This window comes from Pseudomonas sp. LBUM1644 (genome assembly GCF_059716195.1).
Genome location: NZ_CP166812.1, coordinates 1,034,963 through 1,495,322, shown reverse-complemented (window position 1 = coordinate 1,495,322; position 460,360 = coordinate 1,034,963). Strand labels below are relative to the sequence as shown.

The window sequence follows — 460,360 nt, the reverse complement described above, 5'->3', positions numbered from 1 at the left end:
GCCGATAACGGCAACAGAAGCAACACTGACCAACACCTTACTTAATAACTCACGGTGCCAGCGGCGATAATCAACGGGTGTTTTCCATACTATCCACGATGGCAGAACACCGAGCAGCAGAATATAAACAAACAACTTAACCGAGAGTAAGTCACGCACTTCCGTTGCGTTGGTTTGCGCAAAGTTGCGCAACATACCGGTGTCAATCAGTGCGCCATATTGCCCCATGAAGTACGCCACCCCGGCGCTGATCATGAAGATCAGCGTCAAGACCGGCTTCATCACCCGTCGGAAGGCGAGCAAAGTCAGCACAATGTTGAAAGCCGCCAGGATCATCACCCCGAATGCCACACGCATGACGATGCCTTTACCGTCGGACGCGGTGATTTCAAACAGGTGTTGCCAGAGAACTAAATTGAAACCCGCCAATAAAAAGGCGCTGGCAATCAGTGTCACCCATTCGGGGCGCACGGCTTTAATCTTCAACATGATGATCGGCTGTTCCTGAAAAGAAGTGCCTGCGGCCAATGTGAAAAATTCATTGACCGAGACAGCAGTAATTTTAGGTAGCAAACCATCAATTTTTTGTGAAAAAGAAGCCAACGATTAGTTGGCTCCTGTCACTAAAGCAAAACTTTTAATTTATTTGAGAATGGTTCAGGCCTGGTTCAGGTACCACCGCCAGTCCTGCTCACCCACTTCGCCCATGAACTGCCGGTATTCGGCGCGTTTAACCGCCAGGTAAACGCCGAGGAATTCACCGCCGAACGCGTCCCGGGCCCAACTCGAACTTTCCAGCGCCCGCAATGTGGTCAGCCAGTCCGTCGGCAACAAGTGCGTCGCCTGTGCATAACCATTGCCTTCCACCGGAGCGCCCGGGTCGAGTTGCTCACGAATACCGCGATGGATACCGGCCAGGATCGCTGCGGCGGCCAGGTACGGGTTGGCATCGGCACCACAGATGCGATGTTCGATATGCCGGGAAAACGCCGGCCCGCCCGGCACGCGCAAACTCACGGTGCGGTTGTCCACACCCCATGTAGCCGCCAGTGGCGCGTAGCTGTTGGTCTGGAAGCGACGATAGGAGTTGGCATTCGGACAGAACAACAGCAACGAATCAAGCAACGTGGCGAGCATGCCGCCCACCGCGTGCCTGAGCAGTGGCGTGCCGTCCGCGGCTTCGCTGGCGAACAGATTATTACCATCCTTGTCCGCAATGCTGACGTGCATGTGCATGCCAGTGCCGGCCAGGTCATCGAACGGTTTGGCCATGAAGCAGGCGGCCATTGCGTGTTTATGGGCAACACCCTTGACCAGTCGTTTGTAACGTACCGCTTCGTCCATCGCCTGCAACGCATCGGTACGGTGCTCGAGGGTAATTTCCACTTGCCCCGGTGCATATTCGGAAATCGCTGTCCGCGCAGGAATGCCCTGGAGCTTGCAGGCGCTGTACAGATCGGCCAGGAAGGGCTCGATCTGCTCCAGTTCACGCAAGCCATAGACTTGAGTGCCGCGCGGCCGGCCGCCATCGACATCGCGCGCCGGTTGCGGCCGGCCGTTGCTGTCTCGCTGTTGATCGAGCAGATAGAACTCCAGTTCAGCCGCCATCACCGGGTAATAACCATCGGCCTGCAAGCCTTCGATAACCTTTGCCAACAGATGTCGAGGATCGGCGATGGTCGCCGGCATGCCTTCCTGCGGATGCATGCTGACCTGCACCGCCGCTGTCGGAATCAAGCGCCACGGCATTCTGGTCAAACTGCCACTGACCGGATAAGCCCGGCAATCGATGTCGCCGACGTCCCAGACCAGACCGGAGTTTTCCACGTCATCGCCGTTGATGGTCAAGCCGAGAATAGTGCTCGGCAACGGACGTCCGCTTTCGTACACCGCCAGCAGTTCATCGCGGTGCAGCAACTTGCCCCGAGGCACACCGTTGTTGTCGAGGATGAACAGCTCGAACATTTCGATATCCGGATTCTGTTCGAGAAAGGTCTGGGCTTCTTGCTTCGTGGCGAACGAGGGCGTGGCACTGCTCATGGGAATTCTCTTGTTTGCACGTCAGGCGAACGCACAGGCGTCGCCGGTATGATCCAGCGCACAGCGCGGGACCCGTAGGAACAATCAACGGGCAATGCAGGAATCTGGTGGCCGCGCGTGACGACAGTGCCACAGCGCCCAGAAGGCTAATTCGGAAGGAAGTGCGACGGGAGAACCGTCCATAGAGAAAACCGCAGAGAACAGATGCGCAGCAGCGTCACACGGGCGGTTAAGTCGTTAAATCGGGATTTGAAGAACTTTGGGTGTGGGTTGGCTAAACAATTGATAGCGCACCACAACCTTTGTAGCAGCTGCCGAGGCTGCGAGGCTGCGTTCGGCTGCGAAGCAGTCGTGATTTCAGGCTGTTCGATATCCAAGACGCTCGCGTAGTCAGAATTTACGACTGCTTCGCAGCCGAACGCAGCCTCGCAGGCTCGGCAGCTGCTACATCGGATATTTATTTAATAGTTAAATACCACTGCAGACTTTCTGATTTGCCGGCTCCCCGCCTCGCGCGCCTAATCGGCTGCTGATTGACTCAAGGTCCGATTGATGGAAAACGTTCGCGCAACTTCCCGTCCTGCCCTGTGGCTGATGCTCAGCATTATGCTGATTGCGCTGAACCTGCGGCCTTCCATGGCCGCGGTCGGGCCTTTGTTGTCGACCATTCGCGGGGACATCCCGTTGAGTTTCAGCCTTGCCTCGCTGCTGACCATGCTGCCGGTGATGGCGATGGGGCTGGCGATGTTCTTCGGCGTCAACGTCAGCCGCAGGTTGGGCGAACAGCGCACCGTGGTGCTGTCGCTGCTGATTATTGGCGTGGCCACCGCGTCGCGGCTGTTCCTCGATTCCGCCGCCGAACTGATCCTCAGCGCCGTACTGGCGGGTGTCGGCATCGCGCTGATCCAGGCGTTGATACCGGCGCTGATCAAGTCGCGCTTCAGCGACAACGTTTCGCTGTACATGGGGCTTTACGTCACGTCGATCATGGGCGGCGCAGCCATCGCGGCCTCTTTTGCACCTGTGGTGATGAACCGCACCGGCAGTTGGCGCATGGGGCTGGCAATCTGGGCCGCGCTGGCGTTGGTGGCATTGCTGTTCTGGCTCACGCAACGGGCGACGATGCCGATGCTTGAGTCGACGGCTTCACGCAATACCTCCTTCTTCGGCAATACCCGCGCCTGGTTACTCGCGATCTTCTTCGGTCTGGGCACGGCGTCCTACACCTGCGTGCTGGCCTGGCTGGCGCCGTACTACGTCGAGAAAGGCTGGAGCGAACAAAACGCCGGACTGCTGCTGGGTTTCCTGACGGCCATGGAAGTGGTGTCCGGCCTGCTGACACCAGCCATCGCCAACCGTAGCCGCGATCGACGCCTGGTACTGGTGGTGTTGCTGGCCCTGATCATGGGCGGATTCTGCGGGCTCATTCTCAACCCGCAACATTTAAGTCTGCTCTGGCCGTGCCTGCTGGGACTTGGCATCGGCGGCTTGTTCCCAATGAGCCTGATCGTGTCGCTGGACCATCTGGACAACCCGCAGCGCGCCGGTGGCCTGACCGCGTTCGTGCAAGGCATCGGCTATTTGATTGCCGGGCTATCGCCGCTGATGGCCGGGTTGATCCGCGACCAGCTCGGCAGCTTCGAATGGGCGTGGTGGGCGCTGACCGGCGTCATGGCGCTGATGATCCTGATGGTGCTGCGCTTCAATCCGCGGCATTACGCACAACACATTCACTGACTGCCTACAAAACATTCTCCTGCCTCCCTCGTTCCGTTACGATCATGCGCACACGTTGCGCACCGTCAGCGCAAGGAACATGGCGGGACAGAATGGATGCTGAACAGCAACTCGCTAAGAAAACTCGACATGCAGGACCTCATGGTGTTTGTCGCGGTGTACGAGCAAAGCAGCGTGACCGCGGTGTCCGAGACGCTCTGCGTCAGCCAGTCCACCGTGAGTTACTGCCTGAAAAAGCTGCGCGGCGCTTTTGACGACGAACTGTTGCTCAACACCCGCTCGGGGATGCGCCCGACGTACAAAGCCAGCACCATGTACCCACTCGTGCTGAAGATCCTCGAAAACATCAACCTGTGCCATGCCGGCGCGCAGGTGTTCGATCCGACGTTGCAACCAGCCACCTTCAACCTCTGCGCGCCGGAATACTTCGAGCAGTTGATTCTGCCGCGCCTGTTAAAGCGTTTCGATGTCGCCGACCTGCCGGTAATGGTCAACATGCACAAATTCGAAACCGATATCCCTGCCGAGCCATTACGCGAGGGCAACCTCGACCTGGTGATGTGTTTCGGACCGAACTTTCATCGCAGCCACGGCGATTTCAAATCACGCACGCTGATGGAAGACGATTTGGTGTGTGTCTTTGATAAACAGGCCGCACCGCTGGAGGCACGCCTAAGCCTGCAAGAGTTTATCGAGCGTCGGCATGTGTTCCCGACGCCGTGGACGTCCACCACCAACATGGTCGACGGCTGGCTGGCGCAACAGGCGCAAAAAAGGCAGATCGTCGCGCGCGCCAATAGCTACAGCGCTGCACTGAAGATGATCACCGGCACCGAGCTCATGGTGACCTTGCCCCGGCGCATCCAGCAATTGCTGGTCAGCGAGGCGACCTCCGGTTATTGCGAAGCCCCGGTCGGATTGCCGGGCTTCACTCTCGACATGCAGTGGAGTCAACGTGCCGATCAGGACAGCGCCAACACTTGGCTGCGCGAGCAAATCATCCAGGTCTGCGCTGAGCTGGAATCGGCCTGATACTCAGTGGTTGATAGCCACCTTGGTGTAGGACTCGCGATCGATGTCGAGGATTTCCACGGCCAGCTGAACCTCGACGCCCGTCGGCCATACACACAGATCCTGCACCACCGCCAGCAGGCTTTCGGACAACTGCTTCTTGATCTGCGGCGAGCGACCGCTCAACAGCGCCAGTTTCACATGGACAAAGGCCCGCTCCGCCAGCGCAGTGCCGACCTTGAACGTCTCGACCTTGACTGCGCGGCTCTTGATGTCGAATTCGGCAGCAAACTGACCGGACGCCACCAACGTATTGTTAAGCCGGATCAACGCCACGTCGGCGTTCAGTTCCGGCAGGTTGTTGGTGTATTCCATGTGCAGGTGGGGCATGAGGGGGCTCCTGGAAGTGGGCGATAAGGCCGTACATATAACACAGACCGGTTGTGTTCACGGGGACGGTGGTGTCACAAAACGTTCACTCATGAACGCCTCAAGGCGCGATCGCAACCAGCGTTCGGCGGGATCGGTATCGACATGGCTGAGCCAGACCATGGACAAGTCCAGGGTCGGCGTCTTGAACGGAAACGGCTCCTTGAACAGCAGACCGGAGGCCGCCATCGCCTCAGCCGTGTAGTCCGGCAGGCTGGCGATCAGATCAGTCCCGGCCAACAGGGCCGGCAACGCGCTGTATTGCGGCACGGACAGCACGACCTGGCGGGTACGACCGATCTCGGCCAGCCATTCATCGGCGTAACCACTGACGTTGGCGGTGTGGGACACCAGCACATGGGGGCGTGAGCAATATTCGTCGAGGGTCAGCGGTGAGTCGGAGGCATCCGCACGCAAAATGCTTGGCTGGATGTGTCGCAACAATTTGCGCTTGGCGTTGGCGGGCAGGCCCCGAGTCTGGCTGATACCGACCGTGATATCACCCGACGCCAGCAGGTCGGGAATTCGCCAGTAATCGACATGCTGCACCACGAACACCACCTTCGGTGCTTCCTGGCGCAAGGCGCGCAGCAAAGGTGGCAACAACCCGAACTCGACATCGTCCGACAGCCCGATGCGGAACGACATGGTGCTGCTGGCGGGGTCAAAGTCATGGGTCAGGCTCAGCGCCACGGACAAGGAATCCAGCGCCGGCGACAAGTGCCGAATGATTTCTTCCGCCCGCGCCGTCGGCTCCATGCGATGGCCGACGCGAATGAACAGTGGATCGTTGAACATCGTGCGCAAGCGGTTGAGCGCCGAGCTGATGGTCGGCTGACCGAGAAACAGTTTCTCCGCCACCCGCGTGACATTGCGTTCCAGCATCAACGTTTCGAACACCACCATCAGGTTGATGTCGGCCTTGCGCAGCTCATTGCGATTCATGCGTTTTCCCATCCCCCAAGACTCGCCTCAGTTTAGGAAGGCATGAGGGAGGCGTCTACTGCGCTGGCGCGCCTGTGTTCAAACTATTCGAAACAAATGCCCGATAGCCAAATAAACCCGCTCCGCTAGGCTGCATTCGACGCGCCACAAAGACGCGCATAGACCTATCGCAGGGAGCGAACAACATGTACTTCGAGATTTACAGGCAGTCCAAAGGCACCCCGAGCACTGGAAAGGGGCAATGGCGTTGGCGCTTGAGAGCGGGGAACCACGAGACCATCGCCAGTGGCGAATCGTATATAAACAAGGCGGATTGCCTGCACGCCATCGGGCTGATCAAAGGGGTGGAAGGTGAAACGCCGGTGAAGGAAATCTAGACCCGGGAAAATCAAAAGATCGCAGCCTGCGGCAGCTCCTACAGGAATCGGTGCTGCGATCTCTTGATTTATATTCAGACCGGCAACGGATACAACGCCTCATCGAACTGCGACAAACGCGGAAACACCATCGGCGGGTCATCACTGAGGTGTTCCAGGCGCTGCTGATAACTGCGCAGGAATTCCTTGCGAGCGTCGTCGCTGATGTACGGCACATGCCAGGCCACGAACGGTTCCAGCACGTCGAAACCGACATAGGCCAGCGTGCCACGCAGGATCGGCCGCAGCATGTCTTCCAGCGGACCGTGGATCGCGCCGTCACCGAACATGTGCTCACGCCCGCCCAGGGTCACCGACACCAACGCCTTTTTGCCGCTCAACCCGCCCTGGTCGTAGAAGCGCTTGCCGCCGTAGCAGATCCCGGACACCAGCACCCGATCAATCCAGCCCTTGAGGATCGCCGGGGTCGAGAACCAGAAAATCGGGAAGTTGAGGATCAGCAGGTCGGCCCACAGCAGTTTGTCGAGTTCCTGCTGGATGTCCGGCGCCAGCGACTGGCTCTTCACACCCAGACGTTGCTCCAGGGCGTAGACCAGATACTCCGGGTTTTCCCGTGAAGAAAAATCATCGGCACTGGCCACCGGGTTCCAGTTCATCGCGTAGAGGTCGCTGACTTGAACCTCGTGCCCTTGCGCCTCGAGGGTGGTAATAGCCTGGTCACGCAAGGCAGCAGTAAAGGATTGCGGCTCCGGATGAGCGTGGACGATCAGTACTTTCATGGTAATTCCTTAGACGCTTTCAAACTGTGTAGTGGAAGGGGACAACGCACGCGCGGCCAACAGCCGGTCGAGCCAGTCGGGGTCCATTTGCGGTTCGGATGAGAACAGCAGTCCGGTGTAATCCTGATGCGGTGGGGTGAAAATAGCGCTGCGCGAGCCGTGGTCAACCACCCTGCCCCGCTGCATCACCAGCACCTCATCGGCGATCGCTCGGACCGTGGCGACATCGTGAGTGATGAACAGGTAGGCCACGCCCAGTTGCTGCTGAATCCGGTTGAGCAGTTTCAGCACGCCTTCGGCCACCAATTGATCGAGCGCCGAGGTCACTTCGTCGCAGACGATCAACTGCGGATCGGCCGCCAATGCACGGGCAATGCACACTCGTTGCTTCTGGCCACCGGACAGCTCACGGGGCTGGCGCTCCATGAAGGTCGCCGGATCGAGCTCGATCATTTCCAGCAGTTCAGCCACCCGCGCACGCATCGCCTTGCCCTTGAGCCCCAGGTAAAAGGTCAGCGGCCGGCCGATGATATCGACAATGCGCTGACGCGGATTCAGTGCCGTGTCGGGGATCTGATAGATCATCTGGATGCGCCGCAACTGTTCCTTGCTGCGCTGGCGAAAGTTGGCCGGCAACGCCTCGCCGTCATACAGCACCTGGCCCGAGGTGGGTGGCAGCAACCCGGTAATCAAGCGCGCGGTCGAACTCTTGCCGCTGCCGGATTCGCCGATGACCGCCAGCGTCTGGCCGCGATACAAGCTCAACGAGACATCGTGCAGCACCGGTTGATGGCCGTAGCTGGCGCAACTCTGGCGCAGCTCCAGCAGCGGCTTTTCCTGTTGCGGGCAAGGTTTTGGCTCGGTGCGAAAACTGCGGACCGCCCACAGTGACTTGGTGTAATCCTCTTGCGGATCGCCGAGCATTTTGCGGGTCTCGGCTTCCTCCACCAATTTACCGTGGCGCAAGACCATGATCCGGTCGGCCATTTGCGCGACCACCGCCAGGTCATGGCTGATGTAGATCGCCGCACTGCCGTAAGTCGCCACCGCATCACGGATGGCCGCCAGCACTTCAATCTGCGTGGTGACGTCGAGGGCGGTGGTCGGTTCGTCGAAGATGATCAAGTCCGGGTGGCAGGCCATGGCCATGGCGGTCATGACCCGCTGCAATTGCCCACCGGACACCTGATGCGGATAGCGCTGGCCGATCTGTTCCGGATTCGGCAGGCGCAACACCCGATACAATTCCACCGCTTCCGCCATCGCCTGGGCCCGGCTCATGCCACCGTTTTTCACCGCCGTTTCCACGTGCTGGTCGATCAGCCGATGGGCCGGGTTGAACGACGCCGCAGCGCTTTGGGCGACGTAGGCGATGCGCAGGCCACGCAGTTTGCGCAGGGCTTCGGGTTTGGCGCGCAGCAGGTCGATGCCGTCGAACTGCACCGAGCCGCCGGTGATCCGGCAGCCGTCGCGGGTATAGCCCATGGCGGCCAGGCCGAGGGTCGATTTGCCAGCGCCCGACTCGCCGATCAGCCCCAACACTTCGCCACGTTGCAGGGTCAGGTCGATGCCTTTGATCAGTGGATGCCAGGCATCTTCGTAATGGCCTTCGATGTGCAGGCCACGGATTTCCAGCAGCGGTTTTTCGTCGTAGATGGCGTTCATGTTCAGCACTCCTTGAGGCCGCTGGATTTGTGCAGCATCCAGTCGACGACGAAGTTGACGCTGACCGTGATCAACGCCACGGCCAGGGCGGGCAGCAACGGGCTGATGTCGCCGAAGGTGATCAGCACCGCGTTGTCGCGGACCATGCTGCCCCAGTCGGCGGTGGGCGGTTGAATGCCCAGGCCGAGGAACGACAGCGCGCTGATGAACAGAAACACGAAGCAGAAACGCAAACCGAACTCGGCAATCAGCGGTGCGGCGGCGTTGGGCAGCACTTCACGGGTCACCAGCCACCACAGGCCTTCACCGCGCAAGCGTGCGGCTTCGACGAAGTCCTGCACCACCACGTTCATCGCCACCGCCCGCGACAGGCGAAACACTCGAGTCGCATCCAGCAGCGCGATCACCAGCACCAGCGACGTCGCCGTGGTGCCAACCACGCTGAGAATCAGCAAGGCAAAGATCAGCTGCGGAATCGCCATCAAGATGTCCACTACCCGCGACAATCCCTGATCGACCGCACCGCCCTTGATCGCTGCGACCAACCCGCTCAAGCCGCCGACCAGGAACGCCAGGACCGTGGTCAGAAAGGCAATCCCCAAGGTGTTGCGCGCGCCGTAGACCAGGCGACTGAACATGTCGCGACCGAGGTTATCGGTGCCCAGCAGAAACTCACCGCTCCACGGCGCGAAGCCGTCGCCCACCACTTGGGTTTCGCCATACGGCGCCAGCACCGGGGCGAACAGCGCCACCAGGATGTACAGGATGATCACCAGTATTCCGAACTTGGCACTCAAGGGCGCCCGTAATAATTGTTTGAGCAGGCTCATGTTCTACCCCTTCGGATGCATCAGGCGTGGGTTGCTGGCGATGGACAGCACATCCGCCGTGGTGTTGAGCGAGATGTAGGTCGCCGCGAAAATCAGGCTGCAGGCCTGCACCACCGGAATGTCCCGCTTGGCCACCGAATCCACCAGCAATTGGCCGAGGCCCGGATAGACAAACACCACCTCGACCACCACCACGCCGACCACCAGGTAAGCGAGGTTCAGCGCCACCACGTTGACGATCGGCGCCAATGCATTGGGCAAGGCGTGGCGGAAGATGATGCGCGACTGGCTGATGCCTTTGAGCCGGGCCATTTCGATGTACGGGCTGGCCAACAAGTTGATCAAGGAAGCCCGAGTCATGCGCATCATCTGCGCGATGACCACCAGGCTCAGGGTCGCGACCGGCAGCACCGAGCGCTCAAGAATGGTGCCCAACGAAGCGTCCGGCGCGAGGTTGGAAATGCTCGGGAACCAGTTGAGCTTCACCGCGAACACCAGAATCAGAATGTAGGCAACGAAGAACTCGGGAAACGACACGGCGCTCAGGGCTGTGGTGTTGAGCAACCGGTCGAACCAGCTGTTGCGATAAAGCGCCGCGAGCATCCCCAGCAACAAGGCGAGCGGCACCGAAACCAGTGCTGCCAGCGCCGCCAGGCTGAAGGTGTTGCCCAGGCGCGAGGCGACGAGGTCGGCGATGGGCCGCTGGTTGGCCAGCGAGACGCCGAGATCACCTTGCAGCAAGTGCCAGATCCAGTGTCCGAAACGGGTCAGCGGCGGCAGGTCCAGACCCAGTTGAGCACGAAATGCCGCCACGGTTTCCGGGGTGGCGGACTGGCCGAGCATGGCTTGGGCGATGTCGCCCGGGAGCATGCCGACCGCGAGGAAGATGATCACTGACACTGCGAACAGTGATAACAGGCCCAATGCCAAACGCTGCGCCAACAGCTTGAAAATACTATTCACTGCACAATTCCTTGTTCTATCAAACAGGGATTTACGCCGTTACGCGACCTGTAGCAGCTGGCGAAGCCTGCGTCCGGCTGCGAAGCAGTCGTAAACCCTGCGTGCTCGATTTACCTGAAACACCGCATGCTCTGATCTCGCGACTGCTGCGCAGCCGGACGCAGGCTTCGCCAGCTGCTACAAAATCATCATCAGCCGCGAAATCGATCAGGCCTGCCACCAGCGCTCGATGACGCGCAGTCCATCCAGTTCGCCGTAAGGCGCGGTTTGCCCGCCGTGCGCGACCCGGTTCGAACGCGCCGCCACCGAACTCGCAAACAGCGGCACGATCGCCCCGCCATCGTCCCGGCACAGCGACTGCATTTCGTTGTACATTTCGCGGCGCAACGGGTCGTTCATCTCGCCGCGGGCGGCGTTCAGCAGTTGGTTGAAACGCGGGTTGTCCCAGTGGGTTTCGTTCCACGCCGCGCCCTTGGCGTAACCGATGCTGAACATCCGGTCCGCAGTCAGGCTGCTGTACCAGAACGACGTCGTGAAGGGCTGCTTCATCCAGACATTGGAGAAGAAGCCATCGGCCGGCTCACGCACCACGTCGATCTCGATCCCGGCCTGACGCGCCTGCTCCTTGAACAGCACCGATGCATCCACCGCCCCGGCATACGCCGCATCGGAGGCTTGCAGCTTGACCTTGAGCGAATCGACACCGGCCTGGCGCAGGTAGAAACGCGCCTTGTCCGGGTCGTACGCGCGTTGCTCCAGCGCGGTGTTGATGAAGCGGCTGCCGGGCTGGATCGGGTGGTCGTTGCCGACCAGGCCGTAGCCGTGCAGCACCGAGGCCAGCAGCGTTTCGCGATTGATCGCGTGTTTCATTGCCAGGCGGATGTTGCTGTTCTGGAACTGCTGGCTGTCGCACAACATCGGGAAGGTGTAGTGCTGGGCACCTTTGGTTTCCTCGATCACCAGGTTCGGATTGCGCTTGAGCAAGGCCACGGTTTTCAGGTCGACCTTGTTGATGACATCGACCTGCCCGGTGACCAGCGCATTGATCCGCGCCGCGCCGTCGGAGATCGCAATCAGCTCGGCGCTGGCGAAATGCGCGCGGCCCGGTTTCCAGTAGTCAGGGCTGCGTTCCAGCGTCATGCGCACGCCCGGCTCGAAGTCCTTGAGGCGATAGCCACCGGTGCCGACACCGGCCTGCCAATCCGGTACGCCATCCTTGCTTGGCATGATCACCAAATGGTAATCGGCGACCACATAGGAGAAATCGGCGTTGCCCGAGTGCAGTTCAAAGACCACGCTGTCAGTGCCTTGGGCGCTGACCTTGGCGACATCGCCCAACACAGTCTTGGCGGCTGAAGTGGATTTCTCGCCGAGGTGATGCTGGATCGACGCGACCACGTCGTCGGCGGTCAAAGTCTTGCCGTTGTGGAAGGTCACGCCTTGACGCAGTTTGAAGGTCCAGATGCGCGCATCCGGTGTCGACGTCCAGCTCTCGGCCAGCTCCGGAATCGCGGAGCCGTCCACGGCAATTTCGGTCAGGGTGTTATAGACCGCCGAGAAGCCGACGAAGGTGAAAGTGTCGCTCCAGGAACCGGGGTCTTTTGAATCGGTGGTGCTGCCGCCCGCCAGGCCCAGGCGCAACACGCCGCCCGATTTTGGCGTCGCTTCCTGAGCGAAGGCGCCAAACGGCAAACCCATGGAGAATGCCCCGGCGACCGCCGCCGTAGCGGCGCTGTATTTTAGAAAGTCCCTACGGTGAACACTGAATTCGTGGTTCGCTTGAGTGATGTTGTTTTTGTTATCGCTCATTGCATTGCCCCTGATCAAAAGCGCAGAAAATGATGAATCGGCCCCTACGACGTGGCGTAGGGTTCAACCTGTGTTTCGCGTACCAGCCCGCCCAACAAAACCGCACACAAGGCGCAGAAGCCATACAGCGCCCGCGCCCCAAACATTTCCATCGCCGCCCCGGCAAACAACGGCCCGATACTGGAGCCCAGACCGAACGCGACCAACATCGTCGCCGCCAGCGTCACTCGCTCATGACTGTCCACCTGGTCATTGGCCAATCCGAGTGCCAGCGGATACAGCGAAAACTGCATCAGACCGATCACGAAACCGCACACCAACAACAGCGGCAGGCTGACCGGGGTCCACATCATCGGTACGCAACTGCATGCCAGAACCAGCGCGAACAGCCGAATCAATCGCGGGCGCGAGAAGCGGTCCGAGAGCATGCCCAAGGGAAACTGCGCCAGCAGGCCGGCCGCCAGGCAGGTCGCCATGAACACGCCGACCGCGCCGGCATCGAGCCCTTGCTGACTGGCATACACCGGCGCCAAGCCATGAAACGCACCGGACATCAGCCCGGTGAGGAGGATCGTCAACATCGCTTGGGGGATTCGCCGGATGAAACCCAGCGACTGCACGTTGATTCGCGGCGTGACCGAGTTTGGCGCCGGGCGCTGGGTGAAACTGATCGGCATCAGGCACAGGGCAAAACAGATCACCACCAGATCGAGCAACGCCCGACTGGCGCTGCCGTCCAGGGTCAACCCCAGCTGGCCGCCGATCAATCCGAGAAAGGACGCCGTCATGTACCAGGCCAGCACCCGGCCGCGCTGGCCTTTGGGAGCCTGCTCGTTGAGCCAGCTTTCGAGCACGATGTACATGGTCATCAACGCCAGCCCGACGACAAACCGCAGCACCAGCCACAGCGGCAACCAAGTGCTGAAGTCATGCCCCAGCGTCGCCGCAATCGCCAGCCCGCCACACAGCGCAAACGCCCGGACATGGCCCAGGCGCGCAACCAGCCAGTATCCGCTGAGGCCGCCGACCACCAGGCCGAGCGCGTTCACGGCCATCAGCGAGCCGATCACCAGCTCGCTGTTGCCCAGCGCGACCCTGCGCAACGCCACCCAGGAATTGAGCAAGCCGGCCGCCACCTCCAACAGCAAAGTGGCGAGGTATAACGCCATGAAGGCCTGCGGCCCGCGTGCGTTCATTCAGCGATCACACCTGGATCGCCTTCACTTCGACGAATTCGTTAAGCCCTTCTTCCCCCCATTCACGGCCATTGCCCGATTGTTTGTAGCCGCCGAACGGCGCCTGATAGTTGAACGCCGCGCCATTGAGAAAACACTGCCCCGCCCGCATCTGCCGCCCCAGTTGCAAGGCGCGCTCGGTGCTGCCGGCCCAGACACCGCTGGACAAGCCGAACGGCGAATCGTTGGCCATCTGGATCGCCTGCGCTTCATCGGTGTAAGGAATCAGGCACAGCACCGGGCCAAAGATTTCTTCCTGGGCGATGCGCATCCGGTTGTCGACATCGGCGAACAACGTCGGGCTGACGTAGAAGCCTCGCTCGAATTCGTGCGCCGTGTCATTGCCACACAACAGGCGCGCGCCTTCTTGCTGGCCGACCTGAATGTAGTCCCGCACGGTCCGCCGTTGCGCCGCCGAGCACATCGGTCCGAGGAAACTGTGCGGGTCCAGGGGATCGCCCATGCGCAGGCTTTGGGTTTCGGCGATGGCCAGTTCCACGGCCTCGGCGTAACGACTGGCGGGCAGCAACATGCGGGTCAACGCGGTGCAGGTCTGTCCGGAGTTGATCATCACGTCCTGCACGCCGTAGCGCACGGCGGCGGCCAGGTCCGCGTCTTCGGCAATCAGCAGCGGCGACTTGCCGCCCAGCTCCAGGCACACCCGCTTCACGGAAGGCGCTGCTGCTTGGGCCACGCGAACACCGGCGCCAGTGGAGCCGGTGAACGACACCATGTCCACGTCCGGGTGTTTGGCCAGCGCTTCGCCGACCTTCGAACCTGGCCCGCTGACCAGGTTGAACACCCCGGCCGGCAGGTCGATGGCCTCAATCATCCGCGCCAGCAAAAAGGCGTGCAGCGGGGTTTCCTGGCTCGGCTTGACCACCACGGTGCAGCCGGCAGCCAGCGCCGGTGCGAGCTTGCCGATCAGCTGATGCAGTGGGTAGTTCCACGGATTGATGAAGGCGCAAACGCCCACCGCCTCACGAATCACCAGCGAATTGCCGACTTCGCGCACTTCGTCCATCAGGCCGGCGAGTTCGACGTATTGCTCAAGCCCCTCGATCGGCCCGTCCACCTGAACCGAGCGGCACCATTGCACCGGCATTCCCAGCTCTGCGGTAATCACGGCGGCCATGTCATCGGCCCCCGCACGCAACTGCTCGGCGAGGGCGCGGATGAAGCCGGCGCGCACGCTCGAGGGTGTGCGCGACCAAGGACCGAAGGCCCGGCGTGCGGCGGCCACCGCGTTATCGACATCGCGCTCATCACCCAGCGGCACCGAACCGGCCACGGCTTCCGTGGCCGGATTGATCACTTCGGCGATGCCTTGCCCCGACGGGGTTTGCCAGCGGCCATCGATAAACAACGTCTTGTAGTTATGCATATTGGCGAGCCTCCATTAGTTCACTGGCACAGCGGGCGATGCGCTGGCAGGCGTCACGCAGCGGTGCCGCGCCCACCACCAACCCCAGGCGAATATGCCCGGCCGCACTCGGGCCGAACGCTTCACCGGCCAGCACCGACACGCCGTGACGGTCGAGCAGGCGGTTGGCAAACGCATGGGCGCTGAGCCCGGTTTCGCGGATATCGACCATGACGAACATCCCGCCATCGGGTTTCAAGGCGCGCACGCCGGGGCAATCGGCCAGGGTTTCGCAGACCAGATCGCGGCGTTGGCGGTAGGCCTCACGCATGGCTTCCAGCTCCGGCAACTGGCTTTCCAGTGCGACGACGGCGGCGTCCTGAATGAAATCCGGCGAGCCGTACAGCATGCACAGCGCGAGGTTTTCCAGGTGCGCCGACAAGGACTCCGGCGCCACCACCCAGCCGACACGCCAACCGGTCATGGCGTGGGATTTCGACAAGCTGTTGAGCGTCGCGGTGCGTTCGGCCATGCCTGGCAAACTGGCGGGGCTGACGTGTTCACCGTCAAACAGCAACTCGCTGTAGACCTCATCGGAAATCAGCCACAGGTCGTGGGCGATGCACAGTTCGGCCAGCGCCTCCCAGGTGCTTCGCGGCAGGCTCGCGCCCGACGGGTTGTGCGGACTGTTCAGCGCCAGCGCGCGAGTACGCGGGGTGATGCGGGCCGCGACGTCTTCGGGCAAGACCCGAAAGCCGTTTTCGGAACGCACCGGCACCGGAATCACCACCGCGCCACAGGCACCGAACACGGCTTCGTAAGTGACGTACATCGGTTCGGCGACCAACACTTCATCGCCGGGGTTGAGCACGCATTGGGCGACGCTGAACAATGCGCATTGCGCGCCGGCGAGCACGGTGACCTGATCGGCCGACACCTGCTGGCCACTGCGTTGCTGGTGGCGCCTGGCGATGCTTTCACGCAGGGTGCGCTTGCCGCGCACTTCGGCGTAGTGAGTATTGCCGGTGAGCAGGCTGTCGATGGCGGCCTGCACGATGGGCACCGGCGTGTCGAAATCCGGGTCGCCCACCGACAACAGCAGAATGTCTTCGCCCTGTTCTTGCAGCGCCAATGCGCGGTAGTGAATCCCCCAGGCGGCGGCGCCGTCACCGGCGATACGTTGAGTCAGATCGGAAAAGCGCATGGCGATATCCCTGCAAAAAAATTGAAAGTCAGTGCGCGCACGCGTGCTTGAGTTCGATCAGGGTCACACCGTTGCGCTTGAAACCATGGCGCAAATCGGTTTGCAGCTCGGCCAGGCTCTGCGGCTGAGTCACGGTGCAACCGAACGCCCGGCCAAGAGTGGCGAAGTCCGGATTGCGCGGCAGCACGCCGATCGGCTCGATATCCAGCCCGAGCATGTCGTCGCGAATCTGCCCCAGTGCGTCGTTGTTCCACAGCAACACCACCAACGGGCTGTCCAGCTCCTCGACGGCGGTGGCCAGTTCCTGCGCGGTGTAGAGGAAACCACCGTCGCCGACCAACACCAGGCCTGGTCGTTGCGGCGCACCGAACTTGGCGCCGATGCCCGCCGGCAAGCCATAACCCAGCGTGCCGTAGCCGGTCGGGTGCAACCAGCTGCGCGGTGCCAGGCTGTTGAAGGCGTAGTTGCCGGTGTAGGCCAGTTGGGTCATGTCGGTGCTGATGAAGGCGTTGTCCGGCAGTTCGGCGGCGATCCGTTCAAGAATCGCCTGATGGATCGATTGCAATGGGCCGTGGCCGGTTTTCACTGCGTCACGTAATGCGGCGACGGCGGCAATCGCGGCACTGGCATCGCGCTGGGCGGGCGACAGGCGCTGCAGCAGCGCGACGAGGGTTTGCCGGGCATCGCCGTGCAACGCCACTGCACAGGGGTAGAAGTCGTTGAACTTGCGCGGGTCGATGTCGACGCGCAGCACTTCGGCATTCAGTGGCAGACGCTCACGCCAGAAATCGGTGTCGGCCATTTCGGTGCCGACGGCCAGCACCACATCGGCCTCGGCGATCAGGTTCCAGCCATGTTCGACGCACAGGGTCGAGCCGGCATTCAACGGCGCGTCCGGGGCCAACAAGCCTTTGCCGGCAACACTGGTGAACAGCGGCGCGGCCAGTCGGGTGCTGAGCTCGTGCAATTGCTGCTGCGCATTCAATGCACCGCCACCGGCGATGATCATCGGCCGCTTGGCGCCGTGCAGCCTGGCCACGGCTTCATCCACTGCCGTCGTCGAGGCTGCGCCGCGTCCCGGACGGCGCACCACTTCATGGCTCCAGTCGCGGGCAACCTGGGCCGACAGCACGTCCAGTGGCACCGAAATATGCACCGGGCGCGGACGTTCGCTGTCGAAAACGGCGTAGGCACGGGCGATCAATTCCGGCAGGTCTTCGGCACTCAACGCGACTGCCGAGAACGCGGTGATCGGCGCGGTGATCGCACGCTGGTCCTGGGTTTCGTGCAGGCAACCCCAGCCTTTACCGAGACTGGCGGTGTGGTTGACGCTGGAAATCACCAGCATCGGAATCGAGTCGGCGTAGGCCTGGCCGATACCGGTTGCCGCGTTGGTCACGCCAGGGCCGGTGATGATGAAGCACACGCCCGGTTTGCCACTGACCCGCGCATAGCCGTCGGCCATGAAACTGGCGCCTTGCTCGTGGCGAGTCAGGACGTGGCGAATGCCGCTGCCGGGCAGGCCGCGATACAGTTCCAGGGTATGAACCCCGGGAATACCGAACACGGTGTCGACGCCGTAGTTGGCCAACAATCGCACCAGGGCCTGGCCGCCGGTCAATGTCTTGGTTTGCATGTTCATTTCCTCACTCGTGGCCGAGGCGAATCAACGCATCGACCGCAGTCGTGCCGTGGGCACCGACCAACAATGGGTTCACATCGAGTTCCAGCAACTGCCCGGCGTTCTCACAGGCGTAGTCGGCCACGGCACGGACCGCCGCCACCAACGCGTCGAGGTCCGCTGCTTCACGACCGCGAAAGCCTTGCAGCAAAGTCGCACTGCGCAGGTTCAGCAACGCGTTGCGAATGGCGCCTTCGGTGGTCGGCAGCAACAGGCTGCGACTGTCCTTGAGCAACTCCACCAGAATGCCGCCGGCACCAATGATCAAGGCCAGGCCAAAGTCGTTTTCGCGTTTGATGCCGACAATCAATTCAGCCAACGGCGGCGGCGCCATGGGTTCCAGCAGCAGTTGATCGAACGGCACGTGCGGCGCGTAATCGGCAATGCTCGCGCGCATTTTTTCCAGGGCGGCGGTCAGGGCAGCGGCATCCTTGAGGTTCAACGCCACGGCGCCGGCTTCGGTCTTGTGCGGCAGTTGCACACTGACAGCCTTCAGCACCAGCGGATAACCGAGCGTGTCGGCATCACTCAGCGCTTTTTGCGGGGTGCTCAATACGCCATTGGGCGTCGGCAGGCCAAACGCACGGAGGGCCTTTTTTGAGTCCCACTCGTTGAGCAACTGACCTTCACCGACCAACGCTTGCGGACATAACGGCACCAGCGCTGACTCACCCAAATCGAGCAGTGCCTGACGATTGCGCTGATAGTTGGCAATCCGTCCCCAGGCCGCCAGTCCATCCTCCACGCCTTGCAGCGCCGCCACGCCTTGCGCATGCAGACGTTCACGAGCGTGCGCCGGCAGCAGTTCAGGGAAGGCCGAGGTGACGAAGCCGGTCTTGCCGTGCCGTACCAGCGCGGCGCAGAACAATTCCAGCAGCAGGTCGCATTCCTTGCGTTCGCCGGTGAACTCCGACGGGTAATCGAGCACCAGCATCGCTGCATCGGCTTCGGTGCGCAGGGCGCTGTCGAGCATGCGGTTCAAGGCTTCGCCGTCGCCCCAGATTGCCGTGGTGAAATCCAGCGGATTGACCAGGTTCGCGTAGCTGGGCAACACCTGCGCCAGCTCTTCGCGCTGCGTTTCATCCAGCTTGGGCAAACTCAATTCATTGCGTTCGGCGTAGTCGGCAATCAGCCCGGCATCGCCACCGGAACAGGCCAGCGCGATCAGGCTGTTGCCAGCCGGAAGCTTGCCGCACGCGGCGGCCTTAAGGGTTTCGACAAAGCTCACCGGGCCACTGACGCGGATCACCCCAAGGCGGGCAAACAGACTGTCGTACAGCGCATCGGAACCGGACAGCGAACTGGTGTGACTGATCGCCAGTTCGGCACCGATCTGCGACACGCCGGTTTTCAACGCGATAATCGGAATGCCCTTCTCCAGCGCCTTGTGCGCGGCCCGGGCAAAACCCGGAACGTTCTTCAGGCCTTCCAGGTGCAAGCCGATGGCGGTGACGCGCGGCTCGTCGAGCAACACGTCCATCAACTCGGCAACACCCAATTGCGCCTGGTTGCCGACCGAGGCCATGTAGGCCACCGGCAGCGAGCGGTCGCTCATGGACACGTTGTAGGCGAAGTTGCCGCTCTGGGTCAGGACGGCGACGCCCTTCTCCACCGGCTTGCCGCCATGCGCCACCGGCCACAGCGCCGAGCTGTGCAGGTAGTCCAGAACGCCGTAGCAGTTGGGGCCGAGCACGGCCATCGTGCCGGCAGCCTTGAGCAATTGTTGCTGCAAGGCCTGGCCTTCGGCGCCCGTCTCGGCAAAACCCGAGGCGTAGCAGATCGCGCCCCCCGCGCCCTTGGCCGCCAGCTCGGCGACGCAGGTCAACGTCAGTTCGCGGTTGGTCGCGATGAACACCGCATCGGGGCCGCAGGGCAGCTCGGCGACGCTGCGTACACACGGCACGCCTTCAAGGCTTTCATGCTGCGGATTGACCAGCCACATCTGGCCAAGGTAGCCACCCTCGGCACAGCGCTTGAGGGCTCGGGCCATGCTGCGGCCGCCGACAAACGCCAGGTGACGCGGCGCAAGCAGGCGTTTGAGGTTGTCACGAATAGTCTGCGACATGCGTATTCTCCAGGCCGATCAGCGCAACAGCGGCCGCAGCAATTCGCGGGAAATGATGTGACGCTGGATCTCCGACGTGCCTTCCCAGACCCGCTCGATCCGTGCGTTACGCCAGATGCGTTCCACCGGGCATTCATCCATCAGGCCCATGCCGCCAAAAATCTGCACCGCCTCATCGGCAACCTTGCCGAGCACTTCACTGGCGAACAATTTGGCCATGCCGGCCTCGCCATCGGTCATGGTGCCCTGGTCCATTTTCCAGGCGGTGTGCAAGGTCAGCAGTTCGGCCGCGCGAATCTGCGTGACCATGTCCGCGAGCTTGAACGAGATGCCTTGATAGGTGCCGATCGGCTGGCCGAACTGCTTGCGGTCCGCCGCCCATTGCAGCGACACGTCGAGCGCCCGTTGCGCCTGGCCGACGCAGTTGGCGGCGACCATCACGCGTCCAGCCGTCAGCCAGGCGTTGGCCACGTCCCAACCCTTGCCGACTTCGCCGAGCACTTTGCTCGCCGGTACGCGGCAATCGTCGAAGAACATTTCGTAGGTGTGATAACCACGGTTGCTCACGCACTTCGGACCGCGGCGAATGGTCATGCCCGGGGTGTCGCGATCCACCAGGAACGAGGTGACGGCGTTGCGTTGGCGGCCGTTGTGTTCGTAGGTGTCGGTCACGGCGAAAACGATGGCGAAATCGGCCTGCCCGGCGTGGCTGATGAAGTGCTTGCTGCCGTTCAGAACAAAATCGTCGCCGTCACGCACGGCGCGAGTCTTGATCGCGTTGGCGTCGGAACCGGCGCCCGGTTCGGTGAGCGCGAAGCAATCGATCTTCTCGCCCTGGATGCACGGCAGCAGGTAGTCGTTGATCTGATCCCCGGTACACGCCATGAGGATTTTCGACGGCCGTGCAACGAACACATGCAGCGCCCATGAGACCTTGGACAGTTCACGCTCGATCAGCGCCTGAGACAGGTAATCCAGACCACCACCGCCCACTTCTTCAGGCATGTTGAAGGCATAGAAACCCGCCGCGATCGCCTTGCCGCGAATCTGTGCGGCCAGCTCCGGGGAGACTTCATCGGCGCGGTCGACCGCTTCCTCGTGGGGCAGCAGCTCCTTGGCGACAAAACTGCGTACCGCGTCCACCAACATTTCTTGTTCTTGGGTCAGTTGGAAATTCATGGTGCTACCTGTTGTTCGTTCACGGGTTATAGGTGCGAGGCGGACGCGGGCTTATTGGCCGACAAACCGCGCCGGGCGTTTTTCCACGGCGGCGCGCAAGGCTTCGGCGCCGTCTTCGCTGCGACCGCAGAGCAGACCGGCGGCCAGTTCGGCTTGCAGCTGTTCCGGCAGGCTGCGCTGGGCGCCTTCGCGCATGAGCTGCTTGGTCTGGGCGAAGGCGAATGTCGGGCCGTTGGCCAGGCGAGTCGCCAATTCGGTGGTCACATCAAGCAGTTGCTCATCGGCGCAGACTTCCCCGACAAGGCCCGCAGCCAAGGCACGATCCGCGCCCCACAACTCGTCAAGAAACAGCAGGCGCTTGGCTTGTTCGGTGCCGATCAGGCGTGGCAGATGCCAGCTGGCACCGGCGTCGGGCGAGTACGCCATGCTGGTGTAGCCGGCCTTGAACCGTGCCGATTGACCGGCGATGCGCAGGTCGCAGCACAGCGTCAGGTCCATCCCCGCGCCGACGGCGGTGCCGTTGATCGCGGCGATGGTCGGTTTTTCCAGGCTGTACAAGCGGCTCATCAACGCGTGGGCGGTTTCGGTCCAGCCGTAGGTTTCCAGGGCGCCACGGGCTTCGGCTTCGGCCCACTCGGCCAAGTCCGCGCCAGAGCAGAAACTGCGGCCGCTGCCGGTCAGCACCACGACCCGAACGGCGGGATCGGCGTTGAAGTCGTCAAGCAGGGCGTGGAGGTTTTTCAGGGTCGGGATGTCCAGCGCATTGCGCTGAGCGGTGCGATTGAGGGTGATCCAGGCAACACCGGCTTCGACCTGACTGAGCAGAGAAGATTGAGTAGTCATGCGAATCCTCGAATTATTTTGTTTGGCGTGAGGTGATGCGACTTGAGGCCATACTAAACGAGTGTTCAGTAAGGCGGCAATCTGAGATTTATAGGGCTGTAACAGTCTGAAAATTAAGATAAGTGGTTGTTTTTGAATGGTTTATTTCTTTTACGGGGCGTTGCGGGGACGGGGCTGTTACAACTTTGCACAACTGGGGACAGGTTTGGTTGGGTTTGTTGGGGGCATATCCGTTTCTGCGGTAACGGCTGCTGGCGGTTTCGCTCTTACAGCGAGTCCCTTTTTCAAACGCCAAAAAGGACCCAAAAGGCTTTGCCCCTCCATTCGGTGCCTCGCTGTGGCTCGGCATGCCCTCACTCCGGTCCTGCTCCGGGGGCGGCTACCGCGGCATCCTTGCCGCGGTGCCCCCTGCGCAACGCCTGCGTTCGGCCTCTGGGAAAGGGGCAGGCAGATCAAAATCTAAAGCGACAGCAGATCAAAAGATCGCAGCCTTCGGCAGCTCCTACAGAGGAATGCGATCCCTGTAGGAGCTGCCGAAGGCTGCGATCTTTTGATCTTGATGTGCTCATTCTCACGCTCAGCGTGGGAATGCATCCCGTGACGCTCCGCGTCACAGCCTGAAGCGGAACGCGGAGCGTCCCCGGCGGCGTTACCACGCAGAGCGTGAGAACGATCATCGGCCTACCGCTTTTGATCTTCACCACTCAAGGCCGAGCGTTAGCTCGCCTGTAGCTCTTGATCTTGACGCACCGCCCCCTCGTGAGGCCGAGTGCAGGTTCTGCGCAGTGGGCAACCCGGCATGGATGCCGGGTTAGCCGCCCCCGGCCATGGATGGCCGATGGCGGCGGGCCCACGGAGCAGGACCGGAGCGAGGGCATGCCGAGCCACAGCGAGGCACCGAACGAAAGGGGCAAAAGCGCTTGGTTACTTGGCGCTTTTCCAAGTGACTCGCCGTAAGGGCGAAACCAATATCAGCCATCACCCAAAAAACGGATATACACACCACCAACGCTTACGCAGCCGGCAAACTCGGCGCCAAAACCCCCTGACGCTTGCGATAAACCAGAAAATAAGCGCCATAACACACAGCAATAAACCCACCCCCCCAATACAACGAAGGCCGCTGCGTCTCATCCAGCGCCAGAAACACAAACAACGAACAGCACAGCGCAATGCACGTCAGCGGCAACAGCGGAAACCACGGCGCACGGTATTTCAGATCACTGAGCTTGCCCCCATCACGCAGGTAAGCCTTGCGGAACTTGTACTGCGCCAGCGCAATAACAATCCAGGTCACCGTGCCCGACATGCCACTCACCGCCATCAGCACCATGAACAACGTGTCCGCCGCAACGAAACTGGTCATCAACGACACCAGCGCAAAGCACAAGGTGATGCTCAGCGCCCGCAACGGCACTCCGCGCTTGCTCAATGGCGAAAGACTCTTGGGCGCCATTCCGGTTTTCGACATGGCCCACAAAATGCGCGTCGAAGCGTAAAGGCCAGAGTTACCCACCGACAGAATCGCCGTGAGAATCACAAAGTTCATCAAGTCGGCGGCATAAGGAATACCGACCATGTCGAACACCTGCACAAACGGACTCTCCATCAAGCCAGCCTGCTGCCACGGCACGATCGCCGACAACACGACAATCGCCAGCACATAGAAAATCAGCACCCGGAACACCACATTGCGCACGGCACGCGGAATGCTTTTTTCCGGCTGGTCGGTCTCGCCGGCCGCCACGCCCATGATTTCGCAGCCCTGGAAGGCGTAGACCACGGTCATCATCACCGCAAACACCGCCGACAGACCGTTAGGGAACAGCGAGTCACCGATCAGGTTGGTCATCATCGGTGCCGGTGCGCCACTGGTCAGTGGGATCGCGCCGAAGATCACCAGCACGCCGACCACGATGAAACCAAGAATCGCCGCAACCTTGATCCCGGAGAACCAGTATTCCGCTTCACCGAAGGCGCGAGTCGCCAGCGCGTTCAGGCCGAAGAGCACCACCACGAACAACGCCGACCAGTACCAGATAGGAATGGTCGGGAACCAGCGCTCCATCAACATGCCCGCCGCCGTGAACTCCAGGCCCACCGTGGTCGCCCAGCTCATCCAGTACACCCAACCGATCATGAATCCGGTGGCCGGCCCGATGAACTGGGTGGCATGGGTTTGAAACGAGCCGGACACTGGCATTTGCACGGACAGTTCGCCCAGGCAAACCATCACCAGGTACATCAGGAAACCGGCGACCAGGTAGGCCAGAATCGCCCCCACTGGCCCGCCCTGATTGATCGTCAAGCCAGAGCCCATGAACAGCCCGGTGCCGATCACGCCGCCCAGCGACAACATGAAAATGTGCCGGCTTTTCAGGGCGCGGGTCAGCTGGATGCCTTTGCGTTCGGTAGATTCGCTCATAACCGCACCTCAATAGTCAGCAAGGTGCGCGACATGGCGCAGGGAAAAATCAGCTTTACGGCGGTTCATTATTATTATCTCCAATAAGCTTCGAAGACCGCGCTAGCGGCGGTTGTGTCGATTATTGGAAGACCATGTAAGGTCCCGTTGACCGTAAAGATCGAAGTTGTAAAAAGACGTAACAAACTTGTACGTCAGGTATGCAGCAGGTCGGCCAGCATCCGTTGCGAATGCTGCAATTGTTCATCGACCTGCGGTGCCAACGCCCGCAACGTTGATTCATCGTTGGCCATCGCCGCCTCTTCCAACTCACGCAGCGCGTTGGCCAAGGCGCGAAAGCCCAATGAATCGCTGCTGCCCGCCAGGCGGTGCGCCAGATGTGCGACCTCGGTGCAATCGTCGGCCTCGATCGCCTCTGTGATCGCGTCGCGATGCTGACGGATCGAGTTGTTCAACACCGCCAGCAATCCCTGGAGTTTTTGTTCACCGAGCAAGGTCCGATGAGTCTCCAGCAACGGCCAATCGATCGCCTCGTCATCGTGCTGTGGCAAGGGCATCGGCGCTTGCCCGACCAACGCTTGCCGCAATGTGTCGAGCTTCAGGGGTTTGGCGAGAATGCCATCCATCCCGGCATCCAGATAACCGCGCACCAGCGCCGGTTGCACACTGGCCGTCAGGGCGAAGATGCGGCTCTGACGGTTCGGCCCCGGGTTGCCGCGGATCCGTTTGCACAACTCGACGCCGCTGATGCCCGGCAGATGCACATCCAGCAAAATCAAATCGAAGGCCTGCCCGGCACATTGCGTCAGCGCCTGTTCGGCGTTTTCGGCGAACCAGACCTGATGCCCGTCGCGCCGTAACAAGCCGCTGGCCACTTCACGGTTCAGCGCCACATCCTCGACCACCAGAATATCCAGCGCCCGGCCGGGTTCGCTGGGCCACGCCACAAGCGACAAACCGGTCGCCGGTTGCAACGTCAGCTCGAACCAGAAACAACTGCCGCGCCCGACTTCACTTTGCACCCCGATCTGCCCGCCCAGCTGCTCCACCAGATGTTTGCTGATGGCCAGCCCGAGCCCGGTTCCGCCAAAATGTTGCGCCACCTCTTCACTGGCCTGGGTGAAGCGCTCGAAAATCTTTTCCTGCATTGCCGGGGCAATGCCGATGCCGTTGTCCGTCACGCTCACGCGCAGCCGTTGCCCGGCAGATTGCGCGACTTGATTCAACAGCGCGACCTGGACTTTTACCTCGCCACCCTCGGTGAACTTGATCGCGTTGGCCAGCAAGTTACTCAACACCTGACGCAAGAATTGCTCGGCGCCGTGATGCCGGTCGGCGACTTGCGGATCGATCCGGCAGTGCAGCGTCGTGTCATTGCCCAGTGCGCGCGGCTCCAGCAGTGTCAGCACCTCGTCGAGCAGTTGCCGGAGCGAAAAGTCGACCGGTTCCGGGTGGCTCACACCCTCCTCCAGTCGAGCGAAATACAGCACTTCGTTGAGAATCGACAACAATCCTTCGCCGGCCTTGTACAGCGCATCCAGGCGTTTTCCGTCGCGCTCATCCAGGCTCGCGCCGCGCAGCAATTCAGCCATGCCGAGAATGCCGTTGAGCGGCGTGCGCAACTCGTGGCTCATGGTCGCCAGGAATCGCGACTTGGCGAGATTGGCCGCCTCGGCTTCATCCTTGGCGCGCATCAGGCTGGCCGTTCGGCGCTCGACCATGCGCAGGAGTTCGTCGCGATTATCCTGCAACGCCAGCCGATCGGTTTCGCGCCGGGCAATGTCACTGAGGATGGCCCGGCGCATATCGTCCAGCGCATGGGCCACCGTGTCGATTTCGTCTTCGTTGACGCTGCGGCTCTTGTCCAGGAGCAAGGGCTCGTGCCAGTCACCGGCGGCGATGCGCCGGGCAAACCCGGCCATGACTTGCAAGTGCCGCGTGACCAACCGATAAAACAATCCCGACAGCGCCACCGCCAGGCCACACAGAAACACGCTCATCCACAACAGGCTGGTCAAGCCGGTGGCATATAGACGCTGATGCACGGCGCCCAGATCCGTGCTGACTTCCAACTGTCCCAAACGCCGCAGCGGCCCTGACGGTGGTTGATAGTCCAGCTCAAAACGCTCAACGCGCAACGGCCCGACCGGGTCGGGGTTACCTTGCAGCAAGTCGAAATCGGGGCTGGTCAGATGCACTCGCGCCACGTCGGAGAAATCCACCAGTCCGCGCAACTGCACATTCAACTGGTCCTGGTTCAAATCCCAGAGACTGCGCTCCAGGCTGGCCAGATAGCCGGCGCGAATCAGTGCCATGCGCGAGTCGATGTCGCGCATCTCGCGGCGGTACTCAAAATACAATTGCACGGTGCTCGCGAGCACGGTGAAGCACAGGCTGAACAACAGGATGAACAGCAGCAGACGCCGCAGCAGTCCAGCGGATAGCGCCCGGATCATTTTGTTTCGACCGGAAGTTTAAGCATGTCGCGGTAAGTGACTTCACTCTCGTGAAGCAAACGGTCGACCTCACCCGAATCGACCATGCGCTGCAATTGCGCGTCGATGTCAGGCATGCGGCTGGCCAGCGGAGAACGGCGTGACACGGCAACCCGCAAATAGTCCACGCCAAAGGAATTGGGTAAGGCCACGATGTCTTGCGCACCCGGCAGGGTCTCGACTCGCATCTGCCCGGTGCGCCGCTCGGAGACAATGAAGTCGATGCGTCCGCGAATCAGTTTCCCGAAATTCTGGCTGCTGTCAGAGACCTTTTCGATGTTCTGGTGTTCGGCGACGAAACGGTCGAACACCACGCCATAACTTTCGCCGAACAACATGCCGCCCCGGTAGTTGGCCAGGTCCTCCAGGCGCTTGATGTTCACCGGGTGCTGACGGTTGATAAACACCGCCACCTCCTCGCGCAACACGGGCACCGTCGAAAAAGCCATGCTTTGTTCGCGCTCCGCAGTGCTGTACATCAGCACCACGTCGACTCGCCCTTCGGCAGCGTCCAGCACGCAACGATTCCAGTTATCCAGTTCGACGATCTCGACGTCGTAGCCCAGTTGCCCGAACAGTTTTTTCACAACGTTGGGGGCGACGCCGCGTACCTGTTTGCCATCGCTCCAGGAGATCGGCGGGTACACCGGATAATCGCAGTAGCGAATTTTTTCCGTCGCCAACGCGGTGTGGGTGGCCAGCGCCAACAGCAGGCAAAACAGGCGCAGCATCGTGCTCAGGCCGCCACGCTGGCGGTGAACAGGTAACCGGCGCCATGAATGGTGATGATCAATTGCGGCTCTGCCGGATCGTCGTGCAACTTGCGCCGCAAGCGCCCGACCAGCACGTCGATGGAGCGGTCGTTGGGTACCCATTCGCGGTTGCGGATCTGGTCCATCAACTGGTCACGGGTCAAGGTGTGGCCGCTGTTGCGCAGGAACACACTGAGCAACTGATATTCACCGTGGGTCAGCAGGGTTTCGCTGCCTGTGTGGTCGATCAACCGTCGGCGATCCGTGTCCAGCGCCCAGGCGGCGAACTGTTTGACTGGCCGAGAGATGGCCGGGAGCGGTTGCGGGGTGTGGGCATGACGAACCCGGCGGATCAGGTTTTTCGCCCTGGACACCAGTTCCCGTGGGTTAAGCGGTTTGATCACGTAATCATCGGCGCCGCACTCAAGGCCGACAATGCGATCGATCTCATCGTTGCGCCCGGTGATCAGGATGATCCCGACTTCCGAACGGACCCGCAGCTCACGGGTCAGGGTCAGGCCGTCCTTGCCCGGCAAGCGGATATCGAGCATCACCAGATCCACCGCCTGGCTCGCCAGAAAGGTTTCGGCCAACTCCGCCGTGGCGGCGCAATGCACCTCATAGCCTTCCTGGGACAGGTAGGCCTGCAGCAGTTCGCGAATCAGCGGATCGTCATCGACGATCAATACTCGAGGAGTCATCGCATGGTGTCCTGCGTGTGCCCGAAGGCGTGTTTCTTATTAGAGTGATTTACCGCACTGGCGCCAGAGAGTATCGATAGCTGAACGATCGATCAACAGCCCGTCGTCTGGACACAAAACCGTTGGCGACCGCCCGCCTGCAATCCGTCGACCCAGGCTTCGCAAATCTGGATGCCTTGCGCCGGGGTGAAGGTTCCGGGGTTCAGTCCCGACTCCAGCCACAAACCGTCGAGCAATGCGCTGAGGGCGATGGCGGCCAGGTCGGCGTCGAAATTTTCCCAGGCTTCTTCTTGTGCCAGCTCGGTCAGGACCTTGCGCAAGATGCCGCGATACTCGCCGTAGGAGTGCTCGTGCGCGAGATTGATCGACTCGGCGGTGCGCACTGCGCCCCAGAACGCCAGCCAGGCGTCGATCAATTGCGGGTCCAGCAGTTCAGCGGAAAACGAGCCGCGAAAGAACGCCGACAGACGCTCGCGGGCATTCGGCGCCGCTTGCTCAATGGCGTCGCGCAACAGGCTCATGACCCGACCGGTGATCGACATGTAGGCCTCGGCCACCAGTTCGTCCTTGCCGGAATAGTGATGGCTGATCAGCCCGACCGAGACCCCGGCCTCGGCGGAAATCTTGCGGATGGATGCGCCCTGGAAGCCATGGCGCTGAAGGCACACGAGCGTGGCCTCGATGAGATTGCTCTTGCGCAGCTCTGGCGCCATTCGGGAGAAGCGGGCTTCCTGAGTCATTGGACGACGTTCCTGGCGGCGAGGGTTAAGCCCGGAACGTGCCGTTCGCGAGCTGAACGACTGTACAGCAACTACCCTCGCCTACTCCAGATTCCGCTCGATTTTTTGATTTTGCTTACAGGCCGGGCAGTACATCCGGGGGCACAATCGCACCGCCCTTCATGACCACGGGTGTTTTCTCAAGGATCGAAATATCGGCAATCGGATCACCGTCGACGGCAATCAGGTCGGCGAATCGCCCCGAACTGACGGCCCCGACATCCGCCTGCCAGTTGAGCAGGTCAGCGGCCACCACGGTGGCTGACTGGATCGCCTGCATCGGCGTCATCCCAAATTTCACCATGTACGCAAACTGCTTTGCATTGGTGCCAATCGGATAGACACCCGCATCGGTGCCATAGGCGATTTTGACCCCGGCCTTGACCGCTTTACGAAAGGCCTGGCGCTGGACGTCCGTGGTTTCAGTGTTTTTGCGCAAGTAACTTTCAGGCCAGTTTTCCTTGTGTCCCACTTCATCGATGTAGTCGCCGTTGTAGATATCCATCACCAGGTAGGTGCCGTTGTCTTTGGCCAACTTGATCCCTTCATCATCCAGCAGCGAGGCATGTTCGACGGATTTGACGCCTGCGCGAATAGCGGCCTTGATACCTTCTGCACCATGGGCATGAACCGTGGCATAGCTTTTGTGAACCTTGGCCTCCTGTACGACGGCGCGCATTTCTTCTTCAGTCATTTCCATTTGCCCCGGTTCAGTACCTTCGGCCAGTACAGAACCTGTGCCCATCATCTTGATGGTGTCTACGCCGTGCTGGAACAGATAACGGGTCTTCAACTTGGCGTCATTGGCATCCCGATAAACGCCGACACGCATATCCGCCGGGATCTCCACGCCCGGGGCAAACCCGGTCACCTCGCCGCCACCACCCGCAACCGTGATGTAAGCCCCGACGACGTTCATCCGAGGTCCCAGGACCCGATTGGCGTTGATGGCATCACGAAGGGCAACGTCGGTGAACGCTCGATAAGTGCCAAGGTCATGCACGGTTGTGAAGCCTGCACGCAACGTCTGATAGGCATGTTTCGCCCCCATCAGCGCGACATCCTGCGGGGAGTGCAGGAGTGGTTCAGCCACATTGTTGGTCATGTCCCAATCGGAGATATGCGTGTGCATATCGATAAGGCCAGGGAGGACAGTCTTGGCGGACCAGTCAATCACTTTGCTATTGGCTGGCGGCGCACTCCACGGTTCGACAGCAACGATGCGCTCTCCATCGACCTTGATCCGCTGATCGATCAGCACTTTGCCTCGTTCGACATCCACCAGGCGGCCGGCGTGGATATAGACGGTGTCTGCTTGAGCGGACAACGCTGTCGACGAAAGCGTAATAGCCAATGCCAAGCACTTGATCGGAAAGTTCTTCATGTAAACCTCTTGTTTTAGACGCAGGGTTAACCAGTTCAAAAAAGATCGAGCGGGTATTCAGTGATAATCCGCAATTGCTTGACGCTGTCACCGGTATAGGATTGCTCGGCATAGCGCACTCGTACGGACAAATCTTTCAAAGCCCCACTTACAACGACGGTCTTCAGATCGACATCCCGTTCAATCTGTTTATCCGCATGGGCAAAGTAAGCGTATAGCCCGTCTGGATCGACTTGTTTATTGTCGATATCAAACCCGTAGATATATTTAAACCTGAATGTTGTATGCAAAAACCCGGTCGATCCGAAATCATATTCATACCCAATCCCGACCGACTGCTCTCCAGGCCCGTTGAAATCCCCGTACTGCGACGAGTTAGCCAGATAGATGGAGTCCATGTACGTTCCATCTGTCGACGCCAAATAGTCAAACGGCTCACTGCCCTGTATTTTCTGATAGGACAACGTAACAGTGTGTGGACCATTGCCATAGGCCGTTGCCATTGACCACGCCGTAACATTTATTGCGCCAGCCCGTGCCTGGCCCTCATCGAGAGAGCGGTACAAATTAAAGTCGAAGCTCAGTGTTTGTTCAGGGGCCAATGGCAGGCTGTAATTCCCATTTACGTAGTACTGGCGCCATAAATCCTCTGCGCGAGACATGTAAAAGCCCACGCCACCTTGCTCTACTGGCGTATAGGTAAAGCCGGCATAATCGACATCACCGGCGTCTACCCCCGCATACCCGGCCATGAAACCACCATCATGGTTAGTGCTGGTATAACCTCTGGAGGAGTAGAAGTGCCCAATATCGATGCTGAATTTATCAATGTCTTCACTTAACAACTGAATGCCTCTTGTCGTCATTGGCATCAGTCTTAAGTCTGGAGTTGCAAAGACCGGATTATAAGGACGCAGATCCCCATACTTGATAACCGTATTCGACCACTTCATTTTTACAGAGGCATTGAGTGTCGATGACTCTGATCTTTCACCTTCACCATCATCTTCGCCGGGAAACATCCCCGTCCCCACCGTGCCGCGCCCGCCATCCAGTTTATAGGCGGTATAGGCACTGGCATCGACACCAAATCCGATATCGCCTTGAGTGAACCCGGATGTGTAATCCATCATGAAGCCCTGCCCCCACCCTCGTGCATCGGGATAGCCGGACAGTGAATTACGATTGAAGTACATATTGCGCGCGATCAACTTGGCGGCCCCACCCTCGACAAAACCTTCCTGGGCTTCGTCAGCTTGCACTGGCAGAGAACTTGCGGACATCGAAACTACAAACATACCCAACAGGGAACGCTTCTTCATTGGAGGCCTCAGGACTTTCATTATTATTGTTTTATGCAACGCCTGTACAAACCAATGGTAGTCAGACCCTGTCGATGAATGACAGTGTTGAAATGTATAGAGTTGGCGATCATTTGTAAGTCAAGTAACAGCATGTAACTTTATTGGAGGGGCGCTGTTACGCAAGAAGGGGGATACCGGGGCAAGCCTGATAAACCGAGCCGCGCCCATCGCGAGCAGGCTCGCTCCCACAGGGATCTTCAGCGTACGCAGCTTTTGCATACGACATAGATCAACTGTGGGAGCGAGCCTGCTCGCGATGGCGCCAGGCCATCCAACAAAATGTCTGGATCAACCCCGATACCCCGGAGCAACTTGGTCGAGCAACCGCAACAACGCCGCCCAGGCTAGTAGGGCTGGACGCGTCATGACGTCCAGCCGATGGCAATTACTTGCTGGCCCACGCGTTGAAACGCTCTTCAAGTTCTTCGCCGTGATCGACCCAGAACGCCACGTCCATCGACAGCGCGCCTTTGAGGTTCTGCGGCGCGGTGGGCACCCATTGGGCGAGTTTGCTATCGAGTTGGGCGGCGGCTACGGTATTGGTCGGGCCATAGGGGATCTGCTCGACATACTTGACCTGGGCGTCCGGCTGGTTGGCAAACGCGATAAACCGCTTGGCCTGATCGACATGTTTCGAGCCTTTGATGATCGCCCAGTAATCCATGCCGTACAGGCTGCCCGGCCAGACCAGCCCGAGGTGACTGCCATCTTGCGCGGCCGCAGCCACACGTCCGCTGTACGTCGAAGTCATCACCACATCGCCGGCCGTCAGCCATTGCGCCGGCTGCGCACCGGCTTCCCACCACTGGATGTAGGGTTTTAGTTCGGTCAGTTTGGCGAAGGCGCGGTCGACACCTTTCGGTGTATTCAATACGGAATACACGTCTTCGACCTTCACGCCGTCGGCCAGCAAGGCGAATTCGAGGTTGTACACCGCGCGTTTGCGCAGGCCGCGCTTGCCAGGTGTTTTTTTCACATCCCAGAAGTCGGCCCACGACGTTGGGGCCTGTGCCAGCTTTTGCGTGTCATAGGCAATCGCCACGCTCCATACCAGTGCCGCCGAGCCACACGCCTGCGCCGCATCGGGGATCAACTGCTCGGCGCGGCCCAGGGTTTTCCAATCCAGTTTTTCGTACATGCCTTCGTCGCAACCGCGCATCAAGTCCGGGCCTTCGATCTGTACCACGTCCCAATCGGCGTTGCCGGTGTCGACCATCACTTTGATCCGGGCCATCTCGCCGTTGTATTCGCTCTGGATCAGCTTGCTGTGATCCGCGACGCTGAACGGCTGGAAAAATGCCACATCCTGGGCTTTCTGGCCGGCGCCACCGTAACCCACCACCACCATGTCCGGTGCTGCCTGAGCGCTACCCAGGCCCATCGCCAGGGACAGCAACAAGGGATAAAAACCGTGTTTGAGCGTGTTCGATTTCATCAGTGGTTCCTCTTGCAGGTGCCACCCGACGAAACGCCGCGTGACCCTTTTTATTGTTTGTGAGGTTCGCCCCGGATTCGGGCGTAAACGAATCTACTGCGAGCACCAGTAAAAAAACAAGTTGATTTTTTACTGAGAGTAAATTTCTATAGGCAAATAATAACAGCGCCGAAAACCCGGTCTTTCGGTGCCAGCCTGCTTGGAGTACCCGCGACATGCCAACCTCGTCCCCCGCTTTTGCGCACCTGTTCGAACCCTTGCAGCTGCGTGGCAAGCGGCTGAAAAACCGCATCATGTCCAGTGGTCACGACACCTCGATGCCCACCGACAACCTGGTCAACGACCCACTGATTGCCTATCACACCGCGCGGGCCGAAGGCGGTGTCGGGCTGATCGTGCTGCAAGTGGCCGGGGTACATGACAGCGCGCGGTACACCTCCCATGTGCTGATGGCCACTGACGATGCCTGCATCGAGGGTTATCGGAAAATCGCTGAGAGTTGCCATGCCCACGACACGGTGGTGTTGTCGCAGATCTTCCATCCGGGTCGGGAAATCATGGAGTCCAGCGATGGCCTGCTGGCCGTTGCCTACTCACCTTCGGCGGTGCCCAACGAGCGGTTTCGGGTGATGCCGCGTGCGCTGGATCAAGTGATGATCGACGAAATTGTCGCCGGTTACGGTTCCGCTGCCCAACGCCTGTATCAGGCTGGAATCGACGGTGTGGAAGTGGTCGCCAGCCATGGTTACCTGCCGGCGCAGTTCATCAACCCGCGCGTCAACCGGCGCATTGATGGCTACAACGGCGAGCTGGAACAGCGCCTGCGTTTCCTGCGCGAAGTGATCGCCGCCGTGCGCGCCAACACCGATGAACACTTCGTTATTGGCCTGCGTATCTCCGCCGACGAGCGCGATCCTGAAGGGCTGACCGAGGACGAGTCCCTGGCTGCGGTGCAATTGCTGCAACCGTTTTTGGATTACGTGCACATCGTCGCCGGAACCTCGGCGTCATTGGGCGGCGCGGTGCACATCGTGCCGCCGATGGCGATTGAAGCGGCCTATCTGGCCAAGGAAGCCGGAACGTTCAAGGCTGGCCTGTCGATTCCGCTGTTCGTCACCGGTCGCATCAACCAGCCGCAGGAAGCCGAGCTGATTCTGGCGCGCGGCCAGGCCGATGTGTGCGGCATGACCCGCGCCCTGATTTGCGACCCGCAAATGCCCAACAAAACCGACACCGGCCACGTCGAAGATGTTCGCGCCTGCATCGCCTGCAACCAGGCCTGCATCGGCCACTTTCACAAAGGCCTGCCGATTTCCTGCATCCAGCACCCGGAAACCGGGCGCGAACTGATCTTCGGCAAGCGGCACCCGACGGGCCAACGCAAACGCATCATGATTGCCGGCGGTGGCCCGGCGGGCATGAAAGCCGCTGCCGTGGCGGCACAACGCGGCCATGACGTGACCCTTTACGAAGCCAGCGCGCAACTCGGCGGCCAGGTATTGCTCGCACAACTCTTACCAAAGCGCGCCGAATTCGGCGGCGCCAGCACCAACCTGCAACGAGAAATGGAATTGGCCGGCGTACGCGTCGTGCGCAACACCCGGGTTGACCGGGCGCTGGTGGAACGCGAGCGGCCGGACATGGTGATTGTCGCCACCGGTGCCGAGCCTTATTGGCCAGCGTTCGAGCGCGGCGGTGAATTGCAAGTGGTGGACGCCTGGCAAGTGCTGCGCGATGAAGTGCAGATCGGTCGTTCCGTAGTCGTCGTCGACTGGCGCTGTGACTGGATCGGCCCCGGTATCGCCGAACGCCTGGTACGCGCCGGGCATCAGGTGCAACTGGCCGTCAACGGCACCCATTGCGGGGAAAACCTGCCGCTGTACGTACGCGATCAACTGGCCGGCGAACTGCACAAACTTGGCATCCCGATCACGCCCTACGCCCGCCTCTACGGCTGCGACGACAACACCGTCTACCTGCAACACACTGCTAGCGGCGAACCGATGCTGTTCGAAAACATCGACACGCTGGTGCTCTGCCAGGGCCATCAGCCGGTGGACACCCTCGGCGCAGAGTTGCAAGGCCTGGTGGAGTTTCGGCGCATCGGCGACTGCCTCGCGCCGCGCACTGCCGAAGAAGCGATTTACGAAGGGCTGAAAGTCGCCTGGGAGCTTTAAGGCTGTTTATACTCCGGGGTTTTTACAGAACCCCGGTTTGGAGCACGCCATGAGCAACAGCAGCAAGATGCCGCCTGCCAGCAGCGCGCCCACACAGGACAGCGCCTCGGCCTTGGCAGAACCGCATTTTCTCGGGACACGAATTCGTGGCCTGCGTAAACGCCGGGGCATGACCTTGACCGAACTGGCGCAGATGAGCGAGTTGACGGCGGGTTATATCAGCCAGCTTGAACGCAACCTGGCTTATCCCTCTATTCCTGCGTTGTTCAACATCGCCCGTAGTTTGGGCGTGACTATCCAGTGGTTCTTTGCCAGTGAGGCTCAAACTGCGCCCGAAGACGACGGCATTGTGGTGCGTAAAAACAGCCGGATGAGCGTGCATTACGAAGATGGCATCGTTGATCACCTGCTGACGCCGCAGCCGAATCGACAACTGGAGATGCTGCACTCGCGGTTTCCGCCCGGGACTTATAGCCAACAGAGCTATAGCCATGAAGGGGAAGAGGCTGGGTATGTGTTATCGGGGAGTTTTGAGTTGTGGGTTGGCGATCGGCATTTTCAGTTGAGTGAGGGGGATAGTTTTAGTTTTTCGAGCCAGGAACCGCATCGGTACGGGAATCCGGGGGATGTGGATGCGGTGGTGATTTGGGTGATTACGCCGCCTACGTTTTGAAGAGCGCGGTCATAACGCCGAAATTTCACAGTCCGAAGGCGGACTACCGTCAGTTCACAGATGTTTCTGCTGAGCTGGATCGTCAGCTGGAACGCTAAATGGTTCTTCTGGCGGAAAGTCCGCATCGATCTCAAATTCCGCCTGAGGTTGGGAGAAAACCCGTTCACGAGGAACTACTAATCTGCGCCCCCCCCTTTCAATCATTGAAAGGAGCCCATAGGTGATGAAGCCAAAAATCAGCCCCACCACCACAATGCTCAAAGGATGAATTTGCACCGCGTCGGGGCTTTCCAACATGTATTGAAAAGCCTGAACAGCCGCCGTCAGGCAGGCCGCAAAGGCCGCCAGCAGCTTCACAGACAACCAAAGCCGTCGCCATCTGTTCATGCATTCCCCCGTCATCCGGTGATGTGCTCTGCATTGCATGATAGCTAACGGGCCGGTGGCGCCTTATTTTTTGAGTCCCAGGAAAAGTTCGACGGCCTGTTCGAAAGAACTGAAGCCCTCCCCTTCGCCTGTATTGATCCGCTTCATGCATTAATACATGTCAACAATGCACTTATCATATCGATCGTCCTACTCCACCATTCTCACCCATAAGAACCGTGCGCCGCGTCCAGGCAGCGCACGTCATAAAAGCGGTGGAGATCAGGTCAATGACAACATCAAACCTTTCCGGGCGTTCACGCGCCAGTGCGATTTTCCGGGTTACCTCAGGCAACTTTCTCGAACAGTTCGACTTCTTCCTTTTCGGCTTTTACGCGACGCAGATTGCGGCTGTGTTCTTCCCGGCCAGTAGTGAGTTTGCCTCCCTGATGATGACCTTCGCGGTGTTTGGCGCGGGCTTCCTGATGCGTCCGTTGGGCGCGGTGGTACTCGGTGCCTACATCGACGATGTGGGTCGGCGCAAAGGCTTGATCGTGACGCTATCGATTATGGCCAGCGGCACGATTCTCATTGTGTTGGTGCCCGGTTACGAAACCATTGGGCTATTTGCACCGGCCATCGTGCTGATTGGTCGCTTGCTGCAAGGCTTCTCGGCCGGTGCGGAAATGGGTGGCGTCTCGGTGTACCTCTCGGAGATCGCCACGCCTGGCACCAAAGGCTTCTTCACCAGCTGGCAGTCGGCCAGCCAGCAAGTGGCAATTATCGTCGCGGCGGCTTTGGGCTACGGGTTGAATCAGTGGATGGCGCCGGCAATGATTGCCGATTGGGGCTGGCGGATTCCGTTTTTCGTCGGTTGCATGATCGTGCCGTTCATTTTTTTCCTGCGCCGTAACCTCGAAGAAACCGAAGAATTCAAAGCACGCAAGCATCGGCCGAGCATGGGCGATGTGTTCCGCACCCTCGCCCAGAACTGGGTAATCGTGTTCGCCGGGATGATGATGGTCGCCCTCACCACGACGGCTTTTTACCTGATCACCGTATATGCGCCGACCTTCGGCAAAACCGTGCTGCACCTGAGCACGTCCGATGCGTTATTGGTGACCTTGTTGGTCGGTGTTTCGAACTTCTTCTGGTTACCCATTGGCGGCGCGTTGTCTGACCGCATCGGTCGGCGTCCAGTGCTAATCGCCATGGCGCTGTTGACCCTCGCCACTGCGTATCCGGCGCTGACTTATCTGGTGAACGCGCCAAGCTTCGTCAACATGCTGTTGGTCCTGCTGTGGTTGTCGTTCATTTACGGTTTGTACAACGGCGCGATGATCGCGGCGCTCACGGAAATCATGCCGGTCGAAGTTCGGGTCGCCGGTTTCTCTCTCGCTTACAGCCTGGCCACAGCGGTGTTTGGCGGTTTCACCCCGGCGATGTCGACGTTCCTGATTCAGTACACCGGTGACAAAGCTGCTCCCGGCTATTGGATGAGTTTCGCCGCGCTCTGCGCCCTGTGCGCCACGTTGTATCTCTATCGCCGCTCCACTGGCCGCCTGCAACCAGCGATGTCTTGAACCAGCACTTTCGAGAAAATGACCATGAAAAAACTATTCAATGTTGCCGCCCTGGCCTTGGTGGCCAGCCTCGGCTTGAGCCCCGTCGCCCAAGCGGAAGAGATCCGTGTGATGACCTCCGGTGGTTTCACGGCGGCCTATAAAGTCCTCGGCCCGAAATTCGCCGCGTTCACCGGCAACACGCTGGACACCGCGCTTGGCCCATCGATGGGCATGGCACCGGAAGCAATCCCCAATCGTCTGGCCCGCGGTGAAAAGGCCGACGTGGTGATCATGGTCGGCTATGCCCTCGATGACCTGATCAAGCAAGGCAAAGTTGACCCCGCTTCACGGGTTGAACTGGCGGATTCGCGGATCGGCCTGGTGGTGCGCGAAGGCGCTCCGAAACCGGATATCAGCTCCGTCGATGGCCTGAAAAAGACGTTGCTGGACGCTAAATCCGTGGCCTATTCCGACAGCGCCAGTGGCGTGTACATCGAAAATCAACTGTTCAAGCGCCTGGGCATCGAAGATCAGCTCAAACCCAAATCGAAGATGATCCCGAAAATCCCCGTGGGTTCGGTGGTTGCCACCGGCGACTACCAACTGGGCTTCCAGCAGGTCAGCGAATTGCTGCCCGTGCCGGGCATAAGTTTTGTGGCGAGGATTCCGGAGTCGGTGCAATCGGTGACCCGTTTCGCTGCCGGGATTCCCGTAGGGGCGCAACACCCGGCTGAAGCCAAGGCATTGCTACAATACTTGGCGTCCTCGGCCGCTCAATCGGATGTGAAGGCCACCGGGCTGGATTCGGTCAGTCGCTGACCTGAACTTTCATCTCCACCACCAGCCGTTCCAGCTCCAACGCCGCCGGAGTCAGTGCTCGACCCCGGCGTTTGATCAAACCGACACTGCGCATCACCTGCGGATCGGTCAGCGGCACCTGCGTCAGGATCGGGTGATCAGCTGTCGGCATCGCCATCCACGGCACTGCCGCCACGCCCAACCCTGCCTCCACCAAACCGATCATCGTTGTCACGTGCCGGGTTTCGCAGATGCTCTGGCGCTTCGGCACGATGCCGGCCAGCGCCTGATCGAGTAGAAAACGATTGCCCGACGTTTTGTCCAGCGAGATGTAATCCTGCTGATAGAACTCGTCCCAGGTCACGCTGGTTCGACCCGCCAACGGATGATCGCGCCGACAGGCCACTACATAACCCTCCTGCACCAATGGCTCGATCTCAACTTCAGCCTCCAGCGTGCCCATGAAACTCAGACCAAAATCCGCTTCGCCATTGACCACGGCACTGAGTACGTCGTGGGCGCTAGAGTCGAGCACTTTGACTTTGATCCGTGGGAATTGCCGGTGGTAGTGGGCGATCACGCGCGGCATGAAGTAATACGCTGCCGAGGGCACGCAGGCCACCGTGACATGGCCGAGCCGGTTCGAGGCGACTTCGCTGATACCCAGCAGCGCCACGTCCAGATCGTCCAGCAAGCGCTCGACGCTAGGTATGAAACCGCGCCCGGCCTGAGTCAGGCTGACCTTGCGTGTGGTGCGTTCGAACAATCGCACACCGAGGGCGTCTTCAAGTTTTTCGATACGCCGGCTCAGGGCAGGCTGGGAGATGCGCACAGTGTCGGCCGCTTTGCGAAAACTGCCCTGCTCGACCACGGCGCGAAAGGCTTGCAGGTCGTTGAGGTCGAAGTTGATGGCCATGGTGCGCACTCGGGATCAAACAGATTGATCAGTTTATCCTATGAATGCTGGAAACTAATGCGCAATGTAACTACATGTTTGTCTTCTACAAAGTCGTTGTCGCAAGAATGCGTCGGTCACATGCCAAAGTACGGGCTGGAATTCTTTTTCAGAAACACAGAAACGAAAAAGCCCTGAATAATCAGGGCTTCAACGTATAGGTATGGCGGAGAGATAGGGATTCGAACCCTAGGTACCGGTGAAGGTACAACGGATTTCGAATCCGTCCCATTCGGCCACTCTGGCATCTCTCCAACGGCGCGCATCATAACAACACTTTTGCCGGAAGCGAACCCCCTAGGCGAAATATTTCTGTGCTATCAGATGCTTGCGTCGGTTACAGCGGTACGCCCAGACGATTGGCGACTTCTTCGTAGGCTTCGATGACGTCACCGAGGCCCTGACGGAAGCGGTCCTTGTCCATTTTCTTGCCGGTTGCCTTGTCCCACAGGCGGCAGCCGTCCGGGCTGAATTCGTCACCCAGGACGATGGAGCCGTCGGAGAACACGCCGAATTCGAGTTTGAAGTCGACCAGCAGCAGGCCGGCGTCGTCGAACAGTTTGCTCAGGACTTCGTTGACCTTGAGCGACAATTCTTTCATGCGAACCAGTTGCTCGGCGGTGCCCCAACCGAATGCCACGACGTGGGATTCGTTGATGAACGGGTCGCCCTTGGCGTCGTCCTTCAGGAACAGTTCGAAGGTGTAAGGGTTGAGCTTCATGCCTTCTTCGACGCCCAGGCGCTTGACCAGGCTGCCGGCGGCGTAGTTACGCACGACGCACTCGACCGGGATCATGTCGAGCTTCTTCACCAGGCACTCGTTGTCGCCCAGCAGTTTGTCGAATTGAGTCGGCACGCCGGCCGCTTCGAGTTTCTGCATGATGAAGGCGTTGAACTTGTTGTTCACCATGCCTTTGCGGTCGAGCTGCTCGATGCGCTTGCCGTCGAACGCCGAGGTGTCGTTGCGAAACAGCAGGATCAAGCGGTCAGCGTCGTCGGTCTTGAAAACCGATTTGGCTTTGCCGCGGTAGAGTTCTTCACGTTTTTCCATGATGGGCTCCGCTTGCTAAGTAGGTGGGCTAGGCGATGTGTCGCCAGTCGAGCCCTGAATCTTGATCGGCCAGTTGCAGCCAGTCCGGGTCGCACCCGAGGGTGTCGACAAAACATTGCCGGGCCAGCTGCGGCAGGTTGTTCTTGCTGCTCAGATGGGCCAGGACCAGGTGTTGCAGGCCTTGCCAGCCCAACTCGGACACCAGGAATGCCGCCTGGTGATTGTTCAAATGTCCCAGTTCACCGCCCACCCGCTGCTTCAAGAAGTACGGATAGTGACCGCGAGCCAGCATATCCCGGCAATGGTTGGCCTCAATCATCAACGCATCGAGGTCCCGATAGCCGTCCAGCACCTTGTCACAATACGACCCCAGGTCGGTCAGCAGGCCGAAGCGCCGCTCACCGTCGCTGAAGACGTACTGCGTCGGTTCCTGTGCATCGTGGGCCACGGCAATGACGCCGATACTCAGTGCGCCGATCTGCAGTTGCTCGCCGCCGGCCAAAAGGCCAGCCGGTTCAATCGGTTTGCGCATCCCGCGCAGGGTGCCGCGACTGAGGTAGACAGGCAGATTGTAGCGCCGAGACAGTAAACCCACGCCATGCACGTGGTCGGCATGTTCGTGGGTCACGAGTATCGCGCTCAACTGCGCAGGATTTACACCCAGGCGCAGCAGGCGTTTTTCGGTTTCCCGCAGGGAGAAACCACAATCCACCAGCACATACGTGTCAGCGCTGGCTATCAGCGTGCCGTTCCCTTGGCTACCGCTGCCGAGAACGGCAAAACGCATGTGATCAGCCCAGGTTGTCCTGAATCACGCTCAACACTTTGCGGGCCACTTCTGCCGGCGCCACGGTGTTGATGTTTTTCTCGACGGTGACCTGGACGCTATCGCCCACCTTGCTCAGGCGAACCTGATAACGCTCGGCGCGGGCTTCAACTTCTTCCTTGCTCGGCGCACTGCCGAACAGGCTGCTGAAGAAGCCAGGCTTCTCGTCTTTCTTCTCGGCTTTTTCGGACAGGTTGATGTAGTACAGGCCCAGGCTGCGGTTGATGTCTTCAACGCGCCATTCGCCCTGTTCCAGCGCGCGACCGACGCTCGACCAGGCGCGGTCCAGATCGGTACCAACGTTCAATACCGGGTTGCCGCTGCCATCTTCGCTCAGGCTGATACGACTTGGGCTATCGGAGTCACGCGACGCCAGCATGGAGACCGAACCGCCCTTCTCCGAGATGCGGCTCATGCTTGCGAGCATGTCGTCGACCAGTGCCGCGTCCAGGCCAGTGTTGACCGAGCGATTGGTGAAGGCCACGTCGGCAGTGCTGCCCGCAGGACGCTCGGCGCTGACCACGTAGATTTCACTGGTGTTGCGTTGCACGCCTGGCTCGATGCGGACCCGCACACGGGTTTCGCTGTCGGCGGCGACACCGGCCGCGCTCAGGCGTTTGCCCATCGCGGCGGACAGCTCGTCGGAATGCTGCCAGGTGGTGGTGAACTCACCGGTTTGCGGGCGCTGCTCGTCCAGGCGGAAACCGTTGTCCTGGAAGAACTGCACGGCCACTGGCCAGGCTTCAGCCGGTGGGTTCTGCGCAACAATCCAGCGCGAATCGCCGGTCTTCTGCAGGGAATAGGCACTGGCGTCGGCCGATGCCGACAGCGGTTGCGGCCGAGGAACGATGTATTCGCCTTTGGCGGTGTCATCGGCCACGTTGCGCGGGATCGGCAGCAGCGGATCCAGACGCTTGGCGGTTTTGACATCGGGTGGCATTTGCATGGGTGCAGTCTGTTGCGCTTCCAGGTAATCGCTACCACGGTCACGGAAATAACCTTCCGGGCCCCAGACCCATCCACAGCCACTGGTGCTGGAGATAATCAAGGCAAGTGCGGAAAGTCCGGCCAATCGCTTCATGCGTAGTGCTTCCTCAATTAAACCAGGACGCCGGACTGGCGCATGGCCTGCCGCAGCGGTTCGTGACAGGCAGTGCTGAGCCAGGTGAGCGGCAGACGGATACCGTCCGGCATCAAGCCCATTTCATGCAGTGCCCATTTCACGGGGATAGGGTTGGATTCGATAAACAGGGTTTTATTGAGTGGCATCAGCTTTTCATGGATCGCGCGCGCCGTGACGGCATCGCCCTTCAGAGCAGCGTTGCACAGGTCACTCATGTCGCGTGGAGCGACGTTGGCTGTCACCGAAATGTTGCCTTTGCCGCCGAGCAGGATCAATTCGACAGCAGTGGCATCGTCACCGGAAAGCACCAGGAAATCTTCGCGCACGCCATCAATGATGGCTTTGGCGCGGGTCAGGTCGCCGGTGGCTTCCTTGATGCCGATGATGTTTTTCACGGTCGAGAGGCGGATCACGGTTTCGGTCAGCATGTCGCACGCCGTACGGCCCGGCACGTTGTACAAAATCTGCGGGATGTCGACGGCTTCGGCGATGGCCTTGAAGTGCTGGTACAAGCCTTCTTGGGTCGGCTTGTTGTAGTACGGGGTGACCAGCAGGCAAGCATCGGCGCCAGCGGTCTTCGCATTGGTGGTCAACTCGATGGCTTCGCGCGTCGAGTTGGCGCCGGTACCGGCGATTACCGGGATGCGCCCTGCCACCTGCTTCACCACGTAACGGATCACTTCGATGTGCTCGTTCACGTCTAGGGTGGCAGATTCACCTGTAGTGCCGACTGCCACGATGGCGTGGGTGCCGTTTTGCAGGTGAAAGTCCACCAGTTTGCTCAGGCTGTCCCAGTCCAGACGACCTTGTGCATCCATGGGTGTGACCAGTGCCACCATACTGCCCGCAATCATGCAACCGCTCCTGCCGGAAAAAGAGAGCCGTAATGGTACTGGCGCCAAGATGCTTGTACAAGCGAAGTACTGCGCTGCTGCCATTCCCCTTGGCGCTGCTTTTCGCTACCCTTCAGACTTTGATTGGTACTGACATGCTCGTACGTCGGGTTTCAGCCTCCATTTTCGGCATCACAAGCCCCGATCCAGCGTTGCCACCCTTCGCTCTTGCCATACTGGAGCACGTTGCAACCTTCGGCCCGGGTTTTCTGAATTCGTATCCGCAGGCTCGCCCCCGGTAATAAAAGCCCGTAAAAGTACCGACCGCTCATCGCTTTAGGAATGCTGCATGTCCACCCCCACAGTTCGCGAACAATTCCTTGTCATCAGTGCCCTCGGCGCCAACCCCATGGAGCTGACTAACGTCCTGTGCCGCGCCAGCCATGAAAATCGCTGCGCCGTGGTTACCTCTCGCCTGACCCGTCATGGCGAATGCAGTGCGTTGATCCTCGAGATCTCCGGCAGCTGGGACGCCCTGGCGCGCCTAGAGGGCAGTCTGCCGAGCCTCGCCAAGAAGCACGCCTTCACGGTCAACGTGGTGCGCAGCGCGGCGTTGGAGAACCGCCCTCAGGCCCTGCCTTACGTCGCCTATGTCAGCTCGGCTTATCGCTCGGACATCATCAACGAGCTGTGCCAGTTCTTCATGGACCACAACGTCGAGCTGGAAAACCTGACCTGCGACACCTATCAGGCTCCGCAGACCGGCGGCACCATGCTCAACGCCACGTTTACCGTGACCTTGCCGGCCGGCGTGCAAATCAGCTGGCTGCGCGATCAGTTCCTGGATTTCGCCGATGCGCTGAATCTGGATGCCTTGATCGAACCTTGGCGCCCACAAAACCCAATGTAAGGAAACTTTCATGGCCGTTGCCATTGATCAACCGGTTGCCGACTTCGAAGCGCCCGCTACCAGCGGGCAAACCGTCAGTCTCGCGGGCCTCAAAGGCAAGCAAGTGGTGATTTACTTCTACCCGAAGGACAGTACGCCTGGCTGCACCACTCAGGGCCAGGGCTTTCGCGATCAGCTGGACGCTTTCAAAGCCGCCAACACTGAAGTCTTCGGCGTGTCCCGAGACAGCCTGAAATCCCACGAGAACTTCAAGGCCAAGCAAGCGTTCACCTTCGAGCTGGTCAGCGACAAGGAAGAAGCGCTTTGCCAGCTGTTTGACGTGATCAAGCTGAAAAAGCTTTATGGCAAGGAATATATGGGTGTTGATCGCAGCACTTTCCTGATCGACAAGAATGGTGTGTTGCGTCAGGAATGGCGTGGCGTGAAAGTGCCGGGGCATGTGGATGCCGTTTTGGCGGCGGCTCAGGCGCTGAACAAGGCCTGAATTTTTTGGCGTCTGTGATGACGCCTTCGCGAGCAGGCTCGCTCCCACATTGGATCTGTGGCGAACACAAAACCAATGTGTGCGAGCCTGCTCGCGATGAGGCCATCAGCTTCACCGAATAATCAAGCCTGTCAGTTAAAGCAACGGCGCCACCACCGGCTCCTTGCGCGGCCACGCATCCAGCACAGCCTTGAACAGCGTGGCCAGCGGGATCGCAAAGAACACCCCCCAGAACCCCCACAGCCCGCCAAACAACAACACCGCGCAAATGATCGCCACCGGGTGCAGGTTGACCGCCTCCGAGAACAACAGCGGCACCAGCACGTTGCCATCCAGTGTCTGGATGATCCCGTAGACCGCCATCAGATAGATGAACTGATCGCTCCATCCCCACTGGAACAGCGCGATCAGCAACACCGGCACTGTCACCACCACCGCCCCGACGTACGGCACCACCACCGACACGCCAACCAGCAAGGCCAGCAGCGCCGCGTAGTTGAGCCCCAAGGCGACGAAAGCGATGTAGGTCACGCCCCCGCAAATGAAGATCTCGATGACCTTGCCGCGAATATAGTTGGCGATTTGCCGGTTCATCTCCTGAGCGACCCGAGTGATCAGCGCCCGCTCGCGCGGCAAGTAGCCGCGGACCCACTGGCCGATCATTTCGCGGTCCTTGAGGAAGAAGAACACCAGGATCGGCACCAGCACCAGGTAGATCATGATATTCACCAACAGTGGCAGACTCGACAGCGAAAACGTCAATGCCCACTGACCGAACTTGCCGATCTCGCCTCGCGCCACCTCGATGGCTTGCAACACTTGCTCGTCGGACACCAGATGCGGATAGCGCTCAGGCAGCAGCAACAGTAGCGACTGCCACTTGGCGAGCATGCCGGGCAACTCGTTGAACAAGGTGATCAGCTGGTGCCAGAGCAACGGCACCACGACAATCATGAATACCAGCAAAACCCCCATGAACAAGGCGAAGACCAGTCCCACGGCCACCCCGCCCGGTACGCGCAGGCGTTCGAGCGTCACCACCAGCCCTTGCATCAGATACGCCAGCACCATCCCGGCCAGCACCGGCGCGAGCATGCCGCCCAGCGTAAGCACGGCGGTAAACGCCAGAAACAAAAGGACCGCCAGCACCACGGCTTCTTCATCGGAGAAGTAGCGCTGTATCCAGTCGCGTAACACCTTGAACATCAATAATCCTTAGAAATGAACGCAACAGATATCAGGCTTTTTTCAGCCAGTAGCGGTAAACACCCGCTTCGTCTTCTTCACGAAGCAGCGTATGACCGGCCAATCGGGCAAAGGTGCGAAAGTCGCGCTGGGAACCCGCGTCGGTGGCAGTCACCTTGAGCACCGCGCCGCTGGCCAGTCGATTGAGTTCCAGCTTGGCCTTGAGCAATGGCAACGGGCAATTCAAGCCGCTGGCGTCCAGTTCGGCGTCATGGGCTACAGCGTCGGTCATCGCGTTACTCCGGGTCTGGTGGTTGAGCGGCTTAGAATATCTGGTCCCGGGCTTAGTGTCCGGCTACAGTAAGGTCTTTGTCGACTAAGGCTTTGTGCATGACTTTTTTGCGCCCTACCCTGCTGACGCTCGCTTGCCTGCTTGCCTCACCGGGCTTCGCCGACGACCTGCCGTCACTTGGCGACGCCAGTTCTGCCATTGTCTCGCCGCAACAGGAATACCAATTGGGCCGTGCGTGGCTGGCGCTGTTGCGCAGCCAGGTGTCGCAGCTTAACGATCCGCAGCTCAAGGACTACGTGGAGTCCAGCGTTTACCGCCTGGTGGAGACCAGCCAGGTCAATGACCGGCGCCTGGAGTTCATCCTGATCAACAGCCCGCAGCTCAACGCCTTTGCGGCACCGGGCGGGATTGTCGGGGTCAACGGCGGTCTCTTCCTCAATGCCCAGACCGAAGGCGAGTATGCGTCGGTTCTGGCTCACGAATTGGCTCACTTGTCGCAACGCCACTTCGCTCGTGGCGTCGAGGCCCAACAGCGTATGCAGGTGCCGATGATGGCCGCGCTGCTGGCCGGCATCGTGATTGCCGCAGCCGGCGCCGGTGATGCCGGGATCGCGGCCATTGCCGGTACGCAGGCGGCGGCGATACAGGAGCAACGACGCTTCTCGCGCCAGAACGAGCAAGAGGCTGATCGCATCGGCATTCTCAACCTGGAAAAAGCCGGTTACGACCCTCGCTCGATGCCAACCATGTTTGAGCGGCTGGCGCGCCAATACCGCTTCGACGCCAAGCCGCCGGAATTCCTGCTGACTCACCCGGTAACCGAATCGCGGATCGCCGACACTCGCAACCGCGCCGAGCAAGCCCCAGTGGGCGGTATTGAAGACACCATGCGCTATCAGCTGATTCGCGCTCGGGTCCAGCTGATTTACGAAGAAACCCCAGGCCTGGGCGCCAAGCGCTTCCGCGCCCAACTGGACGAAAACCCAAAAAACGACGTCGCACGCTACGGCCTGGCCATTGCCCAGATCAAGGGTGGACAACTGAACGAAGCTCGGGAAAACCTCAAGATACTGCTGGCCAAGTCGCCGAACGAGATCATCTACAACCTGGCCCAGGTCGATCTGGACATCACCAACAATCGCCTGCCAGATGCTCAAACCCGGGTTGACCGGATGCTGACCCAGTACCCGGGCAACTACCCGTTGAACTCTGTGCGTGTCGATCTGCTGCTGAAGCAGAACCGTGCGGCCGATGCCGAAAAAGCCCTGGAGAACCTCCTCAAGTCCCGCCCGGATGATCCGGATGTCTGGTACATGGTGGCCGAGACGCGTGGTCTGTCGGGCAACATCATCGGCCTGCACCAGGCTCGCGCCGAGTACTTCGCGCTGGTCGGGGATTACCGCCAGGCCATTCAGCAACTGGACTTTGCCAAGCGCAAGGCCGGCACCAACTTCCCGCTGTCGTCGCGGATAGACGCGCGGCAACGCGAGCTGATGGAACAGGAGCGGATGATCAAGGACATGATGGGCTGACCTGCGTCTCAAACAAAAACACAGGCACAAAAAAACCGCCTCTTTCGAGGCGGTTTTTTATTCAGCCAACAACCGGTTTATTCAGCCAGTTTGAACGTGATGAAGCTGGCGCGATTTTGACGCAGAACCCGCATCGACACCGAGCGGTTCTTCGGCAGCGCCTTGGCGATCTCAGCGAACTCTTTACTATCACCAATAGCCTGATTGTTCAGGTGAGTGATCACATCATTCGGCTGTAAGCCAATCAGCGAAGCAGGACCGTCCTGCACTTCCTTGATGACCACGCCACCTTTGAGGTCGAGGGTCTTCTTCTGCTCAGCAGTCAGATCTGCGACGGCAACGCCCAGGCGATTGCTGCTGGTTTCCACGCCGGACTTGGGCGATGCAGCATCCAGCTCCTTGCCTTCATCGGGAATCGCGCCAACCGTCAGCTCGACATTTTTGCGTTTGCCTTCGCGAATCACTTCCAGATTAGCCTTGGCGCCTTCTTTCAGTGCACCCACCAGATGTGGCAGATCGGCAGACATGACGATCGGCTGACCGTTCATGCTCAGGATTACGTCACCCACTTGCAACCCGCCCTTGGCAGCCGGGCCGTCATCCTGGATCTGAGCCACCAGCGCACCGGCCGGTTTCTCCAGACCGAAAGATTCGGCCAGGTCCTTGTTCACTTCCTGGATGACGACACCCAACCAGCCACGGCTGACTTTGCCACCGCTCTTGAGCTGATTGGAAACGTCCATGGCGACATCGATCGGGATCGCGAACGACACACCCATGAAGCCGCCGGAACGGGTGTAGATCTGCGAGTTGATACCGACCACTTCACCATTCAGGTTGAACAGCGGGCCACCGGAGTTGCCCGGGTTGATGGGCACGTCGGTCTGGATGAACGGCACATAGTTTTCGTTCGGAAGACTGCGACCGATAGCACTGACAATGCCTTGAGTCACGGTATGGTCGAAACCGAATGGCGAGCCGATAGCCACGACCCATTGGCCGGCTTTCAGGTCCTGGGATTTGCCGAGCTTCAGAACCGGGAGGTCTTTGCCTTCGATTTTCAGCAGCGCCACATCAGAGCGAGTATCGGTGCCGATCAGCTTGGCCTTCAATTCGCTGCGATCGGCAAGACGAACGAGGATCTCGTCGGCATCGGCAATGACGTGGTTGTTGGTCAGGATGTAGCCGTCAGGCGAGATGATGAAACCCGAACCCAGGGACTGGGCTTCGCGCTGGCGATCACCGCGTGGGGTGCGCTGTTGTGGCATGCCCCGTTCGAAAAATTCGCGGAGCGCTGGAGGTAAACCCTCCAGGTCAGGCATCTGACCGGATACTTTGCGGTCCGGCAGTTTTTGCGTAGTACTGATGTTCACCACCGCAGGCGAGGCCTGCTCGACCAGTTGTGTGAAATCAGGCAGCTCGACTGCTTGAGCAGTGACGGCCTGACCGAGCACCAGCACGGTGGCAAAAATGGTGAGATAAGACTTCAAGCGTGGTATCGACATACGGCTCCCGTTACGACGAGCATGGTTAAGCGATATGGAGCAAGGAACACCGGGAACGATACGCCGGTATTTTTGTTCCGGGAACAACAAACAAGGCCAGAGCCGAGGGGCTCTGACCTATAGAAAATTTCTGGAATATTTGCAAATTGAAATGCTCACCAAACATTTCGATATCAGCTCACTACTTGGTTGCAGTGGCATCGGTGCGCATGGACAACGCAATCCGTTCAGCGGTGCCAATCGGAATCTCACCGACCACGGTGACCATCACCTCGCCTTGCGGGGTGGTCAAACGCCTGGAAACCGCAACGGTTGGCCCCAACTGAGTGCGAGTATCAGTCACTGTGGCGCCATTCAACGGCTCGAGAAACACCGAGAAACGCGCCAGGCCATCGTCATACATGAGGCTGTTGACTTGGGTTTTGGTCTCTGGATCCTTACGCGCAGAACTGCTGGTCAACTCAAAACCTGGCGGTAGCCAGTCAGAGTGCCAGACCTGGGCAGCCTTGACCGCTGAAGCTTTGTCGCTGTCGAGAACGACAGCCTTGCAATCAGCGCCCGGTTGCAAATCGCTGTCGGAGGGCACATCGGCAGTATCCAGCTGCGTGAACTGGAAGCGCTCCAACAATTGCCCTTTTTCATTTAGCAGCAACGATTTGAGAGGCAAGCCGGTTTCTTTATCCAGATGCAATTCAAAACCGTAGCGATGTTGATCGCGCGGCGTCAGTGAAACAATCACCGCCGAGCGCCCAGCGACACGCGACTTGCCGATGACGGCAAGGTCGTACCAATTCTTGAGTTTCAGTGGATCGAGTGGGCGAGCAGAGGAGTTGGGAGAATCCCCAAGCCCTGCTATCAGGGTGCCGCTGACGCATTGAGTATGCCCATCAATGCGTACGACTTCCTGCGCCGAGCCGTCGAGCTGGAGTAAACGCTCGCGGACTTTGCCATCCTGGACGCGGTGCCAGATGTTATGGGTAGAGAAACTACCGTTACGCTCGTAGACAAAAGTACCGTAGAAGCTTTGCTGTTGCTCGGCTTGGCCAAGACGTGTCAACCAGTCCTGGGCTTCATCAGCATGGGCTGGAACGACAAACCAGCCACCGAGCAGAAGCGAAAGTAGAGGTATGGCGCGCATGATCCTCCTTAACGGTTTTCCAGGCTTGCCGCACGAGCGTAAGGCAGAGCGCTCTCAGTACCTTTCAGTGCAGCCTGTTGAGCATGTTGGCGCAAGTAGCTTGGCAGACGCTGATCGTGCCAGCCTGGCTGACCTTGCAATACACCATTGGCCATAGGACCCGTGGCATCCGAACTCTCATTGTAGCCTGCTAATACAGCTGGACCTTTGACTTGAGGAACAGCCAGACCCGGTTGAGTGGATTGCTGAGCCAATTCGACTCCAGCGATCTCGTCCTGGTTGTACAGACGAACACCCGCCAGTACGGCAAGAGTGACCGAAGCAGCAACCGCCAGCCGACCCAGGCTGCGCCATGGACCACGGGAGGCTTTTGACGGAACGGCTTCGTCAGCCAGCGCAGCAGAGACTGCTGCAGCGATGTCCAGACGTGGAAGCAGCAGATCCTTGTGCATCACTGCCCGAGCGATCTGATAACGAGCCCAGGTTTCACGGGTTTCAACATCGTCAAAGGCGTTCAACACCCGACGCAATTCCAATTCGTCCGCTTCGTTATCCATCACTGCGGACAGCGATTCCTGCAGGGCTTCACGACTCATGGCGTTCCTCTCTTGGCTGTCGCCGCTGTCTCAGTTTTCCTGCAACAACGGCTGCAGGGCTTTATCGATGGCTTCCCGAGCGCGGAAAATCCGGGAGCGCACGGTACCCACCGGACACTGCATGACTGCTGCAATGTCCTCGTAACTCAGACCATCGAATTCGCGTAAAGTTAACGCCGTACGCAAATCTTCTGGCAGTTGCTGAATGGTTCGATGGACGGTGCCTTCAATCTCATCCCGCAGCAAAGCGCGTTCTGGCGACTCGAGATCCTTGAGGCCATGATCGCCATCGTAGAACTCTGCATCTTCGGAACTGACATCGCTATCCGGCGGCCGACGGCCGCGTGAAACCAGATAGTTTTTCGCCGTGTTAATGGCGATGCGGTAAAGCCACGTGTAAAACGCGCTGTCTCCGCGAAAATTTCCTAGTGCACGGTATGCCTTGATAAAGGCTTCTTGTGCCACATCCTGGGCTTCATGGGTGTCGTGCACAAAACGCACGATCAACCCGAGAATTTTGTGCTGGTATTTCAGCACTAGCAGATCGAATGCGCGCTTGTCGCCGCGTTGCACGCGCTCGACCAGCTGCTGATCCTCTTCCTGGGTTAGCATGAACACTCCTCGATAAGCTCGGAGGAGGCTTGCATAACTAAACGACCAGACTTGCAAACATAGACTCGGGCTTTTCGCAAAAGTTCTCCCCCTCCAAGCAAGTTTCCTGCGGGCTCTGATTTGGCACGCACGAAAAGCGCAGCTCGGCATGACCCGGCTGCGCGAATAATCTTGTCATCGGATTCGAAGGCAAGGATCAAACCGCAGATCCCGCACTGAAGCCGACACTGTCCTTATTTTCAGGCACCGTCTATTGATCTTGGGCCTTTGGCAAAAGTTCCAAATATTTATAGCCGGGTGGCGCCGACATTGTGCAACCCTGAATGGAAAAATACTGTTAAATCGACGATACAGTCACCTTGTCGCCGAACCGACGAAAAAAGCATCCGACGAAGCGTCAGGTATTTTCAGTCACAGTAGTTTCACAATGCCATATGTGCTCGGCTATTGTGCCGCTCCCCCCCTCTATATACTAGTGCGCTGTGTGGCTGCCTGACGTGCCGAACACGGTGTCTTGCGCCAACCCCGACCCGGGTCGCTTTGAGCGGAATCCTGAAATGAGCCAACAGTTTCAACATGATGTTCTGGTCATTGGCAGCGGCGCTGCCGGTTTAAGTCTTGCGCTGACCTTGCCCGGTCATTTGCGTATCGCCGTACTGAGCAAAGGCGACCTCGCCAATGGCTCGACCTTTTGGGCCCAAGGCGGCGTCGCTGCGGTCCTGGATGACACCGACACCGTTGAATCCCACGTCGACGACACCCTCAACGCTGGCGGCGGCCTGTGTCACGAAGACGCCGTGCGCTTTACCGTCGAGCACAGTAAAGAGGCGATTCAATGGCTGATCGACCAAGGCGTGCCCTTTACGCGCGATGAACAGTCAGGTACCGAAGATGGCGGATTCGAGTTCCACCTGACCCGCGAAGGCGGCCACAGTCATCGGCGCATCATCCATGCTGCCGATGCCACCGGCGCGGCGATTTTCAGAACATTGCTCGCCCAGGCCAAGCAAAGACCCAACATCGAACTGCTGGAACAGCGCGTCGCCGTCGATCTGATCACCGAAAAACGCCTGGGCCTTGAAGGTGATCGCTGCCTCGGTGCGTATGTGCTCAATCGCGGGACCGGGGAAGTCGACACCTACGGCGCCCGCTTTGTGATTCTGGCGTCTGGTGGCGCCGCCAAGGTCTACCTCTATACCAGCAACCCCGACGGCGCTTGCGGTGATGGTATCGCCATGGCCTGGCGTTCGGGATGCCGGGTGGCGAACCTGGAATTCAACCAGTTCCACCCCACCTGCCTGTATCACCCGCAAGCCAAAAGCTTCCTGATCACCGAAGCCCTGCGCGGCGAAGGCGCGCACCTCAAGCTTCCCAATGGCGAGCGCTTCATGCAGCGCTTCGATCCTCGCGCCGAACTGGCACCACGGGACATCGTTGCCCGCGCCATCGACCACGAGATGAAACGCCTGGGTGTCGATTGCGTCTATCTGGACATCAGTCACAAGCCGGAAGCGTTCATCAAGAGCCATTTCCCGACGGTCTATGAGCGTTGCCTCGAGTTTTCCATCGATATCACCAAACAGCCGATCCCGGTGGTTCCGGCAGCGCACTACACCTGCGGCGGCGTGATGGTCGATCAGAACGGTCGCACGGATGTTCCCGGGTTGTACGCCATTGGCGAAACCAGTTTCACCGGCTTGCACGGCGCCAACCGCATGGCCAGCAACTCGTTGCTGGAGTGCTTCGTTTACGCGCGGTCAGCGGCGGCTGACATTCTTGAGCAGCTGCCACAGGTTTCGGCCCCCATCGCCCTGCCGGTGTGGGATGCGAGCCAGGTCACCGATTCCGACGAGGATGTGATCATTGCGCACAACTGGGATGAACTGCGGCGCTTCATGTGGGACTACGTTGGCATCGTGCGCACCAACAAGCGCTTGCAACGCGCGCAGCACCGCGTGCGTCTGCTGCTCGACGAGATCGACGAGTTCTACAGCAACTATAAGGTCAGCCGGGATTTGATCGAGCTGCGCAACCTGGCTCAAGTGGCGGAGCTGATGATTCAGTCAGCCATGGAACGCAAGGAAAGTCGCGGCCTGCATTACACCCTCGACTACCCGAACCTGCTGCCGGTCGCCCTGGATACTATTCTGGTGCCGCCCACCTACGCCGACTGAACTTGAGTCGAACCCGCAGGCGTCGGTGCACATCCGCCGCCTGCGCATCCCGAGGCACACAAACCGCCCTGACCCGCCGTTCGCCCCGCAGGCGAAAGCGCAACACCACGACCAACGGCAGCGCCAGGCTGTCCCGTCGTAGCTGAACCGCCTGCCATCCCGCCGCCTGATTCCACAACTGCCAACCATCAGCATCGCGCCGCAAGCCGCGAAATGCCTGCGGGTGGCTCAGCAGGATCTGTCGCGGCACAACCCGAATGCCATGCGTCACGCACAACGCAACGCCGAGCAGACTGGCCCAGATCGGTAGGGATAGAAGGAACAACGAACCCAACGCGAATAGCTGGGCCAGAAAATACACCGCCAGCAACTGCCGCGAGGCATGCCAGCGGCATTCGAACGAATTACTTGGGCTGGACACGATCCAGGATCATGCGAACCATGCGCTGAAGTTCCGGATCTTCCGATTCGGCGCGTTCCATGAACCAGCCGAACATGTCCTGATCTTCGCACTCGAGCAGTTTGCGGTAGCAATCGCGGTCGACATCATTGAGATGCGGATAGACCTCTTTCACGAACGGCACCAGCAACACGTCAAGCTCAAGCATGCCGCGACGGCTGTGCCAGTAGAGGCGATTCAGTTCAACAGCTTCGACCATGGAGCGCTCCTCAAATAGGCGGCAAGTATACAGCCCCGGACGCGGCCGAACACTCGGCTTTGGTCGGGCAACACCGATCCTTTGTAAACTACCCATTTCGAGAGCGCCCCCTTATGATGTCTCTCAGTCTCTTCACCCTGCGATGACCCATGGCCGATTCTGCTTTTTTCTGCACCCTGTCCCACGAAGGTGTTCTCGCTGTCCGCGGCGCGGATGCGAGCAAATTCCTGCAAGGCCAATTGACCTGCAACCTCAATTACCTGAGCGACACCCAAGCCAGTCTTGGCGCCCGCTGCACGCAGAAAGGCCGGATGCAATCGAGTTTCCGTATCCTTCTGGAAGGCGACGGCGTTCTGTTGGCCATGGCCACCGAACTGCTGGAGCCGCAACTGGCGGACCTTAAAAAGTACGCGGTGTTCTCCAAATCCAAGCTGACCGATGAAAGCGCCCTGTGGGTCCGCTTCGGCGTCGAGCATGGCGATGCCGCACTGAGCAGTCTCGGCCTTGAACTGCCGGCAGCAACCGACAGTGTTGCGCGAAATGATGGTTTGATCGCCATCCGCGTCTCACCGCAACGCGCTGAACTGTGGATCGCGGCCGATCAGGCCGATGTCATCAAGGGCAAGCTGTCCGCTCTGCTGGCCGAAGGCGATCTTAACCAATGGCTGCTGGGCCAGATCCGCGCAGGGATCGGTCAGGTCATGCCAGGCACTCGCGAGCTGTTCATCCCGCAGATGCTCAATCTGCAGGCCGTCGGTGGCGTGAGCTTCAAAAAAGGCTGTTACACCGGTCAGGAAATCGTCGCGCGCATGCAGTACCTGGGCAAGCTCAAGCGCCGCTTATATCGCCTGACACTGGATGCCAGCGACCTACCTGAGCCGGGCACACCGCTGTTTTCCCCGACTCATGGCAGTTCCATCGGCGAAGTGGTGCTGGCCGCCCACGCCGGGCAAAACATTGAACTCCTGGCCGTACTACAGGCCGAAGCAGCCGAAGGGGGTAATCTCCATTTGGGCGCGCTTGAGGGCCCGCCCCTGCACCTGCTCGACCTGCCTTATGAACTGGACCGCGATCGCGAAATCCAGCGTTAACCGCAGCACTTGTTGCAACACCTAGAGAAAAGAAATGAGCGAGCTGGCGGAAAGGGTCCAACAGGATTTGGTTGAGGCCATCGATAACGATGACCTGGTTCTGCCAACGTTACCGGAAGTGGCCCTGCAAATTCGCAAGGCCGCTGAAGACCCGGAAGTCAGTGTCAGCACCCTGGGCAAAGTGATTGGCCGCGATACCGCGTTGACTGCGCGCCTGATAAAAGTGGTGAACAGTCCGCTGCTGCGCGCGACCCAGGAAGTCACTGACCTGCACACGGCGATCACACGCCTGGGCGTGAATTACAGCAGCAACCTGGCCATCGGTCTGGTGATGGAACAGATTTTCAATGCGCGCTCCGAAGTCGTGGAGCAGAAGATGCGCGAGGTCTGGCGCAAAAGCCTGGAAATCGCCGGGGTCAGCTACGCGTTGTGCCGCAAATTCACCCAACTCAAGCCTGATCAGGCCGCCCTGGGTGGACTGGTGCATCAGATCGGCGTGCTGCCGATCCTGACGTACGCCGAAGATCACTATGAGTTACTGTCCGACTCGGTCAGCCTCAACCATGTGATCGACCGCATTCATCCGCTGCTCGGCGACAAATTGCTCAGGGTCTGGGATTTTCCGGAAATGCTGGTGCAGCTGCCAGGTTCGTATCTGGACTTCAAGCGCCAGTCCGCGCAGATCGATTATGTGGACCTGGTTCAGGTGGCCAGCCTGTATTGCCACAAGGACACCGACCATCCCCTTGCCCGTATCGATGCGTTTAATGTTCCAGCGTTTAAGAAGTTGGGGATTGATCCGGAGAACAAAGCGGCGTGCAAGGACCTGGAAGAGTCGCGGTCGATGTTTTATTAAAAGCTTCGCGGGCAAGCCTCGCTCCTACATTTTGTGTCGTACCCCATATCCGATTCGGCGCGCCCTGTAGGAGCGAGGCTTGCCCGCGAAGAGGCCAGAACAAACACCCTTCCTATCCCGCGATAAAACTCACCCGCACCTTCAACCCCGCCTGTTCGCCATCATGCAAGCTGATCTGAGCCAAATGCGCGCGGCATATCTCACCAACAATCGCCAGGCCCAGGCCCGAGCCGGCCACTTGCTGGTTGCGGCGGTAAAAGCGTTCGAACACCCGATCGCGTTCTTCGAGAGGAATCCCCGGGCCATCATCCTCGACTTCCAGCACGGCCGGAGCGGTGACTCGCAGGATCACATTGCCGCCCGGAGGCGTATGGGCCAACGCGTTATCCACCAGATTGCTCAACAGTTCGTTCAACAACGTCGGCTCACCGCGCAGCCACACCGGTTCATCGGCTTCCAGCGCCAGCGCCACACCACGCGCATGGGCCAGTGGTGCCATGGCCATGCCCAATTCCCGCGCCAGCTGACTCAGGTCCAGCAACTGCGCGCCGCCCTCGGCGATGGCCCGTGCACCGTTTTCAACCCGGGCCAGGGACAGCAATTGATTGGCCAGATGGGTCAACCGGTCCGTACCTTGGGCGGCGCTTTCCAGCGTGCCGCGCCAAGTGTCGGGTTCGCTGGAGCGCAGGCCCAGCTCAAGTCGCGCCTTGAGCGCGGCCAGCGGGGTACGCAGTTCGTGGGCGGCATCGGCAATGAATTGCGCCTGGCGTTCGAACTGCTCGCGCAGCCGTTCGGTAAAGTGATTGAGTGCACGCACCAGCGGCCACAGCTCCCGCTGCACCTCCACCAATGGCAGCGGCCGCAAGTCGTCGGACTGGCGTTCTTCCACCGCAGTCCGCAAGCGCTCCAGCGGACGCAACGCTGCACTGACCGCAAACCACACCATCAATAGTGCACCAACCGCCAACATCCCCAGACGCAACAAGGTGTCCGCCGCCAGGCTGCGGGCCATGCTGACCCGCGCCTCATCGGTTTCCGCCACGCGGATTTCCGCCATGCCGTTCATGTTCGGCTCGCTCACGGGCTTGAGCAGGCTGACCACGCGCACGTTCTGCCCCTGATATTGGGCGTTATAGAAACGCGCCAGCGCCGGGTAGTCATCGGTGCGCGGCGTCCCGGGTGGTGGTGGCGGAAGGTTTTCGTAACCGGAGATCAACTTCTGGTTGATGTCGTTGACCAGGTAAAAAATCCGCCCGGCGCTGTCGTAGGCGAAGGTGTCGAGGGCCACGTACGGCACGTCGGCGCTGAGGCTGCCATCGCGCTGGGACACGCCGGCGGCGATGGTTCGCGCCGAGGCCAGCAAGGTCCGGTCATAGGCGGTATCGGCGGCTTCGCGCCCATTCCAGTAGGCGCTCAATCCACTGGCCAGCATTAACACCACCAGCAACAGCGCCAGGTTCCACAACAACCGCCAGCGCAGGCTGCTGGGCTTATGCATCGCGGCTTTCCAACAGGTAGCCGAGGCCGCGGAAGGTCACGATGGCGACCGGTTGGCCATCAAGTTTTTTGCGCAAACGGTGGACATAGATTTCGATCGCGTCCGGGCTGGCTTCTTCGTCCAGGCCAAACACTTGGGAAGCCAGTTGCTCCTTGCTCATCACCCGACCGGGACGAGCAATCAACGCTTCGAGCACCGCCTGCTCGCGGGAGGTCAGGGTCAGCAATTCTTCGCCGAGGGTGAAGCGCCGAGTGTCCAGGTCGTAAGCCAGCACGCCACAGGTCTGCTGGCGTTCGCCGCCGAGCACGCTGCGGCGCAGCAAGGCTTTGACCCGGGCCTCGAGTTCGGTCAATTCGAACGGTTTGGCCAGGTAGTCGTCGGCACCGAGGTTCAGCCCATGGACCCGGTCCTTGACGTCGCTGCGTGCGGTCAGCATCAGCACCGGCAGGTTCTTGCCCCGCGCCCGCAAACGGGCGAGCACCTCAAAACCATCCATGCGTGGCAGACCGACGTCGAGAATCGCCATGGCGTATTCCTCGCTGCTCAAGGCCAGGTCGGCGGCCACTCCGTCGTGCAGCACATCCACGGTCAGTCCGGTGCTTTTGAGGGCCTGGGCGACACTGTCGGCGAGCTGCAGATGGTCTTCGACGAGCAGGACACGCATGGCTTTTTACCTCGTTCAGGGATGGTCGACGCCATTCTTTGGCGCGGAGTTTACAGCCGCACCGGCCGCTGTGAAGCCCGAAAACCGTGAAAGTCCGCTGAAAGGTTAGTGAAAGGTTGGACCGTTAGAGTCAGCCCACGGATGGTCTCGTCTGCCGACCATCACATCGTGCTTTGAAATGTAGCTCCCGAAAAACGCCTTGAAGCGTTTTCGCCAATAAGAACAATAATCGAGGTACTGCACCATGCTGTCCATACAGCTTCAGGCTTATCCGCCCCACCCCTTTCATCAGTCCCCCTCGTTGACGCTGGTCAACGCCGTTGCCGGCTGCACAGCGCGAAATCGTCGCACCTGAAACATTCCCAAAAACAAAAACTCCCGTGGAGACACTCATGAATCGATCACTGCGCCGTTTCGCCCTCGCCGCCAGCTGTGTGCTGTTTGCCGGCCAACTGATGGCCGAGCCCAAGCGCCCGGAATGCATCGCGCCGGCCTCGCCGGGTGGCGGTTTCGACCTGACCTGCAAACTGGCGCAAAGTGCGCTGGTCAATGAGAAACTGCTGACCAAACCGATGCGCGTAACCTACATGCCCGGCGGTGTCGGTGCGGTGGCGTACAACGCGGTGGTTGCACAGCGTCCGGCCGACGCGGGCACGCTGGTGGCGTGGTCCAGTGGCTCGCTGCTGAACCTGGCCCAAGGCAAGTTCGGGCGTTTCGATGAAACCAACGTACGCTGGCTCGCCGCCGTTGGCACCAGTTACGGGGCCATCGCCGTGAAAAGCGACTCGCCTTACAAGAACCTCGACGACCTGGTTCAAGCGTTGAAGAAAGATCCGAGCAAGGTGGTGATCGGTTCCGGCGGCACCGTCGGCAGCCAGGACTGGATGCAAACCGCGTTGATCGCCAAGGCTGCCGGGATCAACCCGCGTGACTTGCGCTACGTCGCCCTCGAAGGCGGCGGCGAAATCGCCACCGCCCTGCTCGGCGGCCATATCCAGGTCGGCAGCACCGACATTTCCGACTCCATGCCACACATCCAGAGCGGCGACATGCGTCTGCTGGCGGTGTTCTCCGAGAAGCGTCTGGACGAGCCGGAAATGAAAGACATTCCAACCGCCAAAGAGCAAGGCTACGACATTGTCTGGCCGGTGGTTCGTGGCTTCTACCTGGGGCCAAAGGTCAGCGATGAAGACTACGCCTGGTGGAAAGACGCGTTCGACAAACTGTTGGCTTCCGAAGACTTCGCCAAGCTGCGCGATCAGCGTGAGCTGTTTCCGTTCGCGATGACCGGCCCAGAGCTGGACATCTACGTGAAGAAGCAGGTTGCGGACTACAAAGTGCTGGCCAAAGAGTTCGGCCTGATTCAGTGATCGCCTTTGTCTAGCGGCGGTGGCTCCCGATGCGCGGGGCCGTGGCCCAGGAGTTTTCCATGCTCTTACAACGCATTTTCGCTTCGGTGCTGTTGCTGGCCTGTCTCAGCCTGATGCTGATGGCCTGGCCCTACCAGGCAGCTTTTTCCTACGAACCCATCGGACCGCGAGCCTTCCCTCTGTTGATGCTGTGCCTGATGGGCCTGGGACTGGTTTACATGGTGTATCGTCCCTCGCCGATTAAACACACCGAAGAAGATCCACCGATGGATCGCGAAACCCTGACCAAGATTGGCCTTTGCGTCGTGTTGCTGCTGATCTTCGCCGGGCTGTTCGAACCGCTGGGCTTCATCCTCAGCAGCATGCTGATCGGTATTCCAATGGCGCGCTTGTACGGCGGACGCTGGTTGCCGAGCGCGGTGATTATCAGCTTGATGAGTATCGGGCTGTACCTGCTGTTCGACAAAGTCATGGACGTGCCACTGCCTCTGGGCCTGCTCGACGTTCTGGAGAACTGATATGGATACGCTTGGTTATTTGAGTCACGGCTTCGGCGTTGCCCTCACCCCTTACAACCTGGTCACGGCACTGTGCGGCACGCTGATCGGCACCGTCGTCGGCCTGCTTCCAGGTCTGGGTCCGATCAACGGTGTGGCGTTGCTGATTCCGATCGCTTTCGCCCTTGGCCTGCCACCGGAGTCGGCGTTGATTCTGCTGGCGGCGGTTTATCTGGGTTGCGAATACGGCGGCCGGATCAGTTCGATTCTGTTGAACATTCCGGGCGAAGCCTCCACCGTGATGACCACCCTTGACGGCTACCCGATGGCTCGTCAAGGAATGGCCGGCGTTGCGCTGTCGCTGTCGGCATGGAGTTCGTTTATCGGCGCCTTCATTGCAACCTGCGGGATGGTGGTGTTCGCACCGATTCTGGCGAAATGGGCGATTGCCTTCGGTCCGGCGGAATATTTCGTACTGATGGTGTTCGCGATTGTCTGCCTCGGCGGCATGGCCGGTGATCGACCGCTGAAGACCTTTATTGCAGCACTGATCGGGCTGTTCCTGTCGACCGTAGGCATTGACGCCAACAGCGGCGTCTACCGCTTTACCGGGGACAACATCCACCTCACCGACGGCATTCAGTTCGTGGTGTTGGTGCTGGGCCTGTTCTCCATCAGCGAAATTCTGTTGCTGCTGGAAAAAACCCACCGTGGCCAGGAAGCGTTCAAAGCCACCGGTCGCATGATGTTCAACTTCAAGGAAGCCGCCTCGGTGTTCTGGGTGAACATGCGTTGCGGGGTGCTCGGTTTCATCATGGGCGTCTTGCCGGGTGCCGGTGCGACACTCGCCAGCGCCGTGGCCTACATGACAGAGAAACGTATCGCCGGGCCAAGCGGAAAATTCGGACAAGGCGACAAGCGTGGTCTGGCCGCCCCGGAAACTGCCATCGGTGCCGAAGCCTGCGGCGCGCTGGTGCCGATGTTGACGCTCGGCGTTCCCGGTTCCGGGACGACGGCGGTCATGATTGGCGCGTTGTCGCTGTACAACATCACCCCGGGCCCGCTGCTTTTTCAACAGCAACCGGACATTGTCTGGGGCCTGATCGCTTCGTTGTTCATTGCCAACATCATGCTGGTGATCCTCAACATTCCGATGATCCGTATCTTTACCCGCATCCTCGCCGTACCGAACTGGGCGCTGGTGCCGATGATCGCAATCATCACCGCCATTGGCGTCTTCGCGGTGCATGCCACCACCTTCGACCTGTTCCTGATGATCGGTATCGGGATCTTCGGCTACATCCTGCGCAAGCTGGACTTCCCGTTGTCGCCGGTTCTGCTGGGCTTCATCCTCGGCGGTTTGATGGAGCAAAACCTGCGCCGGGCCTTGTCGATCTCCAATGGCTCGCTGGAGATTCTCTGGTCTAGCGGGATTACTGTCGGTGTCTGGGCATTGATCGCGGTAATGCTATTGGTGCCGATTGTGCGGATCTGGCGTAAACGTTCGATCTCGCGGCGCGTAATCGCCGATGTCTGAGCGAACACCCTTCGACGCCTGGTGGGGTACGCCGCTGGTCGGCGCACTGGGCGGTTACCTCGCCAGTCAGATTGGCTGGCCACTGCCGTGGATGGTCGGCTCGTTGCTGGCGATCATCCTGGTGCGCTGCCTGACACCCTGGCAATTGGCGGAAATCCCTGGCGGCCGCAAGTGCGGCCAGTGGATCGTCGGGATCGGTATCGGCCTGCACTTCACCCCACTGGTGATGGAGCAGGTGCTGAGTCACTTTGGCCTGATTTTCTTCGGTGCATTGGTCACCAGCTTGTCCGCCGTGGTCGGGGTGTGGCTGATGCGGCGTACGGGTGAGGATCGCGCCACCGCATTCTTTTCCAGCATGCCTGGAGGTTCCGGGGAGATGGTCAACCTCGGTGCGCGCAATGGCGCGGTGCTCAGTCGCGTCGCAGCGGGGCAAAGTCTTCGGGTGTTAGTGGTGGTGCTGTGTGTGCCGGCGGCGTTCAAGTACTTGTTGGGTAATGGCGCGCCGGTTTTTCATCCGAGCGTCGTCAACTGGTGGTGGCTGGCCCTTCTATTTCCCGCTGGCGCTTTAGCGGCCTGGATCTGGGAACGCCTGCGTCAACCCAATCCGTGGCTGTTCGGGCCGTTGCTGGTGAGTGCAGCGGTGAGCATTGGTTGGGATCTGCATATCGGTTTGCCCAATGGTGGCAGCCAGATTGGGCAATGGCTGATTGGCAGCGGGTTGGGTTGTCACTTCAATCGGCAGTTTTTCCGGCGCGCGCCATCGTTCATGGGGCGGACGTTGATCGGCACCGTGTTGACCATGCTGATCGCCACGGCGGCAGCGCTGGGTTTGAGTGCGTTGACCCATCTGGATCTGCGTTCATTGACGTTGGGCATGATGCCCGGCGGGATTGCGGAGATGAGCCTGACCGCGGAGACCCTGCAATTGTCGGTGCCGCTGGTGACGGCGATGCAGGTGATGCGGTTGTTGTTTGTGTTGTTTCTGGCGGAGCCGTTGTTCAAGTATTGGAATCGGGTGCCGGATTCTGTCTGATAGACCGAGGTGCCCGCGAAGCTTTTTAGACTGGCGGCAACCGCCACACGATCGGCGTCTCGCCATTCTGCTCCAGAAACTTGTTGGTCCGGCTGAAGTGCCCGCAACCGAGGAAGCCGCGATAGGCCGATAGCGGTGACGGGTGCACCGAGGTCAGAACCAGGTGCTTGGTGGCATCAATCAGTTTCTGTTTGCTCTGCGCATGAGCGCCCCACAGCATAAACACCAGATGTGGCTGCTGCTGGCTGACCACTTCAATAATCCGATCGGTGAAAAACTGCCAGCCCTTGTCCTTGTGCGCATTGGCATTGGCGCGCTCGACCGTCATGGTGGTGTTGATCATCAGCACGCCTTGATCGGCCCAGCTTTGCAGGCAGCCATGGCTCGGGATGTCGATGTTCAGGTCACGTTTCAGCTCTTTATAGATGTTCACCAGCGACGGCGGCGCCGGCACGCCCGGCTGCACCGAGAAGCACAAGCCGTGCGCCTGGCCCGGGCCGTGATAAGGGTCCTGACCGAGGATAACGACCTTGACCTTGTCCAGCGGCGTCGAATTGAGCGCGTTGAAAATCATCGGGCCCGGTGGATAGATCTCCTTGCCCGCAGCGCGCTCCTGTTGCAGGAAATTGCGCAACTCTGCCATATAAGGCTGGTCGAATTCGGCACGCAGTGCCTCCTTCCAGCTCGGTTCGAGTTTGATACGGTCGTCAGTAGTCATGGTTACATCCGGCAAAAACAATGGGACGAACCCTAAGAAGGCGCATCACGCTTGTCAATTGATCTGACGCAGATCCGGCACTTTCCTACATAGCGATCATACTTAACCCTCAAATTCCCGATCGAGGTCACGATGAATCTGCACTTCGAAGAACTCACTGGCACCGACGGCGCCCGAATCGGTGTTGCCAGCCTGGATGCTGAAAAATCCCTCAATGCGCTGTCCTTGCCGATGATCAACGCCCTGCGCGACCAACTGGACGCCTGGGCCAAGGAACCGCAAATCGTCTGCGTCTTATTGCGCGGCAACGGTACCAAGGCCTTTTGCGCCGGTGGTGAAGTGCGCAGTCTGGTAGAAGCGTGTCGCGTGCATCCCGGAGAGGTTCCGCCCTTGGCCGCGCAGTTTTTTGCGGCGGAATACCGCCTGGACTTCAATCTGCACACGTACCCAAAACCGCTGATCTGCTGGGGGCATGGTTACGTGCTGGGCGGTGGCATGGGCCTGCTGCAAGGCGCGAGCATCCGCATTGTCACGCCGAGCAGCCGCTTGGCGATGCCCGAGATCAGTATCGGCCTGTACCCGGATGTTGGCGCCAGTTGGTTCTTGTCGCGGTTGCCCGGCAAACTCGGCTTGTTTCTCGGCCTGACGGGCGCGCATATGAACGGTCGCGATGCGATCGACTTGGACCTGGCCGACCGTTTCCTCCTCGATGAACAACAAGAAGAGTTGATCGAAGGCTTGCTGCAGCTGAACTGGCAAGAACAGACATCGATGCAACTCAACAGTCTGCTCAAGGCCTTGCAGCAGGAAGCCGACGCACAAATGCCCGAAGCCCAATGGTTGCCGCGCCGCCAGCAGGTCGACGAATTGCTGGATGTCAGCGATGTGCGCTGCGCCTGGAAGGCTATCAGCCATCTGCGCGACAGCACGGATATGCTATTCAGCCGAGCCGCAAAGACCATGAGCGAAGGCTCGCCGCTAACCGCTCATCTGGTCTGGGAGCAGATCGTCCGCGCTCGGCACATGTCGTTGGCTCAGGTCTTCCAGATGGAATACACCATTAGCCTCAACTGCTGCCGGCATCCGGAGTTCAGCGAAGGTGTACGGGCACGGTTGATTGACAAGGATCAGAAACCGCACTGGCATTGGCCGGACATCCAAAAAGTGCCGGATGCGGTGGTGGAGGCGCATTTCCATAAGGTCTGGGAAGGCAGGCATCCCTTGGCAGATTTGTCGGAATATTGAACAAAAACTGTAGGAGCGAGCTTGCTCGCTCCTTGTATTGGTTATTGGTTTTTAGCGGTGCCCACCCCGGCCATCGTGATCACCATGACCGTTATGGTCGCCGCGTCCGCCATGATTATTATTGCGTCCGCCACCGCGGTCGTCATTGTTCCAGTTGCCGCGATTACGGCCGTCCGAACCGTGATTCTGATAGGCCCGGTAGTCAGCTCGCGGGGCCGACTGATAATAGCGCGGTGACGATTGGTAGATCCGCGGCTGCGAGTAATAGCGCGGGGTTGGCTGGTAATACCGCGCTGGCGGTGAGTAATAGCGCGGCGGTGGCGAGTAATAGCTGCCACCTGAATAGTAGGATCCACTACCAGCGTAATAGGCTGGCGCTGGCGAGGTGTAGACCTCGGAACTGTAGTAGCCGGCTCCTCCATCGGAATAGGGCACGCACGCACCAACAGACAATCCCAATACAGCAATCAGAAGCATTCGGCGGAGCTGTTTTCGAGAGAGCATGGCGGCCTCCTGGACCGCGAGTGAGCCACACCAGCGACGCTGGCGGGCGACAGTCAATTATTCGGTGACTGTCGAAAGATCAGACATCGAATTCGAAATCTGGTGCGGCTTTGCAACACGTTGAAACATCTGGCCGATGAAAGGTTTTTCATCCATTCACGCACTGATTAATGGTGGCCACCGTGATATCCGCCGCCGTGATACCCACCGCGATAATAGCCTCGTCCGCCGTAGTAATAGCCGTGATAACCACCGTAATAACGTGGGCCGTAATAGCCACCGTAATAACCGTAGTAAAAAGGCGAGTAGTAATTAGGGTAGTAGTAGCCGGGGTAGTAATAAGGTGCCGCATAGACATCGGCTGGACCGTCGTAATAGTAACAACCGGTCAACCCCAAACCGAGCAAAGCACCCAGCAGCAATCGACGCAACATGACGGCCTCCGCAAAGACCTTTGACAGCAGTCGGCACAGACCGGCTGACATTTGTTTTGACTCAAAATCCTCTGCCAAGTGCGATGCAGCGCAAACCTTCAGATCAGTGGCTCCATTGCAGTGCGCCACCGCACCATCACAATGCACCACATCCTTCACCTCAGCACGCGACCACCGCGCAATCCCCACGCCAGAGCGCTCAAGCCGACTTGGCACGGCTCTCGCTTTAACAAACCCGTGCAGGAGTCACCACAGGTTCGCGGCACCACAATTTGCAATGGCCGACTAGGGTTCCGGCTCGCTTGAGCGAGTGGCTGGTCCGAGAGTTGGCGACCTCCAGTTGAGGTTACACGGCGGGACAAAAGCCCGGGAGACAAGCCACCGTTCGCGGTGCCGCGTTGACTCCTGCCCGCCCTAGATCAACTGGAGAACCATCATGTCCCAGCTTCGTTTACCCGCCCTGCTCGTCGCTGCGTTCGCAGCCTTCGTGAGCTTCTCGTCTCAAGCCGCACAGAAAGACCACTTCAGCGTCTGCTGGACCATCTACGCCGGTTGGATGCCGTGGGAATATGCGGGCAGCCAAGGCATCGTCGATAAATGGGCAAAGAAGTACGGCATCAAGATTGATGTGGTGCAGCTCAACGATTACGTCGAATCCATCAACCAGTACACCGCCGGCCAGTTCGACGGTTGCACCATGACCAACATGGACGCGCTGACCATTCCGGCAGCTGGCGGCGTCGACAGCACCGCACTGATCGTCAGCGATTTCTCCAACGGCAACGACGGCATCGTGCTCAAGGGTGACGCCAAGAAAGTCAGCGACCTCAAGGGCATGGACGTCAATCTGGTCGAGCTCTCGGTTTCCCACTACTTGTTGGCTCGCGCACTGGATTCGGTGGACCTCAGCGAGAAAGACCTGAAAGTGGTCAACACCTCCGACGCCGATATCTCCGCTGCCTTCAACACCGAGCAAGTCAATGCCGTCACCACCTGGAACCCGATGCTGTCCGACATCAAGGCCAAACCCGGTGTGACCGAAGTCTTCAACTCCAGCCAGATCCCCGGCGAAATCATGGACATGATGGTGGTCAACAGTGCCACTCTCAAAGACAACCCGGCCCTGGGTAAAGCCCTGACCGGTGCCTGGTTCGAAGTGGTCGAGTTGATGAACGCGAAAAACGCCGCCAGCAAAGTCGCGCTCGAACACATGGCCAAAGCTTCGGGCACTGACCTGGCGGGTTTCCAGGCGCAACTGGACACCACCAAATTGTTCGCCACGCCCAACGAAGCCCTGGCGTTCTCTACCAGCAAACAACTGCCGGACACCATGCGCAAGGTCGCGGAGTTTTCCTTCCAGCACGGCTTGCTGGGTGAAGGCGCCAAGGACACCAGCGCGGTCGGCATGGCCTTCGCCAACGGCGTGACCAGCGGCGACAAGACCAACCTCAAGCTGCGTTTCGATCCGACCTACGTGCAGATGGCCGCCGACGCCAAGCTGTAACAAGAGGAATTGGCCATGCGCCTGATCAATCGCCATCCGGATCGCCCGAGTCGCCTGCTGTTGGTGATCCTGCCGTTCGCCCTGGTGCTGTTTGCCTACTTCATGGGCTCGGCCGAGCGGCTGACGGACAACCCCAACGACAAGCTGTTGCCGAGCGCCGTGCAAATGACCGACGCGGTCAAACGCCTGGCCTTCGTTGCCGACACCCGCACCGGTGAATATGTGCTGTGGCAAGACACCGCGTCCAGCCTGCGTCGGTTGGCCATCGGCCTCGGTATCAGCGCGTTGGCCGGGCTGTGCCTGGGCATTGCCGCCGGCACCCTGCCGCTGTTCGGCGCGCCGTTGTCACCGTTGCTGACGGTGCTGTCGATGGTGCCACCGCTGGCGATCCTGCCGATTCTGTTCATCGTGTTCGGGCTGGGGGAGTTGTCGAAAGTGATGCTGATCGTGATCGGCATCACCCCGTGCCTGGCACGGGATCTGGAACAGCGTGCCCGGGAGATTCCGGTCGAACTGCTGATCAAGGCCCAGACCCTCGGCGCCTCGACCTGGACCCTGATGCTGCGCGTGGTGTTGCCGCAATTGCTGCCGCGTCTGTTGATCTCGCTGCGGCTGATGCTGGGCTCGGCGTGGTTGTTCCTGATCGCCGCCGAAGCCATCGCCTCCACGGACGGCCTCGGCTACCGGATCTTCCTGGTGCGCCGCTACCTGGCGATGGACGTGATTTTGCCCTACGTGGTGTGGATCACCCTGCTCGCCTGGCTGATGGATTGGGGCCTCAAGCGCCTGACCCAACGTGCGTTCCCTTGGTATGAAGGAGCCCGCGCATGAGCTTCATCACGGTGAAAAACGTCTGGCAGCAATACGCCGATCAGGTGGTGCTCGAAGGGCTGAACCTGAACGTCAACGAGGGTGAATTCTGCACACTCGTCGGCGCCTCGGGTTGCGGCAAATCGACCTTCCTGCGGTTGTTGCTCGGCCAGGAACGCGCCAGTCGCGGCGAGATTCTGCTGGACGGCCAGGCCCTGGCCGGTGAGCCGGACTCAAGCCGTGGCGTGGTGTTCCAGCGCTACTCGGTGTTCCCGCACCTGACGGTTCTGGATAACGTCGCCCTCGGCCTCGAACTGCCGCGCTCGCCGTTACTCGGTCGCTTGTTCGGCAGCGCTAAAAGAGACGCCCGCGAACAAGCCTCGGTGCTGCTGCATAAAGTCGGCCTCGGCCACTCGCTGGACAAGTACCCGGCGCAGCTGTCCGGGGGCATGCAACAACGGCTGGCCATCGCCCAGGCGCTGATCATGAAACCCCGGGTGTTGCTGCTCGACGAACCGTTCGGCGCCCTTGATCCGGGCATCCGCAAAGACATGCATCACCTGCTGCTGGAGCTGTGGCGCGAGACGCAACTGACGGTGTTCATGGTCACCCACGACCTGTCCGAAGGTTTCAGCCTCGGCACCCGGCTGCTGGTGTTCGACAAGGTCCGCGTCGACCCGCACGCCCCCGGCGCCTATGGCGCCCGCATCACCTACGACATCCCTTTGAACAGCGACCGCCGCGTCCAGCGCGCCGCCGTCGACGCCCTGCCGGCTCCCGTGGCAGGCACGCTTCGTATCGCTTAGAGGAGTTTGAAAATGACTGACTCGACTCAACTGTTCCCACCGTTCGCCGAAGAAATGCTCCCAGGCGGCGGCCATCGCTCTTTCGTTTTGAAGCGCGGCCAACTGTTGCGCCTGACCGACCTGCGCGGCGGTGCCAACGTCAGCCTGACGCTGCTCAACGCTAACGAAAAAACCGAACGCCTGAACCTGCCCGACAGCCTCAAATGCCAACACACCGCCAAACTCACCACCGGCCATTGCCTGTACTCGGACATGGGCCGCGTGCTGGCGGCCATCACCGCCGACACCTGTGGCTGGAGCGACAGCCTCGGCGGCGTGCTCTGCGCTGAAGAAGTCGCGGAAAAATACGGCGCCGGACGCTACCAGGAACTGCGCAACGGCTTCTTCCGCAACGGCACCGACAACCTGTTGGTGGAGCTCGGCAAGTGGGGGCTGGGCCTGTCGGATTTGCTGATGACGCTCAACTTGTTCAGCCGCGTGAACGTCGATGAAGCCGGGCGTTTCCACTTCGTCGAGGGCAACTCCAAGGCTGGCGACTACATCGAGTTGTACGCGCCGATGGACACGCTGGTGGTGCTGACCGCGCTGCAACACCCGATGGATCCATCGCCGGAATTCGCCCCGAAACCGCTGAAACTCAGCTGGATGAACGCCGACGCCAGCGTCGCCGAACACTGCCGCACCTCGCGCCCGGAAAACGAGCGCGGCTTCATCAATACCGACCGTCTGTTCGCCTGAGGATCGCTGCCATGTCACTAGCAATCGCTACCGCTGCCGTTACCACCAGCAGGCAGCCCGAAACCGCGGTCTACCGCGCGACCATCCCGGCCGGTGAACCGTGGCTGATGGAGGTCAAGGCGGGCCAGACCCTGCGCATCCTCGATCTGGAAGGCAACCAGGCAGTCGATACCTTGTTCTACAGCGTCGCCAACCCGAAGGAACGCTACGACGTGCAGCGCACCTTGCGCCGGCAGAACAGCGTCTACCTGGGTACCGGCAGCGTGCTCTATTCCAACCTCGGCAAACCGATGCTGACCATCGTCGCCGATACCTGTGGGCGGCACGACACTCTCGGCGGCGCCTGTGCGCAGGAGAGCAACACCGTGCGTTACGCGCTGGAAAAACGCTACATGCACAGCTGCCGCGACAACTATCTGCGCGCCTGCGTCCACGATGGGCGACTGGGCAAGGGCGACATCGGGCCGAACATCAACTTCTTCATGAACGTGCCGGTCACGGCCGATGGCGGGTTGACCTTTGAAGACGGGATTTCGGCACCGGGCAAATACGTCGACCTGCGGGCCGAGATGGACGTGATCGTGCTGATCTCCAACTGCCCGCAACTGAACAACCCGTGCAATGCCTACAACCCGACCCCTGCGGAGTTATTGGTATGGGACTGAAACTGGCGCGGTTGCGTAAATGGTTGTTCACCCTGTGCCAGGCCCGTTCCGGCCAGTGCATTAAATAACCGAACCCTGTAGGAGATGCCGAAGGCTGCGATCTTTTGATCTTGATCTTAAGGGGGTCAATGAAGATCAAGATCAGGATCACAAGATCGCAGCCTTGGGCAGCTCCTACAGGGGGTGTCAATTTCAGTCATCCGGGACGGCCCGGGTGCATTTCGAAAAACTGCGGGACGGCCCGCATCCCAGGTCGAGGCTGATGCGCTATCGCCTCCGGGGGTTATGCCATGTTCGAAAAAATCCTGATTGCCAACCGTGGTGCCATTGCGTGCCGCATCCTGCGCACCCTGCGTGAACTGCACGTCAAAGGCGTTGCGGTGTATTCCGAAGCCGATGCCGCGAGCTTGCACATCCTCCAAGCCGACGAAGCCCTCAGCCTGGGTGAAGGCGCAGCCGCCGGCACTTATCTGGCGGTCGATAAAATCCTCGCCATCGCCAAAGCCACCGGCGCCACGGCGATCCATCCCGGCTACGGTTTCCTCTCGGAAAACGCCGCATTCGCCGAAGCTTGCGAAGCCGCCCACATCGCCTTCATCGGCCCGACGCCAGAGCAACTGCGGGTGTTCGGCCTGAAACACACCGCCCGCGCCCTGGCCAAACAGCACGGCGTGCCAATGCTCGAAGGCACCGAACTGCTCGACAGCCTCGACGCGGCATTGATCGCGGGCGAGCAGGTCGGCTACCCGGTGATGCTCAAAAGCACAGCCGGCGGTGGCGGCATCGGCATGCGCGTGTGCCGCAGTGCCGACGAGTTGAGCGAATCCTTTGAAGCGGTGAAACGCCTCGGCCAGAACAATTTCAGCGACGCTGGCGTGTTCATCGAGAAGTACATCCAGCGCGCCCGGCACCTGGAAGTGCAGGTGTTCGGCGACGGAAGCGGCGAGGTGATTGCCCTCGGCGTGCGCGATTGCTCGGTACAGCGTCGCAACCAGAAAGTCCTCGAAGAAACCCCGGCACCGAACCTGCCCGACGGCATGGCCGATGAGCTGTGCGCGGCGGCGATCAAACTGGCGAAAGCGGTGAACTACCGCAGCGCCGGCACCGTGGAATTCGTCTTCGACAGCGAAGACCAACGGTTCTATTTTCTGGAAGTGAACACCCGGCTGCAGGTGGAACACGGCGTCACCGAACAAGTGTGGGGCGTGGACCTGGTGCGCTGGATGGTGGAACTGGCGGCCGGTGATTTGCCGCCACTGAGTGAATTGAATCGAGGCTTGAAAGCTGAAGGCCATGCCATTCAGGCACGGCTGTATGCCGAAGATCCGGGCCGTGATTTTCAGCCGAGCCCGGGCTTGCTGACCGCCGTGAACTTCCCTGCCGCCGACGGCAAACAGCTGCGCATCGATACCTGGGTCGAGGCCGGCTGTGAGATTCCACCGTACTTCGATCCGATGATCGCCAAGGTCATCAGTTGGGCGTCGACCCGCGAAGAAGCACGCGCGGACCTGCATCAAGCGTTGGGCGACAGCCTGCTGTATGGCGTGGAAACCAACCGCGATTACCTGCGGCAGATTCTGCTGGATGCACCGTTCGCCAGCGCTCAGCCGTGGACCCGTTGCCTCGAAAGCCTGGTCTATCAGGCCAACACCTTTGAAGTGCTCAGCGCCGGCACCCAAACCAGCGTGCAGGATTTTCCTGGCCGCCTCGGTTATTGGGCTGTCGGCGTGCCGCCATCGGGGCCGATGGACAGTCGCGCATTGCGTCTGGGCAATCTGTTGCTCGGCAACAATGAGGGCGCCGCGGCACTGGAAATCACCATGAGCGGGCCGTTGCTGCGCTTCAACTGTGAGGTGGTGGTGGCCGTCACCGGGGCGGTGATTCCGCTGGCGTTGAACGGTGAAACGGTAGCAATGGACACCGCGCTGCTGATTCCGGCCGGTGCCACGCTAAGCCTCGGCACGATTGCCGGTGTCGGCGCTCGCAGCTACCTGTGCGTTCGCGGCGGCCTGCAAGTGCCGGATTACCTGGGCAGCAAAAGCACCTTCACCCTCGGCCAGTTTGGTGGTCATGGCGGCCGTGCGTTGCGGGCTGGCGATGTGTTGCATGTCCCGGCCTTGAGCGATCGCCGCGCGGGTCAACAACTGGAAGAAGAGCAGGTCACCGGGTTGCCTGCCGTGCGCCAGATCCGGGTGATCTACGGTCCGCATGGCGCGCCGGAATACTTCACCGAAAACTACATCGGCACCTTCTTCGACACTCAGTGGGAAGTGCATTTCAATTCCAGCCGCACCGGCGTGCGCCTGATCGGGCCGAAGCCGGAATGGGTGCGAGCCGATGGGGGTGAAGCGGGGCTGCATCCGTCGAACATTCATGACAATCCGTATGCCATTGGCGCGGTGGATTTCACCGGGGACATGCCGGTGATCCTCGGCCCGGATGGCCCGAGCCTGGGTGGGTTTGTGTGCCCGGTGACGGTGATCGAGGCGGATCTTTGGCAGCTGGGGCAGCTGAAGGCTGGCGACAAGATCCAGTTCCACCCGGTCGACCTCAAGACCGCCCGCAATCTCGCCCTGAAATGGAATACCCCCTGTGGGAGCGAGCCTGCTCGCGATGGGGCCAGATCAGACACCGCATTAACTTCATCGCGAGCAGGCTCGCTCCCACAGGGGGTTGTGACGCCTGTGGTGCTGGATTTGGGTCAGGGGGATACGCGGCTGGTTGCGAGGTTGTCCGGGGATACTCACCTTCTGCTGGAAATCGGCGCACCGGAACTGGACCTGGTCCTGCGCTTCCGCGCCCACGCCCTGATGCAAGCACTGGAAAGCAAACATCTGCACGGCGTGATCGACCTCACCCCAGGCATCCGCTCGCTGCAAGTGCATTACCAGCCGGAGCAACTGCCGCTGGCCGATCTGCTGGGTATCGTCGCCGGTGAATGGGACGCCGTGTGCGCCGCCAAGGACCTGCAAGTGCCGTCGCGCATCGTCCATCTACCGCTGTCCTGGGACGACCCGGCCTGTCAATTGGCGATCGAGAAATACATGACCACCGTGCGCAAGGACGCGCCGTGGTGCCCGAGCAACCTGGAGTTCATCCGCCGCATCAACGACCTGCCGAACCTCGACGAAGTGCAGCGTACGGTGTTCGACGCCAGTTATCTGGTGATGGGCCTCGGTGACGTTTACCTCGGCGCACCGGTCGCCACCCCGCTCGACCCGCGTCATCGCCTGGTGACCACCAAGTACAACCCGGCGCGCACCTGGACTGCCGAGAACTCGGTGGGCATCGGTGGCGCGTACATGTGCGTGTATGGCATGGAAGGCCCCGGCGGCTATCAGTTCGTCGGTCGCACGTTGCAGATGTGGAATCGCTACCGCGAAGTCGCCGCGTTCGATGGCAAACCGTGGCTGCTGCGCTTCTTCGATCAGATCCGTTTCTACCCGGTGAGCCCCGATGAGCTGCTGCGCATTCGTCGGGACTTCCCCCTCGGGCGTTTCGACCTGGACATCGAGCACAGCCAGTTGAACCTCGCGGATTACCAGGCGTTCCTGACAAAAGAAGCCGAGACCATCGCCGCGTTTCGCGATCAGCAACAAGGCGCGTTCAACGCCGAGCGCGAGCGCTGGATCGCCAGCGGCCAAGCGCATTTCGACAGTGAAGAACTGACCCCGCAAGTGACCGAGGACGCACCGCTCGCCAACGGTGAAATGAGCGTCGACAGCCACATCGCCGGCAACCTCTGGCAGGTTCAGGTGGAGACCGGCAGCCGGGTTCAGGCCGGTGATGTGCTGGTAATCCTGGAGTCGATGAAGATGGAAATTCCGCTGCTCGCACCGATCGCGGGCGTGGTGCGCGAGATTCGCGTGCAACCGGGTTCGGCGGTGCGCGCCGGACAGCGCGTCGTGGTGCTGGAACTCGACTGAACCCCATTTGAAAAGGATCAAGCCATGAACATCAATCTGCAACTCGACGCCCTGCGCAGCGCCTATCGCGACGGCAACACCACACCTCGAAAACTGCTGCCGGGCCTGCGTGACAAGGCCGCCTCACTGAACCCGGACTATCACCTGTTCATCCACTTACTGAGTGTCGAAGAACTGGAACCGTATCTGGCCGCACTCGACGGTCGAGATGTCGACAGCCTGCCGCTGTACGGCGTGCCGTTTGCGATCAAGGACAACATCGACCTGGCGGGTATTCCGACCACGGCGGCGTGTCCTGCATTTGCCTATATACCGGAGCAGTCGGCGACCATCGTCGAACAGTTGCTGGCACTGGGGGCGATCCCGCTGGGCAAGACCAATCTCGATCAGTTCGCCACGGGGCTCAACGGCAGTCGCTCGCCGTATGGCGCGTGCCCGAACAGCGTGTTGCCGGAGTATCCGTCCGGCGGTTCCAGTGCCGGGTCTTCGCTGGCGGTAGCGTTGGGTGTGGCGAGTTTCTCGTTGGGCACGGACACCGCGGGTTCCGGGCGTGTGCCGGCGGGTTTGAACAATCTGGTGGGGATGAAAGCCACCAAAGGGTTGATCTCCACGGCGGGTGTTGTGCCGGCCTGTCGCACACTCGATTGTGTGACAACGTTTACCGCGACGGCTCGGGAAGCCAGTCAGTTGCTGGCGCTCACAGCACACCTCGATCCACGTGACGCGTACAGCCGCAGCAATCCGCTGTGGAATGACGCCTCGGCGTTCGGTACGCCGCGCCCCTTCCGTTTCGGCGTACCGCGTGCGCAAGACCTGGAATTCTTCGGCTGTGTTGAAGGCCCGTTGTTATTCGGCGACGCCATCGACCAGCTCAAGGCTTTGGGTGGCACCGCTGTTGAACTGGACATGTCGCCGTTTCTCGAAGCGGCGCGTTTGCTCTATGAAGGCCCGTGGGTGGCCGAGCGCTACAGCGTCGCCGGTGAGTTGATGGAGCAGAATCCGCAAGCGGTACTGCCGGTGATTCGCGCCGTGCTGGCCAAGGCGCCAGCGGTGAGTGGCGTGCAAACGTTCCGCGCCCAGTATCGGCTGCAAGCCTTGAAAGCCCTGTGTGACCAGGCGCTGCAGGGGCTGGATTGCGTCGTGACGCCGACCATCGGCCGTCCCGTTACATTGGCGGAACTGGAAGCTGAGCCGGTGCTGCGCAATTCGGAATTGGGTTACTACACCAACTTCATGAACCTGCTGGATTATGCCGCCATCGCCGTGCCGAGCGGTTTCATGGGCAATGGTTTGCCCTGGGGCGTTACGTTGTTTGGCCGGGCGTTTACTGATCAGTATTTGCTCAGCGTGGCGGATGCTTTTCAACGTCAGCAAGGGTTGCCAACGTCAGCGCCATCGGCCGTCGCGCGCAATGATCGCGCACGGCTGGTGGTGTGTGGTGCGCATCTGGACGGGTTGGCGTTGAACTGGCAACTGAAACGTCGCGGCGCGACGTTGGTTGAAACGACGTTCAGCTCACCGGACTATCAACTGTACGCATTGGCCGGCGGCCCGCCGTTTCGTCCGGGGATGGTTCGGGTGAAGGATGGCGGCGTTGCAATTGCGGTGGAGGTCTGGGAATTGCCGAGCAGCGAGTTGGGCTCGTTCCTGACCGGGATTCCGGCGCCGCTGGGGTTGGGCAAGGTGCAATTGGCGGATGGACGTTGGGAGAGCGGGTTTATCTGTGAGACCTATGGCCTGGAAGGCGCAGTCAATATCAGCCCTCTAGGCGGCTGGCGAGCGTACCTGAAAACCCTCGCCTGACCGCACCCTCCTGTAGGAGCTGCCGCAGGCTGCGATCTTTTGATCTTGTTTTTCAAGATCAAGATCAAAAGATCGCAGCCTGCGGCAGCGCCTACAGGGAACCACAGACCTTCGTGATAGGGGAACGACCATTCGCGGCGCACATAGAGCAGTTATTTCCTTGCCATGCCCCTAGAATGCTTGCCATCGGATTACTGCCAACGGAACTGTCATGCCGCTTCGCTCGCCACTGTATTCCCAACGTTCGCTAGTCCTCACGCTGATCGCGCTGCTGGCCGCAGGCTTTCTCGCCACCTCGTTCCTCAGTTACTACGCCTCGCGAGCGTCGATCCGCGACAGCATCGTCAACACTGAATTGCCGCTGACGTCGGATACGGTCTACTCGGAAATCCAGAAAGACCTGGTCAGGCCGATCCTGCTTTCTTCGATGATGTCCCGCGACACCTTCATGCGCGACTGGGTGGTGAATGGCGAGAACGACCCGGAAAAAATGACCCGCTACCTCAATGAGGTCATGACGCACTACGGCGCCTACACCGCGTTTTTCGTCTCCAACACCAGCCTCACCTACTACCACGCCAAGGGCGTGCTCAAGCAGGTCAAGGCCACTGAACCCCGCGATACGTGGTATTTCCGCGTACGCGACATGGCCGATCCGTACGAGATCAATGTCGACCCGGACCTTGCGAACAAGGACAACCTGACCTTCTTCATCAACTACAAAGTCTACGACTACAACAACCGTTTCATCGGCGCGGCGGGCGTGGGCCTGACGGTCGATGCGGTGATCAAGCTGATCGACAAATACCAGCAGCGCTACCAGCGCAGCGTGTATTTCGTCGATAACTTCGGGCGCCTGGTACTCACCGGTGGCGAAGGCGGCCCGCAAGGTGCGCATATCGGCCAGAAGCTCAGCGAACTGGACGGCATGAAGGGCCTGGTCAGCCAATTGCCCAAACCCTACAACGGCAGCTACGAATACTCCGTCCAGGGCCAGGGACATTTCCTCAACGTGCGGTTCATTCCGGAGTTGAACTGGTACTTGTTCGTCGACAAACGTGAAGACGGCGCCCTCAGTGAAATCCGTCAGTCGTTGTACCTGAACCTGCTGATTTGCCTGGTCGTAACGCTGATCGTGCTGGCCCTGCTCAACCGGGTGATCAAGCGCTATCAAAGCAAGATCCAGGCGCAGGCAACCCTCGACAGCTTGACCGAGTTGCCCAACCGACGTGGCTTCGACCTGTTGGCGGCGCAAGCCATGCACGAAGCTGCGCGGGAACCAAAGCCGCTGACCGCGTTGCTGCTGGACCTGGACCACTTCAAGGCCTTGAACGACACCTACGGTCACCTCGCGGGCGATCAGGTGCTGATCGGCTTCGCACGGGATCTGGAGAGCTGCCTGCGGCACTCCGACATCGTCTGCCGCTGGGGCGGCGAAGAGTTCATCGTGCTGCTCAAGGACACGGACGGTGAGACCGGTCTGATGATCGCCGAGAAAATTCGCCAGCATGTGGAACAACAGCGTTATGCCTACAACGGTAAAACACTACAGCTGACCGTCAGCATCGGCTTGACCACGCTGCAGCCAGATGAAACCTTACACACCTTGCTGTCCCGGGCCGATCATGCGATGTATCGGGCCAAGCAATCCGGCCGTAACCGCACTTGCGTGGAAATGTCTCACTCCAGTTATGACTATCAAGAACCTGCCTGAACAATGCCCGGCTTGCGGGGCTTCCAACGACTGCACCCTGGCCGATCCCCGTACCGCCGATCGCGCCTGCTGGTGCTATGGCGTCAGCATCGACCCGGCAGTACTCGCCGCACTGCCGGTCGAGTTGCGCGACAAATCCTGCCTGTGCCCACGCTGCGCGCAGATCGAGGCGCAGTTGTAAGCAGCCTCCCGGCCGATCAAGTAAGCTACGCGGCCCTTTTCCTGCTGATCCCCCGTCATGCGTATTGACCGTTTCCTCAGCAACCTGCCGCGCTTCAACCGTAAGCAGGTTCGCCTGTTGCTGGTGGAAAAACGCATCCGGATCGACGCACATATCGTCAGCGATCCGCACGCCGAGGTACGGGAATTCAACCGGGTTGAAGTCGACGACGAAGTGATACAAGTCGGCAAACCGTTGCGCCACTTCATGCTGCACAAGCCAGCCGGTTGCGTCAGCGCCACCCGTGATCCGGAACACCCGACGGTGCTCGACCTGATCCATGAGCCGGACAAGGAGGACCTGCACATCGCCGGTCGCCTGGATTTCAACACCACCGGCCTGCTGCTGATCACCAACGACGGCAGCTGGTCGCGACGCCTGACCCAACCGCAGACCAAACTGCCCAAGGTCTACTACGTCGAGACCGAGCAAGAGATCGGCCCTGAATACGCATTGAAATTCAGCGAAGGGCTGTACTTCGCGTTCGAAGACCTCATCACACTGCCGGCTGGGTTGGAGCTGCTCGGGCCGAAGGCTGCGCGCCTGAGCATTGTCGAGGGTCGTTATCACCAGGTGAAGCGGATGTTCGGCTACTTCGACAACAAGGTGATGCGCTTGCACCGCGAGCGCATGGGCCCGCTGGTCCTCGACAGCTCGCTGAAACCGGGCGAATACCGACCTTTAAGCGTTGATGAGATCAGAATGATCTAAGCAGCCTACCGCTGAGCAGAAGTTGTCGAACAATTTACCAAAGGCACTTGCGCGATCCGTCTGCCCCTGCTTGAATCAGGTCGTCAGCCGAAATGTGACTGACGAGTCACAACATACTTCTAAGAAACTTTTTGTCGGTTAGAGAACCCTCAGGGTTCCGCCTCAGACCGGCAGACTGCCCGCCAATAATAATACCCGTCGACCGCTGTACGGATCGACATGGGCCTCCAAATTCCAGGCATATGCCTACCTGTCACAAAGCTCGTGCAATCTTATTTGCGCGCATACCCGCTTGCCAGGAGTCTTATGACATGAGGCCAGAAATCGCTGTGCTGGATATACAAGGTCAGTATCGGGTTTACACGGAGTTCTATCGCGCAGACGCCGCAGAGAAGACCATTATTTTGGTCAACGGCTCGATGGCCACGACTGCGTCGTTTGCACAAACCGTGAAAAACCTCCACCCGCAGTTCAATGTGGTCTGCTACGACCAGCCCTACGCGGGCAAGTCAAAAGCCCACAACCAGCATGAGAAATCGCTGACCAAGGAAATCGAAGGGCAGATCCTCCTGGAGCTGATCGACCACTTCGCCGCCGAACACGTGATGTCGTTTTCCTGGGGTGGCGCCGCGACCCTGGTCGCCCTCGCCCACCAACCACGGCGCATCGAAAAAGCCGTGATCAGCTCGTTCTCCCCGGAGATCAACGCGCACATGCTCGATTACCTCGAGCGCGGTGTCGATTACCTCGGCAGCCGGGATGGCGACCGGGTCGGCAACCTGGTGAACAGCACCATCGGCAAACACTTGCCGACCCTGTTCAAGCGCTTCAACTATCGGCACGTCAGCAGCCTGGCCGATCATGAATATGGGCAGATGCACTTCCACATCAGCGACCTGCTGCACAGCGATCCCCAGTGCTTTCTACAAGCCTCGGAGAAAATCAACGTACCGGTGCTGTTCATGAACGGCGAATGGGACGAATACACCGCCGCCGATGGCGCGCGATTGTTCGCCAACCACGTGCAACACAGCACCTTCACTACCATTGAGGCAACCGGCCATTTTCTCGACATGGAACACAAAGCCGCCTGCCGAGACAGCCGCAATGCGCTGCTGGGTTTTCTGAACCCTTCGCCACAGGCAAGCCGACCGCGTTACCACTATGTTCAGGACCACCATGCATTGGCCATTTGAAACAGCGTCATCGCGAGCAAGCTTCGCCCCCTAACGCCGTACTGTAGGAGCGAGGCTTGCCCGCGAACGACCGCGACGCGGTCTGTCGGCTTGCTACATCTGCGCTAAAGCCATCTCGCGCAAAGAAAAACTTCATTTCCACGCGCACATCTGGTACAAAGTCAGCCGCTCTGAGCGGGTGTCGTATAATGGCATTACTCCAGCTTCCCAAGCTGATAACGAGGGTTCGATTCCCTTCACCCGCTCCAATAGAATTTTGGTCTCACGTCGTTTTTTGACGGGGGATGCAGTAAAGAAAAAACCGGCCTCAATGGCCGGTTTTTTTGTGTGCAGGGTTTGGTGAAATTCGGTTCGTAGTTTCCACTGATCGATGAGCAGGCACTTCCGTCGGTATGAGACTATTCTGCGCCCGTTAACGTTTTACTTTAAAAAAACGGGTTCAGTATTAAATTTCTTAAAACATTAGCATTTTGACACCTGCACAAATTATCGTTTTCGCCTAGGATCAACCTTCTGTTAGCGTTTTTCTTGCCTCAGTAAAGGATTTCGTCAATGCAAGTCGGTTTCAAGACCCTCGCGAATCGCTATGACGTCGCATTGGCGCAGCCTCTTCGGGTCGAGTCGATAATTGGCACTTCACGGGTTAGCCGCGAAAGTAACGGGCAAGTGGAGAATCGATATCCGCCGAAATACCGGCCCGCAGACGACTTTGCAGGGCATTTCGAATTCGGCCTCAAGTACGAAGATATTCATCTCGAGTTTTTTGCCCGCCTGTTTGCGGCCATAGGTCCCCAGCCTGTCGAAGACTGGTGCCGACGGGCACCTTTTGGCCAGTACGCCCGTCGCACAGGATTCCTCTACGAATGGCTGACAGGTGAACGTCTGGATGTGCCTGACGTGACCAATGGCGCTTATGTTGATGCACTTTCGCCACAAGACTACCTGACACGTTGCGAACCATTGCGAACACGGCGTTGGCGAATCAATAACAACCTGCCGGGGACGGCTGAATTCTGCCCCATGGTTCGTCGTAACGCGCCGGTGCAGCAAGCTCTGCAATTCAATTTGCGCGAAGCTTTGGATGAGTTGGATCAGGCCTTTGGCCCCGACATCCTGATGCGTACGGCCAGTTGGCTGACGTTCAAGGAATCGCGCGCGAGCTTTCTCATCGAAAAAGAAGCCGATCAAGCCGATCGAATCCAGCGGTTTGCCCATGTCATTGCCCAGTACTGCGGCCATATTAAAGACCCCTTGAGCAACGACAGCCTGCAGACCTTGCAAGCCGGCATCCTGGGGCGTGATGCCATCGGACTGGGCTTGCGGCGCTCGCCTGTGTTTGTGGGGCAGGCCACGATGCGCGAGGACATCGTGCATTACATTGCCCCCCATTCCGCGGATCTTGCGCAGCTATTGGCAGGACTCAACGAATTCGAGTTCGCAACGCGTGGTGCGGAGTCACTGGCACGTGCCGCGGTGTTGGCATTTGGCTTCGTCTATATCCATCCCATGCGGGATGGCAATGGCCGGATCCATCGCTTCCTGATCAACGACACCCTGATTCGGGATAAGGCAGTGCCCGATGGCGTGATACTGCCGGTGTCAGCCACCATCACCAGTTCGATCGATTTCCGGGCGGGCTACGATCGTACGCTCGAAGTCTTCTCGCGACCGTTCATGCGACGTTACGCGACGGCCTATCGGTTCGGCGAACTCGTGACCTACGAGGACGGCACTCCCAGCAACTTCATCTTCGATGAATACGAGGACGCTCGCTTTGCCTGGCGGTATCCCGATTTGACCGAACACGTCCTCTACACCGCACGCGTCGTCGAGCACACGATTCGAAAGGAAATGGCGAATGAAGCCAGAGTACTGGTGATCTTTCAGCGAGCGCAGGAGCAGTTGAAAGAGGTACTTGAGATGCCGGACCAGGATGCGATTCGCATCATTCGCTCCATTAAAGAGAACGGATGGACGTTGTCCGGCAAACTGAAGAAAGGGTACCCGCAATTTGAAGACGAGCGTCTGGCAGAACGCGTCGTCGAGGCCGTGCGTTCTGCGTTTGAAGATCGAGAGATGGGAACCGGCGAAGAATGATTATCGGCGAGCCCCTGATAAGGCGCTGGGGTGGATTGGAAAACAGCCTTGATTGTCGTCTTTGATGGTATGAGTTTGGTCGCGTCATAATCGACCGAGCGATAACGCGAAGAACGTGAAATGGACATTAAAAGAGAACGTCCTTTCGTAATTCCCGATCCCTGCACGTTTTTATTCCTGCCGCTCGTCAGCCGTCCAGCACGCTCCCACTGCCCTGCTATCCAATGATTACATTCCTCGTTCGGAAGGCTTAAGCATGAACACCAAAATCGCTGCTCTGACGCTTGCCGGTCTATTGTCTTCATGCTCGCTCTACACGCTTGCAGCCGAGAAGACGACGACAGGAACAGCCGTTCCACCTGCCGCGCTTCCCGGTCTTAACCAGGGGCAGGGAACTAAATCAAACGACGACAAGGCCAGCAAAAAGGGCGAGGAGTCTTCAGGTGCAAATTCCGGAGCCGATTCGAAAACGCTGGAGAAAGATTCAGGTTCTTCGCACAAGTCGGAGGCCTACCAGAACAAGCAACGTGAAAGCCACCCTGGAGGCCTGAAAAAACCGGCCTCGTGAGCATCCTTAAGCGAGGCCATTCGCCCAATGCCGCCTTCCGGCCCTATGTCGTGAGCGGCAAAACCCTGCAATACAGAAAACGCCTCATTTAAGGCTGCCTCCGAACCCTATCCTCACGCCCTCCTAGACTCGTTTCTTTACCACCTATCCATCGGAGTCCATGAAGGCTCGGTGGTTATAGTGTTGATCATATAAATCCAGTAGGTATAGTAACCACCTAAGCACACCACAGGGAGGTGAGGTGAATAGCCGATTTTTGATAGGCCAAATCGTAGCGGATGGCTGGTATCTAGTTCGAATCAGGGGCAGTCATCATCACTTTAAGCACCCGACCAAACCGGGGCTGGTGACGGTTCCTCATCCGAAAAAGCATCTGCTCAAAAAAACGGCCCTGAGTATTTTGCAACAGGCGCTGCTCTGAAGATCTCGATGCGCAACGTCACAGGAGAACAATGAACATGCTTTACCCAATAGCGATTTCAATGGGCGATAACGAACATGCTTGGGGCGTGGAGGTACCGGATATTCCAGGATGCTTCTCTGCAGGTGAAGATCTGGATGATGCGATGGCGATGGCTCGCGAAGCGATTGAGGGTCATTTCGAAATTCTGGCTGAGGATGGTTCGCCGATTCCGCCAGCCAACAAAGTCACCTTGCATGCTGCCAATCCGCAATATGCTGGCTGCACCTGGGCACTGGTGGATATTGATGTCACCAAGTATCTAGGCAAAGCCCAGAAGCTGAACATCACGCTACCGGGCTACCTGCTCACGCGCATCGATGAGTATGTGCTGCATCATCCAGAGGAGAAAAGCCGTTCGGGTTTTCTGGCTTCGGCGGCACTTAAAGTGCTGCAGCAGAGCTGATGACTTTATTTCGCAGACGTATCAACCGGCCCAGAGTGGCCGGTTTTTTGTGTGCGGGATTTGGGGAGCGCTGATTCTTGCCCCTGCAGGAGCTGCCGCAGGCTGCGATCTTTTGATTTCAAGAGCAAGATCAAAAGATCGCAGCCTGCGGCAGCTCCTACACGGGCCCGCTTACGTATAGTTTTCGTATAGATCCCCGCCAGCCAGTAAAGAAGCAGTAGCACTGCGTCAAATCCGACAACAGATGCCCTACTCTGCCAGTTCATCTTTCACATAGAGATCAGCATGGACAATTCAGAGTTGGGGATCATGATCATTTCAATGATTGGGTTATTCGGCTTTGCTTCGTTTCTTTTTGATTACCTGAGTGCCAAGCGAAGGGACCGATAACGTCCGGCGTAATCTGTTCCTTTTTTGTACTAGCGCGTCGCGACGATGAACAATCGCGGGAACGGCAGCAGCACCGAACCATCGCTCAGCGCCGGATACGCCTGCTCGATAGCAGCGTGATACTGCTTGAGGTATTGCGCTTTTTCCGCTTCATTCAGCGGTTCGAGAAACGGCCGCAAACCGCTGCCCTTGAACCACTCGACCACGCCCGATGCACCACCCGCCAGCGGATGATGATAAGTGGTGCGCCACACATCGACTCGCGCACAGTGCGGCCGCAGCATCGAGTAGTAAGCGCTGGCACTGGTCATTTGCGTACGTTGCCCGGCGGCGTCCGCTAATTTGCTGGCCCACGGGCCATCAGCGGCCACTTCGCGCATCAGGCGATGGGACGGTTCGTTGAGGTTGTCGGGCATCTGAATGGCCAGGCTGCCGCCCTGGGTCAGTCGGGTGGCCAGCGAAGGCAATAACGTTGCGTGATGGGGCAGCCACTGCAACACCGCGTTGGCGAATATCACGTCGAACGGGCCGCTCTCGTTCCAGGTGCCGATATCAACGGTATCGAACTGTATTTGCGGTAAGCGCTTGCGCGCGGCGTCGATCATATCGGTTGAACTGTCCACGCCACGCACGGTGGCATGGGTGAAGCGTTCCACCAGCAACTCGGTTGAATTCCCGGGACCGCAACCGATGTCGATGGCCGAGCGCGCCTCCACGGGAGGGATCGCCGCGAGCAGGTCTCGCGCCGGACGGGTGCGTTCATCTTCAAAAGCGACGTATTGCTTGGCGGACCAGCTCATTGCGTTCTCCTGTCGGTGCGTTGTCGTGGGCGGGGCAGACAACCGGTTCGCTACGATACAACGGCTGATGCGCTCTTCCCTATCCGGATTTGTAGCCGCTGGCGGTAACTGCGCCGCCCCTGTAGGAGCTGCCGCAGGCTGCGATCTTTTGATCTTGCTCTTAAAAACAACAAAGATCGCAGCCTGCGGCAGCTCCTACAGGATTTGCGTTGCCCGCAATGTCAGTAGAATTTTCAGCGTGCCGGCGCTGTCACAAATTCAGGCGCATCCAATAAGGAACATGGCAATGAAATTCGCAAAAATCTCGCAGAAACTCGCCTTGTGGGCCGGCAGTCCCAAGACGTTCATGGGGGCGTTGATTCTGATTGCGTTGTGGGGGCTGAGCGGACCCATTTTCAATTTCAACGACACGTGGCAACTGGTCATCAACACCTCGACCACCATCATCACGTTCCTGATGGTGTTCCTGATTCAGAACACGCAGAACCGCGATACGGACATTTTGCATTTGAAGATTGATGAGTTGCTGCGAGTGACGACGGACGCGCAGAACGCGATGCTGGGGCTCGAGGCGCTGGACCTCAAACAGCTGGAAGCGCTGAGAAAGCAATATCGACAACTGGGCGAGGGCGAAACAATTTCCCTGGACGGGACCGTCGTCCAGGAAAAAAACAAACCGGACTTGAATCAATGCTGATCGGAAAGTCGCGGGTGGCCTGAGGTCACCCACGCGTTCCGATGATCAGCGACCGGCTTGCAGCGCTTTGGCCATTTGCAGATGGCTTTGCAGTTTGGGCAGGGTTTCCTCGGCGAAGGCCTTGATTTCCGGCACGTCGGTGGTTTGCGCTTCCTGTTGCAACTGTTCGATGGCTTCCTGAGTGGTCTTCACCTGGTTGGCGGCATACGCCTGGTCAAAGGCTGCACCGTCCGGCACTGGCGGCATCAAGGCTTTGGCCTTGTCGACTACTTCTTCGCGCGGTGCCACCGGCAGATCCAGTTGCTTGGCGATTTTCGCCAGGTGCTGGTTGGCGGTGGTGCGGTCGTTAATGACGACGATGGTGTAGTCCTTGACCTCTTTGGATTCGGTTTTCTGATGGGCCAGGCGACTGGCTTCGATGTCGGCCATGCCTTTGGCCGAGGCATCGTTGATAAATTCGGCGGCAGACTGGGCAAAGGCACTGCTGGCACACAGGCCCAGTAACGTGGCAAAACCGGCATTGCGTAAGCGGGTGGCCATCCGACTCATGGTCGCGCCCTCCTCGAAATAAAAATTCAAACGGGAGCTTTCGCTCCCGCCTCTCAATCAAAACTACTTTCACCACTACTTGGATTTCTGACCACCTTTGCGGCCCATATCGGGTTTCACAGGCTCTTTGTCGACAGTCGTGGTGGTAGTTTTCCCACCTTTGCGACCGGCTTCAGACGCCTTCGTTCGATCGTTGGCGAAATTTCCCGAGTTCGAGTTTCTTGAATTAGGCATGATTCTCTACCTCTTGGTGATGATCGCGGCGAGCAGGAGCCCGCATAGAATCTGAATTTCGATCCCGGCAAAGGTTTAGAAAAATCGGAGTCGATGCGACGAACGGTGGAGCGGGTTCAGCCCCCGAGGTCGAGGTGGTTTCGGCGTTTGGCGCTGTACATGGCTTCGTCGGCGTGACGGAACAATTGTTTTTCTTCCGTGCCGTGCTCGGGAAAGTGCGCAACGCCGATGCTTGGCTGGATGTTCAGGCTGCGGCCGTCCAGACGCAGGGGCTGCGCCAGGATCTGACGGATTTTTCCGGCGACACCGTCAGCGTCTTCCGCCGCCTGAATGCTGTGCAACAACACCACAAACTCATCACCGCCGATGCGCGCCACGGTGTCGGTTTCGCGAACGCAGCCCTTGAGCCGATTGGCCACCGCTTGCAGCAGCATGTCACCGACCGCATGGCCGTGGGTGTCGTTGACTTCCTTGAAGCGGTCGAGGTCGACGTACAGCAGTGCCATCCGTCCGCATTCCGACTTGGCTAATGTCAGCGAGGCTTTTAACCGGTCCCGGAGCAACTCGCGATTGGGCAACTGGGTCAGTTGATCGTACTGGGCCATGCGCTCCAGCCGTGCATGCAACTGTTTGCGCTCGATCGCGGTGGCGACCTGGGCACACACGAACTGCAACAACTCCTTGTCTTGCTCGGTATAGCGCTCGCCGCCCGCCTCGCTTTTAACGATCAGCGCGCCGATCGTGCCGTTCTGCGAGTTCAACGGCACGCCCAACCAGCAAGGCGACTCCTGGCCCGAGACCAGCAGTTCGAAACCTTCCGGGGCGTCGTCCTGATCCGGGGTCAGCAGGATTGGCTGCCCACTGCGGATCACTTCGGCGCACAGCCGTCCAGTGACGGTTCCGGGCTCCTCGGGTTGCTGTTCGTTGTCGTCGACGTGATAGGGGAAATTGAGCTGCGCGCAGTGCTCGTCATACAGCGCGACGGAAAAATTCAGCGCCGGCAACCATTCACCGATGATCAGGTGAATGCGCTTGAACAGCGCCAGCAGATCTTCCGCCGCGTGGGCCGCCTCGGAAATCGCATACAGCGCTGCCTGCCGTGATTCGGCCTGTTTACGCTCGGTGATGTCACGGGCCACGGCGATGCGCAGCTGATCGACTTCCGACCAACGCGCAGACCAGAGGATATGCACCACCCGGCCATCCTTGCGCAGGTAGCGGTTTTCGAAGTTGAGCTTGGGCTCGCCGCCCATGATCTCCCGCGCGGCGTCGAGGGTGCGCTGGCGGTCGGCGGGATGCACCAGATCGATCATCGACTGGCCGACCAGCTCGTCCGGCGTGTAACCGAAAATGCGTTCGCAGGCGGCGCTGACAAAAACGAAGCGACCTTGTTTATCAACCGCGCAAACGGCGTCCAGCAAGAGATCGATGTAGCTCGCCAACGGCGCGGAATTTCTGGTTGCCATGGTGCCTTGCGTTAGACCTCAAGCCTTGTTCGTGACCAGTCCTGGCAAAGCATGCGCCAGAGCGTTGATGGCAAAACCGATAAACATGACACCGCACAACCGGGTGATCAACAGCTCGTGGCGCTGGTACAACGTGCGTACCCGACGCGCACCGACAATGCCGATCAGGATAGCGTAGGCCATGAGGCCACCGACGAAACTCAGGACAATCAGCCATGGCAACATTGACCAATGCAGCAGCTCGGCGCGGCTGGAGAGCAGCGCGGTAAACGTTGCGACCGCCACCGGGTAAGCCTTCGGATTGGTCAGGCCAAACAGAATGCCGTGCCAGAACGGCTGCCGCGCCGGGCCCTGAGGCGTACCGGCGCTGCTGCGTCTGGCCCGTATCGCCCGCACACCGAGCCAGAACAGATAGAGCCCGCTGAGCACACCCAGCACGTCAAACGCCGTGCTGCCAATTTCCCGTGCGCCGACAATCGCGATCAATGCGGTGCTGCACCAGACCACATCCCCAAGCAAATGCCCGCACAGGAAACCTGCCCCCGCCCGCCGCCCACGCGCCGCACCGATGCCGAATACCGCCAACACACCCGGCCCCGGCGTGATGCCGTAGATAAAACCCGAGGCAAGAACGGCCATTAGCAGCGATGGGGTCATGGGATGTGCCTTTGAACGACTGGGGTGAATGGGCGCCAGTCTATCTCAGGTCTCTGGGGATCGACTGACTGATCGTCGATGGGTCTGGAAAATGACGAAGGACACAATCAAAAGATCGCAGCCTCCGGCAGCTCCTACACAGGGATGCGTGGTCCCATGTAGGAGCTGCCGAAGGCTGCGATCTTTTAAAACCGATCTTTTAATATTTGTCGAGCGTGCGCAGCTTCTGCGGCAATCCCCACATCAACAACGCAACGGCGATCAGCGCGGCGACGCCGATGACATACAGCGCCGGCGTGGTGCTGCCGGTCAGGTCCTTGATTCGTCCGACCATGACCGGGCTGACGATGCCGCCGAACTGGCCCAAGGTGTTAATCACCGCAATCCCGCCCGCAGCCCCGGCGCCAGCACCGGCCAACAGCTTCGGCGGCAAGGTCCAGAAGCTCGGGATCGAGGCGATGATCCCGGCGCCGAGCAAGCCCAGCGCGACGATCAGGAAAGTCGTGTGGTTGGCGAAGATGCCTGCACAGAAGAACCCTACCGCTCCCACCGCCACCAATCCTGCGACAAACTTGCGACGCTCGCCGGTGGAATCGGACAAGCGCCCGATGACCACCATGCTGATGGCTCCGCAAATATAGGGGATTGCCGTCAGCAGCCCGATCATCACCGGGCTCTCGGTGCCGGCACTGCGGATCAGCTGCGGGGCCCAGAAATTCAAGCCATAGGACGCCACCTGAATCAGGAAGTAGATCAGCCCCAGCGTCAGGAAACCCGGAATCCGCAGCGCCGCTAGCAGCGAACCGCCGCTCTTGTGCGGTTCATGGTGGGCGATACGGCTCGCCAACAGGGTTTTCTCCGACGGCGTCAGCCAATGGGCGTCTTCGATGCGGTCCTTGAGCAAGGTCAGCACCAACACGCCGAGGCCGATGCAAGGCACGCCGCCGAGCAGAAACAGCCAGTGCCAGCCGCGCATGTCCATGAAACCGTCAAGGTGCTGCAGGACCATGCCGGAGAACGGTGCGCCGACCAGACCGGCAAATGCCGACGACAGGAACAACATCGAGGTGATGCGCCCGCGGTAGTGCTGCGGGAACCACAGTGTCAGGTAGTACAGCACCCCCGGCGCGAACCCGGCTTCCATCGCACCGATCACAAAGCGCAGCGCGTAGAACTGCCATTCGCTGTTGACGAAGACCATGGCAGCCGTGGCCAGGCCCCAGGACATCATGATCCGGGCGATCCAGCGCCGCGCGCCGACCTTGTACAGCATCATGTTGCTCGGCACTTCGAACAGCACATAACCGACCACAAACAGCCCCGCGCCGAGGCCGTAAGCGGTGTCGCTGAGGCTCAGGTCGGTCTGTAGCTGGAACTTGGCGAAGCTGATGTTGATGCGGTCGAAAAACGCGAACAGGTAGCAGACCATGATCAGCGGCATCAGGCGCCAGGCGACCTTGCTGACCAGGGCTTTTTCTTGGTCGTGGCTTACGGACGGGCTCGCGCCCGCCTCCAGTACATTAAGGCTCATGCTGTTTCTCCAGGCGGACTTCCCGTGGGTGTCCGATTGTTTTTGTTGTCTGGTTGAGGTGCTTGTAGAAACGCTTTTCTGTAGGAGCGAGGCTTGCCCGCGAAGGGTGTATCAGCCAAGGGTGATGCTGGATGCCAAGCCGCCTTCGCGGGCAAGCCTCGCTCCTACAGAGGTTGTTTTGTGTTGTCTGTCAGGACGGGCTTGGGTGCAGGTCACAATTGCGTCCGGCCTTGGCAAGCTGGCCGGGCACTTCGTGGCCCAGTAGCGCTGGCAGTCCTCGGGACAATGTCAGCAACAGCGGCAGATCGATGCCGGTATGAATGCCGATTTCATCGCACAGGTTCACCAGATCTTCAGTGCAGATATTGCCCGACGCGCCCGGCGCGAACGGGCAACCGCCGAGGCCACCCAGCGCAGCGTCGAAACGTCGGGCCCCGGCCTCGTAGGCGGCCAGAACGTTGCACAAACCGAGGCCGCGGGTGTTGTGGAAATGCAACGTCAAATCCGCCGGAGAAACCCGCTGCAAGACCCGTCGCACCAACCGGTCAACCTGCCGCGGGTTGGCCATGCCGGTCGTATCGGCCAAGGTGATGCCCTGAATCCCGAGCTCCTGATAAGCCTCGACGATTTGCAGCACGCGATCCTCATCGATCTTGCCTTCAAACGGGCAGCCGAAGGTGGTGGCGATGCTGCCGTTGAGTCGTACCTGCGTGTCGCCCACGTATTGCACGATCTCGCCGAACGCGGCCAACGACGCTTCACATCGCATGCGCATGTTGGCCAGGTTATGCGTCTGGCTGGCAGACATCACCAGGTTCAGCTCATCCGCACGCGCTGCCAGTGCCCGTTGCGCGCCTTTCAGATTGGGGATCAACGCGACGTAGATCACCCCTGGCTGGCGGATGATGCCCTTGAACACCGACTCGCCATCGCGCAGCGCCGGAATGGCCTTGGGCGACACGAACGAACCGGCTTCGATACGGCTGAAACCGGCCAGCGACAGCTGATCGATCAGCGCAATCTTGTCGACGGTCTCGACCCAGGTCGGCTCGATCTGCAAGCCGTCGCGCGGAGAGACTTCCTGGACAATCAGGGTCTGGGAAAAATCAGTGATCATTGCACCACCCCTTCCGCTTTCAACCGTTCGATGTCCGAGCCGGTCAGGCCCAGCCCCGCAAGAATGCCGTCGGTGTGCTGGCCCAGGCTCGGGCCGGACCAATTCACGCCACCGGGGGTTTCGGAAAGTTTGGGCACGATACCGGGCATCTTCACCGTGGCACCACCCGGCAGGTCGGCACTGAGCAGCATGTCCCGTGCCTGATAGTGCGGATCGGCAACGATGTCGGCCACGGAATAGATGCGCCCGGCCGGGACTTCGGCGGCTTCCAGTGCTGACAGCACGTCGTCGATCGGCAGGCTGCTGGTCCAGTGGGTAATGGCGGCATCGAGCACGTTACTTTTCAAGGCGCGGCCGTCGTTGTGAGCGAACTCCGGCGCTTCGGCCAGATCGCTGCGGCCGATCACCTGCATCAAGCGCTTGTAGATCGGGTCGCTGTTGCCGGCGATCACCACGTAGGCGCCATCGGCCGTCAGGTAGGTGTTGGAGGGCGCGATGCCTGGCAACGCGCCGCCGCTGCGTTCACGAACATGACCCAGCATGTCGTATTCCGGCACCAGGCTTTCCATGACGTTGAACACGCTTTCGGCCAGCGACACATCGACCACTTGCCCGCCGCCCTGCCCGGTCTTGACCCGCAGCAACGACATCAACGCGCCGATTACCGCGTGCAGTGAGGCCAGCGAATCGCCCAGGCTGACCCCGACCCGGGCCGGTGGCGAACCCGGTGTGCCGGTGGTGTAGCGAATCCCGCCCATGGCCTCGCCGATGGCCCCGAAACCCGGACGGTCGCGGTACGGGCCGGTCTGGCCATAGCCGGAAATCCGTACCAGCGTCAGGTTGGGATTGAGTGCATGCAATACGTCCCAGCCCAGTCCCAGTTTTTCCAGGGCGCCGGGGCGCAGGTTTTCGATCAATACGTCGGCACTGGTCGCCAGTTGCTTGACCAGTTCAATGCCTTCAGGGGATTTCAGATTCAGTGCCAATGACTTCTTGTTGCGAGATTGCAGGTACCACCACAGCGAAGTGCCCTCGTGCAGCTTGCGCCATTTGCGCAGGGGATCGCCCTGGCCCATGGCTTCGATCTTGATCACCTCGGCGCCGAACTCGGCCAGCATGCGCGCGGCGAACGGCGCGGCAATCAGCGTGCCGATCTCGATTACCTTGATTGCACTCAGGGGGGCAGTCATCGCGGGGTACCTCTTGTTCTTGGAATAGGGGCCAAGGCTAGAGGAACGAGGGGCCGGGAATCCAACCTTCAGTTGGCAACGGGCGTTCGTGAAACGCGAACGCCCGGCGCAGTAATCACCTGTAGGAGCTGCCGAAGGCTGCGATCTTTTGATCTTGGTCTTGATCTTTTCGGCATGCATGGAAGATCAAAAGCAAGATCAAAAGATCGCAGCCTTCGGCAGCTCCTACGTTGCGAGCATTACTCGCAACTGCTCAAACAACATCCGGCTCACCGGCGACAGCGCCGCTTCATCGCGCACCACAATGATCAACGCCCGATCGGACCAGTCATCGCTCAGCGGCACCGCATGCAAACCCAGCGCCCGGCCAAACAACTCATAAGCCTTTTGCGGCAAAATCCCGATACCCATGTTGGCCTGGACCATCCGGCACATCGCATCGAACCCCGGCACGTGTATCCGCAGCCGCAATACTTTCCCGGCCTGGCGGGCGGCGGCGTGAGTGCGCATGTTGATCGAACTGGCCGCGTGCAGACCGACGTAATCGCTGTCCAGCGTGTCGGCGAACGCCAGGGTCGAGCGGCTGGCCAGCGGATGATGCGTCGGCATCAACACCACCAGTTTGTCCTGTCGATACAGCACGCTGTGCAGGCCTTTGACGTCGCTGTCACTGGAGCAGATGCCGAGGTCGGCCACGCCATCCAGCACACCCTGAATCACCCCGTTGCTGGGACGTTCTTCGAGGTCGGTCTTGACCTGGGGATGGCGCTCGGAAAAATCGCGCAGGTCTTCGGGCAGAAACTGGATGATCGCCGACAGGTTGGCGAGCATCCTTACGTAGCCGCGCACACCATGGCTGTGCTCGCCCAGTTCGAGCCCCATTTTCTCGACGTTGAACAGCATCTGCCGGGCGTGGTGCAACAGGGTTTCCCCGGCCGGCGTCAGCGTCATGCCCTTGGCCTGACGCACGAACAAACTGATGCCCAGCGCTTCTTCCAGCTCCATCAAACGCTTGCTTGCGGCCGACACGGCAATCGCCTCACGCGCGGCGGCACGGGTCAGCGTGCCTTCTTCATGGACGGCGACAAACAGCTGCAAGGTGATCAGGTCGAGGCGGCGGATCAGGCTTTTTTGCAGCATAGGGGACTCGGCGACAGTGGATCGGACGAAGTCGCAGCATAACGTCCTTTTCGCCGCCGCCGAGACGCGATCAGAACGCGTTGCGAAAAATCTCCTCGATCTGGCGCTGATCCGCCGCCCGTGGATTGGTCACGCCACACGCATCTTTCAAGGCGTTGCTGGCGAGGGTCGGTATGTCATTGAGCCTGACACCGAGTTCACGCAATCCCGCAGGTATCTCCACGTCCCTGGCCAGGGTACGGATCGCCGCGATGGCTGCTTGCGCGCCCTCTTCCGGACTGAACCCGCGAATGTCGGCGCCCATGGCATGCGCGACGTCGGTCAGGCGAACCGCGCATACCAGCGCGTTGAAGCTTTGCACATGGGGCAGCAGCACGGCGTTGCACACACCGTGCGGCAAGTCATAGAAACCACCCAATTGGTGGGCCATGGCGTGGACAAACCCCAGGGACGCATTGTTGAACGCCATGCCCGCGAGGAACTGTGCGTAGGCCATGTTTTCCCGTGCGGCCAGGTCACTGCCATCGCGCACGGCCAGGCGCAGATTGTTGCTGATCAGGGCGATGGCTTTCAGCGCGCAAGCATCGGTAATCGGATTCGCAGCGGTGGAAACGTAGGCCTCGATGGCGTGGGTCAGCGCGTCCATGCCGGTAGCCGCGGTCAGGCTCTTGGGCATGGCGACCATCAGCGCCGGGTCGTTGACCGACAGCAGCGGCGTGACGTTGCGGTCGACGATGGCCATTTTCACGTGGCGCGTTTCGTCGGTGATGATGCAGAAACGGGTCATCTCGCTGGCCGTGCCGGCGGTGGTGTTGATGGCGATCAGCGGCAGTTGCGGTTTGCTGGACTGATCGACGCCTTCGTAATCGCGGATCTGTCCACCGTTGGTCGCACACAACGCGATGCCTTTGGCGCAGTCGTGGGGCGAACCACCCCCCAGCGACACCACGAAATCACAACGGCTTTCCTTGAGCAGGCCCAAGCCACGTTCAACGTTGGCGATGCTCGGGTTCGGCCTGGCGCCGTCAAAGATCACCGAGTCGATGTCCTGCAACGCCAGTTTCCCGGCAATCATTGCCGCCACGCCAGCCTTGGCCAGCCCGGCGTCAGTGACGATCAACGCCTTGCGAAAACCGTACTTGCCGATGGCGGTCATGGCTTCGTCGAGGCAACCGACGCCCATGATGTTCACGGCGGGGATAAAAAACGTGCTGCTCATGGGCGAATCTCCTGGCGTGGGCCGAACCGGCGGTGCCGATCCAGAGTCCCCACAGGATCGCCCCATCCGTCGTGCGTTAACTTGATCTGGCTCAAGTCCCGGTCGTGATAAAGTCGCCGCCCATCCGACCTTTTGCTTTGAGACGACCACCGCAATGACCGATTTCCAGGATGTTGACGCCGAACTTGAAGACTGGAACGCCTTGCGCGCCACCGCCTCGATCAGCGGCCTGCTGGTGGGCAACGGTGCCAGCCGTGCGGTGTGGGATGATTTCGGCTACGACTCCCTGTTTGAAAACGCCCGCACCGTCGAAGAGAAACCCCTGAGCCAGTCCGAGCTGAGCGTGTTCGACGCGATGCAGACACGCAGTTTCGAGCAGGTGCTCAGCGCGCTGAAAACCACCAGCCGGGTCAACAAGGCGCTGGCCGTCAGCTCCGCCGCGCCGCGCAATCGTTACTACGCGATCAAGGAAGCCCTGATCAATACCGTCCACGCGGTGCACATCCCGTGGCGGCTGGTCGTGCCGTCGACGCTGGCGACGATCAACCAGGAATTGCGCAGCTATCAGACGGTATTTACCACCAACTATGACTTGCTCAACTCCTGGGCCCTCCAGCAGCAGCCGGACGCCATCAGCGACCTGTTCCAGGGGACAGAACCCGGTTTCGACCTGAGCGCCAAGGCGACCGATAAAACCCGTTTGCTGTACCTGCACGGCGGCTTGCATCTGGTCCGCAATCAGGACGGCACGGCGCGCAAGCTGATGTCGACCGAGGGCACGTTGCTCGGCAGTTTCGCGATCAACAATACGATCAAGACGCTGGATGACGTGCCACTGTTTGTCAACGAAGGGCCCAGTGCGGACAAGCTCAAGACCATTCGCAGTTCGGATTATTTGTCGTTCTGTTATGACCAGTTGCTGGGGCATGGCGAGGGGTTGTGTGTCTTTGGGCATGCGTTGGGTGAGCAGGACAGCCACATCATTCATGCCTTGCGCCAGGCGCAACCGAAGGTGGTGGCGATCTCGATTTACCCACGCAGCAAGGCGTTTATCCAGCATCAGAAGCGGCACTACGCGAAGGTGTTTGAGGGGACAGGGAGTGAGTTGCGGTTTTTTGATTCGAAAACCCATGCGCTGGGGAGTCCGAAGCTCACCGTACCGGTAGAGGTTTAGGGGCAAGATCAAAAGATCGCAGCCTGCGGCAGCTCCTACATGGCTGCGATCTTTTGATTTTTTAAAGCACCGGCAAAGTCTTGTCCTTGATCACGCTGGTCGGGCCGTTGGCCTTGACGCTGGCGATGCCTTTATCCATCGCGGCGGCGGTGGCGTAAGACTCGCTGCTGCCGATGATCTCGTGATTGCCGGCCGTGAGGTTGAAGTAAGGATGACCATCCTTGGTGGTTTTCTTCTCGTAGCGCTCATCCAGCGGGCTGTTGCCTTGAACCGACGCAATGCCTTTATCGGCAGCGGCGCGGGTGGTGTACAGCTCGCTGGTCAGAATGGTTTCGGCGTTGGCGGCCTTCAGGACAAACCTGAACTGACCGCTGCTGCTTTTGCTCACTTCGTACCATCCGGACATGCTGTTTCTCCTTGGCGATTGAGAGGTTTCGCGCTTCAGAGTAAAGACCACCTCTACAGCAAGATCAAAAGATCGCAGCCTTCATGTAGGAGCTGCCGAAGGCTGCGATCTTTTGATGTTCAGGCTGAACGCACAACACTCATCTGCGGCGGTGCAACCCGTCGCTGACTCAGGTACCGCGTACAACTCACCCGCAAAAACGAGGCGAAATTCACCACTTCGCCGCGATAGTCCATCACCTCTTCATACAGCTTGGCGATCAACTGGTTGGTGGTCATGCCGTCGACCTCGGCGATTTCGCTGAGGATGTCCCAGAACTGATTCTCCAGCCGCAGGGTGGTGACCACCCCGCAGATGCGCAGCGAGCGGGAGCGCGATTCGTAGAGAATCGGATCGGCTTTGACGTAGAGCTCGCACATGGCAACGTCCCTCGTTACAGCGTGATTTTGGTACCCAGCAACCCGAGGAAACCCGCGAGCCAGTTCGGGTGCGCCGGCCAGGCCGGAGCCGTGGCCAGATTGCCTTGAACGTGACCTTCCGTCACCGGGATATCGATGAACGTACCGCCCGCCAGGCGTACTTCCGGGGCACAGGCCGGGTAAGCGCTGCACTCGCGACCTTCGAGAATCCCCGCCGCCGCCAGTAATTGCGCACCGTGACACACCGCGGCGATCGGTTTGCCGGCCTTGTCGAACGCTCGCACCAGCTCCAGGACTTTTTCGTTCAGGCGCAGGTATTCCGGCGCACGACCGCCGGGAATCACCACCGCGTCGTAGTCCTCGGACTTTACCTTGGCGAAGTCGAAGTTCAGGGCAAACAAGTGCCCGGGTTTTTCGCTGTACGTCTGGTCGCCCTCAAAGTCATGTATCGCCGTGCGCACGGTCTGGCCGGCGGTTTTGTCCGGGCACACCGCATGCACCGTGTGGCCGACCATCAACAGTGCCTGGAACGGCACCATCACTTCGTAGTCTTCGACGTAATCGCCGACCAGCATCAGGATTTTCTTGGCAGCCATGGGGAGGACTCCTCTGGGGGATGTGTAGGAGTATTCAAGGTAGTCCTTAATCTGCACGGGAGGTAATACTCGCCTACTACGTTGATCGCCTGTTTCATCTGTTTCATCTGTTTCATCTGTAGGAGCTGCCGAAGGCTGCGATCTTTTGATCTTGATCTTTAAGGTCTGAAATGGATCACATTGGATGGGGGCGCGGCTGATTAAAAGATCGCAGCCTTCGGCAGCTCCTACGTTGCGAGCATTACTCGCAACTGTACGGATAACTCTGCGCCTATCTGTAACAGCGCGAAGCCCGGGGTTTATGGCTAGATGAGTACACGTCCAATCACCCTCGATTCTGGTTGCCATCATGTCCTCGCGCGAAAACACCGGCATGGCCCTCGGCCTGCTCGGCGTTGTGATCTTCAGCCTCACCCTGCCCTTCACACGGATCGTCGTGCAGGAACTCCATCCGCTGCTCAATGGTTTGGGCCGTGCGCTGTTCGCGGCGATCCCGGCGGCGTTGCTGTTGCTGTGGCGACGGGAGAAATGGCCGACCTGGAAGCAGGTCAAAGGCCTGACGCTGGTGATTGCCGGGGTCATTCTCGGCTTCCCGGTGCTCTCGGCCTGGGCCATGCAAACCTTGCCGGCGTCCCACGGCGCACTGGTCAACGGGTTACAGCCGCTGTGCGTCGCGCTGTACGCCGCGTGGCTGTCTCACGAACGACCATCGAAAGCCTTCTGGGCCTGCGCCGCACTGGGCAGTGCGCTGGTGCTCGGTTATGCACTGATCAGCGGTGCCGGCAGTATTCAGGCCGGTGATTTGCTGATGCTCGGTGCCATTGCTGTGGGTGGCTTGGGCTACGCCGAGGGTGGCCGGTTGGCCAAGGAGATGGGCGGTTGGCAGGTGATCTGCTGGGCGCTGGTGCTGTCGACGCCACTGCTGATCGGGCCGGTGGTGTACCTGGCGCTGCAACATCAGGGTGAGATTTCGGCCAAGACCTGGTGGGCGTTTGGCTACGTCTCGATGTTTTCGCAGTTCATCGGGTTCTTTGCCTGGTACGCCGGGCTGGCCATGGGGGGTATTGCCCGGGTCAGTCAAATCCAGTTGCTGCAGATTTTCTTCACCATCGCGTTCTCGGCGTTGTTCTTCGGCGAACACATCGAGCCGATCACCTGGCTGTTTGCCGCCGGCGTGATCGTCACGGTGATGTTGGGGCGCAAGACCGCCGTCAAACCCGCACAGGTCGCAACGGCATAACCTTGTAGGAGCTGCCGAAGGCTGCGATCTTTTGATCTTATCCTTTAAAACACAATCAAAAGATCGCAGCCTTCGGCAGCTCCTACAGAGGCAGCGATTTTTTCGGGATCAGCTCAGGAGGCCGTCGGAGCGCAGCAGGGTTTCGAGGCAGTGCTCGGTGATGTGGTAGAAATCCTTCAGCTCTTGAATCTTCACCACCAGCTGGGCCGGGTTCACCGGCTCGGCGCGTTTGACCCCCAGGATCATCTTGTTCTTGTTGGTGTGGTCCAGTGAGATGAACTCGAACACCTTGGTCTCGTAACCGCAGGCTTCGAGGAACAGCGCACGCAAACTGTCGGTGACCATTTCCGCCTGCTGGCCCAGGTGCAGACCGTATTGCAGCATTGGCTTGAGCAGCGCCGGGCTCTGGATTTGCAGACGGATCTGCTTGTGGCAGCACGGCGAGCACATGATGATCGACGCGCCGGAACGAATGCCGGTATGAATCGCATAATCCGTGGCGATGTCACAGGCGTGCAGCGCGATCATCACGTCCAGCTCGCTCGGCGCCACGCTGCGCACGTCACCGCACTTGAACACCAGCCCCGGATGCTCAAGTTTCGCAGCGGCGCTGTTGCACAGATCAACCATGTCTTCACGCAACTCGACGCCCGTCACCACGCCTTCGGCGTTCAGGGTGTTGCGCAGGTAGTCATGGATGGCAAACGTCAGGTAACCCTTGCCCGAGCCGAAATCCGCCACTTGCACCGGTTTGTCCAGCGCCAGCGGCGAAGTGGTCAGCGCGTGACTGAACACTTCGATGAACTTGTTGATCTGCTTCCACTTGCGCGACATCGCCGGGATCAGCTCATGCTTGCTGTTGGTCACACCGAGGTCGGCGAGGAACGGTCGGCTGAGGTCGAGAAAGCGGTTTTTTTCGCGGTTATGTTCGGCGGACGGCACTTCACGCAATTGCTGAGGTTTGCTCTTGAACAGCGAAGACTTGCCCTTTTTGCTGTATTCGAGCTGGACTTCGTCGGTCAACGACAGTAAATGCGCATTTTTGAACGAAGCGGGCAACAACGCGGCGAGAGTCGCTACGCCCTCTGCAATTGGCAGGTTCTTGGTGATGTCGCGGGTTTTGTAGCGGTAGACGAAGGACAGGCAGGGCTGTTCCTTGACCATTAGCTGCTTGATGATCAGCCGTTGCAAATCCGCCTCGGTGCCGACGTACTTGGCCAGCACCAGTTTGATGAAGGCGTTGGCGTCGAGGCTGGTTTGCAGCAGGTCGATGAATTGGGCGTGGTGATCCGGCGCGAGGCTGGCGGGAGTGGCGGTGACAGACATGGAAAAAACAGCCTCGGACGGTGCGGGTCGGGAATTGGCGGGTATTTTAAGGGGGATGGGGATTGAGGGCACGGGTAATTTCCCGAACGGTGCGATCCGTAGCAGCTGGCGAAGCCTGCGTCCGGCTGCGCAGCAGTCGTGAATTCAGGCACTGCGGTCTTTCAGGCAAACCCTGCATACCGGTTTTACGACTGCTGCGCAGCCGAACGCAGGCTTCGCCCGCTGCTACAAGGAGTACGGCGCGACCAGAAGTCAGCCTAAAACCACCAACCGATTCGGCAGTTCATTGCGCACGTGCGTCACCGGCACATGCACTTTCAGCAATTCGCCGCAGGCCTCAACGCAGGTGACAAACCCTTGCAACGTCTGCCCCTGTTTCACCTGCTGAGTGAACGCCGCAACAATCGCGTCCCAGTTGCTGTTATCCAACCGTTTGGAAATGCCCTCATCCACCAGGATCTCCACATAGCGCTCGGCCTCGGAGACGAAAATCAGCATCCCGGTGCTGCCCACCGTGTGGTGCAGGTTTTGCTCCAGAAACTGTCGGCGCGCCAGGTTCGAGGCGCGCCAGTGACGCACCGAGCGCGGGATCAGGTAGGTGGTGACTTTCGGAATCCGGAACACCAGGCACAGCACGATAAAGGTGCCCCATTGCACCAGCAGCAAACTGTGCAAGGTCAGCCAGCCCGTCAGGTAATGCGCGATACCCGGCACCATCAGTGCCAGCAGGCTGGCCCATAGCAACGGGATATACGCATAGTCGTCGGCGCGGGCCGCGAGCACGGTCACCAGTTCGGCGTCGGTGTCGCGCTCGACCCGGGCAATCGCCTCGGCGACTTTGCGTTGTTCGTGTTCGGTCAGTAATGCCATGTTTATAAATGCCTACTCATTATTGTCTTCACCAGCCGCCCGACGAACCGCCGCCCCCGAAACTGCCCCCGCCACCGCTGAAGCCTCCGCCGCCACCGCCGCCACCAAACCCTCCGCCGCCGAAACCGCCGCTCGAACCACCTGAGCCCCCTCGGCCGGCCGGCAGAAGCCCAAGCATTTGCAGGACGAAAATCGTCAGGATGAACAGCATCACCAGAAACACGAATACGCCGGGGTGCCGCGACACGAAGTCGCTGTCCTCATCACCTCGCGACTCATAGACCGTCGACGGTTCATCCAGCGGACTGCCACCCAACACCACCAGCATTGCCGCGACGCCGTCGCTGATGCCTTTGCTGAAGTTGCCGGTCTTGAACGCGGGCGTGATGACCTGATTGATGATCACCGAACTTTGCGCATCGGTCAGCCGGTCTTCCAGGCCGTACCCGACTTCAATCCGCAGCTTGCGCTCGTCACGCGCGACAATCAGCAGCGCGCCGTTGTTTTTGTCCTTCTGACCGATGCCCCAGTAGCGCCCCAGCTGATAGCCGAAGTCCGCGATGTCGGTGCCCTGCAAGTCCGGCAACGTGACCACCACCAACTGCTCGCCGGTAGCCGTTTCATGGGCCTGGAGTTGCTGCGTCAGTTGCTCGCGCACTGACGGCTCGATCATCTGGGCGTTATCCACCACCCGCCCGGTCAGTGCGGGAAACTTCAGCTCGGCTTGGGCCGCCAGGGCAAACACCCACAGCAACAGCACCAGGCCCACTTTCAACACGCGCATTAACACACCTCCCAAGCCTGCCCCTGTAGGAGCTGCCGCAGGCTGCGATCTTTTGATCTTGATCTTTTTTGGAGTGCTAAAAATCAAGATCAAAAGATCGCAGCCTTCGGCAGCTCCTACAGGGTTATTCAATCGCCATCAAAGCCGTGGAACTTTCAAATCCTTCAGAATTTCACTTGCGGCGCTTTTTCGGCATCCGGCGTAGTGGCTTCGAAGGTTTCACGGATCGGCAAGTCGCTGTACATCACGCTGTGCCACAGGCGACCGGGAAAGGTGCGGATCTCGGTGTTGTATTTTTGCACCGCCAGGATGAAGTCGCGACGCGCCACGGCGATGCGGTTCTCGGTGCCTTCCAGTTGGGATTGCAAGGCCAGGAAGTTCTGGTTGGCCTTGAGGTCCGGGTAACGCTCGGACACCACCATCAAACGGCTCAAGGCACCGGTCAGCTGATCCTGGGCCTGCTGGAACTGTTTGAGTTTTTCCGGGTTATCCAGGGTCTTGGCATCCACCTGGATCGAGGTGGCCTTGGCCCGGGCTTCGATCACCGCGGTCAGGGTCTCTTCTTCGTGCTTGGCGTAGCCCTTGACGGTTTCCACCAAGTTGGGAATCAGGTCGGCCCGGCGCTGGTACTGGTTCTGCACCTGGCCCCAGGCGGCCTTGGCCTGTTCATCGAGGGTCGGGATGGTGTTGATGCCGCAGCCGGCCAGCAGTGTGGTCAGCAACATCAAGGCTGCAATGTGCAGGCTCGACCGATAGTGGTGTCGTACGTTCATCTGGTTGACGCTCCCTTGCACATTCCGTTGAAAAAACAACCGGCGAACTTTGAACGCGGCTCTTGGGGCATAATCGGCGCCGCCACTGGATTGAAGCGTGCCGATGGGCTAAAAGATGCCCCAGCACAAAAACAGTTCACGAGTTTGCTGCATTTACCTGAACAACAATAGTCGCTCCCTAAATTTTGGCTGACCGGCGCGTCGTTACTGCCGTTTAGGCCTTTGAGAAAACTATTCATGAAGAAGCTGTGTTTGCTGGGCCTGTTCGTCAGCCTGGCCAGTCATAACGTATTGGCCGCCACGACCCCCGCACCTCTGGAGAACAAGGACGCCTTCATCAGCAACCTGATGAAGCAAATGACCCTCGATGAAAAAATCGGCCAGTTGCGCCTGATCAGCATCGGCCCGGAAATGCCTCGGGAGCTGATCCGCAAGGAAATTGCCGCCGGCAACATCGGCGGTACGTTCAACTCGATCACCCGCCCGGAAAACCGTCCGATGCAGGACGCCGCCATGCGCAGCCGGTTGAAGATCCCGATGTTCTTCGCCTATGACGTGATCCACGGCCACCGCACCATTTTCCCGATCCCGCTGGCCCTGGCCTCGAGCTGGGACATGGACGCCATCGGTCTGTCCGGGCGCATCGCCGCCAAGGAAGCCGCGTCCGATAGCCTCGACATCACCTTCGCGCCGATGGTCGATATTTCCCGCGACCCGCGTTGGGGCCGCACCTCCGAAGGTTTCGGCGAAGACACGTATCTGGTGTCGCGGATTGCCGGCGTCATGGTCAGGGCCTTCCAGGGCACTGGGGCGAACGCGGCCGACAGCATCATGGCCAGCGTCAAGCACTTTGCCTTGTACGGCGCGGTCGAGGGTGGCCGCGACTACAACGTGGTCGACATGAGTCCGGTCAAGATGTACCAGGACTACTTGCCACCGTACCGCGCCGCCATCGATGCAGGTGCTGGCGGGGTGATGGTGGCGTTGAACTCGATCAACGGCGTGCCGGCCACCGCCAACACCTGGCTGATGAACGACCTGTTGCGCAAGGAATGGGGCTTCAAAGGCCTGGCTGTCAGCGACCACGGGGCGATTTTCGAACTGATCAAACACGGTGTTGCCGCTGACGGTCGCGAAGCCGCGAAACTGGCGATCAAGGCCGGCATCGACATGAGCATGAACGACACCCTGTACGGCAAAGAGCTGCCGGGGCTGTTGAAGGCCGGCGAGATTGAACAGAAGGACATCGACAACGCGGTGCGTGAAGTACTGGCCGCCAAGTACGACATGGGCCTGTTCAAGGACCCGTACCTGCGCATCGGCAAGGCTGAGGATGATCCGGCCGACACCTACGCCGACAGCCGCCTGCACCGTGCCGAGGCCCGCGACGTCGCGCGTCGCAGCCTGGTGTTGCTGAAGAACCAGGGTGAAACCCTGCCGCTGAAGAAAACCGCGAAAATCGTCTTGGTCGGCCCACTGGCCAAGGCACCGATCGACATGATGGGCAGTTGGGCCGCTGCCGGTAAACCCGCGCAATCGGTGACCCTGTTCGACGGCATGAACGCCGCCATCGCCGACAAATCGACGCTGATCTACGCCCGTGGCGCCAACATCACCGGCGACAAGAAGGTGCTCGATTACCTGAACTTCCTCAACTTCGACGCGCCGGAAGTGGTGGACGATCCGCGCTCCGCCCAGGTGTTGATCGACGAAGCGGTGAAAGCGGCCAAGGACGCTGATGTCGTGGTTGCTGCTGTGGGCGAGTCCCGTGGCATGTCCCACGAATCGTCGAGCCGTACCGATATCAACATTCCGGCCAATCAGCGCGAACTGATCAAAGCCTTGAAGGCCACCGGCAAACCGTTGGTGCTGGTGTTGATGAACGGTCGTCCGCTGTCGATCCTCGAAGAAAGGGACCAGGCTGACGCCATCCTGGAAACCTGGTTCAGCGGCACCGAAGGCGGCAACGCCATCGCGGACGTGCTGTTCGGCGACTACAACCCGTCGGGCAAACTGCCCATCACCTTCCCGCGCTCGGTGGGTCAGATTCCGACCTATTACAACCACCTGAGCATTGGCCGGCCGTTCACGCCGGGCAAACCGGGCAACTACACCTCGCAGTATTTCGATGACACCACCGGGCCGCTGTTCCCGTTCGGTTTCGGCCTGAGCTACACCGATTTCAGCCTGACCGACATGGCGTTGTCGTCGACCACGCTGAACAAGACCGGCAAGCTCGACGCCAGCGTCATGGTGAAAAACACCGGCAAGCGTGACGGCGAAACCGTGGTGCAGTTGTACATCCAGGACGTGACCGGCTCGATGATCCGGCCGCTCAAGGAACTGAAGAACTTCCAGAAAATCATGCTCAAGGCCGGTGAACAGAAAGTCGTGCACTTCACCATCACCGAAGATGACCTGAAGTTCTACAACACACAGCTGAAGTACGCGGCGGAACCGGGCAAGTTCAACGTGCAGATCGGCCTGGATTCACAGGACGTGACACAGCAGAGCTTTGAATTGCTGTAACCCTTAAAAGCAAAAGATCGCAGCCTGCGGCAGCTCCTACAGAGGTCCACATTCCCCTGTAGGAGCTGCCGAAGGCTGCGATCTTTTGATCTCGCCCTACCCCCGGCGATCCAGCAGATTCACCACCAATCGATCCACCCATCCCCAAATCCTCTGCTTGACCCGTCGCCACAGCGGCCGGCGTTGCCACGCCTCCAGGCTGACTTCCAGGCTTTGCGTAAAGTCCTTCTCGAAACTCGCCGCCACCGCCCGGGTCAGCCCAGGGTCCAGCGCCTCGAGGTTCGCCTCAAGGTTGAAGCGCAAATTCCAGTGATCAAAGTTGCACGAGCCAATGCTCACCCAATCATCGATCAGCACCATTTTCAGGTGCAGGAAGCATGGCTGGTACTCAAAGATTTTCACGCCGGCCTTGAGCAATCGCGGGTAATAACGGTGCCCGGCGTAGCGCACTGACGGGTGATCAGTGCGCGGGCCCGTCAGCAGCAGGCGCACGTCAAGGCCTCGGGACGCGGCCCGGCGCAGTGAGCGGCGGACTTTCCACGTTGGCAGGAAATACGGTGTGGCCAACCAGATCCGGCGCTGCCCGCTGTTCAGCGCACGCACCAGTGATTGCAGGATGTCGCGGTGCTGGCGGGCGTCGGCATAGGCGACACGGCCCATGCCCTCGCCCACGGATGGCACGCGTGGCAGGCGCGGCAAGCCGAAATGCGAAGCGGGTTTCCAGGCGCGACGATGGCGGTTGGCGATCCATTGGCGATCGAACAGCAATTGCCAGTCGATGACCAAGGGGCCGGTTATTTCCACCATCACTTCGTGCCATTCGCTGACGTCTTCGCCCGGCGTCCAAAACTCATCGGTGACGCCCGTGCCGCCGACTACCGCCAGACTCTGGTCCACCAGCAACAGCTTGCGATGATCGCGATAGAAGTTGCCGACCCAGCGCCGCCAGCTCAGGCGATTGTAGAAACGCAGTTCCACACCGGCAGTCATCAACCGCTGACGCAGCGTCAACGTGAACGCGAGACTGCCGTAATCATCGAACAGGCAACGCACACGAACCCCGCGTTCGGCGGCCTGGACCAGCGCCTGGACCATCGACTCGGCACAGGCGCCCGCCTCCACCAGGTACAGCTCCAGTTCGACCTGTTCCTCCGCGCGGGCAATCGCCACCAACATGCGCGGGAAAAACTGCGGACCGTCGATCAGCAGCTCGAAGCTGTTGCCCTCACGCCAGGGAAAAATCGGGCCAGCCATGTCAGCGCGCCGTGAAAATCAGCACCGCACCCACCGGCACTGACAGACTGATCGCCGATAAACCGGCGACTGTTCGCAAAGTTTCCAGCCCCGGCGCCAGATCGAAATCCGCGGCGTTGATCACCAACGGCTCAAGGGTCACCACCTGGAAGCGCCGGTCATCGAGACGGGTCGCCAGCAGCTCGGCGTTGTATTCGTGTTGTTTGCCATGGAGGTTGACGGTCAGCGGCAAGCGCAGCTCCAGTTGGGCACCGGGGGCGAGATCGTTGATCGGGCGCAAATCGATCTGCGCGGTGATCAACGCTTCAGGAAAGGTCTGAATCTCGAACAGCTCCTTGCGCATACGTTCGTCACGCAGTGGAATGCCACTGTTGACCGAATCAAGCTCGACTTCCACCTCGGCCAGCCCCCTGGGATCGACCTTGCCGTGCAGCACCAGAAAACGCTGCACTTCGGAGATATTGGCGTTTTTGGTGCTGACGAACGACAGCCGCGAGGACTCGCCGTCCAGGTACCAATCGGCGTGGGCCGTCAGCGCGGCGCTGGTCAGCAGAACGAAGGCGAGGGTTTTGCAGAGCGAGCGGTTGAGCATAGAGACTCTTGGGGCGGATTAACCTGCACGAACCTTAACCGCCCGTGAGCCAATTGCAAACTTGTAGCAGCTGGCGAAGCCTGCGTTCGGCGGCGCAGCCGTCGTAAAACCGGACAACGCGGTTCTTCAGGAAGACCGGAGCGTTTGATTTCACGACGGCTGCGCCGCCGAACGCAGGCTTCGCCAGCTGCTACAAAGGTAAGTGGTGTTCAGGGTTGCAGGCGACAGCCTTGGCGTTCACCGACCCACACAGCGCTGTTACTGCGGCCCATGCCGCTGACGGTGATGCGCTTGCTGGCCGTGTCATCGGTGAAGCCGCTGGTCGGCAGCCACTGTTTCACGTAGCTGTGGCAGTACTCGGCGTCGTTGTTCATCACGTAGCGGCACGAACAATATTCCTTGGCGGTGTAGGCGCTGATGATGTCGGGGAACGCCCACAGCGCTACGCGCTCTTGCCAGATCCAGCCGAGCAAGGCAATCAACAGGATCAACAACAGCGTGCTGAACGGTCGGCGACGAACAAAGCTGCGGCGGCTCATGGCTGCACCTTCGTGGCAAAAGCCTTGAGCGCGAGCTTGAGCAAGGTGTTGTGTTGGTAGCTGTCGTCGCGGTCATCGCCGTAGCGCACGATCACCAGGTTTTCACTGGGAATCACGTACAGCGCCTGCCCCCAATGCCCCAGCGCAGCGAAGGTATCAACGGGAGCCTCGGGCCAGGGTTGTGCCGCACCATCCACCGCGCGATTGAGCCACCATTGGCCGCCGGGCACCGCGTCGTCCTCATTGGCGTGAAAGTGGGCGAAGGGTTCGCGGTTGAAAGCGACCCAGTCTTTAGGCAGCAATTGCCGCTCACCCCAACGGCCATCGCGCGCCATCAGCAGACCGACGCGCGCCAGGTCACGGGCGGTGAGGTAAGCGTAGGACGACGCAACGAACGTGCCCGTGGCATCGGTTTCCCAGACAGCGTGGCGAATCCCCAAAGGTTCGAACAGCGCAGTCCATGGATAGTCCGGATAACGTGCCGGGCCAACGATATTTTTCAGCGCGGCGGACAGCAAATTGCTGTCGCCGCTGGAGTAGCGAAAGGCCTGTCCGGGTTGGGCGTATTCAGCGTGATCGGCAGTGAACGCGGCCATGTCGTGGTGCCCACGGGTGTAGAGCATCGCCACCACCGAGGACTTCAGCGGTGCATATTCGTATTCTTCCTGCCAGTCCAGGCCAGAGGCCCAGTGCAACAGATCAGCCATCGTCATCGCTGGGTGTTTTTCCAGTGGTGGATAGAATTTCAGCACCGGGTCGTGAAGTGTGAACAGCCCTTCGCCATAAGCCACTCCGAGCACGGTCGCCATCAGGCTTTTGCTGATGGACCAGGTCAGGTGCGGGGTGTCGACACGGGTCGGGCCGGCGTAGTGTTCGTAGATGAGTTGACCGTCGCGGATCACCAGCAAGGCGTCGGTGCGGATGCCTTGGCGGGTGCTGTCGTCGCGGAGTGGGAAGGCATAGGCCTCCAGTCTTTCAAGGGCCGGACCGGTGATTGTCGGGCCTGTCGGCCATTGCTCGGCGGGCCAGGTTTCGGCATGGGCGGTGAGGCTGAGCAACAGCATGAAAAGATGGGACAAGCCTTTGGACATGGCTGGCGCTCGGAGGGATTGGCTTGCTGAGCCTAGCCGAGCTTCATGACATTCACTCGGGCCTTGTAGGAGCTGCCGCAGGCTGCGATCTTTTGATCTTAATTTTTTTTGTGCCACTGAAGATCAAAGATCAAGATCAAAAGATCGCAGCCTGCGGCAGCTCCTACAAGGTTGCGTTCAGGGCTTTGGCTAGCCGCTTGCCTCTGGCGCCCGCCGCCAGGTCCATTACCGATTGATCCCGCTGCCACATCGCCGCCCAATGCTGCGGGCCGCCGGCCAATGCCTGATCCACCTCGGCCTTGAGCCCTTCGAACTGCGCAAACAACCCGCCCAGCACCACATGCCCGGCCGGCGTATTCGGCGCCTGTCGGCTGACTTCCGCGCACCCGGCCAGCAGCGCCAACAATCGCAAGCGCAAGGCTTGCGGCCATTCGCAGTCCTGACCGATACCGTACAGCCAGGCCGTCATGGCGCTCAGCACATAGATGTCTTCCAGCGTGCGAAAGGGTTTGACGTAAGCATCCCAGCCGTCCCCCGCCAGCAGCTCGCACAGCGCATTGTCGAGAAACAACCGGCCATGACTGATGTCCGGCATCAACGGTATGGCCGGAAGTTTTTCCAGGCGCACACCGGGCTCGTCGGGATAGACCACGGCCAGGCTCAGGCGTGGGGATTCGCCGGGTTCTTCACAGCGCGCAGCGATCAGCAACCAGTCGGCAGCGTCGCCGGCGGTGACGAAATCCTTGCGCCCGTTCAGGCGCAAATCGGTCAGGCGCGTTTGCATCTCGGCCACCCGCAGGCTGCGTTGTTCAGTCGCACACAACGCACCGAGGCTCAGCGGCGCGCTTGGCCAGAGCATGCGCAACGCGGCCTGATAACCCACCAGAAACGCCAGCCCCGGCGTCGCCATCAAGCGCCCGCCGGCCACCGCCAGTTCGAACGGCGTGACGCTGCCGAGCTGGTGCAACAACGCCGCGAAACCTTCCCCAAGGTCCGGGTTGACGGGCAGGCGATCGTGTCGGTTCAACAGGGTTTGCCAGGGCATCAGAGGCTCCTTGTGGGCTGTCATATAAGCATCACCAAAGCTTAATGGCGATGACACCGGGGCTACATAGCCTGACTTTGCACAACAAGGCTGGATAAAGAAAGTCGATCCGCTGTAACCCAAGACGGGTGAGCAGCCCGCACGGAGAATCGCCATGACTCAGATCGCCCGTATCAGCGACACCGGCAACGAACGCCGCCTGCAAGCCGAACGCCTGGTGGGCGCTGAGGCGCTGCAGGAAGCCCAGGCCTTGCGCTTCAACGTGTTCAGCGGCGAGTTCAACGCCAAGCTGAAGGGCGCGGAGCTGGGTCTGGACATGGATGACTATGATGTTCACTGCGCCCACATTGGAGTGCGCGACCTGAACACCGGGCGTCTGGTGGCGACCACCCGTTTGCTCGATCACACGGCGGCCAGCAGCCTGGGCAGGTTTTACAGCGAAGAAGAATTCAGCCTGCACGGCCTGGTCCACCTCAAAGGCCCGATCCTCGAAATCGGCCGCACCTGCGTCGACCCGGCCTACCGCAATGGCGGCACCATCGCCGTCCTGTGGGGTGAACTGGCCGAAGTCTTGAACCAGGGCGGCTATAGCTATTTGATGGGGTGCGCGAGCATTCCGATGCAGGACGGCGGCATACAGGCGCACGCGATCATGCAGCGTCTGCGTGAACGTTACCTGTGCACCGAACACCTGCGTGCCGAGCCGAAAAAGCCGCTGCCGCTCCTGGACATCCCTTCCAACGTCATCGCCGAAATGCCACCGCTGCTCAAGGCCTACATGCGCCTGGGCGCGAAGATTTGTGGCGAGCCGTGCTGGGACGAGGACTTCCAGGTCGCCGACGTGTTCATCCTGCTCAAGCGCGACGAACTCTGCCCGCGTTACGCCAAACACTTCAAGGCGGCTGTGTAATGAGTCGGTTACGGGTGTACGCACGAGTTGCGCGTGTGTTGGTGGTGGTCGCGCTGGGGTTGACCATGGCCGGTGTGTTCGGGCTGTTCGAGCGCTTGGGGATTGCCCATTCGATGGTTCGCCGCCAGCGCTGGTCGCGTTTCTTCATGGCACGGTTGAGCAACGCCCTGCCCTTCAAAGTCACGGTTCACGGCGAGCTGCCAAAGGCGCCGATGCTTTGGGTCAGCAACCACGTGTCCTGGACCGATATCCCGCTGCTGGGCATGCTCACGCCGATGTCGTTCCTGTCCAAGGCCGAAGTGCGCACCTGGCCGGTGGCGGGTTGGTTGGCGGCGAAGGCTGGCAGCCTGTTTATCCGTCGGGGCTCAGGCGACAGTCAGTTGATCCGCAAACAGATGACGCGCCATCTGGAGCAAGCCCATCCGCTATTGATGTTCCCGGAAGGCACCACCACCGATGGCCGTTCGTTGCGCACCTTTCATGGTCGCTTGCTGTCGGCGGCGATTGATTCCGAAGTGAAACTGCAGCCGGTGGCGATCCGTTATCTGCGTGACGGCGAGCATGATTCGCTGGCGCCATTCATTGGCGATGATGATTTGCTCTCGCACTTGATGCGTTTGTTCGCCAATGATCGGGGCGATGTGGAGATTCATCTGCTCAAGCCGATTGCCTGCGAAGGCCGCGAACGTGCGGCGCTGGCATTCGAAGCGCAGCAAGCGGTGCAGAAGGCGTTGTTTGGGGCGTTTCCAGAGATACAGCAAGTCCCGATGCGCCCCGCGATCGCGGCATAAGCACACATCCCCTGTGGGAGCGGGCTTGCTCGCGAAAGCGGTCTGTCATCCATCATTGATGTCGACTGGTACACCGCTGTCGCGAGCAAGCCCGCTCCCACATTAGATTCGCGGCGTTGCGGCGAATGTCTGAAGTTGAGGATAGAACAACCGGAAATCCTCACTCAACGGTTCATACAACACTCGCAACTCCTGCATCGCTGCGGCCAATTCCTCCGGCCGGGTCAAGCGCCGGGAGATCCCTCGCAACACCTGCTCCAGCACTTCGAATTCCTGATAAGACCCTAACCAGTCATTCGCCACCATCTGCGGCGCAATCCGCGCCAGGCGCTCCGGCAACTGCGGCTCGGCGGACAAAACCCGATACACCCCCGACGTGAACCGCGCCAGCGGCTGATCCGAATAAAGCGTCCAGTCCCGTGCCAGGCAGTGGTCGAAAAACACGTCGAGCACGATGCCGGCGTAACGCCGGCGCGTCATGGAAAACCGTGACAACGCTACATCCACCAACGGATGGCGGTCGGTAAAGACGTCGATGCTGCGATGCAGCTGGATGGCCGCTTCGATCTCCGGATCGAACTGCCCTTGCAGCCGCCCTTTGACGAAGTCGCCATACAGACTGCCGAGCAATTGACCGGGGCGCTGGCCACCGAGGTGTAGATGGGCGAGATAGTTCATGCCCGCAGCTTAGCACTGCGGCCCACATATCGTTATAACCCGATATACCGATTTATGCGGTCGTCAGAGCAAAATCATATTGGTATATCGCGAAGCACCGATATAAAGTTCGCTCCATCGCGATATAGCGTTTTACTCATCACGAGCCCAAGCCATGAACCTCGACCTCGACGAAATAATAAAAGCCCTGGCACACCCAGTACGGCGAGAAATCCTGCACTGGCTCAAAGACCCGGACGTTGAATTTCCTGACCAGTCCCACAGCAACGAGCACGGCGTTTGCGCCGGGCAGATCGATCAGCGTTGCGGTTTGTCGCAGTCGACGGTGTCCGCACACCTGGCGACCCTGCAACGCGCCGGCCTGATCAGCAGCCGCAAAGTCGGCCAATGGCATTTTTTCAAACGCAACGAGGAAACCATCCAGGCATTCCTCAGCACCTTCAGTAAAGAGCTCTGACCCTGTGGGGGCGTTCTCAATTGGTTTTCACGCAGCGCCGGGAAAACCAATTGAGAACGCCCCCCACGTCAGCCAGCAGACAAGGAATCCACAATGCCCCTCTCGTTACTCATACTGGCCCTGAGCGCCTTCGCCATCGGCACCACCGAGTTCGTCATCATGGGCCTGCTGCCCAATGTGGCGGCGGACCTCGGTGTGTCGATCCCCGGCGCCGGCTGGCTGGTCACCGGTTACGCCCTGGGCGTGGCCATCGGTGCACCGTTCATGGCGCTGGCCACCGCCAGGCTGCCGCGCAAGGCCGCACTGGTCGCGTTGATGGGCATTTTCATCATCGGCAACCTGCTCTGTGCCGTGGCCGGGGACTACAACGTGCTGATGGTTGCCCGTGTGGTCACCGCCCTGTGTCACGGCGCATTCTTCGGCATCGGTTCGGTGGTGGCGGCTGGCCTGGTGCCTGCCAACAAGCGCGCTTCGGCCGTGGCCCTGATGTTCACCGGCCTGACCCTGGCCAACGTGCTGGGCGTGCCGCTGGGCACCGCGCTCGGTCAGGAAGCAGGCTGGCGCTCGACCTTCTGGGCGGTGACCGTCATCGGCGTGATTGCGCTGATCGGCCTGATCCGTTTCCTGCCGGCCAAGCGCGATGAAGAAAAACTCGACATGCGCGCCGAACTGGCCGCGCTCAAGGGGGCCGGGATTTGGTTGTCCCTGAGCATGACCGCACTGTTTGCCGCCTCGGTCTTCACCCTGTTCACGTACGTCGCCCCGCTGCTCGGTGAAGTCACCGGTGTCTCGCCACGCGGCGTGACCTGGACCTTGATGCTCATCGGCCTGGGCCTCACCGTCGGCAACATCATCGGCGGCAAGCTGGCGGACAAAGGCATGGCGGCGACGCTGATCGGCGTGTTCATCACCATGGCCGTGGTCTCCACCGTACTGACCTGGACCAGCGTTGCCCTGATCCCGACCGAAATCACCCTGTTCCTCTGGGCCACCGCGTGTTTTGCCGCCGTACCGGCCTTGCAAGTGAACGTCGTGACCTTCGGCAAAGCGGCACCGAACCTGGTGTCGACCCTGAACATCGGCGCTTTCAACGTCGGCAACGCACTCGGTGCCTGGGTCGGCGGCAGCGTCATCGCCCACGGTTTCGGCCTGACCAGCGTGCCACTCGCGGCCGCCGCACTGGCGGTACTCGCCCTGCTGGTGACCCTGATTACTTTCCGCCAGAGCGGCGATCCTGAACTGGCTGCTGTTACTTCTAACTGATCTCCAAAAGAGCGCTATTAAATGACGACAATTTTCGATCCGATCAAACTGGGCGACCTCGAGTTGGCCAACCGCATCATCATGGCGCCGCTGACCCGCTGCCGCGCTGACGAAGGCCGAGTACCGAACGCGCTGATGGCCGAATACTACGTACAACGTGCCTCGGCCGGCCTGATCCTCAGCGAAGCCACTTCGGTCACGCCGATGGGCGTCGGCTACCCCGACACCCCGGGCATCTGGTCCAACGACCAGGTCCGTGGCTGGACCAACGTGACCAAAGCGGTCCACGGCGCAGGCGGGAAGATTGTGCTGCAACTGTGGCACGTCGGTCGGGTGTCCCACGAGTCGTACCTCAATGGTGAAGCACCGGTCGCACCGAGTGCCATCGCGCCGAAAGGTCATGTCAGCCTGGTTCGCCCATTGGCCGACTATCCAACGCCACGTGCACTGGAAACCGCTGAAATCGCCGACATCGTCGACGCCTACCGCGTGGGTGCAGAAAACGCCAAGGCTGCCGGTTTTGACGGCGTGGAAATCCACGGCGCCAATGGTTACCTGCTTGACCAGTTCCTGCAAAGCAGCACCAACCAGCGCACCGACCACTACGGCGGCTCCCTGGAAAATCGTGCTCGCCTGTTGCTGGAAGTGACCGACGCTGCGATTGAAGTCTGGGGCGCAGGCCGCGTCGGTGTGCACCTGGCACCGCGTGCTGACTCCCATGACATGGGCGACGACAATCTCTCCGAGACGTTTACCTACGTGGCTCGCGAACTGGGCAAACGTGGCATCGCGTTCATCTGCTCCCGTGAGCAAGAAGCCGGCGACAGCCTTGGCCCACAACTGAAAGAAGCGTTCGGCGGCCCGTACATCGTCAACGAGCGTTTCACCAAGGACAGCGCCAACGCCTGGCTCGCCAGCGGCAAGGCCGATGCGGTCGCCTTCGGCGTGCCGTTCATTGCCAACCCGGACCTGCCGGCACGGTTGAAAGCCGATGCGCCGCTGAACGAGGCGCGTCCTGAGCTGTTCTACTCCAAAGGAGCGGTCGGCTACATCGACTACCCGGCGTTGTAAGCCTGCGCCATTGAAATGCAAAAGCCCCGGTTCGAAAGAGCCGGGGCTTTTTACTTTGGATCAAAAGATCGCAGCCTGCGGCGGCGCCTACATTATTGGAACGCGCCCCTGTAGGAGCTGCCGAAGGCTGCGATCTTTTGATCTTCAGCGTCGGCAGCATCGGCAAATCAAGATCAAAAGATCGCAGCCTGCGGCAGCTCCTACAGGGACCGCGTAGCGAGGGCGACACAAAATTCGTACAAAATATTGAGCCTGCTACCTGTCAACCTGACGAATGGGCGTATATAAAAGCACCCCATTGCCGCATGACGCGTGAAAAACTGTTCATTAATGGCGCCAGCGGTTGACACACGCGGAACCGATTAAGCATGTTGTTTCACTTACGCAGGCTGGGGCTCAGGCGCAGCATGTCCAACCCTGTATCGACCCAACGCTCGGCTTCGATATGCAGTTGAAAACTGTCGGGAGCCAACAGCCACTGATACAGGATGCCATCGATGTAGGCATGCAGGCTGATGGCCGCGCGCGACGTGTCGAGGTTTTCCGGCAATTGCCCCCGATTCACCGCATTTCGCAGCGCCAGGCCAATCCGGTCATTGCATTCGAGGCTGGCCACAACGCGCTGTTGGCGCAGATCGCACATTTCATCGGTGAATTCGCACTTATGAAAAAGAATCTCATTGATGCGTCGGGTTTTCGGGTCCAGGGCAACTTGATGAAACAAATGAATCAGCAGCTTGCGCATGCAGCCCAGCGGATCGAGTTCCTCTTCGCTTTCGCTGGCCTTGGCCATTTCATCCAGCGGCTCGTGCAACGTATCGAGCATGGCTTGAACCAGATCCGCCTTGTTGCTGAAATGCCAGTAGATGGCCCCGCGAGTCACGCCGGCCAGGGTAGCGATGTCCGCCAGTGTCGTGCGCGCCACGCCCCGCTCAAAAAAGGCTTTCTCTGCCGCTTCGAGTATCTGGCTACGGGTTTCTTGAGCTTCCTCTTTGGTACGACGGACCATGGCAGTACAACCTCAATCAGGATGCTTCAGCGATGCCTGAACATCCGCTGAATAAAAGTGGGGCAAACGCTCTTGGGTGTCGTCCCCGGCCTACAATTCGAACCTTTGAAACGGCTTTTGTAACGGTGTGGGTACGCAGCCAAGGTATTTACAAACAACCATGAACGTAAGTATATTCATTAGCAAGCTACTTATCCACTCGACACCCAATTTTTAACCTTCCACCTTTCTTGTGCGTTTCATGCGCGCCTGACCCGAGGATTTTCATGCAATTCAAGCCAGCTGTTACCGCTCTGGTCACTGCCATCGCCTTGGCAGCACTGCTAAGCGGATGCAAAAAGGAAGAGGCCGCACCGGCCGCACCACCGCCTCAGGTCGGCGTCGTTACCTTGCAACCTCAAGCCTTCACCCTGACCTCCGAGCTGCCAGGCCGCACCAGTGCGTACCGCATCGCCGAAGTTCGCCCACAGGTCAACGGCATCATTCTCAAGCGTCTGTTCAAGGAAGGCGGCGACGTCAAGCTTGGCCAGCAGCTCTATCAGATCGATTCGTCGGTCTATGACGCTACGCTGAAAAGCGCTGAAGCCAACCTGCAGCAGACCAAATCGATCGCGGATCGCTACAAGCAACTGGTCAATGAGCAAGCCGTCAGCCGTCAGGAATACGACACGGCCGTGGCCAACCGCATGCAATCGGAAGCCGCGCTGCAAACCGCCCAGATCAATGTGCGCTACACCAAGGTTTACGCCCCGCTCACCGGCCGCATCGGTCGCTCCAATGTGACCGAAGGCGCACTGGTCACCAGCGGTCAGGCTGATCCGATGGCCGTGATTCAGCAACTCGACCCGATCTACGTCGACGTCACCCAGTCGTCCGTCGAGCTGCTTGAGCTGCGTCGTGAACTGGAAAGCGGTCGTCTGCAAAAGTCCGGCGACAATGCGGCCGCGGTCAAACTGACCCTGGAAGATGGCAGCCAGTACAAGCAGGACGGCAAGCTCGAGTTCTCTGAAGTCTCGGTTGACCAGACCACCGGGTCCGTGACCTTGCGTGCGGTGTTCCCGAACCCTGATCACACGCTGCTGCCAGGCATGTTTGTCCACGCCCAATTGCAGGCCGGTGTGAACGCGGCGGCGATCCTGGCCCCGCAACAAGGCGTAACGCGTGACTTGAAAGGTACGCCGACCGCTCTGGTCGTAGGCCCGGACAACAAGGTCGAACTGCGTCAGCTCAAGGCCAGCCGCACCGTCGGCAGCCAGTGGCTGATCGAAGATGGCCTGAAGGCTGGCGATCGCCTGATCACCGAAGGCCTGCAATTCGTCAAGCCTGGCGTCGAAGTCAAGCCAACCGAAGCCACCAACGTCGGCACCAAGAACCCGGCCCCCGCACAGACAGCTGACAAGGCTTCCAGCGGCAAAGGGGAGTAACCCATGTCGAAATTTTTTATCGACCGTCCGATTTTCGCCTGGGTAATTGCCCTGGTGATCATGCTGGTCGGGGCACTATCGATTCTCAAACTGCCGATCAACCAGTACCCGAGCATTGCGCCTCCGGCCATTGCGATCCAGGTGACTTACCCAGGCGCGTCCGCACAAACCGTGCAGGACACCGTGGTTCAAGTGATCGAGCAACAGCTCAACGGTATCGATAACCTGCGTTATGTCTCCTCGGAAAGTAACTCCGATGGCAGCATGACCATTACCGCGACGTTCGAGCAAGGCACCAACTCCGATACCGCGCAGGTCCAGGTCCAGAACAAACTGAACCTGGCCACTCCGCTGCTGCCGCAAGAAGTGCAGCAACAGGGGATCCGCGTGACCAAGGCAGTGAAGAACTTCCTGTTGGTCATCGGCGTGGTGTCGCGCGACGGCAGCATGACCAAGGACGACCTGTCCAACTACATTGTGTCGAACATGCAGGACCCGATCTCGCGGACCGCCGGTGTCGGTGACTTCCAGGTCTTCGGTTCGCAGTACGCCATGCGGGTCTGGCTCGACCCGGCCAAGCTGAACAACTTCAGCCTGACCCCGGTGGACGTCAAGGCTGCCATCGCCGCACAGAACATCCAGGTGTCCTCTGGCCAACTGGGCGGCCTGCCGGCTGTACCCGGCCAGCAATTGAACGCCACGATCATCGGCAAGACCCGCCTGCAGACCGCCGAGCAGTTCAACAAGATCCTGCTCAAGGTCAACAAGGACGGATCGCAAGTACGCCTGTCCGACGTCGCCGACGTTGGCCTGGGTGGCGAGAACTACAGCATCAACGCCCAGTTCAATGGTTCACCGGCTTCCGGTCTGGCCGTGAAACTGGCCAACGGTGCCAACGCCCTCGACACGGCCAAAGCCCTGCGCAAGACCATCGACACGCTCAAGCCGTTCTTCCCGCAAGGGATGGAAGTGGTGTTCCCGTACGACACCACCCCGGTGGTGACCGAGTCGATCAAGGGTGTGGTTGAAACCCTGATCGAAGCGATCGTGCTGGTGTTCCTGGTGATGTTCCTGTTCCTGCAAAACTTCCGCGCCACCGTCATCACCACCATGACTGTGCCGGTGGTATTGCTCGGTACCTTCGGGATCCTCGCGGCTTTCGGTTTCAGCATCAACACCTTGACCATGTTCGGTATGGTGTTGGCCATCGGCTTGCTGGTGGACGATGCCATTGTCGTGGTGGAAAACGTCGAACGGGTGATGAGCGAAGAAGGCCTGTCACCGAAGGAAGCCACCAAGAAATCCATGGGGCAGATTCAGGGCGCACTGGTTGGTATCGCCCTGGTGCTGTCGGCGGTATTGCTGCCGATGGCGTTCTTCAGCGGTTCCACCGGTGTGATCTACAAGCAGTTCTCGATCACCATCGTCTCGGCCATGGCTTTGTCGGTCATGGTTGCGCTGATCTTCACCCCGGCGCTCTGCGCGACCATGCTCAAGGCGATTCCGAAAGGCGAGCATGGCACGCCGAAACGCGGCTTCTTCGGCTGGTTCAACCGTGGCTTCGATCGCAGCGTCAAAAGCTACGAGCGCGGTGTCGGCAACATGCTGACCAACAAAGCCCCGTACCTGCTGGCCTACGTCATCATCCTGGTCGGCATGATCTGGCTGTTCACCCGTATTCCAACGGCGTTCCTGCCGGAAGAAGACCAGGGCGTGCTGTTTGCCCAGGTACAGACCCCGGCCGGCTCCAGTGCCCAACGGACCCAGGTGGTGATCGACCAGATGCGCTCCTTCCTGCTGGAGAAAGAATCCGGCGCGGTAGCCTCGGTGTTTACCGTGAACGGTTTCAACTTCGCCGGTCGCGGTCAAAGCTCTGGCCTGGCCTTCATCATGCTCAAGCCGTGGCATGAACGGGATGCGGAAAACAGCGTGTTCAAACTCGCCGCCCGCGCCCAGCAGCACTTCTTCACGTTCCGCGACGCCATGGTGTTTGCCTTCGCACCACCGGCGGTCCTGGAGTTGGGTAACGCCACCGGTTTCGACGTGTTCCTGCAGGACCGCGCCGGCATAGGACACGACAAGTTGATGGAGGCGCGTAACCAGTTCCTCGGCATGGCCGCGCAGAGCAAAGTGCTCTATCAGGTACGTCCGAACGGTCTGAACGACGAGCCGCAATATCAGCTGGAAATCGATGACGAGAAGGCCAGTGCCTTGGGCATCACCCTCACCAACATCAACAACACCCTGTCGATTGCCTTGGGCAGTAGCTACGTCAACGACTTCATCGACCGCGGTCGGGTGAAGAAAGTGTACGTGCAAGGCCAACCCGGCTCGCGCATGAGTCCGGAAGACATCAAGAAGTGGTACGTGCGCAACGCCGACGGAACCATGGTGCCGTTCTCGGCCTTCGCCAAAGGCAAGTGGATCTACGGTGCGCCAAAGCTGTCGCGTTACAACGGTGTAGAAGCGATGGAAATCCTCGGTGCTCCGGCTCCCGGTTATTCCACCGGTGAAGCCATGGCCGAAGTCGAAGCCATTGCCAAGAAACTGCCGGCGGGTGTCGGTATTTCCTGGACCGGCCTGTCGTACGAGGAACGCCTGTCCGGTTCGCAAGCGCCTGCGCTGTACGCGTTGTCGCTGCTGATGGTGTTCCTGTGCCTGGCGGCGTTGTATGAAAGCTGGTCGATTCCGATCGCGGTCATGCTGGTGGTGCCACTGGGGATTATCGGTGCCTTGATGGCAACCAGCCTGCGCGGCCTGTCCAACGACGTCTATTTCCAGGTGGGTTTGTTGACGACCATCGGTCTGGCCGCGAAAAACGCCATTCTGATCGTCGAATTCGCCAAGGAACTGCATGAGCAAGGGCGTAGCCTGCGCGACGCCGCGATCGAAGCCTGCCGCATGCGTCTGCGACCCATCGTCATGACGTCGCTTGCGTTCGTTCTCGGTGTGGTACCACTGGCCATTTCCACGGGTGCAGGTTCGGGTAGCCAACATGCGATCGGTACCGGGGTAATTGGCGGTATGCTCACCGCCACGATCCTGGCGATCTTCTGGGTTCCCCTGTTCTTTGTCACTGTGTCGTCCATCGGTCAGCGCAAAAAAACCGACCCGGATGACGCCACTGAAACTCCTAAAGAGGCTGGCCAATGAGCAAGTCGCTACTCTCCCTAGCCGTCGCCGCCTTCGTGCTCGGTGGTTGCTCGCTGATTCCTGATTATCAGCAGCCCGCAGCACCCGTGGCGAACCAATACCCGCAAGGTCCGGCGTATTCGCCGGCCCAGGCACCGAACCAGGCTGCCGCCGAGCAAGGCTGGAAGCAGTTTTTCCATGACCCGGCGCTGCAACAGCTGATTCAGGTCGCACTGGAAAACAACCGTGACCTGCGTGTCGCGGCGCTGAACATCGACGCGTTCGCGGCTCAATACCGCATCCAGCGCGCCGACTTGTACCCGGCTGTGTCGGCCAATGGCACCGGCAGCCGTCAGCGTGTTCCGGCGGACGCTTCACAAACCGGTCAAGCGGGCATCACCAGTTCCTATTCGGCCACGGTCGGCATCAGCGCCTATGAACTCGACCTGTTCGGTCGTGTTCGCAGCCTCAGTGAAGAAGCGCTGCAGCAGTACTTCGCCACCGAAGAAGGTCGGCGCAGCACGCAGATCAGCCTGGTGGCCAGCGTGGCCAATGCCTACCTGACCTGGCAAGCCGACAAGGAACTGCTGAAAGTCACCCAGGACACCCTGGGTGCATTCAACGAGAGCTACAAGCTCACCGCCCGCAGCAACGAAGTCGGGGTCGCCTCGGCCCTCGACGTCGCTCAGTCGCGCACCTCGGTGGAAAACGCCCGGGCGCAATTGGCCAAGTACACGCGCCAGGTCGCCCAGGATGAAAACAGCCTGGTGCTGCTGCTCGGCACAGGTATCCCGGCCAACCTGCAGGCGGCCAAGCCGCTGTCTGATGACTTGCTGAGTGACGTACCGCCCGGCTTGCCGTCGGACTTGCTGCAACGTCGTCCGGATATTCTCCAGGCCGAATACAACCTGAAAGCGGCGAACGCCAATATCGGCGCGGCGCGGGCTGCGTTCTTCCCGAGCATCAGCCTGACGGCCAACGCCGGCACCTTGAGCCCGGACTTGTCCGGTCTGTTCAAGGGCGGTTCGGGCACGTGGCTGTTCCAGCCGCAGATCAACCTGCCCATCTTCAACGCCGGCAGCCTGCGCGCCAGCCTGGATTACTCGAAAATTCAGAAAGACATCGGCGTGGCGAACTACGAGAAGTCCATTCAAACGGCCTTCCAGGAAGTCGCCGATGGCCTGGCCGCCCGCCAGACCTACACCGAACAGCTACAGGCGCAACGTGATTTTGTCAGCGCCAACCAGGACTACTACCGTCTGGCCGAGCGTCGCTACCGCATCGGTGTCGACAGCAACCTGACCTTCCTCGATGCCCAGCGCCAGCTGTTCAATGCCCAACAGGTGCTGATCACTGATCGCTTGGCGCAGCTGGTCAGTGCGGTCAATCTGTACAAGGCACTGGGGGGTGGCTGGAACGAGCAGACGGCGAAAAACGAACCGTTGAAAGAAGAAGCGCCGAAGATGAAGTTGTTCTGATAGCGCTGTGAACACAAGAAGCCCACGTTTTGGTGGGCTTTTTGTTGGCTTGGAAAAGGCAAGATCAAAAGATCGCAGCCTGCGGCAGCTCCTACAGAGATCGCGTGTAGGAGCTGCAGAAGGCTGCGATCTTTTGATTTTTGCTGTTCGATAATCGCCCAAAACCCGCTTTTCACGATTGAACCATCCGGTACATTCCCCGCACCATTCGCCGAACAAAACCAATAACAACAGGTTCAACACCATGCCCCAGCGCCCTGCCCTTTCCGGCTGATCTCGCCCCGCTTTTATTTGAATTCGAATCTTGTGTCTGCGACCCCGACGGTTGCGGCATCGCCCCGTTGCATCCCCAAGAATTAGAGAGACCCGAGTACATGAAGCCTTCCACCGCGCACTATTTCGTTCCCAGTCTGATCGCCGCAGCCCTGGCCAGCGTGGCACTGCCCGCGACGGCCGAAGAGTCAGGCTTTGTCGAAGGTGCCAAGGTCAACCTGAACCTGCGCAACTTCTACATCAACCGTAACTTCACCAACCCGACCAAGGCTCAGGGCAAGGCTGAAGAGTGGACGCAAAGCTTCATTCTCGACGCCAAGTCCGGGTTCACCCAGGGCACCGTCGGGTTTGGCATGGATGTGCTGGGGTTGTACTCGGTAAAACTCGACGGCGGCAAAGGCACCGGTGGTACGCAGTTGCTGCCATTGGACCACGACGGTCGCCCGGCGGATAACTTCGGTCGCACCAATGTGGCGCTCAAGGCGAAACTGTCGCAGACCGAAGTGAAGGTCGGTGAATGGATGCCGGTGCTGCCGATCCTGCGCTCGGACGACGGCCGATCCTTGCCGCAAACTTTCCGCGGTGGCCAGATCACTTCGAAGGAAATCAACGGCCTGACGCTCTACGGCGGCCAGTTCCGCCAAAACAGCCCGCGTGACGACAGCAGCATGAGTGACATGTCGATGAGCGGAAAAGCGGCGTTCACCTCCGACCGCTTCAACTTCCAGGGCGGCGAATACTTGTTCAACGAGAAGCGCACGCAGATCGCGCTGTGGAACGCTGAACTCAAAGACATTTACAGCCAGCAATTCGTCAACCTGATCCACACCCAACCCCTCGGTGACTGGACCCTGGGCGCCAACCTTGGCTTCTTCTACGGCAAGGAAGATGGCAGCGCCCGCGCCGGCGATCTGGACAACAAAACCTGGTCGGGCCTGTTCTCGGCCAAGTACGGCGGCAACACCTTTTACGTCGGCCTGCAAAAGCTCACGGGCGACAGCGCCTGGATGCGGGTCAACGGCACCAGCGGCGGCACGCTGGCCAACGACAGCTACAACTCCAGCTACGACAACGCCCAGGAAAAATCCTGGCAAGTGCGCCATGACTACAACTTCGTCGCGCTTGGCGTACCGGGCCTGACCCTGATGAACCGCTACATCAGCGGCGACAACGTCCACACCGGCACCCTCACCGACGGCAAGGAATGGGGACGCGAAAGTGAACTGGGCTACACCGTGCAAAGCGGCGCGCTAAAAGACCTGAACCTGAAATGGCGCAACTCGACCATGCGCCGGGACTACAGCAACAACGAGTTCGACGAAAACCGGTTGATCGTCAGCTACCCGATCAGCCTGCTTTAAAATCAAAAGATCGCAGCCTGCGGCAGCTCCTACAGGGGTTCACATTCCGCTGTAGGAGCTGCCGCAGGCTGCGATCTTTTTTGTAGCCGTTACCCTATTCCCGCGACTCAACCCCCAACTCATCCCACACCGACTCGGCCAGATGGAAGGTCGCATTGGCCGCCGGAATGCCGCAGTAGATGGCACTCTGCATGATCACTTCCTTGATCTCGCCGCGGGTCACGCCGCTGTTGGCGGCGGCGCGCAGGTGCAGCTTGAGTTCGTCGTTGCGGTTCATGCCGATCAGCATGGCGATGGTGATCAGGCTGCGGGTATGGCGCGGCAGGCCAGGGCGAGTCCAGATGTCACCCCAGGCGTGGCGGGTGATCATTTCCTGGAACTCCGAGTTGAACTCGGTCAAGGCGTTGAGGCTGCGGTCGACATGGGCGTCACTCAGTACTGCGCGACGGACTTTCAGGCCTTCGTCGTAACGTTGTTTCTCGTCCACAACAATCCCCTTAATGAGCTGACAAAAACGCCAGGACTCGTTCGCTGAAAGCAGCGCCGGCCTGGACGTTGGACAAGTGCGCGGCATAGAACTCGGCGTACTCGGCGCCCGGCACGTGCTCCTGGATGAAATGCCCACCGGACGGTGGCGTGACCGCATCTTCAGTGCCGGCAATCACCAGCAACGGCACCTTGATCGAGGACAACTGGTCGCGGAAATCGGCATCGCGCACAGCGGCGCAATTGGCCGCGTAACCTTCTGGCGAAGTGGCCGCGAGCATGTCGGTGATCTGCTTCGCCGCAGCGGGATTGGCTTCGGCAAAATCCGCGGTAAACCAGCGCGCAATCGATGCATCGCGCAATGCGACCATGGCCGCCGCGCCGTCACGCAGCACGGTTTCGATCCGTGGGTTCCAGATCGACGGATCGCCGATCTTCGCCGCGGTATTGCACACCACCAGTTTGTGCAGACGATGGCCGGCGTTGATTCCCAGCCATTGGCCAATCAGCCCGCCCATCGACAGACCGCAGAAATGCGCCTTTTCGATGTGCAGCGCATCCAGCAGCGCCAGCACGTCGTGACCCAGTTGCTCAATGCTGTACGGCCCCGGCGTCACCAGCGATTGGCCGTGACCACGGGTATCGAAACGCAGCACCCGGAAATGCTTTGTGAACGCCGCAATCTGCGCATCCCACATGTGCAGGTCGGTGCCCAGCGAGTTGGACAGCACCAGCACTGGCGCATCAACGGGCCCATCGAGTTGGTAATTCAGTTCGCCATCGGCGAGTTGTACGAAAGCCACAGCAGTCTCCTTCAGGCAGTCAACGCAGAATGTTCAGCCACTGCTCGTTCGACCCAAGTGTGGGCCTGACCGAGGTAATGGGCCGGGTTCAACAGATGATCGAGTTCAGCAGGCGAGAGCTCGGCGGTCACTTGCGGCTCGTCGCCGAGGACCGCGCGCAGATGCCGTTGCTCGGCCACCGCACGTTTGCAGCATTGCTCCAGTAAATGGTGCGCCGTGTCGCGCCCCACCCGTTGGGCGAGGGCGATGCTGACCGCTTCGGCGAGCACCAGGCCCTGGGTCAGGTCGAGATTGCGGGTCATGCGCTCGGCGTCCACTTCCAGTCCGATCGCCACCAGCAACGCCTGCTTGAGGCTGCCGGACACCAGGCAGCAAATCTCCGGCAGGGTTTCCCACTCGGCATGCCACAACCCGAGGCTGCGCTCGTGCTCTTGCGGCATCGCGCTGAACAGGGTCGAGAGCAAACCGGGCACGCGCGTCGCGGCACCGATCAGCACCGCGGCGCCCACTGGATTGCGTTTGTGCGGCATGGTCGAAGAACCGCCCTTGCCCGGAGCCGAAGGCTCGAAGACTTCCCCCGCTTCGGTCTGCATCAACAGGCTGATGTCGCGACCGAGTTTGCCGAGGCTGCCGGCGATCAACCCCAGTACGGCGCCGAACTCCACCAGACGATCGCGCTGCGTGTGCCAAGGCTGATCCGGTAAACCCAGTGCCAGCTCTGCGGCCAGTGCTTGCGCAATCGGCAGCGCTTGCTCGCCGAGGGCCGCCAGGGTTCCAGAGGCGCCGCCGAACTGCAGCACCAGCAACCGCGGTTTGAGTTCCTGCAGACGTTGCCGGCTGCGGGTCACCGCGCCCAGCCAACCGGCGATTTTCATGCCGAGGGTGACCGGTGTCGCGTGCTGCAACCAGGTGCGTCCCGCCAGCGGTGTGGCGACATAACGTTGGGCTTGAGCCGACAGGGCTTCGCCCAATTGCGCCAGATCGCTTTCGATCAACGCCAATGCCTGGCGCAGTTGCAACACCAGGCCGCTGTCCATCACATCCTGGCTGGTGGCGCCCAGATGCACGTAGCGCTCGGCGTCGGCATCGTGACTCGCGATCTGTTTGCCCAAGGCTTTCACCAGCGGAATAGCCGAATTACCCGCCGTAGCGATCGCCTCCCCGAGGGCGGCGAAGTCGTAATGTTCGGCCCGGCAAGCAGCCTCGATCGGTGCGACCGCAGTCTGCGGAATCAAACCAACGCGCGCCTCGGCCCGGGCCAGCGCGGCTTCGAAATCGAGCATGGCCTGAACCCGGCCCTGATCGCAGAACACCTCACGCATATCGCGGGCAGTGAAATAGGCATCGAACAATTGATTGCCCGGTCGCTCGTTCATAAACAGTCCCTGAAGGCGTGGGCCGGTTCGGCCCACGCAGATGGATCAAAGGTCGTGATGCAGGTATTTCGCCTGTTTGGGCAGACGCAGGCTGAACAGGAACGCCACGGCCATCATCACCGTCACGTACCAATAGAAGGAGTTTTCCATGCCGACGGCCTTGAGGCTCAGCGCGACGTATTCCGCTGAACCGCCGAAGATCGCATTCGCCACCGCATACGCCAGGCCAACGCCCAGCGCGCGCACTTCCGGCGGGAACATTTCGGCTTTTACCAGGCCACTGATCGAGGTGTAAAAACTGACAATCGCCAGCGCCACGGTAATCAGCACAAAGGCCAGGAACGGACTGCTGACACTTTTCAGGCTCAGCAGGATCGGCACGGTAAACAGCGTACCGAGGGCGCCAAACCACAACATCGAATTTCGACGGCCGATCTTGTCCGCGAGCATGCCGAACAACGGCTGCATGCACATATAAAGGAACAGCGCGCCGGTCATGATGTAACTGGCGGTCTTGGCGTGCATCCCGGCGGTGTTCACCAGGTATTTCTGCATGTAGGTGGTGAAGGTGTAGAAAATCAGCGAGCCACCGGCGGTGTAACCGAGCACGGTAATGAACGCGGCTTTATGGTCGCGGAACAGCGCACGAATGCTGCCGGCGTCCTTGTTCTCGCGCATTTCCTTGCTGGTGGTTTCCTTGAGCGAGCGACGCAGGAACAACGAGATCACGGCGGCAACCGCGCCGACCACAAACGGGATTCGCCAGCCGTAGGCGCGCAGGTCGTCTTCGGTGAGGAACTGCTGCAGGATCACCACCAGCGACACCGCCAGCAGTTGTCCGCCAATCAGCGTCACGTATTGGAACGAAGCAAAGAAACCGCGCTGGCCCTTGAGCGCGACTTCGCTCATGTAGGTTGCCGTGGTGCCGTACTCGCCGCCGACCGACAGGCCCTGAAGCAAACGCGCGAACAGCAACATGATCGGGGCCCAGACGCCAATGCTGGAGTAGGTCGGCAGACAGGCGATGAGCAACGAGCCGAAGCACATCATCAGCACCGAGATCATCATCGAGTTCTTGCGCCCGTGCTTGTCGGCGACACGGCCGAAAATCCAGCCGCCGATCGGCCGCATCAGGAACCCGGCGGCGAACACGCCCGCGGTGTTGACCAACTGCACAGTCGGGTTATCGGACGGAAAGAACGCCGGGGCGAAATAGATCGCACAAAAAGCGTAGACGTAGAAGTCGAACCATTCGACGAGGTTGCCGGACGAAGCGCCGACAATGGCGAAGATACGCTTGCTGCGCTCTTCGCCCGTGTAATGAACTGGAGTCGCTGTGGGTGTTGTCATTGTTTTTCACTCAATGGGGACAGTGAGAGTCTAGACATACTTCGCAACAGTCCCGTTCCGCAGATGGATCTGCAAAGCAATTCCCCTGTGGGAGCGGGCTTGCTCGCGAAGACGTTGTGTCAGTCGATATCAATGTTGCCTGATACACCGCCTTCGCGAGCAAGCCCGCTCCCACAGGTTTTGTGGTGTTCACTTAATAATCAAAGAACACCGTCTCTGCGTCTGTGCTTTGCAAAATCACATTCCACTGATAAACACCCCCGGCATCCTTCTTCGCCAGCAACGTATCCCGACGATCAGCCGGCACACACTCCAGCAACGGGTCCGCCACGTTGGCCGGTTCGCCATCAAAGTAAATCCGCGTCAGCAAGTGCTTCACCAGCCCGCGAGCAAACACCAGCACCACCAGATGCGGCGCCTGGGTCGTGCCTTTCAGACCTTGCACCGTACCCGGCTTGATCGTGGTGAAGCGAAAGCGCCCTTCGGCATCCACTGGCACCCGGCCAAACCCTTCGAAGTTCGGGTCCAGGGGTTTGTCCTGGTCATCTTCCGGGTGATCGTACTTGCCCGCCGCGTTGGCCTGCCAGACTTCCAGCATCGCATCGTTGACGACGTCGCCGTTGCCATCCACCACTTGCCCGGTGATCGCCACGCGCTCGCCAAGGGTCTGTTCGACGGTCAGGTTTTCGCGGTTCAGCCAGGTCAGGCCAATGTGGTAGTACGGCCCGACGGTGTGGGACGTGGTCGCGTTCAGCGTCATCTTATTTCTCCATCGGCGTGGCTTCGCGGCCGCGCAAGACGATGTCCCAGCGATAACCGAGGGCATAGGAAGGGATGGTTTTTTCCAGGTCGAAACTGGCGATTAAACGCTCTTTGGCGCGGGTATCGGGCACGCAGTTGTAGATCGGGTCGTACGCCAGCAGCGGATCGCCCGGGAAATACATCTGGGTCACCAGGCGCGTCAGAATGCTCGGCCCGAACAGCGAGAAATGGATGTGCGCCGGGCGCCAGGCGTTGTGATGGTTGCCCCACGGATAGGCGCCGGGCTTGATGGTCTGGAATTGGTACCCGCCATCGGCGTCGGTCACGGTGCGGCCGGTGCCGGTGAAATTCGGGTCCAGTGGCGCGTCATGCACGTCGCGATCATGGTTGTAGCGACCGGCGGCGTTGGCCTGCCAGATCTCCACCAGAATCCCCGGCACCGGCAATCCATCTTCATCCAGCACACGGCCGTGAATGATGATGCGTTCGCCCTGTGGTTCGCCCGTGTGCTGCGCGGTCAGGTCATTGTCCTTCTCGCTGACACGCTCGGCACCGATGGTCGGGCCGGTAATTTCCGACAACGAATGCGGCAAAAACACCAACGGTTTGGACGGCGAGCGACGGTTGGTAGATTGGTACGTCGGGTGCAGGTAGTCCGGCTGAGTGCCCGCCTGCGGGCGACGGTAACCAGGCTTGTCAGTCATTTCGCTTTCCTCTGTTCTTATTCGTCGACGTGGCGTGTCAGACGCGTTCAATTGCCAAGGCCAGGCCTTGGCCGACGCCCACACACATGGTCGCCAGACCTTTCTTGCCTTGAGTCTTTTCAAGCTGATGCAGCGCCGTCAGCACCAGACGCGCACCGCTCATGCCCAACGGATGGCCCAAGGCAATGGCGCCACCGTTCGGGTTGACCTGAGCAGCGTCGTCCGCCAGCCCCAATTCACGCAACACCGCCAAGCCTTGGCTGGCAAACGCTTCGTTGAGTTCGATCACGTCGAAATCGCTGACCGCCAGACCGAGGCGTTCGGTCAGTTTGCGCACCGCCGGGACCGGACCAATGCCCATGACCCGAGGCGCGACACCGGCGCTGGCCATGCCCAGCACTTTGGCGCGAGCGGTCAGGCCGTGTTTTTTCACGGCATCGCCAGAGGCTAGGATCAACGCCGCCGCGCCGTCGTTCACGCCCGAGGCATTGCCGGCGGTGACGGTTTTGTCGGGACCGTTGACTGGCTTCAATTTGGCCAGGGTTTCCAGGGTGGTATCGGCGCGAGGATGTTCGTCCTGGCTGACAACCGTTTCGCCTTTTTTGTGGGCAATGCGCACTTCAACGATTTCTTCAGCGAAAAAGCCGGCGGCTTGCGCGGCGGCTGTCCGCTGCTGACTGCGCACGGCGAAAGCGTCCTGATCCTCGCGGGACACTTCGTAATCGTCGGCCACGTTATCAGCGGTCTGCGGCATCGCATCGACGCCGTATTGAGCCTTCATCAACGGGTTGATAAAGCGCCAGCCAATGGTGGTGTCTTCCAGTTTCATGTTGCGCGAGAACGCCGCATCGGCCTTGCCCATCACGAACGGTGCACGGGACATCGACTCGACGCCGCCGGCAATCGCCAGCTCCATCTCGCCGCTGGCAATGGCGCGAAACGCAGTGCCAATAGCGTCCATGCCCGAAGCGCAGAGGCGATTGAGGGTCACGCCCGGAATGGTTTCCGGCAGGCCCGCCAGCAACAACGCCATGCGCGCCACATTACGGTTGTCTTCGCCGGCCTGGTTGGCGCAGCCGAGGAAGACCTCGTCTACCGCGTTCCAGTCCACCGACGGGTTGCGCTCCATCAGCGCCTTGATCGGCACAGCCGCCAGGTCGTCGGCGCGAACCGTCGACAAGCCACCGCCGAAACGGCCAATGGGTGTACGAATGGCATCGCAGATATAAACGTCACGCATCAGGCTTCTCCGGGTGCTTGGCCGTGGGCCGCAGCGGTGCGGGCTTCCAGATCCCTGAGCGCTGTCAGTTCGACCTCAGTTGGCTCGGCAGTGTTTTCAACAGTGTTTGCGAAGCGAATCGCCCAACCGGTCGCGGCAGTCACTTGTTCGCGGGTCACACCCGGGTGCAGCGCGGTGACCACGAATTCATGGGTGCCGGCTTCCGGTTCCATGATGCACAGGTCGGTGATGATGCCGACCGGACCGGCGCCCGGCAGACCGAGACGCTTGCGCGAATCGCCGCCCTCGCCATGGCCGACCGAGGTGATGAAATCGAGCTTGTCGACGAACGAGCGGGCCGACTGCTTGAGGATGATCAGTACGCTTTTGGCCGAGCCAGCGATTTCCGGTGCGCCACCGGCCCCCGGCAGGCGGACTTTCGGCTGGTGATAGTCACCCACGACGGTGGTGTTGATGTTGCCGAAACGGTCGACCTGCGCGGCGCCGAGGAAACCGACGTCGATGCGCCCGCCCTGCAGCCAGTAGCGAAAAATCTCACCCGTCGGGACAACGGTGTCAGCGGTTTCCGCCAACTCGCCGTCACCAATCGACAGCGGCAGTACGCTCGGTTTGGCACCGATCGGACCCGATTCGTAGATAAGGACGACATCCGGCGAGGACGTCAGACGCGCCAGGTTGGCCGCTTTCGACGGCAAGCCAATACCGACGAAGCACACCGAACCGTTCTTCAGACGGCGAGCGGCAGCAACGGTCATCATCTCATTAGTGGTGTAAGTCATTTCGTCACCTGCGAAGCAGCGGCCAGCTTGGCCTGGAACTCGCTGAAGTCAGCGCAGCCATGGATGTACTCGTTGATCCACGCGGTGAAGGTTTCACGGTCGCGGGCAATCGGGTCCCAGGCTTGGTAGAAACGATTGTCGCGCTCGTTGTAACCGTGGGCGTAGGAAGGATGTGCGCCACCCGGCACGTGGCAGACCGCGCTCAACGCCCAGGTAGGCAGCACACAGGAGTTCATCGGCGCATTGAGGTCATCGACGATTTCTTCGACCGTGACGATGCAACGCTTGGCCGCCAGTGCGGCTTCTTTCTGCACACCGAGAATGCCCCACAGCAGCACGTTGCCTTTGCGGTCGGCTTTCTGCGCGTGGATCACGGTGATGTCCGGACGCACCGAAGGTACGGCGGCCAGCACTTCGCCGGTGAACGGGCAGGTGACGGTTTTGATCAACGGGTTGACCTTCGGCAGGTCGGAGCCGGCGTAGGCACGCAGCACCGCGAACGGCAGGCCCGATGCGCCAGCGACGTAGGCATTCGCCAGGTCAGCGTGGCTGTGTTCTTCGATTTCCAGCGGGTGCGGCCACTGCTTCTCGACCGCGTCGCGCAGACGATGCAGCGAACCGACGCCCGGATTACCACCCCAGGAAAAAATCAGCTTGCGAGCACAACCGGCACCGATCAATTGGTCGTAGATCAGGTCAGGCGTCATCCGCACCAGCGTCAGATCTTTCTTGCCCTGGCGAATGATTTCGTGACCCGCCGCCGTAGGGATCAGATGAGTGAAGCCTTCGAGCGCGACGGTATCGCCGTCGTTAACGAATTGCTTCACCGCGTCGTGCAGCGAAAGGATTTCAGCCATGGGGCAGGCTCCCGATTTGTTATGAACCGACAGTGGATGAAAGGGCGCGATGCGCGCGCCGGAGTGAGTGAAGAGTAAGCCTCGGGAAAACCCCAAACAATCCGATAATCGACTGAGCGTTCGATTATCGAACATATTGTTGTTTGGCTATCGTTCCGAGTTGCCTGTAAAAGATCGCAGCCTGCGGCAGCTCCTACAGGGTACGCATTCCCATGTAGGAGCTGCCGCAGGCTGCGATCTTTCCCGCCACACCGCTATCTCAATCCAGGATCAGGTCGCATCCGCATGACTGACCAGGCCCTTGATCACCACCGCCGTGGTCGCCAACGCTGCCGGAATCACCAGGGCCGTCAGCACCTGTTCAAAATTCCAGCCCAGCCCCAACAGCGTGGCGCCCATCCACGCCCCAAGAATCGCGCCGAAGCGGCCAATCCCGAGCATCCACGACACCCCGGTCGCCCGCCCCTGAGTCGGATAAAACCGCGCCGCCAGCGACGGCATTGCCGATTGCGCGCCGTTGACACACATCCCGGCCACCAACACCAGGGTCGCCAACACCGTGATGTTGCCCAGGCTCTGCCCAACCGCGTAGGCAAACACCCCGGCCAGCAAGTAGAAAGTGCCGATAACCTTGTGCGGATTGAACCGGTCCATCGCCCAGCCTACGCCGACCGCGCTCAACACGCCGCCGAACTGGAACAACGCGCCAATGAATGCCGCCTGCTCCATGCTCGCGCCGCTGTCGCGCATCAGGGTCGGCAACCAACTGGTCAACAGGTAAACAATCACCAGGCCCATGAAGTAGGTCAGCCATAACAACAGGGTGCCGGTGCTGTAAGTGCCGGAGAAGATCACCGCAAAAACGTTGCGCGCCTGCACGGTTTTCTGTTCCGGCACGCTGAAGCTGGAAGCCTGTGCAACGACCGTCGGATCGATGGGCGCCAGCGCCTTGCGGACTTTGTCGGTGCCGCGATTGCGCACCACCAGGTAACGCGCCGACTCCGGCAGCCAGAGCAGCAAGACCACGCCAAGCATCAGCGGCAGTATCCCGCCGATCAGCAACAGGCTGTGCCAGCCGAACGCCGGAATCAGTTTGGCGGAAATAAATCCGCCACCCGCCATACCGAGGTTGAAGCCGCAGAACATACTGGTCACCAGCAGGGATTTCTTGCGCTCCGGGGTGTATTCGGAGAGCAATGTCGTGGCGTTCGGCATGCCGGCGCCGAGGCCCAGCCCCGTCAGGAATCGCAGTACCAGCAATTGATCGACGTTGGCGCTGTAGGCCGATGCCAGGCTGAAGGCACCGAACAACAGCACCGCGCCCACCAGGACGATCTTTCGTCCGAAGCGGTCCGCCAATGGGCCGGAACCCAGCGCACCGAAGACCATGCCGATCAACGCCGCACTCATGACCGGGCCAAGACTGGCACGGTCAATGCCCCAGTCCTGGGACAGTGCCGGCGCAATAAAGCCCATGGCCGCAGTGTCGAGGCCATCGAGGAAGACAATCAGGAAACACAGGATCACCACTCGCCATTGGTAGCGCGAAATGGGTTGAGCATTGATGAAGGACTGCACATCGAGGCAGTTTCCTACAACAGACTGAGGCTGGTTCATTATTTTTATTCCACGCGAGAACGCAGTCGGACAGGAGTCAGCCTAGGCTGACGCTGCCGCGACATTAGTTATCCAGGTGAAAGAGCGTCAATTCGATAAACGCGACTCTGGGCGATTATCGAACAGCTTAGGCGAAAAGCTGAGCGCTGAGGTCGCGGCTGGCCGACAGGAGGCCAGGCAGAAAACGCTGTTCCAGCTCACTGCGACTGACCCGGCCGGCGTGGGTACTGACGTTCAGCGCCGCCACCACCTGGCCGGAAGCGTCGTACACCGGAACGGCAATCGAGCGCAGGCCTTGCTCCAGTTCCTGATCGACAATGCACCAACCTTGTTGCCGCACCTCTTGCAGGCATTCGAGCAACGCCTGCGGGGTATGCAGCGTGCGGCTGGTCTTGGCTTGCAGCTCCGCATGGTCGAGGTATTCACCCAGCGACGTGTCGTCCAGCGCAGCCAGGAGAATCCTGCCCATGGACGTGCAATAGGCCGGCAGGCGTCCGCCTACCGAGAGGTCGACAGAGATCAATCGTTGAGTCGTCGCCGAACGGGCGATGTACAAAATGTCATCGCCTTCCAGCGTGGCCATGTTGCAGGCTTCGTGCAGTTGTTCACTCATGCGGTCCAGATACGGCTGTGCGGACACCGCCAGCGGAGTCGACGAGACATAGGCGTGGCCGAGGGTCAGTACTTTGGGCAGCAGCGAATACGTGCGGCCGTCGGTGGTGGCGTAGCCGAGCTTGATCAATGTGTGCAGGCAACGTCTTACAGCGGCGCGGGGAATTTCCGTACGGTGGCTGATCTGGGCGATGGTCAAGTGGCGTTTGCGCTCCTGGAACGCTTGCACCACCGCCAGGCCGCGGGCCAGGGACGTCATGAAGTCCGGGTCACCGGTCATTGCCTGAATCCGTTTGGCGGGAGAGGCGACGATCGGCGGCGCTACTGATGCGAAGGCGTTGCGCAATTGATCATTCATATCAGGTCCTTTTTTTCCACACGGATCAGCGGCCATTACAAGCGGCTTCAGACCTGAGACACAAGCCCGGACACGCTACATCGGGCGATTATCGAACCATCGATCGATAATCGCAATCATCCCGCCCAAAGCTCGCCCACCGCCCCGAGCGCGTTAGAAGTTCTAGCAGTTGCCTCGACGGGAACTTAAAGGGGCGGATGTTATGCCTTAAGTTGTACGATTGAATGGCGCCAGAAAGGCATCACTGCAAAGTGGGTTCGCTGTTCACCTAGTTCCGTAAAGTTCGAGCAACAAGACAATCACACATCAAGATCTACTTTTAACTTTTTGGAGATAGTGTTCTTCGAATCGACCGCTATAATGCAATTCAGTGGCTGCACGGTTTTATTGCCGATTCGGCCACCTGGTAGCGCAATGTTCCATCGCCGCTACTCGCAGCAAGCGCTTGACGCTCATCCTGTGTCCCGCCAACGCGCTCGCTGAATGAAACAGGAAACTGATGCTGCGTCAGCTGTTTATCTCTGGTGTCGTGGCCGCCTGCAACATGGAAGTATTGTTCACCTACCGTAAAAGGTTGCCTTGTTCGGCATTGTCCTTTCTACGAGCGTGGTCAATTGACTCGATGCAGCGCGTTTCACCAGAAATTTATCTCAACTCAATCAGGTAGCACTGTGACGAAAGACGAACTGCGCGCGGAACTTGAGCGCCAGGAACAACGTTACAAGGAAGTTTACGGCGGGGAAGTCACCACCTACGCCGCTCAGCCCGAACCGGAACGCAAACCCTGGCGTAAACGCGCCACCGTTCAGGATCAGGCTTTTACCCAGGAATTGCAGAAGATGGAAAAAGAGCTCAAAGCCGAAGAGCCATGACCGCTTCGGCCTGAATTTTTTTCAAGGGTCTGCGTCTGCACCCCGTTAAAAGCGGGATGTATCGACGATGCCTTTCGCGCCCGCTACGAGCGGGCAGCGGCCACCTCACCCATGGGATGAGGTAAATGGCTCATGTCTGACCCTCTTCTCAGATATTTCACACAAGCGTCCCCGTCTCTCGCCTCCACGAGAGAATCCCTTGTGCCTGCTGTCTTTTCGACTGAATTCAATGACTTGCAAAACCCGGCAAAACACTGGGGTTTAGGCTATCGTCACAAACTAATTCATTGAAGAATGTTACCGATGAGCAGCTAGTGCATCGATTAACAGTCTTTTCTGGCATAATCGCGCCCCCTTATGACCGGGTCAGAAAACCTAAATGATCGATTTATTCAGCGGACTGGATGCTTGGGTGCTTGTGAGCCTCTTGCTCGCCCTGGCCTTTGTCCTCGCCTTCGAGTTCATCAACGGCTTTCATGACACCGCTAACGCGGTGGCCACTGTTATCTACACCAAAGCCATGCCGCCTCATCTGGCGGTGTTCTTTTCCGGTGTGTTCAACTTTCTCGGCGTGCTGCTGGGCGGTGTTGGCGTGGCGTACGCCATCGTCCACCTGCTGCCGGTAGAACTGCTGATCAATGTGAACACCGGTCACGGGCTGGCCATGGTGTTCTCGCTGCTCGCCGCCGCCATCACCTGGAACCTGGGCACCTGGTACTTCGGTATCCCGGCCTCCAGCTCCCACACCTTGATCGGTTCAATTCTCGGTGTTGGCCTGGCGAACGCCCTGATCAACGACATTCCGTTGGCCGACGGCGTGAACTGGCAGAAAGCGATCGATATCGGCGCCTCCCTGGTGTTCTCGCCAATGGCCGGCTTCATTGTCGCGGCACTGGTGCTGATCGGCCTTAAATGGTGGCGCCCCCTGTCGAAGATGCACAAGACGCCGGACCAGCGCCGCAAGCTCGACGACAAGAAGCACCCGCCATTCTGGAACCGCCTGGTATTGGTGATTTCGGCCATGGCCGTGAGCTTCGTGCACGGCTCCAACGACGGCCAGAAAGGTATCGGCCTGATCATGCTGGTCCTGATCGGCATCGTGCCGGCCCAGTTCGTACTCGACCTTAGCAGCACCACCTACCAGATCGAACGCACCCGCGACGCGACCCTGCACCTGAGCCAGTTCTACAAGCGCAATGCCGACACGCTGGGTGAATTCCTGGCGCTGGGCAAAAGCGTGGAAGGCGATCTGCCGGAGAAATTCCGTTGCAACCCGCAACAAACCGAACCGACCATCGCCGCCCTGCTCGACACCCTTAAAGGCGTAGCGGACTACCACTCGCTGCCGGCGGAAAGCCGCATCGAAGTACGTCGCTACCTGCTCTGCCTGGACGACACCGCGAGAAAAGTCGGCAAATTGCCTACGTTGGCAGCCCGTGAAAAGGCTGACCTGGATAAACTGCGCAAAGACCTGACCACCACCACTGAATACGCCCCGTTCTGGGTGATTCTGGCGGTCGCCCTGGCGCTGGGCCTGGGCACCATGGTCGGCTGGAAACGCGTGGTGCTGACCATCGGCGAGAAGATCGGCAAGCAAGGCATGACTTACGCACAAGGCATGTCGGCCCAGATCACCACCGCCTGCATGATCGGCCTGGCCAACATCTTCAGCCTGCCCGTGTCCACCACCCACGTCCTATCCTCGGGCGTGGCCGGCACCATGGTCGCCAATAAAAGCGGCCTGCAAGGCGGTACCGTGAAAACCATCCTGCTGGCCTGGGTACTGACCCTGCCAGCGACAGTGGCCCTGTCGGCCGGCCTGTTCTGGCTGGCCTCGAAGGCATTGGGCAGCTGATACATAGTGGCTAAATAAAAAGGCGCGTTCCGTGAGGTTCGCGCCTTTTTTGTGGTCGACCGTTAAAAGCCCAAGATCAAAAAATCGCAGCCTGCGGCAGCTCCTACAGGGTGTACACATTCCTCTGTAGGAGCTGCCGCAGGCTGCGATCTTTTGATCTTGACGCACAGCCCCCCAAACAACAGATACATCACAAAAATCGCACAAAAAAAAGGGCAACCGAAGTTGCCCAAAATGCCTTGCGTGCTCATTACATCCAGAAAGAACTACGGTTTGCGCTTATGCGAATCCTTCCAGATAAAAAATCCAAACCCGGCAAAAAACACAACCATGAGGCTGACTGTCAGCACCCCGGCGATCACCACGTTGTCGAAAAACATGACGGGCCTCCTGGACTTGCCCTGTTGCGATAGGGCTAAGTTAACCAATCAGGCAGGAGAGAAAATTGACCGGGATCAATGTCGCCCGAGACTGGGCGTAAAGGAGGGGAAATAACTGACCTGCATCAATCGATGCAGGGGGGTATTAACGCTTTTTCGGTTTGTTCTTCGGCTTCTTCTTGGCTTTACCCAACGGCATGGCCTGCTCGAATGCCTGGCGCACTTCATTCAGGCGCTTTTCATTGAGGTCATGAACCCGCTTGGCGCGTTCAGCATTAAGATCAATCAACTTGTCGTCTTGGCTCATGGTGCTCAGTACATCGCTAAACGGGTTTGTCGCAATAATGCGGCCTGACGCAAGCGCTGACCAGTCGCAACCTCAAATCTGGATATCAACCCACAGCCCCTGACGCGGCTCATCGTCCATCAATGGCGCCACCGGCACCGTGTTGTCGGCATTCAGCTCATTACCCGGAATCGCCAGGTGCTCCTCCGGGTCTTCATCGGCCTCGCGACGGCGTCGTTGCTGTTCCTGCTTGCGGCGCTGCTCCTCTCGCAACTGAAAGGCCGCTTCTTCCGGATCGCGCTGCTGCAGGTCGATGGTGCTCTCGTTGGAGCTTTCCTGCACCGGGACGACCGGCGGAATATCCGGACGCTGGCGGATCGGGTCCTGCTGTGAGGTGATCGGCACGGCACTCAAGGGGAGCATCGGTAGCAGCATAATTGGGGTTCTCCTGTCAGCAGGCTGTCGGCTGTATAGAGGGCGACTTGAGCCATCAGTCGCAAACTGTGACCCGGTTGGCACTTGTAGGAGCTGCCGAAGGCTGCGATCTTTTGATCTTCGCCGTTGAAGCAAGATCAAAAGATCGCAGCCTTCGGCAGCTCCTACACATGAGTTATCTTTGGCCCTGAAGCCCTCATTCCGTTAAGATAGCCCGCTTTTTCAAGGTGGGAGTCAGGCAGCATGGCGCAGCAGTATCAACCGGGGCAACGCTGGATCAGTGACAGCGAAGCCGAGCTGGGTTTAGGCACCGTTCTGGCACAGGACGGCCGCTTGTTGACCGTGCTCTACCCGGCCACTGGCGACACTCGCCAGTACGCGCTACGGAATGCGCCCCTCACCCGCGTGCGGTTTTCTCCCGGTGACTCGATCACTCACTTCGAAGGCTGGAAACTGACCGTACAGGAAGTCGACGACGTCGACGGCTTGCTGGTCTACCACGGCCTCAACGCGCAGAACGAAGTGGTCACCCTGCCGGAAACCCAGCTGTCGAACTTCATTCAGTTCCGTCTCGCCAGTGACCGTCTGTTCGCCGGCCAGATCGACCCGCTGGCCTGGTTCTCCCTGCGCTATCACACCCTGGAACACACCAGCCGCCAGCTGCAGTCCGCACTCTGGGGCTTGGGTGGCGTGCGTGCGCAACCGATCGCGCACCAGTTGCACATTGCCCGTGAAGTCGCCGACCGCATTGCGCCGCGGGTTCTGCTGGCGGACGAAGTGGGCCTGGGCAAGACCATCGAAGCCGGCCTGGTGATCCATCGCCAACTGCTGTCGGGCCGCGCCAACCGCGTGCTGATCCTGGTTCCGGAAAACCTGCAGCACCAGTGGCTGGTCGAGATGCGCCGCCGCTTCAACCTGCAAGTCGCGCTGTTCGACGAAGAACGCTTCATCGAAAGCGATGCCGCCAACCCGTTCGAAGACACCCAGCTCGCGCTGGTGGCACTCGAATGGCTGGTGCACGACGAGAAGGCCCAGGACGCGCTGTTCGCCGCCGGCTGGGACCTGATGGTCGTCGACGAAGCCCACCACCTGGTCTGGCACGAAGAAAAGGCCAGCCCGGAGTATTCGCTGGTCGAGCAATTGGCCGAAGTCATTCCCGGCGTCCTGCTGCTGACCGCGACCCCGGAACAACTGGGCCAGGACAGCCACTTCGCCCGTCTGCGCCTGCTCGACCCGAACCGTTTCCATGACCTGCACGCCTTCCGCGCCGAGAGCGAAAACTATCGCCCGGTGGCCGAAGCCGTTCAGGAGCTGCTGGACAAGGGGCGCCTGTCGCCTGAAGCGCACAAGACCATTCACGGTTTCCTCGGCAACGAAGGCGAAGCGCTGCTGACCGCCGTCAATGATGGCGACACCGAAGCCAGCGCCCGTCTGGTCCGCGAATTGCTGGACCGCCACGGCACCGGCCGCGTGCTGTTCCGAAACACCCGCGCCGCCGTGCAAGGCTTCCCGGAGCGCAAACTGCATCCGTATCCGCTGCCGTGCCCGGACGAATACCTCGAACTGCCATTGGGCGATCATGCCGAGCTGTACCCGGAAGTCAGCTTCCAGGCCCAGCCGGACGCCAACGAAGAAGAACGCTGGTGGAAATTCGACCCGCGCGTCGAGTGGCTGATCGATACGCTGAAGATGCTCAAGCGCACCAAAGTGCTGGTGATCTGCGCCCACGCCGAAACCGCCATGGACCTGGAAGACGCGTTGCGCGTGCGTTCCGGCATTCCGGCCACGGTGTTCCACGAGGGCATGAACATCCTCGAACGTGACCGCGCCGCCGCCTACTTCGCCGACGAAGAGTTTGGCGCGCAAGTGCTGATCTGCTCGGAAATCGGCAGTGAAGGCCGCAACTTCCAGTTCTCGCACCACTTGGTGCTGTTCGATCTGCCAGCGCACCCGGACCTGCTGGAGCAGCGTATCGGTCGTCTGGACCGGATCGGCCAGAAACACATCATCGAACTGCACGTGCCGTACCTGGAAACCAGCCCGCAAGAGCGCCTGTTCCAGTGGTACCACGAAGCACTGAACGCATTCCTCAATACCTGCCCGACCGGCAACGCCTTGCAGCATAAGTTCGGCCCGCGCCTGCTGCCGCTGCTGGAAAATGCCGACGATGGCGAATGGCAAGCGCTGATCGACGAGGCCCGCAACGAGCGTGAGCGCCTGGAAGCCGAGCTGCACACTGGCCGTGACCGCTTGCTGGAGCTCAACTCCGGCGGCGCTGGCGAAGGCGATGCACTGGTCGAGGACATTCTCGAGCAAGACGATCAGTTCGCCCTGCCGATCTACATGGAAACCCTGTTCGACGCCTTCGGTATCGACAGCGAAGACCATTCCGAAAACGCGCTGATCCTCAAGCCGAGCGAAAAAATGCTCGACGCCAGCTTCCCGCTCGGCGATGACGAAGGCGTGACCATCACCTACGACCGCAACCAGGCGCTGTCTCGCGAAGACATGCAATTCATCACCTGGGAACACCCGATGGTGCAAGGCGGCATGGACCTGGTCCTGTCCGGCTCGATGGGCAACACCGCCGTCGCGTTGATCAAGAACAAGGCGCTGAAACCCGGCACCGTGTTGCTGGAGCTGCTTTACGTCAGCGAAGTGGTTGCCCCGCGTTCGCTGCAACTGGGCCGTTACCTGCCGCCGGCCGCCCTGCGTTGCCTGCTCGATGCCAATGGCAACGACCTGTCGGCCCGGGTGTCGTTCGAGACGCTCAACGATCAACTGGAAAGCGTGCCTCGCGCCAGCGCCAACAAGTTCATCCAGGCCCAGCGCGACCAGCTGACGCCACGGATCAATGCCGGCGAAGAGAAGATTTTCCCGCGTCATGCCGAACGCGTTGCCGAGGCGCAGCGTCGACTGGCGGCCGACACCGACGAAGAACTCGCGCGCCTGACCGCGTTGCAAGCGGTCAACCCGACCGTACGCGACAGCGAACTGGTTGCCCTGCGCAATCAGCGCGAGCAAGGCTTGGCCATGCTCGATAAGGCTGCGCTGCGACTGGAAGCGATTCGGGTGTTGGTGGCGGGTTAATTTCCCTCTGCTCCGCAGAAACAAGAAGGCCCGCAGTGATGCGGGCCTTTTTGCATTCTGCAGTGTTGCGGTGCTGCCACGGACGCCAAGATCGCAGCCTTCGGCAGCGCCTACAGTGTCCGTGTCGAGCACAAAATCTGTGAACGCGACTGAACCCTGTAGGAGCTGCCGCAGGCTGCGATCTCTTGATCTTAAGCAGTCGCCACCGCAACCCCAGGCTCAACCACCGCCACCAACCCTTCTTTCATCCGCTTGGCATCGCGTACAAAACACCGCGAAGCCAAAAACAAAAACACCATGGTGAAAAACAGCGCCACCGGGATCAGGTACATGGCGTCATGCAGGCCGACCGCCTTGAATGCCTCGGTCATCTGCTCGGCACCCGCCGCCAGCATGGCCGTGTGGGCAAAGTGATCGGACAAACCACCCACCACCACCGGCCCCAGTCCACCGCCCAACAAATACAACCCGGCAAAGAACAGCGCCATGGCCGTCGCCCGCAAACGCGGCTCGACCACGTCCTGAATCGCCGTGTAAACGCAGGTGTAGAAGTTGTAGGCAAACAACCAGCCCACACTGAACACCGCCACAAACACGCCGATTTCTATTCGCCCCGAATGCAGTGCCCAGGCCGTGCACACGGTGGAGATAATCAGGCTGAACGCCGCGAACAACAGTCGGCCATTGGCCACCCGCTGGTGAATCTTGTCGGCGACCCAGCCACCCAGCGTCAGGCCGAACAAACCGGTCACACCGACGATCACCCCGGTCGCCACCGCCGCTTCCTGCAACGGCATCAGGAAATACCGCTGCAGCATCGGCACCAGAAATGAGTTGCAGGCATACGTGGCGAAGTTGAAGCACAGCCCCGCCATCACCAGCCACAAAAAGGTCGGCACTGCCAGCACGCGGCGGATCGGCCGATCGACGCGTTCCTGGGACACTTGCACGCTTTCCGCCGCCCCGCGTTTCGGTTCTTTGATGAAAAACATGAAGATTGCCAGGATCAGCCCCGGCACCGCTGCGATGAAAAACGGCGCACGCCAACTGTCGAAGGCTTTGACCATGGTACCGATGGTGAAGAACGCCAGCAGCAGCCCTAGCGGCAGACCGAGCATGAAAATGCCCATCGCCCGCGCACGGCGGTGGGCCGGGAACAGGTCGCCGATCAGTGAGTTGGCCGCGGGTGCGTAACTGGCTTCACCGATGCCGATGCCCATGCGCACGATCAGGAAGCTCCAGAAGCTCCCCACCAGTCCGTTGATCGCCGTGAGCCCGCTCCACGCCGCCAGGCCCCAGCCCATCAACTTGCTGCGGGAACCGGTATCGGCCAGTCGCCCCAGCGGCAGCCCGGCGATCGCATAGACGAGGGTGAATGCCGTCCCGATGATCCCCAGCTGGAAGTCGCTGAGGTGCCACTCCATGCGGATCGGCTCGATAATGATGGCCGGGATGGTTCGGTCGAAGAAGTTGAACAGGTTCGCCAGGAACAGCAGGAACAGAATGCGCCAGGCATTCGCCGCTTGGGTCGAGTTCTGCATGGGGTCCGTCTCTTTTATTGTTATGGGGCTTCACTGCCCCCGGAAACTGCAATTTAGTCAGGCTCGCCCGGCCTGTCTGTCATCATTCGCCAGCCTGATACCAAGCCATCGCAACCGAGCCCGCCCAAACACCATCCCCCTGTGGGAGCGGGCTTGCTCGCGAATGCAATCTGTCAGTCGCCTTATTTGCTGACCGACACACCGCTTTCGCGAGCAAGCCCGCTCCCACAGGGGAATTGCGGTGTTTTTCATGGCCCGACCGAGGGTCGAAAAATACCTGTCGCGCCCCCTTCCCAAGCCCAAGGCAAAGCCTAGAATAGCGGCCTTGTCTGACCCACCGCTGCCCCCCATCCTCCTTTGATTATCGCCCATGTCCGAAGCCAGTCCGTGTCTGAATTGCGGTGCCTGCTGTTCCCATTTTCGCGTGTCTTTTTTCTGGGGTGAATGCACCTCGGCCGGGGGCACGGTGCCTGACGAACTGGTCGCGCCCATCAGTCCCAGTCGGGTCGCCATGCTCGGCACAGACTGCAAACCCACGCGCTGCGTCGGGCTGGTCGGTGAAGTGGGCAGTACCGTGCAGTGCTCGATTTACGATCAGCGTTCCAGCACCTGCCGGGAATTCGATGCGTCCTGGGCCAATGGCGAGGCGAACGTGGATTGCGACGCCGCGCGCGCAGCATTCGGGTTGCCAGCCCTGCTACCTGACGTCGAACCGCTGTACGAACAGAGCGCTTGACGCTTAGTGCCAATCGCTATTTATCTAATGCCAAAATCATTAGAACCAATATGCCACCATCGCTTGCGCTCTGTGCACGGCCTCTATACTCCAAAGCATTCGCCAGCAGTCATGGCGTCGGACAGGGTGTAACAACAGGGCATGCTATGGAGTGGCTTGGTTTGCATTTCATTACCGAGCTTCCACAGAGTGGGCAGGTAATACTCGATTGCGCACATGACCCTTTTTTGGTGCTGCTGGCTTATGTCGTCGCCTGTGTCGGCGGCTTTGCCACGCTGGACATGGCCGAACGGGTCGGCCACGCCGAAAAGCCCGAGTCGCAGCGACTCTGGCGCTGGGTCGGTGCCGGATGTCTGGCCGGCGGGATCTGGGCCATGCATTTCATCGGCATGCTGGCGTTCCAGGCACCGATCCAGACGCATTACCAACTGCCCGTCACCCTCCTTTCGCTGTTGATCGTCCTGCTCGCTTCGTGGCTGGCGATGCACACCCTCAGCCGTCCTCGCCCGAGCTTTGGGCAGTGTCTGAAGGCTTCGATCTGGATTGGCCTGGGCATTGCCGCCATGCATTACGTGGGCATGACCGCCCTGCATTCGAGTGCAGTGGTCTATTACCAACCGGCGCTCTTCGCCCTCTCCATCGTGGTTGCGATTGGCGCCAGCCTCGCTGCCTTGTTGATATCCAGCCATCTGCGCGATGGCACGGGCCTGTTCCATCAACTGCTCAAGTACTGTGCCAGCCTGGTGCTCGGGGCGGGCATTGTGAGCATGCATTTCACCGGCATGGCGGCATTCAATCTGGTGCTGCCCGCCGGCAACCTGCAGACGCTGCCCGGTGAAAACAATCACCTGCAACTGGGGCTGACCGTGGCGATCATGACGCTACTGATCATCGGCAGCAGTATCAGTGCAGCGCTGGCGGACAAGAAGCTGCAACACAAGGAACGAGACCTGCAACGGGTCAACGCGCTACTCAGTCAACTGGACCAGGCGCGCATGTCGCTGCAACAGGTGGCGCATTACGACGCCTTGACCAACCTCATCAACCGCCGTGGCTTCAACCAGATCTTCGCCGAGAAACTCATCGAAAAGACCAACGAGGGCGGCATGCTGGCGGTGCTGTTTCTGGACATTGACCATTTCAAGCGGATCAACGACAGCCTCGGCCACGACGCCGGTGACGAATTGCTCAAAGTCCTCGCCGACCACATCAAGGGTTCGGTACGCTATCACGAGGACGTGGTGGCGCGCTTTGGCGGAGATGAATTCTGCCTCCTCATCGGTCTGCATGATCGCGAAGAAGCGCGGCACATGGCCCAGCGCATCATGCTGAAAATGAAGGAGCCCATCGAGCTGGCCGGGCGACGCATGGTCATGACCACCAGTATCGGTATCAGCCTGTTTCCGCAGGACGGCAAAACGTGTGAAGAGCTGCTGAAAAACGCCGACCTGGCGCTGTACCAATCCAAAGGCAACGGCCGCAACGGCGTGAATTTCTTCAGCCCCAACCTGAAAACCCGCGCCACCCTGGAGCTGCAAACGGAGGAAGAACTGCGTCATACCCTGCGCGAAAACACCGGGCTCGTGCTGCATTACCAACCCATCTATGACTTGCAAACCGGCCAGGTCAGTAAGCTGGAAGCGCTGGTACGCTGGCAACACCCGGTCCATGGATTGCTGGCCCCGGATCGCTTCATCGCCATCGCCGAGGCCAATGGCCTGATCGCCGAGCTGGACAATTGGGTGCTGCGCAAGGCCTGCGAGGACTTGGCCGAGTTGTCGCGCCAGGGTTGCGAAACACTGAAGATTGCCGTGAACTGCTCGCCCCTGAACCTGGGGCGTGAAGAGCTGGCCGACGAAATCGAACACGCACTGCGCAGCGCCGGGGTGGCGCCGCAGCGCCTGGAACTGGAGGTGACCGAGAACGCACTGATGGACAATATCGCCAACACCCTGGGGTTACTGCGCCAGATTCGGGCCCTGGGCGTGTCACTGTCGATCGACGACTTCGGCACCGGTTATTCGTCGTTGGCTTACCTCAAGCGCTTGCCGCTGAACACGTTGAAGATCGACCGCTCGTTCATCCAGGACATTCCCACCGCCACTCAAGACATGGAAATCGTCCAGGCCATTATCGTCATGGCCCATACCCTGCATTTGCAGGTGGTCACCGAAGGCGTCGAAACGTTCGAGCAATACGATTTTCTCGAACGCCACGGCTGCGACTTCGTTCAGGGTTACCTGCTGAGTCGTCCAGTGCCGCTGGCTGAGTTGCACCCGGTGCTAAACGAAATCAACCAGCGCAATCAGTCGCGCGTCGTCACTTCGTTGAGCCAGGCTCGCGGTACATCTGCACTAGCGTCGACGGATCTTTTTCAAGGAAACCCTGCGCCCCATGCAATCGCATCAGTTGTGCGGCCAATCCGCTGATTGGTGTGGCCGAGCCCTGTTCGCGGGAGAACTTGACGGCTGTATCAAGATCCTTGAGCAACGTACGGACATGCCACTTCACCGGTTCGAAGTGACTCTGCGCCATTAGCGGGGCCAGGATCTGCAAAGGTTTTTAATCGGCAAAGCCACCGGCCAGGGCTTCGGCGATCAACCCGGCGTCGACACCGGAGCGCTCGGCCAACGCCACGACTTCGGCGATCACCAGCGCATTGCAGGCGACGATCATCTGATTGCACGCCTTGGTCACCTGCCCGGCCCCGACGCCGCCCATGTGGGTCACCCGCTGACCGAGGCTGTGCAGCACCGGTTTGACTCGCTCGAGGTCTGCTGCGTCGCCGCCCGCCATAATCGCCAAGCTGCCGGCCTCTGCGCCGACCACGCCGCCGGACACCGGGGCATCGAGCCAGCTCATGCCGGTTTTACTCGCCAGCTCTGCGGCCATTTCCCGGGTGGCGGTCGGCTCCAGGCTGGAAAAATCCACCAGCAATTGACCGCGTTTCGCCCCCTCGACTACCCCGCCCGCACCAAAAACCACCTCGCGCGCCACCGATGTATCCGCCAGGCACAACATCACCACGTCGACGTTTTGGCACAGTTGTGCAGGCGTGGTCACTTGTCGGGCGCCCGCCTCGACCAGCGGCGCGCACTTCGCCTGGGTGCGATTCCACACGGTCAGCGGATAGCCCGCTGCCAGCAGGCGTCGGCACATCGGCAAGCCCATCAGGCCGATGCCGGCGAAGCCGAGCGAAGGTAACGTAGCCATCATCTGGCCTCCTTTTGATTAAAGATCGCCGAATATTGGCCGATTCATCATGACTAAGGAAAGGATTCCCCCTAGCGATGTTCAGGCCACAGTCCTGACGCTCGGGCCAAATACGCGCTAAAAAAAGACGCGAGACCCCATTCCGTGATGGTTCGACGATAGCTTGTCGCCGAGCCAAACAGCCCAGGTACATGGCGCCCAATGACTTCTAAAACTAATCCGGCCACTACGGTTTCCGATCTGACACTGAGCCCCGCGGCGAACAGCCCCTCATCGTCGAAGCCATTGATCCCGTCTCGCCCGTTGGCTACTCAGCAATACCTTTACTTCACCGAAACCAACACCGACCGCATCCTCGATAACCTCGACGGCTTGCGCGACATGGTGTTCCCGCGCCCACCGCATCTGGAAGGCGACAGCGAACATCACAGCGACCAGGAATTCCCGTCGGTGTGCCTGATCGGACTGGGACGCTGCGGCTCGAACATCGCGCTGGACGTCGCGGAGCTGGTGTACAACGCCCGCAAGTTCTACCTCAACGAGTTCAATAACGAAGACCGTCTGTCGCCAGACAAACGCTATGCGGAAAAAGGCTACAGCCCGGCACAATGGATTCGTAACAACCTGCGCCTGGGGACCAACAAAGGCGCCAAACCGGTGTTCCTGGTGGAACCGCTGGTCATGCTGGGTGACTTGGACAAAGACATCGCCGGGCGCATCCGTTTTTCGCGTAAAGGCGAAAAAAGCGGATTCCTGCGCGACTACAGCAAAATGAAAATCATGGACTTGTCGGAAGTCCACGCCGGTGGCGCCGGTAACGCGCCGATCCTCGGCCAATACCTGGCCAAGATCATCCTGAACAAGGACACCCAGCGTTTCTCCAGCCCGGACTGGAAGATGATTCACTCGTACCTGATCGACAGCTGCGGGATCAAGGCCAACCAGTCCCGCCTGTATTTCTCGATCTTCAGTGCCGGCGGCGGTACCGGTTCGGGCATGGCCTCGGAATTCGGCCTGGCCCAGCAGCACTCGTACATGAACAAAACGTTCGACACCAAACCGATGGACGAGCACGACGGCAAGAGCGGTCATTCCTTCGTCTTCGAGCCGATCTTCACCAGCGGCATTTGCGTACTGCCGAACATTTCCGATCACCGCAGTGAAATGTCCGAGGCGCTGCACATCAACGCCGGTCGCCTGCTGTGCAAATACCTGTCGGAAGAGTGGGACTTCTCCTACAACTTCGCCAACGAAGACAGCAGTGAAGCCAGCGTCATGGGCCGTATCCGCCCGTGGAACGCGATGATGCTGATCTCCAACGACATCATGCGGTATGCCGAAGAAAGCGATGACGGCAACATCCAGAACATCGACGTCAACGCGATGGAAAAGCACGCCAACCAGTACATCTCGCAGCAGATCTTCAACATTCTGACGGCGCAGGCAGTCACGACTGACTACGACCAGAACTATTTCCGTCGGGCCGGCATTGATATCGGCGAGACCATTCGCCTCGACGCCAACGACCTGTTCATGAGTCTGGCCGGCCCCGTGGCGATTGCCTACGCCGAGTCCGTGGTGCCGGAAACCCCGGTGCCGAGCAACGACAAATTCAAGGTGTTCGAGAAAGAGCCCCAGCGCCTGAACATCGACGACCTGTTCTTCCGCTCCATCGACCTGCCGCACTTCAACAAGGTTACCCAGGCCATCGAAGGCATCAGCCTGTTGCCGATCGAGTCCAAGCGCTATCGCGCCTCGCTGGAGCAGTACAAGAATTCGGGTTATGACGCGGCCGCGTTGCACGACCTGCACTTCTTCAAGAACTGCTCATCGGTGGTGTCGATCGTTTCGTTGCCCAAAGACTACAAGTTGTCCTACATGGACCTGAACCGGTTGAAGACGCACCTCAACAGCCTGTTCCCGAACACCACGCTCAAGCGCTACGCGCTAGTGATCGGCGCTTCGGCGAACTTGTCGTTGACCACGTTGATCGCCAAAAGCCCGTGCCTGTCGGACGATTTCCTGACCCTGATCGTGGCGTTCATCAAGCGTTGCTTTGCGAAAAACCCGTACCGCTTTGATGACACCCTGGACAACTCGATCCTGGACTTCATCATCAATGAAGAATTCGACGAAGACCGGATCGATGACTTGCTCAACGAATTCGAGAACCCGGCGAAGATCCTCGACACCAACTGGTACGCGATCAAGCCGATGTACGAGAAAAAGTACCGTGAGCTGATCAACGACAAGGAAAAGTTCGTCTCGATCAACGACATCCGCCTGTCCCGGGACTGCGTGAAGAAGGCGATCAAGTACTTGCGTGAGATTTATCGTCACCGGATTGGCAAGACCAAGGTTATTTCGCTCAATAACCACACCGGCAAGACCGCTTGATTTAAGCGCCCCCAAAAGATCGCAGCCTTCGGCAGCTCCTACAGGTGTACACATGCCCTTGTAGGAGCTGCCGAAGGCTGCGATCTTTTGATCTTTTACAACATCCAGAAACAATTAAGCAGCCCAAAGCCTGCTCACAAAACTGTCCCCGTTACGTTTACGTCACCCTCGCCAAGACCCTTCTGTGGCCTTTCTCTACGGCAACATGCCATCACGCTACTCGGCTACACACTTCCCCGGCAAAAAAAGCGCACCAATAAAGTGCAGAGGCTCAGACTGCCGCCCTTTCCTGGATCAAAATCCACGGCGAAACCACCACCGCCCACAACTCTGGATCCCGTTCGAAAAGATCCAGCGCCCGTGATTCAGACAGCTTGGCGACTTTGTCGGCAGCCAGCCAGGCAGCCACTTTCTCGCCTTCATCGGTCGCCACGGCTTCAGCGGCGGCGATCAAATCCAGACCGGGGTCGACCCACAATAGGGCACCCTTGGCGAAGAACGGCTCCAGCTCTTTCCAGGTAATAGATGCGGTTTCACCAAGCAGCTTGGCATAGAGGGTGCTAGGTTCTTGAGTCATGGGTCCTGTCCGGAAAAGAAATCGACGCGAATGATAACGTTGGTGGTCTGGCAGAAAAACCCGGATGCAATTGCGTCATCGAATGAAAACAGCAGGAAAGCCAAGGATTGCTGATAATTCAGCGTGAACCCCCGCCGCAATTCTGTCTTTTTCTTTCAAAAAAGCGACACCCTCAGGTTTTGCCCCCCGGCGCTGCCTTCCCAGGCTGACAATCGGCGCTCTACACTGTACCGGTACAGTTGCCGGGGGCAATTTTCCGGGGGATATCGAATATATCTGACCCGGTTCTGTTGCTACGGCGCCAGGACTATAAAAACTACAACAGTAAGAGTGGAGCACTATGACTAAGGCTACTAAGCAGATTTCCAAACTGTTTGCCGCTATGGTTCTGGCCGGGGTTGCCAGCCATTCGTTCGCAGCTGACACCATCAAGATCGGCATCGCCGGCCCTAAGACCGGTCCTGTAGCCCAATACGGCGACATGCAGTTCAGTGGCGCCAAAATGGCCATCGAACAAATCAACGCCAAGGGCGGCGTAGACGGCAAGAAACTCGAAGCCGTTGAATACGATGACGCCTGTGATCCAAAACAAGCGGTAGCGGTCGCGAACAAGGTCGTCAACGACGGCGTCAAGTTCGTGGTTGGCCACCTGTGCTCCAGCTCCACTCAACCGGCTTCGGACATCTACGAAGACGAAGGCGTGATCATGATCACCCCGGCTGCCACCAGCCCGGACATCACCGCTCGTGGTTACAAAATGGTGTTCCGCACCATCGGCCTGGACAGCGCCCAAGGCCCTGCCGCCGGTAACTACATTGCCGATCACGTCAAACCGAAAATCGTTGCTGTCCTGCACGACAAACAGCAATACGGTGAAGGCATCGCCACCGCCGTGAAGAAAACCCTCGAAGGCAAAAACGTAAAAGTTGCCGTATTCGAAGGTATCAACGCCGGCGACAAGGATTTCTCCTCGATCATCGCCAAGCTCAAGCAAGCCAACGTCGACTTCGTCTACTACGGCGGCTACCACCCGGAGCTGGGTCTGATCCTGCGTCAAGCACAGGAAAAAGGCCTGAAAGCCAAGTTCATGGGTCCGGAAGGCGTGGGTAACGACTCCATCTCGCAGATCGCCAAGGAAGCTTCCGAAGGCCTGCTGGTGACCTTGCCGAAATCCTTCGACCAGGATCCGGCCAACGTTGCCCTGGCTGACGCGTTCAAAGCGAAGAAAGAAGACCCGAGCGGTCCGTTCGTGTTCCCGGCCTACTCGGCTGTTGAAGTCATCGCCGACGGCATCACTGCCGCCAAGAGCGAAGACCCTGCGAAAGTGGCTGCTGCCATCCACGCAGGCACTTTCAAAACCCCGACTGGCGATCTGAGCTTCGACGCCAAGGGCGACCTGAAAGACTTCAAATTCGTGGTTTACGAGTGGCACTTCGGCAAACCTAAAACTGAAGCTTCACCTCAGTAAGGCGTTGCCTGACTGACTGCCAATAAAGCCCACGGCGTGCCGTGGGCTTTGTTTTACGAACGTATAGGGCCGCGCTGGCGTGATCCGCCAGTCTCCCCACCTGAAAATCTCAAAACCGTCATCAGCGGTTCGCTGGCAAACCTCGCGTTCGAAGTGGATGCAGATCCACGGGGCTCGAGCGGGAAAATGACTCCACCAGTGAAATGCGTATCAGGTTTTTAGGAGCGCTGTAATGCCTGACATCTATCACTTTTTCCAACAGCTGGTTAATGGTCTGACCATTGGCAGCACGTATGCCCTGATCGCCATCGGCTATACGATGGTTTACGGCATCATTGGAATGATCAACTTCGCCCACGGCGAGGTGTATATGATCGGTTCCTACGTGGCGTTCATCGCCATCGCAGGCCTGTCCATGATGGGACTCGACAGCGTTCCGCTGTTGATGACCGCCGCTTTCCTCGCGACCATCGTCGTGACCAGTGCCTACGGCTACAGCATCGAACGGATTGCCTACCGCCCCTTGCGCGGCAGTAACCGTCTGATCCCGCTGATTTCCGCCATCGGCATGTCGATCTTCCTGCAGAACACGGTTCTGCTGGCGCAAGACTCCAAGGACAAATCCATCCCCAACCTGATCCCCGGCAACTTCTCCATCGGGCCAGGTGGCGCACAAGAAGTGCTGATTTCCTACATGCAAATCGTGGTGTTCGTGGTGACCCTGGTCGCCATGCTCGGCCTGACGCTGTTCATCTCCCGCTCTCGCCTGGGTCGCGCCTGCCGCGCCTGCGCCGAAGACATCAAGATGGCCAACCTGCTGGGCATCAACACCAACAACATCATCGCCCTGACCTTCGTCATCGGTGCCGCACTGGCGGCCATCGCGGCCGTTCTGCTGAGCATGCAATACGGCGTGATCAACCCGAACGCCGGTTTCCTGGTCGGCCTCAAGGCCTTCACCGCCGCAGTATTGGGTGGTATCGGCAGCATCCCCGGCGCCATGCTCGGCGGGATCGTTCTGGGGGTGGCGGAAGCCTTTGGTGCCGACATCTTCGGCGACCAGTACAAGGACGTCGTCGCGTTCGGCCTATTGGTTCTGGTGTTGTTGTTCCGGCCAACCGGCCTGTTGGGCCGTCCGGAGGTTGAAAAAGTATGACTAGGAATCTTAAACAGGCGTTGTTCAGCGCCTTGCTGGTGTGGGCCGTTGCCTACCCGGTACTCGGTCTGAAACTGACCATCGTCGGCATCAACCTCGAAGTGCATGGCACCAGTACTGCAACGCTGATCACCATCGCCGTGTGCTCGGTGCTGATGTTCCTGCGGGTGCTGTTCGACCAGCAGATCAGCGCGGCGTGGAAATCCTCGCCGAACATGCCGGTCATGCCGGCCAAGGCCAGTAACTTCCTGACCCTGCCGACCACCCAGCGCTGGATCATCATTGCGTTGATCATCGGTGCCCTGGTCTGGCCGTTCTTCGGCTCTCGCGGTGCGGTCGATATCGCCACCCTGGTGCTGATCTACGTGATGCTCGGCCTCGGCTTGAACATCGTGGTCGGCCTGGCCGGCCTGCTCGACCTCGGTTACGTCGGCTTCTATGCCGTCGGTGCCTACAGTTATGCATTGCTGTCGCATTACTACGGTCTGAGCTTCTGGATCTGCCTGCCGATCGCCGGCCTGATGGCGGCCACCTTTGGCTTCCTGCTCGGCTTCCCGGTGCTGCGTCTGCGCGGTGACTACCTGGCCATCGTGACACTCGGCTTCGGTGAAATCATTCGCCTGTTCCTGCGTAACCTGACCGATATCACTGGCGGCCCGAACGGCATCAGCAACATTCCCAAGCCAACGCTTTTCGGGCTGAGCTTCGATAAAACGGCCGCAGAGGGTATGCAGACCTTCCACGAGTATTTCGGTCTGGTCTACAACCCGGTGAACAAGGTGATTTTCCTTTACCTGATCGCGGTGTTGTTGTCGTTGTTCGCGCTGTTCGTCATCAACCGCTTGCTGCGCATGCCGTTGGGCCGTGCCTGGGAAGCGCTGCGTGAAGACGAAATCGCCTGCCGAGCGTTGGGCCTCAACCCTACGATCATCAAGCTTTCGGCGTTCACCCTCGGTGCGTGCTTCGCCGGTTTCGCCGGTAGCTTCTTCGCTGCGCGTCAGGGTCTGGTGACACCCGAGTCCTTCACCTTCATCGAGTCGGCGACCATCCTCGCCATCGTGGTGCTCGGTGGCATGGGCTCGCAACTGGGCGTCGTGCTCGCCGCCACGGTGATGATCCTGTTGCCGGAAATGATGCGTGAGTTCAGTGAATACCGCATGTTGATGTTCGGCGCCTTGATGGTGCTGATGATGATCTGGCGTCCTCAAGGCCTGCTGCCCATGCAACGTCCTCACATGGAGCTGCGCAAATGAGCCGCGAGATCCTTAAAGTCGAAAATCTGAGCATGCGCTTCGGCGGCTTGCTGGCGGTCAACGGCGTGGCCCTGACCGTGCATGAAAAACAGGTCGTGGCGCTGATCGGCCCTAACGGCGCCGGCAAGACCACCGTGTTCAACTGCCTGACCGGCTTCTACAAGCCGAGTGGCGGCAGCATCCTGCTCGATGGCCAGGCGATTGAAGGCTTGCCCGGCCACGAGATCGCCCGCAAAGGCGTGGTGCGCACCTTCCAGAACGTGCGGTTGTTCAAGGACATGACCGCGGTCGAGAACCTCTTGATCGCGCAACATCGTCACCTGAACACCAATTTCCTGGCCGGTTTGTTCAAGACCCCGGCGTTCCGCAAAAGCGAACGCGAGGCCATGGAGTTCGCCGAGTACTGGCTGGACAAGGTCAACCTCAAGGCGTTCGCCAACCGTCCAGCCGGCACCCTGGCCTACGGTCAGCAACGTCGCCTGGAAATCGCTCGCTGCATGATGACTCGTCCGCGGATCCTCATGCTCGACGAACCGGCTGCCGGCCTGAACCCGAAGGAAACCGAAGACCTCAAGGCGCTGATCAGCGTGCTGCGTGAAGAGCACGACGTCACGGTGCTGTTGATCGAACACGACATGAAGCTGGTCATGAGCATTTCCGACCACATCGTCGTGATCAACCAGGGCACGCCCCTGGCCAACGGCACGCCGGAACAGATCCGCGACAATCCTGAAGTGATCAAAGCCTACCTGGGGGAAGCGTAAATGCTGCAATTCGAAAACGTTTCCACCTTCTACGGCAAGATCCAGGCCTTGCACGGCGTGAACGTGGAGATCCGCCAAGGCGAAATCGTCACGCTGATCGGTGCCAACGGCGCAGGCAAATCCACCCTGCTGATGACGCTTTGCGGTTCGCCGCAGGCCCACAGCGGCAGCATCAAGTACATGGGTGAAGAACTCGTGGGGCAAACCTCGGCGCAGATCATGCGCAAGAGCATTGCCGTGGTGCCGGAAGGTCGTCGGGTGTTCGCCCGTCTGACCGTGGAAGAAAACCTCGCCATGGGCGGGTTCTTCACCGACAAGGGCGACTATCAGGAACAGATGGACAAGGTTCTCGGACTTTTCCCACGCCTGAAAGAACGTTTCGCCCAGCGCGGCGGCACCATGTCCGGCGGCGAACAGCAGATGCTCGCCATCGGCCGTGCGCTGATGAGCAAACCCAAGCTGCTGCTGCTCGACGAGCCGTCACTGGGTCTGGCGCCGATCATCATCCAGCAGATCTTCGATATCATCGAACAACTGCGCAAGGACGGTGTGACGGTGTTCCTGGTCGAGCAGAACGCCAATCAGGCGCTGAAAATTGCCGACCGCGCGTACGTTCTGGAGAACGGCCGGGTGGTGATGCAAGGCACCGGTGAAGCGCTGCTGACCGATCCGAAAGTGCGTGATGCGTACCTCGGTGGTTAAGCCTTTGCGGTAAACAACAAACGGCCTTCGGGCCGTTTTTTTATCCCTGCCTCAAAACAATGCAGATCCCCTGTAGGAGCTGCCGCAGGCTGCGATCTTTTGATCTTGATGTTTTCAAGACCGCTGAAGATTAAGAGCCAGATCAAAAGATCGCAGCCTGCGGCAGCTCCTACAGGGATTGGCGTTGGCAACTGTTATCGTTGAAGCCGATCCAGCGCCTCACCACTGCGCTTGAACCAGTCGATCAGATAGTCCGCCAGCACTTGAGTGCGTTTCGGTAAACCGCCCTGATACGGATGCACCAGGTACATCGGCATCCTCCGGGTCTGATAATCGCGCAGGAGCCAGCGCAAACGTCCATCAGCCAATTCCGCTTGCAGCAAGTAGGATGGCAATCGCGCAATGCCGGCGCCAGCCAGCGCGGCTTTCTTCAGCAGGCTGTAGTGGTTGCTGGCGAACGGTCCCGATACCCGCACCCGCAGCAACTCGTGTTGCTGGTGATAGAGCCACTCTTCGCGACCGCTGTAGTGACTATTGAGCAGGCAGCGGTGTTCGGCGAGGGATTGCGGCGTCGACGGTTCGCCATAGTGTTGAAGGTAGGCCGCACTGGCGCAGGTCATTTCGTGCCAGGCCAGTAGCGGCCGGGCCACCAGGCGCTCGTCGTTGCCCACCTCGGAGCGAACCGCCAGGTCAAACCCGTCGCGGGACAAGTCCCGGAAGTTATTGCTCAGGTCCAGTTCGATCTGCACGTCGGGGTACTTGCTGGAAAACTCCAGCAACAAGCCATCGAAGAAGGTTTCCCCCAACGAAACCGGAACCGTCATACGCACAGGCCCGACCATGTCGTCCTTCAACCGCGCCAATGCCTGACGCGCCCTCTCGACTTGTACTACCAACGCCTGGGCTTGCGGCAACAGCGCAGCACCCGCCGCCGTCAGACTCAAGCGGCGGGTTGTACGTTGCAACAGGACCACAGAAAACCGTGTTTCCAGCAGACTAATGCGCTTGGATAACTGGCCCTTGCTGCAGCCCAGTTGCTGCGCCGCCAAGGTGAAACTCCCGGCTTCGATCAACACCGCAAACGCCGCCAGATCATCCATCTCGCTCATGGACTGTTTCCATTTGAAAACCAAAGGTTGCCTATTAGTGCGCTTATTAATGGAAAAAACCACTCTAGACTGAGATCTCTTTCAACTCACCCGAGGATCACCATGAAAATTCTTTTGATAGGCGCAGGCGGCACCATCGGTTCGGCGGTCGACAAGGAGCTGTCCGAACGTCACGAAGTCATCCGCATCGGCCGAACCAGCGGTGATTTCCATGTGGATATCAGCGACAGCGCCTCGATTCGCAAATTGTTTGAACAAACCGGCAAGTTCGACGCATTGGTCTGCGCCGCCGGCAACGTAACGTTTGCGCCGTTGAGCGAGATGACTGAAGAAAGCTTCGCCCTGGGCCTGAAAGACAAGTTGATGGGTCAGGTCAACCTGCTGCTGATCGGCCGCGAATTCGCCAACGACGGCGCGTCGTTCACCTTCACCACCGGCGTGCTCAGCCACGACCCGATCCGCAGCGGCGCTTCGGCAGCGCTGGTCAACGGTGCCCTCGACAGCTTCGTTCGTTCGGCAGCCATCGAACTGCCGCGCGGGCTGCGCGTCAATTCAGTGAGCCCTAACGTGCTGGTCGAAGCCATGGGCAGCTACGCGCCGTACTTCCGCGGTTACAAACCGGTTCCGGCAGCCGACGTGGCACTGGCCTACGCCAAAAGCGTAGAAGGCCTGCAAACCGGCCAAACCTTCCACGTCGGCTGAGCCCCCTGTAGGAGCTGCCGCAGGCTGCGATCTTTTGATCTTATCAATCAACCTCAAAAGATCGCAGCCTGCGGCAGCGCCTACACAATGCAAGTTCAATGTGGGGTTGTGATGAACGGTCAGGCTGAGTAACGTGGCGGCACTTGTCTGGAGAGCCAAAGATGCGTGTTGCCCGTTCCTTAGTCCTTGTCGCCCTGCTTCCCCTGTTCGCAGCCTGCCAGTTGCTCGACGGCCCGCGTGAAAGCGCCAGCCACGTCGGCCAGACCCGCCTGCAAGGCCAGTTGACGGCGGCCGACGGCAAACTGCTGTTCCAGCCGTGCAACGAACAACGCAGCTACGTGGTCAACGACACGGGCGGCACCAGCGTTCTGCAGGAGGCCTCGAGCCTTGCCGATAAGAAAGGCCAGTTGTTCGCCGATGTGCGTGGGCGGATTGTCGACAGTCGCCTCGATCTGGAGCAGTTGTACCGTGTCGAGCGCTCGGGCACCGCGTGCGACGACCCGAACTTCAAATTGCTGATCCTGCGCGCGGCCGGTCACTCGCCCGAGTGGAACATCAAGGTCAGCGGCAAAGGCCTGGTTATCGATCGCGCCGGCCAGCCACCGTTGGCCGTGCCATACGTTGAAGAGCAACTGGGCGACGGCCGTTTCAATCTCAGCACGGAAGCCAATAACCAGCACATTGAACTGTGGGTCGCGCCACAACGCTGCGTCGACAGCAGCACCGGCAGCGTTCAGCACCTGAGCGCCGAACTGCGCATCGATGGCCAGGTTCAGCGTGGCTGCGGGTATTTCGGCGGATCACGCAGCGACTGATCGTTTTAGCCTCACTGGAATCATCCGTTGAGGCTTATAATCGCGGGCTTCAAACGCCTTGGCGCAGTTGTGCGCCCCGCGAACCGGATCCTGTCATGTTACGAATCACCGAACTCAAGCTGCCGATCGACCATCCCGATGAAGACCTGCGCCCTGCCATCGTGCAGCGCCTGGGCATCGCCAGTGATGACCTGCTCGATTACACCTTGTTCAAGCGCAGCTACGATGCGCGCAAAAAGTCCTCCGAACTGTGCTTCATCTACACCATCGACCTCACCGCCAAGGATGAGGCGGCGTTGCTGCACAAATTCGCCGATGACCGTAACGTCAACGTGGCGCCGGATGTCAGCTACAAAGTGGTCGGCCAGGCGCCGACCGATCTGGAGCAACGTCCTGTCGTCGTCGGCTTCGGGCCTTGCGGGATTTTCGCCGGGCTGTTGCTGGCGCAAATGGGCTTCAAGCCGATCATCCTCGAGCGCGGCACCGAAGTTCGCCAACGCACCAAGGACACCTGGGGCCTGTGGCGTAAAGGCGTGCTCAACCCCGAGTCCAACGTGCAGTTCGGTGAAGGCGGCGCGGGGACATTCTCCGACGGCAAGCTCTATAGCCAGATCAAGGACCCGAAATTCATCGGCCGCAAAGTCCTGCATGAGTTCGTCAAGGCGGGCGCGCCGGAAGAAATTCTCTACGTCAGCAAACCGCACATCGGTACATTCCGCCTGACCGGCGTTGTGGAAAACATGCGTGAGCAGATTCGCGCCTTGGGCGGCGAAGTACGCTTCCAGCAGCGCGTCACCGACGTGTTGATCGAGGACGGCCAACTGGTCGGCGTCGAACTCGATGGCGGCGAACAGATTCATTCGAAACACGTGATTCTGGCCCTCGGCCACAGCGCCCGTGACACCTTCCGCATGCTCCACGGCCGTGGCGTATTCATGGAAGCCAAGCCGTTCTCGGTCGGCTTCCGCATTGAACACCCGCAGTCGCTGATCGACCGCGCACGCCTGGGCAAGTACGCCGGCCACCCGAAACTCGGGGCCGCCGACTATAAGCTGGTGCACCACGCCAAGAACGGTCGCTCGGTCTACAGCTTCTGCATGTGCCCGGGCGGCACCGTGGTGGCGGCGACTTCCGAGCCGGGCCGTGTGGTCACCAACGGCATGAGCCAATACTCGCGCAACGAGCGCAATGCCAACTCCGGGATCGTCGTCGGGATTACCCCGGAAGTCGATTATCCGGGAGGCCCGCTGGCCGGTATCGAGTTGCAGGAACGCCTGGAATCCCACGCCTTTGTGCTGGGCGGCAGCAACTACGAAGCACCGGCGCAGTTGGTTGGCGATTTCATTGCCGGCAAGCCATCCACTGAGTTGGGCAGCGTTGAACCGTCCTACAAGCCGGGTGTCGCATTGGGTGATCTGGCGCTGGCCTTGCCGGCGTTTGCCATCGAAGCCATTCGCGAAGCGTTGCCGGCGTTCGAGAAGCAGATTCGCGGTTACTCGCTGCACGATGCGGTGTTGACCGGGATCGAAACCCGCACGTCATCGCCGCTGCGGATTACCCGTGACGAATCGATGCAGAGCCTGAACGTGAAAGGCTTGTTCCCGGCCGGTGAAGGCGCGGGTTATGCGGGCGGGATTCTCTCGGCGGGTGTTGACGGGATTCGCATCGCGGAAGCCGTGGCGCGCGACATCCTCGGCCTGCAAGCCTGATACAACGCTAATGTGGGAGCGGGCTTGCTCGCGAAGGCGGCATATCAGTCAACTTATCTGTTGAATGCCGTACCGCTTTCGCGAGCAAGCCCGCTCCCACATGTGATCTATGGTGTGTCAGATATTGGCGCGCAACACGGTGGCTGGCAGCGGCTCCCCACGCTCGACACTCGCCGCCACGATATCCATCAACCCACTCAACTCATACCCTTGAGTCTTGAGCCAATCCTGATCGTAATAACTGGTCTCATACCGCTCGCCGCCATCACACAGAATCGCCACGATCGACCCCGACTCCCCCGCCGCCGCCATCTGCCCGGCCGCCATCAAGGCGCCAATCAGATTGGTCCCGCTTGACCCGCCGACCCGACGTCCCAAATGCTCCGCCAGGTAATGCATGGCCGCCAGAGACAGCGCGTCCGGGACCTTGACCATCGCATCGATCACCTTGGGCAGGAACGACGCTTCCACCCGTGGCCGGCCAATGCCTTCGATTCGCGAACCGTGATCCAGGCGCAAGCTGGCATCGCCGGTCTGGTAGTAATCAAAGAACACCGAACGCTCGGCATCGGCGCACAGCACGCGGGTGCAATGCTGGCGATAGCGCACGTAGCGACCGAGCGTCGCGGTGGTGCCGCCGGTGCCAGGGCTGGAGATCAGCCAACTTGGTTCCGGGTGTTTTTCGAAACGCATCTGATGGAAGATCGATTCGGCAATGTTGTTGTTCGCTCGCCAGTCGGTAGCGCGTTCGGCGTAGGTGAACTGGTCGATGAAATGGCCGTCGTGCTCCCGGGCCAAACGCTCGGATTCGGCGTAGATCTGCGTCGGGTCGTCGACCAGATGACTGTTGCCACCATAGAAAGCGATCTGCGCAGTCTTCTCTTTCGAGGTGGTGGCCGGCATCACCGCAATGAACGGCAAGCCGAGCAAACAGGCGAAGTACGCCTCGGAAATCGCCGTCGAACCGCTGGACGCTTCAATCACCGGCGCACCGGGTTTGAGCCAGCCATTACACAAAGCGTAAAGGAACAGCGAGCGCGCCAAGCGGTGTTTGAGGCTGCCGGTGGGATGGCTGGACTCATCCTTGAAATACAATTCGATGCCCGGAAAACCCGGCAGCGGCAAAGGAATCAGGTGAGTGTCAGCGCTGCGCTGGAAGTCGGCCTCGATGATCCGGATGGCTTCACGGGCCCACTGTCGGTTGTCGCTCATGGTGGTGATCTCGTTGAGTTGGCCTTGTCGCAAGGCTCAGCCCACAAGCTTAGGAAAAATCCTACATCGCGCACAGGTACAGCTGGGCTTCAATACGTCTGGCAACTGCTAGGCTCAGAGTCGTGCCGACCCTGTGCGCTGTAACGGCATATAACAAAAAAGAATATAACTTTTGTTTTAACAACTAACGGTACGGGTTAGGGTGTGCCACCTTTTGATTAATCGATGGAGAGCGACCTTGCCTCTGCGTAGCACTTTCACGCGTTTCTTTCAGTTGGAAGCCGCCAGCGGTCTGTTATTGATCGCCGCCGCAGCCCTGGCCTTGATCATCAATAACTCGCCGCTGTCGTGGCTTTACAGCAGCTTCCTCGAGACCCCGGTGGTGGCGCAGATCGGTGCGCTGCAAATCGCCAAACCGGCACTGCTGTGGATCAACGATGGCCTGATGGCGCTGTTCTTCCTGCTGATCGGTCTGGAAGTGAAGCGCGAAGTCCTCGACGGTCAGCTGTCAAAACCTTCGCAGGTGGTCCTGCCCGGTGCAGCGGCGATTGGCGGCATGGTCGTGCCCGCGCTGGTCTACTGGTTTTTCAACCGGGATAACCCCGCAGCCCTTGATGGCTGGGCCATCCCGATGGCCACCGACATCGCTTTCGCCCTCGGCGTACTCGCGCTGCTGGGCAAGCGCGTGCCGGTGTCGCTGAAGCTGTTCCTGATGACCCTCGCGATCATCGATGACCTCGGCGCCATCATCGTCATTGCGATCTTCTATTCAGGCACGCTCTCGACACTTTCGCTGGCGTTGGCCGGGGCCTGCATCGTCGCATTGATCGCAATGAACCGGCTCGGCGTGGTCAAGCTCGGGCCGTACATGATCATCGGTTTGATCCTGTGGGTCTGCGTACTCAAGAGCGGTGTTCACGCGACACTGGCCGGTGTCACCCTGGCGTTCTGCATTCCTCTGCGCACCAAGAATGCCGAACCGTCGCCATTGCTGACACTGGAGCACGCGCTGCACCCGTGGGTGGCCTATGGCATCCTGCCGCTGTTCGCCTTCGCCAACGCCGGCCTGTCCCTGAGCGGCGTTACCGTCGACAGCTTCACCCACCACGTACCGATGGGCATCGCGGTGGGCCTGCTGTTGGGCAAAACCCTCGGCGTGTTCGGCCTGACCTGGCTGGCGGTGAAAATCGGCATCGCCACCCTCCCCCAAAACGCCAATTGGGGCCAGGTACTGGGCGTGGCGATCCTCTGCGGCATCGGCTTCACCATGAGCCTGTTCGTCGGCTCCCTGGCCTTTGAACCGGGCGTCAGTGACTACGCGGGGATGGACCGCATGGGGATTTTGACCGGGTCGATTCTGGCGGCGCTGATTGGTTATGCGGTGACGGCGATGGCGAGTCGCAAGAGTGCCGCGCTGCAATCCTGAATAATACGGAACACTCTTAGAGACATTCCGGATTCGTCCTACAGCCACGATCAGCCACGTTCGTTAACGTCGCACAGCTCCTTTTAGAGAGCTGTCGACGTACGAACGCAAGGAAGATCCGTGGCTGGCAACAAGGAAGTCCCCAGGGTAAAAAACCCGCCATCAGGTGACGGTCATCACGTCACTCATCGCTACATGACCGCCACCGAGCTGGCTGCGCGGGACGCCCGGCAAAACACTTACGACGCCATGCTCGCGAGGCAGCAGGCCTTCGAGGACAGTCTTCAAGTCCTGACAGAAAGGCAAACGTCCACTCGCGCCGGATGCGTCTTCGCCAAGTCCTGCAAGCTGCCGGACGCCATCATCGATTACTCGAATCCCTCGGGGATGGTGCCGACCGACAGCCTCAAGGATTACGGGGAAGTTGCTTGGCTGGGGGCTCGTGAAGCCGACGATGGCGGGTTGCTGAATCTCGAAACTATCAGCGGCACGACCGTTTCGCTTGGCCTCAGTCGTCTTGCCTTGCGCTTTCCGGCGCTCGCCATACCGGCCGCAGCACTCGGCGCTACCGGCACAACGGTATTGGCCGGCCTGGCCGCGATATTCTGGGTACCCAGCCTAGGCGACAGCGCGCTATACACCGAAGACCAACTGCGAACACTCAAACAGGCCCGCACTCGAGTTCGCCTGAGCGTCGAGCAACAGGCTGACGGCAGTCTCAAGGGCTACGGCTTCTACACCGGCAAGAACCGCGATTGGGAAATGGTTGATGTCGTGCAGTTCGCCTTGCGCGGCAATCAGCAGGTGGCTGACCTCGGTGACGGTATAGAACTGATCTGGACGCCGGCTGAGGATGGTTCCGACATCCTCGGGATTCCTAAGCTGGAGGCTGCCCCACAAGCGCCGCATATTTGGGTTTATCCGCCGACGAAAGCGGCGGATAGCATCATTGTGAATCCGGTTTATCCGCCTGAGTACAAGGATTTCATTCTTGTGTTTCCGGCGGGGTCGTTGGTGAAGCCGGTTTACGTAGTGATGAGCATGCCGGGGGATCATAAGTACTACGATGATCCTGAAACTCTCCCAGGCTTCCCTGATGCATTCCCCGTAAAACCGAAGGTTTCAGTTCGAGGTGGAGGTAAAAAACGAGCCCGGTGGCTAGACCGCAGAGGCCGTATATATGAGTGGGACTCCAAAAGCGGTGCCGTAGAGCTTTACGATAAATTCGGAGTGCATTTGGGCGAATTCAATCACGTAACCGGCGAGCGAACTAAAAAGGCAAAGCTTGGTAGAAAAACCTCAAGAAACTGAAGAGAAAAATTATGCGCTATCTATCCATCACCGGTTTTTACCCTGATGAAAAACAAGACAATTCATTGCAGTTCCAACTGACCATCAAAAACTATGAGATGAACCAGGCATTGGCTCAATTGACTGAGTCAAAAAAACTGGAAGAAATAGAGCCTGGAGAGCTGGAACTGACAGGTACTCAAATCCTACAGGTTGCCGAACTATTAGAAATCTACTTACCCGAGGGGTTGGAATATTTCATAGGCCCCCGCGCCGCGCCGTGACAGTCCTTAACAAACAAAAACCCCGACCAGTCGCCTGATCGGGGTTTTCTTTTGCCCGTTATCCCGCTTAGTGCGAAACGCGGCTCGTGCCACCAACAGTAGAAATCCGAACCCGCTCCCCCACGCGGAACACTTCGTTTTCCTGAACCTGTTGCACGTAGGCGCGCATGCTGCCGTCGTCTTCGCGGACGGTGATTTCCACGCCTTGGGTACGGGTCAGGCCTTCTTCGGTGGCCGAACCGAGCAGGCCGCCAGCGACGGCGCCGATGACCGCGGCAACGATGCTGCCTTTACCGCCGCCGATGGCGCTACCGCCGACACCACCGACGACTGCGCCAGCCGCGCCGCCGATTGGGGTCTTGGTGCCTTCGATCTTGACCGGACGCAGGGATTCGATGGTGCCCATGCGAACGGTCTGTACCCGACGCGCTTCGTCACGGGAGTACGAGTCACCGGTCAGGCTCGATTGGCAGCCGGTGAGCAACATCGCCATCGTGGAAAAGGAAGCAACCAGCAGAACAGACTTACGCATAGCATCAACTCCAAAGGACAGGTGTTCATTAAACTCCGCAGCTTGACGCGTGTCACGGCATCGCCCGGATAAAGTTGTTTTGATTCAGGCCCGGTACAGGCGCCTCCACGAACCGCACACAGTAACTGCAAACATTGCAATCTGCGTCGGCTGCATAAGGATTTTCATGGATTATTTCATCATTGTCGTCACCACTGTCGCCGGTTTGTACTTCCACGGATGGCTGTACGTACGGATCAAACGCTGGATGGACCGCGATCTGGCGTTAGCCCTGGCCGGTGGAGACGAGCATAAAAAAGCCTTCATGCTCCAACAGTTGGCGAACGCTCAAGCGCAGAAAATCAAGCGTCGGGACCTGTCGCAGTGGCTGGAGGCCGCTGCAGCAGGCTATCCCGGTCGGTAGACTGCTTAGGGTGCCAGACGTTCAAGAATCCAGTCGGCGCCCTGCAAACGGTAGTTGAGGCGGTCGTGCAGACGGCTCGAACGGCCCTGCCAGAACTCGACACGCTCAGGTATCAGACGGTAACCGCCCCAGTGCTCCGGGCAGTGAGGCTGGGTATCACTGAAGCGTTGCTCGGTGTTCTTGAGCAGCGCTTCGAGCTCACCACGATCGGCGATCACCCGGCTTTGCGGCGACGCCCAGGCTCCGAGTCGGCTGCCCAGAGGCCGGACCTGGTAATACGCATCGGATTCCTCGGGGGTGACCTTTGCGACCCGCCCTTCGATGCGTACCTGACGCTCCAGGGCTGGCCAGAAAAAAGTCATGGCTGCGAACGGATTCGCGGCCAGGTGTTGTCCCTTGGCGCTGTCGTAATTGGTGAAGAACGTGAAGCCCTGCTGATCCAGGCCCTTGAGCAGCAGAATGCGGCAATGCGGGCGACCGTCCTGATCGACAGTGGCCAAGGTCATGGCGTTGGCCTCCACCGGCGCCTGTTCGGTTTTCACCGCGTCGGCAAACCACTGATGGAACAGCGCGAAAGGCTCGGCCGGGGCTTGTGCCTCGGTCAAGCCGTCCCGAGTGTAATCGCGACGCATATCTGCCAGGGCCTTGGTCATGGCGCATTCCTTCTGGTTAACAAATCACTTCTTTGTGGTGGTGGTGTCGGCGGCGACGACAGGTTTCTTCGCGTCGGCAACGGCTTTGGCCGGAGCAACCTTTTTCGCCGGAGTCGCAGCTTTAGCGGGCGCTTTCTTGGCAGCGGCTTTCGTGGCCGGGGCTTTTTTCGCGGCAGGTACATCTGCTTTTTTCGCGGCTGGGGTCGGCGTAACAGGTGCGACCACGGGCTTGACGTCCTGCGCCGCGACCAGGCGCACTGGCGCAGGGGCTGGCATGTTGTACTTGCTCAGCAACGCGACCATGGTGTTTTGCGGGGTCACCAGCAGTTCGACGCGACGGTTCAACGCTCGGCCTTCAACACTGTCGTTGGCTGCACGCGGTGCTTCGCCACCCATGCCGCGCAGCATCAGGCGATCACGCTGCAAACCGCTGAGGCGGAAGATCGCAGCTACGGCTTGAGCGCGTTCCTGACTCAGTTTCACGTTGGCCGGTGCGGCGCCCGAGGTATCGCTGTGACCGAGGACCAGCACGGCGGTTTTCGGGTCAACTTCAAGGATTTTCGCAACGCGAGTGAACGGGCCGAGCGTCACCGGCAGCAGCATGGCCGGACGATCAGGGTTGAACGAGCCTTCTACCGGCGCGATAACCACCAAGACGTTTTCACGGCGCTCGATTTTCAGGTTGCTGTCCTTGATCGCCTCGCGCAGGCGCGGCTCGTAATCATCGAGCCAGGCCTGGGTCACTTTTGGATCGGGCATCGGTACGGCTTTGGCGGCGGGTTGTTCTTTACCACCAAACGGCCAGTACCACTTGCTACCGGTATCGGCATCAGTCTTGGCCACTTCGACAGGTTTGGCTTCAGGTTTTACTTCTGGTTTTTTGTCGAGCACTTCATCCGAACCGAATGGCCAGTACCAATGGCTTGAGCTTTCGGCCTTGGCCACCGGTGAAGTCGCGGCAGGCTTCAACGGTGCGGGAGCGGGAGCCGGGTCTTTCGCTGCGACTTTGTCGGAGGAGCCGAACGGCCACCAGCTGCCACCATCGGCATCATTTTTTGGAGTTTGCGCGCAACCGGTAATAGCGAAGCACAGTGCCAAAGCGAGGGTTGGTTTGGTTGACATTGGATATCCACAAAAAATGAAGAAATGAAAAAAATCAGGCCGGACAGGCCCGCATAAACAGACGCTTTGAATCCGAAAAGGCTGTCAGGTTCCGATTCTGGAACCCCCGAGCGTGTTTTACAGACAAGTGGCCAGTACTCGCACAAGCGTTTGTGCGCGTGGATCCATCAAGACGTACGGGCCCAGTGTATTTGTCACAAAACCGAAGGCGACATCGTGTTCCGGATCAGCAAAGCCGATGGAACCGCCTGCGCCGGGATGACCGAAGGCCCTTGGGCCGAGGCCGAAAGTGGCGTTGGGCACGTCCGGTTGATCGAGCATGCAACCCAACCCGAAACGGGTCCGGGTCAATAAAGTCTTGTCTTCGCCGAGGCTGTGCTCGCGGGTCAGTTCGTCGAGCAACTCGCTTTCCAGCAGGCTGCCATCGAGCAGACCGGTGTAGAACCCGGCCAGGCTGCGGGCATTGCCGTGGCCGTTGGCCGCCGGCTGCTGCATGCGCCGCCACTCGGGTTTGTTGGTGCTGGTCATGATCGACGGCGGATTGGTGAACGCCCGGGTGGTCATGGCCGTCGGTTCGCGCATCGTCACCTGCAGCAGGCGCTGGGCCGCCGCATCGCCGACATTGCCTTTGCCACGGGCGATGTGCGCCACGCGATGGAATTCTTCATCCGCCAGACCGACATGAAAATCCAGCCCCAAGGGTTTGGCGACACGAGCGACGATGGATTCGCCCGGGCCACGCCCGTCGACGCGGCGCAACAACTCGCCCACCAGCCAGCCATAGGTGATCGCGGCATAACCGTGACCTTCGCCCGGTGTCCACCATGGCGATTCAGCGGCCAGGGCATCGACCATGGTTTGCCAGTCGTAAAGCGCTTCGGGGGCCAGCAATTCGCGCAGCGCCGGCAGACCGGCCTGGTGGCAGAGCAGGTGACGCAGGGTCACGGCTTCCTTGCCGGCGGCGGCGAATTCGGGCCAGTAGCGGGCAACCGGTGCATCCAGTTGCAGCTTGCCTTCGGCCACCAGTTGCAAGGCGGTGACGGCGGTGAAGGTCTTGGTGCAGGAGAACAGGTTGGCGAGGGTGTCGCTGTGCCAGGCCTCAGTGCCATCCTTGTCGGCGGTACCGGACCAGAGGTCGACGACGGTTTCGCCACCGATCTGGATGCACACGGCTGCGCCACGTTCCTGGGGATCGTCGAACAGCGCCGCGAACGCTTCGCGAACCGCTTCGAACTTAAGCTCGTAATGACCCTGAATCTGCACCCGCAACTCCCTCGGATAATCGTTCTACAAAGTGGCCGGCATTGTTCCAGCCATTGATGGTTTTGGGAACAGGGTTGGGCTGGGCGGTCAAATCAAGATCAAAAGATCGCAGCCTGCGGCAGCTCCTACAGGGGGATTGTGTAGGAGTTGCCGCAGGCTGCGATCTTGACGATTTTAATGACCGTTGCCGGAATGCCCACCCGCATGCCCGGCGCCCTGCCCGACGCCTTTGCCGGCCTCGGCTTTGCGGCCGCCCTCGGCATCGTGGCTGGCTTTATTCGCTTCTGCCTTGGCCTTCTCGGCCTCTTTGCCCAACTGATCGACGGTCGCCAGGTTGCTCTTGCGCACGCTGTCGACAAAGCCCTGGAACGGCAGATCGGTAATCCCCACCAGGCCAAAGTGGCCATTCTCGCCATCCAGCAGACGACCGGTCACCGGTTGATCGAGGTACTGGAACCAGTGCACGCCGACAATCGACGGCTCACTCATCGCCTGTTTCAGGAAATTGGCGTAAGCCGGCCCCCGATCTTCTTCCTTGGCCAGCTGCGTCACGCCGCCCCAGAACGGGCCGCGATCCGTCGAGCCGAAGTTGAATTCGGTGATCAGCACCGGCTTGTCGAGGCTGCGCAGCTTGGCGAAGTCATAACCGTCCTGCGGTTGCAGCGTGTACATGTTGAAGCTCAACACATCGCAATACTGGGCGCAGGATTCAATGGCTTCCGGGGTGCTGATGGCAAAGCGACCGCCCAGCAACAACTGGTTCGGCGCATGCCACTTGAGCGAATCGGAGATGGTTTTGAAGTACGTGTCAGCGAAGACCTTCTGGAAGTATTTGAAGTCGGCTTCGATTTCCGGGTGTTCGGCATTTGGCACCGGCGGCACGAAGCCCGGGTCTTCCATCAATTCCCACGCCGGCAAGTCGATGCCCCAGGCTTTGGAAAGGCCGGCCTGATTGCGGTATTTATCCCGGAGTTGCTTGAGGAACGCGCGTTTTGCCGGCACGTCGGTGGTCATTTTCAAGGTGCCGTAAGCCAGCGCGTAGCGGGCTTTCGGGTCGTCACCCGAACCGGCCCAAGCCAGTTCGTTGTCGGCGAAATAACCGATCAACCACGGATCGTCGCGATGATCGCGAGCCGCGATGGCCACGGCACGTTCGGTCGCCATGGCAAAACGCGGGTCGAACGGATCGGGCATGCCGCCCCACCAGTCGGAACCGGTGCTGATGCTGGCGTAATCGCCGACGATCGATAGCGGCAAGGTGTAGGGCACGCGATCCGCGTTGCCCAGCGCCGGGTCGCTCCAGTTGCCGAGGGTATTGAAGCCCCAGGCTTGCAGGCGATCAAGGGTTTGACCGGCCCAGCGTTGCTCGTCAAGAACGGCTTTGCAAGGCTCGGCGGGGGTTTGCTCCGCCGCTTTCACGACGGTCGCGTCGACCGCTTCAGCCTTGGCCGCTTCGGCGACGCCGGCCTTGGTGTCGCTGCCCAGCGCACAAGGATTGCCATACAGGCGCTGCAAGTTGGCGCCATAGAAGTCATACCAACGACCCGCGTTATAACCACGGCCCTGATCGGCGCCATTGCCGCCCCGGTTGTCGCCTTCACCGTAGTGGCTGGCCAGCGGTTCTTCGGGTTTGGGCAGGGACTCGAACATCCATTCGCGACCGGCGATATAGGTCTGGTTGATGTCCGGAGTGACGGTGTTGACCCCCAGCGAATAGAACGGATGCCCTTCCGGCGTCACCAGATACCAGCGACCGTCACGTTTTTCTGTGCGGAAAAAGCCGCTGGCCTTGAACGACGGGCCTTTGGTCCAGCCACCAAACGTGTCCAGCGAAGACTTCTCGCGCTCGGCCAGCCAGGTTTTCAGTTGCTGACGTTCCTTGGCGGCGGCGCTTTTCAGTTGCTCATCGCTGCTGACCTTTTCCGGCCATTTGGCTCGGGTGGATTGGCCGTAAGCGTCCACCAGAGCGCCATACACCACTTGGGTCACCGCATCGCCATCCTGCACACCGAAGCGCTCCAGCAGGATGCTCTGGGCGACTTTCGGTTGATCCATCGACAAGGTCACCGACACTACCTGGCTGCGATCCAGCTCACCGGCGCTGCTGGCCAGCAATACGCGCTGACCGTCGACCGTCATCGGCATCGGCGGCCCGGCCTTCATGCCCTGGCTCAGCGCGGAATTCGCCACCAGCGGCACCAGCAGGGTTTGCGCGGGGCCGGCCGGCAGATCGACGCGACTGATCAGCGTCTTGCCGTCGTTGCTCTGGATTTTCACGTAGAGGGTCACGGCCCAGTTCATCGCGCTCTGGACCCGCAGGCTCATCACGCCCGACTGCGACCAGTCCCACGCGCCGGTTTGCGGGGTCAGGCGCAACAATGGTTGCGACACCGGGTTGAACGTTACCCGGCGCAACACTTCGCCTTCGGCCGTTTGCTCCGCGTTGGATTGCGGCAGGCTGGCATCCTGAGTCGCCACCTGGACTACATCGGCAGGGCGCACAAAATTGAACAGCGTCTGTTGGCCGGCAGGGGCCGCCAGCAAAGGGGCTGCAAACATCAGGGCAAATACGGCGGGCAGCGAACGGCGAATCATGAGAACGAAATTCTCCCTAACGACCAACAATGGCCAGTGGAAAAGCGATGGTAGAGAGATAGACAACGCGGTGGGCGCATTTGCCCACCGGTGTATCAGGAAATTTCACGTCGGAAGGGTGGCAACGCATTGAGGATCGCCTTGCCATAGCGCTGGGTGACCAGGCGCCGGTCGAGCAAGGTGATCGTGCCTCGGTCCTCTTCGGTGCGAAGCAGGCGACCGCAGGCCTGGACCAGTTTCAGCGAAGCGTCGGGCACGGAGATTTCCATGAACGGATTGCCGCCACGGGCCTCAATCCATTCGGCCAGGGCCGCTTCGACCGGGTCGTCAGGCACCGAGAACGGAATTTTGGCGATCACCACGTGCTCGCAATATGCGCCCGGCAAGTCGACCCCTTCGGCAAAACTCGCCAGGCCGAACAGCACGCTGGAATCGCCGCCATCGACGCGCGCCTTGTGCTTGTTCAGGGTTTCCTGTTTCGACAGGTTGCCTTGAATGAACACTTGCTTGCGCCAGTCGCGGTCAAGGCCATCGAACACGTCCTGCATCTGTTTGCGCGAGGAGAACAGCACCAGCGTACCGCGCGAGCCTTCGACCAACTGCGGCAGGTCACGGATGATCGCAGCGGTGTGGGCCGGCGCATCCCGAGGGTCGGCTTTCAAATCCGGCACTCGCAACACGCCAGCATCCGCGTGATGAAACGGGCTAGGGACCACGGCGGTGACGGCTTTTTTCGGCAGCCCCGCGCGCATGCGGAAGCGGTCGAAAGTGCCGAGCGCGGTCAGGGTCGCCGAGGTCACCAGAGCGCCATAGGCCACGTTCCACAGGTTGCGCCGGAGCATTTCCGCCGCGAGGATCGGGCTGGCGTTGACCTCGATATCGAACAGCGAACCGCTTTCGGCCAGGGTCAACCAGCGAGCCATGGGCGGATTGTCTTCCGGGTCTTCAGCGGTGAACGCGCCCCACAACTCCCAGTTGCCCGAAGAACGCGACAACAGGCTACCGAACAGTGGATACCACTCTTCGGCCTGATTGCTGGCGATGCCAATGTTGACCTCGCCATCCATGCCTTCCTTGAGTAACTCGGTCAGGCGAGTGAACAGGTCGGTGAGACGGGCAAAACCCTTCTTCAACTCGACGCCCATTTCGCGCATGTGCTCCGGAATCACCCCGCCGACAAAGCGATGACGTGGCCGCTCACGGCCTTCGACGTCTTCGCCGGGTTTGAAATCGGCGACCTGCTCACACGCGGTGAACATGAACTGCTGCTGGGTCTTGATCTCACGGGCCAGTTCCGGCACCTGCTCGATCAACTTGCCCAGATCGCCCGGCAACGGGTGCTGGGAGAGCAATTTGGTGAGGTTCTTGGCGGTGGTTTCCAGCCAGTCGGCGGTGGAACGCAGCCGTGTGTAATGGGCAAAATGCCCAATGGCCTTGTCCGGCAGGTGGTGGCCTTCGTCGAAGACGTAGATGGTGTCGCGCGGGTCCGGCAATACCGCACCGCCGCCCAAGGCCAGGTCGGCCAGGACCATGTCGTGGTTGGTGACGATCACGTCGACCTTGCCCATGCCTTCGCGGGCCTTGTAGAAGGCGCACTGGCCGAAGTTCGGGCAATGGCGGTTGGTGCATTGGCTGTGATCGGTGGTCAGGCGCGCCCAATCGGCATCTTCCAGGGCGGTGGACCAACTGTCGCGGTCGCCGTCCCATTTATTCCCGGCAAGTTTTTCAATCATGCTGGTGAACAGCTTCTGACTGGCTTCATCGACTTCGATCTTGAAGCCTTCTTCTTCGAACATCTGCGCCGTGGCCGTTTGTGCGTGGCCTTCCTGAAGCAGCATGTCGAGCTTGGACAGGCACATGTAGCGCCCGCGGCCCTTGGCCAACGCGAAGCTGAAATTCAGCCCGCTGTTGCGCATCAGGTCGGGCAAGTCCTTGTAGACGATCTGTTCTTGCAGGGCCACGGTAGCCGTGGCGATCACCAGGCGTTTGCCGGCGGCCTTCGCGGTCGGGATCGCCGCCAGGCTGTAGGCCACGGTCTTGCCGGTACCGGTGCCGGCTTCCACCGCGACAATCGCGGGGTCGCCACTGCGCCGGCCTTCGTCGTCGGTGTCGATGTCACCCAGGACTTTGGCAATTTCGGCGATCATCAGACGTTGGCCGTAGCGCGGTTTCAGGCTCTTGGCTTCGAGAAAACGCGAGTAGGCGCCCTGGATCGTGGTTTTGAGTTCGGTGCTGATCATGGATTGTCGGGCGCAAAAAACGCTGGATAAATTTTCAGTGGTTCGGATCGGCCGCTATCATACCCCGCTAATTAATCCCGCGCAGAACGGAGTACCTCAATGACACCTTTTGGCATCGTTTACACCCTGCATGTCTTGTCCGCCCTGGTGTGGGTCGGCGGCATGTTTTTCGCCTGGATGGTCTTGCGCCCCGCGGCCATGAAGGCGCTCGAAGGCCCGGCCCGCTTGAAGTTGTGGGTCGAAGTGTTTCAAGGTTTTTTCCGCTGGGTCTGGGTGGCGGTGGTGCTTTTGCCGGTCAGCGGTGTGGGCATGATTCATTTGCAGTTTGCCGGCTTCGAAGCCGCGCCGCGCTACGTGCAGGTAATGATGGGGTTGTACGTGGTGATGACCGCGCTGTTTATCCGGATTCAGGCGTTGATGCTGCCTGAACTGCGCGTTGCTGTAGCGGCGCAGGATTGGCCGACGGGCGCTGCGGTGCTGGGGAAGATTCGCAGGTTGGTGGGGATCAATCTAATTGTGGGGTTGGTGCTGGTGGCGATTGCTGCGGCAAGGCCGATATTTTAAAAGCTTCGAGGGCAAGCCTCGCTCCTACAGGTTTTGTGTCGCTCGCAAATGCCTTGAACGACAAAATCCTGTAGGAGCGAGGCTTGCCCGCGAAGGCGATCAATCAGACGACATAGATGTCGATATCACTTACAACTGCTGAACCGTCACCGCCCCCGCCGCACCGGCAGGCCCCGGTTGGCCGTCAGCGCCAGGTTTACCGCTCTTGCCGCCATCGGTCTTGTAGACGAAGCAACCTTTGGCTTTGCCACCCGCCCCCGGCTTGCCGCCAGGGCCGGCCACGCCGCCCGCGCCGCCCGCGACCTGAACCTTGATCTGCTCCGTCGGATAATCACGCGGCACTTCCAGCCTGACCAGCGCACCCGGTGCACCCGGTTGGCCGTCACTGCCGTCACTGCCATCGGCTCCGCGACCCGCCTGGCCCCAGGTGCAACCCGGCGCCTGACCATTGGCCCCATCGAGTCCGACAAAACCCGGTGCACCTGCGCCCCCCCGTGCGTCGACCATCAACTGCGGCGCATTCAATGCCTTGATCTGCACGTTCAGATTGCGTCCCGAACGGGCCGCCTTGAGGTAAGTCCCCGGCGCACCGCGAGCGGTAATCTGGCTGCCTTCGGACAACTCGGCACGGCTGACCTTCAACTCCAGCGCCTTTTCGCTGGGTACGATGGCAATCCGCGCTTCACGCCCCAGGTGCAATTCGCCGACGGTGACCTCAGTCACGTTCGACGGAATCAGCAACGTCCCGTAATCAGCCACTTCCAGGCGCTCCAGCTGCAAGGTGCTGGCGGTGTTGGGCAAGCGCATCAGGGAATTGGTTTCGACGCTCACTACTTGGGCGCAGGCGAACGGGCTGATGAGTGCGGCGAGCAGACAGAGTTTACGCATGGGAAGCCTTCGGTGCGGTCGGAGCGGGGATGGTTTGCAGGTGGAAAACGCCGAAAAAGATGATCTTCAGACGATCAAGCCAAGGGTGAGCGCGACCTTTGAGGCTGCGATTGCAGAACAACACCTCAAGCAGATGAAGAGCCGCCAACAGGCTGCCGGCCACATTGAGTAAAAAATGCAACGGATGGACAAACGGAATGAGCAGATTGGCCAGCACCACCAGCCAGAACAGCAGGGTCAACAGCTTCCCCAGCCACCAAAAAACCTTCATACGCTCCCCCGCTGAGAATTATTCTTTGCGCGCACAGTAACGGCTTCCATGCGGGATAAGCCAGAGGGCAACGGAAAATTCTTCATGAAGGCCGCCGAATGGCCGTCGGATCAGCGTGCATTGTTATCCGACGGCTCTATTACGGGGCTCAGCGATTGATGTGCAACTCTACGCGACGGTTTTTCGCACGCCCCTCGTCTGTGTCGTTGTCGGCCACCGGCTGGCTTTCGCCCTTGCCTTCACTGGTGAGTTTGTTTGGCGCCACTCCCTGGCGCAACAGGTAGGCCGCCACACTGCTGGCGCGCCGTTCCGAAAGCGCCTGGTTATAGGCATCCGAACCCACGCTATCGGTATGGCCGATCACTTTGATGCTCACCACATCGGCGTCCTGCAATTTGCCCATGATCGAATCCAGCTGACTCTGCGCCGCCGGGGTCAGGTCGGACTTGTTGAAGGCAAATAGCACGTCGCCCGCGTCGCTCAGGGTGATGACTTCGGCTTGCACCGGCTCCGGCTTGACGCTGGCCGGGTATTGCGGCAACGGGCAACCGTGATGTTCGACGGGGGTATTGGCCGGGGTGTCGGGGCAACGATCACGTCGGTCGAAAACGCCATCGCCGTCTTCGTCGCCATCCTGGGCGTAGCAGATCAAGCCACCGGTCAAGATACCGAGCGCTGCTCCACCGGCCGCCCAACCGCCACTTTCGAGTGCACCCAGACCTCCACCGACCAGCCCGCCGATGACGCTGCAGATCGGCCAGGTTCGTTGATTGAGGGGGGCAGTGCCATCGCTGTGAGTAGCGCAACCGGTCAACAGGCTGCCAAGCAGCAGAACCGGCAAGACGGTCCGTGAAAGAATGCTCATGGGGAAAGCTCCTGTGTTACCGGCCAATACCGGTCACACAGGAGTAAAGACCCGCATCCGCGACTGCACAAGCCGCGGATGCGAGGGGGCTAGCGGTTGATTTTGATTTCAGTGCGACGGTTTTGCGCGCGACCGTCAGCGGTTTTGTTGTCGGCAACCGGCTGGCTTTCACCGGCACCGGTTACGGACACGAACTCGCTGCGTGGTACGCCTTGGGAAATCAGGTATTCAACCACCGAGTGAGCACGACGATCCGACAGCTTCTGGTTGTAGGCATCACTCCCCACGCTGTCAGTGTGACCGGTGACGGTCAGTTGGGCGGTGCTGGACTCCTGCTTCAGTCGAGTAGCGATTTTGTCGAGTACATCTTTATCCGAAGGAGTCAGCGTGGCCTTGTCGAACTGGAAGTGCACATCACGGATGACAATGACTTCTTCCTTGACCACCGCCGCCTCTTCAACCACTGGTGCAGGCACAGGTGGAGGGCAACCGTCCGCATCGACTTTCACGCCGTGAGGTGTGCCTGGGCACTTGTCGCGGCTATCCGGCACACCATCGCCGTCTTCGTCGCCATCACCGTGAACCCAGCAATAGGCCGCAGCCGTGCCGCCGACGAGCAGCGCGCCATACCCCGCCCATGCCGAGCTCTCGGTCGCACCGAGACCTGCGCCCACGACACCGCCGACCGCCGCACAGGTCGGCCAGTCGGTTTTCTGCAAACCTGCGCAACCAGTCAACACACTGGTTAGCAGAACCAAGGGTAATGCTGTCCGAACTATGCTCATCTAGTTTTCTCCTGAAGGATCGGCTTAGAACCGATTCACGTAGTAAAGACCCGACCTTTAATCTCCGCCAGCAATAGGCCATCGCTGTTTTTTTCCCGTGTTCAGGGACGTTCGCCGCTTTTTGCGCCAAGACGCTCTAGGCCCGAGCCTTTGAGCAGGCTAGTCTTGGCAGCTCTGATTGAGGATCTTTGATGATTGCAGGTATTTCTTCGCGTACTCCGCAGCAGGCGCTGGCCGCTTTGCTGGATCGTTACGCCCCCGAGCGATTGCTGCTGATCGGCGCCAGCGAATTCCCTGCGCTGGAAGCGTTCAAGCTCGCGCACCCCGACAGCTGCGTGGCTTACGCGGCGCCGGGGCCCTTGCCGGCCGAATTGGCCGCGCGGCGGTTTGACCTGGCGCTGGTCGTCGATTGCCTCGAACATTTACCCAAGCGCGATGGCCTGAATTTGCTCGGCGGGATCCGCAACCTCAACGCCAGTCGGATTGCGGTGCTGGCGGACTTGCCGGCCAGTGGCTGGCAGGAAACGGATTTCTTTTCCCTGGCCCTGCAAGCCAGCGAACGTTTCCAGCGCGATGAACAAGTGCTGACGTTGTTCACCTACGATCTGCTTGACTACAAACAAGTACCCGACTGGCTCAACTCACGCTTCTGGGCCAATCCGGAAAACTTCGGGAAATATTGGTGGTAATGCCATGAGTACATCCATTTGCCCTTGCGGCAGCGGCACGCTGCTCGACGCCTGCTGCGGTCACTACCACGACGGTCATCCGGCGCCCTGCGCCGAAGCCTTGATGCGTTCGCGCTACAGCGCTTATGTACTGGGCCTGATCGACTATCTGGTGGCGACCACTTTGCCGGCGCAACAGGCGGGTCTCGATCGTCAGTCCATCAGCGACTGGAGCGCGCGAAGCACCTGGCTGGGCCTGGAAGTGGAAAGTTCCGAGGTCTTCGGCGGTCAGCCGGAACACGCCTTTGTCACGTTCACTGCGCGCTGGCATGACGGCAGCGGCGAACACAGCCACCGCGAGCGCTCGTCATTCGTGCAGAACGCCGGCCACTGGTATTTCATCGACCCCACCGTGCAGCTCAAGGCCGGACGAAACGACGCGTGCCCGTGCGCCAGCGGGCAGAAGTTCAAGAAATGCTGTGCGGGTTATTTCGGCGCCTGAAACGAGTGACCTGTAGCAGCTGCCGAAGGCTGCGTTCGGCTGCGAAGCAGTCGTAAAATCAGGCAATGCGGTTGTTTCAGGCAAACCGAGTCAGCAGGATTGACGACTGCTTCGCAGCCGAACGCAGCCTTCGGCAGCTGCTACAAGGGAGAGGTATCACCATGACCACCCAGCCGCGCGCCTTACAGACCTTCACCCTGCTCCTGTTTTTGGGGCTCGGAGGCTGCGCGTCCTGGTTCAGCAGCGATGAGCCGGAACCCGAAGTGCATCTGGTCAAGGTCGAAGTGGTCCGGGCCAAATTGATGGAGCAACGTTTCCTGCTGCACTTTCGCGTGGACAACCCGAACGACAGCGATCTGACCGTGCGCGGCCTGGAATACCGTATTCACTTGGGCGACATGCTGCTCGCCGAAGGCGAGCACGAACACTGGTTTACGGTGGGCCCCCAGCGCAGCGCCTATTTCAAGGTGCCGATCCGCACCAACTTGTGGCCGAAGATTCGTGACCTGGTGAAACTGCTGAAAAAACCTGATCAGTCCATTCCCTATCGTCTGGAAGGTGAGCTGGAAACCGGTTTATTCATCGCGCACTACGTGCACCTGGCGCGTAATGGCGTGATAATCCCCGCCGATTTAATTCCGGAGCAACACCGATGACTCAGCAACCCCACGTCCATGGCCCTGACTGCAACCACGACCACGACCACGACCATCATGACCATCACGATCACGATCACGATCATGGCCATGTCCACGGTCCGAACTGCGGTCACGCCCACCAGGAACCGGTACGCAACGCCCTGAAAGACGTCGGTCGCAATGACCCTTGCCCATGTGGCAACGGCAAGAAATTCAAGAAGTGCCACGGCGCTTGAGGCTTCGGGCGAATATATTTTTCGCCTGTTGAATCGCCTTCGCGAGCAGGCTCCCGCAAGGTTTATGTCAATCACAAAACCAATGTGGGAGCGAGCCTGCTCGCGATAGCGGCGGTACATTCTCAATCACCTTGTCAGTTAGACCGCCATCGCGAGCAGGCTCGCTCCCACAGGTTTTCAGTCGGCTGACAGAACGTTTGCAGAGTTCAAGACCGTCGCGTATTCCCCGTGCAAATTCCCCAGCGACATCGCATGCACGTCCTCCGCCGAATGCGCATGACCAAAAAAATCCGCCTTGTCGAAGGTAAAGCACGCATCCTCCGCGACCCACGTATCGAACCCCAGATTCCCCGCCGTTCGCGCCGTGGACTCCACCGAGTTATGAGTCGCCACGCCGACAATCACCAATTGCTCGATCCCCGCCTCGCGCAAACTCACCTCCAGCCCCGTCGCGCAAAACGCGTCCGGCACCTGTTTCTGGATCAACTGCTCGCCAGCCAACGGCTGGAACCGCTCCTGAAATTCCACCCCTGATTGCTGCGGCCAGAACACCGAGTCCGGTGAACGGGACAGATGCTGCACATGAATCACCGGTCGCCCGGTTAGCCGCCAATGCGCCAGCAAATCAAGGATGCGCGCCTCGGCCTGAGGGTTGTTCCGGCGCCCCAACCTGGGGTGCAGGATGCCTTTTTGTTGATCGATGATGATCAGCGCTGCGTTTGTCTTGAGCTCCATGACGACTTTTCTCATGCGGGGTCATTGAATTTCCCGCACTTCAGCATCACCTCCTCTTACAGACAAGCCATCGATCGCAAACAGGACGACCTAATGCCGGCGGTTGCTGTCCGTACATCACGACGTCCCTTGTTTTGGAGCACTCCATGATCGACTTGTATTACTGGACCACCCCCAACGGCCACAAAATCTCGATATTCCTGGAAGAAGCCGGCCTGCCGTACAACGTGCACCCAATCAACATCAGCCAGAACGAACAATTCCAGCCTGCCTTTCTGAAAATCTCTCCGAACAACAGAATCCCGGCCATCGTCGACCATGAACCCGTCGATGGCGGTGAACCGTTATCGGTGTTCGAGTCCGGGGCGATCTTGCTGTACCTGGCGGAGAAAACCGGCCAGTTCCTGCCCACCGATCTGCGTGGTCGTCAGCTGGCGTTGCAGTGGCTGTTCTGGCAGATGGGTGGTTTGGGGCCGATGGCCGGGCAGAATCATCACTTCAGCCAGTTCGCACCGGAAAAAATCCCTTACGCGATCAAGCGCTACATCGACGAGACCGCGCGTCTTTACGGGGTGCTCGACAAGCAACTGGCGAACCATGAGTTCGTTGCCGGCAGTGAATACAGCATCGCCGACATGGCGATCTATCCGTGGATCGTTTCCCACAAGTGGCAGAGCCAGAACCTTGAGGACTTCCCGAATGTGCTGCGCTGGTTTAATCACATACAGAATCGGCCGGCGACGGTGAAGGCGTATGCGTTGGCGGCGAAGGTCAACCCACCAAAACCCTGATTGAAGATCAAAAGATCGCAGCCTGCGGCAGCTCCTACAGGGGATTGACGTACACCCTGTAGGAGCTGCCGCAGGCTGCGATCTTTTGCCGTTGGCGGACCAAATCTTGAAATAACCCCGCCCGCAGCTTGCGCGCCCACCTCCTGCTCTCTAACGTAGCGCCTTTACTGACGCTACCCCCGCAGGAGCTTTGCCATGGCCTCGCCAGCCCTTACACATTTTCTTCCCCGGTTCGGCGTTGCCGCAGCAGTGGCCGGTGTTTTGAGCCTGACCGGTTGTCAGACCTGGAACACCCAGGACACCCTCCAGCCGACCACCGGCGTGCAGCCGCTCAAAGGTCTGGCGCAAAACGTTTCGGTGCGCCGCAATGCCATGGGCATGCCGCTGATCGAAAGCAACAGCTTCCATGACGCGCTATTCGCCCTCGGCTACGTCCACGCCAGCGACCGCATCACGCAAATGGTCACCCTGCGCTTGTTGGCTCAGGGTCGTTTGTCGGAAATGTCCGGTTCGGACTTGCTGGAGGCTGACCGCTACATGCGTGCGGTCAACCTGAAGAAAAGCGCCGGCGAGTTGTACAAGGCGTCTTCGCCACGCCTCAAGCGTTTCTTCGAAGTCTATGCGCGCGGGGTCAACGCCTACCTGTTCCGCTACCGCGACAAGTTGCCGGCGGACCTCGCAGCCAGCGGCTACAAGCCTGAATATTGGCAGCCGGAAGATTCGGCGCTGATTTTCTGCCTGCTGAATTTCAGCCAGTCGGCCAACTTGCCGGAAGAAATCTCTTCGCTGGTACTGGCTCAAACCATCAGCAACGACAAGCTTCCTTGGCTGGAACCTGCCGCTCCCGACGAAAAACTGCCGTTGGCCGAAGGCGAAAAACTTCAGGGCATCAAGCTCAACGGACAAATCCCGGGGCTGGCCGAAGTCAGCAAAGCCACCGACCAGTTGTCCGGCCTGAGCCTGCTGGGCGCCACGTCATCGAACAACTGGGCCATCGCCCCGCAACGCAGCCGCAGCGGTAAAAGCCTGCTGGCGAGCGACAGCCATGGGCCTCTGGGCGTGCCGTCGTTGTTCAGCTACGTGCAGATTCGTGCACCGAAGTACCAGGCCTCTGGCGTGACCATTGCCGGTTTGCCAATGGTGCTCGGCGGTTTCAACGGCAAAGTGGCGTGGAGCATGACCACGGTCATGGGCGACAACCAGGACCTGTTCCTGGAAAAAATCAAGCGCCAGGGCAACGGCCTCACTTATGAGGTCAACGGCAAATGGCAGCCGGTGATCGTGCGCAACGAAACCTACTTCGTCAAAGGTCAGCGTCCGATTCGCGAAGCGGTGTACGAAACTCGCCACGGGCCGCTGCTCAATAGCGCCCAAGGCACCACGCTGGGTAACGGCTTTGGCCTGGCACTGCAAACGCCGAGCTTCGCCGACGACAAGACCCTTGATGCATTTTTTGACTTGTCCCGGGCGCAGAACGTCGAGAAAGCCTCGGACGCCAGCCGCGAAATCCGCGCCATCGCGCTGAACCTGGTGTTCGCCGACGCCAGCAACATCGGCTGGCAGGTCACCGGTCGCTACCCGAACCGTCGCGAAGGCGAAGGCCTGCTGCCATCGCCGGGCTGGGAAGGTCGTTACGATTGGGACGGTTACGCCGACCCGATGCTCCATCCGTATGACCAGGACCCGGCCCAAGGCTGGCTCGGCACTGCCAACCAGCGGGTCATTCCTCATGGCTATGGCATGCAACTGTCCAATTCCTGGTCGGCACCGGAGCGTGGCGAACGGATGGCCGAACTGGCGGGCGTGGGCAAACACGACACGCGCAGCCTGATCAACATGCAATACGACCAGACCACGACTTTCGCCACCAAACTGAAGAAGATGTTTGAAGCGCCGGGCATGGCCCAACCACTCAAACAGGCCATCGAAGCGTTGCCTGCCGCTGATCGCGACAAGGCTCGCGAGGCGTATACGCGCCTGATGGCGTTTGACGGCAAGCTCAGCCCGACCTCCGCCGACGCGGCAATCTATGAGCTGTTCTTGCAGGAAAGCACCAAACAGATCTTCCTCGACGAACTGGGCCCTGAAAGCAGCCCGGCGTGGAAAGCGTTTGTCGCCAATGGCAAGTTGTCCTACGCGGCACAGGCCGATCACTTGCTCGGTCGCGAGGACAGTCCGTTCTGGGATGACACGCGCACACCGCAGAAAGAGGACAAGCCGGCGATCCTCGCCCGCAGCCTGGCGGCGGCGATCAGCGCGGGCGACAGCCAGTTGGGCGGCGATCGCAAAGCCTGGCAGTGGGGCAAACTGCACCGCTACGAATGGAAGAACGCCAGTGGGCAGACGGTTCGCGGTCCACTCGCGGCCGGCGGCGATCACACCACGCTGAACACCGCAGCGTTCGCCTGGGGCCAGGACTTCAACACTACACTGGCGCCGGCCATGCGCTTTATCGTCGACTTCGGCCAGGCCGAACCGCTGATGGGCCAGAACGGCACCGGCCAGTCCGGCAACCCGGCCAGCCCGAATTACCTCGACAGCATTGATCCGTGGCTCAAGGGGCAGTACATGAGCTTGCCGATGCAGCCGCAGAACTTTGACAAGGTGTATGGGAGCAAGCGGTTGACCCTGACACCGGGTAAATAAGATCAAAAGATCGCAGCCTTCGGCAGCTCCTACAGGGATTCGCGTTTATCTGTAGGAGCTGCCGAAGGCTGCGATCTTTTGCTTTTCGATTTCGATAGAACTTCTGGGTTCGCGCAAACCTCATAGCTAACAAGTCCCTCCATTTTGGTATCGACGTGGATCTTGTTATTGCGCGTCCCGAAGGCCTGTACTGCCCCGCCGGCGATTTCTATATCGATCCGTGGCGTCCGGTCGAGCGTTCGGTCATCACCCACGCTCATGGCGACCATGCCCGCACTGGCAATGAGCATTACTTGGCGGCCGCACCCGGCGAAGGCATCCTGCGCGCTCGATTGGGCCAGGACATCCACCTGCAAACCCTGCCGTACGGCGAGCGCTTGCTGCATCACGGCGTCACCCTGAGCTTTCACCCTGCCGGCCACGTCCTTGGCTCGGCGCAGGTGCGCCTGGAATACGGTGGCGAAGTCTGGGTCGCCTCGGGGGATTACAAAATCGAGCCCGACGGCACTTGCGCTCCGTTCGAACCGGTGCGCTGCCACACCTTCATCACTGAATCGACGTTTGGCCTGCCCATCTATCGCTGGCAACCCCAGGCGCAGGTCTTTGCCGAGATCAATCAGTGGTGGCAAGCCAACGCCGCCGAAGACAAAACCAGCGTGTTGTTCTGCTATTCATTCGGCAAGGCCCAGCGAATTCTCCACGGCATCGATGCCAGCCTCGGCCCTATTCTGACCCACGGTGCGGTAGAACCCCTGAATCGGGTGTATCGCGAGAGCGGCATTTACATACCGCCGACGATTTACGCCGGTGACGTCCAAAAGAGCGACCCGCTGATGCGCAAAGCGTTGGTCATCGCCCCGCCCTCGGCGGGTGCCAGCACCTGGATGCGGCGATTCGGTGACTACAGCGACGGCTTTGCCAGCGGCTGGATGCGCTTGCGCGGCACCCGGCGGCGGCGTGGTGTCGACCGCGGTTTTGTATTGTCCGACCATGCCGACTGGCCCGGTTTGCTCTGGGCCATCGAACAGACCGGCGCCGAGCGCGTGATGGTCACCCACGGTTCTGTCGCGGTGCTGGTCCGTCATTTGCGCGAGCAGGGACTGGAAGCGCAAGGTTTCAGCACTGAATACGGCGACGATGAGGAAGAAGCCGAAATCGCAGAACCCGCCAGCGCCGAGGTGCCGGCATGAAATCCTTCGCCGAGCTGTATGCCGAACTCGACGCGACCACTTCAAGCAACGCCAAACTGGCGGCGATGCAGAAATACTTTGCGCAGGCCGCGCCGGATGACGCGGCGTGGGCGGTGTACTTCCTGTCCGGCGGGCGGCCCCGACAATTGGTACCTGTGCGCGTACTGCGAGAGCTGGCAGTAGCTTTTTCCGGCCTGTCGCCGTGGTTGTTCGAAGAGAGTTATCAGGCCGTCGGCGACATGGCGGAAACCATTTCCCTGGTATTGCCCGAGACGCCGCATACGTCTACCGATGGGTTGGCGGTATGGATCGAAGACAAACTGCTACCGCTGCGCGGTGAAGATCCGTCGGTGCTCGCCGAAAGATTGCCCGCCCTGTGGTCGCAACTGGACCGCCAGAGCCTGATGCTCTGCATCAAGTTGATCACCGGCAGTTTCCGCGTCGGAGTCTCGAAATTGCTGGTGACCCGTGCCCTGGCAGCCATGGCAGGTCTCGACAGCAAACGCGTCGCCCAACGCCTGGTGGGTTACACCGACCTGTCCAACCGTCCAAGCGCCGCCAGTTACCTGAAACTGATCGCCGCCGAATCGCCCAACGAACATGCCCAGCGGGGCGGCCAGCCTTACCCTTTTTTCCTCGCTCATGCGCTGTCGCAGCCCGTCGAACAGTTCGACGCGTTGCTGGGGCCTGCCAGCCATTGGCAGGTGGAATGGAAGTGGGACGGCATCCGCGCCCAAGTGGTCAAGCGCGATGGGCAGTTGTGGATCTGGTCGCGTGGTGAAGAACTGGTGACCGAGCGCTTCCCCGAACTTGAGAGCTTGATTCACTGCCTGCCGGACGGCACGGTGATCGACGGGGAAATCGTCGCCTGGAAATCCCCGACACCCGGTACCGAGGATGCCTTCGACCCGCAAGCCCAGACCTCACCGGCGGTGCAACCCTTTGCCTTGCTGCAACAGCGGATTGGGCGCAAAACCCTCGGCAAGAAAATTCTCGATGATGTGCCGGTGGTCGTCCTCGCCTACGACCTGCTGGAATGGGGCGGTGATGACTGGCGCAATCAGACTCAGGCGACGCGTCGCACTCAACTGGAGCAAGTTATCTCCCGCTGCGACAACCCCGTGTTACTCGCCTCTCCCGTGCTGTCGGGCGAAGACTGGTTCGACCTTGAGCGGCAACGGGAAGCCTCGCGCAGCCTGGGTGTCGAAGGCATGATGCTCAAGGCACGGGGTGCGCTCTATGGGGTGGGCCGAACCAAGGACATGGGCATCTGGTGGAAATGGAAAGTAGACCCGTTCAGCGTCGACGCGGTGCTGATCTACGCGCAGCGGGGGCACGGTCGCCGGGCCAGTCTCTACAGCGATTACACCTTCGCGGTCTGGGACGGTCCGCCGGACGCCAGCGAACGCACACTCGTGCCGTTCGCCAAGGCTTACTCAGGGCTGACCGACGAAGAAATGCGCCAGGTGGACAGCATTGTGCGCAAAACCACGGTAGAGAAATTCGGGCCGGTGAGCAGTGTAAAACCGAGCCTGGTGTTTGAATTGGGGTTTGAAGGGATTGCCCTGTCCAAACGTCATAAAAGTGGCATTGCGGTGCGGTTTCCCAGGATGGTGCGCTGGCGACAGGACAAGTCTGTAGAAGAGGCCGATAACCTGGCAACGCTGCAGAATTTACTGGGCTAACCCGATTCCCTTGTGGGAGCGAGCTTGCTCGCGAAAATCCGTGTGTCAGCATCATTATCAGCGACTGACACTTTTTCGCGAGTAAGCTCGCTCCTACAGAAACCTTCGGCAAATCGACCAATTTGGTGCGGCTATTTATTGGTGCCCGTTTTCGTGCACAATCCCTCGCTGCCTTTTCTCGCATGACCTTTTAAAACACTTGTTCGGGACTCTGGTTCGGAAATTGCTACTTTCATAGAGTCTTACGCTTTCCAGTAACAATAATTCTGCGCCACAAGCGCTCATATTGGTTTTTAGGGATTGAATAATGAAAAAAGCATTGCTGACCCTTTCTGCACTGGCGTTGTGCATAGCTGCTGGCTCCGCCATGGCAAAGGAATACAAGGAACTGCGTTTCGGTGTTGACCCGTCCTACGCTCCGTTCGAGTCGAAAGCGGCCGACGGTAGCCTGGTGGGCTTCGACATCGATCTGGGGAACGCGATCTGCGCCGAGCTGAAGGTCAAGTGCAAATGGGTCGAAAGCGATTTCGACGGCATGATTCCAGGCCTGAAGGCCAATAAATTCGACGGTGTGATCTCTTCGATGACCGTCACCCCGGCCCGCGAAAAAGTCATCGACTTCTCCAGCGAGCTGTTCTCCGGCCCGACTTCCTTCGTGTTCAAGAAGGGTTCCGGCATTACTGCGGAAACCGCTTCTCTGAAGGGTAAAAAGGTCGGCTACGAGCAAGGCACCATTCAGGAAGCCTATGCCAAAGCCGTGCTGGACAAGGCCGGCGTGACCACTCAAGCCTACGCCAACCAGGACCAGGTCTATGCCGACCTGACTTCCGGTCGTCTGGATGCCTCGATTCAAGACATGCTGCAAGCCGAACTGGGCTTTTTGAAGTCGCCACAAGGCGCCGATTACGAAGTCAGCAAGCCAGTGGATGATCCTCTGCTGCCGGCTAAAACTGCTGTCGGTATCTCGAAAGGTAACAAAGACCTCAAGGCACTTTTGGATAAAGGTATCAAAGCGTTACACGACGATGGCACCTATGCCACCATTCAGAAGAAACACTTTGGCGATCTGAATCTGTTCAGCGGCAAATAATGCCCGGCGCCCATCTCGCGATGGGCGCTTTTTTCACCCGATCAGGTTGCTGATTTATGTTCGAAAACCTATTACAACACCTGGGGCTCTCAGCCTTCAGCCTCAAGGGCTTCGGCCCGTTGCTGATGGAAGGCACCTGGATGACCATCAAATTATCGGTGTTGTCGCTCTTGGTGGCCGTATTGCTCGGTCTGCTGGGCGCCAGTGCCAAGCTGTCAAAAGTCAAACTGGTGCGGGTCCCGGCCCAGATGTACACCACGCTGATTCGCGGCGTACCGGACCTGGTGCTGATGCTGTTGATTTTCTACAGCCTGCAAACCTGGCTGACGTCCTTTACCGACTTCATGGAATGGGAATACATCGAGATCAACCCATTCAGCGCCGGGGTCATCACCCTGGGCTTCATTTATGGTGCGTACTTCACCGAAACCTTCCGTGGCGCGATCCTCGCGGTACCGCGTGGTCAGGTCGAAGCCGCCACTGCCTATGGCCTGAAACGCGGTCAGCGTTTTCGTATCGTGGTGTTCCCGCAGATGATGCGTTTTGCCCTGCCTGGTATTGGCAACAACTGGATGGTGATGCTCAAGGCGACCGCGCTGGTGTCGATCATCGGCCTCGCCGATCTGGTCAAGGCGGCCCAGGATGCCGGTAAAAGTACCTATCAACTGTTCTACTTCCTGGTGCTGGCCGCCGTGATCTACCTGCTGATCACCAGCGCTTCCAACGTCGTCCTGCGCTGGCTCGAACGCCGCTACGCCGCCGGTTCCCGGGAGGCCGTACGATGATCGAACTCTTGCAGGAATACTGGAAACCCTTCCTCTATACCGACGGTTACCACATCACCGGCCTGGCCATGACCATGTGGCTGCTCAGTGCCTCGATCTTCATCGGTTTCCTGGTGTCGATCCCGCTGTCCATCGCTCGGGTTTCCCCGCACTTCTACATCCGCTGGCCGGTGCAGTTCTACACCTACCTGTTCCGCGGAACGCCGCTCTACATCCAGCTGTTGATCTGCTACACCGGTATCTACAGCCTGGCTGCCGTGCGTGCCCAACCGGTGCTGGATGCGTTTTTCCGCGATGCGATGAACTGCACCATCCTGGCCTTCGCCCTGAACACGTGCGCGTACACCACGGAGATCTTCTCCGGGGCGATTCGCAGCATGAACCATGGTGAAGTCGAAGCCGCGAAAGCCTACGGTCTGACGGGCTGGAAGCTGTATGCCTACGTGATCATGCCGTCCGCCCTGCGTCGCTCGTTGCCTTACTACAGCAACGAAGTAATCCTGATGTTGCACTCGACCACCGTGGCGTTCACCGCAACCATCCCGGACATCCTGAAAGTCGCTCGGGACGCCAACTCGGCGACCTTCCTGACCTTTCAGTCGTTTGGGATCGCCGCGTTGATCTACCTAACCGTGACCTTTGCGCTGGTCGGCCTGTTCCGTCTCGCTGAACGCCGATGGCTGGCGTTTCTTGGGCCGACCCACTAGGACTTTACGCACATGCGCCACCAGATACATAACCTGCTGGCCCCGCTGCCGGGGACCGCACGACAGATTCACAGTTTCCACTTCGGCCCGGAGTCGGCCAAAGGCAAAATCTACATCCAGTCCTCCCTGCACGCCGATGAAATGCCCGGCATGCTGGTCGCCTGGCACCTCAAGCAGCGTCTGGCGGAGCTGGAAGCCGCCGGCCGCCTGCGCAGCGAAATCGTACTGGTCCCGGTGGCAAACCCCGCGGGACTGGAACAGGTGCTGATGGATGTGCCTTTGGGCCGTTACGAGCTCGAAAGCGGACAGAATTTCAACCGCTGGTTCGTGGACTTGAGTGAAGAGGTCGGCAATGAAATCGAAGGCCTGCTCGGTGACGATCCCCAGCACAACCTCACGCTGATCCGCGACAGCCTGCGCAACGCGCTCGCGCGTCAGACGGCCGCCACTCAACTGCAATCCCAGCGCCTGACCCTGCAACGCCTGGCCTGTGATGCCGACATGGTGCTGGACCTGCATTGCGATTTCGAAGCGGTCGCGCACCTTTACACCACGCCCGAAGCCTGGCCGCAGGTCGAGCCGTTGGCACGATACATCGGTGCAGAAGCCAGTTTGCTGGCTACCGATTCCGGCGGCCAGTCGTTCGATGAATGCTTCACCCTGCTCTGGTGGCAGTTGAAAGAACGCTTCGGCGAGCATTTCGACATTCCGCTCGGCAGCTTCTCGGTCACCGTCGAATTGCGTGGCCAGGGTGACGTCAATCACCCGCTGGCCAGTCTCGACAGCCAGGCATTGATCGATTACCTGATTCACTACGGCGCCATCGCCGGCGAACCGGCGCCCCTGCCCGAATTGCCTTACCCCGCTACACCGCTGGCCGGGGTCGAACCGGTGGCCACGCCTGTGGGCGGGTTGCTGGTGTTCACCGCGCTGCCGGGGGAATACCTCGAAGCCGGGCAGCTGATCGCCGAAATTATTGACCCGATCAACGATCGCGTCACCCCTGTCCATTGCACCGCCGCCGGGCTGATGTACGCCCGTTCGCTGCGCCGCATGGCCACTGCCGGCATGGTGATCGCCCATGTCGCGGGCACCGAAGCCTATCGCAGCGGCTACCTACTTTCGCCTTGAGGATGCATGCCCCATGTACAAACTGACCATCGAAGGCCTGCATAAAAGCTATGGCGATCATGAAGTACTCAAAGGTGTTTCGCTCAAGGCCAACACTGGCGACGTCATCAGCCTGATCGGCGCCAGCGGCTCGGGCAAAAGTACCTTCCTGCGTTGCATCAACTTTCTCGAACAACCCAACGACGGCGCGATGAGCCTCGACGGGCAGAACATCCGCATGATCAAGGATCGTCACGGCATGCACGTGGCGGATGCCGATGAACTGCAACGGATTCGTACTCGCCTGGCCATGGTGTTCCAGCACTTCAACCTGTGGAGCCACATGACAGTGCTGGAAAACATCACCATGGCCCCGCGCCGGGTGCTGGGTTGCGACAAGAAAGAAGCCGAAGACCGTGCTCGACGCTACCTCGACAAGGTCGGGCTGGCGGCGCGTGTGGCCGATCAGTATCCGGCGTTCCTGTCCGGCGGCCAACAGCAACGGGTTGCCATCGCCCGCGCATTGGCCATGGAACCGGAAGTCATGCTGTTCGACGAACCGACCTCGGCGCTGGACCCGGAGCTGGTGGGCGAAGTGTTGAAAGTGATCCAGGGCCTGGCCGAAGAAGGCCGCACCATGATCATGGTCACCCATGAAATGAGCTTTGCGCGCAAAGTGTCGAGCCAGGTGTTGTTTCTGCACCAGGGGCTGGTCGAGGAAGAAGGCGCGCCGGAAGACGTGCTGGGCAATCCGAAAAGTGAACGGCTCCAGCAGTTCCTGAGCGGCAACCTCAAATAACAACGCCTCACAAAACTGTAGGAGCTGCCGCAGGCTGCGATCTTTTGATCTTGATTTTCTCAAGACCGCTGAAGATCAAAAGATCGCAGCCTGCGGCAGCTCCTACAGTTTGTCTTTAAACCTTTCGTATTGAGCTGTGGTCACTGAAAGAAGACTTTCAGAGCGCACACGGCCGGCATGGGCACCTCCCCCGACTACGCAAAACAGTGGTTCAGCGCCCGCGACTGGAAGCCATTCGCCTTTCAGAAACAGGTGTGGGCTGCCGTCAAACGCGGTGAGTCGGGGCTGCTGCATGCCAGTACCGGCGCGGGTAAAACTTATGCAGTCTGGTTTGCCGCGCTCAATCGCTTTGCCTCTTTTGTCGCTCCCGTTGAAGCACCTCGCAAACGAAAACCGGTGGCCGCAGCGCTGACGGTGCTGTGGATAACTCCCATGCGTGCGTTGGCGGCCGACACCGCCCGGGCACTCGAAGCGCCGCTAAACGACTTGCAGATTCCATGGAGCGTCGGCCTGCGAACCGGCGACACCAGCAGCAGCGAACGTGCACGCCAAAGCCGACGCCTGCCGACCACCCTGATCACCACGCCCGAAAGCCTGACCCTGATGCTCGCCCGCGCCGACGCGCAGACGGCGTTGTCGACGTTGCGCATGGTGGTGGTCGACGAATGGCACGAACTGCTCGGCAACAAGCGCGGCGTGCAACTGCAACTGGCCCTCGCCCGCCTTCGACGGTGGCACCCGGACCTGGTCGTGTGGGGCGTTTCCGCGACGCTGGGTAATCAGGCCCACGCCGAACAGGTATTAATCCCACAGGGCGGTGGCATCAGTGTTCAGGGCCAGACATCCAAGGAACTGCGGGTCGACACTTTGTTGCCGCCCTCCATCGAGCGATTTCCATGGGCCGGGCACATCGGTCTGAAGATGTTGCCGCAGGTGGTCGCCGAGATCGAGTCGAGCGCCAGCAGCCTGGTCTTCACCAACACTCGCGCGCAATCGGAGATCTGGTATCAAGCGTTGCTGGAGGCCCGCCCCGATTGGGCCGGGTTGATTGCGCTGCATCACGGTTCACTGTCACGCGATACCCGCGACTGGGTCGAGCGCGCCCTCAAGGACGGTCAACTCAAAGCGGTGGTCTGCACCTCGAGCTTGGACCTGGGCGTGGACTTTCTCCCGGTGGAGCGGGTGCTGCAAATCGGCTCGGCAAAAGGCGTGGCGCGACTGATGCAACGTGCGGGTCGTTCCGGGCATGCACCGGGACGCGTATCGCGGGTGACGCTGGTGCCGACTCATAGCCTGGAACTGATCGAAGCGGCCGCCGCGCAGGACGCCGTTGCGCAACGTCGTATCGAGCCCCGCGAGTCACCCCACAAACCGCTGGATGTGCTGGTCCAGCATCTGGTCAGCATGGCATTGGGCGGCGGGTTTCTGCCCGATGAGTTGTATGAAGAAGTACGCGGAGCCTGGGCTTATCGAGACCTCACCCTGGCGGAATGGGTTTGGGCGCTGGCTTTCGTACGTCACGGAGGGCTTTCCCTGACGGCTTACCCGGATTATCGCCGGGTCGAACCTGATGAAAGCGGTCTGTGGCGGGTACCCGATGCACGACTGGCTCGCCGGCATCGCATGAGCATCGGCACCATCGTCAGCGATGCGAGTATTCAGCTGAAGTTCTGGAGCAAGGGTGGCGGTGGCAAGCAGTTGGGGAGTGTCGAGGAAGGTTTTATCGCGAGGCTCAAGCCCGGCGACGGGTTTCTATTTGCCGGACGCTTGCTGGAATTGGTTCGGGTTGAAAACATGACGGCTTATGTCAAACGCAGCATCGCGAAAAAAGCCGCGGTACCGCGCTGGAATGGTGGGCGCATGCCACTTTCCAATGAACTGGCGCAAGCGGTGGTCGCGCGGTTCAGTGCGGCGGCACAGGGCGAGTTCGTCGGCCCGGAAATGCAGGCAGTGCGCCCGATGCTCGAAGTGCAACAACGCTGGTCCGGCTTGCCAACCACAGAGACGTTGCTTGCCGAGACGCTCAAATCCCGGGAGGGTTGGCATCTTTTCCTGTATCCCTTTGCCGGCCGTCAGGTGCATCTGGGATTAGCGAGCCTGCTGGCCTGGCGGATCAGCCAACAGCAGCCGGTGACGTTTTCCATCGCGGTGAATGATTACGGGCTGGAATTGCTCAGCGCCACGGCCGTGGACTGGTCGCATGTTTTGAGTCGCGATTTATTGAGTCCCGAGCATTTGCTGAACGACGTGCTCGCCAGTTTGAATGCCGGTGAATTGGCGCTTCGCCGCTTCCGGGAAATCGCAAGAATTGCTGGCCTGGTGTTCGCTGGCTACCCCGGCGCGCCCAAAAGCACGCGCCAGGTGCAGGCCTCCAGCGGGCTGTTCTTCGAGGTATTCAAACAATACGACGCCGGGAATCTGTTGCTGGCCCAGGCCGGGGAAGAAGTCTTACGCGAGGAACTGGATATTCGTCGCCTGGAACAGACGCTGGAGCGGCTCAACCGCCTGAAACTGGACGTGCACTCCATCAAGCGTCCTACGCCACTCGGGTTCCCACTGCTGGTGGAACGCATGCGCGAGAGCATGAGTTCGGAAAAGCTCGCGGATCGCATCCGACGCATGGTCAGCGACCTTGAGAAAACCGCTGAGACTGGGAGATCCTGATGAGTACGCCCTATCCGGTGCGCCTGGCGGGAGAAGAACTCTGGTTATTGCCGGAAAAGGCTATCTATTGGCCGGCCCAACAAGCGCTATTGATCGCCGACGTGCATTTCGGCAAAGCTGCCGCCTATCGGAGCCTTGGTCAACCCGTGCCGATGGGCACCACCGCGAGTAACATCGGCGTGCTGGACCGATTGCTGGCGGCGCTGCCCTGTCGTCAGCTGATTTTCCTTGGCGACTTTCTGCACGGCCCGGGCTCCCACGCAAAAGCCACGCTCAGCGCACTGTCAGATTGGCGAGCGCGGCACTGTGATTTGCCGATGACACTGATCCGCGGCAACCATGACAAACGTGCCGGTGACCCGCCCGACTCGCTGAACATCAGCGTTGTGCCAGAGCCGTTGCTACTGGGGCCGTTCGCGTTGCAACACGAACCCGATCCACATCCGGCTCGGCATGTGCTGGCCGGTCATGTGCATCCGGTTTACCGACTGAACGGGCGAGGACGACAGCATTTGCGATTGGCGTGCTTCAGGCTCGGCGAGGACATCAGCCTGCTACCGGCCTTTGGCGCGTTTACCGGCGGTTATCAGATCGAGCGGGCCGAGAACTGCAGGATTTTCGTCATCGGTGACAACGAAATATGGCCCTTGTAGGAGCGAGCTTGCTCGCGAAAAACGTTAACGGTGACGAGGACAGCCTGGATAAAACACTTTGCCCTCACGTCCATCGCGAGCAAGCTCGCTCCTACAACGGCAACATCCGGTGCCATTCAAACATCCGGCAATCAGGCAACAGGCGCGGGCGGCGGCTCATCCGGCAGCGTTGGTTCGCCGGGTTCCGTGGGTTGTTCGTTTGGGGTATCGGGATCAGGCTGGCCGGGAATGCCCCCTGCCATGCTGATGGGCGGGTGTGCCAACAAGGACCAGGCCAAAACGCCAACCTGATTGGGCTCAAGCCTTGCCAGTTCGGCACTTATTTGCGGATCGATCTTCATAAAGCACTCCTGAGCATAGGCCCCGTCCGCTGTACGCGAACCGGGCAGTACACCCAATAGAGTGTCTACCCGCTCAAGAATTCCCGCTAGCTGCCAGATGAATGGATCAGGTGCGTGGCAAAGTAACGCCGCGCTGCCCCTGGTACTTGCCGCCACGGTCTTTGTAGGAGACTTCGCACTCTTCGTCGGATTCGAAGAACAGCATCTGCGCCACGCCTTCATTGGCGTAGATTTTCGCCGGCAAGGTCGTGGTGTTGGAGAACTCCAGCGTCACGTGCCCTTCCCACTCGGGTTCCAGCGGCGTCACGTTGACGATAATGCCGCAGCGCGCGTAGGTGCTTTTACCGAGGCAGATGGTCAGTACGTTACGCGGAATGCGGAAGAATTCGACGGTACGCGCCAAAGCGAACGAGTTTGGCGGGATGATGCAGACGTCACTCTTGACGTCGACGAAGCTCTTCTCGTCAAAGTTCTTCGGATCGACGGTCGCCGAATTGATGTTGGTGAACACTTTGAATTCATCGGCGCAGCGCACGTCGTAGCCGTAGCTCGACACGCCATAGGAAATCACCCGGTCTGCGCCTTCGCCGCGCATCTGGCGCTCTACGAAGGGCTCGATCATGCCGTGCTCTTGCGCCATGCGGCGAATCCACTTGTCCGATTTGATGCTCATGGCGGGTGTCCTGAATAGCGAGGTGGAAAAATTCTGTCCGGCATCTTACCGGGGCGCGCCGCCGGGTTCAAAGCCCGGGCGCAAAACTTGCCGATCCCCCGTAATTTCCGGACATTGCACGCAAACCGACGGACCGTCAGTCATGAAAACAGAGAAACCTTCGCAGGAAGCATTGGCACATTCCGGAAAAAGGGTTAAGGTGGCGCCACTGTGCTGCTTGTGTCACTGAGAATCTCTACACGATATGTTGAATTTCGATCCAACCATCTACAAGAATTTTTCCTGCTCTTTGCACTCAGTCTCGGCCAGGGTTCTTCCTGCGTCGCAGTTATCTTTGTTCAAGGAGTTACACCATGTCTAATCGCCAAACTGGTACCGTTAAGTGGTTCAACGATGAAAAAGGCTTCGGCTTCATCACTCCACAATCCGGTGACGACCTGTTCGTTCACTTCAAAGCTATCCAATCCGACGGCTTCAAAAGCCTGAAAGAAGGCCAACAGGTTTCTTTCATCGCTACCCGCGGTCAGAAAGGCATGCAAGCTGAAGAAGTTCAAGTTATCTAACTTGTACTTGCTTTAGTAAAAGGCCCCGCCCTCAAAAGCGGGGCTTTTTTGTGCCTGTGTGTTTTTGCCGGGCCAAAAAAGATCGCAGCCTTCGGCAGCTCCTACAGGGTTAGGTGTACACCTGTAGGAGCTGCCGAAGGCTGCGATCTTTTGATCTTTAACGTATTACCAGGTCACGCCAAACCCTGCCGTATACCGGGTCTTGCTCAGATCAGCCTCATCACTGCCCGTAATGATGTCCTTCTCGGCCTTCAGGTTCAGCGACGCCCAATCCGTCACCTTGTAGCGCAGCCCCATCTCGGCATCCAGCGCATAATCAGCCACGCCCCCAATCGGTTTGGCGATTTCGCCATTGGTGAAGAACTCCACTTTCTTACCAATCAGGTAACGGTTGTAATCCCACTTCATGGCCAGGGAGTAGAAGTTCGACTTGCCGCCATCCGAGTATTCATAGTCAGTCCGGTTGACCAGCGAGCCGAGGGAGAATGCTCCCAGCTCATCATCCCAGAACTGGTAACCGGGACCCGTACCGACGGTGCGTTGACGGGAGAGGTCTTCGACCTTGTCGCGCTCGTAGACCAGGCGCCCTTGCCAGAACCATTTATCTGTCAGGAAGCGGTCGAGGGAGTACTCGGCCCGCCAGTTGTCCGTGGTGACCACGTCATCCTGGAACTCGCGGTTGTACTCGCCTTCGGCGGTGTGTCGCCAGCGGCCATGCCGCGCCGTGGTCTTGAAGTCGATGTCGTAGTCGTCGGTGTCTTTATCGGCGCGCTGATAATCCAGGGCGGCGTCGATGTTGCCCTTCCACACCAAATCTTCGATCACTGGCTTAGGCTTGAGCATCTGCTGAATACTGGCCAGCTCAACAGTCTTGGGCGCCTCACCATTGGCGAGGATCACCTTGCCGTCGTCTGCCGCATGCAGAGACTTGGCCTTTTCACCCGTGTAAGCGTCCTGCTTGACCAGCAGCTCCTGATCGCTTTCCAGGGTTTTCACCTGTTTCCAGTCGATCGGCACTGCACCGGCGTACTCCGTCTGGATCAACAGTTTGCCGCCGTCGAACAACGTGATCTTGCCGCTCAACTTGTCACCGTTCTTCAACCAGACAGTATCAGCGAGCAAGGGCGTGGAAGCACTCAAGACAGCGAGGCACAACAGGGTTCTGGACACCATAAGCAAATACAGGCTCGAGATTGCGAAAAAAGTCGGCATTATCCGTAGGAATAAGACCCTAGCAAGGACTGACCCGACTATTTCTAATGAGTTCATTTCTCAATCGTTGATCCAGGAATTACTCTACCGACGGCGAGGTTCGCATCATCGCTAACGTTCATCGCGAGCAAGCTCGCTCCTACAGGAAATACGGACGTGTCCGACATTGAACCCGAGAGCCCGGCGCAAATCCGACGCGCGGCGCTCTACCTGACACTGGCCCAGGTGCCCGAGGGCAAAGTCGTGAGTTATGGCCAACTCGCCGAGCTGGCGGGCCTCGGCCGCGCCGCCCGCTGGGTGGGGCGCACACTCAGCCAGTTGCCGGGCGACAGCAAACTGCCCTGGCACCGTGTACTCGGCGCCGGGGGACGCATCAGCCTGCCCGTGGGCAGCGCTTCGGGGGACGAACAACGGGCACGATTGCGCATGGAGGGCGTCAGTATCCAGAACAATCGTGTTGATATTCAGCGCCATGGCTGGCGCCCGGTAGAGCACAGCGGTTAGAGTGCGCGCTTTGTTTCCGTAATTCTTGAGGCAGACTCCAGCCCATGCCCCGTAAAACCTGGCGCGCCGCGCTCGCCGCCTATGCCAGCCCCTCAACGCTTGTGCTGTTGCTGCTCGGTTTCGCCGCCGGCCTGCCCTACATGCTGGTGTTTTCGACACTTTCCGTCTGGCTGCGTGAAGCCGGCGTGGCTCGCGAAACCATCGGCTATGCAAGCCTGATCGGCCTGGCCTACGCCTTTAAATGGGTCTGGTCGCCGTTGCTCGACCAATGGCGCCTGCCATTCCTCGGCAAGCTCGGCCGGCGACGCTCCTGGCTGGTCCTTTCCCAGGCACTGGTTATTCTCGGCTTGATCGGGATGGGCTTCTGCGACCCGCAAAAACATTTGTCCTGGCTGATCGCTATCGCTGTAGTCGTTGCATTCGCCTCGGCGACGCAAGACATCGCCGTCGATGCCTATCGTCTGGAAATCGCTGAAGACAGTCGTCAGGCCGCACTGGCCGCCAGCTATATGTCCGGCTATCGGATCGCCGCATTGCTGGCCACGGCCGGCGCCCTGTTCTTCGCTGAAGGCTTCGGCTCCACCGGCTTCAACTACCAGCATTCGGCCTGGGCCGGCACCTACGTGCTGTTCGGCGCGCTGATGATCCCTGCGCTGCTGACCTCTTTTTTCATGCGCGAACCACCAGTGCCGCTGCGCACGCAACTGCAGGCCGGGCGCTACAGTTTTGTGCATCAACTGGCGTCGGTGTTTGTGCTGATCGTACTGCTGGTTTCCGTGCCCGCCATGTTCACCCAGCTCTACAACACCGACTTCGCCAGCGTTCTGTTTCAAGGCGTGAGCCTGCTCGACTTGCTGCTCGAAGACCGCGCGTTCCTGCGGGCGATCCTCTACACCATGCTCACTGCGCTGTGCCTGTCGACCATGGGCCGCCGTGGCTTGGCACCGGTACTGACACCGGTCAACGACTTCATTCTGCGGTACCGCTGGCAGGCGTTACTGCTGTTGGGCCTGATCGCCACCTATCGGATGTCCGATACGGTGATGGGCGTGATGGCCAACGTTTTCTACATCGACCAGGGTTTCACCAAGGATCAGATTGCCAGCGTCAGCAAGATCTTCGGCCTGATCATGACGCTGGTCGGCGCCGGCATGGGCGGCCTGCTGATCGTGCGCTTCGGCATCCTGCCGATCCTGTTCATTGGTGGCGTGGCATCGGCCGGCACCAACTTGCTGTTCCTGATGCTCGCCGACATGGGCGCGAACCTGAACATGCTGATCCTCACCATATCCCTGGATAACTTCAGTTCCGGCCTGGCGACTTCGGCGTTCGTCGCTTATCTGTCTAGCCTGACCAACCTGAAGTTCTCCGCCACCCAATACGCGCTGCTCAGCTCGATCATGCTCTTGCTGCCGCGCCTGATCGGCGGTTACTCGGGCGTGATGGTGGAGAAGTTCGGCTATCACAACTTCTTCCTGATCACCGCTCTGCTGGGTGTTCCGACCCTGCTGTTGATCGCCTTGCACTGGTTCCAGGAGAGCCGCCGCGCAGGTCCGACACCCACGCCAGAGCCTGTTCCGACACAAATCGTGGAAGAATCGTAGGAAACATCCCAAAGGGCGGAGAGATTCCCGCCCTCCTGCCACGCCGCCGACCGCACGCCTGTACGCCAGCGGATCTCGCCCGTACAATGCCCCGTCATTTCTCGTCATCAGCAACCGACAACGGCCAACCATGCGCACCAGTCAATTTTTGCTCGCCACACAGAAAGAAACGCCTTCCGATGCGGTCGTGATCAGCCATCAGCTGATGCTGCGCGCCGGCATGATCCGCAAACTCGCCTCGGGCCTGTACACCTGGCTGCCGATGGGCTTGCGAGTGATGCGCAAGGTCGAAGCCGTCGTTCGTGAAGAAATGAACGCCGCCGGCTCGCTTGAAGTGTTGATGCCGAGCACTCAACCGGCTGAACTGTGGCAGGAATCCGGTCGCTGGGAAGAGTACGGCCCGGAATTGCTGCGCTTCAAGGATCGCCACGGTCGCGACTTCTGCGCCGGCCCGACCCACGAAGAAGTCATCACCGACCTGATGCGCAATGAGCTGAGCAGCTACAAACAGCTGCCGATCAACCTGTATCAGATCCAGACCAAATTCCGTGACGAAATCCGTCCACGCTTCGGCTTGATGCGCGGTCGCGAATTCATCATGAAGGACGCCTACTCGTTCCACGCTGACCAGCCATCGCTACAGGTCACCTACGACCGCATGCACCAGGCGTACTGCAACGTGTTCACCCGTCTGGGCCTGAAATTCCGCCCGGTTGAGGCCGACAACGGCTCGATCGGCGGTGCCGGCTCCCACGAGTTCCACGTACTGGCCGAATCCGGTGAAGACGATATCGTCTTCAGCAACGGTTCCGAATACGCCGCGAACATCGAGAAAGCTGAAGCCGTGCCGCGCGAAACCTCCCGCGCCGCGCCAGCCGAAGAACTGCGCCTGGTCGACACGCCGAACGCCAAGACCATCGCGCAATTGGTCGAAGGCTTCAACCTGCCGATCGAAAAAACCATCAAGACCCTGGTGGTTCACGCCGAAGAAGCAGGCAAGCTGATTGCCCTGATCATCCGCGGCGACCACGAGCTGAACGAAATCAAGGCCGCCAACCAGCCAGGCGTTGCCAGCCCGCTGGTCATGGCTTCCGAGTCCGAACTGCGTGACGCCATTGGCGCCGGTGCAGGCTCCCTCGGCCCGTTGAACTTGCCGCTGCCGATCATCATCGACCGTTCCGTCGAGCTGATGAGCGACTTCGGCATCGGTGCCAACATCGACGACAAGCACTACTTCGGCGTGAACTGGGAGCGTGATCTGCCGGTTCCGACCGTTGCCGACCTGCGCAACGTCGTCGCCGGCGATCCTAGCCCTGACGGCAAAGGCACCCTGGAAATCAAGCGTGGCATCGAAGTCGGGCACATCTTCCAGCTGGGTAACAAGTACAGCAAAGCGATGAAGTGCGAAGTCCTGGGCGAGAACGGTAAGCCGGTCACCCTGGAAATGGGTTGCTATGGCATCGGTGTTTCCCGCGTGGTCGCCGCTGCCATCGAGCAGAACAACGACGACAAAGGCATCATCTGGAGCGACACTTTGGCGCCGTTCCAAATCGCCCTGGTCCCGCTGCGCTACGACAACGAGCAGGTTCGCGAAGCCACCGACAAGCTGTATGCAGAACTGACTGCAGCCGGCTTCGAAGTGCTGCTGGACGATCGCGACAAGAAAACCAGCCCGGGCATCAAGTTCGCGGACATGGAGCTGATCGGCATTCCTCACCGGATCGTGGTCAGTGACCGCGGCCTCGCCGAAGGCAATCTGGAATACAAGAGCCGCACCGAGCCCGAGGCGCAAGCGCTGCCGGTCGCTGACGTGCTGTCCTTCCTCCAGGCCCGTATCCGCCGCTGACACCAGATAGAGAAGTCATGTTCAAGCGAAACACCTTAGGCCTCGGTGGTGCCGCCCTGTGCGGCACCCTGCTGGTCAGCGGCTGTGCCAATCACATGTCACAACGCAGTGAGCACGAGGAACGCGTCGAGCGAAAACTACTCGATCACAGCCTGCAGATCGATGTCGGCGAGCCCAAGATGCTTGAGCTTCCGCAACGTCGGGTGAAAATCCACGAGCAGAAGACTTTCGAAATCACCGAGTTCGAAGTCACGCGCCACTATGACCGCTACACGCCCTATCAGCCTTGGCGGGAGATCTACGAGATCCCGCTGGGCATGGTCGCTATCGTGGCCGGCGTCAGCGCGAACGTGGTCAACGTGTTCGCCCTCGGCAACTTGCCAGACAGCGTGACGAAGGATTGGCTCAGCTACGGTTTCGCCGGGATCAACCCGCTCATGAACGTGCAGTCTCACGGTCGCGCGCAGCAAAACCTGGCCGGCATCGACGAAGTGCAGCGTGATAAACGCACGGAATATTCAAGCCTGCCCTGGAGCGAGCGCCCGGTCGAGGTCAAGACCGGCAAGGAAACCTTCGAGCTGACCACCGACAAAAACGGCGTGCTGCGCCTGAACCTGTTGGACAGCCCGTTCGCTGAACATGACATCAATCATCTGAGCCGGTTGCTGATCAGGGTCGAAGACGGCCAGGACGATGTGCACACCGATTCGTCTTTGGCAGTCAGCAGCGGTTTGCGCGGTAAGTTGCTGGAAGCACACGGGTTGATTTACGACGACCTCGAAGACGATGAAGTGAGCCAGTGGGTACACCGGGTCAAACGCCTGTCGGAACTCGGCCTGGAAGAAGAAGCCAGTGAGCTGGAACAGAGCCTGATCGAACTGACACGTAACGATCCGGAGTTGCAGACCGAATTCCTCAAGTCGTTGACACGGGATGCAGGGCGCCTTGTTGCTGATCCAGGACCGAATTAAGGCACTTAAAAGATCGCAGCCTGCGGCAGCTCCTACATTGGAATGCATTCCCCTGTAGGAGCTGCCGAAGGCTGCGATCTTTTGACTTTCAACCAACTACCGCTCAAACAACTCCATCTGCTCAAACCCGCCCCGCAAATCCTCCAGCCGCACACCGACCCCCAACAATCGCACCGGCTTCCCGCCGCGATTGAACGCCTGGGTCAGCAACAACTGGTAACTCCCCAAATCCCGCCCTGCCCCGGCCTGCTCCAGCGTGGTCTGGGTAAAGTCATGGAATTTCACTTTGACGAACGGTTTGCCCGGCCGATAGCTGCTGTCGATCCGTGCCATGCGGCCCGCCAGGGTTTCCAGCAACTCGGGTAATTTATCCAGGCAGCTCACCAGATCCGGCAGGTCCACGTTGTAGGTATTCTCGACACTGATCGACTGCCGACGACTGTCGTTGTGCACCAACCGATCATCGATCCCACGAGCGAGGCTCCAAAGCCGCTCGCCGAAACTGCCGAATTCGCGCACCAGCGCCAACTTGTCCCATTCGCGCAGATGCGAGCAGTCGACGATGCCGAGCCGGCCCAATTTATCGGCAGTCACTTTGCCAACGCCATGCAACTTGCTCACCGGCAAACCACTGACAAAGTCCTCGACCTGATCCGGCGTGATGACAAACAAGCCGTTGGGTTTTTTCCAGTCGCTGGCGATCTTGGCCAGAAATTTGTTCGGCGCCACGCCGGCGGAAACGGTGATATGCAGCTGATTGGACACGCGCCGACGGATATCCTGGGCAATTCGCGTGGCGCTGCCACCGAAATGGGCGCTGTCAGACACGTCGAGAAAGGCTTCGTCCAGGGAAAGTGGCTCTATCAGGTCGGTGTAATCGCGAAAGATCGTGTGAATTTCCTTCGAGGCCTCTCTATAGGCGTCCATGCGCGGCTTGACGATGGTCAAGTCCGGGCACAGCTTCAACGCGTGCCCGGACGACATGGCCGAACGCACGCCGTACGCCCGTGCTTCGTAATTGCAGGTCGCAATCACACCGCGCCGATCCGCCGACCCGCCCACCGCCAAAGGTTTACCGGCCAGGCGCGGGTCGTCACGCATCTCGATGGCGGCGTAGAAGCAGTCACAATCGACGTGGATGATTTTTCGCTGGGTCATATAAAAGCGGTGTTCATGGCGAAGAAATGGGGTCATGGCCTGCCGGAATGGCAGTATCTCACTGACACCTGTATATAGCACCAGTGGTCTGAATGTTCTTTTCCGCTTGTGGGAAAAGTCGGCGATGAATTTATTTTTTCAATCGAAGCCACCCTCCCAATAGAGCTGCAAGCCTTGCCACGTCTGCCTTACAGACAGTTTCAGCGCACCGCTTTCAAGCTAAGCGATTGAACCAGAACAGGTTTTATCCTGATTGAAGGTTGACAGCCCGCCGATCCTCTGTAGAATGCCGACACACAGACGCGGGATGGAGCAGTCTGGTAGCTCGTCGGGCTCATAACCCGAAGGTCGTCGGTTCAAATCCGGCTCCCGCAACCAAACATCAAGAAAGGCTACTCGAAAGAGTGGCCTTTTTTGTGCGCGTGTGTTTTTAGGAAAAACGAGAAATCGTTCTGTTTCCGAAACTTACGCCTCCCCTGCTACCGTTCGCCGGTCTTTTACACTTATTTGACCCGGTTCAGGATTAACGGTTGACACCCGGGCGTATCTCTATAGAATGCCGCCACACAGACGCGGGATGGAGCAGTCTGGTAGCTCGTCGGGCTCATAACCCGAAGGTCGTCGGTTCAAATCCGGCTCCCGCAACCAAACATCAAAAAAGGCTACTCGAAAGAGTGGCCTTTTTTGTATCTGTTGAAAAAGTCCTTTCGCAACAATGACCTGTCACTGTGTAGTGAAGCGTTCGGGATCACCCAAGTTCTGAGATCAGACTATGCTGAGTCGCAGGCAGAACCCGCTACGACGGATGACATTCCATCGCCGTTCCACGGTGAGAGGCGTTAATATTTGTGATTATTTTTTTCTACAGGGATTGGTAACTTGGCTCGATACCCCCATCCTGTCGCGCACAATCCAAGAGGTGATTGATGCGCGCCAACTCGTCTGATTCACAAGACACCGTCACAGCGACACAACCGCTCAAGGCCGAGCGTTTGCGTCTGCTTGACCTGATCAGCAAATACCGTCAGCCCATCGGGCTTGCGGTCACTCTGCTGTTGTTCGCTATTGCGCTGATTGCCTGTCGCCACCTGCTGAGCGAGCTCGATCTATACGCTCTGCACGACTCTATACTCGAGGTTCCGAAACCGGCACTGCTGGGCGCATTGGGTGCGACCCTGGTCGGCTTCATCATTCTGCTGGGCTATGAATGGTCGGCCAGCCGCTATGCAGGCGTGAAACTGGCACCGCGCATTCTCGCACTGGGCGGGTTCACTGCCTTTGCCATTGGTAATGCCATCGGTCTCTCGATGCTATCGGGCGGTTCGGTTCGCTATCGTTTATATGCACGTCATGGCCTGGGGGCTTCTGAAGTCGCCCACATGACGTTGTTCGCCAGCCTGTCCCTTGGCTGCGCGCTGCCACCGCTGGCCGCGCTTGCGACCCTCAGCGACCTTCCTGCCGCCTCTGCTGCCTTGGGTCTGTCCGAAGGTTTGCTGGGCGTGATTGCCGCCGCCGTATTGCTGCTCTTTAGCGTAATAGCCATCGGCATCTATCGCCGTCGCCTGCCGGAACAGCCTTATCCGGACAACCTGCTGGTCAAGGTCGGACGCCGTACCTTACGCCTGCCGGGTCGCCGCTTGACCTTCCTGCAACTGATCATTACCGCTCTGGACGTGGCCGCCGCCGCGACCGTGCTGTATCTGTTGCTGCCCGAAGCCCCACCGTTTGGCGCGTTCCTGTTGGTGTACCTGCTGGCGCTGGCGGCTGGCGTGCTCAGTCACGTGCCGGGCGGTGTCGGGGTATTCGAAGCGATTCTGCTGGCGGCTTTCGCCGACACACTCGGCGCTGCGCCACTGGCGGCTGCGCTGCTGCTCTACCGCCTGATCTACGTTGTCCTGCCATTGTTGGTGGCCTGCGTGTTCTTGCTGATCAACGAAGGCCAGCGTCTGTTTCAGACACGTCAGTCACTGCGCGCCGCTTCCGGCCTCGCCGCGCCGATTCTGGCGGTATTGGTGTTTCTGTCCGGCGTGGTATTGCTGTTTTCCGGCGTGACCCCGGAAATCGACACTCGGCTGGAACACATCGGTTTTCTGATTCCGCACCGACTGGTCGACGCCTCGCACTTCGGCGCCAGCCTGGTCGGCGTGCTCTGCCTTCTGCTTGCTCAGGGCCTGCGTCGCCGACTGTCAGCCGCGTGGATGCTGACCACCATTCTGTTACTGGTCGGCGCCCTGCTCTCCCTGCTCAAAGGGTTCGATTGGGAAGAAGCCTGCCTGATGACCCTGACCGCGAGCCTGCTGGGGGTTTTCCGGCGCTCGTTCTATCGTGCCAGCCGCTTGACCGAACTGCCGTTCTCGCCGCTGTATCTGGTAGCCAGTCTCTGCGTACTGGGAGCATCGATCTGGCTGTTGCTGTTCGCTTACCAGGACGTTCCCTACAGCCATCAGCTCTGGTGGCAGTTCACCCTCGACGCCGACGCGCCTCGCGGATTGCGTTCGTTGCTTGGGGCCGCCGTATTGTTGGTCGTGGTGTCGCTCACCTGGCTATTGCGCACGGCACGCCCGGTGATCCATTTGCCGACACCCGATGAACTGGACCGCGCGGTGAAGATCCTCATGGCCTCCGCCCAACCGGATGGCGGCCTCGCGCTGACCGGTGACAAGGCGCTGCTGTTTCACCCCAACGACGAAGCGTTCTTGATGTACGCCCGCCGTGGCCGCAGCCTGGTGGCGTTGTACGACCCGATTGGCCCGACCCAACAACGCGCGGAAATGATCTGGCAGTTCCGCGACCTCTGCGACATCCACCACGCCCGCCCAGTGTTCTATCAGGTACGTGCCGAGAACCTGCCGTACTACATGGACATCGGCCTGACCGCGATCAAGCTCGGCGAAGAAGCCCGGGTCGATCTGCAGCGTTTTGATCTCGAAGCCAAGGGCAAAGAGATGAAAGACCTGCGTTACACCTGGAACCGTGGCACCCGCGATGGCCTGTCCCTGGAGATCTTTGAACCAGGGCACGCGCCGATGGAGGAGCTCAAGGTGATTTCCGACGCCTGGCTGACCGGCAAGAACGTGCGCGAGAAAGGCTTCTCCCTCGGCCGCTTCAGCGATGATTACATCAAGCATTTCCGCGTCGCGGTGATTCGTTTCGAAGGGCGCCCTGTGGCGTTCGCCAACTTGCTCGAGACCTACGGCCATGACCTGGCCAGCCTTGACCTGATGCGCGCGCACCCGGACGCCCCCAAGCTGACCATGGAGTTCATGATGGTTGGCCTGATTCAACATTATAAAAATCATGGATACGCACGGTTCAGCCTGGGCATGGTGCCGTTGTCGGGGCTCCAACCCCGTCGGGGCGCACCACTGACTCAGCGTTTGGGCTCGATGGTGTTCCGCCGTGGTGAGCAGCTCTACAACTTCCAAGGCTTGCGCCGCTTCAAAGACAAGTTCCAGCCTGACTGGGAACCCCGTTATATGGCCGTGCCCGCCGGACTCGATCCGCTGGTTGCCCTGGCCGATACTGCTGCCCTGATTGCGGGTGGCTTGACTGGATTGGTGAAACGCTGATGATTCAACGCTCCTTGCGGTACGTACTGGCCACACTGGTAGTGCTGGCCCTGATTCTGGGTGGCGGCTACTGGTACCTGAAACGCCCGGCACCGGCACCGACCCTCGAACTGCTGACGCCGGCCGGTGGCGCCGCCATGACCCGCGTGATTCCCGGCACCACGCCGAAGGCCCAGGTGCTGGTGGCGGTCAATGAAGACCAGAAGCTCAGCGACCAGCAACTGATGACACTGAGCCGCTCTGGCTCGGCGCAGATTGTCCAAGTGATTCTGCCCAAGGAATGCCTGCTGCAAAGCCGCGCGCTGCAATCGGCCCTGCGCGAGCTCAAAGGCCCGGCCACCCTGGTCAGCGGCATCGGCCCTGGCGCCGTGTTGGCGTGGCGCTGGTTGTCCGAGCAGAAGAACGACAAGGCTCAAGCGGTTTCCGTCGATCTGGCGCTGGAAAAACCCGGCTGCACCCACCTGCTGCCAAAAAGCGCCGCTCACGGCCACTGGCTGGTGGCCTGGAACGACAACCCGGACGACGCCAGCGCGGGCTTCGTGCGCGACCAGCCCAACGCCGAAACCAGCATCAGCGACTACGACATCAACCTGCCGCAAGTGCTGAACAACGAGCTGCGCAAGATCCTCGTCGGTGGCGACAAAGCCGCTGGAGGCCTGCAGATTCCGGTGGTCGAAGTGCCGGCCGGCCAGGCCAAGGACACGGTCACCCTGTTTCTGTCCGGTGACGGCGGCTGGCGCGACCTGGACCGCGACGTCGCGGGCGAGATGGCGAAAATCGGCTATCCGGTGGTCGGCATCGACACCCTGCGCTACTACTGGCAGCACAAGAGCCCAGAGCAAAGCGCACTGGACCTCGCCGAGCTGATGCAGCACTACCGGCAGAAATGGGGCACCAAGCGCTTTATCCTGACCGGTTACTCGTTCGGCGCCGACGTCCTGCCGGCGATCTACAACCGTCTGGCCGAATCGGAACAGCAGCGCGTCGATGCAATCATCCTGCTGGCCTTCGCCCGTACCGGCAGCTTCGAAATCGAAGTCGAAGGCTGGCTCGGCAACGCCGGCAAAGAAGCCGCCACCGGCCCGGAAATGGCCAAGCTGCCACCGGAGAAAGTGGTATGCATCTACGGTGAAGAAGAAGTCGACGAAAGCGGCTGCACCGACAAGACCGCCGTGGGCGAAGCAATGAAATTGCCGGGTGGCCATCACTTCGACGAGAACTACCCGGCACTGGCCCAGCGCCTGGTGGACATCATCGTCAAGCGCCAGGCCAAGGAAGAGGCAACGGCTCAGGAGTGATCTGAGCACCGCTTACAAAAAGCCCCCGCAGCCGTTTGGTTGCGGGGGCTTTTTGATGGGGCTTACATTTCTACCTGAGTACCCAGCTCAATCACCCGGTTCAGCGGCAGGTTGAAAAAGCGCAGGTTGCCGTTGGCGTTCTGCAACATGAACGCGAACAGCGCTTCACGCCAGCGGGCCATGCCTTCGAGTTTGGAGGCGATCACTGTCTCGCGACTGAGGAAGTAGGTGGTGCGCATCGGGCTGAAGTCCAGGTCATCCAGATGACACAGCTTCAACGCCTGCGGTACGTCGGGCTCGTCGACGAAGCCAAAGTGCAGGATCACCCGAAAGAAACCTTCGCCGTAGGAATCGACCTCGAAACGCCGGGATGCAGGTACCCGCGGAATGTCTTCGTACACCACCGTCAGCAGCACCACTTGCTCGTGCAGCACCTGGTTATGCAGCAGGTTGTGCAACAGTGCATGAGGCACGGCGTCGGGCCGCGCCGTGAGGAACACGGCTGTGCCCTGGACGCGATGCGGTGGTTGCACAGCGATGCTGCTGATGAAAATCGGCAGTGGCAAACCACCTTCGTCGAGACGCTCGACCAGCAGTTGCTTGCCGCGTTTCCAGGTGGTCATCAGGACAAACAGCACGATCCCGGCGATCACCGGGAACGCCCCGCCCTGAACGATTTTCGGCACGTTGGCGGCGAAGTACAGACCGTCCACCAACAGGAAGCCGATCAACAGCGGCACCGCGAGTACCGGAGGCCATTTCCACAGCAGCAATATCACCGCCGACACCAGGATGGTGGTCATCAGCATGGTCCCGGTCACGGCCACGCCGTAGGCCGAAGCCAGCGCACCTGAGGATTCGAAACCCAGCACCAGCAAAATCACACCGACCATCAGCGCCCAGTTCACCGCACCGATGTAGATCTGGCCTTGTTCGGCGCTGGAGGTGTGCCGAATGTGCATCCGTGGAATGTAACCGAGCTGGATCGCCTGACGGGTCAGGGAGAACGCACCGGAAATCACCGCTTGGGAGGCAATCACCGTGGCCAGGGTCGACAACCCTACCAATGGAATCAGCGCCCAGCTCGGTGCCAACAGATAGAACGGGTTGCGCGCGGCTTCCGGATCACCGAGCAGCAGCGCCCCCTGGCCGAAGTAGTTCAGTACCAGCGCCGGTAGCACCAGAATGAACCACGCACGAGCAATCGGCTTGCGGCCGAAGTGGCCCATGTCGGCGTACAGCGCTTCGGCACCCGTCAGTGCCAGCACCACCGCGCCGAGGATCGTCACGCCCATGCCAGGGTGGTCCATGAAGAAGCGCACGCCCCACATCGGGTTCATCGCGTGCAACACTTCCGGGTGCTGCAGGATGCCGTAGACACCCAGCGCCCCCAGCACCACAAACCAGGTGACCATGATCGGGCCGAACAGAATGCCGATTCTTGCGGTGCCGTGACTCTGGATCAGGAACAGCGCCACCAGTACGACCAAAGACAACGGGACGACCCAATGGTCGATGCCATCGAATGCCAGGCCCAGGCCTTCAATCGCCGACAATACGGAGATCGCCGGTGTGATCATGCTGTCGCCGTAGAACAGCGCCGCGCCGATCAGCCCGCAGACCACCAGAAAACCACGCAACTTCGGATGCCCCGCCGCCGCCCGCCGGGCCAGTGCGGTCAAGGCCATGATCCCGCCTTCGCCCTGGTTGTCGGCGCGCAGTACGAACATCATGTACTTGATCGACACGACCCAGATCAGCGACCAGAAGATCAGCGCCAGAATCCCCAAGACCCCGTCATGATTGACGGGCACGCCATAGGCACTGGAAAACACTTCTTTGAGGGTGTACAGCGGGCTCGTGCCGATATCGCCATAAACCACCCCAACCGCCGCGACCAGCATGCCGATCGGCTTCGCCGCCGAATGCCCAGCGCTCGCTGCCTGACTACTTGCCTGACCCATCCACCACTCCTACTACCCAGACCGGGCTTCTTTTGAAGAAGCACTATGCTTTGCCCGCAGCATGCGCTGTTTTACTTACGGTTACAGACGTTTTGTTGACTGTAAAAATTCGGTAAAGCGTTACGGCGCGAAGCATAGCGCAGCACTCGTCGTATTTCCCTGCATAAAGCTGGTCAACTGAGCGTCTCATCGCTAGAATTGCGCACTTTTTGATCAGAGGCACACCAAGTGCCCGTAGGTCGCCTTGCCGTCTTCGGCTGGAGGCGTCACAAATACCGAGGTTAGACATGTCCACCACTCCTGCGCCGGCCAATCCAAAGGTTGGCTTCGTATCCCTGGGTTGCCCCAAAGCACTGGTCGACTCCGAGCGCATCCTTACCCAGCTGCGCATGGAAGGCTATGACGTGGTGTCCACGTATCAGGACGCCGACGTCGTGGTCGTCAACACCTGCGGTTTCATCGACTCGGCCAAGGCTGAATCGCTGGAAGTGATCGGCGAAGCCATCAAGGAAAACGGCAAGGTCATCGTGACCGGCTGCATGGGCGTCGAAGAAGGCAACATCCGCAAGGTGCACCCGAGCGTGCTGGCAGTGACCGGTCCGCAGCAGTACGAGCAGGTGGTCAACGCCGTGCACGACGCCGTGCCGCCGCGCCAGGATCACAACCCGCTGATCGACCTGGTGCCGCCGCAAGGGATCAAACTGACCCCGCGCCACTACGCCTACCTGAAGATTTCCGAAGGCTGCAACCACAGCTGCAGCTTCTGCATCATCCCGTCGATGCGCGGCAAACTGGTCAGCCGCCCGGTCGGTGATGTGCTCGACGAGGCCCAGCGCCTGGTCAAGGCCGGCGTCAAAGAGCTGTTGGTGATCTCCCAGGACACCAGTGCCTATGGCGTCGACGTGAAATACCGCACCGGTTTCTGGAACGGCGCACCGGTGAAAACCCGCATGACCGAACTCTGCGAAGCCCTGAGTACCCTCGGTGTCTGGGTTCGCTTGCACTACGTTTACCCGTACCCGCACGTTGACGAACTGATCCCGCTGATGGCCGCCGGGAAAATCCTGCCGTACCTGGACATCCCGTTCCAGCACGCCAGCCCGAAAGTCCTGAAAGCCATGAAACGCCCGGCCTTCGAAGACAAGACCCTGGCCCGCATCAAGAACTGGCGCGAGATCTGCCCGGACCTGATCATCCGTTCGACCTTCATCGTCGGCTTCCCTGGCGAAACCGAAGAAGACTTCCAGTACCTGCTGAACTGGCTGACCGAAGCCCAGCTCGACCGCGTCGGCTGCTTCCAGTACTCGCCGGTAGAAGGCGCCCCGGCCAATCTGCTGGACGCGGCCATCGTGCCGGACGACGTCAAGCAGGACCGTTGGGACCGCTTCATGGCGCACCAACAAGCCATCAGCTCGGCGCGCCTGCAAATGCGCGTCGGCCGTGAAATCGAAGTATTGGTCGACGAAGTCGACGAACAAGGCGCGGTCGGCCGTTGCTTCTTCGATGCCCCGGAAATCGACGGCAACGTATTCATCGACAACGGCAGCAACTTGAAGCCGGGCGACAAAGTCTGGTGCAAAGTCACCGACGCTGACGAATACGACCTGTGGGCTGAACAGATCTAAACGCAAAAAATACGAAAAGCCCCGCTCTCTTGACGAGATGCGGGGCTTTTTTACGTCTATCGTTTTGTGAGAGAAAGGACTCGCACAATCAACGAAAAAAGGGGCATTTGGCCATGCGCCAACATTCGGTCATCCACACGCCGAAACAGAGCGATTACGCAGAACTCACGCAAGTCTGGGAAGCCTCGGTGCGCGCTACCCACGACTTCCTGCCCGAAAGCTACATCGAGCTGCTGAAGAACCTGGTGCTGACTCGCTACCTCGACGCGGTGATGCTGATCTGCACCAAAGACCCGCGCCAGCGCATTACCGGGTTTGCCGGGGTGGCTGCGGGCAAGATAGAAATGCTCTTCATCGACCCGGCACATCGTGGCCAGGGCTTGGGGAAACAGTTGTTGCGCTATGCCATGGAACACTTGAACGCCGATGAGCTGGACGTCAACGAGCAGAACCCGCAAGCGCTGGGGTTTTACTTCAAGCAGGGGTTTGAGGTGATCGGCCGCTCCGAAGTCGATGGCATGGGCCAGCCGTATCCGTTGCTGCATATGCGTTTGCGGCAAAACCAGCAATATTCACAACATGGCTGACATAACACCGAACAACTGTAGGAGCTGGCTTGCCAGCGATGGTGGTTAACGATAAAGCGTTCTTTCAGGATAAACGCGGCGCTCTTGAATCCATCGCAGGCAAGCCAGCTCCTACAAAAAAGCTCTACGCGCAAATGGGGCCGGGATTAACCGGCGCCCAGCAGGTACAATGCCCACCCCTTTTTTGTTACGGCCCTGTCATGACTGACCCGATTCGTCTCTCCAAACGCCTCATCGAACTCGTCGGCTGTTCCCGTCGGGAGGCTGAGCTGTTCATCGAGGGCGGCTGGGTCACCGTTGACGGTGAAGTCATCGACGAGCCGCAATTCAAGGTCGACACGCAGAAAGTCGAGCTCGATCCAGAAGCCAAGGCCACGGCACCAGAGCCAGTGACCATTCTGCTGAACGTGCCGGTGGGCATGGACGCGGAAACGGCCATGGCAACCCTCAGTGCCGAGACCCTGAGCGAAGAACACCGCTTCAGCAAACGTCCGCTCAAGGGCCACTTCCTGCGGCTGACCGCCAGCACCGACCTGCAGGCCAACGCCAGCGGTTTGCTGGTGTTTACCCAGGACTGGAAGATCCTGCGCAAACTGACCGCCGACTCCGCGAAGATCGAGCAAGAGTATGTGGTCGAGGTTGAAGGCGAGATGGTGGCTCACGGCCTCAACCGCCTGAACCACGGCCTGACCTACAAGGGTAAGGAACTGCCGCCGGTCAAAGCCAGCTGGCAGAACGAAAACCGCCTGCGTTTTGCGATGAAGAACCCACAACCGGGCGTGATTGCCCTGTTCTGCCAGGCCGTTGGCCTGAAGGTCGTCGCCATCCGCCGCATCCGCATCGGCGGCGTGTCCATCGGCAAAGTGCCGTTGGGGCAATGGCGCTACCTGTCCGGCAAAGAGAAGTTCTAAGACTTTTCACGCCGCCCTACATTTCGGCGCCGCGGCTTATGCGGCGCCCACTGCTGAATATCAGGATTGCACACCATGATTCATAACGACGTACTGCGCAGCGTGCGCTACATGCTCGACATCAGCGACAAAAAAGTCATCGAGCTCATCAAGCTCGGCGGCATGGACGTGAGCCTGGAAGACCTGTTGACTTACCTCGACAAGAAAGAAGAGGACGAGGAAGGCTTCGTACGCTGCCCGGACGAAGTCATGGCGCATTTCCTCGACGGCCTGGTGATTTTCAAACGCGGCAAGGACGAAAGCCGTCCGCCGCAGCCGATCGAAGTGCCGGTGACCAACAACATCATTCTGAAAAAACTGCGAGTGGCTTTCGAACTGAAGGAAGACGACATGCACGCGATCCTCAAGGCCGCCGAGTTCCCGGTGTCCAAGCCTGAGCTGAGCGCGCTGTTCCGCAAGTTCGGCCACACCAACTACCGCACCTGTGGCGACCAGTTGCTGCGTAACTTCCTCAAGGGCCTGACCCTGCGCGTTCGCCCGCAATAATCACTGTGCCCCCTGTAGGAGCTGCCGCAGGCTGCGATCTTTTGACTTTGTCTTTTAGGATTAAGATCAAGATCAAAAGATCGCAGCCTGCGGCAGCTCCTACAGGGGGTGGTGGCAGGCTGTATAGATCCTCATTCCTCGCAAAAATAGTGGCTCCGCTTCTGGCGGCTGAAGACTAGGGTGTTTTGCACCCTAACCCTCAGGACTCGCCATGCATCCCTACTTTTCCCTACAAGGCCGCACCGCTCTGGTGACCGGCGGCACCCGTGGTATCGGCAAAATGATCGCCAAGGCTTATGTCGAGGCTGGCGCAACCGTGTACGTCTGCGCCCGGGATGCCGAGGCCTGCCTGCAAACCGCCGAGGAGTTGAGCGCTCTCGGTCAATGCCACGGGGTGGCGGCCAATCTGGCAACCGAAGAAGGCGTGTTGCAACTGGCCACGCGACTGGGCGAACAGATCTCTCACCTGGATATTCTGGTGAACAACGCTGGTACCACCTGGGGCGCGCCGCTGGAGAGTTACCCGATCAAGGGCTGGGAAAAGGTCATGCAGCTCAACGTGACGTCGGTGTTCAACTGCATCCAGCAGTTCCTGCCGCTGCTGCGAAAGGCTGGCTCGGAAACGAATCCGGCGCGGATCATTAACATCGGATCGGTGGCGGGAATTTCTTCCTTTGGTGAACAGGCTTATGCCTACGGACCCAGCAAGGCTGCCTTACATCAGCTGTCGCGGATTCTGGCGCGGGAGTTGGTGAGCCAGCACATCAACGTCAACGTGATTGCCCCGGGACGTTTTCCAAGCAAGATGACGCAGCACATTGGCAATGATGAACTGGCGCTCGCGCAAGATACGGCGTTGATTCCGATGAAACGCTGGGGTCGGGAGGAAGAGATGGCGGCGCTGGCGATTAGTCTGGCGAGTACGGCTGGGGCCTATATGACCGGAAATATCATTCCTTTGGATGGTGGGTTTAGTCTCTAGATCGGCGGCGCGGCCTTCGCGAGCAAGCCCGCTCCCACATTGGATCTCCTAAGCGCCATCGATCTACTGTGGGAGCGGGTTTGCTCGCGAAGAGGCCCTGCCAGTCAACATCGATTCCAAGGCCGCTCGGGTTATCATGCCCACCTCAATCCTGCCTCGACCCCAAACCATGACCTACAGCGTTTCCCCCATCGGCTTCGTGCGCTCCTGCTTCAAGGAGAAGTTCGCCATTCCTCGCCAACCGCAACTGGCCCCGGCCGCTCGCGGTGTTCTGGAATTGGTGGCACCTTTCGATCAGGGTGATGCGGTGCAGGGGCTGGAACAGGTCAGCCACGTCTGGCTGCTGTTTCTGTTTCATCAGGCCCTGGAAGAAAAGCCACGCCTCAAAGTCCGCCCTCCTCGCCTCGGTGGCAACAAATCCATGGGGGTGTTCGCCACCCGCGCGACGCATCGGCCCAATGGCATCGGACAATCCGTGGTGAAGCTGGACAAGGTAGAAGCCGATCGCCTGTGGATATCCGGCATCGACTTGCTGGACGGCACACCCATTCTCGACATCAAACCCTACGTGCCTTACGCCGACATCATCGACACCGCCTCCAACAGTATCGCCAGCGCTGCGCCGCAGCTGATTCCCGTGCGATGGGCAGACTCAGCGCTGCAACAGGCGCATGGCCATGCTCAGCGCCTTGAAGAGCCGCTGGTGGAGCTGATCGAGCAATGTCTGGCGCAAGACCCACGTCCGGCGTACCAGGTTCCTACGCCTGAGCGGGAATATGGCGCGCAGTTCTGGGACCTGGATGTGCGATGGCATTACCCCGAATCCGGCGTGATCCGCGTCCTGGAAGTCATCCCCGCATCCAACGCGTAGGAGCTGCCGAAGGCTGCGATCTTTTGATCTTGCCCTTGTGGACAGAAGCTCAAAGTCAAAAGATCGCAGCCTGCGGCAGCTCCTACAGGTATTGTATCTGGCATAAAAAAATCCCCATTGCCTGCGCAGGCAATGGGGATTTTTCGATGTTGCGGTGTTGCTTACTTCTCGACGAACGCACGCTCGATCAGGTAGTCACCCGGCTCGCGCATCCGCGGCGAAACTTTCAGGCCGAAGCTGTTCAGCACTTCGCTGGTTTCGTCGAGCATGCTCGGGCTGCCGCACAACATGGCGCGGTCGTCCTGCGGGTTGATCGGTGGCAGGCCGATGTCGCTGAACAGCTTGCCGCTGCGCATCAGGTCGGTCAGGCGGCCTTCGTTCTCGAACGGCTCGCGGGTCACGGTCGGGTAGTAGATCAACTTGTCACGCAAGGCGTCGCCGAAGAACTCGTTCTGCGGCAGGTGCTCGGTGATGAATTCGCGGTAAGCGACTTCGTTGACGTAACGCACGCCGTGGCACAGGATCACTTTTTCGAAACGCTCGTAGGTTTCCGGGTCCTGGATGACGCTCATGAACGGCGCCAGACCGGTACCGGTGCTGAGCAGGTACAAATGTTTGCCAGGCTTCAAGTCGTCCAGTACCAGCGTGCCGGTAGGCTTCTTGCTGATGATGATCTCGTCGCCTTCCTTCAGATGCTGCAGCTGGGAAGTCAGCGGGCCATCAGGCACCTTGATGCTGAAAAACTCGAGATGCTCTTCCCAGTTCGGGCTGGCAATCGAATAAGCGCGCATAAGCGGGCGGCCGTTGGGCTGTTGCAGGCCGATCATCACGAACTGACCGTTCTCGAAGCGCAGGCCCGGATCGCGGGTGCACTTGAAGCTGAACAGAGTGTCGTTCCAGTGGTGAACACTGAGGACACGCTCGTGGTTCATGTTGCTCATGTACGTCGGACTCCTGGAGATTTTGCCTGCGCCGATGATGTGCGCAATTGCATCGCATTCTAATGGCAGCGACAATATCTGTTAAATGGATTATTAAGATAAGGGTTATCGGTTATATAGATATGCGATTTACTCTCCGTCAACTTCAAGTATTCGTCGCCGTCGCCCAGCAAGAAAGCGTATCCCGTGCTGCGGGCTTGCTCAACCTTTCGCAATCGGCGGCGAGCACCTCCATCACCGAGCTAGAGCGCCAGTCCAGCTGCCAGCTGTTCGACCGCGCGGGCAAACGGCTGAGCCTCAACGCCCTCGGCAAACAGCTCCTGCCGCAAGCCGTGGCGTTGCTCGACCAGGCCAAGGAAATCGAAGACCTGCTCAACGGCAAGTCCGGTTTCGGCTCGCTGGCGGTGGGCGCGACCCTGACCATCGGCAATTACCTGGCGACGTTGCTCATCGGCAGCTTCATGCAGCGCCACCCGGAAAGCCAGGTGAAGCTGCATGTACAGAACACCGCCAACATCGTGCAGCAAGTTGCCCACTATGAAATTGATCTGGGTCTTATCGAAGGCGACTGCAGTCATCCGGACATCGAAGTGCAGAGCTGGGTCGAGGATGAGCTGGTGGTGTTTTGCGCGCCGCAGCATCCGCTGGCCATTCGCGGCACCGCGACCATGGACGAACTGAGCCACGAGGCGTGGATCCTGCGCGAGCAAGGTTCGGGCACGCGACTGACCTTTGACCAGGCCATGCGTCATCACCGCAGTTCGCTAAATATTCGCCTGGAGCTGGAACACACTGAAGCGATTAAACGCGCGGTGGAGTCAGGGCTGGGGATAGGCTGCATTTCGCGCCTGGCACTGCGCGACGCATTCCGGCGCGGCAGCCTGGTGCCGGTGGAGACACCGGACCTGGACCTGGCGCGACAGTTCTATTTCATCTGGCACAAACAGAAATATCAAACGTCGGCAATGCGCGAGTTCCTCGATCTGTGCCGCGCCTTCACCGCCGGGGTCCAGCGCAGCGACGAGATCGTGTTGCCCACCATCGCTTAAAGCAGGATCACCGCCCAAACCAGCGCGATCATGCTAAGCGCCACAAACTGCGCGGCGCTGCCCATGTCCTTGGCGTTTTTGGACAGCGGGTGCAGCTCAAGGGATATGCGGTCGATAGCCGCTTCCACCGCCGAGTTGAGCAACTCGACGATCAACGCCAACAGGCAGACGGCAATCAGCAGCGCCTGCTCGACGCGGCTGACATTCAAGAAGAATGAAATCGGAATCAGGATGACGTTGAGCAACACCAGTTGCCGAAATGCGGCTTCACCGGTGAAGGCTGCGCGCAAGCCATCCAGCGAATAACCGGAGGCATTGAGGATGCGTTTTAGGCCGGTCTGGCCTTTGAAAGGTGACATAGAGTAGGCAACTGACCAAAAAGGAATGGGAAAGCTAGATGAAGCTTGGTCAAAAAAGCGTGAACATGTAACGCTTTAATGGCTTGAAATTGACTCAAGTTGTTGCAGCAGCAACGCGGCCTGAGTCCGGGTCCGCACATTCAGCTTACGAAAAATCGCCGTGACGTGCGCCTTGATCGTCGCTTCGGAAACGCTCAGTTCATAGGCGATCTGCTTGTTCAACAACCCTTCACAGACCATGGTCAACACCCGGAATTGCTGCGGCGTCAGGCTCGCGAGGCCTTCGCTGGCGGCTTTGGCTTCGACGGAAACGCTAACCGCTTCGAAGGCCTGAGGCGGCCAGAAAACGTCACCCTCCAATACCGCGCGTACGGCCTTTTGAATGACGCCCAGGTCGCTCGATTTAGGAATAAAGCCGCTGGCACCGAATTCACGGGACTTCACCATGATCGAAGCTTCTTCCTGGGCCGATACCATGACCACCGGAATCTGCGGGTACTGACCGCGCAACAACACCAGCCCGGAAAAACCGTACGCCCCCGGCATGTTCAGGTCCAGCAGCACCAGGTCCCAATCAGCCTTTTCGTCCAGTCGGGTTTCCAGCTCGGCAATACTTGCCACTTCTACCAGACGGACGTCCGGGCCAAGACCCAGCGTCAATGCTTGATGCAAGGCGCTACGAAAAAGAGGGTGGTCATCGGCAATCAGGATTTCGTATGTGGCCATTTTTCAAATGATCCTGTTTTTCAAACAACTCGAGGTACAGCCACGAAGCTGCACCAGCAGGGCACGTTCAACGCCAATTACGTGACTATTCACGTAGCTTGTTCACGTAAAGCATACGGCGTATCAAACCTTGGCCGCGCCCCAATCGGCGCCAAGCATGCCCAGCGAAGCCGGGGTGGTCAAGGTGCTTGGCCAGTACAGTTCTTTGCAGTATGGGCGACAATCAGCACATGGCTGGGGCGCCGTTCTGCACAAAGGGCATCAGCTCGGCGTGTGCCGGTGTTGAAACATTCATTTCAAGCTGATGCTTGGCATCCAGGTAATGCTGGCTGAACACGTCGAAATAAGCGTCCAGTGCCGATGCAGCCGCGACATCGCCCGCCAGATCGAGACACAACGCCGCCACTTCAGCCGTGCACAGGTGCTCACTGCGCGTCGATCGGCGCAACCGATAGCGGGACAACTTCTCGGGCAGCAGGCTCAAGATCGGGAGCGCATCGAAATAAGGGCTTTTACGGAAAATCTTCCGGGCTTCGGTCCAGGTCGCGTCCAGCAGAATGAACAGTGGCCGTTTGGCGTTATCGACCTCGACCGTGTTTGTCACCCGCTCCGGCGCAACGTACTCGCCTGGAAAGACCAGATACGGTTGCCATTGGGGGTCGGCGAGCAGTGCCAGCAACTTCGGGTCGGTTTCCGTACGCGACCAGATGAACGCATGGTTGTCGCGCACTACGTCTGCGATCAGCCAACCGGTGTTACTCGGTTTGAATACTTCTTTGTTGGTCATGATCAGGCATACGCCGGAGCGGGTCTCGACCTGTGGGCGCCAGGCGCACAGACAATGACTCTCGATCACACGGCAGGCGCGGCAGCGCGGAGCCCTCCAGCCACGGGCCTGAATCGGCTTGATACCTTCCTCTTCGCGCTCATCGCGCAAGCGGGCTACGGCGTTTGGGGCGTGGTTCATCGTGGGCAACGCCGGCAGACAGGAAAACTCGACACGAACAGCACTCAGGGGCAATAAAGGTTGGCAGTTTACCAGAGCGGCCGGCACAAGCCTGTACCGTCCAGACGTGCTCCCCTATAATTCGCCGCCACTGAACGCACAGTCACGTGGCTGGTCGAACCACCAGTCACTGAACCAGGAGAGTTTCATGCTGCGCCTTATCGTTCCCACCGCTGCCATTCTGCTGGCGTCGTCCTTCAACGCTCAGGCTGCGTCCTTGAGTGAGCAGAATCTCAACAGAGAGCTGCGAAACGTCGCCGCACAAAGCAGCGCCGGCACGCCACGGGCGATCAACGAAGACATTCTTGATCAGGGCTACACCGTCGAAGGAAATACGCTGATCAATCACTTGAGCGTGCAAAGCAGCCACGCCCAAAAGATGCGCGCCGATCCAAAAGCGGTGTACTTCCAGCTTGGCTCCTCCGTATGCAACAACCCGGGGTATCGCAAGCTGATGGCAAAGGGCGCGGTCATGCGTTACGACTTTACCGAGGTGAAGACCAATCGCGCAGTCGGCTCCGCAAGCTTCCAGGAATCGGATTGCCCGAAAGCCACACCGGCCAAGAAAAAGTAATTACCGCGAATTGGCGCGCCGTTGCTCATCCTCGGCGCGCAACTCTGCCACCAGCGCCTGCAAGTAACGCGAGCGCCGGTCGGCTCCCTCCAGCCGCCGGCAGCACTCCTCTTCGAGACTCAAATGATTGGTCTCGGCCGAGGACTTCAACAATCGATACAGTTGCGTATCGATCTCCAGAATGACTCTGGTCATGGCTACCGCCTCCCTGCCCTTCGCCCTTGATGGCGCGATAAATCCTTAGAACTGCATGTCCCGTGCGTCTTGCCTTTGACGCATAGTTGTCGTGTCACACCTGTAACTTAGTAAATCAGACTGACGGACACTTGGCTTGCGTTCAGACGAGCGGTGAAATCACCTTGCAAATCGTCAATAAGCGGTTGCCAGGAAAGACTTTGCAGCGCAATCATCAAGTCAGCGCAATCCTCTGCGAGGGTCTAGATTCATAGTGTTCTCGTTCACTTTTCAGGGCAGGAAAGGGGCTGCCCGTTACGCGTCTTGTTGTGCGAATGTTTCCTTCATCCAAGGGAAAAACAGAGCCTGTATGGAAGGAGAAGTTGATGCCTTACCAACCAAATGACCTCCTGAGCCGTCATTTTGAAGAAAGCGGCCACGACCTCACTAGCAAGGTCGAAGAGCAACTCAACCTTGTTTCACCCAACAGCCCGAACATCCCGATTTACCGCGACATGATCCTGACCGTGCTGCGCATGGCTCAGGAAGATCACAACCGTTGGAATGCCAAGATCACCCTGCAAGCCCTTCGCGAACTGGAGCACGCCTTCCGTGTGCTCGAACAGTTCAGAGGTCGGCGCAAAGTCACCGTGTTTGGCTCGGCGCGAACACCGATCGAGCATCCGCTTTATGGTCTGGCCCGAGAACTTGGCGCCGCGCTCGCGCGCTCGGACCTCATGGTCATCACCGGTGCCGGTGGCGGCATCATGGCGGCAGCGCACGAAGGCGCCGGCCGCGATCACAGCCTGGGATTCAACATCACCCTGCCTTTTGAGCAGCATGCCAATCCCACCGTGAACGGCACCGCCAACCTGCTGCCCTTTCACTTCTTCTTTACTCGCAAGTTGTTCTTCGTCAAGGAAGCCGATGCGCTGGTCCTGTGCCCTGGCGGTTTCGGCACGCTGGATGAAGCGCTCGAAGTGCTGACGTTGATCCAGACCGGCAAAAGCCCACTGGTACCCGTGGTGCTCCTGGACGCGCCGGGCGGTAAGTTCTGGCAAGGCGCGCTGGACTTCATACACCATCAACTGGAGGAAAATCGCTACATCCTGCCAACTGACATGAAGCTCGTAAGCCTGGTGTACAGCGCTGAAGAAGCGGTGGAACAGATCAATCAGTTCTACAGCAACTTCCACTCCAGTCGCTGGCTCAAACATCAGTTCATCATTCGCATGAACCATAAACTCAGCGACCGTGCGCTCGAGCACATGCAGGAAGCATTTGCCGACCTGTGTCTGAGCGATCATTTCCATCAGCATGCCTACAGCGGCGAAGAGCACGACGAAGCGCAATTCAGCCATCTGGCGCGACTGGCCTTCACCTTCAACGCCCGTGATCACGGGCGTCTGCGAGAACTGGTGGACTACATCAACCTGCCGGAAAACTGGGCGCAGTCCAAACCTCAGGCTCAACAACGCACGCGGGAGCCGTCAAAGGTTACGTGAGGGGGAAACAAACGCGACATGTAGCAGCTGGCGAAGCCTGCGTTCGGCTGCGCAGCAGTCGTAAAATCAGACAACCCGGTGTATCAGGAATACCGCGCGTTCAGATTTTACGACTGCTGCGCAGCCGAACGCAGGCTTCGCCAGCTGCTACAGGTCGCGCTGGTTTTTTGTTCAATCGTCCATCCCTCGGCCGCTGAACAAGCGGCTGATCATTTCCATGGAATAACCCCGATAACTCAGGAACCGGCCTTGTTTAGCACGCTCCCGGGCATCTATCGGTAGATGCCCGGAAAACTTGCGCCGCCAGGTGTCTTCCAGTTGTTCCTGCCAGTCGATACCACTCTCGCGTAAAGCGAGTTCGATGTCAGTGCGCTGCAAACCGCGCTGACTCAACTCTTCGCGAATACGCAAAGGGCCATAACCAGATCGGGCACGGTAGGAAACGAAGCATTCGAGGTAACGGGATTCAGACAGCAGGCCCTCTTCCGTCAAGCGGTCGAGTGCGGTGTCGATCATTTCAGGGAGGGCGCCGCGCTGACGCAGTTTACGCATCAGCTCGACTCGACCGTGCTCGCGTCGCGCGAGCAGGTCCATTGCGGTTCGCCGCACCGCGACGAGTGTATCGAGTACGGCGGTCATCGGTTCAATCAGATATCAGCGTCAGCCAGGTCATCAGCAGTCTCTTTGACTGGCGATGCTTTGACGTCCGGCGCTGGAGTCAGCAGCTTGTCGCGCAGCTGCTTCTCGAGCTTGGCGGCGATTTCCGGATTGTCTGCCAGGAACTTGGCCGAGTTAGCCTTGCCCTGACCGATCTTGGTGCCTTCATAGGCATACCAGGCACCGGACTTCTCGACGAAACCGTGCAGAACACCCAGGTCGATCATTTCACCGTTGAGGTAGATGCCCTTGCCGTAAAGAATCTGGAACTCGGCCTGACGGAACGGCGAAGCGACCTTGTTCTTTACAACCTTGACGCGGGTTTCGCTACCGACAACTTCATCACCTTCTTTCACCGCGCCAGTACGGCGGATGTCCAGACGAACCGACGCGTAGAACTTCAGCGCGTTACCACCGGTGGTGGTTTCCGGGCTGCCGAACATCACGCCGATTTTCATACGGATCTGGTTGATGAAGATAACCAGGCAGTTGGCGTTCTTGATGTTACCGGTGATTTTACGCAGCGCCTGGGACATCAGGCGGGCTTGCAGGCCCACGTGCATGTCACCCATTTCGCCTTCGATTTCAGCCTTCGGAACCAGGGCGGCCACGGAGTCGACGATGATCACGTCAACCGCATTGGAACGCACCAGCATGTCGGTGATTTCCAGGGCCTGCTCGCCGGTGTCCGGCTGGGAGACCAGCAGGTCGTCGACGTTGACGCCCAGTTTGCCGGCGTATTCAGGATCGAGGGCGTGTTCGGCGTCGACGAATGCGCAGGTCGCACCGGCTTTTTGAGCCTGGGCGATCACGGACAGTGTCAGCGTGGTTTTACCGGAGGATTCAGGACCGTAGATCTCAACGATACGGCCTTTTGGCAGACCGCCAATGCCGAGCGCGATGTCCAGACCCAGAGAGCCAGTGGAAATAGCCGGGATCGCCTGACGGTCCTGATCGCCCATACGCATTACGGCACCCTTGCCGAATTGACGTTCGATCTGACCCAGGGCCGCAGCCAAGGCTTTCTTCTTGTTGTCGTCCATTAAAGTCCTCACGTAATCAATAAGGCCTGACGGCCAACACCTGTATAAGTAGCCAGTATTATTCCACAGCGATTCAGGATCGCCTACCCCTGATTTGAGATTTCTCCCGCCGCATGGCGCAGCAGCCCCTCTAGCGCGGCCTTCACCGTTTGTCGGCGGACCTCGTCGCGGTTGCCGGGGAAGTGCTGCACCTCGCTGAACACCTGCTCACCCACGCCCCAGGCCAGCCAGACAGTGCCCACCGGCTTACTCGGCGAGCCGCCATCCGGCCCGGCCACACCGCTGACCGCCACGGCAAAATGCGCCCGGCTTTTTTCCTGCGCGCCATGGACCATCGCCTCGACCACTTCGCGACTGACGGCCCCCACCGTTGAAAACAACGCTTCCGGGACATTCAGTTGTTGGGTCTTCTGGCGGTTGGAGTACGTCACATAACCGGCCTCGAACCACGCCGAACTGCCCGGGATCCGGGTGATCGCTTCACTGATCCCACCGCCGGTACAAGACTCGGCGGCAGTGACGTGGGCATTCAGAACCTGCAAGCGCCTGCCAAGTTCAGCGGCCAGTTGGGTGATTTCTTTCACGGTCATCTCCTGATCGAGCGGAATGAGAACTACCGTACACGAGCGTATCGCGCTTGCAAGGCACGGAGTCGATCAAAATGTTAGCGGGTGATGGCGCGGATGCGCGGCGAGAGACACCCCGCGCAGCTTTCATGCCTGCGTCAGGCTGACCGCCCATGTTAACCTTGCGCCCATCGCGGAAAAGCCGGGCCGACGCCCCTCCTTTGCCCTACACCTTTCAACGAATTTGCCTGATTATCCGATGAATAAAGCACTCTCCGATCTGTCCTCCCACACGCCGATGATGCAGCAGTACTGGCGGTTGAAGAACCAGCACCCTGACCAGCTGATGTTCTATCGCATGGGCGATTTCTACGAAATCTTCTACGAAGACGCGAAGAAAGCCGCCAAGTTACTGGACATCACCTTGACCGCTCGTGGGCAATCGGCCGGCCAGGCGATTCCGATGTGTGGGATTCCTTACCATGCCGCGGAAGGTTACCTGGCGAAACTGGTGAAGCTCGGCGAGTCGGTGGTGATCTGTGAGCAGGTCGGCGACCCAGCGACCAGCAAAGGGCCGGTGGATCGTCAGGTAGTGCGGATCATCACGCCTGGGACAGTGAGCGATGAAGCGTTGCTGGATGAGCGTCGGGATAACCTGATCGCGGCAGTGTTGGGTGACGAGCGCTTGTTCGGCCTGGCGGTGCTGGACATCACCAGCGGCAACTTCACGGTGCTGGAAATCAAAGGCTGGGAAAACCTGTTGGCGGAACTGGAGCGGGTCAATCCGGTGGAGCTGATGATCCCGGATGACTGGCCGAAGGATTTGCCGGCGGAGAAACGTCGTGGGGTTCGTCGTCGTGCACCGTGGGATTTCGAGCGCGACTCGGCGCTGAAAAGTCTCTGCCAACAGTTCTCGACCCAGGACTTGAAAGGTTTTGGCTGCGAGAACCTGACCCTGGCCATCGGCGCCGCCGGTTGCCTGCTCAGCTACGCCAAGGAAACCCAGCGCACCGCCCTGCCCCATTTGCGCAGCCTGCGCCATGAACGCCTGGACGACACCGTGGTGCTGGACGGTGCGAGCCGTCGAAACCTGGAGCTGGATACCAACCTGGCCGGCGGTCGCGACAATACGTTGCAATCGGTGGTCGACCGTTGCCAGACCGCCATGGGCAGCCGTCTGCTGACCCGCTGGTTGAATCGCCCATTGCGTGATCTGACTGTATTGCTGGCGCGCCAGACCTCGATTACCTGCCTGCTCGACGCTTACCGTTTCGAAAAACTGCAACCGCAGCTCAAGGAAATCGGCGACATCGAGCGGATTCTGGCGCGGATCGGCCTGCGCAATGCCCGTCCTCGGGACCTGGCTCGCCTGCGCGATGCGCTCGGTGCACTGCCGGAGCTGCAAGTGGCAATGACTGAGCTGGAAGCGCCGCACATCATTCAATTGGCGAAGACCACCAGCACCTATCCGGAACTCGCGGCGCTGCTGGAAAAAGCCATCATCGACAACCCGCCGGCAGTCATCCGTGACGGCGGCGTGTTGAAAACCGGTTATGACGCCGAGCTGGACGATTTGCAATCGCTCAGCGAAAACGCCGGGCAGTTCCTGATCGACCTAGAAGCACGGGAAAAGGCTCGCACTGGCCTGTCGCACCTGAAGGTCGGGTACAACCGCATTCACGGTTACTTCATCGAGTTGCCGAGCAAGCAGGCCGAATCGGCGCCCGCCGACTATATCCGCCGCCAGACGCTAAAAGGCGCCGAACGCTTCATCACACCGGAACTGAAGGCTTTCGAAGACAAGGCGCTGTCGGCCAAGAGCCGCGCCCTGGCCCGCGAGAAAATGCTCTATGAAGCATTGCTCGAAGACCTGATCGCCCAGTTGCCGCCGCTGCAAGACACCGCCGCTGCGCTGGCCGAGCTGGATGTGCTGAGCAACCTCGCCGAACGCGCGCTGAACCTCGACCTCAACTGCCCGCGCTTCGTCGACGAACCTTGCATGCGCATCAGCCAGGGTCGCCACCCGGTGGTCGAGCAAGTGCTGACCACGCCATTCGTGGCCAACGACCTGAGCCTGGACGACAACACGCGCATGCTGGTGATCACCGGTCCGAATATGGGCGGTAAATCCACCTATATGCGTCAGACCGCGCTTATCGTGCTGCTGGCGCATATCGGCAGTTTCGTGCCGGCGGCCAGTTGCGAACTGTCCCTGGTGGACCGGATCTTTACCCGGATCGGCTCCAGCGATGACCTTGCGGGTGGACGCTCGACCTTCATGGTCGAAATGAGCGAAACCGCCAACATCCTTCACAACGCCACCGAGCGCAGCCTGGTGCTGATGGACGAAGTCGGTCGCGGCACCAGCACCTTCGACGGTCTGTCCCTGGCCTGGGCCGCCGCCGAACGCCTGGCACATCTGCGGGCTTACACGCTGTTCGCCACCCACTACTTCGAGCTGACAGTGCTGCCGGAAGCGCAACCGCTGGTGGCCAACGTGCACCTCAATGCCACCGAGCACAACGAGCGCATCGTGTTCCTGCACCACGTCCTGCCCGGCCCTGCCAGCCAGAGCTATGGCCTGGCCGTTGCGCAATTGGCCGGCGTGCCGAGCGAAGTGATCGTCCGCGCTCGCGAGCACTTGGGCCGGCTGGAAGCCACCGCGTTGCCCCATGAAGTGCCGAAGCCAAGCAAGGGCAAACAGGCCGCACCGCAGCAGAGCGACATGTTCGCCAGCCTGCCGCACCCGGTACTGGATGAACTGGCCAAACTTGATCTGGATGACATGACACCGCGTCGCGCGCTTGAAATGCTCTATACACTGAAGACACGGATCTAACGCACTTGCCTGCAAGCTGTTAGAATCTCGCGCGGTTTGGGATGCTGCAGGCTAATAGCCTGGCCTGCAGACTATCGCTCCCGAACCTGGCGACCCCAACGTGAAGGGGCTCCGCTGCCGCCGCCTGAGGAGAAAATTAGAAATGACCTTCGTCGTCACCGACAACTGCATCAAGTGCAAGTACACCGACTGCGTAGAAGTTTGTCCGGTGGACTGCTTTTACGAAGGCCCGAACTTCCTGGTGATTCACCCGGATGAGTGCATCGACTGCGCACTGTGCGAACCAGAATGCCCTGCCGTGGCCATCTTCTCTGAAGATGAAGTACCCGCAGGTATGGAAAACTTCATTCAGCTGAACATGGAGCTGGCCGAGGTTTGGCCAAACATCACTGAACGGAAAGACCCATTGCCCGATTCCGCCGACTGGGATGGTAAGACAGGCAAGATCGAACACCTGGAACGCTGATTTCCCCCGCGTTCTTGAAAAGGCCCCTTGTGGGCCTTTTTGCTTTTCTGCAGGCAAAAAAAAGGGGCGGTTTGATCCGCCCACATTTTTTCCCTATTCCCTGTGTTCCTTTTCATCGTCCTGATGAATCGCTTCCTGCGATATCCATTCCCCTCGTCCTTGAAGGGCGTGTCTGTCCGTCGACACAGTTCAGATACTAGAGAATTCCCTCGCGATGACAAACGACCCAGATCAACAAAAGAGCCTGTCACATCCGCTTAATATTAAATAATAAGCCGATAAATCAAGAGGTTGAACGACACGATATCGCGCGATGGACGACTGCCGCACTGTAAAAATAACGAACACTTACGAAAGAGTAAGCGAAGACTTACAACGCAAGACTACAAAGCCGAGGTGGCGCAAGGCTCATCATCCAGAAAACAAAAAGCCCCGAACCAGTCGAGGCTTTTTGCTGATTGCTCAAGCGATATGCTTATTGAAACAGCGACTCGCTCGACAGACCATTTTTCTCGAGGATCTCCCGAAGGCGCTTCAGTCCTTCAACCTGAATCTGTCTGACCCGTTCACGGGTCAGGCCAATTTCCAGGCCTACGTCTTCCAGCGTGCTGCTCTCATGCCCCCGCAGCCCAAAGCGGCGTATCACCACTTCACGCTGTTTGTCGGTCAGCTCAGAGAGCCATTGATCAATGCTCTGGGACAGGTCGTCATCCTGCAGCAGTTCGCATGGATCGGTTGGGCGGTCATCAGTAAGAGTGTCCAGCAGGGTTTTATCCGAATCCGGACCCAGCGAGACGTCGACCGAAGAAACCCGCTCGTTCAAGCCGAGCATGCGCTTGACCTCTCCCACCGGTTTTTCCAGCAGGTTGGCGATTTCTTCGGGTGAGGGTTCGTGATCGAGCTTTTGCGTCAGCTCCCGTGCGGCCCGCAAGTACACGTTGAGCTCTTTGACCACATGGATCGGCAACCGGATGGTCCGGGTCTGATTCATGATTGCGCGCTCGATGGTCTGACGAATCCACCAGGTAGCGTAGGTCGAAAAGCGGAAGCCGCGTTCAGGGTCGAATTTCTCTACCGCCCGGATCAGCCCGAGGTTGCCCTCTTCGATCAGGTCCAGCAGCGACAGCCCACGATTGACGTAACGCCGGGCGATTTTCACCACCAGCCGCAGGTTGCTTTCAATCATGCGTTTGCGCCCGGCCGGATCGCCACTTTGCGACAAGCGTGCAAAATGAACTTCTTCTTCGGGGGACAGCAGAGGGGAGAAACCAATCTCATTGAGGTACAGCTGCGTAGCATCGAGTGCACGCGTGTAGTCAATGTATTTGTGTTGCTTTAACGAAGCGGAGTGTTTGGATTTGGCACGAACGGAAGGTGGAGCAGCCCCTTCATCATTCGACATCGAATCCGTACCGATGCCGGTCTCCATCAGGAGAACCTCATCGTCGATGTCAAACTCCGGCACTTCTTTACTGAGAGCCATTGTTATAGTCCTTTGGTGAGTTCGACCTCAAGCTCAAGCGACGCCTTTATCCTTGGCAACGCTGGAGCCTGTTCCCTCTACGTGACGGAACAGGCTGGTAAGCGGTCAACGACGTGGCAGGAATTGCAGCGGATCTACAGGTTTACCCTGGCGGCGAATCTCAAAATGCAGTTTCACCCGGTCTGTTCCCGTTGACCCCATTTCGGCAATTGTCTGTCCGACTTTGACCTGCTGCCCCTCCCGAACCAACAGCCTGCGGTTATGTCCGTAGGCACTGACGTAGGTTTCGCTGTGTTTGATGATGACTAATTCGCCGTAGCCCCTTAAGCCACTCCCGGCGTATACCACCGTCCCATCAGACGCAGCTAAAACAGGCTGTCCCAAATCTCCGGCGATATCAATTCCTTTATTCAAACTGCCGTTTGAGGAGAACTTTCCAATCAGAATGCCATTAGATGGCCATCCCCAGCCGGTCGGGGCCGGGCCCGCGGGAGGCAACGGAGCGGGTGCAGGCTTGTTGGCGACGGACGGTGCAACCACGGTTGTACTGGTCGTCGTGCCGTTTACCTGGCGCCGGATAACCGTGGTTTTACTTGACGACGAAGGCGTAGAACTGGCCGAACTGACCGCTGCTGTCGGAGCTATCGGTGTTGAACCGGTACGGCCGTCAAAGCGAATCGTCTGACCCGGATGAATGGTGTAGGGCTCTGGAATATTGTTACGCGCCGCGAGAGCCTTGTAGTCCCAGCCGTAGCGAAACGCGATGGAGAACAGTGTGTCCTTAGGCCGGACGACATACTGCCCCGTGGTCACTGCCGGACGCTGGGCGACGGCGTTATTACGATCGACGACGCGTACGTCACTCGATTTGTTGCTGGAACAACCAACCAGCAAGGTACTCAAGACAAGGCCAGTCACCAGGCGCTGAAAGCCGGTTATACCCATACGCTGCGCAATGACTGTGAGACTCACCCGCCGCTCCCTTTGTGGTGGCTGAAAAATGTGGATTGCCGTGAATCGGCACGAGATGTCGCCAGTATAACGGTCCGAACAGGCTTTACCTTTAATGATGCGAGGCACACGTTTGCTACCTGACGATGAATTCCGTTTAACTGCTCGATGCCGCTGTAAGACAGAGGCAATCGAAGAGAATTCAGCCCGCTACAACAAATGCTCAGGCCAGTGGCCCATTGAGCAATGGAACAAAGCGCACAGACCCCAGAACACGTCGGGAAAAACCCTGCTCTTCACGGATGATCAGCATTAATTGTTGCACTTCGCCGGCCCCGACCGGGATCACCAGCCTTCCGCCTGGCGCTAACTGATCAAGCAGAGCCTGAGGGACGTCGGTGGCCACTGCCGTCACGATAATGCCGTTGTACGGCGCCAGTGCCGGCCAGCCTTCCCAGCCATCGCCCCAGCGGAATACCACGTTGCGCAAGTTGAGATCGACCAGGCGTTCCTTGGCCCGATCCTGCAACACCTTGATGCGCTCGACGGAAAACACCCGCTCAACCAGTTGCGACAGAATCGCCGTCTGATAACCCGACCCGGTGCCGATTTCCATCACCTTGTCCAGAGGACCTGCTTCCAGCAGCAACTCGCTCATGCGAGCCACCATGTAAGGCTGGGAGATGGTCTGGTTGTTACCGATCGGCAACGCCGTGTCCTCGTAGGCGCGGTGCGCCAGCGCCTCATCGACGAACAGGTGACGCGGGGTACGGCGGATCACTTCCAGCACCTTGGCGTTGGAAATACCTTCCTCATACAACCGCTGAATAAGGCGTTCGCGGGTTCGCTGAGAGGTCATCCCGATGCCGCGATGCAGCATATGGTCTTGTTCACGAGCCATTAGCGCAGCCCCTCCAGCCAGCCATCGAGACTTCTGAACGCATCATTGAAGGTGCGATCCAGTTGCAGCGGAGTGATGGAAACATAGCCCTGCATCACCGCATGGAAATCAGTACCCGGGCCGCCGTCTTCGGCATCTCCCGCCGCGGCGATCCAGTAACCGGATTTCCCGCGCGGGTCGACCACTTTCGTCGGCGCCGCCGCACGGGCGCGATGGCCGAGCCGGGTCAACTGGATGCCGCGGATATGGTCCAGCGGCAAGTTGGGAATGTTCACGTTCAGCACCGTGCGCGGTGGCAGCTCAAGGTCAGCGTGGGCTTCAACCAGTTTGCGCGCAAAGTATGCGGCTGTGGGAAGGTTCTCCACTTGCCGTGAGACCAACGAAAAGGCGAACGAAGGACGCTGTAGGAAACGGCCTTCAAGCGCCGCCGCCACCGTACCGGAATACAGCACGTCGTCCCCCAGGTTGGCGCCCAGGTTGATGCCGGAAACCACCATGTCCGGCTCGCGCTCCAGCAAGCCGTTAAGGCCCAGGTGCACGCAATCGGTGGGTGTGCCATTGAGGCTGATAAAGCCGTTGGCCAGCGTTTGCGGGTGCAACGGACGGTCGAGCGTCAGCGAGCTGCTGGCGCCGCTTTTGTCCTGGTCCGGGGCGATAACCACGCATTCGGTGTAATCCGCCAGCGCAGCATAAAGCGCGGCGAGACCGGGTGCGGTTACCCCATCGTCGTTAGAAATCAGAATACGCATGGGCTGTCCGTCTGCCCCACCGGCACCAGATCGACGAGTTCACGCACCAATACGGTGGCGAAGCATCCGGCCGGCAGGACGAATTCCAGTTGCAGAATGTCAGGCTCGGGATAATGCCACGTCAACCCACCAATGGGCAGCCGCAGGATGCGACGTTCGTGGCTCATTCCGGCGTTAATCAACCAATCGCGAAGATCTGCTTCGCGGGCGGCGATTGCCTGCTCCAGTTCATGGACAGCGCCCGTCGTCGGCGAGTCACCTTCACCCCACTGCGGACCGGTCGGGTGCAGGTCGAGAATCGCCAGGCGCGGATCGCTGCACTCGGCCTCACCGGCCGGAAAAAAACTGCGGCTGTCGGTGAAGGCCAGCAGGTCTCCGACCTGGGCACGCTGCCAGGTACCCTCGGCAACACGCGCCGCCAGCACCTGGTTAAACAGAAAACTGCGGGCGGTGGACAGCAGCCGCGAACGCACGTTGCGCTGCTCCGGCAGGGCCTTGCGCGCGGCCCAGGCACGGGCATCGACCACGTTGCCGCCGTCAAACCCGAAACGCTGGGAACCGAAATAGTTGGGTATACCTTGCTTGGCGATCAGTTGCAGACGCTCTTCGATTGCCGCCTTGTCGCCAGCAAATTGGGTCAGACGCAACGTGAAACCGTTGGCCGAGTGCGCGCCGCGTTGCAGCTTGCGTTTGTGCCGGCCGGTCTTGAGGATCTTCAGCGTGTCGTTTTCAGCCGCCGACAGATCAGGATCGGCCTTGCCCGGCAATTGCACGCTGAACCACTGGCGCGTCAGCGCCTGACGGTCCTTGAGGCCCGCGTAACTGACCGTACGCAACGGCACGCCCGCCGCCTTGGCGATCCGCCGTGCCGCTTCCTCAGTATTCAGGCCGCGCTTTTCCACCCAGATCCACAAGTGCTCGCCATCGCCACTGAGGGGAATATCGAGCACTTCATCGACCTGGAAATCTTCTGCCGTGGCTTTCAACACCGCGGTGCCGAGGGCTTCACCATAGGCCCGCGGGCCGAGCAATTGCGCCTCGTTCATGCGCGCAGCAACAAGGCAACGGAATGCACGGCAATGCCTTCTTCGCGACCGACAAAGCCAAGCTTTTCGGTGGTGGTAGCTTTCACGTTCACTTGATCCAACTCAACTTGAAGATCCGCGGCAATCAGCGCGCGCATCGATTCGATATGCGGGGCCATTTTCGGCGCCTGGGCGACGATGGTGTTATCGACGTTGGCGACTTTCCAGCCTTTGGCGTGGATCAGTGCGACGACGTGACGCAACAGCACGCGGCTGTCGGCGCCCTTGAACTTTGGGTCGGTGTCCGGGAAATGCTTGCCGATATCACCCAACGCAGCGGCGCCGAGCAAGGCATCGCTCAAGGCGTGCAGCAGGACGTCACCGTCGGAATGAGCGAGCAGCCCGAAGCCGTGTGCAATCCGCACGCCGCCCAGAGTAATGAAATCGCCTTCAGCGAAACGGTGCACATCATAGCCGTGGCCAATACGCATAAAAAAACGCCCCGATTTTTGTCAGGGCGTGATTCTACCTGCTTTGTCGGACATTAGGCGCCTAGAGCGCGTCCGTGATGTTGCAAGTGCTCGTCGATGAAGCTGGCGATGAAGAAATAGCTGTGGTCGTAGCCCGGCTGCAGGCGCAACGTCAGCGGATGACCCGCCAGTTTGGCGGCCTGTTGCAGGGCTTCAGGCTTGAGCTGGGTTGCCAGGAAATCGTCCCGATCCCCTTGATCGACCAGCAGTGGCAGCTTCTCGTCCGCTTCGGCAATCAAGGCGCAGGTGTCCCATTCGCGCCATTTCGCACGGTCTTCTCCCAGGTAACGGGAAAAGGCTTTCTGACCCCAAGGGCAATCCATAGGATTGTTGATCGGCGAAAACGCCGACACTGACTGATAACGCCCCGGATTGCGCAAGGCACAGACCAACGCGCCGTGCCCGCCCATGGAGTGACCGCTGATGCCACGTTTGTTCGACGCCGGGAAATGGGCCTCGACCAATGCCGGCAATTCCTGCACGACATAGTCATGCATCCGATAGTGCCGCGACCAAGGTTCCTGCGTGGCATTCAGATAAAACCCGGCGCCGAGACCGAAGTCCCAAGCGCCATCTGGGTCACCCGGCACGTCAGGACCGCGCGGGCTGGTATCCGGCGCAACGATGATCAACCCCAGCTCGGCGGCCATGCGCAGGGCGCCGGCCTTTTGCATGAAATTCTCGTCGGTGCAGGTCAGGCCGGACAACCAGTACAACACCGGCAGCTTGCCGCCCTGCTCCGCTTGCGGCGGCAGGTACACGGCAAACACCATGTCGCAGCCAAGCACATCGGAGCGGTGCCGGTAGCGTTTGTGCCAGCCGCCGAAGCTTTTCTGGCAGGAGATATTTTCCAGGCTCATGACCGACCTCAGAAGTGGATGACGGAACGGATGCTCTTGCCTTCATGCATCAGGTCAAACGCCTTGTTGATATCTTCCAGGCCCATGGTGTGGGTGATGAAGGTATCCAGCGGGATCTCGCCGGTTTCGGCCATTTCCACGTAGCTTGGCAACTCGGTACGGCCGCGCACGCCGCCGAACGCCGAACCGCGCCAGACGCGACCGGTGACCAACTGGAACGGACGGGTAGAAATTTCCTGACCAGCACCGGCTACGCCGATGATCACCGACTCGCCCCAACCCTTGTGGCAGCACTCAAGTGCGGCGCGCATCAAGTGGACATTGCCGATGCACTCGAAGGAAAAGTCGACGCCGCCATCGGTCATGTCGACGATGACTTCCTGGATCGGACGGTCGAAATCTTTCGGGTTCACACAGTCGGTTGCACCCAATTGCTTGGCGATCTCGAACTTGGCTGGGTTGATGTCGATGGCAATGATCCGCGCAGCCTTGGCTTTCGCCGCGCCGATCACGGCCGACAGACCGATACCGCCGAGGCCGAAAATGGCGACGGTGTCACCCGGTTTTACCTTGGCAGTATTGAGCACCGCACCGATGCCGGTGGTGACACCGCAACCCAGCAGGCAGACTTTCTCCAGTGGCGCTTCTTTAGGGATCTTGGCAACGGAGATTTCCGGCAGCACGGTGTACTCGGAGAAGGTCGAGGTACCCATGTAGTGGAAAATCGGCTGCCCCTTGTAGGAAAAGCGCGAAGTGCCATCCGGCATCAGGCCTTTGCCTTGGGTGGCACGAATCGCCTGGCAGAGGTTGGTTTTGCCCGACAGGCAGAATTTGCACTGGCGGCATTCCGGGGTGTACAGCGGGATCACATGATCGCCGATCGCTACCGAGGTCACGCCCTCGCCGATGGCTTCAACCACTGCGCCACCTTCGTGGCCGAGGATCGACGGGAAGATGCCTTCCGGGTCAGCGCCGGACAAGGTGTAGGCGTCAGTGTGACAAACACCGGAGGCAACCACACGCAGCAAAACTTCACCCGCCTTGGGCATGGCGACATCGACTTCAACGATCTCCAGAGGTTTCTTGGCCTCGAAGGCAACGGCGGCGCGCGACTTGATCATAGGGTTGCTCCAGTGAATAAAAACGAGACAAGGAGTGTAATACACCGCCTCTCGGTGAATAATCAGGCCAAATGCAAAATATTATTGCCGTAGAGGGATAATCCTTCATGTCCGATAACCGCTGGGAAGGTATCGACGAATTCGTCGCCGTGGCCGAGTGCAGTCAATTCACCGCCGCCGCCGAGCGACTTGGGGTTTCGTCCTCGCATGTCAGTCGACAAATCGTACGCCTGGAAGAGCGCCTGCAAACCCGCCTGCTCTATCGCAGCACCCGCAGGGTAACGCTGACCGAGGCCGGACAGACTTTCCTGCAACATTGCCAACGCTTGCAGGATGGCCGCGAAGAAGCCTTGCGAGCGGTCGGCGATCTGACCAGTGAACCCAAAGGCATGCTGCGCATGACCTGCGCGGTGGCCTACGGCGAGCGATTTATCGTGCCGCTGGTGACGCGCTTCATGGCGCTTTATCCACAATTGCGGATCGACATCGAACTGAGCAACCGTCAACTCGACCTGGTACATGAAGGCCTGGACCTGGCGATCCGCCTCGGTCGCCTGCAGGATTCGCGACTGGTCGCCGCCCGCCTCGCACCCCGCCGCATGTACCTGTGCGCATCGCCGTCCTACCTCGAACGGTATGGTCGCCCACACAGCTTGTCGGAATTGAGCCGCCACAATTGCCTCATCGGCAGTTCGGACATGTGGCAACTGGAACAGAACGGGCGGGAGTTTTCCCAGCGGGTACAGGGAAACTGGCGCTGCAATAGTGGGCAGGCGGTGCTGGATGCCGCGTTACAAGGCGTGGGTTTGTGTCAGTTGCCGGATTATTACGTGCTGGAGCATCTGAAAAACGGCGAATTAATTTCGCTGCTGGAAGCCCACCAACCGCCGAACACGGCAGTGTGGGCGCTTTATCCGCAGCAACGGCATTTGTCGCCGAAGGTACGCAAGTTGGTGGATTATTTGAAGGAAGGGTTGGCCGAGCGGCCGGAGTATCGGGTTTGATGGTTTGAAGATCAAAAGATCGCAGCCTGCGGCAGCTCCTACAGTTGGATGCGATCCCTTGCAGGAGCTGCCGAAGGCTGCGATCTTTTAGCGGCGGTGGGACCACCGCTGGCGCAACCATTCAAGATCTTCAGGACGAGTAACCTTGAGGTTATCGGATCGCCCTTCGATCAGACGTGGCGACAAACCTGCCCACTCCATCGCCGATGCCTCATCAGTGACCAAAGCATCCGCCACCAGACTGTCCGCCAGCGCCCGATGCAATGCGCCAAGACGAAACATCTGCGGCGTATAGGCCTGCCAAATCACACTGCGATCCACCGTTTCAACCACGCGGCCATGCTTGTCGACACGCTTGAGGGTATCCCGTGCCGGCACCGCCAGCAGCCCACCCACCGGATCGTCAGCCAGCTCACCCAGCAACTTGTCGAGATCATCGCGGCTCAGATTCGGGCGTGCCGCATCGTGCACTAACACCCAATCCTCTTCGTCCGCACCCAACACATGCAAATGCAGCAACGCATTGAGCACCGACCCGGACCGCTCCGCGCCACCTTCGACGCGTTGAATTCGCGAATCGCCGGCACAGGCCAGATTCGGCCAATAAGGATCATCAACAGCAAGACTGACCACCAACCCCTTCAGGGAAGGATGATCAAGGAAACAGCCGAGGCTGTGTTCGAGAATAGTGCGCCCGCCCAGTTGCAAGTATTGCTTGGGACGGTCCGCGGCCATACGGGCACCGACGCCCGCGGCAGGAATCACGGCCCAGAAGGCCGGTAACGACGGGGTCATTGAGCTAACTGGTAAAGGGTTTCACCGTCCTTGACCATGCCCAACTCATGACGAGCCCGCTCTTCAACGGTCTCCATGCCTTTTTTCAATTCGCTGACTTCGGCGTCCATCACCCGATTGCGCTCCAGCAAGCCTTCGTTCTCGGCATGTTGATCCGCGATCTGCTGAGTCAGCTCTGCAACTTGCGCCAGACTGCCATTACCCACCCACAAGCGGTACTGCAGGCCAGCCAGCAACAAGAGCAAAACGAGGAACAACCAATTGGGACTGCGCATCGAATATCAGGTATCCAGTGAAAAAAGACAGCCATGCAAAAACTATGAGCTTCTGATAGCACGAAGCCTGGAAGACCCAGGCTTGTGCTTATAAGGCATCAGATTAGTGGCAAATTCATCGCTGTAGCGATTTTTCCGACACAATCCACTGACTTTTTCTCAGTTTACGATCAACTAACGATCAGCCGCGGAATTCGCTGCGACCGTTGTATTTGGCTTTGCCATTCAACTGCTCTTCGATACGCAGCAGTTGGTTGTACTTGGAAACGCGATCGGAACGGCACAGGGAGCCGGTCTTGATCTGGCCAGCCGCGGTGCCCACAGCCAGGTCGGCAATGGTCGAATCTTCTGTTTCGCCGGAACGGTGCGAGATCACGGCGGTGTAACCCGCAGCCTTGGCCATCTGGATGGCTTCCAGGGTTTCGGTCAGGGTGCCGATCTGGTTGAACTTGATCAGGATCGAGTTGGCGATCTTTTTATCGATGCCTTCTTTCAGGATCTTGGTGTTGGTCACGAACAGGTCGTCACCTACCAACTGAACCTTCTCGCCGATTTTGTCGGTGAGGATTTTCCAGCCAGCCCAATCGGACTCGTCCAGGCCATCTTCGATGGAGATGATCGGGTAACGCTCGGTCAGGCCTTTCAGGTAATCGGCGAAACCTTCAGCGGTAAACACCTGGCCTTCGCCGGACAGGTTGTATTGACCGTCTTCGTAGAATTCGCTCGCGGCGCAGTCCAGCGCCAGGGTCACATCAGTGCCCAGCGTGTAACCGGCGTTGGCCACGGCTTCGGAGATCACTTTCAAAGCGTCTTCGTTGGACGCCAGGTTAGGCGCGAACCCACCTTCATCACCGACAGCAGTGCTCAGGCCACGGGCCTTCAGAACAGCTTTCAAGTGATGGAAAATCTCGGTGCCCATGCGCAGACCTTCCGAGAAAGACTTGGCGCCAACCGGCTGAACCATGAATTCCTGGATGTCGACGTTGTTATCGGCATGCTCGCCGCCGTTGATGATGTTCATCATCGGAACCGGCATCGAGTAAACACCCGGAGTACCGTTCAGGTTGGCGATGTGAGCGTACAGCGGCAGGTCCTGGTCCTGTGCTGCTGCCTTGGCCGCGGCCAGGGAAACGGCGAGGATCGCGTTGGCGCCCAGGGAACCTTTGTTTTCAGTACCGTCGAGCTTGATCATCGCGTGATCCAGCGCTTTCTGGTCGCTTGGGTCTGTACCTTTCAACAGGTCGCGGATCGGACCGTTGATGTTGGCGACGGCTTTCAGAACGCCTTTGCCCAGGTAACGGCTCTTGTCGCCATCACGCAGCTCGAGCGCTTCACGCGAGCCAGTGGAAGCACCGGACGGCGCGCAAGCGCTACCGATGATGCCGTTATCGAGAAGCACGTCCGCTTCCACGGTGGGGTTGCCACGGGAGTCGAGAACTTCACGACCTTTGATGTCGACGATTTTTGCCATTGTTGTAAACACTCCAAAGTTGACGAAACGCTCTGTACTGATCGATTTATAACTTGTGGGTCGCATTGTTGCATAAGAGCGGCTTGCTAGCGGTGCCCTCTCGGGCCCCATCGCGAGCAAGCTCGGCTCCTACACGGAGAAATGAGGATTACGCGGTTTCTACCGTCGGAAAACTCTTCACCAGTTCGTCCAACGCTTTGAGCTGGGCCAGGAATGGCTCCAGTTTGTCCAGACGCAAGGCGCAAGGGCCGTCGCATTTGGCGTTGTCCGGGTCCGGATGGGCTTCGAGGAACAGGCCGGCCAACGACTGGCTGATGCCGGCCTTGGCCAGGTCGGTGACCTGGGCGCGACGACCGCCAGCGGAATCGGAGCGACCACCGGGCATTTGCAGCGCGTGGGTCACGTCGAAAAACACCGGGTATTCGAACTGCTTCATGATGCCGAAGCCGAGCATGTCGACGACCAGGTTGTTGTAGCCGAAGCTCGAACCGCGTTCGCAGAGGATCAACTGATCGTTACCCGCTTCCACGCATTTGCTCAGGATGTGTTTCATCTCATGCGGTGCGAGGAATTGGGCTTTCTTGATGTTGATCACCGCGCCGGTCTTGGCCATCGCGACCACGAGGTCGGTCTGGCGCGACAGGAAGGCCGGCAACTGGATGATGTCGCAGACTTCAGCGACGACCGCGGCCTGTTCAGGCTCGTGGACGTCGGTGATGATCGGCACGCCGAAGGCTTGCTTGATGTCCTGGAAGATCCGCATGCCCTCTTCCAGGCCGGGGCCACGGTAAGAAGTCACGGAGGAACGGTTAGCCTTGTCGAAGCTGGCCTTGAACACGTAAGGGATACCGAGTTTTTCGGTCACCTTCACGTACTCTTCGCAGACCTGCATCGCCATGTCGCGGCTTTCCAGCACGTTCATGCCACCGAACAGCACCATTGGCTTGTCGTTGGCAATCTCGATATCGCCTACACGGATGATCTTCTGCGCCATTGGAATTACGCCTTCTTCTGGTGTTGAACCAAAGCTGCTTTAACGAAACCGCTGAACAACGGGTGACCGTCGCGAGGTGTCGAGGTGAACTCAGGGTGGAACTGGCACGCGACGAACCATGGGTGATCCGGTGCTTCGACCACTTCAACCAACGCGCCATCACCGGAACGACCGGAGATTTTCAGGCCGGCTTCGATGATTTGCGGCAGCAGGTTGTTGTTCACTTCGTAGCGGTGACGGTGACGTTCGACGATCACGTCCTTGCCGTAGCAATCGTGCACCAGGGAACCCGGCTCAAGCAGGCAATCCTGTGCGCCAAGGCGCATGGTGCCGCCCAGGTCGGAGGTTTCGGTACGGGTTTCGACCGCGCCGGTGGCATCTTCCCACTCGGTGATCAGCCCTACGACCGGGTGACCGCTTGCACGATCGAACTCGGTGGAGTTGGCGTCTTTCCAGCCGATCACATTACGAGCGAACTCGATGACCGCCACTTGCATGCCCAGGCAGATGCCGAGGTACGGAACCTTGTTCTCACGAGCGTATTGAACGGCAGTGATCTTGCCTTCCACGCCACGCAGACCGAAGCCGCCGGGTACGAGGATCGCGTCGACGCCTTCCAGCAGCGCGGTGCCCTGGTTTTCGATGTCTTCGGAATCGATGTAGCGCAGGTTGACCTTGGTGCGGTTGCTGATGCCGGCGTGACTCATCGCTTCGATCAGCGACTTGTAGGCATCCAGCAGCTCCATGTACTTGCCGACCATGGCGATGGTGACTTCGTGCTCAGGGTTGAGCTTGGCGTCGACCACGGCTTCCCACTCGGACAGATCCGCGCCGCCGCATTGCAAGCCGAAACGCTCGACAACGAAATCATCCAGGCCTTGGGAGTGCAGAATGCCCGGGATCTTGTAGATGGTGTCGGCGTCTTCCAGCGCGATCACCGCACGTTCTTCAACGTTGGTGAATTGCGCGATCTTGCGACGCGAAGAGATATCGATCGGGTGATCCGAACGGCAAACCAGTACGTCGGGCTGCAGGCCAATGGAACGCAGTTCCTTGACCGAGTGCTGGGTTGGCTTGGTTTTGGTTTCGCCGGCGGTGGCGATGTAGGGCACCAGCGTCAGGTGCATCAGCATCGCGCGCTTGGCGCCGACTTCGAAACGCAATTGACGGATCGCTTCGAGGAACGGTTGCGATTCGATGTCACCCACGGTGCCACCGATCTCGACCATGGCCACGTCGGCATCGCCGGCGCCCTTGATGATCCGGCGCTTGATTTCGTCGGTGATGTGCGGGATCACCTGGATGGTGGCGCCCAGGTAATCACCACGGCGCTCTTTGCGCAGGACGTGTTCGTAGACACGGCCGGTGGTGAAGTTGTTGTTCTGGGTCATGGTCGTGCGGATGAACCGCTCGTAGTGACCCAGGTCCAGGTCGGTCTCGGCGCCGTCGTGGGTGACGAACACTTCACCGTGCTGGAACGGGCTCATCGTGCCCGGATCGACGTTGATGTACGGATCCAGCTTCAGCATGGTGACCTTAAGTCCCCGCGCCTCCAGGATGGCCGCCAATGAAGCCGATGCAATGCCTTTCCCCAAAGAAGAAACAACACCGCCCGTGACGAATATGTAGCGCGTCATGAAAAACCCTAGAAGTCTGCGTTAAAGCGGTCCGAGCCGCCGGGGAAAGCGAAGGAAGGCCGAAGCCCCCGATCACCTGCATTAATCACAGTGCACCTTTCAAAAAAACCGCCGCGTTGGGACAGACCGGGAGATGAAACACCGGTACGTTGCTCGCTACACATTTTTTGGAATCGCCCAGCAAAGACTGCTTGGTAATCGGCAACTCCTGCAATTCAGGCGAATCCACAGAAGTTGTATCAAGAAGGGAGCGTAGTCTACCGGAAAGCCCCTTTCAGCTCAAACCTTGATCTTGGGTCGGTGGCTGCCAATGCAAATTCCAGCCGTCCTGCACGTTGCCGTTAAAGCGCGGCAGGCCCCCCACCGCCAGCAATTGCTCGCCCCGGTAGAGCAGCGGCAATCTGCCACGGGCGAAGCCCGGAACCCCACGTTCGTTGAGCAAACGCTTGAGATCCCGATGGCCGCGCTCCGGCAAATGCATGACCTCTCCTCCCTCACGATAGCGGATACGCAGCGGGCCATCGGGGATTTTGCCTATGAGCGACAACACGCCGTTGTCCGGCAACGCCAGCGATACCAAGGGTTCAAGCCAATCCCCGGCAGAGGGTGGAGAGCGCAACCAGCTACCGGACAACCACCAGATTCGCCCTCCCGCCCGATGCAACTCACCTTCAGCCAATCGCCAGATCGGACGCGCATCACCCGTCGCATCACGCAAATCCTCCCAACCCGACCAATGGTCGCTGTCCGGCATCCTGGTTTCGGACGAGAGCCAATGGCTCAACGCGTTGCGCTGGCGAGCGGCGGACAGTTTTGTGAGCGACGCCAACTCCAGAGAGGGCACGCCCAGCCAGTCGTACTCACAGACCGTACCCGCTTCGGCGAGATCGATTTTTGCCAGATCGTCGAGTAGCGCCTGTGCTTCGCTCAAATGCGCAGCGCTACGCGCCATCGTCGCCATCGCCTGCGGCCAGCGCTCGGTCAATACCGGGAACACCTGGTGTCGCAGATAATTGCGTGAGAACTGGCGATCCTGGTTTGACGGGTCTTCGATCCAGCTCAGCCGATGCTCGGCGGCATAGGCTTCAAGTTCCGCCCGCGTGACATCGAGCAAGGGCCGGAGCAGCAACCCGTTTCCGAGCGGGCGCTGAACTGGCATCCCTGACAACCCCCTCACCCCTGCCCCACGCATTAACCGGAACAGCAGGGTTTCCGCCTGGTCATCACGGTGCTGAGCCGTCAGCAGCACTTCATTGGCATGAGTCGCACCGATGAAGGCGCCATATCGCGCATCCCGGGCCGCACGCTCAAGGCTGGCGCCGGGTTTAACCCGGACGCGAATCACCCGTAGCGGCACCCCCAGCGCATCGCAGACCGACTGACAGTGATCCGGCCACGCATCAGCCACGACCTGAAGACCATGATGGACGTGGATAGCGCTCAGCGCCGGCAAGGATTGGGTTTTTGCGAGGTGTGCGAGAAGGTGCAGGAGAACGGTGGAATCGAGGCCACCGGAGAAGGCGATGCGCCAGGCTTTGGCGTTGCGCCACGGTTTCAGATTCAAGAGAAGCCTGGCAGGCAGATCAATCTTCGAACGATTCATAGGCGTCAGCATCACATAGACCCTCTGTAGGAGCTGCCGCAGGCTGCGATCTTTTGATCTTCTGCCATTTCAAGATCAAAAGATCGCAGCCTGCGGCAGCTCCTACAGGGGTATAGCTTACAGGCCGTAGCTCATCAGTCGCTCGTAACGGCGCTTGAGCAGCGCTTCGTTATCGAACTTCTTCAGCATCGCCAGTTGCGAGCTCAGCTCGGCACGGATCGATGCAGCGGCAGCAGCCGGGTTGCGATGAGCGCCGCCCAAAGGCTCGCCGATCACTTTGTCCACGATGCCCAGGCCTTTCAGGCGCTCGGCGGTGATGCCCATCGCTTCAGCGGCATCCGGCGCTTTCTCGGCGGTTTTCCACAGAATCGAAGCGCAACCTTCTGGCGAGATCACCGCGTAGGTCGAGTACTGCAGCATGTTCAGCTGATCGCAAACGCCGATCGCCAACGCACCGCCAGAACCACCTTCACCGATCACGGTGGCGATGATTGGGGTCTTCAGGCGGGACATGACGCGCAGGTTCCAGGCAATCGCTTCGCTCTGATTGCGCTCTTCGGCGTCGATACCCGGGTAGGCGCCCGGGGTGTCGATGAAGGTCAGGATCGGCATTTTGAAACGCTCGGCCATTTCCATCAGGCGGCAAGCCTTGCGGTAGCCTTCCGGACGCGGCATGCCGAAATTGCGGCGAACCTTCTCGCGCACTTCACGACCTTTCTGGTGGCCGATGATCATCACCGGCTGATCGTCCAGGCGGGCAATGCCGCCGACAATGGCAGCGTCGTCGGAGAAATGACGGTCACCGTGCAACTCGTCGAACTCGGTGAAGATGTGTTCGATGTAGTCCAGGGTGTACGGACGTTTCGGGTGACGCGCCAGACGCGCGATCTGCCAGCTGGTCAGCTTGCCGAAGATGTCTTCGGTCAGCGTGCTGCTCTTGTCCTGCAGGCGGGAGATCTCATCGCCGATATTCAGCGAATTGTCATTACCGACCAAGCGCAACTCTTCGATCTTGGCTTGCAGGTCGGCGATCGGCTGTTCGAAATCTAGAAAATTCGGGTTCATAGGCGTCCGTCTTGGGTCGACGTCCAAGTGAGCTTGGGCCGGCCGGTTGTCTATTCGCGCCCTACCTTAAGGGAGTGGCGCATTCAGGTCGAGATTAAAATTCTGGTCGAGATCAGGGCACACGCTTGATGACAAAAATGGCACCTGACCGTCAACGGTATTGGAGGAAGACGTTGTCTCGCCCGAACTGGTCACGCAGGGCTTGAATCAACGCATCCGCCGGGTCGATTCGCCAGGTCTCGCCGAACTGCAGCAACGCCTTGGCATCGGGGCTCGTGTATTCCATGGTGATCGGGCACGCACCGCGATGACGCTTGAACAGCTCACCCAGCCAGCGTAGCTGATCGCCCTTCAAATCCTTGGTCTGCAGCTTCAAGCGCAGGCTCTCGGCCAGGTTGGTGCGCGCATCTTCCATGCTCATCACCCGCTTGACCCGCAGCCGCAGGCCGCCGGAGAAATCGTCGTTGCTGACTTCGCCTTCGACCACCACCATCGCGTCAGTCTGCAACAACGACTGCGCCGAATGGAACGCTTCGGCGAACAGAGAGGCTTCGATCCGGCCAGAACGGTCGTCAAGGGTGATGAAACCCATCTTGTCGCCCTTCTTGTTCTTCATCACCCGCAGGGCAATGATCATGCCCGCAACGGTCTGTGTATCGCGAGCCGGTTTCAGGTCGATGATGCGCTGACGGGCAAAACGGCGGATCTCGCCTTCGTATTCGTCAATCGGGTGACCGGTCAGGTACAGGCCCAGGGTGTCTTTCTCGCCTTTCAGGCGCTCCTTGAGGGTCAGTTCCTTCGCCTTGCGGTGATTGCCGTAGACGTCGGCGTCTTCCTCGACGAACAACCCGCCAAACAAGTCGGCGTGGCCACTGTCGTGGGTGCGAGCGGTTTGTTCGGCGGCCTTGATTGCCCCTTCCATCGCCGTCAGCAGGACCGCGCGGTTCTGGTCGATGCTGGCTTGATAGGCTTTCGGTTCATCATGGAAATAAGGGCCCAGGCGATCCAGCGCACCGCTACGGATCAAACCGTCCAGCGTGCGTTTGTTGATACGTTTGAGGTCGACCCGCGCGCAGAAATCGAACAGGTCCTTGAACGGCCCATCCTGACGCGCCTCAGTGATTGCCTCGACCGGGCCTTCGCCAACACCCTTGATGGCGCCGAGGCCATAAATAATGCGGCCTTCATCATTTACCGTGAACTTGAACTCCGACGTATTCACATCCGGCGCGTCGAGACGCAGCTTCATGGTGCGAATTTCTTCGATCAAGGTCACGACCTTGTCGGTGTTGTGCATATCCGCCGACAGCACCGCGGCCATGAACGGCGCGGGGTAGTGCGTCTTCAGCCATGCCGTCTGGTACGACACCAGACCGTACGCGGCGGAGTGGGATTTGTTGAAGCCGTAACCGGCGAATTTTTCCACCAGGTCGAAAATGTTGCCGGCCAGGTCACCGTCGATGTTGTTGGTCGCGCAACCCTCAATGAAACCGCCGCGCTGCTTGGCCATTTCTTCGGGCTTTTTCTTACCCATGGCCCGACGCAGCATGTCCGCACCGCCGAGGGTGTAACCGGCCATGACCTGGGCAATCTGCATCACCTGTTCCTGATACAGGATAATGCCGTAAGTCGGCGCCAATACCGGCTTGAGGCCTTCGTACTGGTAGTCCGAGTGCGGGTACGCCAGTTCGGCGCGACCGTGCTTACGGTTGATAAAGTCGTCCACCATGCCCGATTGCAAAGGGCCCGGACGGAACAGGGCCACCAGTGCGATCAAGTCTTCCAGGCAGTCGGGCTTGAGCTTTTTGATCAGCTCCTTCATGCCACGCGACTCGAGCTGGAACACCGCGGTGGTTTCGGCCTTTTGCAGCAACTGGTAGGTCGGCTTGTCATCCAGCGGGATGAATGCGATGTCCAGCGGTGGCTCATCGACCTTGGCACGGTCGCGGTTGATGGTTTTCAGCGCCCAGTCGATGACCGTCAGGGTCCGCAGCCCCAGGAAGTCGAACTTCACCAGGCCGGCCGCTTCAACGTCGTCCTTGTCGAACTGGGTAACCAGGCCATCGCCGGCTTCGTCGCAATAGATCGGCGAGAAGTCCGTCAACTTGGTCGGTGCGATGACCACACCACCCGCGTGCTTGCCGACGTTACGCACAACGCCTTCAAGCTTGCGCGCCATTTCCCAGATTTCCGCGGCTTCTTCATCGACCTTGATGAAGTCACGCAGGATTTCTTCCTGCTCGTAGGCCTTTTCCAGGGTCATGCCGACTTCGAAGGGAATCATCTTCGACAGACGATCCGCCAAACCGTAGGACTTGCCTTGCACCCGGGCCACGTCGCGGACCACTGCTTTTGCCGCCATGGAACCGAAGGTGATGATCTGGCTCACCGCGTTGCGGCCGTATTTCTCGGCCACGTAGTCAATCACCCGGTCACGGCCGTCCATGCAGAAGTCGACGTCGAAGTCGGGCATGGAAACCCGTTCCGGGTTGAGGAAACGTTCGAACAGCAGATCGTATTCCAGCGGATCGAGGTCGGTGATCTTCTGCACATAGGCCACCAGCGATCCGGCACCCGACCCACGGCCCGGGCCAACAGGCACGCCGTTGCTCTTGGCCCACTGGATAAAGTCCATAACGATCAGGAAGTAACCGGGGAAGCCCATCTGGATGATGATATCCAGCTCGAAATTCAGCCGGTCGACATAGACCTGACGCTTGGCTTCGTAGTCTTCGGTGGTGTCCTTGGGCAATAGAACGCTAAGACGATCCTCCAGACCATCGAAGGACACCTTGCGGAAATACTCGTCGATGGTCATGCCATCGGGAATCGGGAAGTTGGGCAGGAAGTGAGTACCCAGCTTCACTTCGATGTTGCAGCGCTTGGCGATTTCGACGGTGTTTTCCAGCGCTTCGGGAATATCGCTGAACAGCTCGGCCATTTCCTCCGCACTTTTGAGGTATTGCTGATCGCTGTAATTCTTCGAACGCCGCGGATCGTCGAGGGCGCGGCCCTCGCCGATACACACGCGGGTTTCGTGCGCGGCAAAGTCTTCCTGCTTGATGAAACGCACGTCGTTGGTCGCCACCAGCGGCGCACCGATTTTCTCGGCCAGGGCCACCGCACCGTGCAATTGCTCTTCATCGTTGGGGCGATGGGTGCGCTGGATTTCCAGATAAAAACGATCCGGGAACACCGCCATCCATTCGCGAGCGAGGTTTTCCGCTTCAGCCGGATTGCCACTGAGCATGGCCAGGCCGATCTCGCCTTCTTTCGCTGCCGACAGCATGATCAGGCCTTCGCTGGCCTCGGCCACCCACTCGCGCTCGATGATGACAGCGCCATTGCGCTGGCCGTCGATGAAGCCGCGGGAAATCAGTTCGGTCAGGTTGCGATAGCCGACGGCGTTCATGGCCAGCAGGCTGATCCGGCTCAGGGCGTTGTCCGGATCCTTGTTCGACAGCCACAGGTCGGCGCCGCAGATCGGCTTGATGCCTGCGCCCATGGCCGCTTTATAGAATTTGACCAGGGAACACATGTTGTTCTGGTCGGTAACCGCAACGGCAGGCATGTTCATGCCGACCAGGGTCTTGACCAGCGGTTTGATCCGCACCAGACCGTCGACCAGGGAATACTCAGTGTGCAGGCGTAGGTGAACGAATGAAGCCGGCATAGTGATCCTGCGTTAAGTCATGAAAACAACAAGGCCCGGATTGTACCGGGCCTTGGCAAAAACATCAGCCTTGCGCCTAACTCTCTATCAGGCTCTCACGTGCTTCGTACGCCAGACGCACAGGGGCGAACGAGCGCCGGTGAATGGGCGTCGGCCCCAGGCGGGCCAACGCCTCCAGATGAACGGGCGTTGGATAGCCTTTATGGCCTCCGATCCCATACCCCGGGTAAATCAATTCGAACGCCGCCATTTCACGGTCTCGGCTGACCTTGGCCAGAATCGATGCCGCCGCAATGGCCGGAACCTTGCCGTCGCCCTGCACCACCGCTTCGGCGCGCATGGACAGTTTCGGGCAGCGGTTGCCGTCGATCATCGCCAGTTTCGGCTGAATGTGCAGCCCTTCGATCGCTCGCTGCATGGCCAGCATGGTGGCATGGAGAATGTTCAACTCGTCGATTTCTTCGACTTCGGCCCGAGCGATGCACCAGCTCAGGGCTTTTTCGCAGATTTCGTCGTAGAGCTTTTCGCGGCGGGCTTCAGTGAGTTTCTTCGAATCATTCAGACCGAGGATCGGACGATTCGGATCAAGGATCACCGCAGCGGTCACCACGGCCCCACAGAGCGGACCGCGACCGACTTCGTCAACACCGGCGACTAAATCTTCGACTTCAGCGACCAAGGTAAAATCCAGCCCCATTTGCATGCTTGTTTTACTCATTGTACTTGGCCGATCAGTTTCAGCACTGCATCCGCAGCCTGGTTGGAGGCGTCCAGACGCAAGGTCCGGTGAATTTCATCAAAGCCGCGAGTCTGTTCTTCGCCATCCTCGATCAACGGCGACAAGGTCTGGGCCAGGGCCTCGACCGTCGCATCGTCCTGCAGCAACTCGGGCACCAAAAGGCGCTGGGCCAGCAGGTTCGGCAAGGAAACGTAGGGACTTTTCACCATGCGCTTGAGAATCCAGAACGTCAGTGGCGCCAGACGATAAGCGACCACCATCGGCCGCTTGTACAACAGCGCTTCGAGCGTGGCGGTTCCAGAGGCGATCAACACCGCATCGCAAGCCGCCAGGGCCAGGTGGGATTTGCCATCGAGCAAGGTTAGCGGCAAATCGCGACCGACCAGCAACGCGTCAAGCTGCGTGCGGCGCTCGGGGTTGGCGCAAGGCATAACGAAGCGCACCTCGGGGCGCATGGTGCGCAAACGCTGGGCAGTATCGAGAAACAACGCTCCCAGCCGACCGACTTCGCCACCACGACTGCCAGGCATCAACGCCACCAGCGGCCCATCAGGCAAGCCAAGTTCGGCCCGCGCCGCCGCACGATCCGCTTCCAGCGGAATGGCATCGGCCAGTGAGTGCCCGACAAACCGCACCGGCACACCCTTCTCTTCGTAGAATTTTGCTTCGAACGGGAACAGCGTCAGCATCAGATCGCAGCCGTCGCGAATCTTCAACACACGCTTCTGCCGCCACGCCCATACCGACGGGCTGACGTAGTGCACGGTCTTGATCCCCGCCTGACGCAGCTTGAGTTCGATATTGAGGTTGAAGTCCGGAGCATCGATACCGATGAACACGTCCGGTTTTTCGGCGATCAGGTCGGCGACCAGTTTCTTGCGCCGAGCCAGCAGCTCGCGCAATCGGCCCAGCACTTCCACCAGACCCATGACAGAGAGACGCTCCATCGGAAAATACGAGGTCAGGCCTTCGGCCGCCATCAGCGGACCGCCAACCCCAATGAACTCGACTGCCGGATGCTGAGCCTTGAGTGCGCGCATGAGGCCCGCACCCAGAATGTCACCGGAAGCCTCACCCGCCACCAGCGCTATACGCAGATTAGCCATGATTAACGCGTGATGCCGCGGGTCGAAGACTGGATCGAATCACGGAATACCGCGACTTCCGGAAACTGGGCCGACGGTTCGGTCAGTTCAGCGAGCGCCTGTTCTACCGTCAGGCCCTGGCGGTAAACCACCTTATAGGCACGACGCAGGGCGTGGATCGCGTCCTCGCTGAAACCACGACGGCGCATGCCTTCGAAATTCATGCTGCGCGCTTCGGCCGGGTTGCCGAACACCGTGACGTACGCTGGAACATCCTTGCCAATGGCGGTGCCCATACCGGAAAAGCTGTGGGCGCCGATGTGGCAATACTGATGAACCAGGGTAAAACCGGACAGGATCGCCCAATCTTCAACGTGCACATGACCGGCCAGTGCGGTGTTGTTGACCAGGATGCAGTGGTTGCCGATGACGCTGTCGTGGCCGATGTGGGCATAGGCCATGATCAGGTTGTGATCGCCAAGGGTGGTTTCCGAACGGTCCTGAACGGTCCCGCGGTGAATCGTCACGCCTTCGCGAATGACGTTGTGGTCACCAATGACGAGGCGGGTTTCTTCACCCTTGTATTTCAGGTCAGGCGTGTCCTCGCCTACCGAAGAAAACTGGTAGATGCGATTGTGCTTACCGATTCGGGTCGGGCCTTTGAGAATCACGTGCGGCCCGATCACTGTCCCCTCGCCGATTTCCACACCTGCGCCGACGATCGACCAAGGGCCGACCTCGACGTCGTCGGCCAAAATGGCCGTCGGATCGATGATTGCGCGAGGGTCAATCAAACTCATAGTTTGCGTTCCGCGCAGATAATTTCAGCGGAGCAGACCGGCTTGCCGTCGACCGAAGCCTGGCATTCGAACTTCCAAATCTGGCGCTTGCAGCTGATGAAGCGAGCTTCGAGGATCAACTGATCGCCAGGGGTGACCGGCTGGCGAAAACGCAGCTTGTCGGAGCCGACGAAGTAATAAAGCGTACCGTCGGCAGGCTTCACGTCGAGCATTTTGAAGCCAAGGATACCGGCAGCCTGAGCCATCGCTTCGATGATCAACACGCCCGGCATGATTGGATGCGCAGGGAAGTGGCCATTGAAGAACGGTTCGTTGATGCTGACATTCTTGTAGGCGCGAATGCGCTTGCCTTCCACATCCAGTTCCACGACTCGGTCCACCAGCAGGAACGGGTAACGGTGAGGCAGGTATTCGCGAATCTCGTTGATGTCCATCATTTCGGGGGGAAGCCTATGTAAAGATTGGGAGCGCGCGACTGACGCGCACCCCTCTAGCAAATCAAGGAGGCAGTCTAGCGGCTGTGCACACTTGATATGGAAATGGTATCAGCCATCTGATGAAGCATTACCGTCAGGGGTCACTTCCCCTACACGCTTTTCCAACTGTCGCAGACGTCGCGCGATGTCATCGAGCTGACGGATGCGTGCCGCGCTTTTGCGCCATTCGGCAGCCGGTTGCATGGCCGTACCGGAAGAATAGGAACCCTTTTCAGTAATCGAATGGGTCACCATGGTCATCCCGGTGATAAAAACGTTGTCGCAAATTTCGATATGTCCCACCAGCCCTACACCACCGGCGAGCATGCAATGCTTGCCGATTTTGGTGCTGCCAGAGATTCCCACGCACGCTGCCATGGCGGTGTGGTCACCGACCTGGACGTTATGGGCAATTTGAATCTGATTGTCGAGCTTCACGCCATTACCGAGGATGGTATCGGCCAGGGCACCACGGTCGATGGCAGTATTAACGCCTATCTCGACATCGTCACCGACCAGGACACCACCGATCTGGGCGATCTTCTGCCAGACACCTTTCTCATTGGCAAAACCGAAACCTTCGCCACCGAGAACTGCGCCCGACTGAATCACCACGCGCTTGCCGATGCGAACGTCGTGGTACAGCGTCACTCGCGGGGCGAGCCAGCCGCCTTCACCAATCTCGCAGCGGGCACCGATGAAGCAGTGCGCACCGACTGTCACGCCCGCAGCAATACGCGCCGCGCTTTCAATCACTGCAAACGCACCAATACTCGCCGCTGGGTCAACCACGGCATCTTCTGCAACGACCGCTGTCGGGTGAATACCGGCAGCAGCCTTGGGCTTGGGATCGAACAGGTGAGACACCCGCGCGTAGGCCAGATACGGATCAGGCACCACCAGCGCATTACCGGCAAAACCTTCGGCGTCAGCCGCTTTCAGCAACAACGCCGCAGCCCGGCTGTCAGCCAGGTACTTACGGTATTGAGGGTTTGCGAGAAAGCTCAACTGAGCTGGGCCAGCCTCTTGCAAAGTGGCTAGCCCAGTAATTTCTTTCGCCGGGTCGCCACGTACCGTGGCGCCGAGGAACTCGGCCAATTGGCCGAGCTTTATAGTCGCTGTCATATTACTTCAGCTGATTCATGCGCTCGATAACCTGGCGAGTGATGTCGTATTGAGGTTTGACATCAATCACTGCGCCACGCTCGAAGACCAGGTCGAAAGCACCTTTCTTGATGACTTCTTCCACAGCGCTGTCCAGTTTCGGCTTGAGCTGCTTCAGCATTTCACGGTCGGCAACGGCTTTGGCTTCGTTCAGTTCCTTGGACTGGAACTGGAAGTCACGGGCCTTTTGCTTGAATTCCAGCTCAAGACGTTCACGCTCGCCTTGCTGCATTTTGTCGCCACCGGCCATCAGGCGGTCCTGAATACCCTTGGCACTGCTCTCCAGGGTTTTCAGTTTGGTCAGTTGAGGACCGAACTTCTTCTCGGCATCCACGGCGTATTTCTTGGCAGCGTCGGACTCCAGCAGCGCCATCTGATAGTTCAGAACGGCGATTTTCATGTCGGCAAAAGCCGGACCTGCGACCAGAACGGTTGCCAGGAGAACCAATTGAGTCAACTTACGCACGATGCACTCCTACAAAATCCATTGTCGTTATTTTGGGTCAGACGCTTAGAACGTCTGGCCGAGGGAGAATTGGAACACTTGAGTCTCAGCGTCATCCGGTTTCTTGACTGGCATGGCCAATGCGAAACTCAGAGGACCCAGCGCGGTGACCCAGGTCACACCCACACCTACGGAACTCGCCATGTTGCTCAAACTGATGTCGTTGCACTTCGTGTTGGACTTCACACCATCGGTGTTCGTGCTATCTGAGCACTTGGAGTCGAACACGTTACCCACATCCCAGAATACCGAGGTACGCAGGGAGCGCTGATCTTTGACAAACGGCAGCGGGAACAGGACTTCGACACCACCCTGGATCAGGACGTTGCCGCCGAATGGCAGCGGATCCTGGTCCGGGTCGGCTTGAGTGCCGGCGTTACCCGTTACAGCCTGACCACGACTCGGGGTACTGCGTGGACCCAAGGTACTGTCCTTGAAGCCACGAACCGAGTTGAAACCACCAGCATAGTAGTTTTCATAGAATGGCAAGCCGTCGGTAGAACCATAACCATCGCCATAACCCAATTCGGTGTGCAGGCGCATGGTGTAGTTCTCGCTCAATGGCTGGAACAACTGGCCACGGTAGTCGAGCTTGAAGAATGACAGGTCACTGCCAGGCGTCGTGGTTTCAAGCACCAGGCTCTGGGAATGCCCACGAGTCGCGAGTACGCCCTTGTTCAGGGTGGACTCGGACCAACCGGCCGACGCCTTGAAGTTCAGGTATTTGTCGCCTTCCTTGTTAACGAAGTCGAAAATCTCGTCAACGGTGTACACGCCAGTCTTGATGGTGTCCTGTTGAGCCGTCAGGCCGAAAGTCAGGCGCGAAGTCTCGCTGATCGGATAACCGACGCTCACGCCAGCACCCAGGCTGTCTACGGCATAGCTTGCTACGTCGACGTCGAGGTCTTTGTAGTCGGTGGTGCGATAGAACGCGTTGTAACCCAGGCTCACGCCATCGGCAGTCCAGTACGGGTCGACATAACCGAAGTTATAGCGGCTCTGGTATTCACTGCGGGTCAAACCGATGCTGACCTTGTTACCGGTACCCAGGAAGTTGTTCTGGGTGATCGAACCACCGAGGATCAGGCCGGCGCTCTGGGCGAAACCGACGCTGGCGGTAATCGAACCGGACGCTTGCTCTTCAACGCTGTAGTTCACGTCAACCTGGTCGTCGACACCCGGCACGGCCGGTGTTTCAACGTTGACTTCCTTGAAGAAGCCCAGGCGCTCAAGACGGGTCTTGGATTGGTCGATCAGGTAGGTCGAAGCCCAGCCGCCTTCCATCTGACGCATTTCACGGCGCAGTACTTCGTCTTCGGACTTGGTATTGCCACGGAAGTTGATGCGGTTGACGTAGGCACGTTTGCCCGGATCGACGGCGAAGGTGATGTCTACCGTATGGTCTTCATCGTGAGGCTGCGGCACGCCATTGACGTTGGCGAAGGTGTAACCCTCGTTACCCAGACGGCGCGTGATCAGCTCGGAAGTGGTGGTCATCAGCTTGCGCGAGAACACCTGGCCTTTCTGGACCAGCAGCAGGGACTTGACCTGGTCTTCAGGAACTTTCAGGTCGCCGCTCAGCTTGACGTCACGAACGGTGTACTTCTCGCCTTCGTTGACGTTGACGGTGATATAGACGTGCTTCTTGTCCGGAGTAATGGACACCTGGGTCGAAGCGATATCCATGTTGATATAGCCACGGTCCAGGTAGTAGGAACGCAGGCGCTCCAGGTCACCAGACAGTTTTTCGCGAGCGTACTTGTCATCGTTCTTGAAGAACGAAAGCCAGTTGGTGGTCTTGAGTTCGAACAGGTCGATCAGGTCTTCATCAGGGAAGACCGTGTTACCCACCACGTTGATGTGCTGGATAGCAGCGACGGTGCCTTCGTTGATGTTGACCTTCAGCGCTACACGGTTGCGCGGCTGCGGCACCACTTCGGTATCGACGGTGGCCGAGTAGCGACCCTGAGCGACGTATTGGCGCTGCAGTTCGTTACGTACACCTTCGAGGGTGGCACGCTGGAAGATCTCGCCTTCGGCCAGACCGGATTGTTTGAGGCCTTTCATCAGGTCTTCAGTGGAGATCGCCTTGTTACCCTCGATCTCGATACTGGCGACCGACGGACGCTCGACTACCGTGATGACCAGGACGTTGCCATCGCGGCCCAGCTGGATATCTTGAAAGAACCCGGTTTTGAACAGCGCACGAGTGGATTCCACCAGGCGACGATCATCCGCCTGTTCACCGACGTTCAACGGCAAAGCACCAAAGACGCTACCCGCGGAGACCCGCTGGAGGCCATTGACGCGAATATCAGAGATAGTGAAGGACTCGGCGTGAACTTCGGCGATCATCAATACGGTGAGAACCGCAGTTAGCAGCAGACGTTTCATGAAGTCCTTTCTTATTCCAACTGGCAATAAACAAACTGCCGCAAAATGCGGCAGATTCGCAATTCAGCGAAGTGTTACAGACGGCCCAAATCATTGACCAGAGCAAGCAACATCACCCCGACCACCAAACTGATACCGATCTGTATCCCCCAACCCTGCACCCGATCTGACAAGGGACGACCACGCGCCCACTCGATCAGATAAAACAACAAATGCCCCCCATCCAGTACAGGAATGGGCAACAAATTCAGAACGCCCAAGCTAATACTCAGATAAGCAAGGAAATTCAGGAAATCAGCGACACCCGACTGGGCAGAAGCGCCCGCCACTTTAGCAATGGTTATCGGTCCACTCAAGTTTTTTACCGAGAGCTCACCGAACAACATTTTCTTGAGCGAGTCGAGGGTCAATATGCTCATGGTCCAGGTGCGCCGAGCGCCCTCCCCAATCGCGGCCACCGGACCGTAACTGACCTCGCGAATCATCTCCGGCGGCCAATCGACAGCTTTCACCCCGGCCCCCAGATAACCGCTCGGCGCCTTGCTCTCGCCGCGAGCAGCGAGTGTCACAGGGACGTCGATTTGAGCACCATCGCGCTCGACGCGCAGCATGATTTTGGTATCGGGATGCATACGGACCGTATCGACCACCTGCTGCCAGTCGTCCAGCGACTTGCCATCCAGCGCCAACAACCGGTCACCGGTCTTCAGGCCAGCAGCCTGGGCCGGGCCTTTGGGATCAAGTTCGGCGAGTACGGGCGGCAACGCAGGACGCCACGGGCGAATACCCAGCGAGCGAATAGGGTCCGGCTCATCGGCACCCTTCAGCCATTTATCCAAGGCCAGCTCACGTGGCGAATCCGCAGTCGAACCCTGCTCACGAACCAACAACTGGAGGGTCCCGCTCTCCCCGAGACGACGGACCAGCTGCAGATTCACCGCAGCCCAGCCAGAAGTCGGTTCGCCATCAATGGCAACGATTTCCTGTCCAGGGCTCAAACCTGCCTTGGCGGCAAGGCTGCCGGACTCGACGGCACCGATGACCGGCCGCACCTGTTCGCTGCCGAGCATGGCGAGTACCCAGAAAAAAATCATCGCCAACAAGAAGTTGGCGATCGGGCCAGCAGCCACAATAGCAATCCGCTGACGAACGGTTTTGCGATTGAAGGCGTGATCGAGCTGATCGGACGGGACTTCACCTTCACGCTCATCGAGCATCTTCACGTAGCCACCCAATGGAATGGCGGCCACCACGAATTCAGTACCTTTCTTGTCGTGCCAGCGCAGCAGCGGCATACCAAAGCCCACGGAGAAACGCAGCACTTTGACCCCACAGCGACGTGCGACCCAGAAATGGCCGAATTCGTGGAAGGTGACCAGCACACCCAAAGCCACAAGGGTGCCGACAATCATATAGAGCGCGCTCATCTACTTTCTCCGCATTCCTGTTCGGTGCTGCATGGGACCCACATTTTGCAGCACCTATCGCCCGTGACGACTCAACCATTGCCCGGCCAGTAATCGCGCTTTCGCGTCGGCGGTGAACACCGCCTCGAGATCATCCACCGCAACCACGGGTTCGAGATTCAAGACTTCTTCGATGATACTCGCGATTTCCAGGTAACGAACCCGCCCGTCGAGAAAGGCCGCGACTGCCACTTCATTCGCCGCATTCAGCACGGCCGGTGCGCTATCACCCGCTTCGGCGGCCTGACGCGCCAGGCGCAGGCAAGGGAAACGCGTTTCATCGGGCGCCTGGAAATCCAGGCGCGCGATGGCAAACAGGTCCAGCGGTGCAACTCCCGAATCTATTCGCTCTGGCCAAGCCAGGGCATTGGCAATCGGGGTGCGCATATCCGGATTTCCCAGCTGTGCCAGCACCGAACCGTCGATGTAATCGACCAGCGAATGAATCACGCTCTGAGGATGAATCACCACTTCGACCTGAGCCGGCTTGGCATCGAACAACCAGCAGGCTTCGATCAGCTCCAGCCCTTTGTTCATCATGCTGGCCGAGTCGACCGATATCTTGCGCCCCATCGACCAGTTCGGATGGGCACACGCTTGCTCGGGGGAAACATGCGCCAGTTCAGCCATCGGTGTCTGTCGGAACGGACCGCCAGAGGCTGTGAGTAAAATCCGACGGACACCGACCGCACCCAGGCCACGGGCAAAATCCTGTGGCATGCACTGGAAAATCGCGTTGTGCTCGCTGTCGATCGGCAATAGCACCGAACCGCTTTTGCGCACAGCCTGCATGAACAAGGCACCGGACATCACCAGCGCTTCTTTGTTGGCCAAGAGGATCTTTTTGCCGGCTTCGACCGCCGCCAGGGTCGGACGCAAGCCCGCCGCACCGACAATGGCCGCCATGACCGCATCGACTTCAGGGTCGGAAGCGACCTGGCACAGGCCCTCCTCCCCTACCAGCACACGGGTCGACAGACCGGCAGCGTGCAGGTCGTCCTGCAAGCCTCGGGCAACGCCCGCTTCAGGCACTACGGCGAACCGGGGCGCATGCTTGACGCACAGCGCCAAAAGCTCGTTCAGACGGGTGAAACCACTCAGTGCAAAGACCTGATAGCGCTCGGGATGACGCGCGATGACATCGAGCGTGCTCAGGCCGATCGAGCCGGTCGCCCCCAGGACGGTAATCTGTTGTGGGCGGCTCACGGTGCCGCCATCCACAGCAGCACGGCAAACACTGGAATCGCTGCGGTCAGGCTGTCGATACGGTCCAGCACGCCACCATGACCCGGCAGCAGATTACTGCTGTCCTTGATCCCTGACTGGCGCTTGAACATGCTTTCCGTCAGGTCACCCACCACCGAAATGAACACGATAATCGCCGCACCGATCAACCCTTTAAAAAGTTCGGCAACCGTCCAGTCGCGAACCAGGCCGACAACAACGGTGATCACCAGACTCAACGCCAGGCCGCCGTACACACCTTCCCAGCTCTTGCCGGGACTGACCAGCGGCGCGAGCTTGCGCTTGCCGAACGCCCGTCCGGAAAAGTACGCGCCGATATCGGCACCCCAGACCAGTACCATCACCGCCATGATCAGCCAGTTACCCAAAGGCTCCTGCTTGATCTGAACCAGACCTTGCCACGCCGGCAGCAGGATCAGCAGACCGATGACCAGTTTGCTGGCAGCGCTAGCCCAGCGTTCACTGGAGCGCGGGTAAGTCAGCACCAGATAAGTCGCAACGCCCCACCACAGCACCGAAGCACCCAACACCCAGGGCGCGAGCCCCGGCAGGATGTACATGACGAACAGCATTAGCGCGACGACAGCTGCATAGGCAACGCGGATCGGCTGGGCAGTGAAGCCTGCCAGGCGTGCCCATTCCCAGGCACCGAGGGTCACAACCAAGCCTATGAACAGCGCGAAACCCGAGCCTTCGAGCAGAAAAAACCCGCACAGGGCAATCGGCAGCAGGATCAGTGCAGTGATGATTCGTTGTTTGAGCATTAAACCCGGGCTCCAGCCTCGACCTGCTCGCTCGTTTTACCGAAGCGGCGCTGGCGAGAAGCGAAATCGGCCAGCGCGTTACGCATGGCATCGTGTTTGAAGTCCGGCCAAAACAGGTCGGAGAAGTACAACTCGGTGTAAGCGAGCTGCCACAGCAGGAAGTTGCTGATGCGGTGTTCGCCGCCGGTCCGGATGCACAAATCCGGCAACGGCAGATCGCCGGTCACCAGACAGGTTTGCAACAGTTCCGGGGTGATGTCCTCAGGCCGCAGATGCCCGGCCTGAACTTCCCGCGCCAGGCGCTGCGCAGCTTGCGCGATATCCCACTGACCACCGTAGTTGGCGGCGATCTGCAGAATGAAGCGATTGGCGCCCGCCGTCATTGCCTCAGCCTCACGCATGGCAGCCTGAAGTTCTGGATGAAAGCGGGAACGATCACCAATGATGCGCAAACTGATGTTGTTGTCGTTCAGGCGCTTGGCCTCGCGACGCAAGGCCTTGAAGAACAAATCCATCAAGGCGCTGACCTCATCGGCCGGGCGCTGCCAGTTCTCGCTGGAGAAGGCGAACAGGGTCAGTACCTCGACCTTGGCCTCGGCACACACCTCGATCACCGCACGAACTGCATCGACACCCGCTTTATGCCCGGCGACACCCGGCATAAAGCGTTTTTTCGCCCAGCGATTGTTACCATCCATGATGATCGCGACATGGCGCGGCACCGCGGACGGCGCAGTCTGCTTGGTCTTATCCATGAAAACGCGACCCTTATACGGCCATCAGGTCTTTTTCTTTCTGGGCCAAGTTCGCGTCGATTTCAGCCACGTACTTTTTGGTCAGGTCATCAATTTCGCCAGTGGCGCGACGTTCTTCGTCTTCGCTGATTTCCTTTTCCTTGACCAGATCCTTGAGCTGGCTGTTCGCGTCACGACGGATGTTGCGCACGGCAACACGGGCGTCTTCAGCAACATCGCGAGCCTGCTTGGTGAAGCCCTTGCGGGTTTCTTCGGTCAGAGCCGGCATGGAGATCAGCAGCAACTCACCCAGGTTGGTCGGGTTGAGGTTCAGACCCGCGCTCCCGATAGCCTTGTCGACGGCACCCAGCATGTTGCGCTCAAAGGCAACCACTTGCAGGGTACGGGCGTCCTTGACGGTGATGTTTGCCACTTGCTTGATCGGAGTGTCGGAGCCGTAATACGGCACCATCACGCCTTCGAGAATGCTCGGATGCGCCTGGCCGGTACGAATACGGCCAAAGTTGTGCATCAGCGACTCGACGGATTTCTGCATACGCTCTTTAGCGTCTTTCTTGATTTCGTTGATCATTGTTGGCCTTCCTCGATCAGGGTCCCTTCAGCGCCGCCATGTACGATATTCAGCAGGGCGCCGGGCTTGTTCATGTTAAATACACGCAATGGCATCTTGTGGTCGCGGCACAGGCAAATGGCAGTCAGGTCCATCACGCCCAGCTTGCGATCCAGCACTTCATCGTAAGTCAGATGATCGAACTTCTCTGCATGCGGGTCTTTGAATGGGTCAGCGGTGTAGACGCCATCGACCTTGGTCGCCTTCAGCACGACATCGGCATCGATTTCGATCGCTCGCAGGCAAGCGGCCGAATCCGTGGTGAAGAATGGATTACCGGTACCGGCCGCGAAAATCACGACTTCCTTGGCGTTCAGGTGGCGCATGGCTTTGCGGCGATCATAGTGATCAGTCACGCCCACCATGGAAATGGCCGACATCACGATGGCCGAGATATTGGCACGTTCCAGCGCATCACGCATGGCCAAGGCGTTCATCACAGTGGCCAGCATGCCCATGTGGTCGCCGGTCACCCGATCCATGCCGGCCGCGCTCAGCGCTGCACCGCGGAACAGGTTGCCGCCGCCAATCACCAGACCGACCTGTACGCCGATGCCGACCAGTTGGCCGACTTCCAGCGCCATGCGATCCAGAACTTTCGGATCGATCCCGAACTCTTCCGAGCCCATCAGGGCCTCGCCGCTAAGCTTGAGTAGAATGCGTTTATAGCGAGCCTGATAACCACTGCCCTGCTGAGCCATTGCGAATCTCTCCTGCGGCGTATTTTAAAAATTCTTTGCGAGCTGTTTACAGCTGGCGTTCACTCTAGCTTGGCGCTGCTTCAGCGCCATCGGAACATGGCTTTGTAAGCCAGTTCCAAAGGGAAACCAATTAAAAATTGATACCCCATCTGAAAAGAGGCTGCGCGCGTAAGCGGGCAGCCTCTTCAGGGCGACAGTTAAAAAACCGTCTTATTGCTTGGCGGCAGCCAGCTGGGCAGCAACTTCTTCAGCGAAGTTGTCGACCGGCTTCTCGATGCCTTCGCCTACTTTGAAGTAGGTGAAGGAAACGATTTCAGCACCGGCTTTCTTGGCCAGTTCGCCGACCTTGATTTCAGGGTTCTTGACGAACGCCTGCTCAACCAGGCTCGCTTCAGCCAGGAACTTGCTGATACGGCCTTTGACCATGTTTTCAACGATGTTTTCCGGCTTGCCGGCGATCTTGTCAGCGTTGAGGGTCAGGAACACGCCCTTCTCACGCTCAACCGCTTCAGCGGAAACTTCCGATGGCAGCAGGAATTCAGGGTTGGTCGCCGCTACGTGCATAGCGATGTCCTTGGCCAATTCAACAGTGCCGCCTTTCAGGACAACTGCAACACCGATCTTGTTACCGTGCAGGTAACCACCAACAACATCACCTTCAACGCGAGCCAGGCGACGGATGTTGACGTTTTCGCCAACCTTGCCGACCAGAACCAGGCGATCGGCTTCTTGAGCTGCGATCAGCGGAGCGACGTCAGTCAGTTTGTCAGCGAACGCTTTTTCAACGCTCGAAGCAACGAATGCCTTGAAGTCGTCCTGAAGAGCCAGGAAGTCGGTCTGCGAGTTCACTTCCAGAAGAACGGCAGTTTTACCGTCTTCTTTCAGAGCGATAGCGCCTTCAGCAGCTACGTTGCCCGCTTTTTTGGCAGCCTTGATGGCGCCCGAAGCACGCATGTCATCAATGGCTTTTTCGATGTCGCCGCCGGCCTTGGTCAAGGCCTTTTTGCAGTCCATCATGCCTTCGCCAGTACGCTCGCGCAGTTCTTTGACCAACGCTGCAGTAATCTCTGCCATTTCAAAAATCCTCTTGGATAGGTTTTCAACCATTCCACCCGATCGAACGGGCGATCAATTCTTCCCGAACCACCGTTGTTAGCAGCTGCAGGTTACAAACGCTGTAAATGCGCCACCGGACAAACGGTTTTCGAGGTGGCAAAAAGGGGGCCAAGCCCCCTTTTTGCTTACTGAGTCAACGCCGAGGCGTCAATTACTCAGCTGCTGCTACCGGAGCTTCTTCAACGAACTGCTCGGTGCCGCCAGCAACGTGGTTGCGACCGCGGATGACAGCGTCAGCCATCGAACCCATGTACAGCTGGATAGCGCGGATTGCGTCATCGTTGCCTGGGATGATGTAGTCAACGCCTTCCGGGCTGCTGTTGGTATCGACTACGCCGATAACCGGGATGCCCAGCTTGTTGGCTTCGGTGATCGCGATGCGCTCGTGATCAACGTCGATAACGAACAGTGCGTCTGGCAGACCGCCCATGTCCTTGATACCACCCAGGGAACGATCGAGCTTCTCAAGATCGCGAGTGCGCATCAGCGCTTCTTTCTTGGTCAGCTTGGCGAAAGTACCGTCTTCGGCTTGTACTTCAAGGTCACGCAGACGCTTGATGGAAGCACGGATGGTTTTGAAGTTGGTCAGCATGCCGCCCAACCAGCGGTGGTCGACGTACGGCGAGCCGCAACGTGCTGCTTCTTCAGCAACGATCTTGCCAGCGGAACGCTTGGTGCCGACGAACAGAATCTTGTTTTTGCCCTGGGCCAGGCGCTCTACGAAAGTCAGAGCTTCGTTGAACATTGGCAGGGTTTTTTCAAGGTTGATGATGTGGATCTTGTTACGCGCGCCGAAAATGTATTTACCCATTTTCGGGTTCCAGTAACGGGTCTGGTGACCGAAGTGCACACCGGCCTTCAGCATATCGCGCATGTTGACTTGGGACATGATAGTTCCTTAATAAGTCGGGTTTGGCCTCCACGTATCCCAATGACCAACCAGCAGCATCAGCTGAAGGCACCCAGGTCATCGTGTCGACACGTGTGTGGATTTAAGCCTTTCGGGGTATCCCCGGAAAGCGGCGCATTTTATATCATAAGGCTGCAAAAAACGGAACCCGGATTCTCAAATCCTGATGCATGCCTTCCGACAGCCCTTGGAATCGCTCAAGAATGCGCCAATCTATAGAGAGAAGCGATGCACAGAGGGTCAGATTTGCGCTGTTCGTCTGTTAGAATCGCCTTTTTCAGGGCCGTGAGAACGATCGCGCAACGCCCATTCCGTTTTAGAAAGCGCCATCGAGCGCAGAGAGAGCCTGTATGACCGTCACACTCAAAACGCCAGAGGACATCGCAAAAATGCGTGTCGCCGGCAAACTGGCCGCCGATGTGCTGGAAATGATTGCCGAACATGTCAAGCCAGGCATCACGACCGAAGAGCTGGACCGCATCTGCCACGACTACATCGTCAATGTGCAGCAGGCCATCCCTGCCCCGCTCAACTACAAGGGTTACCCGAAGTCGATCTGCACTTCGATCAACCACGTGGTTTGCCATGGCATTCCGAACGAGAAGCCGTTGAAAGACGGCGACACCCTGAACATCGACGTCACCGTCATCAAGGACGGTTACCACGGCGACACCAGCCGCATGTTCCACGTCGGCACCGTGCCGGTCTGGGCCGAGCGCCTGTCGCAGATCACCCAGGAATGCATGTACAAGGCGATCGAAATCGTCAAGCCCGGCTGCCGCCTGGGCGATATCGGTGAAGTGATTCAGAAGCATGCTGAAAAGAACGGCTTCTCGGTCGTGCGCGAGTTCTGCGGCCACGGCATCGGCAAGGTGTTCCACGAAGAGCCACAGATCCTGCATTACGGCCGCGCTGGCACCGGCATGGAACTGAAGGCCGGCATGACCTTCACCATCGAGCCGATGATCAACCAGGGCAAGGCCGACACCAAGGTCTTGGGCGACGGCTGGACCGCCATCACCAAGGACCGCAAGTTGTCGGCCCAGTGGGAACACACCCTGGTGGTCACCGAAACCGGTTACGAAATCTTCACCTTGCGCGCCGATGACACCATCCCGCGCGTTTCGGCCTGATCCGACCCAGACAGCTCCCAGCCTTATAGATAGGAAAGTCAATCGATGCCGCAGGTGGATCCCGAACTCTTCGACCGCGGCCAGTTCCAGGCTGAACTGGCCCTGAAGGCTAGCCCGATCGCCGCCTTCAAGAAGGCGATCCGCCAGGCCCGCGAGGTCCTTGACGGACGTTTTCGCAGCGGCCGGGAGATTCGCCGGCTGATCGAGGATCGGGCCTGGTTCGTCGACAACATCCTGCAAAAGGCCTGGGAGCAGTTCAACTGGAGCGAAGACGCCGACATCGCGCTGGTCGCGGTCGGCGGCTACGGTCGTGGCGAGCTGCATCCTTATTCCGACATCGACCTGTTGATTCTGCTGGACAGCGCCGACCACGAAGTTTTCCGCGATTCCATCGAGCGTTTTCTGACGCTGTTGTGGGATATCGGCCTGGAAGTCGGTCAGAGCGTTCGCTCGGTCGACGAATGCGCCGTTGAGGCCCGCGCCGACCTGACGGTTGTCACCAACCTGATGGAAAGCCGCACCATCTGTGGCCCCGAGCGCCTGCGCCAACGCATGCTTGACGTCACCAGCACCGCGCACATGTGGCCGAGCAAGGATTTTTTCCTGGCCAAACGCGCAGAGCAGAAGGCGCGTCACCACAAATACAATGACACCGAATACAACCTGGAACCCAACGTCAAAGGCTCGCCCGGCGGACTACGGGATATTCAGACGATTCTATGGGTGGCCCGTCGCGAGTACGGCACCCTGAACCTGCGGGCACTGGCCGGCGAAGGGTTCCTGGTCGAGAGCGAAAATGCACTGCTGGCCTCGTCCCAGGAATTCCTGTGGAAGGTTCGTTACGCGCTGCACATGCTCGCCGGTCGCTCCGAAGACCGCCTGCTGTTCGATCACCAGCGCTCCATTGCCGGCCTGCTGGGGTTCGAGGGCGATGACGCCAAGCAAGCCATCGAAAACTTCATGCAGCAGTATTACCGGGTGGTCATGAGCATCGCCCAGCTCAGCGACCTGATCATCCAGCACTTCGAGGAACTCATCCTCGCACCGGCAGACGAAGTACCGCCGCAGCCGATCAACTCGCGATTCCAGCTGCACGACGGTTACATCGAGGCGCGCAACGACAACGTGTTCCGCCGTACGCCGTTCGCCATGCTCGAAATCTTCGTGTTGATGGCCCAGCAGCCGGAAATCAAAGGCGTGCGCGCCGACACCATCCGCCTGCTGCGCGAACACCGTCACCTGATCGACGATGATTTTCGCAACGACATTCGCAATACCAGCCTGTTCATCGAGCTGTTCAAGTGCAAGATCGGCATCCACCGCAACCTGCGACGGATGAACCGTTACGGCATCCTCGGGCGTTATTTGCCGGAGTTTGGCTTTATCGTTGGCCAGATGCAGCACGACCTGTTTCATATTTATACGGTCGACGCGCACACCCTGAACCTGATCAAACACCTGCGTAAGCTGCAGTACACGCAAGTGTCGGAAAAATTCCCGCTGGCCAGCAAACTCATGGGCAAGCTACCCAAGCCAGAGCTGATCTACCTGGCAGGGCTGTACCACGACATCGGCAAGGGCCGGCATGGCGATCACTCGGAAATCGGTGCAATAGATGCCGAGGCCTTTTGCCAGCGCCACCAATTGCCGGTGTGGGACAGCCGCCTGATCGTTTGGCTGGTACAGAACCATCTGGTGATGTCGACCACAGCCCAGCGCAAGGACTTGTCCGATCCGCAGGTGATCCATGACTTCGCGCAAGCCGTGGGCGACGAAACCCGCCTCGACTACCTGTACGTGCTGACGGTCGCCGACATCAACGCGACCAATCCGACGCTGTGGAATTCCTGGCGCGCCAGCCTGTTGCGCCAACTTTACACCGAGACCAAGCGTGCGTTGCGTCGCGGCCTGGAAAACCCCGTGGACCGCGAAGAGCAGATCCGCCAGACCCAAAGCGCCGCCCTGGACATCCTGGTGCGCGGCGGTACCGATCCGGACGACGTCGAACAGCTATGGGCGCAATTGGGCGATGACTATTTCCTGCGCCATACCGCTGGCGACGTCGCCTGGCACAGTGACGCGATCCTTCAGCAGCCGGCCGACGGCGGGCCGCTGGTGCTGATCAAGGAAACCACCCAGCGCGAGTTCGAGGGTGGCACGCAGATCTTCATTTACGCACCGGACCAACACGATTTCTTCGCCGTGACCGTGGCCGCGATGGATCAGCTCAACCTGAACATTCACGACGCCCGGGTCATCACCTCCAGCAGCCAGTTCACCCTCGACACCTATATCGTGCTCGACACCGATGGTGACTCGATCGGCGACAACCCGGCGCGGGTCAAGCAAATCCGTGAGGGCCTGACCGAAGCCCTGCGCAACCCGGACGATTACCCGACCATTATTCAGCGTCGCGTGCCGCGCCAGCTCAAGCATTTCGCGTTTGCACCGCAAGTGACGATCCACAACGACGCCCAGCGGCCGGTGACGGTGCTGGAACTCAGCGCGCCGGATCGCCCTGGCCTCCTGGCGCGGATCGGCACGATTTTCCTGGAGTTCGACCTGTCGCTGCAGAACGCCAAGATCGCCACCCTCGGCGAACGCGTCGAAGACGTGTTCTTCATCACCGACGCCAATAATCAGCCGTTGTCCGACCCGTTGCTGTGCAGCCGCTTGCAGGATGCAATCGTCGAACAATTGAGCGTCAGCCAGGAACCCGGTATCAAACTGTCGCGCATCAGTATCTGAATCAACCCATATCCCCCTGTGGGAGCGGGCCCTGTGGTGAGGGGATTTATCCCCGTTGGGCTGCGAAGCGGCCCCAGCACTTCAAAGTTAAACCGCTTACGACTGCTTCGCAGCCGAACGGGGATAAATCCCCTCACCACAGACATTTCCCCTAGCCACACAGGCTGACTCCCACACCGAACGAGATCCACCGATGAACAACGCTCTGAACCAGTTGCAGCCCTACCCGTTCGAGAAGCTCCGCGCCCTGCTCGGCAGCGTCACGCCCAATCCGGACAAGCGCCCTATCGCCCTGTCCATCGGCGAGCCGAAACACCGTTCGCCGAGCTTCGTCGCCGAGGCCCTGGCTGGCAACCTGGATCAGATGGCCGTGTACCCGACCACCCTCGGCATCCCGGCCCTGCGTGAAGCCATCGCTTCGTGGTGCGAACGTCGCTTCAACGTGCCCAGCGGCTGGCTCGACCCGGCGCGCAACGTGCTGCCGGTCAACGGCACCCGCGAAGCGCTGTTCGCGTTCACCCAGACGGTGGTCAATCGTGGCGACGACGCCCTGGTGGTCAGCCCGAACCCTTTCTATCAGATCTATGAAGGTGCAGCCTTCCTCGCCGGGGCCAAGCCGCACTACCTGCCATGCCTGGATGAAAACGGCTTCAACCCGGACTTCGACGCCGTTTCGCCAGAGATTTGGAAACGCTGCCAGATTCTGTTCCTGTGCTCGCCAGGCAACCCGACCGGCGCGCTGATCCCGGTCGACACGCTGAAAAAACTGATCGCCCTCGCTGACGAATACGATTTCGTGATCGCCGCCGATGAATGCTACAGCGAGTTGTATTTCGACGAACAAACACCGCCGCCCGGCCTGCTCAGCGCCTGCGTTGAGCTAGGTCGAAAGGACTTCAAGCGTTGCGTGGTCTTCCACAGTCTGTCCAAGCGTTCGAATCTGCCAGGCCTGCGCTCGGGTTTTGTGGCCGGTGATGCCGACATTCTCAAAGGCTTCCTGCTGTATCGCACCTACCACGGCTGCGCGATGCCGGTTCAAACGCAACTGGCCAGTGTGGTCGCTTGGAATGACGAAGTGCATGTGCGCGCCAACCGTGACCTGTACCGCGAGAAATACGACGCGGTGCTGGAAATTCTCAGCCCGGTGATGGATGTACAGCGCCCGGATGGTGGCTTCTATCTGTGGCCGAATGTTGAAGGCGATGACGAAGCGTTCTGCCGTGATCTGTTCGTTGAAGAACATGTGACGGTGGTGCCGGGTTCTTATTTGTCGCGCAACGTCGACGGCACCAATCCGGGCGCCGGTCGAGTGCGGATGGCATTGGTTGCGCCACTGGCCGAATGTGTTGAAGCTGCAGAGCGAATTCGCAACTTTATAGCTCGCAACAAGTAACACGAAACAGGCCTGTACCGTGCAATGCGGTGCAGGCCTTATTATTTGCAAAAACAACTAACATATATCAACTTTACTCCGCGCTATATATACCACTAACCTCCAAGTCGAACAAAACACCCCAAAGTATCGATTAGGAAATCAGCAATGCCTTATTTACAGCCATACAAAGTCATTAGCTCTTCTAACAATCAAGCAACTTATGACGCCTCCATGTTTTATCCAAAATAACAATCAGCCAAGCAACAGCCATTTTCCTCAAGAAAAAAACAGATCATTAATTTAATGACAACAAGGATGTTCCTATGAGCAACTCACTCTATTGCGTCGTCAAAAAACCAGACGACATTCAAGCTTCTTACGACGTTGCGGTCGCCGAGAACCCCGCCAATCGTTACACCTCGGCTTCGGCCCGCCAAAAACGAGCCGTCGGCAGTCACAAAAAATTCTGGGCTCCCGGGCGCACGCTGCGCATTGCGTTCCTGAACGGTGATCAAGCATTCAAGGATGGCGTCGAGGCTGCCGCACGTAACTGGCTGCCCAATATCAATCTCAAATTCGACTTCGTCGACGGTGAAGTCGGGGATATCCGTATTCGTACTGAGCCGGGAATCTACTGGTCCAATATCGGTACCGACGCGCTACTGACGGAAGAAGGCCCAACGATGGTGATCTCGGACTGGATGCTCCAACCCAGGCTTTTCGCTCACTATGTCATGCACGAGTTTGGACATGCATTGGGCGCCGAGCATGAGCACCTGCACCCAGAGGCGGCTATTCCCTGGAACAAGCCTGCGGTCTATGCGGACCACGGGGTACCTGAAGACGCTGATGAGGATGACTTCAGGCGCAAGGCCGTTGACGAGCGTTACTTCAATTTACTCGACGCCAGCGAAGTCAACTATTCGCCCTATGACCCAAAGTCGATCATGCACTACCAAATCCGTCAGAACTGGACGCATGGTGACTTTGAAATATTCCTGAACCTTGGCCTCAGCGAAAAGGATAAGGCCTTCATGACCGAGGCTTATCCTTACCCTGAAGAAACAAGCCAGTGATCTGCTGATCCAAACAGCGCTAACTCCAAACCTCAAGGAAGAGACCGATAATGAATGATATTTCAGACTATCAGCCAATACAGTGGACAGAACATCCGGCAACTCATGAGGCCGCCATGGCCGAAAGCGCTGCCAATACTGAGTCCACCCGCAGTAATCGCCGCAAACGATCGCTGGTGAACTATCCAAAACTGTGGACCAACGGTCGAACGTTGAAAATTGCTTTTATGAATGACCTGCCGGCCGACCACAAACAGAAAATCATTAACGCAGCGAACCAGTGGTTACCTTATGTCAACCTGAGCTTTGATTTCGTCGATGATAATCAGGGCGACATTCGTATTGCCACCGAAAACAATAAAAACAGCTCTGTGCTGGGAACCAACGCACTGCTCATTCATCCTGACATGCCCACCATGAACCTTGCTGTCAAACCTGAACATGAGGACTTCGATGTCATTGTGACTCATGAATTCGGTCACGCACTGGGTGCGATGCATGAACACCAGCACCCGCACGCAAATATCCCTTGGGATAAACCGGCGGTGTATGAGTTCTATCAGAACCGCGAGATGAACCCACTCACTCGGGCACAAATTGACAGGCACATATTTACCTCCTTCAACACAGCGGATGCATTTTATTTGTCTTACGACAAAAAATCCATCATGCACTACCCAGTACCAAACACGTTGACACTGGGTAACTGGAAACTCCCGATCAATCGCAAGATCAGCAAAAAAGACAAGAAATCAATGAAATTACTTTATCCAAAAAAATAAAAACTCTTTTCACCTAAATCGGAAAAACCGCCCCAAAAAACCCAAAGCGGATACAAGGACGTAATACCCATGCAACGATTCACCCCTTGCAAAACTAAACACCCCATTAGCAACTCGGCATCTTTTAAAGCGGCCATTCAAGAAAACCCTCTAAATGCCCATCGAAACCCATCAAATCCTCTTCCAAGAAACATAGGCGTTCACACCAAATACTGGACACCCGGAAAAACACTCAAAATTGCCATGTACAACGCAAGTACCGAAGCGATCGATGCGGTACGGGTTGCCGCCAGTGAATGGTTATCTTTCGTCAACCTGCAGTTTGATTTTGTAACGGGTGATATTGGCGACATCCGAATTTTCCTCAATCCTCCGAACAGGGTTCAGAGCTCTGAAATCGGCACAGACGCACTAATTGACGACATCGGTGGTACTGACGAACAGCGACGTGGGCCCAGTATGTTTCTCAATTGGGTTCCTGGAGATCGACGCTTCAGATACTCCGTTTTGCATGAATTTGGACATGCGCTGGGAGCTGAACACGCACACCAGCACCCTGCCTCGCAAATACCATGGGATGTACAGAGCACGTACAGATACTGCGCAAAACACTATGGCTGGGGCAAAAACACTGTCGACAAAAACGTCTTACCCTTGCCGCGAAGTGCCCAACATACTTACGAGCCGTATGACGGAGACTCTGTCATGCATTACGAAATTCGCTCGGAATGGACGTTTGGAGGCTGGGGACAATCGGAAAGCTGGGCTATCAGTCCCGGTGACATTGCGATGATGTGCAAGGCTTACCCAAAGGATTGAGGATCGCTTGCATGATCAGGGCGGTGTAGGCGGTTTGCATAAAAGCCGGGTTCCCAGGCAATCGACAGCATTGAAGTGCCATATTAGCGGCTTAGACTGCGCTCTGACCGTTGCATTGATGTCGCATCACCCTGAAACACCGAAATCCTTGTGGGAGCGGCGGTGGAATGATAACCATGACCGACGCGAAACCGTCCGGTCATGGCATAATCCTTCACCTTTTTTTTCCAGCACCTGTAAAGGGGGCAATTCCTTGACCGTTTCAAGCAAAACGTTGCACCTTTTCGGCATCAAAGCTTGCGACACCATGAAAAAGGCGCGCACCTGGCTCGATGAACACGCTGTCAGCTATGACTTTCATGATTACAAAACGGCCGGAATCGACCGTGAACACCTGACCCAATGGTGCGATGAGCACGGCTGGCAAGTGGTGTTGAACCGTGCAGGCACGACCTTTCGCAAGCTCGACGACGAACGCAAAGCCGATCTCGACCAGCCGAAAGCCATCGAACTGATGCTCGCGCAACCCTCGATGATCAAGCGCCCGGTGCTCGATCTCGGTGACCGAACCCTGATTGGCTTCAAGCCAGATATCTACGCGGCAGCGCTCAAGTAAGCCAGCCCGTTCAATTTCGTTAGAGGTATTTACATGTCCACTACCCTGTTCAGCCTGGCGTTTGGTGTCGGCACTCAAAACCGTCAAGGCGCATGGCTGGAAGTGTTTTACGCGCAGCCACTGCTCAATCCTTCGGCCGAACTGGTCGCGGCCATCGCCCCTGTTCTGGGCTACACCGAAGGCAATCAGGCCATCGCATTCAGCACTGCCCAGGCGTCGCAACTGGCTGAAGCGCTGAAAAGTGTCGACGCTGCACAGGCTGCCCTGCTGACCCGTCTGGCCGAGAGCCACAAGCCGTTGGTCGCGACTATTCTGGCCGACGACGCGCAACTGACTTCCACACCTGAGGCTTATCTCAAGCTGCACTTGCTATCGCACCGTCTGGTCAAGCCGCATGGCCTGAACCTGACCGGCGTGTTCCCGTTGCTGCCGAACGTGGCGTGGACCAGCCAGGGCGCGATCGACCTGGCCGAACTGGCCGAGCATCAACTGGAAGCCCGCCTGCGTGGCGAGCTGCTGGAAGTGTTCTCGGTGGACAAGTTCCCGAAAATGACCGACTACGTGGTGCCGGCCGGCGTGCGAATCGCTGATGCGGCGCGTCTGCGCCTGGGCGCTTACGTCGGCGAAGGCACCACCGTGATGCACGAAGGTTTCGTCAACTTCAACGCCGGCACCGAAGGCCCGGGCATGATCGAAGGTCGTGTCTCGGCAGGCGTCTTCGTCGGCAAGGGTTCGGACCTGGGCGGCGGTTGCTCGACCATGGGCACCCTGTCGGGCGGCGGCAACATCGTGATCAAGGTCGGCGAAGGCTGCCTGATCGGCGCCAACGCCGGTATCGGCATCCCGTTGGGCGACCGCAACACCGTTGAATCGGGCCTGTACGTGACCGCCGGCACCAAAGTGGCGCTGCTGGACGAAAACAACAACCTGGTCAAAGTGGTCAAGGCTCGTGAACTGGCGGGTCAGCCTGACCTGTTGTTCCGCCGCAATTCGGAAACCGGTGCCGTGGAATGCAAAACCCACAAATCGGCGATCGAACTGAACGAAGCGCTGCACGCTCACAACTAAGCCACACGATCACCTTGTAGGAGCGATCTTGCTCGCGAAGAACACATGGACGACGCGTGCCGTCTGGTGCCGCGCGTTATCGTTAACGTTCATCGCGAGCAAGCTCGCTCCTACACAGGTCAGGTGCACTTTCGCCCATGTTCACCAGGGCCGAACAACATGATGATTCCGTCACCCTGGCGCGCCGATTTTCCGGCCATCGCCGCTCTGCAACGGCAAGACCAGACCTATCTGGACAACGCCGCCACCACGCAAAAACCCCAAGCCCTGCTGGATGCCCTCGCGCATTACTACGTCAACGGCGCAGCCAATGTGCATCGGGCGCAACACCTGCCCGGCGCCCACGCCACCCAGGCGTTCGAAGCCAGCCGCAGCAAAGTCGCGCATTGGCTGAACGCCGGCGAGTGCGGGCAGATCATCTTTACCCATGGCGCAACGTCCGCGCTGAACCTCCTGGCCTATGGCCTGGAACACCTGTTCAATCCAGGCGATGAGATTGTCATCAGCGCACTGGAACATCACGCCAACCTGCTGCCGTGGCAGCAACTGGCCCACCGTCGCGCGTTGAAACTGGTGATTCTGCCGCTGGATGCCGACGGTCTGATTGACCTTGCTGCTGCAGCGTCGTTGATGGGTCCGCGAACCCGTTTGTTGGCGGTCAGTCAGTTGTCCAACGTGCTCGGCGCCTGGCAACCGTTGCCCGCCTTGCTGGCGATGGCCAAGGCGCACGACGCGTTGACCGTGGTCGACGGCGCTCAGGGCGTGGTCCATGGTCGGCATGACGTGGAGGCGTTGGGTTGCGACTTCTATGTGTTTTCCAGTCACAAGCTCTATGGCCCTGATGGTTTAGGCGTGCTGTTCGGTCGCAATGATGCGCTCAAGCAACTGCACCACTGGCAATTCGGTGGCGAAATGGTGCTCGACGCGGATTATCACAGCGCACGCTTTCGCCCTGCCCCACTGGGTTTTGAAGCAGGGACGCCGCCAATTGCCAGTGTGATTGGTCTGGGCGCTACGCTGGATTACCTCGCCGGGCTCGACCAGGACGCAGTGTCGGCTCATGAGGCGGCACTGCATGACTATTTGCTCAAAGGTCTGGAGGCGCGCAACGGCATCCGATTGCTGGGTAAACCGCAACTCGCGTTGGCAAGTTTTGTCGTCGAGGGTGTGCATAACTCGGATCTGGCGCACCTGCTGACGGAACAGGGGATCGCGGTGCGCGCCGGACATCACTGCGCCATGCCGTTGCTGAAAGGCTTCGAACTGGCCGGCGCGATTCGGGTGTCGTTGGCGCTGTACAACAATTCCGAGGATTTGGAGCGCTTCTTCGAGGCGCTGGATCAGGCGCTGGAGTTGTTGCGATGAGTCTGCCTGCCGATGCCGTCACGGCGCTGGAGACGTTTCAGAACGCTGCCGGTTGGGAACAACGGGCGCGGCTGCTGATGCAGTGGGGCGACCGTCTGCCGGCGTTGAGCGATGTGGATAAGATGGACGCCAACCGGGTGCATGGCTGCGAAAGCCAGGTGTGGTTGGTGGGCTCGCTGCAGGACGGTCACTGGCAGTTTGCCGCGAGCAGCGATGCGCGGTTGATTCGCGGGTTGGTGGCGTTGTTGCTGGCGCGGGTTAACGGGTTGTCGGCGGTTGAGTTGCGGGAGGTGGATTTGCCTGAGTGGTTTAATCAGCTCGGGCTGAGCCGTCAGCTCTCTCCTTCGCGCAGTAATGGCCTTAATGCTGTGCTACAGCGGATGAATGAACTTGCCACAACCCTGTAGGAGCTGCCGCAGGCTGCGATCTTTTGATCTTAAAAATCAAAATCAAAAGATCGCAGCCTTCGGCAGCTCCTACAGGGGGGTCGCCTTTAAACCTCAGGTTTGATGCGGTCCGCGGGGCGGCGAACACCTGCCACAATTTTATCCACAGCCTTGGTCGCTGCAACCATGCCGAATGTCGCCGTGACCATCATCACCGCGCCAAAACCGCCAGCGCAGTCAAGCTTCACGCCCTCCCCGACAAAACTCTTCTGCAAGCAAATGCTGCCATCCGGTTTCGGGTAGCGCAGTTGCTCGGTGGAAAACACGCACGGCACGCTGTAATGGCGGGTCACCGTGCGGGAGAAGTTGTAGTCGCGGCGCAGGGTCGAGCGCACTTTCGAGGCCAGCGGGTCATTGAAGGTACGGTTCAAATCGCACACCTGGATCAGCGTCGGGTCGATCTGCCCGCCCGCGCCCCCCGTGGTGATGATCTGGATCTTGCGCCGCTTGCACCAGGCAATCAGCGCCGCTTTCGCGTTGACACTGTCGATGCAGTCGATCACGCAGTCGATGTTCGGCGTGATGTACTCGGCCATGGTCTCGCGGGTGACGAAATCCGCCACCGCGTGCACCGTGCAGTCCGGGTTGATCCCGCGCAGGCGCTCGGCCATCACTTCGACCTTGGGTTTGCCGACGGTGCTGTCCAGTGCATGCAACTGACGGTTGGCGTTGCTGACACACACGTCGTCCAGGTCGAACAGCGAAATCTCGCCCACGCCACAACGCGCAACGGCTTCCGCCGCCCAGGAACCGACGCCACCGACGCCGACGATCGCCACGTGGGCCGCGCGCAAGCGCTCCAGGCCTTCGATGCCATACAAACGGGCGATGCCTGCAAACCGCGGATCTTCTGTACTCATGACCATTACCCCAAAAACCGGCGCGCATTATAGGGCTTCGCAGCGATAAGTTTTAAGCTTCAAGCTACAAGTGTAAGAACTTAAGACAAACTTCAGTGCCAAATGTGAGGCTTTTCCCTGCCTGCTGTACGGTCAGGGAAAGCACGGTGTAGGATGCGCGCCCCTTGGCAATCGCCGACCGTTCCTTCGTTCCACAGCCTTTGGAACCCGAAATAGCTATGTCATCGCGTAAATTTGGACTCAACCTGGTGGTGGTGCTCGCCATCGCTGCCTTGTTTACCGGCTTCTGGGCACTGATCAACCGCCCGGTCACCGCCCCCAACTGGCCAGAACAGATCTCCGGCTTTTCGTACTCGCCGTTCCAGCAAGGCCAGTACCCACAGAAAGAGCAGTACCCGACCGACGATGAGATGCGTCGCGATCTGGAGATCATGAGCAAGTTGACGGATAACATCCGTACTTACTCGGTCGATGGCACCCTGGAAGACATCCCGAAACTGGCCGAAGAGTTCGGTCTGCGGGTGACGCTGGGCATCTGGATCAGCCCGGACCAGGAACGCAATGAACGCGAAATCACCCGCGCCATCGAACTCGCCAACACCTCCCGCAGTGTGGTTCGCGTGGTTGTAGGTAACGAGGCGATCTTCCGTAAGGAAATTACCGCCGCGGAACTGAGCGTAATCCTCGATCGCGTCCGTGCCGCCGTGAAAGTACCGGTCACCACGTCCGAGCAGTGGCACGTCTGGGAAGAGCACCCGGAACTGGCCAAGCACGTCGACCTGATCGCTGCGCACGTTCTGCCCTATTGGGAGTTCATCCCGGTGGACAAGGCCGGCCAATTTGTTCTCGACCGCGCTCGCGACCTGAAGAAATTGTTCCCGAAAAAACCGCTGTTGCTGTCGGAGGTTGGCTGGCCGAGCAACGGCCGCATGCGTGGCGGCACTGATTCGAGCCCTGCGGATCAGGCAATCTACCTGCGCACATTGGTCAACAAGCTCAACCGCCAAGGCTTCAACTACTTTGTGATCGAAGCCTTCGACCAACCGTGGAAGGCCACGGATGAAGGCTCGGTGGGCGCGTATTGGGGTGTGTTCAACGCCGCGCGCCAGCAAAAATTCAACTTTGAAGGCCCGGTGGTCGCGATTCCGCAATGGCGCGTGCTGGCCATCGGTTCGGCGGTATTGGCCTTGCTGTCCCTGACCTTGCTGATGATCGACGGTTCGGCCCTGCGTCAACGTGGCCGCACGTTCCTGACCTTTATCGCGTTCCTTTGCGGTTCGGTACTGGTGTGGATCGGTTACGACTACAGCCAGCAATACAGCACCTGGTTCAGCCTGACGGTCGGTTTCCTGTTGGCGCTCGGCGCACTCGGGGTCTTTATCGTACTGCTGACCGAGGCCCACGAACTGGCCGAAGCGGTCTGGACCCACAAGCGCCGGCGTGAATTCCTGCCAGTGGTGGGCGATTCGGACTACAGACCGAAAGTCTCGATCCACGTGCCGTGCTACAACGAGCCGCCGGAGATGGTCAAACAGACCCTCAACGCGCTGGCCAACCTCGATTATCCCGACTTCGAAGTCCTGATCATCGACAACAACACCAAGGACCCGGCGGTCTGGGAACCGGTGCGTGATTACTGCGCAACCCTGGGCCCGCGCTTCAAGTTCTTCCACGTTGCACCGCTGGCCGGTTTCAAGGGTGGGGCGTTGAACTACCTGATTCCGCACACCGCCAAAGATGCCGAAGTCATTGCGGTGATCGACTCGGACTACTGCGTCGACCCGAACTGGCTCAAGCACATGGTGCCGCACTTCGCCGATCCGAAAATCGCCGTGGTGCAATCGCCACAGGATTACCGCGACCAGAACGAAAGCACCTTCAAGAAGCTCTGCTACGCGGAATACAAAGGCTTCTTCCACATCGGCATGGTCACCCGCAACGACCGCGACGCGATCATCCAGCACGGCACCATGACCATGACCCGGCGTTCGGTGCTCGAAGAGCTCGGCTGGGCCGACTGGTGCATCTGTGAAGACGCCGAGTTGGGCCTGCGCGTATTCGAAAAAGGCCTGTCGGCGGCGTATTACCACACCAGCTACGGCAAAGGCCTGATGCCCGATACCTTTATCGACTTCAAGAAACAGCGTTTCCGCTGGGCCTATGGCGCGATTCAGATCATCAAGCGCCACACCGCCAGCCTGCTGCGCGGCAAGGACACCGAGCTGACCCGTGGCCAGCGTTACCACTTCCTCGCGGGCTGGTTGCCGTGGGTCGCGGACGGCATGAACATCTTCTTCACGGTCGGCGCCCTGTTGTGGTCGGCGGCGATGATCATCGTGCCGCAGCGGGTCGATCCTCCGCTGCTGATTTTCGCAATCCCGCCATTGGCGCTGTTCGTGTTCAAGGTTGGCAAGATCATCTTCCTGTACCGTCGCGCGGTCGGGGTCAACCTGAAGGATGCGTTCTGCGCCGCATTGGCCGGCCTGGCGTTGTCGCACACCATCGCCAAAGCGGTGCTGTACGGTTTCTTCACCAGCAGCATTCCGTTTTTCCGTACGCCGAAAAACGCCGATAACCACGGTTTCTGGGTGGCGATTTCGGAGGCGCGCGAAGAGGTGTTCATCATGCTGCTGTTGTGGGGCGCGGCGCTGGGGATCTTCCTGGTGAATGGCTTGCCGAGCAACGACATGCGCTTCTGGGTGATCATGTTGCTGGTGCAGTCGCTGCCGTACCTGGCGGCGCTGATCATGGCGTTCCTGTCTTCACTGCCCAAACCGGTGGTCGAGACTGAGCCTGCAACGGCGTAATCCGTTATTGGATAACGTCAAACGGCGGCCTTCGGGTCGCCGTTTTGCTTTAGAATGATCGCCCTTTTCCACTGTAGGAGCTGTCGCAGGCTGCGATCTTTTGATCTGGTTTTTAAAAAAACAAAATCAAAAGATCGCAGCCTGCGGCAGCTCCTACAGGATTACCGTGTGCACCTCGGAGTTTTTACATGACGGCCCACGCCGACCTTTCGCCGACCCTTCAACTCGCTATCGACCTGATCCGCCGTCCGTCCGTGACGCCGGTCGACGCCGATTGCCAGAAGCAGATGATGCAGCGCCTGGGCGATGCCGGTTTTACGCTGGAACCGATGCGCATCGAAGATGTGGATAACTTCTGGGCGACCCACGGCAAGCACGACGGTCCGGTGCTGTGCTTTGCCGGTCACACCGACGTGGTCCCGACTGGCCCGGTGACCGCCTGGCAGATCGACCCGTTCAACGCGCTGATCGACGAACACGGCATGCTTTGCGGTCGCGGCGCGGCGGACATGAAAGGCAGCCTCGCCTCCATGACCGTAGCCGCCGAACGCTTCGTCGCCGACTACCCGGATCACAAGGGCAAGGTCGCCTTCCTGATCACCAGCGACGAAGAAGGCCCGGCGCATCACGGCACCAAAGCGGTGGTTGAACGCCTGGCCGCGCGCAAGGAACGCCTGGACTGGTGCATCGTCGGCGAACCGTCGAGCACTACCCTGGTCGGTGATGTGGTCAAGAACGGCCGTCGCGGCTCACTCGGCGCCAAGCTGACCGTACGCGGTGTGCAGGGTCACGTGGCGTATCCACACCTGGCGAAGAATCCGATCCACCTCGCCGCCCCGGCCCTGGCCGAACTGGCCGACGAGCATTGGGACCACGGCAACGATTTCTTCCCGCCAACCAGCTTCCAGATCTCCAACGTGAACTCCGGCACTGGCGCAACCAACGTGATCCCGGGTGACCTGGTGGCGGTGTTCAACTTCCGCTTCTCCACCGAATCCACCGTCGAAGGCCTGCAAAAACGCGTCGCCGATATCCTCGACAAGCATGGCCTGGACTGGCACGTCGACTGGGCACTGTCCGGCCTGCCGTTCCTGACCGAGCCGGGTGCGTTGCTGGATGCCGTCGCGTCGAGCATCAAGGACATCACCGGTCGCGAAACCAAGGCTTCCACCAGCGGCGGCACCTCCGACGGGCGCTTCATCGCGACCATGGGCACGCAAGTGGTTGAGCTGGGGCCGGTCAACGCGACGATCCACCAGGTCAATGAGCGCGTACTGGCCGCCGACCTCGACGTGCTGACCGAAATCTACTACCAGACCCTGATCAAGTTGCTCGCCTGATGCTCGCCTGCCCGATCTGCAGCGAACCGCTGAACGCGGTGGACAACGGCGTGGCCTGCCCCGCCGGGCATCGTTTCGACCGCGCGCGCCAGGGTTACCTGAACCTGTTGCCAGTGCAGCACAAGAACAGCCGCGACCCTGGGGATAACTTGGCGATGGTCGAAGCCCGCCGCGACTTCTTGAATGCCGGCCATTACGCGCCGGTGGCCAAACGCCTGGCGGAACTGGCGGCGCAATACGCACCCCAGCGCTGGCTGGACATCGGCTGTGGCGAGGGTTACTACACCGCGCAAATCGCCGAGGCCCTGCCGAACGCAGACGGTTACGCACTGGATATCTCCCGGGAAGCGGTCAAACGCGCCTGCAAACGCAATCCGCAACTGACCTGGTTGATCGCCAGCATGGCGCGGGTACCGTTGGCCTCCGGCAGTTGCCAGTTTCTGGCGAGCGTCTTCAGTCCGTTGGACTGGGAAGAAGCCAAGCGCCTGCTCAGCCCCGGCGGTGGCTTGATGAAAGTCGGGCCGACCAGCGGCCATCTGATGGAGTTGCGCGAGCGGCTGTACGACGAGGTGCGCGAGTACACCGACGACAAACATTTGGCGTTGGTGCCCGAAGGCATGGCGCTGCAGCACAGCGAAACACTGGAATTCAAACTGATGCTTTCGAGCGGCCAGGATCGCGCCAACCTGCTGGCCATGACGCCGCATGGCTGGCGAGCCAGTGCCGAACGCCGGGCGGCGGTCATTGAGCAGGCTGAACCGTTCGAGGTCACCGTGTCGATGCGTTACGATTACTTTGTACTTCAATAATTTTGGGTCTTGAGCAACAGCTCGAGGCCGGCTAAATCCGCGAATGGATTTTTCAGACCCGCAGTGAGGACATCCATGCGCCAACCCGATATCGAGATTTACCTGAAAGACGCCGACGTCGACTACAAGGCCATTGCGGCCTGGCTCGGCACTGCGTTGGGCCCGTGCACCGACTGGGTTCAGAAAGGTCAGACCTACAAGTGCAAGGCCGGCAACGTGCCGGTGACCTGGCTGCCGAAAGCCGTAGGAAAATGGAACAGCCTGTACCTGGAAAGTGACCAGACGCCGTGGGAAGACGACATCGCCTGCGCCCGCGCTGCATTTGCTGCGCTGAACGTTGAAGTGCGTTGCGCGCCGGGTACGTGGGTTGAGGAAGAAGGTGAAGAAACAGCGGATCGCTGGATGCGCATCAGCGCTGATGGTGAAGAAGAAATCACCTGGAAAACCGCGTAAAACCAAAAAGATCGCAGCCTGCGGCAGCTCCTACAGGGTCATGTGTACACATGTAGGAGCTGCCGAAGGCTGCGATCTTTTGATCTTGATCTTTACAGACCCACCACATCCTCAGCCTGCAAACCCTTTTCGCCAGTCACCACACCGTATTCAACCTGCTGACCTTCAGCCAGCGAACGGTGCCCTTCGCCGCGAATCGCGCGGTAATGCACGAACACGTCCACCCCGTCCTCGCGTTGAATAAAGCCGTAGCCCTTGGCGTCGTTGAACCATTTCACATTGCCGGTTTCGCGCGTAGCCATGTCTCGTTACCCCCTTATTTTTATTTTGAACGGCCGAGTATATGACAGCCGCGAAAACTCTCAACTCAAGTTTACTTAGGCGCTTTTTTGCCGATTTTCAGCGAATACGGCACACTATCGAGCGCCCGAGCAAATGCTCGGTTTTTTCCACTCACGCAGAAGCCGTATGACCCGTTCCCCGCTCCGCCGTCTTGTGTTTGGCACCCTGCGCCGGCTGCTCTATCTCTGGGTTCGCTCGGAGACGATCAACCAGTCGTCGTTCACCCTTAACCTCGACCGCAGTCGTCCGGTGTTCTATGTCCTGCAAAACCCCTCGCTGACCGACCTCGCCGTGGTCGACACCGAATGCACCAAAGCCGGCCTTCCGCGTCCGGTGCTGCCGGTATCGGTGGGTAACCTGCTGGAGCCTGCCGCGTTCTTCTACCTGACACCCGAGCCCGACTGGCTCGGCCGCCAGGACAAGCGCGGCGCACCGCCGACCCTGACCCGCCTGGTCAGTGCCCTGAGCCAGAACGCCGCCGAAGACGCGCAGATCATTCCGGTCAGCGTGTTCTGGGGCCAGTCGCCCGACAGCGAGTCGAGCCCCTGGAAATTGCTGTTCGCCGACAGTTGGGCGGTCACCGGGCGCCTTCGTCGCTTGCTCAGCATCATCGTGCTGGGACGCAAGACCCGCGTGCAGTTTTCCGCACCGATTCACCTGCGCGAACTGATCGACCACAACAAGGGCCACGAACGCACCGTACGCATGGCCCAACGCATCCTGCGGGTGCACTTCCGCAACCTGAAAGCGGCCGTGATCGGCCCGGACATTTCCCACCGTCGCAACCTGGTCAAGGGCTTGCTCAATCAGCCCTTGGTCAAACAGGCGATCCTCGACGAAGCCGAGCGCGAAAACATCTCCCCGGAGAAAGCCAAGGCCCAGGCCCTGCGCTACGGCAACGAGATCGCCTCGGATTACACCTACACCGCCATCCGCTTTCTGGAAGTGGTGCTGAGCTGGTTCTGGAACAAAATCTACGACGGCATCAAGGTCAACCACATCGAAGGCGTGCAGAAGGTCGCCCAGGGTCACGAAGTGATCTACGTGCCGTGCCATCGCAGCCACATCGACTACTTGCTGCTGTCCTACCTGCTGTTTCGCAACGGCTTGACCCCGCCGCACATCGCCGCCGGGATCAACCTCAACATGCCGGTCATCGGCAGCCTGCTGCGCCGTGGCGGAGCGTTTTTCATGCGCCGCACATTCAAGGGCAACCCGCTGTACACCTCGGTATTCAACGAATACCTGCACACCCTGTTCACCAAAGGTTTCCCGGTCGAATACTTCGTCGAGGGCGGCCGTTCGCGCACCGGACGCATGCTGCAACCGAAAACCGGGATGCTGGCGATCACCCTGCGCAGCTTCCTGCGTTCGTCGCGGATGCCGATCGTGTTCATTCCGGTGTACATCGGCTACGAACGGGTGCTGGAAGGCCGGACCTATCTCGGCGAATTGCGTGGTGCGAGCAAGAAGAAAGAATCGATCTTAGACATCTTCAAAGTCATCGGCGCGCTCAAGCAGCGCTTCGGCCAAGTGGCGGTGAACTTTGGCGAGCCGATCAAACTGGCGGAGTTCCTCGACAGCGAACAGCCGGATTGGCGCAAACAGGAACTTGGCCCGCAATTCAAACCGGCCTGGCTCAACGAAACCACCAACCGTCTCGGCGAGAAAGTCGCGCAGCACTTGAACGAAGCGGCGGCAATCAACCCGGTCAACCTGGTGGCCCTGGCGTTGCTGTCCACCAGCCGTCTGGCGCTGGACGATCGCGCCATGGCGCGGGTGCTCGATCTGTATCTGGCGTTGCTGCGCAAGGTTCCATATTCGCCACACACCACGCTACCGGAAGGTGATGGTCGGGCGCTGATCGAACATGTGAAGGACATGGATTTGCTGTCCGAACAGAGCGATGCCCTGGGCAAGATTCTGTATCTGGACGAGCAAAACGCCGTCTTGATGACCTACTACCGCAACAACGTATTGCACATCTTCGCGTTGCCGGCATTGCTCGCGAGTTTCTTCCAGAGCGCGTCGCGCATGAGCCGCGAGCAGATCCTGCGCTACGCCCGCGCGCTGTATCCGTACCTGCAATCGGAGTTGTTCATCCGCTGGTCACTGGACGAACTGGATGCTGTGATTGACCAATGGCTCGAAGCCTTCGTCGAGCAAGGTTTGCTACGTTTCGAAAATGACGTGTACCTGCGTCCGGCACCGAGTTCGCGGCATTTCGTACTGCTGACGCTGCTGTCGAAAAGCATTGCCCAGACCCTGCAACGCTTCTACATGACCGTTTCCCTGCTGCTCAACAGCGGCCAGAACAGCATCAGCGCCGAAGAACTGGAAGACTTGTGCACGGTCATGGCCCAGCGCCTGTCGATTCTGCATGGCCTGAACGCTCCGGAATTTTTCGACAAGAGCCTGTTCCGCCACTTCATCCAGACGATGCTGGATCTCGATGTGCTCAAGCGCGATGAAGCCGGCAAATTGAGCTATCACGAGCTGCTCGGTGAACTGGCCGAAGGCGCGGCCAAACGGGTGTTGCCAGCGGAGATTCGCTTGTCGATTCGCCAGGTGGCACTGCACCGCAGTGAAGATGCGGCAGATCAGTTGCAGCCCACTGCACCTTAAATGCTCTGAAGACGACATGAACAAGGACGTTCATGAAGATTCGTCATTGATTATAGGAAATCCCCTACAGGCGATTTGCAGGTTCAACGCATATGCTTGGCGCTCGTCATCTTCGACGAGTCATTGGATAAGGAAATCATAATGAGCAACGAATACACCAAGAGCATCACCGGCACTGTTCACTATCGTGAAAGGATTGGACTGTTCCCTAACTCGACGCTTTACGTCAGCCTGCAAGATGTCTCCCTGGCTGATGCACCGGCCAGGCAGCTTGCCGCTCAGATCACCCCAAATGCTGAAGTCGCGGGCTTGAACTTCAACCTCGAATACAGCTCGGCAGACGTCCTGCCTGGCCACACCTATGCAATCCGTGCGCAAATCAAATTTGAAGACCGGCTCATTTTCACCACCACTGAACACCACCCGGTAGAGTTGGATGTCGACTATCTGCAGCCACTGGAAATTCTGGTTCACATGGTCAACGACAAACCACAACCGTAATTGTCACGGCGCCTGACGCTGCGCCAGGCGCCTGCAACACCTTGCCGGGCGATATTGCCGGCAAAATCCGCTAAATTGTCGTTGGCGCCGTTCTTCCTCGGGCGCCGATGACAAGGATCCGCTTCATGAAAAAACTCTCTCTCCTGGCGCTTGCTGCATTGTTGAGCGCCTGCCAATCCCTGCAAACCGCCCCTAAAGCCAGCCTCGATGGCGAAGTCTTCTACCTGCAACGCATCGCCCTGCCGCCCACCGCCACCCTGAGCGTCAGCTTGCAGGACGTGTCGCTGGCCGATGCGCCGGCCGTGGTCCTCGACGAACAGAAAGGTCAAGTCAAAGGCCAGGTGCCGCTGCCGTTTCATCTGAGTTACGATCCGGCGCTGGTCAAACCGGGTCATCGCTACTCAGTCAGCGCGCGGATCGAAGTCGACGGCAAGTTGCTGTTCATCACCACCGAAAATCACGCCGTGCAGCTTGATGGCAAAGACCCGCAGCCCCTGAAAATCCGCGTCGACGCCGTCCGTTAAATCTCTTATTTGAACAAGGAAGCTGCCATGCTCCGCCCTACCCTTCGTTTAGCCGGCCTGTGCGCAGGTTTGATGATTTGCGCCAACGCGATGGCGTTGTCTCTTACAGACCTGTCGCAAAAAGACGCCACCGGCGGCCTCAAGGATGCCCTGACCCAAGGCGCGCAACTGGCCGTGAAACAACTCGGCACACCCGGCGGATTCAGCAACAACCCGGACGTGAAAATCGAGCTGCCGGGCAAGCTGGGCAAAGTCGCCAGCAAGATGAAGGCCTTCGGCATGGGCGCCCAGGTTGATCAGCTGGAAACCAGCATGAACAAAGCCGCCGAAACCGCCGTCACCCAGGCCCAGCCGATCCTCGTCGATGCAGTGAAGAAAATGTCCGTGGAAGATGCCAAGGGTATTCTCAGCGGCGGCAACGACTCGGCCACCCAGTACCTGAGCAAAACCAGCCGCGAACAAATCCGCGTCAAGTTCCTGCCCATCGTCAAGCAAGCCACCGACCAGGTCGGCCTGGCGAAGCAGTACAACTCGTTTGCGGGCCAAGCTGCCACGCTTGGTGTGCTGGATGCGAAGAACGCCAACATCGAAAACTACGTGACCGAGCAGGCGTTGAACGGCTTGTTCGAGATGATCGGCAAACAGGAAGAAACCATCCGCAAGAACCCGGCGGCTGCGGCGACCAGTTTGGCCAAGAAAGTATTCGGCACGCTGTAACGATCACTTGTAGGAGCTGCCGAAGGCTGCGATCTTTTGATTTAGATTTTCAAGATCAACAGATCGCAGCCAGCGGCAGCTCCTACAGGGCTCGGCGCAGGAAGAACACCCACTCCCGCCCCATCTTCCGTTTCTCGAACACATCCAACGCAACCAGCCCGTTCAAGGTGGCCGACGCGGTGTTGTAAGAGCAGTGCAGATTCTGCTTCACATTAACCGCCGTGAACTCCTTGGCCATCCCACTCTTGGCCACCTGGAATACGGCCCGCTGCTTCTCGGTCAATCGATCAAAAAAGCCGGACTCCAACAGCCAGCGATCAAAGCTGTCGGTATAGGCCAGGCTTTTCCGATAGGCCTCGGTAAAACCGCTGACAGCGCGCAGCACTATGAAACTCTGGAAGTCGATGAAGTAAGTCAGGTCGAGGTCATCCGCTTCAGTGTTCAGATATGACCTGCCGTATTTCACGGGCGCATTACGCAGCAAAAAGCTGATCGCAATGTAACGAAAGGCAGAGAAGTCATTCTTGAACATGAACCAGTAAAACAGCGCCCGCGCGACCCGGCCGTTGCCATCGCGAAAAGGATGCTCATAGCCCAGTGCAAAATGCAGAGCAATGCCTTTGATCAGTGGGTGAAGGTATTCCGTTTGGTCGGGATCGTTGTGGGACTGGTTGATCCACTTCGACAGCATCTGTAAACGACACGCCAACCCAGCCGCAGGAGGCGGTACATGCACGATGTTGCCCTCGCCATCCTGCACCACCACGTCATCGTTGTTTCTAAATGCCCCCGGCGAATACTGCGCATCATCAATGCCCTCGACGCCAACCCGGTGCATGGCTGAAATCAGCTCGACGCTCAGGGTGTCATGACGCTTTTCCCAGGCGAAGTTCATCATTTTATAGTTGCCGATCACCATGCGTTCATCCGGCGTGCGCGGCAGGCGTTTGCGCTTGAGCATGTCCTTGGCCACCCGCGTGGTGGTCGCCGCGCCTTCGAGCTGACTGCTGCTGATCGCTTCATCTTCGATCAGATCGTTGAGCAGATAGCTGAAATGCGCATGCTCGCCGATCTGACTGGTCATGAATTCCAGCGCGGCGGTAGTCGCTTGGCGATCGACAGCAGAGATAGCTTTCTGCGCCACCGGTGTGAGCACGAAGCGGCCCCACTGAAGCGGATCGCCCAGTGGCAAAAGACTTGAGTACTGGGCGGTCCGGGCTTTCTTCACCAGCGCCCAGCACAGATTCGCATCCAACCCCGGCGCCCAGCGATAGCGCAATTCATCGAAAGGTCGATAGCACCCCTGATCATCCAGCGGCTTGAGCAGGGCAAGGTAATCCGAGAGGCGCTCCTTGTGGGGTGACTTCCCCAGCAGGTCGAACACCGGATCGGTGCACCCCTTCAGCATCGGTGGTTTTTTCATTATTGCTGTCTCGAAACCTCGCGAAATCGAGACTTGAGTACAGCATTCAGGCTTCCCTGACTCAATATCAGAGATTTCTGAAATACCTGTAGGAGCTGCCGCAGGCTGCGATCTGTTGATCTTGAGAACACAAGGTCAAGATCAACAGATCGCTGCCTGCGGCAGCTCCTACAGGGGGTCAGGCGGGTTCTTTTTTGATGCGGAACCAGGCCGCGTACAACGCAGGCAAAAACAAAAGCGTCAATGCCGTCGCCACAATCAGCCCGCCCATGATCGCCACGGCCATCGGCCCGAAGAACACACTGCGTGACAGGGGAATCATCGCCAGGACAGCGGCGAGCGCGGTGAGCACAATCGGCCGGAACCGCCGCACCGTGGCCTCGATAATCGCCTGCCATGGCTTCAATCCGGCAGCAATATCCTGCTCAATCTGATCCACCAGAATCACCGAGTTACGCATGATCATCCCTGACAATGCGATCGTCCCCAGCATCGCGACAAAACCGAACGGTTGGCGGAACACAATCAAAAATAACGTCACCCCGATCAACCCCAACGGCGCCGTCAGAAACACCATCGCCGTGCGCGAGAAACTGCGCAATTGCAGCATCAGCAACGTCAACACCACCACGATAAACAGCGGCACACCCGCCTTCACCGAATTCTGCCCACGGGCCGAGTCTTCCACGGTGCCGCCGACTTCCAGCAAGTAGCCGTCCGGCAGTTCTGCGCGGACCTGATCGAGCGTCGGCATGATTTGCTGCACCAACGTCGCGGGTTGTTCCTTGCCATAGATATCGGCGCGGATGGTCACGTTCGGCAAGCGGTTGCGGTGCCAGATGATGCCTTCTTCAAAGCCGTACTCCAGGGTTGCGATCTGCGACAGCGCCACGCTGCGCCCGTTGTCGGTCGGCACAGCCAGGCTTGGCAGCAACGACAGTTCGGTACGCTCATGCAAGGTGCCGCGCAACAGGATCTCGATCAACTCGTTGTCTTCGCGGTACTGGCTGACGCTGGAACCGGTCAGTGAGCTTTGCAAAAACTTCGACAGGTTTGCGGTGCTCACACCCAGCGCCCGGGCGCGGTCCTGATCGATGTTCAGGTACACGACTTTGCTCGGTTCTTCCCAGTCCAGATGGACGTTTACCACGTGCGGGTTCTCGCGAACCTTGGCGGCTACTTTACGGGCCAGGGCGCGAACTTCTTCGATGTGCTCACCGGTCACCCGGAACTGCACCGGATAGCCAACCGGCGGACCGTTTTCAAGGCGCGTCACACGCGAGCGCAGGGCAGGGAATTGTTCGTTGAGGGTTTCGATCAGCCAGGTGCGCAGGGTTTCGCGCTCCTCGATGGTCTTGGCGAGCACGACAAACTGGGCGAAGCTGGCCGCCGGCAGTTGCTGATCCAGTGGCAGGTAAAAACGCGGTGAACCAGTGCCGACATAGGCCACGTAGTTGTCGATCCCGGCATGATCCTTCAACAAGGCCTCAAGGCGTTTAACCTCATCGGCGGTGTTGCTCAGCGACGCACCTTCGGCCAGTTTCAGATCCACCATCAATTCAAGTCGACCCGACGCCGGGAAGAATTGCTGTGGCACAAAACGGAACAGCACCACCGAGCCGATGAACATCAAAACGGTCAGGACAATCACGGTTTTGCGCCGCCGCACACACCACTCCACCAAGCGCCTGACCCGCTGATAAAACGGCGTGCCGTAAGGGTCAGGCTGACCGTGGCCACTGCCATGTTTGGCTGCATGAATTTTCGCCAGGTCCGGCAGGAGTTTTTCCCCCAGATAGGGCACAAAAACCACGGCAGCAACCCACGATGCCAACAGCGCGATGGTCACCACCTGGAAGATCGAACGGGTGTATTCGCCCGTGCCGGATTGTGCGGTGGCAATCGGCAGGAACCCCGCAGCGGTAATCAATGTGCCCGTGAGCATCGGGAACGCGGTGCTGGTCCAGGCGTAACTGGCCGCCTTTATCCGGTCGAAGCCCTGCTCCATTTTGATCGCCATCATTTCCACGGCGATGATCGCGTCGTCCACCAGCAACCCCAGCGCCAACACCAGCGCACCGAGGGAAATCTTGTGCAGGCCAATGCCGAGGTAATACATGCAGGCGAAGGTCATCGCCAACACCAGCGGAATGGCCAGCGCCACCACCATGCCGGTCCGCACACCGAGGGAGAAAAAGCTCACCAGCAACACAATCGCCAGCGCTTCCACCAGCACCTGAACGAATTCGCCGACGCTGGTTTTCACGGCGGCGGGTTGATCAGAGACTTTGCGCAACTGCATGCCGGCCGGAAGGTTTTTCTGGATGCGATCAAACTCGACTTCCAGCGCCTTGCCCAGCACCAGAATGTCGCCACCGTCCTTCATGGCCACGGCCAGGCCGATGGCATCTTCCGCCATGAATCGCATGCGTGGCGCGGGGGGATCATTGAAACCGCGCCGGACGTTCGCGACATCGGAGATACGGAACGTACGATCACCGACGCGGATCGGGAAGTTCTTGATCTCTTCGACCGTCTGAAAATTCCCCGAAACCCGTAGCTGCAATCGCTCGCTGCTGGTTTCGAAGAACCCGGCCGTGGACACCGCGTTCTGCTCTTCCAGCGCCTGTTGCACCGCCGCCAACGGCAAACCGAGGGTGGCGAGCTTGACGTTGGAGAGTTCGATCCAGATCTTCTCGTCCTGCAACCCGAGCAGGTCGACCTTGCCCACATCCTTGACCCGTTGCAGCTGGATCTGGATGCGGTCGGCGTAGTCCTTGAGCACCGCGTAATCAAAACCGTCGCCGGTCAGCGCGTAGATATTGCCGAAGGTGGTGCCGAATTCATCGTTGAAGAACGGCCCCTGGATACCCGGTGGCAGGGTCTGACGGATGTCGCTGATCTTCTTGCGAACCTGATACCAAAGCTCGGGAATCTGCGTCGAGTGCATGGAGTCGCGCGCCACGAAAGTGACTTGCGATTCCCCCGGACGAGAGAACGACACAATGCGTTCGTACTCGCCGGTCTCCATCAACTTCTTTTCGATGCGTTCAGTGACCTGGCGCGAGACCTCCTGTGCCGTCGCCCCCGGCCAGTTAGTGCGGATCACCATGGCCTTGAAGGTGAACGGTGGGTCTTCGCTTTGGCCGAGCTTGGTGTAGGACAGTGCGCCAACGATGGCCAGCAACAGCATCAGGAACAGGACGATCTGGCGGTTACGCAACGCCCATTCGGAAAGATTGAAACCCATCGGGGATTACTCCTTGTCCGCCAGATTGACCACGCGGTTGGAGCGATCCACCGGGCGCACTTGCTGCCCGTCATGAAGCACATGGACACCGGCCGCCACCACCCAATCGCTGGCGTTCAGGCCTTCCAGCACCGGCACGGTTTTTTCGCCGAACGGACCGACCCGGACCGGGGCTTTCTTCAAGGTGTTGTTGGCGCCAAGCACCCAGACATAGGTCGCTCCGTTTTCTGCGGTGACGGCAGATAAAGGCACCGACAGCGCCACTGTTTCTGCGGTCTGGATGAACACCCGGGCGCTTTGGCCAAGCTCGGCCGGGACTTTACCGGCGGTGAACGCGATACGGGCGGCGAAGGTGCGGGACTTTGGATCGGCCGCTGGTGACAACTCGCGGATGCGCCCAGTGAAGCGCTGATCGGGCTGGGTCCAGAGCTCCACTGCCACCGGCTGGCCGACCTTGAATCGGCCAAAGCTCTGCTCCGGCAAACTGATCAACACTTCGCGCTCGCCATCGGTGGCGAGGGTAAACACGGTTTGCCCGGCGGCAACGACCTGCCCGACTTCGACCGCGCGTTTAGCTACCACGCCGTCCTGGGGTGCACGCAACACCGCGTAGCTGGCCTGATTGGTCGATACGTTGAATTCAGCTTTGATTTGTTTGAGGCGCGCTTCACCGGATCGGTAAAGGTTTTCGGAATTGTCGTACTGCGAACGGCTGACCATCTGACGGTCCATCAGCGTTTTGTAACGGTCACGCTCGGCACGTACCAGGTTCAAATTGGCCTCGGCCGCGGCCACCTGGGCGCGAGTGGCTTCCAGTTGCAGGCGCACGTCTTGTGGATCGAGTTCCGCCAAGGGTTGGTCTGCCTTGACGCGCTGCCCTTCCTCGACCAGTCGTCGGCTGACTTTGCCGCCAATACGAAAGGCCAGGTCGGGCTCGTAGCGAGCCCGGACTTCACCGGGATAACTTTCCATCGCCTGCGCCGAAGGCTCTGGCTGTACCACCATGGCCGGACGAATGGTGACTTGAGGCGCCTCTTCGTGACCGCACGCAGATAATAAAAACACCAGGCAGACTGGCAATGCGAGGGGCAAGGCATAGCGGAACATGGTGAAGGACCTTTCGCTAATGGTGCTTGGAATAATTATACTGACCAGTATGTTATTAATAGCAAACTCACCAGTCCAGTATTAAAAGCGAATATGGCGAACAATCTTTCAGCACCCAACGGCCCGGGCCGCCCCAAGGATCTGGCCAAGCGCCAGGCCATCCTCGATGCGGCGAAAATTCTGTTTCTGAGCAATGGTTATGCGAGCACCAGCATGGACGCCGTGGCGGCCGAGGCCGGTGTGTCGAAGTTGACCGTCTACAGCCATTTCAACGACAAGGAGACGTTGTTCACCGCCGCCGTGGTCGCCAAGTGCGAAGAGCAGTTGCCTACACTGTTTTTCGAATTGCCCGACGGCATTGCAGTAGAAACGGTGCTGTTGAACATCGCGCATGGTTTTCATCATCTGATCAACAGCGACGAATCGGTCAACCTGCATCGCCTGATGATGACGCTGGGCAGCCAGGACCCGAGACTGTCGCAGATCTTCTTCGAGGCCGGGCCGGAACGCATGCTGCATGGCATGGAGCGGTTGTTGACCAAGGTTGACCAGAGTGGTGCGCTGAGCATCGATAAACCGCGCAATGCGGCCGAGCATTTTTTCTGCCTGCTCAAGGGCGCGGGGAATTTTCGGTTGCTTTATGGGTGTGGTGAGCCGTTGACCGGGGATGCGGCCGAGGAACATGTGCGGGAAGTGGTGGGGTTGTTTATGCGGGCTTATCGGCCAGCGTCAGCCTGACAGGTTTCGATTGCCTGTTCTGGCCTCTTCACGAGCAAGCCCGCTCCCACATTTGAAATGCATTCCCCCTGTGGGAGCGGGCTTGCCCGCGAAGGGCGCGACTCGGTATCAGGGCTTCAACGCTTTCTTCGGATAAATATCGTAGCGGCTGGATTTCCCGTCCAGCGCATGACTCGGCTTCGGCCCCTCGATACACGGCGCCTTTCGCGGCCGCTTGACGACCACCCGATGGCTGGCCAGTGCCAGTGCCGCCGCAAGCAGTGCCGGCGCATCCGGGTCATCGCCCACCAACGGCCGGAACAGGCGCATTTCCTTCTTCACCAACGCCGTTTTCTCACGATGCGGAAACATCGGGTCCAGGTAGATGACCTGCGGTGGCTCGCCTTCCCAATTGCGCATCACCTCTATCGAGTTGCCCTTGAGCAAACGCATGCGCGCCACGATGGGCGCCACGTCGAAATCTTCCGCGCCACGCGCCAGACCGTCCTCAAGCAACGCACCAATCAACGGTTGACGCTCGATCAGGCTCATCTCGCAGCCCAGGCTCGCCAGCACGAACGCATCCTTGCCCAGCCCCGCCGTGGCATCCAGAACACGCGGACGCACGCCCTGCGCGATGCCAACAGCCTTGGCGATCATCTGGCCCGTGCCGCCACCGAACAAACGCCGATGCGCCGCGCCGCCTTCAACGAAGTCCACCCGAACCGGCCCCGGCGCGTCAGCACCCAGCTGTTGCAACTGCAAACCCTGCTCGCCGACCTGCAAGGCAAACTCGCCATCCACCACCTGCATGGGCAAACCCAGGCGCGCGGCCCATTGCTCGGCTTGTGGCTGAAACGCCGGGGTTGCAGCCTCGACATGGATGCGGCAGGCCGCAGGTTGCTCAATCATGGGAAAACACGCTCAAAAAAATTAATGATCGGCAAAAACGGCCGATAACCAAACTATCGAGCATTTTGCCAGACCTCAGCGCCGACCGAGAGAAATGTCAGACATTCAACCCACAATCACAGGTTTTATCTCGCCCTACGGCGATTACAACCTGCGAAATACCCAGGCACTGAGCGGCGTCAGTCACATCTGGCAGGATTTCTTTGCCCGTGCGCTGGCCGAGCAGTCGGGCGATGGGGTGCCCGCTTCGCTGAATTTCCCACCGGTCGATCTCGACAGCCCGGTGGAACCGACGGTGGGTAGCGACCTGCTGGCGCACATTGTTTCCCAGCGTGAATGTGACGTGAAGGAAACCCAGGTTCGCCCTCCCGAGCCGCTGTTCCTGCCGATTGCCGAGTTCGAAATGGACCTGGCCGACAAACCCTTCCCACCGTTCCCGGCTGAGGAAATCGTCGCCCAGCAGCAACATCAGAACTTCGACAGCGGCTGGGTTCGCCCCATCGTGTTGGCCGCCGGTCAACCTGTTCCAGAAGCTGGCCCGGCGCCACAGCCGCGTCCGTTGCACCTGCCGATCGCCGAGTTCGAACTCCATTTGCTGGACAAGCCTTTCCCGCCCTTCTCGCCTGAAGAACTGGTGGAGCAACAGAAACAACTCGATTTCGATAACGGCTGGGCTCGCCCGATCGTCCTGCAAAACCTGCGCATCGCGGCCTGAATCCTCAGCGACACAGCCACCACGGCCCGACATCCACATGAAAATGATTGCGATGGGCGGCGTTGTAGTCCGGGCTCAAGACCACACTGAACAGCTCACAGGCGCCATCGCGGACCCGTCTTAAAAACTGCGCGTCCTGGTTATCCTTCGGCCAATCCTTGAGCACGCTGATCGATCGGCCATCAGCCAATCGAAAACCGGCGATGTCCAGTGCATTGGCGCTGGCATGCTGGCTTCGCCTGCCGTTTTCACGGTTGTTGATATTGCGGCAGGCGAAGCTGCCGAGGTGGTCGACGCGTGTCACCGCTTGCCCATAGAACGCCTGTGCCGCGGGTTGCAGCGCGTGATGTTCGAACAGGGCAAACGATACCGCCAGGCGACAGCTGGCGAGGAAGCTGCTGCTCAGGGCTATCTCGCCGCCTTGCACGCGCCATGTGTTGGTCAACGGGCATGTCGCATCCGGGCTGTCGGCCTGATGGGTCACGCGCAAACCGGAACTGCTCAACGCCAGTTCACACAGGTGCGGATCGTCGCGCAGTCTCATCAGTTTGTAGCGTGTCAGGAAATTCGGTTCAGCCTTCACATCCAGCGGTGCCCAGGGGTTCCACTGCGGCGGCAGCGTGATCCAGCCGCGCCAGACGCTCAACGTCGCCCCGCCAATGACCAACACCATCAGCAATAGGCCCCACCGAAACCGCATCGTCAGCCTTTGAAAAACTGGTTGGCCTGTTGATACGGCATCGACCGCGAGGTGAACCCGAATGTGCCTGACTTACGGATCTCTTCGGCGGCGCGGTAGAACTCGCCATACGCCGCCAATGCGAGCGCCGACCCCACACTGATCCGTTTCACGCCCATCTCGCTCAGTTGCTCGACCGTCAGCTTGAGCCCGCCGGACATCAACACATTGACCGGTTTGGGCGCTACCGCGCGCACCACCGCCAGTACATCTTCAGCGCTGCGCAGGCCCGGCGCATACAGCACGTCGGCGCCTGCTTCGGCAAAGGCCTGCAAGCGGCGAATGGTATCGGCCAGATCGGGATTGCCATGCAGAAAATTCTCGGCCCGTGCCGTCAGCATGAACGGGAACGGCAAACTGCGGGCGGCGGCGACGCAGGCTTCGATGCGCGCTACGGCATGTTCGAAGCAGTAGATAGGAGCACCCTCGTGCCCCGTGGCGTCTTCGATCGAACCGCCGACGGCACCTGCGGCGGCGGCTCGCAGGATACTTTGGGCGCATTCGGCAGGATCGTCGGCAAAACCGTTTTCCAGGTCGACCGCGACCGGCAGATCGGTGGCCGCGACAATCGCCCGTACGTTCGCCAGGGTATCGTCCAGGGTCAGTCCGCCATCGGGACGGGCGTTAGAAAAAGCATAACCGGCACTGGTCGTCGCCAGCGCCTCGAAACCCAGGCTGGCGAGCATTTTCGCCGAGCCGGCGTCCCACGGGTTGGGAATGACAAAAGCACCGTCGCGTTCATGCAGTGCTTTGAACGCCTGGGCTCGAAGGGTTTGCGCATCCATTGGCAGGCTCCTGAAAAGGGGAACGAATCCGCTTCAGAGCAAGCCAAGTTGCTCCGCTGCGGGTTCTCTGTATAGCTCAGGCAGCAGCGGCAAGCCAGGTAAACGCAGCATCAGTTTTGCGTGAAAACGTTGCGCCAGTTTGGCGGCCAGCAGGTTGTCGGCGGTATGCAGGAAAATGTAAGGCGTGCGGCCCTCTTCGATCCACAGGGCGATTTTTTCGACCCAGGACTCCAGGAATGGGTCGTTGGCTTCGAGTTGCGGATGACCAATGAAGCGCACTTGCGGGAACTGCGTGAACGCCGCCGGACGGGGCGGGACCCTGGGTTTCTTGGATTGTGCGTGGAGCACCGAAGGGTCGGTCGAGGTGCAGCTGAACAGCGCACGCGGATCGAGGCAGATACGTTCGACGCCGCGATCCAGCAGCAGGCGATTGAGCCTGCGCTCGGCATCACCCTTGGCGAAGAAATCGTCGTGCCGCACTTCGATTGCCAGAGGTCTGTCCACCGCGTCGATAAAACCCGCCAGCTCTTGCAAGCGTTGCGGCGTGAAGCTCTTTGACAGTTGCAGCCAGAGGGGCGAAACGCGATCGCCCAAGGGACTGAGCAATTGCAGGAAGGTATCGACAGCGGTCAGTTGTTCGCGCAGGTCCCCGCTGTGGCTGATATCGCCGGGGAACTTGGCGGTGAAGCGAAAGTGTTCGGGCATGGTTTCGGCCCAACGCTGCACCGTGGTGGCAGCCGGGCTCGCGTAGAAGGTCGTGTTGCCTTCTACGGCGTTGAACACTTGGGAATAGAGATGCAGAAATTCGGCGGGCTTGGCGTCTTGCGGATAGAGGTAATCGCGCCAGGCGTTTTCACTCCATGACGGACAGCCGAGGTAGTAAGGCAACACCATCAGATGTACAGGTCAAGGCCCACTACGTCGGCATCCCAATCGACAAAACCCGCGGTGCTCAGGTAACTGGCGAGTGCCATGGCGACGCTTTTGCTCATGGCGCGGTGGTAAAGCATGTCTTGTTGACGAGCTGGAAGATTAGCCAGGCGTTGCGCCGAAGCCTTGGCAGCCCGGGCGGCCATCTGCTCTTCGGAGGGAATTTCCAGCTCACCGTCGATATCGACGAAGTCATCATCCGCCACAGGCCCTTTGCGGGGCTTGCGCTTGATGGGGTAGGACTGAGAGGAAACGCCGTCTATACGCATGAGTACATGTCCGGTATCAATGATGGCAGTTTAGTGGCGCACAGCCGACTTCGCAAACCGCTTGGTGATAACTAGAACACAGAAATTGAAAAAGGTTTAAAAACGGGGGTATAAAACGACGATTGGTTACATCCTTTGGATCGCCTTCGCGGGCAAGCCTCGCTCCTACAGGGCTCGTACCGTTCACAAATTTTGCAATCGGCTCAGGCCCGTAGGAGCGAGGCTTGCCCGCGAATGGGGCAACTCGGTATCGCCGATTAACGCGCCTTGGGTGTCGCGACCTTGTCGCGCAAATAAACCGGCTGCGCCTCATCCGCCACAATCGCCTCGCCACGCGCCCAGGCAAATCGCGCCAGGGTCAGCAAGTCCTCGGCGTGGGGCAACATGCCCGCATCCTGCCCCACGAGGTCGACGGCAATACGTTCGGCGTAGCCCCAACCGGTGCCCGCGCCGAACCATTCACCACTGGCCTCGGCCGGGAGTGCTGCCACTTCCGGCGGCAACACCGCCTCTTTGCCGACCAGTCGCATCTCCCCCGCCGTTTCGCGGTAGCACCCCCAATACACCTCGTCCATCCGCGCATCGATGGCGGCAGCGACCTGGCTCACGCCATGTTCGCGATAGGCGCGCTGCGCCAGCACCGCCAGGTTCGATACCGGCAGTACCGGCCGATCCAGCGCGAATGCCAAACCTTGCACCACGCCAACGGCGATCCGCACGCCGGTGAAAGCGCCCGGCCCGCGACCGAACGCAATGGCGTCGACCGCTTGCAGGGTGGTGCCGGCGTCAGCCAGCAATTGCTGAATCATCGGCAGCAGCTTTTGCGCATGCAAACGCGGGATCACCTCGTAATGGCTCGTGACTTTACCGTCATGCAGCAAGGCAACGGAGCAAGCTTCAGTCGCGGTGTCCAGGGCCAGCAAGGTGCTCATCGATGTATCCACAAGAGAGTTCAGAGAAAGTGCGCCAGTATAAACAACTACGGCCCGCAAGCGGGCCGTAGAAGATCAAGCGGTTTTCAGTTCAGCGCTTCAAGCACCTTGCCGGTGATCGCTTCAACCGAACCAACACCTTCGATATGGCTGTACTTCGGTTTGCCTTGAGCGGTGGACAGCTCCTGGTAAAACTTCACCAGTGGCTCGGTCTGGGCATGGTAGACCGACAGGCGATGACGCACGGTTTCTTCCGTGTCGTCTTTGCGCTGCACCAGCTCTTCACCGGTGATGTCGTCTTTACCGGCAATTTTCGGCGGGTTGTAGACGGTGTGGTACACGCGACCGGAGGCTTCGTGCACACGACGACCGGCGATACGCTGGACGATGTCTTCGTCCTTGACGTCGATTTCGACCACGTGATCCAGCTCGACGCCGGCCTTCACCAGGGCTTCAGCCTGGGGAATGGTGCGCGGGAAACCATCGAACAGGAAACCGTTGGCGCAATCGGCCTGGCTGATGCGTTCCTTGACCAGGTTAATGATCAGGTCGTCGGAGACCAGACCGCCGCTGTCCATGACGCTCTTGGCGATCAGGCCCAGCTCGGTGCCGGCCTTGACCGCTGCACGCAGCATGTCGCCAGTGGAGATTTGCGGAATGCCGAACTTCTCGGTGATGAACTTAGCCTGAGTACCTTTACCGGCCCCGGGAGCTCCCAGCAGAATGACGCGCATCGATGTGCTCCTCAATTTTTTATATAGATAACGTCAGATTCGCCTCGTGGGGCCAATCTCAAAAATAGGGTCGTGGCCGCCCAAACGGCCAAAGGCTGATCAAGATACACAGCAGGCCCGGACCACACAAGCCGCCGAAAGTCGGAGAAACCCGCGCCTCGCATGACCTTGGGATGAGGTACCCCAAGTCGCAACCCCATCATTAACTGTCGCCTGACGGCACTTTTCAGCCCCTCGCCCCGAGGCACTCGACGCACGCGCCGGGTGCCTGCCCCCACGACGAAAACCTTAGCCGGTATTACGCAAACCGGCGGCAATCCCCGCCACAGACACCAGCAACGCCTGTTCTACCGGGCTGCCTTGTGCCACTTCCTGTTGCCGCGAACGGGCCAACAGTTCGGCCTGCAATAGATGAAGCGGGTCGAGGTAAGTGTTGCGCAAGCGGATGAACTCAAGGGTGTCAGGGCTATGTGCCAGTAGCTGCGACTGACCAGTCAGCCCAAGGACCACCGCACACGCCTGCGACAATAGGTCGCGTAAATGCGCGCCCAAAGGTAACAAATCTGACTCAACCAAGCGTTCATCGTAGGACCGGGCGATATCGGCATCGGCCTTGGCCAGCACCATTTCCAGCATATCGATACGGGTGCGGAAGAACGGCCACTGCTCGCGCATCTGCCCCAGCAACTCGCCCTCGCCGCGCTCCAGGGCCTTGCTCAATGCCGCTTCCCAGCCGAGCCAGGCGGGCAGCATCAGGCGCGTCTGGGTCCAGCCGAAGATCCACGGGATCGCCCGCAGGCTTTCGATCCCGCCGGCGCGGCGTTTGGCCGGGCGGCTGCCCAGCGGCAGGCGTCCCAATTCCTGTTCCGGCGTGGACTGACGGAAATACTCGACGAACTGCGGATTTTCCCGCACCACGGCGCGGTAAGCGCTGACACCGTCAGCCGCCAATTCGTCCATCAAATGGCGCCACGCAGGCTCCGGTGGTGGTGGCGGCAGCAAAGTCGCTTCCAGCACCGCCGCCAGGTACAGATTGAGGTTTTGTTCGGCGATGTCTGGCAGGCCGAATTTGAATCGAATCATTTCCCCCTGTTCGGTGGTGCGGAAACGGCCCGCCACCGAACCCGGCGGCTGCGACAGAATGGCCGCGTGCGCAGGACCGCCACCACGCCCCACGGTGCCACCGCGACCGTGGAACAACAGCAACTCCACTTGTTGTTCGCGACAAATATCGACCAAACGTTCCTGCGCCCGATACTGTGCCCAGGCGGCGGCCGTGGTACCGGCGTCCTTGGCCGAGTCGGAGTAGCCGATCATCACTTCCTGCGGCCCTTGCAGACGCGCGCGATAACCCGGCAACAGCAACAGCTTTTCGATCACCGGGCCGGCGTTATCGAGGTCGGCGAGGGTTTCGAACAGCGGCACCACACGCATCGGCCGCAATACCCCGGCCTCTTTGAGCAGCAATTGCACGGCGAGGACATCGGAAGCAGCACCGGCCATGGAGATCACATACGAACCGAGCGAAGCGCCCGGCGCCGCAGCGATTTCCCGGCAGGTCGCCAGCACTTCGGCGGTGTCGGCGGAGGGTTTGAAATACGCCGGCAGCAGCGGTCGACGGTTGTTCAGCTCACGCATCAGGAAGGCGATGCGCTCTTCCTCACTCCAGTCCTCGTAGCGACCAACGCCGAGGTAATCGGTGATTTCAGTCATGGCGGCGGTGTGGCGCGACGAGTCCTGGCGCACATCGAGGCGCACCAGGAACAACCCGAACGTCACCGCCCGACGCAGGCAATCGAGCAACGGACCGTCAGCAATCACGCCCATCCCGCACTCATGCAGCGACTGGTAGCACAGCTCCAACGGGTCAAGCAGGTCACGGTTGTTTTGCAGCACGTCGGCGGTTGCCGGCGTGGCCGAAGTCAAGGCGGCATGCGCCCAGTTACGCGTGGCGCGCAGGCGTTCGCGCAGCTGTTTAAGCACGGCGCGATAAGGTTCTGCGCTGTCCCCGGCCTTGGCCTTGAGCGCGTCGCTGGCCTGCTGCATCGACAACTCGGCAGCGAGGTGATCGACATCACGCACGTACAAGTCGGCGGCCATCCAGCGCGCCAGCAGCAACACTTCGCGGGTCACGGCCGCCGTCACGTTGGGGTTGCCATCCCGGTCGCCGCCCATCCACGAGGCAAAGCGAATCGGCGCCGCCTCCAGCGCAAGGTGCAGGCCGGTGGCGTCATGCAGGGCTTTATCAGCCTTGCGCAAATAGTTGGGAATCGCGTGCCACAGCGAATGCTCGATCACCGCGAAACCCCATTTGGCTTCATCGACTGGCGTCGGGCGCGTGCGGCGGATTTCTTCGGTGTGCCAGGCTTCGGCGATCAGGCGCTGGAGCTTTACCTGAATCTGCTCGCGCTCGGCGTTTGTCAGGTCGCGATGGTCCTGGGCGGCGAGTTGCGCGGCGATGGCGTCGTATTTCTGGATCAGTGTGCGGCGAGCGACTTCCGTCGGGTGAGCCGTCAACACCAGCTCGATTTCCAGCCGCCCCAATTGCCGGGCCAGGGATTCGGCGCTATGGCCTTCAGCACCGAGGCGGGCAAGCAGTTCAGGCAACACCCGGGACTCGAACGGCGCCGGCTGCGATTCATCGCGGCGGTGTATCAGCTGATATTGCTCGGCGATATTGGCCAGGTTGAGAAACTGGTTGAACGCTCGCGCCACTGGCAGCAACTCGTCTTCGCTCAACTGGTTGAGGCTGGCGCTCAGTTCAGCGTCCATCGAACCGCGACGGTCGGCCTTGGCGCCCTTGCGGATCTGCTCGATCTTGTCGAGAAAGCCGTCCCCGTACTGTTCACGAATGGTGTTGCCCAACAGTTCACCCAACAGGTGAACGTCCTCGCGCAAGCGTGCATCAATATCGGTCATCAGCAGGTCTCCAGCGAAAAATCCGGGTGTGCTTTGTTGCTAGAGAGTGCCGCTGTAGAACGGTTCTTACAAGCGGATGGCGATGGGAATGCTGTTTGCCTGAGGAAGTTTTGGGATTGGGGTGGGAGTACATATCCGTTTCTTTGGTAGCGGCTGCTGGCGGTTTCGCTCTTACAGCGAGTCCCTTTTCCAAACGCCGAAAAGGATCCAAAAGGCTTTGCCCCTCCATTCGGTGCCTCGCTAGGGCTCGGCATGCCCTCACTCCGGCATTGCTCCGGGGGCCCGCCGCTATCGGCCATCCATGGCCGGGGGCGGCTACCGCGGCATCCTTGCCGCGGTGCCCCCTGCGCAACGCCTGCGTTCGGCCTCTGGGAAAGGGGCAACAGATCAAGATCAAAAGATCGCAGCCTCCGGCAGCTCCTACAGGGATCGCATTCCACTGTAGGAGCTGCCGCAGGCTGCGATCTTTTGATCTGGATGTGATCGTTTCCACGCAGAGTGGAACGATCAAACATCGGCGTACGGCTTTTGCTTTTCACCACTCAAGGCCGAGCGTTAGCTCGCCTGCTTTTGATCTGGACGCACCGCCCCCTCGAGAGGCCCACGGAGCAGGACCGGAGCGAGGGCATGCCGAGCCTAGGCGAGGCACCGAACGAAAGGGGCAAGAGCGCTTGGTTACTTGGCGCTTCTCCAAGTGACTCGCCGTAAGGGCGAAACCAATAGCCGCCATGACCGAAGAAACGGATACACACCCGATACCCCGACCAGACGACGAAGGGACTTTAAACCTTGGGCGCAGAAGCTAGTCTGAAGAGTAAGCCGTACAACGGCTGCCGCCGGCCATCGCCGGACACCAAGACTGCCTGCCACGAGCAGGAGCGTAATGAGGTTTTTATGAAAATCCGCGAGCTTGCCCAGCATTGGGAAGAAAACGCCAAAGGTCGCCTGACCGAGACCGGCTACACGATTCATCTGGACATGGAGGCCGCCGCACGGCTGGCGGCGATTACCGAGATGTACCCGAAACGCCAACCTGAAGAACTGCTCGGCGAGCTCATTGGTGCCGCCCTGGAGGAACTCGAAAAAAGTTTTCCATACGTGAAAGGATCGACCGTCGTAGCCACCGACGAAGAAGGCGATCCGCTGTACGAAGACGTCGGTCCAACGCCCCGTTTCCTCGCGTTGTCACGGCGTCATTTGCACGACTTATCGGCCGGTAACGACAAACAAAAACACTGAGTGAACCCATGCGATCCTGTGGGAGCGAGCCTGCTCGCGAAAGCGGTGTGTCAATCAACATTTGTTTCAACTGATACGACCTCTTCGCGAGCAGGCTCGCTCCCACATTGACGTGCAAATCCCTTCAGTAACGGTGCGTTCCTGACCCGAAACACGTCGGGAATAGCCCCGCATATCGCCAAAGTTCCCGTTTTAGAGCCTTGTCCACTCGGTCAAAGTTTTTTCGGGCGACAGGCCATCTTCTCTGAACTTTTAAAAAACGCCTCGGGTCACACCCATTAACCACGCCTGGGACGGCCGTTTCAAAACACCCCGGAAATGAAGGTTGCGGCTCCTTGCCCAGGATGGATTTTAAGTTTTTCAGGAGTTATCCCAATGGAGTTGAAAACCATGAAGACCCGAACTGGCAAATCCTCGTTCAATCAACTGCGCAGCCTGAAACTGGCGGCACTGGCGATCGGCAGTAGCTTCGTTCTGGCCGGTTGTGCCGGCAACCCGCCGACCGAGCAATTCGCCGTGACCCAATCCGCTGTGAATGGCGCGGTCAGCGCCGGTGGCACAGAGTTTGCGGCCGTGGAAATGAAATCCGCGCAGGACAAACTCAAGCAAGCCGAAATCGCCATGCACGACAAAAAATATGACGAAGCCAAAACCCTGGCCGAACAGGCCGAATGGGACGCCCGTGTGGCTGAGCGCAAGGCCCAGGCGTTGAAAGCCGAACAGGCTGTGAAGGACTCTCAGAAAGGGGTTCAGGAGCTGCGTCAGGAAAGCCAGCGCACCGTGCAATAAACGGCGCGACACGACGCAATTCTTACTCGACTAAAAGGACGAAACCAACATGCATAAGCACTTGATGATCCCTGCCCTGCTGGCCGCTAGCGTTGCACTGGCTGCGTGCTCGACGCCGCCTAATGCGAACCTGGAACAAGCCCGCACCAACTACTCCGGCCTGCAGGCCAACCCACAAGCCAGCAAAGTCGCGGCACTGGAAACCAAAGACGCCAGCGATTACCTGGACAAGGCCGACAAGGCGTACCTGGACAAAGAAGATCAATCCAAGGTCGATCAACTGGCTTACCTGACCAATCAGCGTGTTGAAGTGGCCAAGCAGACGATCGCCCTGCGCACGGCTGAAGCCAATCTGAAAAACGCATCGGCGCAACGTGCCCAGGCCCGTCTGGATGCGCGCGATGCGCAGATCAAGCAATTGCAGGACAGCCTGAACGCCAAGCAAACCGATCGTGGCACGCTGGTAACGTTCGGTGATGTGCTGTTCGCGACCGACAGGGCTGACTTGAAGTCCAGCGGTCTGGTGAACATCAACAAACTGGCGCAGTTTCTCTCGGAAAACCCTGATCGCAAAGTGATCGTCGAGGGTTACACCGACAGCACCGGCACCGCCAGCCACAACCAGTCGCTGTCCGAGCGTCGTGCCGATTCCGTACGTGCGGCACTGGTGAAAATGGGCGTTGATCCGGCGCGCGTTGTTGCGCAGGGTTACGGCAAGGAATACCCGGTCGCGGAGAACGCCAGCGTCTCGGGTCGGGCGATGAACCGTCGGGTGGAAGTGACCATTTCCAACGACAACCAGCCGGTGATCCCGCGGTCGGCGGTAAGCTCGAACTAAGCAGAAAAAAGCAAAAGCCCCGCCTGAGTGATCAGGCGGGGCTTTCGTTTTCAAGATCAAAAGATCGCAGCCTGCGGCAGCTCCTACAGGAGATCGGTGTAGGAGCTGCCGCAGGCTGCGATTTTTTCGGACGCGTTACGGTTGCAGCTTCTGCGGCGTTTCCTGCCCCATGCAGCGCACGGCTTTTTTCTGGCCGTTGATCAACACGCCGCTCAGGCCTTTTTGTTCGGTGTCGAACAGCACCAGTACGCCATCAATGCATTGGGCCACTTGTGCAGCGGGTTCCAGAGAGACCTTGTAATCTTCGCCCGGTACGGTTTTGAGCATGGTGAAGTCGCTGAGCAACAACGCATCCTCAGGCTTCGCAAAATGCAGGTAGCCGTAGTACCACAGGCACCCGACAGTGCCGAGGATGCTGCAAATACCGGTGATGATCAGCGGGATGGCGTTACGTTCTTCACTCATTGCGGGCTCTCTGGTGGTTCAGCTTCTGAATTCGGGGCTGGCGGATAATTCGGGATTTCTCCCAGTCGGCGCAGGCCGTTGAAATGTTGCGGGTCATCGAGATAGCGCAGCATGACTTTGCGCCAGACCGGGTCGGCGAATGTCTGCACATGGCCGCCACGGGTCAGTTGCAGCACCCTCGGCGGCGGCGCAGCTTGATACAGACGGATGCCATTGGAAAGAGGCACGATCGGATCGTCGATGCTGTGGTAGATCAGTTTCGGTACGCCGTTGAGCTGCGCCATCGAGTTGATCGCACTGTCGCCATCCGGCACCAGCCAGGACAGCGGCACCTGAAACGTCCAGAACAACCATGAATTACTCAGCGCGTAGCGGCCGACACTTCGGTAACTGGCGGGCACACCGTCCAGCACGAATGCCTTGAGCTGTCTTTGCCGCTCGGGATGTTGAACGAGGTAGTGAACGGCCATGGAACCGCCAAGGCTCTGTCCCAGCAGGATCAGCGGCTTGCCCTTGACCTCGGGGGCCTGGTCGAGCCATTGGAACGCGGCATCGATGTCCTGATAGATCGCCGGCAGACTCGGCTCGCCCTCGGACAAACCGTAGCCGCGATAGTCAATCAGCAGCACTTGATAGCCTTCCTCCGGCAACCACCAACTCCCGCCAAGGTGCATCGGCAAGTTGCCGCCGTTACCGTGCAGGTGCAGCACCGTGCCCTTGACCTCGACTCCTTTTTTCGCCGGCAACCACCAGCCGTGCAGCCTGATGCCATCAGCCGTGGTCAGGGTGACGTCGCGATAGTCGAGCTTGGCTTTTTCCGGGGTGAACAGTTGGCCGGGTTCGGGGTAGAACAGCAGGGAGCTGCAACCGCCGAGGGTCAGGAGAAGGCAGACGATGCCGAGGATTCTCATCCGTTGAAACCTCGCGAAAATAGAGTGTGGAATACGGACCAAATGTGGGAGCGGGCTTGCTCGCGAAAGCGGTGTATCAGCCAACAGCGATGTTGAATGTCAGACCGCATTCGCGAGCAAGCCCGCTCCCACAGGGGAACTCGTTGTTCACAGGATATTGGAATAATCCGCTTCGATACGGTCCAGGCTCAGGTGATTCAGGAAGTTGGAGAAGCACATCCACGCCGACAACGCGTTCATATCGCGGAACTGCTCCGGCAGGTACTTGGGCGGGACCACCAGGCCTTCATCCACCAACTGACGCAGGGTCCGCATGTCTTCCAGCGTGGTCTTGCCGCAAAACAGCAGCGGGATCTGCTCAAGCTTGCCTTTACGCACGGCCAACTGAATGTAGTTGTAAACCATGATAAAGCCCTTGAGGTAGGACAAGTCTTTGGTAAATGGCAGGCCATTGGGCACCGAGCCACGGAAAACCCGACTGGCGTTGCCGTAACTTTCCGGCATTTCGAAACCCTGCTCGCGGAAGAACTCGAACACCTGCAGGAAGTCGGCACCCTCCTCCACCATGTGAATGGCGCGTGTGCGGTTCGTCAGTTTGCGCAGGCGACTCGGGTAGGACGCGAAGGTGATGATTTCCATCAGGATCGCCAGGCCTTCCTGAGTCACCGTCGACGATGGCGGGCCTTTGGAGAGGAAGGTGCAGATGGGTTGGTTCAGCCCGTTGAGCGTGGTGCCGACATGCACCAGCCCTTCGTGGACTTCCAGCGCACGCACATCACGTTCGTTGAACATCGCGTCAGTGCGGATCTTGATGTAATCGGCGCCGGCCGCCGCATCGGCGACGATGCCGTCGGACTCGAACACCCGAATGGTTTCCTCGGCTTCGCCGAACACCTTGCTCAACCGGGTTTGCAATAAATTCACGGCGTCCTTGGCGGTGAGGATCTTCGGCTCGTCCTTCAGGTCACCCCGGCCATCGATGTTGTTCAGGTAATCGGAGAGCATCAGGCCGAGGTCGGACAGGGTCGGGTCGCCGGCGTGGAACGCATCGGACGCCGCGCCGTACAACTCTTGGGAGATCAGGCCGAAATCTTCGGTGCCGCGCGCTTCGAGCATACGCACCACCATCCGGTATTCCTTGCACATGCGGCGCATGATCTGGCCGACCGGATTGAACTGACCAAGCTGACGGGTGATGTCACGCTCGATGTTCTGGAACTCCAGCTTGACCTTGCTGGAGTCGAAGGAAAGCGGCCGATTCAGGTAGTAATCGCGGTCCACCGCCGGCATTTCCTTGCCCTTGGCCTTGAGGAATCCCTTGCGAATGTTGTCGTCCCACTTGACTGCATCGAGGACGCGAATCGGCGTCTGCGCCAGCACAATGCGATCGGACAAAATGCGTATCGTCTGCTGGTAATCGTCCACCCGAAACTCCTGTAGAAAAACCGTTATGTGCTGGGTTATTTGGCCTTGGCCAAGCGCTGGTAGCGCACCGCTTCGACGAATACATCGGAATTGGCCGGATCGTCGAGGTAGGTGAACACTTGGTCCATGCGGGTATTGATCAGCACGCCGTCGCCGTCGCTGGTCTGGAAACCTTCGCCACTGAGAACGTTCTGCCCCAGGGCCTGGGTAATCTGCTCAAGGTCGAGGTTGTAGACCACCAGTTCATGCTTCTCGGTGAGTTCGAAACCGGCGATGGTGAAATGCCCGCCAAACTGCGCCGGCACTTTCGCCGACAGGTACCAGCGATCGCCATGGTGCGATACCGTGAACGGGTAGGCTTCACGCTCTTTGGGTTTGGCCTTGAAATAACTGACAGCCTGATAGCGATTATTGCCCAGGCGCGTCAGCTCAAGGTTCATCGGTTCGCCCCAGGCGTTGGTGCTGGTCCACTTGCCGAGCAATCCTTTGGGCGCGGGGTCGCTGCCGGGCAGAGGCTCCTTGAAGGTCACCAGACAGCCACTGAGCAGCAGGAACGACAAGGCGATCACAGCGACACGCCAGGCTTTCATTCAACACTCCCTTGAAGATTACGCAGCGCTTTTGCAGGAGCTGCCGAAGGCTGCGATCTTTTGATCTTGCTTTACATAGGTAACAACAAGATCAAGATCAAAAGATCGCAGCCTTCGGCAGCTCCTACAGGGGATTGAGTCACACCGACGCCAATACCAGTTGCATGTAGCGAGTCAGGATGCCGAGCATTTCAGCTTCGGCGACTGGCTCGGCGTTATTGAGCAGGCCCTGATATTCCATCCGTCCGATAATCGCCGTCAACACTTTGGCATCCTGTTGTGGCTCACGGGAACCCAACACCTCGAAAAGCTGGCACGTACCCTGTAGCAGAATCTGCTGATGGGAACGCACCAACAGCGCCAGGCGCGGGTTGAGCAGCGCTTCCTGGCGGAACGCCTGTTCGGCCATCAAGTGTTCGCGCCGGTTGATCAACTGGCGGTGAACATAGTCCGCCATCAAGCGCGCAATATCGTCGGCCAGTTGCGAGCGAGACTCGGGACTGCCGTCGCCGCTGACCACCATTTCACGCAGCAACCCTTCGTTGTTCACCCACAACTTGGCCATGAACGCCGCGCTGCGCTCCACATATTGGGCGAAGGTATCGGTGAGCAAGTCATCGATGTCCTTGAAGTAGTAGGTGGTGGCCGACAGCGGCACATTGGCCTCGGCGGCCACTGCACGGTGACGCACGGCCCGCACGCCATCGCGCACGACGATGCGCATCGCCGCATCGAGTATGTCCTGGCGACGCTGCTCACTGCCCTGTCGGCTGGCCTTGCGGCCCTGGTACTGAACACTTTCAGCGACCGCAGTGGCGATGCCCGCTGCACCTTCTTGAGCAATTGCACGATTCACGACAGGTCTTTCCTCTCAACTGAAAGCAACAAATTGATACGTTTGTACCAGACAGGCAATAAAAAGCCGCCTGAGTCGGCGGCTTTTTAATCAAAACACTTACGCTTGCGGCCGCATGTGCGGAAACAGGATCACGTCGCGGATCGACGGTGAGTTGGTCAGCAGCATCACCAGGCGGTCGATGCCGATACCTTCACCGGCCGTTGGCGGCATGCCATATTCCAGCGCGCGAACGAAGTCAGCATCGTAGTGCATGGCTTCATCGTCACCGGCGTCCTTGTCAGCCACCTGCGCCATGAAACGCTCGGCCTGGTCTTCCGCGTCGTTCAACTCGGAATAGGCGTTGGCGATTTCACGGCCGCCGATGAACAGTTCGAAACGGTCAGTGACGTTCGGGTTCTCGTCGTTACGACGGGCCAGCGGCGACACTTCGAACGGGTACTGGGTAATGAAGTGCGGCTGTTCCAGTTTGTGCTCGACCAGCTCTTCGAAAATCATCACCTGCAATTTGCCCAGGCCTTCGAAGCCCAGCACCTTGGCCCCGGCTTTCTTGGCGATGGCGCGGGCCTTGTCGATGTCGGTCAGGTCGTCTGCGGTCAGTTCAGGGTTGTACTTGAGGATCGAGTCGAATACCGACAGGCGCACGAACGGTTCGCCGAAGTGGAACACCTTGTCGCCGTACGGCACGTCGGTGCTGCCCAGGACCAGCTGCGCCAGTTCGCGGAACAGTTCTTCGGTCAGGTCCATGTTGTCTTCGTAGTCGGCGTACGCCTGGTAGAACTCCAACATGGTGAATTCAGGGTTGTGACGAGTCGAAACGCCTTCGTTACGGAAGTTGCGGTTGATCTCGAACACTTTCTCGAAACCGCCGACAACGAGGCGCTTGAGGTACAACTCAGGCGCGATGCGCAGGAACATTTCCATGTCCAGCGCGTTGTGGTGCGTTTCGAACGGCTTGGCCGCCGCGCCACCCGGAATGGTTTGCAGCATCGGCGTTTCGACTTCCAGGAAGTCACGCTGCATCAGGAAGCTGCGGATGTGCGCAATCACTTGCGAACGAACGCGGAAGGTCTGGCGCACGTCTTCGTTGACGATCAGGTCGACGTAACGCTGGCGGTAACGCTGCTCGGTGTCGGACAGGCCGTGGTGCTTGTCCGGCAGTGGACGCAGGGATTTGGTCAGCAAGCGCACATTGGTCATTTCGACGTACAGGTCGCCCTTGCCGGAACGCGCCAGGGTGCCTTCAGCGGCGATGATGTCGCCCAGGTCCCAGGTCTTGACCGCGGCCAGGGTTTCTTCGGACAGGGTTTTACGGTTGACGTAAACCTGGATGCGCCCGGACATGTCCTGGATCACCATGAACGAGCCACGGTTGAGCATGAGACGACCGGCAACCTTGACCGGGATTGCAGCCTCTGCGAGCTCTTCCTTGGTCTTGTCCGCGTACTGTTTCTGCAAGTCTTCGCAGTAGTTATCGCGACGGAAGTCGTTCGGGAAGGCATTGCCCTTGGCGCGCTCGGCAGCAAGCTTTTCCTTGCGCAGGGCGATCAGGGAGTTTTCTTCCTGTTGCAGGGATTGCGGGTCGAGTTCTAGGTCGCTCATGTCTTTAAAAATTCCATCACGGGTTCGTTGCCCCCGGCATTCGCCGGGGTTCGCGGGCAAGCCTCGCTCCTACAGGATCGCGATGATCCTGTAGGGCGTGCATTAAAGCCCTTGTTTCAAGCTGGCTACCAGGTATTCGTCGATGTCGCCGTCGAGCACCTTGTCGCAGTCGCTGCGTTCGATGTTAGTGCGCAAATCCTTGATTCGCGACGCATCGAGTACGTACGAGCGGATCTGGTGACCCCAGCCGATGTCCGACTTGGTGTCTTCCAGTGCTTGCGAGGCAGCGTTGCGTTTCTGCACTTCCTGCTCGTACAAGCGCGCCCGCAACATTTTCATCGCGGTGTCTTTGTTGGCGTGCTGGGAGCGTTCGTTCTGGCAACTGACCACGGTGTTGGTCGGAACGTGGGTGATACGTACCGCCGAGTCGGTGGTGTTTACGTGCTGACCACCGGCACCGGAGGAGCGGTAGGTATCAATGCGCAGGTCCGACGGGTTGATGTCGATTTCGATGTTGTCATCGATTTCCGGCGACACGAACACGGCCGAGAACGAGGTGTGGCGACGGTTGCCGGAGTCGAACGGGCTCTTGCGCACCAGACGGTGCACGCCGATCTCGGTCCGCAACCAGCCAAAGGCGTATTCGCCCTTGATGTGCACGGTGGCGCCTTTGATACCGGCGACTTCACCGGCCGACAGCTCCATGATGGTCGCGTCGAAACCGCGTTTGTCAGCCCAGCGCAGGTACATGCGCAGCAGGATGTTGGCCCAATCCTGGGCTTCGGTACCGCCGGAGCCGGCCTGGATGTCCAGGTAGGCATTGTTGGCGTCCATTTCACCGCTGAACATGCGACGGAATTCGAGTTTCTCGAGGGATTCGCGCAGACGCTCGACTTCGGCAGCGACGTCATCGACGGCGGCCTGGTCTTCTTCCTCTGCAGACATCAGCAGCAGGTCTTTGGCATCGGCCAGGCCGGAGTGCATTTCGTCGAGGGTTTCGACGATCTGCGCCAGCAGCGAACGCTCGCGGCCCAGTTCCTGAGCGTACGACGGGTTGTTCCAGACAGCCGGATCTTCAAGCTCGCGATTGACTTCAGTCAGACGCTCATGCTTTTGATCGTAGTCAAAGATACCCCCGAATAGTTTCGGAGCGCTCGGACAGGTCCTTGATACTGTTAAGGATCGGGTTGATTTCCATGGCGGGCAGCACTCGTTGGCGAACTTTTGAAAGCCGGCGAGTATACCGTAATCAGGCTGTCACGGCAGCCCGCCTGGCGGCTTTAGGGGCGAATGGTTTTTACCCGGACACCGCGAACCGCCCTTTGTAGGAGCTGCCGAAGGCTGCGATCTTTTGATCTTTATTCGGCGCGACACTAAAAGATCAAAAGATCGCAGCCTTCGGCAGCTCCTACAGGGGGCGTGTTACTCGATTCCTACCTGGTTACGCCCATTGTTCTTCGCCAGGTACAGGCCCTTGTCCGCCGCCAGGATCAATTGCCGGCAATCGCTGCCCGGCTGCGGGGTCAGGGTCGACAGGCCGATGCTGATGGTCAGGCTTGAACCCTCGGTCGGCGAATTATGCGGAATCTTCAATGCCGCCACGGTCTGTCGCAGTTTTTCCGCCACCAGCCGTGCGCCGCCCGGTGAGGTATTGGGCAAGACCAGCGCAAATTCTTCACCGCCGTAACGGGCTGGCAGGTCCGACGGCCGGGCACTGGCGTCGCGGATGGCTGCCGCGACTTTGCGCAGCGCTTCATCACCTTCCAGGTGCCCGAAGCTGTCGTTGTAGGTCTTGAAATAGTCCACATCAATCATCAGCAACGACAGTTGGCTCTGGTCACGCAACGAGCGACGCCACTCCAGTTCCAGGTATTCGTCGAAGTGGCGACGATTCGACAGCCCGGTCAGGCCATCGGAGTTCATCAACCGTTGCAGCACGAGGTTGGTGTCGAGCAACTGCTGCTGACTGACTCGCAGTGCTCGATAAGCCGCGTCACGCTGCAACAGGGTCATATAGGAACGCGAGTGATAGCGGATGCGCGCCACCAGTTCGATGTTATCGGGCAACTTGACCAAGTAATCGTTGGCCCCGGCCGCGAATGCCGCGCTTTTGATCAGCGCGTCTTCCTTGGTTGACAGGACGATGATCGGGATGTCTTTGGTGGCCGGATGGTTGCGGTATTCGCGCACCAGGCTCAAGCCATCAAGGCCCGGCATGACCAGGTCCTGCAGAATCACCGTCGGCTTGATGCGGATCGCCTGGGCAACGGCCTGGTGCGGGTCCGCACAGAAGTGGAAGTCGATATTTTCTTCGTTCGACAACCCGCGGCGCACCGCCTCGCCGATCATTGCCTGATCGTCGACCAACAACACCATGGCGGCGTTTTCGTCGGTCTTGAAGTCGTCGAGCTGTAAGTCATTCATGTGCGGTCACCTGAGTGCTACTTGGGCCAGGATTGCTGTGAAAAATCGTCATTTTGGAAATATCTCCAGCAATCGTGGCGCTATCTTTTCCAGCGGGCGAATCTCGGCAGCTGCGTCGATGGCCGCCGCCGCTTTCGGCATGCCATACACCGCACTGCTTTGTTGGTCCTGAGCGATGGTCAGGTAACCCTGTTGGCGCATGAGTTTAAGCCCCTGGGCGCCATCTCGTCCCATGCCCGTCAGCAAAACACCGACGGCATCGCCGTTCCAGTAACTGGCCACGCTCTCGAAAAACACATCGATCGAGGGCCGATAGATCTCGTTGACCGGCTCGGCGGTATAAGCCAGCGTGCCGTTTCTCAATAAACGGATATGGTGGTTGGTGCCGGCCAGCAGGACGGTACCGGGTTGCGGCGGTTCGCCTTCCCGGGCCAGGCGTACGTTCAGGCCGCTGGCGCTGCTGAGCCATTCAGCCATGCCGGCGGCAAATACCTGGTCCACATGCTGCACCAACACGATGGCGGCCGAAAAATTTTGTGGCAGCCCCTTGAGCAAGACTTCCAGTGCGGCGGGTCCGCCGGCGGACGAACCAATGGCGACCAGGTGCTGGCGCGAACCCGAACTGCGCAACGGGCCTGGCGCCGGACGCTGCCGATTGCCCTTCTCACCGATCAGCCAGCCGATGTTCATGATCTTGCGCAGCAATGGCGCCGCTGCTTCCTGCGCATTGCCGACGCCGAGCGCCGGCGTATCGACCACATCCAGCGCACCGTGGCCCATGGCCTCGAACACCCGATGCACGTTCTGTTCCCGGTCGACGGTGACGATCACGATGGCGCACGGGGTCTCGGCCATGATCCGTCGGGTGGCTTCTACGCCGTCCATCACCGGCATGATCAGGTCCATCAGGATCAGGTCCGGGGTGTTTTCGGCGCAACGCTGCACAGCCTCCGCCCCGTTGGCGGCGACCCAGATCACTTGATGCGCCGGCTCAAATGCCAAGGCGCGGCGCAGGGCCTCTACCGCCATGGGCATGTCGTTGACGATTGCGATTTTCATGCCCGCGCTCCTCCTATGAGCTCAACCACTGCATCGAGCAGGGCGTCGTCATGAAAACTGGCCTTGGCTAGATAATAGTCGGCTCCGGCGTCCAGTCCACGACGACGATCCTCTTCACGATCCTTATAGGACACCACCATAACCGGCAGGGATTGCAATCGATTGTCCCGGCGCAATAAAGACACCAGTTCGATGCCATCCATGCGCGGCATATCGATGTCAGTGATCAACAGATCGAAATCCTCCGAACGCAGGGCGTTCCAGCCATCCATACCGTCCACCGCCACGGCCACGTCGTAGCCGCGATTGAGCAATAGCTTGCGTTGCAACTCGCGCACCGTCAGGGAATCATCGACCACCAGAATCCGTTTGCGCACGGTTTCGACCACCTGGCTGCCCTGGCGGGCAATGCGCTCCAGACGCCCGGTGTTGAGCAGCTTGTCCACCGAGCGCAGCATGTCCTCGACGTCGATGATCAGCACCACGGAACCGTCATCCAGCAAGGCCCCGGCCGAGATGTCCTGCACCTTGCCCAGGCGCTCATCCAGCGGCAGTACGACCAGCGTGCGCTCGCCGATAAAGCGCTCGACTGCCACGCCGTAGATCGCCTCGCGCTCGCGGATCACCACGACTTTGAGGGTTTGCTGGCCGCCCTGGCTCGCCGGGCGCTGTAACAACTGACTGGCCGCGACCAGTCCGACATGCCGCCCCTCATACCAGAAGTGCTGACGGCCCTCGACCTGAACGATGTCTTGTGGCTCCAGGTCGCACATGCGCTCGATGTGGGCCAACGGAAAGGCGTACGCCTCATCACCGACTTCCACCACCAGACTGCGCACCACCGAGAGCGTCAGCGGGACTTCAAGATGAAAGCGACTGCCCTCGCCTGCCGCCTGCTCCAGCACGACCGCGCCGCGCAACTGCCGAACCATGTGCTGAACCGCGTCCAGACCGACCCCACGCCCGGACACTTCGGTGACTTGATCCCGCAGGCTGAAACCCGGCAGGAACAGGAACGTCAGCAACTCTTCCTCACTTAACTGCGCGGCGGTTTCGGCCGGGGACAATTGCCGTTCGATGACACTGCGGCGGACTTTTTCCAGGTCGACGCCATTGCCGTCATCGCTCAGTTCCAACACCAGCAATCCTGCCTGGTGGGAAGCACGCAGCCGGATCAGGCCTTCTGCCGGCTTACCGGCCAACAGCCGTTGCTCGGGGGATTCGATGCCGTGATCGACCGCGTTACGCAGCAGGTGCGTCAACGGCGCTTCGAGTTTTTCCAGCACATCGCGGTCGACCTGGGTCTTTTCACCCTCAATCTCCAGCCGCACCTGTTTACCCAGGTCACGGCCAAGGTCGCGAACCATTCGCGCCTGCCCGGTCAGTACATCAGCAAACGGCCGCATGCGACAGGCCAGCGCCGTGTCGTACAGGACCTGCGCGCGCTGACTGGCCTGCCAGGCGAACTCATCCAGTTCAGCGTTTTTCTCGACCAGCAATTGCTGGGATTCCGCCAGCAACCGCCGCGCATCCTCGAGGGTTTCCCGGGCTTCCAGACTCAAGACGTGGTCCTTGAGGTGGACGTTGAGGTTTTCCAGCGCCCGCAAGCCGTTGTTCTGCATGCGCTTGAGGCGCTGCATGGTGGCCAGGTGCGGCTTGAGCCGCAGGGTCTCCACCAGGGATTTACTCGACAGATCGAGCAAGCTGTTCAGCCGTTCGGCCGTGACCCGCAGCACGCGCTCACCGTTTTCGGTGGTACGCCGGGTCTTTTTCGGCGGTTCGGCTGCCCCCGCGAGAAGAGGGTCGACAGCGAATGTGGGGACTTCGACCTCAAGCACAGGCGCTTGCAGCTCAGGCACGGTCATGAAGGGCGCAATCGGCGTACTGATCGGCGCAGCGAGTGCCAGCGGGTCGAGCAATCGAGCCGTCAGGGCCACGTAAGCCTCGATCTCCGCCGCTGACGGCGCGTTACTTGGTGTGGCGATGCGCATCAACAAATCCGTGCCTTGCAGCAACGCATCGATGTGTTCAGGCCGCAGGTACAGGCGCCCTTCCTGGGCACTGACCAGGCAATCTTCCATCACATGCGCGACGCTGACCCCGGCATCGACACCGACGATCCGCGCCGCGCCCTTGAGCGAGTGGGCAGCGCGCATGCACGATTCGAGGTGATCGGCCTGGGTCGGGTCGCGCTCAAGGGCCAGAAGACCGGCGCTCAGCACCTGGGTCTGGGCCTCGGCTTCCAGGCTGAACAGTTCCAGCAAAGAGGCGTCGCGCATTTGCTCGGGGGTCATGTCAGGCTCCGGGTCACGGCGGACAGCAGCTGCTCTTCATCCAGCCAACGCAGGCTGCGTCCCTTGAATTTCAACACGCCACGGGTGTATTTGCCGCTGGCCTGGGACCCCGACCGGGACGCCGCCTCAAGGGTGGGTTCGTCGATGGCATGGATGCCGTCCACTTCGTCCACCGGCACCACCACCGGGCCGCCGTGGGCGGCGATGATCAGCATGCGCGGCATGACCCTCGCGCCAGACGCGACGCTGCTGGCGCCGTCCAGCCCGAGCAGCTCCACCAGCGACAGGCACGCCACCAACGCACCGCGCACATTGGCCACGCCGAGCAACGCCCGGGAGCGCTGGTGCGGCAAAGAGTGAATCGCTTGCAGCGGCGCGACTTCCACCAGACTGCGCGTCGCCAGCGCCAGCCACTCTTCGCCGAGACGGAACATCAACAGCGAGCGGGTTTTGACCTCAGCCTCGACCGCCGTTGACACTTGCCCGCGGTCTTCCTGCTGCAACGCGTAACGGTCGAGCAAACGGGTGGCGGCGGCCGAATACACGGCGCAATTTCGGCAGTGAATATGCTCGCTCAGCAGCGGGCAGGATTTGTCGCCATGGATACCGATGCGGTTCCAGCAGTCGTCGATGGCCTGGGCAGCTTCATGGGTGATGCTAAAGGTGTCGGAGGCGATCATCGTTTACGCTCACTGTCAGCGGCGCGCTCGCTGCGGGCGGCGCGTTCCTGCAATCGTCGGGCGCCCGCCGTGTCGCCCTGGGATTGCAGCAAGGCAGCCAGGTGCATCAACGCGTCGGGGTGTTGCGGTTCGAGGTAAAGCGCCTTGCGATAAAAACCCTGGGCCTCCAGGACACTGCCCGAAACATCGCTGAGCAATCCCAGCCAATAAAACACCTGGGCCACCGGTGGATGATCGCGTAGATAACGTTCGCACGCGGCGCGGGCATCCGCGCTTTTGCCTTCGTTGGCGAGGGTCGCGATGTTGGCCAGCAAGGCTGCAGCGTCCGAGGTTTTCGGGGTAACGGCTTTCGGCGCCGGGGGTGCAAACGGGCGATGGCGCGCGGGCGGCGGTGTCGCGCTGCGCACCGGCCGGTGCACGGGCAGCGGGGTCGGCACGAAGGCCGATAGCGGTTCCGGCGCCGGCTCGCTCTGGCGACTGAAAGCAAAGGACTGTGGGATGCCAATCGAGCGCATGCCAAAGCGACCCAGCAAACTGCCCTCGGCCGGGCCGATAAACAGTACGCCATCGACATGGGTCAGACGCTTGAGCACCTCGAACACTTGCTGCTGGGTCGGCTGATCAAAGTAGATCAACAGGTTGCGGCAGAACACAAAATCATACGGTGGCTCGCAGGCCAACAAGTTCGGATCGAGCAGATTGCCGACCTGCAACCGCACTTGTTCAAGCACTCGCCCATTGAGGCGATAACCCTCGTTTTCGGCGCTGAAATGCCGGTCGCGAAACGCGATGTCCTGACCGCGAAACGAATTCTTGCCGTACAGCGCGCGTTTGGCTTTTTCCACCGACAACGGGCTGACGTCCATGCCTTCAACCTTGAACTGATGCGGTTGGAACCCGGCATCGAGCAGGGCCATCGCAATGGAATAGGGCTCTTCGCCGGTGGAGCACGGCAGGCTGAGTATGCGCAGTGCACGCATGTTGTTGATCTCGGCCAGGCGCCTGGCCGCCAGTTTCGCCAGGGTGGAGAAGGATTCCGGATAACGGAAAAACCAGGTTTCGGGAACGATGACCGCTTCGATCAGCGCCTGCTGCTCGTCCTGCGAGCCCTGCAAAATGTGCCAGTACTCATCGGCCGTCAGCGCTTGAGAAGCCGTGCTGCGCTGACGCACGGCGCGCTCGATGATGGCCGGGCCAACGGAAGTCACGTCGAGCCCGATACGTTCCTTGAGGTAATCGAAGAACCGCTGATCGGTGCTCATGGCCGCTCCTCAAGCAACGTCAGGTCCAGGGGGGGCGATGGAAACAGCAAGCCGCGCACCTGTTCATCGAGCAAATCGGCGACGCGCACCCATTGCAACAGTCCCTGGGCATCTTCGCGTACCGGGCCGAGGTACGGCGCCTGGCGGTTGTCCAGTCCATAGGGCACGAAGTCCGCCGGGTTGCAGCGCAAGGTATCGGTGGCCTGCTCCAGAATCAGCCCAAGCAATTGAGCCTTGGCGTTTGCATGCGGCCGGTAATTGACCAGCACCAGCCGCGTGCTGGTTCTAATCTGCGCCGGCTGACCGAACGTCAGCGCGCTGAGGTCGATCACCGGCACCACCGCGCCACGATAGGCGAACACCCCCGCGACCCAGTGCGGTACGTGGGCAATCGGCTTCAAGGGCAGGCGCGGCAACACTTCCGCCACCTCGACAGCTTGCAAGGCATAGCGCTCGCTGCCGATGCGAAACAGCAGAAACAACGTCTGCAACGCCGGCTTCACGGCGCTGCGTTTGGCCGTGAGTTCGCTCATCAGACTTTGAATCGCGAGACGCCGCTACGCAGCCCCACGGCCACCTGGCTCAGTTCGTCGATAGCGAAACTGGCCTGGCGCAGGGACTCGACGGTCTGGCTGCTGGCATCACCCAACTGCACCAGCGCGTGATTGATCTGCTCGGCGCCGGTGGCCTGGGCCTGCATGCCTTCGTTGACCATCAACACCCGCGGCGCCAACGCCTGAACCTGATGGATGATCTGCGATAATTGCTCACCGACCTGCTGCACTTCGGACATGCCGCGGCGCACTTCTTCGGAAAACTTGTCCATGCCCATCACCCCGGCCGATACCGCCGACTGGATCTCGCGAACCATCTGCTCGATGTCGTAGGTGGCGACGGCGGTCTGGTCCGCCAGGCGCCGCACTTCCGTGGCGACCACGGCAAACCCGCGACCGTATTCACCGGCCTTTTCAGCCTCAATGGCGGCGTTGAGCGACAGCAGGTTGGTCTGGTCGGCGACCTTGACGATCGTCACCACCACCTGATTGATGTTGCCGGCCTTCTCATTGAGGATCGCCAGCTTGGCATTGACCAGATCAGCCGCGCCCATCACCGAATGCATGGTCTCTTCCATCCGCGCCAGGCCTTGTTGCCCGGAACCGGCGGCGACCGAGGCCTGATCGGCAGCGGTGGAAACCTCGGTCATGGTGCGCACCAGGTCCCGCGAGGTGGCGGCGATTTCACGGGAGGTCGCGCCGATTTCGGTGGTGGTGGCGGCGGTTTCCGTGGCGGTCGCTTGTTGTTGCTTGGAGGTGGCGGCGATCTCGGTCACCGACGTGGTGACTTGCACCGAGGAGCGCTGGGCCTGGGACACTAGGGACGTCAGCTCGGTCATCATGTCGTTGAAGCCGGTTTCGACGGCGCCGAACTCGTCTTTGCGCTCCAAGTTCAGACGCCCACTAAGATCGCCGGTGCGCATGATTTCGAGGATCTGCACGATGCGATTCATCGGTGCCATGATTGCGCGCATCAGCAGCAAACCGCAGAGGCCGGCGGCCACTACAGCGATGAGCAGGGAAATACCCATGATGGCTTTCGCGGTGATCACGGCGTCATCGATGTTCGCCATGTCCTCGTCCGCCACCGCTTTGTTTTCGCGAATGATGTCGTTGAGCTTCATGCGACCTGCGGTCCAGGCCGGAATCAGCTGATCGTTGAACTGCTTGATGGCTTCCGCTGACTGGTTGCGCTTGTGCAAATCGAGCACGGCTGCCAGGGCCTTGTTGTAATCCGCATGGAGTTTTTCGAAGGCCGCGAATTCGAGCTTGTCTTCATCCGTGGTGACGGTACCGCGATAGTTGCTGATCTGCTGTTGCAGCTTCGCTTCGAAGTTTTTGTATTCCTCGGCATCTTCAGCGCTGATGCCCTGCCCTTCCTTCAAGCCCAGCAGCTCCTGGGTCTGCAGGAAACTGTCGGACCAGGCGCCGCGAATCATCGAGCTGAAATACACCCCCGGGAGCGCGTCGTCACGAACGCTTGCTTCGCTGGTTTCTATCTTCAACAGGCGCGAATACGAGACGACGACCATCAGCAACATGATGGCGATAATTACCGCAAAGCTCGCCAAGATGCGTTGGCGCAACGTCCAGTTCTTCACAGTCATTCCTCGGGGCCGCTTCAAATGCTGCGGAGTATAGCCGAGGGCGGTGTTTCATTTATAAGACGGATGCGCAGCGCTTCTCATCTAGGCGGGAAACACCGGGATCAATGTGAAAAAATCAAAAGATCGCAGCCTGCGGCAGCTCCTACAGGGAAATGCATTCCCCTGTAGGAGCTGCCGCAGGCTGCGATCTTTTGATCTTAAGGTCGCCGGTTAGACCGAAGCCTGACGCACCTGCTTTTCCAACTCGGCCTTCAACCCCGGCTCAAGCTTCAGCTGTCGCGCCAATTCATCGAGGTAGGACTTTTCCATGAAGTTCTCCTCGTCCACCAGCATCACGCTGGCGATGTACATCTCAGCGGCCATTTCCGGCGTACTGGCGGCGCGAGCAACGTCGGTGGGATCGAGGGGTTTGTTGAGCTCGGCGTGCAGCCAGTGTTGCAGCTCCTGGTCGTTGTCGAGCTTGATGAATTCGCCTTCAATCAAGGCGCGCTCGCGCTCATCGACATGACCATCTGCCTTGGCTGCCGCTACCAGCGCCTTGAGGATCGCCTGGCTGTGCTGCTCGACTTGCTCGGCCGGCAAGCGGTCGATGGTTTGTGGTCCGCCCTTCGATGCCGTGCCTTGTTGGGCCTGCCAGTTGCCATAGGCCTTGTAGGCGATCACGCCCAACGCGGCGAGCCCGCCATAGGTCAGGACCTTGCCGCCGACACTGCGGCCCTTTTTGCTGCCCAGCAACAGCCCCATGGCACCTGCCGCCAAAGCACCGCCGCCCGCACCCGACAGCAGGCTGCCCAACCCACCGCTGGATGCCTTGCCCTGATGACCAGCCACTTTGTTCTGCAACAGGTCCTGACCGGACTTGAGCAGTTGGTCGAGCAATCCACGCGTATTCATTTTGCCGCCTCCATAAAGAGATTAACCGGACACTTGAGGCCACCAGCCTAGATCGAAAGTGCCGGGTCTCCCCCTGCGAGAGTGCTTCCAGATGTTGCTCATACTTTGCAACAGCTCAGGGTCCATCGAATAAAAAGATATACACTCGGGTGAATCTATAAAAACCGCCCACCGGGTACTTCTTCATGATGACCTTGCGTCAGATTCGCCATTTCATCGCCGTAGCGGAGACCGGCTCAATCTCCGCCGCCGCGCAAACGGCCTTCATATCCCAATCGACATTGACCCTGGCGATCCAGCAACTGGAAGAGGAGATTGGCGTAGGCCTGTTTAACCGACACGCCAAAGGTATGAGCCTGACCCACCAGGGTCATCAATTCCTGCGCCAGGCGCACTTGATTCTGGCGACGGTGGACAACGCCAAGCGCAGCTTGCAGCAGAGCACCGACCAGGTTGCCGGCCAGTTGATTGTTGGCGTGACCAGCCTGGTTGCCGGTTATTACCTTGCGGATTTACTGACCCGCTTTCAGCGCGCCTACCCCAATGTCGAGATCCGGGTGATGGAGGACGAACGGCCGTACATCGAGCATTTGCTGGTCAGCGGCGAGATTGATGTCGGCGTATTGATCCTGTCGAACCTCGAAGACCGACACGCCCTGCAGACCGAAGTCCTGACGCACTCGCCCCATCGGCTGTGGCTGCCGGCCCAGCATCCATTGCTTGAGCACGACAGCATCAACCTCGCCGACGTTGCCCGGGAGCCGTTGATTCAATTGAACGTCGACGAGATGGACCGCAATGCTCATCGCATGTGGTGCGGTGCCGGCCTGCAACCGCGCATCACGTTGAAAACCGCGTCGACCGAGGCGGTGCGAAGCCTCGTCGCCGCGGGCCTGGGCGTGTCGATCCAGCCAGACATGACGTATCGCCCGTGGTCACTGGAGGGCGACATCATCGAAGCACGCCCCATTGCAGACCTGAGCCAGACCCTCGACGTCGGCCTGGCCTGGCGTCGTGGCACCGCACGTCCAGCCCTGGTGGACCCGTTCCTGACCGTCGCTCGCGAGCAACCTCACGGCGGGCGCAAGCCATCTATTTAATCGAACGCCACCTTCAGTATTTAGTATTTGTCGACCTCGGGTTCGCGCACTAGTCTTGCTGCATCTATATAAGACGGCCGGGCCCCAGTCACAGGGAGCACCATGGCCACACAAAAAAAGAGAACCCGAAAAATGGCTGGCGCGCAGACCCCGTTGTTCACCGCTCTATTGATCGATGGTGAATTAGTCGCCGGCCAGGGCTTTGTCGAGCCCATCCTCAACCCGGCCACCGGCGAGGTGCTGACGCACATTGCCGAAGCCAGCACCGAGCAAGTAGAAGCCGCGATCCTCGCTGCCCACAACGCCTTCGCCAGTTGGTCACGCACCACGCCGCAACAGCGATCGAACCTGTTGCTGGAGATCGCCAACGCCATCGAGAAAAACGCCGATCTGCTCGCTCGCCTGGAATCGCTGAACTGCGGCAAGCCGCTGCACCTGGCGCGGCAGGACGACTTGAGCGCCACGGTCGATGTGTTTCGCTTCTTCGCCGGTGCCGTGCGCTGCCAGACCGGTCAGCTCAGCGGCGAATACCTGCCGGGCTACACCAGCATGGTGCGCCGCGATCCGATTGGCGTGGTGGCGTCGATTGCGCCGTGGAACTACCCGATCATGATGGCCGCGTGGAAAATCGCCCCGGCCCTGGCGGCTGGCAATACCCTGGTGTTCAAGCCGTCGGAACACACACCGTTGTCGATCCTGGCATTGGCCCCGGCGCTGGCCGAGATCCTCCCGCGTGGCGTGATCAACATCGTCTGCGGCGGCGGCGAAGGCGTTGGCAGCCATTTGGTCAGCCACCCAAAAGTGCGCATGGTGTCGTTGACCGGCGACATCGTCACCGGGCAAAAGATTCTCCAGGCTGCCGCGAAAACCCTCAAGCGCACGCACCTCGAACTCGGCGGCAAGGCCCCGGTGATTGTCTGCAATGACGCCGACATTCAAGCCGTGGTCGAAGGCGTGCGCACTTACGGCTATTACAACGCCGGCCAGGATTGCACCGCCGCCTGCCGCATTTATGCTCAAGCCGGGATTCATGACCGTCTGGTGGCCGAACTGGGCGCGGCGGTCAGCAGCCTGCGCTTCGCCGGTAAACGCGACGCCGACAACGAAATCGGCCCGTTGATCAGCACCCGCCAGCGCGACCGTGTGGCCAGTTTTGTCGAACGCGCCCTCGGCCAGCCACACATCGAGCGAGTGACCGGCGCAGCGGTGCATTCCGGCGCCGGCTTCTTTTACCAGCCGACCTTGCTGGCCGGGTGCAAGCAGAACGATGAGATCGTCCAGCGCGAAGTGTTCGGGCCGGTGGTCACCGTGACCCGTTTCGATGGGCTCGAACAAGCCGTGGACTGGGCCAACGACTCGGAATACGGCCTCGCCTCGTCGGTCTGGACCCAGAACCTGGACAAAGCCATGCAGGTCGCGGCGCGCTTGCAGTACGGCTGCACCTGGATCAACAGCCATTTCATGCTGGTCAGCGAAATGCCCCACGGCGGCCTGAAGCGTTCGGGCTACGGCAAAGACTTATCCAGCGACTCGCTCCAGGACTACAGCGTGGTGCGGCACATCATGGCGCGCCACGGACAGCATCTCTGACTACGCTAATAACAAGCCGCTAACGGCATGCTTCACCACGTTCAAAACTGCCCCGACCATAATTAAAGAAGAGGGAAATCCCATGTTCGTGCACAAGACCGCACTGCTCAGTGCAATCACCACCGCGCTGCTGGCCAGTGCCAGTATCCAGGCCGCCGAACCGCTGAAAGCTGTCGGTGCAGGCGAAGGCCAACTGGATATCGTGGCCTGGCCCGGCTACATCGAACGTGGCGAAAGCGACAAGGCCTACGACTGGGTCACCGGTTTCGAGAAGGAAACCGGCTGCAAGGTCAATGTGAAAACCGCCGCGACCTCCGATGAAATGGTCAGCTTGATGGCCAAGGGCGGTTACGACCTGGTCACCGCGTCGGGCGACGCGTCGCTGCGGTTGATCGCTGGCAAGCGTGTGCAGCCGATCAACACGGCGTTGATTCCGAACTGGAAGAACATTGACTCTCGCCTCAAGGATGGCCCGTGGTACGTGGTCAATAAACAAGCCTACGGCACCCCGTATCAGTGGGGCCCGAACGTATTGATGTACAACACCAATGTCTTCAAGACAGCCCCGGACAGCTGGAGCGTGGTGTTCGAGGAACAGACCCTGCCGGACGGCAAGTCCAACAAAGGTCGCGTGCAGGCTTACGATGGCCCGATCTACATCGCCGATGCGGCGCTTTACCTCAAGTCGACCAAACCGGAGCTGGGTATCAAGAACCCGTACGAGCTCAACGAAGTGCAGTACAAGGCCGCGCTGGACCTGCTCCGTAAGCAACAGCCCCTGATCCACCGCTATTGGCATGACGCGACCGTGCAGATGAGTGACGTCAAAAATGAAGGCGTCGTGGCGTCCAGCACCTGGGGCTACATGGTCAATGGCCTGGTCGCTGATAAACAGCCGGTGGCCTCTGTTATTCCCAAGGAAGGCGCTACTGGCTGGGTGGACACCACCATGATGCACGTCGACGCCAAGCACCCGAACTGCGCTTACAAGTGGATGGACTGGTCGCTGCAACCGAAGGTCCAGGGTGACGTGGCGGCGTGGTTCGGCTCGCTGCCTGCGGTCGCTGAGGGCTGCAAGTCGAGTGAGCTGCTTGGAGCCGAAGGTTGTGCGGCCAATGGTTACGCTCAGTTCGACAACCTCGCCTTCTGGAAAACCCCACAGGCTGAGGGCGGCAAGTTCGTGCCATACAGCCGCTGGACCCAGGATTACATCGCAATCATGGGCGGTCGATAACACATCCACTTTGCAGGCATAGGCTTTTGTGGCGAGGGGATTCATCCCCGTTGGGCGGCGAAGCCGCCCCAAAACCATCCACCGCGACTTTTCGAGAAAATAGCGGTATCAGGTTTTACGACTGCTGCGCAGCCGAACGGGGATAAATCCCCTCGCCACAATAAGTAGCCCAGCTACATCGACGCGATCTTGATTCAGATTTTTCAGAAGTCCAGGCAGGGCCGCTGCGACGGCCTTCGCCTTTTTGGAGCACCGCACCATGACGCTTGCAGTCCAGTTCACCAACGTTTCCCGTCTGTTCGGCGAAGTGAAAGCCGTAGACCGGGTTTCCATCGATATCCAGGACGGCGAGTTTTTCTCCATGCTGGGCCCTTCCGGCTCGGGCAAGACCACCTGTTTGCGCCTGATCGCCGGTTTCGAACAACCGAGCGCGGGCTCTATCCAGATTCACGGCAAAGAGGCTGCTGGCCTGCCGCCGTATCAACGTGACGTCAACACTGTTTTCCAGGATTACGCACTGTTCCCGCACATGAACGTTCGCGACAACGTCGCCTACGGGTTGAAAGTCAAAGGTGTCGGCAAGGCCGAACGCCAGAAGCGCGCCGAAGAAGCCCTCGACATGGTCGCCCTCGGCGGCTACGGCGAGCGCAAACCCGTGCAGTTGTCCGGCGGGCAGCGCCAGCGTGTGGCCCTGGCCCGCGCCCTGGTCAATCGCCCTCGGGTGTTGCTGCTCGACGAACCCTTGGGCGCGCTCGATCTGAAGCTACGCGAACAAATGCAGAGCGAGCTGAAGAAGCTGCAACGCCAGCTCGGCATCACCTTCATCTTTGTCACCCACGACCAGACCGAGGCGCTGTCGATGTCCGACCGCGTGGCCGTGTTCAACAAGGGTCGTATCGAGCAGGTCGACACCCCGCGCAACCTCTACATGAAGCCGGCTACAACGTTTGTCGCGGAATTCGTCGGCACCTCCAACGTGATTCGCGGTGACCTGGCGAAGCAGTTGAGCGGCAACCCACAGCCCTTTTCGATTCGCCCGGAGCACGTGCGTTTCGCCGAAGGCCCGCTGGCCAGTCACGAGATCGAAGTCAGTGGCTTGCTCCACGACATTCAGTACCAAGGCAGCGCCACGCGCTATGAAATGAAACTGGAAAACGGCCAGACCCTGAACATCAGCCAGGCCAACAACCAATGGCTGGACATCAGCGCCCAGCATCAAACCGGACAGCGCATCAGCGCGCGCTGGGCGCGTGAAGCCATGATCCCGCTGCACGACACTATCGTCGGCGGAGTGTGAGATGACCAGCGTGGCTATCCCTCAATCCCCGGCCAGCGGGTCACCGTTGCGCAGGTTTTCCAACCTGCTGTATCGCCGGCCGAACCTCTATCTGTCGATGTTGCTGGTGCCGCCGCTGCTGTGGTTCGGCGCGATCTATCTCGGCTCGCTATTGGTGTTGCTGTGGCAAGGCTTCTACACCTTCGATGACTTCACCATGGCGGTCACACCCGACCTGACCCTGGCGAACTTCGCTGCGTTGTTCCAGCCCTCGAACTTCGACATCATCCTGCGCACCTTAAGCATGGCGATTGTCGTGTCGATCGCCAGCGCCATCGTCGCATTCCCGATCGCCTACTACATGGCGCGCTACACCACGGGCAAGACCAAAGCATTTTTCTACATCGCGATAATGATGCCGATGTGGGCCAGTTACATCGTCAAGGCTTACGCCTGGACTTTGCTGTTGGCCAAGGGCGGCGTGGCGCAGTGGTTCGTTCACCACCTCGGGCTGGAACCGGTCTTGCAGTTCGTGCTGGGCATTCCAGGCGTGGGTGGCAGTACCTTGTCGACCTCGCACCTGGGGCGGTTCATGGTGTTCGTCTACATTTGGCTGCCGTTCATGATCCTGCCCATCCAGGCCTCGCTGGAACGTTTGCCGCCATCGCTGCTGCAAGCGTCCGCCGACCTGGGCGCCAAGCCGCGCCAGACGTTTATACACGTCATCCTGCCGCTGTCGATTCCGGGCATTGCCGCGGGTTCGATCTTCACGTTTTCGCTGACCCTGGGCGATTTCATCGTGCCGCAACTGGTGGGCCCGCCGGGCTACTTCGTCGGCAGCATGGTGTATGCGCAGCAAGGTGCAATCGGCAACATGCCGATGGCCGCAGCCTTCACGCTGGTGCCGATTGTGTTGATTGCCATCTACCTGACTATCGTCAAACGACTGGGGGCCTTCGATGCACTCTGAGCGCGCTTCCTTAGGCCTGAAAATCGCCGCTTGGGGCGGGTTGGTGTTTCTGCACTTCCCGATCCTGATCATCTTCATGTACGCCTTCAATACCGAAGACGCGGCCTTCAGCTTTCCACCCAAGGGCTTTACCCTGCACTGGTTCACCGTGGCGTTTTCACGCCCCGACGTGCTGGAAGCGATCAAGCTGTCGGCACAAATCGCCGCCATTGCGACGCTGATTGCCATGGTGCTCGGCACCCTTGCGTCGGCGGCGTTGTACCGGCGGGATTTCTTCGGCAAACAAGGCATTTCGCTGATGCTGATCCTGCCGATTGCCTTGCCGGGGATCATTACCGGTATCGCCTTGCTGGCGACCTTCAAGACATTCGGAATCGAGCCCGGGATGTTCACCATCATCGTCGGCCACGCGACCTTCTGCGTGGTGATCGTCTACAACAACGTCATCGCCCGGTTGCGCCGCACGTCCCATAGCCTGATCGAAGCCTCGATGGACCTCGGTGCCGACGGCTGGCAGACCTTCCGCTACATCGTCCTGCCAAACCTCGGTTCGGCGTTGCTGGCCGGCGGCATGCTCGCGTTTGCCCTGTCGTTCGACGAAATCATCGTCACCACCTTCACTGCCGGCCATGAACGCACCCTGCCGCTGTGGCTGCTCAACCAGCTCAGCCGCCCACGGGACGTGCCGGTCACCAACGTCGTCGCGATGCTGGTGATGATGGTGACCATGCTGCCGATCCTCGGCGCCTATTACCTGACCCGTGGCGGCGAAAGCGTTGCGGGCAGCGGCGGAAAATAACGAACACCACCACCTGAAGGAGCTGCCGAAGGCTGCGATTTTTTGAACTTTTGCCTGGAATTCGGGGCAAGTCTAGACAGATCAAAAGATCGCAGCCTGCGGCAGCTCCTACAGGGATCCGGTTTCCATAGAAGAACAATAGTTTTGAAGAGGACAATGCCATGCAAACCAAACTCTTGATCAACGGCCAACTGCTCGACGGCGAAGGCCCCGCCCAACCGGTGTTCAACCCGGCCCTCGGTCGTGTGCTGGTGGAAATCAACGAAGCCAGCGAAGCCCAGGTCGATGCCGCCGTGCGCGCCGCCGATGCGGCGTTCGACAGCTGGTCGCAGACTCCGCCGAAAGAACGCTCCTTGCTGCTGCTGAAACTGGCCGACGCCATCGAAGCCCACGGCGAAGAGCTGGCCAAACTGGAATCGGACAACTGCGGCAAGCCTTACAGCGCGGCGCTGAACGACGAGATCCCGGCGATTGCCGACGTGTTCCGTTTCTTCGCCGGCGCCAGCCGCTGCATGAGCGGTTCGGCCGGCGGTGAATACCTCGCCGGCCACACCTCGATGATCCGCCGCGACCCGGTCGGCGTGATCGCCTCCATCGCGCCGTGGAACTACCCACTGATGATGGTCGCCTGGAAAATCGCCCCGGCCCTCGCCGCCGGTAATACCGTGGTGCTCAAGCCGTCGGAACAAACCCCGCTGACCGCGCTGCGCCTGGCGCAGCTGGCGTCGGACATCTTCCCGGCCGGTGTGCTCAACCTGGTGTTCGGCCGTGGTCCTACCGTCGGTAGCCCGCTGGTCACGCACCCGAAAGTGCGCATGGTGTCGCTCACCGGCTCGATCGCCACCGGCGCAAACATCATTTCCAGCACCGCCGACAGCGTCAAACGCATGCACATGGAACTGGGCGGCAAAGCCCCAGTGATCATCTTCGACGACGCCGACATCGACGCTGCGGTGGACGGCATACGCACCTTCGGTTTCTACAACGCCGGCCAGGACTGCACCGCCGCCTGCCGCATCTATGCGCAGGCCGGCATTTACGAAAAATTCGTCGAGAAGCTGGGCGCGGCGGTCAGCAGCATCAAGTACGGCTTGCAGGATGACCCGGAGACCGAGCTCGGGCCGTTGATCACCGCGCAACACCGCGACCGTGTGGCCGGGTTTGTCGAGCGCGCCGTGGCGCAATCGCACATCCGCCTGATCACCGGCGGCAAAGCGGTGGACGGCAATGGCTTCTTCTTCGAACCGACCGTGCTGGCCGACGCGCAGCAGGACGACGAGATCGTGCGTCGCGAAGTGTTCGGGCCGGTGGTGTCGGTGACCAAGTTCACCGATGAAGCGCAGGTGCTGGGCTGGGCCAACGATTCGGACTACGGCCTGGCGTCATCGGTGTGGACCGCCGACGTCGGTCGCGCGCATCGCCTGTCGGCCCGTTTGCAGTACGGCTGCACCTGGGTGAACACGCATTTCATGCTGGTCAGCGAAATGCCCCATGGCGGTCAGAAATTGTCCGGTTATGGGAAGGACATGTCGATGTATGGGCTGGAGGACTACACCGTCGTTCGGCATGTGATGTTCAAGCACTAACCACTGTAGGAGCTGCCGCAGGCTGCGATCTTTTGATCTTGACCTTAAAAAACAAGATCAAAAGATCGCAGCCTTCGGCAGCTCCTACAGGGAATGCGATCTTTTCAGCAGACACACGGATGATGTCGGCGATTTACACCAGGGATTCACCGCAACACAAAACAATAACCACCGATCCGGGCAGCACCATCACGGTCCCGCCACGGTTTCGGACATCCGAAATCTGCCGATTTTCCGGAGCTAACACACCATGAGTGCATCACCCGAACTCTCCGCAGCCGTTGCCGACAGCGATGCCGAGCAACTACGTAAGCTGGGTTACACCTCGAACTTCAATCGCAGCATGAGCCTGTGGGAAAACTTCGCCCTGGGCTTCACTTACCTCTCCCCGGTCGTAGGCGTTTATACACTCTTCGGCCTGTGCCTCGCCGCAGGCGGACCACCGATGTTCTGGACTTACCTGCTGGTTGGGTGCGGCCAGTTGCTGGTGTGCCTCATCTTCGGCGAAGTGGTCTCGCAGTTCCCGATTTCCGGCGGCGTCTACCCATGGGCTCGTCGCTTGGTGGGTAAACGCTGGGCGTGGATGGTTGGCTGGATCTACTCCATCGCCCTGTGCGTCACCATCGCCGCCGTTGCTGTCGGTGCCGGTCCGTACCTGGCCGCAATGCTGGGCTTCGAACCGAATAACAACACCAACATCGTCATCGCCCTGGTGCTGACGCTGTTCGCCACGCTGGTCAACCTCAGCGGCACCAAAGTGCTGGCGCGGATCGCCATGTTCGGCTTCCTCTGCGAGCTGATCGGCGCGGTGATCGTCGGCGTTTACCTGCTGATATTCGAACGTCATCAACCGCTCAGCGTGTTGTTCAACACCTTCGACATCAGTATCGACGGCTCGTACCTGCCGGCCTTCCTCACCGCCTCGCTGGCGGGGATGTTCCTGTACTACGGCTTTGAGGCCTGCGGCGATGTGGCCGAAGAAACCCCGAACCCGAGCAAGCAAATCCCGGTGGCCATGCGCATGACCATCTACATCGGCGGCATCTCGGCGATGTTCGCCTGCCTGGCGCTGATCCTCGCCGTGCCGGACATGCAAGCCGTAATCAATGGCACCGATAAAGACCCGGTCACCACCATCCTCAACAACGCCTTCGGCCCGGTCGGTTCGAAAGTGGTGATGGGCGTGGTGATGATTTCCTTCATTTCCTGCGTCATCAGCCTGCAAGCGGCGGCGAGTCGCCTGCTGTACTCCTACGCTCGGGATGAAATGGTCATCGGCAGCTCACTGCTGAAGAAGATTTCTCCTACCACTCAGGTGCCGGTTGCAGCGCTGTTTGTGTCCGGTGTGCTGCCGGCGCTGATCATCATCCTGGGTTTCTTCCTGCAAGACGCGGTGGCAACCATCGTCAGCTTCGCGGCGATCGGCATCTACCTGGCGTTCCAGATGATCGTGCTCGCGGCCCTCTATGCTCGCCTGAAAGGCTGGAAACCGAGCGGCAAATTCACCCTCGGCGCCTGGGGCTGGGCGGTGAACATCGGCGCGCTGGTGTATGGCGTCGGCGCAATCATCAACATGGCCTGGCCACGCACCCCGGATGCGGCGTGGTACATCAACTACGCGATGGTGCTGAGTACTGCCATCGTCATCGGCCTGGGCTTGCTCTACATGTGGATTGCCAAGCCGTATGACCACGGTACGGCGCCTGCGGGGGATGCGTGGAAGGTTAGTCGGTAATTGAGGTCGCCCCGGTGCCGATCAGGCGCCGGGGCCACCTGCAGTTGAAGAATCGGTCAGTCAAAAAGATAGGCACCCTGTAGGAGCGAGCTTGCTCGCGATGGACTTCACAGCGCCGCGTTTATCCAGGAAGCACGCGTTTTCGTTAACGTCCATCGCGAGCAAGCTCGCTCCTACAGTAAGTCAGCATTTCCACGCTGACGGATTCGACCGTGACACCGAGTATCACAGCCAAATCATTACCTCATCAAAACCGCGAAACACTCCGCATCGCATCCACCAGATAGCGCATCGCAATCCGGTCGTTCTCCGACAAATCCCGATACCGCTCCACCAGTTTCATTTCCTCCGAACTGAGCCGGCGCCTTCGCCGCCCGCTCGCAAAGCAAGGAAAGATTCCCAACATTTCGGTGATGCCTTGTACTTTCGCCATGGACGATGTCCTTCTATAAGCCCGAGAAAACTTCAAAAACCGCATCGCCCTCTCCTTTTTATTTGTCGCCGGCCTGAAGGGCAGAAGCCGGTCATGAACACAGGATAGGAACTATCGCGGCGCTGAAAAGGGTTTTTTAGAGTAATTAGTCGAAAAAAGCAGAAATGCCCTATAAATCAGAAAGTACTGTCGGAAAATTAACCGACATCTCTTGTTTCATTGCCGCGCTAACAAAGTGCTACCAATCATTTTTGCTCTGCGACCGAACGGTTTAAGCTATCTGGCATCTGTTTAAAGTCCGTTGCGTTTGGCCGAAGGCATGTCCGAACCGTTTTTTCAGATCCAGCACGCGCCAGGAACGGCGCGGGATTGTTCACGACAGGTTGTACTTATGCACCGCAGGAATTTGCTCAAAGCATCCATGGCCATTGCGGCTTACACCGGGTTGTCGGCCACCGGCCTGCTGGCCGCACGCGCCTGGGCGGGGAATGGCGCGGCGGATGGCGAGGCTCAGGCGTTCGACTTCGAAGCCCTCAAGATCCAGGCCAAGCAACTTGCCGGCAATCGTTATCAGGACACCAAGCAGGTCCTGCCACCAACACTGGCGACGATGACGCCGCAGAATTTCAACGCGATCCAGTACGACGGCAATCATTCGTTGTGGAATGAGCTGAACGGTCAACTGGATGTGCAGTTCTTCCACGTCGGCATGGGTTTCAAGCAGCCGGTGCGTATGTACAGCGTCGATCCCAAGACGCGCCAGGCGCGCGAGGTGCATTTCCGCCCGTCGCTGTTCAACTATGAAAAAACCACGGTCGACACCAAGCAGCTCACGGGTGACCTGGGATTTTCCGGGTTCAAGCTGTTCAAGGCGCCGGAACTGGACAGGCACGACGTGTTGTCCTTCCTTGGCGCCAGCTATTTCCGTGCGGTAGATGCCACCGGCCAGTACGGTCTGTCGGCGCGCGGTCTGGCCATCGACACCTACGCCAAGAAGCGTGAGGAGTTCCCGGACTTCACCAAGTTCTGGTTCGAGACACCAGACAAGGACAGCACCCGCTTTGTGGTCTACGCCCTGCTGGACTCGCCGAGCGCCACGGGTGCGTACCGGTTCGATATCGACTGCCAGGCCAGTCAGGTCGTCATGGGCGTCGATGCCCACATCAATGCGCGCACCGCCATCGAACAATTGGGCATCGCGCCGATGACCAGCATGTTCAGTTGCGGCACCCATGAACGGCGCATGTGCGACACCATTCATCCGCAAATCCATGACTCGGATCGCCTGGCGATGTGGCGCGGCAACGGCGAATGGATCTGCCGTCCGCTGAACAACCCGGCCACCCTGCAATTCAACGCCTTCGCCGACACCGATCCAAAAGGTTTCGGCCTGGTGCAGACCGATCACGAGTTCGCCAGTTATCAGGACACTGTCGACTGGTACAGCAAGCGTCCAAGCCTGTGGGTAGAACCTACAACCGCCTGGGGCGAAGGCTCTATCGATCTGATGGAAATTCCTACAACCGGCGAAACCCTGGATAACATCGTCGCGTTCTGGACTCCGAAAAAACCGGTCGCGGCCGGTGATTCCCTGAACTACGGCTACAAGCTCTACTGGAGCGCCTTGCCGCCGGTCGGCACGCCGCTGGCACGGGTCGCCGCCACCCGTTCCGGGATGGGTGGTTTCGTCGAAGGCTGGGCGCCGGGCGAGCATTACCCGGAAGTCTGGGCACGTCGCTTCGCCGTGGACTTCACCGGTGGCGGCCTGGACCGCTTGCCCGAGGGCGCAGCGATCGAGCCGGTGGTCACTTGCTCGAATGGGCAGGTGAAGGATTTCAACGTGCTGGTGCTGGATGACATCAAGGGTTACCGCATCACGTTCGACTGGTTCCCGACCAATGACAGCGTCGAGCCGGTGGAGCTGCGGTTGTTTATTCGCACCCATGACCGGACATTGAGCGAGACCTGGTTGTACCAGTACTTCCCGCCGGCGCCGGATAAGCGCAAGTACACCTGACGGAAAAATCAAAAGATCGCAGCCTGCGGCAGCGCCTACATTGGAACGCATTCCTTTGTAGGAGCTGCCGCAGGCTGCGATCTTTTGCTGTTAAGAATTTATTCAGTCACGCAAATCCGACTCATGAATCGGCTGGTCACGATGGGTCGCTCGCTGATACTGCGCGGGCCAGATCGCCTTGCGCCCACCCAAATCATCATCGGCATGCAACGGCCAATACGGATCGCGCAGCAACTCTCGGGCGAGGAAGATGATGTCCGCCTGACAAGTGCGCAGAATATGCTCGGCCTGTGCCGGCTCGGTGATCATTCCTACAGTGCCGGTCGCAATGCCTGACTCCTTGCGTACGCGTTCGGCGAAACGGGTCTGATAACCGGGGCCTGTAGGAATTTCGGCGTTGGCCGCCGTACCGCCCGACGAAACGTCGATCAGGTCTACGCCCAAGTCTTTGAGGCGTCGAGCCAGTTCCACGGTTTCATCGGGGTTCCAGCCATCTTCTACCCAGTCGGTGGCCGACACCCGTACGAATAAAGGCAACTCTTCAGGCCACACCGCACGCACGGCTTCGGTGACTTGCAGCACCAGCCGGATCCGGTTCTCGAACGAGCCCCCATATTGATCGCGCCGCTGATTACTCAGTGGCGACAGAAACTGGTGCAACAGATATCCGTGCGCGGCGTGTATTTCGACCACTTTGAAGCCGGCGACCAATGCCCGTTTTGCCGCGTCGACAAAGGTTTGAATGACATCGGCGATCTGGCTTTCATCCAGCTGCCTGGGTGGAGTGTGCTGTGGGTCGAAAGCAATCGGCGAAGGACCGACCGGGGTCCAGCCGCCGTCTTCGGGCTTGACGCTGCCGTGCTTGCCGATCCAGGGCCGATGGGTGCTGGCCTTACGTCCTGCGTGGGCCAACTGAATGCCGGCTACCGCGCCTTGGGAGGCGATAAATCGGGTGATGCGTTGTAGCGGTTCAATCTGCTCGTCATTCCAGATTCCGAGGTCTTCGGCGGTGATGCGCCCATCGGCGGTGACTGCCGTGGCTTCAGTAAAAATCAGACCGGCGCCGCCGACAGCGCGGCTACCGAGGTGGACCAGGTGCCAGTCATTGGCCAGACCATCGACGCTGGAGTATTGGCACATTGGCGATACCGCAATGCGGTTGAGCAGGGTCAATTGGCGGAGGGTATAGGGTTCAAGCAGCAGACTCATGGGGCACCTCTCGAATCAGTGGGCAGGCTCCAGGGTTCTGTTTGAAAAGTCGACGAGTGACAGGAAAAAGGTACAGCACCCGCCCCCGCGGGCAAAAAAGTAAGACAAGACGTCACAAGGATAATCAAGCAGTGCTTAGAGCCTAGTCGACAACGGGCATCAGTGGGGGGTTCAAGAAAAGATCGCAGCCTGCGGCAGCTCCTACAGGGATCGGTGTACACCTGTAGGAGCTGCCGAAGGCTGCGATCTTTTGATCTTTAATGCTTTACCGCGGTTCGATGTGGGCAATCATCAACTGCACAGTCTCATTTCCGCGAAACTCGTTGAGGTCGAGTTTGTAGGCCAATTCCACCCATTTGATCGTCGGATTCGGCCAGATGTCGCGATCAATCCCGAAAGCGATGCCGTCGAGTTTGACCGAGCCACATTCACTCCTGAGCACCACTTTGAGGTGTCGCTCGCCGACAACCCGCTGCTCGACCAACTGGAACACACCATGAAACAACGGTTCCGGGAAATGTTGCCCCCATGGTCCGGCGTGGCGCAAGGCACGGGCCAGTTCCAGGTGAAACTCCTCGACCGCCAACGTGCCGTCGGAAAGCAGGCGCCCAGTCAAATCCTCTTCGCGCAATTGCCTACGCACCTCAGCGTCAAAAGCTTCGGCGAATAACGGAAAATTCCCTTCCGGTAGCGTTAAGCCCGCCGCCATGGCATGGCCGCCATATTTGCTGATCAGATTCGGATGTTGCGCCGCCACCACGCTCAAGGCGTCGCGAATATGGAACCCCTGGACGGAGCGTCCAGAGCCCTTGAGCATGCCATCACCCGCATCGGCAAAGGCGATGGTCGGTCGGAAGTAGCGTTCTTTCATACGCGACGCGAGAATTCCGATGACACCCTGGTGCCACTCGGGATCGAACAGGCACAGGCCAAACGGCATCGATTCGACCGGCAAATCCTTGAGCTGAGCCAGCGCTTCACGCTGCATGCCCTGCTCGATGGATTTTCGGTCCTGGTTCATGCCATCGAGCTGGACCGCCATCTCCCGCGCCATACCGGCGTCGTCAGTGAGCAGGCATTCGATGCCCAGGCTCATGTCATCCAGGCGCCCCGCCGCGTTCAGGCGCGGGCCGACAATGAAGCCCAGATCGGTGGAGGTGATGCGCGCAGCCTCGCGTTTCGCCACTTCGAGTATCGCTTTGATCCCCGGCCGTGCGCGCCCGGCGCGAATCCGCTCCAGGCCTTGGTGCACCAGAATCCGGTTATTGGCATCCAGCGGCACCACGTCGGCGACGCTGCCTAGCGCCACGAGGTCCAGCAACTCGCCGATGTTCGGCTGCGGTTTGCTCTCGTACCAACCCAGGCTGCGCAAACGCGCGCGAAGCGCCATCAGCACATAGAAAATAACCCCGACACCGGCCAGCGCCTTGCTTGGAAAATCGCAACCTGGCTGGTTGGGGTTCACGATGGCATCGGCCAGCGGCAACTCATCGCCAGGCAAGTGGTGGTCGGTGACTAACACCTGCAGCCCGGCCTTTTTCGCCGCCGCCACGCCTTCGACGCTGGAAATCCCGTTGTCCACGGTGATCAGCAGCTGGGGCTGACGTTCCAGCGCCACCGCGACGATTTCCGGGGTCAGGCCGTAGCCGTACTCGAATCGGTTCGGCACCAGGTAGTCGACGTGCGCGGCGCCCAGCAGGCGCAAGCCCAACACGCCCACCGTACTGGCGGTCGCGCCATCGGCGTCGAAATCGCCAACGATCAGAATCCGCTGCCGTTGTTCGAGCGCCGTAACCAGCAAATCCACGGCCGCATCGATGCCTTTCAGCTGCTGGAACGGAATCAGCCGCGCCAGGCTCTTGTCCAGTTCCGCCTCGGACTGCACGCCCCGCGCCGCGTACAGCCGGGTCAGCAGCGGCGGCAGATCACCGAGAAATGGCAGGGTATCGGGCAACAGGCGAGGTTCGATGCGCATGGCGTGACAGGTGCTTCTCTTGAATACGTGGGATAAAACCGGATAACGCGAACGGGCGGCGAATAATCAGCCGCGTTCGCCGCTCAGCCACTGCAACTGGACTTCGTGCTGACCACGGTCGTCGGTGACGAAAATGGTCCCTTCGCTGATCATCACGTCCCACTTGATAACGCGGGGCATGTCTTTGGCCAGGGTTTCCAGGACTTCCTGCGGCACGGCAGCGATGTGCACGTTTTTCAGGTTCTTGATCGCCGGGATCACTTTGGTTTCCCACACGCGCAGGCTGCCGTAGGCCAGCAGGCTGGTACGTTCGGTGCGGCGCGAGCACCAGGTCAGGCGATCGGCGTCTGGCTGGCCGACTTCGATCCAGTGCAGGACCCGGTCATCCAGGCTCTTTTCCCACAGCGCCGGTTCATCCACGTCTGACAGACCGCGACCAAACGACAGCTGCTCGTTGTACCAGAAGGCGTAGGCCAGCAGTCGCACGGTCATGCGCTCTTCGGTTTCCGAAGGGTGACGGGCGATGGTCTGCTTCACGCTCTCGTAGACGCTGCGGTCAAGGTCGGTGAGGTTCAGTTCAAACTTGTAGGTCGTGGACGGCTGGGCCATGAACGGGCTTCTTGATACGAGGAAAGGCGGCAAGTCTAACCGATGCAGTAGGCAATCAACGAATTGAAGGCGATCAACCTTGGTCGTCTGACGTTCGGCTATGTTAAAACGCTGTATTCGCTCAGCCTTTGTCCTACAGGATCCAGCATGCCGCTCACCGGAAAACCGCTTTCAGGTCTGAAAGTCATTGAATTGGGTACGTTGATTGCCGGCCCGTTTGCCTCACGCATTTGCGGTGAGTTCGGTGCCGAAGTGATCAAGATCGAATCCCCCGACGGCGGTGATCCATTGCGCAAATGGCGCAAATTGTATGAAGGCACTTCGCTGTGGTGGTTCGTCCAGGCGCGTAACAAGAAGTCCCTGACCCTGAACCTTAAACACCCGGACGGTCTGGCAATCCTGAAAAAACTGCTCGGCGAAGCGGACATTCTGATCGAGAATTTTCGCCCCGGGGTCCTGGAAAAACTCGGGTTGGGCTGGGAAGTCTTGCACGCGCTGAACCCGAAACTGGTGATGGTGCGACTTTCAGGCTTCGGGCAGACCGGGCCGATGAAGGATCAGCCCGGGTTTGGCGCGGTCGGCGAGTCCATGGGCGGCTTGCGCTACATCACCGGGTACGAAGACCGACCGCCGGTGCGCACCGGGATTTCCATCGGTGACTCGATAGCCGCGCTCTGGGGCGTGATCGGCGCGCTGATGGCCCTGCGTCATCGCGAGGTCAACGGTGGCCTGGGGCAGGTGGTGGATGTGGCGCTGTATGAAGCGATCTTCGCCATGATGGAAAGTATGGTTCCGGAGTTTGACGTCTTTGGTTTCATCCGCGAACGCACCGGCAACATCATGCCGGGCATCACGCCCTCTTCGATCCACACCAGCGCCGACGGCAAACATGTGCAGATCGGCGCCAATGGCGACGCAATCTTCAAACGATTCATGCTGATCATCGGTCGCGAAGACCTGGCCAATGACCCGGTACTGGCCAGCAACGATGGGCGCGACAGCCGTCGCGACGAGATTTATGGGGTGATTGATCGCTGGGTCAACTCGCTGCCGCTGGACACCATCATTGAGCAGTTGAATCTGGCCGACGTGCCGGCCAGCCGGATCTTCAGCGCCGAAGACATGTTCAACGACCCGCAGTATCTGGCTCGGGAAATGTTCCTGAAGGCAAAATTGCCGGACGGCAAAGACTTCAAGATGCCGGGAATCGTGCCGAAACTCTCAGAGACACCGGGCACTTCGGAATGGGTCGGGCCGCAACTGGGTGAACACAATGCGCAGGTACTTCACGATCTTGGCTATGACAAGGGACAGATCGCAAAGCTGCGTGAAGACGGGGCCATTTAAGCTGAGGCGCCTGCTTTCATTCGCGATCCTGAACATCCGCACCTGCCGCGCAGTGGCGGCTTTTGCGCTATTGGCGGGGTTGGCATCCGCCGTTTCGGCGCAACCCAAGGAAACCTTGATTTGGTTGCTGCGCGACTTGCCGCCCACGATGATTTTCGAAGGCCCGAAAAAAGGCCAGGGGATCATCGATCAAATGCTGCCGCTGCTGATCGCCGACCTGCCGCAGTACAACCATCGCCTGATGCGGGTCAACCGCGCCCGCGGCATGCAAATGCTCCACGAAGCGTCGCTGTCCTGTGATCCTTCGCTGGTATGGACCAAGGAGCGGGAACAGTGGATTGCGTTTTCTATCCCGGCCTTTCGAGCCGTCAGTAATGGCCTGGTGATCCGACAGGAAGACCGACCGGTACTGGAGCCGTTTCTGACCGACGGTGAAGTCGATCTGGCGGCGCTGCTGGAAAGCGGCAGGAACAAAGTCGGCGTGGTGGCCGAGCGCAGCTACGGTCAAGTTGTCGATAGCCTGCTGCGACAGGCTCCGGAAGGCGCCTTGACCTCTCATTACGGCAACGATGCCCTCGGCAGCCTGCTACAGATGCAGGGCCTGGGTCGTTTGCAGGTGGTGTTGGGTTACTGGCCGGAGATCCGATATCAGGCCAGTCAGAAACACATCACCGACGACCAGTTGGAGTTTTACCCGATCAGGGGCACGGGCAAATACCTGTCCGGGCACATCGGTTGTTCCAATACGCCGCAAGGTCGACAGGTGATCAGTGAGATCAACCAGTTACTGCGCCACATGCCTCGTGACCATCTCGATCAGCTGTATGCAGACTGGCTGGACCCCGCTCGCCGTAGCGACTACCTCCAGGAAACCAAGGCGTTTTTTGAGCGTCAGGCCAACCAATGACAAATCGCGGACAAAAGAAACCCCGAGAAGTGGGGAGACGACTCGGGGTTAAACGTGGCCTACATAAAGACCAGTAGCAACAAGCTACAAGCATCGGAGCACAATGCTTGATCCTGCTGTTACAACCTCTGACTGACCTTGGAGCAGGAAGGTTCCCACAAAAAACAATTCAATTTCGACTGGCGAGGATCTTGTCCTGTGCCGCATTGCGCAACGCCGCGATAACGCAGGGCTCCAGGCGTCCTTCGGCGATCATCACGTCACGGTGCAAACCGTCGACCACATCCGTCAGCAGACGTTTATTGGTCAACTGGGCGTGATTGAACTCCCGCTCGACGACGATGGCGCCGGTTGCACTTTTCAATGTCACCAGGCATTCGCCATGGGTTCCCGATGGGGTCAATGTCACCTGATACGGGCTCAGAGCCTCACCGAGCAATAGACTGATACTTTCCATCTCGATCACCACTCAATAGTCCGAAAACAATGTGCCTGGGGCATATCTACCTTAAATGACCACTGGCCCGAGAAGAAAGTTCTGATTACCGAATGCGGGTGAACCGGCGTCTCTGGTTGTTTGAGGATGCATGGGGAAGATGACAGGAAAAAAACATCGGCGTGGGGTCTTGGTGGTTTGGGTTGGGTTGGGGTTGGAGCGCATATCCGTTTTCTTGGTAGCGGCTGCTGGCGGTTTCGCTCTTACAGCGACTCCCTTTTGCAGACGCCCAAAAGGAAGCAAAACGCTTTGCCCCTCCATTCGGTGCCTCGCTAAGGCTCGGCATGCCCTCACTCCGGCATTGCTCCGGGGGCCCGAGCACAAAAAAAAAACCCGTCATAAGACGGGCTTTTTGGTCAGGCGACTGCTTTCTACCGCTTACAGAGGCTTGCCACGATTACCATGCTGGCTGACAAACGCCTGTACAGCTTTCAGGTCATTCGGCAACACGGTGCAACGCTCATCCCGCTCAAACAGATCAGCCAGGTGCACAGGCAATTCCAGCGCCTTGCCAACGCCAGCCTTCTCCACCGCATCCGGGAATTTTACCGGGTGGGCGGTCCCGAGGATCACCATCGGAATATCCAGGCTACGACGGCACTCACGCGCTGCCTTCACGCCAATGGCGGTATGCGGATCCAGAAGTTCGCCGGTTTGCTCGTAAACTTCGGCAATGGTTTCGCAGGTTTGCGCGTCATCCACAGCCAGGGAATCGAACAACTTGCGGGCTTCGGTCCAGCGCTCCTGTTCGACACTGAAGCCACCGCCCTGCTTGAAGCTGTCCATCAAACCGGCAATCGCTGCACCGTTGCGACCGTGCAGGTCGAACAGCAGGCGTTCAAAGTTCGACGAGACCATGATGTCCATCGACGGCGACAGCGTGGCGTGCAGGGTTTCCTTGACGTACTGATTGCCGCTCATGAAGCGGTGCAGGATGTCGTTGCGGTTGGTGGCGACGATCAACTGGTTGATCGGCAGGCCCATGTTGCGCGCCAGGTAACCGGCGAAAATATCGCCGAAGTTGCCGGTCGGCACCGAGAACGATACAGAGCGAGCCGGACCGCCCAACTGCAGGGCTGCGTGGAAGTAGTAAACGATCTGGGCCATGATCCGCGCCCAGTTGATCGAGTTCACCGCTACCAGGCGAGTGCCCTTGAGGAAGCTCTGGTCGGCGAAGCTCGCCTTGACCATTTCCTGGCAGTCATCGAAGTTGCCTTCGATGGCGATGTTGTGGATGTTCTCGCCGAAGATCGTGGTCATCTGGCGACGCTGCACTTCTGAAACACGGTTGTGCGGGTGCAGGATGAAGATGTCGACGTTTTCGCAGTGCTTGCAGCCTTCGATGGCGGCCGAACCGGTATCACCGGAGGTAGCGCCAACGATCACCACGCGCTCACCGCGTTTTTCCAGCACGTAGTCGAGTAGACGACCGAGCAGTTGCAGGGCGAAGTCCTTGAACGCCAAGGTCGGGCCGTGGAACAACTCCAGCACCCATTCGTTGCCGTTCAGCTGACGTAGCGGTGCCACGGCGTTGTGGGAAAATACGCCGTAAGTTTCTTCAAGAATCTTTTTGAAATCGGCATCGGGAATGCTGCCGGTCACGAACGGGCGCATCACCCGGAAGGCCAGTTCGTGATACGGCAGGCCGGCCCAGGAAGCAATCTCTTCCTGGGTGAAACGTGGCAGACATTCCGGGACGTACAGACCGCCGTCAGTGGCCAGACCGGCCAGCAGGACGTCTTCGAAATTCAGGGCCGGTGCCTGGCCGCGGGTACTGATATAACGCATAGGGGCAAACCTTTGGTTTGAGCTTCAAGCTTCACGCTACAAGCTGCAAGTCAAAGCCAGACCGCTTTTGACTTGCCGCTTGGGGCTCGGCTTGTCGCTGTGTTAATTCAAATGTTCGACACGGATCCGTACAACCGGACCAACTACGCCAGCCAACGCTTCCAGGGCGGCGATCGCGTCGTTCATGTGCTGCTCCAGCACACGGTGGGTCAGCAGGATCATCGGCACCAGACCGTCATGCTCTTCGACTTCTTTCTGCATGATCGATTCGATGTTGATGCCGCGCTCCGACAGGATGCTCGCCACCTGAGCCAACACGCCCGGATGGTCCTTGGCCTGGATGCGCAGGTAGTAGGAGCTTTCGCAGGCTTCAATGGGCAGGATCGGATGTGCCGACAGCGAATCTGGCTGGAAGGCCAGGTGCGGCACACGGTTTTCCGGGTCCGAGGTCATGGCGCGAACCACGTCCACCAGGTCGGCGATGACCGAAGAAGCGGTCGGCTCCATGCCGGCGCCCGCGCCGTAGAACAGCGTCGAACCGGCAGCGTCGCCATTGACCATGACTGCGTTCATCACGCCGTTGACGTTGGCGATCAAGCGATCAGCCGGGATCAGCGTCGGGTGTACGCGCAACTCGATACCGGCAGCGGTGCTGCGCGCCACGCCGAGGTGCTTGATGCGATAGCCCAGCGCTTCGGCGTAGTTCACGTCAGCGGTGGTCAGCTTGGTGATGCCTTCGGTGTAAGCCTTGTCGAATTGCAGCGGAATACCGAACGCGATAGACGCCAGGATTGTCAGCTTGTGGGCGGCGTCGATGCCTTCGACATCGAAGGTCGGGTCGGCTTCGGCGTACCCCAGGGCTTGCGCCTCGGCCAATACGTCTTCGAAGGTGCGGCCCTTCTCACGCATTTCGGTGAGGATGAAGTTACCGGTGCCGTTGATGATGCCGGCGACCCAGTTGATGCGGTTGGCGGACAGGCCTTCACGGATCGCCTTGATCACCGGGATGCCACCGGCCACGGCAGCTTCGAAGGCCACAATCACGCCTTTCTCGCGAGCCTTGGCGAAAATCTCGTTACCGTGAACGGCGATCAACGCCTTGTTCGCGGTTACCACATGTTTTCCGTTCTCGATCGCTTTGAGTACCAGCTCGCGGGCAACGGTGTAGCCGCCCACCAACTCTATGACGATGTCGATCTCAGGGTTCGTGGCCACTTCGAAGACATCGTTGGTAATCGCAATACCGGTCGTCTGGAACTGAGGCTTTGGCGTGCGCATGGCAATTTGAGCCACTTCGATTCCACGCCCGGCACGACGAGCAATTTCCTCGGCGTTGCGCTGAAGTACGTTGAAGGTACCGCCACCGACGGTCCCTAACCCACAGATGCCTACTTTGACCGGTTTCACTGTGAACTCCCCATAAAACGGCCGACTCAAGGCCGGCCGTGAAAACAGCCGCATGCGCGCGGCTCTCTATTAATGGCCCGGTAAATGTTGCCGCCGGACCATGATCGTCAAAGGCTGACCGTGACGATGCGAATTTTATTTCGCGCCCAACGCCAGTTTGGCGACTTGTGGCGCAGGCTGGTAGCCCGGAATGACCTGGCCGTCGGCCAAAACGATGGCCGGCGTGCCGTTTACGCCAATCGACTGACCGAGGGCGAACTGCTTGGAGACCGGGTTATCGCACTTGGCGGCCTTGATTTCCTTGCCATCGACCATTTTGTCCATGGCTGCTTTTTTGTCTTTCGAGCACCAGACCGCTTGCAGCTGTTCGTCACCCGGCGAGCCCAAGCCCTGGCGCGGAAACGCGACGTAGCGCACTTCGATGCCGCGCTTGTTCAGCTCAGGCACTTCGGCGTGCAGCTTGTGGCAGTACGGGCAGGTGGTGTCGGTGAATACGGTGATGTGCGACTTGGTTTCGCCGATGGCCGGATAAACCACGGTATCCGCGACCGGAATCTCGTTGATCAGTTTGGACACACCCAGGCGTTCGGTCTTCTCGGTCAGGTTGACCGGTTTACCATCCTTGAGCTGGAACAGGTAGCCCTGAACGATGTACTGGCCATCGGCGCTGGCGTAGAGCACGCGGCTGCCTTTGAGTTTGACTTCGTACATGCCAGGCAGCGGGCTGGCGCTGATACTTTCGACCGGGACCTCGAGTTCGAGGTTTTCCAGGCTTTTACGAATGGCTTTGTCGGCCGCGTCATCGGCGACGGCAAAGGTGCTGACCAACGCAATGGCGGCGGCGGCGAAAATCTGGATCAGACGCATGAGAACTCCTGAAGGCGGACAAATGGGACAATCAGAACGCCCGTGCCGAAACACCGGGTCATAAACGCCCATCGTGCAAACCGGCAAAGCCTACCACATAAGGCCCGTGTGGCCGAATGTGCCAAACGCAAGACAACCTGACCTCGACGCATGACGCCCTCTGTAGGAGCTGCCGAAGGCTGCGATCTTTTGATCTTGTTCTTTAAGATCAAAAGATCGCAGCCTGCGGCAGCTCCTACACAGGGAGATGGCGTTAGCCGCGGGGGTGATGTTTGGCGTGCAGGTCCTGCAAGCGGGCGCGGGCGACGTGGGTGTAGATCTGGGTCGTGGACAGATCGCTGTGGCCGAGCAGCATTTGTACCACCCGCAGATCGGCGCCGTGGTTGAGCAAGTGCGTGGCAAAGGCATGCCGCAGGGTGTGCGGCGACAGCGATTTGCCGATCCCGGCGACTTTGGCCTGGTGCTTGATGCGATGCCAGAAGGTCTGGCGCGTCATTTGCTCGCCACGCTGACTGGGAAACATCACATCGCTGGGACGCCCGCCGAGCAGCTCGCCACGACCATCGCGCATGTAGCGCTCGACCCAGACAATCGCTTCCTCACCCATCGGCACCAGTCGCTCCTTGCTACCTTTGCCCATGACCCGCAGCACACCCTGGCGCAGATTGACCTGCTCCAGCGTCAGGCTGATCAGCTCTGTCACCCGGAGCCCGCAGGCGTAAAGCACTTCAAGCATGGCGCGGTCCCGCTGTCCGATGGCTTCGCTCAAGTCCGGCGCGGCCAGCAACGCTTCCACGTCCGCTTCCGACAGAGATTTAGGCAATGGCCTACCGAGTTGCGGCATATCGACGCGCAAGGTCGGATCGACGGCAATCAGCTTTTCCCGCAGCAAATAGCGATAGAAGCCACGCACGCCAGAGAGAAATCGCGCGGTGGAACGGGGTTTGTAGTTTTGCTCCAGGCGCCAGGCCAAATGATCGAGGATTAACTCGCGGCCCGCGTTGATCAGCTCCAGGCCCTTCTCCTGCATCCAGCCGTTGAACAGGGCCAGGTCACTGCGGTAGGCGTCACGGGTGTTTTCGGACAAACCTTTCTCCAGCCAAAGAGCGTCGAGGAATTGGTCTATCAGCGGGTGGTCGATGGCGGGCATAAAGACTCAGGCAAGACAAGTAACGATGGGACAGTCTTTCATAGACCCGCCCGGCTGCGGAACCAATGCACGCATAAATCGCAGGCAACAAAAAAGCAGCCCGTAGGCTGCTTTTTTCTGCATCGGAAGCTGGACTTAAGCCAGTTTTTCCTTGATGCGAGCTGCTTTACCGGACAGGTCACGCAGGTAGTACAGCTTGGCTTTACGTACGTCACCGCGACGTTTAACGGCCATGCTGTCGATTTGCGGGCTGTAGGTCTGGAAAGTACGCTCTACGCCAACACCGTTGGAGATTTTACGAACGGTGAAAGCACTGTTTACGCCGCGGTTACGCTTGGCGATAACAACACCTTCGAACGCTTGCAGACGCGAACGGTCGCCTTCCTTCACTTTCACCTGAACGACAATGGTGTCGCCCGGGGCAAAGGTAGGGATCTCTTTGGTCATCTGCTCTGCTTCGAGTGCAAGGATGATTTTGTTAGTCATGCTGTGCTCCTAAGGTAAATCAACGGACTTACCATCGATACGTTGTTAACTATCGTCCCGCTCGCGGATGTATTCCTCGAGCAGCTTCTTCTCTTCTCCAGAAAGCGAGCGGCTTTCCAGAAGATCGGCGCGTCGTTCAAAGGTCCTACCAAGGGACTGCTGTAAACGCCAACGCCGGATATGCGCGTGATTGCCACTTAGCAACACGTCGGGAACACGCTGATCCGCATACACCTCCGGTCGGGTGTAGTGCGGGCAATCCAGCAGACCATCCGTAAAGGAATCTTCCTCGGCGGAGTCCGCATGCCCTAAAGCTCCAGGCAGCAGCCGTGTAACCGCATCGATCAGGACCATCGCCGGCAGCTCGCCGCCAGACAGTACATAGTCGCCAATCGACCACTCTTCATCGACATGAGCATCAATAAAACGCTCGTCAATGCCTTCATAGCGACCGGCAATCAGGATCAATGCATCCAGATTCGCCAACTCGCGTACCGCCGACTGAGTCAGTTGACGGCCTTGGGGGGACAGGTAAATTACCTTCGCCGCCTCCCCGGCTGCTGCCTTGGCCTGAACCAGAGCATCTTCCAGGGGCTTGATCTTCATCACCATGCCCGGGCCACCGCCAAATGGGCGATCGTCCACAGTGTGATGCCGATCCGTCGTGTAGTCTCGCGGATTCCAACAGGTGAGCTGCAACAGCCCCTGTTTCACCGCACGACTGGTGATGCCGTACTCGCTGATGGCGGAGAACATCTCGGGAAACAAACTGATCACTTCTACGCGCAAGTTAGCCACGCTTAGAAGTCCGCATCCCATTCCACCTTCATCTCGCCTGCGGCAAGGTCGACAGCCAACACGCATTGCTCCGTATAGGGCAACAGGCGTTCGCGATCATCCAGGCTGCCAGCGCAAGGCTTGACCACCATTACATCATTGGCGCCGGTTTCCAGAAGATGATCGATCTTCCCGAGCAATTGCCCGAGTTGGTCAATAACCTTCAGACCTTCCAGCTGGTACCAGTAGTACTCGCCGTCGGTCAATTCAGGGAACAGGTTGCGCGGCACGCAGATCTCATAACCGGCCAGAAGACGAGCTTCTTCGCGATCATCGAGACCCTTGAGCTTTGCGACCAGGAACTTGTCGTTCCCACGTCCGCTGACCAGCTCGACCTGTTTCACATTGCCTTCGCGCTTGAGCGTCCAGGTTTTGTATTGCAACAGGTTTTCAGTCGGATCAGTAAAGGAGTAAACCTTCACTTCGCCGCGAACGCCATGAACAGAATAAATCTTGCCGATAACGATCAAATCATCAGCAATGGCAGGCGTCGCGTTCATATTGCTCAGGCCGCAGCCTTAGATGCATCCTTCAACAACTGAGCAACACGCTCAGAAGGTTGTGCACCAACGCTCAGCCAGTAGGCTACGCGCTCTTGGTTCACGGACAGACGAACTTCTTGACCACGAGCAACAGGGTTGAAGAAACCAACCTGTTCCTTGTGCGAACCGTCGCGCGGGTTGCGGCTGTCGGTTACGGTCAAGTGGTAAAACGGGCGCTTTTTGGAGCCGCCAAGGGCAAGACGGATTGTTAGCATGTGAACATCGTTCCTGTAGTCGGTGCTGCAAATCTAAAGGCACAGCGGGCATAGGTGCCCGAAAGGCCGCATATTCTAAGGAATATCCGGACTTTTGCAAATGTCTTTTTCCGGCGGCCTTTCGGACGCCATCCAGATTTGCTATAGAGCCGTCGTTGAAAACGGCCAGTCAGCTCCCGCCAATGCGGGTTTGCTGTGTATCCCACTTCCGTGTGGGAGGCGCAAGGGCAAGCCCTCGCGTGAATTCTTTACATCTTGGGCATGCCGCCGCCGGGCAACATACCGCCCATGCCGCGCATCATTTTCGCCATTCCGCCTTTCGCGGAGAATTTCTTCATCATCTTCTGCATCTGCTTGTGCTGCTTGATCAAGCGACCGATGTCCTGCACCTGAGTGCCGGAACCCAGCGATATCCGACGCTTGCGCGAACCGCTGATCAGGTCAGGGTCGCGGCGCTCGGCCGGGGTCATGGAATTGATGATGGCTTCCATCTGTTTGAATTGCTTCTCTGCCGCGCCCTGGGCATTGCCCATTTGCGCCAGGTTCACACCGCCCATGTTCGGCAGTTTGTCCATGAGGCCGCCGAGGCCGCCCATGTTCTTCATCTGTTGCAGCTGATCGCGGAAGTCTTCGAGGTCGAAGCCCTTGCCCTTCTTCAGCTTTTTAGCAAGCTTGTCGGCTTTGTCCTTGTCGAGGGTCGCTTCTGCCTGCTCGATCAGGCTGAGCACGTCGCCCATGCCGAGGATGCGCGAGGCAATACGCTCAGGGTGGAACGGTTCGAGCGCTTCGCTCTTCTCGCCCATACCGATGAACTTGATCGGCTTGCCGGTGATGGCACGCACCGACAGTGCAGCACCGCCACGGGCATCGCCGTCGACCTTGGTCAGGATCACACCGGTCAGTGGCAGTGCATCGCCAAAAGCCTTGGCCGTATTGGCGGCGTCCTGGCCGGTCATGGCGTCGACCACGAACAGCGTTTCGACCGGGTTGATCGCGGCGTGCAACGCCTTGATCTCGCCCATCATCTCTTCATCGATGTGCAGGCGACCGGCGGTGTCGACGATGACCACGTCGATGAATTTCAGTCTTGCTTCTTTAATAGCCGCTTGCGCGATGTCGACCGGTTTCTGGCTCAGGTCGGACGGGAAGAAGGTAACCCCCACTTCGCCCGCGAGCATTTCCAGCTGTTTGATTGCCGCAGGACGGTAAACGTCCGCGGACACGACCATGACCGACTTCTTCTTGCGCTCTTTAAGGAAGCGCGCGAGTTTGCCGGCGGTGGTGGTTTTACCGGCACCTTGCAAACCAGCCATCAGCACGACGGCAGGCGGAACGGCGCTCAGGTTCAAGTCTTCGTTGGCCGCGCCCATCAGGCTTTCGAGTTCGGCCTGGACGATCTTCACGAAGGCCTGGCCCGGCGTCAGGCTGCGCGACACCTCGGTGCCGACGGCGCGTTCCTTGACCGAATTGACGAAATCTTTCACCACCGGCAGGGCGACGTCGGCTTCGAGCAACGCCATGCGCACTTCACGCAAGGTGTCTTTGATATTGTCTTCGCTCAGCTTGGCCTTGCCGGTGACATGGCGCAGCGTCTGCGAGAGGCGGTCGGTTAAGTTTTCAAACATTGCGCGATCCTTTCAGGCCCTGTGTAGACCGGGATAATGGCGGCCCAGACCGTGATAAACATGTACTCGGCGAGCCTGCGGCGTGGGCAGGTCGCGGATTATAGCGAAGACTGCGTCTGGCGGACACCTCGCACTTTCGTGTGATGTGGGTTCTATGCCAAACTCAGCGCCTTTCGGGCTTGCCTAACAGGATTTATGCTCCCCTTGTCACCCAGTTTGCTTACCACTCTCGCCGCCGCCTGCTTATATGCCGCTGCGACTTTCTATCAGGGCACTCGCCTGGCCAACGGCGCCAAGGCGAACAAGCGCCTGCTGGTTACGCTCGGCGTGCTGGCCGTGCTGGCTCACAGCGCCAGCCTGTTCACCCACTTGCTGACGCCGATCGGCCTGGGCCTGGACTTTTTCAGCGCCGCCAGCCTGATTGCCGCAGCGGTCATTGCCCTGACCCTGCTGGCCTGCTCGCGTATTCCGGTGGAAAACCTGCTGATATTGCTGTTCCCGCTCGGTGCCGCCACCGTGCTGCTCGCGCAGTTCGCCCCCGCCGGCACGGTGCAGATCATCGACGAAGAGCCAGGGATCCTCGCGCATATCCTGCTGTCGATCCTCGCCTACGGCATGTTCACCATCGCGGTGTTCCAGGCGTTGCTGCTGCTGGTCCAGGACCATCAGCTCAAGCACAAGCACCCGTCCGGGCTGATCAAGAATTTCCCGCCCCTGCAAACCATGGAAAGCCTGCTGTTCGGTTTCCTCTGGGCAGGCTGGACCCTGTTGTCGCTGTCGCTGATCTCCGGCTGGCTGTTCGTCGACAACCTGTTCGCCCAACACCTGGTGCACAAAACCCTGCTGGCATGCCTCGCCTGGATCGTCTTCAGCGTGCTGCTCTGGGGCCGCAATCGCCTCGGCTGGCGCGGACACAAGGCCATCCGCTGGACCCTCGCCGGTTTCTGCCTGCTGATGCTGGCGTATTTCGGCAGCAAACTGGTCCGCGAATACATCCTGCATATCTGACGGGCGGCATTAATGGACGACTTGCCCATAGGGCCGATGCTCGCAGTAATGGCCCTGCTGATTTTATGGTCGGGGCTGTTCACCGCGATCGAATCGGCGCAACAGCACTTGCTGGCGCAGCGCACGGCCACGCGCTCGAGCGACAAGCCGGTGGCCAGGCTCAGTTTCCCCCTTGATAGCTTGATCTTCTGCAACACACTGTGCCGTGCGCTAGTGGTGGTCATCAGCACCTTGCTGGCGATTTTTACCTGGGCGGAAAACGGCCCATGGGCGGCTTGCGCAGGGGCGGGCGCGATTCTGCTGGTGTTTGCCGATTATCTGCCGCGCACCCTCGCCGCTCGTTATCCGGATGCGATCCTGGGCCTGGGCAACACCCTGCTCCGTGCACCACTGAAAATCCTGTACCCGGCCGCCTGGTTGCTCAAAGGCATCAGCCAGCTGCTGATGCGACCGTTCGCCCGTAAAGTCAAAGTGGTGCAGCAAAGCGAAGACGAGGCACCGAACGAGCGGCGCGACGAACACGACCACCCGATCAGTCGTCCGCACCCACTGTCCGGCATCCATGCGCTGGACAACATCACGGTCAACGACATCCTGGTGCCGCGCAGTGATGTCGACGGCATTAATCTCGACGACTCCATCGAGGAAATCCTTGAGCAGCTTCGTGCCAATCGACGCACGCGCCTTCCGGTGTTCCACAGCGACATCAACCAGGTCGAGGCGGTACTCAACACCCGGCAGATCCGTCACTTGCTGCCCGATGGCAACCTGACTCGGGAAGCCTTGCTGGCAGCCTGTCACGACCCCTACTTCGTACCAGAAAGCACTCCGCTGCAGTTGCAGTTGCTGAACTTCCACAAGCAGCAGCGGCGCCTGGGCATGGTGGTCGACGAGTATGGCGAAGTGCTCGGCATCGTGACCCTGGAAGACATTCTCGAAGAAATCGTCGGCGAGTTCGAAAGCCAGCACAGCCTGGACAACCCGCATATCCACCCGCAGGCCGATGGGCGGCTGGTGATTGATGGCGCAGCATCGATTCGTGAACTGAACAAGAGCCTTGGCTGGCATTTGCCGAGCGACGGTCCGAAAACCCTCAACGGGCTGGTGACCGAGGCGCTGGAGACGATTCCGGACAGCGCGGTGTGCCTGAAGATCGGGCGCTATCGGCTGGAGATCCTGGAGACCGAGGATAATCGCGTTACTCGGGTGTTGATCTGGCATACCACTTCGGCTCCAGTCGTTGTGGCAGTTCGTTAGATCAAAAGATCGCAGCCTGCGGCAGCTCCTACAGGGGCCGCATTCCAAATGTAGGAGCTGCCGAAGGCTGCGATCTTTTGCTCTTGTTGGATCGTTAGCCGCCTTCTTATAATCGAATCAGCTTACCCAAGCCCCGTCACACCCCAGTGCTACCCGCACGCCGCGTTAAACCCACATCCCTGGGTGTTCGACCATAATAATTCGCTCCACTGGAGCATAAGACTGTCAGGGATTACCGCATGACGACGAGCACAACTTACAGCGAAACCACGCCTGCCCAACCGACGAACTCTGCCACGCGAGTGGCCACGGCGAGTTTCATCGGCACCGCCATCGAGTTCTACGACTTCTACGTCTACGCCACAGCGGCAGCGCTGGTGATTGGTCCGGTGTTCTTTCCGCAGACTTCCGGCACCGCCCAGATGCTGTCGGCATTTCTCACGTTTGGTATCGCCTTCCTCGCACGACCGCTGGGTTCAGCGCTGTTCGGTCACTTTGGTGACCGCATCGGCCGCAAGTCGACGCTGGTCGCTTCGTTATTGCTGATGGGGGTGTGCACCACGCTGATCGGCGTGTTGCCGGGTTACGACAGCATCGGTGCCTGGGCGCCGATCCTCCTTTGTGTGCTGCGTTTCGGCCAGGGGCTTGGGCTGGGCGGCGAATGGGGCGGTGCGGCGCTGCTGGCCACGGAGAATGCGCCCAAGGGCAAACGCGCCTGGTTCGGCATGTTTCCGCAGTTGGGCCCTTCGATTGGCTTTCTTGCCGCCAACGGCCTGTTTTTGACGCTGGCGATGACACTGAACGACGAACAGTTTCGTTCGTGGGGCTGGCGTATCCCGTTCCTGCTCAGCGCCTTGCTGGTGATGGTCGGCCTGTATGTACGTCTCAAACTGCATGAAACACCGGTATTTGCCAACGCAATGGCGCGCCAGGAACGGGTGAAGATCCCGTTGGTGGAATTGTTTAGCCAATACTGGGCACCGATGCTGTTGGGCGCCGGCTCGATGGTGGTGTGTTACGCGCTGTTCTACATCTCGACGGTATTTTCGCTGAGCTACGGCGTCTCGACACTCGGCTACACCCGCGAAACCTTCCTGGCGTTGCTGTGCTTCGCCGTGCTGTTCATGGCCGCCGCGACACCGTTGTCGGCCTGGGCCAGCGACCGTTATGGACGTAAACCGGTGCTGATCATCGGGGGCGTGCTGGCGATTTTGTCCGGGTTCCTTATGGAGCCGCTGCTGACCCAGGGCTCGACTTGGGGCGTGGCGCTGTTCCTGTGCATCGAACTGTTTCTGATGGGCGTGACGTTTGCACCGATGGGGGCCCTGCTGCCGGAACTGTTTCCGACACACGTGCGCTATACCGGCGCGTCGGCGGCCTACAACCTCGGCGGCATAGTCGGGGCCTCGGCGGCACCGTTCTTCGCGCAGAAACTGGTGGCGATGGGCGGTTTGAGTTATGTCGGCGGGTATGTGTCGGGGGCGGCGGTGCTGAGTTTGATCGCGGTGTTGTGCCTGAAAGAGACTCGGCATAACGATTTGAATCGGGTGGCCTGAAGATAAAGCAAAAGCTTCGCGAGCAAGCCCGCTCCCACAGGGATCACACTGAACCTGTGGGAGCGGGCTTGCCCGCGAAAGTCGCGCCTCGGTTAGAGCTCGACTACAACAGCCTGAGCAGCGCGGGTTGCCTTGGCACGAGCAGCCTCGATCGATTCATCACGCGCCAACGCCACGCCCATCCGGCGCTGGCCATTCACTTCAGGCTTGCCGAACAAGCGCAACGCCGTATCCGGCTCGCTCAATGCAGCGCCCAGGTTAGCGAAAGCGGTCTGGGTCGACTGCCCTTCAACCAGAATCACCGCCGAAGCCGATGGCCCGAACTGACGGATCAACGGGATCGGCAGGCCGAGAATCGCCCGTGCGTGCAACGCGAACTGCGACAGATCCTGGGAAATCAGGGTCACCAGACCCGTGTCATGCGGACGCGGCGACACTTCGCTGAACCACACCTGATCGCCTTTGATGAACAGCTCGACACCAAACAGACCACGACCACCCAGCGCCTCGGTCACTGCTTTGGCGACGCGCTCGGATTCAGCCAGGGCAATCGGGCTCATGGCTTGCGGCTGCCAGGATTCCTGATAGTCGCCCTTCTCCTGACGGTGACCGACCGGCGCGCAGAACGTCGTGCCGCCGACGTGACGCACGGTCAGCAGGGTGATTTCGTAGTCGAAATCGATGAAGCCTTCGATGATCACACGACCTTTACCGGCGCGGCCGCCTTCTTGTGCATAGTCCCAAGCGGCTTTTACGTCATCAGCGTTGCGCAGCAGGCTCTGGCCCTTGCCCGACGAGCTCATGACAGGCTTGACCACGCAGGGGAAACCGAGGTCTTCAACGGCGTTGCTGTAAGCCTCGAAGGTGTCGGCGAAGTGATACGGCGACGTCGGCAGGTCCAGTTCTTCGGCGGCCAGGCGACGAATGCCTTCGCGGTTCATGGTCAGCTGCGTTGCGCGTGCGGTCGGGATCACGGTGAAGCCTTCGGCTTCCAGTTCGACCAGGGTCGCGGTGGCGATGGCTTCGATTTCCGGCACGATGAAATGCGGCTTCTCGGCTTCGATCACCGCACGCAGGGCAGCGCCGTCGAGCATGTTGATCACGTGGCTGCGATGCGCGACTTGCATGGCCGGTGCGTTGGCGTAGCGATCAACGGCAATCACTTCAACGCCCAGGCGTTGCAGCTCGATCACCACTTCCTTGCCCAACTCGCCACAGCCACACAGCAATACGCGGGTCGCGGTTGGCGACAATGGAGTTCCGATACGGGTCATCTCAGGTCCTCAAAGGAGCGGATCATCGAGGGATGCAACGCCACGCGCGCTTCCCATGGGGAGAAAGCGCGGCATTTTACATGAACCTGAGGGTTTGGCTTCAGCTGGCGACGGCCTGTTTTCGCAAACTTGAAGATCAAAAGATCGCAGCCTGCGGCAGCTCCTACATGGGAATGCGTTCACCCTGTAGGAGCTGCCGCAGGCTGCGATCTTTTGATTTAAGGATTCGGAGTTTTGCCCAGCATCCAGAGCAGGCCGCTGGACTTGGCCCGCTCATGACACAACCCCAACACCTCGCGCCGCTCTTCGTTACTCATCCGGCTCCAGCCCGTTATCTCTGCCACCGTGCGCTGACACCCGGTGCAGATGTCATCGTCGTCCAGCGCGCAGATATTCACGCAGGGCGATCGTACCGGGTGTTCGGGGGTGTTCATTCTTCCTGCTCAATCAGATCGCGGGCATAACGCTGTGAGTTATGCACATAGTGGGCGGCGCTGGCTTCGAGCATTTTCTTCTGCTGTTCGGTCAGCTCGCGCACCACTTTGCCCGGCGAGCCCATGACCAGCGAACCGTCCGGAATTTCCTTGCCCTCGCCGATCAGCGAGTTGGCGCCGATGATGCAGTTCTTGCCGATTTTGGCGCCGTTGAGAATCACCGCGTTGATGCCGATCAGGCTGTAGTCACCGACGGTGCAGCCATGGAGCATGGCATTGTGGCCGATGGTCACGCCGGTGCCGATGGTCAGTGGGTAGCCCATGTCGGTGTGCATCACGGTGCCGTCCTGGACGTTGCTGTTCTTGCCAATCAGGATCAATTCGTTGTCGCCACGCAACACGGCGTTGAACCAGACGTTGGCGCCCTCTTCCAGTTTGACCTTGCCGACCAGCACGGCATTGGGTGCGACCCAGCTCTGTGGATGGGTTTCGACGCGGGCGTCGCCCAGGCGGTATTTCATCGTGTTGTCCTCAGGGCTCAGGCGGCCGCGGTTTTCAGGCCATACGAGCGATGGCTTCAGATGTTAATAAAACTCTTGGGAGGCTGGTGCAGGCTGATTTTGGCGTCATAGAGCAGGTTGATCAACTCAACGATCATGATCGCGGTCAGCCCCCAGATCTTGTATTCGCCATAGCGGTAACTCGGCACGTACCAACTGCGGCCCTGATAATCGATGCGATGCGTATGTTCGCGCGGGTCCTTGCGGAAGAACTCCAGGGGAACACTGAACACCGCAGCGATTTCGGCATCGTTGGCCCGGTACTCGACGAAATCCGGAATCACGCCGACATAGGGCGTGACCTTGATGCCGTGCAGGGAAATCAACGGGCTCAGCGGGCCGATCACTTCAACCAGCCCGGGCGGCAGGCCGATCTCTTCTTCGGCTTCGCGCAGGGCGGTGAAAATCAGGTCCGGGTCTTCGGGATCGCGTCTCCCGCCGGGGAAGGCGACTTCACCGCCATGGGTCGAGAGCCCGCTGGCGCGCAGGGTCAGGACCAGTTCCGGTTCATCACTGCGGGTGATGGGCACCAGTACCGCGGCCTCAGGGAAACGCTTGTCGGTTTCCATTGTGCGTGGGGTGTGGTTGCTTACTCGATGCAGTAGCTCGTCCAGCATGAGTCTTCTCGATTTATTCTCTACTTCGCATCATGCACCAATCACACCGACCGCCCAACCCCCGAACCGCCGTGTGTCGCTAAACGACAACTTGCCGACTGACACCGCCGCACGCCAAGATAGGCGCAGCATTCAGGAACCCAAGCATGAAATTTTGCAGTCAGTGCGGCAACCCGGTGACCCAGCGCATCCCCGAAGGCGATTCGCGCCTGCGTTTTGTATGCGACAGCTGTCAGGCGATTCACTATCAGAACCCCAACATTGTCGCGGGCTGCGTGGCGACCTGGGGCTCCAAGGTATTGCTGTGCCGGCGTGCCATCGAACCAAGGCTCGGCTATTGGACCCTGCCTGCCGGTTTCATGGAGAACGGTGAAACCATCGAGCAGGCGGCCATTCGCGAGACGGCGGAAGAAGCCTGCGCCCGGGTGCGCAACCTGAGCATTTATACGTTGATCGATGTGCCGCACATCAGCCAAGTGCATGTGTTCTTTCGCGCGGAGCTGGTCGACCTGGATTTTTCCGCCGGCCCGGAGAGCCTGGAAGTGGCGCTTTTCGATGAAGCCGACATCCCTTGGTCCGAGCTGGCTTTCCGCACAGTGGGCCGTACCTTAGAATGCTTCTTCGCTGACCGGCTGTCCGAGGTCTACCCCGTTCGGTCCGAGTCGATCCCGCCGCTTGGTCAGCCTGCCATTACCTGATTTCAATTTTCGGAATCATTGTAAGTCGCAAAAGATCGCAGCCTTCGGCAGCTCCTACAAAAAATAGTCGCGACACCTCTAGGGATATCGTTTCAATGCGCTGGTTGCTTGCCCTGTTCTGCTTGTCGTTCGTTGTTGTTTCCCAAGCGTCTACCGTGGTCACGCTGGATGGCAAACCCATCGATAAAGTGTTGGTGCTCAAGTCTGCCCATCAACTGCAATTGATCGCCGACGGCCAACCGTTGCGAACCTATCGCATCTCGCTGGGCAAACAGCCCAGGGGCGCGAAGTTGATGGAAGGCGATAAACGCACACCCGAAGGTTTTTACTGGGTGGACTGGCGCAAGGTGAGTGATCGTTTCAACCTTGCCATGCACATCAGCTATCCCAACGTTACCGACTCTGCCCGCTCGCGGCGTGAAGGTGTCGATCCCGGTGGCATGATCATGATTCACGGGACTCCCGACACCTATGACTATCCGGAAAACCTGTTCCACACGCTGGATTGGACTGACGGCTGCATTGCCATGCGCAACATGGACATGCGCGAAGTCTGGGGCCTGGTGCCGGACGGCACGATGATCGAGATTCGCCCATAACCGTACGCACTTCCCTGTAGGAGCTGCCGAAGGCTGCGATCTTTTGATCTTGAGACGCAGCCCCCTCGAAAGCCCCATACAGCCTGACAGCCTCGCCAACGCTCAGAAGTTCATCGCCTAAAAACCCACCAGCAGGCTCGCAAAGCAGGACCCGCTATCGACCTGTCAAAACCCTGAACACACATCACGAAATCCCCCCCGCCATTGAAACCACCCCGCACCTGCCCCATCTAAGACCCATATCCCATTGCGCAGGTGCCCCATGAGCGACCAGCAAGAATTCCCCGAAGACCCGAGCGAATACGCCGACCCAGAGAACGCCGAACACCACTCCACCGGCAAAGGCCTCGCCCTGCCCGGCCAAAACCTGCCGGACAAGGTCTACATCATTCCGATCCACAACCGCCCGTTCTTCCCGGCCCAAGTGCTGCCGGTCATCGTCAACGAAGAACCGTGGGCTGAAACGCTCGACCTGGTGAGCAAATCCGACCACCACTCCCTGGCCCTGTTCTACATGGACACGCCCCAGGAAGACCCGCGCCATTTTGACACCTCGGCCCTGCCGCTCTACGGCACGCTGGTCAAGGTGCACCACGCCAGCCGCGAAAACGGCAAGCTGCAATTCGTCGCTCAGGGCCTGACCCGCGTGCGCATCCGCACCTGGCTCAAACACCATCGCCCGCCGTACCTGGTAGAAGTCGAATACCCACATCAGCCCACCGAGCCGACCGACGAGGTCAAGGCCTACGGCATGGCACTGATCAACGCGATCAAGGAATTGCTGCCGCTCAACCCGCTGTACAGCGAAGAGCTGAAGAACTACCTCAATCGCTTCAGCCCTAACGATCCCTCACCGCTGACCGATTTCGCCGCCGCCCTGACCTCGGCCACCGGCAGCGAGCTGCAGGAAGTGCTCGATTGCGTGCCAATGCTCAAGCGCATGGAAAAAGTCCTGCCCATGCTGCGCAAGGAAGTCGAAGTCGCACGGTTGCAGAAAGAGATCTCTGCCGAAGTTAACCGCAAGATCGGCGAGCATCAGCGTGAGTTCTTCCTCAAAGAGCAGTTGAAAGTCATCCAGCAAGAGCTGGGCCTGACCAAGGATGACCGCAGCGCCGACGTCGAACAGTTCGAGCAGCGCCTGGAAGGCAAGGTGTTACCGAGCCAGGCGCAAAAACGCATCGAAGAGGAAATGAACAAGCTGTCGATCCTCGAGACCGGCTCGCCGGAGTACGCGGTGACCCGCAACTACCTCGACTGGGCGACCTCGGTGCCGTGGGGCGTGTATGGCGAGGACAAACTCGACCTCAAGCACGCGCGCAAGGTGCTGGACAAGCACCACGCCGGCCTCGACGACATCAAGGATCGCATCCTCGAATTCCTCGCGGTCGGTGCTTATAAAGGTGAGATCAGCGGCTCCATCGTCTTGCTGGTCGGGCCGCCGGGTGTGGGCAAGACCAGCGTCGGTAAATCCATCGCCGAATCCCTGGGCCGGCCGTTCTATCGCTTCAGCCTCGGCGGCATGCGCGACGAAGCGGAGATCAAGGGCCACCGCCGCACCTACATCGGCGCGCAACCGGGCAAACTGGTGCAGGCGCTGAAAGACGTCGAAGTGATGAACCCGGTGATCATGCTCGACGAGATCGACAAGATGGGCCAGAGCTATCAGGGCGACCCGGCCTCGGCGCTGCTGGAAACCCTCGACCCGGAACAGAACGTCGAATTCCTCGACCATTATCTGGACTTGCGCCTGGACCTGTCGAAAGTGCTGTTCGTCTGCACCGCCAACACCCTGGACTCAATCCCCGGCCCGTTGCTGGACCGGATGGAAGTGATTCGCCTGTCGGGCTACATCACCGAAGAAAAAATCGCCATTGCCAAGCGTCACCTGTGGCCGAAACAGTTGGAAAAGGCCGGCGTGTCGAAAGGCAGCCTGAGCATCAGCGACAGTGCCTTGAAAGTGTTGATCGACGGTTACGCCCGCGAAGCCGGGGTTCGCCAGTTGGAAAAACAACTGGGCAAACTGGTGCGCAAGGCCGTAGTGAAACTGATCGACGAGCCGAAAGCCGTGATCAAGCTCGGCCCGAAAGACCTCGAAGCCTCACTCGGCCACCCAGTGTTCCGCAACGAACAAGTGCTGTCCGGCACTGGCGTAATTACCGGACTGGCCTGGACCAGCATGGGCGGCGCCACATTGCCGATCGAAGCCACGCGCATTCACACGCTCAATCGCGGCTTCAAGCTCACCGGGCAACTGGGTGATGTGATGAAAGAGTCGGCGGAAATTGCCTACAGCTACGTCAGTTCAAATCTGAAGTCGTTTGGCGGTGATCCGAAGTTCTTCGACGAAGCCTTCGTGCACCTGCACGTACCGGAAGGTGCCACCCCGAAAGACGGCCCGAGCGCCGGTGTGACCATGGCCAGTGCCCTGCTGTCCCTGGCGCGCAATCAACCGCCGAAAAAAGGCGTGGCCATGACCGGCGAATTGACACTGACCGGGCATGTGCTGCCGATTGGCGGGGTGCGCGAGAAGGTGATTGCGGCGCGGCGGCAGAAGATCTTTGAATTGATCTTGCCGGAGCCTAACCGTGGGAGCTTTGACGAGTTGCCGGATTATCTGAAGGAAGGGATTACCGTGCATTTCGCCAAGCGCTTTGCGGATGTGGCGAAGATTCTGTTCTGATGTTTCTGTAGCGCCTGCAAGATCGCTTTCGCGGGCAAGCCTCGCTCCTACGGTTATGTGTTGTGCACATTTTGGCGACACATACCCTTTGTAGGAGCGAGGCTTGCCCGCGAAGGCGTCAGCCCTGACACCGCCAATTCCCGGCGCTGTCACACTTTGTCTCATCTCGGTTATGCTCGCCGTTCGTCGTGAATGCCGGAGCTGCTGACCTTATGTCCCCCACCCGCCTGTTTGTTCCCCTCGCCCTCTCCTTGCTGGCCGCGTGCGCCACGCAACCGAAACAGAACGTGACCGTGGAAAAACAAAGCGAATGCCCGCTAAAGCTCACCAATGGGCAAAACCTGATCCTGACCTTGCCAAGCAATCCGACCACGGGTTACCGCTGGGCAATCCAGGATTCGGCCGGCGGTGTGCTTCGCGCGCTCAGCCCCGAGGTGTACAGCAACCCGGAAGATGCTGGAATCGTCGGCAGCGCGGGTCTCTCGACCTGGCGCTTCCAGGCGTTCGCGGCGGGTTCCGGGCGCTTGCGTCTGACCTCGCAACAACCGTGGGCACCGGAAGTTCTGCCGGTTGAAACATTCGACTGCGCGATTTCGGTTAACTGATCGTGGGTTGGCTGATTCTGGCGCTGATGGGCGCGGTGACCTTTCTCTATGGCCTCAGCATTCACGCCGCGCTGCTCTGCCTGCTGGTCAAGCCGCTGCCGGTACTCGCCCTGCTGGGTTGGCTGCACGATGCACCGCCTAGCGAGTATCGGCGCTGGATCAGCCTTGGATTGATTTTCTCCCTGCTCGGCGATGTGTTGTTGGCATGGCCGGGGGATTTGTTTGTGTTTGGCCTCGGGGCATTTTTGGTCGCGCACCTGGCGTATCTGAAAGCTTATTTGAGCGATTGTCGACGATTGGCGGTGTTGCCGCTGATCATCGCGCTGGGCGTCGGTGCGGTGCTGCTGGGTATTTTGATTGCTCATGGCTTGGGGCCGTTGCTGATCCCGGTGATCGTTTATGGCCTGGCCATCAGCGCCATGCTCTGGCGGGCTCTGGCTCGCCTGGGCACTGATGTGCCGAAACGCTCGGCGTTGCTGGCGGCGGCGGGTGCGGTGGCGTTTGTGTTTTCCGATAGCGTGATTGGTATTAACCGGTTCGTTGCCCCGTTCCAGGTCGCGCCTTATGTGATCATTCTCAGTTATTGGCTGGGGCAATGGGGCATCACAGCGTCGGCGTTCGATCAGACTCCGCGTTCAACCGTTTGAAAGATCGCAGCCTGCGGCAGCTCCTACAGGGGATCGGATGCAATCCGCAGATCCCCTGTAGGAGCTGCCGCAGGCTGCGATCTTTTGATTGAGCGGTTTATCAGACAACCCGCGCATCCCCGCGCCAAGTTGGCTAAAATGCCGGCCTTTTCAACCGAAGCCGCTGGAACCGCCGTGAGCAAAGAACCCGATCGCCTTTTCGCCCAGCCTTTGGCCCAGGTGCCTGACTTCGCCTTTAACGAAGACGTGGTGCGGGTGTTCCCGGACATGATCAAGCGCTCGGTGCCAGGTTATCCGACCATCGTTGAAAACCTCGGCGTGCTCGCCGCGCAATTCGCCCAGCCCAACAGCGTGCTTTACGACCTCGGCTCGTCCCTTGGCGCCGTGACTCAGGCCTTGCGCCGCCATGTGCGCACCGACGGCTGCCGCGTGATCGCTGTGGATAACTCCGCGGCCATGGTCGAACGCTGCCGCGAATACCTCAATGGTCAGGACTCGATGTTCCAGGAGTTGCTGCCGGTCGAAGTGATCGAAGGCGACATCCTCGCGCTGCAATTCCAGCCGGCCTCGGTGGTGGCGCTGAACTTCACCCTGCAATTCATCGCCCCGGAGCAGCGCACGGCGTTGCTGTCGCGCATCCGCCAGTCGTTACTGCCCGGCGGCGCGCTGATCCTCTCGGAAAAGCTGCGCTTCAACGACCTCGAAGAACACGCGCTGCTCACCGACTTACACGTGGCGTTCAAACGCGCCAACGGCTACAGCGAACTGGAAATCGCCCAGAAACGCAGCGCCATCGAAAACGTCATGAAGCCCGACAGCCTCGAAGAACACCGCGAGCGCTTGCTGGCCGCCGGGTTCTCGAAAGTCGTGCCGTGGTTCCAGTGCCTTAACTTTGCCTCGTTGATTGCCTTGCCATGATTGATCTGTCCCCCCTCGCCCGCCGCCTGGCTGGCACCCCGCTGGCCGACTGGGCCAACACCCTGCAGCGTCAACTCGACAAGAAAATGGAAAAGGGTCATGGCGACCTGGAGCGCTGGCAGAGCGCGCTGGATGCATTGCCCAAGATCCAGCCAACCGAAGTCGATCTGTTGAATGGCCTGACGCTGGACACCGATTGCGACGACGCGACCCGTGTGCAAATGCGCACCGCGCTGATGGGTTTGTCGCCGTGGCGCAAGGGGCCCTTCGATCTGTTTGGCGTGCATGTCGACACCGAATGGCGTTCGGACTGGAAGTGGTCGCGGGTTGCGCCGCATCTGGATCTGAAGGGCAAACGCATTCTCGATGTCGGCTGCGGCAACGGCTATTACATGTGGCGCATGCTCGGCGCCGGCGCGGACAGCGTGATTGGCGTCGATCCGAACTGGTTGTTCTTCTGCCAGTTCCAGGCGGTACAGCGTTACTTGTCCGAACCCAATGCCTGGCACCTGCCGTTCCCTTTCGAAGACCTGCCACCCAACATGGAAGGTTTCGACACGGTGTTTTCAATGGGCGTGTTCTATCACCGTCGCTCGCCGATCGAGCACTTGCTGGCGCTGAAGGATTGCCTGGTCAAGGGTGGCGAACTGGTCCTGGAAACGCTGGTGATTGAAGGCGATCAGCAGCAAGTGCTGGTCCCGGAAGACCGCTACGCGCAGATGCGTAACGTGTGGTTCCTGCCGTCGGTACCGGCGCTGGAACTGTGGTTGCGGCGTGCCGGTTTTACGGATGTTCGCTGTGTGGACGTGAGCGTGACCACGGTGCAAGAGCAGCGCGGGACGGAGTGGATGAAGTATCAGTCGTTGAGTGATTTCCTTGATCCCGAAGATCACAGCAAGACGGTTGAAGGGTTGCCGGCACCGATGCGTGCCGTGATTGTCGCCCGCAAGTAAACCCCGATCGCCCTACCACTGGAGATCAAAATGTGGGAGCGGGCTTGCTCGCGAAGACGGCGGTACATCCAGCATTGATGTGACTGACATACCGCTTTCGCGAGCAAGCCCGCTCCCACATGGGTTCCGTGTTTATTCTGTTGGTTTCGCGCGTCGGGCCTTGAAGAACTCGCTCAAAACAGCCCCGCACTCCTCGGCCAATACCCCGCCTTCAAACAGCACCCGGTGATTCAAGAAGCCTTGGGTAAAAAACTGCCCCTGACTTTGCACAATCCCGGCTTTCGGCTCTAAAGCGCCATACACCACCCGGGCAATCCGCGAATGCACGATCAGCCCGGCGCACATGCTGCACGGTTCCAGTGTCACGTAGAGCGTGCTGCCGGGCAGCCGGTAGTTGCTGGCGGCCAACGCTGCCGCGCGGATCGCGACCATCTCGGCATGGGCGCTCGGGTCGTTGCCGATGATCGGGCAATTGAAGCCGCGACCGATGATTTCACCGTCCTGCACCAGCACCGCGCCCACCGGCACTTCCCCCAGCGCCGCGCCTTGTGCAGCCAGCGCCAGGGCTTCGCGCATGAAGTCGCGATCACGGCTGCGATCGATGATCGCGGCGGGACGAATCTGACGCATCACGCCACCTCGATAGCGGCCATCAGGCCGGTTTCCATGTGGTCGATCACATGGCAATGGAACATCCACACACCCGGGTTATCCGCTACCAACGCCACTTGCGCGCGTTCGTTCTTGCCCAGCAAATACGTGTCGGTGAAGTACGGGATGACCTTGTGCCGGTTCGAGGCGATGACTTTGAAGCTCATGCCGTGCAAGTGAATCGGGTGCTGATACTGAGTCATGTTCTTCAATTCAAAAATATAGCTCTTGCCCTTCTCAAGCCTGGCAATCGGGCGGTCGGCGCAGGTCTTGTCGGTGATGTCCCAGGCCTTGCCGTTGATCTGCCACAAGCTCGGTGGTTTGCCAACGTCGACATTGACCGACACCGAACCGACCCATTCGAAATTGAAGTTGAGTTTCTCGGCATTGGCCAGGTCCGGCTCGGCTACCGGGTTGGCGGGCAGCGCGGGCGGCCACTGGGTCGGTGCATCGGTGTTGGCCACCGAACGGAATGTGCCCAGACGTACCGGGCCGTTGCGCAGTGATAACTCTTCACCAGCCGGCGGCGCCTTGATCGCCAGGCAAATACGCATGCCCGGGCCTAGCCAGTATTCCTTGCCCAGCGGGCGCGGTTCGACAGGGTTGCCATCCAGGGCATAGATCTGCGCTTCGACGCCCGGAATGTTGAGACGGTAGGTCAGCGTGTTGTCGAGGTTGAGCACGCGCACCCGGGTAATCTGCCCGGCGGGCAAGTCGATCACCGCTTGCGTGACGCCGTTGATGGTCGACAGCCGCCCCGCCGTACCGCCGCGAGCCGCTTCGCGGGGAATGCTGAAGGCAACGAAAGCGCCTTCTTCATCGACGTGCCAGCTCTTGAGGCTCAGCGTTTTTTCGTACTTGAAACCGGTGGGTTCGCGCTCTTCGACGATCAATGGGCCGACCAGCCCGCGACCGAGTTCTTCGCTGCTGTTCACATGCGGGTGATACCAGTAGCTGCCGGCGTCGGGGACACGGAATTTGTAGTCGAAGTATTCACCCGGCAGGACCGGAAGCTGCGAGACGTAAGGCACGCCGTCCATCTCCAGCGGCAGGCGGATGCCGTGCCAGTGAATGGTGGTCGCCACCGGAAGGTGATTGATGAAACGCACCCGCAGCCATTCACCCTGGCGCACCCGCAGCTCAGTACCCGGCGCCGACGGGCCGAAAGCCCAGGCTTCGGTCTTGTGCCCCGCCACCAGTTCAACGTCCAGCGGTGCCGCGATCAGCTCGTAGTCGTGGCCGGCGTCAGCGTCGGCCATCTTGCCCAGCCAGTAGCGCGACGCGCCACCGGCCCCCACGCCAACGACAACAAGACCAGCCAGGCCACCGAGGATTTGGCGACGGGTAAAAGACATGAACTCAACTACCTCACGTATCTGCGACAGGCGCGGGGCCTGCAAAAGGCGAATACGATACACCTGCGGTTGAGAAACAGTAAGGGCGGCGCGGCGACTGGTCACAGTGCGTGGTGACGCCGATTAAAAGATCGCAGCCTTCGGCAGCTCCTACAGGTGCACAACAATCCAATGTAGGAGCTGCCGAAGGCTGCGATCTTTTAAGGGGGTGCTTACCTCCCCAGCCCTAATAAAAGGTGAACAACCCCGTCGTCCAACGTCATCACCCCCGACACCCCCGCAGCATTCAACCCCTGCCGATCCATCCGCCCCACATCACGCAACTCCACCCGCACCCGAGTCAGCGCCACAGGCTGTTGCGACTTGAGGTTATCCACACCGCCCAACGCCGCCACGACATTCGCCGCCAACCCGGAAACCGCCTTCGGCTCATCCGCGATCAGATCCGGGGTCAATGCTTTCCAGAACACCTGCTGCATTTTCTCGAACATGTTCAGTTCTCCAGAACCAGTGAAGTATCGACCGTCGCCTCGTGATACAGGCGCAGGGCCTCACGCACCTGCCCGGCGCTTTCCAGGCCCAGCACCTGTTGGGCAATGGCCTGGCAATCCACCAGGTCCACTTCACGGACCGCCGCTTTGATCGCCGGAATCAACGGCACACTGACCGACAGTTCATCCACCCCAAGCCCCAGCAACAGCGGCACCGCCAGCGTCTCGGACGCCATGGCGCCACACACGCCGACCCATTTTCCATGGGCATGGGCGGCCTTCACGGTACTGGCAATCAAGCGCAGCACTGACGGATGAAAACTGTCCGCCTGACTGGCCAGGCGCGGGTGATCGCGGTCCATCGCCAGGGTGTATTGCGTCAGGTCGTTGGTACCGATCGAGAAGAAGTCCACCTCTGGCGCAAACAAGTCCGCCATCAACGCCGCTGCCGGCACTTCAATCATGATCCCCAGTTTCGGCAGTTCAATAAGCCCCAATGCCTGCGCTTCTTCCTCAAGCAGTTGCCGGGCCTGACGCAACTCCGACAGCTGCGCGACCATCGGCAGCATGATGTGCAGGCGAGCCAGCCCGGCACTGCTCAGGATTGCCTTGAACTGATCGCGCAACAGCTGCGGGCGCTCCAGGCACAAACGAATGCCACGCATGCCGAGGAACGGGTTGGTTTCGCTGTCCATCGGCACGTAGGCCAGCGGTTTGTCCCCCCCGACATCAAGGGTGCGCACCACCAGACTGCGCGACGGCCCCAGGACACGGGCGATGGCGCCGTATGTGGACGCCTGCTCCTCATGACTCGGCGCGTGGTTGCGATCCAGATAGAGAAACTCCGAACGCAACAGGCCGACCCCTTCACCGCCCAGGGTCATCGCTTGCTCGGTTTCGCTCAGCGAGGCGACATTGGCCGTCACTTCGACGTGGTGACCGTCGCGGGTACAGGCGACCAGTGTTGCGTGTGCCAGCTCATGTTGTTGGCGTTTCTGTTGCTGCTGACGGTTGGCTTGCAACTGTTCGATGGCCGCGAGATCCGGGTCCAGATGCAGCTCACCCTTGTCCGCATCGAGTAAAACCTGAGTGCCATTGGCCAGCGACAGCACGTGCACGGGCAATCCGCAGATCGCCGGCAAACCGAAGGCCCGGGCGAGAATCGCAACGTGGCTGGTAGCGCCACCGCCGACCGTGGCGAAACCCAGCACCTTGCGAGTGTCGAGCCCAGCGGTCTGGGAGGGTGTCAGTTGATCGGCGATCAGGATGGCCCCTTCAGGCAACTCCATGGCTTGATCCTGCACACCAAGGATCTGTTTGAGCACCCGCTGGCCGACATCCGCCAGGTCCGCCGCCCGTTCGGCCAGCAAGGCGTTGCCCAGGCTTTTGAACAAGGACGCCGTAGAATCGGTGGCCGCGCGCCATGCGAACGCGGCACTCTTACCGTCGTTGATCAGTCCATCGGCCACCTCCAGCAAGGCCGGGTCTTCAAGCAGTTCCTGGTGAGCCTTGAAAATGTCCGCCTGCGTACTGCCAATGGCGTTGTCGCGCAATTGCTGCAGGGCCGCCATCGCCTTCGCCAAGCCGCGAGACAATTGATCACGCTCAGCTTGCGGCGTGGCTCCGGACTCATTCACTTCCAGGCTGTGTTCGGCGATTTGCACCACTTGGCCAAACGCCGATCCGGGCGAGGCGCAAACCCCACGCAACACCGTCAGCGATGAGGTCTCAATCGCATTCTGTGTTGAGGAAGCCACCGCTTCACCGCACCCTGTCACCAGCAACTCGGCCAACGTGTCGATCGCGGATTCTGCATCCGGACCGGTCGCACTGATTTGCACAACGTCACCGTGCGCCGTCTGCAACGTCATGAGCGCCACCAGGGATTTGGCGTTCGCGATTTCCTGCTGTTTATGCAGGTAAATGTCCGCCGAAAAACCTTTCGCTGCCTGGGCGAACACCGCTGCAGGGCGGGCGTGCAATCCGTTCGTGTTGGCGAGTGTCACCGGTCTGGAGAACAACGCTTCAGCCTCCTGCGACACTGGCTGATCGATTGTCTGCTCGACAACCTTCAAGCTCAGCAGCGGCTGGCCACTGTCCACTACACCTGTTTGCGCTGTCAGCCAGGTGATCGGCTCACCGCTGACCACCAGCATCAACGTCAGCAAGCTACGGGCATTCATCGCGACAAAATCGGCATCGAACTCGATCAGCGACTGCCCGACGTCAACCTGCTGCCCTTCCTCCACCAACCGCGTAAACCCCTCTCCCGAGAGGTTCACGGTGTCGAGGCCAATGTGCATCAGCACCTGCACGCCGTTTTCGCCGGTGATGCTCACCGCATGCCCGCTGGCCTGCACATTGCTGACAATCCCGGCCAGCGGTGCGCACAAGGTATTGGAAGTCGGATCGATGCACAGACCATCACCGATCACCCGGCTGGAAAACACCGGATCCGGCACATGGTCCAGTGGCATCAATACGCCGGACAGGGGCGCGTGCAGTTGCAGTTGTTGGGGTGTGGCCATGACGTCACCTACTGTTTTGTTCTTTTAAAAGACGCTTTTGAAATCTCGCGGAACCTGTAGGAGCTGGCGCAGCCTGCGATCTTTTGATCTTAAGCGTCCTTGGAGGCGCCAAAAGATCGCAGCCTGCGGCAGCTCCTACAGTGTTTGGTCCTACTTCCACCAGTACTCGACCTGTAATCCGACGTTCGCACCCTGCCGCGCCGTGCCGAAAGCACCGGTATCGGACAATGCCGAACCCGCCGCCAATTGATTGGCCGCCCGTTTGGCCGCCTTGTTCCAGCTAGCGTAGGTGTAATACAACCGCACCTCGGGGCGAGCCCAGAATTCCGGGCCCGTGGGCGACCAGGTCGGGGCGAAGGTGAACTTGCTCAGTTTGCGCGTGCCGCCCGTGGCTTCGACCTGGTCGTGCCCCAGTTCGGTCACCAGTTTGAACTGCTCGGTGATGGCGTAGGCCGGACGAACCCCCAGGGACATCCAGTTCTGATCGCCGCCGTCCGAACGAATGTCTTTCTGGTACACCGCCTCGACTTGCCCGCCGAACCGCGGCGTCACCTGCCAGTCGAAGAACTCCACCACCCGATAGCTTTTGTTGCTGTCATTCAGCTTGACGTTACCGGTATAGCCCAACCCGGTACCGGGGCCTTCACCGTACTGGAAGGCCAGTTTGTTCTTGCCGCCCAGAAAGCCTTTCTGCACATGCTGGGTGGTGATCGACCAGCCACGGTGCGCGTCGCGGCTGTCGGGTTTGTCGATGTAACTCAGCCCGAACTCCAGCTCACCGCCGGGGTTGGTATTGAAGCCGGCGACGTTGAAATCGTGGCGATTGATGTAGTCCTTCTGGTACAGGTTGTCCTTGCGCGAAAAGGCGTAGCTGTATTTCAAATCGCCGACCAGCACGTCCTCGATACCGCCACCAGTGGCGCTCTGGTTCCAGTAGTAGAAGTCGGAAATGTGGATATCGTTCCGTTTGTAGTAACGCCGCCCGGCCCACAGCGAACCGCCGTTGAGGCTGGGCATTTTCGACCATTGCGCATATAGCTGCGGCAGGCGCACCGAACCGTTGTCGCCCTTGAACGTCAGGCTCCGGTCGTACTGGTTATACAACGAGGCCATGCCATCGACGCTGAATACCGAACCGTCGTCCAGCGTGTACAAATCCTGACGAAGTTCCAGTTCCCCATACTGCTCGCATTCGTTGCCCAACCGATATTTCGTCTGCGCCCCCTGCAATTGGAAACATGACTGGCCGCTGCTGTTGACCGAGGTACCGACACCGCTGCGCAAGTAACCAACGAACTCCAGGGCCTGCGCCGAAAGTGGCAACGCCAGGCACAGGCACGCGGCGGCAAGGCTGCGATTTATTGTTGTTTTCAAGAACCACCCCATTGTTTTTATTGTGTTGTTTGGCAAATTCGGCGCGCAAAACTCCCCCGCGCAGCGTTCTGCGTGTTTTTAAATTTGGTGTTTTCTAGTGGTCGGTCAGGTGCAGAACGAACGACTCATAAGGCCGCAACACGACCTGCCGATCTCGTAACGGACAGTCTGGGTAGTTGCTGATCACCAGACGCTGGGCCATGGTTTCACTGATCACTTCATCCGGCACCCGCACTTCGCACGGCCTGTCATAGAAGTTGTTCAGCACCAGCAATCGTTCGCCATTACCTTCACGCACGTACGCCCATATTTGCATGTGTTCAGGCAACAACTGTCGGTAAACCCCGTCGGACATCAGCGCTTCACTGCGACGCAGGGCGATCAACCGACGGTAGTGGTGCAGCACGGAGTCCGGGTCGTCGAGCTGGGTGACGACGTTGATCTGCGCCGCGTTTGCCGGCACGCCAATCCAGGGTTCTGCCGCGCTGAATCCTGCGTTCGGCTCGGCGTTCCAGTGCATCGGCGTGCGGCCGTTGTCCCGGGACTTCTGCATGATCGCCGCCATGTTGTCGGCGTCACTCGCACCGGCTTCGCGCTTGAGCCGGAAGATGTTCAGCGTCTCGACATCGCGGTACTGATCGATGTGATCGAAGCCTGGATTGGTCATGCCCAGTTCCTCACCCTGGTACACGAACGGCGTGCCCTGGAGGAAGTGCAGCGCGGTGCCGAGCATCTTCGCCGAGACCACCCGATGTTCGCCGTCGTTGCCGAATCGCGAGACCACTCGCGGTTGGTCGTGGTTACACCAGAACAATGCATTCCAGCCACCGCCTGCCTGCATGCCGGTCTGCCAGTCGGAGAGGATGCGCTTGAGTTCGAGGAAGTCGAAATCGGCGCGAATCCACTTCTGCAGGTTTGGGTAATCGACCTTCAAGTGATGAAAGTTGAAGGTCATCGACAGTTCTTTCGACTCTGGCCGCGAGTAGCGAATGCAGTGATCAAGACGGGTGGACGACATCTCGCCGACATTGATCAGGTCATGGCCTTCAAAGACTTCGCGGTGCATTTGCTGCAGGTATTCGTGGACGTTCGGGCCGTCGGTATAGAAGCGGCGACCGTCGCTGTTGTCCTCGGGGAAATCCGCCGGTTTCGAGATCAGGTTGATCACATCCAGTCGGAAACCACCGACACCCTTGTCGCGCCAGAAACGCATCATCTTGAAGACTTCGGCGCGCACCTTGGGGTTGTCCCAGTTCAGGTCGGCCTGGGTGTGGTCGAACAAGTGCAGGTAATACTGGCCGGTCTGTGCTTCATATTCCCAGGCCGAACCACCGAACTTGGATTCCCAGTTGTTCGGCTGGTCGCGCCAAATGTAGAAGTCGCGATACGGGTTGTCGAGGCTGCTGCGGGCCTGCTGGAACCAGGTGTGCTCGATAGAGGTGTGGTTGACCACGATATCGAGCATCAGCTTGATCCCGCGTTTGCCGGCCTCGGCGATCAGCAACTCGCAATCGGCCATGGTTCCGTAACTCGGGTCGATGGCGTAGTAGTCGCTGATGTCATACCCGTTGTCGCGCTGGGGTGAACGCAGGAATGGTGTGATCCACAGGCAATCGACGCCCAGCCACTGCAGGTAATCGAGCTTGGCCACGACACCGAGCAAATCACCCGTGGGGTTGCCGGCGTGACTATGAAAACTCTTCGGGTAGATCTGGTAGATCACCGAACGTTGCCAGTCTTGCATGACGGATTCCTTCTTGAAATTGGTTCGAACCCTGTAGGAGCTGCCGCAGGCTGCGATCTTTTGACCTTGATTTTTGGCGATCCTGGAGAAGATCAAGATCAAAAGATCGCAGCCCTGCGGCAGCTCCTACAGCGAACGGATCTGTCAGGCGACGCGATACCCTGGCCGGACAATCTTCATGCTCAACCCGCAGGTCAGCACAAACGGCACAACCATGGCGATGACCATCCCGATCACAAACATCGGAATGAACTGCGGAATAATCGAGATAAATCCGGGCAAGCCGCCGACACCGATCGCCGAGGCCTGGACCTTGTTCAGCGACAGGAAGATGCAGCCCAGCGCCGAGCCGATCAGCGCCGAATAGAACGGAAACTTGTAGCGCAGGTTGACCCCGAACATGGCCGGTTCGGTAATGCCGAAGTAAGCGGAAATCGCCGAGGTCGAAGCCATGCTTTTGTCCCGCACGTTGCGGGTCATGTAGAACACCGCCAGTGCCGCGCTGCCCTGGGCGAGGTTAGACATGACGATCATCGGCCAGATGAACGTGCCACCCTGGGTGGAGATCAGTTGCAGGTCTACCGCCAGGAACATGTGATGCATGCCGGTGATCACCAGAGGCGCATACAGCAGACCGAAAATCGCCCCGCCGACCATCGGTGCGAGGTCGAACAGCATGACCACGCCTTCGGTGATGAGTATCCCCAGATGCCGGGTTACCGGACCGATGACGGCCAGCGCGAGCACGCCGGTGACAACGATGGTGGTGATCGGCACCACCAACAATTGAATCGCGTTAGGTACCCGTGCCCGCAGCCATTTCTCGATGACGCTCATCACGTAGGCCGCCATCAGGATCGGCAGAATCTGCCCCTGATAACCGACTTTCTCGATCTGGAATAGTCCGAGGATGTCGAAGTACGGCAGGCTTTGGCCATCCAGCCCGGCCACTGCCTTGCCGTAGTTCCAGGCGTTGAGCAGATCGGGGTGAACCAGCATCAGGCCGAGCACGATGCCGAGGATTTCGCTGCCGCCAAACCGCTTGGCCGCCGACCAGCCCACCAGCGCCGGCAGGAACACAAACGAAGTGTTGGCCATCAGGTTGACCAGGCTCCAGAGCCCATCAAGCTTGGGGTAGGCGTCCAACAGGGTCTGGCCCTCGATGAACATCCCCTTGGCGCCAATCAGGTTGTTGATGCCCATCAGCAGGCCAGCAATGATCAGCGCCGGCAGGATCGGCATGAACACATCGGAAAAGACCCGTACCAGCCGCTGCAGGGCGTTAATCTTGTCGGCGCTTTTCTGTTTAACGTCGGCGATGGTCGAGGCGGCGAGACCCGTTTGACGACGCAATTCGGCGTAGACCTTTTCCACTTCACCGGGGCCAATGACCACCTGGAACAATCCCCCGGTGAAAAACGAGCCTTTGACCAGGTCGATCTGGTTCAGCGTGGCGCTGTTGACCAGGCTTGGTTCTTTGAGGGCCAGGCGCAGCCGGGTAACACAGTGCGCGGCCTGCTCGAGGTTGTCGCTGCCACCGAGGCTTTGCAGCAGCTCAGTGGCAATATTCGGATAGTCGTGGCTCATGCTTGTTCTTCCGCTGTGGTTTTTTGTTATTGGCAGCACGCCGACGTGAAAAGTACTCGTCTGTACGAGTTAAATCAACAACTCGTACAGACGAGTTTGAATTTGTTTAATCTAATGACGACACACAATGAAAATTCCTACCTCCGAGGTGCATGAAATCCAAAGCCGCATGGACAAACTCCTACCCTGCCCTTAAGGTTCGAAACCTTGAGCGCAGCGCAGCACAGAGCCATCCCCATGAGTAAATACAACCAGATCTACAGCGATCTGCTTGCGAGCATCACCACCGAACGTCTGGAACGCGGCGCCCGACTGCCCTCCGAAACGGAGCTGATGGACAGCTATCAAGCCAGTCGCGGTACGGTGCGCAAGGCTATCGAGCAACTTCAGGAGCGCGGTTTCGCCCAGAAAATCCACGGCAAAGGCACCTTTGTGCTGTCAACCAACCCGATTGAATTCCAGCTCGGCGGCATCGTCAGCTTTCAGGAGACTTACCCGCGCCTGGGCAACGACGTCAGTACCGATGTGGTCGAGTTCACTCAGATCCCCCTCGAAGGTCCGTTGACCGAACACATCCAGGCTCAAGAAGGCAGCCTGATTACGCGGATCAAGCGAGTGCGACGGATCGACGGAAAACGGGTGATCCTCGACATCAACCATTTTGTCAGCGATGTGATTCCCGGCCTGTCCCGCGACATCGCCGAGCATTCGATCTACGCCTTCATCGAACGGACCCTGCAACTGCAAATCGCCTACGCCCAGCGCACCATTGAAGCGGTGCCCAGGAGCAAGGACGACCAGCAACACCTGGACCTCGACGACCAGAGCCATGTGATTGTGGTCAGCAACCAGACTTTCCTACAGGACGGCCGCCAGTTCGAATACACCGAATCGCGGCATACCCTGGACAAGTTCTACTTTTCGGATGTGGCCCGTCGCTGACCCTACACCGCATCGAAGCGCTTTTGGGCATAACTATGTAGTGCACAGTCCTTGAGTGGATGGTTCATCCTCCGATGCCATCCACAGTTCTCAAGGAGCGAGAAGTGAACACACCCGAATCAATTGCCCCATCCCTCTTTCCCAGCCGGGCCGACGAGCAGTCTCTCAAGGCGCTGGTTCTGCCCTTTACCGAAGCCTGCCCCGATCTGCATGCCATGGCCCACGAAGCCGCCCAGGGCATCCTCGACCAGCACGGGGTCAAAGGTACCGAGCCGGACAAGGTCTGGTGGCACCGTTTCAACAACACCTCGGTCAGCAGCACCAAAACCCTCCTGGGCTGGGAACACTACCCCACGCCGTCCGAGTCCCTGACCCTGGCGCAATTGGTGGCAAAGCGTTTCCGCCCCCATGACCAGGACAATGCCGACCTGCTCGATGGCGACGGTGGTTTCTACAATGAGGGCCCCAACGCCGCCATTTTCAACGAAACCAACGAAGTGAAGATGTACCCCAGCGAGGTCTTGAGAGACCTCTGGGCCATCAATTTCAGCGAACGCTATCGGGACAAGATGGAGCGGTTCTGGACGCTCCACTCGGAGGATTTCCGTACCCTCGCCAAACTGAACTTCCTGGCCAAGGCGCTGGACGAGCACGACGGTGCTCGACTGAACAACGAAAACCTCAAGACGCTGATCAAAGCGGTCGCAAGCAATGTCAGGTGGCCAATCAGCCTGGGCATGTTGCAGTCGCAAGCGCCAACCATTGACGGGTTGCGTGTCTGCGCCCTGGACATTGGCGGCTACCAGGCCACTGACATTCTCTGCATCACCGACCGCAACGGCGTGCAAATCCTTTACACGCCCGGTGAAACCAACTGCTTTCACATCTTTGCCACGGCGTCCGATCTGCACTGGTGGCTACTGATGCAAAACAACCACGCGGAAAATCGGGCGCGCTTCATGGCCCACTTCCCGCTGGCTGCACAGCAACAGGATGACGGTAACATCGGTCTGAATGCCATGATCGACCTGCTCTACTCCACGTGGGGAACCAGCGATCACCATCTGATCAACCAGAAAGCCGAGCCGATCTCGGGCGACCCTTTCAGCTGGCTACGGGACTCGGTAAAAGCACGCATGCACAGCGATGCGGACCTGTCCCTGCATTCCAATGGCGAGCTGCGAGAAAAGATGTGGATCGGTTATCTGAATGCCCTTGTCCATGTCTTCGGTTCCATGGCCGCACTCGGCTGGCCCGTGGCATTGGCCGCGGTCGGCGCAGGTATTGCCGACATGGGTTTGAACATCGACCAGGCGATTAACGGCAGCACCAAGGCCGATCGCAGGGCCGGGGTGGCTGGCGCCATCGGCAGCGCCATCGAGACCCTTTTCAACCTGCTTTTCCTGCGCGGCGCAGCAGAGGTTGCCGAGGTGGGTGAGGCCAGCGAAACCTTCGAGCTTCAAGCAGACCCTGCCGAGCCGCCACTCGATGAAGCATCGGCTATCCCGCTCATTGCCCGACTCGCCCCGGGTCCCGCTTACGCAGAGCAAGGCCTCGAACTGCTGTCATCCTTCGAAACCAATGAAATTCTCGATGGTTTGTTGCCCGTCGCCGAAGAGGGCAAGTTCAAGGCTATCTACCAACCGCCTACAGGCGGCAACTATGTGCAGATCAACGACAGCTATTACCTGGTGCGTTACATCAAGGAGCTGGACACCTGGGCCATCGTCGACCCGGCCAACCCTCACTCGTTCTATCGCAACCTGCCGATACGCCTCGACGCCGAGGGCGAGTGGCAACCCATCAACCGCCCAGGTCTCTATGGCGGAGGGAAATTCGATGGGTTATGGCCATGGGGTCAGGCCAGCGAGCCCTTGCCGGACGTTGAAAGCCCGCCCACCGCTTACGATATGCCGCAGGCCTTGCGTAAGGACCTTAACGAGATCGCTCAGGGCAGCGGGTCCAAGTATCAGCTCAATGACTCCTACGCGAGCGGCACCCTCAACCCTGACGGCAGCGACCCCGTGGGCGACTTCAAGACCATGAGGAAAACCCTGTACCGGGATGCCACCACTTTCTTCGAATCGTCCCCCTTGCCAGCCAGACCCGAGATCCCGCCTCTGCCGGTGGGCTTGCCAAAAAAGGACCTGATCAAAAAACTGTTTCGCATCGCAATGGGACTGGTCATCGGCGAGAACCACTCAAGCATCGGCAGCAAACAGTTCCTGCTCGAAAACATGGAGGTGCTGAGCAAGCAAAAGGTTAAAACCCTTTACTTTGAACACCTCCTGACAGACTTCCATCAGGCTGACCTGGACATCTTCAACCGGACCGGTGAGCTTTCGGAGAGCCTCGAAAACTACTTGAAAAATCTTGATCGAGGCCACAGCACCGACCCCAGTGGCCAATACACGTTTCTGGAAGTGGTCAAGGCTGCGCGCAAAAATCATATCCGGGTCCAGGCCATCGATTGCCTGGCAAGCTACCAAAGTACAGGCATGAAAGGGGTAGAGAAGAATTTTCGCCAGAAGATGATGAGTTTTTTTGCGCATGAGGTGATTCGCACCGATCAGGTCACTCGCGGCGCTCATCGCTGGATCGCGCTGGTAGGCGACAGTCACACTAACACCTGGGAAGGTGTACCCGGCCTCAGTGAGCTGGAAGGAGGCATCGGTTTGCGCATTGAAAGCACTCCGGCGGGCACGGCGCGCGGTGTCGAAGTGGATCCCGGACGTATTCCAACCGACCATTTCGGTCGTCCGTTGGCAATGGTCAAAAGCGATTTGCGCCTGCAACTGGATACGCCCCAGAGCGTTGCTATAGCCGAATCACTGGAAAAGGCGCTGCGCCGCGCTGGCGACTGCACCGTGATGAATATCAATGACAGGCCGACGCTCTTTCATCGCAGTAGAGATGGCTCCCTCGTGCGCACACCAATTTTGCGCGACCGGGGTGGGTACTACATAGAACGAGCCAGTTGGCCCTCCATCAGTGGGCGCCGCTACCCCGACTTGACGGAGTTCTCGACGGCGTTACGCCTGAGTGGCCTGAGATCCGTCCGGACTCCGGAGTCCTGATATACAAAAAGGCCCCGTGAACTCGCGTTCACGGGGCCTTTCAGGTGTTACGGACGATCAGTCAGATCGTGATCATTCCCACTCGATTGTCGCTGGCGGCTTGCTCGACACGTCGTAGGTGACGCGGGAGATGCCTTCGATTTCATTGATGATGCGGCCGCTGACGGTTTCCAGCAGTTCGTAAGGCAGGTGAGCCCAACGCGCGGTCATGAAGTCGATGGTTTCCACGGCACGCAGGGCCACGACCCAGGCGTAACGACGGCCATCGCCTACAACGCCAACCGATTTCACAGGCTGGAACACCACGAACGCCTGGCTGACTTTGTGATACCAGTCGGCCTTGCGCAGTTCTTCGATGAAGATGTGGTCGGCGCGACGCAGCAGGTCGGCGTATTCCTTCTTCACTTCACCGAGGATCCGCACGCCCAGGCCCGGGCCCGGGAACGGGTGACGGTAGACCATGTCGTACGGCAGGCCGAGTTCCAGGCCCAGACGACGGACTTCGTCCTTGAACAGCTCACGCAGCGGTTCAACCAGCTTGAGGTTCATTTCTTCCGGCAGGCCGCCCACGTTGTGGTGCGACTTGATCACGTGAGCCTTGCCGCTTTTCGCGCCAGCCGACTCGATCACGTCCGGGTAGATGGTGCCCTGGGCGAGGTACTTGATGTTGTCCAGTTTGTTGGACTGGGCATCGAATACGTCGATGAAGGTACGACCGATAATTTTGCGCTTCTTCTCCGGGTCGGATTCGCCGGCCAGGTTGTTCAGGAACTGATCTTCGGCGTTGGCGCGGATCACCTTGACGCCCATGTTCTCGGCGAACATGGCCATCACTTGCTCGCCTTCGTGCAGACGCAGCAGGCCGTTGTCGACGAAGACGCAGGTCAGTTGGTCGCCGATGGCTTTGTGCAGCAGCGCGGCAACCACCGAGGAGTCAACGCCGCCGGACAGGCCGAGCAGCACGTTGTCGGTACCGACTTGGGCGCGAATGTTGGCGATGGCGTCTTCAGCGATTTTCGAAGGCGTCCACAAGGCTTCGCAGCCGCAGATATCGAGGATGAAACGCGAGAGGATGCGACCGCCCTGCTTGGTGTGGGTCACTTCCGGGTGGAACTGCACGCCGTAGTAGCCACGAGCGTCGTCGAACATGCCGGCGATCGGGCAGCTCGGGGTGCTGGCCAGGATGTGGAATTCCTGCGGCATCCTGGTGACTTTGTCACCGTGACTCATCCATACGTCGAGGCCGAATAGGCCGTCGGCGTCGATGTGGTCTTCGATCCCATCGAGCAGGCGGCTCTTGCCGACAACGTCGACACGGGCGTAACCGAACTCACGCAGCTCGGAACCTTCAACCTTGCCACCCAGCTGTTCAGCCATGGTCTGCATGCCGTAGCAGATACCGAAGACCGGTACGCCCAGGTCGAAGACTGCTTGCGGGCAGCGCGGGCTGTCGGCTACGTGCACGGACTCTGGGCCGCCGGCGAGAATGACGCCTTTTGGAGCGAATTCGCGAATTGCTTCGTCGTCCATGTCGAACGGATGCAGTTCGCAGTACACACCGATTTCACGCACGCGGCGGGCAATCAGCTGGGTGTACTGGGAACCGAAGTCGAGGATCAGGATGCGGTGGGCGTGAATGTCGAGGGCCATGGGAAAAAACTCAAAAAGCAGTTGCAAGCTTCAAGCTGCAAGCTGCAAGTAGTCGGAAGCTACGCGGTAGCTGCGTAAACGCAGTACCGCTTGCAGCTCTTAGCTTGTGGCTTATAGCTGTCGGCGTCAGCCGACCCGATAGTTTGGCGCTTCTTTGGTGATCTGCACGTCGTGGACGTGGGACTCGGCCATGCCAGCGCCGGTGATCCGCACGAACTCAGGCTTGGTGCGCATTTCTTCGATGTCGGCACTGCCGGTGTAACCCATCGAGGAACGCAGGCCGCCCATCAGTTGATGGATGATGGCGCTCAGGGAGCCCTTGTAAGGAACACGCCCTTCGATGCCTTCCGGAACCAGCTTCTCGGCACCCGCGGAGGAGTCCTGGAAGTAACGGTCGGAAGAACCTTGAGCCTGGGACATGGCGCCCAGCGAACCCATGCCGCGGTAAGCCTTGTACGAACGACCCTGGAACAGTTCGATCTCGCCTGGCGCTTCTTCAGTACCGGCGAACATCGAGCCCATCATCACGCAGGAAGCACCGGCAACGATGGCCTTGGATAGGTCACCGGAGAAACGGATGCCGCCATCGGCGATCAACGGAACGCCAGTGCCTTCAAGGGCAGCGGCGACGTTGGCGATGGCACTGATTTGCGGGACGCCGACACCGGCGACGATGCGGGTGGTGCAGATCGAGCCTGGGCCGATACCGACCTTGACGGCGTCAGCACCGGCTTCAACCAGTGCCTTGGCAGCAGCGCCGGTGGCAATGTTGCCGCCGATGACCTGCACGTCAGGGAAATTCTGTTTGACCCAGCGAACACGGTCGATCACGCCTTTGGAGTGACCGTGAGCGGTGTCGACCACCACCACGTCAACGCCGGCAGCAACCAGTGCCGCAACACGTTCGCCGGTGTCCTTGCCAGTACCGACTGCAGCGCCGACGCGCAGGCGGGCCTGATCATCCTTGCTGGCGAGTGGGTAAGCCTTGGCTTTTTCGATGTCTTTGACGGTCATCATGCCTTTGAGGGCAAACTTGTCGTCGACGATCAGGACTTTTTCCAGGCGGTGCTTGTGCAGCAACTCGCGGACTTCGTTCTTGTTGGCGCCTTCACGGACGGTGACCAGACGCTCTTTAGGCGTCATCACTTCACGTACGGTGGCTTCCAGACGGGTTTCGAAGCGCACGTCACGGGAAGTGACGATGCCGACCAGGTCGCCATCGTGCAGTACCGGAACGCCGGAGATGTTGTGCATGCGGGTCAGTTCAAACAAATCACGGACCGTGGCGTCAGCCTCGATGGTGATCGGATCCTTGACGACGCCGGCTTCGAACTTCTTGACCTTGCGCACTTCGGCAGCTTGCTGCTCGATGGTCATGTTCTTGTGGATGATGCCGATGCCACCTTCCTGAGCCATGGCGATTGCCAGACGGGCTTCAGTAACGGTGTCCATGGCGGCAGAAACCAGAGGAATATTCAGCTCGATGCCACGGGTTAGGCGGGTCTTGAGACTGACTTCGTTAGGAAGTACCTCGGAATAACCGGGCACTAGGAGAATGTCGTCGAATGTCAGAGCTTCTTGGCTGATACGCAGCATCGCGGGGGCTCCCGAGCGGGAAAATGGAAGCGCGCCATTATAGTCAGACACCCCCTCGGGTTCAATGTAAAACTCTGTCTATTATTAGCCTTACTGATATACGGGGATCGCGGTACGGATTTACTGCTTTTTGTAGGAGCTGCCGAAGGCTGCGATCTTTTGATCTTCAACACATTCAGAAACGCCAAAAATCAAGATCAAAAGATCGCAGCCTGCGGCAGCTCCTACACAGAGTCCGTGTTCAGAGTTCGACTTTGACCCAACTGACGGGTTGGTCCAGCCAATCGGCGAATTCGTCGATGAAGCTCTGTTTGAATCCGGCCTCGGCCCAGTTGTTGAAAATGAAGCCCAGGTTAGAAAAGCCGCATTCCTGCAGGAAGAGAAAGCCATTGATGTCATCTTCATGCCCGCATTCCGGGCAGGTGAAGTTATCGGTGCGCCCCGGCATCCACTCTTCCAGGCTTTCGAACAACGCCTCTCCGACTTCCTTGCGGCACTCGGCACAGCCCGCTTCTTCGAGGAAGCCCTTGGCTGGCGTGTAGATGCAGCGTTTGGTGACGATTTCCAGGCCATTGACCGGCTCGCCAAACGGCAGGGCTTCCGGGTGCAAGACCACGGCGCGGGCACCGTCGGCGAGCGCATGCCCCATGCGGTTGCCGGTGCGGCCGCAGGTGGTGAGCTCTTCCTTGATGATGTTCTTGCGCACCAGCCAGCGCACGACCGCCCGCGCCCGGGGTTCGTGCACCGGCAGTGTGGAGATTTTCGGGACGATGATGCTTTGGGAGTTCATGGTGCAGCCTACTGCGTTAAATGGATGTTTCTGTGGCGCGCCCGCGAAGGCGTCAGGACGGCCGGCAGCTTAATAGCTGACAAAATCCGGTCAAGTGCTCAAATAACGCCCGACCAAGGCAATCCCGCTGGCCAGCACCATGGCGGGCAACAAACACCAATAAGGGTAGCTCGGCATATACACCCGCGACAGCAAACAGGCTCAAGCGCACGACGGTGCTACAACATCTTTCCTTAACACCCGTGATCATTGTAGGAGCTGCCGCAGGCTGCGATCTTTTGATCTTAAAAATCAAGTTCAAAAGATCGCAGCCTGCGGCAGCTCCTACAGTGATCGTGCATTCCCCGGGAGATTGCCTTTAAACTGCGCCCCATGATTAAAGATCCCTTTGCAAGACTCGGCCTGGACCGTGAAGTCCTGACTGTCAGCCAGCTCAACGGCCGCGCGCGGGTGTTGCTCGAAGACGTGTTCAGCAACATCTGGGTCGAAGGCGAAATCTCCAACCTCGCCCGCCCGGCGTCCGGCCACGTGTATTTCACCCTCAAGGACAGCGGCGCGCAGGTGCGTTGCGCACTGTTCCGGCAAAACGCCGCGCGGGTTCGCCAGGCGCTGAAGGACGGCCTGGCGGTCAAGGTTCGCGGCAAGGTTTCGCTGTTCGAGGGCCGTGGCGATTATCAGCTGATTCTCGACACCGTCGAACCCGCCGGTGATGGTGCGCTGCGCCTGGCCTTCGATGCCCTGAAAGAAAAACTCAGCGCCGAAGGTTTGTTCAGCGCCGAACGCAAAGTGCCGCTGCCGGCGCATCCGCAACGTATCGGCATTATCAGTTCGCCCACGGGCGCGGTGATTCGCGACATCATCAGCGTGTTTCGGCGCCGTGCACCCCAAGTGCAGCTGACGCTGATCCCCACGGCCGTACAAGGCCGCGAAGCCACCGCACAGATTGTCCGCGCATTGAAACTGGCGGATGCCCGAGGGTTCGATGCGCTGATTCTGGCCCGTGGCGGCGGCTCGCTGGAAGACCTCTGGTGCTTCAACGAAGAAGCCGTGGCCCGTGCGGTGGATGCCTGCGTGACGCCGATTGTCAGCGCCGTCGGCCATGAAACCGACGTCTCGATCAGTGACTTCGTCGCCGACGTTCGCGCCCCCACACCTTCCGCCGCTGCCGAACTGCTCGCGCCGGACTCCAGCGATCTGGTGCGTCGGGTCGAAAGCCTGCATCGGCGGCTGGTGATGCGCATGCGTGACCGCTTGATGCGCGATCGACTGCGCCTGGAAGGCATATCTCGCCGTCTGCGCCATCCTGGTGAACGCCTGCGCCAGCAAGCACAACGCCTGGATGATCTGGACATGCGCATGCGCCGCGCTTTCGAACGCAACCTCAATACCCGTCGCGAACGGCTGATCCGCCTGGAAACCCGCCTCGCCGGACAGCATCCGGGCCGGCAACTGGCGATGCTCCGTCAACGCCTCGACAGTCTCGCCGAGCGCCTGCCCCGTGCCATGCGCGAAGGGCTCAAGGGGCGTCGCCTGCAACTGCAAAGCCAGGTGCAAACGCTGCAAGTGGTCAGCCCGCTGGCGACCCTGGCCCGTGGCTACAGCATTCTGCTGGACGAGCGCGGCAACGCGATCCGCAACGCCGCGCAAACCCACAACGGTCAACGCCTGAAAGCCAAGTTAGGTGAAGGCGAACTGCAAGTGCGGGTCGAAGACAATCACCTGACGCCTGTCACCCTTTCTTTACTGGATTGATCCATGCCGCGCTTTCTCGCTCCGTTGCTGTTGCTCTGCCTGACCTTCAATGCCCACGCCGACAGCTACATCACTCGCTTGTTGAACAAACCGGTGCCGGGTGGTGTGGCGGTCGTGGATCTCGGCACCTCATCCCAGGCGCCTAAGGCCAGTTATCAAGGCAGACCGGTGTTGGTGGTGAAGGAGCAGAACAGTTGGCTGGCCATTGTCGGCGTGCCGTTGACGGTGAAACCGGGCACTCAACAAGTCAACAGCGGTGGCCGTAATTTGAATTTTACCGTTGGCAACAAGAAATACCCGGAGCAGCGCATCACTCTGAAGAATACCCAGCAGGTCAATCCGAACCCGGAAAACCTCAAGCGCATCGAGGGTGAACTGGCCGAGCAGATCCAGGCTTATCGCAGCTTCAGCCCGAATACCCCGAGCAACCTGCTGCTGGACAAACCGGTCAACGGGCCACTGTCGAGCAAGTTCGGCGTACGTCGGTTCTTTAACGGTGAAGAGCGCAACCCTCACGCCGGCCTGGACTTCGCCGTGCCTGCCGGAACGCCGATCAAGACCCCGGCGGCGGGCAAGGTGATTCTGATCGGTAACTATTTCTTCAACGGCAATACGGTGTTTGTCGACCATGGGCAGGGCTTTATCAGCATGTTTTGCCATATGTCGAAGATTGACGTGAAGGTGGGGCAGCAGTTGGCGCGGGGTGGGGTGGTGGGTAAAGTCGGCTCGACAGGGCGTGCGACCGGGCCGCATATGCATTGGAACATCAGCCTGAACGATGCGCGGGTGGATCCGGCGATTTTTATCGGGGCGTTTCAGCCCTGAATAAGATCAAAAGATCGCAGCCTGCGGCAGCTCCTACAGGTTATGCGTACGTGCTCGGTCGGTGTAGGAGCTGCCGAAGGCTGCGATCTTTAAAAGGCCTCACTCTGCCTCAAGGTCTTCAATGCCATGGACTTCCCGGTGTGCCAGGCACTCTTTGATCCAGGTTTGGGTGTCCTGCGAGAAACCAGTCAACTCTTCAGGCATGATCAACTCCCGGGCACACAGCCCAAGCAAGTGCGAACGGGCCTCATGCCGTGAGAACCTGAACACGCCAAACGCCCAGTACAGCTCCTTTTGTCCAGCCTTGAGCAACTCTTCGCTGGCCTCTATCCGCTCATAAGGCGCCAGGCTTTTATCCAGCACCGTGCGCTCGACCTCCTCCATGATCCGGATACACATCCGCTCATGAGCCAAGGGACGCAACGCGCTGTAACGTTTCCAATCCGACTCGTTCATTGCCGACTCCTGCCTGCCAGTAGTCCGTAAGGCTTTAAGAATAGCTGCACCAACAGGCCTTGAATCTCAAAACCTTCGATTGCGCATCGCTCAAACCTCGCGCAAACATCAAAACGATCGCTAACAGTTAGAGCAATAAAATCTCGATTAATCTTGGTTTTCGGGTATTCCTCTCAATTTTTTTCGACTGCTTGCCATCCTTCCCCCTCGCGGTTAGGGTTGAAGGCATGAAAACCTCTCACACCCTCATTCAGCTTCGCCAGCACCGCAGCCTGTGCCTCGTCAGTGCACGACTGCCGGGCTGAATTGCGATGCCTCGCCCCACGCTTTTCCCCAAGAACATTTGATCCACCGGCAGGCCGCCTTTTTTCGGCCCTCACAATAAGGATTTCCCGATGAGCATGCTCAAAGACCCGTCTTCGAAATACCGCGCGTTCCCGACCATCGACATTCCGGATCGCACCTGGCCATCGAAGACCATCACTGCCGCACCGATCTGGTGCAGCTCGGACTTGCGTGATGGTAACCAATCGCTGATCGAGCCAATGGACGCGGTCAAGAAGTTGCGTTTCTGGAAAACCCTGGTGGCGGTGGGCGTGAAAGAAATCGAAGCGTCCTTCCCGGCCGCCTCGCAAACCGACTTCGACTTTGTGCGCACGCTGATCGAAGGCAAGCACATCCCGGACGACACCACCATTCAGGTCCTGACCCAGGGCCGTGAAGATTTGATCCAACGCACCTTCGAATCCCTGCGCGGGGCGAAAAAAGCCATCGTTCACCTGTACAACGCCACCTCCCCTTCCTTCCGCCGCATTGTCTTCAACCAGGACAAGGACGGGATCAAGGAAATCGCCGTGAGCGCGGCCAAGCTGTTCGTCAAATACGCCGCCCAGCAGCCGGACACCGAGTGGACCTTCGAATATTCGCCGGAAACCTTCAGCGCCACCGAACTGGATTTCGCCAAGGAAGTCTGCGACGCGGTGATCGAGGTCTGGAACCCGACGCCTGAGCACAAGATGATCCTCAACCTGCCAGCGACCGTTGAATGCGCCACGCCGAACATCTATGCGGACCAGATCGAATGGTTCGGCCGTCACATCAACCGTCGTGACAGCGTGATCATCAGCCTGCACACCCACAATGACCGTGGCACCGGCGTCGCCGCCACTGAACTGGGCCTGATGGCTGGCGCGGATCGCGTCGAAGGCTGCCTGTTCGGTAATGGCGAGCGTACGGGCAACGTCGATCTGGTGACCGTAGCGTTGAACCTCTACACCCAGGGCGTTCATCCTGAACTGGATTTCTCCGACATCGATGGCGTGCGCAAGGTCGTCGAGGAATGCAACCAGATCCAGGTGCACCCACGTCACCCGTACGTCGGCGACCTGGTTCACACCGCGTTCTCCGGCTCCCACCAGGACGCCATCCGCAAGGGTTTCGCCCAGCAGAAACCGGACGCGCTGTGGGAAGTCCCGTACTTGCCGATCGACCCGGCTGACATCGGTCGCAGCTACGAGGCGGTGATCCGCGTCAACAGCCAATCGGGCAAGGGCGGCATCGCTTACCTGCTGGAACAGGAATACGGCATCAACTTGCCGCGCCGCATGCAGATCGAGTTCAGCCAGGTCGTGCAACGTGAAACCGACCGCCTGGGCCTGGAAATGACCGCCCAACAGATCCACGCGCTGCTTCACAGCGAGTACCTGCAAGCCAACACCCCGTATGCGCTGGTCAGCCATCGCCTGCAGGAAGAAAACGGCCACAGCGCCGTGGAAGTGGAAGTCTCCGGCCAGGGCCAAGGCGAAACCAACCTGCACTGGCGCGGCAAGGGCAACGGTGCCCTGGAAGCGTTGGTGGCCGGTTTGCCAGTCCCGGTTGAAATCATGGACTACAACGAACACGCCATCGGCGCGGGTACCAATGCCAAGGCTGCGGCCTACATTGAACTGCGGGTGAACGGTGAACGTGCGGTGCACGGCGTCGGCATCGATGAAAACATCACCACCGCCAGCTTCAAGGCCCTGTTCAGCGCGCTGAACCGCTCCCTGAGCCAGCCGGAAGCGAAAGCGGCGTAAGCCTTCGCTGCAATGCAAAAGGCCCCGAGGTGAGAACCTCGGGGCCTTTTTGTTGGCTCCGCTTGAAGATCAAAAGATCGCAGACTTCGCCAGCTCCTACATAGGAATGCGATCCTTGTAGGAGCTGCCGCAGGCTGCGATCTTTTCATGATCACCCACCTATCAGGTGAACTCGAAGGTATCGGCATCCAGATTCGCCGGAAACCGCGTGCGATACGCCGCCAGTTCCGCCGCATCCAGAACAACCTTGAACACTCCATCCGCCTCGCCTGCACTGAGCAGGGTTTCACCCTGGAAATCCAGCACCTGACTGTCACCGGTGTAGGCAAAACCCTTTCCGTCAGTCCCGATACGATTCACCGCCGCCACATAGCAGAGGTTCTCGATCGCCCGCGCCGGCAGCAACCGGTTCCAGTGCTGACGCCGTGCGCCCGGCCAGTTGGCGGTGTACAGCAACAGATCGGTGTCCTGGGCATCGCGGCTCCACACCGGGAAACGCAGGTCGTAGCAAATCAGCGGCCGAACTCGCCAGCCCTTGAGCTCGAACTGCACCTGGCGCTCGCCGGGTGTGTAGTGGTTGTGCTCACCGGCCATGCGGAACAGATGACGCTTGTCGTAATGCCAGACCTCACCGTCCGGTCGCGCCCACAACAGGCGGTTGCGATGGCTGCCGTCGGCGGCCTGGACGATGACGCTGCCTGTGATCACAGCGTCCAGCTTCGCCGCCTGAATCCGCAACCATTTACTGGTCGGACCGTTTACCGGCTCGGCGAGGGTCTCGGATTCCATGGAGAAACCTGTGGTGAACATCTCCGGCAGAATAATCAGGTCAGCGCCACGAGACTGCTCCAGCAATTGCTCGAAATGCTCGAGGTTGGCCTGACGGTCGTGCCACGCCAGCGTGGTCTGGATCAGCGCGATATTCAGATCGGGCAATGCACTCAGATCACGCATAGTTTTTCCGCTGCTTCACGCAGGGTCTCCTCGCGTTTGGCGAAACACAGGCGCACCAGGCGCTGGCCTTCGGGCGGTGTCTGGTAAAACACCGAGATGGGAATGCTCGCCACGCCGTGCTCGCGGGTCATCCACAGGGCCATCTCGACATCGTTGAGGTCAGGGCGGATCTGCGAGTAATCGACCAGCTGGAAGTAGGTGCCGCTCACGCGTGTGAAGCTGAAACGCGAGGGCGCCAGCAAATCGCAAAACAGGTCGCGCTTGGCCTGATAGAACGCCGGCAGCTCTTCCACATGTTCCGGATGTTCGGCCATGAAATCGGCCAAAGCATATTGCAACGGCGTCACGCCGCAGAAACTGACGTATTGGTGGACCTTGCGCAGTTCGACTGTGAGCGCTGGTGGCGCAACCACGTAGCCGGTTTTCCAGCCGGTAACGTGGTAGGTCTTGCCGAACGAGCTGACCACGAAAGCACGTTGATACAACTCTTGGTGATTCAGTACGCTGACGTGAGGCACACCGTCGAACACCAAGTGTTCGTAGACTTCGTCGCTGACGATGTAGATATCGCGACCACGAATCAAATCCGCCAACTGATCCAGCTCGGAACGGCTGATCAGCGCACCACTCGGGTTGTGCGGTGCATTCAATACAATCATCCGCGTGCGCGGCGTAATGGCATCTGCCAGTTTCTGGAAATCGATGGAGAAATCGCCCAGGCCGAGCTGCACATGCACGCAGCGACCGCCGGCCAATTCTGTCGCCGGTTCGTAGCTGTCGTAGCACGGATCAAACACGATCACTTCGTCGCCACTGCGGATCACTGAGTGAATCGCACAGAAGATTGCCTGGGTGGCGCCGGGCGTGATGGTCACTTCGTTGTCGGCATCGACTTTGACGCCGTAGCTGCGGGCAATCTTTGCCGCCACTTGCTGACGCAGTGCCGGAAGACCGGTCATCGGCGAATACTGGTTGTGACCCTGGGCAACGTGCCGACCGACCGCATCGCACAGGGCCTGCGGGGCGTCGAAATCGGGAAAGCCCTGGGACAGGTTGAGCGCGCCGGTTTGCGCCGCGAGCTGCGACATCTGAGTGAAGATAGTGATGCCGACATTCGGCAACTTACTGGTGATCATCGGTCATTCCCTGCTCTGCACCCGGCTCTAACGGCGGCGCGGGAGAGCCCGAGAATAGCCCATACGGCGCCCATAAAAAAAGGGTGCTCTCACGAGCACCCTTCCTATTAACCGAGCCCTGTAGGAGCTGCCGCAGGCTGCGATCTTTTGATTTTCTCTCTAAAACAAAATCAAAAGATCGCAGCCTGCGGCAGCTCCTACGAAAGCATGACGCCGAACGCTTGAATCAGCGCTTGTCGCGGCGCTTCTTGTCGGCCTTCTTGTGGTGCGACATCATCCGACGCTTCTTGTTGACCTGGCGGTCGGTGAGCGAGTTCTTGTTGCCTTCGTACGGGTTCTCGCCGCCCTTGAACTCGATGCGGATCGGCGTACCGACCAGCTTCAAGACACGACGATAGGTGTTTTCCAGGTAACGCACGTAAGACTTCGGCACCTTCTCGATCTGGTTACCGTGAATCACGATGATCGGCGGGTTCGCACCACCCAAGTGGGCGTAACGCAGCTTGATCCGGCGGTTGTTGACCATCGGCGGCGCGTGCTCACCCACCGCATCTTCCAGAATGGTGGTCAGGCGGTTGGTCGGCCAGCGAGTGACCGCGGACTTGAACGAGTTTTGAACAGAGGCGTAGAGGTTGCCCACGCCTGTGCCGTGCAGGGCCGAGATGAAGTGGATGTCGGCGAAGTCGACGAAGAACAATCGACGTTGCAGCTCGACCTTCACGAAGTCGCGTTCACCCGGCGTCATGCCGTCCCACTTGTTGATCGCGATAACCAACGCACGACCCGCTTCAAGGGCAAAGCCCAGCAGGTTGAGATCGTGGTCCACCACGCCTTCGCGAGCGTCCATCACAAAGATCACCACGTTGGCGTCTTTGATCGCTTGCAGGGTTTTGACCACGGAGAACTTTTCAACTTCTTCGTGGATCTTGCCGCGCTTGCGCACCCCAGCGGTGTCGATCAGCGTGTACTTCTCGTCGTTACGCTCGAACGGGATGTAGATACTGTCGCGGGTGGTGCCGGGCTCGTCATAAACGATTACCCGGTCTTCACCAAGCATGCGGTTGACCAGCGTCGACTTGCCGACGTTCGGACGGCCGATGATGGCGATCTTGATCCCGTCTTTTTCGCTTGGGCCAGGAATGCGCTTGGCTTCCTCGCCTTCGGCAACGATCTCTTCTTCGCCGTCTTCTGGCTCTTCTTCGTCTTTCGGGAAGGTGCTCAGGGCGATTTCGAGCATCTGGGTGATGCCGCGACCGTGGGCGCCGGCGATCGGGATCGCGTGACCCATGCCCAACGGGGCGAATTCAGCGCGGGCCATTTCCGGGTCGATGTTGTCGACCTTGTTGGCAACCACGTAAGAACGTTTGTTACGTTTGCGCAAATGCTCGGCGATCATCTGGTCGGCGGCGGTAAAACCGGCCTTGGCATCTACCAGGAACAGAACGACATCCGCTTCTTCAATGGCCAGCAGCGACTGCTCGGCCATTTTTTCGTCCATACCGTGCTCGTCACCGGAGATACCACCGGTGTCGACCAGAATGTAGGAACGCCCTTGCCACTTGGCCTCACCGTATTGGCGGTCACGGGTCAGACCGGACAAGTCACCGACGATGGCGTCGCGAGTCCTGGTCAGGCGGTTGAACAAGGTGGACTTGCCGACGTTCGGTCGACCCACCAGGGCGATTACGGGAACCATGCGGCTCTCCACTTCGTTATTTCAGAAAATACAAAAGCCGCTGCTAGGCAGCGGCTGGTGCTCGGGGCAATCACCATGTGCTTTTCTGTAGGAGCGAGCTTGCTCGCGAAAAACGCCATGACACCGCGTTTATTCAGACAGCCAACGTAATCGTTAGCGTCCATCGCGAGCAAGCTCGCTCCTACAGTTTTACGAACAGTGAAGCCGCTTGGGGTATTATCCCAAGCATAGTCAAAACATTACTTAATGGTCAGGGCTTCCAGTTTGCCGCTGTTGCCATAGACGTAAATCGTGTCACCCACCACCAGTGGACGGGCACGAAGGCCGTCGCTGTCGATGCGCTCGCGGCCGACGAAACGACCGTCCACCTGGCTCAGCAGGTGCAGGTAACCTTCCAGGTCACCGACTGCAACATAGCTCGAGTACACTTCCGGAGCCGACAATTGACGACGGGCCAGCGAATCGTTGCTCCACAAGGCTGTGGTGGAACGCTCGTCAACGCCTTCAACAGTGCCCGAAGACAGGCTTACGTAAACGTTGCCGAAACCCTGGGCGACGCCGGCATAACTGGAAGCATCACGCTGCCAGAGCTGACGACCGCTTTCCAGGTCCAGTGCCGCAACGCGACCCTGATAGCTGGCGACATACAGCGTACCGCCGGACAGCAGCAAGCCACCGTCGATATCGACAACACGCTCCAGTTCCGAACGACCTTGTGGAATAGCAACGCGTTGCTCCCACACCGGTACGCCGTTGGTAATGTCGAGCGCCACCACTTTACCGGTCGACAGGCCAGCCACCGCGAGGCGGTTGGTGACAATCGGCGCACTGGTGCCACGCAGGGTCAGAACCGCCGGGGTGCTGTCGTACAACCAGCGCTGGTTGCCGGTAGCGGCATCCAGACCGATCAGACGGTCATCCTGAGTCTGGACCACCACCACGTCGCCGTTGCTGGCCGGTGGCGCGAGGACTTCACTGGACACGCGAGCGCGCCATTTCTCTTCACCACTGTTGGCGTCCAGCGCAACGATTTCGCCCTTCAGCGTACCGATAGTCAGCAGGCCGTAACCCACGCCAACGGCACCGGAAACAGGCAGATCAAGATCCTTCTTCCATTTGACGTCGCCATTGCTGCGATCCATCGCCATCACCACACCGGTGACGTCGGCGGCATAGATAGTATCGCCATCGATCGCCGGAACCAGCATGTTGTAGCTTTCGCCCTGACCGTCACCGATCGAGCGGCTCCACTGCTTGTGCAGAACCACTTCTTCTTTGAAGTCGACCAGTTCGGCCGGCGGCAATTCTTTTTTGCTGTTGCTGCTGCAACCCGCGGCCAATACGGCCAGAGCCAGCAATGCTGCATGTTTCCAACGGATCACGTCACGCATCCCCTTTAGCCAGGTCGTCCAGCTTGATTTGTAGGCCGCCGACCGCCGCTTCATCCGACAGTGCCGCCTTGGCTTTTTGATACGCCGCGTTTGCTTCGTCGGTACGACCCAGCTGCACCAGCAGGTCGCCTTTGAGTTCTTCGCGAGTGGCCAGGAACGCCTTCTCTGCATCGCCTTCGAGCAGTTTCAGGGCATCATCGGCTTTGTTCTGCGCGGCCAGTACCTGCGCCAGGCGCTGGCGGGCAATCTCGCCCAGTGCCGGGTTGGCCGGTTTGGCAACGATAGCTTTCAGCTCGCTGACCGCGTCATCCAGCTTGCCGCTGTCGACCGCGACTTTCGCCACGAACAGGCTGCCGTATTGCGCGTAAGCCGTGCCGCCGAACTCGCTATTGAGCTTGCCGGCCAGGTCCGAAACGCGCGCTGCATCGGGTTTACCGTCAGGTGTCAGCGTGGTTTCGAGCAATTGCTGATAGAGCATCGAAGCGCCTTGCGCCTGATTGTTCTGATACTTGTGAAAGGCCTGCCAGCCGAACACGATGACCAGCGCCAACAGGCCGCCAGTGACCAGGGGCTTGCCGTTGCGTGTCCACCAGTCCTTCAAATCCGCCAGCTGTTCGTCTTCGGTACTCGACACCCCAATACTCCTTAATCGCTAAATCGGCTGTTTGACAGCTTCAACCCTGCACGACGCAGGTGGCCAGGTGTGCAGCAAGCGCATCCCAGGCAATGCTTTGTTGTTCGCCCTGGCCACGCAGGGGTTTGAAACCTACCACTTGCTGGGCCATTTCGTCGTCACCGAGGATCAGCGCATATAGCGCACCGCTCTTGTCGGCTTTCTTGAACTGGCTTTTGAAGCTGCCGGCGCCGGCATTGATCTGCAGGCGCAGGTTTGGCAATTGATCGCGAACCTTCTCGCTCAACGTCAGGGCAGCCAACTCGGCAGCCTCGCCGAATGCGCAAAGATAAACGTCGACCTGACGGGAAATTTCTTCCGGGATCTGCTCCAGGGTTTCAAGCAGCAGCACCAGACGCTCGATGCCCATGGCGAAACCAACGCCGGGGGTCGGCTTGCCGCCCATCTGCTCGACCAGACCGTCGTAACGACCACCGGCACACACGGTGCCCTGGGCGCCCAACTTGTCGGTGACCCATTCGAAAACGGTCTTGCTGTAGTAATCGAGCCCGCGAACCAGCTTCGGGTTGATCACGTAAGGAATGCCAGCAGCGTCGAGGCGAGCCTTCAGTCCCTCGAAGTGCACGCGGGATTCTTCGTCGAGGTAGTCGGCCATTTTCGGCGCGTCGACCAGCACGGCTTGAGTCTCGGCGTTCTTGGTGTCCAGAACCCGCAAAGGGTTGGTCTTCAGACGGCGCTGGCTGTCTTCGTCCAGCTTGTCCAAGTGCTTGGACAGGAACTCGACCAGCGCTTCACGATAGCGACCACGAGACTCGCTGGTGCCCAGGCTGTTGAGCTCGAGCTTGACCGCATCGCGGATACCCAGCTCGCCCCACAGGCGCCAAGTGAGCACGATCAGCTCGGCGTCGATGTCCGGACCGTCGAGGTTGAATACTTCGACACCGATCTGGTGGAACTGACGATAACGGCCTTTCTGCGGACGTTCGTGGCGGAACATCGGACCGATGTACCAGAGTTTCTGCACCTGGCCACCGCCGGTGATGCCGTGCTCGAGCACCGCACGCACGCAGGCCGCCGTGCCTTCGGGGCGCAGGGTCAGTGAATCGCCGTTGCGGTCGTCGAAGGTGTACATCTCTTTTTCGACGATGTCGGTCACTTCACCGATGGAACGCTTGAACAGCTCGGTGAATTCAACGATCGGCATGCGGATCTGCTTGTAACCGTAGTTGTCCAGCAGACGCGAGACGGTGCCCTCGAAATGACGCCACAGCGGAGTCTGTTCGGGCAGGATGTCGTTCATGCCACGAATGGCTTGCAGAGACTTGCTCACTATAAATCCTTAAATTCGTTCGGCTCTTTAGTCAGGCTCAGCCACGCGCAATAACGGCAGCGTCGGCTTCGACCTTTTCGGCCGCTTTCTGGCGGATCAAGCGTTCAAGCTCATCCACCAGATTGTCATTCGTCAGTTTCTGCGACGGCTTGCCGTCGATGTAAATCAGGTTGGGCGTGCCACCGGTCAAGCCGATATGGGCTTCCTTGGCTTCACCCGGCCCGTTGACCACGCAACCAATGACCGCGACATCCAGCGGCACCAGCAGGTCTTCAAGGCGTCCTTCCAGCTCGTTCATGGTTTTGACCACATCGAAGTTCTGCCGCGAGCAGCTCGGGCAGGCGATGAAGTTGATACCACGGGAACGCAGGTGCAGGGATTTGAGAATGTCGTAGCCGACTTTCACTTCCTCAACCGGATCAGCCGCCAACGAGATGCGGATAGTATCGCCAATCCCTTCGGCGAGCAGCATACCGAGGCCCACGGCGGATTTCACCGTGCCTGAACGCAAACCACCTGCTTCAGTGATGCCCAGGTGCAGCGGCTGGACGATTTCCTTGGCCAGCAAGCGGTAAGCGGCGACGGCCATGAACACGTCGGAGGCTTTCACGCTGACCTTGAAGTCCTGGAAGTTCAGGCGTTCGAGGTGCTCGACGTGACGCAAGGCAGATTCGACCAGCGCGGCCGGGGTTGGCTCGCCGTATTTCTTTTGCAGGTCTTTTTCCAGGGAACCGGCGTTGACGCCGATGCGGATCGGGATCCCACGATCACGGGCGGCATTGACCACCGCACGCACGCGGTCTTCGCGACCGATGTTGCCCGGGTTGATCCGCAGGCAGTCAACACCCAACTCGGCCACGCGCAAAGCGATCTTGTAGTCGAAGTGGATGTCGGCCACCAACGGCACTTTGACCAGTTGCTTGATCTTGCCGAAGGCTTCGGCGGCGTCCATGTCCGGGACGGAAATGCGCACGATATCGACGCCAGCCGCTTCCAGACGATTGATCTGGGCGACGGTGGCAGCGACGTCATTGGTGTCGCTGTTGGTCATGCTCTGCACAGCGATGGGCGCATCGCCGCCAACAGGGACGTTACCGACCCAGATCTTGCGGGATTCGCGACGCTTGATTGGAGATTCGCCGTGCATGACTTATTGACCCAACTTCAGGCGAGCAGTCTCGCCACTGGTGAACGGAGCGACATCAACCACCTGTCCGTTGTAGCTCACCTGCGCGCCACGGGCGAAGCCCAGGCGCACGGAGAACGGCGGTTTGCCGCTGACGGATACGTTTTCGCCTTTGCGCTTGAGACCGCTCAACAGCACTTTGCCGTTGCCGTCGGTCACTTGCGTCCAGCAATCAGCCGTGAACTGCAGTTGAACCTGACCCTGGCCGGCAACCGGTGCCACCGCTGCTGGAGCGGGAATGGTCGGCGTTACCGAAGCGCTTGCAGGCGGGGTCGATACAACGGGAGCCGTCGGGGCTGGCGCTACCGGAGTCGCGACAACTGGCGCAGTGCTGTGCGCTGGAGCAGCGGGTGCAGTGTTGTGCGCAGGGGCAGCAGGAGCAGCGGGTGCAGTCGGAGCGGCAGCAGGTGCGGTGGCCTCAGCTACGGCCGATGCTTCAGTGGAACTTTCGGCTTGTGGCAACGCCAGAGACGTCGAGCCTTCGGCCTGACCTTCCGCGACGGCCTGGTCTTCCGGCTCGTCCAGCGGATGGATCTGCGTAGTGCCATCGGCGCCTTCGACTTCAACGTGTTCCGGGCTCAGGCTGACTTGGTCCTTGGTGCGCAAGGAGGCTTGATCCTGCCACCAGACAAAACCACCGCCAATGACCGCGATCAGCAACAGCAGGCTAACAATTCGCAAAATGGTGTGGGAAACACGAACCGGCTCCTCGATACGACCCAGGCTATGAACGCTGCTGCCCTGGGAGTCGGTGCCGGTGGATTGGTCGAACTGCTGGACCAGGACGGTCTGGTCCATGCCCAGCAATTTGGCATACGCGCGAATATAACCGCGAGCGAAGGTATGCCCAGGCAGCTTGTCAAAAGCGCCGGCTTCCAGATTGCTGAGGGAATTGACGGTGAGGTTGAGCTTAAGGGCCACTTCGGCCAGCGACCAGCCATTGCTTTCGCGGGCCTGGCGCAAGGTCTCACCGGGGTTAACGCGATTCGCTGCTACAACTTCGGGATGCGCCGCTTTCATCATTGCTCCGACAGGTATTGCTGATATTCCGGCGTACCGGGATAGAGTCGTTTTAATTGCAGGCCGAAACTGGCGGCCTTGTCGCGATCTTCAAACACTTTTGCCAGCCGAACGCCGAGCAATAGACTACGTGCATTTTGTTCGGTAAGCAGGCTAAAACGGTCGTAATAGTCACGCGCGGGCACATAATGCCTGTCTTCGAAGGACAACTCAGCCATTTCGAGCAATGCTCGTGGCTGTTGTCGATTCAGTCGCAAGGCTTTTTCCAATTGCTGCTGGGCCAGTTCACGCTGCCCCAGCTTCGAAGCGGTCATACCGAGGCTCTCGAACACTCGCGAACGCTCAGGATACAGGGTATCGGCGGCGGCCTGTTCGAAGCGCTCGTAGGCCTCTTTGTAACGCTTCTCTTCGTAAAGAAAACTACCGTAGTTGTTCAGGATTCGCGCATCAGTGGGGCGGGAGGACAGTGCCTTGCGAAAATGCTGGTCCGCCAACTCCGGCTCCATTTCAGCCTGGAACACCAGACCCAGCGCCGCATTGGCATCCGGATCAGAGTCATCCAGGTCCAGCGCCTTCTTCAGCGGAACCTTGGCGCGCTCTGTCATGCCTTGCTGCAAGTATCCCAAGCCCAGCTGCACATAGGCAGTACGCGCTTCATCGCGGCCCTTGCTGGTCTTCATCGGGTTGAAATCGCCCGACAGGACACAGCCAGCACAGAGGCTGGCCAACAGCAGAAGCAGCGCAAAGCGCAGGGACATAGAGATCCTCTCTTAATTATTGTTCGCGGCGTTCTGTGCGATATCGTTTTCGGCGTTTAACTCACGCACGGCGATATAACGCTCGCTGCGACGGGTGCGATCCAGCACCTGCCCTACCAATTGGCCACACGCGGCATCGATGTCTTCACCGCGAGTGGTGCGTACGGTGACATTGAAACCGGCATGATGAAGCTGATCCTGGAAACGACGAATCGCGTTATTGCTCGGGCGCTCGTAACCAGAATGCGGGAACGGATTGAACGGAATCAGGTTGATCTTGCACGGGATGTTCTTGAGCAACTCGATCATTTCGACCGCGTGTTCGACCTTGTCGTTGATGTCCTTGAGCAAGGTGTACTCGATGGTCAGCACGCGCTTCTCGCCGAGGGACGACATGTAGCGCTGGCACGACTCGAGCAGCATCTTAAGCGGGTATTTCTTGTTGATCGGCACCAATTGGTTACGCAATGCGTCGTTCGGTGCGTGCAGGGACAACGCCAGGGAGACGTCGATGTGCTTGGACAGCTCATCGATCATCGGCACCACGCCCGAAGTAGACAGGGTTACGCGGCGCTTTGAGATCCCGTAGCCCAGGTCATCCATCATCAGATGCATGGCGGCCACGACGTTGTCAAAGTTCAGCAGCGGCTCGCCCATGCCCATCATCACCACGTTGGTGATCGCACGGTCGGCAGTCGCCGGGATGCTGCCAAACGATTTATTGGCAATCCACACCTGGCCGATGACTTCGGCGGCGGTGAGGTTGCTGTTGAAACCTTGCTTGCCGGTGGAGCAGAAACTGCAATCCAGGGCACAGCCTGCCTGGGACGAAACGCACAGAGTGCCGCGTTTGCCCTGAGGAATGTACACAGTCTCGACGCAGCTGCCGGACGCCACGCGCACCACCCACTTACGGGTGCCGTCGGTGGAAATGTCCTCGCTGACAACTTCGGGACCGCGAACTTCGGCAATAACCTTGAGCTTGTCGCGCAAGGCCTTGCTGACGTTCGTCATGGCGTCGAAATCATCGACGCCAAGGTGGTGAATCCATTTCATTACCTGACCGGCACGGAAACGCTTCTCCCCGATTGAGTCGAAGAATTTTTCCATTTCCTGTTGAGTCAGACCCAGCAGGTTGGTTTTTACAGTCGATGTAGTCATGGATTCACCTTCACTCTTAAGCCAATGCTTAGCGAGTGGTTACTTCAGTAGCTGCGAAGAAGTACGAGATTTCGCGAGCAGCAGCGGCTTCGGAGTCCGAACCGTGTACGGCGTTGGCGTCGATGGAATCAGCGAAGTCAGCGCGGATGGTGCCGGCAGCAGCTTCTTTAGGGTTGGTAGCGCCCATCAGCTCACGGTTCAGAGCGATAGCGTTTTCGCCTTCCAGAACCTGAACGACAACCGGACCGGAGATCATGAAAGCAACCAGGTCGCCGAAGAAACCACGAGCGCTGTGCTCAGCGTAGAAGCCTTCAGCTTCAGCTTTGGACAGTTGCTTCAGTTTCGAAGCTACAACGCGCAGGCCTGCTTTTTCGAAACGAGTGGTGATCTCGCCGATGACGTTTTTTGCAACAGCGTCAGGCTTGATGATGGAGAAAGTACGTTGAACAGCCATGGTGTAACTCCAGAAACGGTAATTTGTGAAAAATTAAACCCGCGAATTATACGCGGGTTCTTGGGTATTGCCTAACGGCGTGAAGGTCGCGACCTCCGCCTTCTGTAGGAGCTGCCGAAGGCTGCGATCTTTTGATCTGTGCTTGGGATTCAAGCGGCATTGGAAAAGATCGCAGCCTCGCTTCGCTCGTGAGCTCCTACTCTGCTTCTTCGATCCAGGCGGCCTGAATGGCTTCAAGCACCTTCTCGCCACCGCGGGTCGGATCATCGCTGAACTCAGGCAATGCCAGCACCCATTTGTGCAGATCGACGAAGTTCACGTAACGCGGGTCCACATCCGGCTTGGATTCAGCCAGCTGGATCGCGATTTCCAGCACATCAACCCATTTCAGACTCATGTCGGTTCCCTTGAATCAGTGCGGCGCTTCGGCCGCATGGTTGAGCGAATACTTCGGAATTTCGACCGTCAGGTCTTCAGTCCCGACGATCGCCTGACAGCCTAGACGCGATTGCGGCTCCAGACCCCAGGCCCGATCAAGAAAGTCCTCTTCCAGCTCGTCGGCTTCTTCCAGCGACTCAAACCCTTCGCGGATGATGCAGTGGCACGTGGTGCAGGCGCAAACGCCGCCACAGGCGCTTTCCATTTCGATGTGGTTGTCATGGGCCACTTCGAGAATGGATTTACCGGTTTCAGCCTCGACAACCATACCGTCCGGGCAATGCTCGGCGTGTGGCAGAAAAATGACCTGCGGCATCAGTTATCCTCGATTTCATTCAGGTTGCGCCCCGCCAGTGCGGCTTTCACCGTCGAGTCCAGGCGGCGGGCAGCAAAGGCATCGGTCACTTGCGACAGACGCTTGGTCTGCTGCTCGATGGCGTAACCATCGGTACCGTTCATCAGTTCAGTCAATTCCTGCATCTGCAGCTCGATGACCATGCGCTCCTCGGCGTCGAGCAAGCGCTCGCCGTCGACGTCGAGGGCGGCTTGCACCGCTTCGATCAGGCGCTGGGCATCGACCTGCTGCTCGCGCAACACACGGGCGACTTTGTCGTCGTTGGCGTGCTGGAACGAATCCTTGAGCATCTTGGCGATTTCGCCGTCGGTCAGGCCGTAGGACGGCTTGACCTGGATGCTGGCTTCGACGCCCGAACCCAATTCCCGGGCCGAAACACTGAGCAGACCGTCGGCATCGACCTGGAAGGTCACGCGAATCTTCGCCGCGCCGGCCACCATCGCCGGAATACCGCGCAATTCAAAACGCGCCAGGGAGCGACAGTCGCTGATCAGCTCGCGCTCACCTTGCAAGACGTGAATCGCCATGGCCGACTGGCCATCTTTGTAAGTCGTAAAGTCCTGAGCCCGGGCAACGGGGATGGTGGTGTTGCGCGGAATCACCTTCTCCATCAAGCCGCCCATGGTTTCCAGCCCCAGTGACAATGGAATCACGTCAAGCAACAGCAACTCATCGCCATCACGCTTGTTGCCGGCCAGGGTATCGGCCTGGATCGCGGCACCGATGGCCACCACTTGATCCGGGTCGATTTCAGTCAGTGGCTCGCGACCGAAGGCTTCCGCGACAGCTTCGCGGACGCGAGGCACACGCGTCGAACCGCCAACCATAACCACGGCGTGCACTTCTTCCAGCTCGACACCGGAATCACGCACGGCGCGGCGGCAGGCTTTCAGGCTGCGGGCAACCATCGGCTCGATCAGCGCATTGAAGGCTTCACGGGTCAGCTCGGCTTTCCAGTCGCCATAAGCGACTTCTACAGCCGCGGCGTTGGTGAGGGCCTCTTTGGCCGCACAAGCGGTTTGCAGCAGATGGCGTTGTGCACCAGGGTCGAGATCGGCCGACAAACCGGCGCTCTCGATGATCCAGCCAGCGATCGCGTGGTCAAAGTCATCGCCGCCCAGAGCGCTGTCGCCGCCGGTCGCCAGAACTTCAAACACGCCGCCGGTCAAACGCAGAATCGAAATATCGAACGTACCGCCGCCCAGGTCATAAATAGCGACCAGGCCTTCGGCGTGTTGATCCAGACCGTATGCCACAGCGGCAGCGGTTGGCTCGTTGAGCAAACGCAGCACATTCAGGCCGGCCAGCTTGGCCGCATCCTTGGTGGCTTGACGCTGAGCATCGTCGAAATAAGCCGGAACGGTGATCACCGCCCCCACCAACTCGCCACCCAACGTCGCTTCGGCGCGCTGACGCAGCACCTTGAGGATATCGGCGGAGACTTCGACCGGGCTTTTCGGGCCCTGAATCGTGTCGATGAACGGCATGTGCGATTCGCCGCCGACAAAGCGGTACGGCAGTTGATCGCCCAATTGCTTGACGTCGGACAGACCACGACCCATCAAGCGTTTGACCGACAGCACGGTGTTCAAGGGATCGGTAGCGGCAGCCAGCTTGGCCGACTCGCCGACTTCGACGCGATCGGCGTGATAGCGCACGGCCGACGGCAGGATAACCTGCCCGTCAGCATCGGCCAGAGGCTCGGAAAGACCACTGCGCAACGCAGCGACCAGCGAATTGGTAGTGCCCAAGTCGATCCCCACAGCCAGACGACGCTGGTGCGGTTGAGGACTTTGGCCGGGTTCGGCGATCTGCAGTAGGGCCATCGTTATCAGGACTTATCTGTATATCAGGCGTGCGACCGGAGCGGCACTGGGTTAATCGTCGAGGCGCTCTTCTAACTGGCGCACTTCGTAGGTGAGCTTGTCGAGGAACTGCATGCGTCGCATCAGGCGTTCGGCCTGCTCACGTTGCGCTGCATCATCCCAACAGGCTGCGAAGCTTTCGTTCAGCTCGTCCTGAGCAGTTTTCAGGCGACGCTTGAACACTGCAACACCGGCCAGGTCGGCACTGTCTTGCAGGTCTTCGAGCTCTTCACGCAACTCCATCTGCTGCAGAAGAAACTCCGGATCATGCACCGTGACCTCCAGCGGCAGCTCACCACCGTTCAGGGCGAGCAAATAACGCGCGCGCTTCGGGGGATTCTTGAGCGTCTGGTAGGCCTCGTTGAGGCTCGCGGATTGCTCTAGCGCCAACCGCTGCTCGCGCTCGGAAGCGTCTGCAAAGCGGTCAGGATGAACACCGCGCGCCAACTCACGATAGCGCGTGGCCAACTGATCGAGATCCAGACGGAAACTCGGCTTCAGCTCAAATAAAGCGAAATGACAAGGAGTACCCACGAGCAGCCTCAGATGTTGAAGCTTTCGCCGCAGCCACACTCACCGCGCACGTTGGGGTTGTTGAACTTGAAGCCTTCGTTCAACCCTTCCTTGACGAAATCGAGTTCGGTGCCGTCCAGGTAGGACAGGCTTTTCGGGTCGATGATCACTTTCTCGCCGTGACTTTCGAACACCTGATCCTCTGCAACCACCTCGTCGACAAACTCCAGCACGTAGGCAAGGCCGGAACAGCCCGTGGTGCGAACACCCAGACGAATCCCCTCACCTTTGCCGCGCCCGTTGAGGGAGCGCCGCACGTGTTGAGCAGCCGCTTCTGTCATGCTGATAGCCATCGGTGACTCCTTACTCGTCGCCAAATCTTGAAAGTCAGATCAAGCCTTTCTTCTGCTTGTAGTCGCGAACGGCCGCTTTGATAGCGTCTTCAGCGAGTACGGAGCAGTGAATTTTTACTGGCGGCAGGGCCAGTTCTTCGGCCAGCTGAGTGTTCTTGATGGTCTCTGCTTCATCCAGAGTCTTGCCTTTCATCCACTCGGTCGCCAGGGAGCTGGAGGCGATAGCCGAACCGCAACCGTAGGTCTTGAACTTGGCATCTTCGATGATGCCTTGCTCGTTGACCTTGATCTGCAGGCGCATCACGTCGCCGCACGCCGGAGCGCCGACCATGCCAGTGCCGACATCCGGGTCTTCCGCGTCCATCTTGCCGACGTTACGCGGGTTTTCGTAGTGGTCGATGACCTTTTCGCTGTAAGCCATGATTCTTAATCCTCACTCATCAGAGAGTCGCTCTTGAGCCCTGAAACCTAAGTTTACAGGGCCGGTTTGCGGCGACTTGAAATCAGTGTGCCGCCCACTCGATCTTCGAAATGTCGACACCGTCTTTGTACATGTCCCACAGCGGCGACAAGGTGCGCAGCTTGGTAACGGCCTCGCAGACTTTCTGCGCGGCGTAGTCGATTTCTTCTTCGGTGGTGAAACGGCCGAAGGTGAAACGGATCGAGCTGTGTGCCAGTTCGTCGTTGCGGCCCAGGGCGCGCAGTACGTACGAAGGCTCAAGCGATGCCGAGGTGCAGGCCGAACCCGACGAAACCGCCAGGTCCTTGAGCGCCATGATCAGCGACTCGCCTTCAACGTAGTTGAAGCTCAGGTTCAGGTTGTGCGGTACGCGGGCGGTCATGCTGCCGTTGATGTACAGCTCTTCCAGGCCTTCGACCTGTTTGAAAAAGCGGTCGCTCAGGGCTTTGATGCGCACGTTCTCGGCCGCCATGTCTTCCTTGGCTACACGGAAAGCTTCACCCATGCCGACGATCTGGTGGGTCGCCAGGGTGCCGGAACGCATGCCACGTTCGTGACCGCCGCCGTGCATGGTCGCTTCGATGCGAACACGCGGCTTGCGGCTGACGTACAACGCGCCGATGCCTTTAGGGCCGTAGGTTTTGTGGGCGGAGAACGACATCATGTCGACTTTCAGTTTCGACAGATCGATGTCGACCTTGCCGGTGGACTGAGCCGCGTCAACGTGGAACAGGATGCCCTTGGAGCGGGTCAATTCGCCGATGGCTTCGATGTCGTTGATGGTGCCGATTTCGTTGTTCACGTGCATGACCGAGACCAGGATGGTGTCATCACGCAGTGCTGCTTCGATCATTGCTGGCGTGACCAGACCATCGGTCTGAGGCTCGAGGTAGGTCACTTCGAAGCCTTCACGCTCCAGTTGGCGCATGGTGTCGAGGACAGCCTTGTGCTCAATCTTGGTGGTGATCAGGTGTTTGCCCTTGGTCGCATAGAAATGCGCCGCACCCTTGATTGCCAAGTTGTCGGACTCGGTGGCACCGGAGGTCCAGACGATTTCACGCGGATCGGCGTTGACCAGGTCAGCGACCTGACGGCGAGCGTTTTCGACGGATTCTTCAGCTTTCCAGCCGAACACGTGGGAACGGGACGCCGGGTTACCGAAGTTTCCGTCGACCAGCAGGCATTCACTCATCTTTTGCGCGACACGCGGATCAACCGGGGTGGTCGCAGAGTAATCAAGGTAAATCGGCAATTTCATGGACTATCTCCTAAATCAGGCTGGCTGGCGTGCCGCTTAGCTCTTCGGCTGTCATTCGACGGCGGACGCTTCAATCTTGTCCAGGCGCGGCGCCTTGCTGTTGCAACGGCGCTGGTCCTGACGCTGGGCTACTTCTTGTACCTCACGGCGAGTGACAAGGTCAGCCAAGCTGATACCGCTCAGAAATTCGTGAATCTGCAGGCTCAGATCGCACCACAAGTGGTGAGTCAGACAGGTGTCGCCTTGATGGCAATCACCCTGGCCCTGGCATTTGGTAGCATCGACCGATTCGTTTACCGCATCGATCACCTGGGCAACCTGGATGCCCTGCATGTCGCGGGACAGTTGGTAACCGCCGCCTGGACCACGGACACTGGAGACCAGATTGCTGCGGCGCAATTTGGCGAAAAGCTGTTCGAGGTAGGACAGGGAGATGCCTTGGCGCTCGGAGATATCGGCCAGGGACACCGGCCCGTGCTGCGCGTGCAACGCCAGATCAAGCATGGCGGTTACGGCGTATCGGCCTTTTGTAGTCAGTCGCATGGACAATTACCACGGAGTTCGGAATGGGGCGAGTATGCAATTCCCGAGTATTTAAGTCAACTATAAGACCTAGTACTTTAGTCAGGTTTACCCGCAAAAGAGCGGCGGCATCATAGCAGGGTCTGAGGCCTAATGGCACACCGCTTAGCGCTGCGCCATCGCCTGAATACGACCCGGGAGGGAACTGCCGCTGCCTGCATTATCTGAATACGCCGCCTGACAAAACCGCTGATGGCTGCGATATCTGAATATGACTCCTGCAGGAGCTGCCGCAGGCTGCGATCTTTTGATCTTCGCCGTTAAAGCAAGATCAAAAGATCGCAGCCTGCGGCAGCTCCTACAGGGGTATCAGCCGGCCCGGGTTTCGTCTTTGTCTTTTACGCAGGCGAAGTCTTCTTCGCGCAGTTCGGGCAGATCTTTCGCACAGTAATTGCTGCCCAAGTCCTTCAGCGCCCCGCACATACCTTCCAGGCGACCATCAACGGCCTGCAGGTGGTCAAGCAATTGATTGATGGCACGCGCCACCGGGTCCGGCATGTCTTCGCCAACCCCATAGGCATCAAAACCGATCTTCTCAGCCATGGCCTTGCGCTTGGCATCCACCTCATCATCGGACTTGACGATAATCCGCCCCGGAATCCCAACCACCGTCGCCCCTGCCGGAACAGCCTTGGTCACCACGGCATTGGAACCGACCTTGGCTCCCGCGCCAACGGTGAACGGGCCGAGCACCTTGGCACCGGCGCCAACCACAACCCCATCCTCCAGAGTCGGGTGACGCTTGCCCTTGTTCCAGCTGGTGCCGCCGAGCGTTACCCCCTGATAAAGGGTGACATCGTTGCCGATCTCTGCGGTTTCACCGATGACGATGCCCATGCCATGGTCAATAAAGAATCGACGACCAACCTTGGCACCCGGATGAATCTCGATCCCGGTCAACCAGCGACCGAAGTTCGACACCAGCCGCGCCACCCATTTCAGCTCCGCGCGCCACAAGGCCGACGACAGGCGATGGATCCAGATGGCGTGCATGCCCGGGTAGCAAGTCAGGACTTCAAAAGCGTTACGCGCCGCCGGGTCTCGATGGAATACGCTTTGGATATCTTCACGCAAACGCTCAAACATCATTAATCCTTCCGCTTCAGAAGCTCGCCACGGGCCGCTTTTTGGGTTTCCGTGAGGATGCCACGCAATATATTCATTTCCGCCCGGCTGACCGAGCTTCGTCCGTACAACCGACGCAGGCGCGCCATCAAGTGCCGTGGTTTTTCCGGATCGAGAAATTCGATGGCCACCAGGGTTTGCTCCAGATGCTCATAGAATCGCTCCAGCTCATCCATGGTCGCCAGCTCAGCGCTTTTGACGGAGGCCACTTCTTCCTTCTCTACCTTGCTCGGCTGACCTTGGGCTGCAAGCCAGGACATCCGCACTTCATAGCTCAACACCTGCACCGCCGCCCCAAGGTTCAGCGAACTGAACTCAGGGTCTGATGGAATGTGCACGTGATAATGACATCGCTGCAGCTCTTCATTGGTCAGGCCGGAATCTTCACGACCGAACACCAGGGCAATCTCTGCACCCTGCCCTGCTTCCTCGACCACTTTCGAACCGCATTCGCGAGGATCGAGCAACGGCCAGGGAATCCGGCGATCGCGGGCGCTGGTGCCCAGCACCAGATTGCAGCCGATCAAGGCATCTTCCAAAGTGGCGACGACTTGCGCATTTTCAAGGATGTCCCCGGCACCAGAAGCGCGAGCATCGGCCTCGTGGTGCGGGAACAACCGCGGTTCGACCAGCACCAGCCGCGACAGGCCCATGTTCTTCATGGCACGCGCAGCCCCGCCGATATTGCCGGGGTGGCTGGTATTGACCAGGACGACACGAATGTTTTGCAGCACGGGAGGCGTTCTCGAACACAGAATTAGGGAGCGGAATCTTACAGTTCATCCTACCGTTAAGCTATGAAAGCGAACACCGACCTTCACCTGTAGAAACTTTCTGATAGAATGCCCGGCTTTCTTTAACAACCTTAGGTGACACATCCATGCAGCCCATGCTGAATATCGCGCTGCGCGCCGCCCGCAGCGCCAGTGAATTGATCTTCCGCTCCATCGAGCGCCTGGATACCATCAAGGTCGACGAAAAAGACGCCAAGGATTACGTATCCGAGGTCGATCGCGCCGCCGAGCAGAAAATCATCGACGCGCTGCGCAAGGCCTACCCGAATCACTCGATCATGGGTGAAGAAACCGGCATGCACGCCGGCACCGGGATCGAAGGCGAAGAATACCTGTGGATCATCGATCCGCTGGACGGCACCACCAACTTCCTGCGCGGCATTCCACACTTCGCTGTCAGCATCGCCTGCAAATACCGCGGTCGCCTGGAGCACGCTGTCGTTCTGGACCCGGTTCGCCAGGAAGAATTCACTGCCAGCCGTGGTCGCGGCGCCCAACTGAACGGTCGTCGCCTGCGCGTTAGCGGCCGCACCAGCCTGGACGGCGCCCTGCTGGGTACCGGCTTCCCGTTCCGTGACGACCAGATGGACAACCTCGACAACTACCTGGGCATGTTCCGCGCCCTGGTTGGCCAGACCGCCGGCATCCGCCGCGCTGGCTCGGCGAGCCTGGACCTGGCCTACGTGGCTGCCGGCCGGTTCGACGCGTTCTGGGAGTCGGGCCTGTCCGAGTGGGACATGGCTGCAGGCGCCCTGCTGATCCAGGAAGCTGGCGGCTTGGTGAGCGACTTCACTGGCGGTCACGATTTCCTTGAGAAAGGCCACATCGTTGCCGGCAACACCAAGTGCTTCAAGGCAGTTCTGACGGCGATCCAGCCGCACCTGCCGGCCTCGCTGAAACGCTAAGCGACCAGCCAAAAAAAAAGCACCCTGCGGGGTGCTTTTTTTGAATCTGAGTATCAGCTATTTATTGACCCGGCTCATTCTGCGACAGGATCAGCTTACCTTCCTTGTCGACCGGAATCTGGTTGCCCGGATCGCGATCCATCCGCACTTTGCCTTCCTTGCCATCCAGCGAATAACGAACGTCGTAACCTACAACCTTGTCGCTGATGTCATTGACGGTGTTGCAACGTCTTTGCATCGTGGTGGAAGTATCACGTTCCTGCATGCCTTCCTGGACCTTGTTGCCGGCGTAACCGCCACCCACCGCGCCCGCGACAGTGGCGAGCTTCTTGCCATTGCCGCCGCCGATCTGGTTACCGAGCAAACCACCGCCCACCGCACCCAGGACGGTACCGAGGATCTGGTGTTGATCTTTGACCGGCGCCTGCCGGGTCACTGCAACGTCCTTGCATACTTCACGTGGTGTCTTGATCTGTGTCTTAACCGGGTCAACGGCAAGTACTTGCGCATACTCAGGGCCGCTTTTAACCAGCTTGTAGGTGGCAACAGCACCCCCGGCGGTTACAGCGACAGCACCCAATACCGCACCAACCAGCAACGACTTGTTCACATGAACCTCCTGACCATCACATGCGGGACATGCCCGCGCTTCTCCCAGCCTTGGAGCATAAAAAAAGGCGCGAGTTCAACTCGCGCCTTTTTGGGCAGACAACCGGGAAGCGATGGCCGTTATGGACGGTCGTCGACTTCCTTCTCGGTCGCCGCAGGAGGAATCAAATCCTCACTGTTCAGGTTCAGCCAGATCAGCACCACGTTCGCGATGTAGATCGACGAGTAGGTACCCGCCAGAACACCGATGAACAAGGCGATCGAGAAGCCGAACAGGTTGTCGCCACCGAAGAACAGCAGTGCCGAGATCGCCAGCAACGTGGAGATCGACGTCGCCATGGTCCGTAGCAAGGTCTGCGTGGTCGAGATGTTGATGTTCTCGATCAGGTTGGCCTTGCGCAGCACACGGAAGTTCTCACGAACCCGGTCGAATACCACGATAGTGTCGTTGAGCGAGTAACCAATGATCGCCAGCACCGCCGCCAGCACCGTCAGGTCGAAGGTGATCTGGAAGAACGACAGGATGCCGATGGTCACGATCACGTCGTGGATCAACGAGACAATGGCGCCGACCGCAAACTTCCACTGAAAGCGGAAAGCCAGGTAGATCAGGATGCCGCCCAGCGCCATCAGCATGCCGAGGCCGCCCTGGTCGCGCAGCTCTTCACCGACCTGCGGGCCGACGAACTCGACGCGCTTGACCGTCGCCGGGTTATCGCCGCCGACCTTCAGCAGCGCTTCAGCTACCTGGTGACCCAGTTGCGGGTCTTCGCCCGGCATGCGCACCAGCAAATCGGTGGTCGCACCAAAGCTCTGCACGATGGCTTCGTGGTAACCCGACTCAGTAAGCTGGGTACGCACCTTGGACACATCGGCCGGACGCTCGTAGGTCAGCTCGATGAGCGTACCGCCGGTGAAGTCCAGGCCCCAGTTCATGCCCTTGTGGAAGACGCTGAAAATGGCCAGCGCCGTAAGGAACAATGTGACGCCGAACGCAAAGTTGCGAACGCCCATGAAGTTGATTGTACGTAACATGGCAGCCCCTTAAATCCACAACTTCTTGAAGTCACGACCGCCGAAGATCAGGTTGACCATCGCGCGGGTCACCATGATGGCCGTGAACATCGAGGTAAAGATCCCGAGGGACATGGTCACTGCGAAACCTTTGACCGGTCCGGTGCCCATCGCAAAGAGAATCCCGCCGACCAACAACGTTGTCAGGTTGGCGTCGAGAATCGCGGTGAATGCCCGGCCGAAGCCTTCGTTGATTGCCCGTTGTACGGTCATGCCCGCCGCGATCTCTTCACGAATCCGCGAGAAGATCAGAACGTTGGCGTCGACCGCCATGCCCATGGTCAATACGATACCGGCGATACCCGGCAGGGTCAGTGTTGCACCCAGCAGCGACATCAAGGCCAGCAACAACACCATGTTCACCGCCAGCGCGACGGTGGCAATGATGCCGAAGAAGCGGTAGATGGCGATGATGAACAGCGAGACAAACAGCATGCCCCACAGCGATGCATCGATACCCTTGGTGATGTTGTCGGCACCCAGGCTCGGGCCAATGGTGCGCTCTTCAGCGAAATACATTGGCGCAGCCAGACCACCGGCACGCAACAGCAGCGCCAGTTCGGACGACTCGCCCTGACCGTTCAGGCCAGTGATGCGGAACTGGGCACCCAGCGGCGACTGAATGGTCGCCAGGCTGATGATCTTCTTCTCTTCTTTAAACGTCTGGACCGGCACGTCTTTCTCGACGCCGTTAACCACTTGCTTGACGTAAGTGGTAACCGGACGCTGCTCGATAAAGATCACGGCCATGCTGCGACCGACGTTGCTGCGAGTCGCACGACTCATCAGCTCGCCACCATGACCATCCAGACGAATGTTCACTTCTGGCGTGCCGTGTTCGCCGAAGCCAGCCTTGGCGTCAGTTACCTGGTCACCGGTGATGATCAGGCCACGCTCAATCTGTGCCGGCGGACGCTTGCCTTCACGGAACTCGAAGGTTTCGGAAGTGGCTTTCGAAGCACCCGGCTCAGCAGCCAGACGGAACTCAAGGTTGGCCGTCTTGCCGAGGATACGCTTGGCTTCTGCGGTGTCCTGTACGCCCGGCAGCTCAACCACAATGCGGTTGGCGCCCTGACGCTGAACGATCGGTTCGGCAACACCCAGCTCGTTGACGCGGTTACGTACCGTGGTCAAGTTCTGCTTGATGGAGTATTCACGGATTTCCGCCAGCTTGGCCGGGGTCATCGCCAGACGCAGCACCGCCTGACCATTGAGGTCGGCCGGAACAATGTCGAAATCGTTGAAGCTCTTGCGGATCAGTGCGCGGGCCTGTTCGCGGGAAGCTTCATCACTGAAACCCAGCTGAATGGCACCGTTGAGTTGCGGCAGGCTGCGATAGCGCAGTTTCTCTTTACGCAACAGGCTCTTCACATCGCCTTCATACACTTTCAAGCGTGCGTCGAGGGCTTTGTCCATGTCCACTTCCAGCAGGAAGTGCACACCACCGGATAAGTCCAGACCCAGCTTCATCGGGTGCGCGCCAAGGCTGCGCAGCCATTGCGGCGTGGTTTGTGCCAGGTTCAGTGCAACGACATAGTCGTCACCCAATGCCTTGCGCACGACGTCCTTGGCCGGCAGCTGGTCTTCGGCCTTGGTCAGGCGAATCAAACCGCCCTTGCCGTTGGCAGCCAAAGTAGCCGCCTTGACGTTGATCCCGGATTCCCTGAGCGCCGTGCTCACACGATCCAGATCAGCCTGATTGACCAACAGCGCAGTACTGGCACCACTGACCTGAATGGCCGGGTCATCAGGATATAAATTGGGAGCGGAATAAATCAGACCGACCGCCAGCACCGCCAGGATCAGAATGTATTTCCACAGAGGGTATTTGTTCAGCATCACGCCGCCCGCTTATGACGCGGGGCGCCTTGCGCGCCCCGTCGATTGAGTAGAAGTTGAAACTTAGATCGCTTTTAGCGTGCCTTTTGGCAGCGTGGCGGCAATGGCGCCCTTCTGGAATTTCATTTCGACGGTGTCGGAAACTTCCAGAACAACGAAATCGTCTGCCACTTTAGTGATCTTGCCGGCGATACCACCGGTGGTCACAACTTCATCGCCTTTCTGCAGGCTGCCCAACAGGTTCTTCTGTTCTTTGGCGCGCTTGGCCTGTGGACGCCAGATCATCAGGTAGAAGATGACCAGGAAGCCGACCAGGAAAATCCACTCAAAGCCGCCGCCCATAGGGCCTGCAGCTGCGGGTGCAGCACCATCGGCCATGGCATTAGAGATAAAAAAGCTCATTTAGCACTCCAGTTGCAAATGTTGAATCTTGGGGTCAGAAAACTCAGTCCAAAGGCGGAACAGGTAACCCGCGTTTGGCGTAGAAGGCATCGACAAAGGCGGCCAATGTACCCTGTTGAATAGCCTCGCGCAAACCAGCCATAAGCACTTGATAATGACGCAAGTTATGGATGGTATTGAGCATGCTTCCCAGCATTTCGCCGCACTTGTCCAGGTGGTGCAGATAAGCACGGGAGAAGTTCTGGCAGGTATAGCAATCGCAGGTCGGATCGAGCGGCGAATCATCATGGCGATGGAACGCGTTACGGATCTTCAGCACGCCTGTATCAATGAACAGATGCCCATTGCGGGCATTACGGGTTGGCATCACGCAATCGAACATGTCCACACCGCGGCGCACACCCTCAACCAGATCTTCCGGTTTGCCAACGCCCATAAGGTAACGAGGTTTGTCAGCCGGCATCTGGCCCGGCAGGTAATCCAGCACCTTAATCATCTCGTGCTTGGGCTCGCCCACCGACAGACCGCCGATGGCCAGGCCATCAAAGCCGATCTTGTCGAGGCCTTCCAGGGAGCGCATGCGCAAATCCTGGTGCATGCCGCCCTGAACGATGCCGAACAGCGCCGCCGTGTTTTCGCCATGCGCTTCTTTCGAACGCTTGGCCCAACGCAACGACAACTCCATGGAAATACGCGCGACGTCTTCGTCAGCCGGGTACGGCGTGCATTCGTCGAAAATCATCACGATGTCCGAGCCCAGGTCACGCTGGACCTGCATCGACTCTTCCGGCCCCATGAACACTTTGGCGCCATCAACCGGAGAGGCGAAGGTCACGCCCTCCTCCTTGATCTTACGCATCGCCCCCAGGCTGAACACCTGAAAACCGCCGGAGTCTGTAAGAATCGGGCCTTTCCACTGCATGAAATCGTGCAGGTCGCCGTGCTTCTTGATCACTTCGGTGCCAGGACGCAGCCACAGGTGGAAAGTGTTACCCAGAATGATTTCCGCGCCCGTGGCGGTGATATCCCGCGGCAACATGCCCTTGACCGTGCCGTACGTGCCCACCGGCATGAAGGCCGGGGTCTCGACGGTACCGCGCGGGAAGGTCAAACGACCGCGACGAGCCTTGCCGTCAGTGGCCAGCAGTTCAAACGACATACGACTCATACTGTTTCCTCAGGGCCGCGTGGCGCCGGATTACGGGTGATAAACATCGCATCACCGTAGCTGAAAAAGCGGTAACCATGCTCCACCGCTGCTTTATAGGCAGCCATGGCTTCGGGATAACCGGCGAACGCCGAAACCAGCATCAACAGCGTGGATTCGGGCAAATGGAAGTTGGTGACCAAGGCATCGACCACATGAAACGGCCGCCCCGGGTAGATAAAGATATCGGTGTCACCACTGAACGGCTTGAGCACGCCATCGCGCGCGGCACTTTCCAGGGAACGCACGCTGGTGGTCCCCACCGCCACCACACGACCACCGCGAGCGCGGCAAGCGGCAACGGCATCCACCACGTCCTGGCCGACTTCCAGCCATTCGCTGTGCATGTGGTGGTCTTCAATCTTCTCGACCCGCACTGGCTGGAACGTGCCCGCACCGACGTGCAAGGTCACGAACGCCGTCTCGACGCCCTTGGCGGCAATCGCCTCCATCAGCGGCTGATCGAAATGCAGCCCCGCCGTCGGCGCCGCCACCGCGCCCAAGCGCTCGGCGTACACCGTCTGATAACGCTCGCGGTCCGAGCCTTCATCCGGGCGATCTATATAAGGAGGCAACGGCATGTGCCCGACGCGGTCGAGCAGCGGCAGCACTTCTTCGGCAAACCCCAGTTCGAACAACGCATCGTGCCGCGCGAGCATCTCGGCTTCGCCACCGCCGTCGATCAGGATCTTCGATCCCGGCTTGGGCGACTTGCTGGAACGCACATGCGCCAGCACGCGATGACTGTCGAGCACCCGCTCCACCAGGATTTCCAGCTTGCCGCCGGAAGCCTTCTGGCCAAACAGTCGCGCCGGAATCACCCGGGTATTGTTGAACACCATCAAATCGCCGGGACGCAAATGCTCCAGCAAATCAGTGAATTGACGGTGTGCCAGGGCGCCGCTGACCCCATCAAGGGTCAACAGGCGACTATTGCGACGCTCGGCCAAAGGATGGCGGGCGATCAGCGAATCAGGGAGCTCGAAGGTAAAGTCAGCAACGCGCATGATGGGGTTCGTCTAGCAGGGCCGGGAAGTCTAGCGGAAATATCAAAAATTCTCCATGTACCTGATTGACCGACGGTTATCTCATCTCTATACTTCGCCGCCATTGAGCCCTGATGGCGGAATTGGTAGACGCGGCGGATTCAAAATCCGTTTTCGAAAGGAGTGGGAGTTCGAGTCTCCCTCGGGGCACCAAAATTAAGAAAGGTCTTGCTTAGCAAGGCCTTTTTTTTCGCCTATAGAAAAGCCACCCCGCCCACAGCGATCCTGGCGATCCCGGCGATCCTGTAGGAGCTGCCGAAGGCTGCGATCTTTTGATCTTGCTTTCCCACACCACACCCCGAAACCGCTTAGCTAACGAATCAAGGATTCACTCAATGGAATTGCCACTGGAAACCGTTGCCCTTTTCGCCCTTAAGCTGGCTTATGAAACAGAAGATTCAAGTCCGATTCTGCGGGACGATCCGATCATGAGCGATTACGAGCGGGAGGTATTTGGCTTGCTGGTGCGCCGGGATGATGTCGAGGGTATTCAGTTTAGAGTGGCGCACTGTGTAGGTCTGGCGCTGGACGCCATAGGCGGGGCTGACACGCCGCTAGGGCGTGAGCTGCAACGGCTATCAGATGATTTCAGCAATGCGCGGACAATGGAGCAGCTTGATGCGCCACTCATTGCGCTCAAGGATTACCTGAAAGACATTCTATGAACGACCAGGTCAGGGCAAATTTGGTAACCCTTTACACCGACTAGTAGTGGCTGGGGTCTTGGCTGATATGGAAATATATCTGTCCACTTTTCAATTGCGTCAGCAGACAGCAACGAAGGACTTTTTCGGCATTACAAGGACGTACCAATGCGGCAAATCGCCCTCAGCAACAAACAACTCAGAGGCATTCCCCGCCGGCTTCGCGCTCTGGAACGCTGGGCCTCCAGTTTTCGCGACGAGTTTTACCCGCGATCCGAACAGATGGAGCGCTACACACATTGGAAAATCCCGGCACACGAGGCATTAGTTCAAGGCCCTCAAGCCAGGATCGAAGTTCAAGCCTACTGCATTCAGCAGCTGCTCGAAGCCGCTAACCACCTGTCCAACGCCGCTGACCAATCACAGGGCTACTACCGGGTCGCTTGCCTATTGACGTGGCCATGGGTTCATCAGAGCGAGGTCACCGTCTTCTATGACCGGGATTATTATTTGGGTTTTCTTGGTAAAACTAATGCGCTCATGCCAGAGCGGATCAGTTGTGCACTTGCGTTGCACACACCAGCGAATTTCATCGAGCACGGGCATGACGTAACTCAAGATGACGATGAGATTGCAGTGCAGTGGTGGTGCATTGGGGAACCGGCTTGAGGGCTTTGGCGAGCAGGCTCGATGCGAAAGGGATTGCGTTGAGCTGACAGGCATCGCTTGGTCCCAATGCGCGGATAATAAACCTGTCCCCTTTTCTTATGAGTAAGGCTGTGGTGGACGATGTGATGAAGGTGTTGGAGCGGGAGCGGGCGGCGGCGACGTCTGGCGGGTAATGGCTGAAAAATTGTAGGAGCGAGCTTGCTCGCGATGGTCGCGATGGTCGCGATGGTCGCGATGGTCGCGATGGTCGCGAACGATAACGGGTTAAACCTGGTGTCCACGGTGCTCTTGAGCTTTTCGCGAGCAAGCTCGCTCCTACGTGAGTTGCGTGTTGCCCCGGGGGGGGCGGGGCTTTCAGTACTTAGGTCAAAGCAGATGCTGAGAAATCAGCTTTGAGATTTCCACCATCGAGGTCCTGCCGGTGAATTCGAATTTCACCTTTCCCAACGACGAGAAATAAATCTCCAGTTCGGAGTCCAGGTCGAACGTGCCCGAGGTTTCTACCGAGTACGCCACGATGTTTTTGTAGGGCAGCGAGGTGAAGTCTTTTTTGCTGCCGGTGAGGCCTTGGACGTTGACCGAGATGATGCGTTTGTTGGTAAACACCACGCCGTCGCGCATCGATTTGTAGGCGTCGATGACGTGCTCGCCATCGATCAAAAGGGCGGAAACGCGTTCGGCGTATTCGTCGTTTTGCTTGAGTTTGAAGAATCCTTTGTTGTTGAAATCAATCATCTGTCTTTCCCTGTTTTTCAAATGAACAGCTTGAGCACGACTTCATACCGTATCTCGATCGAGGTTGCAGAGCCAGCCCTACACCACCGGAGGAATTTCAGCTCATCTGCTCCCTAGAATTACTCACCGATCTGATGCTTCTTCTGACCTGCAATGCTTGATATACATCACTCATCGACAAGCCCGCAGGGCATTAGGTCGGTGAGTGAACGCCCTACGCCGCACTCATCTAGACTCAATGGATAGTCGTAGACAGAACCGAACACGTCGCTTTGGTGCAGTTTAATCAAAGGCAGCGTGGCAATCTGCTTTTCATGCCCAGAAAGAGGTGCGGCGAAGACCGCGCTGGGCACAACAAGATGCCCGCCAAGGGTGCCCTGGCCAACGGCCTGAAATTGCCACGATTCCGTGACGTGGTGTGAGTGCCGCAGCCGACACTTTCGGACGACCGACAACCGCCTGGTTTGTCCGTGACCGTGAGGAATGCTGTATGCCTGATGAGATGTTGCAATTGCCTATGGTCAATAGCGTGCTGGAGCGCCACAAGGGCTCTGCTGGTGCACTGTTGCCGATTCTTCATGAGATTCAGGCGGGCATCGGTTATATCCCCGACGCCGCCATCCCCGAGATTGCCCACGCCCTCAATCAGAGTCAGGCCGAGATTCGCGGGGTGATCAGCTTTTACCATGACTTCCGTACCGCGCCGCCGGCCCGGCATATCCTGCGTCTGTGCCGGGCGGAGTCGTGCAAGAGTCGCGGCGCCGAGCAGCTGGCCGCGCAGTTGCGCGAACGCCTGCAACTGGACGACCACGGCAGCAGCGCCGACGGCAGCATCAGTTTGCGCCCGGTGTATTGCCTCGGTGCCTGCGCCTGTTCGCCCGCGCTGGAGTTGGATGGCCGGGTGCATGCGCGGCTCAGCGCTGAGCGTCTCGATGCCTTGCTTGACGCTTGCCGGGAGGACGCATGATGCCGGCTCTTTATCTGCCCGCCGATTCGCTGGCCCGTGCCGTGGGTGCCGATGAGGTGGCCGTGGCTTTTATCACCCAGGCCCGGGAACGTAATCTGCCGCTGGTATTGCAGCGCACCAGTTCGCGCGGCTTGTATTGGCTGGAACCGCTGCTGGAAGTGGACAGCCCGCAAGGCCGGATCGGTTTCGGCCCGCTGACCGCTGCCGACGTGCCGTCCGTGCTCGAAGCGCTGCAAGGCGAGCCGTCCGCTCATCCGCTGGCCTTGGGCCTGGTGGAAGAGTTGCCTTATCTCAAGTCTCAACAACGCTTGCTGTTCGCCCGCGCCGGCATCACCCAGCCGCTGTCGCTGGACGATTACCGGGCCCACGGCGGTTTCGAGGGTTTAAACAGGGCCGTCACTATTGGCGGTGATGAAACCGCGACCGCGGTATTCGATTCAGGCCTGCGTGGCCGAGGCGGCGCGGCATTCCCGGCGGGGATCAAATGGCGCACGGTGCGCGCCACTGAGGCTGCGCAGAAATACATTGTGTGCAACGCCGACGAAGGCGACTCCGGCACCTTCGCCGATCGCATGTTGATGGAAGGTGATCCCTTCCTGCTGATCGAAGGCATGGCCATTGCCGGCATCACTGTCGGCGCCAGCTACGGTTACATCTATGTGCGCTCGGAATATCCACAGGCCGTCGCCACGTTAAACGAGGCGCTGGAGATTGCCCGGACCAACGGCTACCTCGGCGCCAATGTCGGCGGCAGCGGTCAGGCCTTCGACATGGAAGTACGTGTCGGTGCCGGCGCTTATATCTGCGGGGAAGAAACCGCGCTGCTGGACTCTCTGGAAGGCAAACGCGGAATCGTCCGCGCCAAGCCACCGATCCCTGCCTTGAAGGGCCTCTTCGGCCAACCGACCCTGGTGCACAACGTGCTGACCCTGGCCTCGGTGGCGCTGATTCTGGCCAAGGGTGCGCAGTTCTATCGTGATTACGGCATGGGCCGTTCCCTCGGCACTATGCCTTTCCAACTGGCGGGCAATATTCGTCACGGCGGCCTGGTGGAACGAGCCTTCGGCCTGACCCTGCGCGAACTGGTAGAAGACTACGGCGGCGGTACTGCCAGTGGCCGGCCGCTGAAGGCAGCTCAGGTTGGCGGCCCACTCGGAGCGTGGGTACCACCAAGTCAATTCGACACGCCGCTGGATTACGAAGCCTTCGCCGGCATCGGTGCGATGCTCGGTCACGGTGGTGTGGTGGTGGCGGACGACAGCCTGGACATGGCCCACATGGCGCGCTTCGCGTTGCAGTTCTGCGCCGAGGAATCCTGCGGCAAATGCACGCCGTGCCGCATCGGCTCGACCCGCGGCGTGGAGGTGATCGACCGCTTGCTGGCCGCACCTGATCAAAGCGGTCGTGATGAGCAGGCGATCATCCTCAAGGACCTGTGCGACACGATGCAATACGGTTCGCTGTGCGCCTTGGGCGGCATGGCCCCCTTTCCGGTCGTCAGCGCCCTCAAGTACTTCCCCGCCGACTTCGGTCTGCAAGCCTCGGAGGCCGACCAATGATCACCCTCTTCGACCCGAACACCGATATCGACCTGGGCACTCCGGCCCGCGAAAGCCAGGTGCAAATCACCCTGAACATCGACGGCCGCAGCATCAGCGTGCCCGAAGGCACCTCGGTGATGCGCGCCGCCGCACTGCTGGGCACCACCATTCCGAAACTGTGTGCCACCGACAGCCTGGAAGCCTTCGGCTCCTGCCGCATGTGTCTGGTAGAAATCGACGGCATGCGCGGTTATCCGGCGTCCTGCACCACGCCGGTTACTGAAGGCATGAGCGTGCACACCCAGACGCCGAAGCTCGCCACGCTGCGGCGCAACGTCATGGAGCTGTACATCTCCGATCACCCGCTGGACTGCCTGACCTGCTCGGCCAACGGCAATTGCGAACTGCAAACCGTCGCCGGCCAGGTTGGCCTGCGCGAGGTGCGTTACGGCTATGAAGGTGAGAACCATCTGGCCGACGCGAAGGACACATCCAACCCGTATTTCGACTACGACCCGAGCAAGTGCATCGTCTGCAACCGCTGCGTGCGCGCCTGCGAAGAAACCCAGGGCACCTTTGCCCTGACCATCACCGGACGCGGCTTCGAATCCCGGGTCGCGGCCGCCGGTGGCGAGAACTTCCTTGATTCGGAATGCGTGTCCTGCGGCGCCTGTGTGCAGGCTTGCCCGACCGCGACCCTGATGGAAAAAAGCGTGGTCGAACTGGGCCAACCTGAACGCAGCGTGATCACCACTTGCGCCTATTGCGGCGTGGGCTGCTCGTTCCGCGCCGAGATGAAAGGCGACAAGCTGGTGCGCATGGTTCCGGACAAGAACGGCCAGGCCAACCACGGGCATTCTTGCGTCAAAGGGCGCTTTGCCTGGGGCTACGCGACGCACCCGGATCGCATCACCAAGCCGATGATCCGCAAGCACATCAACGACCCTTGGCAGGAAGTCAGCTGGGATGAAGCGGTGACCTACGCCGCCAGCGAATTCCGCCGTTTGCAGCAAAAATACGGCCGCGATTCCATCGGTGGCATCACCTCCAGCCGCTGCACCAACGAAGAAACCTACCTGGTGCAAAAACTGGTGCGCGCTGCCTTCGGCAACAACAACGTCGACACCTGTGCGCGGGTCTGCCACTCGCCGACCGGCTATGGCTTGAAACAAACCCTTGGCGAGTCCGCCGGGACCCAGAGTTTCGACTCGGTGATGCAGGCCGACGTGATTCTGGTGATGGGCGCCAACCCCAGCGACGCCCACCCGGTGTTCGCTTCCCAGCTCAAACGCCGTTTGCGTGAAGGCGCACGGCTGATCGTCATCGACCCACGACGCATTGATCTGGTGGACTCGGTGCATGCCCGCGCCGACGTGCACCTGGCCCTGCGCCCGGGCACCAACGTCGCCATGCTCAATGCCCTGGCGCACGTCATCGTCACCGAAGGCTTGCTCGACCAGGCCTTCATCGACGCCCGTTGCGAGGGCAGCGATTTCGCCCGCTGGAGCGAGCTGGTCAGCCGCGCGGAAAATTCGCCGGAAGTGATTGGCGAGATTTGCGGCGTCGCCCCGGCCGAGATCCGTGCCGCCGCCCGGCTGTATGCCAGCGCCGGCAACGCGGCGATTTACTATGGGCTTGGCGTCACCGAGCACAGCCAGGGCAGCACGGCGGTCATGGGCATCGCCAACCTGGCCATGGCCACCGGCAACATCGGCCGCGAAGGCGTGGGCGTGAACCCGCTGCGTGGGCAGAACAACGTTCAGGGCTCCTGCGACATGGGCTCCTTTCCCCACGAGTTGCCCGGTTACCGACACATCTCCAACGAGGTGGTGCGGGCGCAATTCGAGCAGGCGTGGAACGTCACGCTGCAACCTGATCCGGGCCTGCGCATTCCCAACATGTTCGAAGCCGCTCTGGGCGGCAGCTTTAAAGGTTTGTATTGCCAAGGCGAAGACATTGCCCAGAGCGACCCCAATACCCAGCACGTCACAGCAGCCCTGTCGGCCATGGAATGCATCGTGGTGCAGGATATTTTCCTCAACGAAACCGCCAAGTTCGCCCATGTGTTCCTGCCGGGCAGTTCGTTCCTGGAAAAGGACGGCACCTTTACCAACGCCGAGCGGCGCATCTCTCGCGTGCGAAAAGTCATGGAGCCGCTGGGTGGCAAGGCTGACTGGGAAGGCACAGTGGCGCTGGCCAACGCGCTGGGTTACCCGATGAACTACCAGCACCCGTCGGACATCATGGATGAAATCGCCAGCCTGACGCCGACCTTCACCAACGTCAGCTATGCCGAACTGGATCGCCACGGCAGCCTGCAATGGCCGTGCAACGCCGCGGCACCGGATGGCACGCCGACCATGCACATCGACGAATTCGTGCGCGGCAAGGGCCGCTTCATGCTCACCGGTTACGTGCCCACCGAAGAAAAGGTCAACAATCGCTATCCCCTGCTGCTGACCACCGGGCGCATCCTCAGCCAGTACAACGTCGGCGCCCAGACCCGACGTACTGAAAACGTCGCCTGGCACGATGAAGACCGTCTGGAAATCCACCCGACCGATGCCGAGAGCCGTGGCATCAACGAAGGTGACTGGGTCGGCATCGGCAGCCGCGCCGGCCAGACCGTACTGCGTGCGCGGGTCACCGAACGGGTTGCCCCGGGCGTGGTGTACACCACGTTCCACTTCCCTGAATCGGGGGCCAACGTGATCACCACCGATAACTCCGACTGGGCCACCAACTGTCCGGAGTACAAGGTCACGGCCGTGGAGGTCAGCCGCGTTTACCACCCTTCGGAGTGGCAAAAACGCTTTCAGGAATTCAGCGACGAGCAGGACCGTCTGCTCAAGGATCGCCGTAAGGCGAAAGCGGAGGTACGCCGATGAGCACGGCCAACCTGATCAAGATGGTCAACCAGATCGCCCAGTATTTCGCCAGCGAACCGGACCAGAAACTGGCCGTGCTCGGCGTGCGTAATCATCTGCAGATGTACTGGACGCCCGGCATGCGCAAGGAGTTGCTGGCCTGGCAGACGGAACATCACGGGGCAGAGTTGCACCCGCTGGCGCAAGCGGCGGTCAGTGGCGCGGGGTGGGAGGCTTAGATTCGCACGAGCTCAAGATTGGCTGAAAAACCTGTGGGAGCGAGCCTGCTCGCGAGGCGGAGTGTCAGGCGAAAGGACAGCGACTGACACTCCGCTTTCGCGAGCAGGCTCGCTCCCACAGGGGTTGCGTGTTTTGACTGGCTTTTCGGGGTTACTCAATCTGAATCGGCCCCTTGGTCCCGGCATCACTGTCCGTCCAGTAGTCCTCCCCGGTCACGCGTCGATCACCTTGAATCGTGAAGGTGAGCTTGCCTAGGCGAAATTGCAGCGTGCCATCGGTGCGCCCAGACCTGCTCCTTGGCATTGATGCGGATGGTGGCGACGCGTCCTTAAGTAAGTTAGCGATTCCGAAGGCTCTTCCCGCGGCACTCCAGTGATGAAGATGAAAGTGAACACACCGCGCACCATGGACCGGTCCAGAACCCTGATCATCGGCAACTCGGGCTCGGGAAAAAGTTGGTTGGCCAAGCGGCTGGCGGAACACTTGCAAACAGCGTGGATAGACCTTGACCTGATTCACTGGCTGTCAGACGAACACAGCATCGCCCGTCCCCGGTCAGAAGCGCTGGCTATGGCGCGGATCGCGGCCGATGAAGAGCGTTGGGTGATCGAGGGCGTTTATGGCTGGATCGTCGGCGAACTGACCCACCGCGCAACGGCTTTGATCTGGCTGTGTATCGAAGACGAAAACTGCGTCGCCAATATTCGCCAGCGAGAACACAAACCGGACGATGACGCGTTACTGGTAGCGTTGCTGGAGTGGGCTGGCAGCTACCGTATTCGCGAAGACTGCAGTGGGTTTTCCGCGCATCAAGTAGTGTTCGAAGGGTTCAGCGGTTTAAAAATTAAACTCCTGGATCAAACCGAAATCACAGCATTTGCAACCACCACGCTACAAGCCGATTAGCCTCACGCCGCCCTCGTTGCTGGAAAGTTCTAGGAGCGCCCTTGTTCGAACACATGGATTTCAATTACCTGCTCGCCACTTATGGCTATTGGGCGGTGTTCTTTGGTTGTTTGCTGGAAGGCGAAACCATTCTGATCCTGGGTGGCATGGCCGCTCACCAGCACCTGTTGCAGCTATGGCCGGTGATTGGCTGGGCCAGTCTGGGCGGGATGTTTGGCGATCAACTGCTGTTCTGGAGCGGACGCTATTTCGGCGCACGACTATTACCGCGCCTGCAGCGCAAACAGGCAGCAATAGTTCGTGTGACGGGACTGATCACACGCTACCCGTCGACCTCGGTGTTTGCGGTGCGTTTTTTCTACGGCATGCGTTTGGTCGGGCCGATGGTGATTGGGGCCAGTGGCCTGTCACCCATACGATTTTCGTTACTGAATGCCCTGGGCGCGGTGGTGTGGGCAACGCTGTTTGCCAACGCCGGGTACTGGGCCGGCGAGGCGCTTGAAAGCATGTTGGGCAACCTCAAACCCTATCGCCTGCCGATTGCACTGGGGGTTTTGGTGTTGGCCGTGGTGATTGCGGTGATTCGATATTGGCGAGCCAAAGCCCGCTCCAAATTCTGAATCGTCCCGTGTAGGAGCTGCCGGAGGCTGCGATCTTTTGATCTTCAGCGATATCAGCCACGCTGAAAAATCAAGATCAAAAGATCGCAGCCTTCGGCAGCTCCTACTGGGGAGTCAGGCGGGGTTAAGCGCCCGGCAAATCCCTCTGACGATCATCTCCACTTCCCGCTCATCAATGGTCAGGGGTGGCAGCAGGCGGATGGTTTTGCCCCGGGTCACGTTGATCAGCAAGCCATGTTCCCGTGCGGCGATCAGGGTCAGGTCGCGAATCGGTTGTTTGAGTTCGATGCCGATCATCAGGCCTTGGCCGCGGATGGCCAGTACGTTCGAATTGTCCGCCAACTCCATGTGCAATCTGGCCAGCAGGCATTCGCCTTGAAGCTTGGCGTTTTCCAGCAGGCTTTGTTCTTCGATGATCTCCAGCACAGTGCAACCGACCCGGCACGCCAGTGGATTGCCACCGAACGTGCTGCCGTGGCTGCCGGGTGTGAACAGGTCCGCGGCTTTGCCCCGCGCCAGGCAGGCGCCGATGGGAATACCGTTGCCCAGGCCTTTGGCCAGGGTCATGACGTCCGGCACGATGCCTTCGTGCTGGAACGCAAACCACTGGCCGGTACGACCGATGCCGGTCTGGATCTCGTCGAGCATCAGTAGCCATCCGCGACGGTTGCACAGTTCGCGCACGGCTTTGAGGTAACCGGGTGGTGCCAGTTGTACGCCGCTTTCGCCCTGGATCGGCTCCATCAGGATTGCCACGATCCTTGGGCCGTGCGCCTGCTGCACGTAGTCCAATGCCTTGAGGTCACCGAACGGCACTTTGACGAAATCCCCCGGCAGTTCATTGAAACCCAGGCGTACCGCCGGGCCATCGCTGGCGGACAACGTGCCGAGGGTCCGGCCGTGGAAGGCGTTTTCCATGACCACCACCAGCGGTTGCCCGATGCCTTTGTGCCAGCCGTAAAGCCGCGCGAGTTTCAGTGCCGTCTCATTGGCCTCGGCGCCGGAGTTATTGAAAAATGCCCGCTCCATGCCCGCCAGCCGCGTCAGCTTCTGCGCCAGCCGCTGTTGCCAGTCGATGCTGTAGAGGTTGGACGTATGCAACAGCAAACCGGCCTGCTCGCTGATGGCCGCGACGATCCTGGGGTGAGAATGCCCGACATTGGTCACCGCCACGCCCGCCACCGCGTCCAGATATTCGCGACCGTTCTGATCCCACAGGCGCGTGCCCAGGCCTTTGCTGAAACTCAGGGCCAGCGGTTGGTAAGTGCTCATCAGGCAGGCAGCGGTCATGACATCAAGCTCCATCAATTATCGGTGTTTTTGCAGTATGGTTAGCCACCTAAGCTGGATAAACGCCGCTTTTCTTCAATCATTTTAAAGTTGGACTTGATAATGGATTTGTTCCAGGCAATGACCGTTTACGTCAAAGTGGTGGAAACCGGCAGCATGACGGCGGCCGCTTTCCAGTGTGAAATGTCCACCACGATGGTGGGAAATCATCTGCGAGCGCTGGAGCAACGTCTGGGAGTGCGCTTGCTCAACCGTACGACGCGGCGTCAGCGGCTGACGGAGTTCGGCACGGCCTACTATCAGCGCTGCCTCGAAGTGTTGGGGTTGGTGGCCGATTCCGAGCGCTTGGCCGAGCAGGCCCTCGACGAGCCCAGCGGCACCTTGCGCATCACCGCGCCGCTGACGTTTGGTACCGAAAAACTGGCGCCAGCGCTGAGTGAATTCAGCTTGCTGTGTCCTCGAGTCAAGCTGGACGTCGTCCTCAGCAACGGGCGCCCGGACCTGCTCGAAAACGGTTTAGACGCGGCGTTTCGTCTGGGCAATATCGAACAGACCAACCTTATTGCCCGTCCCCTCATCGATTACACCCTGACCATGTGCGCGTCACCGGAGTATTTGAGGCGTCGAGGCAATCCAAAAAAACCTGATGACTTGCGACACCACGACTGCCTGTCTTTTGCCTATCCGGCCGGCGATGACTGGCATTCGGTGGAAAAGGAGTGGCGCCTGACCGGACCCGAGGGCGAGGTCGCTGTAGCCGTCTCTGGCCCCATGTTGATCAACAGTTCGGCGGGACTGCATCAAGCGGCACGCACCGGCATGGGCATCGTGTTGTTGCCCGATGCCTTGGTTGAGCCAGACCTCAAGAGAGGAAAACTGGTGGCCTTGATGCAGGATTACTTGCCGCCGAGCCGGCCGATGAACCTGATGTATGCACAGGATCGCTATCGTTTGCCGAAACTACGCCGTTTCGTCGACTTCGCCCTGCAGATGTGGGGCAAGTACTAGCCGGCTCAATACCCCATGCACTAATCTCCACGACGGGCGGATTACTTTGATTTCAGAGCGGCAAGGAGAGCGGTGATGGATGAGACATCAAGTATCGAGCCGTTGAAGTTCAATCTGTCGGATATGAACGAAGACATGCTGCACACCATTATGGAGCTGGTCAGCGACGGCATCTGGGACTGGAATGCCAACACCGGGTTTGTCTACCGCAACCCGGGGTGGTACGAGATGCTCGGCTACGCAGCTCATTCCCTGGACAACTCAGTGTTCACCTGGGAAAACGTCATGCACCCGGACGATTATCCGCACGTCATGGCACTGTTCGATGACTACCTGAATCAACGAGCCCCACGCTACCAGGCTGAGTATCGCTGCCGAATGCAGGATGGCAGTTACACCTGGATCGAAGATCGCGGCTATGTGCTGGCGCGCAATGTCGACGGTTCGGTGGCACGGATGGTCGGGGCGCACCGCAGCATCGAAGACAAGAAGCGACTGCTCCAAGCGCTGGAACGACGCAATCACTCCCTCGAAGCCATCGTCGAGGAGCGTACGAGGGAGCTGTCTCGGGTCAATCAACAACTGCAGATTCAACTCGAAGAAAACCGCAAACTGGCGGAAACCGACGTACTGACATCCGTCGCCAATCGCTATCGCCTGGAAAAAGCCCTGCCTCAGGCCTGCGACCGTGCCCTGCGCTTCCGACAGCCGCTATCGGTCATCGCCATGGACATCGACGACTTCAAGAACATCAACGATCACTACGGCCATGCGTTGGGAGATGCGGCGTTGGTACAAGTTGTCGAGAGCGTGAAGCGGTGCGTGCGCGAAGGCGACCTTCTGGCCCGTTGGGGCGGTGACGAGTTCGTCGTCATCCTGCCCGATACTCTGTTGGCCGAGGCAAGAGCCCTCGCCGAGAGAATCCGTCACGGCCTCGCCAGTCTGGCGCCTGTGGGGGACTTTCAAGTCACCATGAGTTTCGGCGTGGTCCAGCGCTTTGAAGAAGAGCAGCAAACCGGACTGCTGGCCCGGGCTGATCAGGCGCTGTACCGGTCGAAGATCGCCGGCAAGAATGTAATTTCGGGTTGAGGGCTTGACCTCTTTCCCTCCTGCTTACATCGCCGCCTTCACCAGTACCGGTTTCTCCTGATACCGATCCGGATACAGCTGCTTTAACTGCGCCACTTTCGGTAGATCGTTGATCACGATGTACGGATAGGTCGGGTGCTCGGTCAGAAAGTCCTGGTGTTCCTCCTCCGCCGGGTAGAAACCGATGTAGGTTTCCAGTTTCGTGACAATGGGTTTGTTGAACGAATGCGCGGCATCGAGTTGGGCAATGTAGGCCTGAGCGACACGCTGCTGCTCACTGTTTTCCGTAAAAATCGCCGACCGGTACTGAGTGCCGCTGTCCGGCCCTTGGCGATTAAGTTCGGTCGGGTTGTGGGCCACCGAGAAGTAGATTTGCAGCAAGGTGCCGTAGCTGACCTGCGCGGGGTCGAACGTGACTTCGACCGATTCAGCATGTCCGGTATCGCCATCGCTGACCCGCTCATATCGAGCGGTGTTGGCCGCACCACCGGCATAACCGGAAACAGCTTTCTTCACGCCTTTGACATGCTGGAACACGCCCTGCACACCCCAGAAACAACCGCCGGCGAAGACGGCGGTTTCGCTGTGGGCCTGGGTGGTTTCGTCGAGGGCCGGTGGAGCGATGACGACCGCGTCTTCGGCGCCGAACGAGAACGCAGAGCATTGGCCGATGATACCGGCAGCGGCCAAACCCAATAGGGTGCGGCGCCAGGTGAATGGGGTTTTCATGAGGCTGACTCCTGAGTAGAGAATTGCTGATCAACCAAACGTAAAGGCATACGCCGACACACCCGGGTCGAGAAACTCGATGCTGAAGGTGCGGTCCGTTACGCCGCCGGACTGGCGCACCAATTGATACAACCGCTGTTCGGTCACGCTACCACTGCCATCGGGTGCCACGTCTGTACCGTGGGCATCGCCGGGAGCTTTCCCGTCAATCAGCACTTTGAAGCGCACCGGTTTGCCATCCGCGCCATGCCCGAGTACCAGATGCAGATCACGCGCGTGGAAGCGGTAAACGATGCGACTGCCCGGGCTGCTTGAAGTGGCCCGCTCCGAACCGACTTTCCACTGTCCGCCCAGGCTCCAGTCGTTGAGTGCCAATCGTGAGGGCGGGTTGTAGGTCGACGCTTTGTCCGGCACCAGGCCGGTTTCAGGCACGAAATGCTCAGCGCGCTGGAAGCCCACATACGTTTCCGGCGATTGCACTTCGTTCATGTCCGGCGCGAGCTGAACACCTTCGGCGCTGGCATTGATCAGGCCGTCCGCGACCTTCGCCGCGCCCGCTTCACGCAGCAGCTGCTGGATCACCCGTTCCGATTCGGCGTACTCGCCTTCACCGAAGTGGTGATAACGAATGCGTCCCTGAGCGTCGGCAAAATAGTGGGCCGGCCAGTATTCATTGTTGAAGGCACGCCAGATCTTGAAGTCGTTATCGATGGCCACCGGGTAGTGGATGCCAAGGTCTTTCATGGCCTTGGTGACATTGCCGACGTTGCGTTCGAAGGCAAACTCGGGCGCATGCACGCCGATCACCACCAGGCCCTGATCGCGATACTTTTCGGCCCAGGCTTTGACATAGGGAAGCGTGCGCAGGCAGTTGATGCAGGAGTAAGTCCAAAAATCCACCAGCACCACTTTGCCCTTCAACGCCTGGGCATCGAGCGGTGGCGAGTTGAGCCATTGCACGGCGCCGTCCAGCGGCGGAAGGTTGCCCTCCACCGGCAACGCGCCTGCTGCTTTGTCAGCCACTTTCAGTGTGCTGTCGGAGGCTGGATTCTGCGCCATCATCGTCCCGTTGCCGTTCGCTGACTTACCGGCCAATCGGCTCACTAGCGCCTGCTCGATTCCACCGGTAGACGCGGTCGAAAACTGCGCCAGAATCCCGGTATCCAGCCCCAGCGCAATCGCCGCCACACCGGCCAGCATCGCCGCGCCCAGACCTCGACGGACCCATTCGCCAGCGCCGATGGAGCGCTTCATTGCGGCGAACACTTTACCGCCCAACAGCAGCGCCACGGCAAGCGAGGTGGCGGCGCCCGCCGCGTAGGCCAGCAGCAATAACGTGGTCGCGACACTCGCCCCTTGCAACGCCGCGCCGGTCAGTAGCAGGCCCAGAATCGGCCCGGCGCATGGCGCCCAGAGCAGGCCGGTGGCGACGCCGATCAGGAACGACGCACCAGGACGCGGCCGAGCATCGGCGCCCGCGGCTTCCGACAGTCGACTGCCCGCCGCCACCAGCGGTCGGGTCAATCGATCGGCCAATCGCGGCAGCAACAGCGTCAACCCGAACAGAGCGACAAACACCAAAGCGAGCCAGCGACCGTACTGATTGAGTTGCACCACCCAACCGCCGCCCACCGCTGCCAACGTGGCGACTAGCGCGAACGTGATCGCCATCCCCGCCAACAGCGGCAAACCGCTTTTCACGAACGGCTGCCCGGTGCGGGCGAAGACAAAAGGCAATACCGGCAGGATGCACGGGCTGACAATCGTCAACACTCCACCGAGATACGCGAGTACCAGAAGCCACATAGTGTCGACCTGCAAAAGTGAGTAAAAGGAATCAGGCCGCCAGTGGTTTGAACGTCATCGCCAGACCGTTCATGCAATAGCGTAGACCGGTGGGTTTTGGGCCATCGTCGAAGACATGCCCCAGATGACCGCCACACCGTCGACAATGCACTTCTTCGCGCACCACGCCAAACGAACGGTCCTGGCGAGTGGCCACGGCCTTGTCCAGCGGCGCCCAGAAGCTCGGCCAACCGGTACGGCTGTCGAACTTCGTGTCGGATGAAAACAGCGCCAGGGCGCAGCCGGCACAGGCGAACGTACCGTCACGGTGTTCGTTGTTCAGCGCGCTGCTGTAGGCACGTTCCGTCCCCTCTTCTCGCAGGATGTCGTATTGCTCGTCGCTGAGCATGGCGTGCCATTCGGCGTCGCTGTGAGTCACCTCGAACACCTCCGCCGCGTTGGCGTCGCTGATTAGCGCAGTGCTCACCGAAAATTTTGGCAATACACCGATCACCAGCGCTGCAGTCCCCAGCCCACCGCTCGCTAAAAGAAATTGTCGCCGTGAAAACATGGCCGTCTCCAAAAATCCAGGATGCCTTTCATGGAACACAGCCTAGGCTTGGGTTGATCGCCAAATCCTCACGGAGAGTTAAACAATTCGTGATAACTCAACCTGAGGAAAACCCGCACAATGTGCCCATTCGCTACAAAGGATTGAGCTTGATGGAACAGACCAAACGCGTCCTCGTGGTCGAGGACGACCTGCATATCGCCGACCTTATCTGCCTGCATCTGCGCGATGAGCAGTTCGAGGTGGTGCACTGCGCCGATGGCAATGAAGGCATGCGACTGCTGCAGCAAGGTACCTGGGACGCGCTGATCCTCGACCTGATGCTGCCCGGCGTCGACGGCCTGGAAATCTGCCGCCGCGCACGTGCCATGGCACGCTACACACCGATCATCATCACCAGTGCGCGCTCCAGTGAAATGCACCGGATTGTCGGGCTCGAACTGGGTGCCGACGATTACCTGGCCAAACCCTTCTCCATGCTCGAGCTCGTGGCCCGGGTCAAGGCGTTGCTGCGCCGGGTCGACGCCATGGCCCGCAACCTGAAAATGGACGCCGGCAGCCTGAACGTCGATGGCCTCTCCATCGACCCGATCACCCGCGACGTTTCCCTCGAAGGTCGTCGCCTCGACCTCACGCCACGGGAGTTCGACCTGTTGTATTTCTTCGCCCGACAGCCCGGCAAAGTGTTCTCGCGCATGGACCTGCTCAATGCCGTGTGGGGTTACAGCCATGAAGGCTACGAACACACGGTCAACACCCACATCAACCGCCTGCGGGCGAAGATCGAGGCCGACCCGGCACAACCGGTGCGCATTCTCACGGTGTGGGGCCGAGGCTACAAATTCGCGGCCAAGGAGGAGCAGCCATGAGGTTGACCCTCACTCAACGCCTGTCTCTGGTGTTCGCCGTGTTGCTGCTGGTGTGTTGCGGCACCTCGGCATGGATGCAGGTGCGCTCCAACCAGATGCATGAACAGGAAGTGGTCCAAGGGTTGTCGCGGGATCTGGCTCAGCACATTGCCCGTGACACCGTGTTGATGGACACCAAGGGCCTGATGCCCGATGCCGTGCGCAATTTGTTCAGCCAGCTGATGCTGGTCAACCCGAGTGTCGAGGTGTACCTGCTCGACACCGAGGGCAAGATTGTCGGCAACGCGGCTCCCGAGGGGCGGATTCATCGGGACCGGGTCGACCTCGCGCCGATCCAGCGCCTGCTCAAGGGTGATGCCCTGCCGATTCTCGGCGACGACCCGCGCAGCCTCGATGCGCGCAAGGTGTTCAGCGCCGCGCCGCTGAAGGTCGATGGCAAGCCGGCCGGTTATCTCTATGTGGTGTTGCTCGGCGAAGACCACGATCGCCTGGCCGAACGCGGCGCCACCAGCGCGGCCCTCAATACCGCCCTGTTGTCCATCGCGCTGGTCGCCCTGCTCTGCCTGATTGCCGGTCTCACCGCATTTGCCTTGATCACCCGGCCGTTGCGACGCCTGACCGAAACTGTCAGCCGGTTCGACATTGATGGTGTCCCGTCGACGCCACCCGCCTCCGCGCCACTGGAGAAAACCGCCAGCCACGACGAGATTGCCATACTCGACGCCACCTTCCGCCAGATGCAAGCGCGCCTCAGCGAGCAATGGCGCTCATTGACCCGCCAGGATCAGGAGCGCCGCGAATTGGTGGCGAACATCTCCCACGACCTGCGCACACCGCTGGCTTCGCTGCACGGTTACCTGGAAACCCTGTCGCTGAAAGACGCCACGTTGTCCCCTGCCGACCGTCGCCGCTACCTCGGCATCGCCCTCGACCAAAGCCGCAAGGTCGGAGGGCTGGCACAATCGCTGCTGGAGTTGGTACGGCTGGAGCACGGCTTTGTGCAACCGGTGCTGGAACGCTTCTCGCTGACCGATCTGGTGCAGGATATTTTCCAGAAATTCGAACTGACGGCCGAGGCGCGGCAGGTCGAATTGAAGGCCAATTTCGCCCCCAATATTGGCGCCGTCTGTGCCGACCTGGGGTTGATCGAGAGGGTACTGACCAACCTGTTCGACAACGCCTTGCGGCACACACCGCAGGGCGGTGCTATCGACATCAGCCTCGGTCCGCAAGGCAGGTTCGTCGAGATCACCGTCAGCGACAGCGGCCCGGGCATTGCTGCCGAACTTCGGGAAGGCTTGTTCTTGCGCCCGTTCAATATAGGTGGCGCCAGGCGTGACGGCGGTTTGGGGTTGCGCATCGTGCACCGGATCCTGCAGCTGCATGGCCGCGAGATCCGTCTGGTGGATATGCCGGGGCAAGGCGCGACATTCAGCTTTACGCTGCCCGTGGATGAGGAAACGGCGACGGCCCTGGCTGAGCGCTCGATGAATCTGAACTCACCGGCTGGGCAAGCCTGACACACCGTGGTGCCTATTTCGCGAGCAAGCCCGCTCCCACATTAGATCTCCAGCGAACACACTATTTGTGTACGACACAGATCAAATGTAGGAGCGGGCTTGCTCGCGAAGAGGCAAGCACATTCAATAGAGGAGCACAGCTCAGTCGCGATAACCCGGAGCAACCCGATCAAGCAATCGCAACAACGCAGCCCAGGCCAGCTGCATCGCATCCGGGTCGTTCAACTCGCCTTCATCCAGCGGCCGGCCGGGATCGTTGAACTGACGTTCGGTGTATTCGCACACATCAGCCGGCGGTAAAACCAGTTCACCGGCAGCTTGCGCGGCCAACTGAATTTCACAGGCCTTTTCCAGGTAATACATGCGCAAAAAGGCCTGGCTCACGGTCTCACCAACGGTCAGCAATCCGTGGTTGCGCAGCATCAACACCGGCTTGTCGCCAATGTCCTGCACCAGGCGCTGTTGCTCGCTCATGTCCAGCGCCACGCCTTCGTAGTCGTGGTAAGCCACCCGGCCATAGAACTCCATCGAGATCTGGTTCACCGGCAACAATCCGCACTTCAACGCGGCCACGGCACAACCGGATTTGGTGTGGGTGTGCAACACGCACTGCGCATCTTCACGGGCGCCGTGAATGGCACTGTGAATCACAAAACCCGCCGGGTTGACCGGATACGCCGACGGCTCCACGGCATGGCCATCAAGACCAATCTTCACCAGGTTGGACGCGGTGATTTCATCGAACATCAACCCATAAGGGTTGATCAGGAAATGATGCTCCGGCCCCGGCAGCCGCACCGAGATGTGGGTGAAGATCAGATCGCTCATGCGAAAGTGCGCGATCAATCGGTAACAGGCGGCCAACTCTTCACGTAAATGTTGTTCTGTCTGATTCATACAGGCTCGTCCTCTTTCACTTTGCATACCTCCAACCCCTGCCCCAACGCATCCCAGCCGTCGAAGCCACGACGAGCAATAAACACCAACCGTGAAGCGTTAGCCAGCGCCTCATCCGTGGCGGGCAGAAACTGGCTGCGGGTACCGACATGTTGCAACCAGTGAGCCTTGCCGCCCTGCGCCAGCACCACCAACCCCTTGACCCGGAACACGTCGCCGGGTAGCGCCTGCAACCAGCCACGCAAACGTTCGACGTTAAGCGCAGTCGTGCTCTGCCACAACCAACTGCTGAACATTTCACTGTGATTGTCGGTCGACACCGGTGTCAGCGGCTTCAGCGCACGCGGTTCAAGGTCTAGGTCCGAATCCAGCCAAAGGGCATCTGGTAGCTCCGACTGCACACTGACATGCACCCGGGTCCTGGCGCCCAATGCATCGCGCAGCGTCTGCATCTGTTGGTCATCGACCAGATCGGATTTGTTCAACAACAGCAAATCGGCCGCGGCCACCTGCGCCCTGGCCAGTCGGGCGTACTCGCCCTCGAGTTGCAAATGCCGAGTGGCGTCGACCACGGTGATCACCATGTCCAGGTGCATCTGGCTGCGCAGTTGCGGGTAGGCCAGGGTTTGCACGATACGCTGCGGGTCGGAGACGCCACTGCATTCAATGACGATGCGTTCAAGCCTTGGCTGCATTTGCGCCATGCCGGTCAGTTGCGCCAACAGGTCCTCTTGCACCGTGCAGCAAATGCAGCCGTTTTGCAGGCTGACCACCGCGTCCGTGACTTCGGAAACGATGGCCGCATCGATGTTCAGCTCGCCGAAATCGTTGACGATGACCGCCATCCGACTGCCTTCCGCACGGCGCACCATCCGGTTGAGCAAGGTGGTTTTACCGGCACCGAGAAACCCCGAAACAACGGTGACTGCGATCCGTGGTGTGTTCATTTCGCCTTGCCCTCCAGCTCCGGTGGTTCGCCCTGCCAAACCGCTTTCAAACCTGCCGACGCCAGTGTCGAGTGACGGTCGTAGACCAACTGCCCTTCAACAAAGGTCAGCAGCACGTTGGTGCGGTGGATGTAGTTGCGCGCCGGCTCGGCGAACAGGTCGCGGTCGATCACGATCAAGTCTGCCGACTTGCCGACTTCCAGGCTGCCGGTGCTGTGTTCAAGGCCCATGGCCACGGAACCGTTGCGGGTGACCACGTTCAGCGCCTGCTCAAGGCTGATCGGGTCGCCGAAACAGGCCGGATCGTCGTTCCACGGATTCTGGCGGGTGACCATGGTTTCCAGCGCCAGCCACGGGTCGATGGACGCCACCGGCCAGTCGGTGCCCATGACCGCGGTGCCACCGGCTTCGAGCACACCCTTGAAATCATAGATGCGTTTGAGTCGCTCCTGGCCGTAACCTGAGCGCGCACCGCTGGCGAACGGCGTCGGGTACCAGGCGGCTGGCGAGAATTCGGCGATGACGTTCAGTTCCTTGAAGCGCGGCAGGTTGCCCGGGTGCAGCAACGTGCTGTGGGCGCACTGGTGGCGCACGCCACTGAAACCGTTGCGGCGACGAGCCTCGGCCACGGCATCGAGGAACACGTCGGACGCACCATCGCCGGTGCAGTGGGCGATCACCCGGATGCCCTTGCTGTCCATGTCCACCACCATGTCGGTGATGTGCTCTGGGGTCAGGTTGAGCTTGCCACGCCAACTCGATTCTTGCGGCCACGGCGTCAGCAAGTAGGAGGATTTCGGTTCGACCGTGCCGTCGAAGTGGAACTTCACTGCGTTCGCACTCAGGCGCGCGCTGCGGTAGTAGTGACGCTCACCGCTGAGCAATTCCCAACGACGCCGCACCGGGAAAATATCGTCCTGCCAACTGATGGCGGCCTCGATCCGAACGGTCAGCTTTCCGCTGTCGTCGAGTTCTTTCAGCGCCTGCAAGCGTTGTTCGCAGACGTGTACGTATTTGCTGGCGGTCACGCCACGAGAGCTCTGGAAATGCACACCATCGCGGTAGGCACGACGCAGCACGCTGACGGGCGTTGGTGGCATGGCGGCGTGGATCATCGCGTAGGCGCCGTCGATCATCAGGCCGGTGGGTTCGCCGGTCAGTTCGTCGCGCTCCAGGTAGCCGTTGCGCGGGTCGGCGGTGTGGCGATCGATGCCGGCCAGTTCCAAGGCCTTGGAGTTGACCATCATTGTGCCCCACATCCGGTCGAGCAGTGCCACCGGGCGGTCCGGCATGACGCTATCGAGCCAGGCGCGACCCGGCGTCAACCCGGCCTCGCGGAAGGTGTAACGCACCCAATATTGCCCATAAATCCAACCGTCACCCGGGTGGGAATCGGCATAGGCGAGGATACTTTCGCGCAGTTGCTCAGGCGTCGGATCTTCGATGCCGACATCCAGGTCATCGCTGTAGCGTGGCGCCAACGCCAGGTCGGGGTGGGTGTGCATGTCGTGCAGGCCCGGCATGCAGAACGCGCCTTGCAGGCCATGCAATACGGTGTTCGGACCCTTGAACGCCTGAAGCTCGCCAAGGCTGGCGACACCTATCAACTTGCCGTCGCGGATCGCCACGGCCTCGGCCCACGGGTTCGATGGATCCTGGGTATAGATGCGGCCGTTACCGAGGATCAGATCGGCGTATGTCCCTTGCGTGGAATGGGTCGAGGTAAAGTTGTCGGACTCAGCCATGTAAGCCACCTTTTGAGTTCAGTGCGATAGGAAGGTCCACCAGCGCCTGGCGCTTTGGGGACCTGGAAATTTTTATAGTTGTCACACGCAGCGCGGGTGCTTACTCCGCAAGAAACGCCGCGGCGTCCAGTTCGAGCATTACCGGTGTTTCAATGCTGGCGAACCGGCCCAGCAGCTCGCGCAAGTTGTGCAGATTGCCCACCCGGTGGTGGGGCACATGACAGCTTTGAGCCAGGGCGGCGAAATCCGGCGTAAGGATGTCGACCCCCAGTAATGGCACTGCTCGGGCGTTCATGTAGTCGCGGATTTCGGCGTAGCTTGAGTTGTTCCAGAGCAGCAGGATTACCCCGGCGCCAGCCTCAGGCGACTGCCGTCCAGGCCGCGATAGAGCTCGACGGTGTGCACGCCGGGAATGCCGAAGACGGTTTCCACGCCAAAGCCTTCCAGCAATTGAACGAGCGCCTGGGCACAACGGGTCATGCAGCACCTCTTTGATGGATGACGAGTTGAGCCAGTATTGTTGAACCAACCAATACAACAATCGATTTTTTTTGGCCTGACTGTTCAATTTCCATCACCATATGTGCGACATCCACCGACAACGGAATGACTTATGCGTTTTCCTTCGATGACAGCCCTTCGCGCTCTGGACGCAGTCGCCCGCCTTGGCAGCGTGTCGGTCGCCGCCCGTGAACTGAACCTGACCCGCAGCGCGATCAGCCACCAGATCAGCAAGCTTGAGGAATGCGTCGGCTTCGCCCTTACCGAGCGGATTGGCCGGGGCATCGGTTTGACGTATCAAGGCGAACGCTATGCGCGTGAAGTGCACGGGATTCTGTTGAACTTGCTGGACGCCGGTCAGTTGGTCGACGACCAGGAGATCTCCGGGCGACTGTGCGTCAGTTGCGCGCCGGGCTTTGCCACGTATTGGTTGTGCCATCACATCGGCGCGTTCTTGCGTCAATACCCGCAAGTGCAACTGCAGCTGATTTCACCCCGCACTCCGGACGACATCAACAACCCCGGCGCCGATTTGTTTATTGCCTACGGGATTGGCGACTGGCCGGAAATGGTCGTTGAAGAGATCGTTGCATTGCGCTTTTTCCCGGTGTGCAGCCCGCGCCTGATCAACGCACTGGGCGGCCTGAAAAATCCGCAGGAGCTCAGCGGCTACCCGTTGCTGCATATGACCGACTATTCGGACTGGCGCGTCTGGCTGACCGCCGCCGGCGCTTCGGGGGTCAATGCGACCAGCGGGATCCTGTTCTCCGATGCGCACTGCGCACAGTCGGCGTGCATTGCCGGCCAGGGCATCGCCATCGGCGACAACCTGATCAGCGGCGATGCGTTGTCCAAGGGCCTGTTGGTCCGCCCATTCGACATCACGATTGACCTGCATCGCGGTTATTACTTGGCTACCGACCCGCAAAAAGCCGACCGCGCGGTGGTCCAGGCCTTCAGCAACTGGGTCAAGACCCAACTCCAATCATCCCACCAGACCTGGCAGGACACCCTCTGAAAGGCTGACCCGAAATACGCTGTAGGAGCGAGCTTGCTCGCGAAAAACCCAAGCGCGCCGTTGGGTCTCAGTTCCACGCGGCATCGTTAGCGACTATCGCGAGCAAGCTCGCTCCTACAGGTCCGCCTGGAATTGAGTAATAAAACTAACCAATACCTGCAAAAATAATTCCATTGATGTAGCGATATTTTTAACAATAATGAGCCCAAAGCCCCGGCCGGATTTGTACTTCATGGAAACCAAACTCGGGCGCTACGCACCGGGGATGGGCTACGACACCCTGACCGGCGTGGTGATTGCCCATGTGATCAGGGTGGTGCCGTATGGCGTGGTGACCATGCTGGTTGCGCTCAGCCAGATTGATCGGCGTATTGAACTGGCCTCGCGTAACTTCGGCGCAAGTCTGATGCAGACCACGTTCAGGGTGATCCTGCCAAACCTGAAACTGGGTATCGCCTCCACTGCGCTGCTGGCCTTTGCGCTGTCGTGGGAAGAAGTTGCGGTGACGCTGTTCATCACCAGCGTCAACGTCGATACCTTGCCAAAGCGGATCTGGAGTGGTTTGCGCGATAACGTCGACCCGAGTGTCGCGGCCATTTCGGTGCTGCTGATCTCGTTGACGTTGCTGGTACTGATTGGCCGCTTGGTGCTTCAACACCTGGCGGATAAACGCGCGCAGAAACTGCTGCATCCGTGAATTTTCCGGGGAAATAGTCGACTGCTTTCCACGCGGTACGGCTATGATCCCCGCACTCTTTTCGGCACGGACGCTGCGCGATGCTCAACACCCTGCAAAATACCCCGTTGTGGGTTTACGCCATATTTGTGCTGTTGTGCTACTTCGGCATCAAGGCCCTGTCCCCTACGCGTGAAAGCAAAACCTCGCTGCTGATCACACCACCGATTCTGCTGGGTTGGTCGTTTTCCTCACTGAACCTGACGCTCGATCCAACCCTATCAATTAGTTGCTGGCTGGCGGCCATAATCGCCGGCAGTTCCGTTGCACTGATGATTTTTTCGCGCAAGGGTGTTCAGTTGGATGAAGCAGGAACCGGGCTGATCGTACCGGGCACGATTTTGACGCTGGCGCTCTATCTGCTGTTTTTCGCGGTCAACTATCACTTTGGCTATCAGGCCGAGGTTAATCCGGAGTACTCGGCGACGCTGCCGATGGTGTTGCTCAAGGCCTGCGCGTCGGGCTTTGCCAGTGGACTGTTCTGCGGGCGTTCGATCAGGTTTTACCGCGAGTTCCGCACCCTGAAGACCGCCCCCCTGTAGGAGCTGCCGCAGGCTGCGATCTTTTGATCTTAAACAATCAAGATCAAAAGATCGCAGCCTGCGGCAGCTCCTACACACAGGCAGGTCTTTTGTCTGACAGCCGTGACAACGCCGCCTCGGTCCAATAGATTAGGCGGCCTGAAAAGGCCCAGCGCTTTTTCGCCCTAATTCAAGCTAAAAGAAGTAGTGAAATTTCAATGTCCGATTCCAATACCGCTGAATCCGTAGTCACCTTGTCGTCCAAAGCGGAATACGAAAACTCCATCAATCTTTCACAGCACGTGCCCCAGGCCAAGACCATCAGCGAGATGGTGCTGGACGCTTTCCAATCCACCCGGGAAAGCGACCAGATCCGCGAGCTGCGCGCCGCGATTCGCCAGGCTCACGACGGCTTCGACGACGATAAAGCCTACGAACTGATGGGCGAACTGAAGCAACTCAAGGACGCCGAGGCTTCCGACATTGCGGCCCTCGAAGACTTGAGCAGCAAATTCCCGATCAGCCGCATCCTCTCCAGTTTCAAGGACGACCCGGCCTTTCAGGAATTGGTCTACGGTCTGGCGCTGAAGGTGCTGAACCAGACGCATCAGGCCATCAGCAACCCGAGCAGTGGCAAGAGCAAGGCTGCGCGCGCCAAGAAAGACGTCGAAGTGTTCACCATCAGCAAAGACGGGATCAGCGTCACTTTGCCGCTGCGCACCCCGCGCTCGCGTCTGAGCGTGGACCGTGAAGCGCTGGAGTTCCTGGGCTTTACCTTTGTTGGTGAAGGCGAAGAAGCTGAGCTGGACGGCGAGACGTTCCTTGACAATGCTGGGGCCGAACAAGCCGTTAATCGCAAAAACATCATCACCGCGCTTCAGCAGCAAACGGCGTTTGATGGCTATAGCATTGCGGCGCAGTAATATGGCCTTACAGCGATCAAGCGCGTACGCCCTGTAGGAGCTGCCGGAGGCTGCGATCTTTTGATCTTGCTTTGGCTTTTGATCTTCTTGCCCCATCGGCAGGCCGAGCGCAGGTTCTGCGCAGTGGGCAACCCGGCATGGATGCCGGGTTAGCCGCGCACGGCCATGGATGGCCGATCGCGGCGGGCCCACGGAGCAGGACCGGAGCGAGGGAACCCTGAGCCTTAGCGAAGGGCCGTACGCCAGGGGCAAGAGCCCTTGGTTACTTGGGGCTCTTCCAAGTGACTCGCTGTAAGAGCGAAACCGCCAGCAGCCGCTACCAAAAAAACGGATATGCCCCCAATCCAATCCAATCCAATCCAATCCCAACAAACTCCCCCGCAGTGCAAGATAAGCCCCCCCCCCCGCGTCAACAATTACAGCCCCCACTCAAAAAATCTCTGAAGTAAACAGCACCTCCCCCTGAGCGCGGCTTTTTATTGCCCGCGACTCCAGCAAAAGCGCGATTACTCTTCCAGTATCGACACCAGAACCAACACATCCCTTAACCCTTGAGCACCACGGGTCCGTCTGCAGGGATCGTCAACTCACTTTCCAGCCCAAGACCTCAGTGGTGCAATTGCTGAGGTCACCATGCACACGACGCCCCTCTACCGTCAGTTAGCCAACCACTACCTGAACGCGATCCGCAGCGGCACCCTGAAAACCGGTGAACGCTTCCCCTCCATACGCCTGATGATGGAAAAACACGCCGTCAGCCTGTCGACGGCGGTGCAGGTATGCCGGGAGCTCGAAGACTATGGCGTGCTTGAAGCACGCCCGCGCTCCGGCAACTACATACGCCAGCCCGACACACTGCCCAAACCCATCACCCCCCCCTCTCCCCCGCCACTGGACACCGGCGTCTACGTCGGCATTCATGAGCAAGTTTCGTCGGTACTCAAGGCCAGCCAGCGCGCGACGATCAAGGTCAACTTCGCCAGCGCCTACTGCGCGCCGGAACTCTATCCGCTGAAGATTTTGCAGGACCACATGAGCAAGGCACTGCGCCTGGATCCACATTTGCTCGGTGCACCGGGCTCGACCTGCGGCAACCTTGCCTTGCGCAGCATCCTTGCCCGACGAGCGCTGACGGCCAAGACCAACCTGGCAGCCGAACGAATTGTGATTACCAACGGCGCGACCGAAGCGATTAACCTCGCCTTGCGCGCGGTCACCCAACCCGGCGACACCGTGGCCGTGGAGTCACCGACCTTTTACGGGCTGTTGCAAACGCTCGAAAGCTTGAACCTGCGGGTGCTGGAAGTTCCGGCGACGGCCGACGCGGGAATCAATCTGTTCGCCCTTGAACAGGTATTGCAAAGACCCGAGCGAATTCGTGCCTTGATCGTCATTCCCAATCTGCAGAATCCGCTGGGCAGCATCATGCCCGACGCCCATAAGGCGCGGCTGGTGCAACTGTGTGCCGAGCACGACACTGTGCTGATTGAAGACGATACCTACGGCGATCTGGTCGATTCCGAACAGCCGTTGTCCACCCTCAAACACTGGGACCGCACCGACAACGTGATTTATTGCGCCTCACTGAACAAAACCCTGGCACCCGGCATGCGCCTGGGCTGGATCAGCGCCGGGAAATGGCACGACCGCGTGGAAATGCTCAAGCACACGCAATCCCGTGGTTGCGAAGCGTTGTCGCAACTGGCGGTCAGTGCGTTCATGAAGACACCGTCCTACGAACGTTACCTACGCCGTTTGCGGAAAACGCTGACTCAACAACGCCGACACATGAGCGCAGCAATCACTCGTTACTTTCCCGCTGACACCTGCGTGACCAACCCTCAGGGCGGCACATTGTTGTGGGTGGAATTGCCGCCGCAGCATTCGTCCATGGCGTTCTTCCATGAGGCATTGAAGGTCGGCATCCAGATTTCGCCTGGGAATATCTTTTCCAACGGCAAGCGTTTCCATCACTTTGTGCGCATCGGCTGCGGAGCGCCGTATACACCGAAGATAGATGATGCACTGGCAACCCTCGGCCAGCTCCTCAAAAACCACGGATAAACTCAATCCCTGTAGGAGCTGCCGCAGGCTGCGATCTTTTGACGTTGATTTTTCAAGATCAAAAGATCGCAGCCTGCGGCAGCTCCTACAGGGTTTTATGCGGGATTTTCGTGGAGGCAGATGATGTGCGGGTCGTCATTCCAGTGGGGGAAACGTTCGGCGATCAGCGGGTCGTGTCCGGGTATGACATGGTCTTCGCTATCGGCCAGGCGATCGATTTCGTCGAACGCTTCCAGCGTCTGCGCCAAGTCATCGAGAATCGGGAACGGACTGCGCTGCCGAATATTCGCCCACAAATGCGCAGCATCCGAGGCCAGGACAACCCACCCACGCTCAGTCGCGACGCGCACCACCTGGCTGCCCGGCGTATGCCCGCCCACAGGGTGCAAGGTCACGCCGGGAAGCACTTCGACGGTGCCTGTGTGCAAGCGCATCCGCCCCTCGAACAGCGGCGGCAATGCCGACATCACGTCATCGACCTCGTAGGTCTTGTTCACCGTGCGATGGGCCATTTTCGGCCCGGTGCAGAAGCGCAATTCCGCTTCTTGCACATGCACCGTTGCCTTCGGAAACAACCCCAGGTTGCCGGCATGGTCCCAGTGCAAATGGGTGAGGATCAGGTGCTCGACCTGCGCCGGATCGATGTCGAGTTGGCGTAGGGATTCTTCCGGCAGGCGATACATCTGACGATCGCGTCGATCCGCCGTCGCCGGTTGAAAACAGGTGTCGACCACCACTACAAGCTGCGGGTTGCGGATGACCCAGAAGTAGTAGTCCAGCGGCATTGACGCATTGGGATCACCACAGCAGGCGTCGTAAAGAAAGTTCTCGCGCGCGGTGCGCTGGGCATTGGCGCCGACACGGATGGCGAACACTTCGTACACAGGAACGGACATTTTCACCTCCTGATTCAAGCCACAGCCGCTGTTTTGAGGGTCGGTCGAAAGTCGAAATCGATCTGGTCGGTAATCCCCAGGTCCTCGGCCAGGCGCAGCAGCCCGCTGTAGTCACGCATGATCGTGGCGTTCTTGTTGCTCTCGCGGGTGTCGGCAATGATCAGCGCAGCCTCCTCGACCCCAAGTTGCGTGAGAATGGCCTCCCACATCGAGTAGTCCTGGGCAACAAAGGCACTCAGCGCGACTGACAATGTCTGTGCGAAAAATGCCTTTTGAGGCGGCTGCATGTTGGCGTACATGACTTTCGCCACTTCAGCGAGAATCTTGCTGTGGGCGTATTCGTCACGGTTATGCAGTTCGGCGACGCGACGGTTTTGCGGTTGGATGCTCTGGTCGTCGGCCAGCAAATCCAGATAGGCGTTGACGCTGATTTCGGCCACCACCGCAAAGGTGATCGCCGCCAGGTCGCGCTGCCATTGCTCGGGCAATGCTTCGCGCAGCGCGACAAGCCGCAGATAGGTCACCGACGGCGGCAGCTCCAGATCCTGATCGAGTGCGCGTTCCTCTTTGGTGCGCTCGACGGCGCGAAGGTGCATGAGCGTGTGGTAGTGCTCGTCGATCAATGTCTGCTGCATCGCTTCGCGAAAATGCCAGTCGTTTTTGCCCAGGTACTGATTGGCGATGACGCTCAGCGCCGGGTTCACCACGTGCTCTTCGGCCGTGACTGTGCGCAGGTTGTAGCCGATCCAACCCCAGGTCACCACGGTGCTTTTGAGCTCATCGCTCAAGGCCTGGAACTTCGGGTGATGGAAGAAGGGCACCATGCACTCCGGATAGTCGGGGCGCGCCGGATCGAACGCTTCGTCGACCGACGCCCTGTCCGGCGCACACACCGTGGCCCTCTTGGTCCAGGCCTGATTGAGGCGCACGACCAGTTGATGATCGACCTTGGCAATCTCGATTGCTGTTTGCATGACGCGATACCTGTAAGACGCCTACCCCCAAGGGGTAAGCAGATTGAATAATGGGCGACGGATAAATCAAGCCAGCCAGTAGCGGGTCAGGTTTCGCGCCGGGTCAGTGTATCGACTGCGGGCGTGGATCATCCGCCAGTTGTCCCAAATCAGCAGGCAGCCGTCGGGAATCAGCACCGGCGTGTTGTGTCGCACGAAGTATTCCTCACCGAGGACGGCAAACCTGGCCAGTGGTGACGAGCTGTTGGCGACCTGCGATTGCCGCAGATCTTCCTTGGATGGATTCACATCACCGTAGTGAAACTGGTTGTAGCTGAAGCGGAAAATGTCACCGTCCTCTGTCGGCGTCAGGATGTATTCCTTGACCCGACGCTGCGCGGCTTCACCGGGTTTGGCGGTCGCGACGAATTCCACGGGGGTGTCGTCGATCCATTCCCGCAACTCGGGTTCGGTGCGCTCGAGGAACGCCAGAAACCCGATCCCGTCGACCAACCCGGTATGCCCGCCACCGCACGTCGCCTGTTGATGACAATGCAGCGCCAGATAACGTGGCGGCGGCCCGTAGACCGGCGCCTCGGTGTGTGGGCCGATGCCGTTCATGCTCTGGGAATACGGCAAGTCTTCGTACCCTGGCTTGCGAGTGATGGCGAAGGCCATCTGCCCGTTGAACTGCGGAATGATCGGACCGAATTCATGCAGAGTTCCTACGACATCGTCGGCAAATTCGTCCGGGGTCAGCACCGTCCAGCCTTGCGCCGATAATTCTTCATGGCGATGGCCCAGCGCTGCGTAAGGTTTAGACGCAACAATCCCTTGATCTGGCATGGTGAAGTTCCTGGCTGTTTATCAGGCGTTGACGGTTGAGGTGTAAGCGGCAATGAACTCGCGGCAGGCGGTGCCCGGTCGATAGCGCTGTTCATCGATGCTCTGCACAGGAGTGATTTCGGCCGCGGTGCCCGTCAGAAAACACTCGTCGAAGTCGCCCAGTTCCGTAGGAAGAATGGTTCGCTCGACCACCTGGTAATCCAGCGTCTTGGCCAGCTCGATGACGGTCTGGCGGGTGATGCCATTGAGAAAGCAATCGGGCAGTGGCGTGTGCAGCGTCCGGTCCTTGACGAAGAACACATTGGCGCTGGTGGCTTCGGCGACATGACCACGCCAGTCGAGCATCAGTGCGTCGTGATAACCGCTGTTTTCAGCGTCGTGCTTGCTCAGTGTGGCGATCTGGTAATGCCCGGACGCCTTGGCTTCGAACGGGCTGCTGCTCGGTGGCGGACGCCGCCACTCGGCGGTCTTCAAGCGGATGCCGGCCATGCGCGCCGCCGGGTCGAAATAGCTCGGCCATTGCCAGCAGGCGATCGCCACATGGACGCTGTTGAAACGGGCCGAGGTGGAAATCATTTCACTGCCGCGCCACGCGACCGGCCGCAGGTAGCCGTCAACCACGTTATTGCGGCGCAGCAGTTCATGGCTGGCGGCTTCCAGTTCGGCCAGCGCATAGGGGATGGCGAAACCCATCAACGCTGCCGAGCGAGACAGCCGCTCGCTGTGTTCGCGCAGTTTGAAAATATTGCCGTTGTACACACGTTCCCCTTCATACACCGTGCCCGCGTAATGCAGGCCATGGGTCAGCACATGCAGCCGCGCCTGGGCCCACTCGACGAACTCACCGTCGAGCCAGATAAAGCCTTCTCGTTGATCAAACGGGATACCGCTCATTTTCCTATCTCCTGTGAATCGTCCTACGCCGTTTGCAGCAGGACCGATATCAATTCAGGCGCCGTCACCGGATCGTTCTGAAAGAAGAACCAGCGCTCACCAAACGCCGGCCGCAACTCATCGAACCAGGTCGCTTGCGGGTCGAATCGCGCATAGAACGTGCGCAACACCCATTGCGGATTGCGGGCCTGGAGAAACTGCAGCACAAAGACTTTTTCCCCGGCGACGGTCTCGATACCGTTGATCAACACCTTGCCGTAGAAGGTGCTCATGGACGGTCCGCGAACCGTGCGCGCCAGCCCGGACACCGTTCGGTAAGCCGCTTGAAAGATCTCGAATGCGCGAGCCAGCGGCATCGCGAAGTAATGGCTGGGGCCGGTATCGCGCTCGACGAACATGTAATAAGGCACCGCGCCAAGCCGGACGCCTTCGGTCCAGAGCGCTGCCCAGTCCGCCGGGTTTTCGTTGATGTGCCGAATCACCGGAGCCTGCATGCGCAAGGTCGCTCCGGTGGAACGAATGCGCTCGATGGCCTGGCGAGCAATGTCCTGGCGGATTTCCACCGGGTGGTTGTAGTGGCCCATGATCGCGAGGTTTTTCCCGGCCGCGACGATCCGCTTGAACAGGTCGAGCAGTTCCGGCGCGTCCTTGTCGCTGACAAACCGTTGTGGCCAATACGCCACGGACTTGGTGCCGATGCGGATGCTGTTCAGGTGGGGCAGTTCCAGCAGCGGTTCGATGTACCCGGCCAGCGAGCGGGTGTTCATGATCATCGGGTCGCCACCGGTAATCAGCACATCGGTCACTTCGGGATGGGCCCGCAAGTAACTCACCAGCTCCTGGGACTCACGCGCATTGAACTTGAGTTCTTCCTCGCCGATGAACTGCGCCCAGCGGAAACAGAACGTGCAGTAGGCGTGACACGTCTGACCGGCACCAGGGAAAAACAGCACGGTCTCGCGGTACTTGTGCTGAATGCCCGGCAGGACTTTTCCTTCGAGGCTGACGCTGTTGTGCGTCAGCTGCCCGGCCGGATGCGGGTTCATGCGCAGCCAGATCGCCTCGATCCGACGCTTGATGGCGACGGCATCGTCCTGCCCGATCAATTGCTTGAGCGAGGCATACTCGTCCGGCAACAACATGTCCTTGTGCGGAAAGGTCATGCGAAAAATCGGATCGTGCGGAATGTTGTTCCAGTCAATCAGCGTCCCGAGGACGTATTCATTGGTGCGAAACGGCATGACCCTAGAGACGACGGTCATGGCTTCTTGCAACGCTGGCGTCAATTTCTGCCAGTACGGCGTGTCGCGAATGGTGCGTGAGTTATAGGGTTTGTATCTTTCCTGCTCCGACATTCCCTGCATGGCAGTGCTCCTGATGATGTCCTGGCGGTTTTCACTGAATGGCCGGCGCTGCGCGCTCTATGTCCATCCATGCCCGAACGCTGTCGCGATCCCACTGTCGGCGCACGTAGGCGGCGAGCCGCGCCGGGACTTGATCGCCATTGGCAACCAGTCGGTTGAGCATGATTGCCAAGTCGGTGTCGGCAATGCTCCAGTCGCCGAACAGATGCTCCGCGCCGCCCTCCAGCAAGCGATCGGCGACATAAAACAACCTGTCAACGGCTGCCAGAGCCTCGTCGGACAGGGGCGTATTTTTTTTGCCGAAGTAGATAAGGTCCGCCGGTCGCTCTTTGCGGATAACCAACAAATCGCTACGCAACCAGGCCTGGAGTTGACGAGCGCGGGCGCGCTGTTGAATGTCCAGCGGTAATAATCTTTTTTGACCGGGCGTGAGTTCATCCAGATATTCAGCAATGGCCGAAGATTCCGACAATGCAAAACCACCGCAAACTAATGTTGGGACTTTGCACGTCAACGATAAATCGCGATACGGCCTTAGATAGTTCTCACGAGCTTTTAAATCAACGGTAACGATATCGAATGAAAGTTGCTTTTCCTTCAACGCCACAAATGCCGACATTGCAAACGCACTGACAAAATCAGCACCGACATAGAGTTTGAATTTCGTGCTTTCCATAGACCACTCCACTTCATTAACTGCGCTGGTTAATTGGCATTGGAAGTGATCGTAGTTAGTTGACCAGGGGCTGGATAGATACAGAAATTGCCTGTTTCAATGAATACAGAAAGCACCGGCAAGTGAACCGACAAGCAGGCTGGAGGGACTCGACAGAAATGAAGGGGAGCCAGCGGACTAATGCCTGTCAGTTAAGAAATCTCAGGCGAAACACGCTTCTTGTAGCAGCTGGCGAAGCCTGCGTTCGGCGGCGAAGTCGTCGTGAAACCTGTGCACGAGGTGTTTCTGATGCACCGCGTCGGTTGATTTCACGACGGCTTCGCCGCCGAACGCAGGCTTCGCCAGCTGCTACAGATCGCATTACGGCAACTGATCGGCATTTGCCAACAAACGCTGACTCCCTCGTGCGAAACAGGCGGAATTACGCGGGGCGGGTAATCAACCCGTGACTGTCGGCGAAGTTCGAGAGCAGTGCCATTTGCGGCATGTTGCTCATGTTCAGCATCGCCAGCGGCTCGACGGCGCTGACGTTGACGAACCCGTGTCGGGTCCAGGCTGGCACCAGCAGCACGTCGCCGATGCTAACGGGCACTGCATCGGCATCGCCCAGGGTCAATGTGCCGCTGCCCGACTGAATCACGAACAGGTGCCACCATGAATGGGCATGTCCGTTCAGCACAACGCCCGGATTCAACCATTGCATGGCGATAGCCATTCCAGGTGTCACTTCGCAGCCCTCGACACTCTTGTCGTGAGCCAGTGCGACGATATCGATATCACTCCCTTCGAAGTTTTTACGCACCTGCGCTAGTTCAGTGCCTTTCCACACACGTGGGCTGACCGGTTGATGGTGCAAACTCTGACGAAAGTCCTTATATGAAAAAAATGCACCTTGAACACTGTTCATCCGCACGCCCCGTCTTATTCTAATGCCTTGGCGCTGAACCTTAGATTAACGATCCAGCGCTGTAAAGCCGAGCGGTTGTTAGTTATAGCGCAGAAGGACGCAAGGCCACGATCATATCCACTTCTACCGCGGCGTTTTTGGGAAGTTGATAAACACCGACCGTTGTTCGTGTATGTTTGCCGGCATCGCCCAGCACATGACTGAATACGTCCGAAGCGCCATTGGCCACGTCACTGAGATCGACAAAGTCCGCCGTTGATCGCACATACACCGTGACACGGATCAAGGACTTGATTTTATCCAGTGAACCGATGGCATCGACGATCAGTGCAAGCCCGCGCATCGCGCTGATACTGGCGGCTGCCTGCGCATCGGCCAGGTTGAGGTCCTGCCCGACTCGGCCAGGGTACTGAATCTTGCCGTTCATGCGCGGCACCAGCCCGCTGACGTACAGCTCATCATGATGCCGAATCAGGGGGGCGTAATGCCCGCCTGCCGTGTTTTCCCCATAGATGTCGTAGTCGAGTTCCTTTGCCAGGGTTATGAAGCGTTCATCGCAGCTCATTTGCTCAATCATTTACCTAATCCTCTCCATCAATAATGCAAAAAACATTGATTTCAGCGATTCAGCCCACCGCTCTAGCCGGCGCTGCCAGGCAGGTCACCTCGACCTGAGACTCGATCGCCTCGGCCAAACGCAGCAGGTTGTCACTGAGTTGCCCGTAGTCCTCGCAGAACAGCACGATGTGGCCAATGAACGAGGTGTTGTCTTTCACCAGGGCCGTGACCGAATCACCGACGCGTTTGGTGTACACCGCTTCCACCCATTCGATATTCAGTGCCCGGGCCAGCGCCTCGATGTCCGGTGCTGCGCGCAACAGACCACCCGCCGGCGCCCTGAGCAGGCGAATACCGCAATAGCCCCGGGCGACCGGGTCCAGATGTTCGGTCTTGCCTTCCACTGCCCATCTGACCCAGCGCTCCCACGGATCGAAATCGACGAACGCCAGGCGGGCCAGGTCCCAGATGTGCATGCCACCGGGGCGCATATTGGTTTCCACCGCCGAGGTCAGGCCGTCGCCACGCAGGAATACTTCGTTGTGATAAGCACCGTTATCCAGCGAGACCAACCCGGACATGTGTCGGCCGGCCGCCGCCAGGCGAGCCTGGACATCTGCAGCCAAAGGCGCGGGGACCACTTGCTGGATTTCCGCGCGGTAAGCGCCTTCAGTGGTGGTTTTTTCGGTGACCCACGTACTGCCCGCCACGTAATCCCAGCTGTATTCCCGCGCGTTCTGGATCAGTTCTTCAAGGACGATGCCGCCCTCGCGATACGGCTTCAGCGCCTGCCAGGCTTCATCGCATTCGGACGGATGATGGATGACCCGGCAGCCTCGGCTCGCGCCTTCACAGGCCGGCTTGATGAACGCTTTGCCGCCGAGCTCGACGACCCGCTGACGCAATTCGGACAGGCTCTCGACGCGTGCGGAAAACACCGGACGGTAATCCTCCGGGGAATAGCTGGCAGTCGCTTCCAGCTTGCGAAAAATCTGCTTGTCCAAGCCCGCCCGCGCCTCGCCCGGCGTGATGCCTGGCAAGCCGTAATGGCTGGCGAGTGCGGCACCGAGCAGTACGCCGCGGTCGGAAAAAGGCAGAACACCGATCAGCTTCCAGCGGTCGCCATTCAGGCAACTCGCGACCAGCTCAAGGGAGGCCGCCACCTCTTCTTCGGCCAATGACGTGGTGCACACGTGGTCGGCCACCTGATCGTCGCCGGGCCGAATCTGCTCGACCAGCAGGATCAGCCGGGCGTTATAGAGTGACTTGCAGAGGTCGCGCAGCTTCTGGATATCGTGGACCCGATTGCCGTTGTACCCGACCACTACTACGCATGACGTCGTATTCATGAAGCCTCCGACCTGTGGAGCAAAAAAACGCAAATTCGATGACTCAATCGTGCAGGGACGCGTTGGATTGGCGGTTGAGCCAGTACCAGGCGAGGATTCCTCCGGCGCCAATGACGGCCAGCACCAACGCGTTGTAGGGCATCGGCACGACCCGCATGATCAGCACCGTCAGCCCGGCCCCCACGCCCAGCGAGACTTCCTTGACGAACATGTTGTTTTGTTTGACGGAGAAGTAATCGAGGTAGCTGAACGCGCATTCGGCGATGGACAGCAGGGACACCCAGATCAGCGCGCCAGCGAGGGTCTCGACGTGGAAAGCGGCCGGTGACGAGAGCACCGCGAAGCCGCCGATGATGATCCCGATCACCGCAATCACCTTGAAGCGTCCGGTGCGCTCGATCAGTTTCATCACCGGCACCTGCGCGAACACCACCACGGCGCTGTTGAGGATCAGCATCAAGCCGTACCAGGCCGGTAATTCGCCGGTTTCGAGGAGGATGGCTTGCGGCAGGATAGAGAACACGCCAAAGAGCTTGATGCCCATGATGATGCCGGCGATCACCCACGGCAGTTTGTTGCGCCAGCCGCTGCCGTCCTTGGCGACAGGACTGGAAATGACTGGCTGCGTGGTGAACGTCGCGCCCATGGCGATGGGCAGGCACAACAGGACGAAACTCGCGGCGCCGAGGAAAAACATTGTTGGCGTCAGCAGCGGTGACAGCAGGATCAGGCCCGCCACCAGGCTGCCCATGTTCATGGCCACCCGGTTATAGGCCGCGCCTTCTTTGGTCTGCGCCGCTTCGCTCTTGATCAGATAGCCGGCAATCGCGATGCCGTAGGCAAACAAGGCGGCGGCGAACATCACCATGCCCTGGTTGCTGGTGACCGCGAGCAGCACCAGTCCGAGAGCAGCGCACAGCAGCGTGACGCTCAGGGAACGCCGACCCAGCACCAACAAAGTCAGGGGCAGGAGCAACAACAACGCCCGGTAACCGAGGGCGAGGATGCTGTTGGTGGCGGTGTCGAGCCAGACGTTGGCCTTGCCCAGCACGGCGAACAGCGACACGGCGGTGATGATCCGGATCGTGAACAGGCGGATGTTGATCACCGGCTTGGCGATGGCGACCGTTGTTTGAACACTCATGCAACACCTCTGAACCGTGTAATTGCAGGGCCACAGGCGCCGACAATCAGGAAAGTCTTTAAGGCGATGGTAGAGAGAGACGTTTGTTTTCATCAGAGCAAGTTCGTATAGAATCAAACGAACTTTACTGCCGGAGAGACCAGTAAAATGCAGGTTCAACGCGCAGTCATCGCCGCTATTGAATTTCAGCCCGGCGTACCGCTGGTCCAGCAGATCGTCGATCAGTTATCGCTGGCGATCAGCCAGGGCGGCCTGCCCCACGGGGCCAAGCTGCCGCCGATTCGCGAACTCTCCGACCTGATGAACGTGGGCAAGTCCACGGTGGTCGATGCGCTGGACCGCTTGCGGGCCAAGGGATTGGTGGTCTCACGCCAAGGTTCGGGGCATTACGTGCACCGCACCAGCACTACGCTTCAGACCGGCATCGGCCCGGACTTGCAACCTCAAGACACCCTCAGCGTGGTCCGCCGCGCGTTGCTGCTGGACAACGGCGCGCTGCGTCCCGGCTGCGGATTCCTGCCGACCTCGTGGCTGCCTGCCGATGAACTGCTCAAAGCCGTGCGCGGCACCCTGCGCGCCACGAGCCTGCGCATGGGCGAGTACGGAGTTGCCGGCGGTTACCTGCCGCTGCGCCAGGCATTGCGGGTCAAGCTCTCGACCTTCGGCATCGAAGTCCCGGTGGATCAGATCATCACCACCGCCAACACCATGCAGGCCATCGACCTGCTGATGCGCCTGCTGATCAAACCCGGCGACACGGTGCTGCTCGACGATCCGTGCTACTTCAACATGCACGCCAACCTGGCGTTGCACGGAGCCAAGGTCATCACCATCGCCCGGGATTGTGACGGCATGGACCTCGATGCCTTCGAGCAACTGTTGATCGCCCATAAGCCCGTGCTGTACATGACCAACAGCACGCTGCACAACCCGACCGGGCACTCGTTTTCCCCGGCTCAGGTTTATCGGTTGCTGGAGCTGAGTCACCGGTATGGTTTCCATATTCTGGAAGACGATTTGTATGCCGACATTCAGCAACGCCGCACGCCAAGACTGGCCGCGAGCGGGCTGGACAACGTCAGCTACATCTCCGGTTTCTCCAAGACCCTGACGGCCAACAGTCGTGTCAGTTACGCAGTGCTGTCACCGCAACTGGCGGCACGGCTGGTCGCCCTGAAAATGGCGTGTGGCGGGGTGACTTCGGAGCTGGCCGAGCATATTACGTGCACCATGCTCAGTGATGGGAGTTACACCAAGCACGCACGGCGCACGGTGGATCGGCTTTATGAGTCGAGCAGCCGGGTGGCCAGTTGGCTGGTTGAGGCAGGGTGTTCGGTGTCTTCGCTACCGGGTGAAGGGCTGTTTATCTGGACTCGATTGCCCGAAGGCTTGCACGCTGAAACGTTGGCCAGAAAGGGACTGGAAAATAACCTGGTCCTCGCTCCCGGCACCTTGCTCAGCAAAGCCCCGGATGCCAGCCACTTCCTGCGGTTTAACGTGGCGCATAGCGATCACACCCAGGTACGCGAGCGGTTCCTGCGCCTTCTCGACACCCGAGCGAACGCCCTTCTGTAGGAGCTGCCGAAGGCTGCGATCTTTTGATCTTGGTTTTGGGTGGAGCTGACATCGCTAAAGATCAAAAGATCGCAGCCTTCGGCAGCTCCTACAGGGGTTTGGTGTCGTGTTCGAAATTGGCGGCAATACCGAGCCATTGTGGGAGCGAGCCTGCTCGCGAACGGGGCAACCCGGTCCACTAGAAAACACCCAACAAAAAACCCCGCTCTTCTCTCGAAGGCGGGGCTTTTCTTTACAGCATCCGACGCTTAAGGCGCGTACGTCAGCAGCAGCTCGGTCGGCACTTTGAAGTCCAGGGACATCATCACGCTCAACGCGGTAATGGTGAAGATCGAGAACACGAACAGCTTGCGTGCCCAGACCGTGTCATCCACTGCCTTGTAACCGGTCCAGGCCATGTACAACCAGTACATGCCCATGGCCGCGGCAACGGCGAGGTAGCTCATGCCGGCGTAGCCGCTGAAGGTCAGCATCAAGGTCGCCACGAGGAACGCCAGGATGTAGAGCAGGATGTGCTTCTTGGCCACTTCGATTCCGCGCTTCACTGGCAACACCGGAATCGATGCGGCCAGGTAATCGTTGAAGCGGAAGATCGCGATGGCGTAGGAATGCGGCATCTGCCACAGGCTGAACATCACCAGCAACGTCAGTGCGGCCATGTCGAAGCTGTTGGTGACCGCAACGTAACCGATCACCGGCGGCATCGCCCCCGACAGACTGCCCACCAGCGTGCCGTGAACCGACTTGCGCTTGAGGTACAGGCTGTAGAAGCCGACGTAGATGACAAAACCGATCACCGCGAACAGCGCGGCCAGCGGGTTGGCCACCTTGTACAACAAGGCAACGCCGGCGACGCCGAGGACGGTCGCATAGATCAGGGCCAGTTTCAGGGAGATCAAGCCCTGGACCAGCACCCGGTTCTTGGTGCGTTCCATCTTCAGGTCGATGTCGCGGTCGATGCAGTTGTTGAACACGCAACCGGAGGCGACGACCAGGGACGTGCCAATCATCGCAGCCAGGAAAATGGCCAGATCGACATGCCCTTTCGAGGCCAGGAAAAATCCGCCCGCCACAGAAAGCACGTTACCGAAAATGATCCCCGGCTTGGTGATTTGGATAAAGTGCTTTAAGGACATCCGGACTTTCCTCAGTGCGCCATCATGACGGTGTGGATGCTGTACATGATCCACAGCGACAAGCCAACCAACAGGACGATGACCAGCGCCGCGAAGATAAACGCGATCACGTTGTTACGCTGGGCAGCGGAACGGTCCAGGTGGAGGAAGTACACCAGGTGAACGAGCACCTGGATGACTGCGAAGGCCAGTACGATCCAAAGCGTCCAGACCTTCGGCAGCGACGGGTACATCACCAGGCCGAAAGGAATGATCGTCAGGATCACCGACAGGATGAAGCCGATGGCGTAGGACTTGACGCTGCCGTGGCTGTCGTCGTGACCATCGTGGGCGTGAGCGTGAGCGTTAGCCATTACAGAGTCCCCATCAGGTAAACAACGGTGAATACGCAGATCCACACCACGTCCAGGAAGTGCCAGAACAGGCTGAGGCAGCTCAGGCGGGTCTTGTTGGTCGACGTCAGGCCATGCTTGTTGACCTGATACATCATGATCGCCATCCAGATCAGACCGCTGGTCACGTGCAGACCGTGGGTGCCGACCAGGGTGAAGAACCCGGACAGGAAGCCGCTGCGGCTAGGGCCGTAGCCTTCGGAGATCAGCTTGTGGAACTCGTTGATCTCCATGCCGATGAAGCCCAGGCCGAACAGGAAGGTGATGGCCAACCAGCCCAACACCGCTTTCTTGTTGCCCTTGAACAACGCCAGCATGGCGAAGCCGTAGGTGATCGAGCTGAGCAACAGGCAGGCGGTTTCGCCCAGCACGTAGGGCAGCTCGAAGATGTCGTGGCCCGACGGGCCACCCGCTACGTTGTTAACCAGTACCGCGTACACCGCGAAGATCGACGCAAACAGAATGCAGTCGGTCATCAGGTAGAGCCAGAAACCGAATACGGTCATCTCGCCCGAGTCGTGGTGATGGTCATCGTGCCCATGTCCATCGACATGGGTGTGTCCAGCATTGGTCACTAAGTTCGACATGGTTTAAGCCTGTTCCAACGAGGTTTCAACACGGGTGGCGGTGGCTGGAACTTTCCCGGCCGCTACCAGACGCTTGTGCTGCTCGGCTTCGATGCGCTCGATCACGTCGACCGGCACCATATAGCCCTGGTCATCACGTGCAGCGTGGATCACGAAGTAGATCACGGTGCCGGCGAGGCCGAAGATGGCCATCCACCAGATGTGCCAGATCATTGCGAAACCGAACACGGTCAACAGAGCACCCATGACCAGGCCGGTCGCGGTGTTGTTTGGCATGTGGATCGGCTCGTACCTGGCAGGAGCCTGGTACGCAGTACCGTTTTCCTTGGCCTCGGTGAACGGGTCGATGCCTTCGGCTTTCGGCAGCACGGCAAAGTTGTAGAACGGTGGTGGCGACGAGGTCGACCATTCCAGCGTGTGGGCATTCCACGGGTCGCCGGCTTCGCACATGTTCTCTGGCTTGTTGCGATCACGCACGCTGACGTAGAGCTGGATCAGCTGGCAGGCGATACCGCAGGCGATCATCACCGCACCGAACATCGCAACGTACAGGTACGGCACCCACTCAGGGTTGGTGGTGGCGTTCAGACGACGGGTCATGCCCATGAAGCCCAGTGCATAGAGCGGCATGAACGCGACGAAGAAGCCCGAGATCCAGAACCAGAACGCTGCCTTGCCCCAACCTTCGTGCAGCTTGAAGCCGAACGCTTTAGGGAAGTAGAAACCGAAGCCTGCGATGTAACCGAATACCGCGCCGCCGATGATCACGTTGTGGAAGTGCGCGATCACGAACAGGCTGTTGTGCAGGACGAAGTCAGCACCCGGGATGGCCAGCAGTACGCCGGTCATGCCGCCGATGGCGAAGGTCACCATGAAGCCGAGGGTCCAGAGAACCTGACTGGTGAAACGCAGACGGCCCTGGTAAATGGTGAACAGCCAGTTGAATAGCTTCACCCCCGTCGGAATCGAAATCAGCATCGTCGCCAGGCCGAAGAAGGCGTTGACGTTGGCACCCGAACCCATGGTGAAGAAGTGGTGCAGCCAGACCATGAAGCCCAGGATCGAGATCGCGCCCGATGCGTAGATCATCGAGTGGTGGCCGAACAGTTTCTTGCCGGAGAAGGTCGAGATGACTTCGGAGAAGATCCCGAACGCCGGCAGAATCAGGATGTAAACCTCGGGGTGACCCCAGGCCCAGAACATGTTGACGTACATCATCGGATTGCCACCAAGTTCATTGGTGAAAATGTGGAAATCCATGTAACGGTCAAGCGTCAGCAACGCCAGGGTAGCGGTCAGGATCGGGAACGAAGCGACGATCAGAACGTTGGCCCAGGTGCAGGTCCAGGTGAAGATCGGCATGTCCATCAGTTTCATGCCCGGGGTACGCATTTTCAGCACGGTGGCCAGGAAGTTGACCCCCGTCAGTGTCGTCCCGAGACCCGATAGCTGTAGCGCCCAGATGTAGTAGTCCACACCTACGCCAGGGCTATAGCCCAGTTCCGACAGCGGTGGATACGCAACCCAACCGGTACGGGCGAATTCGCCGACACCCAGGGACACGTTCACCAGCACAACGCCGGACACCAGCAGCCAGAAGCTCAAGGAGTTCAGGAACGGGTAAGCAACGTCACGCGCGCCGATCTGCAGCGGCACTGCAAGGTTCATCAGGCCGGTGAAGAATGGCATCGCCATGAAGATGATCATGATCACACCGTGAGCGGTGAAGATCTGGTCATAGTGTTCAGGTGGCAGGTAGCCAGGCGAACCCTCGGTGGCCATGGCCAACTGGGTACGCATCATGATGGCGTCGGCAAAACCACGCAGCAGCATGACCATGGCAACGATGATGTACATCACACCGATTTTCTTGTGGTCGACCGACGTCAGCCACTCGGTCCACAAGTAGGTCCACTTCTTGAAGTAGGTGATTGCAGCGAAAACCGCCAGGCCACCGAGCGCGATCATGGCGATGGTCACCATCACGATCGGTTCGTGGAACGGGACCGCTTCCCAACTTAATTTACCAAACATCGTTTACTCCTCTGCCCCGGCAGCTGAATGCGAACTCATGTCCATCCCTTCCATGGCGGCCATTTCGTGCTCTTTCTTCTCGTGGTGCATTGGCTTGCCCGCTTTCATGCCTTCGTATTTGTCGACGATGGTCTGGAACAGGTTTGGCGTGAACGAGGAGTAGAGCTCGACTGGGTTGTTCTGGCTTGGCTTGGCGAGGGCTTCGTATTCAGCTTTTTCAAGCTGTTTAGGTGCTTTTTTGACTTCGCTTACCCAGGCGTCGAAATCTTCCTGAGAGGTCGCGATAGCTTTGAACTTCATGCCGGTGAAACCCGCGCCGCTGTAGTTGGCGGAGATACCGTCCATTTCAGCATTCTGGTTGGCGATCAGGTGCAGTTTGGTCTGCATGCCGGCCATCGCGTAGATCTGGCCACCCAGAGCCGGGATGAAGAACGAGTTCATCACGGCGTCCGAAGTGATCTTGAAGTTGATCGGCGTGTGGGCCGGGAACACGATCTTGTTGACGGTGGCGATGCCTTGTTCCGGGTAGATGAACAACCACTTCCAGTCCAGCGCGACCACTTCAATGGTGATCGGCTTGACGTCAGATTCCAGCGGCTTGTAAGGGTCCAGGGCGTGGGTCGACTTGTAGGTGACATAACCCAGGGCAATGATGATGAGTACAGGAACGGCCCACACCGCGATTTCGATCTTGGTCGAGTGCGACCACTTCGGCGTGTACACGGCGTCGGTGTTGGACGCGCGGTATTTCCAGGCGAACAGGAAGGTCATGACGATGACCGGAACCACGACCAACAGCATCAGCAGCGTTGCGGTGATGATCAGGTTTCGCTCGTCCAGGCCAACCTGGCCCTTGGGATCGAGCAAGGTCATGTTGCAGCCAGACAGCAACAACGTGCCGAGCAGCGGCAATAAGCCTAGTAGTCTGGGGTACCTGTTTTTACTCATCTCACGACCTCTAAAGCAGCTTGCGCAATGCAGTTGGGTTTTGATCGCCAACACTTCACCCTGCCAAGGGTTGGCATTTTTCTTGGATTGAATAAGGGCTGCCCGTCGCGCGTCAGACGCTGTTCGACAAATCCTGGGCTAGCGTTAAGTTCTTATTCGAATTCGTGGTCAAAGGCCTTGTTACAGACCAATTCCATTTGGTGCGGATAGTGGAGGCACCGACACCTCGGGAGTCGCATGAAGCCATTCGACTTCTCGACACCCTATTACTGCTCATGCACCTGAGTCAGGGTGAGCAATGTCGGGAATTCAGTGCGGGCGATTGTAGATATGTAACGATTCATAAACCATGTCTCATCCCGAAATAATTTTTATCCATTTCAGCAACAATCATTAACGGATTTCGCAAAAGTGCGGCATCTTATCGAAATTAATTCTCAACAAAAACACCAAAATAAGTAGGTCTACCAGACGCAGTTCAGACAGTATCAAAAGCTCTGCGCCCTCCTCCGCAACCGCCACAACCCCCATACGACAAGGCCTTTGGCAATTCGCCAGAGCCTGTTAAAACTGCCTGTTTCGGTTTTCGCAGGGTCAAGCGGCGAGTCGCTTGAAAAGGCCAATTTCGTTGCGTAGCTCTGCACCAATGCGCCCCCTGGAAATGCCTTGCGACACTCTCGCTGTGACAACATGTCGCACACGTGCCACACCCTTGCCTGCCACACATCACGGTCTTTTTACCCGGGCTCTGAAATGCAAAACGCCCCGGCCCTCTCAACGAGGACCGGGGCGTTTTTTTTATGACGCTACCGTCAGGTGGATTGCCTCAGCGCAAGGCTTTGCGGTTCCGCGAAATGAGCAGTGGCACCAGCACCACAACCAGCACAAAAGCGAGCAACGCCCATTGTGCAAGGGACAACCCAAGGATCGGCGGGTACGGTGTCGAGCAGAAACCATCGACCTGGAAGCCTAGCGGGAAGATCTTCGCCAGCGGCAAACCGTCGACAATCGGTTGCAGCACATCGATGCCGCAGCTGACCACGGGGTAAAACTGCGTGTAGACGTGATGCCCGGCAACCGCAACGCCGGCCAGGGCGCAAATCACCACCAGGGTTTCAAAGACTGTAATGCTGCGGCGGGTGCGCATGGCCGCGCCGATGAAGGCGAAGAGCGCAATCAGCAGCAACGCATAACGTTGCAGGATGCACAGCGGGCATGGCGCTTCACCCAGAACCACTTGCATGTACAGCGCGCCGCCGATCAGCGCCAGGCAGATGATGCCCAGCAACACCAGGTAGCGTCGCTCACGTCCCAACCGTATTGTTTCCTCGCTCATCGCGTTTCCCTTCCAGATATCGATTGCCCCGAAGTCTACACGCTGGCCCCCAGCTTTGAGAGCCCGGAGCGCGTGGATAGATCGGGGAATAAACGACAGGCCGGTTAAGCAGGGATTAATCTTTGAACGCTTTCAGGAATCGCCCCCTGCAGGATGTACGCAAAACCCTGTAGGAGCTGCCGCAGGCTGCGATCTTTTGATCTTAAAAGAGCAACATCAAAAGATCGCAGGCTGCGCCAGCTCCTACAGAAGCTGAACCCTCAATCGCCGTAGATATCAGACTTGAAGTACTTGTCCGAGATCTTCTGGTATTCGCCATTGGCGCGAATGCCGTCGATGGCCGTGTTCAGCTCGGAAACCAACTCGGTATTGCCTTTGCGCACGGCAATCCCGGCACCCTCGCCCACGTACTTCGGATCCTTGAGCTCCGGGCCGACAAATGCGTAGCCTTTTCCACGCGGCATCGACAGGAAGTCATTCAGTGGAATGGTATCGGCGAAAATGGCATCCAGGCGCCCTGCCGCGAGGTCCATGTAGATCTCTTCGTTATTGCCATAACGCTTGACGTTAATACCCTTGGGTTCAAAAACCTCAGTGGCGTAGCGGTCGGTGGTGGTGGCGCGCTGCACGCCAACCGTCTTGCCTTTGAGGCTGGCGTACTGGTCATCCACGACGGCGCCGTCCTTCATCACCAGGCGCGAAGAGGTGAAATAGTACTTGTGGGTGAAGTCCACTGACTTCTTGCGGTCTTCGTTGATGGTCATGGACGACAGCGCCATGTCGATTTTCTTCACTTTCAGGGAAGGAATCAGACCGTCAAACTCACCTTCGACCCACACGCACTTGACCTTCATCTGCGCGCACAGGGCATTTCCGATGTCATAGTCGAACCCGACGATTTCGCCTTGGTCGGTTTTGGAGGCGAACGGCGGGTAAGCCGCTTCGATGCCAATGCGCAGGGTTTTCTCGGCGGCGAACAGGCTGCTGCACGCCAACAGGCTCAGGGCCAGACCGGTGATGAGGGGGAGTTTCTTCATGTTCGTTCTCTCGCGGGTTGTTGTTGGTTTGGCAAGACAGAAGAAAAAGCTGAAACGGGGAACGCCTTTTTTGTACTTATAATTCCATACTGGACTTTTATGTATTGATCGTCAATTGGGCAGGCGCAGTTGTGCTGGCCGATGGTCGGGAGGGGAGTCAGTGGGATTGGGGGAGTTGCTGAGCACCCTGTAGGAGCTGCCGCAGGCTGCGATCTTTTGATCTTGCTTTGAAAACGAAGATCAAAAGATCGCAGCCTGCGGCAGCTCCTACAGGGAGCGGGCTTGCTCGCGAAGGCGTACTTGCAGACGCAGAAGAACTTACTGCTTCCAGCGATCCGCCGCGGCATGATCGCTGTCACGCCCTTCAACCCAGCGCGGTCCGTCGCTGGTATTTTCCTTCTTCCAGAACGGCGCACGGGTTTTCAGGTAGTCCATGACAAACGCACAGGCGTCGAACGCGGCCTGGCGATGGGCGCTCGCGGCGCCGACGAAGACGATCGGCTCGCCCGGCTCGAGGGCGCCAATGCGATGCAGCACTTCCAGCTTGAGCAGCGGCCAACGCTGCTCGGCCTCGATGGCGATTTTTCCCAGGGCTTTTTCAGTCATGCCCGGATAATGTTCAAGGAACATTCCGGCCACATCGAGCCCGTCATTGAAGTCGCGCACGTAGCCAACAAAACTCACCACCGCGCCGACGCCGACATTGGCAGCGTGCATGGCGTTGACTTCAGCACCCGGATCAAACGCCGTGGACTGCACGCGAATCGCCATGGCTCAGCCCCCGGTCACGGTCGGAAAAAACGCCACTTCATCGCCATCGCTGACAGGTTCATCAAGCTGGCACAGGTCTTCGTTACGTGCGCACATCAGGTTCTGCTCGCTGAGCACTTCGGCGCCGTCGCGCCGGGCCAGCTGCGCACGCACATCGTCGACGGTGGCAAAGTCGCCTTCGACCTTCACCGAATCCACGCCCAGCGTTTCGCGATAACGGGCAAAAAATCTCACGGTGACGTTCATGACGGATCCGCCTGGAAATGGCCGCTCTTGCCGCCGACTTTCTCCAGCAGCCGCACGCTTTCGATGGTCATGCCACGGTCAACCGCCTTGCACATGTCATAGATAGTCAATGCCGCCACACTGGCGGCGGTCAGCGCTTCCATCTCGACGCCGGTCTGCCCGGACAGCTTGCAACGCGCGACGATGCGCACGGTGTCGTCGCCTTCGGCACTCAGCTCGACCTTGACGCCCGTGAGCATCAGCGGATGGCACAGGGGAATCAGGTCGCTGGTTTTCTTCGCCGCCTGGATGCCGGCGATGCGCGCCACGGCGAATACGTCACCCTTGGGGTGACCGCCGCTGACAATCATCTGCAGGGTCTCGGGCAGCATGCGCACCAGCGCTTGGGCGGTCGCTTCACGGAACGTCACGGCTTTTTCAGTGACGTCGACCATGTTGGCGCGACCTTGGGAATCGAGATGAGTCAGCACGGGGTTACTCCTGATCAGGAATCCCGATTGTAAACCTGCGGGTCAAATTTTCGCACGCAAGATTATCCGATCACCCCGCCCCCTGTAGGAGCTGCCGAAGGCTGCGATCTTTTGATCTTGATTTTTTAAGATCAAAAGATCGCAGCCTTCGGCAGCTCCTACAGGGGAATTACGTCGAGCATAAAGTCAGGGGTTTTGTGTGCGGCATAAAAAAACCGGGCGGTTTTGAGGCCGCCCGGTTTTGGTGAAGCGCTTACAAATGCGTTTCGGCGTATTCAGCCAGAATCGAACGTGGCACCCCTTGCAGGGTGATGTGGACACCGTTCGGGAAATCCTTGAAGCGTTCGGTCAGGTACGTCAGCCCGGAACTGGTCGCGGACAGGTAAGGGGTGTCGATCTGCGCCAGGTTGCCCAGGCACACCACTTTGGAACCGGCGCCGGCACGGGTGATGATGGTTTTCATCTGGTGCGGCGTGAGGTTCTGGCATTCGTCGATCAGGATCAGGCTCTGCTGGAAGCTGCGGCCCCGGATGTAGTTAAGGGATTTGAACTGCAACGGCACTTTGCTGAGGATGTAGTCGACGCTGCCATGGGTGTTTTCGTCATCCATGTGCAAGGCTTCGAGGTTGTCGGTGATGGCGCCCAGCCAAGGCTCCATTTTTTCGGCTTCGGTGCCGGGCAGGAAACCGATCTCCTGGTCCAGGCCCTGCACACTGCGGGTCGCGATGATGCGGCGGTAGCGCTTACTGACCATGGTCTGCTCGATCGCCGCCGCCAGTGCCAGGATGGTTTTACCCGAACCGGCCGCCCCCGACAGGTTGACCAGATGAATGTCCGGATCAAGCAAAGCGTACAGCGCCAGGCTCTGATAGATGTCACGCGGCTTCAGGCCCCAGGCTTCCTGGTGCAACAGGGGTTCCTGATGCAGGTCGAGAATCAGCAGCTTGTCCTCGTCAATCTCCTTGATCCAGCCGACAAAACCCTGTTCGTCGATGATGAACTCGTTGATATGCACTGCCGGCAGGTTGTCGATCATCTTCACCTGGTGCCACGTGCGGCCGTGATCCTGACGGGTTTCGACATTCCTCACGAGGTCCCAGAAGGACCCGACCATGTTGTGGTAGCCGTTGGGCAGCAGCGAAACGTCGTCAACCAGTTGGTCGGTGCTGTAGTCCTCGGCCGCGATCCCACAAGCCCGGGCCTTGAGGCGCATGTTGATGTCTTTGGTGACCAGCACCACGGGCAGCTTTGGTTCGCGCGCGTGCAGGTCGATCAACTGATTGATGATGATGTTGTCGTTCAGGTGTTCGGGAAGAATGATGTTCGGTTCGGCGCGTTTGCTCATCAGAATTGACAGCAAACCCTTTGGCCCACTTTTGCCACGCTGGATCGGCACGCCAAGCTCAACGTCTTCAGGGCTGGCGTCGCCCAGTGTCTTGTCGATCAGGCGAATCGCCTGACGGCATTCCGCGGCCACGCTGTGATGCCCGCTCTTGAGCTTGTCGAGTTCCTCAAGCACGGTCATCGGGATCGCGACGTGGTGTTCTTCGAAGTTAAGCAGCGCGTTTGGATCGTGAATCAGTACGTTGGTATCGAGTACATAAAGGATTGGCTGGTTGGAGGAAGAACTACGTCCGTGATCATCCATACTCGGTCACCTTTGTGGGAGCCAGTCGACGCAATACCGTGACAGTGCTGCGCCTCGAAGTGACTACCGAATTCACCTGTGGAGGATCAAGTGAACTGCATCCATAGCGGGGTCTTGGGAGACGCCACCTGTGTTGCAGGTTTCGGCGGTCTGTCTTCGTAATACTCCAAAACCCATGACAGAAAAAAGCACTTTGACGTTTTTTTGAAGTTTATTTTTCAGAGTGACCAATAGCACTAGGCGGATGGCCATCACCCCGTTAAAGTCGGAAGTCCGCCTGCACTGAAATTTCGCCTGAAATCGCCCCGCCCCCAATGATTACGGGGTTTTTTGCGTTTCAGCGAAAACCGTCCTGACAATCCTCCCAGCCGATCCCGCTTTGCGCGGTTTGCGTGATCAGCCAAGGCAGCGCCGTTTTCACCGCGTCCTGCTTCACATTGAAATTGATCACGCCGTGTCGCCACAGCAACATCAGGGTCAACACCCGTTGCGCGCTCTGATTGCCCTTGAGCTTGCCGGCGCCATCCTGGGCATCGATGTCCCACAGCGCCACTTGCAAGCCCTGAGCCCGGAAGAAACCTTCGGCATCGGCCCGACGCTGGCCATCAGGCGGGCGAAACAGCGGCACGTAATTCTCCGGCAATTTTGTTTTGACCAGCTCGACACTGCGTCGCACCGAGTCCTGCCAGTCTTGCCAGTGACTATGGGAGCGGAACTCCCAACCCTGCACGCCGATGCACTGGGTGGAGTAAGTCGCTTGCAGGCTGGCCACCGAGCGCTCAGCCAGCCGGGCCTGGACGTCCTTGCCAAGGACGAAGAACGTGCCACTCATGTTCGCCTTGCGCAGGTACTCCGTGACCCAGCCCGTATTGTCCGGCAGCGCATTCGCGGCACTGTCGAAGGTCAGCAGAAACAGGCGGTCGTTCATCTCATCGCCATTGCGCTCATAGTCGCCGAAACGATCGATTTCGCTGCTGGTCTGAGGGAACAGCGCCGCTTTGCGCAACTGTTCGTCGAGGTATTGGGCATGGAACAGCCGACTCGGCTCGGCCCACTTTATGTAGTAGCTGTCATCGCTGACCTGAAACTTGGCGGCCTGCCCGCGCAGGGTGTCCATGTCCTCCACCAGAAAGCAGAACGACGCATCCTGGTCGCAGCTGCGCTGGGCGAAGTTGTAGTTGCTCAGCAAACGCTGCCACAGGCGCTGGCGCAAGTGGTTGACCGATTCCAGATTGACCGTGCGCAGGCCCAGGCGCCGGGCCAGACCTGCCTCATCCAGGGATTCGCTGGCGAGCAGGACGCGGGCGAACATGAGGATTTCGGCCCGTGATGCGACGTCGAACAGGGTCGGGTTGCCGAGCTGTTCAGGCCAGGTCGTGCGATCAAGCGTCGCCACATCGCCGGGCGCCGCCAGGGCACCGAAACTAAACAGCCAGGCCGAGAATAAAAAAACGATACGCAATGGGATGTCTCCATAACAAAAACCGCGCCGCACTATATCGCGGGTAGATCAAAAGATCGCAGCTTCGCGTTGCTCGACAGCGCCTACAGGGATTGGCGCGTCCGGTTTATCCCAATTTCACGTCAACTCGGTCCTGTAGGAGCTGCCGAGTGAAACGAGGCTGCGATCTTGTTCC

422 protein-coding genes, 5 tRNA genes, 4 pseudogenes and 1 riboswitch (1 of these 432 only partly in view) are annotated in these 460,360 nt (G+C 59.4%); of the genes and pseudogenes, 172 read left to right on the top strand and 259 right to left on the bottom strand.

All coding sequences use genetic code 11. The features are described from left to right. Together ACA052_RS06835 and ACA052_RS06830 are read right to left on the bottom strand one after the other, a co-directional pair. Positions 1-489, bottom strand: partial view of a phosphoethanolamine transferase gene (locus ACA052_RS06835; protein ID WP_497648969.1) — the beginning only. 1,161 nt of this gene lie to the left of the window's left edge; 489 of the gene's 1,650 nt are visible here — the first part of the coding sequence; the start codon lies at positions 487-489; its stop codon lies beyond the left edge, outside the window. A 168-nt stretch (positions 490-657) separates the two neighbouring features. Further along, a complete protein-coding gene (locus ACA052_RS06830) occupies positions 658-2,040 on the bottom strand; it encodes a glutamine synthetase family protein (protein ID WP_497648968.1) in 1,383 nt (460 codons plus the stop codon). 552 nt (positions 2,041-2,592) lie between these two features. On the opposite strand from ACA052_RS06830, the gene ACA052_RS06825 reads away from it, so the two are divergent. After that, a complete protein-coding gene (locus ACA052_RS06825) occupies positions 2,593-3,777 on the top strand; it encodes a cyanate transporter (RefSeq protein ID WP_497648967.1) in 1,185 nt (394 codons plus the stop codon). 96 nt (positions 3,778-3,873) lie between these two features. Beyond that, positions 3,874-4,809 carry a LysR family transcriptional regulator gene (locus ACA052_RS06820; protein ID WP_497648966.1) on the top strand — a complete coding sequence of 312 codons (936 nt, stop codon included), beginning with the start codon at positions 3,874-3,876 and terminating at the stop codon, positions 4,807-4,809. Positions 4,810-4,812: 3 nt separating this feature from the next. On the opposite strand, the gene ACA052_RS06815 is transcribed toward ACA052_RS06820, so the two are convergent. Both ACA052_RS06815 and ACA052_RS06810 read right to left on the bottom strand, forming a co-directional pair. Then, the gene (locus ACA052_RS06815) at positions 4,813-5,178 is read right to left on the bottom strand and encodes a 5-carboxymethyl-2-hydroxymuconate Delta-isomerase (RefSeq protein WP_497648965.1); all 366 of its coding nucleotides are present in this window, start codon (positions 5,176-5,178) and stop codon (positions 4,813-4,815) included. A gap of 57 nt (positions 5,179-5,235) precedes the next feature. Beyond that, positions 5,236-6,162, bottom strand: coding sequence for a LysR substrate-binding domain-containing protein (locus ACA052_RS06810; RefSeq protein WP_497648964.1), 927 nt, complete (start codon positions 6,160-6,162; stop codon positions 5,236-5,238). Positions 6,163-6,347: 185 nt separating this feature from the next. On the opposite strand from ACA052_RS06810, the gene ACA052_RS06805 reads away from it, so the two are divergent. Then, positions 6,348-6,539 (top strand): YegP family protein, encoded by a 192-nt coding sequence (locus tag ACA052_RS06805; RefSeq protein ID WP_497648963.1) that lies wholly within the window; start codon positions 6,348-6,350, stop codon positions 6,537-6,539. A 74-nt stretch (positions 6,540-6,613) separates the two neighbouring features. On the opposite strand, the gene ACA052_RS06800 is transcribed toward ACA052_RS06805, so the two are convergent. From ACA052_RS06800 to ACA052_RS06705, 20 genes are all read right to left on the bottom strand, one after another. Next, a complete protein-coding gene (locus ACA052_RS06800) occupies positions 6,614-7,318 on the bottom strand; it encodes an NAD(P)H-dependent oxidoreductase (RefSeq protein WP_497648962.1) in 705 nt (234 codons plus the stop codon). A gap of 9 nt (positions 7,319-7,327) precedes the next feature. Then, positions 7,328-8,983: an ABC transporter ATP-binding protein gene (locus ACA052_RS06795; RefSeq protein ID WP_497648961.1), complete on the bottom strand. Its 1,656-nt coding sequence runs from the start codon at positions 8,981-8,983 to the stop codon at positions 7,328-7,330. 2 nt (positions 8,984-8,985) lie between these two features. Further along, positions 8,986-9,813: an ABC transporter permease gene (locus tag ACA052_RS06790; protein ID WP_497648960.1), complete on the bottom strand. Its 828-nt coding sequence runs from the start codon at positions 9,811-9,813 to the stop codon at positions 8,986-8,988. A 3-nt stretch (positions 9,814-9,816) separates the two neighbouring features. Next, on the bottom strand, positions 9,817-10,776 hold the full coding sequence (locus ACA052_RS06785) for an ABC transporter permease (RefSeq protein ID WP_497648959.1): 960 nt from the start codon (positions 10,774-10,776) through the stop codon (positions 9,817-9,819). Positions 10,777-10,983: 207 nt separating this feature from the next. Next, positions 10,984-12,585 carry an ABC transporter substrate-binding protein gene (locus tag ACA052_RS06780; RefSeq protein WP_497648958.1) on the bottom strand — a complete coding sequence of 534 codons (1,602 nt, stop codon included), beginning with the start codon at positions 12,583-12,585 and terminating at the stop codon, positions 10,984-10,986. 44 nt (positions 12,586-12,629) lie between these two features. Beyond that, positions 12,630-13,781 (bottom strand): MFS transporter, encoded by a 1,152-nt coding sequence (locus tag ACA052_RS06775; protein WP_497648957.1) that lies wholly within the window; start codon positions 13,779-13,781, stop codon positions 12,630-12,632. A gap of 7 nt (positions 13,782-13,788) precedes the next feature. After that, positions 13,789-15,204: an aldehyde dehydrogenase family protein gene (locus tag ACA052_RS06770; RefSeq protein ID WP_497648956.1), complete on the bottom strand. Its 1,416-nt coding sequence runs from the start codon at positions 15,202-15,204 to the stop codon at positions 13,789-13,791. Continuing rightward, positions 15,197-16,387: a pyridoxal phosphate-dependent aminotransferase gene (locus ACA052_RS06765; RefSeq protein ID WP_497648955.1), complete on the bottom strand. Its 1,191-nt coding sequence runs from the start codon at positions 16,385-16,387 to the stop codon at positions 15,197-15,199. The genes ACA052_RS06770 and ACA052_RS06765 overlap by 8 nt, the downstream gene beginning before the upstream one ends. A 28-nt stretch (positions 16,388-16,415) precedes the next feature. After that, complete coding sequence (locus tag ACA052_RS06760) at positions 16,416-18,023, bottom strand: 5-guanidino-2-oxopentanoate decarboxylase (RefSeq protein ID WP_497648954.1); 1,608 nt, start codon at positions 18,021-18,023, stop codon at positions 16,416-16,418. Positions 18,024-18,033: 10 nt separating this feature from the next. Then, entirely contained in the window at positions 18,034-20,133 is a 2,100-nt protein-coding gene (locus ACA052_RS06755; protein ID WP_497648953.1) for an acetate--CoA ligase family protein, read from the bottom strand. A gap of 18 nt (positions 20,134-20,151) precedes the next feature. After that, positions 20,152-21,312 carry an acyl-CoA dehydrogenase family protein gene (locus tag ACA052_RS06750; protein WP_497648952.1) on the bottom strand — a complete coding sequence of 387 codons (1,161 nt, stop codon included), beginning with the start codon at positions 21,310-21,312 and terminating at the stop codon, positions 20,152-20,154. Between the two features lie 51 nt (positions 21,313-21,363). Next, complete coding sequence (locus tag ACA052_RS06745) at positions 21,364-22,155, bottom strand: enoyl-CoA hydratase/isomerase family protein (protein ID WP_497648951.1); 792 nt, start codon at positions 22,153-22,155, stop codon at positions 21,364-21,366. A 1,012-nt stretch (positions 22,156-23,167) separates the two neighbouring features. Further along, positions 23,168-24,580 carry an amino acid permease gene (locus ACA052_RS06740; RefSeq protein WP_497648950.1) on the bottom strand — a complete coding sequence of 471 codons (1,413 nt, stop codon included), beginning with the start codon at positions 24,578-24,580 and terminating at the stop codon, positions 23,168-23,170. 194 nt (positions 24,581-24,774) lie between these two features. Next, the gene (locus ACA052_RS06735) at positions 24,775-27,036 is read right to left on the bottom strand and encodes an ATP-binding protein (protein WP_497648949.1); all 2,262 of its coding nucleotides are present in this window, start codon (positions 27,034-27,036) and stop codon (positions 24,775-24,777) included. After that, entirely contained in the window at positions 27,033-27,806 is a 774-nt protein-coding gene (locus tag ACA052_RS06730) for a substrate-binding periplasmic protein (RefSeq protein WP_497648948.1), read from the bottom strand. Before ACA052_RS06730 ends, ACA052_RS06735 begins: the two co-directional genes overlap by 4 nt. A 5-nt stretch (positions 27,807-27,811) precedes the next feature. After that, on the bottom strand, positions 27,812-28,528 hold the full coding sequence (locus tag ACA052_RS06725) for a response regulator (protein ID WP_497648947.1): 717 nt from the start codon (positions 28,526-28,528) through the stop codon (positions 27,812-27,814). Between the two features lie 92 nt (positions 28,529-28,620). Further along, a complete protein-coding gene (locus ACA052_RS06720) occupies positions 28,621-29,268 on the bottom strand; it encodes a TetR family transcriptional regulator C-terminal domain-containing protein (RefSeq protein ID WP_497648946.1) in 648 nt (215 codons plus the stop codon). 115 nt (positions 29,269-29,383) lie between these two features. After that, entirely contained in the window at positions 29,384-30,691 is a 1,308-nt protein-coding gene (locus tag ACA052_RS06715; protein WP_497648945.1) for a Xaa-Pro dipeptidase, read from the bottom strand. Positions 30,692-30,726: 35 nt separating this feature from the next. Further along, positions 30,727-32,013, bottom strand: coding sequence for an OprD family outer membrane porin (locus ACA052_RS06710; RefSeq protein ID WP_497648944.1), 1,287 nt, complete (start codon positions 32,011-32,013; stop codon positions 30,727-30,729). A gap of 427 nt (positions 32,014-32,440) precedes the next feature. Beyond that, entirely contained in the window at positions 32,441-33,490 is a 1,050-nt protein-coding gene (locus tag ACA052_RS06705) for an ABC transporter substrate-binding protein (RefSeq protein WP_497648943.1), read from the bottom strand. Between the two features lie 215 nt (positions 33,491-33,705). Between ACA052_RS06705 and ACA052_RS06700 the strand changes: the two genes are divergently transcribed. Together ACA052_RS06700 and ACA052_RS06695 are read left to right on the top strand one after the other, a co-directional pair. Beyond that, positions 33,706-35,667: an oxidoreductase gene (locus tag ACA052_RS06700; RefSeq protein ID WP_497648942.1), complete on the top strand. Its 1,962-nt coding sequence runs from the start codon at positions 33,706-33,708 to the stop codon at positions 35,665-35,667. Positions 35,668-35,734: 67 nt separating this feature from the next. After that, positions 35,735-36,340 (top strand): cupin domain-containing protein, encoded by a 606-nt coding sequence (locus ACA052_RS06695; RefSeq protein ID WP_497650278.1) that lies wholly within the window; start codon positions 35,735-35,737, stop codon positions 36,338-36,340. 54 nt (positions 36,341-36,394) lie between these two features. On the opposite strand, the gene ACA052_RS06690 is transcribed toward ACA052_RS06695, so the two are convergent. Next, on the bottom strand, positions 36,395-36,727 hold the full coding sequence (locus tag ACA052_RS06690; RefSeq protein WP_497648941.1) for a hypothetical protein: 333 nt from the start codon (positions 36,725-36,727) through the stop codon (positions 36,395-36,397). Positions 36,728-36,996: 269 nt separating this feature from the next. On the opposite strand from ACA052_RS06690, the gene ACA052_RS06685 reads away from it, so the two are divergent. Together ACA052_RS06685 and ACA052_RS06680 are read left to right on the top strand one after the other, a co-directional pair. Continuing rightward, a complete protein-coding gene (locus ACA052_RS06685; RefSeq protein WP_497648940.1) occupies positions 36,997-38,289 on the top strand; it encodes an MFS transporter in 1,293 nt (430 codons plus the stop codon). 24 nt (positions 38,290-38,313) lie between these two features. Beyond that, entirely contained in the window at positions 38,314-39,090 is a 777-nt protein-coding gene (locus ACA052_RS06680) for a substrate-binding domain-containing protein (protein ID WP_497648939.1), read from the top strand. On the opposite strand, the gene ACA052_RS06675 is transcribed toward ACA052_RS06680, so the two are convergent. The 6 genes from ACA052_RS06675 to dapA all read right to left on the bottom strand — a co-directional run bounded on the left by ACA052_RS06675 (position 39,080) and on the right by dapA (position 43,878). After that, complete coding sequence (locus tag ACA052_RS06675; RefSeq protein WP_497648938.1) at positions 39,080-39,985, bottom strand: LysR family transcriptional regulator; 906 nt, start codon at positions 39,983-39,985, stop codon at positions 39,080-39,082. The genes ACA052_RS06680 and ACA052_RS06675 overlap by 11 nt on opposite strands. A 203-nt stretch (positions 39,986-40,188) precedes the next feature. After that, positions 40,189-40,278: transfer RNA gene (locus ACA052_RS06670), tRNA-Ser, on the bottom strand. A gap of 83 nt (positions 40,279-40,361) precedes the next feature. Beyond that, positions 40,362-41,075 carry a phosphoribosylaminoimidazolesuccinocarboxamide synthase gene (gene purC / locus ACA052_RS06665; protein WP_008034929.1) on the bottom strand — a complete coding sequence of 238 codons (714 nt, stop codon included), beginning with the start codon at positions 41,073-41,075 and terminating at the stop codon, positions 40,362-40,364. A 28-nt stretch (positions 41,076-41,103) separates the two neighbouring features. Further along, a complete protein-coding gene (locus ACA052_RS06660) occupies positions 41,104-41,862 on the bottom strand; it encodes an MBL fold metallo-hydrolase (RefSeq protein ID WP_497648937.1) in 759 nt (252 codons plus the stop codon). Between the two features lie 4 nt (positions 41,863-41,866). Beyond that, positions 41,867-42,982, bottom strand: coding sequence for an NlpB/DapX family lipoprotein (gene bamC, locus ACA052_RS06655; protein WP_497648936.1), 1,116 nt, complete (start codon positions 42,980-42,982; stop codon positions 41,867-41,869). Between the two features lie 17 nt (positions 42,983-42,999). After that, the gene (gene dapA / locus ACA052_RS06650; RefSeq protein ID WP_497648935.1) at positions 43,000-43,878 is read right to left on the bottom strand and encodes a 4-hydroxy-tetrahydrodipicolinate synthase; all 879 of its coding nucleotides are present in this window, start codon (positions 43,876-43,878) and stop codon (positions 43,000-43,002) included. Between the two features lie 328 nt (positions 43,879-44,206). Between dapA and ACA052_RS06645 the strand changes: the two genes are divergently transcribed. Together ACA052_RS06645 and ACA052_RS06640 are read left to right on the top strand one after the other, a co-directional pair. Next, positions 44,207-44,767 carry a glycine cleavage system transcriptional repressor gene (locus ACA052_RS06645; RefSeq protein WP_008034925.1) on the top strand — a complete coding sequence of 187 codons (561 nt, stop codon included), beginning with the start codon at positions 44,207-44,209 and terminating at the stop codon, positions 44,765-44,767. A gap of 10 nt (positions 44,768-44,777) precedes the next feature. Continuing rightward, entirely contained in the window at positions 44,778-45,251 is a 474-nt protein-coding gene (locus ACA052_RS06640) for a peroxiredoxin (protein WP_497648934.1), read from the top strand. Positions 45,252-45,386: 135 nt separating this feature from the next. On the opposite strand, the gene ACA052_RS06635 is transcribed toward ACA052_RS06640, so the two are convergent. Then, entirely contained in the window at positions 45,387-46,457 is a 1,071-nt protein-coding gene (locus tag ACA052_RS06635) for an AI-2E family transporter (protein ID WP_497648933.1), read from the bottom strand. A gap of 31 nt (positions 46,458-46,488) precedes the next feature. After that, the gene (locus ACA052_RS06630; RefSeq protein ID WP_497648932.1) at positions 46,489-46,728 is read right to left on the bottom strand and encodes a sulfurtransferase TusA family protein; all 240 of its coding nucleotides are present in this window, start codon (positions 46,726-46,728) and stop codon (positions 46,489-46,491) included. A 98-nt stretch (positions 46,729-46,826) separates the two neighbouring features. On the opposite strand from ACA052_RS06630, the gene ACA052_RS06625 reads away from it, so the two are divergent. Continuing rightward, complete coding sequence (locus tag ACA052_RS06625) at positions 46,827-48,260, top strand: M48 family metalloprotease (protein WP_497648931.1); 1,434 nt, start codon at positions 46,827-46,829, stop codon at positions 48,258-48,260. Positions 48,261-48,337: 77 nt separating this feature from the next. On the opposite strand, the gene ACA052_RS06620 is transcribed toward ACA052_RS06625, so the two are convergent. The 4 genes from ACA052_RS06620 to rpoE form a co-directional block, all read right to left on the bottom strand. After that, positions 48,338-49,765, bottom strand: coding sequence for a DegQ family serine endoprotease (locus ACA052_RS06620; protein ID WP_497648930.1), 1,428 nt, complete (start codon positions 49,763-49,765; stop codon positions 48,338-48,340). 181 nt (positions 49,766-49,946) lie between these two features. Continuing rightward, positions 49,947-50,903: a MucB/RseB C-terminal domain-containing protein gene (locus tag ACA052_RS06615; protein ID WP_497648929.1), complete on the bottom strand. Its 957-nt coding sequence runs from the start codon at positions 50,901-50,903 to the stop codon at positions 49,947-49,949. A gap of 8 nt (positions 50,904-50,911) precedes the next feature. Then, on the bottom strand, positions 50,912-51,499 hold the full coding sequence (locus ACA052_RS06610; protein ID WP_497648928.1) for a sigma-E factor negative regulatory protein: 588 nt from the start codon (positions 51,497-51,499) through the stop codon (positions 50,912-50,914). Between the two features lie 30 nt (positions 51,500-51,529). Continuing rightward, a complete protein-coding gene (gene rpoE / locus ACA052_RS06605; protein WP_007944079.1) occupies positions 51,530-52,111 on the bottom strand; it encodes an RNA polymerase sigma factor RpoE/AlgU in 582 nt (193 codons plus the stop codon). 557 nt (positions 52,112-52,668) lie between these two features. On the opposite strand from rpoE, the gene nadB reads away from it, so the two are divergent. Continuing rightward, positions 52,669-54,285, top strand: coding sequence for an L-aspartate oxidase (gene nadB / locus ACA052_RS06600; RefSeq protein ID WP_497648927.1), 1,617 nt, complete (start codon positions 52,669-52,671; stop codon positions 54,283-54,285). Here nadB and ACA052_RS06595 read toward each other — a convergent pair. Together ACA052_RS06595 and ACA052_RS06590 are read right to left on the bottom strand one after the other, a co-directional pair. Further along, the gene (locus ACA052_RS06595; protein ID WP_497648926.1) at positions 54,254-54,706 is read right to left on the bottom strand and encodes a protein YgfX; all 453 of its coding nucleotides are present in this window, start codon (positions 54,704-54,706) and stop codon (positions 54,254-54,256) included. The genes nadB and ACA052_RS06595 overlap by 32 nt on opposite strands. Beyond that, positions 54,690-54,944, bottom strand: a complete 255-nt coding sequence (locus ACA052_RS06590) for an FAD assembly factor SdhE (RefSeq protein ID WP_497648925.1) — start codon at positions 54,942-54,944, stop codon at positions 54,690-54,692. The genes ACA052_RS06595 and ACA052_RS06590 overlap by 17 nt, the downstream gene beginning before the upstream one ends. A 149-nt stretch (positions 54,945-55,093) precedes the next feature. On the opposite strand from ACA052_RS06590, the gene ygfZ reads away from it, so the two are divergent. Both ygfZ and ACA052_RS06580 read left to right on the top strand, forming a co-directional pair. Then, entirely contained in the window at positions 55,094-56,035 is a 942-nt protein-coding gene (ygfZ, locus tag ACA052_RS06585; protein WP_497648924.1) for a CAF17-like 4Fe-4S cluster assembly/insertion protein YgfZ, read from the top strand. A 34-nt stretch (positions 56,036-56,069) separates the two neighbouring features. Further along, positions 56,070-56,891, top strand: coding sequence for an HDOD domain-containing protein (locus ACA052_RS06580; RefSeq protein ID WP_497648923.1), 822 nt, complete (start codon positions 56,070-56,072; stop codon positions 56,889-56,891). Between the two features lie 112 nt (positions 56,892-57,003). Here ACA052_RS06580 and ACA052_RS06575 read toward each other — a convergent pair whose 3' ends face one another. Continuing rightward, a complete protein-coding gene (locus ACA052_RS06575; protein WP_497648922.1) occupies positions 57,004-58,389 on the bottom strand; it encodes a sensor histidine kinase in 1,386 nt (461 codons plus the stop codon). Continuing rightward, positions 58,382-59,053 carry a response regulator gene (locus tag ACA052_RS06570; protein ID WP_497648921.1) on the bottom strand — a complete coding sequence of 224 codons (672 nt, stop codon included), beginning with the start codon at positions 59,051-59,053 and terminating at the stop codon, positions 58,382-58,384. The genes ACA052_RS06575 and ACA052_RS06570 overlap by 8 nt, the downstream gene beginning before the upstream one ends. 392 nt (positions 59,054-59,445) lie before the next feature. Here ACA052_RS06570 and ACA052_RS06565 point away from each other — a divergent pair, with 392 nt between their 5' ends. Genes ACA052_RS06565 through ACA052_RS06550 form a run of 4 tightly spaced genes read left to right on the top strand, consistent with a single transcriptional unit; the run spans position 59,446 to position 63,490 of the window. Further along, positions 59,446-60,423, top strand: coding sequence for a Bug family tripartite tricarboxylate transporter substrate binding protein (locus ACA052_RS06565; RefSeq protein WP_497648920.1), 978 nt, complete (start codon positions 59,446-59,448; stop codon positions 60,421-60,423). 59 nt (positions 60,424-60,482) lie between these two features. After that, the gene (locus tag ACA052_RS06560) at positions 60,483-60,941 is read left to right on the top strand and encodes a tripartite tricarboxylate transporter TctB family protein (RefSeq protein ID WP_497648919.1); all 459 of its coding nucleotides are present in this window, start codon (positions 60,483-60,485) and stop codon (positions 60,939-60,941) included. Between the two features lies 1 nt (position 60,942). Then, positions 60,943-62,457, top strand: coding sequence for a tripartite tricarboxylate transporter permease (locus ACA052_RS06555; protein ID WP_497648918.1), 1,515 nt, complete (start codon positions 60,943-60,945; stop codon positions 62,455-62,457). Continuing rightward, positions 62,450-63,490 (top strand): AbrB family transcriptional regulator, encoded by a 1,041-nt coding sequence (locus tag ACA052_RS06550; RefSeq protein WP_497648917.1) that lies wholly within the window; start codon positions 62,450-62,452, stop codon positions 63,488-63,490. Before ACA052_RS06555 ends, ACA052_RS06550 begins: the two co-directional genes overlap by 8 nt. Before the next feature lie 25 nt (positions 63,491-63,515). On the opposite strand, the gene ung is transcribed toward ACA052_RS06550, so the two are convergent. Continuing rightward, positions 63,516-64,208, bottom strand: coding sequence for a uracil-DNA glycosylase (ung, locus tag ACA052_RS06545; protein WP_497648916.1), 693 nt, complete (start codon positions 64,206-64,208; stop codon positions 63,516-63,518). Positions 64,209-64,340: 132 nt separating this feature from the next. On the opposite strand from ung, the gene dspII reads away from it, so the two are divergent. Continuing rightward, complete coding sequence (dspII, locus tag ACA052_RS06540; RefSeq protein WP_497648915.1) at positions 64,341-65,453, top strand: enoyl-CoA hydratase/isomerase DspII; 1,113 nt, start codon at positions 64,341-64,343, stop codon at positions 65,451-65,453. Between the two features lie 51 nt (positions 65,454-65,504). Here dspII and ACA052_RS06535 read toward each other — a convergent pair whose 3' ends face one another. Continuing rightward, on the bottom strand, positions 65,505-65,957 hold the full coding sequence (locus ACA052_RS06535) for a hypothetical protein (protein WP_497648914.1): 453 nt from the start codon (positions 65,955-65,957) through the stop codon (positions 65,505-65,507). Positions 65,958-66,124: 167 nt separating this feature from the next. Further along, entirely contained in the window at positions 66,125-66,391 is a 267-nt protein-coding gene (locus tag ACA052_RS06530) for a hypothetical protein (protein ID WP_497648913.1), read from the bottom strand. A 274-nt stretch (positions 66,392-66,665) separates the two neighbouring features. Further along, positions 66,666-66,766: riboswitch (guanidine-I (ykkC/yxkD leader) on the top strand. 61 nt (positions 66,767-66,827) lie between these two features. Here ACA052_RS06530 and ACA052_RS06525 point away from each other — a divergent pair. From ACA052_RS06525 to ACA052_RS06450, 16 genes are all read left to right on the top strand, one after another. Then, on the top strand, positions 66,828-67,895 hold the full coding sequence (locus ACA052_RS06525; RefSeq protein ID WP_497648912.1) for a putative urea ABC transporter substrate-binding protein: 1,068 nt from the start codon (positions 66,828-66,830) through the stop codon (positions 67,893-67,895). A gap of 15 nt (positions 67,896-67,910) precedes the next feature. Continuing rightward, on the top strand, positions 67,911-68,726 hold the full coding sequence (locus ACA052_RS06520) for an ABC transporter permease (RefSeq protein WP_201119425.1): 816 nt from the start codon (positions 67,911-67,913) through the stop codon (positions 68,724-68,726). Then, on the top strand, positions 68,723-69,511 hold the full coding sequence (locus ACA052_RS06515) for an ABC transporter ATP-binding protein (RefSeq protein ID WP_497648911.1): 789 nt from the start codon (positions 68,723-68,725) through the stop codon (positions 69,509-69,511). The genes ACA052_RS06520 and ACA052_RS06515 overlap by 4 nt, the downstream gene beginning before the upstream one ends. 12 nt (positions 69,512-69,523) lie before the next feature. Beyond that, positions 69,524-70,249: an urea amidolyase associated protein UAAP1 gene (locus ACA052_RS06510; RefSeq protein WP_497648910.1), complete on the top strand. Its 726-nt coding sequence runs from the start codon at positions 69,524-69,526 to the stop codon at positions 70,247-70,249. 11 nt (positions 70,250-70,260) lie between these two features. Next, positions 70,261-70,914 carry an urea amidolyase associated protein UAAP2 gene (locus tag ACA052_RS06505; protein WP_497648909.1) on the top strand — a complete coding sequence of 218 codons (654 nt, stop codon included), beginning with the start codon at positions 70,261-70,263 and terminating at the stop codon, positions 70,912-70,914. Between the two features lie 290 nt (positions 70,915-71,204). Continuing rightward, a complete protein-coding gene (gene uca, locus ACA052_RS06500; protein ID WP_497648908.1) occupies positions 71,205-74,840 on the top strand; it encodes an urea carboxylase in 3,636 nt (1,211 codons plus the stop codon). A 24-nt stretch (positions 74,841-74,864) separates the two neighbouring features. After that, positions 74,865-76,643 carry an allophanate hydrolase gene (atzF, locus tag ACA052_RS06495; RefSeq protein ID WP_497648907.1) on the top strand — a complete coding sequence of 593 codons (1,779 nt, stop codon included), beginning with the start codon at positions 74,865-74,867 and terminating at the stop codon, positions 76,641-76,643. Between the two features lie 211 nt (positions 76,644-76,854). Beyond that, a complete protein-coding gene (locus tag ACA052_RS06490; protein WP_497648906.1) occupies positions 76,855-78,357 on the top strand; it encodes a sensor domain-containing diguanylate cyclase in 1,503 nt (500 codons plus the stop codon). Next, positions 78,335-78,538, top strand: a complete 204-nt coding sequence (locus tag ACA052_RS06485) for a cysteine-rich CWC family protein (RefSeq protein ID WP_497648905.1) — start codon at positions 78,335-78,337, stop codon at positions 78,536-78,538. Before ACA052_RS06490 ends, ACA052_RS06485 begins: the two co-directional genes overlap by 23 nt. A gap of 57 nt (positions 78,539-78,595) precedes the next feature. After that, entirely contained in the window at positions 78,596-79,288 is a 693-nt protein-coding gene (locus ACA052_RS06480; RefSeq protein ID WP_497648904.1) for a pseudouridine synthase, read from the top strand. 311 nt (positions 79,289-79,599) lie between these two features. Continuing rightward, positions 79,600-80,484, top strand: a complete 885-nt coding sequence (locus tag ACA052_RS06475) for an alpha/beta fold hydrolase (RefSeq protein ID WP_497648903.1) — start codon at positions 79,600-79,602, stop codon at positions 80,482-80,484. Between the two features lie 174 nt (positions 80,485-80,658). Next, a tRNA-Gly gene (locus tag ACA052_RS06470) sits at positions 80,659-80,732 on the top strand. A gap of 304 nt (positions 80,733-81,036) precedes the next feature. After that, positions 81,037-82,581, top strand: a complete 1,545-nt coding sequence (locus ACA052_RS06465; RefSeq protein WP_497648902.1) for a Fic family protein — start codon at positions 81,037-81,039, stop codon at positions 82,579-82,581. Positions 82,582-82,837: 256 nt separating this feature from the next. After that, positions 82,838-83,149, top strand: a complete 312-nt coding sequence (locus tag ACA052_RS06460) for a hypothetical protein (RefSeq protein WP_497648901.1) — start codon at positions 82,838-82,840, stop codon at positions 83,147-83,149. A gap of 241 nt (positions 83,150-83,390) precedes the next feature. Further along, positions 83,391-83,570: a type II toxin-antitoxin system HicA family toxin gene (locus ACA052_RS06455; protein WP_497648900.1), complete on the top strand. Its 180-nt coding sequence runs from the start codon at positions 83,391-83,393 to the stop codon at positions 83,568-83,570. 37 nt (positions 83,571-83,607) lie between these two features. Continuing rightward, positions 83,608-84,015, top strand: coding sequence for a type II toxin-antitoxin system HicB family antitoxin (locus tag ACA052_RS06450; RefSeq protein ID WP_497650277.1), 408 nt, complete (start codon positions 83,608-83,610; stop codon positions 84,013-84,015). 419 nt (positions 84,016-84,434) lie between these two features. Here ACA052_RS06450 and tam read toward each other — a convergent pair whose 3' ends face one another. After that, a complete protein-coding gene (gene tam, locus ACA052_RS06445; RefSeq protein ID WP_497648899.1) occupies positions 84,435-85,205 on the bottom strand; it encodes a trans-aconitate 2-methyltransferase in 771 nt (256 codons plus the stop codon). 286 nt (positions 85,206-85,491) lie between these two features. Between tam and ACA052_RS06440 the strand changes: the two genes are divergently transcribed. Beyond that, entirely contained in the window at positions 85,492-85,902 is a 411-nt protein-coding gene (locus ACA052_RS06440; protein WP_497648898.1) for a low affinity iron permease family protein, read from the top strand. Between the two features lie 45 nt (positions 85,903-85,947). Here ACA052_RS06440 and ACA052_RS06435 read toward each other — a convergent pair whose 3' ends face one another. From ACA052_RS06435 to yiaY, 9 genes are all read right to left on the bottom strand, one after another. Continuing rightward, entirely contained in the window at positions 85,948-86,451 is a 504-nt protein-coding gene (locus ACA052_RS06435) for a DUF4142 domain-containing protein (protein WP_497648897.1), read from the bottom strand. A gap of 75 nt (positions 86,452-86,526) precedes the next feature. Beyond that, positions 86,527-86,685 (bottom strand): KGG domain-containing protein, encoded by a 159-nt coding sequence (locus tag ACA052_RS06430; RefSeq protein WP_497648896.1) that lies wholly within the window; start codon positions 86,683-86,685, stop codon positions 86,527-86,529. 116 nt (positions 86,686-86,801) lie between these two features. Then, complete coding sequence (locus ACA052_RS06425) at positions 86,802-88,151, bottom strand: sensor domain-containing protein (RefSeq protein WP_497648895.1); 1,350 nt, start codon at positions 88,149-88,151, stop codon at positions 86,802-86,804. An 18-nt stretch (positions 88,152-88,169) separates the two neighbouring features. Continuing rightward, positions 88,170-88,808: a LysE family translocator gene (locus ACA052_RS06420; RefSeq protein ID WP_497648894.1), complete on the bottom strand. Its 639-nt coding sequence runs from the start codon at positions 88,806-88,808 to the stop codon at positions 88,170-88,172. 199 nt (positions 88,809-89,007) lie between these two features. Further along, on the bottom strand, positions 89,008-90,339 hold the full coding sequence (locus tag ACA052_RS06415; protein ID WP_497648893.1) for an MFS transporter: 1,332 nt from the start codon (positions 90,337-90,339) through the stop codon (positions 89,008-89,010). A gap of 190 nt (positions 90,340-90,529) precedes the next feature. Beyond that, positions 90,530-91,456, bottom strand: coding sequence for a hydroxymethylglutaryl-CoA lyase (locus tag ACA052_RS06410; protein WP_497648892.1), 927 nt, complete (start codon positions 91,454-91,456; stop codon positions 90,530-90,532). Continuing rightward, a complete protein-coding gene (locus tag ACA052_RS06405; protein ID WP_497648891.1) occupies positions 91,453-92,646 on the bottom strand; it encodes a CaiB/BaiF CoA transferase family protein in 1,194 nt (397 codons plus the stop codon). Before ACA052_RS06405 ends, ACA052_RS06410 begins: the two co-directional genes overlap by 4 nt. A 225-nt stretch (positions 92,647-92,871) precedes the next feature. Beyond that, the gene (locus tag ACA052_RS06400; protein ID WP_497648890.1) at positions 92,872-93,786 is read right to left on the bottom strand and encodes a LysR family transcriptional regulator; all 915 of its coding nucleotides are present in this window, start codon (positions 93,784-93,786) and stop codon (positions 92,872-92,874) included. A gap of 70 nt (positions 93,787-93,856) precedes the next feature. After that, a complete protein-coding gene (yiaY, locus tag ACA052_RS06395; RefSeq protein WP_497648889.1) occupies positions 93,857-95,005 on the bottom strand; it encodes an L-threonine dehydrogenase in 1,149 nt (382 codons plus the stop codon). A gap of 154 nt (positions 95,006-95,159) precedes the next feature. Here yiaY and ACA052_RS06390 point away from each other — a divergent pair, with 154 nt between their 5' ends. Next, positions 95,160-96,179, top strand: a complete 1,020-nt coding sequence (locus ACA052_RS06390) for a DUF4917 family protein (RefSeq protein ID WP_497648888.1) — start codon at positions 95,160-95,162, stop codon at positions 96,177-96,179. Between the two features lie 61 nt (positions 96,180-96,240). Here ACA052_RS06390 and ACA052_RS06385 read toward each other — a convergent pair whose 3' ends face one another. The 3 genes from ACA052_RS06385 to ACA052_RS06375 form a co-directional block, all read right to left on the bottom strand. Further along, positions 96,241-96,585 (bottom strand): YegP family protein, encoded by a 345-nt coding sequence (locus ACA052_RS06385; protein WP_497648887.1) that lies wholly within the window; start codon positions 96,583-96,585, stop codon positions 96,241-96,243. 119 nt (positions 96,586-96,704) lie between these two features. After that, a complete protein-coding gene (locus ACA052_RS06380) occupies positions 96,705-97,004 on the bottom strand; it encodes a ribbon-helix-helix domain-containing protein (RefSeq protein WP_497648886.1) in 300 nt (99 codons plus the stop codon). A gap of 14 nt (positions 97,005-97,018) precedes the next feature. Continuing rightward, a complete protein-coding gene (locus ACA052_RS06375; protein WP_497648885.1) occupies positions 97,019-97,600 on the bottom strand; it encodes a DJ-1/PfpI family protein in 582 nt (193 codons plus the stop codon). 349 nt (positions 97,601-97,949) lie between these two features. On the opposite strand from ACA052_RS06375, the gene ACA052_RS06370 reads away from it, so the two are divergent. Continuing rightward, on the top strand, positions 97,950-98,840 hold the full coding sequence (locus ACA052_RS06370) for a DMT family transporter (protein ID WP_497648884.1): 891 nt from the start codon (positions 97,950-97,952) through the stop codon (positions 98,838-98,840). A gap of 108 nt (positions 98,841-98,948) precedes the next feature. Here ACA052_RS06370 and ACA052_RS06365 read toward each other — a convergent pair whose 3' ends face one another. The 4 genes from ACA052_RS06365 to ACA052_RS06350 form a co-directional block, all read right to left on the bottom strand. Beyond that, entirely contained in the window at positions 98,949-100,166 is a 1,218-nt protein-coding gene (locus ACA052_RS06365; RefSeq protein ID WP_497648883.1) for a class I SAM-dependent methyltransferase, read from the bottom strand. A gap of 252 nt (positions 100,167-100,418) precedes the next feature. Further along, positions 100,419-101,036, bottom strand: coding sequence for a TPM domain-containing protein (locus ACA052_RS06360; protein WP_497648882.1), 618 nt, complete (start codon positions 101,034-101,036; stop codon positions 100,419-100,421). 28 nt (positions 101,037-101,064) lie between these two features. Then, positions 101,065-101,820, bottom strand: coding sequence for a TPM domain-containing protein (locus tag ACA052_RS06355; protein ID WP_497648881.1), 756 nt, complete (start codon positions 101,818-101,820; stop codon positions 101,065-101,067). Positions 101,821-101,984: 164 nt separating this feature from the next. Further along, positions 101,985-102,593, bottom strand: a complete 609-nt coding sequence (locus ACA052_RS06350; RefSeq protein ID WP_497648880.1) for a LemA family protein — start codon at positions 102,591-102,593, stop codon at positions 101,985-101,987. Between the two features lie 237 nt (positions 102,594-102,830). On the opposite strand from ACA052_RS06350, the gene bglX reads away from it, so the two are divergent. Further along, a complete protein-coding gene (gene bglX, locus ACA052_RS06345; protein ID WP_497648879.1) occupies positions 102,831-105,122 on the top strand; it encodes a beta-glucosidase BglX in 2,292 nt (763 codons plus the stop codon). 96 nt (positions 105,123-105,218) lie between these two features. On the opposite strand, the gene ACA052_RS06340 is transcribed toward bglX, so the two are convergent. From ACA052_RS06340 to ACA052_RS06320, 5 genes are all read right to left on the bottom strand, one after another. Continuing rightward, the gene (locus ACA052_RS06340; RefSeq protein WP_497648878.1) at positions 105,219-106,376 is read right to left on the bottom strand and encodes a phospholipase D-like domain-containing protein; all 1,158 of its coding nucleotides are present in this window, start codon (positions 106,374-106,376) and stop codon (positions 105,219-105,221) included. A 1-nt stretch (position 106,377) separates the two neighbouring features. Next, complete coding sequence (locus ACA052_RS06335; protein ID WP_497648877.1) at positions 106,378-106,968, bottom strand: YceI family protein; 591 nt, start codon at positions 106,966-106,968, stop codon at positions 106,378-106,380. A gap of 209 nt (positions 106,969-107,177) precedes the next feature. Continuing rightward, the gene (locus tag ACA052_RS06330) at positions 107,178-107,507 is read right to left on the bottom strand and encodes an amidase (RefSeq protein ID WP_497648876.1); all 330 of its coding nucleotides are present in this window, start codon (positions 107,505-107,507) and stop codon (positions 107,178-107,180) included. Further along, positions 107,504-108,598, bottom strand: a complete 1,095-nt coding sequence (locus ACA052_RS06325) for a serine hydrolase domain-containing protein (RefSeq protein WP_497648875.1) — start codon at positions 108,596-108,598, stop codon at positions 107,504-107,506. The genes ACA052_RS06330 and ACA052_RS06325 overlap by 4 nt, the downstream gene beginning before the upstream one ends. A gap of 163 nt (positions 108,599-108,761) precedes the next feature. Next, a complete protein-coding gene (locus ACA052_RS06320; protein WP_497648874.1) occupies positions 108,762-109,643 on the bottom strand; it encodes an acyl-CoA dehydrogenase in 882 nt (293 codons plus the stop codon). Between the two features lie 154 nt (positions 109,644-109,797). Here ACA052_RS06320 and olsB point away from each other — a divergent pair, with 154 nt between their 5' ends. Both olsB and ACA052_RS06310 read left to right on the top strand, forming a co-directional pair. Further along, complete coding sequence (olsB, locus tag ACA052_RS06315; protein ID WP_497648873.1) at positions 109,798-110,553, top strand: L-ornithine N(alpha)-acyltransferase; 756 nt, start codon at positions 109,798-109,800, stop codon at positions 110,551-110,553. Further along, positions 110,553-111,344 carry a lysophospholipid acyltransferase family protein gene (locus ACA052_RS06310; protein ID WP_497648872.1) on the top strand — a complete coding sequence of 264 codons (792 nt, stop codon included), beginning with the start codon at positions 110,553-110,555 and terminating at the stop codon, positions 111,342-111,344. The genes olsB and ACA052_RS06310 overlap by 1 nt, the downstream gene beginning before the upstream one ends. A 102-nt stretch (positions 111,345-111,446) precedes the next feature. Here ACA052_RS06310 and ACA052_RS06305 read toward each other — a convergent pair whose 3' ends face one another. Then, positions 111,447-112,022, bottom strand: a complete 576-nt coding sequence (locus tag ACA052_RS06305; protein ID WP_497648871.1) for an acyl carrier protein phosphodiesterase — start codon at positions 112,020-112,022, stop codon at positions 111,447-111,449. Positions 112,023-112,176: 154 nt separating this feature from the next. Between ACA052_RS06305 and ACA052_RS06300 the strand changes: the two genes are divergently transcribed. From ACA052_RS06300 to ACA052_RS06285, 4 genes are all read left to right on the top strand, one after another. Further along, positions 112,177-112,479, top strand: a complete 303-nt coding sequence (locus ACA052_RS06300; RefSeq protein WP_497648870.1) for an ArsR/SmtB family transcription factor — start codon at positions 112,177-112,179, stop codon at positions 112,477-112,479. 93 nt (positions 112,480-112,572) lie between these two features. After that, entirely contained in the window at positions 112,573-113,742 is a 1,170-nt protein-coding gene (locus ACA052_RS06295; RefSeq protein WP_497648869.1) for an MFS transporter, read from the top strand. A 21-nt stretch (positions 113,743-113,763) separates the two neighbouring features. Beyond that, positions 113,764-114,813: an alkene reductase gene (locus tag ACA052_RS06290; protein ID WP_497648868.1), complete on the top strand. Its 1,050-nt coding sequence runs from the start codon at positions 113,764-113,766 to the stop codon at positions 114,811-114,813. A 95-nt stretch (positions 114,814-114,908) separates the two neighbouring features. Next, a complete protein-coding gene (locus ACA052_RS06285; protein WP_497648867.1) occupies positions 114,909-115,160 on the top strand; it encodes a hypothetical protein in 252 nt (83 codons plus the stop codon). Positions 115,161-115,189: 29 nt separating this feature from the next. Here the strand turns inward: ACA052_RS06285 and emhR are convergent, their stop codons facing one another. Next, positions 115,190-115,822, bottom strand: a complete 633-nt coding sequence (emhR, locus tag ACA052_RS06280) for an efflux system transcriptional repressor EmhR (protein ID WP_497648866.1) — start codon at positions 115,820-115,822, stop codon at positions 115,190-115,192. A gap of 266 nt (positions 115,823-116,088) precedes the next feature. Here emhR and ACA052_RS06275 point away from each other — a divergent pair, with 266 nt between their 5' ends. From ACA052_RS06275 to ACA052_RS06260, 4 genes are all read left to right on the top strand, one after another. Continuing rightward, on the top strand, positions 116,089-117,246 hold the full coding sequence (locus ACA052_RS06275) for an efflux RND transporter periplasmic adaptor subunit (protein ID WP_497648865.1): 1,158 nt from the start codon (positions 116,089-116,091) through the stop codon (positions 117,244-117,246). Positions 117,247-117,249: 3 nt separating this feature from the next. Then, the gene (gene emhB / locus ACA052_RS06270; RefSeq protein WP_497648864.1) at positions 117,250-120,399 is read left to right on the top strand and encodes an efflux RND transporter permease subunit EmhB; all 3,150 of its coding nucleotides are present in this window, start codon (positions 117,250-117,252) and stop codon (positions 120,397-120,399) included. Beyond that, positions 120,396-121,856, top strand: a complete 1,461-nt coding sequence (gene emhC / locus ACA052_RS06265) for an efflux RND transporter outer membrane subunit EmhC (RefSeq protein WP_497648863.1) — start codon at positions 120,396-120,398, stop codon at positions 121,854-121,856. The genes emhB and emhC overlap by 4 nt, the downstream gene beginning before the upstream one ends. Before the next feature lie 374 nt (positions 121,857-122,230). After that, positions 122,231-123,490 carry an OprD family porin gene (locus ACA052_RS06260; RefSeq protein WP_497648862.1) on the top strand — a complete coding sequence of 420 codons (1,260 nt, stop codon included), beginning with the start codon at positions 122,231-122,233 and terminating at the stop codon, positions 123,488-123,490. Positions 123,491-123,584: 94 nt separating this feature from the next. On the opposite strand, the gene pcaC is transcribed toward ACA052_RS06260, so the two are convergent. The 11 genes from pcaC to pcaR all read right to left on the bottom strand — a co-directional run bounded on the left by pcaC (position 123,585) and on the right by pcaR (position 134,434). After that, on the bottom strand, positions 123,585-123,977 hold the full coding sequence (pcaC, locus tag ACA052_RS06255; RefSeq protein WP_497648861.1) for a 4-carboxymuconolactone decarboxylase: 393 nt from the start codon (positions 123,975-123,977) through the stop codon (positions 123,585-123,587). Between the two features lie 10 nt (positions 123,978-123,987). Beyond that, a complete protein-coding gene (gene pcaD / locus ACA052_RS06250; protein ID WP_497648860.1) occupies positions 123,988-124,779 on the bottom strand; it encodes a 3-oxoadipate enol-lactonase in 792 nt (263 codons plus the stop codon). Between the two features lie 11 nt (positions 124,780-124,790). After that, complete coding sequence (locus tag ACA052_RS06245; RefSeq protein WP_497648859.1) at positions 124,791-126,155, bottom strand: 3-carboxy-cis,cis-muconate cycloisomerase; 1,365 nt, start codon at positions 126,153-126,155, stop codon at positions 124,791-124,793. Between the two features lie 45 nt (positions 126,156-126,200). Beyond that, complete coding sequence (locus tag ACA052_RS06240) at positions 126,201-127,505, bottom strand: MFS family transporter (protein WP_497648858.1); 1,305 nt, start codon at positions 127,503-127,505, stop codon at positions 126,201-126,203. Between the two features lie 193 nt (positions 127,506-127,698). Next, a complete protein-coding gene (pcaG, locus tag ACA052_RS06235; RefSeq protein ID WP_497648857.1) occupies positions 127,699-128,265 on the bottom strand; it encodes a protocatechuate 3,4-dioxygenase subunit alpha in 567 nt (188 codons plus the stop codon). A 1-nt stretch (position 128,266) separates the two neighbouring features. Further along, positions 128,267-128,971, bottom strand: a complete 705-nt coding sequence (gene pcaH / locus ACA052_RS06230; protein WP_497648856.1) for a protocatechuate 3,4-dioxygenase subunit beta — start codon at positions 128,969-128,971, stop codon at positions 128,267-128,269. A gap of 37 nt (positions 128,972-129,008) precedes the next feature. Beyond that, the gene (gene pcaF / locus ACA052_RS06225; RefSeq protein ID WP_497650276.1) at positions 129,009-130,214 is read right to left on the bottom strand and encodes a 3-oxoadipyl-CoA thiolase; all 1,206 of its coding nucleotides are present in this window, start codon (positions 130,212-130,214) and stop codon (positions 129,009-129,011) included. Continuing rightward, positions 130,211-130,990: a CoA-transferase subunit beta gene (locus tag ACA052_RS06220; protein WP_497648855.1), complete on the bottom strand. Its 780-nt coding sequence runs from the start codon at positions 130,988-130,990 to the stop codon at positions 130,211-130,213. Before ACA052_RS06220 ends, pcaF begins: the two co-directional genes overlap by 4 nt. Further along, positions 130,987-131,847, bottom strand: coding sequence for a CoA transferase subunit A (locus tag ACA052_RS06215; RefSeq protein WP_201114129.1), 861 nt, complete (start codon positions 131,845-131,847; stop codon positions 130,987-130,989). Before ACA052_RS06215 ends, ACA052_RS06220 begins: the two co-directional genes overlap by 4 nt. A 270-nt stretch (positions 131,848-132,117) precedes the next feature. After that, on the bottom strand, positions 132,118-133,464 hold the full coding sequence (gene pcaK, locus ACA052_RS06210; protein ID WP_497648854.1) for a 4-hydroxybenzoate transporter PcaK: 1,347 nt from the start codon (positions 133,462-133,464) through the stop codon (positions 132,118-132,120). Between the two features lie 127 nt (positions 133,465-133,591). Further along, entirely contained in the window at positions 133,592-134,434 is an 843-nt protein-coding gene (gene pcaR, locus ACA052_RS06205; protein WP_497648853.1) for a pca regulon transcriptional regulator PcaR, read from the bottom strand. A gap of 671 nt (positions 134,435-135,105) precedes the next feature. Here pcaR and ACA052_RS06200 point away from each other — a divergent pair. Continuing rightward, positions 135,106-135,306: a hypothetical protein gene (locus ACA052_RS06200; RefSeq protein WP_007935837.1), complete on the top strand. Its 201-nt coding sequence runs from the start codon at positions 135,106-135,108 to the stop codon at positions 135,304-135,306. Between the two features lie 379 nt (positions 135,307-135,685). Next, positions 135,686-137,161, top strand: a complete 1,476-nt coding sequence (locus ACA052_RS06195) for an inorganic phosphate transporter (protein WP_497648852.1) — start codon at positions 135,686-135,688, stop codon at positions 137,159-137,161. A 266-nt stretch (positions 137,162-137,427) separates the two neighbouring features. Here the strand turns inward: ACA052_RS06195 and ccoM are convergent, their stop codons facing one another. The 3 genes from ccoM to ACA052_RS06180 all read right to left on the bottom strand — a co-directional run bounded on the left by ccoM (position 137,428) and on the right by ACA052_RS06180 (position 138,262). After that, entirely contained in the window at positions 137,428-137,541 is a 114-nt protein-coding gene (gene ccoM, locus ACA052_RS06190) for a cytochrome c oxidase subunit CcoM (protein WP_028622453.1), read from the bottom strand. Positions 137,542-137,686: 145 nt separating this feature from the next. Next, the gene (locus ACA052_RS06185; protein WP_008074569.1) at positions 137,687-137,848 is read right to left on the bottom strand and encodes a hypothetical protein; all 162 of its coding nucleotides are present in this window, start codon (positions 137,846-137,848) and stop codon (positions 137,687-137,689) included. A gap of 72 nt (positions 137,849-137,920) precedes the next feature. Continuing rightward, the gene (locus ACA052_RS06180) at positions 137,921-138,262 is read right to left on the bottom strand and encodes an aspartate-semialdehyde dehydrogenase (RefSeq protein ID WP_497648851.1); all 342 of its coding nucleotides are present in this window, start codon (positions 138,260-138,262) and stop codon (positions 137,921-137,923) included. 243 nt (positions 138,263-138,505) lie between these two features. On the opposite strand from ACA052_RS06180, the gene rapA reads away from it, so the two are divergent. Beyond that, positions 138,506-141,352 carry an RNA polymerase-associated protein RapA gene (rapA, locus tag ACA052_RS06175; RefSeq protein WP_497648850.1) on the top strand — a complete coding sequence of 949 codons (2,847 nt, stop codon included), beginning with the start codon at positions 138,506-138,508 and terminating at the stop codon, positions 141,350-141,352. A gap of 191 nt (positions 141,353-141,543) precedes the next feature. On the opposite strand, the gene ACA052_RS06170 is transcribed toward rapA, so the two are convergent. Continuing rightward, a complete protein-coding gene (locus tag ACA052_RS06170) occupies positions 141,544-142,893 on the bottom strand; it encodes a spinster family MFS transporter (protein WP_497648849.1) in 1,350 nt (449 codons plus the stop codon). 370 nt (positions 142,894-143,263) lie between these two features. On the opposite strand from ACA052_RS06170, the gene ACA052_RS06165 reads away from it, so the two are divergent. After that, positions 143,264-143,629, top strand: coding sequence for a YkgJ family cysteine cluster protein (locus ACA052_RS06165; protein ID WP_497648848.1), 366 nt, complete (start codon positions 143,264-143,266; stop codon positions 143,627-143,629). A gap of 146 nt (positions 143,630-143,775) precedes the next feature. Continuing rightward, positions 143,776-146,058 (top strand): putative bifunctional diguanylate cyclase/phosphodiesterase, encoded by a 2,283-nt coding sequence (locus tag ACA052_RS06160; protein ID WP_497648847.1) that lies wholly within the window; start codon positions 143,776-143,778, stop codon positions 146,056-146,058. Here ACA052_RS06160 and ACA052_RS06155 read toward each other — a convergent pair. Then, positions 145,949-146,845, bottom strand: a pseudogene (locus tag ACA052_RS06155) (NAD(P)-dependent oxidoreductase). The gene ACA052_RS06160 and the pseudogene ACA052_RS06155 overlap by 110 nt on opposite strands. Positions 146,846-147,043: 198 nt before the next feature. Here ACA052_RS06155 and ACA052_RS06150 point away from each other — a divergent pair. Continuing rightward, positions 147,044-149,239, top strand: a complete 2,196-nt coding sequence (locus ACA052_RS06150; RefSeq protein WP_497648846.1) for a hypothetical protein — start codon at positions 147,044-147,046, stop codon at positions 149,237-149,239. A gap of 271 nt (positions 149,240-149,510) precedes the next feature. Here ACA052_RS06150 and ACA052_RS06145 read toward each other — a convergent pair whose 3' ends face one another. After that, complete coding sequence (locus ACA052_RS06145) at positions 149,511-149,816, bottom strand: DUF2288 domain-containing protein (RefSeq protein ID WP_497648845.1); 306 nt, start codon at positions 149,814-149,816, stop codon at positions 149,511-149,513. A gap of 340 nt (positions 149,817-150,156) precedes the next feature. Between ACA052_RS06145 and ACA052_RS06140 the strand changes: the two genes are divergently transcribed. The 5 genes from ACA052_RS06140 to ACA052_RS06120 all read left to right on the top strand — a co-directional run bounded on the left by ACA052_RS06140 (position 150,157) and on the right by ACA052_RS06120 (position 155,159). Beyond that, positions 150,157-151,284: a branched-chain amino acid ABC transporter substrate-binding protein gene (locus ACA052_RS06140; RefSeq protein ID WP_497648844.1), complete on the top strand. Its 1,128-nt coding sequence runs from the start codon at positions 150,157-150,159 to the stop codon at positions 151,282-151,284. Positions 151,285-151,516: 232 nt separating this feature from the next. Further along, complete coding sequence (gene livH / locus ACA052_RS06135; protein ID WP_123366879.1) at positions 151,517-152,440, top strand: high-affinity branched-chain amino acid ABC transporter permease LivH; 924 nt, start codon at positions 151,517-151,519, stop codon at positions 152,438-152,440. After that, entirely contained in the window at positions 152,437-153,693 is a 1,257-nt protein-coding gene (locus tag ACA052_RS06130; protein WP_497648843.1) for a high-affinity branched-chain amino acid ABC transporter permease LivM, read from the top strand. Before livH ends, ACA052_RS06130 begins: the two co-directional genes overlap by 4 nt. Then, positions 153,690-154,457 (top strand): high-affinity branched-chain amino acid ABC transporter ATP-binding protein LivG, encoded by a 768-nt coding sequence (gene livG / locus ACA052_RS06125; protein WP_497648842.1) that lies wholly within the window; start codon positions 153,690-153,692, stop codon positions 154,455-154,457. Before ACA052_RS06130 ends, livG begins: the two co-directional genes overlap by 4 nt. Further along, positions 154,458-155,159 carry an ABC transporter ATP-binding protein gene (locus ACA052_RS06120; RefSeq protein ID WP_497648841.1) on the top strand — a complete coding sequence of 234 codons (702 nt, stop codon included), beginning with the start codon at positions 154,458-154,460 and terminating at the stop codon, positions 155,157-155,159. It begins immediately after the preceding gene. A 194-nt stretch (positions 155,160-155,353) separates the two neighbouring features. Here ACA052_RS06120 and ACA052_RS06115 read toward each other — a convergent pair whose 3' ends face one another. Further along, positions 155,354-156,268, bottom strand: a complete 915-nt coding sequence (locus ACA052_RS06115; protein WP_497648840.1) for a LysR family transcriptional regulator — start codon at positions 156,266-156,268, stop codon at positions 155,354-155,356. A 102-nt stretch (positions 156,269-156,370) separates the two neighbouring features. On the opposite strand from ACA052_RS06115, the gene ACA052_RS06110 reads away from it, so the two are divergent. The 3 genes from ACA052_RS06110 to ACA052_RS06100 all read left to right on the top strand — a co-directional run bounded on the left by ACA052_RS06110 (position 156,371) and on the right by ACA052_RS06100 (position 159,494). Next, positions 156,371-156,970: a short chain dehydrogenase gene (locus ACA052_RS06110; protein WP_497648839.1), complete on the top strand. Its 600-nt coding sequence runs from the start codon at positions 156,371-156,373 to the stop codon at positions 156,968-156,970. Between the two features lie 161 nt (positions 156,971-157,131). After that, on the top strand, positions 157,132-157,785 hold the full coding sequence (locus ACA052_RS06105) for a COG3650 family protein (protein ID WP_497648838.1): 654 nt from the start codon (positions 157,132-157,134) through the stop codon (positions 157,783-157,785). A 95-nt stretch (positions 157,786-157,880) separates the two neighbouring features. Beyond that, a complete protein-coding gene (locus ACA052_RS06100) occupies positions 157,881-159,494 on the top strand; it encodes an NAD(P)/FAD-dependent oxidoreductase (RefSeq protein WP_497648837.1) in 1,614 nt (537 codons plus the stop codon). Between the two features lie 117 nt (positions 159,495-159,611). Here ACA052_RS06100 and ACA052_RS06095 read toward each other — a convergent pair whose 3' ends face one another. After that, the gene (locus tag ACA052_RS06095) at positions 159,612-160,706 is read right to left on the bottom strand and encodes a PLP-dependent cysteine synthase family protein (RefSeq protein ID WP_497648836.1); all 1,095 of its coding nucleotides are present in this window, start codon (positions 160,704-160,706) and stop codon (positions 159,612-159,614) included. Positions 160,707-160,944: 238 nt separating this feature from the next. Here ACA052_RS06095 and nhaA point away from each other — a divergent pair, with 238 nt between their 5' ends. The 3 genes from nhaA (at position 160,945) to ACA052_RS06080 (ending at position 163,706) form a co-directional block, all read left to right on the top strand. Further along, positions 160,945-162,132: a Na+/H+ antiporter NhaA gene (nhaA, locus tag ACA052_RS06090; protein ID WP_497648835.1), complete on the top strand. Its 1,188-nt coding sequence runs from the start codon at positions 160,945-160,947 to the stop codon at positions 162,130-162,132. A gap of 120 nt (positions 162,133-162,252) precedes the next feature. Continuing rightward, complete coding sequence (locus ACA052_RS06085; protein WP_497648834.1) at positions 162,253-163,443, top strand: S-type pyocin domain-containing protein; 1,191 nt, start codon at positions 162,253-162,255, stop codon at positions 163,441-163,443. Positions 163,444-163,454: 11 nt separating this feature from the next. Continuing rightward, positions 163,455-163,706 carry a pyocin S6 family toxin immunity protein gene (locus ACA052_RS06080; protein WP_497648833.1) on the top strand — a complete coding sequence of 84 codons (252 nt, stop codon included), beginning with the start codon at positions 163,455-163,457 and terminating at the stop codon, positions 163,704-163,706. Between the two features lie 67 nt (positions 163,707-163,773). Here the strand turns inward: ACA052_RS06080 and ACA052_RS06075 are convergent, their stop codons facing one another. Then, on the bottom strand, positions 163,774-164,238 hold the full coding sequence (locus ACA052_RS06075) for an outer membrane lipoprotein (RefSeq protein ID WP_497648832.1): 465 nt from the start codon (positions 164,236-164,238) through the stop codon (positions 163,774-163,776). A gap of 166 nt (positions 164,239-164,404) precedes the next feature. Here ACA052_RS06075 and ACA052_RS06070 point away from each other — a divergent pair, with 166 nt between their 5' ends. Continuing rightward, positions 164,405-164,641 (top strand): hypothetical protein, encoded by a 237-nt coding sequence (locus tag ACA052_RS06070; RefSeq protein ID WP_497648831.1) that lies wholly within the window; start codon positions 164,405-164,407, stop codon positions 164,639-164,641. A 5-nt stretch (positions 164,642-164,646) separates the two neighbouring features. Here ACA052_RS06070 and pdxH read toward each other — a convergent pair whose 3' ends face one another. The 5 genes from pdxH to dinG form a co-directional block, all read right to left on the bottom strand. Next, on the bottom strand, positions 164,647-165,294 hold the full coding sequence (gene pdxH, locus ACA052_RS06065) for a pyridoxamine 5'-phosphate oxidase (protein ID WP_497648830.1): 648 nt from the start codon (positions 165,292-165,294) through the stop codon (positions 164,647-164,649). A gap of 24 nt (positions 165,295-165,318) precedes the next feature. Beyond that, complete coding sequence (locus ACA052_RS06060; RefSeq protein WP_497648829.1) at positions 165,319-166,416, bottom strand: OmpA family protein; 1,098 nt, start codon at positions 166,414-166,416, stop codon at positions 165,319-165,321. A gap of 117 nt (positions 166,417-166,533) precedes the next feature. Then, complete coding sequence (locus ACA052_RS06055) at positions 166,534-167,679, bottom strand: serine hydrolase domain-containing protein (protein ID WP_497648828.1); 1,146 nt, start codon at positions 167,677-167,679, stop codon at positions 166,534-166,536. Between the two features lie 174 nt (positions 167,680-167,853). Continuing rightward, a complete protein-coding gene (locus tag ACA052_RS06050) occupies positions 167,854-170,274 on the bottom strand; it encodes a beta-galactosidase (RefSeq protein ID WP_497648827.1) in 2,421 nt (806 codons plus the stop codon). A gap of 95 nt (positions 170,275-170,369) precedes the next feature. Next, a complete protein-coding gene (gene dinG / locus ACA052_RS06045; RefSeq protein ID WP_497648826.1) occupies positions 170,370-172,514 on the bottom strand; it encodes an ATP-dependent DNA helicase DinG in 2,145 nt (714 codons plus the stop codon). Positions 172,515-172,613: 99 nt separating this feature from the next. Here dinG and ACA052_RS06040 point away from each other — a divergent pair, with 99 nt between their 5' ends. Then, the gene (locus ACA052_RS06040; protein WP_497648825.1) at positions 172,614-173,078 is read left to right on the top strand and encodes a CopD family protein; all 465 of its coding nucleotides are present in this window, start codon (positions 172,614-172,616) and stop codon (positions 173,076-173,078) included. Positions 173,079-173,207: 129 nt separating this feature from the next. Here ACA052_RS06040 and ACA052_RS06035 read toward each other — a convergent pair whose 3' ends face one another. From ACA052_RS06035 to ACA052_RS06020, 4 genes are all read right to left on the bottom strand, one after another. Then, a complete protein-coding gene (locus tag ACA052_RS06035) occupies positions 173,208-173,966 on the bottom strand; it encodes a collagen-like triple helix repeat-containing protein (protein ID WP_497648824.1) in 759 nt (252 codons plus the stop codon). Continuing rightward, on the bottom strand, positions 173,959-174,237 hold the full coding sequence (locus tag ACA052_RS06030; protein WP_497648823.1) for a DUF1145 domain-containing protein: 279 nt from the start codon (positions 174,235-174,237) through the stop codon (positions 173,959-173,961). Before ACA052_RS06030 ends, ACA052_RS06035 begins: the two co-directional genes overlap by 8 nt. A gap of 148 nt (positions 174,238-174,385) precedes the next feature. Then, positions 174,386-175,102: a PA1041 family peptidoglycan-binding anchor lipoprotein gene (locus ACA052_RS06025; protein WP_497648822.1), complete on the bottom strand. Its 717-nt coding sequence runs from the start codon at positions 175,100-175,102 to the stop codon at positions 174,386-174,388. Positions 175,103-175,191: 89 nt separating this feature from the next. Next, positions 175,192-175,887: a PA1041 family peptidoglycan-binding anchor lipoprotein gene (locus ACA052_RS06020; RefSeq protein ID WP_497648821.1), complete on the bottom strand. Its 696-nt coding sequence runs from the start codon at positions 175,885-175,887 to the stop codon at positions 175,192-175,194. Between the two features lie 191 nt (positions 175,888-176,078). Between ACA052_RS06020 and ACA052_RS06015 the strand changes: the two genes are divergently transcribed. The 4 genes from ACA052_RS06015 (at position 176,079) to ACA052_RS06000 (ending at position 177,931) form a co-directional block, all read left to right on the top strand. Beyond that, positions 176,079-176,576: a DUF6231 family protein gene (locus ACA052_RS06015; protein ID WP_497648820.1), complete on the top strand. Its 498-nt coding sequence runs from the start codon at positions 176,079-176,081 to the stop codon at positions 176,574-176,576. A gap of 4 nt (positions 176,577-176,580) precedes the next feature. Next, the gene (locus ACA052_RS06010; RefSeq protein ID WP_497648819.1) at positions 176,581-177,057 is read left to right on the top strand and encodes a YchJ family protein; all 477 of its coding nucleotides are present in this window, start codon (positions 176,581-176,583) and stop codon (positions 177,055-177,057) included. Between the two features lie 161 nt (positions 177,058-177,218). Next, complete coding sequence (locus ACA052_RS06005) at positions 177,219-177,713, top strand: LEA/WHy family protein (protein WP_497648818.1); 495 nt, start codon at positions 177,219-177,221, stop codon at positions 177,711-177,713. Then, entirely contained in the window at positions 177,710-177,931 is a 222-nt protein-coding gene (locus tag ACA052_RS06000) for an SEC-C metal-binding domain-containing protein (RefSeq protein WP_497648817.1), read from the top strand. Before ACA052_RS06005 ends, ACA052_RS06000 begins: the two co-directional genes overlap by 4 nt. A 177-nt stretch (positions 177,932-178,108) precedes the next feature. Here the strand turns inward: ACA052_RS06000 and ACA052_RS05995 are convergent, their stop codons facing one another. Further along, positions 178,109-178,666: a cysteine hydrolase family protein gene (locus tag ACA052_RS05995; protein WP_497650275.1), complete on the bottom strand. Its 558-nt coding sequence runs from the start codon at positions 178,664-178,666 to the stop codon at positions 178,109-178,111. A gap of 146 nt (positions 178,667-178,812) precedes the next feature. On the opposite strand from ACA052_RS05995, the gene ACA052_RS05990 reads away from it, so the two are divergent. The 11 genes from ACA052_RS05990 to pdeM all read left to right on the top strand — a co-directional run bounded on the left by ACA052_RS05990 (position 178,813) and on the right by pdeM (position 192,786). After that, positions 178,813-179,457 carry a glutathione binding-like protein gene (locus ACA052_RS05990; protein WP_497648816.1) on the top strand — a complete coding sequence of 215 codons (645 nt, stop codon included), beginning with the start codon at positions 178,813-178,815 and terminating at the stop codon, positions 179,455-179,457. Between the two features lie 195 nt (positions 179,458-179,652). Next, on the top strand, positions 179,653-182,103 hold the full coding sequence (locus ACA052_RS05985) for a penicillin acylase family protein (protein ID WP_497648815.1): 2,451 nt from the start codon (positions 179,653-179,655) through the stop codon (positions 182,101-182,103). 155 nt (positions 182,104-182,258) lie between these two features. Continuing rightward, the gene (locus ACA052_RS05980) at positions 182,259-183,293 is read left to right on the top strand and encodes a ligase-associated DNA damage response exonuclease (protein WP_497648814.1); all 1,035 of its coding nucleotides are present in this window, start codon (positions 182,259-182,261) and stop codon (positions 183,291-183,293) included. Then, a complete protein-coding gene (locus tag ACA052_RS05975) occupies positions 183,290-184,978 on the top strand; it encodes an ATP-dependent DNA ligase (RefSeq protein ID WP_497648813.1) in 1,689 nt (562 codons plus the stop codon). Before ACA052_RS05980 ends, ACA052_RS05975 begins: the two co-directional genes overlap by 4 nt. A gap of 307 nt (positions 184,979-185,285) precedes the next feature. Then, entirely contained in the window at positions 185,286-186,068 is a 783-nt protein-coding gene (locus tag ACA052_RS05970) for a transporter substrate-binding domain-containing protein (RefSeq protein WP_497648812.1), read from the top strand. A 56-nt stretch (positions 186,069-186,124) separates the two neighbouring features. Further along, complete coding sequence (locus ACA052_RS05965) at positions 186,125-186,853, top strand: ABC transporter permease (RefSeq protein WP_497648811.1); 729 nt, start codon at positions 186,125-186,127, stop codon at positions 186,851-186,853. Beyond that, positions 186,850-187,560 carry an ABC transporter permease gene (locus ACA052_RS05960; protein WP_497648810.1) on the top strand — a complete coding sequence of 237 codons (711 nt, stop codon included), beginning with the start codon at positions 186,850-186,852 and terminating at the stop codon, positions 187,558-187,560. Before ACA052_RS05965 ends, ACA052_RS05960 begins: the two co-directional genes overlap by 4 nt. A gap of 12 nt (positions 187,561-187,572) precedes the next feature. Continuing rightward, complete coding sequence (locus tag ACA052_RS05955) at positions 187,573-188,691, top strand: succinylglutamate desuccinylase/aspartoacylase family protein (RefSeq protein ID WP_497648809.1); 1,119 nt, start codon at positions 187,573-187,575, stop codon at positions 188,689-188,691. A gap of 13 nt (positions 188,692-188,704) precedes the next feature. Next, complete coding sequence (locus ACA052_RS05950) at positions 188,705-189,469, top strand: ABC transporter ATP-binding protein (protein WP_497648808.1); 765 nt, start codon at positions 188,705-188,707, stop codon at positions 189,467-189,469. Between the two features lie 177 nt (positions 189,470-189,646). After that, complete coding sequence (locus ACA052_RS05945; protein WP_497648807.1) at positions 189,647-192,133, top strand: ligase-associated DNA damage response DEXH box helicase; 2,487 nt, start codon at positions 189,647-189,649, stop codon at positions 192,131-192,133. Further along, positions 192,133-192,786: a ligase-associated DNA damage response endonuclease PdeM gene (gene pdeM / locus ACA052_RS05940; RefSeq protein ID WP_497648806.1), complete on the top strand. Its 654-nt coding sequence runs from the start codon at positions 192,133-192,135 to the stop codon at positions 192,784-192,786. Before ACA052_RS05945 ends, pdeM begins: the two co-directional genes overlap by 1 nt. Positions 192,787-192,917: 131 nt before the next feature. On the opposite strand, the gene ACA052_RS05935 is transcribed toward pdeM, so the two are convergent. Together ACA052_RS05935 and dcd are read right to left on the bottom strand one after the other, a co-directional pair. After that, positions 192,918-193,127, bottom strand: coding sequence for a hypothetical protein (locus tag ACA052_RS05935; protein ID WP_150630745.1), 210 nt, complete (start codon positions 193,125-193,127; stop codon positions 192,918-192,920). Between the two features lie 106 nt (positions 193,128-193,233). Next, on the bottom strand, positions 193,234-193,800 hold the full coding sequence (gene dcd, locus ACA052_RS05930) for a dCTP deaminase (protein WP_074874089.1): 567 nt from the start codon (positions 193,798-193,800) through the stop codon (positions 193,234-193,236). A gap of 353 nt (positions 193,801-194,153) precedes the next feature. Between dcd and ACA052_RS05925 the strand changes: the two genes are divergently transcribed. Then, positions 194,154-194,363, top strand: coding sequence for a cold-shock protein (locus tag ACA052_RS05925; protein ID WP_002554837.1), 210 nt, complete (start codon positions 194,154-194,156; stop codon positions 194,361-194,363). A 165-nt stretch (positions 194,364-194,528) separates the two neighbouring features. On the opposite strand, the gene ACA052_RS05920 is transcribed toward ACA052_RS05925, so the two are convergent. After that, a complete protein-coding gene (locus ACA052_RS05920; protein WP_497648805.1) occupies positions 194,529-195,536 on the bottom strand; it encodes a DUF481 domain-containing protein in 1,008 nt (335 codons plus the stop codon). A 195-nt stretch (positions 195,537-195,731) separates the two neighbouring features. On the opposite strand from ACA052_RS05920, the gene ACA052_RS05915 reads away from it, so the two are divergent. The 4 genes from ACA052_RS05915 (at position 195,732) to ACA052_RS05900 (ending at position 200,500) form a co-directional block, all read left to right on the top strand. Beyond that, a complete protein-coding gene (locus tag ACA052_RS05915; protein WP_497648804.1) occupies positions 195,732-196,079 on the top strand; it encodes an MGMT family protein in 348 nt (115 codons plus the stop codon). 44 nt (positions 196,080-196,123) lie between these two features. Beyond that, complete coding sequence (locus tag ACA052_RS05910) at positions 196,124-197,683, top strand: AmpG family muropeptide MFS transporter (protein ID WP_497648803.1); 1,560 nt, start codon at positions 196,124-196,126, stop codon at positions 197,681-197,683. A gap of 130 nt (positions 197,684-197,813) precedes the next feature. Further along, complete coding sequence (locus ACA052_RS05905; protein ID WP_497648802.1) at positions 197,814-199,529, top strand: proline--tRNA ligase; 1,716 nt, start codon at positions 197,814-197,816, stop codon at positions 199,527-199,529. A 17-nt stretch (positions 199,530-199,546) separates the two neighbouring features. Next, complete coding sequence (locus ACA052_RS05900; RefSeq protein ID WP_497648801.1) at positions 199,547-200,500, top strand: hypothetical protein; 954 nt, start codon at positions 199,547-199,549, stop codon at positions 200,498-200,500. A 96-nt stretch (positions 200,501-200,596) separates the two neighbouring features. Here ACA052_RS05900 and dinB read toward each other — a convergent pair whose 3' ends face one another. Next, complete coding sequence (gene dinB / locus ACA052_RS05895; protein WP_497650274.1) at positions 200,597-201,658, bottom strand: DNA polymerase IV; 1,062 nt, start codon at positions 201,656-201,658, stop codon at positions 200,597-200,599. A gap of 301 nt (positions 201,659-201,959) precedes the next feature. On the opposite strand from dinB, the gene ACA052_RS05890 reads away from it, so the two are divergent. From ACA052_RS05890 to ACA052_RS05875, 4 genes are all read left to right on the top strand, one after another. Next, positions 201,960-202,036: transfer RNA gene (locus tag ACA052_RS05890), tRNA-Met, on the top strand. 193 nt (positions 202,037-202,229) lie between these two features. Next, a tRNA-Met gene (locus tag ACA052_RS05885) sits at positions 202,230-202,306 on the top strand. A gap of 278 nt (positions 202,307-202,584) precedes the next feature. Further along, positions 202,585-205,227: a bifunctional lysylphosphatidylglycerol flippase/synthetase MprF gene (gene mprF / locus ACA052_RS05880; protein ID WP_497648800.1), complete on the top strand. Its 2,643-nt coding sequence runs from the start codon at positions 202,585-202,587 to the stop codon at positions 205,225-205,227. After that, positions 205,227-206,525, top strand: coding sequence for a virulence factor family protein (locus ACA052_RS05875; protein ID WP_497648799.1), 1,299 nt, complete (start codon positions 205,227-205,229; stop codon positions 206,523-206,525). The genes mprF and ACA052_RS05875 overlap by 1 nt, the downstream gene beginning before the upstream one ends. A gap of 62 nt (positions 206,526-206,587) precedes the next feature. On the opposite strand, the gene ACA052_RS05870 is transcribed toward ACA052_RS05875, so the two are convergent. Beyond that, positions 206,588-208,489: a potassium transporter Kup gene (locus tag ACA052_RS05870; protein WP_497648798.1), complete on the bottom strand. Its 1,902-nt coding sequence runs from the start codon at positions 208,487-208,489 to the stop codon at positions 206,588-206,590. A 287-nt stretch (positions 208,490-208,776) separates the two neighbouring features. Between ACA052_RS05870 and rimO the strand changes: the two genes are divergently transcribed. The 6 genes from rimO to tsaA all read left to right on the top strand — a co-directional run bounded on the left by rimO (position 208,777) and on the right by tsaA (position 214,011). After that, a complete protein-coding gene (gene rimO / locus ACA052_RS05865) occupies positions 208,777-210,114 on the top strand; it encodes a 30S ribosomal protein S12 methylthiotransferase RimO (protein ID WP_064676142.1) in 1,338 nt (445 codons plus the stop codon). A 113-nt stretch (positions 210,115-210,227) separates the two neighbouring features. Continuing rightward, a complete protein-coding gene (locus tag ACA052_RS05860; RefSeq protein ID WP_497648797.1) occupies positions 210,228-210,701 on the top strand; it encodes a GNAT family N-acetyltransferase in 474 nt (157 codons plus the stop codon). Between the two features lie 200 nt (positions 210,702-210,901). Continuing rightward, positions 210,902-211,612, top strand: a complete 711-nt coding sequence (locus tag ACA052_RS05855) for an rRNA pseudouridine synthase (protein WP_480419880.1) — start codon at positions 210,902-210,904, stop codon at positions 211,610-211,612. A 75-nt stretch (positions 211,613-211,687) separates the two neighbouring features. After that, positions 211,688-212,158 carry a YehS family protein gene (locus ACA052_RS05850; protein WP_497648796.1) on the top strand — a complete coding sequence of 157 codons (471 nt, stop codon included), beginning with the start codon at positions 211,688-211,690 and terminating at the stop codon, positions 212,156-212,158. 211 nt (positions 212,159-212,369) lie between these two features. Next, complete coding sequence (locus ACA052_RS05845; protein WP_497648795.1) at positions 212,370-213,140, top strand: SDR family oxidoreductase; 771 nt, start codon at positions 212,370-212,372, stop codon at positions 213,138-213,140. 169 nt (positions 213,141-213,309) lie between these two features. Further along, positions 213,310-214,011 carry a tRNA (N6-threonylcarbamoyladenosine(37)-N6)-methyltransferase TrmO gene (gene tsaA, locus ACA052_RS05840; protein WP_497650273.1) on the top strand — a complete coding sequence of 234 codons (702 nt, stop codon included), beginning with the start codon at positions 213,310-213,312 and terminating at the stop codon, positions 214,009-214,011. Positions 214,012-214,172: 161 nt separating this feature from the next. Here tsaA and fpr read toward each other — a convergent pair whose 3' ends face one another. Further along, positions 214,173-214,952: a ferredoxin-NADP reductase gene (gene fpr, locus ACA052_RS05835; protein WP_008054100.1), complete on the bottom strand. Its 780-nt coding sequence runs from the start codon at positions 214,950-214,952 to the stop codon at positions 214,173-214,175. Positions 214,953-215,074: 122 nt separating this feature from the next. Here fpr and ACA052_RS05830 point away from each other — a divergent pair, with 122 nt between their 5' ends. Continuing rightward, on the top strand, positions 215,075-216,001 hold the full coding sequence (locus ACA052_RS05830) for a LysR family transcriptional regulator (RefSeq protein WP_461951593.1): 927 nt from the start codon (positions 215,075-215,077) through the stop codon (positions 215,999-216,001). On the opposite strand, the gene ACA052_RS05825 is transcribed toward ACA052_RS05830, so the two are convergent. The 3 genes from ACA052_RS05825 to ACA052_RS05815 form a co-directional block, all read right to left on the bottom strand. Beyond that, entirely contained in the window at positions 215,998-216,360 is a 363-nt protein-coding gene (locus ACA052_RS05825; RefSeq protein ID WP_046029258.1) for a diacylglycerol kinase, read from the bottom strand. The genes ACA052_RS05830 and ACA052_RS05825 overlap by 4 nt on opposite strands. Positions 216,361-216,435: 75 nt before the next feature. After that, on the bottom strand, positions 216,436-217,086 hold the full coding sequence (gene erdR / locus ACA052_RS05820) for a response regulator transcription factor ErdR (RefSeq protein ID WP_497648794.1): 651 nt from the start codon (positions 217,084-217,086) through the stop codon (positions 216,436-216,438). 223 nt (positions 217,087-217,309) lie between these two features. Then, entirely contained in the window at positions 217,310-218,053 is a 744-nt protein-coding gene (locus ACA052_RS05815) for a tRNA-uridine aminocarboxypropyltransferase (protein ID WP_497648793.1), read from the bottom strand. Between the two features lie 187 nt (positions 218,054-218,240). On the opposite strand from ACA052_RS05815, the gene ACA052_RS05810 reads away from it, so the two are divergent. Next, positions 218,241-218,666, top strand: coding sequence for a PA3611 family quorum-sensing-regulated virulence factor (locus ACA052_RS05810; protein WP_497648792.1), 426 nt, complete (start codon positions 218,241-218,243; stop codon positions 218,664-218,666). On the opposite strand, the gene ACA052_RS05805 is transcribed toward ACA052_RS05810, so the two are convergent. Continuing rightward, complete coding sequence (locus ACA052_RS05805) at positions 218,667-218,861, bottom strand: hypothetical protein (protein WP_497648791.1); 195 nt, start codon at positions 218,859-218,861, stop codon at positions 218,667-218,669. A gap of 365 nt (positions 218,862-219,226) precedes the next feature. Here ACA052_RS05805 and ACA052_RS05800 point away from each other — a divergent pair, with 365 nt between their 5' ends. Further along, on the top strand, positions 219,227-220,345 hold the full coding sequence (locus ACA052_RS05800) for an LOG family protein (protein WP_497648790.1): 1,119 nt from the start codon (positions 219,227-219,229) through the stop codon (positions 220,343-220,345). A 171-nt stretch (positions 220,346-220,516) separates the two neighbouring features. On the opposite strand, the gene recX is transcribed toward ACA052_RS05800, so the two are convergent. From recX to ACA052_RS05785, 3 genes are all read right to left on the bottom strand, one after another. Beyond that, complete coding sequence (gene recX / locus ACA052_RS05795) at positions 220,517-220,984, bottom strand: recombination regulator RecX (RefSeq protein ID WP_497648789.1); 468 nt, start codon at positions 220,982-220,984, stop codon at positions 220,517-220,519. Positions 220,985-220,992: 8 nt separating this feature from the next. Further along, positions 220,993-222,045: a recombinase RecA gene (recA, locus tag ACA052_RS05790; RefSeq protein ID WP_007907270.1), complete on the bottom strand. Its 1,053-nt coding sequence runs from the start codon at positions 222,043-222,045 to the stop codon at positions 220,993-220,995. 83 nt (positions 222,046-222,128) lie between these two features. Beyond that, positions 222,129-222,629: a CinA family protein gene (locus ACA052_RS05785; RefSeq protein WP_497648788.1), complete on the bottom strand. Its 501-nt coding sequence runs from the start codon at positions 222,627-222,629 to the stop codon at positions 222,129-222,131. Positions 222,630-222,870: 241 nt separating this feature from the next. On the opposite strand from ACA052_RS05785, the gene mutS reads away from it, so the two are divergent. Beyond that, on the top strand, positions 222,871-225,450 hold the full coding sequence (gene mutS, locus ACA052_RS05780; RefSeq protein WP_497648787.1) for a DNA mismatch repair protein MutS: 2,580 nt from the start codon (positions 222,871-222,873) through the stop codon (positions 225,448-225,450). A gap of 142 nt (positions 225,451-225,592) precedes the next feature. After that, positions 225,593-225,916, top strand: a complete 324-nt coding sequence (gene fdxA, locus ACA052_RS05775; RefSeq protein WP_497648786.1) for a ferredoxin FdxA — start codon at positions 225,593-225,595, stop codon at positions 225,914-225,916. Positions 225,917-226,391: 475 nt separating this feature from the next. Here the strand turns inward: fdxA and rpoS are convergent, their stop codons facing one another. From rpoS to ACA052_RS05735, 8 genes are all read right to left on the bottom strand, one after another. After that, positions 226,392-227,399 carry an RNA polymerase sigma factor RpoS gene (rpoS, locus tag ACA052_RS05770; RefSeq protein WP_008154012.1) on the bottom strand — a complete coding sequence of 336 codons (1,008 nt, stop codon included), beginning with the start codon at positions 227,397-227,399 and terminating at the stop codon, positions 226,392-226,394. A gap of 105 nt (positions 227,400-227,504) precedes the next feature. After that, positions 227,505-228,371, bottom strand: coding sequence for a peptidoglycan DD-metalloendopeptidase family protein (locus ACA052_RS05765; protein WP_497650272.1), 867 nt, complete (start codon positions 228,369-228,371; stop codon positions 227,505-227,507). Positions 228,372-228,573: 202 nt separating this feature from the next. Next, entirely contained in the window at positions 228,574-229,209 is a 636-nt protein-coding gene (locus ACA052_RS05760; RefSeq protein WP_497650271.1) for a protein-L-isoaspartate(D-aspartate) O-methyltransferase, read from the bottom strand. Between the two features lie 41 nt (positions 229,210-229,250). Further along, a complete protein-coding gene (gene surE / locus ACA052_RS05755; protein ID WP_497648785.1) occupies positions 229,251-230,000 on the bottom strand; it encodes a 5'/3'-nucleotidase SurE in 750 nt (249 codons plus the stop codon). Beyond that, positions 229,988-231,046 (bottom strand): tRNA pseudouridine(13) synthase TruD, encoded by a 1,059-nt coding sequence (gene truD / locus ACA052_RS05750; protein WP_497648784.1) that lies wholly within the window; start codon positions 231,044-231,046, stop codon positions 229,988-229,990. The genes surE and truD overlap by 13 nt, the downstream gene beginning before the upstream one ends. Continuing rightward, positions 231,043-231,516 (bottom strand): 2-C-methyl-D-erythritol 2,4-cyclodiphosphate synthase, encoded by a 474-nt coding sequence (ispF, locus tag ACA052_RS05745; RefSeq protein ID WP_497648783.1) that lies wholly within the window; start codon positions 231,514-231,516, stop codon positions 231,043-231,045. Before ispF ends, truD begins: the two co-directional genes overlap by 4 nt. Positions 231,517-231,569: 53 nt before the next feature. After that, entirely contained in the window at positions 231,570-232,415 is an 846-nt protein-coding gene (fghA, locus tag ACA052_RS05740) for an S-formylglutathione hydrolase (RefSeq protein ID WP_497648782.1), read from the bottom strand. A gap of 8 nt (positions 232,416-232,423) precedes the next feature. After that, positions 232,424-233,536 (bottom strand): S-(hydroxymethyl)glutathione dehydrogenase/class III alcohol dehydrogenase, encoded by a 1,113-nt coding sequence (locus ACA052_RS05735; protein ID WP_497648781.1) that lies wholly within the window; start codon positions 233,534-233,536, stop codon positions 232,424-232,426. A 107-nt stretch (positions 233,537-233,643) separates the two neighbouring features. On the opposite strand from ACA052_RS05735, the gene ACA052_RS05730 reads away from it, so the two are divergent. Next, positions 233,644-234,540: a LysR family transcriptional regulator gene (locus ACA052_RS05730; protein ID WP_497648780.1), complete on the top strand. Its 897-nt coding sequence runs from the start codon at positions 233,644-233,646 to the stop codon at positions 234,538-234,540. Positions 234,541-234,627: 87 nt separating this feature from the next. Here ACA052_RS05730 and ispD read toward each other — a convergent pair whose 3' ends face one another. From ispD to rpsB, 23 genes are all read right to left on the bottom strand, one after another. Next, a complete protein-coding gene (gene ispD, locus ACA052_RS05725; protein ID WP_497648779.1) occupies positions 234,628-235,335 on the bottom strand; it encodes a 2-C-methyl-D-erythritol 4-phosphate cytidylyltransferase in 708 nt (235 codons plus the stop codon). Further along, positions 235,332-235,610, bottom strand: coding sequence for a cell division protein FtsB (gene ftsB, locus ACA052_RS05720; protein ID WP_008028992.1), 279 nt, complete (start codon positions 235,608-235,610; stop codon positions 235,332-235,334). The genes ispD and ftsB overlap by 4 nt, the downstream gene beginning before the upstream one ends. A 181-nt stretch (positions 235,611-235,791) precedes the next feature. Continuing rightward, on the bottom strand, positions 235,792-237,081 hold the full coding sequence (eno, locus tag ACA052_RS05715; protein WP_497648778.1) for a phosphopyruvate hydratase: 1,290 nt from the start codon (positions 237,079-237,081) through the stop codon (positions 235,792-235,794). 148 nt (positions 237,082-237,229) lie between these two features. Then, the gene (gene kdsA / locus ACA052_RS05710) at positions 237,230-238,075 is read right to left on the bottom strand and encodes a 3-deoxy-8-phosphooctulonate synthase (protein ID WP_092272409.1); all 846 of its coding nucleotides are present in this window, start codon (positions 238,073-238,075) and stop codon (positions 237,230-237,232) included. A gap of 5 nt (positions 238,076-238,080) precedes the next feature. Continuing rightward, entirely contained in the window at positions 238,081-239,712 is a 1,632-nt protein-coding gene (gene pyrG, locus ACA052_RS05705; RefSeq protein ID WP_497648777.1) for a CTP synthase, read from the bottom strand. 274 nt (positions 239,713-239,986) lie between these two features. After that, entirely contained in the window at positions 239,987-241,315 is a 1,329-nt protein-coding gene (tilS, locus tag ACA052_RS05700; RefSeq protein WP_497648776.1) for a tRNA lysidine(34) synthetase TilS, read from the bottom strand. Positions 241,316-241,432: 117 nt separating this feature from the next. Next, a complete protein-coding gene (locus tag ACA052_RS05695) occupies positions 241,433-242,380 on the bottom strand; it encodes an acetyl-CoA carboxylase carboxyltransferase subunit alpha (protein WP_497648775.1) in 948 nt (315 codons plus the stop codon). 151 nt (positions 242,381-242,531) lie between these two features. Next, positions 242,532-246,053, bottom strand: a complete 3,522-nt coding sequence (gene dnaE, locus ACA052_RS05690) for a DNA polymerase III subunit alpha (RefSeq protein WP_497648774.1) — start codon at positions 246,051-246,053, stop codon at positions 242,532-242,534. A gap of 76 nt (positions 246,054-246,129) precedes the next feature. Continuing rightward, positions 246,130-246,756: a ribonuclease HII gene (rnhB, locus tag ACA052_RS05685; RefSeq protein WP_017336711.1), complete on the bottom strand. Its 627-nt coding sequence runs from the start codon at positions 246,754-246,756 to the stop codon at positions 246,130-246,132. Between the two features lie 11 nt (positions 246,757-246,767). Beyond that, complete coding sequence (gene lpxB / locus ACA052_RS05680; protein WP_497648773.1) at positions 246,768-247,898, bottom strand: lipid-A-disaccharide synthase; 1,131 nt, start codon at positions 247,896-247,898, stop codon at positions 246,768-246,770. Positions 247,899-247,900: 2 nt separating this feature from the next. After that, complete coding sequence (lpxA, locus tag ACA052_RS05675; RefSeq protein WP_497648772.1) at positions 247,901-248,677, bottom strand: acyl-ACP--UDP-N-acetylglucosamine O-acyltransferase; 777 nt, start codon at positions 248,675-248,677, stop codon at positions 247,901-247,903. After that, a complete protein-coding gene (fabZ, locus tag ACA052_RS05670) occupies positions 248,674-249,114 on the bottom strand; it encodes a 3-hydroxyacyl-ACP dehydratase FabZ (RefSeq protein WP_017336708.1) in 441 nt (146 codons plus the stop codon). The genes lpxA and fabZ overlap by 4 nt, the downstream gene beginning before the upstream one ends. Before the next feature lie 108 nt (positions 249,115-249,222). Next, positions 249,223-250,278 carry a UDP-3-O-(3-hydroxymyristoyl)glucosamine N-acyltransferase gene (gene lpxD, locus ACA052_RS05665; RefSeq protein WP_497648771.1) on the bottom strand — a complete coding sequence of 352 codons (1,056 nt, stop codon included), beginning with the start codon at positions 250,276-250,278 and terminating at the stop codon, positions 249,223-249,225. A 1-nt stretch (position 250,279) separates the two neighbouring features. Continuing rightward, a complete protein-coding gene (locus tag ACA052_RS05660) occupies positions 250,280-250,783 on the bottom strand; it encodes an OmpH/Skp family outer membrane protein (RefSeq protein WP_008028980.1) in 504 nt (167 codons plus the stop codon). Positions 250,784-250,828: 45 nt separating this feature from the next. Beyond that, a complete protein-coding gene (bamA, locus tag ACA052_RS05655) occupies positions 250,829-253,216 on the bottom strand; it encodes an outer membrane protein assembly factor BamA (protein WP_497648770.1) in 2,388 nt (795 codons plus the stop codon). A 74-nt stretch (positions 253,217-253,290) separates the two neighbouring features. Beyond that, positions 253,291-254,643 (bottom strand): sigma E protease regulator RseP, encoded by a 1,353-nt coding sequence (gene rseP, locus ACA052_RS05650; RefSeq protein ID WP_497648769.1) that lies wholly within the window; start codon positions 254,641-254,643, stop codon positions 253,291-253,293. A gap of 54 nt (positions 254,644-254,697) precedes the next feature. Beyond that, entirely contained in the window at positions 254,698-255,888 is a 1,191-nt protein-coding gene (gene ispC / locus ACA052_RS05645; protein ID WP_497648768.1) for a 1-deoxy-D-xylulose-5-phosphate reductoisomerase, read from the bottom strand. Continuing rightward, entirely contained in the window at positions 255,885-256,691 is an 807-nt protein-coding gene (locus ACA052_RS05640) for a phosphatidate cytidylyltransferase (RefSeq protein WP_497648767.1), read from the bottom strand. Before ACA052_RS05640 ends, ispC begins: the two co-directional genes overlap by 4 nt. Beyond that, entirely contained in the window at positions 256,691-257,446 is a 756-nt protein-coding gene (gene uppS, locus ACA052_RS05635; protein ID WP_497648766.1) for a polyprenyl diphosphate synthase, read from the bottom strand. Before uppS ends, ACA052_RS05640 begins: the two co-directional genes overlap by 1 nt. A gap of 13 nt (positions 257,447-257,459) precedes the next feature. Continuing rightward, entirely contained in the window at positions 257,460-258,017 is a 558-nt protein-coding gene (gene frr / locus ACA052_RS05630) for a ribosome recycling factor (RefSeq protein ID WP_008028968.1), read from the bottom strand. Next, positions 258,014-258,757, bottom strand: a complete 744-nt coding sequence (gene pyrH, locus ACA052_RS05625) for a UMP kinase (protein WP_003172271.1) — start codon at positions 258,755-258,757, stop codon at positions 258,014-258,016. The genes frr and pyrH overlap by 4 nt, the downstream gene beginning before the upstream one ends. Positions 258,758-258,967: 210 nt before the next feature. Beyond that, complete coding sequence (tsf, locus tag ACA052_RS05620) at positions 258,968-259,831, bottom strand: translation elongation factor Ts (protein ID WP_497648765.1); 864 nt, start codon at positions 259,829-259,831, stop codon at positions 258,968-258,970. Positions 259,832-260,024: 193 nt separating this feature from the next. Then, the gene (gene rpsB, locus ACA052_RS05615) at positions 260,025-260,762 is read right to left on the bottom strand and encodes a 30S ribosomal protein S2 (RefSeq protein ID WP_003219330.1); all 738 of its coding nucleotides are present in this window, start codon (positions 260,760-260,762) and stop codon (positions 260,025-260,027) included. Positions 260,763-261,133: 371 nt separating this feature from the next. Between rpsB and map the strand changes: the two genes are divergently transcribed. The 10 genes from map to ACA052_RS05565 all read left to right on the top strand — a co-directional run bounded on the left by map (position 261,134) and on the right by ACA052_RS05565 (position 272,172). Beyond that, positions 261,134-261,916, top strand: a complete 783-nt coding sequence (gene map / locus ACA052_RS05610) for a type I methionyl aminopeptidase (protein WP_497648764.1) — start codon at positions 261,134-261,136, stop codon at positions 261,914-261,916. A gap of 45 nt (positions 261,917-261,961) precedes the next feature. Beyond that, positions 261,962-264,664, top strand: a complete 2,703-nt coding sequence (locus ACA052_RS05605; RefSeq protein ID WP_497648763.1) for a [protein-PII] uridylyltransferase — start codon at positions 261,962-261,964, stop codon at positions 264,662-264,664. 193 nt (positions 264,665-264,857) lie between these two features. Then, entirely contained in the window at positions 264,858-266,057 is a 1,200-nt protein-coding gene (gene dapC, locus ACA052_RS05600; protein WP_497648762.1) for a succinyldiaminopimelate transaminase, read from the top strand. A 305-nt stretch (positions 266,058-266,362) separates the two neighbouring features. Continuing rightward, complete coding sequence (locus ACA052_RS05595) at positions 266,363-267,115, top strand: zinc metalloprotease (RefSeq protein WP_497648761.1); 753 nt, start codon at positions 266,363-266,365, stop codon at positions 267,113-267,115. 50 nt (positions 267,116-267,165) lie between these two features. Further along, positions 267,166-267,897: a M12 family metallopeptidase gene (locus ACA052_RS05590; protein WP_497648760.1), complete on the top strand. Its 732-nt coding sequence runs from the start codon at positions 267,166-267,168 to the stop codon at positions 267,895-267,897. A gap of 69 nt (positions 267,898-267,966) precedes the next feature. Next, positions 267,967-268,716: a zinc metalloprotease gene (locus ACA052_RS05585; RefSeq protein ID WP_497648759.1), complete on the top strand. Its 750-nt coding sequence runs from the start codon at positions 267,967-267,969 to the stop codon at positions 268,714-268,716. 253 nt (positions 268,717-268,969) lie between these two features. After that, on the top strand, positions 268,970-269,332 hold the full coding sequence (locus ACA052_RS05580; RefSeq protein WP_007949322.1) for an ArsC family reductase: 363 nt from the start codon (positions 268,970-268,972) through the stop codon (positions 269,330-269,332). A 33-nt stretch (positions 269,333-269,365) separates the two neighbouring features. Then, entirely contained in the window at positions 269,366-270,400 is a 1,035-nt protein-coding gene (gene dapD / locus ACA052_RS05575) for a 2,3,4,5-tetrahydropyridine-2,6-dicarboxylate N-succinyltransferase (protein WP_497648758.1), read from the top strand. A gap of 159 nt (positions 270,401-270,559) precedes the next feature. After that, on the top strand, positions 270,560-271,765 hold the full coding sequence (locus ACA052_RS05570; protein ID WP_497648757.1) for an aminotransferase class V-fold PLP-dependent enzyme: 1,206 nt from the start codon (positions 270,560-270,562) through the stop codon (positions 271,763-271,765). Next, positions 271,762-272,172 carry a SufE family protein gene (locus ACA052_RS05565; protein WP_497648756.1) on the top strand — a complete coding sequence of 137 codons (411 nt, stop codon included), beginning with the start codon at positions 271,762-271,764 and terminating at the stop codon, positions 272,170-272,172. The genes ACA052_RS05570 and ACA052_RS05565 overlap by 4 nt, the downstream gene beginning before the upstream one ends. Positions 272,173-272,258: 86 nt before the next feature. On the opposite strand, the gene tcdA is transcribed toward ACA052_RS05565, so the two are convergent. Beyond that, complete coding sequence (gene tcdA, locus ACA052_RS05560) at positions 272,259-273,071, bottom strand: tRNA cyclic N6-threonylcarbamoyladenosine(37) synthase TcdA (protein WP_497648755.1); 813 nt, start codon at positions 273,069-273,071, stop codon at positions 272,259-272,261. A gap of 218 nt (positions 273,072-273,289) precedes the next feature. Between tcdA and ACA052_RS05555 the strand changes: the two genes are divergently transcribed. The 4 genes from ACA052_RS05555 (at position 273,290) to ACA052_RS05540 (ending at position 278,480) form a co-directional block, all read left to right on the top strand. Beyond that, positions 273,290-275,878 (top strand): glycosyltransferase, encoded by a 2,589-nt coding sequence (locus tag ACA052_RS05555; protein WP_497648754.1) that lies wholly within the window; start codon positions 273,290-273,292, stop codon positions 275,876-275,878. A 188-nt stretch (positions 275,879-276,066) separates the two neighbouring features. Then, on the top strand, positions 276,067-277,218 hold the full coding sequence (gene dapE, locus ACA052_RS05550; RefSeq protein WP_497648753.1) for a succinyl-diaminopimelate desuccinylase: 1,152 nt from the start codon (positions 276,067-276,069) through the stop codon (positions 277,216-277,218). Next, complete coding sequence (locus ACA052_RS05545; RefSeq protein ID WP_497648752.1) at positions 277,218-278,027, top strand: putative RNA methyltransferase; 810 nt, start codon at positions 277,218-277,220, stop codon at positions 278,025-278,027. The genes dapE and ACA052_RS05545 overlap by 1 nt, the downstream gene beginning before the upstream one ends. A gap of 75 nt (positions 278,028-278,102) precedes the next feature. Next, on the top strand, positions 278,103-278,480 hold the full coding sequence (locus tag ACA052_RS05540) for a hypothetical protein (RefSeq protein ID WP_497648751.1): 378 nt from the start codon (positions 278,103-278,105) through the stop codon (positions 278,478-278,480). Positions 278,481-278,572: 92 nt separating this feature from the next. On the opposite strand, the gene ACA052_RS05535 is transcribed toward ACA052_RS05540, so the two are convergent. Then, positions 278,573-278,782: a cold-shock protein gene (locus ACA052_RS05535; RefSeq protein WP_008146705.1), complete on the bottom strand. Its 210-nt coding sequence runs from the start codon at positions 278,780-278,782 to the stop codon at positions 278,573-278,575. Between the two features lie 166 nt (positions 278,783-278,948). Here ACA052_RS05535 and plsB point away from each other — a divergent pair, with 166 nt between their 5' ends. From plsB to ACA052_RS05515, 4 genes are all read left to right on the top strand, one after another. Then, on the top strand, positions 278,949-281,447 hold the full coding sequence (gene plsB / locus ACA052_RS05530; protein ID WP_497648750.1) for a glycerol-3-phosphate 1-O-acyltransferase PlsB: 2,499 nt from the start codon (positions 278,949-278,951) through the stop codon (positions 281,445-281,447). Between the two features lie 141 nt (positions 281,448-281,588). Continuing rightward, positions 281,589-281,948: a YbaY family lipoprotein gene (locus ACA052_RS05525; protein ID WP_497648749.1), complete on the top strand. Its 360-nt coding sequence runs from the start codon at positions 281,589-281,591 to the stop codon at positions 281,946-281,948. A 125-nt stretch (positions 281,949-282,073) separates the two neighbouring features. After that, a complete protein-coding gene (locus tag ACA052_RS05520; protein ID WP_497648748.1) occupies positions 282,074-282,472 on the top strand; it encodes a YbaY family lipoprotein in 399 nt (132 codons plus the stop codon). A 27-nt stretch (positions 282,473-282,499) separates the two neighbouring features. Then, positions 282,500-283,189: a DUF4197 domain-containing protein gene (locus ACA052_RS05515; protein ID WP_497648747.1), complete on the top strand. Its 690-nt coding sequence runs from the start codon at positions 282,500-282,502 to the stop codon at positions 283,187-283,189. 82 nt (positions 283,190-283,271) lie between these two features. Here the strand turns inward: ACA052_RS05515 and ACA052_RS05510 are convergent, their stop codons facing one another. The 3 genes from ACA052_RS05510 to ACA052_RS05500 form a co-directional block, all read right to left on the bottom strand. Then, positions 283,272-284,612, bottom strand: a complete 1,341-nt coding sequence (locus ACA052_RS05510) for a Fic family protein (RefSeq protein ID WP_497648746.1) — start codon at positions 284,610-284,612, stop codon at positions 283,272-283,274. Between the two features lie 178 nt (positions 284,613-284,790). After that, positions 284,791-287,862: an efflux RND transporter permease subunit gene (locus ACA052_RS05505; protein WP_497648745.1), complete on the bottom strand. Its 3,072-nt coding sequence runs from the start codon at positions 287,860-287,862 to the stop codon at positions 284,791-284,793. A 6-nt stretch (positions 287,863-287,868) separates the two neighbouring features. Further along, on the bottom strand, positions 287,869-288,969 hold the full coding sequence (locus tag ACA052_RS05500; RefSeq protein WP_497648744.1) for an efflux RND transporter periplasmic adaptor subunit: 1,101 nt from the start codon (positions 288,967-288,969) through the stop codon (positions 287,869-287,871). Positions 288,970-289,062: 93 nt separating this feature from the next. Here ACA052_RS05500 and ACA052_RS05495 point away from each other — a divergent pair, with 93 nt between their 5' ends. Further along, positions 289,063-289,707 carry a TetR/AcrR family transcriptional regulator gene (locus ACA052_RS05495; RefSeq protein WP_497648743.1) on the top strand — a complete coding sequence of 215 codons (645 nt, stop codon included), beginning with the start codon at positions 289,063-289,065 and terminating at the stop codon, positions 289,705-289,707. A 108-nt stretch (positions 289,708-289,815) separates the two neighbouring features. On the opposite strand, the gene ACA052_RS05490 is transcribed toward ACA052_RS05495, so the two are convergent. Continuing rightward, a complete protein-coding gene (locus ACA052_RS05490; RefSeq protein WP_497648742.1) occupies positions 289,816-290,598 on the bottom strand; it encodes a class I SAM-dependent methyltransferase in 783 nt (260 codons plus the stop codon). A gap of 94 nt (positions 290,599-290,692) precedes the next feature. On the opposite strand from ACA052_RS05490, the gene ACA052_RS05485 reads away from it, so the two are divergent. Continuing rightward, positions 290,693-291,313: an energy transducer TonB gene (locus ACA052_RS05485; RefSeq protein ID WP_497648741.1), complete on the top strand. Its 621-nt coding sequence runs from the start codon at positions 290,693-290,695 to the stop codon at positions 291,311-291,313. 4 nt (positions 291,314-291,317) lie between these two features. Here the strand turns inward: ACA052_RS05485 and ACA052_RS05480 are convergent, their stop codons facing one another. From ACA052_RS05480 to ppc, 7 genes are all read right to left on the bottom strand, one after another. Beyond that, entirely contained in the window at positions 291,318-292,013 is a 696-nt protein-coding gene (locus tag ACA052_RS05480; RefSeq protein ID WP_497648740.1) for an extensin-like domain-containing protein, read from the bottom strand. A 2-nt stretch (positions 292,014-292,015) separates the two neighbouring features. Further along, positions 292,016-292,837 carry an isocitrate lyase/PEP mutase family protein gene (locus ACA052_RS05475; RefSeq protein WP_497648739.1) on the bottom strand — a complete coding sequence of 274 codons (822 nt, stop codon included), beginning with the start codon at positions 292,835-292,837 and terminating at the stop codon, positions 292,016-292,018. Positions 292,838-292,870: 33 nt separating this feature from the next. Continuing rightward, positions 292,871-293,731: a DUF72 domain-containing protein gene (locus tag ACA052_RS05470; RefSeq protein WP_497648738.1), complete on the bottom strand. Its 861-nt coding sequence runs from the start codon at positions 293,729-293,731 to the stop codon at positions 292,871-292,873. Further along, positions 293,731-294,036 carry a hypothetical protein gene (locus ACA052_RS05465; protein ID WP_497648737.1) on the bottom strand — a complete coding sequence of 102 codons (306 nt, stop codon included), beginning with the start codon at positions 294,034-294,036 and terminating at the stop codon, positions 293,731-293,733. The genes ACA052_RS05470 and ACA052_RS05465 overlap by 1 nt, the downstream gene beginning before the upstream one ends. A gap of 257 nt (positions 294,037-294,293) precedes the next feature. Further along, positions 294,294-294,968 carry a tRNA (adenosine(37)-N6)-threonylcarbamoyltransferase complex dimerization subunit type 1 TsaB gene (gene tsaB, locus ACA052_RS05460; protein WP_497648736.1) on the bottom strand — a complete coding sequence of 225 codons (675 nt, stop codon included), beginning with the start codon at positions 294,966-294,968 and terminating at the stop codon, positions 294,294-294,296. Between the two features lie 86 nt (positions 294,969-295,054). Continuing rightward, positions 295,055-295,702 (bottom strand): adenylate kinase, encoded by a 648-nt coding sequence (adk, locus tag ACA052_RS05455; protein WP_497648735.1) that lies wholly within the window; start codon positions 295,700-295,702, stop codon positions 295,055-295,057. Positions 295,703-295,990: 288 nt separating this feature from the next. Next, positions 295,991-298,621, bottom strand: coding sequence for a phosphoenolpyruvate carboxylase (ppc, locus tag ACA052_RS05450; protein ID WP_497648734.1), 2,631 nt, complete (start codon positions 298,619-298,621; stop codon positions 295,991-295,993). Between the two features lie 894 nt (positions 298,622-299,515). Here ppc and ACA052_RS05445 point away from each other — a divergent pair. The 3 genes from ACA052_RS05445 to lptF all read left to right on the top strand — a co-directional run bounded on the left by ACA052_RS05445 (position 299,516) and on the right by lptF (position 301,487). After that, the gene (locus ACA052_RS05445; protein ID WP_497648733.1) at positions 299,516-299,860 is read left to right on the top strand and encodes a pilin assembly protein; all 345 of its coding nucleotides are present in this window, start codon (positions 299,516-299,518) and stop codon (positions 299,858-299,860) included. A gap of 375 nt (positions 299,861-300,235) precedes the next feature. Then, positions 300,236-300,649 (top strand): DUF4398 domain-containing protein, encoded by a 414-nt coding sequence (locus tag ACA052_RS05440; protein WP_497648732.1) that lies wholly within the window; start codon positions 300,236-300,238, stop codon positions 300,647-300,649. A gap of 49 nt (positions 300,650-300,698) precedes the next feature. Further along, positions 300,699-301,487: a lipotoxin F family OmpA-related lipoprotein LptF gene (gene lptF / locus ACA052_RS05435; protein WP_497648731.1), complete on the top strand. Its 789-nt coding sequence runs from the start codon at positions 300,699-300,701 to the stop codon at positions 301,485-301,487. Positions 301,488-301,622: 135 nt separating this feature from the next. Here lptF and ACA052_RS05430 read toward each other — a convergent pair whose 3' ends face one another. From ACA052_RS05430 to ACA052_RS05360, 15 genes are all read right to left on the bottom strand, one after another. Then, the gene (locus ACA052_RS05430; protein ID WP_497648730.1) at positions 301,623-301,952 is read right to left on the bottom strand and encodes a PA3694 family proteiin; all 330 of its coding nucleotides are present in this window, start codon (positions 301,950-301,952) and stop codon (positions 301,623-301,625) included. Next, positions 301,949-302,863 carry an alpha/beta hydrolase gene (locus tag ACA052_RS05425; RefSeq protein ID WP_497648729.1) on the bottom strand — a complete coding sequence of 305 codons (915 nt, stop codon included), beginning with the start codon at positions 302,861-302,863 and terminating at the stop codon, positions 301,949-301,951. The genes ACA052_RS05430 and ACA052_RS05425 overlap by 4 nt, the downstream gene beginning before the upstream one ends. A 147-nt stretch (positions 302,864-303,010) precedes the next feature. Beyond that, entirely contained in the window at positions 303,011-304,288 is a 1,278-nt protein-coding gene (locus ACA052_RS05420) for a flavohemoglobin expression-modulating QEGLA motif protein (RefSeq protein ID WP_497648728.1), read from the bottom strand. 35 nt (positions 304,289-304,323) lie between these two features. Next, positions 304,324-304,878 carry a hypothetical protein gene (locus ACA052_RS05415; protein WP_497648727.1) on the bottom strand — a complete coding sequence of 185 codons (555 nt, stop codon included), beginning with the start codon at positions 304,876-304,878 and terminating at the stop codon, positions 304,324-304,326. Between the two features lie 139 nt (positions 304,879-305,017). Continuing rightward, a complete protein-coding gene (locus tag ACA052_RS05410; RefSeq protein WP_497648726.1) occupies positions 305,018-305,734 on the bottom strand; it encodes a TetR/AcrR family transcriptional regulator in 717 nt (238 codons plus the stop codon). A 99-nt stretch (positions 305,735-305,833) separates the two neighbouring features. After that, the gene (lysS, locus tag ACA052_RS05405; RefSeq protein WP_497648725.1) at positions 305,834-307,336 is read right to left on the bottom strand and encodes a lysine--tRNA ligase; all 1,503 of its coding nucleotides are present in this window, start codon (positions 307,334-307,336) and stop codon (positions 305,834-305,836) included. Between the two features lie 102 nt (positions 307,337-307,438). Next, a protein-coding gene (gene prfB, locus ACA052_RS05400) for a peptide chain release factor 2 (protein ID WP_102593528.1) occupies positions 307,439-308,534 on the bottom strand; the annotation gives its coding sequence in 2 pieces (ribosomal slippage) (positions 307,439-308,461 and positions 308,463-308,534; 1,095 coding nt in all). Positions 308,535-308,758: 224 nt separating this feature from the next. Then, positions 308,759-309,760, bottom strand: a complete 1,002-nt coding sequence (locus ACA052_RS05395) for a diguanylate cyclase domain-containing protein (RefSeq protein ID WP_497648724.1) — start codon at positions 309,758-309,760, stop codon at positions 308,759-308,761. 48 nt (positions 309,761-309,808) lie between these two features. Next, on the bottom strand, positions 309,809-310,819 hold the full coding sequence (locus tag ACA052_RS05390; RefSeq protein WP_497648723.1) for a chemotaxis response regulator protein-glutamate methylesterase: 1,011 nt from the start codon (positions 310,817-310,819) through the stop codon (positions 309,809-309,811). After that, complete coding sequence (locus ACA052_RS05385; protein WP_497648722.1) at positions 310,816-313,113, bottom strand: hybrid sensor histidine kinase/response regulator; 2,298 nt, start codon at positions 313,111-313,113, stop codon at positions 310,816-310,818. Before ACA052_RS05385 ends, ACA052_RS05390 begins: the two co-directional genes overlap by 4 nt. Beyond that, positions 313,110-313,793 carry a chemotaxis protein CheW gene (locus ACA052_RS05380; RefSeq protein WP_497648721.1) on the bottom strand — a complete coding sequence of 228 codons (684 nt, stop codon included), beginning with the start codon at positions 313,791-313,793 and terminating at the stop codon, positions 313,110-313,112. The genes ACA052_RS05385 and ACA052_RS05380 overlap by 4 nt, the downstream gene beginning before the upstream one ends. Then, the gene (locus ACA052_RS05375) at positions 313,790-315,055 is read right to left on the bottom strand and encodes a CheR family methyltransferase (protein ID WP_497648720.1); all 1,266 of its coding nucleotides are present in this window, start codon (positions 315,053-315,055) and stop codon (positions 313,790-313,792) included. The genes ACA052_RS05380 and ACA052_RS05375 overlap by 4 nt, the downstream gene beginning before the upstream one ends. After that, positions 315,052-315,588: a chemotaxis protein CheW gene (locus ACA052_RS05370; RefSeq protein WP_497648719.1), complete on the bottom strand. Its 537-nt coding sequence runs from the start codon at positions 315,586-315,588 to the stop codon at positions 315,052-315,054. The genes ACA052_RS05375 and ACA052_RS05370 overlap by 4 nt, the downstream gene beginning before the upstream one ends. After that, positions 315,588-317,210 (bottom strand): methyl-accepting chemotaxis protein, encoded by a 1,623-nt coding sequence (locus ACA052_RS05365; RefSeq protein WP_497648718.1) that lies wholly within the window; start codon positions 317,208-317,210, stop codon positions 315,588-315,590. The genes ACA052_RS05370 and ACA052_RS05365 overlap by 1 nt, the downstream gene beginning before the upstream one ends. A gap of 216 nt (positions 317,211-317,426) precedes the next feature. Continuing rightward, positions 317,427-318,110, bottom strand: a complete 684-nt coding sequence (locus ACA052_RS05360; RefSeq protein ID WP_497648717.1) for a tellurite resistance TerB family protein — start codon at positions 318,108-318,110, stop codon at positions 317,427-317,429. Between the two features lie 185 nt (positions 318,111-318,295). Between ACA052_RS05360 and ACA052_RS05355 the strand changes: the two genes are divergently transcribed. The 8 genes from ACA052_RS05355 (at position 318,296) to ACA052_RS05320 (ending at position 328,400) form a co-directional block, all read left to right on the top strand. Beyond that, positions 318,296-319,210, top strand: a complete 915-nt coding sequence (locus ACA052_RS05355; protein ID WP_497648716.1) for a LysR family transcriptional regulator — start codon at positions 318,296-318,298, stop codon at positions 319,208-319,210. A gap of 132 nt (positions 319,211-319,342) precedes the next feature. Then, on the top strand, positions 319,343-320,800 hold the full coding sequence (locus ACA052_RS05350; RefSeq protein WP_497650270.1) for a gamma-aminobutyraldehyde dehydrogenase: 1,458 nt from the start codon (positions 319,343-319,345) through the stop codon (positions 320,798-320,800). An 82-nt stretch (positions 320,801-320,882) separates the two neighbouring features. Beyond that, entirely contained in the window at positions 320,883-322,034 is a 1,152-nt protein-coding gene (gene ydcS, locus ACA052_RS05345; RefSeq protein WP_497648715.1) for a putative ABC transporter substrate-binding protein YdcS, read from the top strand. A 259-nt stretch (positions 322,035-322,293) separates the two neighbouring features. Further along, entirely contained in the window at positions 322,294-323,331 is a 1,038-nt protein-coding gene (locus tag ACA052_RS05340) for an ABC transporter ATP-binding protein (protein WP_497648714.1), read from the top strand. A gap of 1 nt (position 323,332) precedes the next feature. Next, a complete protein-coding gene (locus tag ACA052_RS05335) occupies positions 323,333-324,280 on the top strand; it encodes an ABC transporter permease (protein WP_497648713.1) in 948 nt (315 codons plus the stop codon). Further along, complete coding sequence (locus tag ACA052_RS05330; RefSeq protein ID WP_497648712.1) at positions 324,270-325,079, top strand: ABC transporter permease; 810 nt, start codon at positions 324,270-324,272, stop codon at positions 325,077-325,079. Before ACA052_RS05335 ends, ACA052_RS05330 begins: the two co-directional genes overlap by 11 nt. 161 nt (positions 325,080-325,240) lie before the next feature. Beyond that, on the top strand, positions 325,241-326,665 hold the full coding sequence (locus ACA052_RS05325; protein ID WP_497648711.1) for a gamma-aminobutyraldehyde dehydrogenase: 1,425 nt from the start codon (positions 325,241-325,243) through the stop codon (positions 326,663-326,665). 250 nt (positions 326,666-326,915) lie between these two features. Continuing rightward, positions 326,916-328,400, top strand: coding sequence for an APC family permease (locus tag ACA052_RS05320; protein WP_497648710.1), 1,485 nt, complete (start codon positions 326,916-326,918; stop codon positions 328,398-328,400). A 247-nt stretch (positions 328,401-328,647) separates the two neighbouring features. Here the strand turns inward: ACA052_RS05320 and ACA052_RS05315 are convergent, their stop codons facing one another. Beyond that, positions 328,648-328,833, bottom strand: coding sequence for a hypothetical protein (locus ACA052_RS05315; RefSeq protein ID WP_497648709.1), 186 nt, complete (start codon positions 328,831-328,833; stop codon positions 328,648-328,650). Positions 328,834-329,224: 391 nt separating this feature from the next. Here ACA052_RS05315 and ACA052_RS05310 point away from each other — a divergent pair, with 391 nt between their 5' ends. Next, a complete protein-coding gene (locus ACA052_RS05310) occupies positions 329,225-330,850 on the top strand; it encodes a glucan biosynthesis protein D (protein ID WP_497648708.1) in 1,626 nt (541 codons plus the stop codon). A gap of 102 nt (positions 330,851-330,952) precedes the next feature. Here the strand turns inward: ACA052_RS05310 and ACA052_RS05305 are convergent, their stop codons facing one another. The 3 genes from ACA052_RS05305 to ACA052_RS05295 all read right to left on the bottom strand — a co-directional run bounded on the left by ACA052_RS05305 (position 330,953) and on the right by ACA052_RS05295 (position 334,643). Further along, the gene (locus ACA052_RS05305) at positions 330,953-332,059 is read right to left on the bottom strand and encodes an NADH:flavin oxidoreductase/NADH oxidase (protein ID WP_497648707.1); all 1,107 of its coding nucleotides are present in this window, start codon (positions 332,057-332,059) and stop codon (positions 330,953-330,955) included. Between the two features lie 265 nt (positions 332,060-332,324). Beyond that, complete coding sequence (recJ, locus tag ACA052_RS05300; protein ID WP_497648706.1) at positions 332,325-334,034, bottom strand: single-stranded-DNA-specific exonuclease RecJ; 1,710 nt, start codon at positions 334,032-334,034, stop codon at positions 332,325-332,327. Between the two features lie 66 nt (positions 334,035-334,100). Continuing rightward, positions 334,101-334,643 carry a YaeQ family protein gene (locus tag ACA052_RS05295; RefSeq protein WP_007897614.1) on the bottom strand — a complete coding sequence of 181 codons (543 nt, stop codon included), beginning with the start codon at positions 334,641-334,643 and terminating at the stop codon, positions 334,101-334,103. A gap of 147 nt (positions 334,644-334,790) precedes the next feature. On the opposite strand from ACA052_RS05295, the gene ACA052_RS05290 reads away from it, so the two are divergent. Together ACA052_RS05290 and ACA052_RS05285 are read left to right on the top strand one after the other, a co-directional pair. Next, on the top strand, positions 334,791-335,990 hold the full coding sequence (locus ACA052_RS05290) for a CaiB/BaiF CoA transferase family protein (RefSeq protein ID WP_497648705.1): 1,200 nt from the start codon (positions 334,791-334,793) through the stop codon (positions 335,988-335,990). Then, positions 335,971-336,897 carry a TIGR02285 family protein gene (locus tag ACA052_RS05285; RefSeq protein ID WP_497648704.1) on the top strand — a complete coding sequence of 309 codons (927 nt, stop codon included), beginning with the start codon at positions 335,971-335,973 and terminating at the stop codon, positions 336,895-336,897. The genes ACA052_RS05290 and ACA052_RS05285 overlap by 20 nt, the downstream gene beginning before the upstream one ends. A gap of 169 nt (positions 336,898-337,066) precedes the next feature. Here the strand turns inward: ACA052_RS05285 and ACA052_RS05280 are convergent, their stop codons facing one another. From ACA052_RS05280 to ffh, 10 genes are all read right to left on the bottom strand, one after another. Then, on the bottom strand, positions 337,067-337,354 hold the full coding sequence (locus ACA052_RS05280) for a DUF3509 domain-containing protein (RefSeq protein WP_497648703.1): 288 nt from the start codon (positions 337,352-337,354) through the stop codon (positions 337,067-337,069). 417 nt (positions 337,355-337,771) lie between these two features. Then, positions 337,772-339,181, bottom strand: coding sequence for a threonine synthase (gene thrC / locus ACA052_RS05275; RefSeq protein ID WP_497648702.1), 1,410 nt, complete (start codon positions 339,179-339,181; stop codon positions 337,772-337,774). Between the two features lie 102 nt (positions 339,182-339,283). Beyond that, positions 339,284-340,588, bottom strand: coding sequence for a homoserine dehydrogenase (locus ACA052_RS05270; protein ID WP_046053481.1), 1,305 nt, complete (start codon positions 340,586-340,588; stop codon positions 339,284-339,286). Positions 340,589-340,723: 135 nt separating this feature from the next. Beyond that, the gene (dsbC, locus tag ACA052_RS05265; protein ID WP_497648701.1) at positions 340,724-341,455 is read right to left on the bottom strand and encodes a bifunctional protein-disulfide isomerase/oxidoreductase DsbC; all 732 of its coding nucleotides are present in this window, start codon (positions 341,453-341,455) and stop codon (positions 340,724-340,726) included. Between the two features lie 253 nt (positions 341,456-341,708). Then, positions 341,709-342,605 carry a site-specific tyrosine recombinase XerD gene (gene xerD / locus ACA052_RS05260; protein WP_497648700.1) on the bottom strand — a complete coding sequence of 299 codons (897 nt, stop codon included), beginning with the start codon at positions 342,603-342,605 and terminating at the stop codon, positions 341,709-341,711. Positions 342,606-342,740: 135 nt separating this feature from the next. After that, entirely contained in the window at positions 342,741-343,091 is a 351-nt protein-coding gene (gene rplS, locus ACA052_RS05255; protein ID WP_003175895.1) for a 50S ribosomal protein L19, read from the bottom strand. A gap of 45 nt (positions 343,092-343,136) precedes the next feature. After that, positions 343,137-343,910: a tRNA (guanosine(37)-N1)-methyltransferase TrmD gene (trmD, locus tag ACA052_RS05250; RefSeq protein ID WP_173860472.1), complete on the bottom strand. Its 774-nt coding sequence runs from the start codon at positions 343,908-343,910 to the stop codon at positions 343,137-343,139. Next, positions 343,892-344,428 carry a ribosome maturation factor RimM gene (gene rimM / locus ACA052_RS05245; protein WP_010463008.1) on the bottom strand — a complete coding sequence of 179 codons (537 nt, stop codon included), beginning with the start codon at positions 344,426-344,428 and terminating at the stop codon, positions 343,892-343,894. Before rimM ends, trmD begins: the two co-directional genes overlap by 19 nt. 5 nt (positions 344,429-344,433) lie before the next feature. Continuing rightward, positions 344,434-344,685, bottom strand: a complete 252-nt coding sequence (gene rpsP, locus ACA052_RS05240) for a 30S ribosomal protein S16 (protein WP_010463010.1) — start codon at positions 344,683-344,685, stop codon at positions 344,434-344,436. A 248-nt stretch (positions 344,686-344,933) separates the two neighbouring features. Further along, positions 344,934-346,310: a signal recognition particle protein gene (gene ffh / locus ACA052_RS05235; RefSeq protein WP_497648699.1), complete on the bottom strand. Its 1,377-nt coding sequence runs from the start codon at positions 346,308-346,310 to the stop codon at positions 344,934-344,936. Positions 346,311-346,505: 195 nt separating this feature from the next. Between ffh and ACA052_RS05230 the strand changes: the two genes are divergently transcribed. From ACA052_RS05230 to ACA052_RS05220, 3 genes are all read left to right on the top strand, one after another. Next, positions 346,506-347,318 (top strand): cytochrome C assembly family protein, encoded by an 813-nt coding sequence (locus ACA052_RS05230; protein ID WP_497648698.1) that lies wholly within the window; start codon positions 346,506-346,508, stop codon positions 347,316-347,318. A gap of 12 nt (positions 347,319-347,330) precedes the next feature. Next, on the top strand, positions 347,331-348,575 hold the full coding sequence (locus ACA052_RS05225; RefSeq protein WP_497648697.1) for a transporter associated domain-containing protein: 1,245 nt from the start codon (positions 347,331-347,333) through the stop codon (positions 348,573-348,575). A 239-nt stretch (positions 348,576-348,814) separates the two neighbouring features. Then, a complete protein-coding gene (locus ACA052_RS05220; protein WP_497648696.1) occupies positions 348,815-350,131 on the top strand; it encodes an MFS transporter in 1,317 nt (438 codons plus the stop codon). A gap of 92 nt (positions 350,132-350,223) precedes the next feature. Here ACA052_RS05220 and purT read toward each other — a convergent pair whose 3' ends face one another. From purT to ACA052_RS05200, 4 genes are all read right to left on the bottom strand, one after another. Beyond that, complete coding sequence (gene purT / locus ACA052_RS05215) at positions 350,224-351,405, bottom strand: formate-dependent phosphoribosylglycinamide formyltransferase (protein ID WP_497648695.1); 1,182 nt, start codon at positions 351,403-351,405, stop codon at positions 350,224-350,226. Between the two features lie 218 nt (positions 351,406-351,623). Beyond that, positions 351,624-351,839, bottom strand: coding sequence for a DUF1289 domain-containing protein (locus ACA052_RS05210; RefSeq protein ID WP_497648694.1), 216 nt, complete (start codon positions 351,837-351,839; stop codon positions 351,624-351,626). Beyond that, positions 351,836-352,360, bottom strand: coding sequence for a gamma carbonic anhydrase family protein (locus tag ACA052_RS05205; protein WP_497648693.1), 525 nt, complete (start codon positions 352,358-352,360; stop codon positions 351,836-351,838). Before ACA052_RS05205 ends, ACA052_RS05210 begins: the two co-directional genes overlap by 4 nt. Before the next feature lie 56 nt (positions 352,361-352,416). After that, a complete protein-coding gene (locus tag ACA052_RS05200) occupies positions 352,417-353,016 on the bottom strand; it encodes a CoA pyrophosphatase (protein WP_497648692.1) in 600 nt (199 codons plus the stop codon). Between the two features lie 146 nt (positions 353,017-353,162). Between ACA052_RS05200 and ACA052_RS05195 the strand changes: the two genes are divergently transcribed. The 7 genes from ACA052_RS05195 to cmoB all read left to right on the top strand — a co-directional run bounded on the left by ACA052_RS05195 (position 353,163) and on the right by cmoB (position 360,116). After that, on the top strand, positions 353,163-353,714 hold the full coding sequence (locus ACA052_RS05195) for an NUDIX hydrolase (RefSeq protein WP_497648691.1): 552 nt from the start codon (positions 353,163-353,165) through the stop codon (positions 353,712-353,714). A 95-nt stretch (positions 353,715-353,809) separates the two neighbouring features. After that, a complete protein-coding gene (locus tag ACA052_RS05190; protein ID WP_497648690.1) occupies positions 353,810-354,313 on the top strand; it encodes a L,D-transpeptidase family protein in 504 nt (167 codons plus the stop codon). Positions 354,314-354,575: 262 nt separating this feature from the next. Next, on the top strand, positions 354,576-356,993 hold the full coding sequence (lon, locus tag ACA052_RS05185; RefSeq protein ID WP_497648689.1) for an endopeptidase La: 2,418 nt from the start codon (positions 354,576-354,578) through the stop codon (positions 356,991-356,993). Positions 356,994-357,205: 212 nt separating this feature from the next. Beyond that, complete coding sequence (locus ACA052_RS05180) at positions 357,206-357,598, top strand: protease inhibitor I42 family protein (protein ID WP_497648688.1); 393 nt, start codon at positions 357,206-357,208, stop codon at positions 357,596-357,598. Between the two features lie 2 nt (positions 357,599-357,600). Continuing rightward, on the top strand, positions 357,601-358,245 hold the full coding sequence (locus ACA052_RS05175; RefSeq protein WP_497648687.1) for a lysoplasmalogenase: 645 nt from the start codon (positions 357,601-357,603) through the stop codon (positions 358,243-358,245). Positions 358,246-358,383: 138 nt separating this feature from the next. Beyond that, entirely contained in the window at positions 358,384-359,163 is a 780-nt protein-coding gene (gene cmoA / locus ACA052_RS05170) for a carboxy-S-adenosyl-L-methionine synthase CmoA (protein ID WP_462042711.1), read from the top strand. Then, a complete protein-coding gene (cmoB, locus tag ACA052_RS05165) occupies positions 359,160-360,116 on the top strand; it encodes a tRNA 5-methoxyuridine(34)/uridine 5-oxyacetic acid(34) synthase CmoB (protein WP_497648686.1) in 957 nt (318 codons plus the stop codon). Before cmoA ends, cmoB begins: the two co-directional genes overlap by 4 nt. Positions 360,117-360,248: 132 nt before the next feature. Here the strand turns inward: cmoB and tadA are convergent, their stop codons facing one another. The 7 genes from tadA to treP form a co-directional block, all read right to left on the bottom strand. Then, positions 360,249-360,746, bottom strand: a complete 498-nt coding sequence (gene tadA, locus ACA052_RS05160) for a tRNA adenosine(34) deaminase TadA (RefSeq protein WP_497648685.1) — start codon at positions 360,744-360,746, stop codon at positions 360,249-360,251. Beyond that, a complete protein-coding gene (locus ACA052_RS05155; RefSeq protein ID WP_497648684.1) occupies positions 360,746-362,122 on the bottom strand; it encodes a multicopper oxidase family protein in 1,377 nt (458 codons plus the stop codon). Before ACA052_RS05155 ends, tadA begins: the two co-directional genes overlap by 1 nt. 212 nt (positions 362,123-362,334) lie before the next feature. Continuing rightward, entirely contained in the window at positions 362,335-362,613 is a 279-nt protein-coding gene (locus ACA052_RS05150; RefSeq protein ID WP_497648683.1) for a PTS sugar transporter subunit IIB, read from the bottom strand. Positions 362,614-362,615: 2 nt separating this feature from the next. Continuing rightward, on the bottom strand, positions 362,616-365,141 hold the full coding sequence (gene ptsP / locus ACA052_RS05145) for a phosphoenolpyruvate--protein phosphotransferase (protein ID WP_497648682.1): 2,526 nt from the start codon (positions 365,139-365,141) through the stop codon (positions 362,616-362,618). Between the two features lie 150 nt (positions 365,142-365,291). After that, a complete protein-coding gene (locus ACA052_RS05140) occupies positions 365,292-366,515 on the bottom strand; it encodes a maltoporin (RefSeq protein ID WP_497648681.1) in 1,224 nt (407 codons plus the stop codon). A gap of 94 nt (positions 366,516-366,609) precedes the next feature. After that, on the bottom strand, positions 366,610-368,259 hold the full coding sequence (gene treC, locus ACA052_RS05135; RefSeq protein WP_497648680.1) for an alpha,alpha-phosphotrehalase: 1,650 nt from the start codon (positions 368,257-368,259) through the stop codon (positions 366,610-366,612). A 144-nt stretch (positions 368,260-368,403) separates the two neighbouring features. After that, a complete protein-coding gene (gene treP, locus ACA052_RS05130; RefSeq protein WP_497648679.1) occupies positions 368,404-369,846 on the bottom strand; it encodes a PTS system trehalose-specific EIIBC component in 1,443 nt (480 codons plus the stop codon). 237 nt (positions 369,847-370,083) lie between these two features. Here treP and treR point away from each other — a divergent pair, with 237 nt between their 5' ends. Both treR and ACA052_RS05120 read left to right on the top strand, forming a co-directional pair. Beyond that, positions 370,084-370,788 carry a trehalose operon repressor gene (treR, locus tag ACA052_RS05125; RefSeq protein WP_497648678.1) on the top strand — a complete coding sequence of 235 codons (705 nt, stop codon included), beginning with the start codon at positions 370,084-370,086 and terminating at the stop codon, positions 370,786-370,788. A 104-nt stretch (positions 370,789-370,892) separates the two neighbouring features. Further along, positions 370,893-373,865 carry a membrane-targeted effector domain-containing toxin gene (locus ACA052_RS05120; protein WP_497648677.1) on the top strand — a complete coding sequence of 991 codons (2,973 nt, stop codon included), beginning with the start codon at positions 370,893-370,895 and terminating at the stop codon, positions 373,863-373,865. A 72-nt stretch (positions 373,866-373,937) separates the two neighbouring features. On the opposite strand, the gene guaA is transcribed toward ACA052_RS05120, so the two are convergent. From guaA to ACA052_RS05100, 4 genes and pseudogenes are all read right to left on the bottom strand, one after another. After that, positions 373,938-375,515: a glutamine-hydrolyzing GMP synthase gene (gene guaA, locus ACA052_RS05115; RefSeq protein ID WP_150633823.1), complete on the bottom strand. Its 1,578-nt coding sequence runs from the start codon at positions 375,513-375,515 to the stop codon at positions 373,938-373,940. A gap of 126 nt (positions 375,516-375,641) precedes the next feature. Beyond that, complete coding sequence (guaB, locus tag ACA052_RS05110; RefSeq protein WP_497648676.1) at positions 375,642-377,111, bottom strand: IMP dehydrogenase; 1,470 nt, start codon at positions 377,109-377,111, stop codon at positions 375,642-375,644. 241 nt (positions 377,112-377,352) lie between these two features. After that, positions 377,353-377,901 carry a sugar ABC transporter ATPase gene (locus ACA052_RS05105; protein ID WP_497648675.1) on the bottom strand — a complete coding sequence of 183 codons (549 nt, stop codon included), beginning with the start codon at positions 377,899-377,901 and terminating at the stop codon, positions 377,353-377,355. A 90-nt stretch (positions 377,902-377,991) separates the two neighbouring features. Continuing rightward, positions 377,992-378,124 (bottom strand): annotated as a pseudogene (locus ACA052_RS05100) (sulfite exporter TauE/SafE family protein); the annotation flags it as partial. A 149-nt stretch (positions 378,125-378,273) separates the two neighbouring features. Between ACA052_RS05100 and xseA the strand changes: the two are divergent. Further along, positions 378,274-379,653, top strand: a complete 1,380-nt coding sequence (gene xseA / locus ACA052_RS05095; protein WP_497648674.1) for an exodeoxyribonuclease VII large subunit — start codon at positions 378,274-378,276, stop codon at positions 379,651-379,653. 3 nt (positions 379,654-379,656) lie between these two features. After that, a complete protein-coding gene (locus ACA052_RS05090) occupies positions 379,657-380,478 on the top strand; it encodes a peptidoglycan DD-metalloendopeptidase family protein (protein ID WP_497648673.1) in 822 nt (273 codons plus the stop codon). Positions 380,479-380,577: 99 nt separating this feature from the next. Here the strand turns inward: ACA052_RS05090 and ACA052_RS05085 are convergent, their stop codons facing one another. After that, positions 380,578-380,934 (bottom strand): hypothetical protein, encoded by a 357-nt coding sequence (locus ACA052_RS05085; protein WP_497648672.1) that lies wholly within the window; start codon positions 380,932-380,934, stop codon positions 380,578-380,580. Between the two features lie 395 nt (positions 380,935-381,329). Here ACA052_RS05085 and leuA point away from each other — a divergent pair, with 395 nt between their 5' ends. Further along, positions 381,330-383,009 (top strand): 2-isopropylmalate synthase, encoded by a 1,680-nt coding sequence (gene leuA, locus ACA052_RS05080; RefSeq protein ID WP_497648671.1) that lies wholly within the window; start codon positions 381,330-381,332, stop codon positions 383,007-383,009. 162 nt (positions 383,010-383,171) lie between these two features. Here the strand turns inward: leuA and ACA052_RS05075 are convergent, their stop codons facing one another. The 21 genes from ACA052_RS05075 to trmJ all read right to left on the bottom strand — a co-directional run bounded on the left by ACA052_RS05075 (position 383,172) and on the right by trmJ (position 402,412). Then, a complete protein-coding gene (locus ACA052_RS05075; protein ID WP_497648670.1) occupies positions 383,172-383,963 on the bottom strand; it encodes an amidohydrolase in 792 nt (263 codons plus the stop codon). Continuing rightward, positions 383,951-385,099 (bottom strand): pyridoxal phosphate-dependent aminotransferase, encoded by a 1,149-nt coding sequence (locus ACA052_RS05070; protein WP_497648669.1) that lies wholly within the window; start codon positions 385,097-385,099, stop codon positions 383,951-383,953. The genes ACA052_RS05075 and ACA052_RS05070 overlap by 13 nt, the downstream gene beginning before the upstream one ends. Positions 385,100-385,325: 226 nt before the next feature. After that, the gene (gene der / locus ACA052_RS05065; protein ID WP_201193729.1) at positions 385,326-386,795 is read right to left on the bottom strand and encodes a ribosome biogenesis GTPase Der; all 1,470 of its coding nucleotides are present in this window, start codon (positions 386,793-386,795) and stop codon (positions 385,326-385,328) included. 239 nt (positions 386,796-387,034) lie between these two features. Beyond that, positions 387,035-388,186 (bottom strand): outer membrane protein assembly factor BamB, encoded by a 1,152-nt coding sequence (bamB, locus tag ACA052_RS05060; protein WP_497648668.1) that lies wholly within the window; start codon positions 388,184-388,186, stop codon positions 387,035-387,037. Then, entirely contained in the window at positions 388,179-388,820 is a 642-nt protein-coding gene (locus ACA052_RS05055; RefSeq protein WP_497648667.1) for a tetratricopeptide repeat protein, read from the bottom strand. The genes bamB and ACA052_RS05055 overlap by 8 nt, the downstream gene beginning before the upstream one ends. A gap of 40 nt (positions 388,821-388,860) precedes the next feature. Then, the gene (hisS, locus tag ACA052_RS05050; RefSeq protein WP_497648666.1) at positions 388,861-390,150 is read right to left on the bottom strand and encodes a histidine--tRNA ligase; all 1,290 of its coding nucleotides are present in this window, start codon (positions 390,148-390,150) and stop codon (positions 388,861-388,863) included. 37 nt (positions 390,151-390,187) lie between these two features. Beyond that, positions 390,188-391,297: a flavodoxin-dependent (E)-4-hydroxy-3-methylbut-2-enyl-diphosphate synthase gene (gene ispG, locus ACA052_RS05045; RefSeq protein WP_128869503.1), complete on the bottom strand. Its 1,110-nt coding sequence runs from the start codon at positions 391,295-391,297 to the stop codon at positions 390,188-390,190. Between the two features lie 3 nt (positions 391,298-391,300). Continuing rightward, complete coding sequence (locus tag ACA052_RS05040; protein ID WP_497648665.1) at positions 391,301-392,356, bottom strand: RodZ domain-containing protein; 1,056 nt, start codon at positions 392,354-392,356, stop codon at positions 391,301-391,303. After that, on the bottom strand, positions 392,356-393,114 hold the full coding sequence (pilW, locus tag ACA052_RS05035; protein ID WP_497648664.1) for a type IV pilus biogenesis/stability protein PilW: 759 nt from the start codon (positions 393,112-393,114) through the stop codon (positions 392,356-392,358). Before pilW ends, ACA052_RS05040 begins: the two co-directional genes overlap by 1 nt. Before the next feature lie 12 nt (positions 393,115-393,126). Next, positions 393,127-394,275 (bottom strand): dual-specificity RNA methyltransferase RlmN, encoded by a 1,149-nt coding sequence (gene rlmN / locus ACA052_RS05030; RefSeq protein ID WP_497648663.1) that lies wholly within the window; start codon positions 394,273-394,275, stop codon positions 393,127-393,129. Between the two features lie 28 nt (positions 394,276-394,303). Next, positions 394,304-394,729: a nucleoside-diphosphate kinase gene (gene ndk, locus ACA052_RS05025; protein WP_007916882.1), complete on the bottom strand. Its 426-nt coding sequence runs from the start codon at positions 394,727-394,729 to the stop codon at positions 394,304-394,306. 196 nt (positions 394,730-394,925) lie between these two features. After that, positions 394,926-395,126: a Fe-S cluster assembly protein IscX gene (iscX, locus tag ACA052_RS05020; protein ID WP_116581898.1), complete on the bottom strand. Its 201-nt coding sequence runs from the start codon at positions 395,124-395,126 to the stop codon at positions 394,926-394,928. A gap of 15 nt (positions 395,127-395,141) precedes the next feature. Then, a complete protein-coding gene (gene fdx / locus ACA052_RS05015; protein ID WP_497648662.1) occupies positions 395,142-395,483 on the bottom strand; it encodes an ISC system 2Fe-2S type ferredoxin in 342 nt (113 codons plus the stop codon). Further along, on the bottom strand, positions 395,483-397,348 hold the full coding sequence (gene hscA, locus ACA052_RS05010) for a Fe-S protein assembly chaperone HscA (RefSeq protein ID WP_497648661.1): 1,866 nt from the start codon (positions 397,346-397,348) through the stop codon (positions 395,483-395,485). Before hscA ends, fdx begins: the two co-directional genes overlap by 1 nt. Positions 397,349-397,399: 51 nt before the next feature. Next, complete coding sequence (hscB, locus tag ACA052_RS05005) at positions 397,400-397,921, bottom strand: co-chaperone HscB (RefSeq protein WP_497648660.1); 522 nt, start codon at positions 397,919-397,921, stop codon at positions 397,400-397,402. Between the two features lie 8 nt (positions 397,922-397,929). Beyond that, on the bottom strand, positions 397,930-398,253 hold the full coding sequence (gene iscA / locus ACA052_RS05000; protein WP_054045385.1) for an iron-sulfur cluster assembly protein IscA: 324 nt from the start codon (positions 398,251-398,253) through the stop codon (positions 397,930-397,932). A 34-nt stretch (positions 398,254-398,287) separates the two neighbouring features. After that, positions 398,288-398,674, bottom strand: coding sequence for a Fe-S cluster assembly scaffold IscU (gene iscU, locus ACA052_RS04995; protein ID WP_003443374.1), 387 nt, complete (start codon positions 398,672-398,674; stop codon positions 398,288-398,290). Positions 398,675-398,756: 82 nt separating this feature from the next. Next, positions 398,757-399,971, bottom strand: coding sequence for an IscS subfamily cysteine desulfurase (locus ACA052_RS04990; RefSeq protein WP_401356469.1), 1,215 nt, complete (start codon positions 399,969-399,971; stop codon positions 398,757-398,759). A gap of 51 nt (positions 399,972-400,022) precedes the next feature. After that, positions 400,023-400,514 (bottom strand): Fe-S cluster assembly transcriptional regulator IscR, encoded by a 492-nt coding sequence (iscR, locus tag ACA052_RS04985; RefSeq protein WP_007903581.1) that lies wholly within the window; start codon positions 400,512-400,514, stop codon positions 400,023-400,025. 348 nt (positions 400,515-400,862) lie between these two features. Further along, positions 400,863-401,639, bottom strand: coding sequence for a serine O-acetyltransferase (gene cysE, locus ACA052_RS04980; protein ID WP_497650269.1), 777 nt, complete (start codon positions 401,637-401,639; stop codon positions 400,863-400,865). A gap of 2 nt (positions 401,640-401,641) precedes the next feature. Beyond that, positions 401,642-402,412: a tRNA (cytosine(32)/uridine(32)-2'-O)-methyltransferase TrmJ gene (gene trmJ, locus ACA052_RS04975; RefSeq protein WP_497648659.1), complete on the bottom strand. Its 771-nt coding sequence runs from the start codon at positions 402,410-402,412 to the stop codon at positions 401,642-401,644. A 146-nt stretch (positions 402,413-402,558) separates the two neighbouring features. Between trmJ and suhB the strand changes: the two genes are divergently transcribed. Then, positions 402,559-403,377, top strand: coding sequence for a type III secretion system regulator SuhB (suhB, locus tag ACA052_RS04970; protein WP_008014726.1), 819 nt, complete (start codon positions 402,559-402,561; stop codon positions 403,375-403,377). Positions 403,378-403,438: 61 nt separating this feature from the next. Here the strand turns inward: suhB and ACA052_RS04965 are convergent, their stop codons facing one another. The 6 genes from ACA052_RS04965 to queA form a co-directional block, all read right to left on the bottom strand. Then, the gene (locus ACA052_RS04965) at positions 403,439-403,987 is read right to left on the bottom strand and encodes a glycine zipper 2TM domain-containing protein (protein ID WP_497648658.1); all 549 of its coding nucleotides are present in this window, start codon (positions 403,985-403,987) and stop codon (positions 403,439-403,441) included. Positions 403,988-404,106: 119 nt separating this feature from the next. After that, positions 404,107-405,021: a protein translocase subunit SecF gene (gene secF, locus ACA052_RS04960; protein WP_497648657.1), complete on the bottom strand. Its 915-nt coding sequence runs from the start codon at positions 405,019-405,021 to the stop codon at positions 404,107-404,109. Positions 405,022-405,030: 9 nt separating this feature from the next. After that, positions 405,031-406,899, bottom strand: a complete 1,869-nt coding sequence (secD, locus tag ACA052_RS04955) for a protein translocase subunit SecD (protein WP_497648656.1) — start codon at positions 406,897-406,899, stop codon at positions 405,031-405,033. Positions 406,900-406,962: 63 nt separating this feature from the next. Then, positions 406,963-407,301: a preprotein translocase subunit YajC gene (gene yajC, locus ACA052_RS04950; RefSeq protein ID WP_201193698.1), complete on the bottom strand. Its 339-nt coding sequence runs from the start codon at positions 407,299-407,301 to the stop codon at positions 406,963-406,965. Positions 407,302-407,344: 43 nt separating this feature from the next. After that, complete coding sequence (gene tgt / locus ACA052_RS04945; protein WP_497650268.1) at positions 407,345-408,460, bottom strand: tRNA guanosine(34) transglycosylase Tgt; 1,116 nt, start codon at positions 408,458-408,460, stop codon at positions 407,345-407,347. Positions 408,461-408,465: 5 nt separating this feature from the next. After that, entirely contained in the window at positions 408,466-409,515 is a 1,050-nt protein-coding gene (gene queA, locus ACA052_RS04940) for a tRNA preQ1(34) S-adenosylmethionine ribosyltransferase-isomerase QueA (protein WP_064679573.1), read from the bottom strand. Between the two features lie 107 nt (positions 409,516-409,622). Here queA and ACA052_RS04935 point away from each other — a divergent pair. The 3 genes from ACA052_RS04935 to ACA052_RS04925 all read left to right on the top strand — a co-directional run bounded on the left by ACA052_RS04935 (position 409,623) and on the right by ACA052_RS04925 (position 410,867). Next, positions 409,623-409,707, top strand: a tRNA-Leu gene (locus tag ACA052_RS04935). Between the two features lie 182 nt (positions 409,708-409,889). Next, entirely contained in the window at positions 409,890-410,219 is a 330-nt protein-coding gene (locus ACA052_RS04930) for a hypothetical protein (RefSeq protein WP_497648655.1), read from the top strand. A 147-nt stretch (positions 410,220-410,366) separates the two neighbouring features. Beyond that, entirely contained in the window at positions 410,367-410,867 is a 501-nt protein-coding gene (locus tag ACA052_RS04925; protein WP_497648654.1) for a DUF3916 domain-containing protein, read from the top strand. Positions 410,868-411,233: 366 nt separating this feature from the next. On the opposite strand, the gene ACA052_RS04920 is transcribed toward ACA052_RS04925, so the two are convergent. Next, positions 411,234-411,602, bottom strand: a complete 369-nt coding sequence (locus ACA052_RS04920) for a PH domain-containing protein (RefSeq protein WP_497648653.1) — start codon at positions 411,600-411,602, stop codon at positions 411,234-411,236. A gap of 490 nt (positions 411,603-412,092) precedes the next feature. On the opposite strand from ACA052_RS04920, the gene ACA052_RS04915 reads away from it, so the two are divergent. From ACA052_RS04915 to ACA052_RS04890, 6 genes are all read left to right on the top strand, one after another. Further along, complete coding sequence (locus tag ACA052_RS04915) at positions 412,093-412,569, top strand: formate dehydrogenase subunit gamma (protein ID WP_077431299.1); 477 nt, start codon at positions 412,093-412,095, stop codon at positions 412,567-412,569. Beyond that, on the top strand, positions 412,566-414,128 hold the full coding sequence (locus tag ACA052_RS04910) for a formate dehydrogenase beta subunit (RefSeq protein WP_497648652.1): 1,563 nt from the start codon (positions 412,566-412,568) through the stop codon (positions 414,126-414,128). Before ACA052_RS04915 ends, ACA052_RS04910 begins: the two co-directional genes overlap by 4 nt. Then, positions 414,125-416,998 (top strand): formate dehydrogenase subunit alpha, encoded by a 2,874-nt coding sequence (gene fdhF, locus ACA052_RS04905; RefSeq protein ID WP_497648651.1) that lies wholly within the window; start codon positions 414,125-414,127, stop codon positions 416,996-416,998. The genes ACA052_RS04910 and fdhF overlap by 4 nt, the downstream gene beginning before the upstream one ends. Beyond that, positions 416,995-417,216 carry a formate dehydrogenase subunit delta gene (locus ACA052_RS04900; RefSeq protein WP_497648650.1) on the top strand — a complete coding sequence of 74 codons (222 nt, stop codon included), beginning with the start codon at positions 416,995-416,997 and terminating at the stop codon, positions 417,214-417,216. Before fdhF ends, ACA052_RS04900 begins: the two co-directional genes overlap by 4 nt. A gap of 382 nt (positions 417,217-417,598) precedes the next feature. Further along, positions 417,599-418,123 (top strand): P-loop NTPase family protein, encoded by a 525-nt coding sequence (locus tag ACA052_RS04895; RefSeq protein ID WP_497648649.1) that lies wholly within the window; start codon positions 417,599-417,601, stop codon positions 418,121-418,123. Between the two features lie 41 nt (positions 418,124-418,164). Next, positions 418,165-418,743: a DedA family protein gene (locus tag ACA052_RS04890; protein ID WP_497648648.1), complete on the top strand. Its 579-nt coding sequence runs from the start codon at positions 418,165-418,167 to the stop codon at positions 418,741-418,743. Between the two features lie 114 nt (positions 418,744-418,857). On the opposite strand, the gene ACA052_RS04885 is transcribed toward ACA052_RS04890, so the two are convergent. Next, positions 418,858-420,033 carry an aspartate aminotransferase family protein gene (locus ACA052_RS04885; protein ID WP_497648647.1) on the bottom strand — a complete coding sequence of 392 codons (1,176 nt, stop codon included), beginning with the start codon at positions 420,031-420,033 and terminating at the stop codon, positions 418,858-418,860. Between the two features lie 102 nt (positions 420,034-420,135). Between ACA052_RS04885 and ACA052_RS04880 the strand changes: the two genes are divergently transcribed. After that, positions 420,136-421,041 carry a LysR family transcriptional regulator gene (locus ACA052_RS04880; RefSeq protein ID WP_497648646.1) on the top strand — a complete coding sequence of 302 codons (906 nt, stop codon included), beginning with the start codon at positions 420,136-420,138 and terminating at the stop codon, positions 421,039-421,041. 75 nt (positions 421,042-421,116) lie between these two features. After that, a complete protein-coding gene (locus tag ACA052_RS04875; protein ID WP_497648645.1) occupies positions 421,117-422,130 on the top strand; it encodes a sensor domain-containing diguanylate cyclase in 1,014 nt (337 codons plus the stop codon). 24 nt (positions 422,131-422,154) lie between these two features. Here ACA052_RS04875 and msrA read toward each other — a convergent pair whose 3' ends face one another. From msrA to msrB, 3 genes are read right to left on the bottom strand one after another with little or no spacing between them, the layout of a single operon-like run. After that, positions 422,155-422,859: a peptide-methionine (S)-S-oxide reductase MsrA gene (gene msrA / locus ACA052_RS04870; protein WP_497648644.1), complete on the bottom strand. Its 705-nt coding sequence runs from the start codon at positions 422,857-422,859 to the stop codon at positions 422,155-422,157. A gap of 30 nt (positions 422,860-422,889) precedes the next feature. Next, a complete protein-coding gene (locus ACA052_RS04865; protein WP_497648643.1) occupies positions 422,890-424,665 on the bottom strand; it encodes a cytochrome c biogenesis protein DipZ in 1,776 nt (591 codons plus the stop codon). 31 nt (positions 424,666-424,696) lie between these two features. After that, positions 424,697-425,215 carry a peptide-methionine (R)-S-oxide reductase MsrB gene (gene msrB / locus ACA052_RS04860; protein ID WP_497648642.1) on the bottom strand — a complete coding sequence of 173 codons (519 nt, stop codon included), beginning with the start codon at positions 425,213-425,215 and terminating at the stop codon, positions 424,697-424,699. Between the two features lie 152 nt (positions 425,216-425,367). Here msrB and ACA052_RS04855 point away from each other — a divergent pair, with 152 nt between their 5' ends. Together ACA052_RS04855 and ACA052_RS04850 are read left to right on the top strand one after the other, a co-directional pair. Next, complete coding sequence (locus tag ACA052_RS04855; protein ID WP_497648641.1) at positions 425,368-426,084, top strand: response regulator transcription factor; 717 nt, start codon at positions 425,368-425,370, stop codon at positions 426,082-426,084. Then, complete coding sequence (locus ACA052_RS04850; protein ID WP_497648640.1) at positions 426,081-427,604, top strand: sensor histidine kinase; 1,524 nt, start codon at positions 426,081-426,083, stop codon at positions 427,602-427,604. The genes ACA052_RS04855 and ACA052_RS04850 overlap by 4 nt, the downstream gene beginning before the upstream one ends. Before the next feature lie 141 nt (positions 427,605-427,745). Here the strand turns inward: ACA052_RS04850 and ACA052_RS04845 are convergent, their stop codons facing one another. The 5 genes and pseudogenes from ACA052_RS04845 to ACA052_RS04825 all read right to left on the bottom strand — a co-directional run. After that, on the bottom strand, positions 427,746-428,501 hold the full coding sequence (locus tag ACA052_RS04845; protein WP_497648639.1) for a class II aldolase/adducin family protein: 756 nt from the start codon (positions 428,499-428,501) through the stop codon (positions 427,746-427,748). Beyond that, the gene (locus tag ACA052_RS04840; RefSeq protein WP_497648638.1) at positions 428,498-429,448 is read right to left on the bottom strand and encodes a CobW family GTP-binding protein; all 951 of its coding nucleotides are present in this window, start codon (positions 429,446-429,448) and stop codon (positions 428,498-428,500) included. Before ACA052_RS04840 ends, ACA052_RS04845 begins: the two co-directional genes overlap by 4 nt. Next, on the bottom strand, positions 429,445-431,193 hold the full coding sequence (locus tag ACA052_RS04835; protein WP_497648637.1) for an amidohydrolase: 1,749 nt from the start codon (positions 431,191-431,193) through the stop codon (positions 429,445-429,447). Before ACA052_RS04835 ends, ACA052_RS04840 begins: the two co-directional genes overlap by 4 nt. A gap of 100 nt (positions 431,194-431,293) precedes the next feature. Then, positions 431,294-431,488 (bottom strand): hypothetical protein, encoded by a 195-nt coding sequence (locus tag ACA052_RS04830; RefSeq protein WP_497648636.1) that lies wholly within the window; start codon positions 431,486-431,488, stop codon positions 431,294-431,296. A 62-nt stretch (positions 431,489-431,550) separates the two neighbouring features. Beyond that, a pseudogene (locus ACA052_RS04825) lies at positions 431,551-431,673 on the bottom strand (thiamine pyrophosphate-binding protein); the annotation flags it as partial. A gap of 133 nt (positions 431,674-431,806) precedes the next feature. On the opposite strand from ACA052_RS04825, the gene ACA052_RS04820 reads away from it, so the two are divergent. The 5 genes and pseudogenes from ACA052_RS04820 (at position 431,807) to ACA052_RS04800 (ending at position 436,956) form a co-directional block, all read left to right on the top strand. Further along, positions 431,807-432,712, top strand: a complete 906-nt coding sequence (locus tag ACA052_RS04820; protein ID WP_497648635.1) for a LysR substrate-binding domain-containing protein — start codon at positions 431,807-431,809, stop codon at positions 432,710-432,712. A gap of 223 nt (positions 432,713-432,935) precedes the next feature. Then, positions 432,936-433,409 (top strand): annotated as a pseudogene (locus ACA052_RS04815) (ABC transporter permease); the annotation flags it as partial. 80 nt (positions 433,410-433,489) lie between these two features. Beyond that, a complete protein-coding gene (locus tag ACA052_RS04810; RefSeq protein ID WP_497648634.1) occupies positions 433,490-433,990 on the top strand; it encodes a hypothetical protein in 501 nt (166 codons plus the stop codon). A gap of 197 nt (positions 433,991-434,187) precedes the next feature. Next, entirely contained in the window at positions 434,188-434,892 is a 705-nt protein-coding gene (locus ACA052_RS04805; RefSeq protein ID WP_497648633.1) for a hypothetical protein, read from the top strand. Positions 434,893-435,525: 633 nt separating this feature from the next. After that, positions 435,526-436,956: an aminotransferase-like domain-containing protein gene (locus ACA052_RS04800; protein ID WP_497648632.1), complete on the top strand. Its 1,431-nt coding sequence runs from the start codon at positions 435,526-435,528 to the stop codon at positions 436,954-436,956. Between the two features lie 95 nt (positions 436,957-437,051). Here ACA052_RS04800 and ACA052_RS04795 read toward each other — a convergent pair whose 3' ends face one another. The 10 genes from ACA052_RS04795 to ACA052_RS04750 form a co-directional block, all read right to left on the bottom strand. Then, a complete protein-coding gene (locus ACA052_RS04795; RefSeq protein ID WP_497648631.1) occupies positions 437,052-437,852 on the bottom strand; it encodes an N-acyl homoserine lactonase family protein in 801 nt (266 codons plus the stop codon). A gap of 14 nt (positions 437,853-437,866) precedes the next feature. After that, the gene (locus ACA052_RS04790) at positions 437,867-438,826 is read right to left on the bottom strand and encodes a diiron oxygenase (protein WP_497648630.1); all 960 of its coding nucleotides are present in this window, start codon (positions 438,824-438,826) and stop codon (positions 437,867-437,869) included. A 66-nt stretch (positions 438,827-438,892) separates the two neighbouring features. Further along, entirely contained in the window at positions 438,893-439,651 is a 759-nt protein-coding gene (locus tag ACA052_RS04785) for a TauD/TfdA family dioxygenase (RefSeq protein ID WP_497648629.1), read from the bottom strand. A 21-nt stretch (positions 439,652-439,672) separates the two neighbouring features. Further along, positions 439,673-440,545, bottom strand: a complete 873-nt coding sequence (locus ACA052_RS04780; RefSeq protein WP_497648628.1) for a branched-chain amino acid aminotransferase — start codon at positions 440,543-440,545, stop codon at positions 439,673-439,675. A 23-nt stretch (positions 440,546-440,568) separates the two neighbouring features. Next, positions 440,569-441,909 carry a KamA family radical SAM protein gene (locus tag ACA052_RS04775; protein ID WP_497648627.1) on the bottom strand — a complete coding sequence of 447 codons (1,341 nt, stop codon included), beginning with the start codon at positions 441,907-441,909 and terminating at the stop codon, positions 440,569-440,571. 31 nt (positions 441,910-441,940) lie between these two features. Then, the gene (gene yfcF / locus ACA052_RS04770) at positions 441,941-442,585 is read right to left on the bottom strand and encodes a glutathione transferase (protein ID WP_497648626.1); all 645 of its coding nucleotides are present in this window, start codon (positions 442,583-442,585) and stop codon (positions 441,941-441,943) included. Positions 442,586-443,006: 421 nt separating this feature from the next. Further along, positions 443,007-443,492, bottom strand: a complete 486-nt coding sequence (locus ACA052_RS04765; RefSeq protein ID WP_497648625.1) for a cupin domain-containing protein — start codon at positions 443,490-443,492, stop codon at positions 443,007-443,009. A gap of 82 nt (positions 443,493-443,574) precedes the next feature. Continuing rightward, on the bottom strand, positions 443,575-444,069 hold the full coding sequence (locus ACA052_RS04760) for a RidA family protein (RefSeq protein WP_497648624.1): 495 nt from the start codon (positions 444,067-444,069) through the stop codon (positions 443,575-443,577). Positions 444,070-444,118: 49 nt separating this feature from the next. Continuing rightward, positions 444,119-445,399, bottom strand: coding sequence for an ATP-grasp domain-containing protein (locus ACA052_RS04755; RefSeq protein ID WP_497648623.1), 1,281 nt, complete (start codon positions 445,397-445,399; stop codon positions 444,119-444,121). Positions 445,400-445,442: 43 nt separating this feature from the next. Continuing rightward, positions 445,443-446,543 carry an MFS transporter gene (locus ACA052_RS04750; RefSeq protein ID WP_497648622.1) on the bottom strand — a complete coding sequence of 367 codons (1,101 nt, stop codon included), beginning with the start codon at positions 446,541-446,543 and terminating at the stop codon, positions 445,443-445,445. 147 nt (positions 446,544-446,690) lie between these two features. On the opposite strand from ACA052_RS04750, the gene ACA052_RS04745 reads away from it, so the two are divergent. Beyond that, positions 446,691-448,118, top strand: a complete 1,428-nt coding sequence (locus ACA052_RS04745) for an aminotransferase-like domain-containing protein (RefSeq protein WP_497648621.1) — start codon at positions 446,691-446,693, stop codon at positions 448,116-448,118. Positions 448,119-448,366: 248 nt separating this feature from the next. Here the strand turns inward: ACA052_RS04745 and cyoE are convergent, their stop codons facing one another. The 12 genes from cyoE to ACA052_RS04685 all read right to left on the bottom strand — a co-directional run bounded on the left by cyoE (position 448,367) and on the right by ACA052_RS04685 (position 460,185). Next, positions 448,367-449,254 (bottom strand): heme o synthase, encoded by an 888-nt coding sequence (gene cyoE, locus ACA052_RS04740; RefSeq protein WP_497648620.1) that lies wholly within the window; start codon positions 449,252-449,254, stop codon positions 448,367-448,369. A gap of 11 nt (positions 449,255-449,265) precedes the next feature. Then, positions 449,266-449,607, bottom strand: a complete 342-nt coding sequence (gene cyoD / locus ACA052_RS04735) for a cytochrome o ubiquinol oxidase subunit IV (protein ID WP_497648619.1) — start codon at positions 449,605-449,607, stop codon at positions 449,266-449,268. Then, positions 449,607-450,233 carry a cytochrome o ubiquinol oxidase subunit III gene (locus ACA052_RS04730; RefSeq protein WP_497648618.1) on the bottom strand — a complete coding sequence of 209 codons (627 nt, stop codon included), beginning with the start codon at positions 450,231-450,233 and terminating at the stop codon, positions 449,607-449,609. The genes cyoD and ACA052_RS04730 overlap by 1 nt, the downstream gene beginning before the upstream one ends. Positions 450,234-450,236: 3 nt before the next feature. Continuing rightward, entirely contained in the window at positions 450,237-452,267 is a 2,031-nt protein-coding gene (gene cyoB, locus ACA052_RS04725) for a cytochrome o ubiquinol oxidase subunit I (RefSeq protein WP_497648617.1), read from the bottom strand. A 3-nt stretch (positions 452,268-452,270) separates the two neighbouring features. Then, a complete protein-coding gene (gene cyoA, locus ACA052_RS04720) occupies positions 452,271-453,215 on the bottom strand; it encodes a ubiquinol oxidase subunit II (protein WP_497648616.1) in 945 nt (314 codons plus the stop codon). An 826-nt stretch (positions 453,216-454,041) separates the two neighbouring features. Further along, positions 454,042-454,551, bottom strand: coding sequence for a disulfide bond formation protein B (locus ACA052_RS04715; protein ID WP_497648615.1), 510 nt, complete (start codon positions 454,549-454,551; stop codon positions 454,042-454,044). A 260-nt stretch (positions 454,552-454,811) separates the two neighbouring features. Then, positions 454,812-455,588: an ABC transporter substrate-binding protein gene (locus tag ACA052_RS04710; RefSeq protein ID WP_497648614.1), complete on the bottom strand. Its 777-nt coding sequence runs from the start codon at positions 455,586-455,588 to the stop codon at positions 454,812-454,814. 318 nt (positions 455,589-455,906) lie between these two features. Continuing rightward, the gene (moaE, locus tag ACA052_RS04705) at positions 455,907-456,359 is read right to left on the bottom strand and encodes a molybdopterin synthase catalytic subunit MoaE (RefSeq protein ID WP_408986690.1); all 453 of its coding nucleotides are present in this window, start codon (positions 456,357-456,359) and stop codon (positions 455,907-455,909) included. Between the two features lie 3 nt (positions 456,360-456,362). Further along, positions 456,363-456,605 carry a molybdopterin converting factor subunit 1 gene (moaD, locus tag ACA052_RS04700; protein WP_497648613.1) on the bottom strand — a complete coding sequence of 81 codons (243 nt, stop codon included), beginning with the start codon at positions 456,603-456,605 and terminating at the stop codon, positions 456,363-456,365. Further along, positions 456,602-457,075, bottom strand: a complete 474-nt coding sequence (moaC, locus tag ACA052_RS04695) for a cyclic pyranopterin monophosphate synthase MoaC (protein ID WP_077430837.1) — start codon at positions 457,073-457,075, stop codon at positions 456,602-456,604. The genes moaD and moaC overlap by 4 nt, the downstream gene beginning before the upstream one ends. A gap of 253 nt (positions 457,076-457,328) precedes the next feature. Continuing rightward, entirely contained in the window at positions 457,329-458,723 is a 1,395-nt protein-coding gene (locus ACA052_RS04690; RefSeq protein WP_497648612.1) for a PhoH family protein, read from the bottom strand. A gap of 337 nt (positions 458,724-459,060) precedes the next feature. Beyond that, positions 459,061-460,185 carry a polysaccharide deacetylase family protein gene (locus ACA052_RS04685; RefSeq protein ID WP_497648611.1) on the bottom strand — a complete coding sequence of 375 codons (1,125 nt, stop codon included), beginning with the start codon at positions 460,183-460,185 and terminating at the stop codon, positions 459,061-459,063. Positions 460,186-460,360: the final 175 nt, after the last annotated feature.

What these genes read in the sequence shown, in the direction of transcription:
- ACA052_RS06830 (WP_497648968.1), bottom strand. Translation starts at nt 2,040, where the DNA reads ATGAGCAGTGCCACGCCCTCGTTCGCCACGAAGCAAGAAGCCCAGACC.
- ACA052_RS06825 (WP_497648967.1), top strand. Translation starts at nt 2,593, where the DNA reads ATGGAAAACGTTCGCGCAACTTCCCGTCCTGCCCTGTGGCTGATGCTC.
- ACA052_RS06820 (WP_497648966.1), top strand. Translation starts at nt 3,874, where the DNA reads ATGCTGAACAGCAACTCGCTAAGAAAACTCGACATGCAGGACCTCATG.
- ACA052_RS06815 (WP_497648965.1), bottom strand. Translation starts at nt 5,178, where the DNA reads ATGCCCCACCTGCACATGGAATACACCAACAACCTGCCGGAACTGAAC.
- ACA052_RS06810 (WP_497648964.1), bottom strand. Translation starts at nt 6,162, where the DNA reads ATGAATCGCAATGAGCTGCGCAAGGCCGACATCAACCTGATGGTGGTG.
- ACA052_RS06805 (WP_497648963.1), top strand. Translation starts at nt 6,348, where the DNA reads ATGTACTTCGAGATTTACAGGCAGTCCAAAGGCACCCCGAGCACTGGA.
- ACA052_RS06800 (WP_497648962.1), bottom strand. Translation starts at nt 7,318, where the DNA reads ATGAAAGTACTGATCGTCCACGCTCATCCGGAGCCGCAATCCTTTACT.
- ACA052_RS06795 (WP_497648961.1), bottom strand. Translation starts at nt 8,983, where the DNA reads ATGAACGCCATCTACGACGAAAAACCGCTGCTGGAAATCCGTGGCCTG.
- ACA052_RS06790 (WP_497648960.1), bottom strand. Translation starts at nt 9,813, where the DNA reads ATGAGCCTGCTCAAACAATTATTACGGGCGCCCTTGAGTGCCAAGTTC.
- ACA052_RS06780 (WP_497648958.1), bottom strand. Translation starts at nt 12,585, where the DNA reads ATGAGCGATAACAAAAACAACATCACTCAAGCGAACCACGAATTCAGT.
- ACA052_RS06775 (WP_497648957.1), bottom strand. Translation starts at nt 13,781, where the DNA reads ATGAACGCACGCGGGCCGCAGGCCTTCATGGCGTTATACCTCGCCACT.
- ACA052_RS06770 (WP_497648956.1), bottom strand. Translation starts at nt 15,204, where the DNA reads ATGCATAACTACAAGACGTTGTTTATCGATGGCCGCTGGCAAACCCCG.
- ACA052_RS06765 (WP_497648955.1), bottom strand. Translation starts at nt 16,387, where the DNA reads ATGCGCTTTTCCGATCTGACTCAACGTATCGCCGGTGACGGCGCCGCC.
- ACA052_RS06760 (WP_497648954.1), bottom strand. Translation starts at nt 18,023, where the DNA reads ATGCAAACCAAGACATTGACCGGCGGCCAGGCCCTGGTGCGATTGTTG.
- ACA052_RS06755 (WP_497648953.1), bottom strand. Translation starts at nt 20,133, where the DNA reads ATGTCGCAGACTATTCGTGACAACCTCAAACGCCTGCTTGCGCCGCGT.
- ACA052_RS06750 (WP_497648952.1), bottom strand. Translation starts at nt 21,312, where the DNA reads ATGAATTTCCAACTGACCCAAGAACAAGAAATGTTGGTGGACGCGGTA.
- ACA052_RS06745 (WP_497648951.1), bottom strand. Translation starts at nt 22,155, where the DNA reads ATGACTACTCAATCTTCTCTGCTCAGTCAGGTCGAAGCCGGTGTTGCC.
- ACA052_RS06740 (WP_497648950.1), bottom strand. Translation starts at nt 24,580, where the DNA reads ATGAGCGAATCTACCGAACGCAAAGGCATCCAGCTGACCCGCGCCCTG.
- ACA052_RS06735 (WP_497648949.1), bottom strand. Translation starts at nt 27,036, where the DNA reads ATGATCCGGGCGCTATCCGCTGGACTGCTGCGGCGTCTGCTGCTGTTC.
- ACA052_RS06730 (WP_497648948.1), bottom strand. Translation starts at nt 27,806, where the DNA reads ATGCTGCGCCTGTTTTGCCTGCTGTTGGCGCTGGCCACCCACACCGCG.
- ACA052_RS06725 (WP_497648947.1), bottom strand. Translation starts at nt 28,528, where the DNA reads ATGACTCCTCGAGTATTGATCGTCGATGACGATCCGCTGATTCGCGAA.
- ACA052_RS06720 (WP_497648946.1), bottom strand. Translation starts at nt 29,268, where the DNA reads ATGACTCAGGAAGCCCGCTTCTCCCGAATGGCGCCAGAGCTGCGCAAG.
- ACA052_RS06715 (WP_497648945.1), bottom strand. Translation starts at nt 30,691, where the DNA reads ATGAAGAACTTTCCGATCAAGTGCTTGGCATTGGCTATTACGCTTTCG.
- ACA052_RS06710 (WP_497648944.1), bottom strand. Translation starts at nt 32,013, where the DNA reads ATGAAGAAGCGTTCCCTGTTGGGTATGTTTGTAGTTTCGATGTCCGCA.
- ACA052_RS06705 (WP_497648943.1), bottom strand. Translation starts at nt 33,490, where the DNA reads ATGAAATCGAACACGCTCAAACACGGTTTTTATCCCTTGTTGCTGTCC.
- ACA052_RS06700 (WP_497648942.1), top strand. Translation starts at nt 33,706, where the DNA reads ATGCCAACCTCGTCCCCCGCTTTTGCGCACCTGTTCGAACCCTTGCAG.
- ACA052_RS06695 (WP_497650278.1), top strand. Translation starts at nt 35,735, where the DNA reads ATGCCGCCTGCCAGCAGCGCGCCCACACAGGACAGCGCCTCGGCCTTG.
- ACA052_RS06690 (WP_497648941.1), bottom strand. Translation starts at nt 36,727, where the DNA reads ATGAACAGATGGCGACGGCTTTGGTTGTCTGTGAAGCTGCTGGCGGCC.
- ACA052_RS06685 (WP_497648940.1), top strand. Translation starts at nt 36,997, where the DNA reads ATGACAACATCAAACCTTTCCGGGCGTTCACGCGCCAGTGCGATTTTC.
- ACA052_RS06680 (WP_497648939.1), top strand. Translation starts at nt 38,314, where the DNA reads ATGAAAAAACTATTCAATGTTGCCGCCCTGGCCTTGGTGGCCAGCCTC.
- ACA052_RS06675 (WP_497648938.1), bottom strand. Translation starts at nt 39,985, where the DNA reads ATGGCCATCAACTTCGACCTCAACGACCTGCAAGCCTTTCGCGCCGTG.
- purC (WP_008034929.1), bottom strand. Translation starts at nt 41,075, where the DNA reads ATGGAAAAACGTGAAGAACTCTACCGCGGCAAAGCCAAATCGGTTTTC.
- ACA052_RS06660 (WP_497648937.1), bottom strand. Translation starts at nt 41,862, where the DNA reads ATGCGTTTTGCCGTTCTCGGCAGCGGTAGCCAAGGGAACGGCACGCTG.
- bamC (WP_497648936.1), bottom strand. Translation starts at nt 42,982, where the DNA reads ATGAAGCGATTGGCCGGACTTTCCGCACTTGCCTTGATTATCTCCAGC.
- dapA (WP_497648935.1), bottom strand. Translation starts at nt 43,878, where the DNA reads ATGATTGCGGGCAGTATGGTGGCACTGGTCACACCCATGGATGCACAA.
- ACA052_RS06645 (WP_008034925.1), top strand. Translation starts at nt 44,207, where the DNA reads ATGTCCACCCCCACAGTTCGCGAACAATTCCTTGTCATCAGTGCCCTC.
- ACA052_RS06640 (WP_497648934.1), top strand. Translation starts at nt 44,778, where the DNA reads ATGGCCGTTGCCATTGATCAACCGGTTGCCGACTTCGAAGCGCCCGCT.
- ACA052_RS06635 (WP_497648933.1), bottom strand. Translation starts at nt 46,457, where the DNA reads ATGTTCAAGGTGTTACGCGACTGGATACAGCGCTACTTCTCCGATGAA.
- ACA052_RS06630 (WP_497648932.1), bottom strand. Translation starts at nt 46,728, where the DNA reads ATGACCGACGCTGTAGCCCATGACGCCGAACTGGACGCCAGCGGCTTG.
- ACA052_RS06625 (WP_497648931.1), top strand. Translation starts at nt 46,827, where the DNA reads ATGACTTTTTTGCGCCCTACCCTGCTGACGCTCGCTTGCCTGCTTGCC.
- ACA052_RS06620 (WP_497648930.1), bottom strand. Translation starts at nt 49,765, where the DNA reads ATGTCGATACCACGCTTGAAGTCTTATCTCACCATTTTTGCCACCGTG.
- ACA052_RS06615 (WP_497648929.1), bottom strand. Translation starts at nt 50,903, where the DNA reads ATGCGCGCCATACCTCTACTTTCGCTTCTGCTCGGTGGCTGGTTTGTC.
- ACA052_RS06610 (WP_497648928.1), bottom strand. Translation starts at nt 51,499, where the DNA reads ATGAGTCGTGAAGCCCTGCAGGAATCGCTGTCCGCAGTGATGGATAAC.
- rpoE (WP_007944079.1), bottom strand. Translation starts at nt 52,111, where the DNA reads ATGCTAACCCAGGAAGAGGATCAGCAGCTGGTCGAGCGCGTGCAACGC.
- nadB (WP_497648927.1), top strand. Translation starts at nt 52,669, where the DNA reads ATGAGCCAACAGTTTCAACATGATGTTCTGGTCATTGGCAGCGGCGCT.
- ACA052_RS06590 (WP_497648925.1), bottom strand. Translation starts at nt 54,944, where the DNA reads ATGGTCGAAGCTGTTGAACTGAATCGCCTCTACTGGCACAGCCGTCGC.
- ygfZ (WP_497648924.1), top strand. Translation starts at nt 55,094, where the DNA reads ATGGCCGATTCTGCTTTTTTCTGCACCCTGTCCCACGAAGGTGTTCTC.
- ACA052_RS06580 (WP_497648923.1), top strand. Translation starts at nt 56,070, where the DNA reads ATGAGCGAGCTGGCGGAAAGGGTCCAACAGGATTTGGTTGAGGCCATC.
- ACA052_RS06575 (WP_497648922.1), bottom strand. Translation starts at nt 58,389, where the DNA reads ATGCATAAGCCCAGCAGCCTGCGCTGGCGGTTGTTGTGGAACCTGGCG.
- ACA052_RS06570 (WP_497648921.1), bottom strand. Translation starts at nt 59,053, where the DNA reads ATGCGTGTCCTGCTCGTCGAAGACCATCTGCAGCTCGCCGACAGTGTC.
- ACA052_RS06565 (WP_497648920.1), top strand. Translation starts at nt 59,446, where the DNA reads ATGAATCGATCACTGCGCCGTTTCGCCCTCGCCGCCAGCTGTGTGCTG.
- ACA052_RS06560 (WP_497648919.1), top strand. Translation starts at nt 60,483, where the DNA reads ATGCTCTTACAACGCATTTTCGCTTCGGTGCTGTTGCTGGCCTGTCTC.
- ACA052_RS06555 (WP_497648918.1), top strand. Translation starts at nt 60,943, where the DNA reads ATGGATACGCTTGGTTATTTGAGTCACGGCTTCGGCGTTGCCCTCACC.
- ACA052_RS06550 (WP_497648917.1), top strand. Translation starts at nt 62,450, where the DNA reads ATGTCTGAGCGAACACCCTTCGACGCCTGGTGGGGTACGCCGCTGGTC.
- ung (WP_497648916.1), bottom strand. Translation starts at nt 64,208, where the DNA reads ATGACTACTGACGACCGTATCAAACTCGAACCGAGCTGGAAGGAGGCA.
- dspII (WP_497648915.1), top strand. Translation starts at nt 64,341, where the DNA reads ATGAATCTGCACTTCGAAGAACTCACTGGCACCGACGGCGCCCGAATC.
- ACA052_RS06535 (WP_497648914.1), bottom strand. Translation starts at nt 65,957, where the DNA reads ATGCTCTCTCGAAAACAGCTCCGCCGAATGCTTCTGATTGCTGTATTG.
- ACA052_RS06530 (WP_497648913.1), bottom strand. Translation starts at nt 66,391, where the DNA reads ATGTTGCGTCGATTGCTGCTGGGTGCTTTGCTCGGTTTGGGGTTGACC.
- ACA052_RS06525 (WP_497648912.1), top strand. Translation starts at nt 66,828, where the DNA reads ATGTCCCAGCTTCGTTTACCCGCCCTGCTCGTCGCTGCGTTCGCAGCC.
- ACA052_RS06520 (WP_201119425.1), top strand. Translation starts at nt 67,911, where the DNA reads ATGCGCCTGATCAATCGCCATCCGGATCGCCCGAGTCGCCTGCTGTTG.
- ACA052_RS06515 (WP_497648911.1), top strand. Translation starts at nt 68,723, where the DNA reads ATGAGCTTCATCACGGTGAAAAACGTCTGGCAGCAATACGCCGATCAG.
- ACA052_RS06510 (WP_497648910.1), top strand. Translation starts at nt 69,524, where the DNA reads ATGACTGACTCGACTCAACTGTTCCCACCGTTCGCCGAAGAAATGCTC.
- ACA052_RS06505 (WP_497648909.1), top strand. Translation starts at nt 70,261, where the DNA reads ATGTCACTAGCAATCGCTACCGCTGCCGTTACCACCAGCAGGCAGCCC.
- uca (WP_497648908.1), top strand. Translation starts at nt 71,205, where the DNA reads ATGTTCGAAAAAATCCTGATTGCCAACCGTGGTGCCATTGCGTGCCGC.
- atzF (WP_497648907.1), top strand. Translation starts at nt 74,865, where the DNA reads ATGAACATCAATCTGCAACTCGACGCCCTGCGCAGCGCCTATCGCGAC.
- ACA052_RS06490 (WP_497648906.1), top strand. Translation starts at nt 76,855, where the DNA reads ATGCCGCTTCGCTCGCCACTGTATTCCCAACGTTCGCTAGTCCTCACG.
- ACA052_RS06485 (WP_497648905.1), top strand. Translation starts at nt 78,335, where the DNA reads ATGACTATCAAGAACCTGCCTGAACAATGCCCGGCTTGCGGGGCTTCC.
- ACA052_RS06480 (WP_497648904.1), top strand. Translation starts at nt 78,596, where the DNA reads ATGCGTATTGACCGTTTCCTCAGCAACCTGCCGCGCTTCAACCGTAAG.
- ACA052_RS06475 (WP_497648903.1), top strand. Translation starts at nt 79,600, where the DNA reads ATGAGGCCAGAAATCGCTGTGCTGGATATACAAGGTCAGTATCGGGTT.
- ACA052_RS06465 (WP_497648902.1), top strand. Translation starts at nt 81,037, where the DNA reads ATGCAAGTCGGTTTCAAGACCCTCGCGAATCGCTATGACGTCGCATTG.
- ACA052_RS06460 (WP_497648901.1), top strand. Translation starts at nt 82,838, where the DNA reads ATGAACACCAAAATCGCTGCTCTGACGCTTGCCGGTCTATTGTCTTCA.
- ACA052_RS06450 (WP_497650277.1), top strand. Translation starts at nt 83,608, where the DNA reads ATGCTTTACCCAATAGCGATTTCAATGGGCGATAACGAACATGCTTGG.
- tam (WP_497648899.1), bottom strand. Translation starts at nt 85,205, where the DNA reads ATGAGCTGGTCCGCCAAGCAATACGTCGCTTTTGAAGATGAACGCACC.
- ACA052_RS06440 (WP_497648898.1), top strand. Translation starts at nt 85,492, where the DNA reads ATGAAATTCGCAAAAATCTCGCAGAAACTCGCCTTGTGGGCCGGCAGT.
- ACA052_RS06435 (WP_497648897.1), bottom strand. Translation starts at nt 86,451, where the DNA reads ATGAGTCGGATGGCCACCCGCTTACGCAATGCCGGTTTTGCCACGTTA.
- ACA052_RS06430 (WP_497648896.1), bottom strand. Translation starts at nt 86,685, where the DNA reads ATGCCTAATTCAAGAAACTCGAACTCGGGAAATTTCGCCAACGATCGA.
- ACA052_RS06425 (WP_497648895.1), bottom strand. Translation starts at nt 88,151, where the DNA reads ATGGCAACCAGAAATTCCGCGCCGTTGGCGAGCTACATCGATCTCTTG.
- ACA052_RS06420 (WP_497648894.1), bottom strand. Translation starts at nt 88,808, where the DNA reads ATGACCCCATCGCTGCTAATGGCCGTTCTTGCCTCGGGTTTTATCTAC.
- ACA052_RS06415 (WP_497648893.1), bottom strand. Translation starts at nt 90,339, where the DNA reads ATGAGCCTTAATGTACTGGAGGCGGGCGCGAGCCCGTCCGTAAGCCAC.
- ACA052_RS06410 (WP_497648892.1), bottom strand. Translation starts at nt 91,456, where the DNA reads ATGATCACTGATTTTTCCCAGACCCTGATTGTCCAGGAAGTCTCTCCG.
- ACA052_RS06405 (WP_497648891.1), bottom strand. Translation starts at nt 92,646, where the DNA reads ATGACTGCCCCCCTGAGTGCAATCAAGGTAATCGAGATCGGCACGCTG.
- ACA052_RS06400 (WP_497648890.1), bottom strand. Translation starts at nt 93,786, where the DNA reads ATGCTGCAAAAAAGCCTGATCCGCCGCCTCGACCTGATCACCTTGCAG.
- yiaY (WP_497648889.1), bottom strand. Translation starts at nt 95,005, where the DNA reads ATGAGCAGCACGTTTTTTATCCCCGCCGTGAACATCATGGGCGTCGGT.
- ACA052_RS06390 (WP_497648888.1), top strand. Translation starts at nt 95,160, where the DNA reads ATGACCGATTTCCAGGATGTTGACGCCGAACTTGAAGACTGGAACGCC.
- ACA052_RS06385 (WP_497648887.1), bottom strand. Translation starts at nt 96,585, where the DNA reads ATGTCCGGATGGTACGAAGTGAGCAAAAGCAGCAGCGGTCAGTTCAGG.
- ACA052_RS06380 (WP_497648886.1), bottom strand. Translation starts at nt 97,004, where the DNA reads ATGTGCGAGCTCTACGTCAAAGCCGATCCGATTCTCTACGAATCGCGC.
- ACA052_RS06375 (WP_497648885.1), bottom strand. Translation starts at nt 97,600, where the DNA reads ATGGCTGCCAAGAAAATCCTGATGCTGGTCGGCGATTACGTCGAAGAC.
- ACA052_RS06370 (WP_497648884.1), top strand. Translation starts at nt 97,950, where the DNA reads ATGTCCTCGCGCGAAAACACCGGCATGGCCCTCGGCCTGCTCGGCGTT.
- ACA052_RS06365 (WP_497648883.1), bottom strand. Translation starts at nt 100,166, where the DNA reads ATGTCTGTCACCGCCACTCCCGCCAGCCTCGCGCCGGATCACCACGCC.
- ACA052_RS06360 (WP_497648882.1), bottom strand. Translation starts at nt 101,036, where the DNA reads ATGGCATTACTGACCGAACACGAACAACGCAAAGTCGCCGAGGCGATT.
- ACA052_RS06355 (WP_497648881.1), bottom strand. Translation starts at nt 101,820, where the DNA reads ATGCGCGTGTTGAAAGTGGGCCTGGTGCTGTTGCTGTGGGTGTTTGCC.
- ACA052_RS06350 (WP_497648880.1), bottom strand. Translation starts at nt 102,593, where the DNA reads ATGAACGTACGACACCACTATCGGTCGAGCCTGCACATTGCAGCCTTG.
- bglX (WP_497648879.1), top strand. Translation starts at nt 102,831, where the DNA reads ATGAAGAAGCTGTGTTTGCTGGGCCTGTTCGTCAGCCTGGCCAGTCAT.
- ACA052_RS06340 (WP_497648878.1), bottom strand. Translation starts at nt 106,376, where the DNA reads ATGGCTGGCCCGATTTTTCCCTGGCGTGAGGGCAACAGCTTCGAGCTG.
- ACA052_RS06335 (WP_497648877.1), bottom strand. Translation starts at nt 106,968, where the DNA reads ATGCTCAACCGCTCGCTCTGCAAAACCCTCGCCTTCGTTCTGCTGACC.
- ACA052_RS06330 (WP_497648876.1), bottom strand. Translation starts at nt 107,507, where the DNA reads ATGAGCCGCCGCAGCTTTGTTCGTCGCCGACCGTTCAGCACGCTGTTG.
- ACA052_RS06325 (WP_497648875.1), bottom strand. Translation starts at nt 108,598, where the DNA reads ATGTCCAAAGGCTTGTCCCATCTTTTCATGCTGTTGCTCAGCCTCACC.
- ACA052_RS06320 (WP_497648874.1), bottom strand. Translation starts at nt 109,643, where the DNA reads ATGCCCTGGCAAACCCTGTTGAACCGACACGATCGCCTGCCCGTCAAC.
- olsB (WP_497648873.1), top strand. Translation starts at nt 109,798, where the DNA reads ATGACTCAGATCGCCCGTATCAGCGACACCGGCAACGAACGCCGCCTG.
- ACA052_RS06310 (WP_497648872.1), top strand. Translation starts at nt 110,553, where the DNA reads ATGAGTCGGTTACGGGTGTACGCACGAGTTGCGCGTGTGTTGGTGGTG.
- ACA052_RS06305 (WP_497648871.1), bottom strand. Translation starts at nt 112,022, where the DNA reads ATGAACTATCTCGCCCATCTACACCTCGGTGGCCAGCGCCCCGGTCAA.
- ACA052_RS06300 (WP_497648870.1), top strand. Translation starts at nt 112,177, where the DNA reads ATGAACCTCGACCTCGACGAAATAATAAAAGCCCTGGCACACCCAGTA.
- ACA052_RS06295 (WP_497648869.1), top strand. Translation starts at nt 112,573, where the DNA reads ATGCCCCTCTCGTTACTCATACTGGCCCTGAGCGCCTTCGCCATCGGC.
- ACA052_RS06290 (WP_497648868.1), top strand. Translation starts at nt 113,764, where the DNA reads ATGACGACAATTTTCGATCCGATCAAACTGGGCGACCTCGAGTTGGCC.
- emhR (WP_497648866.1), bottom strand. Translation starts at nt 115,822, where the DNA reads ATGGTCCGTCGTACCAAAGAGGAAGCTCAAGAAACCCGTAGCCAGATA.
- ACA052_RS06275 (WP_497648865.1), top strand. Translation starts at nt 116,089, where the DNA reads ATGCAATTCAAGCCAGCTGTTACCGCTCTGGTCACTGCCATCGCCTTG.
- emhB (WP_497648864.1), top strand. Translation starts at nt 117,250, where the DNA reads ATGTCGAAATTTTTTATCGACCGTCCGATTTTCGCCTGGGTAATTGCC.
- emhC (WP_497648863.1), top strand. Translation starts at nt 120,396, where the DNA reads ATGAGCAAGTCGCTACTCTCCCTAGCCGTCGCCGCCTTCGTGCTCGGT.
- ACA052_RS06260 (WP_497648862.1), top strand. Translation starts at nt 122,231, where the DNA reads ATGAAGCCTTCCACCGCGCACTATTTCGTTCCCAGTCTGATCGCCGCA.
- ACA052_RS06245 (WP_497648859.1), bottom strand. Translation starts at nt 126,155, where the DNA reads ATGAACGAGCGACCGGGCAATCAATTGTTCGATGCCTATTTCACTGCC.
- ACA052_RS06240 (WP_497648858.1), bottom strand. Translation starts at nt 127,505, where the DNA reads ATGACAACACCCACAGCGACTCCAGTTCATTACACGGGCGAAGAGCGC.
- pcaG (WP_497648857.1), bottom strand. Translation starts at nt 128,265, where the DNA reads ATGACGCTGAACGCGACCACGTCCCACACCGTCGGGCCGTACTACCAC.
- pcaH (WP_497648856.1), bottom strand. Translation starts at nt 128,971, where the DNA reads ATGACTGACAAGCCTGGTTACCGTCGCCCGCAGGCGGGCACTCAGCCG.
- ACA052_RS06220 (WP_497648855.1), bottom strand. Translation starts at nt 130,990, where the DNA reads ATGACTTACACCACTAATGAGATGATGACCGTTGCTGCCGCTCGCCGT.
- ACA052_RS06215 (WP_201114129.1), bottom strand. Translation starts at nt 131,847, where the DNA reads ATGGCTGAAATCCTTTCGCTGCACGACGCGGTGAAGCAATTCGTTAAC.
- pcaK (WP_497648854.1), bottom strand. Translation starts at nt 133,464, where the DNA reads ATGAACCAGCCTCAGTCTGTTGTAGGAAACTGCCTCGATGTGCAGTCC.
- pcaR (WP_497648853.1), bottom strand. Translation starts at nt 134,434, where the DNA reads ATGAATGATCAATTGCGCAACGCCTTCGCATCAGTAGCGCCGCCGATC.
- ACA052_RS06195 (WP_497648852.1), top strand. Translation starts at nt 135,686, where the DNA reads ATGATCGATTTATTCAGCGGACTGGATGCTTGGGTGCTTGTGAGCCTC.
- ccoM (WP_028622453.1), bottom strand. Translation starts at nt 137,541, where the DNA reads ATGTTTTTCGACAACGTGGTGATCGCCGGGGTGCTGACAGTCAGCCTC.
- ACA052_RS06185 (WP_008074569.1), bottom strand. Translation starts at nt 137,848, where the DNA reads ATGAGCCAAGACGACAAGTTGATTGATCTTAATGCTGAACGCGCCAAG.
- ACA052_RS06180 (WP_497648851.1), bottom strand. Translation starts at nt 138,262, where the DNA reads ATGCTGCTACCGATGCTCCCCTTGAGTGCCGTGCCGATCACCTCACAG.
- rapA (WP_497648850.1), top strand. Translation starts at nt 138,506, where the DNA reads ATGGCGCAGCAGTATCAACCGGGGCAACGCTGGATCAGTGACAGCGAA.
- ACA052_RS06170 (WP_497648849.1), bottom strand. Translation starts at nt 142,893, where the DNA reads ATGCAGAACTCGACCCAAGCGGCGAATGCCTGGCGCATTCTGTTCCTG.
- ACA052_RS06165 (WP_497648848.1), top strand. Translation starts at nt 143,264, where the DNA reads ATGTCCGAAGCCAGTCCGTGTCTGAATTGCGGTGCCTGCTGTTCCCAT.
- ACA052_RS06160 (WP_497648847.1), top strand. Translation starts at nt 143,776, where the DNA reads ATGGAGTGGCTTGGTTTGCATTTCATTACCGAGCTTCCACAGAGTGGG.
- ACA052_RS06150 (WP_497648846.1), top strand. Translation starts at nt 147,044, where the DNA reads ATGACTTCTAAAACTAATCCGGCCACTACGGTTTCCGATCTGACACTG.
- ACA052_RS06145 (WP_497648845.1), bottom strand. Translation starts at nt 149,816, where the DNA reads ATGACTCAAGAACCTAGCACCCTCTATGCCAAGCTGCTTGGTGAAACC.
- ACA052_RS06140 (WP_497648844.1), top strand. Translation starts at nt 150,157, where the DNA reads ATGACTAAGGCTACTAAGCAGATTTCCAAACTGTTTGCCGCTATGGTT.
- livH (WP_123366879.1), top strand. Translation starts at nt 151,517, where the DNA reads ATGCCTGACATCTATCACTTTTTCCAACAGCTGGTTAATGGTCTGACC.
- ACA052_RS06130 (WP_497648843.1), top strand. Translation starts at nt 152,437, where the DNA reads ATGACTAGGAATCTTAAACAGGCGTTGTTCAGCGCCTTGCTGGTGTGG.
- livG (WP_497648842.1), top strand. Translation starts at nt 153,690, where the DNA reads ATGAGCCGCGAGATCCTTAAAGTCGAAAATCTGAGCATGCGCTTCGGC.
- ACA052_RS06120 (WP_497648841.1), top strand. Translation starts at nt 154,458, where the DNA reads ATGCTGCAATTCGAAAACGTTTCCACCTTCTACGGCAAGATCCAGGCC.
- ACA052_RS06115 (WP_497648840.1), bottom strand. Translation starts at nt 156,268, where the DNA reads ATGAGCGAGATGGATGATCTGGCGGCGTTTGCGGTGTTGATCGAAGCC.
- ACA052_RS06110 (WP_497648839.1), top strand. Translation starts at nt 156,371, where the DNA reads ATGAAAATTCTTTTGATAGGCGCAGGCGGCACCATCGGTTCGGCGGTC.
- ACA052_RS06105 (WP_497648838.1), top strand. Translation starts at nt 157,132, where the DNA reads ATGCGTGTTGCCCGTTCCTTAGTCCTTGTCGCCCTGCTTCCCCTGTTC.
- ACA052_RS06100 (WP_497648837.1), top strand. Translation starts at nt 157,881, where the DNA reads ATGTTACGAATCACCGAACTCAAGCTGCCGATCGACCATCCCGATGAA.
- ACA052_RS06095 (WP_497648836.1), bottom strand. Translation starts at nt 160,706, where the DNA reads ATGAGCGACAACCGACAGTGGGCCCGTGAAGCCATCCGGATCATCGAG.
- ACA052_RS06080 (WP_497648833.1), top strand. Translation starts at nt 163,455, where the DNA reads ATGCGCTATCTATCCATCACCGGTTTTTACCCTGATGAAAAACAAGAC.
- ACA052_RS06075 (WP_497648832.1), bottom strand. Translation starts at nt 164,238, where the DNA reads ATGCGTAAGTCTGTTCTGCTGGTTGCTTCCTTTTCCACGATGGCGATG.
- ACA052_RS06070 (WP_497648831.1), top strand. Translation starts at nt 164,405, where the DNA reads ATGGATTATTTCATCATTGTCGTCACCACTGTCGCCGGTTTGTACTTC.
- pdxH (WP_497648830.1), bottom strand. Translation starts at nt 165,294, where the DNA reads ATGACCAAGGCCCTGGCAGATATGCGTCGCGATTACACTCGGGACGGC.
- ACA052_RS06060 (WP_497648829.1), bottom strand. Translation starts at nt 166,416, where the DNA reads ATGTCAACCAAACCAACCCTCGCTTTGGCACTGTGCTTCGCTATTACC.
- ACA052_RS06050 (WP_497648827.1), bottom strand. Translation starts at nt 170,274, where the DNA reads ATGATTCGCCGTTCGCTGCCCGCCGTATTTGCCCTGATGTTTGCAGCC.
- dinG (WP_497648826.1), bottom strand. Translation starts at nt 172,514, where the DNA reads ATGATCAGCACCGAACTCAAAACCACGATCCAGGGCGCCTACTCGCGT.
- ACA052_RS06040 (WP_497648825.1), top strand. Translation starts at nt 172,614, where the DNA reads ATGACACCTTTTGGCATCGTTTACACCCTGCATGTCTTGTCCGCCCTG.
- ACA052_RS06035 (WP_497648824.1), bottom strand. Translation starts at nt 173,966, where the DNA reads ATGCGTAAACTCTGTCTGCTCGCCGCACTCATCAGCCCGTTCGCCTGC.
- ACA052_RS06030 (WP_497648823.1), bottom strand. Translation starts at nt 174,237, where the DNA reads ATGAAGGTTTTTTGGTGGCTGGGGAAGCTGTTGACCCTGCTGTTCTGG.
- ACA052_RS06025 (WP_497648822.1), bottom strand. Translation starts at nt 175,102, where the DNA reads ATGAGCATTCTTTCACGGACCGTCTTGCCGGTTCTGCTGCTTGGCAGC.
- ACA052_RS06020 (WP_497648821.1), bottom strand. Translation starts at nt 175,887, where the DNA reads ATGAGCATAGTTCGGACAGCATTACCCTTGGTTCTGCTAACCAGTGTG.
- ACA052_RS06015 (WP_497648820.1), top strand. Translation starts at nt 176,079, where the DNA reads ATGATTGCAGGTATTTCTTCGCGTACTCCGCAGCAGGCGCTGGCCGCT.
- ACA052_RS06010 (WP_497648819.1), top strand. Translation starts at nt 176,581, where the DNA reads ATGAGTACATCCATTTGCCCTTGCGGCAGCGGCACGCTGCTCGACGCC.
- ACA052_RS06005 (WP_497648818.1), top strand. Translation starts at nt 177,219, where the DNA reads ATGACCACCCAGCCGCGCGCCTTACAGACCTTCACCCTGCTCCTGTTT.
- ACA052_RS06000 (WP_497648817.1), top strand. Translation starts at nt 177,710, where the DNA reads ATGACTCAGCAACCCCACGTCCATGGCCCTGACTGCAACCACGACCAC.
- ACA052_RS05995 (WP_497650275.1), bottom strand. Translation starts at nt 178,666, where the DNA reads ATGGAGCTCAAGACAAACGCAGCGCTGATCATCATCGATCAACAAAAA.
- ACA052_RS05990 (WP_497648816.1), top strand. Translation starts at nt 178,813, where the DNA reads ATGATCGACTTGTATTACTGGACCACCCCCAACGGCCACAAAATCTCG.
- ACA052_RS05985 (WP_497648815.1), top strand. Translation starts at nt 179,653, where the DNA reads ATGGCCTCGCCAGCCCTTACACATTTTCTTCCCCGGTTCGGCGTTGCC.
- ACA052_RS05975 (WP_497648813.1), top strand. Translation starts at nt 183,290, where the DNA reads ATGAAATCCTTCGCCGAGCTGTATGCCGAACTCGACGCGACCACTTCA.
- ACA052_RS05970 (WP_497648812.1), top strand. Translation starts at nt 185,286, where the DNA reads ATGAAAAAAGCATTGCTGACCCTTTCTGCACTGGCGTTGTGCATAGCT.
- ACA052_RS05965 (WP_497648811.1), top strand. Translation starts at nt 186,125, where the DNA reads ATGTTCGAAAACCTATTACAACACCTGGGGCTCTCAGCCTTCAGCCTC.
- ACA052_RS05960 (WP_497648810.1), top strand. Translation starts at nt 186,850, where the DNA reads ATGATCGAACTCTTGCAGGAATACTGGAAACCCTTCCTCTATACCGAC.
- ACA052_RS05955 (WP_497648809.1), top strand. Translation starts at nt 187,573, where the DNA reads ATGCGCCACCAGATACATAACCTGCTGGCCCCGCTGCCGGGGACCGCA.
- ACA052_RS05950 (WP_497648808.1), top strand. Translation starts at nt 188,705, where the DNA reads ATGTACAAACTGACCATCGAAGGCCTGCATAAAAGCTATGGCGATCAT.
- ACA052_RS05945 (WP_497648807.1), top strand. Translation starts at nt 189,647, where the DNA reads ATGGGCACCTCCCCCGACTACGCAAAACAGTGGTTCAGCGCCCGCGAC.
- pdeM (WP_497648806.1), top strand. Translation starts at nt 192,133, where the DNA reads ATGAGTACGCCCTATCCGGTGCGCCTGGCGGGAGAAGAACTCTGGTTA.
- ACA052_RS05935 (WP_150630745.1), bottom strand. Translation starts at nt 193,127, where the DNA reads ATGAAGATCGATCCGCAAATAAGTGCCGAACTGGCAAGGCTTGAGCCC.
- dcd (WP_074874089.1), bottom strand. Translation starts at nt 193,800, where the DNA reads ATGAGCATCAAATCGGACAAGTGGATTCGCCGCATGGCGCAAGAGCAC.
- ACA052_RS05925 (WP_002554837.1), top strand. Translation starts at nt 194,154, where the DNA reads ATGTCTAATCGCCAAACTGGTACCGTTAAGTGGTTCAACGATGAAAAA.
- ACA052_RS05920 (WP_497648805.1), bottom strand. Translation starts at nt 195,536, where the DNA reads ATGGTGTCCAGAACCCTGTTGTGCCTCGCTGTCTTGAGTGCTTCCACG.
- ACA052_RS05910 (WP_497648803.1), top strand. Translation starts at nt 196,124, where the DNA reads ATGCCCCGTAAAACCTGGCGCGCCGCGCTCGCCGCCTATGCCAGCCCC.
- ACA052_RS05905 (WP_497648802.1), top strand. Translation starts at nt 197,814, where the DNA reads ATGCGCACCAGTCAATTTTTGCTCGCCACACAGAAAGAAACGCCTTCC.
- ACA052_RS05900 (WP_497648801.1), top strand. Translation starts at nt 199,547, where the DNA reads ATGTTCAAGCGAAACACCTTAGGCCTCGGTGGTGCCGCCCTGTGCGGC.
- dinB (WP_497650274.1), bottom strand. Translation starts at nt 201,658, where the DNA reads ATGACCCAGCGAAAAATCATCCACGTCGATTGTGACTGCTTCTACGCC.
- mprF (WP_497648800.1), top strand. Translation starts at nt 202,585, where the DNA reads ATGCGCGCCAACTCGTCTGATTCACAAGACACCGTCACAGCGACACAA.
- ACA052_RS05875 (WP_497648799.1), top strand. Translation starts at nt 205,227, where the DNA reads ATGATTCAACGCTCCTTGCGGTACGTACTGGCCACACTGGTAGTGCTG.
- ACA052_RS05870 (WP_497648798.1), bottom strand. Translation starts at nt 208,489, where the DNA reads ATGGGTCAGGCAAGTAGTCAGGCAGCGAGCGCTGGGCATTCGGCGGCG.
- rimO (WP_064676142.1), top strand. Translation starts at nt 208,777, where the DNA reads ATGTCCACCACTCCTGCGCCGGCCAATCCAAAGGTTGGCTTCGTATCC.
- ACA052_RS05860 (WP_497648797.1), top strand. Translation starts at nt 210,228, where the DNA reads ATGCGCCAACATTCGGTCATCCACACGCCGAAACAGAGCGATTACGCA.
- ACA052_RS05855 (WP_480419880.1), top strand. Translation starts at nt 210,902, where the DNA reads ATGACTGACCCGATTCGTCTCTCCAAACGCCTCATCGAACTCGTCGGC.
- ACA052_RS05850 (WP_497648796.1), top strand. Translation starts at nt 211,688, where the DNA reads ATGATTCATAACGACGTACTGCGCAGCGTGCGCTACATGCTCGACATC.
- ACA052_RS05845 (WP_497648795.1), top strand. Translation starts at nt 212,370, where the DNA reads ATGCATCCCTACTTTTCCCTACAAGGCCGCACCGCTCTGGTGACCGGC.
- tsaA (WP_497650273.1), top strand. Translation starts at nt 213,310, where the DNA reads ATGACCTACAGCGTTTCCCCCATCGGCTTCGTGCGCTCCTGCTTCAAG.
- fpr (WP_008054100.1), bottom strand. Translation starts at nt 214,952, where the DNA reads ATGAGCAACATGAACCACGAGCGTGTCCTCAGTGTTCACCACTGGAAC.
- ACA052_RS05830 (WP_461951593.1), top strand. Translation starts at nt 215,075, where the DNA reads ATGCGATTTACTCTCCGTCAACTTCAAGTATTCGTCGCCGTCGCCCAG.
- ACA052_RS05825 (WP_046029258.1), bottom strand. Translation starts at nt 216,360, where the DNA reads ATGTCACCTTTCAAAGGCCAGACCGGCCTAAAACGCATCCTCAATGCC.
- erdR (WP_497648794.1), bottom strand. Translation starts at nt 217,086, where the DNA reads ATGGCCACATACGAAATCCTGATTGCCGATGACCACCCTCTTTTTCGT.
- ACA052_RS05815 (WP_497648793.1), bottom strand. Translation starts at nt 218,053, where the DNA reads ATGAACCACGCCCCAAACGCCGTAGCCCGCTTGCGCGATGAGCGCGAA.
- ACA052_RS05810 (WP_497648792.1), top strand. Translation starts at nt 218,241, where the DNA reads ATGCTGCGCCTTATCGTTCCCACCGCTGCCATTCTGCTGGCGTCGTCC.
- ACA052_RS05805 (WP_497648791.1), bottom strand. Translation starts at nt 218,861, where the DNA reads ATGACCAGAGTCATTCTGGAGATCGATACGCAACTGTATCGATTGTTG.
- ACA052_RS05800 (WP_497648790.1), top strand. Translation starts at nt 219,227, where the DNA reads ATGCCTTACCAACCAAATGACCTCCTGAGCCGTCATTTTGAAGAAAGC.
- recX (WP_497648789.1), bottom strand. Translation starts at nt 220,984, where the DNA reads ATGACCGCCGTACTCGATACACTCGTCGCGGTGCGGCGAACCGCAATG.
- recA (WP_007907270.1), bottom strand. Translation starts at nt 222,045, where the DNA reads ATGGACGACAACAAGAAGAAAGCCTTGGCTGCGGCCCTGGGTCAGATC.
- mutS (WP_497648787.1), top strand. Translation starts at nt 222,871, where the DNA reads ATGAATAAAGCACTCTCCGATCTGTCCTCCCACACGCCGATGATGCAG.
- fdxA (WP_497648786.1), top strand. Translation starts at nt 225,593, where the DNA reads ATGACCTTCGTCGTCACCGACAACTGCATCAAGTGCAAGTACACCGAC.
- rpoS (WP_008154012.1), bottom strand. Translation starts at nt 227,399, where the DNA reads ATGGCTCTCAGTAAAGAAGTGCCGGAGTTTGACATCGACGATGAGGTT.
- ACA052_RS05760 (WP_497650271.1), bottom strand. Translation starts at nt 229,209, where the DNA reads ATGACCTCTCAGCGAACCCGCGAACGCCTTATTCAGCGGTTGTATGAG.
- surE (WP_497648785.1), bottom strand. Translation starts at nt 230,000, where the DNA reads ATGCGTATTCTGATTTCTAACGACGATGGGGTAACCGCACCCGGTCTC.
- truD (WP_497648784.1), bottom strand. Translation starts at nt 231,046, where the DNA reads ATGAACGAGGCGCAATTGCTCGGCCCGCGGGCCTATGGTGAAGCCCTC.
- ispF (WP_497648783.1), bottom strand. Translation starts at nt 231,516, where the DNA reads ATGCGTATTGGCCACGGCTATGATGTGCACCGTTTCGCTGAAGGCGAT.
- fghA (WP_497648782.1), bottom strand. Translation starts at nt 232,415, where the DNA reads ATGAGCCTGGAAAATATCTCCTGCCAGAAAAGCTTCGGCGGCTGGCAC.
- ACA052_RS05735 (WP_497648781.1), bottom strand. Translation starts at nt 233,536, where the DNA reads ATGATCAAGTCGCGCGCCGCCGTTGCCTTCGAGGCCAAGAAACCTCTG.
- ACA052_RS05730 (WP_497648780.1), top strand. Translation starts at nt 233,644, where the DNA reads ATGTCCGATAACCGCTGGGAAGGTATCGACGAATTCGTCGCCGTGGCC.
- ispD (WP_497648779.1), bottom strand. Translation starts at nt 235,335, where the DNA reads ATGACCCCGTCGTTACCGGCCTTCTGGGCCGTGATTCCTGCCGCGGGC.
- ftsB (WP_008028992.1), bottom strand. Translation starts at nt 235,610, where the DNA reads ATGCGCAGTCCCAATTGGTTGTTCCTCGTTTTGCTCTTGTTGCTGGCT.
- eno (WP_497648778.1), bottom strand. Translation starts at nt 237,081, where the DNA reads ATGGCAAAAATCGTCGACATCAAAGGTCGTGAAGTTCTCGACTCCCGT.
- kdsA (WP_092272409.1), bottom strand. Translation starts at nt 238,075, where the DNA reads ATGGCGCAGAAGATCATCCGTGTAGGCGATATCGAGATTGCCAACGAC.
- pyrG (WP_497648777.1), bottom strand. Translation starts at nt 239,712, where the DNA reads ATGACGCGCTACATATTCGTCACGGGCGGTGTTGTTTCTTCTTTGGGG.
- tilS (WP_497648776.1), bottom strand. Translation starts at nt 241,315, where the DNA reads ATGAATCGTTCGAAGATTGATCTGCCTGCCAGGCTTCTCTTGAATCTG.
- ACA052_RS05695 (WP_497648775.1), bottom strand. Translation starts at nt 242,380, where the DNA reads ATGAACCCGAATTTTCTAGATTTCGAACAGCCGATCGCCGACCTGCAA.
- dnaE (WP_497648774.1), bottom strand. Translation starts at nt 246,053, where the DNA reads ATGCCGGCTTCATTCGTTCACCTACGCCTGCACACTGAGTATTCCCTG.
- rnhB (WP_017336711.1), bottom strand. Translation starts at nt 246,756, where the DNA reads ATGCAAATGGGGCTGGATTTTACCTTGGTCGCTGAAGTCGAAGATTTA.
- lpxB (WP_497648773.1), bottom strand. Translation starts at nt 247,898, where the DNA reads ATGGCTAATCTGCGTATAGCGCTGGTGGCGGGTGAGGCTTCCGGTGAC.
- lpxA (WP_497648772.1), bottom strand. Translation starts at nt 248,677, where the DNA reads ATGAGTTTGATTGACCCTCGCGCAATCATCGATCCGACGGCCATTTTG.
- fabZ (WP_017336708.1), bottom strand. Translation starts at nt 249,114, where the DNA reads ATGATGGACATCAACGAGATTCGCGAATACCTGCCTCACCGTTACCCG.
- lpxD (WP_497648771.1), bottom strand. Translation starts at nt 250,278, where the DNA reads ATGACAGCGACTATAAAGCTCGGCCAATTGGCCGAGTTCCTCGGCGCC.
- bamA (WP_497648770.1), bottom strand. Translation starts at nt 253,216, where the DNA reads ATGAAACGTCTGCTGCTAACTGCGGTTCTCACCGTATTGATGATCGCC.
- rseP (WP_497648769.1), bottom strand. Translation starts at nt 254,643, where the DNA reads ATGAGCGCGCTCTATATGATTGTCGGCACCCTTGTGGCTTTGGGTGTG.
- ACA052_RS05640 (WP_497648767.1), bottom strand. Translation starts at nt 256,691, where the DNA reads ATGCTCAAACAACGAATCATCACTGCACTGATCCTGCTGCCGATTGCC.
- uppS (WP_497648766.1), bottom strand. Translation starts at nt 257,446, where the DNA reads ATGGATAAGACCAAGCAGACTGCGCCGTCCGCGGTGCCGCGCCATGTC.
- frr (WP_008028968.1), bottom strand. Translation starts at nt 258,017, where the DNA reads ATGATCAACGAAATCAAGAAAGACGCTAAAGAGCGTATGCAGAAATCC.
- pyrH (WP_003172271.1), bottom strand. Translation starts at nt 258,757, where the DNA reads ATGGCTCAGCAGGGCAGTGGTTATCAGGCTCGCTATAAACGCATTCTA.
- tsf (WP_497648765.1), bottom strand. Translation starts at nt 259,831, where the DNA reads ATGGCAGAGATTACTGCAGCGTTGGTCAAAGAACTGCGCGAGCGTACT.
- rpsB (WP_003219330.1), bottom strand. Translation starts at nt 260,762, where the DNA reads ATGTCCCAAGTCAACATGCGCGATATGCTGAAGGCCGGTGTGCACTTC.
- map (WP_497648764.1), top strand. Translation starts at nt 261,134, where the DNA reads ATGACCGTCACACTCAAAACGCCAGAGGACATCGCAAAAATGCGTGTC.
- ACA052_RS05605 (WP_497648763.1), top strand. Translation starts at nt 261,962, where the DNA reads ATGCCGCAGGTGGATCCCGAACTCTTCGACCGCGGCCAGTTCCAGGCT.
- dapC (WP_497648762.1), top strand. Translation starts at nt 264,858, where the DNA reads ATGAACAACGCTCTGAACCAGTTGCAGCCCTACCCGTTCGAGAAGCTC.
- ACA052_RS05595 (WP_497648761.1), top strand. Translation starts at nt 266,363, where the DNA reads ATGAGCAACTCACTCTATTGCGTCGTCAAAAAACCAGACGACATTCAA.
- ACA052_RS05590 (WP_497648760.1), top strand. Translation starts at nt 267,166, where the DNA reads ATGAATGATATTTCAGACTATCAGCCAATACAGTGGACAGAACATCCG.
- ACA052_RS05585 (WP_497648759.1), top strand. Translation starts at nt 267,967, where the DNA reads ATGCAACGATTCACCCCTTGCAAAACTAAACACCCCATTAGCAACTCG.
- dapD (WP_497648758.1), top strand. Translation starts at nt 269,366, where the DNA reads ATGTCCACTACCCTGTTCAGCCTGGCGTTTGGTGTCGGCACTCAAAAC.
- ACA052_RS05570 (WP_497648757.1), top strand. Translation starts at nt 270,560, where the DNA reads ATGATGATTCCGTCACCCTGGCGCGCCGATTTTCCGGCCATCGCCGCT.
- ACA052_RS05565 (WP_497648756.1), top strand. Translation starts at nt 271,762, where the DNA reads ATGAGTCTGCCTGCCGATGCCGTCACGGCGCTGGAGACGTTTCAGAAC.
- tcdA (WP_497648755.1), bottom strand. Translation starts at nt 273,071, where the DNA reads ATGAGTACAGAAGATCCGCGGTTTGCAGGCATCGCCCGTTTGTATGGC.
- ACA052_RS05555 (WP_497648754.1), top strand. Translation starts at nt 273,290, where the DNA reads ATGTCATCGCGTAAATTTGGACTCAACCTGGTGGTGGTGCTCGCCATC.
- dapE (WP_497648753.1), top strand. Translation starts at nt 276,067, where the DNA reads ATGACGGCCCACGCCGACCTTTCGCCGACCCTTCAACTCGCTATCGAC.
- ACA052_RS05545 (WP_497648752.1), top strand. Translation starts at nt 277,218, where the DNA reads ATGCTCGCCTGCCCGATCTGCAGCGAACCGCTGAACGCGGTGGACAAC.
- ACA052_RS05540 (WP_497648751.1), top strand. Translation starts at nt 278,103, where the DNA reads ATGCGCCAACCCGATATCGAGATTTACCTGAAAGACGCCGACGTCGAC.
- ACA052_RS05535 (WP_008146705.1), bottom strand. Translation starts at nt 278,782, where the DNA reads ATGGCTACGCGCGAAACCGGCAATGTGAAATGGTTCAACGACGCCAAG.
- plsB (WP_497648750.1), top strand. Translation starts at nt 278,949, where the DNA reads ATGACCCGTTCCCCGCTCCGCCGTCTTGTGTTTGGCACCCTGCGCCGG.
- ACA052_RS05525 (WP_497648749.1), top strand. Translation starts at nt 281,589, where the DNA reads ATGAGCAACGAATACACCAAGAGCATCACCGGCACTGTTCACTATCGT.
- ACA052_RS05520 (WP_497648748.1), top strand. Translation starts at nt 282,074, where the DNA reads ATGAAAAAACTCTCTCTCCTGGCGCTTGCTGCATTGTTGAGCGCCTGC.
- ACA052_RS05515 (WP_497648747.1), top strand. Translation starts at nt 282,500, where the DNA reads ATGCTCCGCCCTACCCTTCGTTTAGCCGGCCTGTGCGCAGGTTTGATG.
- ACA052_RS05510 (WP_497648746.1), bottom strand. Translation starts at nt 284,612, where the DNA reads ATGAAAAAACCACCGATGCTGAAGGGGTGCACCGATCCGGTGTTCGAC.
- ACA052_RS05505 (WP_497648745.1), bottom strand. Translation starts at nt 287,862, where the DNA reads ATGGGTTTCAATCTTTCCGAATGGGCGTTGCGTAACCGCCAGATCGTC.
- ACA052_RS05500 (WP_497648744.1), bottom strand. Translation starts at nt 288,969, where the DNA reads ATGTTCCGCTATGCCTTGCCCCTCGCATTGCCAGTCTGCCTGGTGTTT.
- ACA052_RS05495 (WP_497648743.1), top strand. Translation starts at nt 289,063, where the DNA reads ATGGCGAACAATCTTTCAGCACCCAACGGCCCGGGCCGCCCCAAGGAT.
- ACA052_RS05490 (WP_497648742.1), bottom strand. Translation starts at nt 290,598, where the DNA reads ATGATTGAGCAACCTGCGGCCTGCCGCATCCATGTCGAGGCTGCAACC.
- ACA052_RS05485 (WP_497648741.1), top strand. Translation starts at nt 290,693, where the DNA reads ATGTCAGACATTCAACCCACAATCACAGGTTTTATCTCGCCCTACGGC.
- ACA052_RS05480 (WP_497648740.1), bottom strand. Translation starts at nt 292,013, where the DNA reads ATGCGGTTTCGGTGGGGCCTATTGCTGATGGTGTTGGTCATTGGCGGG.
- ACA052_RS05475 (WP_497648739.1), bottom strand. Translation starts at nt 292,837, where the DNA reads ATGGATGCGCAAACCCTTCGAGCCCAGGCGTTCAAAGCACTGCATGAA.
- ACA052_RS05470 (WP_497648738.1), bottom strand. Translation starts at nt 293,731, where the DNA reads ATGGTGTTGCCTTACTACCTCGGCTGTCCGTCATGGAGTGAAAACGCC.
- ACA052_RS05465 (WP_497648737.1), bottom strand. Translation starts at nt 294,036, where the DNA reads ATGCGTATAGACGGCGTTTCCTCTCAGTCCTACCCCATCAAGCGCAAG.
- tsaB (WP_497648736.1), bottom strand. Translation starts at nt 294,968, where the DNA reads ATGAGCACCTTGCTGGCCCTGGACACCGCGACTGAAGCTTGCTCCGTT.
- adk (WP_497648735.1), bottom strand. Translation starts at nt 295,702, where the DNA reads ATGCGCGTCATTCTGCTGGGAGCTCCCGGGGCCGGTAAAGGTACTCAG.
- ppc (WP_497648734.1), bottom strand. Translation starts at nt 298,621, where the DNA reads ATGACCGATATTGATGCACGCTTGCGCGAGGACGTTCACCTGTTGGGT.
- ACA052_RS05445 (WP_497648733.1), top strand. Translation starts at nt 299,516, where the DNA reads ATGAAAATCCGCGAGCTTGCCCAGCATTGGGAAGAAAACGCCAAAGGT.
- ACA052_RS05440 (WP_497648732.1), top strand. Translation starts at nt 300,236, where the DNA reads ATGGAGTTGAAAACCATGAAGACCCGAACTGGCAAATCCTCGTTCAAT.
- lptF (WP_497648731.1), top strand. Translation starts at nt 300,699, where the DNA reads ATGCATAAGCACTTGATGATCCCTGCCCTGCTGGCCGCTAGCGTTGCA.
- ACA052_RS05430 (WP_497648730.1), bottom strand. Translation starts at nt 301,952, where the DNA reads ATGAGTGAAGAACGTAACGCCATCCCGCTGATCATCACCGGTATTTGC.
- ACA052_RS05425 (WP_497648729.1), bottom strand. Translation starts at nt 302,863, where the DNA reads ATGAGAATCCTCGGCATCGTCTGCCTTCTCCTGACCCTCGGCGGTTGC.
- ACA052_RS05415 (WP_497648727.1), bottom strand. Translation starts at nt 304,878, where the DNA reads ATGAAAGCCTGGCGTGTCGCTGTGATCGCCTTGTCGTTCCTGCTGCTC.
- lysS (WP_497648725.1), bottom strand. Translation starts at nt 307,336, where the DNA reads ATGAGCGACCTAGAACTCGACCCGCAATCCCTGCAACAGGAAGAAAAC.
- ACA052_RS05395 (WP_497648724.1), bottom strand. Translation starts at nt 309,760, where the DNA reads ATGAATGACTTACAGCTCGACGACTTCAAGACCGACGAAAACGCCGCC.
- ACA052_RS05390 (WP_497648723.1), bottom strand. Translation starts at nt 310,819, where the DNA reads ATGAAAATCGCAATCGTCAACGACATGCCCATGGCGGTAGAGGCCCTG.
- ACA052_RS05385 (WP_497648722.1), bottom strand. Translation starts at nt 313,113, where the DNA reads ATGACCCCCGAGCAAATGCGCGACGCCTCTTTGCTGGAACTGTTCAGC.
- ACA052_RS05380 (WP_497648721.1), bottom strand. Translation starts at nt 313,793, where the DNA reads ATGATCGCCTCCGACACCTTTAGCATCACCCATGAAGCTGCCCAGGCC.
- ACA052_RS05375 (WP_497648720.1), bottom strand. Translation starts at nt 315,055, where the DNA reads ATGAGCACCGATCAGCGGTTCTTCGATTACCTCAAGGAACGTATCGGG.
- ACA052_RS05370 (WP_497648719.1), bottom strand. Translation starts at nt 315,588, where the DNA reads ATGAGCGAACTCACGGCCAAACGCAGCGCCGTGAAGCCGGCGTTGCAG.
- ACA052_RS05360 (WP_497648717.1), bottom strand. Translation starts at nt 318,110, where the DNA reads ATGAATACGCGTGGATTGCTCGACCAACTGCTCAAGTCCGGTCAGGAC.
- ACA052_RS05355 (WP_497648716.1), top strand. Translation starts at nt 318,296, where the DNA reads ATGATGACCTTGCGTCAGATTCGCCATTTCATCGCCGTAGCGGAGACC.
- ACA052_RS05350 (WP_497650270.1), top strand. Translation starts at nt 319,343, where the DNA reads ATGGCTGGCGCGCAGACCCCGTTGTTCACCGCTCTATTGATCGATGGT.
- ydcS (WP_497648715.1), top strand. Translation starts at nt 320,883, where the DNA reads ATGTTCGTGCACAAGACCGCACTGCTCAGTGCAATCACCACCGCGCTG.
- ACA052_RS05340 (WP_497648714.1), top strand. Translation starts at nt 322,294, where the DNA reads ATGACGCTTGCAGTCCAGTTCACCAACGTTTCCCGTCTGTTCGGCGAA.
- ACA052_RS05335 (WP_497648713.1), top strand. Translation starts at nt 323,333, where the DNA reads ATGACCAGCGTGGCTATCCCTCAATCCCCGGCCAGCGGGTCACCGTTG.
- ACA052_RS05330 (WP_497648712.1), top strand. Translation starts at nt 324,270, where the DNA reads ATGCACTCTGAGCGCGCTTCCTTAGGCCTGAAAATCGCCGCTTGGGGC.
- ACA052_RS05325 (WP_497648711.1), top strand. Translation starts at nt 325,241, where the DNA reads ATGCAAACCAAACTCTTGATCAACGGCCAACTGCTCGACGGCGAAGGC.
- ACA052_RS05320 (WP_497648710.1), top strand. Translation starts at nt 326,916, where the DNA reads ATGAGTGCATCACCCGAACTCTCCGCAGCCGTTGCCGACAGCGATGCC.
- ACA052_RS05315 (WP_497648709.1), bottom strand. Translation starts at nt 328,833, where the DNA reads ATGGCGAAAGTACAAGGCATCACCGAAATGTTGGGAATCTTTCCTTGC.
- ACA052_RS05310 (WP_497648708.1), top strand. Translation starts at nt 329,225, where the DNA reads ATGCACCGCAGGAATTTGCTCAAAGCATCCATGGCCATTGCGGCTTAC.
- ACA052_RS05305 (WP_497648707.1), bottom strand. Translation starts at nt 332,059, where the DNA reads ATGAGTCTGCTGCTTGAACCCTATACCCTCCGCCAATTGACCCTGCTC.
- recJ (WP_497648706.1), bottom strand. Translation starts at nt 334,034, where the DNA reads ATGCGCATCGAACCTCGCCTGTTGCCCGATACCCTGCCATTTCTCGGT.
- ACA052_RS05295 (WP_007897614.1), bottom strand. Translation starts at nt 334,643, where the DNA reads ATGGCCCAGCCGTCCACGACCTACAAGTTTGAACTGAACCTCACCGAC.
- ACA052_RS05290 (WP_497648705.1), top strand. Translation starts at nt 334,791, where the DNA reads ATGCCGCTCACCGGAAAACCGCTTTCAGGTCTGAAAGTCATTGAATTG.
- ACA052_RS05280 (WP_497648703.1), bottom strand. Translation starts at nt 337,354, where the DNA reads ATGGAAAGTATCAGTCTATTGCTCGGTGAGGCTCTGAGCCCGTATCAG.
- thrC (WP_497648702.1), bottom strand. Translation starts at nt 339,181, where the DNA reads ATGCGTTATATCAGTACCCGCGGCCAGGCACCGGCCCTGAATTTCGAA.
- dsbC (WP_497648701.1), bottom strand. Translation starts at nt 341,455, where the DNA reads ATGCGTCTGATCCAGATTTTCGCCGCCGCCGCCATTGCGTTGGTCAGC.
- xerD (WP_497648700.1), bottom strand. Translation starts at nt 342,605, where the DNA reads ATGCCCGCCATCGACCACCCGCTGATAGACCAATTCCTCGACGCTCTT.
- rplS (WP_003175895.1), bottom strand. Translation starts at nt 343,091, where the DNA reads ATGACTAACAAAATCATCCTTGCACTCGAAGCAGAGCAGATGACCAAA.
- trmD (WP_173860472.1), bottom strand. Translation starts at nt 343,910, where the DNA reads ATGGGATGCGGACTTCTAAGCGTGGCTAACTTGCGCGTAGAAGTGATC.
- rimM (WP_010463008.1), bottom strand. Translation starts at nt 344,428, where the DNA reads ATGAACGCGACGCCTGCCATTGCTGATGATTTGATCGTTATCGGCAAG.
- rpsP (WP_010463010.1), bottom strand. Translation starts at nt 344,685, where the DNA reads ATGCTAACAATCCGTCTTGCCCTTGGCGGCTCCAAAAAGCGCCCGTTT.
- ffh (WP_497648699.1), bottom strand. Translation starts at nt 346,310, where the DNA reads ATGTTTGAAAACTTAACCGACCGCCTCTCGCAGACGCTGCGCCATGTC.
- ACA052_RS05230 (WP_497648698.1), top strand. Translation starts at nt 346,506, where the DNA reads ATGCTCCCCTTGTCACCCAGTTTGCTTACCACTCTCGCCGCCGCCTGC.
- ACA052_RS05225 (WP_497648697.1), top strand. Translation starts at nt 347,331, where the DNA reads ATGGACGACTTGCCCATAGGGCCGATGCTCGCAGTAATGGCCCTGCTG.
- ACA052_RS05220 (WP_497648696.1), top strand. Translation starts at nt 348,815, where the DNA reads ATGACGACGAGCACAACTTACAGCGAAACCACGCCTGCCCAACCGACG.
- purT (WP_497648695.1), bottom strand. Translation starts at nt 351,405, where the DNA reads ATGACCCGTATCGGAACTCCATTGTCGCCAACCGCGACCCGCGTATTG.
- ACA052_RS05210 (WP_497648694.1), bottom strand. Translation starts at nt 351,839, where the DNA reads ATGAACACCCCCGAACACCCGGTACGATCGCCCTGCGTGAATATCTGC.
- ACA052_RS05205 (WP_497648693.1), bottom strand. Translation starts at nt 352,360, where the DNA reads ATGAAATACCGCCTGGGCGACGCCCGCGTCGAAACCCATCCACAGAGC.
- ACA052_RS05200 (WP_497648692.1), bottom strand. Translation starts at nt 353,016, where the DNA reads ATGCTGGACGAGCTACTGCATCGAGTAAGCAACCACACCCCACGCACA.
- ACA052_RS05195 (WP_497648691.1), top strand. Translation starts at nt 353,163, where the DNA reads ATGAAATTTTGCAGTCAGTGCGGCAACCCGGTGACCCAGCGCATCCCC.
- ACA052_RS05190 (WP_497648690.1), top strand. Translation starts at nt 353,810, where the DNA reads ATGCGCTGGTTGCTTGCCCTGTTCTGCTTGTCGTTCGTTGTTGTTTCC.
- lon (WP_497648689.1), top strand. Translation starts at nt 354,576, where the DNA reads ATGAGCGACCAGCAAGAATTCCCCGAAGACCCGAGCGAATACGCCGAC.
- ACA052_RS05180 (WP_497648688.1), top strand. Translation starts at nt 357,206, where the DNA reads ATGTCCCCCACCCGCCTGTTTGTTCCCCTCGCCCTCTCCTTGCTGGCC.
- cmoA (WP_462042711.1), top strand. Translation starts at nt 358,384, where the DNA reads ATGCCGGCCTTTTCAACCGAAGCCGCTGGAACCGCCGTGAGCAAAGAA.
- cmoB (WP_497648686.1), top strand. Translation starts at nt 359,160, where the DNA reads ATGATTGATCTGTCCCCCCTCGCCCGCCGCCTGGCTGGCACCCCGCTG.
- tadA (WP_497648685.1), bottom strand. Translation starts at nt 360,746, where the DNA reads ATGCGTCAGATTCGTCCCGCCGCGATCATCGATCGCAGCCGTGATCGC.
- ACA052_RS05155 (WP_497648684.1), bottom strand. Translation starts at nt 362,122, where the DNA reads ATGTCTTTTACCCGTCGCCAAATCCTCGGTGGCCTGGCTGGTCTTGTT.
- ACA052_RS05150 (WP_497648683.1), bottom strand. Translation starts at nt 362,613, where the DNA reads ATGTTCGAGAAAATGCAGCAGGTGTTCTGGAAAGCATTGACCCCGGAT.
- ptsP (WP_497648682.1), bottom strand. Translation starts at nt 365,141, where the DNA reads ATGGCCACACCCCAACAACTGCAACTGCACGCGCCCCTGTCCGGCGTA.
- treC (WP_497648680.1), bottom strand. Translation starts at nt 368,259, where the DNA reads ATGCAAGACTGGCAACGTTCGGTGATCTACCAGATCTACCCGAAGAGT.
- treP (WP_497648679.1), bottom strand. Translation starts at nt 369,846, where the DNA reads ATGAGCCACGACTATCCGAATATTGCCACTGAGCTGCTGCAAAGCCTC.
- treR (WP_497648678.1), top strand. Translation starts at nt 370,084, where the DNA reads ATGAGTAAATACAACCAGATCTACAGCGATCTGCTTGCGAGCATCACC.
- guaA (WP_150633823.1), bottom strand. Translation starts at nt 375,515, where the DNA reads ATGGCCCTCGACATTCACGCCCACCGCATCCTGATCCTCGACTTCGGT.
- guaB (WP_497648676.1), bottom strand. Translation starts at nt 377,111, where the DNA reads ATGCTGCGTATCAGCCAAGAAGCTCTGACATTCGACGACATTCTCCTA.
- ACA052_RS05105 (WP_497648675.1), bottom strand. Translation starts at nt 377,901, where the DNA reads ATGAACTCCCAAAGCATCATCGTCCCGAAAATCTCCACACTGCCGGTG.
- xseA (WP_497648674.1), top strand. Translation starts at nt 378,274, where the DNA reads ATGATTAAAGATCCCTTTGCAAGACTCGGCCTGGACCGTGAAGTCCTG.
- ACA052_RS05090 (WP_497648673.1), top strand. Translation starts at nt 379,657, where the DNA reads ATGCCGCGCTTTCTCGCTCCGTTGCTGTTGCTCTGCCTGACCTTCAAT.
- ACA052_RS05085 (WP_497648672.1), bottom strand. Translation starts at nt 380,934, where the DNA reads ATGAACGAGTCGGATTGGAAACGTTACAGCGCGTTGCGTCCCTTGGCT.
- leuA (WP_497648671.1), top strand. Translation starts at nt 381,330, where the DNA reads ATGAGCATGCTCAAAGACCCGTCTTCGAAATACCGCGCGTTCCCGACC.
- ACA052_RS05075 (WP_497648670.1), bottom strand. Translation starts at nt 383,963, where the DNA reads ATGCGTGATCTGAGTGCATTGCCCGATCTGAATATCGCGCTGATCCAG.
- ACA052_RS05070 (WP_497648669.1), bottom strand. Translation starts at nt 385,099, where the DNA reads ATGATCACCAGTAAGTTGCCGAATGTCGGCATCACTATCTTCACTCAG.
- der (WP_201193729.1), bottom strand. Translation starts at nt 386,795, where the DNA reads ATGGTTCCCGTAATCGCCCTGGTGGGTCGACCGAACGTCGGCAAGTCC.
- bamB (WP_497648668.1), bottom strand. Translation starts at nt 388,186, where the DNA reads ATGCGTGACGTGATCCGTTGGAAACATGCAGCATTGCTGGCTCTGGCC.
- ispG (WP_128869503.1), bottom strand. Translation starts at nt 391,297, where the DNA reads ATGCACGGCGAATCTCCAATCAAGCGTCGCGAATCCCGCAAGATCTGG.
- ACA052_RS05040 (WP_497648665.1), bottom strand. Translation starts at nt 392,356, where the DNA reads ATGAAAGCGGCGCATCCCGAAGTTGTAGCAGCGAATCGCGTTAACCCC.
- pilW (WP_497648664.1), bottom strand. Translation starts at nt 393,114, where the DNA reads ATGTCCCTGCGCTTTGCGCTGCTTCTGCTGTTGGCCAGCCTCTGTGCT.
- rlmN (WP_497648663.1), bottom strand. Translation starts at nt 394,275, where the DNA reads ATGACTACATCGACTGTAAAAACCAACCTGCTGGGTCTGACTCAACAG.
- ndk (WP_007916882.1), bottom strand. Translation starts at nt 394,729, where the DNA reads ATGGCTGTTCAACGTACTTTCTCCATCATCAAGCCTGACGCTGTTGCA.
- iscX (WP_116581898.1), bottom strand. Translation starts at nt 395,126, where the DNA reads ATGAGTCTGAAATGGGTTGATGTGCTGGAAATCGCGATCCAGCTGGCT.
- fdx (WP_497648662.1), bottom strand. Translation starts at nt 395,483, where the DNA reads ATGCCGCAGGTCATTTTTCTGCCACACGCCGAGCATTGCCCGGACGGT.
- hscA (WP_497648661.1), bottom strand. Translation starts at nt 397,348, where the DNA reads ATGGCCCTACTGCAGATCGCCGAACCCGGCCAAAGTCCTCAACCGCAC.
- iscA (WP_054045385.1), bottom strand. Translation starts at nt 398,253, where the DNA reads ATGGCTATCAGCATGACAGAAGCGGCTGCTCAACACGTGCGGCGCTCC.
- iscU (WP_003443374.1), bottom strand. Translation starts at nt 398,674, where the DNA reads ATGGCTTACAGCGAAAAGGTCATCGACCACTACGAAAACCCGCGTAAC.
- ACA052_RS04990 (WP_401356469.1), bottom strand. Translation starts at nt 399,971, where the DNA reads ATGAAATTGCCGATTTACCTTGATTACTCTGCGACCACCCCGGTTGAT.
- iscR (WP_007903581.1), bottom strand. Translation starts at nt 400,514, where the DNA reads ATGCGACTGACTACAAAAGGCCGATACGCCGTAACCGCCATGCTTGAT.
- cysE (WP_497650269.1), bottom strand. Translation starts at nt 401,639, where the DNA reads ATGTTTGAGCGTTTGCGTGAAGATATCCAAAGCGTATTCCATCGAGAC.
- suhB (WP_008014726.1), top strand. Translation starts at nt 402,559, where the DNA reads ATGCAGCCCATGCTGAATATCGCGCTGCGCGCCGCCCGCAGCGCCAGT.
- secF (WP_497648657.1), bottom strand. Translation starts at nt 405,021, where the DNA reads ATGTTACGTACAATCAACTTCATGGGCGTTCGCAACTTTGCGTTCGGC.
- secD (WP_497648656.1), bottom strand. Translation starts at nt 406,899, where the DNA reads ATGCTGAACAAATACCCTCTGTGGAAATACATTCTGATCCTGGCGGTG.
- yajC (WP_201193698.1), bottom strand. Translation starts at nt 407,301, where the DNA reads ATGAGCTTTTTTATCTCTAATGCCATGGCCGATGGTGCTGCACCCGCA.
- tgt (WP_497650268.1), bottom strand. Translation starts at nt 408,460, where the DNA reads ATGTCGTTTGAACTGCTGGCCACTGACGGCAAGGCTCGTCGCGGTCGT.
- queA (WP_064679573.1), bottom strand. Translation starts at nt 409,515, where the DNA reads ATGCGCGTTGCTGACTTTACCTTCGAGCTCCCTGATTCGCTGATCGCC.
- ACA052_RS04930 (WP_497648655.1), top strand. Translation starts at nt 409,890, where the DNA reads ATGGAATTGCCACTGGAAACCGTTGCCCTTTTCGCCCTTAAGCTGGCT.
- ACA052_RS04925 (WP_497648654.1), top strand. Translation starts at nt 410,367, where the DNA reads ATGCGGCAAATCGCCCTCAGCAACAAACAACTCAGAGGCATTCCCCGC.
- ACA052_RS04920 (WP_497648653.1), bottom strand. Translation starts at nt 411,602, where the DNA reads ATGATTGATTTCAACAACAAAGGATTCTTCAAACTCAAGCAAAACGAC.
- ACA052_RS04915 (WP_077431299.1), top strand. Translation starts at nt 412,093, where the DNA reads ATGCCTGATGAGATGTTGCAATTGCCTATGGTCAATAGCGTGCTGGAG.
- ACA052_RS04910 (WP_497648652.1), top strand. Translation starts at nt 412,566, where the DNA reads ATGATGCCGGCTCTTTATCTGCCCGCCGATTCGCTGGCCCGTGCCGTG.
- fdhF (WP_497648651.1), top strand. Translation starts at nt 414,125, where the DNA reads ATGATCACCCTCTTCGACCCGAACACCGATATCGACCTGGGCACTCCG.
- ACA052_RS04900 (WP_497648650.1), top strand. Translation starts at nt 416,995, where the DNA reads ATGAGCACGGCCAACCTGATCAAGATGGTCAACCAGATCGCCCAGTAT.
- ACA052_RS04895 (WP_497648649.1), top strand. Translation starts at nt 417,599, where the DNA reads ATGAAAGTGAACACACCGCGCACCATGGACCGGTCCAGAACCCTGATC.
- ACA052_RS04885 (WP_497648647.1), bottom strand. Translation starts at nt 420,033, where the DNA reads ATGACCGCTGCCTGCCTGATGAGCACTTACCAACCGCTGGCCCTGAGT.
- ACA052_RS04880 (WP_497648646.1), top strand. Translation starts at nt 420,136, where the DNA reads ATGGATTTGTTCCAGGCAATGACCGTTTACGTCAAAGTGGTGGAAACC.
- ACA052_RS04875 (WP_497648645.1), top strand. Translation starts at nt 421,117, where the DNA reads ATGGATGAGACATCAAGTATCGAGCCGTTGAAGTTCAATCTGTCGGAT.
- msrA (WP_497648644.1), bottom strand. Translation starts at nt 422,859, where the DNA reads ATGAAAACCCCATTCACCTGGCGCCGCACCCTATTGGGTTTGGCCGCT.
- ACA052_RS04865 (WP_497648643.1), bottom strand. Translation starts at nt 424,665, where the DNA reads ATGTGGCTTCTGGTACTCGCGTATCTCGGTGGAGTGTTGACGATTGTC.
- msrB (WP_497648642.1), bottom strand. Translation starts at nt 425,215, where the DNA reads ATGTTTTCACGGCGACAATTTCTTTTAGCGAGCGGTGGGCTGGGGACT.
- ACA052_RS04855 (WP_497648641.1), top strand. Translation starts at nt 425,368, where the DNA reads ATGGAACAGACCAAACGCGTCCTCGTGGTCGAGGACGACCTGCATATC.
- ACA052_RS04850 (WP_497648640.1), top strand. Translation starts at nt 426,081, where the DNA reads ATGAGGTTGACCCTCACTCAACGCCTGTCTCTGGTGTTCGCCGTGTTG.
- ACA052_RS04845 (WP_497648639.1), bottom strand. Translation starts at nt 428,501, where the DNA reads ATGAATCAGACAGAACAACATTTACGTGAAGAGTTGGCCGCCTGTTAC.
- ACA052_RS04840 (WP_497648638.1), bottom strand. Translation starts at nt 429,448, where the DNA reads ATGAACACACCACGGATCGCAGTCACCGTTGTTTCGGGGTTTCTCGGT.
- ACA052_RS04835 (WP_497648637.1), bottom strand. Translation starts at nt 431,193, where the DNA reads ATGGCTGAGTCCGACAACTTTACCTCGACCCATTCCACGCAAGGGACA.
- ACA052_RS04830 (WP_497648636.1), bottom strand. Translation starts at nt 431,488, where the DNA reads ATGAACGCCCGAGCAGTGCCATTACTGGGGGTCGACATCCTTACGCCG.
- ACA052_RS04820 (WP_497648635.1), top strand. Translation starts at nt 431,807, where the DNA reads ATGCGTTTTCCTTCGATGACAGCCCTTCGCGCTCTGGACGCAGTCGCC.
- ACA052_RS04810 (WP_497648634.1), top strand. Translation starts at nt 433,490, where the DNA reads ATGCTCAACACCCTGCAAAATACCCCGTTGTGGGTTTACGCCATATTT.
- ACA052_RS04805 (WP_497648633.1), top strand. Translation starts at nt 434,188, where the DNA reads ATGTCCGATTCCAATACCGCTGAATCCGTAGTCACCTTGTCGTCCAAA.
- ACA052_RS04800 (WP_497648632.1), top strand. Translation starts at nt 435,526, where the DNA reads ATGCACACGACGCCCCTCTACCGTCAGTTAGCCAACCACTACCTGAAC.
- ACA052_RS04795 (WP_497648631.1), bottom strand. Translation starts at nt 437,852, where the DNA reads ATGTCCGTTCCTGTGTACGAAGTGTTCGCCATCCGTGTCGGCGCCAAT.
- ACA052_RS04790 (WP_497648630.1), bottom strand. Translation starts at nt 438,826, where the DNA reads ATGCAAACAGCAATCGAGATTGCCAAGGTCGATCATCAACTGGTCGTG.
- ACA052_RS04785 (WP_497648629.1), bottom strand. Translation starts at nt 439,651, where the DNA reads ATGCCAGATCAAGGGATTGTTGCGTCTAAACCTTACGCAGCGCTGGGC.
- ACA052_RS04780 (WP_497648628.1), bottom strand. Translation starts at nt 440,545, where the DNA reads ATGAGCGGTATCCCGTTTGATCAACGAGAAGGCTTTATCTGGCTCGAC.
- ACA052_RS04775 (WP_497648627.1), bottom strand. Translation starts at nt 441,909, where the DNA reads ATGCAGGGAATGTCGGAGCAGGAAAGATACAAACCCTATAACTCACGC.
- yfcF (WP_497648626.1), bottom strand. Translation starts at nt 442,585, where the DNA reads ATGGAAAGCACGAAATTCAAACTCTATGTCGGTGCTGATTTTGTCAGT.
- ACA052_RS04765 (WP_497648625.1), bottom strand. Translation starts at nt 443,492, where the DNA reads ATGAACAGTGTTCAAGGTGCATTTTTTTCATATAAGGACTTTCGTCAG.
- ACA052_RS04760 (WP_497648624.1), bottom strand. Translation starts at nt 444,069, where the DNA reads ATGATTGAGCAAATGAGCTGCGATGAACGCTTCATAACCCTGGCAAAG.
- ACA052_RS04755 (WP_497648623.1), bottom strand. Translation starts at nt 445,399, where the DNA reads ATGAATACGACGTCATGCGTAGTAGTGGTCGGGTACAACGGCAATCGG.
- ACA052_RS04750 (WP_497648622.1), bottom strand. Translation starts at nt 446,543, where the DNA reads ATGAGTGTTCAAACAACGGTCGCCATCGCCAAGCCGGTGATCAACATC.
- ACA052_RS04745 (WP_497648621.1), top strand. Translation starts at nt 446,691, where the DNA reads ATGCAGGTTCAACGCGCAGTCATCGCCGCTATTGAATTTCAGCCCGGC.
- cyoE (WP_497648620.1), bottom strand. Translation starts at nt 449,254, where the DNA reads ATGTCCTTAAAGCACTTTATCCAAATCACCAAGCCGGGGATCATTTTC.
- cyoD (WP_497648619.1), bottom strand. Translation starts at nt 449,607, where the DNA reads ATGGCTAACGCTCACGCTCACGCCCACGATGGTCACGACGACAGCCAC.
- ACA052_RS04730 (WP_497648618.1), bottom strand. Translation starts at nt 450,233, where the DNA reads ATGTCGAACTTAGTGACCAATGCTGGACACACCCATGTCGATGGACAT.
- cyoB (WP_497648617.1), bottom strand. Translation starts at nt 452,267, where the DNA reads ATGTTTGGTAAATTAAGTTGGGAAGCGGTCCCGTTCCACGAACCGATC.
- cyoA (WP_497648616.1), bottom strand. Translation starts at nt 453,215, where the DNA reads ATGAGTAAAAACAGGTACCCCAGACTACTAGGCTTATTGCCGCTGCTC.
- ACA052_RS04715 (WP_497648615.1), bottom strand. Translation starts at nt 454,551, where the DNA reads ATGAGCGAGGAAACAATACGGTTGGGACGTGAGCGACGCTACCTGGTG.
- ACA052_RS04710 (WP_497648614.1), bottom strand. Translation starts at nt 455,588, where the DNA reads ATGAAGAAACTCCCCCTCATCACCGGTCTGGCCCTGAGCCTGTTGGCG.
- moaE (WP_408986690.1), bottom strand. Translation starts at nt 456,359, where the DNA reads ATGGCGATTCGCGTGCAGTCCACGGCGTTTGATCCGGGTGCTGAAGTC.
- moaD (WP_497648613.1), bottom strand. Translation starts at nt 456,605, where the DNA reads ATGAACGTCACCGTGAGATTTTTTGCCCGTTATCGCGAAACGCTGGGC.
- ACA052_RS04690 (WP_497648612.1), bottom strand. Translation starts at nt 458,723, where the DNA reads ATGGATGATCACGGACGTAGTTCTTCCTCCAACCAGCCAATCCTTTAT.